The sequence below is a fragment of the Flavobacterium sp. KH_001 genome (assembly GCF_057840745.1).
Genome location: NZ_CM174520.1, coordinates 1845485 through 2306857, shown reverse-complemented (window position 1 = coordinate 2306857; position 461373 = coordinate 1845485). Strand labels below are relative to the sequence as shown.

Here is a 461373-nt window from a genome sequence, read left to right as displayed (position 1 = left end):
TTACTTTCTTAAAATAATTTGGATTTGCTTTTATTTGCAGTAATAGATTGTCAATTGTTTTTTCAAAAACATTTATATTTTTCCAATACTTTTTTGAATATTCTTCTGCCTCAGAATCATAATCCTGAAAAGTTGACAAATCGATTTTTAAAATTTTCTCTACTTGACTAACCATACTTTTTTCTCCAAAGCCACCAATTTGTTCAAAAAAGAAAGATAATCCAGAAGGGAAATCATCTTTGCAAGTGCTCTTAACATTGGATTCGATATAATAATCCATTCCAAAGAAATTCAGATTTAAGAACGATATTAAAATCAATAAGGTAGTTTTCATCAATATGGGTTATAATTTACAATTTCAAATCCTCATTAAATTCTTTTTCAGATTCTATCGTTTTGCCGTTGTATTGCAATTTCCAACCCATGGAATTCGTCAAAATCAAAATCTTTGATAATTCACTTATCAATCTGTTTTGGGCGTTTGTTTTTAGGGATGAACTCTCAATTTTCTTAGCCAGATTTGCTTTTACCGATTTATTGATTTTATTATAATCATCTCCTGTAAACGGGTTCATTTGGCTTTGCTCAATGTCATAAAACTTTATATCCGGATTGATCGTAATTTCTTCTTTTGGAATATTTAAAATCGTAATGGTTTTGTTTTTTTCATCGATGTCGTATTTCATTTTATGCAAATCGTAGGCCACCGTAACATTTGCATTGACAACCACTAATGCTTTCTTCTCAAAAGAAACCATATTTAAAAAATACTTCTGCTGGTTTTTATAGGTAATCACTTCTGAAAAATGCCCTTCGGTGACAACCAATTTGCCGACATTCAGAATTTGCTGTTGAATTAAATTGGTGTTGTATTCAATATCCTTATCATCATCTTTTTTAAATTGGCAAAATTTGAAAGCCAAAATGATTAAGAAAACGACTGAACCTAAAACTAAAATTCTTTTGAGTGTATTTTGCATTACTATATTTTATTAGACCAATTTACTTCTTTTTTAAGAAGCTTAAAAGTTTTCTATCACGAATTAACTCTAATCAAGATGTTTTTTCACGCAGATTCTGCAGATTTAGGCAGATTTTATTTTAATCTGCTTAGATCTTTTAAAATCTGCGTGAAAAACTTAGTCACAAACACTAAATTCATGCTAAAACTTTAAAATGGATATCCAATTGCAATATTCAAAATCAGGTTTTCTTTTCGCCATGGGCCACTTCCGAAATCTATGTCTTTGATTACCCATCTTTCGCCATCAGGTAAATAGGGTTTTCTGAGCGGGAAAGCCAAATCGGTTCTTAGAATAAAGAAAGAGACATCGAAACGTAAACCGACTCCGGCACCAACGGCGATTTCTTTCATAAAATCCTTAGAAATTTCTCCTCCTGGCTTATTCGGATCTTTATTCATCAACCAAATATTTCCGGCGTCGATAAAAGCAGCACCTTTAACAATACTAAAAAGTTTTGCCCTGTATTCGGTACTGAATTCCAATTTCAAATCTCCTGATTGATCTGGAAGATAATCGTTTGCTGTTTCAGTGTTAAGGTAACTTCCTGGCCCGATTGATCGCGCTCTAAAAGCACGAATACTGTTGGTTCCTCCAACCACAAATTGTTTCGATGTTGGTAACACATCTGAATTTCCGTACGGGATACCAGCTCCTACAATAATCCTGCTCGCCAATTGACTTTCCTTTCCTAATTTTAAGTAATGTCTGAAGTCTGCTCTAAATTTTGCATATTGACTAAAAGGAACATCAAAAATACTTTTCTGATTGTCTTTCTTAACATTCGCTCCGGTGGCTAAGCCTGTAATATTTCCAGCCAAATCTACTTCTCCACTAAAATAAAACGTATTCTTTTTACGCTTCTGCATTGTATTGGTAAACGTATACGTATAGGTCGGGCCAAAAATCAATTGTTTTTCGATTACTTTTCCCAACGATTCATCTTCTTCAATATCATCCAAATATTCCTGTGTTACATTATTCGGACTCACATACGTAATATCCATTATATTAAGTTGATGTTCTTTTCGAACATTCTCTTTCCACATATAACCATAAGAAGCTTTAAACGAGTTTAAGGAATACAATTGCGTTCTGTTTTGATACTCATATCTTACCGTTGCTTTTGTTCTGGGTACATACTCGCTAGAACCTTCAACATGAAAAAACGGAACAATAAATCTTGGCCAGGTTAAACTGGTTTCGGTTCCCACTTTATAAATGTTCTTGCCATTATTGGTTCCGGAAAGCTGAAAATCTGCTCCGCCAAAGACTGACACCGTCAGTAATTCGGCTCCTCTAAACAAGTTTCTATTATTCCAGTTGACATTCAGTTCTGTACCGGTATAACTCGCCGAATTGGTTTTCCCCAAAACCTCAACACGAATAAATTTCTTCGGTAGAAGCGTTAAGTAGTAATACGAATCTAAAGTCTTTGGCAAACTATCTGACGGTTTGAATTCATTTTTTACAAAACTAAAAGTTCCCAGATTCACAAAACGATTCAAGGTTAAATTGTGGTCTTTTCGATTGTACAAATCTCCTTTTTTAAAGTAAATTGTACGGTCAAAAATCCGTGGATTGAACGTATTCGCTGTATCAATAATCGTAAAATCCTTATACTGAACAACATCTTCTGGTTTGTATTTAATACTATCTTTTGAAATCGCAAAATTGGGATATACAATAATCTTATTGATCTTATACGCTGTAAGAGCTTTCGGTGGTGCATCGGCTTTTATAACGAGTTTGATTTTTACTTCATGATCGCCTTTACTGCTGTCTACCTGAGCTAAAATATAATCCGGATTAAAATAAAAATAACCTCGTTCCTTCAGCCTAGCATCAATCCTTTCTCTTTCTGCTTTTATAATATCTAAATCATAAGGTTTACCAACTTTCAACAGACTTCTTCGACTTGATCTTCCTATTATTCTAGACATCGCAAGAGAATCATCAGGAAAAGTCACGCTTTTAATAATGTATTGTTTTTTAGGTATTACTGTATATTCTGCAGTTGCTCTTTTATTTTTAGCGGTCGAATCGGCACTGACACGTGTTTTAAAGTAACCCCGGTTTTCAGTAAAACTTCGCAAAACAGATGCATTATAATCTAAATCAACTTTACTAAAAAGTACCGGAGGTTCCCCCACTTTCGTGCGAAGCCAATATCTAAAGCCTTTTTCTTTTTTAGGTTGGCCGGCAATGTTATATATCCATAATTTAGGACGCAATCCTAAAAACTGTTTGTTAGGTTTAGGGCGTAACAAATCTTCCAGTTCTTTCTCCAGTTCTTTTCTATCCTTCTTTTTAATTACAGAATCTTTTACCGTTACAGAACCGCCTGTGTACAATAATTCGCCTTCTGGCAGATATTTTGTATTACTGCATCCAAAAACAAAAAATAAGGACAGCGCAATAAAATACCTGATATATTTCGTTTTTATATTGCTATGTTTTTTGCTCATCTCCTTCTAATTGATTTTCGTCTTTTTCTTTATTCTCTTTATCTTTGAGTTTTTTCTTTTCCTTGCGCAGTTTTTCTTCTTTAATCATTTCTTTTTCTGCCACACTTCTATGGAAAAGCTCTCTAAATTTATTGTAACTCATTGTAATAATAAAAGCAACTCCGGTTTCAATAACCTGACCTTCAACTGCAACCTGATATTCGTTTTTTCGATAAGCACGAAGCATATAACGGCCGTCTTTTGTTAATTGATAATCTAATGCTACGTCGCCGGCAATATTGGTACTTTCTTCGTTCGCGCGTTCCTGACCTTCAACGGCAAAACTGCTTCCAACTGTAATTTTTAAACGGTCATCAAGTAATTTTTTAGAAACGCCAACATTTAAATCTGTTCTGTTTTCTCTGGTTCCTGTTGTATAATCATCTGTAGATTCGAGATCAAATTCTAACTGAACTCCGGATATTAATTCTCCCGCCAAATCATTTAATTGTTGAGACAGAATTTTACTCACACTTTGTCTGGCCAATGATTCGGCGCTTGTTCCTCCGCTTTCGCTCGCAAATGGATTTTCACCAATAAACCTATTCAGTAGTAAAAGTGCAAAAACCTGTTTGTTTAATTCGGCTGGTTCTTGTCGTAACTGTTCCAGTTTTTGTTGTGTGGTTTCTACAATCGCTGATGACACATCATAATTTCCGTCTGGCAGTACAATATCAAACGTGATTTCCGGCTTCATTAGTTCGCCATTCATTTTCAATAAAGTCTGAAACGGTATTTTCTGTTTATAGGTGTTTTTAACGGTTTGAGAGTCATTTCCTAATTGATTTCCAAGTAAATCGATTGGCGCTGCTTCTACTTTGTAAATCGCTGTAATATTTACATTTGCCATTGTTGGCTCGCCATTCCAGATAATATAACTTCCTTTCTGAATGTTGAATTTTCTTCGGATCATGTTGAAATTCATTTCATACGCACCATCCGAGAATTCATATTTGCCCGTTAAAGTTGTTTTTCCTGACGGATCAATTCCACCTGTCAATTCCGCTTCCCCTTTTAAATTCAGATAATCCCCGTTTCCTTTGTCGATTACTAACGTAAGATCAGCCTCTTTATCTATTGAGATTGCTACATTCACATCCATACCTAATAACTCTGACTGATCCAGTTTTTCTTTCATCGCAGCCGTTTGTTTTAGATACAAATTATCTTCGTCTACAAACTCAACAATTCCTTCTCGATCTGCAATTGATGGATCTGACTGTGGCAAAACAACTGAAAATTTAGTTTCATCCTTGATTTTGATAGTACCGCCAACAACAGGATTTTCAAGTGTTCCTTTAATATTCAGTTTGGTATCTAAAATCAAATCTCCATAAAACAAATCGTTGTCTTTCTCCTTAGAATGAATGGCCCTAAAATCATCTGCAACGACTGTCAGACCAAAATCAAAATTGGTATAATCAGCTGATTTAACGGTTCCGTTAATCGTCAGCTTATTATCATTTTCATCATTAAGGGTAAAGCTGTCAAAAGTAATTACATCATTTTGTAGCGTAATTTTTTCATTTCCTGTTTTAAAATACGAATCGAATTTCGTCACTCTGAAACCGGCATCATTAAAATTCAATTCCCCGTTAACTTTTGGTGCGCTGGCATTTCCAGTAATTTTGAAATTTCCAGATAAATAGCCGGTTCCTTCTTTAATATTATCCATACTGAAACCCTGAATACTTTTAATATTCAGTTTATTCAGATCCAGATTAAAGTCCAAATTTCCATCAGCAATGGCGTATGTTCCACTTAAGTTTACGTCATTATCTTCGCCGGTCAGTGTAACATTAGCGTTCAATACATTATTGGTTTTATTATCGACTTTAACCGCAATATCACCAACCGGTTCTCCTTTAAAAGCGAAGCCATCAATTTTTATGTCTGATGTAAATGTTGGTTTTGTCATCACATTTTCAGCAACAGCATTTCCATTGATTAAGCCCTGCATCAATAATTTATCTTTTTTGACCATATGCATGATGGTCTCGATTTTGAAGTTTACAAAATCAACTTGTAAAGGTGCATTGTCCTGTGTTCCCTGCGATTGAATTTTAAGTTCGTTTCCGGAATTAGCTATAAAGAATTTATTTACGTAAAGTCTTTTTGGTCCAAATTCAACAGCATTTTCAGGATCGATATTCCATTTGTCATAATTTAACACAAAGTTTTCAGCGTCAATTTTGAAGATGTTTTTAGAATCTTCAGCTTTAAAAATGCCGGCAATAAAATACTGTTGTTTGTCTTTTGCATCTTTTACTTCTAATGCATAATCCAAAATATTATTTTCGATTTTTCCTGATAAACTCGTGAACGGAATTTTCAGAGAACCGCTTTCAATTGTGGCTACGGAAATCTGATATTCCAAAGCATTTTCTTTGGCTTCGATATTTATTTTTCCGTCTGCGATTGTATTATCAGCATAAACAATTCTCGGAATCGTTCCTTTAATTTCTAAAGAATCAGTTACGTTATTGTATTTTCCTTCGATTTTAAGAGGCTCTAATCCCGTTAATTTTGGAACCAATTTGAAAAGAATCGGATCGTTGTCAACGGTCAAAGTAAAAGCCAGACGCTGTTCATCAGATTCTCCATTAACTTTCGGATTTTTTAAATCGATGTATTTCGACAATGATTTTTTTATGGCCGATGCTAAAGTTGTCAATTTGTATTTTCCATCCACTTCCGCTTTCAAAAATTGAGAAGAAATTTTAATGTTATTTCTGCTTTCATCTGAAAAAGCAATTACTCTAATGGAATCTAAAACAATTGGTTCTTTATCCTGTAAAACCTGAATATTGGAAAGAAACACTTTTCCGTTTAAAAAATCAGGATTACTATTGGCGATATCCGCATCGATATTTCCACGCAGTTTCATTGGTCCCGCATGCAGATGCAGTTTTTCTAAATCGGCTATATCCAGGTTTAATTTTAATTGAATGGCCGGATATTTATCTTTTGTATTTCCACTAGCAACTAAATCAAAATTCAAATTCGGATCTTTCATTCCTGATTTAACTGCGAATGAACCGTTTTCGATATTTCCTTTTAAAGCTAAATCTCTATAGGTATATTTATTGAAAACAGCTTTCTGAACCAAACCATCAAAATCAGCCTGAGCTGTTTTCGGATCTAAACCTTTGCCTTTTACTTTCGCTTTAAGCGTAATTTTTCCGATCGAATCGTTTTTGATTAATCTGCCTAAATCGAAATCCAATAAATAAACGGTTGCATCGTATTTCTCTCTTTTCTTAACGCGTTGGTCAAATAAAGCATCAATTTTTGCATTTCCGAAACTACTGTTTAAAGCCAGATTCGTTTTGAAATTCTGCACTGAACCTTTGAATTTTCCCTGCAAACTCAGCTGAGAAGGCAATTGAATATTTTTCGGAATTGTTCCGGCCGGCACAAATCCATAAATATCTTTTGAAGTACTCGAAAGTTTCTTAAGATCTAAATCGTAATACGCTTTTTGCGCATCAGGCAAACCTTTAATTTTCCCCGAAAGGGAAACTTTTGTTGTGCCGATTCCGCTCATTTCAAACTGCGGAATAGTCAAATCTTTTACTTTTCCGCTTAAACGTGTATTCAAATACAAAATCGCATTTGGATTACTTTTAAAAGGATTTGTTTTTTGTAAATCCGGAGCAAATAATAAAATATCTTTAAATCCGATTTTTGATTGATTTAAATTCGCATCCAGGCTCAAATTGGCGATATCCTTTTTTAAAGCGTCAAGCGAAGGATACGCTACTTTAATTTTATTCTGAAGAAGGGTTTGCGGTGTTCTCAAATATAAATTCTCCAAAGACGCATTTTTAGGTCCGTAGAAGAAATCGGTTTTTAAAGACTGAATTTGTAAGCCGCTTTTATCGTTTACGGCAAGTGATTTAATATTTCCTGAAATCGTATCATTTCCATAATATAATTTCTCGGCTTTAAAATTGAATTTATCCAAATCCATATGACTGTAATCAATTCCCTTAGAAACCGGTTTCGATTGCATATCATCAAATTTGAAAGCGATATTTTCTAAATTGACATCAGCCAATTTTACTTTCCAACCGGATTGTTTGATTGAAGTCGTATCTAAACTTGGTGCCTGAATTTGTTTGTCTTTTGCCCCTAAACGTAAATTTCCTTTTAGATTTTTTACTTCGAAAGTATTAAAATCCAAAAACTGATTGTTCATATCAATTTTATTGACTGACAAATCCAGATTACCTAATTTTATTCCGGAATCTAATTTGGAATCTTTATTATCGTACGCAATATCAATTTGTGAAAGGCTAATTTTTCCGAGTTTCAAACTAAAATCTTTTCTTTTCGAAATTGTATCAACTGTTTTTACAGAGACTTCAGCAATCTTCTCTACAACATCCTGATTCAAAACCACTTTTAATCCATTTAAAGCAATATTCGGAATATCGAAATTCATTTTATCCAATTCGAATTCATTGAATTTAGTATCAAAATGTGTTAGTTTTACACGAACATCATTTTTCGAATAATCATCTTTAAAATTAAATTTGATATTATCGAGATTTACTTTTACAACAGATATTTTGAAAGGCTTGCTATCCGGTTCTTTTGGCTTTTCCGGTTCTTTTGATTCGAAAGCTTTTATGATATAATCAAAATTGAAAACGCCGTCTTTGTTTCTGGAAATATTGGCTGTAGTATTTTCTAGTGAAACCGAATTGATTTCTAATTCACTGCTGACCAATTTAAATAAATCAACATCAACAACTAAACGCTTACCAGACAGCAAAGTATCCTTCTTTTGATCTTCAAAATAAAAACCTTCCAAGACTACATCTTTTGGAAATTTAATCGAAATATGATCTAATGCAACTTTGGTTTTGATTTTATCGTGCAGATAAGTTATCGCTTTGTCCTTAACGAAATTCTGCACTGACGGCACTTGAATTAATATTATAATCAGAAGTAAAAGTGCAATTATAGAGCCCACGCACCAAAACAGTATACGTAGTGTTTTTTTTAGAAAATGAATTGTTTTGGTATTCATACGTCAATAAAACACGTTAGATTAAAATTGCGTTATTATAAGGCTGTATCTCTACAGTTTACAAAATTGAAAAATTTAAACTTTAACAATTTACACAATTTCGTTCAAATATTCTAGAATTTTACTTACAAATAATTATTTTCCTACTTTTTGAGTTTGGCCACGAAGGCGCTAAGGCACGAATTTTTTTTAGAATTTGATGTTAGGCCATTTTTCGCCTAAAGTATTTATTTTTTTCTGAAGCTTGGCAAGGAATTTTTGATGTTGTTCTGATTCGGGATTGAAGCTTCTGTGACGCAGGCTTTTTTGAATTTCATCTACTTCCCGCATTAAAGAAAAACTTTCTTCAGTCATATAATTTTCACTGAATTTATGCCAGATATAATCAATTGCCACCTGATTGGGGTGTAACATATCTTCCTTATAGAAACGATAATCACGAAGTTCGTCCATCATGATTTCGTACGACGGAAAGTACTCAGTGTTCAGTTTTAAGTATTCAGTATTCAAAACAGAATGCAGAGCAGAAAATAAATGTGATTTACTTAATTGGTTTTCAATAAATCCGTCTTTTATGTGACGCACTGGCGAAACAGTAAAAATGAAGTTTATATTTGGATTTATAGTCTGAATTAAATCGATTGTATTTTGAATACTTTTTTGAATTGTATCTGCCGATAATAATTCTTTTGAGAATTGCTTTTGAGGCACTTTATGGCAATTGGCCACTATTTCATCGCTTTCCAGATTTCTATAAATCCAGGATGTTCCGTACGTGATAATAAGGTGTGTTGCTTCTTTTAATTGCTTATTGGTTTCTGAGATGGCTTTATTTAAAGTTTCTAATAATTCTTGTCTGTCTGAATTGCTTAGATCAGAATGAACTTCAAAAGAATGCCAGCGTTCATTATGAAAGAAAACGTCTTTTTCTGTAAACCATTTTTCAGTAACCGTTCTTTCAATTACTTTTTCAATAGAAACCGGATTAAAAATAATTCCAAACGGATTTGTCTCATTCTGAAATTTAAAATAATCAAATTTATCCGCCATATTTTCTGCAAAACAAGAACCAAAAGAAAGCACCCTCGAATTATAATCTATTGGATTATTGGATTTTGATATTGGAATTTGGGTTCTGAACTGCATGGCTATGAATTGAAACACGAATTTCACCAATTTTCACCAATAAAAAAACCAAATACAGAAGTATTTGGTTTTTAAATTTATTTCAAAATTTTATTTACTTAGTAAGTGTATTCAATTTCATACTCTATTGATTTACCATCACCTGCAAATGAAGTATGTTTAGTTGGATAGTCTTTATCATTATAAATATATGTCGTTAAGTAACTTGCAGGATCTACAGTTCCTGCAGTTGTTTTTACAATATTATTTTTTCCAAACTCACTGATTTCATTTAATAACAAATCAAATCCTAAAATATTTTTGAGCGGATTATTTTTAGTATCATATTCATAAGTTCTTGTAGCAGTTGAAGAATCGTTAATTTGTTCAATTTTCACCAGATTTCCATCTTTATAAGTCAAATTTCCTTCACTCCTTTTTGTTTCTTTCTTAGTGCCAGGATCAACTGAATACCTTTTAAACGAGATTAAATTCTGAGAAGTATGAGTATATACAGTTTTATCAATAAACTGCCCATCTGGAAATTGAGTGCTAAATTCTTCCCTAATGATTCTTGTCTTTAATTTATTATTTTCATAAGTATATAAAACTTCGGTATCTTTTGTTTCAACACCTTTTGTATCTATATTAAATTTTTCTTGTTTTACAATTACATTTCCGTTATAAGTAAAAATTGTTTTAGAACCTTCTTTGATGCTGCTTACTATTTTATTTCCATCATAAGTTAAAGTGCTTTTACTATTTGTACCTAAATAGATTGACGGATAAGTATAAGAAATGGTCTTAGGTAAGATCGAAGTATCTTCTATAGAATTATTATCACTATTAGGAGAATTATCATCATTAGAACATGATGTGAAGAATAAAGTCAAGACACTAAAAAGCAATAAAAGTTTTTTCATTTTTAAGTAGGTTATATATTATAAATTGAGCAAATATAAATGAAAATATATACCCTTTTTAAATTTAGGTTTTTAATAACTTAAATCAACTTCACTAACTAAAACTATTGCTTACTTTTGCATCTCCCATAAATTAAAATTCACTTATGAAATTATTATATTCTTATATAATCAAACACAAAATGCTACTGTTTTTTGCTTTGATTATGGCCTCTATCAACATTTGTTTCAGCTTATCAGACTCTATTATTACCGGTAAATTAATGCAGGATTGCGGTGTCGGGCTGGCAAAATACAAAGGAAACGAAATGGCATTTATTAAATCATTATCCTTCTGGCTCGGGCTTTCGCTTGGTGCAGCGATGATTTCCAGAATTACTAAAAACTTTCAGGATTACTTTACGAATGTGGTGATTCAAAGAACCGGGGCGCAAATGTACACTGACGGAATTAAAAAATCACTCGATTTGCCTTATGCTGAATTTGAAGATCAGCGAAGCGGTGAAACTTTAAGTAAATTGACTAAAGTTAGAATCGATTCTGAAAAATTAATCACACTTTCTATTTCCCTAATTTTTCAAACCATTATCGGTTTCATATTTGTAATTCTCTATGTAGCCCGAATTGATTATCGTATTTCGCTTATCTTTTTAGTTACCGCGCCAATTATTGCATTGGTGAGTTCTTATTTGGGTAAAAAAATTAAAATCGTTTCTAAGAAAATTGTCAATCAAACAAATGCTTTGGCGGGTTCAACAACGGAGAGTTTGCGTAATATTGAACTTGTAAAAAGCTTGGGTTTAACGTATCAGGAAGAAAAACGTCTGAATTTAAATACCTTTAAAATTTTACAGTTAGAACTTGAAAAAGTTCGTTTTATAAGAAGTTTGAGTTTTATTCAGGGAACAACGGTTCACTTTTTAAGAACTTGTGTCGTTTTTACTTTGTACTATTTCTTATTTGGAGATAAAATTATTGTGGGCGATTTATTGACTATGGTATTTTTTACCTTCTTCATTTTTGGACCGCTGCAGGAACTTGGAAATTTCATTATTACACTTAATGAAACCAAAGTTTCTATGGAAAACTTCAAAACTTTATTGAGTGCTCCTAAGGAATTCCGTCCAAAACATCCGAAACATGTTGGAGCGATTCAGTCATTACTTTTTTCTAATGTAAGTTTCAAACACAAAACAGCAAAATTCAAAGCAGTTGAAAATATTACTTTTGATATTAAACAAGGAGAAACCGTCGCTTTTGTTGGACCATCGGGTTCTGGAAAAACGACTTTAGTGAAATTGTTAGTTGGATTATACACGCCGGCTGAAGGTCAGGTTTTATATAACGATATTGATTCAACTGAAATTGATTTATTAGATTTAAGAAAGCAATTAGGTTTTGTAACACAGGATGCCCAGTTATTCTCAGGAACCATCCGAGAAAATTTATTGTTTGTAAAACCAAATGCAACCGATGAAGAGGTATACGATGCCTTAAAAAGAGCCAGTTGCGAAAAATTATTAAGACGCGCCGAAGATGGTTTAAACACTACTATCGGTGAAGGTGGAATTAAAGTTTCAGGTGGAGAAAAACAACGTTTATCCATCGCCAGAGCTATTTTAAGGAACCCGAATTTATTGATTTTTGATGAAGCAACTTCTGCTTTGGATTCTATTACTGAAGAAGAAATTAATGCGACAATCAGAAATATATCCGACAAAAACAGAATTACGGTTTTAATTGCACACCGTTTGTCAACTGTAATGCACGCTGATAAAATATTTGTTTTGGAACAAGGGAAGATAATCGAGCAAGGAAAACACGAAGATTTAATTCTGGAAAAAGGTTTGTATTATGCTATGTGGCGCCAGCAGATTGGAGAACGTAAATAAAGGTTCTGAGAAGCTAAGGGACTAAGGGTCTAAGTTTTTATTAGGATAACGTACTATTTGTCATTTCTGACATAAAATAAAAAAAATATAAATACAAAACCCCTTTCATCTTAAATGAAAGGGGTTTTCTTTTATTATAAAAGGTGTGAAACCTTAGAGTCTTAGTCCCTTAGCTTCTCAGAACCTTATTTAACAAAATCCACAGCCTTAGCCAAAGCCTCCGCAATTCCAGCAGCATTTTTACCTTTTCCAGAAGCGAAGAAAGGTTGTCCTCCTCCATTTCCTTCAATATATTTTCCTAATTCTTTGATTACTGCATTTGCGTTTAAGCTTTTTGAAGAAACCAATTCTTTAGCAATATAACAATGAATATTTGGCAATCCATCTTCTATAGAAGCTAAAAACACAAATGAATCTGCTTTTGAACTTCCTAATGCAGAAGCCAAATCTTTAGTCGACGCCATACTTAAATCTACTTGTTTAGCAAGGAAATTTACGCCGTTTATTTCTTGGAAATCTTTCTCCAATTCAGATTTTAAAGCGCCTACTTTTTCTTTCAATAATTGCTCCACTTGTTTTTTAAGTTTAGCATTATCATCCTGAAGTGAAGCAACAGATTTTAAAATATCCTGTGGGTTTTTAAGTGTTTCTTTTATTTCTGCTAATGTATTCTCCTGGTTTAAATAGAAGTTTTTAACTGCATCACCGGTGATTGCTTCAATACGACGAATTCCAGCCGCAACAGCACCTTCAGAAATAATTTTGAAATGCCAGATTTCTGCAGTGTTTTTTACGTGAATTCCACCGCAAAGCTCTTTACTGTCACCAAATTCAATCATACGAACATTATCTCCGTATTTCTCTCCAAATAAAGCCATTGCACCTTTATCTAATGCTTCTTTAATTGGAATATTTCTGTGTTCTACCAATTGCAATTGTGCTTCAATTTGCGCATTTACAGAATCTTCAACCTGTTTAATTTCTTCATCAGAAACTTTGCTGAAATGAGAAAAGTCAAAACGCAAATAATTTGGATTTACCAATGATCCTTTTTGCTCTACGTGAGTTCCAAGAAGGTTTCTCAAAGCCAAATGCATTAAATGCGTAGCAGAGTGATTTTTAGAAGTTGAACCTCTTAAATCGTTATTTACTTTTGCTACAAAGCCAGCTTCAATATTTTCAGGCAATTGTTTTGCAAAATGCAAAATCAAATTGTTTTCTTTCTTCGTATCGATGATTTCGATCGTTTCATTTGCAGAAACTAATGTTCCTTTATCACCAACTTGTCCTCCACCTTCAGGATAGAACGGCGTATTATCCAAAACGATTTGGTATAGAATTCCGTCTTTCTTAGAATCAACTTTACGAATTCTGGTAATTTTTACCTCATTCTCTACTTTATCATAACCAACGAAAGTTTCTACATTTCCTGGAATTAAAACTGTCCAGTCTTCTGTTGAAACTTCTGATGCAGCGCGTGAACGTGTTTTTTGTTTTTGTAATTCAACTTCAAATTCTTCTTCATTATAGGAGAAACCTTTTTCTTTTAGAATCAAAGCCGTTAAATCTTTTGGAAAACCAAACGTATCATACAATTCAAAAACCTTAGCTCCGGAAACTTCAGAACCTTTGGTTTGTGCAATTACATTATCTAATAATTGTAATCCCTGATCAAGAGTTCTTAAAAAAGAAGCTTCTTCTTCGCGAATTACATTCGTAACCAATTGTTGCTGCGATTTAATTTCAGGGAAAAATTCTCCCATTTGGTTTGCCAGAACTTCAACCAATTTATTGATAAAAGGTTCTTTTGTACCTAAAAATGTAAATCCATAACGAATTGCACGACGCAAAATTCTACGAATTACATAACCAGCACCAGTATTTGATGGTAATTGTCCGTCGGCAATTGCAAATGCAACCGCACGAACGTGATCTACAACAACACGAATCGCAATATTGGTTTTATCTTGCTCTTCTGAAATGTTTTTTATCTCATTAGAAGTATATTTTAAACCTGTAATTTGTTCTACTTTCTCGATAAGCGGTGTAAAAACATCCGTATCATAATTAGATGTTTTACCTTGCAAAGCCATACACAAACGCTCAAATCCCATTCCGGTATCTACGTGTTGTGCAGGAAGTTTTTCAAGAGATCCATCAGCTTTACGGTTAAACTCCATGAATACGTTATTCCAGATTTCAACTACTTGCGGATGATCATTATTTACAAGAGTTTTTCCTGAAACTTGCGCTTTTTCTTCTTCAGAACGTAAGTCAACGTGAATTTCAGAACAAGGTCCGCATGGTCCCTGATCTCCCATTTCCCAGAAATTATCCTTTTTATTTCCAAGAATGATTCGGTCTTCATCAATTAATTCTTTCCAAATATCCCATGCTTCCTGATCAAAAGGAACATTTTCTTCTTTATTTCCTTCAAAAACAGAAACGTAAATATTTTCTTTTGGAATTTTATAAACTTCTGTCAATAATTGCCATGAGAAATTAATCGCTTCTCTTTTAAAATAATCACCAAACGACCAGTTACCCAACATTTCGAACATGGTATGGTGATACGTATCAATTCCAACTTCTTCAAGATCATTTTGTTTACCGGCCACACGAAGACATTTTTGAGTATCCGCTATTCGTTTGCTTTTTGGAGTTGAATTCCCTAAGAAATATTCTTTAAACTGGGCCATTCCCGAGTTATTGAACATTAAGGTTGGATCGTCTTTAAGCACAATAGGAGCCGACGGAACGATTAAGTGTCCGTTGCTTTTAAAAAAATCTAAAAATTGTTTACGTACGTCTTGTGATTTCATGTTATAATTAGAAATGTGATAATTTGATAATGTGACAATTAGATTAATGTGATAATGTGGCAATTTGATAATGTGACAATTAGATAATTTCAAACTAAAATTCATAGTTCAAAACAATAAATTACCTATTTAATACATTATCTAATTATCTAATTAACTCAATTATCTAATTGCTTTTTTAACTTGAAAAAAAGAGGCGAACAACTGAAACATTTACTAAATTTGTTCGACTAACTTATTTTACAAGCTGCAAAAATAGGGTATTTTAAAATATGGCGAAAGTAAAATATTATTACGACTCAGAAAATCTGGCTTATACGAAAATAAAAACCAGAAAAAGGGCGAAAATTGGCTATGGATTGCTATTTTTATTAGCCTCGGCACTGTTTGGCTTCCTGGTTTTTGTTCTTTTAATTAACACTCCTTTTTTTGAAACACCAAAAGACCGTTTGCAGGCACGTGAAATTGAGAATTTGAAATTGCAATATGCTATTTTGAATAAAAAAATGGATGAAATTGACGATGTAACCGAAGCTTTAGAAGACAGAGATAATAATATTTACAGGGTTTATTTCAATAAAACAGAAATTCCGGATTCTATTAGAAAAGTGGGATTTAGAGATCCAAAACGATATAAAGATTTAGAAGGTTATAACAACTCACAATTGGTTTTGAAAACTACAAAACGAATTGATAAACTTTCGAAACAATTGGCTATTCAGTCCAAATCATTGGATGAAATTTTGAAATTAGCCAGCGTAAAAGGCAATTTATTATTGGCAATTCCGGCGATTCAACCCGTTCAGAATGAAAATTTAAAACGTATTGCTTCAGGTTTTGGATACCGAATTGATCCTTTCACGAAAGTGCGAAAAATGCACAACGGAATGGATTTCACAGCCAACACCGGTTCTCCCGTTTATGCCACAGGGGATGGCGTTGTGGCAAGAGCTGACAATTCGGCTTCGGGATTTGGAAATCACGTTGTAATCAGGCATGGTTTTGGCTATGAAAGTTTGTATGCTCATTTAAGCAAATACAACTGCAGACCGGGACAAAAAGTAAAAAGAGGTGCTGTTATTGGTTATGTTGGAAGTACCGGAAGATCGGAAGGCCCGCATTGTCATTATGAGGTACATAAAGACGGAAAGGTCGTGAATCCGCTAAACTTTTATTACGGCAATATTTCGGCTGTAGAATATGTCGCAATTTCACAAATGGCGAACCAGGAAAACCAGTCATTAGATTAATACTTTAAAAAGTAGTATTTTTGGAATAAAATAGAAAATTAAGAAACATGCATATTGAGCTTTCAAAAGATAAAAGATATTACAGCATTGGCGAAGTAGCCAAAGCTTTTAATGTCAATGCATCATTGATAAGGTTTTGGGATAGTGAATTTGATATTTTAAAACCTAAAAAGAATGCCAAAGGCAACAGAATGTTTACGCCGGAAGACATAACCAACCTGCAATTGATCTATCATTTGGTTAAAGAAAGAGGTTTTACGTTAGAAGGTGCGAAAACACATTTAAAAGAAGGACAAAAGAAAACATTAGATAAATTCGAAATAATACGTAAATTAGAGACCATAAAAACACAATTAAACGAAATAAAGAACGAATTATAATAATAAATCAAAAACTAACAAACTTAAATTAAATACACATGAAAAGATTTTTGCCTTGGATTATTGGAGCTGTTGTTATCATTGGAATATACATGTGGGCTTCTGGAATTTATAATAAAGCAGTAACACTTGATCAGGAAGTGAAAGAAAGCTGGGGAAATGTTAACACTGCATATCAAAGGAGAAACGATCTTATCCCAAATATAGTTAGTACTGTAAAAGGATATGCTGAACATGAAAAAAGCACTTTAACAGCTGTAATTGAAGCTCGTGCTAAAGCGACTGGAATTACAATTGACCCAACAAACGTTACTCCGGAACAATTAGCTGCCTTTAACTCAGCACAATCAGGAGTTTCTTCTTCTTTATCAAAATTATTGGTAAGTGTTGAGCAATATCCAAATCTGAAAGCAAATGAAAACTTCTTGAAATTACAAGATGAACTAGCGAGTACAGAAAATCAAATTTTAACGGCCAGAACCCGTTTTAATGAGGCTGTTAAACCTTACAACAATAACATTAATACTTTCCCAAGAAATATATTAGCAGGAATGTATGGTCTTAAAGAAAAACCATATTTTGAAGCTTCTACGGGAGCTGATAAACCAGTTGAAGTAAAATTCTAAAAATTAATATTTTTGGTTGATGATTTTAGATTTCAGTTTAGTCTGGAATCTAAAATCTGAAATCTAATATCTAAAATAACTCCAATGTCAAAAGTAGAAGATTTTTTATCCAAAGAAGAGGAACAAATAATTGTTGAAGCCATTCGCGTGGCCGAAAAAAACACTTCTGGCGAAATTAGAGTACATATAGAAAAAACAAGTTCTAAAGCTCCTTACGATAGAGCTTTAGAACTTTTTCATGAATTAAAAATGGATGAAACCCAATTGCAAAATGGTGTTTTATTTTATTTTGCTGTTGAAGATAAAGCCTTTGCTATTTGTGGCGATAAAGGCATAAATGATGCTGTTGCTGATGATTTTTGGGATTGTACCAAAGACGCTATGACAGCACAATTTAAAGCAGGAAACTTTAAGCAAGGAATTGTTGACGGGATTTTAAACGCCGGTGAACAATTGAAAAAATACTTTCCGTGGTCTGAAGAAGACACTAACGAATTATCTAACGAAATCTCAAAAGGATAAATAATGAAAATTTCCAAAAACAAAATATCTAAGTCAAAAGGAATTTTTACATTATCCTTTCTATTATTAGCCCTTTTTACCACCAATTGTATTTTTGCGCAGTTTACAATTCCGGAGAAACCCAGTTTTCAGACTTCGGTTTATGATTATGCCAATATTTTAAGTTCGACTGAAAAAGCACAATTAGAAGAAAAACTAGTTCGTTATTCAGATTCCACTACAACTCAGATTGTAATTATTACCATCGAAAGTTTAAAAGGCGAAGACGTAAGCCAACTGGCTACAAAATGGGGACAAACATGGGGAATTGGAGGAACGGCAAAAGACGATAACGGTGTTGTAATTTTATTGGCAAAAAACGAGAAAAAAATTGCCATTAATCCGGGATACGGAGTTGAGGATCGTTTAACGGCTGGAATTGGCGGAACCATAATTAGAAATATTATTATTCCGGAGTTCAAAGCAGGAAGTTTTTACAACGGATTGGACAAAGGAACTGATGCTATAATTGATGTTTTTAAAGGAAAATTTAAAGGCGAAAGGAAACAACAATCCAAAGGAAAAAGTTTTCCAATATTACCTTTCATTGTTATTGTTGTAATTGTATTAATTTTACTGTCTCGAAACAAAAGAGGTGGTGGAGGAAATTCCGGCAACAACGGCGGTGGCGGCCCTAGCCTTCTTGACGTTATTATTCTAAGTAATCTTGGAAGAAGCGGCGGAGGATTTGGCGGTTTCGGCGGAGGATCATCAGGTGGTGGTTTTGGCGGCGGAGGCGGTGGCTTCGGTGGAGGATTTGGCGGAGGCGGATTCTCAGGTGGAGGCTCTAGCGGAGGCTGGTAGCGTTTTTATTCTTTTTGTTTCAAGTTTCAGGTTTCAGGTTTAATTTGTTTCAGGTTTAATTTGTTTCAGGTTTCAGGTTAAATTCATAATTCACAATTTATAATTCATAATTAAAGATAGATGTTATCACATAAAGCAAAATACGCCCTTAAGGCCTTACTTTATTTAGCAGAACAAGACGAAAATCACATTTCGAGAACGATCGAAATTGCTGATGGCGCTAACATTCCTAAAAAGTTTTTAGAACAAATTTTATTGGATCTAAAACGAGGACGTTTTGTGAGTAGTAAGCAAGGAAAATTTGGCGGTTATTATCTGATAAAATCTAAAAATGATATCACTTTAGCCGAAATTCACCGTTTATTTGACGGTGCAATTGCGCTTTTACCTTGTGCTTCTTTAAATTTTTATGAGCCTTGCTCCGATTGTAAAACCGAGTCGGAATGCAGTCTGCGTCACGGTTTACTCCTTATTAGAGACAAAACTTTGAAGGCAATGGAAGGCATTACAATCGCCTCATTGGTAAAGAAATAAAAAAATATTCTCTTAACCCTATCGATTTAATAGAATTTGTATATATTTGCCAAAAATAATTAACAAATCATTTACAAATTTTTAACCCATGAAAGTACATTCCAGTAAATCAGGTGTAACAAAAAATCTTTTGCAAAGTAATTATAGTTTATTCACAAGTGTGAAAAACAATTCATTTATGATGTGTATGTGTTGGTAAAAAAGTTTTTTTTTAATTTAAATTCTACTAATTACATATACTTAATATAAAAATGAAAAATCTATATAAAATATCACTTACAAGTATCTTTTTACTACTAGCCTTTACCACATCATACGCACAAAATATTGAAGGTGTAGTAACAACATCAGAAAATATCCCATTAGAAGCAGTTAACGTTGTTATTAAAGGAACAACTTTCAGTACCAGTACTGATCCAAGCGGAAAGTTTTCAATCGATACCAAAGGAAAACTTCCGGTAACAATATTAGTTCAATACGTCGGTTATAAAACTACAGAAATAGAATTGGATGCGATACCAGCAACTCCATTACTAGTAACTTTAAAAGAGGAAAATGAACTTGTAGAAGTTGTGGTTTCTTCAAGACGTAGGATCGAAAAAGTTCAGGATGTGCCGATTGCGATCTCTGTAATCACAGGAAAGCAGGCAGAACAAACTGGTGCCTTTAACGTAAATCGTATTAAAGAATTAGTTCCATCTGTTCAATTATACTCATCAAATCCAAGAAATACAGGAATTAATATTCGTAGCCTTGGTTCTCCATTCGGACTAACAAATGACGGAATCGATCCGGGAGTTGGTTTCTATGTTGATGGTGTGTATTACGCTCGTCCGGCTGCTACAACTTTAGACTTTATTGATGTAGAACAAATCGAAGTATTACGTGGACCACAAGGATCTTTATTTGGTAAAAACACAACTTCTGGAGCTTTTAACATCACAACCCGTAAACCAAGTTTCACTACTGGTGCCGACTTTGAAGTAAGCTATGGAAATTACAACTTTTTGCAGGCTAAGGCATCTGTAACAGGAGCTTTAGGTAAAAAAGTGGCAGGACGTATCTCTTTTTCTGGTACACAACGTGATGGTCTAATTGACAATGTAGTTACAGGACGACCAACTAATACATTAAACAATCAGGGAATTAGAGGTCAATTACTTTGGACTCCAACAGTAAATACTAATATTATACTAGCAGCCGATATAACAACACAGCGTCCTGACGGATATGCACAAGTTGTTGCAGGTGTTGCCCCTACTCAAAGAGCCGCTTACCGCCAGTTTGATGCGATTATTAAAGATTTAAATTATCAATTGCCAAGTTTAAATGCTTTTGATCGTAAAATCGATCACGATACACCATGGCGTTCAAATCAGGATATGGGAGGTATTTCGCTTAATATTGACACCAAAATTGGTGGTGGAACATTAACTTCTACAACAGCTTGGCGTTTTTGGAACTGGGATCCATCAAATGATAGAGATTTTACAGGATTACAAGTATTAGCAAAATCACAAAACCCAACAAGACAAACTCAGATCACGCAAGAAGTTCGTTATGCTGGTCAGTTGACATCAAAAATCAGTGGAGTTGCAGGTGTATTCTTCATCGATCAAACTTCTCAGACAGATGGTACTGAAGAATCTGGAAATGCACAATGGAGATTTGCACAAAGTTCAACTAGTCCATTATGGAAAACTCCGGGGCTTTTTGAAGGATACGGAATCAAAACAGATGCCAACATCAGAGCATCGAGTGCAGCAGTATTTGGTCAGTTAGACTGGGCTATTACAGAGCGTTTTCACGTTTTACCTGGTTTAAGATACAATTTCGATAAAAAAGATGCGCATTATGCCCGTACAACATATGGAGGTCTGCAAACGACCGATCCTGCGTTATTAGCTTTGAAAAAATCAGTTTACTCAGATCAGGCATTTGATTCCAGCACTGACAACACAGATTTTTCAGGAAACATAACTTTAACTTACAAAGCATCTGACAAAATTAACGCTTATGCAACTTATGCAAAAAGTTACAAACCAGTTGGTGTGAATGTTGCCGGACTTCCAACAGATTCAAAAGGACAACCTTTAACTGATCTTGCGGTTATCAAACCTGAAAAAGTAAATCATTATGAAGTAGGAGTAAAAACTTCTCCTTTCAGAAATTCTATATTGAACGTGGCTTTATTTAATACAGAAATTAAAGATTACCAAACAAACGTTCAGGCAGCTGAATTAGGTGTTAACCGTGGTTATCTTGCTAACGCAGATAAAGTACGTGTAAGAGGTGCTGAACTAGACGCAAGTTTTGTAGTGAATCAACACCTGACAATTAATGGTGCTGCAACTTATACTGAAGGTACTTATGTGAAATTTACAAATGCACCACTTCCTTTAGAAGAAACAGGAACTACTGTTGGAGGAGTTCAGGTAGCCTATAAAGATGTTTCAGGAACAGATTTACCTGGTGTATCAAGATGGGCAGGATCTTTAGGTGGTGAACTTTCTGATCAGGCTAAGTTCTTCGGAAATGCCGGTAAAGTTTTCTTAGCTCTTGATTCTTACGCACGTTCTGAATTCTCATCTAGCCCCTCTGCTTCAAAATATTTAGTAGTTCCAGGTTATGCTATTTTTAATGCTCGTTTAGGTTTCCGTGCTTCTCAGGGATTATCTATCCACTTCTGGGGACGTAATTTATTAAACAAAGATTATTACGAACAATTATTGCCTGCCGGAGGAAACACAGGACAATATGCCGGAGTAATTGGAGATCAAAGAACTTATGGAGTTACATTGAAATATTCATTATAAGAAATTAATTAAACTCTAAATACAAAACGAGGCAAGCTTAAAAACTTGCCTCGTTTTGTATAATCACAAAAAAGCATTTTAACCCCATTTTAATCTTCCTGAAATACATTTTGATTTGTATATATTCGCAGCCTGAATTTATATAAATGAAAATTCTCAGAATATTTCTTTTTGTTGGTCTTTTAAGTCAAGTCGGAATTGCGCAAACCAAACGCAATATCGATCAGCAAACGCTGACCTGGATTCGGTATTACAACATTTTACCTTTAACTGAGAAATGGGCTTTACATTCTGAATTTGACAACCGAAGTTTTTTAAATCCTATTCATGAAAATTTATTTGTAATCAGAGTTCAGGGAAGATACAGAGCAACTAAATTAGTCGATTTAGGCGGAGGATTTGCCTTTTTTAATGTTAATACACAAGATCCGCATTTTGATCCAGACTTTTCAGTTCCGGAATATCGTGCGCAACAAGACATTACCCTGATCAATGATATTGCAAAAATTACGTTTCATAACCGTTTTCAGCTTGAAGAACGTTTTATTCAGAAAGCTACTAAAACAGAACTGCTCGATGATTTTTCTTTTTCTTTCCGGTTCAGATACCGATTACAATCGACTTTTGATCTTTGGAAAAAAGAAAAACGAAGTTTAAAAGGCACTATTTCTGATGAAATCCTGCTTAATTTCGGAAAAGACAATAAGCGAAATACTTTCGATCAAAACCGAATTTATGCTGCCTTACGTTATCATTTCAACCCTAATATTGGTTTGGAATTAGGTTATCTGAAAAGTTTTCAGCGACGTGCAAGCGGTGTTGATTTTTATGATCGTGATATTATTCGTTTTACTGTTTACCATCGAATAAATAGGAAGCCTAAAAATAATAAAATTTAAAATTCTAACTCTTCAAATATTTCACTAAAACCTTTGAAGGTGCTTTTGCGTTAGGGATTGAGGCGGTATCCTTTTATGAAGTGAAACGGAATAAAAGATATAGCCGAAAGCCCGACCGAAGGGAACGCCCAATTAATTATTCTTCTCTTTCTCTTTGTTTTCTTTTAGAACCCTTTTCGGCTGCAAAATTCCCAATTTTATAAGCTACAGAAAACATTACATATCTTTTTAGAACTGTATTTTCTTCATCCCGAATAGAGGTTGCAGAAATCGTTCTGGTAGCACTTTGATTTTGATTCAAAACATCATAAACTTTTACTTTTGCATAAACTTTTTTATCAAAAAAGCCGTATGACAAACTAGTATTCCATAAAAAGAAATCTTTTTTGAAATCACCTGAAATATTAGAATTGTAGGTGTATCCAAAATCATTTCCAAAAATTAAATTCGCTGGCCAATAGGATGTTGTTTGCAAATTGATTCTATGCAACACATTTGAACTCGCGTCTCTGTTGTAATTCTCATATTTTGTTTCATTATAAGACAGACTGTAAGATGGTGAAATGGTAAGCACTTCTCCATATTCATAGGTCATGTAAACTCTTGGAGTTATAGCGGTAGATTTTGCCGTGTACATTACAGCATTCGTAAATCCTTTATCAAATGAGTAACTGCTATTAAGTCCCAGGCCATATCTTAAAACGTGGGCATCTCTCTTTATAGACTGACTCCAGTTTCCACCCACCGAAACTGTATACGTACCAGATATATTAATGTAAGATGTCGTTCGTTTACCGCTTTCATCATACACAGATGTAGCATAAATGTCGTTGCTGTAATAATCCCCTTTTGCCATAAAACTATAACCCGAACGCGTTCTAAAATCAAAATTTCTGAAATTAAAATTCACTGTATTTTTCTCGATTGGATCCAGATTTGGATTTCCTATAATGGAGTTCAAAGGATTACTTAAATTCGCAACCGGCATTAAATAATTGGCAGCAGGAAGTGTACTCGAAAAATCGTATTTTAAAGTCAGGTTTTTTGATCGGCTGAATTTATATCGAAACTGGGCTGTTGCAAAAGGCAAAGCATATTTTTTATTTAATTCCGTCTCTTTACCTAAATATAAAGAGTAGTTATCAAATTGAACCAAAGAGGTTTTAGAATCCAGATTTACTGTGAATTTGTTCTTTTGCAAAGTAACCCCAACCTTCGGACTAACTGAATTTTGTCTGGAAGTTGTATAAGTAGTCAATGACTCATTCAAATCAGAATACGATTGTGTAGCGGCATCAAAATCAAAAGTTCTTTGATCTTTAACTTCCTTCTTCCAATCAAAATCAGATCCAAATCTTATGCGCAATGAGTCTGTAATAGGCTCTGTATATTCAATATCTGCCGAATAAGAATCACTTGAATTATTGTTTTTGGTATTCTGATTTCTCAAATCATCCGGTTTATTATCCTGATAAAAAAGAGTTTCAGATTCGTTCCAACCATCAGAATCCGTTTTTGAATTATTGTTATCAAAAACAAAACTTAGATTGCGATTTTTTTTCTTAAATACTTTATTAAAATTGATTGTATTTGCAAAACTTGTATTGGTGCTTTCATTATACGATTTAGCTGTACTTTCATTCAAAGCATTACCATTTTCATCTACGGAAGAAGTAGATGAAGAAGAATCATTATTAGATCTCGATTGGTTTAATTTTGGAGCTACAACAAGCCTTGTAGTCGGATCTATTTTATATTCTAATTCAAAATTGGCTTTGTTACCTGTATTTTCATTTCTTGTTTTAGCATCAGATTCGGTAATAATATTCCCTGTTGGCAAAAAACTAAGCTGATTGGCCTTACTTTCATTTTTATTAATGGTGTTAGAAAAATTGTAGCTTCCCATCGCAGCCAATTTTTCGCTCCAATCATCGGTATAATTAACACCAAACAAATTAGATTGTGTAATTCCTTTTCCGCTGCCCGTAGAACCGCTGTTTTTACCGCTATTATTCCTTCCGCCTCCCATATTATCAAATACTTCATCCTGGGCAAAACCCGTCGAATTGATATTATTGGAGGACCCTAAAACACTTATCTTTCGTTTGTTATTGAAGAAATTCATTAGCAAACTACTTTCGTATCGATCATCAGAGCCGTAGCCTCCTAATATTTTCCCGAAGTACCCTTTGTTTTTCTTCTCATCAATAGTCAGATTAATCGTCGAGTAGTCTGAAGTAGATTCCTGTTTAGCCAATTCTTCCTTTTTAGATTTAAAGTCTGAAACCTGAATCTTTTTTATAATGTCTGCTGGTAGATTTTTCAAAAGCAAAGCACCATCTTTATCAAAAAATGTTTTTCCGTTGACTAAAAACTGCGTTACTTCCCGTCCATTTACGGTCACTTTTCCGTCATTATCTATATCTACTCCTGGCAATTGTTTTAATAAAGTCTCGACATTAGAATCCGGACGTACTTTGTATGAAGCTGCATTAAACTCCAACGTATCTTTTTTCATTGTAATGGGTGGAGCAGCACTTTTAATTACCACATTATCTAGTGCGTTTACATTCTCCAACACATATAATTTTCCTAAGTCCTTGCTTTCTAAAAGTCCTTTCTGCTCTTCAATAAAAGGCTGGTAGCCCATATAATTTATTTTTAGTAAAACAGGTTTGTCATACTTTTTGGTGTTTATCCTAAAAACACCATTTTTGTCTGTAGTAGCATATTCTATTATGGTAGAATCTTTTACAGTAGTAAAATAAACAGTTGCAAGTTCGAGAGGAAGTTGTGTATTAATGTCAACCACTGTCCCTTTTATGATAATATCATTCTGGGCATTTGCTGTGAAACAAAAAAGAAAAAACAGTAATAATGAACAAATCCTGATCATAAAATTGGTTAGTTAGAATAATAAGACTACAAAAAATACAAAAGGTTTAAGTTGTAGTTTTCAAGTTTAGTCAAAAATATGCCAATAAAATGAAACACAACCTGTTCACAATTACGACAATATATAAAATAATCCCTGTTGTAGCGGGGATTTTAGTATTCATAATAGAAGTAAGTAACGATATTACATGCATACTAGCTCCAAAAAAAATGTAAAAATAGGTTTTCACTATTGTAGATGAAAAGTGCATTTAAAAACACGAAAAATCTTATTATTAAAATGTTTAATTTGTTATATTTGATGCGAATAAATATTTTTTTTCTAAAAATCTTATATATAATATATTAAAAATTCATGAAGCAAATAACCGTCTTTTTCACTCTGGCAATTTTACTTTTTTCGTGTTCAAATGATAATGTTGATGATGAAAATCAAAATAATTCGCCTTTATTAACCAAAATTAGAGATGGTTTTGCTACTAAAAATCAAACGGACCTTTTTATTCATTTTGAATATGATGATCAGAAACGTTTGACAAAAAAAACGGGAGGATTATTTCAATTAGATCCAATGACAGGTTATTCAAATTTTTATACCGATCAGTTGTATACAACATTTGTATACTCTAAAAATAAAGTGACTATTGAAAATTTTGATACAATAGAGGGCTACACAGTCCCTAAAAATACGAGTTATGTAACTTTAAATAGCGCAGGTCAAATTGTACAAAAAGACATTCCGCCATATCCGGGCCAAGATTACTTTTGGCATGAACGAATATATTATATTTACTCAGGCAATAAGCTTACTGAAATAAAAAGCACCTATCCTGATATGCCTTACGATCCAAACGATCCCTATGTAAGGACATCTTTAGAAAAATTGTACTATGATTCTAATGGCAATTTGTCAAAAACGGAAAAAAATGAGATGATAAACGGCATAAATAATGGCATTAAATTCGTTCGTATTTTTGAAGATTATGATAATTCTTTTAATTATATGAAAAGGTTTAATTTGTTACAAGAATATTTTTATGCCTCAATTTCAAAAAATAATTACCGAAAATATAAGGAAACATATTACTATAATGATGTGATGAAATCGGACTACGAAGTAAATTGGACGTACCAGTATGACTCAAATGGTAATATTATTACTGATTTTTAGTTATAGCTTATTATTCAAACACGTTATATGGCCTTGTTATTTCTTTGATCCAAGACCTAATGAAAACCTCGGGTTTTCCAAAAGAAGCACTAATTTTTTAAAAAAATAGCACAAAAACAGTAGAAAAACAAAAACCCTTGCAATTGATTACAAGGGTTTAAGTGTGCTTTATTTATATACTTTATTATTATTTTTCCCTGATATAAATATCGATCGGCACTCCTGCAAAGTCCCAGTTTTCTCTAATTTTATTTTCAAGATATCTTTTATAGGGTTCCTTAACGTATTGTGGCATGTTAGCAAAAAACACAAACTGAGGTGTTAATGTTGGCAACTGCATACAATATTTAATTTTCACATATTTACCTTTTGTAGCTGGTGGCGGGTAAGCTTCGATTACTTTCAACATATATTCGTTGAATTTTGAAGTAGCGATTCTTTGTTTTCTGTTTTCAAAAACCTGAACTGTAGCTTCTAATGCTTTCAATAAACGTTGTTTCGTTAAAGCCGAAACGAACAAAATTGGCACATCTGTAAAAGGCATTAATTCTTTTTTGATTTTCTCTTCGTAATCACGTGTAGACATGGTATCTTTCTCCACCAAATCCCATTTGTTTACTAAAATTACGACACCTTTACGGTTTTTCTCAGCCAACCAGAAAATACTCTGATCCTGACCTTCAAATCCACGGGTTGCATCGATAACCAATATACAAATATCTGCATGCTCAATTGCACGAACCGAACGCATTACAGAATAAAATTCTAAATCTTCCTTCACTTTAGCTTTACGACGGATTCCCGCAGTATCAACTAAATTGAATTCAAAACCAAAACGGTCAAATTTTGTATCAATTGCATCACGTGTAGTACCTGCAATATCTGTTACCATGAAACGTTCTTTACCAATTAAAGCATTGATAAAACTTGATTTTCCAGCATTTGGACGACCTACAACAGCAAAACGTGGTAAAACCACTTCTTCCTGAACTGGTTCTGGTTTTACTGGGAAAGACTCAATTAAAGCGTCTAATAAATCTCCAGTTCCGCTTCCGGAAATACTCGCGAATGTGAAATATTCTCCTAAACCAAGGTTATAAAATTCAAGCGCATCTTTCTCACGCATTGCATTATCTACCTTATTTACAGCCAATAAAACGGGCTTTGTCACTTTACGCAATAAACGCGCAACAACATCATCCATTGGTGTAATACCTTCTTCTACGTCAACCACAAAAATAATAACATCAGCCTCGTCGATAGCAAGCTCCACTTGTTTACGGATTTCTCCTTCAAATACGTCATCAGATCCGCGAACATATCCGCCGGTATCAATTACAGAAAACTCTTTTCCGTTCCACTCGCTTTTACCATAGTTTCTATCACGGGTAACCCCAGATACAGAATCTACAATAGCTTCTCTTCTTTGTATCAGCCTATTAAAAAGGGTTGATTTCCCTACATTAGGTCTTCCTACTATCGCAACAATGTTATTCATTTTTTTGAATTTTTGATTTTAGACTTTAGTTTTTTTGATTTTAGTATCCCATAATCAATCACTTATAAATCCAAAATGCTTTATTTTAATTTTTTGCAAAGGTAGGTAAAAAAGTGGCTAATCTGCCAAGTTTCTACATACCTAAGATTTTTATTATTTTTCCTGTTATTTTGAGGAGTTTTTTCAGGAGCTATTTCCTGCTATCCGTTACAATCTTTTTTATTGTAAAAAAAACAATAAAAAAGGATTTCCACTTCTATCAGGGCTAGGGCATTCAGGTTTTTCAAGAAATTTTAGTTCCAAATTTCAAAACCTGTAATATTTACTCGTTCCAATTTCGCATTTCAAACCTGAAACCTGAAACTTGAAACTTGAAACTTGAAACAAAAGAAACTCTTATTGATTATACCCAAATCGTTTCAGCATATTCGCGTTGCTTCTCCAGTTTTTATTCACTTTAACAACCAGTTCAATGTGAATTTGTTTTCCGAAGAATTTCTCTAAATCAGCACGAGCGTCAGTTCCTACTTTTTTTAGCGCTGCACCTTTATGACCTATGATGATTCCCTTTTGAGTTTCGCGCTCTACCATAATAATGGAACGGATTCTGATGATTTTTTCATCTTCAAAAAATTCTTCCGTAACGATTTCAACTGCATACGGAATCTCTTTGCTGTAATTCAACAAGATTTTTTCACGGATTGTTTCGTTTACGAAAAAACGTTCTGGTTTGTCTGTTAATTGATCTTTTGGATAATAGGCCGGAGATTCTGGTAATAAAGAAATAATTCTGCTGAAAACTTCCGGTACATTAAAATTCTGTAAAGCCGAGATTGGGAAAATTTCAGCATTTGGCACTTTCGCTGTCCAAAACGCTACTTGTTCCTCTAATTGTTCCTGATTGGAGTTATCAATTTTATTCAACAATAATAAAACCGGAATTTTAGCGTGAATAATTTTATTAAAGAAAGCTTCGTCTTTTAAGTCCTGCTCTCCTATTTCGACCATGTAAACCAATATATCAGCATCTTCAAAAGCCGATTTTACGAAGTTCATCATCGACTCCTGCATTTCATAAGCCGGTTTGATGATTCCTGGGGTATCTGATAATATAAGTTGAAAATCTTCGCCATTCACGATTCCAAGAATACGATGACGAGTTGTTTGTGCTTTTGATGTAATGATCGATAATCTTTCTCCAACAAAGGCGTTCATCAATGTTGATTTTCCAACGTTTGGATTCCCGATGATGTTTACAAAACCTGCTTTATGTGACATTTGTGAAATATTTATTTTGCAAAGGTAGTCATATCAACTCAATACAGAAAATAAAACATTTTTTAAAGTTTTCGTTGGATTTCTCAAAAAACGGCGTATCTTTGCACCCGAAACATCGCGGGATAGAGCAGTAGGCAGCTCGTCGGGCTCATAACCCGAAGGTCACAGGTTCGAGTCCTGTTCCCGCTACTAGAACAAGTAAAAGCCTGAGAAATATAAATTTCTCAGGCTTTTTTGTGATTCGAAAAATCTTGTTTTATTTTTTAAAAATAAAAACTCCCAGTGTTTTCAAGGAAAATTGGTTCAAGTCCCGTTAAGTTAATTCTCTAAAAAAATTAACTTACTAAACTCAAATCCAAAAATAAATCTTTAAAACTGCCATAAAAACTACTAAACTTCTACTGAAGCAGATTGTCCGTCGGTTCAGTCTTTTTAGATGAGTTCTGAGTGTCAGATTCTTCCTTTCAATATGATTTGTCCCGAACCGCTTTACCGAATGCAGCTTCTCGTCAATCAAATACCTGTAGTTTTTTAATCTGTCTGTAAATATCTTTTTAGCGTCAGATAATTTTAAAGTTTCCAGAACACGGCTCAGCGTTTTATTGGTTCGTTTCCCAACATTAAAATTCACAACTGTTTTAGAATTCTTTTCCAAGGCATAAACCAGCCAGATGTAATTTTTCTTGTGTCTGATATAAGTGCACAGCTCATCGACTTCATAAGTTTTGCCTTTGCTGATAATTAGCTTGGAAATACTTCTGGCAATAGAAACAATCCTTTTCAATAATGTTGTAGTAGAAATATTTAATATTCTTGCCGTGCTTCTTATACCTACTCCTTCTTTGGTTAATTGAATGATATTTTGATTGATATTTAATTTGTAAGCTTGATTTGTATAACTTTCTATAAAACGGTGACAGCACATTTTACAGTAGTACTGCTGTTTATAATTTTTAGTTCTCCCATTTTTAATAACCTTTTTCTCGTTACATTTTGGACAATTTACATCATCACTAACTTTGGAACACCATGTCGAATTTTTATTCATTTTAGCACATTTAAGGCAATCATAAAACAAAAAAGATGAGCATCACTGCTCATCTTAAAATTATTATTTCTAAAATTTGTTCAATTTCAAAAGGTTAGAAATCTAAAATCTTATATCACTAACTTTGAAACACTACCGTAAATGTTAGATGCAATAATTAACCAACAACACATCTGATACATTACCCACTACCCTTAATTTAATTATAAATTTATTGAAATAACACTTTTTGAAAATAAATTATTATCCAAGATATAAAGATTTGTATCATTTTGCATTGAACATAATATTTTTTTTGAGTTATTAAACCTTCTCATTAATGAAACTATACCAAAATCTGATTTAATCAAAAAAGTACTTTTTTTTGTTTTAGTATTCATTTTAAATAAATCATAAGAATCTACATATATAATTTCTTTTTTTTCAGGTAGAAATAAAAAAGCAGAACTTACAATCTTATCTTTAAACTTACCGTTTGATATAAAAGGTACAATATTATGTTCAGAAAGAGTAAAAATACCATTATAAGCATTTGATTTTAAGTTAAATGTTATTTTTCCATCTATTTCTGTAATATGATTGATTGAGTATGCACTAATATTGGTAAGCCTTACTAGGCGCCCAGTAGTTAAGTTTATTGAATAAATATCAAAATCATGAGGCATTTTTCTTCCAATTGGAGAATATTTTTTGTATTCATTTGCTTTGCAAAATATAATTTCATCAACATTACTTCTAAAAAACGCTTCTGTAATAACACCTAATTCATTTACTACTTTAATTATATTATTTCCATCTGGACTGGCTATACATAACGAACTATTTTTTTGCCCTTGCATACTGCTTTCTATAAATAATATTTTTTTTTTATCATTAGAATATCTTGGATTCACAAAATTTTTTCCATTTTTCGCCTCAATTATCGACCTAATATTTGTACCATCAATATTCATCGAATATATTGAGGATTTGTTCACTTTTTTATAAGAAAATAAAATTTTTTTATCATCTTTTGAGATGTCAAACGTTCCTAGTGAATCTTCTTTGCCTGGTTGATTCACACATCCATAAAGATTAATAAGTAAAATAAATAATAAAATTGTTTTTATCTTCATAGTTTAAATTTTAGTTATTAAAATGTATCAATTATTTTTTTTAATGATATTCCCGAGAAAAGATAAACCACTCCTACAGCTAAATTATAAGTTCTTATGGAAATAGGTTTTCCAGTAACATCATCTAATTCCCCTGTATGATAACCTCTAATGGTTCGTAAAGCACTAAAAGTCAAAACAATATCCGCCTCCGCTACTCTCTTGTCAAAAAATGCTCCAACTGCTCCCCCTGTTTTTGCTTCGAAATATGCATAATCATGTACTTGAGCGGCAGCATCAACTTCGTCTACCGGATTAAGAGGTAAAGTATAAGGATCTACATCTGGACCAGGCCCTATAAAGTTTGTTCCTCCATATGCTTTCCCATTATATGGAACAGAACCTTTACCAAGAAAAGCCCATTTATCAATTGGTTGATTTTTTCTCTCTTTCTTTCTTCCTTTTCTTTTCCCATCTTTTCCTGACCCGCCCTTTCCTGGTTCTCTTGTATATTTCTCATCACCTTCTACAATATTACTAGGCTCGATGTTATCCGCCAATAAATTTGGAAGATTGTTAGCATTATCTGAGCTAGTACTATCGTCACTTTGCGTTCTACTTTTATCACTCCAATGTCCTCCGCTTTCATTCAAAAATTTACTTTTAAAAAGCGTATTGCTCTTCGCTTCCATCCCATCCGGGTCAATAAAAAACACAGGATTATCTAGAGCATATGTGTATGGTGAAAAACGTCTTGATACTTCAGCCAACGGGTCAATGTTCATCCAGCGACCAAGTGCAGGATCATAATTCCTTGCGCCGTAGTCATACATGTTAAGCCCCAGCTCGTCTTGCAGTTCCTTGCCGTTGTACTTATACTTATAAGGATTTACAAAATTTCCTTAATGGTAATTAGTGGGCTTTGCCAATCGTTATGTAATTCAAAGAACTTACTTTCCGTGACGAAAATAGAAGTAATCTTACGAAATTCCTAACTATATGGCATAAAAAAAACCTATCAAATCAATGATAGGTTTACAATGCATTTGCTTTTAAAATCCGTCTATTCGGATAATTGAAATTTTACTTTTTAGGAGAATTTTTGGATGGTTTCAACGATGGTGTATTTCCAGGTGTACCTTTGTTATCACGCTGACGTTGGTCAGGCTTTCCTGTTGAATCTGCTATTCTTTTTGGTCCTGGTTTAAGTGCCATAGTTTTAATTTTTAATTGGTTAGACATATCAAATATAGCCATTTTTTCAAATGGGAAAATACTTATTTATCAGCTCTCTTTGTTGAAAACTATCTGCTTTGAAATACTTCTCTGTAGTGCCAGGCCACTTATGACCCGCCAGTTCCTGAACATGTTCCAGAGCCAGTTTCTGTTCGTTAAGCCAGTTGCAGATAACACTCATTCGGATAGTTTGGGGGTTGAGGTTTTTATCTGGGAACAACGGCTTTAACGGCTGAATCATGGCATGAACACTGTCAACAGTGATGGGTTTTCCTAGTTTTCCAATGATTAACTTATCCGTTGCGCTTCTGAGCATTCTGGGTCTGACTTCGTTGATGTATTTAAAAAAAGGCATTATCTGTTGAGGTAAGAGTTTGGCTTTTCTCCTGTTGAGATTCTTGGAAGCTTTGATGTAGATTGTTCCCGCATCCAAATCAATATCCTGAACATTGAGCCTTATAATTTCATCACTGGTCAAACCTTGGTAAATTAGCAGATTGATAAGAACATAGTTTCTGGTGTCCAGATTCTGGTATCGGTTCTCTCGGGTTAAGAGCAACTGGAGTTCTTCTGAGCTGAACAAATCCTGAACCTGAACTGCCTGATTGCTATTGAGCTTGATATTGAGCTTCCTGCACGGATGGTCTTCTCTGTAACCGCTCATAACCAGATAATCGTAGTATTTCTTGATAGCTGAGAGGATAACGACCCGATATTTGGCATTGGGCTGTTGCTTTCCGATTTCTTCCATGTATTCAACGATATTCCTGTATTTGTATCGTTTGGCTTTGGGATTCATCACTAAAAAGTGATTAATGGCAAACATGTAGCTCTTTACGGTCTGCTCGCTGTAGCTTTGGAGCAGGAAATTTTCAATTGTTAGTTTAATCATAGGCTGGTCTTTCTAAAAGGTGGTTACTGGTTTTCTTCTCTTGTTTTTAACTGCATAGATGTAGGTGGTATTGATTTGTGAATGACCTAAAAAGCCTCTTATAAAATCAATACCTGCGTTCTTTTCCATCAGATGACTCGCAATGCTGTGTCTCAGACAGTGAAGCGTTATATCCTTCTGGATTAGCTCATAACTACTGGTCTGTTCCGTCATTTTCTTTAAGGTATCGTTGAGGTATTCGCCATTCATTCGTTTACCGCTGTCATGAATAAAAAATGCATCTTCAATCTGGTTACTGCCTTTCAGCTTTTCATATCGCTCTTCGGCTATGTATTTTTTGATGTGACCCGCAACTATATCACTCATGGGAACTTCACGTCTCTTGCTTCCTTTACCATCTCGGACAATGAGCATTCCTTTTGAGAGCTGAATATCCCGTGTGTTCAGAGCCACCAATTCCGACCTTCGAAGCCCGCAACCGTAAGCCACTGATAATAAAGCCCGCTGTAAATCACTCTGGCAGTGCTGGTAGAGCATTTTGATTTCTTCAACGCTCAGGGCATTTCTGGAATTTCCGCTGTCTCCTGAATAGCTTGGAACGTAGTAAGCTTTTTCAATCTGCTTGTTCTCCAAAAGGTTGAAAACAAAAAGACCAAGAGCAAACAAATGAAATTTGATAGTTTTCCCTGAGAGTGTTCCTGCGCCTCGCTTTTTGGGTCTGCTTATTAAATGGTCGTAATAGCGCACCGATTCTTTGCCTGTAACGCTTTTTATCATAGTGATTCCTGATTCTTCCAACCAGATAAGAAATTCCAATACAGCATTCTGGTACATTCTGGAGTTTCCAGTCTTGTAATTTCTTACTTTGATAAATTGGTCGTAATCATTCAAAAGGTTCTTAAATCCTGAGGTCTGTATTGTTGTTTTCATTGGTTTTGTTGTTGTTTTTTAATCATCATTTTAAAACTTCCCTTATGCGCATTTTCCAATTCTGGGAACACCAGCGTTATATTGCCAGTAATTACTGGGATTGGCGTGTTCTTTTAGGTGGTTTTCAGGTTGTCTAATTGCTTGTTGAGGTCTTCCTTAATCTTGGCTTTTATCTTTTCCAGATTATCCCAGTAGCTTATCACATACTTGAATCCTTTGTTTGGCGAGCCTTCGACTGCCTGAATGTACTCCAGTTCCTGCAATGTCTGCATGTACTTAAAGGCTGAGGTCTTGCTGATATTGAGTTCCTGTCTTATTTCACGGGTCGTAAATCGGTGCGTTGTTCCGCTCATCTGGTTTCTGAGGTATCCTTTCAGCTTTTCGAAAAATTGTCTGGTACTTTTGTCAAGTTCATCCACTTTGATAATGATGGAACTAAAGAAAATCTCAACGGCTTTTCTCACATCTTCTTCGGTCGCTATGAGTCTTCCTTTTTCATCTTTTTTTCGCTGGTACTGGTTCAGAATTGTAATCTGAGCGACAAAACTCTGAAACTGGGCGTTGAGTCTTCTGAGCATTTTGGCTTCAAGCGGTAACATAAGCTTATCGGCAAACGGATTCACTACTTCATAGCTCTTTAGAACCCGCATGCAGTTTCTCAGTAGCTGTCTGGCTTCCTGTTCACGCTCGGTGTTGCTTATACCTGCATTTTTCTGATTCTGCACACTTATGATTCTCAGGGTCTGTTCAAGGCTTTCATCCACTCCCAAGACTACAGAACGGCTCATGTTATCATAGTAAACCTCTGCTTTGGTCGTGGCGGTCAGACTGGCAAAATGAGCTTCCACCTTTTTCATCTTTGCTCTGTTGTTGCCCAGCAGGTCTTTGACCACCGTTGAGCTGTTCAGAAATCCAGCAGACTGCATTTCCCTGAACGCAAACTGAGCATCTTCATCCAGACCATCAAAATCCTGTATGAGTATCAGCTTGTTGATAAGTTCTTTCTCTCTGTAGTGATACAGGGATTTGCTGGTAATTCTGGTCATATTAAGAACGTCTTCCTGAGGCATGCACTGCGCAATTCCGTTGATGAGGTGGCTTTTCCCTTCTCCAGAACTTCCCTGTATGAGTCCATGCAGGGTATTGGGCATTTTGTAGCTCGATGCCAATGCAAACATCAGTATCCTGTTTTCTTCTTCTCCTACAATTCCGCTTTGCCCGAGCAGTTTATCGATGTTTTCGAAAAGCTTGGGCTTAGATAGGAACTGCACTGCTTTTTCGCTTGCTTGCGGTGTGAGTTCCTTTTCGGAATACTGGTCGGTTACAGGGTTCATTTCAGCGTTGAAGAGGTTTTCCCTGTAGTCTTCCAAAAGGTCAGTGAACTGCAAAAGGTCTGCCTCTAAAAACGTGCTGTCAAATCCGTGTTTTTCACTGAGTTCCCTGCACTGGTTCTCTACACTGGTAAAATCAAACAAGTCAATCTTTACACGCAGTCTTTTCTGGCTGTCATTTGGAACTATCTGGATGGTCAGCCTTAGATTTCCCAAATCCATCGGCAGGCTTCCAATCACATAGAAAGTTCCCGTTTTTCCTTTGAAGCTGATTTTGTAGTCGCTTAGAATCTCCAGTACTGGGATTATCTTCTCTTTTACGGGATTCTGTAACATTTCAGTAATTCCGTTCGTTCCGTAGTTCAGCCACATATCGTTCATGCTGTGCCCGTCTGGGAGCTGAATCATGCTTACTGGCAGTTCTGGTCTGATGTTCTGTATCTGGGTTTTTATGGTTTGCATCGTTTTAGTTTTTTAGGATTATGATTTCTTCAAGTTCGCACAGTGATTTTACGGCTTCCATGTGCTGTGGCAACAGTTCTCCGTTGTGCATCGCCATGACAGCATCCCTGTTCTCCAATGCTTTGGACTGCATGAGGCTGGCGCAGTCGATGACCGTTGGAGCGAGATAGAGCCTTTTGGTGAGCGGACTCGGGTAAGCTGGATAAATTCCTTCGCTGTTGAGGTATTCTGCTTTTGCGGTTTCGAGCTTGATGCGTAGAGCAAAATAGTTTACGATTCTGTTTTCCTTGTTCATGAGCGGAAAAATCAGTCCGTATCCGCCAAACACCGTATAAGCTGTCAGGTCTTCCTGTCTGACACCTGCATCACTCTTTTTAAGCACTCCTAGAGCTTCAAATTCATCTTTGGACTCTTGGGTTTCTCTATGATGGAATTGTCCAGAATTGAAGCCGATTCTAAGCTCTGCATAATCCAGTCCTATGTTATTAAGATATTCTTTTGGCTTTATCGCTTTGGAACTTCTAATACCAGTTTCAAAAGACTGGAAAAGTGTTTCTAATGTATTTTTCATAAGTTTTATTTTTTAGTTTTTGGCAGGTAACGTATAGACATAGGTATCCTGCTTCGAATATTGAATCGAATAGTCAATTGAAACATGTTTTTGATTTTTAGAGCTTGCTGTTCAGCTTTACAACTTGCTCTTTTTCCATTCTTTAGCTGTCAGAATGGCGAAAGATTCTTGCAATAATCTTTTTCCTTTTGTTTTGTTTGACAAAGGTAAGTGATATTTTTGAGACTTTTTTTTTGGTAACTCAATCACGTTATGTAAGATGACTTAACGTAAATGACTTAAGTCTTTCAAAAAAATAAAATGTTGATTTTAAATTAGTTGACTTTTCATGATTTTTTTAATTTGTTAAAATGATTAAAAATATTTAACATATTTTAAGAAATAATTAACACAATTTCTTGCCTTGACTTTCAATTTAATTACGTATTACATAACTCAATTTAGTTATGAAAAATATTTGATAACTAAATCTATTTATGCAACCATTGTCGTTGCTCTGTTATATAATTGAAGAACTGTAGGAGCATAAAACTTATTACCGTGTCTAGTCTTGAAGTTCAGCTGGTTAAGATAGTTGGCTATTTGTCTGTAGCTCATTTCTTTCTCCTTGCAGTTGAGGATTATTGACTGAGCCTGACGATTTCGGTCATTATTCACTGCATTGTCCTTAATACGCTGTAAACCTTTGGCTCTGGCTTCACTGGTTAGATTTTGCGGATTTCCCAATTTTACACCTTTTTTCTTAAGTTCCGCAAGCGCAACCTTAGTTCTGGAGCTGATAAGCTTTGCTTCCTGTTCCGCTAAGGCACTAAATATATGGATGGTAAAGTTGTTGGCTGATGGCATGTCTACCGCTAAAAACTCGATTCCTGCATCCATAAGGGAACTCACGAAGCTTACATTGCGGGCTAAACGGTCTAATTTTGCTATGATAAGGATTGCTCCCTCATTTTTAGCCAGTTGGATAGCCTTGTGAATCTCTACACGTTCACGTTTGTTTGTTCCTGTCTCAATCTCGGTAAAATCCTTCAAGATGATTCCGTCTTGTGTGGTCACATATTTTTCAACGGAACTTTTTTGCGCTGATAATCCTAATCCCGAAATTGACTGCTCTTTTTTACTCACACGATAATAAGCGATAAACTTTTTCATGATACTGATGATTTTAAACCTTAAACGGTCGTTTGTGATTTATTACATGTCAAAAGTCCAGGTCTATTTTGGATTATCCTAGAAAAATCCTGGTTTTCCTGGGCTCACAGCTTTTTTGGTCATTTCAGAGCACAAAAAAACGAGGTCTTAGCCTCGTTCTTTGGATTGTATCAATCGTGAAAACTCTTCAAGTTCCTTGTCCGTAAAATTGCCTGCTTTGAATGATAGCGGATATCTGACTTTTTGGGTCTTAAGTACTTGTTTTAGTTGGGATAAGCTTATTACTATTTTCATGTTCTCTTTTACTATAAATATCGGTCAGAATCCATTTGGATATTTTTTCCCGTTTTTTCCCTCAGAATTTTTTTTCTGAATTTTGGTAGCGCAGTTCACGGACATATCCGAGCTACGGGTCAGGAGAAGTACACTTTTTCGGATGTACACGGGCGGGTAACTTGGCTCTGGAGCATTAGTGTTTACAGGGGGTACGGCGGTATGCGTGAACATGGAGCTGTCTGTTGAGATTGATTACTCCATTTTTAGACCTCCCCAGCGTTTACAGGAGCATCTGTAGCTCTATAGGAACACGATTAGGGGGTTAAGGTACTTATAAGGTACAGATAGGGAAAATCTCTCTCTCTTCCTTTCTCTATCATATATGTTACTTATTACAGATATGCAATAATACCAGAAATGGCAAGGGATACAGACGTATTTTGACCATAGCTTTATGCGCAGTTTGCGCTATTGAAATGTTGGTCTAAAATTTTAACATTTGCTGAGGCTTAATTTCTATCTCTCTTCACTCTCTATCATATATGTTACTTAATATCTAATAGAATAATAAGACCATAATACCAGTAATATCAAGACTTAAGAGCATATTGCACCATGTTGGAGTATGCGCAGTTTGCGCTATTGAAAATGCGGGTCTACAAAATTTAACCTAAAATTTTAAAAAAATAACCTTTCAAAACACTTGACTATCCTGTCATTTAGAAGTATAATTGATAATAAGCAATAACTGAGAGAAAACTCATTAAATCCTTGGTTGCTGGCGGATAGCTTCTGCCAGCTTCTCTTACCAAGCCAATCCAAGAGACAATAATCCATCCATGTGATGGAACGAGAATAAGAGAATATCAAAATGACCTCAAAAAATGAAGACTTCGCTTTTACTGGCGATACTGGAGACCTAGACGTGCTCCTTAACGATTACAAGCTGTCAGAATCAGCAATGCGTTTCCCGAACGTAAATTCTATCCTAATCCCAAAGAAAGCCGAATATAACCTAAGAAGATACTGCAAAGACCTGCTTAGAACCGTAGACCCAAATGTTGATACAGCCGTTGAAAAGTGTCTTGTGTTCCTATCCAACCTAGCCAGCACCTACTACACGGAGTCCAAATGGAAAGCCCTTAACGCTACGATACTGCACGAGCAGTCCAAAAATACCGACAATACCTTTATCTACACCAAGATAATCAATGTACTGACCACTGGAACACGTACAGGTGCGTTTATCGAAGTTGACAAGAGTTATCAAGTGGGTTTCGAGTCCAAGAAGTTCCGATTAACCCAGACTTACCTAAAAGTGAGACTCGTTGAATACATTATCAAGGATACAGGAATCATCCGAAACCGTAATAAGATATACTATAAGCAGTTCTGTGAAGCCTTGGCACATCCAATCTGTTCCAACCTCATTAGGATGTATCCAAAGATTGATTTGCCTACCAGCGAAGAACTACTCCTTATTGGAAAACAATTGGTCAACGAGGGTCGCACTACAAAAAAAGGCAAAATCCTAACTGTACGGAACAAACACAAAGACCACTATTGGTTAGATGTGAAAAACAGGAGCTTTGTTGAAGATAACATCAAGCTCTTTGAGTTCCTAACGGGTCGTGGCTTTATGATTCCTTCTGCTGGCGATATCTCTAGCGGTGGTCGTGTCGTGGACAGCTTTAGCCTTATGCCAGCTTGGATACGTGAACAGATTACCGTTGATGGCAAGAAACTGCCTGAGTTCGATTTTATCTGTTTGCATCCCAATGAAATCATCAAGTTATATGATGGCTCAGCAAGCTACCTCACACATCAAATGGTCGCTGAACGTACAGGAATTGACCTTAAAGATGTTAAGATTGAACACCTAAGCTTTTTCAATAAAAAATGGGACGATATGCGCCAATCTCCGTTGTTTGGCTACTATTCATCAAACGAACCAGATATGCTTGCTAGAATCTACCGAGATAAAAACGAGTATGGTCACAAGATTACCTCTCAAAAGATGTTTGCCGTTGAAGTGGATATTATGAGCGCAGTTATCAGAGATTTGAACGCTAAAGGCGTTTATGTGCTGTACGTATATGATGCGTTGATGTGTGAAGAAAAAGACAGCGAATTGGTAGCTGAGACCATGAACCGTATTATTCTGGAACATGGCGTTAAGACAAGTGTTAAAAATGATTCTTTAGTAAATAATGTTGATTTGATTGAATCAAGGCATGAGCCGGCAACGGCTCATATTTCAAAATACACTCTTCATGAAATTGTAAACTTGTATGAAGTGTTGCCTCAGTTGTCATTTGACGTTGAAGATATTTTGAAAATCATTTCTGGAATCGATAACTCCAACGTAGAAATGGCTGAACTTGTGGATTATTTTAATAGACAGAATACTCAGCAAAAGTATAATGATTATGATGGAGTTCCGATAACAGCATCAATGATTTCTAAATTAAATGGTTTGATAAAACCTTAAATAACCAAATAAGCGTTAATCCTGCTCCGCAGGATCGACGCTTATTTATTATAAAATGTTTAAAATATTTTTATGATTTCACCAACACATCTGTAACACCAAGTCTGGTTTAAGTCCATTTTTTTTGATTTAAGACATTATAAAATAAAAAAACAGCCTAAAGGCTGTTTTAATTTTTATGCGATATTAATATAAATCATTGATAATCTGTAAATGTGTCATGCAATAATTAACCACCAACACATCTGATACATTACCTAAATAGTTGATTATCTGCAATTGTCAGATACAAAAATTGACCATCAACACATCTGATACATTACCACGGGGGTTCATATATGTTGTAGTAATGCTTTTTTTGCGTTGTATGACACTAAATATTCTGGATGTACTGTATATTCTTTAATTATATTATTGATTTTAGAATTCTTAAATTTTGACAAATAATAGAATGCTGAAACCAATTTATACACATAATAAGCATCACTTTTATTATCTATGTTCTTAAATAATTTGATAGCTATATCAATCATATCAGTACTTTTTTTATCAATTTCAAAAATTGAAGAGGCAATAATCAGCTTATCCATATCATTGGCACATGTTATTATCAACTCTTTCAATATGGGCAATGCTTTTCTTGATTTTAAATATGCCAATGTCTCAATAATTAAAGAATCAAAATCTTTATCTTCTATAAAATTCAGTTTATTAATAAGTATATTTTCTAAATCCCCTTTTTCTTCTTTAGTTAATTTATTTATTAATTCAATATTACTAAATCCATTCCTATGCTTATAATCCAGAGGTGGGATAATTTTATCGATTTCCATATTATAATTTTGTGTAAATTATTTTAACGCCTTTTTTTTCTAATATTGGTCTCTCAACATTTAGCCAAATAGATTCTGCTGTTGGATTATTGATAAAAACCCTTACTGTACTTCCTTCTGGAATACTTTTTGCGAGAGTAGTAGATAATCTTGCCCACATAGGCTTTGCTTCTGACCAAGGTATGTTTTTACTTGTTATTAGTTTTTGTAAGTTAATACCAGCTCTTGTCTGCCCTAAAGTTTTATATCCTTGTTTAAGAGCAAGTGCTTCAGCTCCTTCACCAGAAAAAAAAACTATTCCTTTACTTGTCCCAACTTCAGGACCACTAAGTGGGAGTGTTATTATTGTAGAAAGATATTCTAATATTTTTAGATTTCCATCATTAAAATAATTTGTGACATCGAAAAAAAATTCTCTATCTACATTGCTTTGTTCAGCTTCTTTTGCACTTTTAGGAACTCTTTTAAAAACTGACTTTAAATAATCAAATATACTACTCGTTGTTGGAGGGTCTCCAGGCCCACTTGAATTGCTTTCAGAATTACCACCACTACTTCCGTCACTTTGAGTTCTGTAGTCATCACTCCAATGCCCTCCATTTTGATTTAAAAATTTACTATGAAAAAAAGTATTAGCTTCCATTCCATCGGGGTCTACAAAATATACTGGATTATTAAGAGCATATGTGTATGGTGAAAAACGTCTAGAGGTCTCTGCCAATGGGTCAATATTCATCCAGCGACCAAGTGCAGGGTCATAATTTCTCGCCCCATAGTCATATAAATTTAATTGGTTTCCACCAATCATCTCATCTTGGAGTTCTTTTCCGTTGTACTTATATTTATTGGTATTCGCTGCATAATCATTATACCCCTTGTGTTTTAATCCAAAAGGATAATAATTATTCTCTTCGATAATTTCAAGAACTTGTGTCGTTGGGTTTTTAGCGTAACTTAAACGTATGTTACCCAAATGATCTTTATACTGAAACACATATGAAAGTGCACCAGCTGTATTTTTTACATATCCTTCAGCTGTCGGGAAAAATTCTAATACATTATTTTTATATTGAAATCCTCCCAAATAATTGGTACTCGTTGTAACGGTTCCTATCGTTACAATTTTTTCCAGTTTCTGTCCTGCAGCGTTGTAAATATAATCAATGGTTCCTGTTGTTCCAAATGTAATTTTCTTTGGTAAATTTAACTGATTATAAGTAATAGCGGTAATATTTTTATTTTTATCGGTGATCATATTGCCGTACAGATCATAGGTATAATCATCGCCTGTTTTATTCACATCGTTAAAACCGCTGGTGTTATTGGCATTGTCTGTCACTTTGCCCAACTGATTGGAGTTTGTGGGATAAGTATACGCCAAATTATCAATCTCAATAATTCCAACCTGAGGATCAATATCTCCTTTTCTTACCAAAGACGTGATATTTCCATTTTTGTCATAGGTCAGGTTTTCGTCATAGGCATTGGTGGTCAGTCCGCTTTTTTCATAAACCGCATTTTTTAAACGGTTCAGGTTGTCGTATTTGTATCCATAGGCACGCTCAATATTGTCTGATCCTGTCCTCCAGAATGTCTCGGAAATGTTTCCATTGTAAAGTCCAGTAACTCCGGTAATTCCGGCCTGAATTGTATTATAATTGATCTTGAAAGCAAATAGATCTTTTGCTTCAGTGCCCTGCTGTAAATTGTCTGTTTTATTAATTTCTGTTAACCAGCCTCTGATATTATAATTAAAATCTACTTTCTGCAAGGGAGCCCCTGTGCTATTACCTACACTTTTGCTCATCAGCTGTCCTAATGCATCATAAGTATTGGCGGCCATGAGCTGTATAGCCCCTCCATTAATTTGATGGGTATGGGTCAATAAACGATCCTGAGGCGAATAGGTAAAAACTTCTTTTACTGTAAGTTCTGTGTCTGAAGCAGTACGTTTGTGCCTGCTGACCGTAGACATTGTTTTACCCAAAAAATCAAGACTACTGTCGGTATAGGTATAACCTCCTAAATGGTTTTGTGTATAATTTCGTATCGGTCTTGCTTTGCTGTCATAGAATGTAGCACTGGTTTCACCTGCTATTGAAGCCGGTGTAGAAACGGCTCTGGTCCAGCTTCCCGTTGCCAAGGTTTTAACATTCACTAATACCGTTTGAGATTCTACTGTCGTTGGTACTGCCGGAGCATTAGGAAAAGTATAATTATCATAATAATTTACTGTCAATAGCTTGAAACTCGTTGGTGCAATGGCATTACTGTAATAAGCAGCAATGCCGTCGATAGTGCCGGATGTTTGCTTCGTTTCGAATAAAGTCGCTGCCGCATTTTGAGTGGTCTGCAAAGAGTATCTTGCTGCTGAACTTACCGCCTGACTGCTCCAGCCGGTATAAATGGGACGGTTAAAAGCATCATATTTCGTAATAAGCCAGCCCACAGCAGTGTCATCTTTAAAAGGTGATAATGCCGGACCCGTTGCTACCGGACGGTCTAATTTATCGTAGACAATAAATTCCCAGTCTTTGCCTGGCAATTTTTTCTCTACAAGGCGATTGCGATAATCGTATTTATATTGATAACATAAATTATTCAGAACATTTGGAGTATCAGTAGTGATGATTCCGTCTGCTTTGGGTGGAATTACATAAGTCAGATTTCCGTATATATCATAGACATAATAGGTATCATGCTTAACTCCTGCATCATAGGTTCTCTTAAGAACAACCTGTCCTTCTTTATTTTTAAACTCTACTGTCGAACCACTGCTTTCTGTTGGGGCCGCAATAGTGTTTTCATCAAAGGTTACCGTTTTATAAAGTTGATTGACAGCATAATTATTTGCTCCTGCATCAACAAATCCTATTTCGTATAATCCTGATCCAGCAGTCCAGGTTGTTGTAGCCTTGTATAATTTTACTTCGGTCGCTGTATTGGTCTGGTAATCCATCTTAATTTCATGACCACCACCCATTGCCCAGGAAGCTCCAGGTGCAGCTTGTTTTAAAACTCGATTTATTGGAGCAGGTTCTAAACTTTTTTCCGAAAAATAATTAGAGGTGTTATTGTATTTTGCCGTATTGTAGGTACTATTTAAGGAAGCCAATGAAGATGCAATCGCGATTCTAGGATACGCAATTGTAGCATTAGCTAACGGATAGGGCAGATACTCTTTTATTTGTCTTCCGTAACTGTCATATTCCATTGGAGTAATTATATCTTCGCCATTTCCTCCCTGCCCTGCTGCTACTTTTTGTACAGGACGTCCCAGTCCGTCAAAATAAGTGATGCTTTGACTGACATCATCCTTTGACAACGAGGTTAGGTTAGACACCTGAATGCCTCTTTTCGGAACAGCGGTGTAGATAAAGTTATCATCGCTGAAAGTTTGGCTCTTTATACTTATACTGATAAATAATAAAGCAAAGATTAAAATATATTTTTTCATGTCAGGGCTTTAAAATGATACAATTTCTGCATTGCTTAACGCAGGAACTGCAACGGTAAATGTCTTTGATGTTTCTCCATTTAATAATTCAAGAACTACACTCTTGTAATTGGTAGGATTTGTCGCAGTGTCATACACAATTTCTATATTAAATGTATGTCCAGTGTGGTTTGAAGAAGAGGCCGTTAAGGTCACAAACATCTTTTTTAGCAGTATATCCTGAACTCCTACAGCATTAAATGTAACACCTGTACAAGTTCCGTTAGCATTGGCATAGGCCTGACCGTCTAAATTAAATTTAGTAAGTCCTTTTGCATCAGCATCGGCCTGCGAAATAGTAGAAGTAACTGCACCTGCTGCCTGACTATAGGTAACGCTCGAAGCGATCATTCCGGCAGCACAATTGTTTCTGGTAAAGGAACCGCTTCTGGCGATACTGCTATACACCACCACATTTGCCAAAATATTACAGTCTATTACCTGCCCTTTATAATTGTAACAATATTTTTGAGCCACATTCAAATCTTTGTCAATAATATGCTTTAATCGGTTTGAGGTATCGTACTCATAATAGGTTGGAATTCCTTTTGAGTCTGTAATACTGGTAACACCAATAAGTGGATTGTATGTATAGGTACTGACCATGAATTGTGGAAAAGAAGTTCTTAAAGTGGTCAGCGCTTTTCTTAGAAGCTCTTCCTTGCAGTTCGCGGCAGGCATACAATTATCGTTGTCCGCATTAGATAAATTTTGCAGATTCAGCACGCTGGCCTCTATTGCACTGTATGCTGCATTTTCTACCTTGGCAATAGGCTGCGTTTTATTATACCCCCAGATAATAGAAACAGGCATACCGCTCTCTGTAGTATACTGGAGTAAATTTCCTTTATCATCATATTTGTCGTACGTAATTTTCTTCTCAAGGTTGCCTACACCAGTTATCAAAGGAAAGGTATTAGGAAACTTTGCACTGTAAATTATTTTCGGCAACAGTAAATTGCTTGTCGCTGTACTGTTATCATACACCGTCAGCTGTTCTGATAATTTAGTTGTTGCATTGAAAGTTTGGGTCTGCAGCGGCTGCATCGTATTGCTGGCAATAAGCTGGCTTCTGAAGGGCTGGCTGGCCATTTCAGCATCAGGTGCGTAAAAAAACTTGCTCTGAAGGGTTTCTCCCTTTGAATTCGTTGAAGTCTGAGAACTCAGCAAATGGTGACTTGGAGACGCATAATAATATTTAGTCGTATTCACTATGGGATTTCCCTTAAAATATTCTGTTTCTATTGTTTCTGTTTTCGCACGAATTATACAGTGGTTAAAGTATTTTTCTATTTTAAGCTTGGCTCTTATATTACAAATTAGTGTATTGCAGCCTACATACTCAACATTATTAGTAACATGCTCTAAATCCATAGCACTGAAATGAGTATCTGTCTTTATTCCAGTTGCTACATTATAGTTAAAAAAAGAAACATCACTTACTACTTCATATTTGGTTTTGATCGATTTAGCAGGAACATAAATACCACCCTGAAAGTTATAAATAATCGTTTCTTCCAGTTTTCCGTCATGCCAGCCCACAGGATTAGAACGCGTAGTATTATCCAAATATAATCTGTGAACGATTACCGGCTGGTCTGCTGTACCATCGTTTACATAATATCTATTTTCCGTTGCATTTTTATTGGCTAAAATAGCCGATACTGTCTCATAATTTATCCTGTTTCCTCGGGAAGCGAGCCCGCCAAGATAATTATTTGTCCCAAAAGTTATTACATTTTTGCAATCAACAAGTGTCCATGTCGATCTTCCCTCAGGGAAGCATTTTTGTGATACGCAATCATCAAACCATGGAGAATAAAAATAATTGTGATGCAATGAAGTTCGGCCTGATGTTAAATCAGTAACTTTATTATATACATAATCGGTCTTGTTGTACATGACACCATTAGCATCGTAATCAGCAATTGATTGTACACGTGCACCGCCGTAGTTCACAACAGTAGGTTCTTGTACATAATATGAATTGTATTCTACAATTATGTTTCCTCTTACGTCATCAAAATTTGTTGATACGCCATAGGTTACCGAATACTGCTGGCCAGATACGGTTGAGATTGGAAGAAAAATTGAGCCATTAATAGCGTCTGCCCCGTCTTCAATATAAACTGTTTCATTGGATAAGAAATGCTGATCAAAATCGTTTACTTTAGAATATAAAACTACCCCTGTTGTTACATTTTTAATGGTCAGACTATGCCTGTCATGCAAGAAATCAATATCATTTGTACTGCAGGAATTTGCAACTGCCTGAGCTAAAACAGATATAGGAGATCCGTTTGCTGTAAAAGTTAGGGTTCTTGAAGCCAAATCTCCTGCGACAGTCTGGCAGAGCGCTTTGCGGACGTCAAGAGACTGCATGGTTACCTTTTTCACGTTTAGTGTCTCCAGATTTAAATTGTTCTCATAATTGATCACTGAATAACCTTTGGTTGGATAAGTAATTTTATTGAGAACTCCGTATAATGATTTTACGGGATCAATGCTTCTATCTGCTTTGTCAATTAAACCAAGAAACTTATTCTTCATCCAAGATTTACTTGGATTGTCTGATTGACCATCATAATTTACATTTAAAAGAGAAGCCACTGTATTTCCATTGCTATAGCCATAAATATCCTGGCTGTAAGAAGTCCTTGGACTGATTCCGTTTATAGTATTATAATCAAATTGCTGTATTGAATTATTTTTATAGATAATTTTTTGAAGAAATGCTCTCTTTTTATTCTCTAAAGTATTGGTATTCGGTACATTTAATGAGTTATTAAGCGAATACACATATTCAAAATTAATTTTGTCCACATCCTGAAAACCGTCATTTACAATCATTTCACTGAGCAGATGTCCGGCATAATAGTCGGCTCGCTGCGTTAAATAATTAAATTTCACCTTTGAAGTTCCAAAATCGATCTGCGTCAATACTTTAGCATTGCTTGTCGTGAAATTAGTCAGACAGTCTGATATTATTCCAGCAGGGGGGCATCCTGGGCTATCTTCCTGCACATTGTAAACCACCATTTGTGAATAATCAAAAGGATAATATTTAAAAATGGTTTTATATGTAAATTTAACCACCTGGCCGTTAGATTCAATCTCTTTTAAATGCCAGCTTGTAGGTATGGGTTCCATATAATTTTTGGCACAGTCTCCTGCTATTTCAGAGCTTTCCACAAACTCAGCACTTCCGCCAAACGTATATTTCAGACCATCAGGTGTTATAAAAGTGAATTTAAGGTAATTATAGGCGCCAATTACAACTTTCTCGAAAGAGGCTTTTATTTCATTTTCATCTGTATCCAAATAAATTTGATTGTTTTCAATATAAAAGCTCCCGCTATGCCCATTAAAATTAAAACTGAAAGCATCCTGCTCGGTATCAAGTTTGTTATAGTAGTGACCTCCTGCATTATTATATATCGTATTCCACAGGTCCATGGCTTTCTGTTTTATATTGGTTAAATAATACGCATCTGTATAGTTGCCTCCAATAATTTCATCAATGACCGCAGTTTCCGGCCTGTATTTTACTGTTGCCGCAAACTCATCCGGCTGGTCCTTAACTACTCTGGTAATCATACCTCCCGCCATTAGATTCCAACCCATACCGGCAATACCGGCAATGTCATTTACCTTAACCCCATCGGTATAATAATTCAGGGAAACAGGCACGTTTATTCCTGCATGTTTTATGGAATATAATGGGGCAGTGTATGCAAAACCTCCACTATTATTACTCATTTCCAAACCTCCGTATTTGGTAAAATTATAATTATCCATTGAAGGCGGAAGAACATTAGGTTTTTCTGGCTGTGCTACAGCAAGAAATGTATTTAACACAAAAACCAGCATTAATACTGTTTTTGAATGAACACTTAATTTATTTATTCCAAAACGCTGACTTATTGATTTTATATATGGATGCATACTGCTTTTAATTAACTGATTTGATAACTTTAACCGATTCTGTTTTTACATCGGTTTTGATATTGATAATGTAGATTCCTTCTGAATATTTGCTTAAATCTACCGGCACTGTTCTGCTTGAAATACTGAATTCCTGCAGAACCCGGCCGGTCATATCAACTAAAGTGGCGGTTCCTTCTTTAAAATCATAACCAATAATTACATTGGTATATGATTTTACCGGATTAGGAATAGCCTCTATACTGGCTTTGATTTTCTCCACTTTTGTTTTGTCTTTTAATTTAACCACCCAAAAATCATTGCTTCCTACATTAGAGTTTTTGTCTTTTGAAGAATTTGAATTAGAAGTTCCCGCCATCAAATATCCGCCGTCCCGCGTTTCAATTAATTTTCGAAGAATGTCTTCTCCGCTGCTTCCAACAGTTTTATTCCAGAGTTCTTCTCCTTTGTCATCGATTTTAAGGGCTATGTAATCGTTAACACCGTCTTTATCGGGATTTACTCCAACAGCTTTAGCAACAGTATTTGCCACAGAACGGTTTGCTTCTGTTTTCGCATAACCTCCAATTAAAAAGGTATGATCTACATTTTCAACCAAAGAAGTCAGAATATCTACTTTTCCAAAATCGTAGGTTTTACTCCAGTCGACACTTCCTGCACGGTCTATTTTCAGAATCCAAAAATCAGTTCCATTGCTGACTATACCGCCTTGTGGAGTTAATGCATTTGTACTGCTTGAATTCCCTCCAATAATGAAACCTTCATCAGAAGTCTGATGAACTACATAAGGCTGATCATCACCATCCGCACCATAAGTGTTTTGCCATTGAATTTCACCTGTATCATTTATTTTTACGATCCAGTAGTCTCCAGCCCCTTTATTGTTGTCTGTTTTTTCTCCAGAAATTGGAGAATTAGAATAACCTGCTAAAATATATCCATTGTCAAGAGTCTGCTCCATGCTTCGCAGCAAATCGGAATATTGTCCTCCATAGGTCTTTTGCCATTCGATACTACCCTCTTTACTTAGCTTCACAACCCAATAATCCATATTGCCTCTGCTTTTTTCTGATTTATTAAATAAATCTGCTTTGGTAGTGGCAGTTGATTTCCCTTCTGGTTTAGTATTTGAAATTGTTGGAGGATTAGAACTTGAAGAACCTCCTAAAATATAGCCACCGTCTTTAGTTTGGAAAGCACATAAGAGTTCGTCCTGGCCATTTCCTCCAATTGTTCTCTGCCACTGTTCTTCTCCTGAAGCATCTAGTTTTATGATCCAGAAATCCGTTATCCCTTTACAGTCTTCTCCTTTTTGAAAACCGCTTCCTGAACTTGATGTACCGGCTAAAATAAATCCGCCATCTTTAGTTCCTTTAATACTTTGGAGTAAATCAAAACCATTTCCGCCAATGCTTTTCTGCCAGTCGAGTTCTCCTTTTTCATTCATTTTCCAGATCCAATAATCCAGATCTCCATGATTATCATCCGCTTTACTTCCAGTTTTGTCAGATACAGAGCTGCCAGCCAATATAAATCCATAATCGGCAGTGGGCTGGGCATCAAATAAATAATCTGCATGAATGCCTCCGTAAGATTTTTCCCAAAGAATGTCTTGAGAAAATGTAAACAACGGCAGGAAAACAGGAATTAGTAGGTAAAGTTTTTTCATATGCAATTTGTAGGTTAAGCTTCGCGAAATTTATTTTTGTTCGCAAATCTAAGTTAGACATTTGTTAAAATTTTACGGAAACCCACATTTTGAGATATATTACTCAATCATGCCAATAAAGATGCTGATTTAAAAAAAATTATGGAAACAAAAAAAACATCAAAAATCAAAATTGAAATTGATGGTTTTAAATTTTTTAAAAGGACAATTATGTACTCGTATTTTTTAAATCATGGATAAAACGGTTCGAGAATTATCCCGTTAGGGCTACTAAGACAAAAAGCTGCAGAGAAATCTGGAGCTTTTTTTGTTTTAACCCTCTTTATCAACATCCGTCTCATTCCCGAGCGGGACGCTTGCTACAATAGGTTTTTTATTCTATTCCCATTTTGTTTTGTGTACAATCAATGTACAAACTATTGTTTAAAAATACTTTGTTTCCGAGCATTCCCGTCATGCCAGAAAATTTCATCATTGTGTATTGGGTTTGCGAAAATCCCTCTACATAAGTAACATTATTTAAAGGTATTTCGTGGCTGAAAAATTCAATTTTTTGGTTGCAGTTTGCTGTATATGCAGTCAAAACTTTATCCCACGATTGTGATTTTTCTATATTTATTTTTGAATTGGGTAATTTCAAGTTTTGCCATACTTCTTTGTTGGTTAATAATTCATAGGCGCTTGTACCCGAATCAAATAAAAAATTTTCCTCTTTCTTTTTTAATAAACCTCTAATGATTATTTTTCTTTTTTTGAATTTAAAATCAAACAGTTTAGCCTGAAACTGAGATGGCACTTTAGATAAATTTAAAGCAATATAATTTTCTTTAAAATTGATAAGTGTCTTTCTATTTTCTAAAATATCTGCCCCAATCGTCCCAATTATTTTTATGGAATCATTGTCATTATTTCCGTGATCATAAATTTTAAATTTATCGGAAGTAATTTCTGTTTTTCCTATATAGAAAGAGGCTTTTGCAAGTTCTTTATTCACCGAGATTTGCCCTATTTTTTTTATTGAATTTGAATAAAATATGGTATAAGGCGAACCCGTGTCAAATTGCAAATAATAAGTTATTGTATCATTCGAAAAATGTAAAGGAAGCAATAAAACATTTTTTTCTGTACCCAACCATGTTAATGGCACAAAACCACTTTCATTGTTTACTTTCAAATAATTTTTTTCCGGAGTGAATTTTTGGTCAAAATAAATATAGCCTCCAAGTACAGCTAAAATCAAAACGACCAAAATGGTCAAAACAATTTTCTTTAAAACTTTCATTAGATTATTTTTTTTGCAAACTTCTGTTTTACAAAACAATTTATTTGCAAAAGGAATACGTCAATTTTACGCCAATCTACCGATAAATTTTATAAATAATTAATTTTTAGCATTTTACACAAATCGTTTTTTGTGTTTAAACTTATACCGTTTACAATAACTACCAATAGTTTCAGACAAATAATTAATAATAATGGAAATATAAAAAGCGGAAAATGCAGTGATAATCCCTTTTGAATGAATGGACTTACTATTTGAGAAACAGCAAGTGTAACAGCAATTAGAATTTGAACACTCACTATATTTTTTCCAAGCTCTTTGTTTTTGGTATCTTTTGTTTTGTAGGTCAAAATTAATGGGAATACAACTCCTCCAAAAGGTATCAGAAGGCCAAATAAACTAGACAAATTAATCAATTTTGCTCTATCAAGTTTTGCAATTTCTTTGGAAGGAATTAGTTTTTCAGGTTGAGTTTCAAAGGCATTTGCAAGTGCCTTCAATGTAAATCCTTTTGGAATGTTTCCCGCTTCAATCCTTTGAATTGTCCTTAGCGAAAGTCCGCTTTTTTCAGCAAGTTCAGTTTGGGTTAAGTTTTTCTCTTCTCTTAAATGTTGAACTATAGATTTCATTTTCGTTTTGTTTGTGGTTCTGGTAAACATTCTGCTAAGGTTCTGGTAATAAAGGGGATTTGGCACTAAATTAATCCCATTATTCGGATTTTCCAAATCATCTCAAATGCAAAACCAACTTTTTATTAAACCTATTACCAAAATCCGTTACACTAGCAGTTAACTGTTCGATTTGCGTTCTTTTCCCTTAAAATTATTTAGTCATTTCTTTTCAATTTTCCACTAAAAAAAAGCTGTCCGAAAAAGGAATTTGATTAAAGCGAATAGATTTTATTTTGAATTGCGAAATTAATATGATACTTATTTTTTTTAAATCGTCCATAAAATGGTTCCAGAATTGCCCCTTTAGAGCTACTTAAGTCAAAGCTTCAGAGAAAGCTGGAGCTTTTTTGTTTTAATCCTCTTTGTCAATATCCCGTCGCATTCAAGAGCGGGATGCTAAAGCCAGCAAGGGGTAAATTCCCCACTTATTTATTCTACTTCAAAGTCAAACATATTTTTTTATGACTCACTCTAATATGAATATCTCACCGTTTCGTAAAACACTGTAAATCAAAACAAGTCTATATTTATCAAATAAATAACATATTCATAAAAACAACATACTTTAAGAAAAACATTTAAAATATTTGAAATTACATTGTTTTTTAATCATCTTTGGGAGAACTACTTTCATAACCAATTACTATTCGAAAATATAGTAAGGAGCTTACAGAATTTGCTATTACAATTAAATAAAAGATCACAAAAATGGAACAAACAAATACTAAAAATAATGAGTTTTTTAATATTTCCTTACTTCAAATTTTTACTGTTTTAAAAAAGGAGCATAAAACAATTTTACTAGTTACTTTACTTTTTTCAATTATTGGATTTTTTTATGCATTAAACATGCCAAAAGAATATATTTCTACTGGTAAAATCATGCCCGAAGTTGCCTACAAACCTTCCAGTGGTATGGGAGGGCTATACGAATTATTGAAAAAATATAATGGAAATATTGATTTATACAATACCGAAATCACCAACTCAGAACTTTATTCCGAAATTCTTAAGACAAGTGACTTTTACCATTATATTCTTACCAGAAATGTAAAAACGAGTGATCACCGAGAAATAAGTTTTAAATCTTATTATTACTACAATATCGAAAATAAGAAATCCTTACCTGCGAAAGGAAAATCAAATTCCATTACTAATAATAAAATAGATGATTATAGTGCTATAGAGGATATTCAAAGAAGAATTCTAATAATTAATGCCAAAAAGAATAGTGTTATTTTAGTTACTGCAAAAATGCCCGATCCTACAGTTTCTGCAGAGATTACAAATTTTACAATTACTTATCTTATCGATTATATTACCAAATATCGCACAGAGAAAGCGCGCCAGGAATTATATTTTATAGAAAATTTACAGAAAAATATTTTACTGGATTCATCAGCAAATGCGGTTATTACCAAAGAAATTCAGAATAGTTTATCAGCATCAATTGTACAAATGAAAATAAAAATACAAGAAGATACTCCAATTTTTCAAGTACTGGAAAAAGGACAAATTCCTGCGGTGAACAGCAATACTCCAACCAGTATAATTCTTATTGTATTTATTTTTATTGGCTTTCTAATTGGAATTTTGATTAGCTTTTTAATGAATAGCAATTACAAAATGCTATTTAAGTTAAATTAAATAACTATAAACAAAAATAAATTATAATCGTGTCAATGGACTAATCTTTTCTTTTATAAGCTGTTTGTAAAGTAATATTGCACAATAAAAGTCTGTAACAACAATAATCAACAGAATTAATCTCATTAAAGAATTATTCCATATATACAAATCAGAGGTGGTTAAGATTTGGAAAAAACATAAAAAATTCCCCATCATTATTGTGCAAGCAATTATAAAGGACTGCCCTTCAGAATTACCACGTTGAAAAAACATGGCCAACCTGCATATAGACATAAACACACACGTTAAAACTGAGAAAAAAATACTTATGTCTGTATCTGGAAGCTTATCCAAAATATGAGCAAAAAATTGATGTCCAAAATAATTAATTAAAATACCTGCCAAAAATGCTAAAACACTTATAATATACCACTGTTTTTTTTCTAAGTGATAAAATTTATTAAAAGAAGGATATCCGTATTTGAAATAAGTATATACGATACCCAGATCCAGGAAAAACCAAGTATAACTAAATAGTAAATTAAAGCGGTCACAAAAAGAAAAAACAAATTCCACACCTAAATTTAAGGCAAGCGGTACAAGAGGCATACCATAACTTTTGTCTTTTAATCCTCTATAAATTATAAGTATATAAGCAAGAACCCAACACATTTCTCCCAAAAGTCCACATATGTTAAAAAAATCGTATTTCATTTTAATTTAAAAAATTTAATCATATTAAACAAAGTAGGCACATTAAATAAAATTATAGAAAGTACCAGTAGTATTCCATTTTGAGAATTCTTTATTGTAAGTAAACCCAAAAGTGTAAAAGGAAGAATCGTTATGTAAAAATCAAAAAACAAACTTCTGGATTTACAACTTTTTAACGGTTCGAAAAAATAAAATTTTATCTTGAAAAAAACTTTAAGTATAACCAATAACAAGATATAAATTAAAGTTGGAGCTATTAAGATGCGCCAATCTATTGTCCACATAAATATTATAAAAGAAAGAATTTCAAATATCAAGATAAATACCTTAAACATATCCCTTGTGGGTTGAACAGTATTATTTACAAATGTAGGAACACCTGCCTTTATATCATTTTCATAATCATCGTATTGATGAATGATTAATGAACGCATCCCAAAGGAAAAGAACATCCAAAAACTTCCGCTGATTATCCATATTAAATTACTATTTATATCGCCTTTATACAAAAAAGAAAAAATAAAAAGGCTTGGGAAAAATTGAGAACCCAAACCATCAAAAACGACCCCCAGATAAGTCTTCTCCTTAAAACGAAATTGTTTACAAGAATAAATATAAAAACAAATCCAGCTTAACCAATAAAAAACTAAAGCACGAAAATTAGGTAATAAAAAATAAGAATATAAAATGCCTAATAACAATGCAGCTAGTAAAATTAAAAATTGATAATTCTGTGGTATATTGATCATTTTATTTTCTTTCCCTGCTATAAAATCATCTTGCTGATCGTAATAATTGTTAATCAAACTTGCAAATACAGCAATTGTTATTATTCCAAATAAAAGAAACAAAATGAGGAAAATTTCTTCTTTAATATCTCCTATACTTTCTTTTATAAAATACAAATAAATCAAAACCAAAAATGGTGGCAATTTGAACCACCAAGTGGTTAGTCTAATATGTTTAAAAAAATTCATTAATTTTTATTAAAAGTAAATTGAATGTTTCTGGTAATTTGTTTTTGAACTCCTCTTCCAAGAGCTTTAAAAAACAACTGAGGTTCTTTAACAACGTGAACGAAAAGCTCTTTCATTTCTGTTCCAAAATTACCTTCTAATAGCATTAAATATGATATTAAGATTTTATTCTGAAAGACTTTCAAGTAAATCATATTACGTTCCTGTTTATCCAAATATGAATTAAATTTTGAAAGAATTAAATACAAATCCTTAATATGTAATTGTCTAAATGCAATTCCCTTTCTGCCATCACTAATATTGGTGGAATCCCTATTTTTTTTCCAATAAACTTCTTTGGTAAAACCTACTCTGCAATTTAGATTTTTAAAAATCATTTCGAGTTGTAAAACCCAATCGTCCCCTATATTTACCTGTGCATTCCAACCAAAAGGGATAGATTCTTTTTTCACAATTAAACCGGAACTTGGAGCAATGGGATCAATTAGTAAAACTTTTCTAAATTCAGAATAACTAAAAACATAACAGTCTTTATTTGGAATATTTTTATTTTTTAAAAGATTAGAAAAAACATTCGCATAGTATTTTTCAACACTGTTGTGCTCCCAATTAGAAAAAAATAAATCTAAATTATGTTTCAACATAAACCCTACACTTTTTTCAAGATATTTATCGTGCCAAATATCATCCGAATCAAGAGGTGCGATTATTTCTCCTTTTGCATAATGTAATCCTACATTTCTTGTATCTGCTTGTCCTGAATGTACTTTTTGAATAAATAAAATCTTATTTCCAAAAGCAGTAACTACATCTTTTGTATCATCAGCTGAACCATCATCTACAATAATAATTTCAATATTTTTATAAGTTTGATTTATGGCAGACTCAACTGCAGCAAGTAAAGAATAGGAACGATTATAAGTTGGTATAATAACCGAAACAAGAGGAGAATTAGCAGTATTAGTATTATTCACAGAAGAAATTGGCTTTGGTATAAAGTGGTTATAGTAATGCAATTTAATCAAATATTTTAGATATCTGATAAAATGAATAATTATTAAAAAACGAAGAATTCAATTTAAAACTTCCAAGTAAATATATTATGTTAACTATTTGTCGCAGATACATCTGTCATTAAAAATTCATGATTTTTAAACAAATAAAGGTTTGTAAATTTAATGCTATTATCCAATAATAAAACTATGGTTATTTAAGTTAGAAAAGAAGTAGTTCTATTTAAGAATAGAGGAAATAAAACAAGCTGATTTCATTGCGAATTACAGATCATTTAGCACAACTCTCTTTGCAATTACAGTATTTAACAAAAAATAATTTCATAAAATTCTTCGACAAATAGGTTAGATATTTGAATACTTCCCGCTCCTAGGACAAAAGCTCCAGATTTCTCTGAAGCTTTTTTGTTTCAAATTATGGCGTATGGACTCATATCCGCGGCGGCGGACAAAGGTTCAGATTTCTCTGAAGCTTTTTTTGTTTAAGCTAAAAACGTAAAAAGTCGGGAGACTTTTATCAGGTTTACAATTTATAAGAAACAAAAAAGTTGCGTAAATTCTAAAAGAGACATTTACGCAGCTTTTTTTGAGAACACTTTGAAGAGCAGAAAAAAACATTATTAAAAGCTTCGTAAAGCTATAGTTTAATTTTTCGCCTAATTTTGCTTTCAATTTCGGGTAATACTTTATCATGCAAAAGGCTATTCATGCTTTCTTCAATATTTGGAAAATTTGGTGGACTAAGTATGTTTTTCTTTTCAATATTGCTAGTATTGCCAACATTAAAATATGAAACTACTTTATTTGTTTCTAAATCTATAAAAGCATTACTTAAAAATACATTTGTTCTTTTATCTCCATTAAAGGCCCCTGCTTTTTCAAATTCTATTCCAAATCGACCATCAATAATAAGCAAATAGTTCAAATTGTATTTCACTTTTATTTTTTTTAAATCGTCGCCGACGTATTCTGGTTTTGTCCAAATGAACATTGGTTGATTTGCCTTACTTATTGTATCTTTTATTTGAATAATTTCAACATTAAATGAAGCTAACTCTTTTAAATATGCCAGAATAATTCTTTCAGTTGGATTTCCTTTTCCGGTTTCTAAAAACCTATAAGCGCCATAAAACAAGTCCTTTTTGTCTACCTCTGATATTTCAACCGTATTAGAAACTGCTTGTCTGGTTATTTTGTACGGGCCATTTATACTAAAAATTACACCTATTTTTTTCTTTTCAAAATTTTGCGAATAGCTAAAATTAAAAAGCATAATAATACTTACAAAAAGAAAGATTTTTTCTAGTTTCATTTTTTATTAAATTAATGTTGAATTGGAGTTTTTTCATTGATTATTTGTGAATCTTCTGGTTTTCTTCAAGTTTTAAAGATGAGCTTTTTTTTGGATAAATGTAGAAGTAATACCAAATACAAAATCAACTTTAAATTAAGCCTAATCCCACTATATTACCAAACGGCAGTTCTGTGCTGTTTTATTTATTCATCTCTTTTTCAATTTCTTTAATAAGTTCAATTGCTTGTGGTTTTACATTTTTGTCATAAACCCTTATGTTATTTTTACCAATTCTGATAAGAAATTCTATTGTCTTTTTAAATTTTGGGTCTGAATATAGTCTTACTTCCGATTTATCTGCATTTTCTATCATTTTATCAAAACACTTGAACAGAAAATTATCATAAACTTTATCAACTTCGTTAATTGATGGTACCCATAGTTGGTAATAAGATAAGATTTTCTGTTTTAATTTTTCGTCTTCAATATAGCCAATTTTGCCACTGGACTTAAAACCTTCAAAATTTCCAACATTCATTATTTGTCCATGTGAATAAACCGGGAGATGAACTATATCTTTAGACCTATAAATACTGTCAAGTTGGAGAGTCGTTAGTCCTAAAATTTTTTCATACCCTTTGTTTGCGTTTTGGTATTGTTTCTTTTCACTTTCGAGCTTTTTTATGTCATCTTGTAAATCATTCTTTAAATTAGCAAGAAATACAGATACTTCTTCTTGTTGATGTCTATGTTCACTCCAACTGTGCAGCGATATTGAAAGTGTTACTGCAAAAACGATTATGCTTATTTCCACGATGATTTCTTTTACTTTCTCTCCCAAAGTGTGTTCTGTATTTTTCACAGTTTTGTAAATTTTTTTTGAATGTTTGGTAATTTCTTCTTGCATATCTTAGTTTTATAATTTTAACCTGGCTATTGGTGAAAGTTTATTTTAGTACGTTATTTACTTCAACGACTTCAAAATCGTCATTATTTTGCAGTAAGTGTTTTAATATCGGAATATGTCCTTGTCCAAATAGTAGTATAACGTATTTATCATTTGCATTTACTTGCGTAATTACATTAGCATAAATCGCCAAATTTCTCAAATACCACTCAGAAACTGCTTCCGCACCAATATAATTCTCTCCTGCTCCAACTTTTACCATATATTTTAAGTATAATGATAAATTTTTCTGCAAAAGTTCTTTTGTATTTAGATATTTTAGTATTCCGGTTATTGAATTTCGTTTTACGACACCATCTATTTCAGCCATAAAGTTTTTCGCTGTACTACCTAATTCATTTAATAGATATAACTGATTTTTTTCTTTAGCCGTTACACCTAGTAAACTGTCCTGTTTCATTAGATACAAAACATCAACACAATTAATCTGTTTTAAATTTAATTTTTTAGCTAATCTAAAACCAATTTGCTCTCGTTCAGAAACGGTTAATTTATACTTGTTTTCTAAATACGAGTTATACAAACTATCCATTTGCTTTTGCTGCTTAAATGGTTTTTCTATCATCACTTTATCAGCATTTGTTCGTTTTAAAGTTTCGGTCAATTCTTCCAATTCCTGCTGTCTTTTAGGAGCTAAAAAATCATCTGTCTTTAATTCATGCGCATCTAAATGAGGTGTTTCAAAGTGAATTGTACCGATTAATAAGATCTTAGTTTTTTGTTTAGATTGCTGTCCAAAAGTTGCTGTTACAATTAAAAGCGTAATTAAAAATGTAGAAAGTGTTTTAAGGAAAGTCATTTTTTTTAGATTATTTTGTAGTTTATTTTGTAGTTTGTTTTTATTGTCGTTCTCGCAAATTGCCACCAATATTGATTAGTTATTTCTGTCCCTCGAAAGTGACACACAACGCTTGATACTACAAAGGGGTTGAGATTAAAAAGCTAAGTTTTATTCATTTTTTTACACTGTCTACGAACTTTTATAGCGTAATTACAATACTACTCAAAAAAAACAAAGAAGCCTTACGGTTTCCCGTAAAGTCAAATTTTTTTCGATCTAAAATAAAATATAAAAAAGAAAAGTATAGAATTAAATAGTCATAAAAGCCATTTCAATCGAAATCTCTTCTACTTTTGCCCAATGTTAGAAATTCTTTACCAGGACGAATATATTATAGCAATCAATAAACCAAGTGGGTTGCTGGTTCACAAATCATTTTATGCGCGCGATGCAAAAGTGTATGCTATTCAGGAGCTGAGAAATCAAATAGGGCAACACGTTTACCCTATTCATCGGTTAGATCGCAAAACATCTGGTGTACTATTATTTGCGCTGGATAAAGAGGTATTAAAAATCATGAATGATCGTTTTGCCACACGCGAAGTCGAAAAAAAATATTTAGCCATTTTACGTGGCTGGTCACCGGAAGAACTAACGATTGATTATGATTTAACTAATGATGATGATATTACACAAAATGCAATAACACACTTTCATCGTTTGCAAAGTGCCGAAGTTGCGTTAGAATTTAATAATCGACCAACATCACGATATTGTTTGGTCGAAGCCATTCCTGAAACGGGACGCATGCATCAATTACGAAAACATTTCAAACATATTTTTCATCCCATTTTAGGGAGCCGTCCACATGGTTGTAACAAACAAAATAAATTATGGCTGGAAAATTATGATCTGAAAGGAATGATGCTTCATGCACATCAATTAATTTTTAATCATCCCATAAAAAACGAACAACTAATCCTGAATGCAAAGATTAATGAAGAGTTTAGCAGAGTAGGCACTATTCTTAATTTAGACTTAAGCAGGTATGAATAGAATATTAATTTGTAAATTATTGTTCTACTTTCAAACAATTGTTTTCGGTATGTTTCTACTAGGAAGGGTTTTTATTTGTTTTTCGCGATTCTAAATCCAAATCCGTCATTTCGTGTACCTCTTGGAGACTGGTATCTAACTTCTGGCATATGTATTCCATATTCTAATGGCTTTCCATCGGCACTTTGAGTTTCGTAAAACCAACTAACACCTTTCGAAATTTTATAGGTCCCTTCTCCTTCTGTTGTTACTTTCGGATTTTTTTTACTTACTAAACTATCCTTCTCAGGGTTGTACCAATCAAAAACCCATTCACCTACATTCCCGGTCATGTCATAAATTCCTAGTTCATTAGGTTTAAGTAGACCAACTTTATGAAAAGTACTGTCTGAGTTTTCTTTTACCCATCCTATCTCGATCGGACTATTACTACCGCTATATTTGTAGTTTTTGGTTTTCTTTCCACCTTTAGCAGCATATTCCCACTCCGCTTCTGTTGGTAATCTTCCTCCCGCCCATTTAGCAAAGTCATTTGCTTCGTCCCAAGTTGCAAGCATTGGATTTTCGTCTATCCATTTATAATATACTTTTATTCCGTGTGCATTTTCAATAGGTGCTTCAGGCATTTTTCTGCCTGTTTTTTCGCAAAACTCTCTAAACTGTTTAACCGTTATTTCATATTTACTTATGTAAAAGTCATCAAGCTCTACCATTCGGTGTGGACTTGTAAATCCCTTTATTGTATCACCTTTGGGACTAATAATGATTTGGTTTTTACCTTGCTCAAAAGTCCCACCTTCTACAAAAACATAGTCAACATTATCTTGTTTACAGGAATTCAGTACCAAAAGCCCTAGAAAGATTAAGAATATCTGTTTGATCATAATGTCTGTTTAAAATTACTGCCCACTTATTTATATGTGGCAAAAAAACTACCCAAATTGGGGTCGATAAATGCGATAGTGCTATATTTTTTCTTTATAAATCATCGGGAGAAGCAGTCGGTATTATTATAGCAATCTTCAAAAAACTGCTTAACTATTTGAATACTTTCCACAACTAAAACAAAGCTTCAGAGAAATCTGGAGTTTTGTTTTGTTTCACCCCTCGTTATCAACTTCCGTTGCGTTCACCAGTGAGACGCTCGCGCAAACTGGAGAAACACCTCGGAGAGCGAAGGTATTACCAAATTATTATTCTGTCTTTCTTTGGCAAAAACATTTTATCTCCAGGTTGTACATTAAATGCTTCATAAAAAGGAGTAGTATTCATTAAAGGACCATTAACACGCCAATTTGGTGGAGAATGTGGATTATTGTTAATCCACAAACGCAGGAACTCATCTTTCATTTTTACTCTCCATATTTTGGCTATAGAAATAAAGAAGCGCTGGTCTGGAGTAAAACCGTCAATTTTTGTATTCCCTTGTCCTTGTTCAGTCATTTTAAAAGCATCATAAGCAACTGCTATTCCGGCAATATCTGCCGTGTTTTCGCCAACTGTCATTGCTCCATTAATGTGTAGATCGTCTAAAACGGTATAGGTACTATACAAATCAATAACCTGTTGTATTCTTGACTTAAACTGTGCATAATCCTCTTTTGTCCACCAGTTTTTTAAGTTGCCATCCTTGTCATATTGAGCGCCCTGATCATCAAAAGTATGGGTTATTTCATGACCTATAACCATTCCGATACCTCCATAATTTAGTGCATCATCTGCGTTATTATCAAAATATGGGGGTTGTAAAATACCTGCAGGAAAAACAATTTCATTTGCAGTAGGATTATTATATGCCGTAACTGTTGGAACTGTGGTATACCATTCTGATTTATCGACTGGTTTGCCCAATTTTGCCAATTGAAATTGGTATGCAGCTGCAGCAGCTGAAACCATATTCTCAAAATAGGTATTTCTGGCTATCTGTACATTGCTATAGTCTCTCCATTTATCCGGATATCCTATTTTCTTAGTCATAGCTGCCAATTTTTCTTTAGCTTTTTGTTTCGTAATGGAACTCATCCATTCCAATTTATCAATTCTTTTGGCATACGCTTTTTGCAAATTATTCACGAGGATTAACATACGTTTTTTAGCATCTTCTGAAAAATATTTCTTTACATACAATTGACCCAATGCTTCGCCTAAGTACGTGTCAAGAACACTAGCCATTTTTTCTCCACGTGATTTTTGAACAGCCTGGCCAGAAAGTACTTTGGTATATTCAAATGAGGCATCTACAAAAGGTTTACTTAAATCATCTGCATATCTTTCTATAGATCTTGCCTTCAAATAAATTTTCCAATTATTAACAGGGATCGTTTTTAAGAGCTTATTAAGGGCATCATAATAGGCTGGCTGGCCTACATTAATGAAATCGGTTTTAGCACCTAAATTATTCAAAAAAGCAGTCCAGTCTATGTTAGGATGTCTTTTTACAAGATCTGTCACAGCCATTTTATTATAATTTGCCTGCACATCCCGAAGTTCAACTTTTGTTTTATGTGAAACGGCGAGTTGTTTGTCAATATCGTAAACCAAATTAGCATTCTTTTCAGCCTCATTGGCATTGCTTCCTGTTTGTTGAAACAAAGTAGTAAGGTATTTTTTGTAAGCTTCCTGTATGGTTACAGTTGATGAATCTGATTTGAAATAATAATCCCTGTCAGGCAAGCCGATACCCGTTTGATAGATTTGGGCAATATTCATACTGCTGTTTTTATCATCTGGCCCCACTCCAAAACCTATAATAGAAGAATTGTTCACTTTTTCTTCATTCACTACAAAGTTCATTAAGGATGGTAAATCACTAATTGCTTCAATTTTGGCAAGCAAGGGTTTGATAGGTGCATAACCGCGTTTGTCGATGGTTACTGTATCCATACCTGATGCATAAAAGTCTCCGACCTTTTGCTCAATACTTCCTGCTGGATTCTTGCTTTGTGAAATACTGTCCAATATTCCTTGCAGACGCATTCGTTGTGGGTAATTCATAAACATATAGGCACCAACTCCGGCTTGAGATGCAGGTATTGCAACAGAATCATACCATTTACCATTTACATATTTAAAAAAATCATTGCCAGGTCGCAATGTGGAATCTATTCCAGTGATAGCAATATTTTTTTTTCCTTCATGTTTTGAACACGATGTAAAAGCTAAGAACGCAATGAATAGCATTAATGAATTTTTCATAATCTAGATTATTTCTATTAAAATGAACTGAAAAAAAAGTTTGAAGGCAGATATTTTAAAATGTATATATCTGGCATAGTTAATTTTAGCAGAACAATATACGAATTCAGTTTTTAATTCTAAAGTTTTTATAAGAATTACCACTTATAAAAGTCAGAATTATAGGCAGACATTTATCGTTAATCCAGTAATCCTCTGCTCTACTAAATGTTCTAATTCATGCTACGCAGTCCCAAAGACCTTGGGGACTCACTTTGCGTCATTTCAACCAAACGTAATTTTAAAAAAACTCATAAACTCCCCTACTTCAAACCTAATATATTTTTCAGCTGTTTTTACTAATTAAAATTTACGCCACTTTTCATGAAAAGCGCTTCTGAAAACAGCCTAAACCTACAGAATATTCTCTCAGAATAAATATTTTTTTGTTTTTTTTGAAAATCTTTTTTTTAATAAAAGATGAAAAAAAACTGCTATCCTTCCATTTTTTATCTAAAACAACAAATTATTAATCAAATAAATACATTTTAATTTCCTGAATTTATCTACGATAGAAATTTCGAAATATGATAAAGTTCAGAACAGCTAAAAACAATTTTCTAAAAAAATATTTTTGTGTATTCTAAAATTATTTGCATTTTTGCACCCGCATTACAAAAGCAGGCCCGTTCGTCTATCGGTTAGGACGCATGGTTTTCATCCATGTAAGAGCGGTTCGATTCCGCTACGGGCTACTAGCTAACAAAAAGCTTCAGAGAGATCTGAAGCTTTTTTTATGCAATAAATTTAATCTCCTACAATTCATATAGGATCAATACGAAAAACTGTGGTGAGAAAAAAATTACCACGGAGAACACAAAGTTTTTTAAATATGCTAAGTTTAGTAAAACACAAAGTTCACAAAGCTTTGCCGGCTTAGATTGTGTAAATATTAGTGAACGCTGTGAATCCCAACAGCTATCGATTGTGTTCTCTGCGTTAAAAAATAATTAAGCAGTATGAAATTTATAATGTTTCCCACAACATCTAGCGTTAATCCAAAAAAAGCCACTCATGAATGAGTGGCTTTGTAGGATATAAAGAGTACTAACTCGATTTAAAAAAATAACCAACTATTATTTGAAAAACTTTGTTCTTCATATCGCTATTAATAATATTTGCACTTGCAACTGTAAATTTTGTTCCTTTATTGCGCTTCGAGTATCCATTGTTGGTTTGGACTTCCTGTTGTGCCATTAATGCTGTATTGAACAATCTTGGTTCCACTTATAGTACTGCTTCCCGGATTATCCAGTACATAATGATTTGATAGATTGCTTTGAATTACATATTTGTTGGTGCCGGCAGAAATTAACTTCCATTGCTGATTAGTGCCATTTGAAATGGTATACTGAATGATATTCCCCCCTAAGGTTTGTATGCCACCTGAGATATCAAGCGCCTTATTACTATTTGCATTAACAATTACGTAAGCTGACCCCTGAGTATTAAACTTCCATTTTTGCGCGTTGGTGCTTACACTCGTGCTTTGCACAAGAAAAGCACTATTGGCTGTACTGTTATTCTCCAGGGCCAGGTAAAGACCACTTGAAGCATTTTTAATTTTATACCATGTACTTCCAGATATACCAGTTGTAACCGGTACTATTAAAGCTGGAGAAACTTGGTTAAAAATATCTGTAAGGGTAATTCTAACAGAATAAGTACCCGTGCCTAGTGTACTGCTAATTGTAGCAGATCTTTTTTGAGGCAACACCTCATTTACCGTACTCACGACCACTCCCGAAGGATCAAGCAATTCTACTTTCGAAGAAAATTGCGGGCTCTTGGTTGGAGTGTTGGTCCAGTTTACGGTTACGGTATTCCCGCTGCTGCTGGCTGTGGCTCCTTGGAGTTGTCCAACGGTTAAAACAGGAGCGGTACCTTGGTTGCTTTGCGCAGGAAGTGATAATGTACGTCCTGTACCAAATGCTGCGCTGGGCTGAACATTCCCACCATGCTCCATAAAATAAGCATCTTCTGTTGCATCATAACCTGAGTTGAAGGCTCTGTCATATATACCATTTCTGCCTTCATCACCGGCATTGGCACTAAAACTTCTGCTAGTATGCTTTTCCCAGGTATTGTTTATGCTTAGATTCCAGCAATCTTTAAAAAAAGCTTTCCTAACAAAACTCCCATCATGAGCTGTATTAGTTCCATCCCAATTCTCTAAAAAGGCATCATTACCTGCTCCTAAAAAAGTAGTTCGCTCAGGAATGGCCAGTGTAGAAGTGTGGAACCAGACTCCGGTACTTTGATTTTGGATAAAGGTCCCGATGTACAATTTTCCATTTAATTTCCATGCCCTGAGTGCAATATTGTACCAGGTATTAAGCGTCCATTGATAAGGATTAATCGTTTTGTACCCATCGCCTTCACCACCAAATCTGCTGCTGATAGTTCCATCAGCGGTGTAAGCCACTTCCGAATAAATTCCTCCCAGGGTGTTGGGATCCCAAAGCGAAGAAATCAGAATATTTGGGGTTCCAAAAGAAGTATCTGGTGTTTGCTGCAGTCCCGCATAACCTCCAGAATAATTATGAACTGAGAAATACTCTGTATTAGCTGATTGGGTGATTTTTACTTTATGCAGTTTAAGAATAGCATCTGAGGCAAAAGAAAAATAAAGATGTTCTGATGGGGCTGCATTCTCCCCACTTACCTTTGTGGTCTTGGCTACATTTTTGCCTGATTCGGCTAGTGGTGGACTTTTAAGTGTGCTGTCTTCTTGACAAGACATCAATGTACAAAAAAGAAAAAACAGAGCCGTCAAAGGCCTCGTAAAAAAAATGGTTAATTTCATAGTTTTAAGGTTTGTTAATGGTTACTATTATTTTATTAATGCATAAAAAAATACAATTCATTATTTTTCAAAAAAACGTATAACAATGAAGACGATAAAATTTGAATTATGTACCCCAGCTATATTTTATTTGTTTTACTCTCCGACCGATAAAACCTCTTAAAGTTCTTTTTAAATATCCCTACTTTTACTTCTCTCTCCATAGACATTTCCTGTAAATACCTCCAATTGTAAGACGACCTCAAAACAACAGCCTTCTACATTTTTATATCCATTTTAAAATATCACAAAACCGCAATAAAAACTCATTAAAACCATATTTATCACAATAAAATATAAGAATATACTCTTATTTAGCAGCTAAACTATATATTTTTTATTAATAAAAAAAGAAAAACACAAACATATGTGTTCGAGCACATTAATATAATGTGCTCGAACACATATAAATCAGGCAATCACCTGTATTTTGAAATTTTGTGAAATTTTTCCGTCTTTAATAATTATAAGAAAAATAAGATATTTACTTTAGCGAGTGCAACCTTAAAAAAAATCAATTTTCTTTACAGAACTAAAAGTATTCATAGATGTGAACCTCATTCAACATCTTTTCTTTGTAGTTTTAAAACATGTGTTCGAGCACATTTTTACTCATTTTCATTTTTTTATTGAAAAATAACCTATATATTCGTCATCAAAATCTTAATATCCTTGCTTTATTTTCACATTAAAGGAACGTAAAATAGGCTTTTACTTCAATTTTAACTTTTTTAAGAAATTAATAAAAGTCAAATAAAAGGTCCGATGGAACTCAAAAAAACAAATCGCATAAAATAAAATTTAAAGATGGATTACAAACATTGTCTAATTATTATAAGCCTTTTTTTAGTGTCAATACAGGCATTACCACAATCAAAAATGGCGAAGTCAGATTCGATTTTTTTTGTAGAAAAAACAGTGTTTGTACCAACCGTTTCAAAAGCAACCTCAACCTACAAAACACCAATATGTCCAGAAGGTTTTAGTGTACAATTGATAGGTTCGGATAATCTTGCGATTATAACCAAATCAGGAAAAGTTTTTAGTCCATTGCATAACATGACCGTTAATCTTTTATTTAAGGCAATTAAAAAAGACAACGGTTCTTTTATGGAAATCCCATATGTAGTAAACGTTGAAGGAACATACAATAATCAGGGAAAGAATGCCAAACCTTTTGTGATTCCGTCCTTAAGGGAATGGCATGGTGATGAAGGAAATTTTATATTGACATCAAAATCAAGAATTGTAGTAGATGCAAAATATGAAGCAACTCTTATGGAGGCTGCTAAAATTTTTCAGGACGATTTAGATAAACTGTGCGCTATAAAACCAAAAATTGTTATAGGCAAACCAAAAGCCGGAGATATTTTTATTTCTTTGGATGGAAAGAATGACGAATTGGGAGCGGAAGGTTATTCTCTTTCTATTCGCGATTATGTATCTATAAATGCTGCTCAATATAAAGGTGCTTTTTGGGGAACCCGTACTATTTTACAAATATTAGAGCAAGACGCGAAACATTGTTCTTTGCCTAAAGGGATTTCAAGAGATTATCCTAAATATGAGGTAAGAGGTTTTTTATTGGATGTCGGAAGAAAATATTTTAAGATTGAGTTTTTAAGAGATTACGTAAAGTTGATGTCCTATTATAAAATGGGTGATTTTCAAATTCATTTAAGTGACAATGCCTTTGTAAAACATTACAACAACGACTGGGATAGCACTTATAGCGGATTTAGGCTGGAAAGTGAGCGATATCCAAATCTGCCAACTAAAGGAGAATTTTACACTAAAAAAGAATTTATCGATTTACAAGTATTGGCCGAGCGCTACGGCATAAATATTATTCCTGAAATTGACGTTCCTGCGCATTCTCTTGCCATTTCTAAAGCATTTCCGCAAATTGCCAGCCAAAAATATGGCAAAGATCATCTGGATATCAAAAACCCTGAAACGTATACCATCGTAGAAAATATATTCAGAGAGTATTTGGAAGGAGAAAATCCTGTCTTCCGTTTTAAGGAAGTGCATATTGGAACTGACGAATATGCCAAAGAAGAAGCTGAACCCTTCAGAAAATTCACCGATCATTTTATAAAATATGTCCAAACGTTTGGTAAAGATGTAAGAGTTTGGGGCGCATTGACACATGCCGAAGGTGTTACCCCGGTTACCTCCAAAGGCGTCACCATGAATGCCTGGTACAACGGTTATGCTGATCCTTTAAAAATGAAAGAATTAGGCTATCCGCTTATTAGTACGCCCGATGGTTTTCTGTATATTGTACCTGCCGCGGGTTATTACTACGATTATCTCAACTTGAAATATTTATACGAAAAATGGGAACCGGTAGCAATTGGAGATGTGGTTTTCAAGATGGGAGATCCTTTTATAAGAGGCGGAATGTTTGCGGTATGGAATGATGTCTCAAAAAATGGCATTACGGCTCAGGATGTAACAGACAGAGTTTTCCCTGCATTACAAGTTTTAAGTGAAAAAATGTGGAGCGGAGAAAATAAAACGGTGAATTTCAATGCTTTTTCAGATAAGGTAAAATCTATAAACGAAGGGCCGGGATTAAATTTGAGAGGGAAAATTTCCGGTAAAGATGCTTTGGTTGTCAATTACGAAATGAAAGGCAACAACAAGGATATTAAAATTATAAACCAAGTTGTGTATGAAAAAGAGGGAGACAGGAAAGTTTTAAATTTTAAGAGCAATAGCAGTCAGGCAAAGCTTCCCTATCCTGAAATTGGATATAATTACACCGTTGTTTTTAAAATTAATCCATCAGAAAACAATGCTGCCGATGCCGTTATTTTTCAATCGAATCATGCGACTGTGAAATTAAAGCAAGGCAAGACGTCTAATTTTGGTTTTTCGCATGAGGGAAAAGATTATGATTTTGGAGTTGCAATTCCTGAAAAGAAATGGAGCACGATTGCGGTTTCCGGAGATAATAATTCTACTACTTTGTATTTAGATGGTAAACTGGTTAAAAAATTAGAGCGCGAAAAAATTCCAACAGGCATCAAAACCGATTCGATTTACATAATGAAAACCTTATTTTTTCCATTAGATCAAATTGGAGACAGCAAGAATTCTTTTATTGGAAAAATGAAGGATTTAAAAGTATTCAACCAAATTTTATCTGAAATACAAATTCAGGCCATAAAAGAAGAGGAATAACTATTTTATAAATTAGAAAATTTATGAATACGATTTTAAAAACAATTTTCACTTGCCTTATCACGAGCGCACTCTTTGCTCAGCAAAAACCAAATATCATTTACATCTATGCCGATGATTTGGGCTATGGTGAATTGGGCTGTTACGGTCAGAAAGTGATTAAGACTCCCAATATCGATAAACTGGCATCAGAAGGAATAAAATTTACACAGCATTATGCCGGCGCACCTGTTTGTGCGCCTTCAAGATGTATGTTAATGACGGGTAAAAATGCCGGTCACGCGTATATCCGTGGAAATTATGAGTTTGGCGATTTTACCGATGAAAATGAAAAAGGACAATTGCCTTTAGAAGCAAAAGCTTTTACGGTTGCAGAATTATTAAAGTTGAAAGGTTATACAACTGCCCTTGTTGGGAAATGGGGATTAGGATATAATGACACTGAAGGAATGCCGACCAAACAAGGATTTGATTATTTCTATGGCTACTTTGACCAAAAGCAATCTCATAATTTTTATCCTTCCCATCTTTGGGAAAGTTTTGGTGAGGATTATCTAAACCAAAATACAAAGGGGTATACTATAAAAGATGATCTAGGACAACCTTACATCTATGTACACAGCAAAGCATTAGATCCAAAAACAGCTACTCCTGCCGATTTTGATGCTTTCAAAGGAAAAGTATATGCGCCTGAAAAAATGACCGAAAAAGCAATCGGATTTATTGATAAAAACAAAGAGAAACCGTTCTTTTTATACCTGGCTTATACGCTCCCTCACGTTTCTTTGCAAGCTCCGGAAGAGTGGATTAATAAGTATAAAGGCCAATTTGATGAGCAGCCTTATTATGGAAACAATGGCTACGCTCCTACGCTATATCCAAAATCGACTTATGCCGCAATGGTTTCTTATCTGGATGCGCAAGTCGGAATAATTCTTGAAAAAATAAAGGCGCTTGGTTTAGATAATAATACAATTGTAATGTTCAGCAGTGATAACGGTGCAACGTTTAAAACTGGTGGTTTTGATCCATCTTATTTCAACAGTATGGGCGGTTTAAGAGGTACAAAAGGCGATTTGTATGAAGGTGGGATACGTATTCCGTTTATTGCAAAATGGCCAGGCAAAATTCCGGCTGGTAAAACGAGCGATTTGATTAGTTCTCAAATTGATTTTTTTGCTACAATAGCCGATTTAAACGGTCAAAAAAAGACCGATACTGACGGAATTTCATTTTTACCTGAATTAACAGGAAAATCGAAAAACCAAAAAAAACACGAATACCTATACTTTGAATTCTCAGAAAAAACAGGTCAGGTCGCTGTTCGACTTGGGGACTGGAAAGGAGTAAAAAGTAACATGAAGAAAAATAAAAATGCTCCTTGGGAAATCTATAATCTTAAAACTGACGAAAAGGAGTCTGTTGATCTTGCTTCCCAACATCCTGAATTGGTTAAAAAATTTGAAGAAATTCTAAAGAAAGAACATACTCCTGCGAAAATTAAAGAATGGGAATTCATTAACTAATAGGATATCTCATTACATGATTTTGATTCTTTTTTTAATATATTTATTCTGATAACTTAAATATTTAATTTGCTGATTTTAAAAATTAAGAATCAAAAATAGTAACTACATAAATTGTTCAAACCAATTACTAAATTAATTACAACAAACTTCATATAAACAAGACCAATGAAAAAAATATTAATATTATTAGTTCTAGTTTGCAGTTGTAATATGTCAGATCAGGAAATTAATTTGCCGGAAGGTTATCTTTTTTTTAAAGAAGGAGGTTATTCTAATGTAATAGTGAGAAATCATAATTTAATTATAGAACATAGTGCCGTCGATTTTAGTTTTAATGAAGACTATATTATGTTTGTTTTTGATACATTGTTAGAGAAACCTAAAAAAATTGAAGTAAAAAAATTATATTTTTTAGTTCATAACATAAAAAAAGATAGTTTATCAAAAAGAATGGATTTTAAAGAATATAAAAAATTTATTAAATTAAATAATATTAACAAAGGCGAAGATTTGACTTTAAGAAAATATAAATAATTTTTTCTTAGGAATCACACACAAAATTCCAAATTGAATTTCTACAAACCATTAAAAAAATAGAAAAATTACCCAATAAGCCTTAAACTTCAGAGAGATCTGGAGTTTTTTTTACTTTTTTTTAAATATCTATAAACCATTAAAAATCACATAATTAAAATCATAACATGCGAAAAATTGAGTTTTTAGAACAAAAAACTTAGTTTAATGCTTGACATTTTTCTTTCCTTTTTCCTGAAATCCTTTCTTTTTATCGATTTAAAATCAGATTTGAATTTAAGCGCATAAAATTTAAGCAAGCTTAGTCTTACATATAAAACCTAATTTGATTACTGGTATGGTCATAAGGCCAATATTTTTTTATTTCCAATAAAATTTTCTGAAAAAGTAATTCTGATACTATATTATCCACTTTTAAAATTTTAGAAAGTGATCGTTTGTAGTAAAATATTTTATTCCGCTAAATAAAATATTACGCAAAAGACATTATTTCCTAAAAACCACCAATATTGCCTTATATTCATATATTACCCACTTTTATTTTCATATTACCCAAAAATACAACCGTTTTTTATGCATATTTTAAAAAACTGGTAGGTACTGGTATGTGCTGACGAGGAAACATTTCTAATTTTGGTTTTCACATTTATCCTCTTTCACGAAAACGAGAAAGTAAATTACTAACCAAAAACCATTATTACAAAAAATGAAATTATTAATCAAAGACAAACCAAAAACCGTTTGGCTTACTTCTGAAATCTGGAAGTTTACCAAATTGACACCTGGATTTCTGTTAGCTATGACCCTGCAAGTTTCTGCAGCAACAGAATCAAAAGACAGCAATTTTTTCCTGAAGTTACATAACACTCCATCCACGGGGAGCACGATAACAGGATCAAAAAATAAAACTGTTTTATCAAATTTTCAAAAAACTATCAAAGGTACCGTAACAGGCTCAAAAGGAGAACCGCTGCCTGGCGTGAACATACTTTTAAAAGGGACCAATAACGTCGTGACTACAGACTTCGATGGTAAATTCTCCATTGATGTTCCGGACTCTAATAGCATTCTTGTTATCTCATTTACCGGTTTTGTAACTAAAGAAGTTAGGGCCACAGACGGTTTAAACATTCAACTGGAAGAAGAAAATCAAACCTTAAATGAGGTCGTTGTTGTGGGATACGGTACTCAGAAAAAAGCCTCTACAACAGGAGCAATTGCTTCTATCAAAGGTGGAGTATTGACACAAAATGCCTCTGCAAACGTTTCAAATGGTATTGCAGGACGTATGTCAGGTGTTATTGCCAATAATCGTTCCGGAAGACCTGGTGATGACAGCTCCAGCCTTTTGATCAGAGGATTTAACTCTTTTGGAGGTGGAACCAGCCCTCTGGTAGTCGTAGATGGTATACCGGATCGCGATTTAAACAGAATCAATCCGGATGATATTGAATCGGTTACGGTTTTGAAGGATGCATCGGCAGCAATTTATGGTGTTCGATCTGCAAATGGAGTAATCTTAGTGACGACGAAAAGAGGTAAAGTTAGTGCGCCAACGATCAAAATTGATGGTTCTTATGGAATTCAGCAATTAACCCGTATGGACGAAAAAGTAAATTCATGGCAATACATGACGTATTACAACGAACTGAATGCCCACAAGGGAACCACACTTCCGTACGCGCAATCTGAAATAGACAAATACAAAGCCGGAAATGATCCTAATTATACCAGCACCAATTGGCTTAAGGAAGTTTATAGAAAAGATGCACCGCAATCGAACGTTTCTATGTCCGTAAATGGTGGTACGGAACAAGTGAAATATTTCTTTTCTGGTCAATATTTAAACCAGGAAAGTAATCTTAGAAACAGCGATGAGCGCTACAGACAGTTCAATCTTAGATCAAATATTGATGTTAATATCTCATCCAACTTAAAAGTAAACCTTGATATTGCGACACGAAGAGAAGACCGAAATTACCCGGCGGTAAGTATAGGAAGTATCATGCACGAAACTGTTAGTATGTATCCTTTTATTCCGGCCTATTGGAAAAATGGTTCTCCGTCTTCAGGAATTGCAAACGGAAGAAACCCTATTTTGATGTCTTCTTCGGCTGCTGGTTATGACAAAGTGATAAACCTCATCGTAAACCCAAAAATTGGATTCGATCTTAAATTACCAAAAATTACGGAAGGCCTTTCTTTAAGCGGATATGCAGCATTTGACTATAATGTTCGCAGTCAAAAGAAATTCACAAAACCTTGGGATGCTTATTCGTACGATAAAACAAATGACAGTTACAATAACGTAAAAAACAGTACTAGTATAACAAGCGTTATGCAGGATGAGCAAATTGCCAATCAAAATACCTATTTCGCAAAATTAGCCTACGATCGTAAGTTTAACAAACATACCTTTAATGCTTTTGTTGGATACGAGCAAACTACAACGGACAAAACGGAAACGTATGCCTACAGAAGAGATCTGCTGAGCGATAAATTAGACCAGATTTTCACCGGAAGTACTAAAGGGCAAAATGCAACAGGCAGTGCTTACCAGGACGGAAGGGAAAGTTATTTAGGCCGCGTTGCTTATAACTTTGATAATAAATATTTTGCTGAAGTTTCTGCCCGTTACAACGGATCTTTCAATTTTCCATCTTCTACACGTTGGGGCATGTTTCCTTCTGTATCTGCAGGTTGGAAAATATCTGAAGAAGACTTTTTCAAGAATAATATCAAAGCAATCGATCAGCTAAAAATTAGAGCTTCGTGGGGGAAAATGGGTAATGATGATATGAGAAGTGGTAATCAGCTAAATCAATATCTTTTCTTAACAAGATATCAGTTAATAACAGATCAACAGCTTTACAGCTATTTTGGTTCCGATTATACGCTAAATAATAGCATCTATCTTTCGGCTACTCCAAACCCAAATATAACCTGGGAAGTTCAGGATTCTAAAAATATAGGATTTGATTTTGGCTTTTTCAATAACAAACTGACTGCTACTTTTGATTACTTCAGCAATAAAAGATCTGATATTTTAACAGCAAGAAATGCATCTGTGCCTTTGTATACTGGTTTGGCACTTCCTAAAGAAAACATTGGAGAAACTGTTAACAGAGGTACTGACTGGTCTGTAAATTATGCTGACATGGGGCATCAATTCAAATACAGTATTGGTTTAAACTTTACTTATGCGCAAAGTGAAGTTTTGTTTCGCGACGAAGCTCCTAATATCCCGCAATGGCAAAAATCAACCGGAAAAGCTATCGATTCCTGGATGGTTTACCAAACAAATGGCATTTACCGCACTCAGGCAGATGTTGACAATTCAGCACATTTTGAAGGGGCAAAACCCGGAGATCTTTGGGTAAAAGATACAGACGGAGATGGTAGTATAACTACTAATGACCAGGTTAGAATTCCGGAATCGGCTACGCCAAAAATCGCTTACGGTATTCCGATGAGAGCGGAATATAAAGGATTCTCTATCGACATGCTTTGGACGGGACAATCAAAAGCAAAACAAATGATTCTTCCGCAAGCACAGGGCGCTATCGTAGCACCGCCAACATGGTTGTACAATGACAGATATACTGCAGATAATCCAAATTCCAAATATCCTGTAGCCTTCAATGATTCAGATAACAGAAATAACATTCCAGCTGACTTCTGGTTAAGAGATGCTTCTTTCTTTAGATTAAAATCATTAGAAGTATCTTATGTTTTACCTGAAAATGCACTTTCAAAATTTGGAGTATCAAACGTGAGGTTTTACGCCGGAGGAACAAACTTGTTCTCTTTCGACCACATGAAACAATACAACCTTGATCCTGAAACGAACAATACCACAGGAGTAAATTATCCGCAGACTCGTATTTACAGAATAGGCGTAAGTATTCAATTATAATATCGCAAAAAAATAAAGATTATGAAAAATCATAAAACCAATAAACTAATAAAAAAGATGGCATTCCTCCTTGCCTCTTTCATCACCATTATATCTTTTACTTCCTGTAGCGAAGATCCTCTGGACAAAGTTCCTTTGGATTCATATACAGATGCATCCGTATGGACCGACTTAAAACTTGCCGAAGCTTTCGCAAACAATCTGTACACCGTATTGCCTAGCACACAACACAACTGGAATGACAGAACAAACAGAAGCTGGGTTTTGTCTACGGCTTGCGACGAAGCTTTTAATAATTTTAACGATTATGACATTTGGAACCTAAATTCAGGCGCTTTGACTCCGGATAATGCAGGAAATTTTGATGTCTGGAAACCTACTTATGCTACGATTCAAAATTGTAATATCTTTTTATCCAGAATTGATGATGTTCCCGGAGATGAAGCCTGGCGCAACAGACTAAAAGGCGAAGTATTGTTTTTGAGAGCGTATGCTTATTTCAAACTTACGAGTGATTACGGAGGAGTTCCTTTGATTACGGTTCCTTTTGATCTAAACAGTAATTTTAAAGTAGATCGCAGTACTTATGATCAATGCGTTGATTTTATCGTTACTGAATTAGACAAATCTGCTGCGTTATTACCTTTAACAACTTCCAGCCTTGGCAGAATTACGAAAGGTGCTGCACTTGCCATAAAATCAAGAGCATTGCTTTATGCTGCGAGCCCACAATGGAATACCACTAATGATATTTCTAAATGGAAAAAAGCATCCGATGCTGCAAAAGCTGTTATTGATTTAAACCTCTATCAGCTTTATGATAAAAGCTATGCTGATCTTTTTACTACTAATAATTCAGAGATTATTTGCTCTCGTTTGTCTAGTAAAGACCCACAATGGAGCGCTTTTAATGGCGTAGAAATGTTCAATTCACCGAGTGGTTTTCACGGTTGGGCAAACTTTGCACCAAGCCAGAGTCACATCGACGCTTATGGAACCGCAGACGGAAAAGACATAACGGATCCAACATCTGGTTATAATCCACAAAAACCTTATGTAAACAGAGATCCCCGTTTTTACAAAAATATTGTATACGATGGACGTGCTTATGGAAAGCCAGAGTTCTGTCAGGATCGTTATGATGCAGGAAGTTCAAACAAAGCTGAATTTTATGAAGGCGGATTAGATTCTCCACAAGGATGGGATACCTGGAACGCCAGTAAAACCCGTTACACTTTCCGTAAATATTGCGATACAACATACAATTACAATAGCGAGACGCAAACCAATAAAACGTGGATTATTTCGCGTTTAGGTGAAATTTATCTGAATTATGCCGAAGCTGAATTTAAACTAGGAAATGAAGGAACGGCAATTCAATATTTAAACGCCATCAGACAACGTGCCGGAATTACAGTTCCATTGACTGGTTTAACCGGTACAGCTTTAGAGAATAAAATTCGCAACGAAAGACAAGTTGAATTATGTTTAGAAGGGTTCCGTTATTATGACGTTCGTCGTTGGAAAATTGCCGACGTAACAGAAAACAAACCTTTAATGGGCGTAATAATTACCAAAAATGGTGATGGTACAAAAACCTATACTTACACAAAAGTTCAGGACAGAATTTTTAAACCTCAACATTATTTATTGCCTATTCCGAGAGATGAAACGAACAGGACAAGTCTCGTTCAAAATCCGGGTTATAATTAATTGTTTCTCTTTTTTGTCCCAAACTTAAAGTATTAGTTTAACAAACTAGTAGAAACTTAGCAAACCCACCATTTTATTTGTGTGGGTTTGCTTTTAAAATTTATTTAAATAATAGAAACAAGCTACATGAAAAAAGCATTTATAATTATAGTGGTTAATTGCTGTTTCTTTTTTAATGCATTTGGCCAAAAAACAACCACTTTCAAATCATCTGATCCGGCAATAGAAATGGCTTTTAACCGGGCGAAAAAAATGGCTTTGAGTTATAAAGGAAACCCAAATGATCCCGTTGGCCCCTGGTACGAAGCAGCCCTTCCTTCCCGATCTGCTTTTTGCATGCGTGATGTATCGCATCAAAGTATTGGCGCCGAAATACTCGGATTAAGCAAAGAAAATAAAAACATGCTTTCTTTATTTGCCCAAAACATTTCCGAAAACAAAGACTGGTGCTCTTATTGGGAAATTAATAAATACGGAAAACCTGCCCCCGAAGATTACAGAAATGACAAAGAATTTTGGTACAATCTTAATAGTAATTTTGATGTAATGTTTGCCTGTTGGAGACTGTATTTATGGACAGGTGATAAAACGTATATAGACAATCCGGAGTTTGAAAATTTCTTCGAAAAATCGACGACAGCCTATATAGAACGTTGGGTACTCGATGCCGATTCCTTATTAACAAGACCGGAATTTCCAAATCCTTCTTTTCCTTTTAATATAAAAGATGATTTCCATAGATGCCGAGGATTGGCTTCTTATTCTGAAGGGATAAACGGCTTAAAAATGGGTGTTGATTTAGTCGCTGCAATTTACCGCGGACTTCTAACGTATTCTTCTATTTTAAGACAAAAAGGAGACATTCAAAAAGCGGAAATTTTCGAAAAAAAAGCCGCAAAATACCAACAACAAATAGAACAAATTTGGTGGGATGATACAACCTCAACTTATAATGTCATTTATACAAGTGATGGAAAATTCAGCAAAGACGGAGGCGAACTTTTTTTATTATGGTTTGACGCTTTGACAAATACAGAACGAACCAAAAAAACAATTGAACATATAATTTCAGAAAAAACCAATATCGAAAGTCTATCCTATCTACCCTTTTTGCTGTACAAATATGGTTTTGAAGAAAAAGGATATGAATATATTTTACACCTTACCGATCCGGCAACGAAACGAAGAGAATATCCAGAGGTTTCATACGGCGTGATTGAAGGCATTGTGCATGGTTATATGGGAATAGAACCTGATGCTACAAAAAACATAATAACAACTTTGTATCGCGGAAAGAGTGATACTACATCCGAAGTTGACCATTTACCTGTTTTAAATACAGTGTTATTTATAAAACATGAAAAGCAAAATACAACACTTCATAACAAAGGCAACAGAACTATACAATGGAGAGTTATGTTCGCCGGAGATTATGACGCAATATTGATAGACAACAAAAAAATTACCGCCAATCACAAGAAAGATGATAACGGGAAATCCTATACCTTTATTGATGTTCCGGTAAATCCAGGACAAAAAATAAAGGCATCTTTCCCGTAATTTTAAAACACGCAAAATATTTATCAAAAAACAACACAACAAAACTACTAAGACGATAGATAAAAACCTGTTGGCGGTAATTAAATTACATAGTACAAAACAGAGCAATAACTAAAAGCAATTTAAAAATAAATTTAATGAAGATCGTATTTAATAAAAGTCGAAAACCTATTCTCTTTGCCGTTGTCGCTTTTTGCTTCATGACAAGTAAAGCATTTTCGCAGGAAGACAACCGTTGGAAAATTGATTCTGATGGTGCTATTTCCTGGCAAATCAACAACAACATTCCGCATGACGATCATATCGAAATGAGTGGCAAAAAGATCTCCTGTGTGCTAAGATATGGTGTCGCAGCAGATGGTTCTTTCCATGCAACCCGCAGTCTGGTCTGGCCTATGCTGAGAACAATTCCTAATAATACGCACGCCAGTTTTACACGTCGTTTTGCACAAGATGCATTTGATCTGGTTACCGTAAATTATAAACCAATTACTTCAGAAAAAGTAGTTTCATTAGCACTTAACGGAACATTGTTAGTTAAAAGTAAATCTGATAATGCCCTTGAATTAACCAGACAATTTTTTCCATCAACAACTTTGGCAGGCTATTTTGAAATTTACACGCTTAAAAATACCTCTGATAAAGCATGTGTTGTCGAAATTCCAAAGTTAAATACGTTTTATACTTCAGATCCTGCGAAAGGAACTGAAGGCAGTTATACTGTGAGTGTGAACCTTTTTAATTCGGGGAATTTTAATCTTCAGGCAAATGAAACCATTAGTTTTTCTGTTTTCTATTCCGGAGTTAAAGCAAACGAACAAGTTCCTGTTGTAAATGCAGAAGAAGAAAAAAACAAGCGTATAAACTTAATCCATGAAATATGGGATAAGCTGATATTAGAAACTCCTGACCCTGTTTTGAATACCGAATTTGCTTTCGCGAAAATTCGGGCTTCTGAAAGTATTTTCGAAACCAAAGGCGGTCCTATGCATGGCCCGGGCGGAGAATCCTATTATGCTGCCATTTGGGCCAATGATCAGGCAGAATATATTGGTCCCTTTTTTCCTTATCTAGGATATGAATATGGTAATAAAGCATCACTTAATGCATATTTGCAATTTGCGAAATTCATGAACAAAGAATACAAACCTATTCCGAGTTCGATTGTTGCAGAAGGAACTGATATTTGGGACGGAGCCGGTGATCGTGGCGATGGAGCAATGATTGCCTATGGCGCTTCACGTTATGCGCTTTCGAGAGGAAATGCAAATGAAGCCCAACAATTATGGCCGTTAATTGAATGGTGCCTGGAATACTGTCATCGAAAACTAAATTCGGATGGTGTGGTAACTTCAGATTCTGATGAACTGGAAGGACGTCTTCCGGCAGGAAAAGCGAATCTTAATACTTCTTCTTTGTATTATGATGCGCTTAATTCGGCTGTTTATTTAGGGAAAGCTTTAGGGAAAAACGAAGCGCAACTCAAAGCATACAAAACGGAGGCTGAAAAATTAAAAGTTGCGATTGAAAAATATTTTGGTTCTAAAGTCGAAGGTTTTGAAACTTATAAATATTATAAAGGAAATGATATTCTGAGAGCCTGGATCTGTACTCCGCTTACGATGGGGATTTATGATCGAAAAGACGGAACTATAGACGCTTTATTTTCGCCAAGATTATGGACAAAAGATGGTCTTGCCAGTGTTGCGGGTGACAAGATATTTTGGGATCGTTCTACTTTATATGCGCTGAGAGGTGTATTGGCTGCCGGAGAAACAGACAAAGCTCTGGACTTTTTACATTATTATTCAAACCGACGTTTATTGGGCGACCACGTTCCTTATCCTGTAGAAGCTTATCCGGAAGGAGATCAACGCCATCTTTCGGCAGAAAGCGGTTTGTATTGCAGAATTTTTACCGAAGGATTATTTGGAATCCGACCTACAGGTTTACATAGTTTTGATTTCACGCCACGTCTTCCTAAATCCTGGCCCGTTATGAAATTGCGTCATGTATTTGCTTTCGAACGAGATTTTGATATTATGGTAGAAAGAGTCAATCAGAAGTTGAAAATCACGATAACTGATGGTAAAAAAACAGTTTTCAATAAGGTCATTAAAGATGGAGATACGGTAACTATCAATCTTTAAATACTAATTCTTTTTAAATATTTAGTAAGAAGAGCTTCAAAGAAATTTGGAGCTTTTTTTATGGCAGCTTTACTCCATTTTATTCAGAATCTAAATCAAATTTATTGGATTATTTTTTGTAATTTAAAAGCTCTAATCTTTATACCAAATGGAGGAGCAATTTAAAAAATATATCATCGAGAATACTGGTCTTTCAGAAAACGAGTATAAAGAATTAGAGCATTTGGTTTATTCAATTGAAGTAAAAAAAGGAACCGTTTTATTGAAGGAAAGCCAAATTTGCGACAGAGCCTTTTTTGTTTGCAAAGGAATTCTACGCTGCTATACGGTTGATGAAATGGGGAAAGATCATATTATCCAGTTTGCTTCTGAAAATTGGTGGATTGCAGACAGGAGCAGTTTTTATTTTGATGAGCCCTCAGAATTATTTATTGATGTAATTGAAGATGCCGAGCTTGTTTATATTCACAAGGATTTCATTAAAAATGCCCTACAGATTTCTCAAAAATTTTCCTCTTATAATTCCCTCGCACTACAGAGAAATATTAGACAAATGCAGAAAAGAATAAATTATTTACTATCGGCCTCCGCTGAAAAAAAATATTTAGACTTTATAGAAACCTATCCCAAAATTACGCTGAGGGTACCGCTTCAAATGATTGCTTCTTATCTTGGCATTACCCCTGAAAGTTTGAGCAGGGTCCGAAAAGAACTCGCCAGAAAAAGCTTCAGGCCCTAAATTACTTTACCCTATAACTTTTTTAATTTACCGCAAAGTACGCAAAGTATTTTTTTTCTGCTGTGTTTGCAGGATATCTTATTAAGCTCGCAAAGCTTTGCACTAATTTCGCTTTGTGTTCTCTACTTTAAATCTGCGTAACTGAATACCAAAGAGATACAAAGCGCAATGTTTAATTTTCTTTGTGTAACTCTGCGTAAAATCTCTGCGCAGCTCTGTGGTACAGCTTCGTATTTTTTTCCGCTCAACACTGCGTTAAATCTTTGTGTATCTGTGTGGTTAAAAACAATTATTATACTCTTTATGGTTTTCCGCAACATTAAACATTGAACTGATTTATCTATTCATAGATTTTTATCCTTTGCATTTCTTATCATAGATCAAGTGCTTCGTGTTTTATCCATAGTAATTTTACAATACTAAAAATTACATCATGGAATACACAGTTATAAATAATGAAAAAGACAAACGCTTCGAGATTCATTTAGATGGAAAAATAGCTTTTGAACAATACAAATTATTTGATGGAGGCATTTCTTATATCCATACCGAAGTTCCGCCCGAATTAGGAGGAAGAGGACTAGCTGCCTATATCGCAAAATATGTTCTCGATTATGCAGAAGAGCATCATCTTAAAGTAAAACCTTATTGTCCTTTTATAAAAGCATATATCGACAAACATCCTGAATATCAAGCGAACTCATTATTTCACAATAAAGAATCACATCAAAATGAAAACTAAAAAAATAGAACGAATATTTTCACCACCAGCGCCACATATGGTTGGTGACGGATTTAGAGTACACAATTTTATTCCGTTCGGAATGAGTATGGAAAGAATGAGTCCCTTTATATTGATGGATTATAATTCTAAATTTTATTTTCCACCCACCAATAAATTAAGAGGTGTTGACGTACATCCTCACAGAGGTTTTGAAACTGTTACTATTGCCTATAAAGGAAAAGTAGCACATCATGACAGCTCTGGGAATAGTGGTGTAATTAGCGAAGGAGATGTACAATGGATGACTGCAGCTTCCGGAATTTTACATAAAGAATATCACGAAGAGCAGTTTAGTAAAGAAGGCGGCGATTTTCAAATGGTACAGCTTTGGGTAAATCTTCCTGCGAAGGATAAAATGTCAAAACCCAAATACCAGGGAATCACCAATAACAACATCAACAAACATATACTACCAAACGATGATGGTGTTATAGAAGTTATTGCGGGGGAATACAATGGAACTGAAGGAGCAGCGACAACCTTTACTCCTATGAATTTGTTTAATGCAAAATTAAACAAAGCGGCATCGGCAACTTTTAATTTTCCAGCAAACTACAACTCAGCTCTCCTTGTAATTGAGGGAAGTATCAGAGTCAATGGTAATGAAAATGTGCCTGCAAATCATTTTTTACTATTTGCAAATGAAGGAGAAGAATTCACCATCGAAGCACTTGAAGATGCTGTCGTACTTATTTTAAGCGGAGAACCAATCAATGAACCAATAGTTGCCCGCGGCCCTTTTGTTATGAATACACAACAAGAAATCAGGGAAGCAATGAGTGATGTAACTATGGGGAAATTTGGGTATTTAGTGTAAGTAAATAATTAAATGAAAACAAATGGAAAATCAAACAATATGGAGAAATGACAAAGAGCATTCAAGGCTTGGTTTCACCGTTACACATATGATGATTAATGATATTGTAGGACAGTTTAACAATTTTGATTTAACCGTAACCGCTTCTAAAGCAGATTTTAGTGATGCTTCTTTTGAATTATCAGCAGATATAAATTCAGTATTTACAAGCTCTGAGGGAAGAGATGAAGATTTAAGGGGACCTGATTTTTTTGATGCGGAAAAATACCCTACGCTAAATTTTAAAAGCACCGCTATAAAAGAAAGTACTAAGAACAATTATAAAGTCGCAGGAAATCTGAGTATGCACGGTTTTACAAAAGAAATCATTGTCGATTTTATATACAGAGGAACAATGCTTAATCCAAATTCAAAGAAAATAACATCCGGATTTCAGGTTCTGGCAACACTAAAACGCTCTGATTTTAAGGTCGGATTGATTTTGCCTTTCGACGGACTTAAGGATGATGTACTCATCAAAATGGACGGAGAATTTCCCAAAGAATAATTTACACAAACAAACAATAATAAAACTTAGAAATTATGAGCAGCTTACCAATTCGCGATCAAAAAAATGATCATCTGTTAACTCCGGAAAATGCAGCATTAATCATTATTGATTATCAACCGGTACAAGTCAATTCTATTGCTTCAATGGACAGACAAATTCTTATTAATAATATCTGTGGTGTTGCCAAAATGGCCAAAGTTTACGATTTACCCATTGTGCTTTCAACCGTGAATGTTCAAACCGGATTTAACAAAGAAACGATTCCACAATTAAAAAGAGAATTAGAAGGAATACCATCTTACGACAGAACTACTATAAATTCGTGGGAAGACAAAGAATTTTTAGGGGCCGTTAAAGCATTGGGAAAGAAAAAACTAATAATGACAGCTTTATGGACAGAAGCCTGTCTTACGTTTCCTGCGCTTGATGCCTTAAAAGAAGGTTATGAAGTTTATGTAGTCGCTGATGCTGTTGGCGGAACTTCTTTAGAAGCGCATAATGCGGCACTACGAAGAATGGAGCAAGCGGGGGCAATCCTGGTGAGTGTGCCGCAATTATTTTGTGAATTGCAGCGTGACTGGAGCCGTGCCGAAACAGCTCAGGAATTTATGCAACTGTTTATTAAGACTGGAGGTACTGCAGGAATCCAATTTTCTTACGATAGGGATTAATTTTTTCATTTTGATTAAGGCTTAGACAGCATCACATTACATGATGCTGTTTCGGCGTTATAGACAGTAGTTCTTTTGTGTTTCTTCTCTTTAGTTTTAAAGAAAACTAGGCTGTATAAAGCATACTTGCAGCTCCTAATAAGGCAGCAACTTCATTATCTGTAGAAACAGAAACTGTAATATCAAGACCTGATTCTTTTACTTTTTTATTGAAGCTTTTTAGGAAAAATTCGCTTGCGTTGGCAATTTTTCCACCAATAATAAAACTATCTGCTTCAAATTTTTCTAACCACGGAATTACAACTGCAGCCAGATCTTCTCCCATTTTTTCGAATACTTTTATCGCAACTTCATCTTCGGCGACAGCCAGATTAAAAAGTTCCAATCCATTATTGAGATTTTTTCCTGTTAAGCTTTTATATGCTGACAAAAGACCTCTGGCCGAAACATAATCTTCTGCCATACCATCTTTATAAGGAAGATTGTAAATTTCACCATCTGTTGGAACCAATTCTCCAGAAACAATTGAAACTCCTTTATCAATAAAACAAGCTCCAAGTCCGGTTCCAAGCGTTACCGCTATTACCTTTTTAGAAAGATTTGTTTCATCTTTAAAGACCTCCCCTTTTCCAAAACAAACAGCGTCGTTTTCAAAAAGAATCGGAAATTCATTGGAAAGATTAAGCGATCCCTGAAATAAATAACGAACATTTAGTCCATAAAAATGTTCATATTTTGATTGGTCCTTTATCCAGCAGAGTCCATTAGCATAATCAAACGGACCAGGCATACATACAGCTAGTCCTTTTATTTCGTCTACTTTTGAATTTGCTACTGAAGTACGAATCACTTTTTCCCAAATAGACATAACCTCTTTCACAGGCAAATTAGAATCAAATGATTCTTTATGCAATGAAAAATCAATCACTTTCATGTTTACAATATCTATTATCGCTGCGGTAATATGTGTTCCTCCAATATCTATTCCTACGGCATATTCTTTATTCATCTTATTTTCCTGAATTGAACTATTAAACAATTAAACTTCAATACTTAATCTCGTAATAGTGTATTTTTATATTTTTACTTTTAGATATTTTTATCTTTTAAAATCTGAGGATATTTAATGCTCGTATGTACAATCATTTCTCCAAAAAGCGTATTAGCCCAGGCAAACCATTTTCTGGTAAACTTATTCACATCATCTTTATGAAATGATTCGTGCATAAAACCAGTATCTGCATTTGTCTTGATCAAATTACTAATACAAGCTTTAATCTCTTTTTCGTCTACACTTGTAATCGCTCTCAAAACAATGCTCATTGGCCAAATTGTATCGGCACCGGTATGCGGTCCGCCAACGCCTTCGCCCGCTTTTCCTTTATAGAAAAAAGGATTGTTTTCTGAAAGCACTACTTTTCGGGTATTCAGATAAAGTGGACTATCCGGCTCAATCGCGCCAAGATAAGGCAAGGATAATAATGACGGTACATTGGCATCGTCCATCATGTGGAAACTTCCGTAACCGTTTACTTCAAAAGCGATGATTTTACCAAATTTTGGGTGATCAATAATTCCGTTTTCTTCTAAACCTTTCTGAACCTGTTCTCTTAATTCTTTGGCTTTAGCTACCAAATCCTTGTCTAACATTGATGGCAAAGAGAAGATTTCGATTAAATAACCCAAAACCTCAATCGCAAACATATTACTCGGAATCAAATAGCCAAACAATGTGCTGTCATCACTTGGTCTAAAAGTAGAAACGATTAATCCGCAAGGTTTTACAGGATATCCGTAACCGCCTAAAGGTACGCCATCTGTTGCCCAGGCAGTTTCACGCTGAAAAGTATAAGGCCCTTTATCATGCCAGCGCTGTTGTTCTTTGAATGTCTGTAATACCAATAACATCGCTTCTTTCCATTTACTATCAAATAAACTTAAATCACCTGTTTCTTTCCAGTAACCGTGCGCCAATCGAATAGGATAACACAAACTGTCTATTTCCCATTTACGCTCATGGATTCCAGGCTGCATTTTGGTCATATCATTTTTCCATTCGCTGACTTTGGTAAAATCTTTGTAAAAAGCATTCGCGTAAGGATCCAGCAAAATACATTTCGCCTGACGGTTTATTACGCCTTTTACCAATTCTGCCAGTTTTTTATCTTCTTTTACAAACGGAATATAAGGCCAGATTTGAGCTGTACTATCACGAAGCCACATCGCATCAATGTCTCCGGTAATAACGTAGGTATCTGGTTTTCCGTCGATAATTTCAAAATCGACTGTAGTGTCTAATGTATTTGGAAAACAGTTTTCGAACAACCACGCCAGTTCAGGATTTGCAATTTGTTTTTTAACTCTTTTAATTGCTGCTTCAATGGCCGGACTTGTAAATTTTCGTTCTGCTAATGGTGGTCTTTTGCTGATAAAATCTTTAAGAGCAAAATTGAAAGCATCCGACTGCATTCCGAAAACATCTGTTTGGAGTGCCAATAATCCTGCTGAAAAAATTCCGGTGTTTCTGATAAATTTTCTACGTGACTGCATAGTATTATTTTGAAGTTGAATAAGAATAGGGATAATCGTTTTTGGTAGTTCCTCTTTCTAAATTTGGCGAACTTGTCATATCAAAATTTAATTCCCCGCCTTTTAAGACATCAAAATGGTTAATGAAGTTTTTAGAATAGTCTTCATTGTTCCATTTTAAATCCTGAACATATTTATTGGTTTCTGAATTTTTAGGAGCATTTATAGTGAGCTGTTTTCCGTTTTCTAATGTCAGTGTTAATTTCTTAAACAATGGAGCACCCAAAACATATTCGTCTGTCGCCGGGCAAACCGGATAAAATCCCATGGCAGAGAAAATATACCATGCTGAGGTTTGTCCGTTATCTTCGTCACCGCAATAACCGTCCGGAGTTGGTTTGTATAAACGGTTCATTACTTCTCTTGACCAATATTGTGTTTTCCATGGTTCACCTGCATAATTATACAAATAAATCATGTGCTGAATAGGCTGATTTCCGTGTGCATATTGTCCCATATTCATAATCTGCATTTCGCGAATTTCATGAATTACAGATCCGTAATAACTGTCATCAAAAACAGGAGGCGTTGTAAAAACGGCGTCTAATTTTGCGGTAAATTTTTTCTCTCCGCCCATTAAATCAATCAAGCCCTGAATGTCATGAAAAACGCTCCAGCTGTAGTGCATGGCATTTCCTTCTGTAAAAGCATCTCCCCATTTCAACGGATTGAAATTTTTCGGAAAACTTCCATCTTTATTTCTACCACTCATAAAACCAATTTCAGGATTATAAAGATTTTTATAATTCATCATTCGTTTCTCAAATACACTGATTTCTTTTTTAGGTCGATCCAGAGCCTTTGCCAATTTCCAAATCGCAAAATCATCATAAGCATACTCCAATGTTCTGGCTGCGTTTTCATTAATTTTTACATCATAAGGAACATATCCTAACGTATTGTAATACGAAACACCTGTTCGCCCTACAGCATCAATAAGTCCGGCATTATTGGCGCCATGAACTAAAGCTTCGTATAATGTATTAATGTCGTAACCACGTAAACCTTTTATATAAGCTTCTGAAACCACAGAAGCCGAATTATTCCCAACCATTACATTTCTAAAACCAGGACTTGACCATTCCGGTAAAAAACCTCCTTCTTTATAATCATTGATTAAACCTTCCTGCATTTCTTTATTTATAGAAGGGTAAACCAAATTCAGCAAGGGATACAAAGCGCGGAAAGTATCCCAAAAACCAGTTCCGGCATACATATAACCTGGTAAAACCTTTCCGTTATACGGACTGTAATGCACGGTTTCTCCTTTAGCATTTATTTCATATTGTTTTTGAGGGAAACAAGTGGCGCGGTATAAACAAGAATAAAAGGTTTTTAGCTTCTCGTCATTATTACTTTCTACGGCTATTTTATCCAAAACTTTGTTCCATTCTTTTTTAGAATTGGTGACAGTTTCATTAAAAGAAGCATTTCCTAATTCTGATTTTAAATTCAGATCGGCTTGTTCAGGACTGATAAAAGAAGAAGCGACTTTTACGTTTATAATTTCTCCCTTTTTGGTTTTAAAACCAACCACTGCTCCAGCGTGATTGTCCTGCAATTCTAATTTGTCTTTTTGCAGGCCTGTATCATTCCATGTTGAATGTGAAGCAAATGTTTTATCAAAAACCAAAACAAAATAGTTTTTGAAATTGGCAGGAACACCTCCGCTATTGCGAGTCGTATAACCGATAATTTTATTTTCTGAAGGAATAATTTTAACATAAGAACCTTTATCGAATGCATCAATTACAATAGAAGATTTTTCATTTTCAGGAAATGTAATCTGAAAATGTGCCGCTCTTTCTGTTGCTGTAATTTCTGTTGTCACATCATAATCAGCCAAATAAACGCTGTAATAATACGGCTTTGAAACCTCCGCTTTATGACTAAACCAGCTTGCTCTGTCTGCTTCGGCGAAAGCCAATTTACCCGTTACCGGCATAATCGAAAACTGACCGTAATCGTTCATCCATGGTGACGGCTGATGTGTTTGCTTAAAACCTCTAATTTTTTCGGCTGTATAAATGTAAGCCCATCCATCTCCCATTTTACCAGTTTGCGGCGTCCAGAAATTCATTCCCCAAGGCCTGCAAATTGCCGGATATGTATTTCCGTTTGAAAGACTGTGCAAAGATTGTGTTCCCATTAAAGGATTGACATATTCAACCGGATCAAGGATTTTATCCTGCGCATTTGCAACGACACAAAATTGTGTTACTGCTAAAAAAATTAAATGCTTTATTTTCATAATTATGGGCTTTATGCTTTAAGCTGTAGGCTATAAGCTTTAAACTGTGACTTAATTTATAACTACACGTTTTTTTTAACTCTCCAGAAAACTGTAAACTGATAATTTTTTAATCTAAAATCTGAACTCTTAAATCAAAAATCTAAAGAGGTCTGTCTTCTTTTTTTACTCCAAAAGTGTTTGATGGCTTGCTTCCCATATACAATTTCAATTCTCCGCCTTTTACAATCATATCGTGTGTGATATACGATTTTGTATATGGCTTTCCGTTGTATTCTGCTTTCTGGATGTATATATTGGATGCGCTGTTATCAATTGCTTTTACTGTAAATGAAATTCCTTTTTTATAATGAATTACGGCTTCGTTTACCAGCGGGCTTCCGAAAACATAAATGCCATTTGCAGGATTAACCGAATAAAATCCCATTGAAGATAAAACATACCAGGCAGACATTTGACCTAAATCTTCATTCCCACACAATCCGTCTGGTTTTGTAGAATAGAATTTATCATCAATTTCTCTAATTAATTTGGCTGTTTTCCAAGGTTCACCGGCATAAGCATACAAATACGGAATATGGTGATTCGGTTCGTTTCCTTGTGCATATTGACCTATTAAACCACTAATATCCGGTGAAACTTCTTCTCCTTCTACTTTATCTGTTATTAGGAAAAGTGAATCTAACTTGGCTAAAAATTTACTTTCACTTCCAAATAAATCAATTAAACCATAAGGGTCCTGAGGAACCAGCCAGGTGTATTGCCACGCATTTCCTTCCACATAATCGTCTTTACGGTGCGCGGAAGAAAGTGGATTAAATGGCGTTCTCCAGTTTCCATCCGTTAATTTACCACGCATAAAAGTAGTTTCCTTATCAAAATAAAGTTTGTATAAATTGGCTCTTTTTGAGAAGTAGGTATAATCTTCTGTCTTATTTAGTGATTTTGCCATTTGCGCTACGCAGTAATCATCAATAGCATATTCTAAAGCATTCCCAACCGTTTCCAACATTTTATCAGCCGGAATATATTCTAATTTTTGCACATAATCCATTCCGTCACGTGTTTGCATTGCGGTCTTTTTGATGGCTTCGTAGGCCAATGCCACATCATAATCTCTGTATCCTTTTAAATAAGCATCCACAATAACCGCAATGGAATGATTTCCGTTCATGGTATTGGTTTCATTCCCCATTAAATGCCAAACCGGCAATCTTCCCTGCTGTTGGTAAATAGCCAAAAATGACTTTACAATGTCATTAATTTTATCCGGTTGCGTGATGGTGTATAAGGGATGCAAACCTCTATAAGTGTCCCAAAGTGAAAAAGTAGTATAGTTAGTGAAGTTTGCTTTTTCATATACTTTTTTATCCGTTCCCCTGTAATCTCCGTTGGCATCATTAAAAATAGAAGGCGCAAAAGCGGTATGATACAATGAGGTGTAAAAAACTTTCATTGTTTTATCATCTGCTTTAATCTGGATTTTACTTAATTCTTTATTCCATTTTGATGTTGCTGCTTTTACTGTTTTTTCAAAATCCCAATTCGGAATTTCGGCTTTTATATTGGCAGAAGCATTCTCATAACTTACGGGTGAAATTCCGACTTTAACCAAAACCTGTTTGTTTTTTAAAGATGTAAAATCCAAAACGGCTTTCATTTTTAAGCCCTCACCTTCAGTACCTGAAACCGCTGTTTTATCATCATACAATGCTAAATTTGAAATTGGTTCAGAAAACTCCATGGCAAAATAAACACGTTGATCTGTAGCCCATCCTTCAGAAAAACGATATCCTACAAGGGTTGTTTCGTTTATTTTTTTAATAAATGTTTTTACTGGTTTATCCCAGCCCACACCGTCAGCTAAGTCTAACAAAACGTGTGAATCTGTAGCAGAATTGAAAGTGTATTTATGAAAACCAACTCTTTCGCTGGCTGTTAATTCTGCCTTAATTTTATATTTATCTAATAAAACGCTATAATATCCCGGCTTACTTACTTCGTTTTCATGCGAAAAATAAGAGCCGTAACCGTTTACCATATCTTCTTTTGTACCTTTAAAAAGAGGTACTTTTCCAGAAACCGGAAGTAATAGGATATCATTTAAATCACCAATTCCGGTACCGCTCAAATGCGTATGCGTAAATCCTAAAATGGTATTACTTGCATAGTTGTATCCGCTGCACCAATCCCAGCCTTCAAAAATATTTACAGGCCCTAACTGAACTGCCCCAAAAGGAACATTCGCCCCCACAAATACGTGGCCATGTCCTGCAGATCCTATAAACGGATTTACATATTGCGTATAATCTGAATTAGTTGCTTTCGCCCTTTTTTCCTGTGAAATTGAAGAATTGACAGAAAGTAGGCTTAAAGCCAAAATTCCGATAAATGCTATTTTGTTGTACTTTTTAAACATATTCTTTTTTTATTTGACTTGTGTAAATATGAGCCACGGATGACGCTGATTAAACGGATTTACACAGATATTTTTTAATCTTTAAACATAAAATTTAACCGCAAAGTTCGCAAAGCTTTTCCTTTGTTCCTTTGTTCCTTTGTTCCTTTGAGCCTTTGCCTCTTTGAACCTCCAAATTAGTATCTTTTCAGAACCTCATAAAGAGAAAAGACTTTCAAAACTGGCTTCTCTATTTTCCCTTCAAACGAAATTGTTTTTTCTTCTTCGGCTTTTAAATCGATATAATTATCACTCCATTTTCCAGTATATCCTTTTATAGAAACATACACGTATTTTGCCGCTTTTGAAGCTTTCAAAATCACTTTGTTTCCTTTTACTTCCCATGTTATTTTTGGGTCCTCCAGTTTTAAATCTTTGGGTCGCGTTAAATCAATTTCAGGGATTTTATCGTCTCTGTACGCTTCCTTCATTGCATACCAGGCGGCTTTGGGCTGTCTGTCATAATAATCGGTAACGCTCCAGCTTGCTACTGGCCAGCAATCGTTGAGTTGCCAAACCAATGTTCCCATATTGTATGGCGCTTTAGAACGATGAATTCCGATAATATTCTTTAGCGAATAATATTGCAGACATTGCGTGAGATATGTGTAATCCTCAACATTCATCTTTTTTATTTTTTCGGAATCAATAAAATAGCGATTCAGATACGAATCTAACTTCATAAAACCTTTTCCTGCTTTTTGGTGCGCTTCGAGAATATCTGAATACAAATAGCGATCCTCCGGCAAGGTAAACGCTTCAACTGAAGAGTAGTTTGGCATGGCCTGCATTCCGTACTCGCTTACAAAGCGGCTCGTTTTTTTCTCTGTAATTTCGATATCTTTCAATCCCCACCAGGTGCCCCAATAATGACTGTCTCCTTCGCTAATACTTTTCTCCTTAGACCAATGAAATAACGGCGAAGAACTAATATAAGGACGTTTCGTATCCACTTCTTTTACCCACTTCGGAATACTATCCTGAAACAAACGAACGTAATCATGCCATAAACGAGTCGAATCCTGTTTTGACATTTTCATACTTTTTTGCCAGCCCCAGCTTTTAAAGGCTTCATCAATTTCATTGTTACCACACCATAAAACGATGCTTTTATGATGACGCAGGCGTTTGACCTGATATTGTACTTCGGCTTTTACGTTATCAAAAAAGGCCTTGTCTCCCGGCACCATTGTTCCGGCAAACATAAAATCCTGCCAGACGTAGATTCCGTTTTTATCGCATAAATCATAAAAATAATCATCCTCATAAATTCCGCCACCCCAAACGCGCAGCATATTCATATTGGCATCTTTAGCAAGGCTAATTATTTTTTCGTATTCTTTCTTTGTTACTCTGGAAAGAAAAGCATCTGACGGAATATAATTCGCGCCTTTCATGTAGACTGGTTTTCCATCAATTTTAAAATAAAACGACTTGCCAAGACTATCCGGTTGCTGAACCAATTCTATTTTGCGGTTCATTACATAAGGTTTCTCAGGAGTCTTTTTATCATAAGCTTCCAGGCGTGGTGTCTTCCAGATCCCACAAGTAGTAAATTTTGGCCCCCAATCCCATCCAAAATGGTATTGCGCTTTACGTACATAAGCACGAGGATTGTCTGGAATTACAAAAGGAAGGTCTTTTTTCGCAAGTGAATCTGCTACATTTTGTGCCGATTTGAAAACGATAACCAAGTCATTACTTCCCGATTTTAATAGTTTTTTTACCTCAACACGCCATTGACGGAACATGTTATCCGCTTTTAATACTTCTTTATTATTTACATAAACCGTGGCATAAGTATCTAATCCATCAAAAACCAATTCGGCGTTTTTCTTTTTTAATACCGCCAGTGTAACCTCAAAAGTGGTTCTATATTCCCAATCTTTCTTTTCTATCCATTGCAGTTTTTTCTCATTGTCTCTGTAAAATGGATCTTCAATTGTTTTATTATTCAGTAAATCAGTATGAATTTCACCAGGAACAGTTGCCGAATACCATTTTTCTGTTTTGGCTTCTCTATATTGCCAACCCTTTTTTATGTCTGTACTTTGAGCATTAGCAACAAATGAAAGACTGGCAAGACAAACACCAATAAACCAATAAAAGCCTTTTTTATATTCCATTTTTACTTCATACTTATTTTATACTTTCACTTTCATCGTTGGCAGTTCGAGAAGGATTATTGGTGTTCGCAATAGTTTCCTTCTCTTTTAGGTTTTTATTTAAGAATAAAAGTAACTAACAAAATATCCAGAAATCATTTTCCCTTTTACGGCTGCCAAACTATCATTTGCATTTAATTTCAAACTTATTTTACTCTCCTTTTTGATTATTAGAATAAGCCGGGAGGTACAGGTATTCCTACCCGGCTTAACTCAACTAAATAACCAAATTTTTCAAACTTATCTTATTCTACCAAGTTCTTATTTTCACTAAATCTAATCTTTGGTATCACTATTTCCTGTCAACAACTAGCTGGATTTACAGACTCTTTTTTTTTCAGGACTGTTATACTAAAGCTAAAACGATTTAGTAAAATGAATAAAAAAAACGAATCGTTTTCTTTTTAATTTCTAAATCGTGTTGTTCAATCAGACCGATTCTCTAATAATCAAATTACCTTTTTTCAAACGCTTTTCAACCTCAAACACTTCCATATCCGTCATCTGGCTCATTAATAATTGAATAGCATTAATCGCAATATCTTCAATTGGCTGCGCAATTACACTAATTGTAGGTGTATGCAATTTAAAACTATCATGATCATCAAAACTAATAACCGCTATATCTTCCGGAATTCTGATTCCCAGCCCTCTAAAAGCCTGAAGACCTGCTAATCCCATATAATTTGCTAAAAACAGAACGGCGTCAATCTTAGGGTTTTTATTGAAAAAATTTACAAGTTCTTCAATTCTTGTTTCTTCATTACTGTGATAATTTACATGAAGAACAAGCGATTCGTTATACATGCCTGCTTCTTTTAATGCATCTCTATAGCCGTCTTCCCTTAATTTCATCTGAATCATTTCAGAGGTAATATTAACAACAGCAATATTTTTACAACCTTTATCAATCAGAAATTTTGTAGCCGAATGAGATGCTTCATAATTATCCATTACAACATGGCTTACCTGTTGTCCCGGGAAATATCTATCGACCAATACTACAGGCTTCTTCAATTTTAAAAGAAGATCAATTTTATCTTCAAGATTTTGTGTCGGCGTAATAATAAAACCATCCACATTTGCCTGCAAAAGACTATGTATCAACTCTTCAGAACGGTCATCGTCATCACCTGTACTACAATAAAAAACTCTGTAATCTATATTTTTAGCCTCATCTTCAATGACTCTTGCCAAATCAGCAAAAAACTGATTCGAAATATCCTCAACAATCAGCCCAATAGATCTCGTTTTTCCAGTTCTTAAACTGGTAGCAATCATGCTTGGTCTGTAGTGAAGTTTCTCCGCAATATCCTGCACTTTTTTTATAACAGCAGCGCTGATTCCCATTTTCTCTCCCTTACCATTAATCACAAAAGACACAGTGGATATTGATACTTCAGCCTTTAAGGCAATATCCTTTATAGTAATCTTTTTCATTGAGAGAGTTCGTTTTTTATAGCTGTTAAATATACACAAATATATACTAAAATAGAATTACTAAAACGATTTTGTAAATATTTTTTAAACAAATCGTTTTTTTACAGTTAATATAAAGCACTATTCTTAGTGTTTTATACTCTTTAATGTTGAATTATAGCTTATTTCGTCCAAAAACAATCATTTTTGCGAAATAGATATTTATTTTTAGTATGAGAATCAAGATAACATTGATCCTAAAAATCAAAATAAATGATATATTAGCTAAAGAATTTGCAACACTTAAGCTACTTACAACAAAACCTTTATGACAAAAAAAACTATAATTCTGATCGCGTTTATTATCCTAAAATTTGTTTTGCAATATGTGCTTATAAGTCCGGAATATGACTTACAGCGAGATGAATACCTGCACCTCGATCAGGCACATCATTTGGCCTGGGGATACCTATCCGTTCCGCCGGTTACTTCGTGGTTTTCTTATCTGATATTTTTGCTGGGGAATTCTGTTTTCTGGGTTAAATTCTTTCCTGCACTTTTTGGCGTATTGACTTTAATAATAGTCTGGAAGACGATCGAAACACTTAAAGGCAATTTATATGCTTTAATTTTGGGTGCCACCTGCGTCTTGTTTTCCTGTCTATTGCGACTCAATACCTTATACCAACCCAACTCCTTAGATGTTTTATGCTGGACCGCCTTTTACTACGTTCTTATTCAATATATAACTACCGAAGAAAAGAAATGGTTTTATATAGGAGCGGTTGTATTTGCTTTTGGCTTTCTAAACAAATACAATATCCTCTTTCTGCTTATCGGACTCTTGCCTGCCCTTTTACTTTCTAACCAAAGAAAAATTTTAGCAGAGAAAAAGCTCTATTTCGCTTTGATTTTGGGGTTACTATTGATTCTTCCAAATTTAGTATGGCAGTACAACAATCAATTTCCGATTGTGCATCATATGAAAGAACTGGCCGAAACACAACTCGTTAATGTTGATCGTGTTGATTTCTTAAAAGAGCAATTACTTTTTTTTATTGGTTCTTTTCTTGTCCTTCTTTCAGGATTATACGCTTTGTTGTTTTACAAACCGTTCGCAAAGTACAAACTCTTTTTTGCGTGTATAATTTTCACACTGCTTGTCTTTATTTATTTTAAGGCAAAAGCGTATTATGCCATTGGCCTATACCCTGTTTACATTGCTTTTGGTGCTGTTTTTCTTTCGAATATTTTAAACGCAGGATGGAAAAGATATTTACAACCGGTTTTCATTCTGATTCCGCTCTTATTATTTATTCCGATGTACAATTTGGCTTTCCCAAATAAAAGTCCTGAATATATAGCGCAGCATCCTGATAAATACAAAGATCTTGGAATGCTTCGTTGGGAAGACGGAAAAGAGCATACTTTGCCTCAGGATTTTGCCGATATGTTGGGATGGAAAGAATTAGCCCGCAAAACAGATTCGATCTATGCTTCTCTTCCAAATCCGAAGAAAACATTGGTACTTTGTGATAATTACGGGCAAGCCGGCGCAATCAATTATTACTCTAAAAAAGGAATCAAAGCTGTTTCTTTTAATGCCGATTATGTAAACTGGTTCAATCTTGATGTGAAATACAAAAATGTGATCAGAGTTATAGAATACGAAGAAGCTGAAGCTGAATTTAAGGAAACCAGTCAGCATTTTCAATCTTCAGCCTATGCGGATCAAATAACCAATAAATATGCAAGAGAATATAAGACCTCTATTTTCACTTTTATAAGTGCCAAGGTCAATATTAATAAAATACTAGAACAAGAAATCAAAGAAGTAACAGATTATAGCAAATAAGATGGATGACTTTAGCACTATCGAATATTTGAAAAACGGAAATCAGAAACAGATTCTTACATCAAAAGATGAAAATTTTCGATTAGAAATCATCAAACTCAAACAAAAAGGCTATAAAACCGAGCCCGCATTTGGTCTTTTATTAGGTTTAAAAAACGATCCTTACCTGGAATTACTTCATTATAAAATTGATTCTAATAGGTAAATCGTTTTCTAACACATTTTAAACAACTGTATATTAAGTATTTATTAAGTTTTTCGACATCAAAAAAAATATTTCCGTAATTTCTTGCCATAACCGTATTTACTGCTTATCTTTGCACCCGAAACATCGCGGGATAGAGCAGTAGGCAGCTCGTCGGGCTCATAACCCGAAGGTCACAGGTTCGAGTCCTGTTCCCGCTACTAAGACAAAAGCTTCAGAGAAATCTGGAGCTTTTTTTGTTTTAAGTTAAAATCGTAAAAAGTCGGGAGACTTTTATCAGGTTTACAATTTCTAAGAAACAAAAAAATGGCGCAAAGTCAGAGACATTTGCCTTTTCATAAGGAAGACTTCGGAGAGTGGGGACGAGACAACATGATTGCGTTCACGAGCGGGACGCTCGCGCTAGCAGGGGAAAAGATGAAATGATGGCAAGGCTTGAAAAACTAATCACAAAATAATCTATTATAATAATCTATTAGTTCCACAAAGAGACTTTCGAGTCTCTTTGTTATTTTTTAATATAAAATAAAAAAGGAAAAGTATAGAAACAAATAAGCTATAAAAATGATTTTAATCAAAACTCTGCTCATCGAAGTGTTCTTTATTCACGCGGCACATTCTATAATAATACTTCTGAAAGCAGACATATGCTAGCAAAAAAGATTTAAAAAAGCAAAGCCATCCGTAACAATGGCTTTTGCTTTATTGATTTTGATTGCGTTCACGAGCGGGACGCTCGTGCTAGCAGGGGAGCGGGGGTTCTTTATTCACGCTGCGCATTCTATAATAATATTGCTAAAAGCAAACATACGCTAGCAAAAAAGATTTAAAAAAGCAAAGCCATCCCGTAAAAAATGGTTTTTGCTTTTATTGATTTTGATTATTTTCATTAGTGAGACGCTCACACCGGCACACTAATTCTTAAAATCCAAATAATTTCTTTTAGCATATTGCAATTCAAAAGGACCATCTTTAAAAACAATTTTTTTTAATGCAATTGCTTTATGAATATTGCTGAATTTTTTGATATTATATTCAGTCATTAGACCTGAATTAAGTGATTCAATAAATATTATACCATATTCATTATTAATAAACAAATAACGGTCTGTTTTGTAATTTTTTTTATTTTCATAATAATATTTTGAAACAACTACAGTTTCTCCATTTATAAGTAATTCTTGAGCATCAATTTTTTTTAAAATTTGTGAATTAAAATAAACATCATTTTCAAAATATCGTAGAGTGTCCTTATGCTTGTCGAACTTATAAATGTAATAACATTCATTGTCTTTCACATTCTTGATCATTTCTGAATTAAATATTTCATAATTATATCTACTATTTGTAGAAAAATTAAAAACTCTTAATTTAATATTTGTCTTTGTTTTTAAATCTTCTTTTCTACATGAAGAAAATAATGTTAAAAATAAAACTCCATAAACAATATATCTCATAATTATCTTATAGTTTATTTAGAGCTTTTTGCAGCCCTGGCAAATAAAGATTTGAATCTGGCTGATAAAATGAAAAACCAAATCTATCTTGAAATTGATAAGCATAACTTTCATCTAGCGCAATTGATTTATTCCAATCTTTATAATTATTATAACTATTGGCAAAAAAACCAGTATACCTTGATATAGCATGCCCAAACCCCGCTCCGCAAAGTGTTTCCCTTCTCTCCGAAATGTTCTTTATTCACGCTACCACGCTGCGCAAATGTCTCTGACTTTGCGCAATTTCAAACAAATGTAATTGAAAAACGAAGACTCCTCAAAGTCTCCGACTTTAAAACTAAATTTAATATAAATTATAAAGAGTTATTGACCTCGGATCTAATACGTTTACTATAGGGTTATCAACCTTTTCAATTTCTAACAATCCTGAACCATTGACATAATTGCTGGCACTAGAATAAATATACTCCGAAGCTTTAGCTACTAATCCTGCTCTGACAGGATTTAAATGTATGTAATGCAGTTTAGACCACATAAATGCTGTTGAATAAATTTCTTCTGCGTGATTTCCATATTGCCAGAATTGAAATCCTTTATTTCTTTTATGTTTTTCAGCTCCTAATTTAAAACGTTCCAGCATCCATTCTCTTCTGCTTTCATGACTATTTTGAATTTTATCTAAAATATTCTTTGCAATAAACTTTTTAAAATCTCTGATTAAGTCTGACAATTTTCCGTTTTCAGATTGTATTATGAGATGGATATGATTGCTCATAATCACATAACCATACAAGATCATTCCTTTGTTTTTGATACAATAATCTAAACATTCAATTACAATATCTCTGTATGTTTGACGTGTAAAAACATCAATCCAATCTACAATAGTTGGCGTAATAAAATGTGGCAGATTTTGATCCCTAATAACATATCCTTCTTTCATTTTTAATTTATTTTCTTTCAAAAATAGTGATTTTTCTTACTTAATTTATTCTTTAGAAGTAATCGTAAAAAAGTCGGGAGACTTTTATCAGGTTTACAATTTCTAAGAAGCAAAAAAAATTGCGCAAAGTCAGAGACATTTGCGCAGCTTTTCATAAGAAGACTTCGGAGAGCGGGGGCATTATAAAATAAAAAAACAGCCCAAAGGCTGTTTTAATTTTTATGCGATATTAATATAAATATCTGATTTTCTGTAAATGTTAGATGCAATAATTAACCACCAACACATCTGATACATTACCCTGTTTTAGCAACAGTTAATCCGAAATACCAATAATATAGTTCGCTTTACTTTGTTGGTGTATACCACTCTTCCTTATCTATTTTCAATTTTACAAGTTTATCTCGTAATTCTTTTGTGACAAAAATTTTCTTAAAAGCTGAAGCACCACTACCAAAATATTCTTGACTTTTAAAAATAGGTGCAATAATATTCTTGTACATAGGATAAAACCCTTGTGGCATTGCGAGATATTTAGTTCTTTTACATACAGTACAGATTTCGGTTGGATACCCTTCTAGATTTAATTCTTCTTTGGTTTCATCTAACATTAACTGCAATGTATTTTCAAAAGGAATATCCTTCTTATATTTTAAAACTTCCCGAGATTTGATTCCCAATGGTTTAAAAATTTCTTCATACACTGATTTTTCTACAAACAATTCATCAAAAACCCACCCTAAACTAAATACTTGCTTTTTACCAACTGGAGGAACGTTTTTAAGCCTAAAGGCATCTTTTTGTTTAAATCCTATTCCGCAATTTGGGCAATAATTACTTAGATTATAAGTTAGTTCCTTATACCCAAAATCCATATCAGGCATGGGATAGCCATGAGAATAAGCCGTTTTTTTTACAGATAATAAGGATTCCTTTATTTCTTGTTTTGTGAATTCAGGATAACGTATGCCTTCATCACCACGCCATTTATAAATATAATCTTTAACCTTAAAATAGGTTTCCTCATCTATCTGAACAGCAGTATAACCTTTAACAGGATAAATACCAAACCTATTCATAATCTCAATTTGAGCATCATTCCAATCAAGTGCCACATGATACATTATTCTCATAATCCTAAAGCTTTTATTATTTCTGGGTAATCTTTATATATTCTTTTAGCAGCACTATATATTTGTGCTTTTGAAGCCTCTAATGTAGTTGTTGCTGCTTTAGAGCCTTCATATCCTATCTCTGCTCGCCAAGCATTTGTAAATATTTGATGTTCTTCTGCAGTCAAAGCTATCGAACTCATACTTCCAGGCGAAACTCCTAGAGTGCTTGCAAATCGTTGTTCTATCAAATGATGTGCCTGTAAACCTTTGCCTTTAATTAATGTTTTTAAAGCTGAATAAGATTTAATCCCATAATTTTCGGCAACAGATAAAGTGCCAAATTTTCCAGCCTGTTCAGTAGCAACTTCTATACCAGCTACAACACCAGCTGTACCCGTTCTATATTTGTTCGCAGCTCCCAAAGTAAACGCATCTAAAAGTCCAACTCCAAAATCTACAGCTGCACCAAAATAATCTCCTTCACCCATTTTATCACTACTCTGAATTGTAGCTCCCAAAACAGGAATAGCGAGCAAGAATTGTTTTATTAACCCAGGTTTTCCCTTTTTAGGAGGATCTCCAACTGAATTACTTTCTCCTTCAGTTGCTTGTGACAACGCTTCTTCATAAGAAACATTTTTATCTCCATCAGTGTAAACTCCTTTATTACCCTTTTCATGCTCTGCCCAATTGTATGTTGCTTGCATTCCATCAGGATCAATAAAAAATACAGGATTATTAAGAGCATATGCATAAGGGTTGAATCTTCTTGATGTTTCTGCAAGAGGGTCAATATTCATCCATCGACCAAGTGCTGGATCATAATTCCTCGCTCCATAATCGTACATCCCAAGCCCCAGCTCGTCTTGGAGTTCCATCCCATTGAACTTATACTTATTGGTATTTGCTACATAATCATTATAGCCTTTGTGTTTTAACCCAAAAGGATAATAATTATTCTCTTCAATAATTTCAAGAACTAGTGTTGTTGGGTTTTTAGCATAACTCAAACGTATGTTACCCAAATGATCTTTGTATTGAAACACATACGAAAGCGTTCCACTTGTGTTTTTTACATAACCTTCTGCCGTTGGAAAAAACTCTAAAATATTATCCTTATACTGAAATCCTCCAAGATAATCAGTAGTTATAGTAGTTTTTCCTGTTTCACTTACCACTTTCTGGACTTTGACGCCCGCTGCGTTGTAAAAATACTCAATACTACCTGTTGTTCCAAATGTTATTTTCTTTGGCAGGTTCAGCTGGTTATAGGCAATGGCAGTGATGTTTTTATTTTTATCGGTAATCATATTGCCGTACAGATCATAGGTATAATCATCGCCTGTTTTATTCACATCGTTAAAACCGCTGGTGTTATTGGCATTGTCTGTCACTTTGCCCAACTGATTGGAGTTTGTGGGATAAGTATACGCCAAATTATCAATCTCAATAATTCCAACCTGAGGATCAATATCTCCTTTTCTTACCAAAGACGTGATATTTCCATTTTTGTCATAGGTCAGGTTTTCGTCATAGGCATTGGTGGTCAGTCCGCTTTTTTCATAAACCGCATTTTTTAAACGGTTCAGGTTGTCGTATTTGTATCCATAGGCACGCTCAATATTGTCTGATCCTGTCCTCCAGAATGTCTCGGAAATGTTTCCATTGTAAAGTCCAGTAACTCCGGTAATTCCGGCCTGAATTGTATTATAATTGATCTTGAAAGCAAATAGATCTTTTGCTTCAGTGCCCTGCTGTAAATTGTCTGTTTTATTAATTTCTGTTAACCAGCCTCTGATATTATAATTAAAATCTACTTTCTGCAAGGGAGCCCCTGTGCTATTACCTACACTTTTGCTCATCAGCTGTCCTAATGCATCATAAGTATTGGCGGCCATGAGCTGTATAGCCCCTCCATTAATTTGATGGGTATGGGTCAATAAACGATCCTGAGGCGAATAGGTAAAAACTTCTTTTACTGTAAGTTCTGTGTCTGAAGCAGTACGTTTGTGCCTGCTGACCGTAGACATTGTTTTACCCAAAAAATCAAGACTACTGTCGGTATAGGTATAACCTCCTAAATGGTTTTGTGTATAATTTCGTATCGGTCTTGCTTTGCTGTCATAGAATGTAGCACTGGTTTCACCTGCTATTGAAGCCGGTGTAGAAACGGCTCTGGTCCAGCTTCCCGTTGCCAAGGTTTTAACATTCACTAATACCGTTTGAGATTCTACTGTCGTTGGTACTGCCGGAGCATTAGGAAAAGTATAATTATCATAATAATTTACTGTCAATAGCTTGAAACTCGTTGGTGCAATGGCATTACTGTAATAAGCAGCAATGCCGTCGATAGTGCCGGATGTTTGCTTCGTTTCGAATAAAGTCGCTGCCGCATTTTGAGTGGTCTGCAAAGAGTATCTTGCTGCTGAACTTACCGCCTGACTGCTCCAGCCGGTATAAATGGGACGGTTAAAAGCATCATATTTCGTAATAAGCCAGCCCACAGCAGTGTCATCTTTAAAAGGTGATAATGCCGGACCCGTTGCTACCGGACGGTCTAATTTATCGTAGACAATAAATTCCCAGTCTTTGCCTGGCAATTTTTTCTCTACAAGGCGATTGCGATAATCGTATTTATATTGATAACATAAATTATTCAGAACATTTGGAGTATCAGTAGTGATGATTCCGTCTGCTTTGGGTGGAATTACATAAGTCAGATTTCCGTATATATCATAGACATAATAGGTATCATGCTTAACTCCTGCATCATAGGTTCTCTTAAGAACAACCTGTCCTTCTTTATTTTTAAACTCTACTGTCGAACCACTGCTTTCTGTTGGGGCCGCAATAGTGTTTTCATCAAAGGTTACCGTTTTATAAAGTTGATTGACAGCATAATTATTTGCTCCTGCATCAACAAATCCTATTTCGTATAATCCTGATCCAGCAGTCCAGGTTGTTGTAGCCTTGTATAATTTTACTTCGGTCGCTGTATTGGTCTGGTAATCCATCTTAATTTCATGACCACCACCCATTGCCCAGGAAGCTCCAGGTGCAGCTTGTTTTAAAACTCGATTTATTGGAGCAGGTTCTAAACTTTTTTCCGAAAAATAATTAGAGGTGTTATTGTATTTTGCCGTATTGTAGGTACTATTTAAGGAAGCCAATGAAGATGCAATCGCGATTCTAGGATACGCAATTGTAGCATTAGCTAACGGATAGGGCAGATACTCTTTTATTTGTCTTCCGTAACTGTCATATTCCATTGGAGTAATTATATCTTCGCCATTTCCTCCCTGCCCTGCTGCTACTTTTTGTACAGGACGTCCCAGTCCGTCAAAATAAGTGATGCTTTGACTGACATCATCCTTTGACAACGAGGTTAGGTTAGACACCTGAATGCCTCTTTTCGGAACAGCGGTGTAGATAAAGTTATCATCGCTGAAAGTTTGGCTCTTTATACTTATACTGATAAATAATAAAGCAAAGATTAAAATATATTTTTTCATGTCAGGGCTTTAAAATGATACAATTTCTGCATTGCTTAACGCAGGAACTGCAACGGTAAATGTCTTTGATGTTTCTCCATTTAATAATTCAAGAACTACACTCTTGTAATTGGTAGGATTTGTCGCAGTGTCATACACAATTTCTATATTAAATGTATGTCCAGTGTGGTTTGAAGAAGAGGCCGTTAAGGTCACAAACATCTTTTTTAGCAGTATATCCTGAACTCCTACAGCATTAAATGTAACACCTGTACAAGTTCCGTTAGCATTGGCATAGGCCTGACCGTCTAAATTAAATTTAGTAAGTCCTTTTGCATCAGCATCGGCCTGCGAAATAGTAGAAGTAACTGCACCTGCTGCCTGACTATAGGTAACGCTCGAAGCGATCATTCCGGCAGCACAATTGTTTCTGGTAAAGGAACCGCTTCTGGCGATACTGCTATACACCACCACATTTGCCAAAATATTACAGTCTATTACCTGCCCTTTATAATTGTAACAATATTTTTGAGCCACATTCAAATCTTTGTCAATAATATGCTTTAATCGGTTTGAGGTATCGTACTCATAATAGGTTGGAATTCCTTTTGAGTCTGTAATACTGGTAACACCAATAAGTGGATTGTATGTATAGGTACTGACCATGAATTGTGGAAAAGAAGTTCTTAAAGTGGTCAGCGCTTTTCTTAGAAGCTCTTCCTTGCAGTTCGCGGCAGGCATACAATTATCGTTGTCCGCATTAGATAAATTTTGCAGATTCAGCACGCTGGCCTCTATTGCACTGTATGCTGCATTTTCTACCTTGGCAATAGGCTGCGTTTTATTATACCCCCAGATAATAGAAACAGGCATACCGCTCTCTGTAGTATACTGGAGTAAATTTCCTTTATCATCATATTTGTCGTACGTAATTTTCTTCTCAAGGTTGCCTACACCAGTTATCAAAGGAAAGGTATTAGGAAACTTTGCACTGTAAATTATTTTCGGCAACAGTAAATTGCTTGTCGCTGTACTGTTATCATACACCGTCAGCTGTTCTGATAATTTAGTTGTTGCATTGAAAGTTTGGGTCTGCAGCGGCTGCATCGTATTGCTGGCAATAAGCTGGCTTCTGAAGGGCTGGCTGGCCATTTCAGCATCAGGTGCGTAAAAAAACTTGCTCTGAAGGGTTTCTCCCTTTGAATTCGTTGAAGTCTGAGAACTCAGCAAATGGTGACTTGGAGACGCATAATAATATTTAGTCGTATTCACTATGGGATTTCCCTTAAAATATTCTGTTTCTATTGTTTCTGTTTTCGCACGAATTATACAGTGGTTAAAGTATTTTTCTATTTTAAGCTTGGCTCTTATATTACAAATTAGTGTATTGCAGCCTACATACTCAACATTATTAGTAACATGCTCTAAATCCATAGCACTGAAATGAGTATCTGTCTTTATTCCAGTTGCTACATTATAGTTAAAAAAAGAAACATCACTTACTACTTCATATTTGGTTTTGATCGATTTAGCAGGAACATAAATACCACCCTGAAAGTTATAAATAATCGTTTCTTCCAGTTTTCCGTCATGCCAGCCCACAGGATTAGAACGCGTAGTATTATCCAAATATAATCTGTGAACGATTACCGGCTGGTCTGCTGTACCATCGTTTACATAATATCTATTTTCCGTTGCATTTTTATTGGCTAAAATAGCCGATACTGTCTCATAATTTATCCTGTTTCCTCGGGAAGCGAGCCCGCCAAGATAATTATTTGTCCCAAAAGTTATTACATTTTTGCAATCAACAAGTGTCCATGTCGATCTTCCCTCAGGGAAGCATTTTTGTGATACGCAATCATCAAACCATGGAGAATAAAAATAATTGTGATGCAATGAAGTTCGGCCTGATGTTAAATCAGTAACTTTATTATATACATAATCGGTCTTGTTGTACATGACACCATTAGCATCGTAATCAGCAATTGATTGTACACGTGCACCGCCGTAGTTCACAACAGTAGGTTCTTGTACATAATATGAATTGTATTCTACAATTATGTTTCCTCTTACGTCATCAAAATTTGTTGATACGCCATAGGTTACCGAATACTGCTGGCCAGATACGGTTGAGATTGGAAGAAAAATTGAGCCATTAATAGCGTCTGCCCCGTCTTCAATATAAACTGTTTCATTGGATAAGAAATGCTGATCAAAATCGTTTACTTTAGAATATAAAACTACCCCTGTTGTTACATTTTTAATGGTCAGACTATGCCTGTCATGCAAGAAATCAATATCATTTGTACTGCAGGAATTTGCAACTGCCTGAGCTAAAACAGATATAGGAGATCCGTTTGCTGTAAAAGTTAGGGTTCTTGAAGCCAAATCTCCTGCGACAGTCTGGCAGAGCGCTTTGCGGACGTCAAGAGACTGCATGGTTACCTTTTTCACGTTTAGTGTCTCCAGATTTAAATTGTTCTCATAATTGATCACTGAATAACCTTTGGTTGGATAAGTAATTTTATTGAGAACTCCGTATAATGATTTTACGGGATCAATGCTTCTATCTGCTTTGTCAATTAAACCAAGAAACTTATTCTTCATCCAAGATTTACTTGGATTGTCTGATTGACCATCATAATTTACATTTAAAAGAGAAGCCACTGTATTTCCATTGCTATAGCCATAAATATCCTGGCTGTAAGAAGTCCTTGGACTGATTCCGTTTATAGTATTATAATCAAATTGCTGTATTGAATTATTTTTATAGATAATTTTTTGAAGAAATGCTCTCTTTTTATTCTCTAAAGTATTGGTATTCGGTACATTTAATGAGTTATTAAGCGAATACACATATTCAAAATTAATTTTGTCCACATCCTGAAAACCGTCATTTACAATCATTTCACTGAGCAGATGTCCGGCATAATAGTCGGCTCGCTGCGTTAAATAATTAAATTTCACCTTTGAAGTTCCAAAATCGATCTGCGTCAATACTTTAGCATTGCTTGTCGTGAAATTAGTCAGACAGTCTGATATTATTCCAGCAGGGGGGCATCCTGGGCTATCTTCCTGCACATTGTAAACCACCATTTGTGAATAATCAAAAGGATAATATTTAAAAATGGTTTTATATGTAAATTTAACCACCTGGCCGTTAGATTCAATCTCTTTTAAATGCCAGCTTGTAGGTATGGGTTCCATATAATTTTTGGCACAGTCTCCTGCTATTTCAGAGCTTTCCACAAACTCAGCACTTCCGCCAAACGTATATTTCAGACCATCAGGTGTTATAAAAGTGAATTTAAGGTAATTATAGGCGCCAATTACAACTTTCTCGAAAGAGGCTTTTATTTCATTTTCATCTGTATCCAAATAAATTTGATTGTTTTCAATATAAAAGCTCCCGCTATGCCCATTAAAATTAAAACTGAAAGCATCCTGCTCGGTATCAAGTTTGTTATAGTAGTGACCTCCTGCATTATTATATATCGTATTCCACAGGTCCATGGCTTTCTGTTTTATATTGGTTAAATAATACGCATCTGTATAGTTGCCTCCAATAATTTCATCAATGACCGCAGTTTCCGGCCTGTATTTTACTGTTGCCGCAAACTCATCCGGCTGGTCCTTAACTACTCTGGTAATCATACCTCCCGCCATTAGATTCCAACCCATACCGGCAATACCGGCAATGTCATTTACCTTAACCCCATCGGTATAATAATTCAGGGAAACAGGCACGTTTATTCCTGCATGTTTTATGGAATATAATGGGGCAGTGTATGCAAAACCTCCACTATTATTACTCATTTCCAAACCTCCGTATTTGGTAAAATTATAATTATCCATTGAAGGCGGAAGAACATTAGGTTTTTCTGGCTGTGCTACAGCAAGAAATGTATTTAACACAAAAACCAGCATTAATACTGTTTTTGAATGAACACTTAATTTATTTATTCCAAAACGCTGACTTATTGATTTTATATATGGATGCATACTGCTTTTAATTAACTGATTTGATAACTTTAACCGATTCTGTTTTTACATCGGTTTTGATATTGATAATGTAGATTCCTTCTGAATATTTGCTTAAATCTACCGGCACTGTTCTGCTTGAAATACTGAATTCCTGCAGAACCCGGCCGGTCATATCAACTAAAGTGGCGGTTCCTTCTTTAAAATCATAACCAATAATTACATTGGTATATGATTTTACCGGATTAGGAATAGCCTCTATACTGGCTTTGATTTTCTCCACTTTTGTTTTGTCTTTTAATTTAACCACCCAAAAATCATTGCTTCCTACATTAGAGTTTTTGTCTTTTGAAGAATTTGAATTAGAAGTTCCCGCCATCAAATATCCGCCGTCCCGCGTTTCAATTAATTTTCGAAGAATGTCTTCTCCGCTGCTTCCAACAGTTTTATTCCAGAGTTCTTCTCCTTTGTCATCGATTTTAAGGGCTATGTAATCGTTAACACCGTCTTTATCGGGATTTACTCCAACAGCTTTAGCAACAGTATTTGCCACAGAACGGTTTGCTTCTGTTTTCGCATAACCTCCAATTAAAAAGGTATGATCTACATTTTCAACCAAAGAAGTCAGAATATCTACTTTTCCAAAATCGTAGGTTTTACTCCAGTCGACACTTCCTGCACGGTCTATTTTCAGAATCCAAAAATCAGTTCCATTGCTGACTATACCGCCTTGTGGAGTTAATGCATTTGTACTGCTTGAATTCCCTCCAATAATGAAACCTTCATCAGAAGTCTGATGAACTACATAAGGCTGATCATCACCATCCGCACCATAAGTGTTTTGCCATTGAATTTCACCTGTATCATTTATTTTTACGATCCAGTAGTCTCCAGCCCCTTTATTGTTGTCTGTTTTTTCTCCAGAAATTGGAGAATTAGAATAACCTGCTAAAATATATCCATTGTCAAGAGTCTGCTCCATGCTTCGCAGCAAATCGGAATATTGTCCTCCATAGGTCTTTTGCCATTCGATACTACCCTCTTTACTTAGCTTCACAACCCAATAATCCATATTGCCTCTGCTTTTTTCTGATTTATTAAATAAATCTGCTTTGGTAGTGGCAGTTGATTTCCCTTCTGGTTTAGTATTTGAAATTGTTGGAGGATTAGAACTTGAAGAACCTCCTAAAATATAGCCACCGTCTTTAGTTTGGAAAGCACATAAGAGTTCGTCCTGGCCATTTCCTCCAATTGTTCTCTGCCACTGTTCTTCTCCTGAAGCATCTAGTTTTATGATCCAGAAATCCGTTATCCCTTTACAGTCTTCTCCTTTTTGAAAACCGCTTCCTGAACTTGATGTACCGGCTAAAATAAATCCGCCATCTTTAGTTCCTTTAATACTTTGGAGTAAATCAAAACCATTTCCGCCAATGCTTTTCTGCCAGTCGAGTTCTCCTTTTTCATTCATTTTCCAGATCCAATAATCCAGATCTCCATGATTATCATCCGCTTTACTTCCAGTTTTGTCAGATACAGAGCTGCCAGCCAATATAAATCCATAATCGGCAGTGGGCTGGGCATCAAATAAATAATCTGCATGAATTCCTCCGTAAGATTTTTCCCAAATAATGCCTTGAGAAAATGTAAACAACGGCAGGAAAACAGGAATTAGTAGGTAAAGTTTTTTCATATGCAATTTGTAGGTTAAGCTTCGCGAAATTTATTTTTTGTTCGCAAATCTAAGTTAGACATTTGTTAAAATTTTACGGAAACCCACATTTTGAGATATATTACTCAATCATGCCAATAAAGATGCTGATTTAAAAAAAATTATGGAAACAAAAAAACATCAAAAATCAAAATTGAAATTGATGGTTTTAAATTTTTTAAAAGGACAATTATATAGTTACAATTTTCAAATCATCTATAAAATGGTTCGAAAATTGTCCCGTTAGGGCTACTAAGACAAAAAGCTTCAGAGAAATCTGGAGCTTTTTTTTATTACAATACTTCCGAAACTAGACATCGGCTAGTAAAAAAAGATTTAAAAAAGCAAAGCCATCCCGTAACAGAATGGCTTTTGCTTTATTGATTTTGATTGCGCTCCCGAACGGAACGCTCGTGCTAGCGGGGGAAAAGCAGCTCAGCATTATGCTAATTTCTTTATTATAACTTATAAAATAACTATTTAAAATTAGGTAATCGAATTTTAAATTTGCTTAAAATCTTACCCTGATAATCTATAATTGTAATATTCTCGATATTATCGGATACAAAAATTTTCTTTTCATTTTTAAAAAATGAAGTAGTTTTAATTTGAACTCCTGGTTCCGAGGTAAAAATGGAAACGGGCTTAGAATCTTTTCCATCCCATAAGTAAACCTCAAAATTAGAGGCTAGTAGATATTTTTGATCTACTTTAGAATAGCTCACCGGACTGCTGTAAATCTGATCTACCAACGCAGAATCAATCTTACCTTTTATATTTAATTCTTCTTTTTTTAAGTTCCCTACGGTATATTTAAAAATACCAGTCAGGTCACAATTCACAATAAATGTATTACGATCTGTAAAATCATATGAATTAATAGCATAATAACTACTCTCAGTAAGTTTTTTCAGTGTTTTATTCTTCACATTATAGCTATACAAATCCATTCCGTTAGGATGTTGGGTTGCTATTGGGGAATGATTTGAATATTCCTTTGCTTTTATAAAAGTGATCTGATTCGTATCATATTCTGAGAATTTTGCTCCAAATAATAAATTGTCTTTATAGATCTCCTTTGAATTAGTGCCATCAGAATTACAAACAAACAAATGAATAACAGGATCAACATTTTTCCATGCTCGATAAATTATTTTTTTTCCATCAGGAGAAAAACTTGGTTCAGATAAATTATAGCCGTCATTAATTATCAATATTTTCGAAATTATATCTCCAATTTTAAAAGTGTATATTTTTGAATCACCATCTTTTTCGTACACATACAGTACTTCTTTATTGTTTGGACACAAATAAACCTCATTGGTTAGTACTCCCTCAAATTGTTTTTTTGGACAAAAAAAATAGATAAGTACCGGAATTAAACATAGAACCCAGATTATTTTTCTTTTATATATCATCATAAATGATTTAATTAATTGGCCCCTCGCCCTGCTCTCCGAAGTGTTCTTAATTCACGCTGTGCATTTTAATGATAAAAACAGATACTTAAAGAAGTTTCTTTTTTAATCTAGCTGAAAAAAATATTTTTTATTCTCAATTACAAGCTAAAAAAATACTCAACAATGCATTTCTTCCTTATGAATCTCTTCTATTAAAACTCGCTTTAGATTTTCGAAATCGGCTGTACCGACAAAAAAAGTCTTTGTCTTATCTTTTGATTTTAAAAGTATGGCATTTCCAAAATTCACATTGTATAACCATCCGTGGTTTGTAATTCTAATTCCTAAACCTGTTAACCAGTTAACTTTTATCATTTGAATACTTGCAATATCAATATCTCTGATAGGCATTTCTTTTTTAAAAAAACCAAATCCAAAATAAGCTGAAATTTTACTTTCATTCAACTTGATGGTCAGTTTGTGAAAAATGATAAAAATGATAATCAAAAATAAAGTAGGAAAGTACAGATTCGTTTTGTCCGTAAAAGGATAAATTACTAGTAAAAAAGTAATTATAAAGATTATTAAAATAGAATAAGAGAATTGAACATTTTTGTATTTAAGACCTGGCATAAATTAATTTCTTTCAGAAGTTACTATTTAATCTCTTTAGGTAAAGTAGTATGATTTTGATCTTCATCTCTTTGCTCTCCCGATTTAACTTGTATAAAGTCCTCATAATTGGTAAAATATTCCAACCCTAATACTAAGAGCAGCGAACTTGCATTATATACTTTCTGCATTATAATTGCTAAACCTAAATAACCAAAACCAAAAAGGGAAAAGAAACAGTAAAAAGTCAATAGACAGATAATACAGCAGAATTTAAGAAAATGACGTTTTGACTTTAGGATAAATATGGTAATAATAAATAAACCAAGCAATGTTAAAATGATTGATATTGTTCCGAGGTCATGCAAGGGAGTTGCAATTAAGAAAATAAATAATAGATTAGCGATGCCTATAAATTTTAAAACTTTAGCCCACTGTCTCAAAGGTATTTTTTTTGACATATTGATGAAAAAAATTCCATAACCAACCGAATGGAATGCCATTCCGATAATTGCCCAAATCCTGCCCGGGTTTTCTGAACCGTTTATCGCTTTTGCTGCAAACAAATTACTTACGAAATTTTTTGACCAGTCAAAGCCCACAGAATTTTTATCAAGCAATGAGCCGCCTGGATAAAGTAAGGCTGCTATTACCAGCAAAATCACGGAAATGACCAAACATATCAAAACCGAATATTTCTTAACCCTTTCCTTAATTTTTTCCATAGTCAACTAAATGATGTGTTGTTTGTTTCAAGTTAGTTTACAATGACCTCTAACTTATCGATATGTGTGATAAAACCTGATCCCCTACTCCCTGAAATGTTCCTCGATAACGCTTCGCAATTCTGAAAGCCTTCGGGACCGACTTTTCTCCATTTTAAACAAATATAAATTAAAAATAGAAACCTTATAAAGTCTCTGGCTTTTAAACTAAATTTCTTAGATCCAGTTCCTACAATTAAAAAAAAATCAAATTAATGATAAGAACTACTCGTAAAAAATCGTGAGCCATTTATCAAATTTAGAATTTCTTAGAAACAAAAAATGCGGAAAATTATGTTCGTATTTTTCATGAGGAATATTTCAGAGATCGGGATTTTTTACCTTTCAACATACAAGCCAAATGAAAAGATTTGTGAAGAAGCATGATAATTTTCAATATGCTAGAAATGAATAGAGGCGAGCTGTCGCTCGCCTCTATTTTATTTAATTTCTTTTAATAAATATTCTTTTCAAGCAGGTATTACATTATATCATATGACAAAACTTATCTTGAAATATTGCACTACTTTTTAGTTAAAACAAGCAATATAGGTAACTAACCCTGACGAATTAACTGAAACAACTGTTATTGATGTCCCCGCAACTAACTTATAATAAGTTGACGTAGCCCCTGTCCATTTTGATGAAAGAGATGAATCGGTATACAATTGTGTTCCTTCTGAAATAAAAGAAGAATCTGTATATAAATTTCTTCCAAGGTTTACACCCAGATTACAAGTATCACTACCTCCTTTATCATACAATGCAAAAGCAAAGGTCACAACATATTGACTGTCCTTCGAAAAGGAAAATAACGATGCTTTTGGCAAAGGTTCACTGTTAGGTGTTTTACCAAAAGAAATTCCAAAAGCAAATAATGCGATAATTAAAGCTGTTTTTTTCATTTGTTATTTTTTTAAATTAGGTATTTTCAAATATAAGAAAATTTATACATAAAATATAAAAAATTGCATTTTTTATATTTTTAACCAACAAAAAACATAAAAATAAGACAAAAAAAACAAAAAAGCGTATTTTTACAGAGATATATTCAAAGCGTATTTTTAAGCAAAAAGCTAGTACTAAAACAAATTAGTACTACAAAAATGCCTCCTGAAATTCTCTGAAAAATTTCAATAAAACGCAATAATTATTAAAAATTTTAATTCGTACAAAATTCCTCGACTATGCATTCATTTGAGTATAATTTAATAGCTTCTTATGTATAATTTGAGAAACAAAGTACTGCTTACGATAAAAAAATCTTACTTTTTCACTTCTTTGCCACAAATTAATACTAGGAACTATTCCTAAAAATGAGAAGACCTTCATCAGGTTTAGAATTTCTTAGAAACAAAAAAATGCGCAAAGTTAGAGACATTTGCCACAGCACGAGCGAGAACACTTCAGAGAGCGGAAAAACTACTCCAAATTTAATATTTTAATTATATCCTCATCAAATGGATTCTTTGAATTAATTATAATTATATAAAAACTTTCACGCCCCTTATAAAATAAAAATACTGTTGGGGTTGGTCCCTTAGTAAAATCTGAAAGTATTTGATGTTCTCCTTTTTCATTGCTGAGAGACATTTGATTTATTGAACCATAAAACCCTTTATAATTAGCACCCTTAAAGGTTCTCTCTATTTTTGAAGATTCATCTAAGCTTACATTTATGGCAGAATTAAAAACAAAACCATAGTTAATCGTAAATTCTAAGTCGCTGCCCTTATTTAATATTTCTCCTGAATCAAACTTCACATCTTCAAGATTGACATTTTGATTAATGGTTGCTTTTTTCAATTCTGCATTACCCAAGTCCTTAAACTCCCATATAATTATATTATAAATGTCTTCATATGCAAAATTATTATAAACATCCCTTTTTTTTACATAACTATAACAGAAATTAGTATCAATATTTGTTTTAGCAGAATCTTTAAAAACCCACATATATTCTTTATAGGTCTCCGAATCTGGAGAATGACTGTATCTCATAGTAACGTAAAAAAAATAAGATAAATAGCTAATTACTACTAGTATTATAGTTGCTATTATTATTTTCAAAGTCTTATTCATATCAAAATTCAGTTAAATATTGCATTCCTCGCTATACAAAATATTCCTTATTCGCACCGCATTCTATGACTTTGCGTCATTTTAGCAAATATAATTGAAAAACCCGAACCTCATAAAGTCTCCGACTTTTAAACTAATTTTCTTAGAATGTTGTTTCCAAAATATAAAAAGACAATAATTATGAAGTAACACAAAAAGTCAGAAGACTTTTATCAGATTTACAATTTTTAAAACAAAGAAATGCCCAAAAGTCTTTTAAACATTTGGGCATTTCTTCATAAAATACTGTTTCAATTTAACAGCAATCCAGTTATTATAACTCCGACTTCAAATCTATTTTACCCTTCTGAAGACCTTTACCAGTTACTTCCAATTGGATGGCTCCTGCAGTTTTGACTGCTTTAACCAAGACCACAAGTTTTCCGCTGAAAAGCTTCATTTTGTTTTCATGAAATATTTCTAACGAAGTTGCATCGCCATTACATGCAGCTCTGTACGTTGCTGCGCCGGTTACTTTAAATTGCAATTCATTTACTGCTGTTGGACATGGAATTCCATTTTTATCTACAACTGAAACCGTTACAAAAGAGATATCCTCGCCATCGGCTTTGATAACTTTTCGATCTGCTTCGAGAACAATTTTATACGGATCTCCAGCCGTTTTAACTTCACTTTCGGCAGCTATTTTTCCATTTGAATCAAATGCTACCACTTTTACTGTTCCTGGCTCATATTTAACATCCATCCACATCAGGCGATAGCGGTTTTGTGGAGTAGAATTGTTTTTTTTCTGCACGCCCATACTTTTTCCGTTGACGAAAAGTTCTGCACTGTCATAATTCGTGTAAACGAAAATGGGCGTAACCTCTCCTTCTCTTCCTTTCCAGTTCCAATGTGGTAATATATGAAGCGTTTTATCCTCCTTATTCCATCTGCTTCTATAAAGATAAAAACGGTCTTTGGGAAGTCCTGCTAAATCTGAAATTCCAAAATAAGAACTTCTTGACGGCCATTTTTCATCATAAGGTGTTGGCTCTCCTAAGTAATCAAAACCAGTCCAGACAAATTCTCCAATAACCCATGGTTTGTCATCCTGAAGCACAAAATCTTCGTCAGGAACATTCGACCAACTGCACGCTTCGAGATCATAAGATGAACTTTGAAAATCATCATATTGCTTTTCTTTTTGCTGAACAACAGGGAATTTATAAATTCCTCTTGAACTCACTGTTGAAGCTGTTTCTGAACCCAAAATAAATCCTTGTGGAAATGATTTATAAGCTTCTTCATAAAGATGCACTCTGTAATTCAACCCCGGTACATCTAATAAAGATCCAAAACCTGATGCCATAGTTTGTTTTACCTGATCCATTCCGACAGTTACCGGACGCGTAGGATCTTCTCTATGAAAAACATCCTGTAAAAATTTAGCTCTGGTCAGACCTTCAGCTCCATATTGATCCGGAACTTCGTTTCCTGAGCTCCACATAACAATACAAGGATGATTTCGTGTGGCTCTTACTAAATTTACAATATCTTTTTCTGCATATTCTTCAAAAAAGCGATGGTAACCGTTTTGTACTTTTGGCTTTGCCCATTCATCAAAACTTTCAGCCAGAAACATAAATCCCATTTCGTCGGCCAATTCAAGCTGCTCAAAAGAGGGCATATTATGAGAACTTCTGATTGCATTACATCCCATGTCTTTTAGAATGGTGAGCTGTCTTCGAAGCGCCGCTTTGTTTATAGCAGCACCAAGAGGTCCAAGATCATGATGAAGACAAACGCCTTTAAATTTCGTCACTTTTCCGTTAAGGCTAAATCCTTTATTAGGTTCGTATTTGATTGATCTAATTCCAAATTTTATACTTTGTTCGTCTTTTAAAGTTCCGTCAGCTGCATATAATTTGGTTACAGCTGTATACAAATATGGCGTTTCAGGACTCCATAAATGAGGTTTGGCAACAGCAATACTTTGATGAAATTTTCCCTCTTTTATTTCTGTATTTTTCTGTGTTGCGACTACATTATTATCTGCATCTTTTATTTGGGTTATCATTGACACATTACTACCGTTAACCTCAGCTTTAAGAGCAACAACAGCGGTATTTTCTTTGATTTCCGGAGTTGTAATAAAGGTTCCCCATTGTACAAAGTTTTCTTCTTCTTTTATCACAATACTCACTTTTCTGTATAAACCTGCTCCGGGATACCATCTTGAAGAAAATGGCATATTGGTTAGTTTTACAGCTAATACATTTTCTGCACCAGCAAGGAGATCATTGGTAATATCAATGTAAAAATAGCTGTATCCGTAACCCCAGTTTCCTATTTTTTTTCCGTTTAAAAAAACCTGAGGTTCGCTCATGGCACCTTCAAAAATAAGGAGTGCTTTTTTTCCTTTTTTAAACTCGGGAATAGAAAAGGTGTTGCGATACCAGCCTGTACCAATATGTGGCAGCGCACCGGTACGACCGGTTTTTTCGGTAGGAACTTTTTCTCCGTTTTGTTCAATTGCCGAAACTTGTTTGTCCCACTCTTTATCAAAAGGTCCGTAAATGGCCCAATCGTGAGGTACACTTACTTTTTCCCATTTGGAAGTATTGAAATTTACTGCAGATGCTTCTTCTTTCACTTCTTTAGAAAAACGCCAGTTATCTTTTAAAATAACGGTGGTGGATTGTGACCTCATTTTTCCAGATGAAAAAATTAACAGAAATAAGAATACTATTGATTTAAAAATTAATTTCATTTTTCTTTTTGTTCTCTTACTATCAAGAAACTACGTTTTTAAAGATTAAATCCCCTAACCCGTTGGATGTAATGTATAAAAATTTAATTAAACACATAGAAACATAGATTTTATGATTTTGAAAAAAGTAAATCAAAAAGAAACTCGTTTCTCACACATAGCTATGTGTGTTAATGCAAGTGAAACGCCTTTTTTGAGTCCAATATGCTATGTTTCTATGTGTTAAAAATAATTACACCTAATAGGTTAACTTAGTTTCTTATGGTAAAATTTAATTGTTTATTTAATTTTTGAAAGCATCCAATGCCGGTGATGGTTTTCCGTCAGGAAGCCAGGCGTTTAATTGATAACCGCTCCAGCTTTTTTCGCCTTGTGGTTCCCAATAAATAACGCCTAAACCTTTGTTATCAGGTACACTTTTTACGGCTTTTATTGTGGCTTCAAGCATTTCTTTGGTGTTTTGTTCTAATGTATAATCACCACCTACTTCGACTACCATAACTTCTTTGTTGTAGCGGGAGGCCATGTCTTTTAGATTATTTTCTAAATCTAAAATGGTGCTTTGATAATCGGTTTTGATCCAGTACGGATAATACGATAATCCGATTACATCATATTTGACCTTATTTTCAGTGGCTTTATCAAAAAACCATCTGAATTTCTCACTTTTATTTCCTTCGTCTAAATGAACAATTACTTTTATTTTTGAGTCGATGGCTTTTGTTGCTTTGTATCCTTTATTAAGTAATTGTGCCAATTGATTGAAATTGTCTGTATGTCCTTCCGGCCAAAGCATGCCGCTTGGAATTTCATTTCCAACCTGAACCCATTCGGGAGTGACTCCTGCTTTCTTCAACAGTTTTAGAACATCGTAGGTATGTTGATATACATCGGTTAACAATTCCGGAAAAGAATGTTTTGCCCATGCTGCAGGTTTGTTTTGTTTGCCGGGATCTGCCCAGGAATCGCTGTAATGAAAATCGATCATGATACGCATTCCCATTTTTTGAGCGCGAACCGCCATGATCACCGTTTCTTCAGGGCTGCAGTGTCCGCTGGCTTTATCATCATTCGGGTTAACCCAAACGCGCAAACGAATGGTGTTTATTCCGCGGTCTTTTAATAATTGCAGACAGTCTTTTTCAGAGCCGTCTGTATCATAAAATTTATAGCCTGTTGCTTCCATTTGTGGCAGCCAGCCTACATCTGCTCCTTTTGAAAAGGAGTTTTTTTCGCTAATCATTTTTGATTTACAAGAAGTAAATCCAAATACAATTAACATCAAAAAAGATACAATTTGAAGTGATTTTTTCATGTTTTAGTCTTTACTGAAAGCTTGCATTACGGATAAGGCATTATTATCAAAACTATACAATGCCTGATTTTCAAAGGTAGAACCACTTGCCGATTGTGGTCCTTTAAAAGCAACCCATTCTCCGCCCCAGTACGCAAATCCTTGTCCAAATTCTGATGTTTTTACGATGTTTTTAATATCCATAACAAAAGTTCTTTGTCCTGTTGGCGTTGCCGGATAGCCGGGTACCAGCTGATCGTTTGTTCCTACAATATTATTAGTTTGATCATTGTACAACAGAGTAAAAGGATAAGCGGTTTCTGCAATCAGGACTTTTTTACTGAATTTCTTTCCTAAAGCATCAATGGTATTTTTTACTACTGTCAAGTCTTTACCGTGCCAAACAGGATAGTATGATAGTCCAATATAATCGTAATCAACACTTTTCATTTTATTAAAAAACCAATCTGTAGCACCACCTTCTACGCCTGCGTAATGAATCATTATTTTTGTGTTTGGTGCTTTACTGCGAACTGTTGCACTTGCAGCACTTAATAAAGCGATACATTGTTGTTCGTTGCTGATTAAATTTCCTTGTGGCCATAATAATCCACTATTGATTTCATTACCAATTTGAATAATATCCGGCTTGATTTCTGTAATTATCGTAGCGGTATAATCCGAAACTGCCGTTTTTAAATCGGCAAAAGATAAATTTTTCCATTCTTCAGGAGTAGTCTGAACTCCCGGATCTGCCCAATTATCCGAATAGTGAACAGTTAGCCAGACTCTTAAACCGGCCTGTCTTGCTTTTTGAGCCAATTGTTTTACTTCGTTTAAACCAGAACGGCCGTTTACAGGATTTTTCCATAAACGAATTCGGACCGTATTACAACCTGCATTTTTTAGTGTGGTAAGCATTGGTTCGGCTTTGCCATTGCTGTAAAATTTAGTTCCCAACGATTCCATTTGAGGAAGAAAAGAAACATCTGATGCCCTGATAAAAGTATCACTTGCATCTGGTGGGTTGACCGCTTCTGTGTCTGCAGCATCATTACTGGAGCATGAAAACTGAATTGCCGTTATCGCAAGTAACCCAAGAATTTTTATATATTTTTTCATGATAGGAGTTATAGTAATTGAAATTTTGAATTTAGAAGAAGCCTCAAAATAAGCTGAGGCTTCTCTTCTTTTTTTAATTCAATTTATGGAGTTGGTATAAACATATAACGTCCATCTATATCATTGAACCAGATTTCATACTTTCCAGCTTCAACAATAATATCTCCGCCATTATCACCCCAACTAACATCCCAGCTATTGTTGGCTTTGAATTTCATTTTTCCTGCTTTTAAAGTTTGAGTAACTTTCCAGATATGGGCATCAAAATCAGATTTCACTAAAGGAACTTCTGTATCCCAACCCGTATCATCGCCTGTTAATACAGATCCCGTCATGGTAATTGTTGCGTACGTTGTCATTGGTCCTGTATAAGGCTCTATTTTATAAGTAAGTTCTTCAAGATTAATTTCAAAACTATAATAACCTGAAGCTGTCGTTGGGAAAACACCCGGATCAGGATCACTTTCAGTTGCTCTGTATTGTACTTTGGCACCATTTGTTCCGTAAGCCGGAGCCCAGAAACCAATTTGTTCAATTAATTTGAAACCGTCTTTATTAAAGAATCCTGTATAATAGAACTTTGCGTTTTCTTTTGTATCTCTGTAAATTGGCATGTTATTGCTCGTTACACTCCATCCTGCAGCAGTACCAGGTCCTACTAAAAACAAATCAATTTTAGGGAATACACCTCTGTAAGGAGTCAATGCAATCGTAATTGGTGTAGAAAGTTTTGGCTCTGAAAGTGTTGTTCCAACCGTTGATTTAATTCTAACATCGATTGTTCCTTCAACATCAGGCGTAAGTCCCAATTCAAGTGCTTTTGCATTAAGCTCAGCCACTGAAATAGACGCATGTGTACTTGTAGAAGTTGTAATATCTATCGGCGCTGCAAACTCTGTATTACTGGCTGCAAACTGTACGGTATAGGTAACGATTGTTGGTGTTCCGTAACTCACTTTTTCCCAGGTAAAAGTCAGGGCAGTGTTGTTTGGTGTGTCTTTATTTAAAATAGTCGAAGAACCATTATCAGGTGTAATGATTGCAAAAGCCGCTTCCTGAGGCTCTAAGATCATCAAATCTGTTTCGTTTTCACAAGACCAAAGTCCTGTAACTAAAGCAATAGCTATAAAAATTTTATATATGTGTTTCATTTTTTGTATCGTTTATGTTTTAAAAAAAAGTTTTAGTAACCCGTGTTTTGAGTCAAATTTCTATTGGCTCCCAATGATCCTTCCGGAATAGGGAAAACACTCATGTAAGAAGGAATAGAAATTCCTTTTGAAGAATTTCCTTTCCACGCCCAATTGTAAGATCCTCCGGTATATTTTCCAAAACGAATTAAATCCTGTCTTCGGTGTGCTTCCCAGTGTAATTCGCGCGCTCTTTCATCAATTAAAAAATCAAGCGTTAATTCGCTTTGCGCAATGTTTCCAACAGTCGAATTACTATTAGCTCTTTGTCTTAAAGCATTTACATAATTTAATGCCTGAGTAGTTGTTCCGTTTCCGCCTCTTAAAGTCGCTTCTGCATACATTAAATACACATCGGCTAATCTGAATAATGGAAAATCAGTATCAGCATAAGTAGAACTTATTCCGTTCACTCCTGTAGACGTTTTATTAGAAAATTTAGATAAAATATAGCCTTGTGTTTTTACACCAATATCTTCAATATCAATAGATCTTTGTTTTCCGGGATCACCCTGAACGCCTTTTCCTATTGTATTTCTGGTATCCTGACTGAATTTTGTTCCGTCAAATTTTTGAGCAAATTCTTTTCTGATTCTAAGTGCTCCTGTCCAGCCACCAATTCCAAAGTCGGCACCATTATTTTCCCATGCCCCAATTTGCCCGTTTGTTAAAACAGTTGTTGCTCCCCAGTTTTGAGAAACTGCTCCATCTGACTGGATTCCGAAAATAATTTCTGCAGAAGTATTGTTATCTGCTTTAAAGTTGTCCAGGTATTTTGATTTTAAAGTATAACCGCCTGCAATAACTTCATTACACATTGTAATACAATCATCAAAACGATCCGCCTGAATGTAAACCTCAGCATTCAAATACATTTTTGCCAAAATCATACGTGCCATAGATTGATCTAATCTTCCGTATTCATTTGTTCTCGCTGCTTTTAAATCGGGTAAAACAGCTTTAAGTTCCGTTTCAACAAAATCAAATAATTGTTTTCTGTTAAACTCAGGTCCTGTAAAATTTATTGGATCATTTTCAGTATACATTGGTGCTTTTCCAAATAAATCCATCATGTTATAATACGCATACGCTCTTAAAACACGAACTTCCTGGCGGTAAAGTGCTATATCGGCCAACGTCGCAGCATTAGTAATTCCTCTTGAACTTAACTTTTCCGGCGTACTCTGACGTAAAAACTCGTTTGCATACGAAACAGAAACCATGGTTCTGCTAAACATTCCTAAAATAACAGGATTTGCGGCTGTCCAGATGTTACGTTGTAATTCTGCTGTTCCTCCGTCATTTTCATAACTCCAAACCAATTCGTCCGTAGTTAATTCTTGCAAGTACAATAAACATCTTGTAAACTGGCTTGTTCCTGCATCTACACCTTCAAGCGATGAATTATCAGGCCCCAATACTCCCGTTAAAGTTAGATTTCCGTATACTCCTGCAAATGCTTTTTTGTATCCTTCAGGTGTAGAAAATAAAACATCAGAAGAGAGAACGTCGTCATCTTCAGAGACTACGTTTAAGTCATCAGTACAAGAATGAAAAACGGTAGTCAATGCTAAAATTGTTATTAAAATATATTTTTTCATCTTTTCGCTATTAAAATTTAAGATTAAGACCAAATAAGATTGATCGTTGTCTTGGATAAATCGTTTTGTCTACACCGTTATTTGTAATTTCAGGGTCTAAACCACTGTATTTTGTAATTACAAAAACGTTCTGAACTCCAGTTGATACTCTTAATGAAGCTTTGCTGTTTACCCAGTTGTTTAAAGTGTATCCTAATGTAATATTGTCCATTTTTAAGAAAGAAGCATTCTCTATATAAAGATCTGACAATACAACATTTGAGGTAGTCTGAAAATTAGTTTCTGTTACCTGAGATGGAATATTACTTAAAACTCCTCCGTTTTCCATAGCATCGTATTGTGCTCTGCTGGCGTCTACGGCATTAAAAATTCGGTTACCAACACTTGCTCTTAAATTGAACGAAAAATCGAATTTTTTATAATTCATGTTAGATGCAAATCCTAATGTAAAATCAGGATCCGGATTATTATAAATGTATTTATCTGAATCGTTTTTGATGTTATCCCCATTTAAATCTGCAAAAGCGCCTTCAATTGGTTTTCCTTCGTTGTTGTATAATTGTTTGTATACATAGTAAGAATAAGGAGTATAACCTTCTCTGAAAATTTGCCCCGGAGTTCCTGTTCCTGCAATATTGTCTCCTAAAAAGATATCGGTTCCGTTTACCAGATTTTTGATTCTTCTTTCGAATTTGGCCATATTAAAGTTCATGTTCCAATTAAAATTTTCTGTTTTAACGGCATTCGCATTAATCGTAAACTCGACACCTTTTGTGGTAAAGCTACCTACGTTTTGATACACGCGATTAGAAAAATTACTACCATCAGATATTGCTGCGTTTACTAATAAATCTTTAGATTCTTTGTAATAAACATCAAGTCCGGCAGATAAGCGATTGTCTAAGAAACCAAAATCAAGACCTGCGTTGTATGAAGTGGTTTCCTCCCATTTCAAATTGTTTGTTCTTTTTGATGGAAGTGCAACCGGAACCGGGCTTTCGCCGAAGTAGTATTCAGAATTTCCACCACCAACCTGGTATTTTTGCAAGTATCCATTTGGTTCCGGAATATCCTGTTGTCCTGTTATACCCCAACTTAGTCTTAATTTTAAGTCAGATAATGTTTTACTGTCTTTAAAGAAATCTTCTTTGATTTTCCATGCAAATGCTGCTGATGGAAAATTCCCCCAACGATTCGCCTCTTCAAATCTAGAAGAACCATCTCTTCTGTAAGACATCGTTAATAAATACTTATCTCTAAAATTTAGATTTGTTCTGGCAAAGAATCCTATTAAAACAACATCTGTATCCAGCGTGGTTTCAGGAAATGTTGATGGCAAATCCGGGTTTAGGATATTACCTGTTTCAAATCTTGAACTTTGAAATTTTTGATACGAATAACCACCAGTTGCTTCAAAATTCAATGCATTAAAAGTTTTATTATAAACTAAATAAGTATCTAATAATTTATTCTTTCTGGTTGCTTCTGTATATTCATTTGTCCCGTATGGAATGTTGTTGTTTGATGGCGCAGAACCGGCATCAGCACCAACCAATCTTGTTCTTTCTCCATTCGATTCATCATAACCAACATTTACAACCGCTCTTAAAGCAGGTAAAAAATGAAATTTATAATCAATTTCAAAATTTCCAAAAATTCTGTCATTCGTTCCTCTGTCGTTAGTATTCAACAATTGCGAAACAGGGTTTCTTGCTGCAGTTGATACTAATGGATAATTTCCGTTGGCATCAATTCCGGTAGTATATTCAAAATAACCCCCGTAAGGTGCACCATCCACTTTTATAGGCTGTGTTGGATCAAAACCAATAGCAGCTCCTTCAACAGCATCTGTAAATCTGTTTTTTTCGTCTGTATAATTAGCTGAAAGCCTTAATTTTAAATGATTATCAAGAAAAGCCGGATTCATTACTAAACCAACCGTGTTTCTTTTGAAAGTGTTCGTCAAACGCAATCCCTGCTGATCTGTATTTCCCAGCGTTAAACTCGTTGGAATGATATTGAATAAACTTCCTCTAATGGCTAAACTTTGGTCTACTGTACCGGTATTTCTGTAAATTGCTTTTTGCCAATCCGTATTTGCAGTTCCAAGTTTACTTAGATCATCGCTTCTTCTGTCTGCAATAACGCTTCTAAATTCATCTGCACTAAAAACGTCAACCGTTTTAGTTAATGTACCAGCTGCATATTGAACATTATAATCTACAGATAATGTTTTGCTTCCTTTTTTAGTAGTGATAATAATAACACCATTTGAAGCTCGGGAACCATAAATCGCAGAAGCTGATGCATCTTTTAAAACCGTAATAGATTCTACAGTTGCAGGATTTAATGAGGCTAAAAAGGAAGAAGATCCTGTATTGGTAGTATTATCAAGCGGTAATCCGTCAATAACAATAAGAGGATCATTACTTGCAAAAAGCGAACTTCCTCCTCGAATTCTAATTTGAGAACTAGAACCCGGAGCACCAGTTGAATTTACGGTCAAACCCGCTACTCTACCGTTAAGCAGATTTTCTGTTGTAATATTATTTCCTTTATTAAAGTCTTTGGTCGTAAGTGCCGTAACAGATCCTGTTGCATCTTTCTTTTTTACGCTTCCGTAACCGACCTGAACTACTACTTCTTTTAGTAAATTAGTATCCTCTTCAAGATAAACCGTTATGTTTTTTTGTCCGGTAACTGAAATAGTCTGATTGGAATAACCGGTATAAGAAAACGTAATTTGACTATTTGCTTTTACTCCGGATAATTGAAATTTTCCATCAAAGTCCGTAGACGCACTAATGTTTGCCCCTACTACTTTTATGTTTACTCCCGGTATGGGCTGTCCGGAAGCTTTTTCCAGTACCACTCCGCCAATTGTGTTCTGGGCAAAAACACAAAAAGGAAGTAAGAGTAATAAAAGTAAAAATTTGGTTTTAATTATTTTCATACTTTTTAAATTGGGTTGGTTTAAGTTAGTGTTTATTACTATAAGTGTTGGTTACAAAATGATCGAAAGAATATTAGTCTGCTCTTTCTTTTACAATGAGAAAAGGTTTTCCGATGTCAATTTTAATTGGAATGTTGGTCATGTTTAAATTGTTTTTGGTTAAGATAATTGGTTAGTTTGTTTGCATTGACTTACGCTGAATAAAAAAATAACATTATTACTCAAACGTTATAGCTTATAAATGCACTCTGCAAATTAAGTACAGAGCATCTTATTAAGACAGGGAAAAAATCATTTATAAAAGGGGACAATTTCGTAAAAGTGTACACACGACACTTTATAAAAGCATATTCTGTAATTTTTTAGTTTAAAAAAAATCAAAACATGAATTATTTACCTTTAAAATAATCGATTTAATAATTAAACAGCCTGTCGTTTTTAATCGGTTTATTCTCAAAAAAAACAGACCCATCTCAAAATATTTGTAGAGAAAAAAAATTACCACAGAGTTCACAAAGGAATTCCACAAAGTTCACAAAGGTTTGGACCAAGTCAATCATGTATAGCTTTGCGAACTTAATAAAGCCAATTACAAAGACACCGAAAAAAATACTTTGCGTGCTTTGCGGTAAAATTTACCACAGAGTTCACAAAGGAATTCCGCAAAGTTTACAAAGTTTAGATCAAATCAATCACATACAGCTTTGCGAACTTATGAAAGCCAATTAGAAACACACCGAAAAAATATTTTACGTGCTTTGCAGTAAAATTAACTGCAAACAAAACAAATGTTATTTTTAAGCATTACATAATAATGTGTTAATTTCGCAAAGTATCAAATTTCAAATATATTCACTTAAAAAATTGATTCAGCTTTTAGATCGCATCCCTTTTATTTTTCGTATATCAGAGAACAGCATGCTTTTAAAAAATTTTCTATGAATAAGTTAATGTTCTTTCTTGTTATTAGTCTTTTGCACATAAATGCATCAGGACAGAATTACCCGATAAGACATCTTGATATTTCATCAGGACTTTCGAACAATTCTGTTGCCTCTATATATCAGGATCAAAACGGTTATATGTGGTTCGGAACTTTTGATGGATTGAACAGATATGATGGAAATGATTTTAAGGTTTACCGCCATATTCATACTGATCCAAATTCTATTCAGGGAAATGCTATTAGCTGTATCGAAGGTGACTTTGAAAATAATTTATGGATAGGAACAACAGCCGGGCCAGTGGTTTTTAATGCTGAACGCTCTTCTTTTAGTCCGCTGCAATATTATGATACGAACAAAAAAATCAAACCTTTAAACGTTACCGCCTACGAAATAATTGCGGTACATTCTTTACACATCATTCTCGTTGCTACAAAAGAGGCAATCGTAGTTTATAAAGAAGGTGAGAAAATTGGAACAGCGATACCTTTCAACGGAAAATTAAATTACATCGCAAGATCAATATCTTATAACGCGAAAAAACAAATTTTCTATGTTTTTATTACCGGAACTGGTCTTTGTCAATATGATATTAAATCAAAAAAAATAACGCTTCTCAATAATACCATTACAGGTGCCAATTGTATTAAGCTGACAAATGAAGGACTCTGGATTGGATCGGACGAAGGGGCATACTTGTATAATCACCATCTAAATACGTATTCTGAAAATTACTTTTCGGAAAAAACCGTTGTACGTGATTTTTATCAGCAGGAAAACAGACTCTGGATTGCCACTGATGGAGCTGGTCTTTACACCATTACAAAAAATCAGGATGTTCCTGTTCTTTATCGTGCTAACGGCCCTGTTTCATTGCTTAACAGTAAATCTTTGTATGATATCTTTCAAAGCAAAAACGGCGAAATGTGGTTTGGAACCTTGCGCGGAGGCGTTAGTATGATGGGTAAAAAACCACTCGATTTTAATCATTATAAAAGCAAAGATCCCCTGACCAATAAGGAAGATGAAGATCCTGCGGCCAACTTCATGCTTTCTTTCTGCGAAGATAAAAAGAAAAACATCTGGATTGGTACCGATGGCGCCGGAATGCGGTACTGGAACAGAAAACAAAACACTTACGACGTTTACTCTACAACCTCGTCTACAGGTAGAAAAATTCAGAGCGATTTTGTTACAAGCATCGTCAGGGATTCTGATAATGCCATCTGGGTCGCTATGTGGAAAGGCGGAGTCTGCCGTATTGATCCCAAATCAAAAGCCATTCAGAATTTCTCCATTTACAATCAAATCACTAAAAAAGCAGAACAGGAATCATGGCTGCTGTTTATCGATTCAAAAAAAACACTTTGGCTTGCCGTTACTAACGGTGGAGCACTATATCAATTTGATAAAAAGCAAAATAAGTTCGTCTGTTACAGTACAACTTTGCGAGATGTTACTTGTCTCTATGAGACCAAAGATGGAAAAATATGGGGCGGAACATTTAATTCTTTTTTTGAGATCGAACCCAAAACAAAAAAAGTAAAAAACTATCATTCTGAGTATACGATCAGATGCATAACGGAAGATCAAAATAAAAATATTTGGATTGGTACTGTTGAAGGTGGTCTGCTTTTATTCAACCCAAAAACAGGCACTTTCAAAAAATTTACCACACAAAATGGTCTTTCGAGCAATACCATACTTCGTCTTTTAGAAGATAAAAAAGGGGATTTATGGATGAGTACTTATCATGGGATTTCAAGATTGAATCCTAGGAATAATACTTTTAGAAATTTCGGTGTTTCTGACGGTCTTCAGGGCAATCAATTTAGCTGGAATGCAGGTACGGAACTTTCAACTGGAGAATTTATTTTTGGTGGTATAAACGGATTCAATGTTTTTGATCCGCACAATATAAAAGACAAAAAAAATACCGGCAAATTTTTATTAAATGATTTATTGGTAAACAACCAGTCTTTAAAATTAGACAGTCCTTATATCACAGAAAAAAAACTCGAGATGATAAGTGCTGCCGAACTTCCTTATGAAAAATCGGCATTGAGTTTTGATTTTGTTTATCTTGATTATGTTAATGCTGAAAAAATTAATACCGCTTATTTTCTCGAAGGCTGGGACAAAGACTGGAACTATACCTCAAAAAATAACAGGGCCAATTACTCCAGGCTGACCGAAGGAACTTATATTTTTAAAGTAAAAACAACCGACGTTTTTGGAAACTGGACCAATGAAGTAACGCTGGCAACGGTAAAAATCCTTCCACCGTGGTACAGAACATGGTGGGCTTATACCTTTTATCTCATCGCTGCTGCAGGTGCCATTTATGCGTACGTAGGTTATCACAAAAATAAAGAAAGACTGCGCTACGAAATAAAACTGACCCGTATGGAGCATAAAAAAGACAAAGAACATGCTGAAAAACAGTTTTCTATGTTTACTTATATGGCTCATGAATTGCGCACTCCCCTTTCTTTGATTATAAATCCGCTAAAAAGTGCTATTGAGAGAAAAAACCGTTCTGAGGATGATCTTGACTTGAATCTTGCCTATAAAAATGCCAAGAGATTGTTGAGCCTTACCGATCAGTTACTGTTGTTTAGAAAAGCAGAAACGGATCTTGATGAACTCAAAATTTCAAAGATTAATCTCAACAGCTTGTGCCGTGAAATCTATGACAGCTTTACACAAATGGCGGCGGTTAAAAGTTTAAATTATCAGTTTATTGAAGAAAAAACACCCGCCGAAATATATGGCGATTATGAAAAAATAGAGATTACACTGTTTAATTTAATTTCAAATGCTTTCAAATTCACGCCTAACAAAGGATCTATAAGCATTGAGATAATAGAGAATACCACTGATGTTTCTATTATTATATCAGACACCGGGAGCGGAATTGCCGAGAATGATATTGATACTATTTTTGAAGAATTCAAACAAGGTCAGTCTAAAGCCAGCAATGGATTTGGAATTGGTCTCTATGTTGCCAAATATTTTGTGACTAAACATCATGGCGAAATATCGTGCAAAAGCGAAGTAGGAAAAGGCACTTCGTTCACTATTGTACTCCCTAAAGGAAAGACTCATTTTGCAGAAATGAGCATCAATGAAAATTATCCGAAAATGTCACCTCTTGTAGGGGAACTTCTGGAAGGAATGCCTGCAGATAATCAAAATAGAAATCAATCCTCAACTCCTGAAAATATAAAGGAGGAATTAATCAGTACAAAAAAAGTATTGCTGATTGTGGAAGACAATCCCGAAATGAATCATTATCTGGTACAGCTTTTCTCCAATAATTATATTGTTTATTCGGCAGCAAATGGACTTGAAGGATTAAAACTTGTCGAAAAACACATTCCTGATATTGTACTAAGTGATATTTCTATGGAAGGTATGAACGGTATGGATTTATGCAAAAAAATCAAACAAAGTGATGATTTAAGCCATATTCCGGTAATACTTCTTACGGCTACAACCAGCAATGATATTCATTTAAAAAGCATTACTGAAGGTGCAGACGATTATGTCACGAAACCTTTTGACAGCGATATACTTCTGGCGCGTGTAGATGCTGTTCTTCGAAACAGAGGACAATTGCGCAAGTATTTCTTAGACAGCATTACACTTCGTGAAAATCTCAATAAGGTTCCTACTGAATACAAAGAGTTCCTGGATAAATGTATTGAAATCGTTGAGGCCAATCTTGAAAATAGCGAGTTTAATCTAAAGACTTTTTCTGCTGCAATGGGTATGAGTCATTCCAGTCTTTACAAAAAGATTAAAGCAATTTCGGGACAAACTGTAAATGTTTTTATCAGATCGATCAGAATCCGCAGAGCCGCAGTAATTATGCTAACGGAAAATATTAATATCGCGCAGGTTGGCCCTCAGGTTGGTATTGAAGATCAGCGCTATTTCCGACAACAGTTCGTAAAATTATTTGGAATGAAACCTTCAGAATACATTAAAAAGTATAGAAATTCTTTTAATAAGGAATTGAATATTATTCAGAAGAGAGATATTACCTAATTAGAATTCTTCCCGATAGTAAGGCAAAGCTTCTGAGAAATCTGGAGCTTTTTTTTTACACGGAAACCAATCTTTTTTAGATTTCTAAAGAAAAAAATATTGCTCAAAATCTCCCTTTCTTAAGTCAAAAATCATTCACAAAATATAAAAAAATCCGGCGTTTTTTCGGCAGTTTTTCAATTTAACGCAAATAACAAAACATACGAAATCAATAATATTTTACTATTTTTCGAAGTTAACTTTAAAAAATAACAAGCAATACCCGTCCATAACTAATAAAACACCTAACGTTTACCATTCTCTATCAGTAGGTTAGAAATGTAAAATCCTTATGTTCTATTTTAAAAAAAATCCATATTAATTTAATGCTATGTTTTCTTCAGAACTAGTCTATTTTACTAAATGATTTTATAAATTTGCGATCTTATTTTTAATACTTATTTCACAGTATTTAGACCTGATAATCAAACTATTCTTTCAGACTTTACTCAAAAATAAATAATAACATAACTACAATTAAATCCAATGCTTAAAAAAAACAAATCCCAAATTTTATTTTTTATTCTTTTCAATTTATTTTTTTCAATTACTTCATTTGCTCAAAAAAATCTTTATGCCGGAATTGAAATTGGACGAAGAGCTATAAAAGTTTCAGTTCTTGATGTTAACAATATCAGAAAAGCTGATTATGATATTTTGTATTTTTCAAATGACAGATTTAGTTTTGCTGACCATATTACGGCGAACGGCGAACTTACTCAGGATGATATTACCCAAGCTGGTGTTACAGTTATTAGCCAATTGAGTAAAATAAGAAAAGAGTTTAAGCTTCTTGAAGAAAACATTTTTATAGTTGCTGCTCCGGTTTTTGCATCTGCCCGTAACATTGATGTTTTAAAAAATAAAATCACTTCTTTAACTAATAAAAAGCTTGACATACTTAATGTTAATGAAGAACCTAAAACGTTGGTTAAGGGTGCTATTCCACCTGTAGATTATGCTAATGCTTTCCTTCTTGATATTGGTGCTCAAACTACCAAAGGAGGATACATCGATGAACTTGAAGATGATAAATTAGAATTTATACCTCTTGAACTTGATTTTGGTACAATGACCCTTACTGATGCTGTTCAAAAAACGGTTGCCAATCAAAATCAGGTTAATGATATGTCAGTATATCAGGAAAAATCTTTTGACTTTAACTCGGTTCTGCGTAAGAAGATCAAAGATTTGCTTGACAAAAACCCTCTTTTATTAAAAAAAGATAAAATCTACCTATCGGGCGGGGCTGTATGGGCATTTGCAACGTTATATTACAATGAAAACATTAAAGAGCATTATGTTTCTTTAGGTATGGAGGATGTTCTTAATTACGATGCAATCCTAAAAAACAATTTTGCAAAGTTTACTACGCTTGCTAAAACCAATAAAGAAGCTGCAAGAGTTTTAAGCACTTATGACCAAAAATACCTTATTTCTGCAAATAACATATTGGTGAGCCTCCTTGAAAGCATTCCAAATTTAGAGACAAAAAAAATATTCTTTGTAAAAGATGGACAAACCATCTGGCTTATCTCGCACATTGCAGATCGCTCTAAAAAAGTAAACACTAATTTTTAAAGTGCTTAGAATAGTTCTCCAGAACTTCTTACTAAAAAAAATACCACTTGAAGTGGTATTTTTTTTATTTAAAATCCTTTTCTTTTAAGAAAATACACGGTTAAAATCCTGATTTTTTATTAATAAGGAGCAATCTTATTTTAATTAATGTGTGTTTCTTTGATGCCCGAAATTACGATATCATCAGTATCCAAAGCGCTTAAAAAGGCTGTTGCGTCAAAAGCTTGCCCTAATGTTGTAACTCCTTGCTTTTTTATTTTCCCTTTTAAAATTCTTTTTATAGCCTCAACGATTAAGGGAGCGGTAACGGCATAAATATCTATTCCTTCAGCCGTAATTGATCTTTTTTTGTTTCCTTTTGTTGCTACTACTTCCATACAAAAACGTTGAGACGATCTGTTTTTTTCATCTACAGGTTTAGGCTCTGGCGTTTCATCACTTCGTATATCAGCCAAAGAATTTTGACTCAAGTAAGTGTTGATTGTATTCACCTTGATATGTCGCGAAATCGTAATTATTTCTGAAAGCGGTACAGTCACAACTTCTTGTGTTAATATTGGATCCGGGAATTCCCAAATTTTTGATTTAACCTCCAGAACAGGCTGTAAACGATTTTCGGCAAAGATAAATCTTTGATAATGATTTCGTTCTCCTGTCAATCGTGTTCCTTTTGTTGGATGCCACGAATCTAAACCTATATAAAGCGCTATTTCATCCACTTTATCCCAGTCCTTCGTAAGTGCTGTACTTAATAAATCTCCCAGACCGCCATAAAAAGCAGCAGCAGGTATTATGGTTACATTAGCCAGTTTTGCCTTTTCAGAAAACTGTTCAAAGATATCCAATACGGCTTTCTGCTCTGCACTAACATCGAGATAGTGTTTTCCTAACCTCAATGCAGATTGGATAATAGGTTCTGCTGTGTCTAAAAATGGACCCGCACAGTTTACAATGATTTCTGCTTCGGCGAAAGCCTCATCCAGCGTTTCTGGCCGATTAATATCTGCCACTTTAGTTATTAAATCCGGATAATCTTTACTTAAAGTCTTTAACTTATCAGCATCCCGTCCACTAAGTATAGGTCTGAAACCTTGCTGATAAAGCTTGGCAATTAAAAACTTTCCGGTGTGGCCGTAAGCACCATATACTGCAATTTTATTTTCCATAAAATGATTTTTAATATTTAAAGATCGTTTTTTTGATATTACTTTTAGCTAAATAATTAAATAGTTACGACTTTCAGTTTCTCCAAGAAATTTAGCACTAAAATAGAAGCGTTTTTCGTATTAGCCAAATATCGTGTTTTTCATACATTTAGATTATAACAAAAAAGACCGTTCTTGAGAACGGTCTTTTTACTATTTTCAGCTTTATAAAAAGCTTAAGCTCTAAACAAAGCGTATTTATTGTAGTTGAACAATACCTGATCATAAGGCACAAAAAGCGATTTTATTTTCTCTGATGAAGCATTAAATGTAATTCCGTTATGTTTTCTGAACAAATAGATTTCTTTCAGACAGTTCGACAAACTTTGGTGTATTTCTGATGTAAAAGTTGGTAATTGTTTATCTCCTACCAATAAATCTATTTGATAATTAGAACTACTTTTAGACAAGTTATTTCCAATAATTCTTATTGTAAAAGTGGTCGCTTTTCCGTGTTGTTCACCTTGATACTGTACTACCATAATTTTAGTATTAAAAGTTTTAAAATTAATTTTCTCATCACTTCAACCTACTTTCAGTTGAATCGAATATTAAAGTTATGAAAAAATATAAGTTGTTTTACAAACTGATCTTAAATTATCAATTTGGGACAAAGTTATATAAAATTCTATTTTCAGAAATTCTTTATTCTCTTGTTTTAACAGAAATTTAATCCCACTTTCCAGCTAATACTTTATTATGAATATCTGCAGCAAATAAAGGCGTTTCTTCGTTATTATGCACCACCACATTTTGCAGCATCTGACTCTTTATCATTTCCAGATTTTCAATATTAGCCGCTTTTAATACTGCTAAAAATTCAGGTGTTGAAGTGACTAAAACCTTATTTACAAACTCGCAGCTATTTGCTGTTACGGGAAGAATTTTAATTTCCCAGGTTATTCCTAATTTAGTTATTCCCAAGTCAGAAATCGAATCTGAAACCGAATTAACTTTGCAATGATTGCTATCTCCAACTTCTTCTATATAATGCTGTACAAGAAGATTGCCTGCAATACGCTCGACATTTATCGACATCTTTTTTCCATCTTGCGAAACCGAAGTTCCCCCTGCAATATGACTAACCGAGCAAGATTGATATTCCTGATCTTTTAATGTAAAAAGCCAATCGGTAATATCTATTTTTTCTGCCGCACAATGAATTATTGCCTTTGCAGTACATTCAGCCAATATTTCCATTTTATGATTCTAAAGTTTTAATAAATTCGTCTGCCGATAAAAGAGAATGTCCATAATTCGGAAAATTTGTTTCTACGGTCGCTCTAATTTCTTCCTGATTAAAAGCGCCGATTCCATCCTTAATTAAAGTTACATGATAACCAAGTTCTACACCATATCGCGCGGTCGAATCAACACAGGTATTGGCTCGCATTCCCGCAATTATAATATGGTCGATGTCGTGCATTTTTAAAAGAAAATCGAGATCCGTATTGGCAAAACCACTCGCTGTCCAATGATTTTGAGCAATCAAATCACCTTCTACCGCTAAGAGTTCCGGATGAAACTCAGCTCCCCAGGTCCCTTTTTCAAAAACCGTAAAATTTTTAGTTCCGTTATGCGAGGGTGAAAAGAATTTCCAATTCAAATAATCTCCTTTTTGAGTATGCCTGTGAGGCGAATAAACTACCTGAATTTTATGTTTTCTGGCAGCAGTCAAAACCTTTTTTATGTTTGCTACTACATTTCCGCTTTCCACGGTTTCTTTTACAAAAGGCCATAGTTTTCCGTTTTCCGAAAGAAAATCATTAAACGGATCAATCAATATCAAGGCTGTTCTTTTATTTTGATAAGTACTCATGATTTGAAATTTAGAAGTTACTTCATTTCTTTATCAAAATTCAAACCTTAAGTTAATATATTGATTAACAGGTAAATAAATCAAGTAAAACTATTGATATACCGCTAATAACCTGATACCCTTTGAAATATCAAAAAAACACTAAAATTTCAGGGCACAAAAAAAACCGTAATGTCTTACGGTTTTCAGCAATTAACTAAATATATTTAATCAACTTGTTTAACGAGAGTAATTTTCATTCATAAGCACGATTAATTTTGGGTAACAATGGTAGTTTCTTTTTCAGTATTAATTTCTAATAAATGTGGGGTTCCATCCTCATCAAACATAGTCATATTAAGCGGATCTAATAAGGCCAGGTTTTTAGAAACAGTTCCTTTAAATTTATTGTAAGAAAGATTCATTTCAGATAAATTATGTAATTTTTCAAGTCCTTTCGGAATTTCGCCTTCAAAGCTATTATCAAACAAACTTAAATTTTGCAAAGCATGAAAATTCATTATTTCACTGCTCAGGGTTCCGGATAACTTATTGCTGTTTAAAAGTAAAACTTTCAAAGTCGAAATTTGATAGATTGAACCGGGTAAATCACCCTGGATTTCATTATTAAATAACGAAAGTACTTCAAGTTGCTTTAATTTTCCAATCTCTGCGGGTAATTTTCCCTGCAAATTATTTTTATGCAAATCGATAGTTACTAAATTTATCAGATCAAAGAACTCAGCAGGTAACTCTCCTGTCAAATTATTATCATCTAAATAAAGTCCAATTACTTTTCCATTTTCAGCCTGAACACCGTACCAGGTTGATACAGAAAGCGATAAATCCCATTTAATTTTCCAATTTGCTCCATTTGTCGCATGGTAAAATTTAATTAAGGCCTCTTTTTCTTTATCTGAGACAGTATCAGCATAAATATTCAATGAAAAAATAAAAGCTATAAAAAATAAGGTTAAGCTTTTCATAACAAAATTGGGGATTTGTTTACGGTTTAAAATTATGCAATTTCTAGATATAAAGCAGTAAATGTCGATAAAGTGTTAATAAGTATATATTTAACACTAATTATACTACTAGCTAAAAATCAACGAAGTGAATTGTTTTTTGATTAAATTTGACCAACTAATCCTAAAAACCTCATATTATGGAAATTAACTTTATTGCATTGTTACTTGCTGGAATTGTCACACTTGTTACTGGTTTTATTTGGTACAATCCAAAAGTCTTTGGAACCATCTGGATGAAAGAAAATAATCTAACTGAAGAAGATCTCAAGGCCGGAAATATGCTTAAAATCTTCGGATTTACGTATATTTTCTCTTTAATGATCACCGTAATTTTGATGGGATTAACCATTCATCAATCAGGAGCAGTAGGTATGGTAGGCGGACCACCTTTGCTAGAAAGTGCAAAACCTTCATTTGCCGCTTTTATGGCAGATTACGGAACAGCATATCGCACTTTTAAACATGGAGCACTTCATGGTTTCATGTCAGGATTGTTTTTTGCTTTACCGATAATTGGTATTAATGGTTTGTTTGAAAGAAAATCATGGAAATATATTTTTGTTCATGCCGGATATTGGATGTTAACTCTGACTTTGATGGGAGGAATTATCTGTGCTTTTGCATAAAATCATACATACAAAACCCGTTTGATATTCAATTTCAAACGGGTTTTCTTAATAATAACTTAAACCAGATCAGTTATTATAAATATTATCTAATTTTGAAAAAATTAGCTTCCACTTTTGACTACAACTTATTCTTTCGAAATATACAATAGCGCATCATTACTGCCTCAGGAATGGAATTCGCTTACTTCTGACAACATTTTTTTGACGCGGGAATATCTCACAGTTCTTGAAAATTCGTGTCCGGTAAATATGATTTGCCATTTCATAGGAATTTTTGAAGAAAAGAAACTTGTTGGAATTGCCATAACCCAATTTTTGTTTGCAGAAAAACTAGAGTCTTTTGGGGATCGCGATCAATGTTTAAAAACTTCAGTTCGTAATTTTGCATTTAAGAACTTCGCTTCACATGTTTTATTTGTTGGTAATAATATGCTAACAGGTCAGAATGCTTTTGCTTTTGATAAAAACATAAAGTTAGCAAAAGCAATTACAACACTTCATAAAGCGATTAATCAGCTTAAAAAAGAGTTGAAAGCGAAAGGTAAAAAAGTGCATATTACCAGTATAAAAGATTTTACGGAAACAGAAATTAAGCCATTACAAACTGAATTCAAAAACAATTATACGTTTTCAACACAGCCCAATATGATTTTCGAAATCAATGAAAACTGGAAAACGGAACAAGATTATATTGATGCTTTATCCAAAAAATACCGCGATCAATACAAGCGCGCCCGCAAAAAAGCTGATGGAATTGTTAAACAGAAAATGTCCTTAAATGATATCCTAAAATACGAAGACATCATTTATGATCTCTATTTTCACGTTGCAAAAAATGCACCTTTCAATACTTTCTTTTTAGCCAGAAATCATTTTAGCTTTTTTAAGGAAATCATGAAAGATGATTTTTTACTGTATGGTTATTTTTTAGATGGAAAACTAATCGGCTTCAACACTTTAATAAAAAATGGAGCTATAATGGACACGTATTTCCTGGGTTATGATGAAAGTATCCAACGCGAGAAAATGCTGTATTTAAACATGCTTTACGACATGATTGCGTATTCTATCAATAAGGGTTTTAGAGAAATTGTTTTCGCCAGAACCGCACTTGAAATCAAAAGTTCTGTTGGTGCAAAACCTTTAAAAATGTATGGTTTAATTACACACAGTAATTCTTTAATCAATCACAATATTGCCCGATTTTTTAATTATCTGGAACCTAAAACAGATTGGCAGGAACGTAATCCGTTTAAATAGTAAACTATCAAAGTTTACGGAATGGCAATTTTCATCTGCTTGTGCAGAATATGAATTTCTAAGTCCGTTTGCGCTCCGCAGTATTCGCCATCAATCTGAAAACTTACCGGATAGTCTGTTTTTATAGTGGCTTTCTCTGTTGAGATAATTACAACGTCTTCTGTATCAATTGGCATGTTACCGGTTATAATTTTTCCGATTAAAAGCAAATCAAGGTTTTTTAAAATAATCAACTCAAATTTACCATCATTCATCGCACCATTCGGATTGATCACTACACCCGTTCCGTACTTTTGAGAATTAGCAATCACAATCATTCTTGCCGTATGCTCGACAATTTCATTATTTGCGGAAATCGTAGCCAAAAAAGGTTCGTTAGAATCTTTTAGCGTTGTAAATGCCTGCAGCGCATAACCCCAAATTCCACGTAAATCGCCCTCTTCATAATTCTTTACCAAATCAGCATTAAGACCAATATCGCTTAAATGAATACTTTTTTTACCGTTGATACAAATCATATCCATTTCGATATAACGATTCAAAAAAGCAATTTTCAGATTTTCTTCAATCGTCGCTGGCAAATTTAAATCAACAGATAATCCGTTTGCAGAACCTGCTGGAAGGATTCCTATAATTACATCGTGTTCTTCCATTGCCTCAGCCACCATTTTTATGGTTCCGTCGCCACCTGCAACTATAATTCGTTCCGGTTTATATTGATTATAAAGCGTTTGTATGTTTTTTTGATCACTTTTACCGGTAGTTTCATAAACCTCCAGATCAAAACGATTTGTTGTTGCAAACTCCTGAACGGCTTCAATTAAATCGGATTTATCAAGGTCTCCGGATATAGGGTTTACTACAAATATGATATTCTTTTTCAAAATTTTATTTTTAAAGTCAATTAAAATAATTAATTTACAACATATATAAATATACGTAATTAATGAAACCTATACTACAATTATATCGCGGTTATGCCAATGAACAAGAATTAATTGTGATGGGGCATGTATTTAAGAGAACGTATGAATATGATTTTCAGAAGAAAAATTTTAAAAACGCTACTTCTATTATCAATCAGTTTAGAATAAAAACAATCAAAAATTTTGATGTTTATCTTAAACTTGGCAATCTGGAAATCCACACCAAAACGCTGGACGACGGTTATTTTAAATTTTGTATTCCGCTCGAAAAAGAATTTAATTTTGGATGGATGGAATATGAAGTGAGCATAAAATACAAATCGGAAATAATAACGACAGTAGGTAGTTTTATTAGGCCTCACACCGGAAATCTGGGAATTATCTCTGACATTGATGATACCTTTTTGATTTCACATACCAGAAATGTCTTCAAAAAAATGTACATTCTTTTATTTAAAAATGTAAATGACAGAAAGGTTTTTAAAGATGTTGTTCCGCACTATCAGGCCTTGAGTTCGGCTGGAAGAAATAATAAAGAAGAGGAAAATGCTTTTTTTTACATCTCTAGCAGCGAATGGAATTTGTACCGGTTTATTGTAAAGTTTACCAAAATACATAAGTTGCCAAGAGCTGTTATTTTATTAAAAGATATTAAACGTGGCATTACTGATTTCTTCATGAGCGGAAGAGGTAATCACAATCATAAATTTGATAAGATAAAACATGTTTTGGAATTTTATCCGAATCTTAAATATGTTTTATTGGGAGATGATTCACAGCATGATCCATTTTTATACGAACAAATCTGCAAAATTTTTCCTGTCACTGTAAAAGCAGTTTACATAAGACAAACAGGAAAATTTCAAAAAAATTCTACGAAAGCTATTTTGAAAAATTTAGAAAACCTGGAAGTTTCGGTCTGCTATTTCAAAGATAGCAGCCAGGCGATTATGCATTCGAAATCGATTGGGATTATTAAGTAGTTCTGTTTGCTAATACTGTGCGTGTATTGGCACGCGATGACGCGGATTGTAGCGGATTTAATTTACAGACTAAAAAATCCTGATACAAAAAAATTCAATTAAAACCGATTGTCCTAGCCCAGATTGAAGTGTAAAGCCCGGAGCAAAAAAAGCCAATTTTTCTTGCCGGAAAACAGCGACCAACGGAAGCTCGTTTTATGGCTTAGAAAAATTAGCTTTTTTGTGAGGACTTGAAACGAAAAGCTGGATTAGCTCCTGAAAATCATCTTAACCATTAAAATTATCAATTTCTTCCTGAACGATTTCCCAATCTAAAAGTAATTGATCCAAGTCTGCTTTCTTTTTATTGTATGCGGTAAAAAATGAAGCATCTTCGATGTGTTTATCATAATTAGAAGCCAACATTTTATCGTCATGCTGAATGTCTTTTTCCAGTTGTTTGATTTGACTTTCAACTTTGCTTAAACGATTTTGAAGCGCTTTTCCTTTTTTCTGATCTTCGTACGATGCTTTGTTTGTCTCTTTTGGAGCAGCAGCTTTGGCAACATCTTTTTTCTCGACTTCACGCATGTTTTCAAGATTGCGTTGTTCCAAGAAATAGTTGATATCACCCAAATATTCTTTAATTTTTTGATCTTTGAATTCGTAAACGATATTCGACATTCCCTGAAGGAAATCCCTGTCGTGAGAAACTAATAATAAGGTTCCACCAAATTTTTGAAGTGCCGCTTTCAATACATTCTTAGATTTAATATCTAAGTGATTCGTAGGCTCATCCATCAGCAAAACGTTGATTGGCTGCAATAATAACTTACAAAGTGCCAAACGGTTACGTTCACCTCCAGAAAGTACTTTTACCTTTTTCTCGACATCGTCACCACGGAACAAAAATGATCCTAACATATCACGAACTTTAGAACGGTTCGTGTCCATTGCAGCATCTTCCATGGTCTGAAGCAAAGTAATTTCACCATCAAGATATTCAGCCTGATTTTGAGCAAAATATCCTAACTGCACATTGTGTCCCAGTTTGATATTACCCTGATATTCAAATTCATTTACGATGGCTTTAATAAAAGTTGATTTTCCCTGACCATTCTGCCCCACAAAAGCAATTTTACTTCCGCGTTCTACCAGTAAATCAATATCCTTCAAAATAACTTTATCGCCGTAAGCCTTCGTTACATGTTCGGCTTCAACCACTACTCTTCCCGGTTCTTTTGAAACTGGAAACGAAATATTCATTACCGAATTGTCGTCTTCATCAACTTCAATTCGTTCTACTTTATCTAATTTTTTAATCAACGATTGCGCCATAGAAGCTTTAGAAGCTTTTGCACGGAATTTCTCGATTAATTTTTCTGTTTCTTCAATTTTCTTCGCCTGATTCTTTTGAGTCGCCAATTGCTTTTCACGAATTTCATGACGCAATTCTAAATATTGGGAATAAGGCTTATTAAAATCGTATGCTTTTCCTAACGAAATTTCGATTGTACGATTGGTAACATTATCAAGGAACATTTTATCGTGCGATACAATTACCACAACACCAGGATAATTACGAAGGAAACTTTCTAACCAAATGATACTTTCGATATCTAAGTGGTTGGTTGGCTCATCCAGAAGCAATACATCATTTGACTGCAATAATAGTTTAGCTAACTCGATACGCATTCTCCAACCTCCTGAAAATGTTTCCGTTTGATTATTGAAAACCTCTCTTTTGAAACCAAGTCCTAAAAGAATTTTCTCTGTATCTCCCACATAATTATAACCTCCAAGAAGATCAAAACGATGTGTATAATCAGATAAATCTTCAATGATTTTACTATATTCTTCACTCTCATAATCGGTTCTGGTAACCAATTGATGATTGATTTCTTCTAATTTTTTTTCTACAATCTTGATTTCAGTAAAAGCTTCATAAGCTTCTTCTAATACAGTTCTTCCTTGTTCAAAATCGATATCCTGACGTAAAAATCCCATTCGGATATCTTTCTCCTGTGAGATAACTCCAGAGTCAGGAGCAAAATCTCCCGCTAACATTTTAAGCATTGTAGACTTACCTGCCCCGTTTTTACCAACAAGACCAACCCGGTCACCGGCGCCTAAACGAAAAGTAACTTCTTCAAATAAATATGTTCCACCAAAAGAAACTGAAAGATTGTGTATATTAAGCATAATTTGTGACTATTGTTACAAGCAGTAAAGGTTTAAAAAATGTACCTTTGTTTAAATTTTTTGCAAATGTTAAAAAAAGGATCCAAACTAAATAGTATTTTAACAGGAAGTTGTCCAAAATGTCAAAATGAGAGCATGTATTTGGACAAAAATCCGCTTCATTTGACTAAAGTTCTCAAAATGAACGAAAATTGCAGTCATTGCGGTTTAAAATATCAAATCGAACCTTCGTTTTTTTACGGTGCAATGTATGTAAGTTATGGGCTAAATGTTGCTGTAGGAATTGCAGCTTTTATTGTTTCATTTGTTTTCTTTGGAGCTTCAATTGAGAAATCGTTTTTAGCGATCGTTATATCCCTAATTGTATTATTTCCTTTTGTTCTACGCCTTTCAAGAAACTTGTACATTAATATGTTTGTTTCGTACGATCCAAAGGCCGGAAAAAAATAATCCTATTTTCTTTTTTTATAGAAACGCTGAATGTCTATTGTAGGATCTAAAGGTTTGTTGTTTTCTATATAATCGAATAAGTCCTTTGCCATTGCTGGTCCGAGCATTACGCCACGGGTACCTAAACCATTTAACAAATGTAACGGGCTGTATTTATCATGTGTCCCTATTATAGGCCTTCTATCACGAACTGTTGGCCTTACTCCCCCAAAATGAGAAACAATTTCGAAATCGCAATTGATAATTTCCTCAATACGCTCAACTAATTCGGCTTTTCCTTCTTCCGTTGGATCATCCGTTTTGTCTTTCCAATTGTATGTCGCGCCTACTTTGAACAAATGATCCCCTAAAGGTAAAATAAAGACGCTGGTGTTCACAATTACATCTAAATCTAGTTCTGGTGCTTTTATAATAAAGAGTTCCCCTTTGGTACCATCTAACGGCAAATCCTGAAAAAATGGATTGGCATGTAATCCAAAACCTTCGGCAAATATTATATGTTTAGCTTTGATGCCTTTGTATTCTACATGATCATCACTTACTACCAAAGTATCGTGTTGAAATGATTCCTGCAGCAATAATTTATTTTCCATTAAATACGCCTGATACTTATCAAGTAAAAGTGATGTATCAACATAACCAGTATGCAAAACTTCACCATAATCAAAAGGAGAATCTATTCCGAAATACTTTTTGAAGATTAATTTAGTCGAAAGAAACGGAGCTAACAGCGGTTTATCTGAAGCTGCAAACCAGTTATTCTGTTCTTCAATAGAGAAAAACTTTCTAAGAATTGGAAGTTTAAAATTTACCTTCGCTTCTAGTTTAGCTTCAATAGTACTGTAGAAATCTTCCATCAAAACCAATTGTTCCTCTGCTTTCCAGACTTCGCTAAAGCGTTTTAAAATAACAGGATTATACAATCCGCCAGCAACTCTGGATGATATTTGAGATTTGTCATCTACCACTAAAATAGATTTGTTGTTTTTAAGGGCAATTTCAACAAAAGAAATCCCGGCTAATCCAGATCCGACAATTATATAATCTAACATGCAGTATAGGTAAAAAATAAAAAAACTCTTACTACAAAGGTACTAAGAGTTTTTGTTATAATGTAATTTAGGCACTTAGTAGTTCCACATATCCTGTTCGAAATTACGAATCTTCTCTTTTACTCTCTCAGATTCTAATAACTGACTTTGGGCATCATCTTTAATATAATCTTTTATCTCCCGATCTCCATATACATTTTCCTCTCTATAAATAATTGAATTAAAACGTCTGGAATTTAGGATCTGATCAAATGAAATATTGGCTGCCGAATTTTCAATAAACGCTTTTGCCTCATGTAAAACATCCCTTGCATTAGGAAAGAAAACCCAAAATAACTCGATATAATCTTTCTCGTCACTGTTCATTGTATACACATCAGGGGTCACAGGACAAATACCTATTAGACGATACTTCAATTCACTTTGACGTTTATCAAAATACCAGTATCCTTTAATTTTGTATTGTGTAACATCCTGAGCTGTTAAATCCTGCTTCAGTATATACTCAGAAGGAACTGTTCTTGTAGCTCCAACTGTCTCATCAACATAAGTTACGACTTTCTTTTTACCAGTACCCGTAACTATTTTTTTCTTCACAACGTGCGTTTTGTAGTCATCGGGGTATTGGTTAATTAATTCTCTACCGGCATCTGTGGTATCAATACGCGATAATGATCCTTGTATGTCTTTTATAGATTTTTTAGTATTGAAATAACTGTCTGTATAAACTTCAGTTATTCTTCCACTCCTAATCGCTTTAGTCAAAACATCGTAAAGAGAGCGCCTATCTGAACCAATGTTAGCTGTATCTACAGGAAAATATAATGGAAAATTGATTTTCTCATTTAAGTCAATAATCTCCCATGTAGTTTTTCCCATCAAAACATCTCTGTCATTGACATACCCATAAGCCAATGGCTTATCATTATCAGATATTAACCGGGCAGGAGGCTTTTTACCTATTTGATCAGCTGTTTTTGCATTCAGCAAATTAGATTGCGAGCTCGCGGTAACGCATACCATAAAAACAATAGGCAACAAAAAACTTTTCATCTTCATCATCATATAAATTATTTATAATTGACTCAACGAAGTTTTAATTATTTTATTGTATTTTTCCTACAAAAAATAAATTCAAGAACAGATGAATAGCTTTCAAAGGTAAAGTCCAACAAGAAATTACTTAATTTCTAAATTAAACTCAATCGACAAACTAAACTTTCTATCCTCTTACAAATAGTTCAAAGCAAAATTGATAAAATAAAAAAACTCTTACTACAAAGGTAGTAAGAGTTTTTATTATATTGTAATATAGATACTTAGTAGTTCCACATATCTTGTTCGAAATTACGAATCTTCTCTTTTACTCTTTCAGATTCTAACAATTGGTTTTGTGCATTATCTTTCATGTATTCTTTGATCTCACGATCTCCGTACAAGTTTTCTTCTTTATAGATTACTGCATTAAAACGTCTTGAATTTAAGATCTGATCGAATGAAATTGGCAATGCTGAATTATTGTCATTAAAAGCTTTTGCTTCATGTAATGCTTCTCTAGCATTCGGGAAGAAAACCCAAAATAACTCGATATAATCCTTCTCATCACTGTTCATCGTATAAACGTCAGGAGTAACTGGACAAATTCCAAGTAAACGATATTTCAATTCACTTTGACGTTTGTCAAAATACCAGTATCCTTTAATTTTATATTGTGTAACGTCCTGAGCAGTTAAATCTTGCTTTAAGATATACTCAGAAGGAACTGTTCTTGTAGCTCCTACTGTCTCATCAACATAAGTTACTACTTTCTTTTTACCAGTACCAGTAACGACTTTTTTCTTCACAACGTGAGTTTTGTAGTCATCTGGATATTGGTTGATAAGTTCTCTACCAGCATCAGTTGTATCAATACGAGATAATGATCCTTCGATGTCTTTCATAGATTTTTTAGTATTGAAATAACTGTCAGTGTAAATTTCAGTTACTTTACCACTTTTGATGGCTTTCGTCAAAACATCATAAAGAGAACGTCTATCTGAACCAATATTAGCTGTATCTACTGGAAAATATAATGGAAAGTTGATTTTTTCATTCAAATCAATGATCTCCCAAGTTGTTTTTCCCATCAAGACATCTCTATCATCTACATAACCATAAGCCAATGGCTTATCGTTGTCTGAGATAAGTTGTGCAGGAGTCTTAAGTCCTATCTGATCTGGTGTTTTTGCATTAAGCAAATTCGATTGCGCATTAGAAGCGAAACCGCCTGCGATAGAAACTATAGCTATTAAAAAATTTCTTACTTTCATCATGATATCATTATAAGATATTGAACGTAGTTTTACCTACTTTATTATTGTATTTCGTAAATTACCGGAGCAGTACGTGGCAATAAATAACTACCAGCTCCAACAAGTTTAGTTTTAATTTCAGAAATAGTAACCTGATCTCCTCTTCCAGCTTTAGAAAGAACTGATTTACATTGTGCATTTAATCTGTTACCGTTAACAACAACTGTAGGTTGCCCAGCAATTTTCAAGTTAAATCCAACAACATCTAAACCAACTTCAAAATCAAAATCAAGTAATTTAGCACCAATAGTAGCAATCTCTAAGTTAGATTTAGGTCCTTTAACAACACCCATTTCTCCTCTAATTGTACCTGTTGGACCAGGAATACCTTTAATTCTGAATGATTTCTTATCTGTAACTTTATCACCGTTTGGTAAAGTCCCTGTAACTGAAATTGTAGTTTCAGTACCTGAACCAGGGCTCATGTTATATTTACCAGGTTTTCCAGCAGAAGCTAAACCTGGAGCACTTGCAACAATTTTGTTAGCATCAACACCAGCGAATGAAACAGAGATAGGGTTAACAACACCTCTATAAACAACATTCATTTTATCAGCAGAAATAGTAGCTGAATTTGGTTTTGGTACTACAACGTATGTTCCTTTAAATTTCAAAGGAATGTTTTTTCCATCCTCTAGGAACGTAAATTGTCCATTGATATCCTGTTCTCCAACACCACCAGCAGTTAATGAAATAACAGCTTGTCCGTTAACGATTTGTCCAGGTCCCTGGAAAGAAGTTGGTTTAGTGTTTTCGTCATAACGGCCTAAAACTACCTTACCTGTAACTTTCTCACCTTGGAAGTAAGCATTTTTATCTAAAACAACAATTGCCTGGTAATTGCTATAAGAAGCAGCAGCAACTGCAGCTTTTCCTAAAGCAGCACTGTATACATCAGATTCCGCTTTTTGAACGTCATTTTGCCAAGCTGAAAGTTTAGCCAATGAAGCAACTGCAGGGAAACCTTTGAAGTGGTAAGCTAAATACTTATCTTTTAAACCTTCTTTATTTTTTACATCAGAAACGTCAAATTTCTTTTCAATCTCAGCAACAATAGCAGCATATTTTTTATCTGCTAAAGCAGCTTTCATAGCAGTTTTATATGCCTCGATATGAGCGATAATGTCATTTCCTTTTGCAGTATATCCTTCTCCTGTAAACCAGTTGTCGATATTATCACCTTTGTCCATAGACTCATAAGGTAATTTACCAGTTTCTTTGTCAGATTCAAATCCTTTTAAAACATCACCTTTCAAAGATCCGATGTATGCGTAAAATTCTTTTGAAGCTGTTTCAACTTTATGAGCAGTAACTGCAGCGATAGCGAATTCTCCTTTTGCTTCAGCCGCTTTTTGATCTAAAGACATCAATAAACTAGCATTTGATTGTTCAGAAGAAGTGTTAGCGCTTTCAAATTTTTCATTCATTAATCCAAAAGCAGATAAAACTTCTTTGGACATATTCATTGCTAACATTGCGATGAAAACCAGGTACATCAGGTTAATCATCTTCTGTCTAGGGGTTAATTTTCCTCCTGCCATTTTTTTCTAATTAGTTCTTATTAATAAATTTAATATAATAGTTAAAAACTAATTATCCTTTGTTACTCATTGCAGAAAGCATACCACCATAAACACTGTTTAAAGAAGCAATGTTTGCAGTCATTGATTGCATTTGTTCTTTTAATTTAGAAGCATTTTCAGCAATTTCGCTGTTTGCTTGTGCATTTCTTGAAGCACTTTCTAATTGTACTTTGTATAAGCTGTTTAATGACTCCATTTGTGCAGCAGCCATAGACATTTCTTCAGCATATTTCTTTTGTCCTGCAATAGAATCTACTGTTGGAGAGATAGCTTTTGCAGCTCCTTCGAAGTTTTTAATTGAATTTCCTAAGCTTGACATTAATTCTCCGTCAATTTTAGCTTCTTTCAACATAGCATCTAATTTTTGAGACAACAATCCTTGGGCGTCAGTTGGAGTCTCTACTTTGTCAGCTTTTTTTCTAGCCTGACCATTAGCTAATTCCGGGTAAACAAGAGTCCAGTCTAATTCTTCATCTACTGGTTCGAAAGCAGAAAGAGCAAAGATTAACGCCTCAGTTACTAATCCAATTGAAAGCATCAACGTTCCTGTTAACGGTCCGATTTCAAAGTGTGTAATTTTGAATAATGCTCCAATGATTACTACTGCCGCTCCCATACCATAAGCGAAATTCATTGCTTTTTTACTTAATAATGCCATAATACTTTTTTTTAGGTTTTAATAAAATAGATTTGATTTGGTTATTGAATTTAATTGTAATTTACTTTTTCTTTTTGCCTCCTGTTACCTGAGTTCCCATGTAATCTTGTACAGTTCTGAAACCAATATAACTTCTTGCAGAGTCGGCATATTCGTGATCACGTGTACTTACCTGTAGGAAGTAAGCAACGTCTTTCCAGGAACCACCACGAACTACTTTTCTTTGATTGTTTCCATCGATAACGTTTGGATTCATCGTTGAAACATATTCATATGCATTTGGATTGTAAGCTGAATCTGTCCACTCTGAAACGTTTCCTGCCATGTTGTACAATCCATAACCGTTTACATCGTAAGATTTAGCTTCTACTGTATACAAAGCCTCATCAGCAGCATAATCTCCTCTGCTTGGTTTGAAGTTTGCTAAGAAACATCCTCTGTCACTCTTAGTATAAGGACCTCCCCAAGGGTAAGTTGCAGACTCCAGACCTCCTCTTGCAGCATACTCCCATTCTGCCTCTGTAGGTAATCTGAAAGCATTTACTAAGTCACGTCCTTTTTTCTTAGATTTAATGTAACTGTTTTTGTTTAAAGTTCTCCATGCACAGAAAGCTTTAGCTTGTTTCCATGTCACACCCACTACAGGATAATCTCCGTAAGCTTTGTGCCAGAAATAATCATTATGCATTGGCTCATTGTATGAATATGCGAAATCCTTAATCCAAACTGTTGTATCAGGATAAACACTAACTTGTTCTGTTTTAACGAAGTCTTTTCTTTTTCCAACTTTAGCTTTTGCAGCAGCCTGAATATCCATCCAAGAATAACGGAATTTCAATTTATTTACATCAATTGTTCTCAAACCATTGTATGATTCTTCAATTGGCAAATACATGGAATCCATTACTTCAGTGTAATACTCATCTGGATAAGCTTTTGTATCTTTAATTAACTTAACTTTTTTGTTTAATTTTCTACCAGCATACGGATCATCTTTCGTTCCTACACTATAGTAGTTATCATACATGTATTTATCATAAGCCGTCATTTTATCTGGCTCAGAATCATTAAATGCATAATCAGCGATACTACCGCCTTTACTACCTTTATCACCAGTAGCTTTTTGTCCTGTTTCATCAGCCAAAATAGCCAAACGAACTCTCATTGTAGAGTCTTTTACCCACTCCACAAACTGACGATACTCGCTATTTGTGATCTCAGTTTCATCCATGTAAAATGAACGAACTGTTACCGTTTTAGTTGGAGCGTCTTCTACATTAGCTAAATCAGCATCTGATTTACCCATAATAAAGGATCCACCTGGAACTAATGTCATTCCATAAGGTTTCTCAGGATGCCATTTCCCTCCTGTAACACCAACTAACTCACCCTTGTCACCTGACTTACCACAGCCGATTACTAGTGTTAATATTGCTGCAAATGCAAAAAACTTCTTCATATAAATTTGGGATTATCTATTCATTATTATAAGTCCGTAAACGTATTTATTATTTATCTAAAAAACAATACTAGTTGCGAAATTTATTTTACCGTTCAAAAATAATGTTAAATAAAATAAAAAAAAAATATTTTATCGACAAACTAACATAAAAAATCGACGTAAAACGTTAAATTTTAAACTATATAAATATTTTCTTACTAAAGTATCTTAAATTATTTTTGATAATTTTAAAAATTTAAGATTTTTATTAAAATTATCTTTTATAAAGCATTTTTTCTCTGTGCTTTCCACCATCTTTCTGGCAATTCTTGGTTACAAGCGCACAAATATTCGTCGTATGAACACGGTAATAACGTATTTCTTTTCAATTTATTGTTTCCATTCGACACAAAGGGAATTTCGATCCACCAACGGTCTGTTTTGTCACTTTTATAAAAAATCAGCTCTTCGTCTTCCAGCGGCACAATGTATTTCAAATAGTTCGTTCTGCTACCAAATGGATATTCTTTAGAGCGGTAATGATAACCCTCTATAAAGTACCAGACAATCTGAGCCATCATAGTCGATTCGTGTACCGTACTATTGTGATTAAAGATTCCAAATGATGAAACTTTATCACTAATTCCTGCATATCTTGCTAAAGAACAAATCTCTTTTCCGTTGAAACCATTAGGCTCAAAAGTAACAGTATTTCCTGAAGCTGAAGACTTTACCGAATTCAAATCAATACTTACCAAATCAGCATCTCTAAAAACTGGCTCTGCCAAAGCAATCTTATTTGAAATCTCACCTAAACGATAGGCATCAAAGAACAATTTCTCAATCAAATCAATTTCTTCCTGCGAGTTGTAATAAGTCTGATATCCTATATTACAATAGTTAAACAGGTTATTTGGCTCATCTATAATAATTTTAGTCAAATATGAATTAGCAGAAACTGTTTCATTTTCTTTACCAAAATCAAATCGATTATCAACAGCAACCATGTTTACCATTTGCTCTAAATCATCGTACGCACGATACAAAGCATAGGTTAAATCCTGCGAACCTCCCAGGACTATAGGAATCACTTTATTCTTGATTAAAGCAGCAGTCACCTTTTTTAATGCGAAGTAACTATCCTCTACAGAATCTCCTGCAAGAATATCGCCCAAATCCGCAATAGAAGCATCCCAATTACCAGGAAACATACTATAAAGCTTTTTACGAACAGCAGTCAGGTTAACTTCATTAACCATATTGATATTCCTGCGATCTTCTAAAACACCTACTATAGCTATCTGCACCTTGCTAATGTCAGGGAATTGATCCTGAGTATGCAAGACAATCTTACTACCCAATTCTTGTGAAGACAACGAACTAATGAATTGTAAAATTCCGTCGTTAACTGGTTCTAGAAAATCAAATTCCATTTATTATTTCTTTTTAGCAGCTGGTTTTTTAGCTGGAGCTTTCTTTGCTGTTGTTGCTTTTTTTGCTGGTGTTTTCTTTGCCGGAGTCTTTTTGGCGATCATTTCCTGAACTTCAGCCAATGTTAATTTCGTTGCATCAACATCTTTACTTAATTCAATTTTAATCTTTCCTTTTGTAATGACAGAACGACCCCAACGTGCTTTTTCAACAAGAATTCCTTCGTCTTCCCAATTGTGAAGCACTTTATCAATATTTTTTTGTAATTTATCTTCAATCAATTCTTCAACATCCGCTTGCGATAAATTATCAAAATTGTATTTTTTACTCACATTTACAAAAAGACCATTCCATTTGATGAACGGACCAAAACGCCCCACTCCTTTTTGAACTGCTTCTCCTTTGTAAACTGCAATTGGTGCATCAGCCAAAGCTTTTTCATCAATTAATTCCTGAGCTCTTTCTTTTGTAACTGCTAGTGGATCTTCTCCTCTTGGCAGTGAAATAAAAACACTTCCATGACGCACATAAGGTCCGTAACGTCCATTACTTACTTCAACTTCTTCTCCTTTATATTCTCCTAAGTTTTTAGGCAATAAAAATAAATTCAAAGCTTCTTCTAAAGTAATATTCCCAATATTTTGATCTGCCATTAAACTGGCAAACTTCTTATCTTCATCATCTGCTTCTCCAATCTGAGCCATAGGGCCAAATTTTCCTAAACGAACAGATACTTGTCTTCCATCTGCATCTTTACCCAGAATTCTTTCACCGCTTTCTCTTTCTGCATTTGCTTCAACATCTTTAACATTTGGATGAAACTTATCGTAGAATTCCTGCATCATGGTTGCCCAGTCAATATTCCCTTCTGCGATTTCGTCAAAATCCTGTTCCACTTTTGCAGTGAAATTATAATCAAGAATATTTCCGAAATTCTTAACAAGGAAATCAGTAACGATTGTCCCGATATCTGTTGGAACTAATTTTCCTTTATCAGAACCTGTATTTTCTTTCAGTAACTTCTCCCCTACTTTATCAGCTTGTAAAGTAAGTTGTGTATAATTACGTTCCAGACCTTCAAGTGTTCCTTTTTCAACATAGTTCCTGTTGATGATAGTCGAAATAGTTGGTGCGTACGTAGACGGACGACCAATTCCTAATTCTTCTAATTTTTTCACCAAAGAAGCCTCTGTATAACGTGCAGGTGGTCTTGAATATCTTTCTGTAGCTGTAATATAATTGTTAGCTAATTTTTCGTTTACTTTTAAGGCTGGCAACATTCCTTCTTGCTCTTCCTCGTCATCATCATGCCCTTCTAAGTACACTTTTAAGAAACCTTCAAAAAGTAAAACTTCTCCTGAAGCTGTAAAAATTTCACTGTGATTATTCGCTTCAATTTTTACGTTTGTTCTTTCTAATTGTGCATCGCTCATTTGAGATGCCAATGTTCTTTTCCAGATCAAATCATACAAACGAGCCTGATCGCGGTCAATGTTTACCGTGTGGCGCGACATATCAGTCGGACGAATGGCTTCGTGCGCTTCTTGTGCTCCTTTGCTTTTGTTAGCGAAAGTTCTCGGTTTAGAAAACTCTTTTCCGTATGATTTTATGATTTCAGCTTCAGCAGCATCCATTGCATCTTTAGAAAGATTCACACTATCCGTTCTCATATACGTAATAAGTCCGGCCTCGTATAAACGTTGTGCAAGCTGCATGGTGATTCCTACCGGTAAATACAACTTTCTTGCTGCTTCCTGTTGAAGTGTAGAAGTTGTAAAAGGTGCTGTTGGAGATTTTTTGGTAGGTTTAGTTTCTAAATCGGCTACCTTATATTTAGAACCGATGTTTTGTTTTAAGAAATCTTCGGCTTCTTTTTTTGTATTGAAATTTTTCGGCAATTTAGCTTTGAAAGCTTTTCCAGCCTCATTCACAAATTCTGCTACAATTGAATAACTTGCAACGGCATTAAAATTCTGAATTTCACGTTCTCTTTCTACAATCAAACGAACAGAAACAGATTGTACACGACCAGCAGAAAGTCCGCCTTTGATTTTTCTCCATAAAACCGGAGACAATTCGTAACCTACTAAACGGTCTAAAACACGACGTGCCTGTTGTGCATTTACTAAGTTATAATCAATTTCTCTTGGATTCTCGATTGCTTTAAGAATCGCTGATTTGGTAATTTCGTGAAAAACAATTCTTTTGGTTTTTTTAGTATCTAGTTTTAATTCTTCCGCCAAGTGCCATGAAATAGCTTCTCCTTCGCGGTCCTCATCACTTGCTAACCAAACCATTTCGGCATTTTTAGATAGTGTCTTTAGTTTACTTACCAGGGCTTTTTTATCAGGAGAAACTTCGTATTTAGGTTTAAATCCATTTTCTACATCTACTCCTATTTCTTTTGAAGGTAAGTCGGCTATATGTCCATAACTTGACTCGACCTGAAAATCACTTCCTAGAAATTTCTCTATCGTTTTCGCCTTTGCAGGTGATTCCACTATTACTAAATTCTTTGCCATTGATCTATTTTTCTGCAACAAAAGTAGAAGTTTTTTTTAAATATCAACCTTGATAATGCATTTTTGAGGTATTTTGATATTATGTTTCTAAAAATTGCAGATTTATCTGTAATCTCACCTATTATATATATAGGTATAATTTTAAATGGATGATGTATCAAGAATGTGCTTTTATTTAGAATTTTAGATTTCAGACTTTAGATTTTAGATTATTTAATCTACATGAATTTCGTGTACTAAATTTAACCGCAAAGGTCGCAAGGATTTATGCAAAGGTTGCCAAGCTTTAGTTAAACTGAAAAATTTCAGAGGAATTTCACAAAGCTTTGAGATGATTTTTACCTTTAATTTATGGATAAACATCTTAGATTTTAGGGTTATTTCTAGCCCAGATTGCAGTGTAAAGCCCGGAATAAAAAAAGCTAATTTTTCTTGCCAGAAAACAGCGACCGGAGGAAGCTCGTTTTATGGCTTAGAAAAATAGCTTGTTTTATGAGGACTTGAAACGGAAAGCTGGAATAGCTTCTTAAATAAAAATTTAACCACAAAGTCTACAAAGATTTACACAAAGTTCGCTAAGTTTTAATTTAAGCTGAAAAGTTTCAGAGGAAGTTCACAAAGCTTTGAGAATAACTTTAAGTTTTAATCTTCTGGTTAATATATTTTAAATTCCTTACTTACATTAAAAAAGATCTTTTACGGCCCCTACAGGTAGATCTAAAATCTTAACTCTAAAATCTAAAATCTTTTCTCTGCCATCTTGTCATATTTATACCTTTTGCGTTATCTTTGCACTTTGAAATTATACAATGGAAAAGATTATTGAAGAAAGCAAACAGGGCGAAAGTCTTGTTTTGGAGAATAAACCTGAGAATACTAAAAAACTTTTTATAGAAAGTTACGGTTGTGCGATGAATTTTTCGGACAGTGAGGTCGTAGCTTCTATTTTATCAATAAACGGATACAATACTACACAAACTCTTGAAGATGCTGATTTAGTTTTGGTTAACACCTGTTCCATTAGAGATAAGGCGGAACAAACTATTCGTAAACGTCTGGAGAAATATAATGCGGTAAAACGTATTAATCCAAAAATGAAAGTGGGCGTTTTGGGCTGTATGGCTGAGCGTTTGAAAAGTCAGTTTCTGGAAGAAGAAAAAATAGTCGATCTTGTTGTTGGCCCTGATGCTTATAAAGATTTGCCAAACTTATTGGCAGAAGTGGAAGAAGGCCGTGACGCCATCAATGTAATTTTATCGAAAGAGGAAACATACGGAGATATTTCGCCGGTTCGTTTGATGAGTAACGGAATTACAGCTTTGGTTTCAATCACACGTGGTTGCGATAATATGTGTACGTTTTGCGTTGTACCTTTTACACGAGGGCGTGAGCGTAGCCGTGAACCTCAGAGTATTATGTCTGAAATTCAGGATTTATGGGACAAAGGCTTTAAGGAAATTACACTTTTGGGACAAAACGTTGACAGTTACCTTTGGTACGGCGGCGGTCTGAAAAAAGATTTTGTAAACGCTTCAGAAATGCAAAAAGCAACTGCAGTAGATTTTGATCAATTACTGGAAATGGTTGCGGTTGGTTTCCCAAAAATGCGTATAAGATTTTCAACTTCTAATCCGCAGGATATGCATGAAAGTGTTTTGCATGTTATTGCGAAATATCCAAATATCTGTAAACACATTCACTTACCGGTTCAGTCTGGAAGTAACCGAATTTTAAAAGAAATGAATCGTCTGCACACTCGTGAAGAATACATGACCTTGATTGATAAAATCAGAACTATTATTCCGAATGCTTCGATTTCGCAAGATATGATTGCCGGTTTCCCAACAGAAACAGAGGAAGATCACCAGGATACCATGAGTTTGATGGAATACGTGAAATATAATTTCGGTTATATGTATTCGTATTCTGAGCGCCCGGGAACTTTGGCAGGAAGAAAAATGGAAGATGATGTTCCGGAAGAAACCAAAGCCCGAAGATTACAGGAAATTGTCGACTTGCAACAAAAACACGCCTGGTTTAGAAGTGAAGAATACATTGGGCAAGTTGTGGAAGTTTTAGTGGAGAAGGTTTCTAAAAAATCAAAAGAAGAATTCTCAGGAAGAAACTCTCAAAGTATTACGGTTGTTTTTCCAAAAGAAAACTATAAAATTGGAGATTTCGTAAATGTAAAAATTACAAGTTGTACTAGCGGAACTTTGAAAGGTGAAGCGGTAGGATATTCTGAAATGAATTAAATTGTTTCAGGTTTCAAGTTTCATGTTATTTACGTAACTTGAAATTTGAAATAGATTAATTTAAAAATATTAAAGCCTGAAGTTAAAAAAGCAAGAATGGATAAAGAAATTATTTTAAAACCTAGTTTCAGCATTAGGAGTTCAATGAAAGGAACGTACTATATCTTATACAAACCATTGCATATCGTTATTTTCTCTTTTTTATTGGCTGCGGCAATTTTTGGCATATCTGATTATTTTTTTAACATATTAGGCAATACGAATAAAACAAATCATGACTTTCCTTTTTTTGGTTTGGTTATTATTTTGCTTCCTTTTTTTATTTATTTATTAACGTATAGAGCTGTCAAAAAACAAATAAACGATAACCCGCGTATAAAAGAAGATATAACGTATATTTTTAATGTCGAATATTTTCAAGAAAAGGGAGAAACATTTGAAGTAAAACATTTTTGGAAAAACATTCTAAAAATTGTTGAAAAAAAAGACATGTTTTTATTCTATATAGGCAAAAACAGTGCGATGCTTTTACAAAAAACAGACCTACAAGACGATCAATACAACGAATTAAAACAACTTTTTAATTTGATAGATATAAAAAAGAGTTTAAAAGGTTAAGGCTTTCAACTTGAAACCTGAAACAAATAAAAACTTGAAACAAAACATATGGAAACAGTTCAAGCAATAAAACAACGATTTGAGATTATTGGGAATGACCCGAAATTAAATCGCGCCATTGAAAAAGCCATTCAGGTTGCTCCTACTGATATTTCGGTAATGGTAACTGGGGAAAGTGGTGTTGGTAAAGAAAATATTCCGAGAATCATTCATTCGCTTTCGCACAGAAAGCATGGTAAATATATTGCAGTAAACTGTGGAGCTATTCCAGAGGGAACAATTGACAGTGAACTTTTTGGTCACGAAAAAGGTGCCTTTACCGGGGCTACAAGCACACGTGAAGGTTATTTTGAAGTGGCTGACGGCGGAACGATTTTTCTTGACGAAGTTGGTGAATTACCATTAACAACTCAAGTTCGTTTACTTCGTGTTCTGGAAAACGGAGAATTCATAAAAGTAGGTTCGTCTCAGGTTCAGAAAACAAATGTTAGAATTGTTGCAGCAACCAATGTCAATTTATTTAATGCCATCGAAAAAGGAAAATTCCGTGAGGATTTATACTATCGTTTGACAACAGTCGAAATTACTTTGCCTCCGTTGAGAGAAAGAAACGAAGACATTCATTTGTTGTTCCGAAAATTTGTGGCCGATTTTGCACACAAATACAAAATGCCTCCGTTAAAATTGGATGATGACGCGGTGCAGCTTTTGCAAAAATTCAGATGGAATGGAAATATTCGTCAATTGCGAAATGTGGCCGAACAAATTTCAGTATTAGAAACGAATCGTGATATTACTCTTGCCACTTTACAATCGTATTTGCCAACAGAAGGAACTAACTTACCTTCTGTAATTAGCGATAAGAAAAAAGATAGTGACTTTAGCACCGAAAGAGACATTTTATACAAAGTCCTTTTTGATATGAAAAGTGATTTAAATGATTTGAAAAAACTGACTTTAGAACTAATGAAAAACGGAAGTTCCAAAGTGCAGGATATCAATCCTAATTTGATTCAGAAGATATACGGCTCACAGGAAAATGACAGTGAAATTGATTTTGAAGAAGAACCAAGGACGGCTGTTATGACACCTGCAGCCCGTGAAGATAATTATCGTATACAAGATGACAATAATTATTTGGACGCTGAAACCATTGAAGAAGAAGAGATTTTACGTTTAGAACAAAAAGAAATCGAAATGATTAAAAAATCATTAGAAAAAAACAAAGGAAAACGAAAAGCTGCGGCAGATGAATTGGGCATTTCGGAGAGAACTTTATATAGAAAAATTAAACAATTTGATTTGTAATTTGCCACAAAGGCACCAAGACACAAAATGTTTTTAAACGAAAATGAATATCTTTGACCGAGCGTCAGTAAAATGACAAAGCAATTCTTAAAACACAAAATGAAAAACTTAAAATATATTTTAATTCTGGTAATCGCTACAACTTTTAGTGGCTGCAACGTTTACAACTTTACAGGAACAGGAACAATCGATGCCAAAACTTTTCAGGTTAACTTTTTTCAGAACAACGCTGATTTAATTGAGCCTGGAATCGACAGACAATTTACACTGGCTTTGCAGGATTTGATTATGAATCAAACCAACTTAAACCTGGTAAGCAACAGCGGTGATTTAACGTACGAAGGTGAAATTGTAGATTACAGAATTACACCAATGACAGCAACTGCAGATCAACAGGCGGCACAAAACCGTTTGACGATTCGTGTAAATGTCAGGTTTACGAACAAAAAGAAAGAAACAGATGACTTCGAAAAAGGCTTTGAATTTTATTATGACTTTGCCGGAACATCACTACCAACAGGTTCTGTTTTGAACACAGCAATTACAACTATTTTTGAAAGAATCACCCAGGATATTTTCAATGAGTCATTGGCAAAATGGTAAAGAATGTTAATTTGTTGAATCGGTTAATCGTTAAATCGGTTCACAAAAAAACGATTAAACAGTTAAACAAATAAACGATTAAACAATAAATAATGAATGTAACTGATTATACATACTTAATGAACAAACCCGATGCTATTACAGAAAAGCAGGCGGAAGCATTAGGCAATGTTTTGAATGAATTTCCGTATTTTCAAAGTGCACGCGCATTGCGATTAAAAGGGCTTTACAATCAAAATAGTTTTAAGTATAATTATGCATTAAAAGTTACAGCAGCTCATACTACTGATCGCTCGGTTTTATTTGATTTTATTACTTCGGAGGCTTTCACTTCAATTCAAAGTGAATATTACGATCAAAAACTTAAAGACCTTTTAAATATTACTGTTTTTGACAGCGAAATTGTCTTAGCGGAAGAAAAGAAGAAACTGGAAGTTCGCGTTGATCCAATCGAGCAGTCCATTCTAAATTCTATAAAGGAGGCAACAGGAGTCACTTACGAAGAGCCTGTTAAAATTATAGAAAAACCTACTTTAGATTCTTTTACAGAAGCAACAAACATCAATATTGAAGAAGCTGTAAAAAATGAAGAAAAACCAGTTGCTATAATTATCGAAGAACCGACAATAGATTCTTTTACAGAAACAGCAAGCGTTACTCCTGAAGAGCCTGTAAAAGTTCAGGAACCAATAGATGTTATTATTGAAGAGCCAGCGACAGATTCTTTTGAAGAAGCATCAAACAGTACTACTGAAGAATCTGTAAAAATTGAAGAAAGATTATTTGATAGCATTATACCAACTTTAGATTCTTTTCAGGAAGTAAAAACCGTGACTTTTGAGGAACCTATAATAGTTGAAGAAAAAACAATTGAACCAATTACGGAGCAAGCTATTTTAGATACTTTTAAAGAAGTAACCGCCGTTACTTTTGAGGAACCTTTAATAGTGGAAGAAAAAATAATTGAAGCAATTATCGAACAACCTACTTTAGATTCTTTTGAGGAAGTAACAACTACTACTTTTGAAGAAGTTGAAGAAAACCCGATTGGGCTAGTTATCGAAAAGCCGGCTATAGATTCATTTGAAGCAGTAACTCCAACTGTTGAAGATACTCCTATTATTGAAACAATTCCAATTGCGGAATCGACACCTATTATAAAGGAACCAACTCCAACATTCTTTGATGAAATTGTGGAGGAAGAAATTCCAAGTTTAAGAGTGGAGCCAATTGAAGAATTAACATACAATGCACTACAAGAAGCCACAGCAGTTGTTTTTGAAGAAGCGCCTGTAGTTGAAGAATCAAAAACAATTAAAGAGGTAGAGGTAAAAGAAATAGAGGTTTCAGAAACCGTAAAAGCGGCAGAAGAAAATCTGGAAATCGGAAAACCTTTGGATTTTTCTGTTAGTGAAAAACACTCTTTTCAGGAATGGCTTCAATTAGCCAAAACAGAACCTATTGATCGTAGCAAAGAGGCGCAGGAAGAATCAGAATCAATTGAAAAAGTCGAAAATACAGTTAAAAAAGTAATTAAACCTGAAACAATTGAAGACGAGAAAAAGAAAAAAGCAGAAATAATTGATAAATTTATTGAAACAAATCCAAAAATTTCTCCAATAAGACAGACTGCAATAACGCCAGCGGTACAATTAGACAGTGATAAAGAAGAGAATTCTTACCTAATGACCGAAACTTTGGCCAGAGTATATTTGGAACAAAAAAAATATACAAAAGCCATACAAGCATATGAAATATTAATTTTGAAATATCCAGAAAAAATTAGTTTCTTTGCAGACCGTATTTCGGATATTAAGATTTTACAACAAAATAACAATAATAATTAAGCAATGAGCACATTTTCAATTTTTTTAGTTTTAATCACAATAGTTTGTTTTCTATTGATCGTAGTAATCATGGTTCAAAACCCTAAAGGAGGCGGATTATCGTCTACTATCAGCGGAACTCAAATGTTAGGTGGAGTACAAAAAACAACTGACTTTTTAGATAAAAGTACCTGGACACTAGCGACTATTTTGATTGCTTTAATCTTGCTTTCAAGCTTAAGCTTTACAGGATCATTAAGTGATACTGATTCTAAACTTATTGAGAAAACAGAAGCTCCTGCAACTACACCAGCTGCACCAGTTCAACAAACTCCTGCTCCGGCAACGCCAGCAGCGAAATAATAGTTTTAAAATAAAATATAAAATGCCAGCCTGTCAAAGCTGGCATTTTTTTTAGGAAATAATGTCAGTTTTAGGAGCATGGCACAATTTCTGAAAGTTTATTGAACATTAAAAAACGTATAACTTATAACATTATAAAATCATGGCCTTAAACATTAAACCGCTTTCAGATCGCGTACTTATTGAGCCTGTTGCAGCTGAAACAAAAACTGCGTCAGGTATTTTTATTCCAGATACTGCCAAAGAAAAACCACAAAAAGGAACTGTTGTGGCAGTAGGAAACGGTTCTAAAGATCATACAATGACCGTAAAAGTTGGTGATACTGTACTTTATGGTAAATATGCCGGAACAGAATTAAAATTAGAAGGAACTGATTATTTGATTATGCGCGAAGATGATATCTTAGCAATTATCTAAAAAACATAAGTCTTAAGAATAAGTATCGGGAGAAAACCTGAAACAAATAAAACTTTAAACTAAATTAAAAAAATGGCAAAAGATATAAAATTTGATATTGAAGCACGTGACGGATTAAAACGTGGTGTTGATGCATTAGCAAATGCTGTAAAAGTAACTCTTGGACCAAAAGGTCGTAACGTAATTATTGGTAAATCATTTGGTGGACCAACCGTTACTAAAGATGGTGTTTCTGTTGCAAAAGAAATCGAATTAAAAGACCCATTAGAAAATATGGGCGCGCAAATGGTTAAAGAAGTAGCTTCTAAAACCAATGATTTAGCGGGTGACGGAACTACAACCGCTACAGTTTTAGCTCAGGCAATCGTTAAAGAAGGTTTAAAAAACGTTGCTGCAGGTGCAAATCCAATGGATTTGAAACGTGGTATCGATAAAGCGGTTGAAGCTATCGTTGCTGACTTAGCTAAACAAGCTAAAGTGGTTGGAAGCGATTCTGATAAGATCAAGCAAATTGCTTCTATCTCTGCAAATAATGACGAAGTGATTGGTGAATTAATCGCTACAGCTTTTGCTAAAGTTGGAAAAGAAGGTGTTATCACTGTTGAAGAAGCTAAAGGAACGGACACTTTCGTGGATGTTGTTGAAGGTATGCAGTTTGACAGAGGATATCTTTCTCCTTACTTCGTAACAAATCCAGAGAAAATGGAAGTTGAATTAGACTCTCCATACATCTTATTATACGACAAAAAAGTTTCTTCTTTAAAAGAATTACTTCCAGTTCTAGAGCCAGTTGCACAATCAGGAAAACCATTATTAATTATTGCTGAAGATGTTGACGGAGAAGCTCTTTCTACTTTAGTAGTAAACAAATTAAGAGGTGCTCTTAAAATTGCTGCCGTAAAAGCTCCTGGTTTTGGAGACAGAAGAAAAGCAATGTTAGAAGATATAGCAATCTTAACTGGTGGAACTGTAATCTCTGAAGAAAGAGGATATACTCTTGAAAACACTACAATCGAAATGTTAGGAACTGCAAAAAGAGTTTCTATCGATAAAGATAACACTACAATTGTAAGTGGTGCTGGTGAAGCAGATATCATTAAAAACAGAGTAAACCAAATCAAAGGTCAGATGGAAACTACAACATCTGATTATGATAAAGAAAAATTGCAAGAGCGTTTGGCTAAATTAGCTGGTGGTGTTGCTGTTCTTTATGTTGGTGCTGCTTCTGAAGTGGAAATGAAAGAGAAAAAAGACAGAGTTGATGATGCATTACACGCAACTCGTGCTGCTGTTGAAGAAGGAATTGTTGCTGGTGGTGGTGTTGCTTTATTAAGAGCAAAAGCGGCTTTAGCTGGAATCACAGCTGACAACGCTGACGAAGCAACCGGAATTCAGATTGTTTCTCGTGCTGTTGAATCTCCATTGAGAACTATTGTTGAAAATGCAGGTCTTGAAGGTTCTGTAGTAGTAGCAAAAGTTGGTGAAGGTTCTGGTGATTTTGGATACAACGCTAAAACTGACGAATACGTAGACATGCTAAAAGCCGGAATTATCGATCCTAAAAAAGTAACTCGTGTAGCATTAGAAAATGCTGCTTCTGTTGCCGGAATGATCCTTACTACAGAATGTGCATTAATTGATATTAAAGAAGAAAGCGCTGGCGGAATGCCAATGGGTGGCGGTATGCCAGGAATGATGTAATCGTTCTAACTTCTAAACTATAAAACGCCAAGCAGAGATTTCTGTTTGGCGTTTTTTTTTGCCACAGATTGCACAGATTAAAAAGATTTTTTTAGCCACGAGTTACACTAATTTTCACTAATTTTTTTTCCAAAGATTACGCGCAAAACATTCGTGGAAATTCGTGCAATTCGTGGCAAACTTTTTTTAGCCAAAGATCGTAACCCATTTAATCCTTCAATCTGTGGTAACTTTTTACGCAAAGATTATAATCCTTTTAATCCTGTAATCTGTGGCATTTATTTTTGCACAAAGCAATTCGCGAAAATTCGTGTAATTCGTGGCAAACTTAACACTCTCTTTTTCTTTTAAAAATAGGTTATCGGTATCTTTGCAGTTCTATTAAAATTGCACAATGAGAAAATTCACCACTCAACTTTTATCTTTTACTTTCTTACTTCTTTCCATTTTTTCTTATTCTCAATCCAGTAAAGACGCTTATGTCGTTTTGGTTTCTATGGATGGATTCCGTTGGGATTATGCGAAACATTTTAAACTACAAAACCTCAACAGAATTGCCAAAGAAGGAGTTCATGCCAAATCAATGAAACCTTCTTATCCAAGCAAAACTTTCCCCAATCATTACGCAATCGTGACCGGACTTTACCCGGATCATCATGGAATTATCAATAATGTTTTTTATGATAGTGCTTTAAACGAATCTTTTTCATTGTCTACAAAAGCTAAAAATGATTCAAGATTTTATGGTGGAAATCCTATTTGGAATGTAGCGGAACAACAAGGTGTAAAAGCCGCTTCGTTCTTCTGGCCTGGATCCGACACAGATAAAAAAAGACCGGGTATTTACAAAAATTATGATGATAAAATCCCGTACGGAAACAGAATTGATACCGTTATAAAATGGCTAGAACTTCCAGAGAAACAACGCCCACATTTGATTACTTTATATTTTGATGAACCGGATCATACGGGTCATAACTTTGGCCCACTTTCTCCTGAAAACGAAAAAATGATTTACAAAATGGATTCGGTTATGGGACAATTATCATCCAAACTAGATCAATTGGCTATCGGAAAACAAATCAATTTAATCATTGTTTCAGATCACGGAATGGCCGACATCAGCAATGATAAAAAAGTAGCCATTTTAGATTATCTAAAACCGGAATGGCTAGGTTACAAAGCTGTCATAAACCCGATTATGAGTCTTCAGGCAAAACCTGGCTTTCAGGATTCTATAGCAAAAGCCTTAAAAAAAGTACCACATATCAAGTTCTGGAGATCGAGCGAAGTTCCGAAGAGACTACATTACGGAACGAATCCGCGTGTGCATGATTTTGTTATCGAAGCCAAAAAAGGCTATAGTTTAGTGAGTAAAGAAAGTACACACATTAAAGGCGGAACACACGGTTACGACAATAAAGAAAAAGACATGCACGCTATTTTCTATGCAAAAGGCCCTGCATTTAAAGTAAATAAAGAAGTTGGCACCTTTCAGAATGTTTCTGTTTACCCTTTAATAGCGCATATACTAGGATTAAAAATCGAAGAAGTTGACGGTAAGTTCAACGAAGTCAACGGTATGCTAAGAAATTAGATAATATGCCAATTAGAAAATTAGATAATGATTATGCGCAATCTATAGCATTATCTAATTTTCTAATTGACAGATTGCCACATTCTAAGAAACCACTTTATAAGTAGGATCTTCAATCACATTTACCTCAATAACCGCTTCAGCATTTTTGAGTAATGTTCTGCAGTCTTCACTTAGATGTTTGAGTTCAACAACCTTATTCAGCTGACTGTATTTCTTCGTTAAGTTGTTCAGTGCTTCTATGGCCGACATATCCGCAATGCGGCTTTCTTTGAAGTCTATAATAATATGATTTGGGTCGTTTTGTATGTCGAACTTTTCCATAAAGGCGGCAATCGAACCAAAAAACAATGGACCGTAAATTTCATAATGTTTGATTCCGTTTTCGTCAATAAAATTTCTGGCACGGATTCTTTTGGCACTCTCCCAGGCAAAAACCAACGCTGAAATTATAACGCCAATTAATACCGCTAAAGCCAAATTATGAAGCAAAATAGTCACAACGGCAACCAGAATTCCAACAAAAATATCGTGTTTTGGCATTTTGTTGATGACTTTAAAACTCGCCCATTCAAAAGTCGTAATCGCTACCATCATCATAACACCAACCAACGCTGCCATAGGCAATTTTCCGATTACAGGCGCTCCAAAAAGAATGATTACTAAAATAGTCAGGGCAGCAATAATTCCCGAAAGTCTGGCTCTTGAACCGGCACCAAGATTCACCAAAGTCTGTGCGATCATGGGACAGCCTCCCATTCCGAAGAAGAAGCCGTTTAAGATATTCGAACCACCTTGTGCAATACATTCTCTATTGCTGTTTCCACGAGTTCCGGTAATTTCGTCCACTAAATTCAGCGTAAGCAAACCTTCAGTCAAACCAACTGCAGCAACAATTACAGAATAGGGGAAAATCACTTTGAAGGTCTCAAAAGACAAAGGAATATCCGGAATATGAAAGGGTGGAAAACCACCCTGAACAGAAGCGATATCCTGAACTGTTTTGGTATCAATATTAAAGATAAGCACAAGGGCAAAAACCACCATAATCGCTACCAAAGAAGCCGGAACCGCTTTGGTTATTTTAGGAAAAAGTAATACAATACCAATTGTAAGTGCGACTAAACCCAGCATAATATACAAAGGTGTACCCTGCAACCAAGCAACTTTTCCATCGTACATAGTTTTAAACTGTTCTAACTGCGACATGAAAATGACCACCGCCAAACCGTTTACAAAACCAAACATTACAGGCTGCGGCACTAACCGAATAAATTTCCCGAGTTTAAAAAGCCCAATACAAATTTGCACCACACCACCCAATGCGACGGCGGCAAAAACATATTCTATGCCGTGCGATTTCATCAAAGCGATTAAAACAATGACAGTTGCTCCTGCCCCACCTGAAATCATTCCGGGTCTTCCTCCAAAAATAGCCGTCACCAAACCCGCAATAAAAGCGGCATACAAACCCACCAAAGGCGGAAACCCTGCTAAAATAGCAAACGACAACGATTCTGGAATCATGGTCATGGCAACTGTTAAACCGGCTAAAATTTCGTTTTTGTAATTGACTTTTTGAGTGAAGTCGAAGATTTGGAAAGCTTTTTTCATAAGACCGCAAATTTAGGGAATTTGGGGATTGGAAAATTAGAGAACTGAGGAAATGTGGTGATTAGATAATTTGTGGTTGGATATTATTTTATCATTAAACCTCTAAATAAATTTTACAAGATCAGCTTAAAACAAGAATTCTCTTTTAAGCTATACATTTAAAAATTAACCAATTAAACTTACGCATGTTTACTTTTTGTAATAAAAAACCGTATAAATACTTGTTCTTATTTTTTAAAAAAGTGGTAATGTTGTTATACCAAAAACAAAATTTAATCACTATGAAAAAATTATTACTATTACTGTTTTTAGCACAAGGTCTTGCGTCTTATGGACAGAAAGACACAACTACTACCAAAACCATCATTTATGATTTCACAATTAAAAAATACACAAAAGCAAATGTATGTCCGCGCGTTGGAGAGCCTATAGTTCTAAAAATTAAAAATATAAATCGTTTAGCCTATGAAGTAGCTATTAAATCAGAAGACGTTGCTATTGCAGACGAATATTTCAAAGATGGTATTGAAGATGCCTTAAAAAAATCGTTTAACGCTGGAGGAATTAGTGAAGTTGTAACTAATAAAACAATTGGCGAGACAAAACTATCAACAGAATCTGTAAAAAATACTGCCGATGATCCAGTATTAAAGGCTAAAATTAAAGATATCGAAAAAGACATAATGACAAATGAACTCTTGATAAAAGAGAAAAGAAGTAAAAAAGATAAATTAACAGACGATATAAAAACTCTAACAAAAAATCTCGAAGCTACCAAAAACGCTAATGTGTCAGCTGATATAAAAAATGAAGAGGACAAAATAAAAAAACAACAAGAACAAGAGATTTTATTTCAAAATGAAATTGATTCTTTAGCTAGTATAAATTTTGCTAAACATAAAGAAATAATTGAGATTTCAAATACAGTTGAAGCCGTACATCAAACTTTTGTTCAATTTCAAAAACTCTATAGTGATATATTGTATACATCTCAAAACCTGAGATTTATTGAAGAAAATTTTCAGAATTTTTATCAACTCGCTTTAAATCCATTATTGAAATTTGAAATTTACAGTACATTTATTACAGATGAGAAATTTATATTATATCAATTACCACAATATCGCACTCAAATCTATGATTTTGAAAAAAGTATCTATGCTTTTAACCAATTTTACAATCAAGCAAATACCAACTGGAAAATATTCGATCCAATATCATCAATCGAAGCTAAAGAAAATATTCGTGTCAAATATCAATTATATAAAGAAGAAGTTGATAAAATAAAAGCTTCGATAGATGCTTTATACTTATCTTCTAAACTAAGAAAAGTAGAAGCTATTCATGCAATTCTTAAAGAAGAAAAAGCATACGAAATGGTTTCTTCACCCATACAACCGTTAGAGGATTATGTAACATTTGATGTTAGCATTAAACATAGAGATAAGAATAAATCTTCAGAATACGATGATAACAGAGAATTTACTTACATGGAATACACAAGAGGAGGAGTTCGCTTTGATTTCAGTACAGGTATTGTATTCAATTTTATTGGAAATAATGATAAATATGGTTTAGCAGATGTAAATGTAGATACAAATGGGGACGGAACCCCAGACACTGCCATGAAAAAAATAGTAGTAACAGAAAATAACCAATTTACTCCTGCGTTAGCCGGAATGTTTCACACCAGTTTTAGAAGCTGTGGTATTTGGGCTTTTGGCTTAACATTAGGTGCTTCAGTAAATGTAGAAACGTTTGAATTAAATTCTTTATTCCCAGGAGTTAGTCTGCTAATAGGAAAAAAGCAAAAGTTTATTATTTCCGCCGGTCCGGCTTTTAGACAAGTAGATGAATTAAAAGCTAATTATAGAGAAGATGTAGCTTACAACAGTAGTGATTTTACACCTGAGACACAATTAACCGCAAAACAATTTAGGGTCGGCTTTTTCTGCGGTATAACTTATAATTTAACGCAAAAACAAAGAGCAAAATTTAAAATAGGAACTGAATAAATTTTAAATTACAAAACAGATCTGCCTCTAAAAATCTTGCGCAAACGTCTCCCTGACATTTGCGCATTTTTATATTAGAAGATTCACCCATCTTAAAAATTATCTAATTTTCTAATTCCCAAATTATCTAATTAAAAACCTCAACTAATAAAACAAAACCCTATCAAGGCACATACTAACTCAACCCGCCTTTTAAGTTTACAAGCATAATAATTAACACAAAAAAATATGCCTTTAGAAAATTTAAACGGACTGCATTATTTAGCAGCAGAAAAAACAACCGTTACAACTGCTTTGACCAGTATTGAGAACGCGCTTTCTCCAAAATTTAGAAACCTTACGCCTGAGGAGCGAACCAAGTATGGTAGCGTAAACGAGCAAAACAAGCTTTTGATTAACAAAGTGAGAGACTTTAGAAACAGCCAGCCTGCTATGAGCAGCCCTGATATTGATTGGATGGAGTTTCAGAGTGATTGTGATTCGAGAGAGTTTTTACAAAACACTATTATGCGTTTAGAGGCTATGGTGAACAACCTTAAAAACAACAAAATCCTGCACGATTACGATTGTTACCATGTAGCTTTAACAGATTACGATTACAGCAAATACAAATCTGGAACTAAAACACCGGGATTTGAGGTAAAAGCAAAAGAGCTGTCGCAGTTTTTTAACCGAACCGGAGCAACAGTCGAAAAGAAAACTGAGGAACCGACTTCGTAAAAATTAGATTTTTTACAATTAAAACCTTCCGAAAAATACTCTCGGAAGGTTTTTTTATGATATGAAATAGCTTGTTTTCGTTTCCTGTCTCACATTTAACAAACTTGACGCCTTTTCATGCATTTATGAAACTTTCCATTTCATTTATGACGGTAGTTCGCCTCATATTTGACGCTCTTGAGGTCAAATATGACGTCAGCAACCTCATTTATAACATCTCTAAACCTCATACATACACAAATCTACCTCATGTTTGACGCTTTCTTTGTCATGTATGGATCTTTATCAGCCATACGACTATTTGAATTTAAGTAAAACACGTAAAAGTACTTGGTGGTTAGGATTTATTTTGTGGTATACTTGTTTAAAAAACAATACAATGGATGGCACAGAATTAAATAAGAATTTAACAAAATTATTGACCCATTTAGATTCAATAAAGGACACTTTACCAATGACAACATTCTTACTTGAACCTCACAAAAAAAAGGCGAAAGTGAAATTTGAAGATTTTTTGGAAAAAAACGCAGAAAAAATTCTGAAGGACGAAGATAAAAGTACTTCTATTTCAATTAAATATGAAAATGTCAAAATTTTTGAACAATTATCTAAAAATGCAGAAATTTCAGGATTAGCAATGAAGATAATCCCCGAAAGCTTATTTGTTTCATTAATTTCACAATATGACGCTTTTCTAAACAAATTACTAAAAATTCTATTCAAAATAAGACCTGAATATATTAACAATTCTGAAAGAGAACTTACTTTCTCTCAGTTAACTGATTTCGATTCAATTGAATCAGCTAGAGAATATGTTATTGAAAAAGAAGTTGAAAGTGTTCTTCGTAAAAGTCATACTGAACATTTTGAGTATTTGGAAACCAAACTGGGTATGACGTTGAGAAAAGATCTTCCTATTTGGCAAACATTTATTGAAATAACGGAACGTAGAAATCTCTTTGTTCATTGTGATGGTATTGTTTCAAATCAATATCTAAAAGTATGTAAAGATCATAAGTGCAATTTAAATAAGATTACTTTAAATCAAAGGCTAAAAGTTGATCCTATTTACTTTCAAAAAGCATACGAATGTCTTTTTGAGTTAGCGACAAAACTAACACATACAATTTGGAGGAAATTAATAAAAGATGATTTAGAAGAAGCTGATGAAAAACTAAATTCTATTTGTTACTCTTTACTAACGTCTGGTCAATATGAATTAGCCGAAATATTATTAGATTTCGCTTGTAAACAAAATAAGTATTTTAATGATTCTTCGAAAAATTATTTCATTGTAAATAAAGCACTCTCGCCATATTTAAATGAAAAAATTGATACGGCAAAAGAAATAATTAACAGCAAAGATTGGAGTGCAAGTAGTGATAATTTTAAATTGGCACATTTAATTATAACAGAAGAATTTGAAGAAGTTTACCTCCTAATGAAAAAAATTGGCGACAACGGAGAAGTATTTAAGGTACATTACAAAACTTGGCCCCTATTTTATAAACTTAGAAAAGAAATAAAATTTAAAGAAATATTCAAAGAAATATTTAATGAAGAATATACAGTTCTTGAAATACCCAAACGACCTGTTCAAGAATTAGTAGAAGAAATTGTAGAAAAAAAGCCCGAGTTAAAACAACGAGTTTTAAAAAAAACAAGCCCAAAAAAAAAGGTCACTCCTAAAGTTACAAATACTATAAGAACTAGTATAAAAATTAGCAAAACAAATACTATTGATACTTCTAAAAAAGCTTCTCTTGAAAACCAAATTATTGAAGAAAAAAGCCAAAGTTCATTAATTAAACCATTAGAAGTTTCAAACGATAAAAATTCAGAAACTGATAAATAAAAACCTCAAATTTATCTGATAAAAATTTCATCACATTTTAACTAATAAAATTACTATGTACTCAACAACTGAAAAAGAAAAAACTTTCTTAAACCAAAATAAAGTATTGACTCCTGAAACTGTAAAAGAATTTAGTGATCGGGAACTGTTGGAAAAACAAACTATCTATTTACGAAATATCATGAAAAGTACTGAAAGCATAAAGGCAAATATCCAATTTTGGTTTTATTTTGGACTTATTGGTGGCGTAGTTCTTTTTTTATTTATACTTAATTCTCAACGCTAATTGCACAAACTATTACTAACTTTTAATTTTGAAAATGAAAAAAATTATCATCAGCTTTACTTTACTAATCAGTTTGATAAGCTTTGGACAAACCATAAATGGAATTCCAATTAAAGATTTAGATTTACAATATTTACAAATTTTAGGAACTTCTAAATTAATGTCATCAAAACTTACTATAACAATTGATATTGGTCAAAGAACTAAATATTTTTCAAGTAATACAGATGCAACACTTTTAAAAGATGAAAATGGTGAAGGTTTAGTTTTCAATTCAATGATAGATGCCTTGAATTTCATGTCAGCACATGGCTATGATTTCGTTACAGCTAATATTATAACAGTTGGAGGACAGAATGTATATCATTATCTTATGAGGAAGAAAGTTTAATTAAATAGTCCCACTTCATAACAACAGCAAATTCAAAATTTAAACCTATGAAAAAAAAAGTATTTATATATGTTGGACATTCTAATTGGGGAAAGTCCATGGCCTTAAAATTATTAACTGGAAACAATACTCGTATAAAAAACACCACCATATCTAATCAACATGTAAAAGTTCGCAAAATGTCTAATGATGATGATGGCAAAAAATTATTAGAGCATGTAAAAGAAATCCCTAGAATATATTGCGATAGGTTCATTATTGCCTTTTGTCCAAATTACCCACCCGTCACTGGAATTCCGACACCCGAACAGGTTATTGGTTTAGATATTATTATAGAGTTACAAAGAACAAACGACTTATTCTTCTTTGTTCAGCAGGAAAAATTTAAAGATTCAACTCAACAAATTTCTCAAGATGAGATAAATTGGTTGTCAATTTATGGGACCGTTCATGTCTTAAAAGGTCAAAACGATAATATAATTAGAGCTTCAGAATTTGAAAATTTTATAAAGCTCAATATTTAAATCAGTTCAACGAAGTTTTCATCGCAACGCGAAGCGAATGCTTCCTTAACGAAAAAGTAAAACAAACAGTTTGCCTAACACAACTGTTTCAAAAGAAAAACGAAAACAGTAAGAATGAAACTTATCATAATATAATTTTTGTAAATTAATTTCAGAAATTGGTCGTACAAAATTATCAATAACCGAGAAATAACCGGCTACGTATTTATACCTCTTTTTTTTCAATTGTGAATTGTGAATTGAATTCACAATTCACAATTATTCAAAGCCTTATACAAATAAATCCCAGGCAATTCACATACTCTACAATATGATTCAGTTGTAAATTAACACCTTCAACCCTCAATATTTTATCACAGTCTTCCAGATCAAAATTGATTTTATAGGTCGGGAATTGTCGCTTAATAACAGCGATAATGTAATTTGTATCTGATTCTTTCTGAACATTTGTTTTAAAAATCTCAACTACCATAATTATTAAATTTAATTACTTCTTAAATCATTTTCTCTGGAAAAGATTATAAGATATTCCTACCCTAAAATAACCCTGCGTATCTTCATTCTGATCATACACATAGCGGTTGGTTCGTTCTCCTTTTTCAGTAATTCGCGTGCTTAAAACATTATTAACACCTGCTTTTACAAATGCAATTACTTTTGGTGTAAAGCAATATTCATATGTAATTCCGGATTTCAGTTCCAGCTGATTCAGCTCGTAAACACCTTTTAAATTTGCAGTATTAAAATTCAAGTAAAAATTCTCTGAATTCAACTCAGTACCAAACGAAATTCTTCCGTTTTCAAGCAGTTCCCTTCTAAACAAAAGACGTTGCGGGAGGATAAAATCCATATCCCATTTTGAATCTTTAAATTTATGATTCAAGCTAAAAAGCGGCGTTACCGGTATAATAGACGAGGGATCTAATAACGCCAGAGCACCAACTGTAATAGTTGTATTCGGAGTCCGTTTGAGTACTATAACTGCCGAAGAAAACCCTTTAAAACGCTGCACATTATCTTCATTTCCATCAACTGTTGACGTGACATTGTAGATAACGGTTTTTTTAAAAAGTGATGACATATAAGTCGCGCTTACTGCGGCTGCCCAATAATGAAAATCCTCTGTGTTTCTGGTATAGGTTTGCGTACTATTATAATTGTAAATATTTCCAAAATCATAACTTTCATATTTGTATCGAAGGGAACTCGTCAAAACAAACCTTTTAGATTTTGAAGTATAAAAAGGCAAATTAAAAGCAGCTTTGAATCGGTTGTGGCTCTCCATCCGTCCTCTTTCAAATTGATCTCCCAATAACTCCGAATCATAATTGGATGGTCCTAATTGTTCGTATTGTACATCAAAAGTTCTCGTTGTCGGAAATTTGTCTACTATTGCTTTTCCAAAGGTTTTCATTCCTGGTTCTTTCTCCTGAGCCATAGTTTTCAAAGAGGCACATACCACTAAAACACAAATGATTTTTGTTCTCATAAACCGGTAAAATTTTAAAATTTGTTTTGGAATTTGTGGTTTAAAACTCGGTGTCAAAAGTAATTTAGAAGCAGCGACTATAATAGTTTAATTATACTAGTGGCGTATTATTTATACGAATGGCGTTTGTATAATTTTTAGTCGTAAAAGAGTGATAACTACACTATTTCGTTAATTTTGCCGTTATGACAGTGCTCAAAATATACCAGAACTTTTTTTTCAGAAACCTCATTGTAAATACTATAGTTATAGGGATTATTTTTGTGGGAGTCTACGATGAAATTAATTATAGCGGAAAAGACCCTTTTATTCTATTACAAAATATCTGTCTGGGATATTTACCTATGTATTTTGGCATCTTGTTCAGTAATCTTTGTATCATCAGGAAATTTCTTTTTACGAAGAAAATCAGAATGTTCTGGTTTTTATTCCTTGCTTTCTGGGCTTGCTATTATGTTTTCATGACCTATTATTTCTATTATGTGGGATTGGGAAGAATCAAGACATTATCGATTTCTTCTTTAATCTGCAATGGTACTTTCTTGTATTTTCTGCATACGGTTATAATGAAAAAAGTAACAGAGACAGATAAGGATATCATGAATTACAAGTCAGAACTTTCGTTTTTGAAACAGCAGCTTAACCCGCATTTTTTATTGAATGCAATGAATAATTTATATGGAGAATCGCTAACCGAACCAGAGAAATTACCTGATCGAATCCTGAATCTTTCAGACATGCTTCGTTATCAGATTGAAGCCACCAAAAAAGATTATGTTTTAGTCAATGAAGAAATTGACTTCGTCAAAAAATACATTGAATATTATCGATTTAGAAATGAAAGGCTGAACGTAACTCAAAACTATGAAGGTGATTTTAACAGCCTTGATATTCCGCCTTTATTCTTTTTACCTTTGGTAGAAAATGCGGTTAAATTTTCAGGCGAAACCGCCGAACCTTTTATTACGCTGGATTTAAAAGTAAAATGCCGACATTTATCGTTTACCTTAAAAAACAATTATTTAGATTCGGGTTCGAGGCTTTCCGGCACCGGAATTGGAATTGAAAACCTTAAAAGGCGCCTGGAAGTTTACGGTTTAAGACACGAACTAAACTGCAAAAAAGAAAAAAACACCTTTAGCGTAAAACTGACTATATGGGACTTACCTACCGTTGCCTGATCATTGACGACGAAACACCGGCACACAAGGCACTCGCTTCGCACATTACAAAATGTGACGACCTGGAACATTCCGGTAGTGCGTTTAGTGGTATGGAAGCAGTAAAAATGCTCAACGAAAACCAATACGATATTATTTTCCTAGATATTAATATGCCCGTGATTTCCGGTATAGAATTAATGGAATTACAACCCAATCGCCCTATTACGATTGTCACTACCGCTTATTCTGATTTTGCACTTTCGGCCTATCAAAACGATGCTATTGATTATTTACTGAAACCTATTTCCTTTGAAAAATTCTCGAAAGCAATCGAAAAAGCCAAAACCTATTATTCCGGAAAAACCTTAAAAAAAGAAAATACCTCCACCGAAAGAACGCTTTCCTACCGCTCAAACGGTCAAATGATCGACACGCTTTTGAGCGATATTCTCTATATTGAAAGCCTTGGCAACTACATGAAATTGTATAGCAAAAAACTAAAATCTCCAATTATTATCTACGGTTCTCTCTCAAGCATCAGCGACGAAATAAACAGTAAAGAGTTTTTGCAAGTGCATCGCTCTTATATTGTTAACACTAAAGAAATCAAAACAAAAACTTCCAAAACACTAAGCCTGTCAAACGGAGAAATCATTCCCGTAGGAAGAAAGTATCAAATTCTTTTATAATGTGCCGAAAGAATGTGCCAATGAGAGAATTTCGCAATGAGATAATTCTTCTTCCTGCCGTATTACTCCTAACTGAACCCATTATCTAATTTTCTAATTGACTAATTTTCTAATTAAAAAATCTCTTCCTAAACAAAACCCCAAGCGCCCCAGTAGACCACAAAGCCAACAAAATTAAAACAGGCTGAAAAAATAACCGAATCAATCGCGCCTGATCCGTGTTCATGCCCAGAGCATCTGTTCCGTTTAAATATTGGGCTAGATTCCCAGGGAAAACCAGTACATAAAATACAGCCAGCCCAATCCCTATTTGTATTTTATAACGAGTTAGAAAAATCAGCGTAAGACCTATTGCTAATTCTACAATTCCGGAAAGTATTACTACAAGATCTTTATCCATCGGAACCCAATTCGGAACCTGTGCCTGAAAATCGATTCGCTGAAAAGTAAAATGCCCAAAAGCAGCAGTAATCATAAAGAGACCTAAAAGTATTCGGAAGAAATTTTGAGTTTTGGTGGTGGCTATATTTTCCATATCATAATAATTGGTTGTAGTGTTTCAATTACTCTCAAATTTACAATAATAAAAAAACAACTCTTTGCAAGATTTGGGACAGAACATTGTGTAATCTCCATCTGAGCAATGTCTTTTAATTCAACATTATCCTAAGCAATATTCTCCAACCCACCCGGAAAAGGCCTATAGGCATAATAATGTAAAACCTCTTCAATCGCTATTTTCAAAGCTTCATTTATCGGAAGCAGGTTCACTCCCATTCTAAGATCGATTTGGGCTAATCTCATATAATAATTGGCAAAAATGGGAATGTTTGTCCCGTTGTTGATCGCTACTTCGGCTTTATTAAAGTTGTTGTGTTGCTCTTCTTTTATGATTTTGCAGGTAGCTAATCTCAGTTTTCCAAATTTATCTGTAGTCGCGCCATAACCAAAAAGGCGGCAAATTAAACCGCGGTAACGGTAATTGCTACAGCTTCCTTTATGATATTCCAAAATAGAAAGCGAGCGGTACAAAAAGCAATTTTTACTGGTAGTCGCGGCCAATTCTTTTAAGGTTGCTTCGGCTTTGTGATTCAGAAACAAATGAAAAGCCCAGGGTAAAAATTCTAAAGGAGAAGCGTCAATATTAGGCGTAGAACAGCATTTGCCACAACCGGCGTTGCAATGCAAATGTGTTTCAAACTGGAAAGCCGTAATTTCAATTTCAAGACGATCAAACAATGCTTCAACCTGCCTAACCTTCTCTTCTATTGACATTTGTTTTTTGGTAAGGTAGGCTAATAGAAATGCCTCCAGCTACAATTGGGGATTTATTGGGAAAGAAGTTTCAGGTTTCAGGTTTCAGGTTTCAGGTTTCAGGTTTTGTCGCTTTGCTCCGATCGCGGATATACACGACAACCAACACGCAATATTGTCATCCTGATTTCTATGATAAAACCAAATCTTTTTGATAAGGGATTTGGTTTTTTATTACCGCAAAAACTCGATGGATTATTTTATTTCTCACAGCGTTTAAAACGCTCATTTTATTCTTTCCTTCATCAACTTTTCTAATGTAGTATGTTCTTAAATCATTATCTGATCGGACCGCACTCATCGCTGCCAGATGCAGAATAGTTTTTAGATTTTTATCAGCAAGCATTGATACTCCAGGCCTTCTTTTTAATGATGTTCCAGATTGAAAATCAAAAGGAACTACTCCACTGTAACATGCCATTTTCCTAGGATCAGTTATAGTTGTGAATCCTTCTGTTTTTGACAACAATGTCCATGATAAAACCTGACCTACTCCAGGAACAGATTTAATCAATTTCTGTTGTTGATTAAGACTCTCTTGGTTTTGGATTATATTTTCAATATCATTTTCTATTATCTTAATTTGGACGTCAATATCTTTAATAAGCTTAATATTTAAGTCTTTTAGCTGTTTATCTAAGCCAATACTTTTCATGAGTTTGTAATCATGCTGCTGCACTATTAGCTGCTTTTTAATCTTTATTCTTGAAGCTCTTTCGGTTAATAGTATTTTTATCTTTTTAATCGAACAAGAACCTGGCTTCCATTCTCTGCTTTCCTGATGATTTTTTTCGATGAAATTACAAATGCGAAGAGCATCAATTTTATCATTTTTACCTCTAACAAGTCCTATACTTTTTTTGATATGTAAAGCTGATATTACATAAACTTTAAAATCAAATTTTTCAAGCACTTCAAACAGATTCCAATTATATCTGCCTGTGTTTTCCATAGCTATAATTACCTTTTCTCCCGAGTAGCTTTTCAAGAAACGTTTAATAACAGGTACTTTATTTTCAATGGAAAAGTAGCTTACTGTCTCATTTTTAATACAGATATCTAAAGTCTTACTGCTGATATCAATGCCAATAATAATGTTTTTCATAACTTTGCTTTTACGATTCAACAAATGATTTGAGAAATTCATCATAAGCTCAACTCCTTGATAACGGGTCTCTAGCCCAAATTTCTATCTGAGTCTTTGATGAAAGGGAAGCGAAAGTCTTAATCAAGATATGAGTCACAAACTCAGAGGAACGAATAGTTTACTTTTGCTTCCTTTCTCAATCATAAATTTAATTAAATTTCAAAAAGCAAATCTAAAGGAGGAACGAAGGACCACACTAGTAACTCCGCAAAGTGATTACGCAATGTTGTGAAGGATTTATGTGATATTCTTTGCCGAAGTTCTTTGTCGAGCTTCTTTGTCGAGCTTCTTGTGTGGTCCTTCGTTCCTCAGGAAGACAAACTAAAAGCGAAAGCACGATAAAACACTTCCAATGTTAAATTTACTACATATTATCAAAAACACGTATAAATACGTGGTGCTCAGTCTTTAATAATTCTTAAACTTGCTGTCAATATGGTGGAGCATATTTATCATGGTTTTTCAGTAGGTAGAAAACCTTGAATGTTTAATACTTTTTTTGGGGAAAAAGTGAGATTATAATCGATAACGATTATGGATCTCACTTTTATTTTTATTTTGAACTTAAACCATTGCCAAATAGTTTTATTTAAAAAGCGCAAACGTCCCTGACATTTGCGCTTTTATTATGCTTCTACATGATCATCTGAGATCTCACTTTTTGTTTTGATTAACTTCCGCTAATTGAGCCTCGAGATGTGCAATCAATTTTTTAAGACTCTCAATGGTTTCCTTTCTGGCTTCTGCTAGTTCCTTGTAATTAATAGCTTCTTCCGGATTTACTTTATCGATTTTATTATAAGGTGTCGGTGTTTCGTTTAAAATATCCTCTTTTAGCATATTTCCATTACCCGTCAAGAGCCAATCACCACTGACATCTGTATATATCCTAAGAATTTTTTCTAATTTATCAACACCAATCGTTTTATCGTTTTTTAATTGGCTGGCAAAAGAACCGTTAGAAAAACCGATCTCTCTTTCAAAAACACTGACCCTAATGCCTTTTGAATCCAGGTATTGTTTTATTCTTTTTAAGGTGTTTTCATTCATAAATGTAAATATTTTAGAAAATGTCTTATTTTGATACTTTTTTAGAAAATGTCTTACTAAATTTGTCTTATTATTAATACAAACTAAGCAATGGACAAAAATAAGAAAACTAAACCAAGTTATAATCAAGATGTCCTAAAGATTATAAAAGACAGACACGGCTATTCGTATGATTATATCCGAAAGTCGATTCGCGGCGACCGGGTTGGTATCATTTGCGACATGCTAAAAGCGGAATACCACAAACTCAATAACGAATCAAAAAAAGCAATAGAAAATCAAATCCAAAAACTATAAGCCAATTAGAAAAAAAAGTTAAAATTATTAAAATGAAAAAAATTACATGCCTGTTATTATTAATCCAAAGCGGATTCATAATGGCTCAGACAAAAACAGTAGTAACACAATTTGGGGAAAAAGTAACTATTAGCCCCTATGCAAATAACGGATTATCTGCCAATAATGGATTTATACAATTAGGAGGTCCCCTAACCCAGCCGTCAGTTTTAACAACAACAGCTGCTTTTACTTTGGCTATAAATGGACTACAGGCTGGGGGTGCTTCTGATAATGTAGTAGTAACCGATGCAAACGGAGTTTTAAAATATGTATCGAGAGCCAGCTTTGGCGGTGGTGACAATCTGGGAAATCACATCGCGACACAAGATTTGAACATGTCAGGCAAAAGTATTTTAAACATACAAAATGCATATATAAAAAATGAGGTTCAAATTCTAGATCGTTTAAACACTAATTCGAACTATTTCGGAATCTACAAGAACAATGGCTCTTTAGGTATTTGGAACAATCAAAAAAGTGTTAATGCCTTAACAATAAACGAAACAACAAACAATATAGGTATTGGCACAACTTCGCCAACAAATGTGTTACATATAAAAGCAACCACTGATCCAATAAAAATTGAAGGATTAATAGGCAGTACCAGCACAACAGACTCTCCCGTCGTTGTTACATCAGACGGAACGTTTAAAAAAGGTGCATTTCCTTCTATAAATATTATTCCTAATGAAGTAGGAACCGTTATTGCAATTGATGGAAAACTACAAGTTGCACAAGAAATAACAGCATTAATGGATGCAGATTTTAACTTCCCTTCACCTACTGGCATTACATCTACGATAGGTAACTTTAGGAATGTAATCATTGACAACAAAGGAAAATTTATCGCAAATTCATCTACAAATAGTTTTACTGTTGAAGCTACGGGAACGTATCAATTGACTTTAAATATCTTACTCCATTTAAGTGTCGATAAAGCTGGACAATTTCCTGTTATAGGAGTATGGGATGATGCTGCCGGCAATTGGGTGGCACGCGTAAATGACGAATATACTGCTTCAGCAATCAACAGTCCAATGAATAAAAGACTCCAAACTTACACCCTCGTCACGGCAATAAAATTGACACAAGGTAAAAATTATTCATTTCGTGTTGCTAACGCAAGTGGTGGCGGAACTATTGTTGCGTTTAGTACTGGGGCAACAGGAACAGGACCTGCATCATTTGTTTCTTTAAAAAGACTTAGATAGCTCATAATTAGACGTATTGAAAATAGTTTTGTTGTTTTTTTTACGAAAGGTATATTGATCTTATTCTGTTACAATTAAAACTTCTATAAGTATTAAACCACATATGACAAGATTAATTTTGCAACTGTTTTATGACCAAACAAAAAAATATTGAACTTTTTTTCAATATCACATTTGGTAATTATTATAAAATTTATAAAAACAGCTAAATCATTCAATATGAAAAAAATTACATGTGTGCTTTTATTGATTCAAAGTGGATTTATTTTCGCTCAGACAAAGACCGTTGTAACACAATATGGTGAAAAAGTAGCCATTAACACCGGTGTAAACAATGGATTGACAGCTAATAATGGCTTTATACAATTAGGTGGTGCCTTAACACAGCCTTCCGTTTTAACCACAACATCAGCTTTCACTTTGGCAATTCAGGGATTACAAGCAGGAACTTCCTCTGATAACGTTTTAGTAAGCGATGTTAATGGCGTTTTAAAATATGTACCCAGAACGAGTTTTAGTGGGGCTGATAATTTAGGAAATCATATTGCGACGCAAAATCTTGATATGTCTTCTAAAAACATTCTTAACATAAGTAACGCTTATATTAAGAATGAGGCGCAAATATTAGACCGTGTAACTTCTAACACAAATTATTTTGGTCTTTATAAAAACAATGGATTATTTGGTATTTGGAATAGTTTGAAAAATGCCAATGCTCTGACTATTGATGAGACAACAAGTAAAACTACACTTACTTCAGCACAAATTACAAAAGGTACAGACGGATCAATTCCGGCTGCAGGTTCGGTAGCGGTTTCTGCAGATGCAAATGGTAATATTAGATGGGCAGCCCCATCAACTATAGCGGGAGCTACCGGGCCACAAGGTCCAAAAGGTGATACAGGAGCACAAGGAATTCAGGGTTTAACCGGACCAGCAGGGCCAAAAGGTGATACAGGTGCGCAAGGTATACAAGGTTTGACCGGAGCAACTGGTCCTAAAGGAGATACCGGAGCACAAGGTATACAAGGATTAACAGGCTCACAAGGCCCGAAAGGTGATACAGGTGCACAAGGTATTCAAGGTCTGACTGGAGCAACTGGTCCTAAAGGAGATACCGGAGCACAAGGTATACAAGGATTAACAGGCCCACAAGGCCCGAAAGGTGATACCGGAGCAACAGGTCCTGCTGGTCCCGCACCTACTACAGGTGCCGGTACAATGACAGGCAAGAACTTAATTGCAATTTCTGCGGGTGCTAATAATGCATTTAAAAATACTGATATAAGTTTGACTGCCGGTACAGATAAACAAGTTTTGCAAACAGTGGGTACAACACCAACATGGGTAAATATTTCTACAATTGGAGACAATTTAGGAAATCATATTGCGACACAAAATTTAGACATGTCGTCTAAAAACATTTTAAACATACAAAATGCGTATATCAAAAATGATTTACAAATAGCAGACCGTATCACTACCAATTCAAATTATTTTGGCATTTATAAAAATAATGGACTGTTTGGTATTTGGAATAATTTAAAAAACTCAAATGCCTTGACAATTGCCGAAGCGACAAACAATGTCGGTATTGGCACAAGTGTCCCTACAAATACGTTACATGTTAAAGCTACTGTAGATCCATTAAAGCTTGAGGGAGTTACAACCAATATAGATCCGACACCTGGTAAAGACTATACTCTTATTATCGGTACTGATGGTATTGTCAAAAAAACAGAAATCACAGAGCCACCACTTGTAGGTACTCCTACAAAATTAGTAGCTTCGGGCGGATTTAATACCGAAGCTGATGCATTTAAAGGACCTGATTTAGGAAATTTAATAAATGCGTTAATTTTTAAAGGTAAAAGATTTGATCCGGGTAATACTTATGATAATAATACTGGCATATTTACAGCCCCTATTGATGGTTATTATAAATTTGAATGTGTTATCTTATTGTATAACAGCACGGGAGCTGATTTACGTAGTACCTTTGCCCGAGTAGGAATTTCAAAACCAGGGCAAACAACATTTGCAAATGGTAATGCATCATTTTCTTCACTAAATCAGCCATTATTATCCTCCAATGGTGTGACCATTCCAATTGTAATTCCATATTCAGGGATGCAAAAAATGCTAAAAGGCCAAGTATGTACTTTTGGAATTAGATATTTTAGTAACACTTGGAATTTACAAGTTTCAAATATCAATTATGACGTTACAATGTCTTCCTATATGTCAATTACTTATATGGGTAGTTAAGTCTTTATGAATAACCAATAATCTAATTAATAAGTTACAATAGTATTATAAAAATCTTTTTTCATCTCAAGGTTCAACTTAATAGTTGAACCTTTTTTGTTTTAACTAAACCATTCGCAACTAAAGTGCAGAGACTTGTTTGACGAGAGACTGAAAGTGTCTCTACTTTAAAACTGGAATAGCAATACTAAGGCAAATTATATTTATTACTTTAAAGTCCCACCTAAAAAAACATAATGTCTCTCTTAAATTAAATTTCAGCTTATATTTTTCCGTTCTATAAATGCCACGATAATTAATACCAAATTTATATTCCACGAGAACATTATATTCCCTTTAATGAAGAATTCTTACGCGAACAGCAACTTTCTACTTTCTTTTCAAGATCCACATATTGGCTAATTTTGAGCTGAAAAAAGAATAAAATTAAGATAAAACAATCTTTATACCTTAATGCAAATTACATTATAATCAACAAATTATTCTTTTTAAAAATCAATTAAATCTATGTTAAAAGTGTACTTACATTTTAATATTATTGTAAACTTTGTAGTACTGTTTAACCTAAATAAAGATGATTATGGGATCGCAAATTATTGAACTGGAAAAAAAATATTGGCAGGCAATGGAAAATCACGATTATGAAACGGTAAAAAATCTTACTCATTTTCCTTGTATAATAGCAGGCAAAACCGGTTTACAAAGTGTAGATGAAGCCACATTTAAAAAGATGTTTGAATCAGCAGATGGCAATAAAATAAAGGTATTGAATATTTCTAATGTAGAAACGCAATTACTTGCCGAGAATACTGCGATAACAGCATACCAGATAGCATTAGAAATGACAGACGCCAAACAAAATACCCAGATGAAATGTGTCTGTACTTCTACCTGGATTAAAGAAAATAATAATTGGGTTTGTGCGCTGCATACCGAAACAGAACTATCTCTACAGTAGAGTGTAATTAGTTAGCTTTTAATCTCATGATAACAAACTGAAGATAACCTTTAAATCTTTAAGAAAAAACCTTTGCACCTTTGTCACTATGAACCTATGAACCTTTAAAAAAGATGTATCTTTGAACCTTAGCACTTCAAGAACCTACAAAACATGACACGAGAAAATTACATTCCCTTTAATAAGGAATTCTTACTCGAACAACAACTTACCTCTTTTTCTGAAGACCCAAAAAAGGTTGATGATTTTAAAAAACTGTTTGATATAATCGAACATTATTTTCATTATGAAGCCTTTAACCTCAACCGAAACCTAAAACAAAATTATGCTTTGTTCGATCCGGATTTGAGCAACAAAGAGCGTAAAAGTTTTATAGGAAAAAGTGATTTCTCCGTTTTTAAGGAAACCTTATTAACTGTTTTAGCGCTCGGAAATTATACGCGAATTGATCAGGAAACTTTAGATGTTGCTTTTAAGGAATCAGATTTGATTGGTTTGAATCTTTCCATCGATTTTAATGCTTTTAAGGATTATGAAATGTATGTGCGCGGACAACATACAGCCAAAGAAAAGGTTAAGAAATATTTCTTCTGGAAGAAAGAAGTCGAAATCGAGTACTACGATCGCGTACTGATTTACCTGCATTACAACGACACAAATTTCTTAAAAGAAAAGAAAGTTAAATTAGGAAAAATGCCCGTTGAACCGGGTTCTGTAGTTTTAAAAATTTTCAAACGTGTTCCTAAAAACGACCTCGAAACGATTTTCCCAAATGCGATTCCGAGAATGTCAACTACAGACAAATTATTGCTTTGGGTTCCCGGTCTTTTTGGTGGGATTTCATTGTTAAGTGCCAAAGTAATTCCGGCTTTGATTAATATGTACGAGGCTTATCAAACCGGTGAAACTATTGACTTATTGAACAGCAAAACTTCCCTAAATCAGGGTTTAATTGCATTAGGAATTTTAGCTGCTTATTGCTTCCGTCAATACAATAATTTTGTAAATAAGAAAATCAGATACTCTAAAATACTTTCGGATAGTTTGTATTTTAAGAATCTGGGAAATAACAGCGGTGCATTTTACTCTCTTTTGAACTCTTCAGAAGAAGAAATGCTTAAGGAAACTATCTTAGCTTATTCTTTTTTATACAATAACGAAGAATCTTTAACCGCCGAAGAATTAGACAATCAAATTGAATCCTGGTTTGAAACAACACTGAAAACACCAATTGATTTTGATGTGAAAGAGGCTTTAGATAAATTGAAAAATATTGGCCTTGGCTTAGAAACTAATGGAAAATGGGAGGTTGTTTCTTTAGAGAAAGCGCTTGTTACGATTGATGCTTTGTGGGATGGGGTTTTTGATTATAATTATCAATTGTGAGTTGTTGTTCTGTTTTTGTCATCCTGACGCAGGAAGGATCGCACTAGTAGCTCCACACAGTAATTTCCCAATCTTTGTCGAGCAGCTTTACCGAGTTTCTTGTGTGATCCTTCGTTCCTCAGGAGGACAACAAGTTGCCAAAAAAAAGAGGGCTAAAAAGCCCTCTTACAATTATAATTTTGAAACACATTACTCACTATCAGCTTCAACCAAATCTTCTACATTTTCACCCATATCCCCTACGGCTACTAATTCTGGTTTTGATCCCTTAAGCGCATTGAATCTTTCGATCTGTTCTAAATCTCCTTCTTCTCCACTGAAATATGGAAAAACATCCATAATTGGCGATTCTGAAATAGCCGGGATGGTATAATCGCCCATTGTACCTTTCATAACCGAAACCGTATTATCATAGGCTTCTTTTACGTCATTTGCCTGAATTAACAAATACATATTGGTTTTGCGTTCTTTTCCACTTTCTTCATCAAAAGCAATTAAAGAAACTTTCGATTTAAACCAACGATCTGCATTTTCGAACGGATGAATTTCAGCATAGTTTGCTACTTTTATGTTTGTGATTTTAAATTCTTCACTTACATACGCCGCCATTTCTTCATTGATTCTGCTTTCGGCTTCTGTATAGGATATTGCATCCACCAAATAAGGTTCTGTCGTAACCTTTTGTGCACCAATATCATCTGTTTTTCTATATTTTACTTTGCATTCGTACCAAACTGCGCTCATTTCTATTTAATTTAAGGATGTCAAAGATAGATTTTAACGCAAATAAAATCCATTAATTGCGAAATAGATATTCACAATTTGAGTTAAATTTTGGTATTCAATTACTCTTGTTTTTTAAGTTACTATTTATCAGTCAATAACATATAAAGGAATCATAAAATTGCGAATTAACTTATAAATATTTAATAAATTTGTGATAGCTAAATCCTATAAATGAGAATATTAGATGCCAATTAATTTTCTAAAAAGAGTAACCAAAAACAAATTTATCTGATCACCCAAACTACCTATAACTTTAAATACCACTACGATGAGACTATCAACATTTTTAACCGAACAAGGTTATGATTTAATTGAAGGACCAGTTAGAAATCATAAACCACTACAATTATGGCTGAAAAAACCTTTTGATGAGGCTCAGCTTTACTACGACAATATCGGCCACGCTTTTAAGAGCGATATTGTATTGACAGAAATCGAGAACGCAGCCCTGAATGTCGATTATACCAAAAAAGATGAGTACGGATTTAATATCGGAATTACACTTTTGGGAGAAATTTTAAAAACGCTTGGACTCGGAACAATCGGAATTACATCAAAAATACAATCTGGAAAATCGGTAACGATTAGTTATGGCAATTCGGTTACCAAAGAATATACGATTGGGAATCTTGAAGAATATTTTTATGGAGCTGATTTTCTGCACCCGAATCCTTCTCTTCTAAAAAACATTAATCAAAATTATCTTTTGTTGACAACAGGAACCGTTTTTGCCCAAAACCTTGTGGTCGATATTGAAACTGATTTTACCTTAAATACAGATTTTGTTGCCAGCCTTAATGACGTTGCCGATGGTAAACTTGATTTTTCGACAAGCAATCTGAATAAACTAAAAATGACATCGAACATCGGTATTTCTTTTCCGATTGCAGTAAAAGCAAGTCGAATCGATTATGACAGAAGCCGATTTAAAAAATTAATTCAGGTTACGGATACTAATAATATATTTTGACGCATTACTTAATCTGATGTAAAAAATGCGCAAAAGGTCTAAAATAGTTTTGCGCACTTTTTTTTTGATACTTATATTTACGGATAGTATCAAATCTAAAATCAGAGACCTTTAATATGAGTACATCTTTTTCTGAAACCAACCACAATAGTTACACTTGCGCTTGTTGTAATGAAACCTTTGATGAAATGCCTTTATGTTTTGGTGCTGAATTTCCTGCTTATTATTTTTCAATTCCACTTGAAGAAAGAGAGCAACGAATTGAGTATGGCGGCAGCTGGTGTTATGTCGATGAAGAGCATTTCTTTCACCGCGGAAGATTGACCATACCCATAATCGATTATCATGAAGATTTAGTTTTTAATGTCTGGACTACAATAAGTGAGGCTAATTTTTGTGTGCGAATGGATTTATGGGAAGATTCAAATCGAGTTCATCAGGAACCCTATTTTGGCTGGATGCAGACCGATGTTCCAACGTACGGCAAAACAATATCGTTAAAATCAATTGCAATTGAACAAGACTTAGGATTGGTCCCGGAAATAAAAATGATCGAAGAAAATCATCCTTTGACTATTGATCAGGAAAACGGAATAACCTTTGAAAAAGCCGTTGCTATCGTCAATGAAATTATGAAAATACAGCACGGTAAAAGCTAAAAGAAATTTTATTAGATTTACGCAACTAACCTTAAAACCGAAAAAATGAGAACTTTAGACCAATGGTTTGCAGAATATGCTGTAAGTCATCAAAACCCTAAAAACAAAGCGATTCATTATGTTTGCGTGCCTGCTATTTACTTTTCGATAGTTGGTTTACTGATGAGTATTCCGAGTGGAATTATTGCCAATACATTACAATTAAACGCTCCCATTATCGAAAATTGGGCAGCTGTTGTTTTAATTTTTGTACTCGTTTTTTATATTCGATTATCAGTTTTAATGGCTATTAAAATTGCTATTTTCTCTGCTATTTGTTTGGTGGTAAATTATTATATCGGTCAGTTTGTACCGTTATGGGTGTTCTCTATTGGCGTGTTTGTCATCGCGTGGATTGGGCAATTTTACGGACATAATATTGAAGGAAAAAAACCTTCGTTCTTGAAAGATCTTCAGTTTTTAATGATTGGCCCGGCATGGGTCGTAGAGAATTTATTTTCTAGAAAATAAGATTTTGAATACTGAAGGTAATGGCAAGCGGATTTTAGGCGGATTTTTTTATTTTGTTTACTCTTCTGCACAAACTTGTCATTCTGAGGAACGAAGAACCACACTAGAAACTCTATAAGATTGGCAACTTTTACAGGAATAGCTGTAATTAAATATTTTTTCACGCAGATTCTAAAAAGATTTAAGCAGCTATGTACAGATAAATTACATATTTAAATCTGCTCAAATCGGCGAAATCTGCGTGAAACAAAAATCTTTTTAACCCTTAAAATCTCTGTCTAATATTTTTTCCATGGAGATATATCCTCAAACAAGGTTCGGAAAAAACGGCTTAAAACCTATTAGCATTTAATTATCAACTACTTAAAAAATAATCTCTTAACTTTATCTTTCAAAAAAACCAAATCGATTGGCAATGAAGATAAACAACAAAGAAGTTAAAATCGAAAGCTTTAATATTTTTACCTACAGAAGAATCAGGCGTGCTATTGGGTATTTAGGCATTAGTCTGCCTATATTTTTAGTTGGACTATCTTATATCTCTTTTTTTAAAACGCCACTTCAGCCTTCTATAAGCAATTATTACTACACCAATCTCAGGGAAATTTTTACCGGAACTTTGGCTGCTGTGGGATTATTTTTAATTAGGTACAAAGGTCATGGCAATGCTTCTATTTGGAAAAATGACAATCTGCTAACTAATGTTGCCGGAATTATGGCGATTGGTGTGGCACTGTTTCCTATGAATCCGGAAGATTTTAGTTTTAAAATTTATACTTTGATTCCGTATCCTGAGAAGTGGCTGGGTTGGCTTCATTATGGTTTTGCGGCACTGCTCTTTCTCATCATGGCTTTACTGGCCATTAATGTTTTTACGATTGGTCAGGAAAATGAAACCAGAGATCCAAAAAGCATGTTAAACGAAAACAATATTTATCGCTTTTGTGGTTATTCGATTATTGTTTTTGTGGTTTTGGTTCCCATTTCTGAGACTTTTAAACTATTCCGATATTCTACTTTAATTCTGGAAGCTCTTGCCCTATTTGCTTTTGGAAGCGCCTGGTTGATTAAAGGTCGTGCTTTAGGTGACAGTGGTGAAATTGGTAAAAAACTGTATCAGGAAAACAATCCTGTGGATACTGAAAAGGTTTTCGAAGAATAGTTGCTTGATTGTTTAGGGAACTGAAAGTAAATTTCAATGGTACATTATTTGGATAAAAGAAGACAACTATTTCGATTATAAGTCATTATTAATTTATAAATCTATTTTTATCATGAAAGTAACTTATTACGGGCATTCTTGTTTCTCTGTTTATGCCAATGGAAAACATATTCTCTTTGATCCTTTTATTACACCAAACGAACTGGCAAAAGATGTTGACGTCGACGCCATAAAAGCCGATTACATTTTTATTTCGCACGCGCATTACGACCATATTCAGGATGTGGAGAGAATCGCCAAAAACACCGGAGCGAAGGTTTTGGGGAATTTTGAAATCTATGGCTGGCTTTTAAAAAACGGAATTGAAAACGCGCATCCTATAAATCCGGGCGGAAAATTTGATTTCGATTTTGGACGTGTGAAATGCGTGATTGCACAACATCCAAGCAGTTTTAGTGATGGAAGTTATGGCGGAATCGCCTGCGGTTTTGTACTCACAACTTCAGACGGAAATTTCTATTATAGCGGCGATACAGCCCTGACTTTAGACATGCAGATCATTCCGAAATTTACCAAACTTGATTTTGCTGTTTTCCCAATTGGAGATGGATTGACAATGGGAGTTGAAGAAGCGATCGAAGCTTCAAAAATGATTGGTGTCAATAAAATTTTGGGCGTGCATTACGATACTTTTGGGTTTATAGTAATGGATCATGAAAAAGCAATGACAAATTTTACAAATGCCAATCTCCAGCTTTTTTTACCAAAAATAGGCAGTACAATAGAGATCTAATTTTTCTAAATATCGCTAAAGTACTTTTCCCCTAGCGAAATAAAATAAAAACCAAAACTATTAAACAGCTCCATATCTCAAAAAACACAGGATTAAAAATATTTTAACCAAGGCATTAAAATTGTTTCTGGATTTGTTGTAAACCAAAATTCAAAAGCAATGAAAACATTTACATTTCCAATTGTTTTTTTGATGCTTATAACAAATTTATCCATTATGAATGCACAAAAAATTAGCGCGCTGAATTCAACCACCGAATTTGCCGATGTTCCGGGCCGTAAAATTGCCTATCGTTCTATCGGACAAGGCAGTCCGATTATTTTAGTAAACCGCTTTAGAGGAACTCTTGATACCTGGGATCCTTTGTTTTTAGATCAATTGGCTGAGAATTATCATGTCATCACTTTTGATTACAGCGGAATTGGTTATTCCACCGGAACTTTACCAACCGATTTAAAAGAGGTTGCCCAAGATGTAAAAGATCTGGCTGACTTCCTGAAAATCAAAAAAACGATTATCATGGGATGGTCTTACGGAGGATTGGTTACACAAGTGGCTACTCTCCTATTTGACGATCTTATTACGCAAACCGTATTGTTAGGAACAGGGCCTCCGGGCGAAAGAGTTGTTCCGTTAGGGCAGGCTTTTCTGGATGCCGCCCTAAAACCTGTAAATGATTTTGATGATGAAATTGTGTTATTTTTTGAACCTTCGTCAGAAGCTAGTAAAGTAGAAGCCAAAGCATCTCATGACCGAATCGCCAAACGAATTGATGTTTCTAAAATTCCGTCAACGATGGATGTTTTTCAGCTTTACTTTCAGGGAAGTGCCGGTTTAGCCGAAGATAAAGATGATTTTAAAGGAAAACTGAAAACAACCAAAACACCAATTTTAATCATTTGTGGAGATAATGACATTAGTTTTGCAGTCGAAAACTGGTATCCTTTAACACAGCAATTGCCAACAGCACAACTTATTGTTTTTCCGCAAACCGGACATGCACCGCATCATCAGCATGTGAATTTAGTGGTGAATTATATTCATGCTTTTCTGGAAAATTCGAAATAAAATCGAAGTATTATAAAAATAGGAAAATAATCTTTCTTTTGAAAAAGAGTGCCCTAGCCCAGATAGGAGCGGTATCTCCCGATTTAGAAAAACAAGGCTTTTTAGCCGTAGTTTTTCTAAATCGGGAATATAGCGGATAGCTGGAAACAGCTCCTAAAAAAACTACTAAAATTAAAACAAACTTCTTTATAAGTCTTTTTATGAAGAAGTTTTTTTATTCGTCCCAACCTTTTTATAAAAATAGTACTCTATAGTAATAGAGAAGTTTCTTCTGGAAAACTTAAAACTATATTTTATGAAAAACATACTTCTAATTTCGCTGTTATTCTTCGGATTATTTACTCAGGCGCAAAGTCCGCAATTGAATGTAAAAGGAAAAGATTCTTCTTTAGTCCGACTAAACCAACTTAAAGTTGCCGTAAAAATCGTGGGCAATATTGCATACACGACCACTGAAATGCATTTTTATAACGGAACCAATCGCCAGATGGAAGCCGAGTTGCTATTTCCGTTACCGGAAGGGGTTTCGGTTTCACGATATGCGATTGATATTAACGGAAAAATGCGTGAAGCGGTTCCGGTAAACAAGAATAAAGGAAAACAGGTTTTTGAAGCCGTTGAACATCGTCGTGTCGATCCGGGATTACTCGAAAAAGTAGAAGGAAATAATTTCAGAACCCGCATTTATCCTTTAATGCCTGGCAAGGAACGCATTGTAATTATTGGTTACGAACAAGAATTAAGCAGTTTTGATGCAACCCATTTGTCGTATCAAATGTTGAGTAGTTATTCCGGGAAACTGGATGCTTTTGAGTTGAATGTCGCGGTTTTGGGGGCAACCGCGGTACCAACCATTGCTAATGATGAAGGAATTCTGGCATTAGAAAATCAGAATCAGTCTTATGTGACTTCGGTTAAAAAAGTGAATTATCAGCTTAAGGATAAATTAGTTATTACGATTCCAATTCGTGCTGAAATTCCGAGTGTCGTGGCTCAGAGTGTCAATGATCAGCATTATTTTTATGCCAATACTATTTTGGATAATCCTAAAATACTAAAGAAAAATCCAGCTACTATTGGTTTAATCTGGGATGTTTCGCTAAGCTGTAAAAACCGAAACATTAAGAAAGAACTGCAATTGCTTGCCGCCTATTTTAATCAACTAAAAAACGTATCGGTGACTTTGTATTTTGCCGGTTATAACTTTGATAAAAAGAATACTTATGCGATTCAAAATGGCGATTGGTCTGCTCTGAAATCAGTTTTAGAAAATGTGGTTTACGATGGCGGTACCCGATTTTCAAAAATCAAATTGCCGGTTCATGACGAGTATTTATTCTTTACGGACGGCTTATCTTCTTTAAGTTCAAACTTATTAAATACAACCAAAAAACCAATTTATACGATTAGTTCGCTTGGCTCATCAGATTATGCTTTTTTGAATTATAACGCGATAAAAACAGGTGGAAATTTCATCAATCTGAATGAGTTAAAAATTGACGAGGCTTATGATAAATTAATGTATCAGAGTTTGAAATTCCTTGGAATCAAAGAAAATTACCTGGTAACCGATTTATATCCAATGGCCGGAACGCCGGTTTCAGGAAGTTTTAGCGTTGCCGGAATTTCGCTGAAAAGCAAAAATGATGTGGTATTGCTTTTTGGTTATGACGAAAAACCTGTTTTAGAAAAAACGATTCATATTGATGCTACAATTCCGGTTTCGGGCGAAATTAGTATCGAAAAATTGTGGGCGCAAAAGAAAATTGCCAATCTTGAAATTCAATACAAAACAAACGCTGACGAAATTGAAGCGCTAGGAAAACGTTACGGAATTGTAACGCAAAATACTTCGCTCATTGTTTTAGAAAGTCTGCACGATTATATTCAATATGATATTGTTCCGCCAGCAGAATTGAGAGCAGAGTTTGATAACGTCATGAAACAGCAAATGGCAAGCGCACAGGCAAAGAAATTCAGCAATTGGGAAAACGTGGCAAGTTATTACGAACAATTAAAAACCTGGTGGGATAAAAACACTAAATACAATATTCCGAAACCAGTACCTGTGCCGAAAACTCCAAAAACCGGAGCTAATGTAAATGGGAACGTGAGAGGTATTGTCTTAGATCAAAGCGGTATTCCGCTGCCTGGTGTTAATGTGAATATAAAAGGCACTCAACTTGGTACAGCTACAGATTTTGATGGAAAATTTAGTCTTAACGCAGCTTCCGGGCAAATTCTTGTCTTTTCTTATATCGGAATGAATACTCAGGAAGTTACAGCCGGAAGAACCCGAAATTATAGAATAACCATGACGGATAATTCAGGGGCTCAATTAGAATCAGTTGTTGTTACTGCAATGGGAATAAGCCGTAGTCAGCGAGATGATGTTGAAGAAGAAGAAGAATCAGAAGAATCAGATAAAAAAGAAAAAAGAAGTTACACTACTTCGTCTGCCATGATGGTGCGCTCTGAGAGTAGTACACTTCCAGCTCAAAAAGCATTGGCTGGGCAAGTTGCCGGAGTTGCTGTTGGTACTGGTACCGCAATTGCTGCTGATAATGCTATTCAGAATCAAAATGTGGTAGACTCCAATCTGGACGTTACTGTTGGTTATTCGAGTTTTAATCAAACAAAAACAAATACCTGGAATCCGGACAGAATTTATTTGAAAGCATTAGCCAATGCTCCGGCAGAAAAAAGATACAGTGTATATCTGGAATTGCGTGCCGACCAAATCAACAATCCGAATTTTTATTTTGATGTAGCCAATTATTTTTATGACAATGGCGACAAAGAAAAAGCCTTATTAGTATTGAGCAACATTGCCGATTTAGGGTTAGAGAATCACCAATTATACAAATCCCTGACTTATGTATTACGTCAGTGGGGAACGTACGAAGATGCTTTATTTACCGCCAGCCAGGTTGCAAAATGGAGAGAACAGGAACCACAGGCACATCGTGATTTAGCTTTAACATTGGAAGACAACAAACAATATCAGGCTGCTTTTGATGAGTTGATCAAAGCCCTAGAAGTAAATTATTTCGGTGAAATGAGCGGACAATATTCTGGTGTTGAAGACATTATTTTAATGGATTTAAACAGAATGATGCAGGAACACAGCGGCATTAAAACAGAAAAGCTGGACAAAAAATATTTAAACAAAATGCCTGTTGCCATTCGTATTATCCTAAACTGGAACCAAATGGACACGGATATCGATCTTCATATCATAGAACCAACCAACGAAGAATGTTATTACGGACATCGTGACACCGAAATTGGCGCCCGTTTCTCTAAAGATTTCACAGAAGGCTACGGTCCGGAACAATATTTATTGAGAAATGCTGTTAAAGGAAAATACATCATCAAATCAAATTATTTTGGCGAAAGAACCCTTACCGAAAACGGCCCAACAACCGTTATGGTTGAAGTGTATACATCTAAAAACGGTATTACAGAACGTAAATTACAAACGATTCAGCTTGGTAAAATCAAAGAAAATCAAAACTTAGCAGAGGTTGTGATCGATTAATTATATAATTCATTTTACTGAAAAAGGTTTTAATTGACGTATGAAAGTATGTTTATTAAGACCTTTTTTCTTATCTGTGTTTTTTATTTGGAGCAGAAGATTTTCGTTTTCAAAACACGTTTTGTCCCGCTATCCGCTATATTCCCGATTAACAAAAACTACGGCTAAAAAGCCTTGTTTTTCTAAATCGGGAGATGCCGCTGCTATCGGGGCTAGATTAGAGGGTTTTGTTTTTTCGAGAAATGCATATCCAAAAAAAATATAAATAATTTCTTATTCTTTCCTATCTTCGTTATTAATTATTTTTTGAAATTGTAATAAAAACGATAATTCACACACTTATAAAACACTGAAAATCATGGAAAATAAAAAAGTAGTCAACTTTATCTTTTGGATTTGTGCAATCATCTTAGGCGTAACATTATTTAAGCAATTCGATTTTGAAACTTTCAAATTCGAGAAGCCTGCACTGGCAGTTATTTACTTCCTGTGTTTTGCGTTTTCAATTTTTATTTTGGTGAAGAATTCTAAAAAGAGATCTGAGAAATAGGGAAGAACTATCACTAACTTCTCAATTTAAGCATTGATTAAAACTCTTTAATGACAACTATATATTTTAAGTAGTAATTTTATGGAAGAAACCAGAAAGGTAAAAAGATCAATAATTTGGACAACAATAATTTGTTTCGTTTATCTTTTGCTAACAATATTTTATCATCATATCAATAAAAATCTATCGGGCGTTCTTTATATTATTTTGACATTACTGATACCAATAACATTTGTGACAATCATTTTTTATGGGATTAAAGGAATTATTAGAATTGTTCGAAACCAGCAAAATTTTAATTTTAAAAATTGTCTTCCAATAGTTATTTGCTTAGTAACAATCTTATATACTTTTTTATCTCCATACAGACTGGATTCTGAAAATCTGGAAAGTAAAATTGAGTTTAGAGCCTGTTATGAAGGAACTCAAAATCAGGCCTATATTTTATTTCGTAAAGACAAAACATTCGAGTTGAACTGGACTGGCGTTTTTGGATACAACGAATGGTGGACAGGAAAATGGGAGAAAAAGGGAAATGTTTTATTGCTTAAGTATGATGATAAGAATGTTAAACAACTTGGAGACAAAATTTTAATTGCAAATGGATACTTGAATCCAATTGGAAAATCAGTTGACAAAATAAAATATCCTAGACCAATGTTTTATCTTGGATATTGCAAGCACGAAAACTAAAAAACGTACAATAGCATTAATTTAAAAAATAGTCTAACCAAATATTAAACATTATGAAAAAGTTACAATTCAAAGTAAGCATCAATGCACCTGTAACCAAGATATATGATTTTATGCTTGGCATTACCAATAAATCAACTTATGAACAATGGACTGCCTTATTTAATCCCACCTCTACCTACGAAGGAAGTTGGGAGAAAGGAAGTAAAATTCTATTTGTTGGTGTAGATGAGAAGGGAGAAAAAGGCGGTATGGTTTCCAGGATAGCTATAAACGTTCCCAACCAATTTGTTTCCATTCAACACTACGGGCTATTAAAAGGGGAGAAAGAAATAACTGAAGGACCAGATGTAGAAAAATGGGCAAACGGATTTGAAAACTACACCTTCGAAGAAAACAATGGAACTACAACTGTTACTGTTGACTTAGACACAGTAGAAGAATTTGTAGATTATATGAACGAACACTATCCAAAGGCACTTGACAAGCTGAAAGAAATTTGTGAAAAGTAGCAATTAAAAAAAGCCTGAGAATATAGATTCTCAGGCTTTTTTTTCTATAGTGATATTGAAGCGGCATTTAGCAACGTTGAACCAACCATTGTGCGAGAATATTTTATATCTTCAAAAAAAATCAACAATTAAAAATCAACCATTCAGAATGAAACATTTTTTTTCAATTATAGCACTATTTATTTTAATTAGCTGTTCAAGTCCTAATGCAGAAGAAGTTCAAACCCCAGTAGCTCAAAGCCCAACAATTCAAAGTATTTCGACTAGCTCCACTAATATAGGCGATACTATTATAATTAATGGACAAAACTTCAACCCAATTTCAACTTATACTATTACATTTAATGGTACTAATGGTCAAATTACTCAAATTACTTCATCTACAATAAGCGTTATAGTTCCGGCTGGTACAACTTCTGGTCAACTTCAATTAACTACAAATGGCGTAACAGTTAATGCGGGATATATTTCTATAATTGGTCAGAATCGTCTATTCGCATACAAACAATATGGAGAAATTGCTGAATTAAATTCCGCTACAGGTTTAGAAACTAAAACCCTGGTATATGGTACAGGATCTGATTATTTAACTGAATTAAAATATTTTGCTCCAACAAATGAAATTATTGGACAAGGATTTGTTTCAAATAACAATGGAAGTAATACTTACAAACTTTTTAAAGTAAAACTTGCAGACAAAACTATAACAGAAATGACTTATGCAGGTTATGACCAATTGATCGTAACAACAACAGGAAAATTATATGGGTACAAATTGTATGAAGGTATTATTGAATTAAATCCAAATACAGGTTCCGAAATTGGAAGCTTAATAAATACAGGAAGCGATCAACTTTACGGATTAATTTACAATGCTCAAACAAACGAAATAATGGGAGATAAAGGTCTAATTGACAATAATGGAAACAACATCCATAAACTTTGCAAGATAAATCTTTCGGACAATTCAATAACTGAAAATATTTATTACGGCTATGATGAATTAATTCCTGCAACTAATGGAAAATTATATGCCTATAGAGCAACTAAAAGAATAGTTGAACTAAATCCTGCTACTGGCACAGAAATTAAAACTTTAATAAATATTAGTGCCGAACATATAAGTCTTCTCACTTATTACCCACAAACAAATCAAATAATTGGAAAGAAAATTATATATAATAATGGGATTGCCACATATAAACTTTTAAAATTAAACCTAACAGATAATTCATTATCTGAAAATAACATTATTAAGGATGATTACAACTATTTTATTGTAACAAATTAAACCATAAAAAAGCCTGCAAAAGATAAGCTTTGCAGGCTTTTTTATGGTTTAATAGTGACCGCGGAGGGGTTCGAACCCCCAACCCTCAGAGCCGAAATCTGATATTCTATCCAGTTGAACTACGCGGTCATTTTTATTGTAGATTGTTGATTTTAGAGTTCAGATTCAATCTAAAATCTGAACTCTAAAATTCTTTATACTAAAAGTTTCTTCACAATTGCAGAAATGGTTTTTCCTTCAGCAGTTCCGCCTAATTGAGCAGAGGCTAATCCCATAACTTTACCCATTGAAGCAATTCCAGAAGCTCCAGTTTCAGCAATGATTTTTGCTACAACTGCTTCTACTTCTTCTTCGCTTAATTGAGCTGGCAAAAATTTCTCGATTACAGCAACCTGAGCCAATTCTGGTTCAGCTAAATCAGGACGATTTTGTTCTGTAAAAATTCTTGCGCTTTCTTTACGGGTTTTAACTAGTCTTTGAAGTAATTTAACTTCATCGTCTTCTGTTAATTCTTCTTTTGATCCTGAAGCGGTTGCAGCCAGTAACATTTCAGATTTAATAGCTCTTAATGCTTCTAATGCAACTGTATCTTTTGCTCTCATGGCCGTTTTAATTTCGTCCATGATTAATGTTTGTAAACTCATCGTTTTATTTTATTTAAATAAGCCAGGCTTATATATTGTTATAATTATTTGAATTATTTTCGACTTCACTTCAAATGACAATAAGATTCACTTTAAAAGTGTACTAAAGAAGTCAAATTTTAAAATTCTGTGCGAAGATAAAAAAAATAACCCGAAAATTAAATCCAATTTTCGGGTTATCCTAATATTATGAATGTAAAATTAATCTACGTTGTCGTGCAAAAATGAATTGTTTGAACGCAATTGCAAATCGTTATTACTATCAGTACCAACAGATATTCTTGAATTGGTTGTATTCGACTGATTATTTGAAAGATCGATACCTAATCTTTTGTAAGCAGGCTCTTTTTCAAGTTCATCAATTCTCGAAACATTATTATGGAATTTATAGTTAAACTCCTTTAGTTTCTTTCTTCTTTCTTCTGCTCTTAAACGTAATGTTTCTTCGATAGTTAATTCCATTGGAGAAACATTTGAAGTTGTTGCGAAATCAGCTTCCTGAGCAAAATCAACCTTTTGTTTCAACTGAATATTCAATTCAGCAGGAACAACATCTTCTACCACTTTTTCAACTGGTTTTGATGACATTAAATTGTCCTCAACCTCCATATATTCTTCTAAAGAATATTTGATAACTCCGTTTTCAGCAACTTCTGTTACCGGTACAAATTGTACTGGATCGTTAACTTTGATATTACGAGTTTCGTTTGATAATTCGAATAAAATTTTAGTCTCCTCAACAACCGGTTCTTTTTTTACTTCTGGCTCAGATCTGAAAAGAGGCAAATCAAAAGAGAAAGTCGTTTGTTCTTCTCTTTCAAAAGTTCTTTGCTGAACTGGCTTTACTTCCTGAACAAATTCTGCAGCAGGAGATGAAATAGTAAAATCGATATCTGTAATTGGCGAAACGATTTCAAAAGTCACATCAAGATTTTTGATAAACTCTGACATCACCACTAATTCTTCCTGATTGATAGTTGGAGCAACTGCAACTGGAGCAACAGGAGTTGGAACTACAGGATTATGAGTATTTGCAAAAGGCTCATCTTCCATTAGCTCAAAAACAACTTTTTCTTCTGATTTCGCAGTAGGTGTTTCAGCATTTAAATCAAAAGAAGTAACCGTTTTGTTCGTTAAATTATGAACACTTCTTTGCTCATCTTCTAACGTATGAATGATTTTTTTAGGTTCTGTATTTACGATTTCATTTTGTTGTTCAACATCAAAACCAGTAGCAATGATAGTTACCGCAATAGCCTCACCAAGAGTTTCGTCTTCACCAACTCCCATGATAATATTAGCGTTGTAACCTGCTTCTGCCTGGATATGATCGTTGATTTCGCCAATTTCATCAAGCGTGATTTCATTAGATCCAGAAACGATAAGCAACAATACGTTTTTGGCTCCTGTAATTTTGTTGTCGTTTAATAACGGAGAGTCCAAAGCTGAAACAATTGCTTCTTTCGCTCTGTTTTCACCTGTAGCAACAGAAGATCCCATGATCGCAGTTCCACTGTTTGATAAAACAGTTTTTGCATCACGTAAATCGATATTTTGAGTATAGTGGTGCGTAATTACTTCAGCAATACCTCTGGAGGCTGTTGCTAATACTTCATCCGCTTTAGAGAATCCTGCTTTAAAACCAAGATTTCCGTATACTTCTCTTAACTTATTATTATTGATTACGATTAACGAATCGACTTGTTTACGTAATTTTTCGATTCCTAAAAGAGCCTGTTCCTGACGAACTTTCCCTTCAAACTGAAATGGAATTGTTACGATACCAACCGTTAAAATCTCTCTTTCTTTTGCTAATTGTGCAATAACCGGAGCAGCACCTGTACCGGTTCCACCACCCATACCAGCGGTAATAAATACCATCTTAGTACCACGGTCTAACATTTTTTCGATATCAGCGATACTTTCAATAGCAGATTGTTGTCCTACATCAGGATTTGCTCCTGCTCCAAGACCCTCTGTTAAGTTCATCCCTAACTGAATTTTATTTGGTACAGCACTATTCTGAAGCGCTTGCGAGTCTGTATTACAAACGATAAAATCTACCCCTTTAATACCTTGTTTAAACATGTGGTTGATTGCGTTACTTCCGCCTCCACCTACACCTATTACCTTGATTACATTTGATTGGTTTTTTGGTAAATCAAATGAAATACTTCCAAATTCTGAGTTGCTCATCATCTTTTTGGTTTTGAAATTCTTATTAAATACATTTTTTACTTCTTGACTTGGGGCCAATAGTAATCCTTTTCGTCTATTATTAATTTATTCTGCGTTGTCTAAAAAATCTTTGATTTTGTCGACATAGCGATCAAAAAATGATCTTCTTATTTTTGTTTCGGTAGATTCTGCTTCAACAGTATTTCTAACTTCTCTTGACTGCTCTACAGTTTCTACTCTTTCAACGTAGTTTTCTTCCACTTCGTATCGTTGTTGTACTGGTTGTTGTTGCTGCGGTGGCACATTTCTGTAAACCACTTTTGGCTGTTCGTTAACCAACTCCATTCTAACAGCACTTTGAGTGCTATTTTCAATGCTGTTCATTACCAAACCAACTGCAGTTGCAAACAATGGGCTAGAAATTTCTTCGCTAGAATTCCCTGCTAAATGCTCGTTTGGATATCCAATTCTGGTATCCATTCCGGTAATGTACTCTACTAATTGCTTAATGTGTTTTAGTTGAGCTCCACCACCTGTAAGAACGATTCCGGCAATTAATTTTTTACGGGGATCTTCGTGTCCATAAGCTTTAATTTCTGCAAAAACCTGCTCAACAATTTCCACCACACGGGCATGAATAATTTTAGATAAGTTTTTAAGCGAAATCTCTTTTGGCTCTCTGCCTCTTAATCCAGGAATAGAAACAATCTCGTTGTCTTTATTTTCTCCTGGCCAGGCTGATCCGAATTTTATTTTTAAAAGCTCAGCTTGTTTTTCAATAATTGAACAGCCTTCTTTAATGTCATCTGTTATTACATTTCCTCCGAAAGGAATCACAGCAGTATGGCGAATGATTCCATCTTTAAAAATGGCTAAATCTGTTGTTCCACCACCAATATCGATCAATGCAACACCCGCTTCTTTTTCTTCCTGACTCAAAACTGCATCTGCCGAAGCCAAAGGCTCTAATGTCAATCCAGACAATTCGATTCCTGAACTCTGAATACATCTTCCGACATTTCTGATAGAAGAAGCTTGTCCAACTACAACGTGAAAACTAGATTCCAGTCTTCCACCGTACATTCCGATTGGCTCTTTGATTTCAGACTGTCCGTCGATTTTAAATTCCTGTGGCAAAACGTGAATGATTTCTTCTCCCGGTAACATGGCCAGTTTATTAACCTGGTCAATCAAAAGCTGAATATCTTTTTCACCAATTACTTCCTCCGGATTACTACGGCTGATGTAATCTGTATGCTGAATACTTCTTATATGTTGTCCGGCGATACCCACGACCACATCTTTAATTTTATAACCTGAATTGTTTTCTGCTTCTAAAATAGCTTGTTGAATTGATTGGATGGTTTGGGTAATGTTGTTTACAACACCTCTCGCAACACCCAAACTTTTGGATTTCCCAATACCCAAAATTTCCAACTTGCCATACTCATTTTTCTTGCCTATCATGGCAACGATTTTGGTTGTTCCAATATCTAGACCTACTGCAATGTTATCTTTTTCCATTTTCTATTATTTTGTGCAAACTACTTGTTCCGTAAACCTAAGGTCAATTTTATTGTATTTGTATAACGAACTATCTAAAACTGCTTTTTGAAAAAAGGCTTTATAGTTTCTAAATTTCTTATCAACATTCATCGTTCTGCCAAAATCGATGAAGTAATCATAATTTCTATTAAACATTTTTAGGCTGCCATTAGGCATAATTTGAATCGCAATGATGTTTTTTTTCAAAAACGCATCGTCATAAATTGTGCGAAATAAAGCAGCTAAATCTTCGTTATTTTTTTTATTTATTGCCCCCGAAACAAGAGGAACCCGAGCTGTAAAATTGTCTGATAAAGGCATTTTATGTCCTTCATAGTCAATATAAAAAGAGTTATCACCATCATAAACTCTCGCTATTGGTGTCTTCTGTTTTACTCTCGCTTTTAGAACGCCATCAATACTTACAAAAACATCTGACTTCTCAATCATGTCTTGCGTATCAAGGGTTTTTTCTATCTTATTCAAATCTAGTTCATCTTTTCGGATACTGGAAGCGTCTCTTTTATTTTCTATTAACAATTTATTAACCGATTCCGGCTTAACAAACAGCGTGTTTTCTCCTACAAAAATAACCATAGATTTCTTCAGTTTTCGATCGCCATTTCGATGTTGTGCGAACGAATACAAAAAAAGTACAAGCCCAAAAATGAGAATCAATCGAATATTTGTCCAATTAAATATTTTCATTTAGCATTTTTTTAATTGATGGAACCATTTCACCAATATCTCCAGCTCCTATTGTTACAATTATTGGCGCATCACTGGCTTTGATTTCCGCTAATAAATCATTTTTTGCAACAATTTTCTTATTCGAATTTGTCATTTTCCCTAACAACCAATCTGATGTAATCCCTTCCATCGGTAATTCGCGTGCCGGGTAAATATCCATTAAAAACACTTCATCAAATTGTGATAAACTTTCTGCAAATCCATCAGCAAAATCTCTCGTTCTGCTAAATAAATGCGGCTGGAATATTGCTAAAACTTTACGTCCCGGATACAATTCCGTAACAGCCTGATGTACAGCATTTATTTCCGTTGGATGATGCGCATAATCATCTATATAAACTAATTTTTCAGATTTAATCTGATAAGAAAAACGTCTTCTGATTCCGTTGAATGAAGCAATGGCTTTTGCAATTAAGTCGGTCGGGGTGCCGAAAGTCTTAGCCATTGCAATAGCCATTAATCCATTCATTAAATTGTGTTTTCCTGGTAATCCAAAATGCAAATCTTTCATAATTTCTGATGGCGTTTGCACATCAAAAACATAACTTCCATTTTCTATACGAACATTGAACGCCTTATATACAGCATCTTCATTTATAGCACATTGTACTCCCTCAAGAGGTAATTCTTTGGTTATAAACAGCTTGCTTTTATCTTCAACTTTCGAAGCAAATTCAACAAACGAAGCCTCAATAGCATCGCTAGTTCCATAAATATCCAAATGATCAGCATCCATAGAAGTGATACAGGCAATATTTGGGTGTAAGTGTAAAAACGAACGGTCAAATTCATCTGCCTCTACAACTGTTACCGTTTTTCCGGTTCCAATTAAATTAGAATTGTAATTCTCGACTATTCCACCCACAAATGCAGTAACATCTGCTCCACTCTCATACAAAATATGTCCTAGTATACTTGAGGTTGTTGTTTTTCCGTGTGTACCGGCAACTGCAAAACTAAAAGTGTCCTTCGTAATTATTCCTAAAACTTCAGCACGCTTTTTAATTTCATAATTTCTTTCGATAAAGTAATTCCATTCTGAATGCGATTTTGGAACAGCTGGCGTAAAAATCACCAACGTATTCTCCACAAAATAATCACTTGGAATCAAATTAATATTATCTTCAAAATGAATATCAATACCACTTTCAATCAATTCATTAGTTAGCATTGATGGCGTTTTATCGTAACCCGAAACCTGTTTCCCGATATATTTGAAATAACGGGCCAGAGCACTCATTCCGATGCCTCCAATACCAATAAAATAGACGTTCTGTATTTGATTTAAATTCATTTTAATTTTATTTTTTGGGCTATTTGCAACTAGTTATTTTCTCTAAAAAACTAGTAATTAAGCCTTTGTAATATTTCTATTTTTAATAACCCAAAATGCCTAAAATAGCGTTCTGTTTTCTTTTCTCTGTTGTATAATTTTGAACAAACTTTATATTATAACAACTTTTTAATCTCCTCAACAATAACTTTTGTGGCATTCGGCATTGCCAATTTTTTAATATTAGCACTTAACTGTTTTTGCTTCCCGTCATCTTTCATTAAAGCTTCAAAAACAATACTAAACTGACTGTCTAAATCTGATTCCTTCAATAAAATAGCACCTTTTGCGTCGACAATTGCCTGTGCATTTTTTGTCTGATGATCTTCTGCTACATTTGGTGACGGAATAAAAATCACTGGTTTCCCAACAATACATAATTCCGAAACCGATGATGCTCCTGCTCGTGAAATAATCACATCTGCAGCAGCGTATACAAAATCCATTCTTTCAATAAAATCAACCACTCTTACGTGTTGCTGATTGTGTTTTTTATAATCTTCAAAATATAATTTTCCGCATTGCCAAATGATCTGAACATTTTGCGAAAGCATATTCTGTAATTCTTTTTCAATTAATTGATTGACTCTTCTCGCACCTAAACTTCCACCCAAAACCAAAAGCGTCTTTTTATTCGAATCTAAACCATAAAAAGCGATTGCTTCGTCTTTTTTACTTTCAATATCAATCAAATCCTGACGAACCGGATTTCCAGTTAAAACGATTTTTTCTTCTGGAAAAAAACGCTCTAAATTCCCATAGGCTACACAAATTGCATTCGCTTTTTTACTCAATAACTTATTTGTAATTCCTGGGAAAGAATTCTGCTCCTGAATTACTGTCGGAATTCCGGCTGAACCTGCTGCTTGCAATAAAGGTCCGCTCGCAAAACCACCGGTTCCAATTACAACATTGGGCTTAAATTGCTTAATGATTCTTCTTGATTCTAACAAACTTGTTGCCAGTTTTAATGGAAACATTAAATTTTGCAACGTCAGCTTTCTTTGTAAACCGGCAATCCAAAGGCCTTTTATTTCATAACCTGCCTGAGGTACTTTTTGCATCTCCATTTTATCCTGCGCCCCTACAAAAAGAAATTCTGCATCAGGAAATTGTGTTTTTAATTCATTCGCAATCGCAATCGCAGGATAGATATGCCCTCCTGTACCACCACCGCTTAATATGAATTTATAATTTGTCATCTTTAAAAAATTTTACTCTTTAAAAACTATACTGTTCTTAACTTATTTATTTAAAACCGCATTCATCGGATTTCTCGAATTATCCTCAATTGAATACATTAATCCTTCTTCTTCGTATACTTCGTCAGCTGGTAAATCTTCCTCTGACAATTCTTTATCAATCAATCTCTGAAGTGCTTCTTTCCTTCTTTCTTTCTCTTCTTTTTCTTCGGCAATTTCTTCATCTTTCTTAGTAACACTGATGATAATTCCTAGTGAAAAACAAGTCATCCAAATCGAACTACCTCCACTACTAATCAATGGTAGGGTTTGTCCCGTTACCGGTAATAATTCAACTGCAACCGCCATATTGATCATCGCCTGAAATATCATCGGAAAACCGAGTCCGACGACGACTAATTTTCCAAATAACGTAGTTGCTTTATGTGATGCAATTACAAATCGGAACAATAACAATAAATACAAAATCAATATCGAAACCCCTCCAACTAAACCATATTCTTCCACAACAATGGCATAAATAAAATCGGAAGAAGATTGTGGTAAAAAGTTCTTCTGAACACTTTTTCCTGGGCCTAAACCTCCAAATCTTCCAGATGCAATTGCGATTTTTGCTTTTTCGATTTGATAATCATCCTCATCAGGTTTATCTGTGGTAAAGTTCGTAATACGACTTTCCCAGGTTGATACCCTGCTAAAGAATCTGGACTCCGGAAAAGCTTTAGCAACCAAAAGGAAAAACGCCAACATTGCCACTCCTGAACCTATTATAAAACCAATATACTTTAATGGATACTTACCTATAAACGTCAACATCATAACCATAGCAAAAATCAATGCTGTGGTAGAAAAGTTCGCTGGTAAAATAAGTGCCAATGTGATAAAAACAGGCAACCAAAGCTGTATCAGTGAAACCTGAAAAGGTTCGTTTTCTTCTTTCGTTTTAGACAAATAACGGGCCACAAAAATAAACAGCACAATAGAAGCTAATGTCGAAGTCTGAAATGTGATTCCGATAAACGGTACCTGAATCCAACGACTCGCATTTGCTCCGGCAATTACAGTTCCTTTTAGCAATGTATAAAGCAATAAGAACCATACGATTGGCAAAGCAATTTTCGAAATCGCCCTGAAATAGTGATACGGTACTTTATGCACCCAATAAATAATCAGGAAACCAATACAAATATGAGCCAGATGTTTTACCAAATAACCCAAAGTATTTCCTGTTCCGTGTCCAATGTATGCCAAATTACTACTCGCACTAAAAACAGGCATAAACGAAAACAGTGCTAATAAAGCCACGAATGACCATATTACTCTATCTCCTTTTAATTTGTTAACTAGCTCTTTCATAATCTTTCGTTTGTTTCAAGTTTCTTATGTTTCAGGTTTCAGGTTCCTCCTAACGTGAAACCTGAAACTTGAAACTTTTTTTCTACAAGTTGTGCACTGCTTGTTTGAATTGTTTTCCACGATCTTCGTAGTTTTCGAATAAATCGAAACTTGCGCAGGCTGGAGACAATAAAACGGCATCACCTTTTTCTGTTAATCTTTGTGCTGTTTTTACAGCGTCGCTCATGTTGTTTACTTCAACCATGATATCAACTACATTACCAAAAGCTTCAATAATTTTATGATTATCAATTCCTAAACAGATAATTGCTTTTACTTTTTCACGAACTAATGACATCAATTCGTTGTAATCATTTCCTTTATCAACACCACCCACAATCCAAACTGTTGGAACGTTCATACTATCTAAAGCAAAGAATGTAGCATTTACATTTGTGGCTTTTGAATCGTTGATATATTGAACATTCTGAATTTTTAATACTTTTTCTAAGCGGTGTTCTACACCTTGAAAATTAGATAAACTTTCGCGAATTGTTGCATTTCTAATTTGCATCAATTTCGCTACAGAGCTTGCTGCCATTGCATTTTTCATGTTATGTTTTCCTTCTAACGCAATGTATTCTGTTTCCATTGTAAACTCTTCTTGGTTGATCTTTATTTCCATTTTGTTGTTATTTATAGAAGCCCCTTCATCGAATTTTTTAGTCAGCGAGAAAGGAATTAATTTTGCTTTTGTTGTGTTGTTTTTTAACCATTCTGCGCTTGCCTCATCGTCAGCATCGTAAATAAGATAATCGCTTTCAGTCTGATTCATTGTTATTCTGAACTTTGAATCGATATACTTTTGATATTTATACTCGTACCGGTCTAAGTGATCAGGACTAATATTCGTAATTATGGCAATATCTGGCCGGTATTCTATAATTCCGTCAAGCTGAAAACTACTTAACTCGAGCACATAAGCATCGTACTTATTCTCAGCAACCTGCCAGGCAAAACTTTTTCCGATGTTTCCTCCTAAACCTACATTCAAACCAGCTGATTTCAATAAATGATACGTCAGCATTGTTGTTGTTGTCTTACCGTTACTTCCGGTAATTCCAACCGTAAGTGCTTCTGTAAAAGGTTTTGCAAATTCAATTTCCGAAATCACTTTTACGCCCGCTTCAATCAGCTTTTTTACGATGGGAGATTTCTCTGGAATCCCCGGACTTTTCATGACCACATCGGCATTCAAAATCAGGTCTTCTGTATGTTTTTCTTCTTCCCAGGCAATTTTATTAATGATAAGAACTTCTTTGTAACTCTCTTTTATCTTTCCAAAATCCGATACAAAAACATCGTATCCTTTTTTCTTCCCGAGAATAGCAGTACCTACACCACTTTCTCCTCCACCTAAAACTACCAATCTCATCTATCTTAATTTTAAAGTAACGATTGATAAAATGGCTAACATGATGGCAACAATCCAGAAACGGGTCACGATTTTACTTTCATGATATCCTTTTTTCTGATAATGGTGATGCAGTGGTGACATCAGGAAAATTCTGCGTCCCTCACCGTATCTCTTTTTGGTAAATTTGAAATAACTCACTTGTAAAACCACTGAGAAATTCTCTACCAAAAAGATTCCACATAATAACGGAATCAATAATTCTTTTCTAACTGCAATAGCTAAAACCGCTATGATTCCACCAATAGTTAAACTTCCGGTATCTCCCATAAAAACAGATGCGGGATAAGAGTTATACCAAAGAAATCCAATTAAGGATCCCACGAATGCAGATATAAAAACCGTCATTTCTCCCGAATTAGGGATATACATTATATTCAGATAATTTGAGAAAATAATATTCCCGGAAACGAACGTAAATATTCCGAGTGCGAGGACTGATATTGCAGAGGTTCCGGCCGCGAGACCATCAATTCCATCTGTTAAATTAGCTCCGTTTGAAACTGCCGTGATAATAAAAATTACAACTGGAATAAAAATCAACCAAGCCCATTTTTCGTATCCTTCGCCTGTAAATGCTAAAATTTCGGCATAATCAAATTCATTGTTTTTTACAAAAGGAATTGTTGTTGCCGTCGACTTCTCCTCCATCGGAGCAGGTAGAACCACTGTTGTATTAGTAGTGGCTTTAAATATATCAGTTCTTCCGGTATCCGTTCTAACCGTTACAGCCGGATTAAAATACAGAACAGCTCCAACAATAATTCCTAAACCAACTTGTCCTATTACTTTAAAAATACCTTTAAGCCCTTGTTTGTCTTTCTTGAATATTTTAATATAATCATCTACAAAACCAATTGTCCCCATCCAAAGTGTGGTTACAATAAGCAATACAATATAAATATTATGCAAACGAGCAAATAACAAAACAGGCACAAGGGTTGCAAAAATGATAATCAATCCCCCCATTGTTGGCGTTCCTGCTTTTTCATTTTGCCCTTGAAGACCAAGCTCACGAACGGTTTCACCTACTTGCTGATTTCTCAAAAAGTTAATGATTCTCTTTCCGTAAATCGTTGACAAAAGCAACGAAAGCATTAATGCTAAAGCCGATCTAAAAGTGATATACTGAAAAACTCCCGTTCCCGGTATATCTAATGTTTTGTCTAAATATTCAAATAAATAGTATAGCATATATCTTGGTTTATTTGGTTAATCGTTGTTTTGTTTATTGTTTAGTTTTTGATTCAAATAATTATTCGATTAAACGAACAATCAATTAACCGGTTAAACTTTATTTTTTTAATTGATCTAAAATTTCTTTTACTGTTTCCATATCATCAAAATGATGGCGAACACCCTTTATTTCCTGATAGGTTTCATGGCCTTTTCCGGCGATTAAAATAATATCATTTGGCTGAGCCAATTGGCAGGCTGTTTTTATAGCTTGTTTTCTGTCGGTAATTCTCAATATCTTTTTATAATTATGAGCTTCCACTCCTTTTTCCATTTCATCTAAAATCACTTCAGGATCTTCGTTTCTTGGATTATCAGAAGTTAAGATTGCTTTATCACTAAGATCTGAAGCAATTTTAGCCATAATTGGTCTTTTTGTTTTATCTCTGTTTCCGCCACAACCCACAACTGTAATCAATTGTTCGTTTTTGGTACGGATATCATTAATTGTCTTTAATACGTTATCCAATGCATCCGGCGTATGTGCATAATCAACAATTGCAGTAATATTCCCTTCTGAAACAATATATTGAAAACGACCCGAAACGCTCTCTAAATCAGACAGTAAACGCAGCGCCTCAAGACTATCCATTCCTAATTCGATCGCCGTTCCGTAAATTGCCAAAACGTTGTAAGCATTAAAAGTTCCGATCAGTTTTACCCAAACTTCATTTTCATTTACTTTCAACAGTAAACCGGACAATTGACTTTCCAATATTGTTGCCTTAAAATCAGCATACGACTTTAAAGCATAGGTAAATTTCCTGGCAACTGTATTTTGAAGCATTACAGTTCCGTTTTTATCATCAATGTTTGATAACGCGAAAGCTGTTTTTGGCAATGAATCAAAAAACGATTTTTTCACATCTCTGTATTCTGCGAAAGTTGGATGATAATCTAAATGATCGTGTGAAAGATTCGTAAAAATCCCACCCACAAAATGCAATGCTTCTGTTCTCTTTTGATGAATTCCGTGTGAACTCACCTCCATAAAACAATGTGTCACACCAGCTTCGATCATTTCATTTAAATAATAATTGATCGTAATAGAATCCGGTGTTGTGTGCGTCGCTTTATATTCGGTTTCATCAACCATAATTTTCACAGTTGACAATAAACCAACTTTAAAACCTGCTTTTTGAAACAATTGAAATAATAAAGATGCAATTGTTGTTTTTCCGTTTGTACCAGTAACACCAACTAATTTTAATTTTTCAGAAGGATTTCCGAAAAAATTAGCTGCCATAAAAGCCAATGCGGTATTGGTATCTTTTACTTTTATATAGGTAATTCCTTTTTCAATATTTTCTGGTAAAGTATCGCAAATAACAGCAATCGCACCTAACTGAATTGCTTTTTCGATATAATCATGTCCATCAGAAAGGGAACCGCGAATAGCTACAAAAACGTCATTTGCTTCAATCTTTCTTGAATCAAAGTCAATTTTGTGTACGTCGATTTCTGTCGAACCTGTTACAGATTCAATCGCTACCTTATATAATATGTCTTTCAGTATTTTCACGATAATTCTAATACTATTGTTGTGTTTTTACTAATATTTTGTCCAGCTTGCAAAGACTGTTTTTTTACTTTCCCTACTCCATTAACCTTCACTTTTAAACCTAAGTTTTCAAGTAAAGCAATCGCATCCATTCCCGGCATTCCTTTTAAATTCGGAATCTGATTTGTCTTTTTATTTGATTCTTTATCAAACTTATCATAACTGATTTCCTGTTTTGGAATTTTAGAATCCAGTGTTTTAATTTTATTTGTTGAAGGCGCGTCAGTAAAAATCTTTTGAGCGATTCTTTTAAAAACCGGTCCCGCAACGTCTGCTCCGTAATAATTATTTTTTGATGTATTTGGCTTATGCACTACCACAATACAAGAATACTTTGGATGGTCTGCTGGAAAATATCCAACAAAAGAAGAAGCATAATACATTCCTTCCCTTCCTGCCTTACTATAATTTACCATGGCCGTTCCTGTTTTTCCTGCCATTGGAAAATCTTTCGAATATAACTTAGAACCTGTTCCTTTTTTAACCACGTTCTGCAAAACTGCTTTTACCTTTTTAAGCGTTTCAGGCGAACAAACCTTTGAATTCATTACTTCTGTATCAAACTTTTTAATAGTATTATTCCATTCTTTAATTTCTGACACAAATTGTGGTTTTACCATTACACCATTATTTGCAACTGCATTATATAATGTTAAAGTCTGCATTGGCGTAACCGAAACATTATATCCAAAAGCCATCCACGGAAGTGTAGTTCCTGACCAGTGTTTGTCTCCTGGCTGCGGAATATATGGCCTTCCTTCTCCTTTAAAATGCAATCCTAATGTCTTATTTAATCCGTAACTATTAATATGATTTACAAACTTTGAGGGATTGCTTTTGTAATTTTCATAAACCGCCTGAACCATTACTGTGTTTGACGAAAGTTCGAATCCGCGGGCCAATGAAACTTTTCCATAACCACCTTTATGCGAGTCACGAACTGCACGTCCGTAGTATCTGATTTCTCCACCGTGACTATCATAAACTGTGCTCGTATCTGCTACTTTATCTTCTAAAATTGCCATTAAATCGACTAATTTAAAAGTCGAACCTGGCTCGTGAGATTCTGCAACTGCGTAATTTGTAGTTTCATAATACGATCCATCTTCTGCTTTTCCTAAATTCGAAATCGCTTTTACATGACCCGTTTCAGTTTCCATAACTACCACACAACCATGATCTGCTTCATAATCCTGAAGTTGTTTCAATAGAGCATGATGTGCAATGTCCTGAATAAAAACATCAATTGTCGAAATCACATCATAACCATCAATTGGATCAACTTCATTTACATCACGAATAGGTTTCCATTGTCCTTTTGCTATTTTTTGCTTTAGAATTTTACCGTCTTTTCCGTTCAGATAACTTTTAAAAGCCCATTCAATTCCTTTTCCAACCTCAATTCCGGTAGCCGGATCGATTCGGTCATAACCTATTGTTCTTTCAGCAATTTTTCCAATTGGGTGTTTTCTAACCGTTTCTTGTTCCACTATAATTCCACCTTTGAAGGCACCTAAATTGAATAATGGAAAACCTTTAATTTTTACATATTCTGTATAACTCAAATTACGGGCAATCAAGTAATAACGATTTTTATTAGCTCTGGCTTTTCTTAATTCCTGTTCGTAAAAACCTCCTGGTCTGTCCAAAACAGTAGCCAAAGAGTCTGACAATGCTTTTACATGTTTTTCGAAAGTTTCCGTTTTTGGCGCTTTTGCATCAAATCTAATTTCATAATTAGGAATTGATGTTGCCAATAAACTTCCATCAGCCGAATAAATATTTCCTTTGTTTGCCGGAATCACAAAATTTCTGACTGTACGTTGTTTCGCCAGTTTTCTGTAATAATCTCCTTCAACCCATTGAATATTGGTTAATTTAACGACAATAGCAATTGCCATCACGAAGATGAAAACTGCTACGAGGTAAATTCTGTAGGATATATGTTTATCGTCTACTGCCATATTCTTTTAAAGAAACTTTTTTCTTCTTCTTTTTTAACTTCTATTTTTACTGGAGGAACTGTAGATGGAAAAATCTGTTTTTCTAACATTTTATCCGATATCGTCGATTCCATTTTTAATTTCATTAATTCAGAACGTCGGTCTACAAATTCAGATCGCAATTCTTTTACTTCGTTGTTGAGTTTTGCAATTTCAAAAACCTTTTGTTCGTATCGCTGTGTATTGGCAATCATTATTATGGCAAGCAAAATGATAAAAACAATGAATCGCCAGTTTTTGACTGCATCATCATTTATAAGAAACCTTGCTTTTAATATGCCAAATACTCCACCTTTCATTTTTATACCTTTATATTATATCTTTTCAGCAATTCTTAATTTTGCACTTCTTGCTCTGTTGTTGATTTTAATTTCAGCATCATCAGGAACAATCAATTTTCCGATGGTTTTAAACGGAACTGAAAAGTTTCCATAAAAATCACGTTCCGGTTCTCCTTCAAACATTCCGTTTTTGATAAATCTTTTTACCAATCTGTCTTCTAAAGAATGATAAGAGATTACTGAAAACCTTCCTCCCGGATTTAGAATTTCTAATGATTGCTCAATAAACTCTTTCAAAACATCCATTTCCTGATTTACCTCAATTCGAATCGCCTGATAAATCTGGGCTAATATTTTATTCTTAACTCTTTCAGGTAAATATTTTGCCAAAACCACTTTTAATTCGTCTGTCGTTTTGATTGGATATTTCTCTCTGGCTTCTACAATTGTTCTTGCCAAAGCGGGTGCGTTTTTCAACTCCCCATAATCAAAAAAAACACGACGTAAATCCTGTTCTTCATATTCATTAACCACCCGATAAGCATTTAAATCATTTTTTTGACTCATCCGCATATCCAGTTCGGCATCAAATCTTGTAGAGAATCCTCTTTCCGGAACATCAAACTGATGGGATGAAACTCCTAAATCGGCCAGGATTCCATCTACTCCTTTAACACCGTGAAAACGTAAAAACCTTTTTATAAATCTAAAGTTCTCATTAATTAAAGTAAACCTTTCATCCGGCAATGCATTTGCAAGTGCATCCTCATCCTGATCAAAAGCAAATAATTTACCGTTTGGCCCTAATCGTCTCAAAATTTCTTTTGAATGCCCACCGCCTCCAAACGTAACATCTACATAAATGCCGTCAGGTTTAATATTTAAACCATCAACTGTAGGATGAAGTAAAACCGGATTATGATATTCCATTGTCGTCGTCATTAATATTTCCCATTACTTCTTCGGCCAGATCTGCAAAATCCATATCTTCGCCGCTTATTGATTTTTCATATAAATCCTTATCCCAAATTTCCACAATATTAACCGCAGATGAAAAAACCACATCTTTAGCAATACCAGAAAAAGCTACCAAATCTTTTGGCACCAACAATCTCCCTAATGCATCAATTTCTACCATTTTAACTCCGGCAGTAAATCTTCGAATGAAATCATTGTTCTTTTTTACAAAACGATTTAGCTTGTTGATTTTTTGCATCATCAGGTTCCACTCTTCCATCGGATACAATTCTAAACACGGTTGAAAAACAGAGCGCTTCAAAACGAATCCGTCCTGAAGAGAAGAAGCCAATTGCTTTTTCAAAGGCGCAGGCATCATTAGCCTCCCTTTAGCATCGACTTTACACTCATATGTTCCAACAATTGTGTTCAAGAAAAATCAATTAATATGTTATAGGACAAAAATATAAAAAATATTACCACATTTTACCACAATATACCACTTTGTTAATAAGTTTAACCACTTTCCTACCACTACACCCAATTTACCATAAATCAATACCTTAGCTAATTATTACTGAATTTTCAATTCCATTAATCAATCGAAAAAAATATGCATCATTTTTCTTAAAAAAATGTCTATTCCGTAAGTTTCTTAACATTTAGCAAATACACCAAAAACACCCCTAAAATCTGATTTATAAGCACTTAGATGTTCTACGAAAATTATCTAGTTAAAAAACGGTACCAAAAATTCATTTTTATTTATTAAACCCTATATTTGTCCAAATTGAAATTGGCATTAAATTAGATGGACAAACACTACAAAAAAGAAGGCAAATACAGCTATTATGAAGCTGGAGAAGGAACTCCTATCGTTATTTTACATGGCTTAATGGGAGGCCTTAGTAACTTTGATGCTGTAGCCGAATATTTTCCAACAAAAGGATACAAAGTTGTCATCCCTGATTTGCCAATATACACGCAAAGCATTTTAAAAACGAACGTAAAAAGCTTTGCAAAATATGTAAAAGACTTTATTACTTTTAAAGGTTTTGATCAGGTAATTTTATTAGGTAACTCACTAGGAGGACATATTGCACTTTATCACACAAAATTATATCCTGAAAAAGTAGCAGGACTTGTAATTACCGGAAGCTCTGGTCTTTACGAAAGTGCTATGGGAGATAGTTACCCCAAAAGAGGTGATTATGAATACATCAAAAAGAAAGCTGAGGATGTATTTTATGATCCTGCAATTGCCACTCCCGAACTTATTGATGAAGTTTATGCAACGGTTAATGACCGTATTAAATTAATCAAAACCTTAACGATTGCCAAGAGCGCAATTCGTCATAATATGGCTAAAGATTTGCCAAAAATGACAGTGGAAACCTGTATTATATGGGGGAAAAATGACGCCGTTACACCACCAAATGTTGCCGAAGAATTTGATAAATTATTGCCTAATTCAACTTTGTATTGGATAGACAAATGTGGACACGCTGCTATGATGGAACATCCTCAGGAATTCAATAAAATTCTTGAAGAATGGCTCGTTAAAAAGAATTTATAGCATCTAACTTTCGACTTTTAGGAGGTTTTAAAAACAAAAAACATGAAAATTACAACCGCTGAATTTATTGTCAGCAATTCTGAAGTTGCAAAATGTCCTGCGGAATTTTTGCCGGAATATGCTTTTATCGGAAGATCAAACGTTGGTAAGTCTTCGTTGATCAATATGCTTACCAATCACAAAAATTTAGCAAAAACTTCAGGAAGGCCTGGAAAAACACAATTAATAAATCACTTTAAAATCAATAATAATTGGTTCTTAGTCGATTTACCTGGTTATGGTTACGCGAAAGTATCTAAAAAAACAAAATCAGTTTTCCAGCAATTTATTACCGATTACTTCGAAACCAGAGAGCAATTAGTTTGCGCTTTTGTTTTAATTGATATTCGTCACGAAGCTCAAAATATAGATATTGAATTTATGTCTTATATGGGTGAAAGCGAAATTCCGTTTTGTATTATTTTTACGAAAGCAGATAAAATCAGTAAAACAAAAATTGATTCTCATATTGCAGCATACAAAAAACAAATGTTTGCTAACAACTGGGAAGAAATGCCTCAATATTTTGTAACCTCATCAACAGAATCAACTGGAAAAGAAGATCTTTTATCTTATATCGATGAAGTAAATCAGGAAGTATTTAAAAACAATTCACAATTTTAGAAAATAAATTATAATTTTTAAAATCTCAAATTCCAACTTATAAGTTAGAATTTGAGATTTTTTATTTGCAGAAAATTCTTAACAAAGAAAATAAATTATATTTGCTTAAAACCAACTTATCACTATGAAGATTTTTTCTTACTTTCTAATCTTATTATTCCTTTCTTCTTGTAACACTACTCATTATTTCGTAATCAGCAAAAGCCATACTGAGGGGATAGATTTCTCTAACGGAAAATGGTTAATCGGTGACATTTCAGTAAATCCATACGCTAAGGACAAAATAACTAATTTAGTTTTAAAAGATTTTTCAGAATATCTAGGTGAGAGAGTAAAATATTCATTGGTTGAAAAATCATTATTACTACCTCAACAAGTTCGCCTTAATCCAAGTAAATCAACAATTTTAGATTTAAAAAAAGGAGCTGATTTCGATTATTATGTAAATATTAAATGTAAAAATGCAAAAAATGATTTAAGCGATTTTGACTTTGCAGATCATTTTTACTATAAAAAACAAATGTCTTTTGCAGAAGTTACATTACAAGTATATGATTTAAATCTTGGAGAAATAATTTATTCACAAACAGTAGGAGGCTCAATAGAAGACGATAATAGCTTCACAAATAAACCTACGACTACAATTATATTAGGCACTTACAATAAAATTATAAATGACATAAAAGAGAAATCTATTAAACCAGTTGCTAAATAATTCTTTTGATGCAAATAAAAAAACCAAATTCAATATTTGGAATAAAATATATTTTATGAAGAACAACAAACTATTCTTTTTCATCTTTACAATCCTCGCCTTAGCATCTTGCGCCTCAAAAACTTATATGTTTACGTCGGGACCACGATCTGGTGTTGATTTTACTTCCGGAAAATGGCTGATGAACGAATTAGACTGTCCAAAAAAATCTAAAGATAAATTAACCGAAGAGTCTTTAACCTTTTTTAAAAAGAATTTAGGCGAACGTCTCTTCTATATAAATGATGTGAACGGGTTACTTGTTACCAGAAAGATTCCGTTAAATCCAAGCAAAACAAAACTAAAAGAACTAAAAGACGGAACTGGTTTTGATTTTTTTATCAATATTTCGACAAAGAAAAATAAAAGCGATCTTTTCGCAATTGAGCTCTATCAAACCGATAATGAAGTAGGGAAAAATGAAGCGTCTGTACTTGTTGAAATTTATGATTTGAACTCTCAGGAAATTATCTACTCGCAAAATGTGGTTGGGGTTGCAAGAAAAACAAAAAACGAATCTGTCTGGGCAACAGAAAAATCAGATAAGCTTATCGATAACATCGATTTTTACAAAACATCAAATAAATTAATGGCCGGAGCTTTAAAAAAATTATTTAAAGATTTAGACAAAAGATCGGTTAAATAAATTCCAACAAAAAAATTCCAAATTCCAATTTGCAAGACTTGGAGTTTGGAATTTTTTATTTTGAAATTTAGATTACTTTGTCAGTTCCAATTTTTCTGCAAAATAGTCACAAAAATCTTTCATAGTGTCTGACATTTTCTCATCGTCAGTTGCGCGCTTAAAAGTATCCGACATTGCTACTAAAGTCTGGTGAAAGAAAATCTTCATTTCATCAACCGGCATATCTTTTGTCCATAAGTCAATACGCATCGTTTCTTTGGCTTTACTGTCCCAAATAGACAACATAATTGCCTTTGCTTCTTCGGCCTGTACTCCGCCGTCTTGCGCGCTCCACGTTAATTTTTCCGGAACACGGTTTTCATCTAATTCTATATTGAATTTAATCTCTGAGTTTATTGTATCTGACATTATTTCTTAGGTTTATATTTTGACTTCTCGAAAATCTCTTTATTATCTGTTTTTAACAATTCCGGCAAAGTAACATTGTTATTCTTCATATACGAACGCACTATTTGCCAGCCGATCCAAGCCCCAACTCTTCCTGGTGTATCATTATCTATTTCCAGATAAAATTTAGAAAACGGTCCCGGTGTCATAAATCGGGTTGTTAATTTAGGATCATCGCTGTAGAGCATTTCCTTTTCAAGAAAATAACGCCACATGTAAGCTTCATTTTCCTCGCACCATTTTATCTGTTCAGGTGTATAACCAATTTTATCAGCATCTGTATATTCCGGTAGCAATAAATCTTTTGCGTACAATTGTTTACCTTCAAAAATCATTTGAGAAACTAAATTCCTATCCGGAAACGCCGGAATATTTCTGTAAGCAAAACTCGAAACCACATCTGGCATGATTTGTTTTTCCTCAAAATTCTGCTTCACGTAATTCGGAAATTCATAAAACTTATGATCTTTCCCTAAGTATAATTCCAAAGCTACAATTACCAGACTATCAGCATAAATTGCTTTCGCATTATAATCCATTTCACCAATCACAGTAATTACTTTTGGAGTTTTAGTTTTAGGAAAATAATATTTAACATGCTGAAAAAGTGAATTAAACTCCTGACGCACAGGTTCAAAATTTGAATATTTTTTCTGCACCTCTTCATACACTTCTCTCCAAATTGGCTCCTGCATTTTCTGCAGCCAAACTGAATCATCATTACCCGCAGGAAAAAAGAAAGGATATTGTCTTTTTACTTTGGCTAAATCCTCAGGTTTTGTTTCAAAAAATACTTTATCAAAACGTTCTACTGTAATATCAACCGGAATTTCTTCAACTTCTTTTTCGACTTTGCTTTTTTGATCACAAGACAAAAAAAACAGGGATAGAACCACTATAAAGCGATATATTTTCATTTTATTTTAATTAGATTTGTGTTGCATAAATTTAAATATAGACATACTTAAAAATATTTGTGCAAATATACATCCCTGTATCTTAAAACTTGAACTATTATGGCTAAAAAAAGTACAATTCAAACAGAAAAAGTAAATACCCACATTGTAAATTGGTTAAAAAATTATGCTAACAGTGCAAAACTAAATGGTTTTGTAATTGGAATTTCCGGCGGAGTTGATTCTGCTGTAACTTCTACATTATGTGCCCAAACCGGTTTACAGGTTTTATGTGTTGAAATGCCAATTCACCAGGCTGCAAGTCAAGTTTCAAGAGGAAGAGAACATATTGACCAATTAAAGAAACGTTTTCCGAACGTGTCAAGTATAGAAACTGATTTAACGGCTACTTTTGAAGCTTTTAAAAGCTCCGTTCCAAAAACAGATGACGAAGCCAAAGTGAGCCTGTCTTTAGCTAATACACGCGCTCGTATAAGAATGACATCCCTGTATTACTTAGCAGGTATTCACGGACTTTTGGTAGCCGGAACAGGAAATAAAGTAGAAGATTTTGGAGTAGGATTTTATACTAAATATGGAGATGGCGGCGTTGATTTAAGTCCGATTGCTGATTTAATGAAATCTGATGTTTATGCTCTTGGAGAATTTTTAGCAATTCCAAATTCAATTTTAACAGCAGCTCCAACAGATGGCCTTTTTGGCGATAACAGAACCGATGAAGATCAATTAGGAGCAAGTTATGATGAACTTGAATGGGCCATGTTAGCGGCGGAGTCAGGAAAAACGGCAGGTGACTTTAATGGGAGAGAAAAATCTGTCTTTGAAATTTATAAACGATTAAACACCAGCAACAAGCATAAAATGGATGCTATACCGGTCTGCATAATACCAAAAACGTTAAAATAAAACTTTTTAACATTTACCTTCGATTAATTACAGAATTTATTTATTAATTTTACAGCTCCAAAAACATGATAAAACAATTCTAAAAAGGTAAAAATTATGATTAAAGTATGTCTTGCAGACAATCATCCTGTGACTCACTTTGGCGTTAAGTCTTATTTTAAAGACCACGATCAAATTTCAATTGTTGCCAATGTGGGCAATTTTTCAATGGTTAGAGATATTCTTCAAACGAAGGAAATTGACATCCTAATTCTAGATTTAGAGTTAGAAGGTCTTTCTAGTATCTTTGAAGTTAAATCAATCCTGAAAAACTTCCCAAAAACAAAAATTGTAATTTTTAGTGACCTCGCTGAACAAATGTATGCTCCAAATGCAATTAAAGCAGGAGTTTCCGGGTATGTACACAAAACAGAAAAACTTGAAACTTTAGGTCTTTCTATTATCAAAGTACATGAAGGAAAAATTATCATCAACGAGACTGTACGTAAAAACATGGCTCTAATTGCTAAACAAAGCAAAAGCGAACGTTTGTACAGAAAACTGTCAAATCGCGAGATTGAAGTTTTACGTTATTTAAGTGATGGTAAGAAAAACAATGAAATCTCTAAAATCTTAAATCTGAACGAAAAAACGATCAGTACTTACAAATTAAGATTATTGACTAAATTGAATGTTACTAATTTAGTTGACTTAGTTAACAAAGCGAAGACTTTAGAAATTATTTAATGGTATCTCGACATTACTCTTCCGAGTTTTTTCGAGAATGAATTAACTAAACTTGAGTAATCCATTACCATAGACAAAAGCTCTGTATTATCTGAATTATCAGGTTGTATAGAGCTTTTTAATTCTTCAATAATTTTACCCACTAAAAACCAACGCATAGACATAACTGTTTCAGTTACATATTGTGCTATCGTTTCGTGTTTCCCCTTTGTGAAAATATTCTGCCCCTCCCAATCATGAAGAGCTAATCTTTCATCTTCCATTAAAATATCTGTAACTTCCTGAGCGAAATCAGGCTGTAAACGCATTAAATATTGTTCAAGACTAAACTTTTCATTTTGATGATAAAAAGCAATTAAATCAGTAAAAATATCCCGGAATAAATTATTGGAAAGTTCTACCTCGTCTTCCTGCAAACTCAAATAAATTCGCTGAAAAACTTTGTATTGTCTCTTTTCAGAGACCATTACAATCTCCCCTTCTTCATTATTTTTTAAAAGTACATCTTCAAATTCTTCTGTTTTATCGCCATAAAGCAATAAAATTTCAATTACTTTTCGCTCCAGACGATATAATACATCAACCTTTTCGCTTTGTTGTTGTTGTTGAGGATATCCCGGTTCTTCAAAATAACCCTCAGGCGGTCCATTTCTTGGATCTTCCGGGTCTCCTCCTGAAAAACCAGTATTTTTGGGATTCTGGTTTCTAACAACTTCAAAAGGTTTTTGTTCCTGCTTTTGCTTTTTATTGGCTTCGGTAAGATCTTTTTGAATCAACTGTGCCAACGTGCTCACCAAAACCTGCTCCGAAATATCCATAATTCGGGCACATTCCTGAGTATAAACTTCACGCTGAATACGATCCGGAATTTTCGAAATACTAACAACCATATCGCGAATCAAATCGGCTTTTTTTATAGGATCGTTTTTGGCCTCTTTCATTAGAAGAGACGCTTTAAACTGTATAAAATCTTTACTGTTTTCTTCTAAATAAGCTACTAAATCATCATGAGAATTTTTTCGGGCAAAACTGTCCGGATCTTCTCCGTCAGGAAAACCACAAACTCTTACATTCATACCTTCTTCCAGAATCAAATCGATTCCACGAATAGAAGCACGAAGTCCTGCAGCGTCGCCATCAAAAAGCACGGTAATATTTCTGGTCAGACGATTTACTAATCGGATTTGATCTGGCGTTAAGGCTGTACCGGAAGAAGCCACAACATTCTCAATTCCGGCCTGATTAAACTGAATTACATCTGTATACCCTTCAACCAAATAACAATTATTTTGTTTTGCTATTGCCTGCTTGGCCTGATAAATTCCATAAAGAACTTTACTTTTATGGTAAATATCACTTTCAGGCGAGTTTAAATACTTCGCCGCTTTTTTATCATTCGTTAAAATACGTCCTCCAAAACCCAAAACACGTCCCGACATACTTTCAATCGGAAACATTACACGACCTTTAAAACGGTCAAAAGGACGATCTTCTCTTGGAATTGTCAAACCGGTACTTTCAAGAAATTCAAGCTTATATCCTTTACCCAAAGCTTCTTTGGTTAAAGCATCCCACGTTTCCGGAGAATATCCCAAGCTAAACTTTTTAATCGTCTCATTTGTAAAACCTCTTTCTTTAAAATAAGAAAGCCCAATTGCTTTTCCTTCCTCTGAATTTAAAAGTGTTTTATGAAAATAATCTTTTGCAAATTCTGAAACCAAATACATACTTTCACGAACATCAGTTATCGCTTTTTCAGCATCTGTTTGTTCGGTCTCTTCAATCTCGATATTGTATTTTTTGGCCAAATATCGAATGGCTTCCGGATAGGTAAATTGCGAGTGCTCCATTAGGAATTTAACAGAGTTCCCTCCTTTACCGGTACTAAAATCTTTCCAGATTCCTTTTGCAGGCGACACCATGAACGACGGAGAGCGCTCATCTGAGAATGGACTCAATCCTTTAAAATTACTTCCGGCACGTTTTAAATTAACAAAATCACCAATAACCTCCTCTACACGAGCAGTTTCAAAAACAGAATCAATTGTACTTTGTGAGATCAAAACGTAAAATAATTTAAAAGTTGAGAGCTTGTAAAAATACATAAATCCATCTTGAAATTTATCGATTTGTCACATAAAAAAAGCGCCTTTTTCAAAGCGCTTTCCTTACTAACTAATTTAATTTTTATTTAATTAAAATCGAAACGTATACCTAATGAAATATTATTCTCCTTTACAGGATTGTCTTGAAATATCGGGTTCAAATCATATTTCAAATACAAACTTGTTTCCTTATAGCCTATATAGGTACTTAGCCCGTAAATAAAGTTGTTCGTATTAAAGTCTCCTTTTGTTTTTTGCGTCGTTTTATAATCATTGTCTTCGTACTTTAAAATCTGTTTCGATTTTACATTAATTCCTGTATACCCTCCAACTCCCAAACGAAAACCTTTATGGGTTCTAAAATAACTTTTACCTTCATAATTGCCATCTTTTGAAAAATCAAATTCTAAATGAACAGGAACTACCAAATAAACATTTCTAAAGCGTGATTCTTTTAAATTTATTGGGTTGGTCACTAATTCTGTTACCTCATTATTGACAACAAAACTGCGATTATCTGTTGGTCGAAGATTATTATACATTAACGAAAGTCCGTATTTAGCATGCAATAAATTATTATTAGCCATTATTCTTGAGTTAAATGTAAAACCCCACTCGTAGAAATGTGATCCTATAAAACTATAATTTGAATCCTGAAGTTTCCCATCAACCATAGTACTATTTAATCCTGCGGCAAACACAAATTGAGATGTTGTTCTTTTAGATTCTCTTTTAACTTTTGCCTCTCTTCCCTCATAAACTTTCATAGAAGGAATATTAATCTCTGTTTGATTCGGTCTAATAGAATCATTGCTTCCGCCAAGTAAAATAATTGTTCCTCCTCGTTCTTTCTTATAATCTATTTTGCCATCTACCTTTTCCTGAACTAATTCTTGTAATTTATCTTGTTCTATTGCCGTTCTGTTTTCGATGTTACGTGCTCTAATTTCAGCAAAATTTTTCTTTTTCTTTTCAGCTTCTTCCTTAGAAATTGTTCCTTCAATTAATTGACTGTTTACCTCGTCAATTTCTTTTTTTAAAGCTGCTTTTTCCTCAGTAGTAATTTTTTCAATGCTTACAGCTATTGTTTTTGCTTTGTTCTCAAAAGTTTCCTGCCCTATCATTTTATTGACTAATAAGAAGAATAAAATAAATAAATAAATGGTAAAATTTTTCATGATTGTTTTTTTTGATTGATGATTTGATTGATGATTTTAATAATTACTCTTTAACATTTCTATTAGCAACAGCCACTTTGACTGTTTGATAATTTCTATTGATTTTAGAAATAAGTTTTTCTCTGAAAGAGAGTTCTAGTTCTCCATCGACTTGATTAAGTAAATCATTAGCATTTATTCTGACTCTTGATTTTGGCTTAGTCGAATTTTCAGCAATTATTGTTTTTTCGGCCGAATCCAATAATTGATCTACTGTTTCGCTTTTAGAAGTTTCGACAACTAAAGTTTGATTGTTGATTGCTTGTTTTTCCTGATTGTTTTTGATGATGATTGAAGACTCCGCTATTTGATTTGATTCATTTTTAATGGTTTTATTTGTGTTTTGATTATGATTTATTTTTTCTGCAATTGAAATTTGAGTAGAAGTTTGAGTGGCATCTTTTTCAGAAACAGCAATTTCCGTTTTAACCGAATCGATTGCATTTAATATCGGTTTTACTACCGAATCCTCTTTAATATTTTCCTCAACAACAACTGAATTCATAGGGGGTTCAATTGTTTTTTTCTGGTTAAAAAAGAAAGTTCCAACCAATAAAAACCCAACAAGGCTTGCTGCGATGTATAACCATTTGTTTTTCTTTTTTGGCTGTTTCTTTTCTTCAGCAACACTCAACATTGCATCCAATCGATCCCAGGCTTTGTCACTTGGTTCAATTTTGCGTTTATTTAGTTTTTCACGGAAATCCTTTTCAAAATTATTCGGTTCCATTATCTTGTTTTTTTAAAATAGTAATTTGTGTTTGCAGCATTTTTCTGGCGTGCGATAATTGCGATTTCGATGTTCCTTCATTAATCCCCAACATCTTGGCAATTTCATTGTGTTTGTATCCTTCGATGGCGTATAAATTGAAAACCATTTTATAACCGTCCGGCAAAGCATCAATTAAAAACTGAATCTGATCTATTGAAAACTGACTGTCAATTGCATTGAAACTTTCTTCTATATAAATTTCATCTTCGGTAAATTTTACTTTTTTCTGAACTCTTAAATACGAAATACATTCGTTCACCATAATTCGGCGAATCCAGCCTTCAAAACTCCCTTTATGTTCAAATTTGTTTAAGTTGGTAAATACTTTCATGAAAGCGGTTATCATTACATCTTCGGCCAATTGAATGTCTTTTATATATTGTCGACAAACACTCAGCATTTTTGAAGAAAACCGACTATATATCTGCTGTTGTGCTTGTCGATTATTTTCGACAGCCAACTTTATAAGTTCAGTTTCTTCTTGATGTAAATGAATAATTTTCATTTATAAGCGTTTCGGTTTTGGTTTACTAACAGACTTCTATTAGCATAGACGAGTAAGGTTGAGAAATGGTTGCATGGGAAATAAAAAAAAATCAAAAAAGAAATTCCAAATTCCAAAATAAAACACAAAAAAACTGATTTACAACCAAGTAAAGCAATTATCTAATTGACAAATTTTCTAATTATCTAATTATTTTTTTCTCTCAATAACGTAATTCACCATCAAAACAAGAGCAGCTTTAAACTCAGAATCAGGGTAATTCTCTAAAAGTAAAAGTGCTTCGTGCTGAAATTGCACCATTTTATTTTCGGCATAAGCCAAACCATTATTGTCTTTTACAAAAGCAATAACTTCTTTGACGCGTTTTTTGTCTTTGTTGTGGTTTTTGATGGAGTTGATCAACCACTTTTTTTCTTGCGGAGTACAAGTATTTAAAACATGAATTAAAGGCAAAGTCATTTTTTGCTCTTTAATATCGATTCCGGTTGGTTTACCTATTGCTTCTTCGCTGTAATCGAACAAGTCATCCTTGATTTGAAAAGCCATTCCGATAAGCTCGCCAAATTTTCGCATATTCTCCACCTGAATATCATCTTCAATTACCGATTTTGCGCCAAGCGCACAACAAGCCGCGATAAGTGTAGCGGTCTTTTTTCGGATGATTTCGTAATAAACATCTTCAGTAATATCAAGTCTTCTGGCTTTTTCTATCTGAAGCAATTCCCCTTCGCTCATTTCACGAACGGCAACTGAAATAATACGAAGTAAATCAAAATCACCATTATCTATCGATAGCAATAATCCTTTCGATAATAAGTAATCACCAACCAAAACAGCTATTTTATTTTTCCAAAGTGCATTTATTGAGAAAAATCCACGACGGCGATTACTGTCGTCTACCACATCATCATGAACTAAAGTAGCGGTATGAATTAATTCAATTACAGATGCTCCACGATACGTTCTTTCGTTTACAATCCCGGCAGAAACCATTTTTGCTGTCAGAAAAACAAACATAGGACGCATTTGTTTTCCTTTACGATTTACGATGTAATATGTGATACGGTTCAGTAAAGCCACCTTTGAGGTCATCGATTCATGGAACTTTTTTTCAAAAAGTTCCATCTCGTTAAAAATGGGCTGTTTTATTTGAGAAGTAATATTCATTTCGATTCCAAATATACTATTTTAAATAAAAAAACGTTGTGTATTTTACGTTAGTATATCAACAATTTGTACACTAATGTAAATTCACCACCCAAAACATAATCTGGTTAAAGCCTAATTTGAGTTCATTAATTAAAATCACGTAAAACTAATTTATTATGAAAACAAAATTTTTATTTATTGGAACATTAGTGGCTTTATCTTTTTTTATCAGCTGTAATTCTGATGAAAAAACAAATGACGGAACATCAGCAGCCATTTCTAAAGATGAAATAGTTACAAATTCTAAAATTGACGCCTCGATAGATGATGTAACTAATATTGCTGAAGATCAATTTAGCGCACAACAAAATGTGACAAGCAAACCAAGCGGGCCGGTAAAAAATTTCCTTCCGAGTTGTGCTATTATTACAACAGTATTAACTAACAATACCTGGACCAGAACTGTCGATTTTGGTGTTGAAGGCTGTACCTTAGAAAATGGAAATACTGTAAAAGGAAAAATGGTTATTTCGTTCTCAAATGACTTTTCTGCTTCAACACAGACCATTAGTTATACTTTTGATGGATTTTATCACAATGGCAAAAAACTTCAGGGTAGTAAAAGCATCGTACGAACTGTAAAAACAACCGATTTACTGGCAACAGCACATCCTGTATTTACCGCTGCAATCGACCTGACCATTACTTTTGATGACGGAGGCGTTTACACCAGAAAAGGTTCTTTGGTTAAAGAAATGGTAGAAGGTTATGATACCTGGTTCAATTGGGAAGACAATGCTTATTTGGTAACCGGAAGCGGCACAACCACTTTTCCAAATGGAGATACCTTTTCAGCTGAAATCACAACACCTTTACAATTTAAAGCAATATGTAAAAAATCATTTGCTGTAAAAGGAATTGTTTCTGTAACTAAAAATGGTGCTTCGGCAGTTATTGATTACGGAGACGGAAGTTGCGACACACTTGCTAAAATCACAAAAGACGGCGTAACGGAAGAAATCGATTTGAAAAAATAAGAATCCTTTTTGCCCAGAAAAAAAGCATTAAGAACAAGAAGATCTCTCGTTTTTAATGCTTTTTTGCTTATTTAAAATATCAGGAACTTATCCTTCTTTATTTGCCAATTGCCCGCAGGCAGCGTCAATATCTTTTCCGCGACTGCGACGTACTTTTACTACTACTCCAATATTCTCTAAAGCTTTAATGTAAGCCATAATAGATTCTTCAGAAGCTTGCTGAAACTCACCGTCATCAATTGGATTATATTCAATTAAATTAACCTTACAAGGCACATATTTACAGAATTTCACCAAAGCATCAATTGAGGCTTTGTCGTCGTTAATTCCCTTCCATACCACATATTCGTACGAGATTTTGCTTTTCGTTTTTCTGTACCAATATTCTAAAGCTTCACGTAAATCTTTTAAAGGAAAATTCACACTGAAAGGCATGATGCGCGCTCGAATTTCGTCGATTGCCGAATGTAATGAAACTGCCAATTTGAATTTCACATCATCATCAGCCATTTTCTTAATTATTTTCGGAATTCCGGAAGTTGAAACCATGATTCGTTTTGGTGACATTCCCAAACCTTCTGATGATGTAACCATATCTATTGCTTTAATGACATTATTATAATTCATTAAAGGCTCTCCCATTCCCATAAAAACAATATTCGAAAGCGGATGATTGTGATATAAACGACTTTCTTTATCAATTGCCAGAATCTGATCGTAGATTTCTCCCGGTTCCAGATTACGCATTCTTTTCAATCTTGATGTTGCGCAGAAATTACAATCTAAACTACAACCCACCTGGCTTGACACACAAGCCGTTGTTCTGGTATCGGTTGGAATCAAAACGGATTCTACCACTAAACCATCATGTAAACGAACTGCATTTTTTACTGTTCCGTCACTACTACGTTGCATGGTATCAACCTTAATATGGTTGATAACAAAATTATCTTCAAGCATAGAACGTGTTGTTTTGGCAACATTCGTCATATCCTCAAAACTATGTGCTCCTTTGCTCCACAACCATTCATAGACTTGATTTCCACGAAAAGCTTTGTCATTATTTGCGACAAAAAAATCTCGTAATTGATCTTTTGATAAGGCTCTTATGTCTTTTTTCTCGATTTGCATGGTGCAAATTTAAGTATTTGTTCATTTCTAACAGTATAAACTACGATACAATCTTAAAAATTGATATCTGAGCAATTCTAAAAATTACTAATTCTACAATTTTAACACTCCTTTTTACATCCCTAACCTGCGAAACAATTGCTGAAATCGATGTAGTTATAAATATAATTTTAATAAAATTTTAACAATGATTTTTATCAGTAAAATCTCATAATATGAATAATACATTTGGTTCAAGTTAACAAAGGATGCTATTAGTACTAAGGCAGAATTGGCGAAAAGCCACAAACATTTCAATAAATATTATCAAAATGAAATCAAGAAAAATAAAGTTACTCGCAATTGTAATTTCCTTTCTGGGAATCTCATCATTTGCATCTGCTCAAAAAAATTATGCTTTAGACAGTAAATCGACCTTTTCCGTTTCAGGAACTTCGACGCTGCATGATTGGGAAATGAAATCGGCTTCCGGAAACGGAACCGCCAATTTATCGATTGCCAATTCTAAGCTTACAGATATCGAATCACTTTCTATTACTCTTTTAGCAGAAAGCATTAAAAGTGAGAAAAAAAGCATGGATAAAGTAGCTTACGAAACTTTAAAAACGGACAAGCAAAAAAACATTAAATATGTTCTAAAATCTGCCGAAAAGATAAACGAAACTACCTGGGAACTTACAGGAACTTACACTATTGCAGGAGTTAGTAAAATCTTAAAAACTACCGTAAAAACAACTATTACGAAAGATGGGGTAAACATGCAGGGAAGTAACAAAATTACTTTTACTGATTTTGGAATGAAGTCTCCAACTGCCTTGTTAGGAACCATCAAAACTGGTCAGGATTTGACCTTAAAATTTAATCTAAACTTTAATTTATAATCGCCATGAAAAAAATCTATATCCTATTTATCGCCTTAGCAAGTGCGTTTGCTGTAAATGCGCAAGTCAGTTTTGGACACATTCAGAACCAAATTCCACGAAGTCAAAAAGGAATCAATCAATTTGACGTCAAAAAAGACACTGTATCTTACAAAGGATTAAGTGTTGATATGGGAGCTGCATTTGCCCTTCAATTTCAAGCTTTAAACTCATTTAATGATCAAAAAGATTTAGCAACCGCTCCTGGTTACAGATTAAATAATCTCGAAAATAATTTTAATTTACCTAATGCCAATTTCACTATTGGAGCCCAATTATATGATGGTGTGCGTGTAAACTTAGATGTATATCTGGCTTCAAGGCATCATAATGAAACCTGGGTAAAAGGCGGTTATCTTCAAATTGACAAACTAGACTTCATTAAAAAAGATTTCTTAGCTGATTTCATGCAATATACAACTATCAAAATTGGTCAAATGGAGAATAATTATGGTGATGCCCATTTTAGAAGATCAGACAATGGAAACGCATTTATGAATCCGTTCGTAGGCAATAATATAATGGATGCTTTCATTACCGAAATGGGTGCTGAACTTTACTACAACAGATCAGGATTTGTGAGTATGATTGGCGTTACCAATTCTAAATTAAACCAAAGTGTAGCTGAAATTGTCCCGGCTCCAACGACACCCTTAAAACCAGATGCAAACACTACAATTAGTCCTTCAATAATTGCAAAATTAGGTTGGGACAAACAAATCAACGAACATTTGAGAATCAGACTTACTGGATCGTATTATCACACGGCAAATTCTAGTGGAAATTTATATGCTTCAGACAGAGCAGGAAGTCGTTTTTATGGCGTAATGAGTCATGCTGATTATAATGTGATAACCCCGGCAACACAAGCAGTTATTTCTTCTGTTGCCAACAATTTTGATCCAACGGCCAATAAAGATACTGGGCGTTTTAATCCTGGATACGGAAACTGGGCTACATCATATATGGTTAATCCATTTATTAAATATAAAGGTCTTGAGTTTTTTGGAACTTTAGAATTTACCTCTGGCGGCGACTTCAAAGGTACTGATGACACTCGTAAAGTAAATCAATACGTTGGAGACCTGGTATATCGTTTTGGAGAAGGAGAAAGATTTTATGTGGGCGGAAAATACAATTTAGTTGATGGAAAACTTTCAAATGCAAATGCTGAAGCTATCCAAATAAACAGATTTGAAGGCGCAGCTGGCTGGTTTATGACAAAAAATATTTTGGCCAAATTAGAATATGTTGATCAGAATTATAAAAACTTCGCTCAATTTAATGGCACAACTCCAAATGATCTCTTCGGAGGCAGCTTTAAAGGAATAATGTTTGAGGCGGTTATTTCATTCTGATAAGATGAAACGTTTACTTTTAAATTTAACTTTGGGTTTAGCAATTTTCTTTTTCTTTGGAAGTGCTAAACCCACTTTTTTAACTGATGATTCTGTTTTAGTAATTAACAAAATTGAAATTGAAATTACCGGAAACTCAACCGTTGGTAAGTATAACTGTTCTAATTTTTTTATTAAAAAAGATACAGTATACCTAAATTCAATCAAAAAAAACATTTTTAATACTGAAATCAAGATGTCGAATTTTGATTGTGGAAACAAAATAATGACAAAAGACCTACAAGGAACAATAAAAATAAAACAGTTCCCGAATAGTGCCGTTTGCATTAAAGATATCAGATCAGTTGGAAAAAATTATAAATGCAACCTAACTTTTTTGATAACCAATAAAACACTCCAATACAAAGATTTTATATTGTATACCACGGCCAATAAAATTCAAGGCTCTCTTAATCTAAAGTTCTCTGATATTGAGTTAGAGCCACCAACTAAAATGGCGGGTTTAATTAAAGTGAAAGACGAAATCGTGATCAATTTCAGTTTGTACAAAAACTAAAAAAAAATAGAGTATCTTTCTTCATTATAGAATATAAAAAACTTTAGAAGCAAACTTTCAAAATCAAAAAAATTGGCACGGGAATTGTCTTGCTCTTCACAGGAAAATAATCTTACAAAGAGCGCTTAATTTTAAAATTTGTATTTTTATTTTTTCAGCTTTATAACCTTTATATTTTATCAACTTTTAAAAAGAATTTAATCATGAAAAAACAAATTTTAAGCTTAGCTGTTGTAGCTTTATTAGCATTCGCTGTTCAATCTTGTGAGAAGAAAGAACCAAAACCTGCAGAAGACGAATTGACTCTTGGAAACAAAGTAGATTCTCTTACAACAGATATTGAAGAAGTAAAAGACAGTGCCGTTACTAAAACTGAAAAAGCAGCTGAAGATGTAAAAGATGCTACCCAAAAAGCAGCCGCTGATGTAAAAGAAGCCGCTAAAAAAGCTGCAGACAAAGCAGAGGCCGCTGCAAAAGCTGCAAAAGACGGAACAGTAAAAACTGCCAAAGAGGTAAATGAAGAATTGAAAAAATAATTTCATTAACATTCAAAAATTAAAACCATTCGCTAATTCGGATGGTTTTTTTTATGCAAAAAAGCGAGCGGATATTTTTTGTATTTTTGCCTTAAATTAGAAGATACTACAACATGCATTTTATTTCACAGGACTTAGAAGATTATATCGAGCAGCATTCTGAAAATGAGCCAGAATTGTTAGCAAAACTTAATAAAGAAACGTACCAGAAAATCCTTTTACCAAGAATGTTAAGCGGACATTTTCAAGGTAGAGTTTTAAGTATGTTATCTAAATTGATTCGTCCGGTAAATATTCTGGAAATCGGAACGTATACTGGTTATGCGGCTTTATGTCTGTGTGAAGGAATGCAGGAGAATGGTCAATTGCATACTATTGATATCAAAGAAGAATTAATTGATTTTCAACGAAAGTATTTTGATGCCTCGCCTTGGGGTAATCAAATTTTTCAGCATTTAGGGGAAGCAATTGATATTATTCCAAATTTGGATGTGAAGTTCGATTTGGTTTTTATTGATGCCGATAAAGAAAATTATCTGAATTATTGGGAAATGATTGTTCCAAAGATGAATAAAGGCGGCATTATTTTATCTGATAATGTTTTATGGAGCGGAAAAATCCTTGAACCTGTTCACCCGAATGATGTTAGTACAAAAGTGCTTTTAGAATATAACTTACTTTTGAAAAATGATCCAAGAGTGGAGACCGTTTTGTTGCCAATTCGTGATGGATTGACAGTGAGTAGGGTTTTGTAGAAAAGAGGTTCTGACGCAATAAGGTTCTGAGGCACTAAGTTTTTTTTTTAGAATCTGTAATTAAATAATACTTGATTTCAAAATGAATTCTTTAAACGAAATAGACACTGAAGGTTTTACAATTATAAATACTGTTTATACTAAAAATGAAATCGAAAAGCTGATTTCTTTGATTGAGAATAATTCAGAAAACAGAGTAGATACAGCTACTTTTAGAAAATCTCAGGATTTATTTGCTATCCGACAATTTCATAAAGAAATCCCTGAAACTTTACCTTATATCTTCAATCCAAATTTAAAAGATATTATTGAATCTAATTTTGGAGAAGGTTACTTTATAACGAAGTCCATCCATTTTGATAAACCGGAAAAGTCTAATTGGTTTGTTGCTTATCATCAAGATTTGACAATTTCAGTTGATAAGAAAATTGAAATCGAAAACTTCGAAAACTGGACTATAAAACAAAACCAATTTGCAGTTCAGCCTCCAAAGGAAATTCTGGAAAATAATTTCACAATCAGAATTCACCTAGACAACACAACCAAGGACAATGGTGCTTTAAAAGTGATAAATAATTCGCATTCAAAAGGAATCTTTAGAGTTGAAAACCTGGAGATTGAAAATGAAACCATTTGTGAAGTTGAGAAAGGCGGAATTATGATCATGAAACCTTTACTATTTCACGCTTCAAACAAAACTACAAATAACGAAAGACGAAGAGTTATTCATATTGAATTTAGTAACCAAGTTCTTCCAGATGGATTGGAATGGAGTGAGAAAATGATTCTTAAAAATTAAAAGTGAATAGTATATGACAACAATAATCTACTCTTTAATTTTTATTACGCTAAACTATTTTGCCCTAAAAGCAAGTCAAAACATTCGTTTAATATGGATTGTGTTTTTGTTTTTTATTATTGTTATTAGCGGTAAAACTTACGATGCTTTTTATGTCAAAGACATAATGATAAACAAAAAGACCTTTATTATTATGTTGCTTTTTAGTTGGGTAATATTACCCCTAACCTTTATTAATAAATATAATAATATAAGACTCCTTGAAAGACTGAATGGAAAAGAAATTTCCGATTTTTTTTCTAAAACAGAAGTTCCGATTTATCATATCATTTTAACGATATTAATAACCACTTTTCAACTTATAATAATTTGGAACGGTGTTAAACTCCCTAATGATTAAGTTTCATTTAATTTTTAAAATACTAAAACATCTTTTGAAAATGAGTGCCCTAGCCCGGATGGAAGCGGTATCCTTTTTCTGGCTCCTTTAGCCAGGAAAAGATATAGCGGACAGCCGGAAATAGCTCCTAAAAATTATCCTGGAAAATATAAAGGTTTTAGTTTTCGATAAACCAAAAATAGCAGTGATCCAAAAACAGCCCCGAAGAAATAACCGGTAAGAATGTCTCCCGGATAGTGCAACCCTAAATAAATTCGGCTATAAGCGAAGATTAATGGCCATAAAAATAAAAAACCTAAATACTTAAAATGACGCTTTAAAATCAGGAATAAAAAGGTGGCAACAGCCATTGTGTTAGCAGCATGACCTGAGAAAAAACTATACGATTTACGAACCTGAACAACGCGAATAAAGCTATTTATTTCGGGATTATTACACGGACGTAAACGTTCGAAAGTATGTTTGAACAGATTGGTCATCTGATCTGTAAAAGCAATTAAAACTGCAATAAAAAGAAGAATATACAAGGTTTGTTTTATACCTATCTTTTTATAAATAAGAAAAAACAGGAATAGAAAAAATGGTGTCCAATACAATTGATTGGTGATAATTAGCCAAAGATTGTCGAATGTTTCAGAACCTAAACTATTAAGATACACCAAGAGATTGGTATCTAATTCTTGTATTTTTTCAAGCATATTACATTTGGCGTTTTACAGGTCCGGAGATTGTGTCGATATCTTCTTTTACTTTGTCGATTTCTGTAGCAGTATCGCCTAACAGATTACCAGTCAAGTTAGTGGTATCGCCTAATAAATTAGTTTTTGCCTCGTTAATTTGGGCGTTGATATTACCAGTAATGTCCGTAAGCGCTTTTGAATCAAAACCATTTGCTTCGGCACCTTTATGAATTTCACTTTTAATATCGTTGGTCGCATTTTTTAATTGCGCCATAGCTTTTCCCATTGTACGAGCGATTTCAGGCACTTTGTCAGAACCAAAAAGCATAAGTACTATAAACAGTATGAAAACTAATTCTCCTCCTCCTATACCAAACATATCTTATATTTTTATGTGCCACAAAGATATTAAATTTTGCAGCTGACTGTTTTAAAATTTACTTAAAAAAAAAGACTCTTTTCAGAGTCTTTTTAGTTTTATACTTAATCAAATTTTGACTTTTCTTCTACTTTTGGCCAAGAGTTGTTGGTCACATCAATATCAGCTGTCATTAATTTTGGATCTATCTGTATGCTTTTGATTGCTTTTTCAGTTGCGTAAACTTTCTTAGCTGTATCGTTATTTTTTCTCCAGATTTGTGCCGGATACTGGAAGTTTTGTTTTGAACCATCTTCATAAGTGATCTCAACCAAAATTGGCATAATCATTCCGCCTGGTTTATTAAACTCAACTTCGTAGAAATATTTTGGTGATTTTAAACCTGCTTTTTCTTCAGCTGTAAAACTTTGATTTACATAATCAGCCAATAATTTTACATCATCAACTTTCAAAGCTTTTTTCTGAGAAGCATTAACTTCCACGTTATCACTTGCAACTAAATAAACGAATGGACCTTTATCTAATCCAAAACGTCCTTTTCTAACCTTAGCGTCTTTTAAATCAGCTGTTGGAGTATCAGACACATAATATTGTTTTACCTCTTTAATTCCGATATCAACAAAATCAGTTGAGTAAAACCATCCTCTGAAAAACCAATCTAAATCTACTGCAGATGCGTCTTCCATAGTTCTGAAGAAATCTTCAGGAGTTGGATGTTTGAACTTCCATCTATTTGAATAAGTTCTAAAAGCGTAATCGAATAATTCTCTTCCCATAACTACTTCTCTTAAGATATTAAGACCTGTAGCCGGCTTTCCGTAAGCATTATTCCCAAATTGTGCAATCGTTTCAGAGTTAGACATAATTGGCTCTAAAAACTTTTGATCCCCACTCATGTAAGGAACGATATTTTTTGCAGGGCCGCGTCTTGATGGGAAATTTGTACCTAATTCCTGTTCTGCCAAATATTCCAAAAATGAATTTAAACCTTCATCCATCCACGTCCATTGACGTTCATCAGAGTTTACGATCATTGGGAAGAAAGTGTGCCCCACTTCGTGAATTACAACACCAATCATTCCGTTTTTAACTTGTTCGCTAGTAACGCCATTTTCATCAGGTCGTCCAAAATTCCAACAAATCATCGGATATTCCATTCCCTGATCTTCAGCCGAAACTGAAACTGCTTTTGGATAAGGATAATCAAAAGTATGAGATGAATAGCTTTTTAAAGTGTGCGCTACTGTCACTGTAGAAGTTTCTCCCCAAAGCGGATTTGCTTCTTTAGGATAAACAGATTCTGCCATAACAATTTTACCACCCAATTTTACAGCCATTGCATCATAAATGAATTTTCTTGAAGAAGCGATACCGAAATCGCGTACGTTTTTAGCACTAAATTTCCATGTTTTTTTCTTTTCAGAGAAACCTTTTTCAGCTACTTCAGCTTCTGCCTGAGTAACAATTACAACTGGTTTATCAAATGATTTCTGAGCTTGTTCGTAACGTTTTACCTGTTCTGCAGTAAAAACTTCACTTCTGTTTGTTAATTCTCCTGTTGCATCAATAACATGATCTGCAGGAACTGTAATATTTACATCGAAATTTCCGAAAGGAAGAGCAAACTCTCCGCTTCCCCAGAATTGCATATTTTGCCATCCTTCAACATCATTATAAACCGCCATTCTTGGGTAGAATTGCGCAATTACATATAATTTATTTCCGTCTTTTTCGAATAATTCATAACCTGAACGTCCGCCTTCTTTTCTATAATTATTGATGTTATACCACCATTTTATAGCTAATGAAATTTTTTCTCCCGCTTTTAAAGGAGTTGCCAAATTAATACGCATCATCGTTTCGTTGATCGTATATGACAGTGGATTTCCTTTAGCGTCTTTTACCTGTTCGATGTTGAAACCACGCTCCAAATCTTTTTTCAGATATTTATTAGAAAAACCATCTAATGGTAATACCTGATTGATTTTTTCGCTTTCAGCCAATGGAGACTGAGTATTTGCTTTAGCCTGATTCTGATCCAACTGAATCCATAAATATTCTAAACTATCCGGAGAATTATTTGAATACGTAATAACTTCAGAACCTGTTAATTTTGAATTTTTATCGTCTAATTCGATATCAATTTTATAATCTGCCTGTTGTTGGTAGTATGCAGGGCCTGGTGCTCCTGAAGCAGTACGAAACATGTTTGGTGTTGCCAGCAAATCATACATTTGACTGAATTTGTTGGTATCGTACTTACCTTGTTGTTTTGGGGCAACTGAGGTATTCTTTTCCTGAGCCATTAATAAGGCAGGAAAAATTAATAATAATGAAAGTTTTTTCATAAAATGTAATAGGTAATTTTATCAGGGTGTGAAAATAACAATTAAAATGATAATTATACCTATTCATTAATACTTTAACACTTCTTTCCTTGAAGATTCTGTAAAGAGAACACTCTTTTTATTACCGAATGCTGAAATATGTGTAATGTTTTGCTGCTCAGCATTCCAATCTACTAAAATGGTGTTTGAAATCTCCAGTGTCTTAAATTTTTCAACATCCTTAATTCGCGAATAACAAACCAATACATCACCAGCCTCAATTTCTTTTGACAAAAAAGTAATTGGTTTTGACTGACCATTTACTTTTATTATAAAATTTTCTGAAAGGTATTTTTTAAACAATTCTAAATCTTCAGAAGTCTCTTTTTCTGTCCCTACAAAGGTTTTTTTATGGTATTTTTTTTCCATTCCGTTATTTAGATCGTCAATAAAAATACGGGATGTAATTTGGATCATTTTCTTTTCAGCTGCGTAATTCACCTGAAATACACCCATATAAAATTTATGAAAAACAAATGAGGATAACGATAAAAATAAAACCCCAATTAAGGGGTAAATTAATTTATTTTTCATTTTTGGAGACAGTAATATTCTTAAAATCTTTATTCTTGTTAATCATAAAATCGATTAACTGAAATTTATCATCTGGTTTTAAATATCGTTTAGATTCAGGATCATTAGAGCAATACATTAAAAACAATTCTATTTCATCATCTTTTAGATTCAATGTTTTATTGAAAAAGTCAGGAGTAAAATTATCTCTGGCATAAGCTGTAAATGCGATATCACTTATAACTTCTTCCTTCACTTCATCATTTTTGCGCAAAAGCTTCTTGACATCCTTAAATATTCGGACAAAATCAGTTCCGTATTTAATTGTCTGATCAGAGTACATTACGTTATTTTTAGCGGTAGATTGTTTATCATCTTCAAACTGCATATCTACTATTGCCTGAGAACCACCTCCCAATGCTTTTACTTTTAAATCTTTATGAACCAAAACTTCTTTAAGCTGATTATTTACTAAATCTAAAGGAACTGTAAACAGAATTTGAGCACAATCTTTTTCAGTCAAAACAATCTTTTTAGACTGAAATGCCATTCCGGTAAACAGCAAAGTATCTTTTGGCTTTGCCATGATATCAAACAATCCGCCGGAACCAATAAAAGTTCTAACATTGGCATTTATATTCATTACGTATCCACTCTCAATAGCAAGCGATTTGTTAGTCACTTGCCCGTGTAATGGCATCCTGGCTGAATTTTGTCCAAATGAGATTTGACAAAACAGGAACAAAACGAGTACTCTTAGGCTATTTTTCATTTTCGAGGATTTTAAGATATTTTCTGGCTAATTCAGTTATTAAAAACATACTCATTGTTTTGTTTTTACTATTCAAAGATACGGCAAATTCAGAATCCTCTACACAATATAATTGAAATCCTTTAATATCTTCCAACGAAATCCTTAATCTTTCTGTATAATAATTCTCATCAAAAAGATACTCCAGCTTTCTAAAAAGCATTTCTCTCTTCTCTACATTAACTTCTTTTTTCAGCATCGACGTGCGCCCTGAAATTCCATTTATTATCTTATCTATCGAAGTAGATTTGGCTGTATATAACTTTCTTTCGGCAGGCGTATATGTTTTTTGACCATGCGGAACAATTCCCAGATTTTCAGCGTTAATGCCTGCGTTTTCATTTACAACAACCTCTTTCAACTCGATTTGTTTCGCGGTCATTTTTATCCTAATTGTAGACGAAGTTAAATCCTCCGCTGTAATTCTAAGTTTTAAAGGCTCCATATTAACTGAAGAAAAAACCAAAACATCGCCTTCTTTTACAACAATAGAAAACATTCCGTTTTCATCTGTAACAGCAGTAATTTGCGTATTATTATTGATAATATTAACACCTTCAACCGAAGAGGACTGCTCAAATACCTGCCCTAGAATTTCTTTGGCACCAGAAGTTTGTCCAAACGAAATTTGAGCAATTACCAAAAATAAAATTAATAAAATATTATTTGTTCTCATTAGCCAATATTTCCTTGTATTTAACCGCCAATTCGGCTAATAAGAATTCTGTCGAAGTTTTATTTTTGGAATTTAAAATGACTGTAAACTTATCATTTTCTACAGCATAATATTCAAATCCTTTCACATACTCACTCGGAATTTTCAATCGGTTCACAAAATGATCCAGACTAAACATATTCTCTAAAAGTTTCATAAAAAATTCCTTTTTTTCAACTATTAATTCCTTTTTAAGCATTTTTGTTCTGCCTGATAAAAAATTCAAAAAAGGATCAGCAGAAATTGAACCACCAGCCATTCCACTTGCGCTTGCCGTCGCATCTAACGCAGTAGCAGTTCGTAATTTTCTCTCGCTTTCTGTATAAGTTTTTTGATTTGAAGGGACAATTCCCAAAGCCACAGCATTAATATTATCATATCGCCTTACAATAACCTCCTGTAATTGATGCATTACCAAACTTAGCTTTACAGTAAAATTAAGATCTGTAAAGTTTTCATTGGTTAACAAAACCCGATTTTCTTTGAATTGAATAGAAGAAAAAACAAGTGTGTCGCCCGGTTTGGCCATTATCGAAAAAGATCCATCAGCAGTCGTTGTCACCATAACTTCTGTTTGTGCATTTACCACATAAACACCTTCCAAATCATTTGTATTCGAAACGATTTTACCATTGACAGCAACACGATCCTGATCCTGAGACCATGCAGTCTGACTCAAAACAACAACCAAAACACATAAAACTTTGTTGATCAAAATGAAAAAATTAAGATTATCGTTAAAAGTGTAAAAATATCTTAATGTGTTCCAAAATTAGTATTAACGGCTTGGTAAAAATATGTTAATTAAACTCTCTTTTTCTAGCCTCAAAAAAGAGTTTTTAATATCTTTAACCTAAACAATTTGAGTACAAATTTTATGAAAAGCATTATCATTGCCAGCACCTCTACCCTTCACGAAGGCAGTTATTTAGAGTATTTATTACCTACTTTACAAGTACATTTTAAAAATTGCAAAAGCATCTTATTTATTCCTTTCGCACGTCCCGGCGGAATTTCACATAATGAGTATACTGAAAAAGTAGCACAGGCATTTACAACAATTAACATTTCAGTAAAAGGAATTCACGAGTTCGAAAATCCTGCGGAAGCGATAAAAAATGCAGAAGGAATATTTACAGGCGGCGGAAATACTTTTTTATTGGTCAATCAACTATATAAACACAATATTATGCAGCTTCTTTCTGAAACTGTAAAAAATGGAACACCTTACCTAGGAACAAGTGCAGGAAGTAATATTTGCGGTTTATCAATGCAAACAACCAATGATATGCCAATTGTCTATCCGCCAAGTTTTCAAACTTTAGGATTAATTCCTTTTAATTTGAATCCACATTATTTAGATCCGGATTTACAATCAAAACATATGGGTGAAACACGCGAAACCAGAATTAAAGAATTTCACGCTTTCAATTCTATTCCGGTTTTAGGTTTGAGAGAAGGAAGCTGGCTTGAAGTAAAAGGCGATAAAATAACTCTAAAAGGAAGTCTGAACGCACGTTTGTTCAAACAAAACCAAAACCCAGCAGAATTAGAAAACGAAAGCGATTTGAGCGACTTAAAATAAAATTTCAAAATTTTTAAATTCCATATTTCAATTTTAAAAACATTTTTGTTATAAAGTTTGGAATATGGAATTTAAGAATATTGTGACTTCCAGAGTAGTCTAAAGCAAAAAATCCCCAAACAAATTGTTTGAGGATTTTGAAGAGCGAAAGACGAGGCTCGAACTCGCGACAACCAGCTTGGAAGGCTGGAGCTCTACCAACTGAGCTACTTTCGCATTAACAGGGTGCAAATATAAATAATTAAATCATTTAAAAAAAATAAAAATCAATAATTATTTAACTTTGATAAAAAAACCGAAACAATTAAGTTCCGGTCTTTTTAGAGCGAAAGACGAGGCTCGAACTCGCGACAACCAGCTTGGAAGGCTGGAGCTCTACCAACTGAGCTACTTTCGCATTACTGGTGCAAATATAAAAAATAAGTTCAGTTCAAAACAAGCTTTTTTTCAAAAAAAATGAATAAAAAACAACATTTTCTTATAACCTATTTAAAACTAAAAAGTTATACACGTAATTATTTTTCATAAATTATGGTTCAAATTAAAGAAATGCCTTCAAAAGAAACTTATCGCGTTCTTCAACCTGTTCTCAGGAAATGAAAACCCATAAAAAGTTATACCTTCGAAGGTAATGATTCAGAACAACACCTAATTTCAGGAATTATAATAATCAAAAATTAACAGGAATTATTTCATAATTAATCTCAAGCAATCCTATATTTGCGAGCCAAAATCTAAGAAATGACCATTTTAGAAACACGCCAAAATAAAGATCAGCTTAAACTTTAATATATGCGCCAGATTAAACCATTTGATATGAAAGATATTAGCAAACACTATTTGATGTATAAAAAATATAAAATGAGAAATATTTACTTTCTTATCATCCTCTCTATTTTTGTTTGTTGCAAAAAAGAGGAACCGAAAGTTATTCCTGTAAAAAAAGCAACTCCACCTCCCGCAATCATACTTACCGATGAAAGAACAGTTTCTATTGACACTACCCTGATTGGGGTTTTTAAAAGCAAAACACTTCAGGAATTTTACAATTCTTCCAATAACAAAACCGTTTGGGGAAATCTCAAAAAGAGAACTTATGTTTTATCTCAATTAAAAAATTGTTCAGCACTAGGATTAGATCCAAATGACTACAAATCTGTTACACTTGAAAAATACGAGAAAAGAATCCATAAACTTAACGACAAAGAATTAGCAACATATGACATCTTGCTAACTTATAATTTTGAATTGTACCTGAATCATTTACACAAAGGAAAACTCGATCCTAAAAAACTATATACAGATTGGGATCTCAAAGAAAAAGAACTGGATGTTAATAGTGTTTTGATAAAAGCATTTAACAAAAACAAATTAGACAGCATCGTTGAAAATATCCAGCCAAAATCAGAAACGTATAGAGAGCTTTTAAAAGCACTTGAAATTATTGATACCTATCCCGAGGATGACATCGGAATGATTACTGTTGACTCTTTAACAAAGAAAATATCATTAAATGACACCAATGTTGCTTTAATCAATATCAAAAAAAGACTTTTGTTTTGGGGAGATATGTCAGGGAAAGATAGTGTAAGCTCCATCTACAATAAAAAGACGTTTGAATCAATAAAAAGATTTCAGGAAAGACACGGTTTAGCAGCTGATGGTGTAATTGGAAAAGGAACAATAAGCGCCCTGAATTATTCTAAAGAAAAAAGAAAACAGCAGATTATTGCAAATTTAGAACGTTGGCGCTGGTATAACAATGATTTTGCCGAGAACTACTTTATCATCAACATCCCAAATTACAGCCTAAATGTTGTCGAAAGTCAGGACACTACCTTAGTGCGCAATATTGTTGTTGGAACAAGTAAAAGAAGAACGCCCATCATCACTTCGGTATTAAAAACAGTAGTTTTTAACCCAACATGGACCGTTCCGCCAACCATTTTAAAAGAAGATGTTGTTCCTGCTATGAAACGTAATCGTAATTATCTAAAAAATAAAAACATTACTATATATGATACAATGGGCCATGAAGTTGATCCAAGTAAGTGGAATGAAAACAAACCTGGAAATTATAAATACGTCCAAAGTCCGGGCTATAATAACTCTTTAGGATTAATGAAAATCCTATTCCCAAATCACCATAGCGTATATCTTCACGACACCAATCATCGCAATATTTTTGGAAGAAATAATCGTTCGTTAAGTTCTGGTTGTGTTCGTATTGAAAATCCGCTGGAGCTTGCCGAACATATTTTAAATGATAGTATTTCGACAAATTGGCCGAAAGAAAAAATTGATTCAATTATTGAAACCAAAACCACAACTAACATTAGGATAACAAAAAAATATGCTTTGTATCAATGGTACTGGACGGCCTGGAGCAAAAAAAATCAGCTCATTTTCAGAGCTGATATTTATAATTTAGATTCGGATTTGTATGCTAAACTAAGAAATTAGTCTTTCTTCCATCGCAAAACTTCTTGACGGATGGTAGATAAACAAACACGATTTGTTTTTTATAGTGTCGATTATTTTATCTCTCAATTCAAACGGAATTGCCGGACAACCCTGGCTTCTGCCTAATCTTTTATTGTTTCTAATGAAAGACTCTGAAACATAGTCTGCAGCATGCATTACAACGCCTCTTTCGCGAGCGTTGTCATTTACGCCATTTTCTAAACCATCTAAACGAAGCGAAACGCCATGTTTTCCCTGATAAATTTCGCCTGTAGCATAAAAACCAAGACTACTTTTATTAGAGGAATTATTGTTTGAAAAATTAGACGCATATTCTTCTCCGGTATTTCTTCCGTGAGCAACCAGAGATTGAAACAAAACAGTATTTGTTGCCAAATCAATTACCCAAAGACGTTTGGTATTTGATGACAAACTGAAATCGATCAAGGTTAGGATGTCTTTTTGAACTACTCCTCTTTCCTTTAATAGATAAAATCCTTTTAAGGCTTCAGAGAAAGTTTTAAGTTCAGGCAACTGATAGTTGTTTGGATTCAAAGCGTGATACACACCTTCAATTTTAGCTTCGACTGTAAGCTTTTCAACTTTAGCGATACTTTTAGTTGCTACTTTTTTAGTTTCGGGAGTGCTTTTTGAATCTTTACCAAAAGATAATAACAAAAACACTAGCAGTGGATAAATTTTGTAAATCATTGAATTTCTTTAGGTTAATAACAAATTTGGGTTTGACAAAAGTATAAAAAAAATATCCCGCACAAAATAAATCCCTGTAAATCAAGGCCGTTTTGTTTAAATTTTAACAGATCAAAAACAAAAAATTAGCATATTGACGTAAAAATCCTATTTTTACCTATTATTTTAACTTTTATTACGTAGCGATATACCTACAATATTAAAAAGATATAATTTTCAGCTTTTAAAGTGTAACATTTAACAGAATTGAATGTCTATATTATCTCAAGAATCCTTCATAATACAAAATGAAAAAAGTTGTTTCCCTTTGTTTTCTCTTCTGTGTATCTTTCGGCTACAGCCAAAAGAAAACCCTGCAAGCGCAATCTACCTCGCAGTCCATTATTATTGATGGAAAGCTGGACGAGACAGCTTGGGAAAATACCCCAATAGCTTCTGATTTTATCATGTTTGAACCCGATAACGGAAAACCAATTCCTGAATCTCAAAAAACAGAAATCAAGGTTATCTACAACAATGACGCTATTTACATTGGTGCCACAATGTATGATAATGAACCGAGCAGGATTTTAAAAGAAATTTCGCAACGCGATAATTTTGGGACTGCTGATATTTTTGGCGTTTTCATTAACGGCTTTAATGACGGGCAACAAAATTTTGAATTTTTTGTTTCTGCCGCTGATGTTCAGGGTGATTGTATAATGACAGATGCTATTGGCGAGGACTATTCCTGGGATGCCGTATGGATTAGCAAAGCAAGAATAACCGACAAAGGCTGGATAGTGGAGATTAAAATTCCATACGCCGCCTTGCGTTTCTCTGCGGAGAATAAACAAACGTGGGGCATTAATTTTTTCAGAGAAGTAAAAAGAGAACGTAGAAAGTACACCTGGTCCTTAATTAACACCAAAATTGGAACATTTACCCAACAAAATGGGGAATTAACCGGAATCGAAAACATCAAACCTCCTACCCGATTATTCTTTATGCCATATGCATCATATTATTTAAACGCTTCAGATAGTCAAAAAACGTACGGAACCATAAAAGGTGGAATGGATATTAAATACGGAATCAACGACGCCTTTACGCTCGACGCGATTCTGGTTCCAGATTTTGGACAAACAAAATACGATGATCAGATTTTAAATTTAAGTCCGTTTGAGCAGCAATTCAATGAAAACCGAGCCTTTTTTACCGAAGGAACCGACTTATTTAATAAAGGAAACATCTTTTATTCCAGAAGAATTGGAGGCACCCCTACTATTGATCCTGAATTAAATGATAACGAAGAAGTATATGAAACAGTACAGAACGTTAATCTTATCAATGCTTTGAAGGTTTCAGGAAGAACCAAAAACGGCTTAGGAATTGGCGTTTTAAATGCGGTTACCGAAAAAACTTTCGCCTCTATAAAAGATACTATTTCAGGCGATACAAGAAAAGTAGTGGTCGAACCACTAACTAATTACAATGTTTTGGTTCTAGATCAGCGTTTCCGAAAAAATTCTTCGGTAACTTTTATAAATACAAACGTTACAAGAAACGGACATTATAGAGACGCCAATGTTTCCGGTCTGGCCTGGGACTTGAATACAAAAGCAAATACCTATAATTTATCAGGAAATGTAAAATATAGCACTATCAATCTCGATGAAGATAAAACCGGAGTTTTCTCTACAATTGGTTTTGCCGAAACTACTGGAAAATACCGTTACAGTGTAGGCACTGATTTTGTTACAAAAGATTACGATCCAAATGATCTCGGAATTAACTTTTACACCAACTATTACAATTTCTATGGAAATGCCAATTATAGAATTTTAAACCCAACAAAGCTCTTTAATAGTTTCAGGATTAACTATAATATGTATACTGAATTCAACAAAGAATCTGGAAAAGTACAAGACAATAATATTGATGTAAATGTAAACCTGAGTACGGTAAAAAATAATTATTATGGTGGCGGAATTACCCTTTTCCCTTTGGTGTCGCATGATTATTATGAACCCAGAGCAGCAAATCGTTATGTAATTCTTCCAAGAAAAGTTGAGGCCTGGGGAAGCATTTCTACAAATTACAACCATAAGTTTGCTATAGATATAAATCCGTCAATTGCTATTGCTGATGAGCCTGGACGAATGGCATACGGTTTTGATATCGGCCCCAGATATCGCTTTAGTGATAAACTTTTAATGGTCTATACTTTTAGCTTTTTAAGAAAAAACAACAACAAAGGATACATTGACAGCGTTGACGACGACGATAACCAAAGTACTCCGAAAACTATTGTTTTTGCCAATCGAAATGTAATTACCTACTCCAACACAATTACCGGAAAATATGCTTTAAACAGTGCTATGACACTGAATTTGGCACTTCGCCAATATTGGTCTTATGCCGAAAATAAAGATATTCTTGAATTGGAACAAGATGGAACTTTAACACCTTATCCTCAATACACTGATAATAAGAATTCAAGTTTTTATTCCTGGAATGCTGATTTGTCTTATTCATGGTGGTTCGCTCCGGGAAGTCAGGTTTCCGTTTTGTACCGCAATAGTGCCGATAATTTTGAACGCATTATTGACAAGGATTATAAAGACAATGTAACTGCCTTACTTAATAATGACGCCTTAAAACATGTTTTTTCAATAAGCGTGAAATATTTTATTGACTATAACGCTGTCAAAAATAAGCTCAGAAAGAGAGCTTAGCGTGAATTAATTTTAAAAAATAAGTCCTTCTTTAATTAAATTATTATTTTTTCACATACTTCATTTTATTAAACATAAATGTAACATTGCTTTCTTTGCACATTTTAGAAATGGCTTATCTTTGTACAAAACAAAAAGTAATGAACAAAAAAGTTATCCTTATGATTTTAGACGGTTGGGGAAAATCTCCTGACCCTAAAGTATCCGCAATAGACAATGCAAATGTTCCTTTTATAAATAGTCTTTACAAAAATTACCCAAGCGCTCAACTTCGTACCGATGGATTAAACGTAGGTTTACCTGAAGGCCAGATGGGAAATAGCGAAGTGGGACATATGAATCTTGGCGCCGGAAGAATTGTGTATCAGGATTTAGCCAAAATTAACCTTGCCGTAGCACATCAAACATTAGCCAAAGAACAAGTTTTGGTTGATGCTTTTACGTACGCTAAAGAAAACAATAAAAAAGTACACTTTTTAGGATTAGTTTCTGACGGAGGTGTTCACTCTCATACTTCTCATTTACGTGGACTAATTGATGCTTCTCAGGAATATGGTTTAGATCAGGTTTATATCCACGCTTTTACAGACGGACGTGATGTTGACCCTAAATCAGGAGCAAAATACATCCATGATTTAGAAGAACATATTAAAGATACTCCGGTAAAAATTGCTTCGATCGTTGGTCGTTATTATGCAATGGACCGTGACAAACGTTGGGAACGTGTAAAATTAGCTTACGATTTAGTAGTTAACGGTACCGGAATTCCTTCAAAAAATGCGGTAGCTAGTATTCTTGACAGTTATGCACACGATGTAACTGACGAATTTATTGCGCCTATTGTAATGGTTGACGAAGAACAAAAACCTTTGGCAACAATTGTTGAAGGTGATGTTGTAATCTTCTTTAATTTCAGAACTGACAGAGGTCGTGAACTTACAGAAGCACTTTCACAACATGATTTCCACGAGCAAAACATGCACAAATTAAACTTGTATTATGTAACGCTTACCAACTACGACGAAACGTATCAAAACGTAAAAGTTGTTTACAATAAAGATAATATTACGGAGACTCTTGGTGAAGTTTTAGAAAAAGCGGGTAAAACACAAATTCGTATTGCTGAAACAGAGAAATATCCACACGTTACCTTTTTCTTTTCTGGCGGAAGAGAAACGCCTTTTGAAGGTGAATCAAGAATTTTGAGAAACTCTCCAAAAGTAGCTACTTACGATTTACAGCCAGAAATGAGCGCCTATGAATTGACTGCTGCACTTGTTCCTGAATTAAATAAAGGCGAAGTAGATTTCGTTTGTCTGAATTTTGCAAACGGAGACATGGTGGGGCATACCGGAATTATGAGTGCTGCAATCCTTGCGTGCGAAGCTGTTGATGCTTGTGTAAAACAAGTTATTGAAGCGGCTCTCGCTAACGATTATACTACAATTGTAATTGCCGATCACGGAAACTGTGAAACCATGATCAACCCTGACGGAAGTCCAAATACAGCACACACAACAAACCCAGTACCGATTATTTTAGTTGACAAAAACCTTAAAAACATTCAAAATGGTGTTTTAGGAGATATTGCCCCAACTATTTTAGAATTAATGGGAGTTCCACAGCCAAATGCTATGACTTGTCATTCATTATTATAGAAACCACTTTTTTTAATAGAAAAAGAGACAAGTCTTCAGATTTGTCTCTTTTTTGTTTTTATTGATTTTCACCATATAAGTCATATAAGTTCATTTAAAAAGAACACTTAAAGGCATCCCCTACGAATACTTATATGGTTTAAAATTAATCATATTACAAAATAATGATATGTCCATTCGACTGCATAAATTACGAGTCCGATTAAGCCTCCAACTAAAGTTCCGTTGATTCTGATATATTGAAGATCTTTTCCGATCTCTAATTCTAATTTTTCAGAAACTTCTTTTCCATCCCAGCTTTTTACGGTTGATGAAATTAAATCACCTATTACTTTTTTGTTATTCAGAAGCACTGATAACAAATCATTTTTGATAAAATTATTGATTTTGTCAATCATTACAGGATCTTCTTTTATTCCATTTCCGAAACCTTGTATCAGACTTGAAATATTCTTTTTGATGGAAGATTCATCACCTTTTTCTAAATCATTAGAAATAGATAATTTAATTTCATCCCAAATTCCGTTGATGTAATCCTGGACTTCTTTTTTACCCGCAAAACCTAAAATCAAATTATTGATCTTGATTCTCATTTCTTCGGAGTTTTTTACTTTTTCAAGAAAATCAGCGATATAATCGTCTATTTTAATTCTCACAGCACTTTCCGGATTTTTTGCTTCGTCTAAGAATTCAGCTAAACCATTAAAAACACCTTCTGAAATGCTTTTATCAGCTAAACCGAAACTCAAAAAAGGTGTTGACGCTTTTACTTTCTTGCGAATCAAATCTTTATTATTGGCCAATTCAGAACTCATTACTTCCAGAAGATTCGTCAGTAATTGATCTTTTACATTTCCTTTCTGTAAAGGTTCTAACGCCAGTGCTACCCAATCCCCAAAATTAATTGCTTCCAGTTTTTCTTTGAACTGAACCTGAATAAAGCGTTTTATATCTTCATCCTTAATTGTATTTAAAACGCCAGGAATAATATTAACCGCAACCAAATTGGCAATTTTATTGGCATTCTCTTCCTGCGCAAGCCAGTCTGAAGCTTTTGTGGCAAAATTGAATTCTTCTAATTTAATTTCTAGTTTTTCCCGATTTAGAAATTCCTCAGAAACAAAATTTCCCAAGTTCTCTCCAATTTCATTCTTTTTCGTCGGAATAATAGCGGTATGCCAAATCGGGATTCCAAGCGGATGACGAAATAAAGCCACAACAGCAAACCAATCCCCAATTCCTCCAACCATAGCGGCTTCACTAAAAGCCTGCAACATCGGAATCTTAAAATAAATAGCAATTATAAACAGCAACACTGCAAAGCCTAAAAGCGATAACGCATTTGCCTTCATTTTCTTTAAAGCTTTTACTTTAACTATATCTTGATCCGTAGAATTTTCCATGATTGTAAGCGTTTTTACTACTAATTTACGTTTTTTATGTTAGATAATAAGCCTAAAAACTTTGAAATCAATAAGAGTAAAAAAAGGTTTACTACGAATTTCTCTAATTTTCACTAATTTTTTCTTCCGAAAACTATCAAAACATGAATTCTCAAAAATTCATGTTTTTTTCTTAAAATTGAATTCGTGCTAATTCGTTAAATTCGTGGCAAAAAAATAATATTAAAATTGTACTTTTGCGAACTGAAAATCTGAAAAATATGATTATCCAAAAAAGTAGAGAAGAAATCGAATTAATGCGCGAAAGTGCTTTGATCGTATCTAAAACATTAGGAATGATTGCTTCTGAAATTAAAGAAGGAGTTACCACATTATATCTTGACAAATTAGCCGAGGAATTTATTCGTGATCATGGTGCGGTACCAAGTTTTCTTGGACTGTATGATTTCCCGAATTCTCTTTGTATGAGCCCGAATGCACAGGTTGTACACGGAATTCCTAATAACACCCCTTTGAAAAGCGGAGACGTAATTTCAGTAGATTGTGGCGCGTTCAAAAATGGATATCACGGTGATCATGCTTATAGTTTCGAAATTGGAGAAGTTGCCCCGGAAGTTAAAAAACTTTTGAAAGTAACTAAAGAATCTCTTTATATAGGTATCAGAGAATTTAAAGCTGGAAATCGCGTTGAAGATGTTGGAAATGCGATTCAAAAATATACTGAGTCTCATGGCTATGGTGTGGTTCGCGAATTGGTAGGTCACGGTTTAGGGCAAAAAATGCACGAAGAACCAGAAATGCCAAACTACGGAAAACGTGGTCGTGGAAAACTTTTTGTTGAAGGGATGGTTGTTGCGATTGAACCTATGATCAATATGGGAACCAGAAACATCAAACAATTAAAAGACGGCTGGACAATTTTAACTGCTGACGGAAAACCAAGTGCACATTTCGAACACGATGTAGCGTTAATTGATGGAAAACCAGAATTATTATCGACTTTCCAATACATATACAAAGCATTAGGAATTGAAAGCAATGAAGAAGATGAATTTAGAAAAGTGCCTTTAGTTTTATAGTTATATTACATATAAAATTATTGGTTTAGCGATTGAAGTTCACAAACAGCTTGGCCCTGGTTTATTGGAATCAGCTTATCAGGAATGTTTGTATTATGAAATAGCAAATGCTGGCTTCACTGTTGAAAGACAAAAAATTTTACCAATTATTTATAAAGACATAAAACTTGATCATGGATATCGACTTGATTTATTAATCGAAAATACGATTGTAATTGAATTGAAAACTGTCGAAGCATTTACAGATGTCCATTTTGCACAAATATTGACTTATTTAAAACTAGGAAATTATCCATTAGGATTACTTATTAACTTTGATTCAAAAATTTTAAAAAATAATATCAAAAGATTTATAAACACTTTGTGAAACTCCATGTCTCCTTTGTGAAACTCTGCGAAACAACCCCAATGAAAAAACTATTCAAATTAGTACTTAATACAATACCGCGTCCATTATTAATTCGTTTGAGTTATGTGGCGCGTCCAATTTTGGCTTTATCTTTAAAAGGAGACAAATTTACTGATCCTATTGATGGGAAAAGTTTCAGATCGTTTTTACCTTACGGATATGGAAAGCAACGTAATAATGTGCTTTCGCCAAGTACACTTTCCTTAGAAAGACACCGTTTACTTTGGTTGTATTTAAACGATCAGACTGATTTTTTTACAGCGCCAAAAAAAGTGCTTCATTTTGCACCCGAACAAGCTTTTTATAAATTATTCCGCAAGCAAAAAAATCTGGATTATACCACAACCGATTTGTTTTCGCCTTTGGCAGATGTAAAAGCAGATATCTGTAACTTACCTTTTAAGGACAACGAATACGATGTGATTTTATGTAATCACGTTTTAGAACATATTCCGGATGACACAAAAGCAATGCAGGAATTGTTCAGAGTTTTAAAACCAGGCGGAATGGCAGTTTTGCAAATTCCACAGGATTTATCGAGAGAAGTTACTTTTGCCGATGATTCGATAACAGATCAAAAAGAACGTGCTAAAATATTTGGACAATACGATCACGTACGCATTTACGGCCGCGATTATTTTGACAAATTAAGAAGCATTGGTTTTATCGTAATCGAAGAAGATTACACCAATAAAATTGCACCAGAATTGGTAGAGAAATATTGTCTGGCAAAAGGAGAAATTATTCCACTTTGCTTTAAACAGGAAAACTAAATTTTTCCACCCTATAAGTTCATCTAAAAAGTTTTCAAAATAGCAATAATTTGAAAACTTTTTACTTTTTTAGCTCTTCCCGAATTACAACCAAACTACAACCTACTCTTGGAACCAAAATCATTTCAGTTTTGCTTTGACATCAGTTTTGAAAAAAACCTGAATACTTATATCCCAACAGCCTACATAGTTGAGAATACTACTGACATTAAGTACTTAGATAAAAAAGCAAGTAAAGATGTTCTTGAAAGTTTTGGAATTGTCTATGAAAATTTAGAATCCAATACAAAAAAAATACTGACCGCGTGCGAATCTTTAAAGCCTGACTTTATTTTTAAAAAATTCAGCACCAAAATCAAATCGGCAAAGACAATTGCAGATTTACAAAAAGATTCCAAAATTGAATTTGCGATTCGTCAGCATTTAAAATTTAACTTAGAATCCTTTTACAATCTAATTGTAAAAGAGCAATTTCCCTTATCTGCCAATATGAGCGCAGAAAAGGATTTTTATCGTTGGAGAGTCAACACAACTCCGTTAGATTTTGCCCCTCAAATTCAATTTGACAAACATGAAGAAGGAATTACTTATACCTTATCTTTAAAAGAAAACGAAACTTCATTTTTACCAATGAATAAAAGTGTCGATATTCTTCTGGACGAACCGGGCTGGTTAGTTATCGATAAAAAATTAGGACAGTTAAAAGATCTTAATTCCAAAAAGCTTCAGCCTTTTTTAAAGAAGAAATCAATTGAAATACCTTCCAAATTAGTTGATAATTATTTTAAGAATTTTATTCCGGAAATAGCTAAAAAAATCGACATCGACGCGACTGGTTTCGAAATTGAACTTCGGGACAAAATTATTTCCTGCACCATTCAGCCTGTTTATGATTTCTTTAAAAACTGCTACTACCTCAACCTTTATTTTGATTATAATGGCTATTCATTTGACGCCAGTAAAACTAAAAAAACACATTCCTTTGTTGATTTTGACATTATCAATGAGCCAAAAATAATTCAGTTTAAACGAAGTTCTGACGAGGCTTTATATACAGACAAATTACTTGAACTTGGTTTGATAAAAATCAAAAATGATTTATTTGGATCGAATTCAGAGGCAGAAATTATTGATCCTTATGCTAATATTCAATTTGTTATTGATCATAAAGAAGATCTGGAAAGTTTAGGTTTTATCATCCAAAATCTGAAATTGGAAAGTAAAGAAATCATTACAGAAAGTCATACTGTTTTTGCTTCAAAAGACGAGACGAAAGAAGATTGGTTTGACATCAAAATAATAATTAGTGTTGGAATTTTCACGATCAATTTCAGCGAAATTATTCCGAATATAAAAAGCAAGGAAAGACTCTTTTTATTACCTGACGGAAACTATTTCCTGATTCCACTGGAATGGCTCAGCAAATACAGTTCGCTGGCCAAATTAGCCAAAACAGAAAATGAAAACCTTCTTTTGCGTAAAAGTAATTTTACCGCTTTAGATACGATTCCCGAAATTAAAGATGATGTCATTCAAAAAGCAGAATATACAGCTTCGGATTTGCTGAAAGCAACTTTAAGGCCTTATCAGATTGAGGGTGTAAAATGGCTTTTGGGTCATTTCAACTCCAATTTAGGTGCTTGTCTGGCCGATGATATGGGACTTGGAAAGACATTACAAACTTTAGCCGTTCTGGTTGCTGTACAAGAACAATTAGGTTTTACAACTAAAACCTCAAATTTTGATTTGTTTGCAAACGAAACTACTATTGAAAGAGAACCTTTAAAAACCCTGATTGTTTTACCTTCTTCATTGGTTTTTAACTGGTATAACGAAGCTTCAAAATTTACACCGCATTTTTCAAAAATGCAATACATTGGTAACGACAGAAAACTGTTAGCAAATAGATTGGCCTCAACAGATTTAATTTTTACGAGTTACAGTATTGTACATCGTGATATTTCAATTTTAGAAAAATATGATTTTCGCTATTTAATTTTAGACGAAAGTCAATACATTAAAAATAAAAATTCTAAGATTTTTAAAGCCATCAATAAAATAAATACAGCTCATAAAATTGCTTTAAGTGGTACTCCTATTGAAAACTCGCTGGACGATTTATGGTCACAAATGCAGTTTATAAATCCTGATATTTTAGGAACTTATAATTTTTTCGCAGAAAACTTTAAAATTCCGATTGAGAAAAAACAGGACGAGAATAGTTTAGCTGAATTGAAAAATTTGGTTCAGCCTTATATTTTGCGACGAACCAAAGAGCAGGTTTTAAAAGATTTACCGGAATTGACAGAGCAGATCTATTATTGCGATATGGATCCTGAACAGGAAAAATTATATGAGAAAGAAAAATCAAAAGCTCGTAATTTTCTATTAAAAACAGATGGAACAAGTCCTGATAAAATTAGCATTATCAATACTTTGATGAAGTTAAGACAGCTGAGTAATCATCCAAAAATGGTTGATCAGGAGTCGGAAATTGATTCGGGAAAATATATTGCAGTTACTAATTATCTGGAGAATTTAGTCAAAGGAAAACAAAAGACTATTATTTTCAGCTCGTTCGTTACTAATTTGAAATTTTATACTGATTGGTGTACCGAAAACAAAATAAAGTATTGTGAAATTACAGGCGAAACTCCAGCCAGCAAGCGGGAACAACAAGTAAAGCAATTTCAGGAAAAAGAAGAACCTTTGTTGTTTTTTATTTCGCTTAAAGCGGGTGGTGTTGGTTTGAATATCACGAAAGCTTCTTATGTTTTATTTTTAGATCCATGGTGGAATCCCTTTGCAGAAAAACAAGGTGTTGGACGAGCACACCGAATTGGCCAATTAAATAAAGTTAATGTAATTCGTTTTATTTCTAAAAATACCGTAGAAGAAAAAATAATCAAACTACAGGAAAACAAAAAGCTGTTGTCTGACTCGCTTTTGGAGGAAAGTTATATCAATGATGAAATCGAAGTTAATTTGAAATACATACTTGGTTCATAACAAATTGTTCTTAAAACCAATAAAACGTCTTATTTTTCGTTGTATAAATTGTTATATTTACAATCTTACAACGTAATAAGATGTCAAAATTTTTGTTTCAAAGTTTACTTTTACTTTTCATTTTTACTTCGGCGAAAGCCCAGGAAGTACAAACCGAAGTTACTCCTCCATACAATATCAAAACCGTTTCATTTATTCAGAACGGAAGTAATGTAGTGCCGATTTTCGAGTTGGGCTCAACATTTCAATTGCAATTTGATGATTTGTTTGGGAATGAAGCCAATTATTATTTTGATGTAATTCATTGCGACTACAACTGGATTCCGACTGACATCCCGAAGACCGATTATGTTCGTGGTTTCGACAATCAGCGAATAACCGACTACTCCAATTCTTTCAATACTTTACAGGCTTTTTCTCATTATCGTCTTTCTTTTCCTAACCAGTTTACCACACAATTGCTAATTTCAGGCAATTATATGTTGCGAATTTTGAACGAAGACAGAGAAGTTGTTTTCTCCAGAAAGTTCATTTTATTCGAAAATCATTCAACAGTTGGGGCTTTAGTAAAACGCAGCCGAAACCTCAGCAATATTGATTACAAACAAAATCTGGAATTTACAGTGCTTTCCAACGACATTGTTTTTCAGACGCCTCTGCAGAATGTAAAAGTACTTTTAATGCAAAATGGAGACTTTAATACTACGATCAAAAATATTCCTCCACAATATACCATTGGTAACCAAATGGTATATAAATATGATAAGGAGACGCAATTTTGGGCTGGAAATGAGTTTTTATATTTTGAGAATAAAGACATTCGCGCGGCGAGTAATAATGTCGCAAAAGTAGGCTCGGCGAACGATATTTACAGTTCCTTTTTATACACCAGCCAGGCGAGGGCAAATCAAATTTATACTTTATATGAAGACGTAGACGGAAATTTTGTTGTGAAGAACATCAATGGTTCCAACCAGGAAATCGAAGCAGATTATGCCTGGGTTTATTTCAGTCTTTCTGCCCCAGCATTTCGTTTAAACAAAGACATTTATATTGTTGGAATGTTTAATAATTACAGCTTATCTCCCGAATACAAAATGGACTATGATGAAAAAAAAGGAGTTTATGAAAAAGCCGTAATGATCAAGCAAGGCTTCACCAATTTTGAGTATCGAGTAGCCGATAAAAAAGGAGTGATTGACTATGAAAATGCGATCGACGGTAATTTCTATCAAACAGAAAACGAGTACACTATCCTGGTTTATTACAAACATAGTTCAGATCGATACGAAAGAGTAATTGGAAAAGGAAACGCAAACTCAATAAATATCACCAATTAAAACATTGTTAAAGGATTTCGTTGAACGATTTTTTTTCGTAAGTTTGCAACTATAACACACACATATATACTACGTTAGTATGGTTTCTCAGATTACAAGAGGCATAAAAATATCAGTTTTGACTAGTTTTGAAGGTACTTACTTCAAGAACTACAAGATTCATTTTGCCTTTAGTTACGTAGTTACGATTGAAAACCACAGCAAAGATTCAGTACAATTGACTTCTCGTCACTGGGAAATTTTTGATTCACTTAACGACTTAGAAGTTGTTGACGGAGAAGGTGTTATTGGAAAAAAACCAGTTTTAAAACCGGGAGAAAACCACACTTACAGCTCAGGTTGTTTATTATCATCTCCTTATGGAGCTATGAAAGGTCATTTTAATATGATCAATTTTACTACTACCAAAACATTCAAAGTTATTGTTCCGACTTTTAGAATGTGCGCTCCATTTGCCTTAAATTAATTTATCGATATTTCAATTACGCCTTCTCTTGTGATAGCATATGCTTTATCATTTTCTGTCGGGGTCATATAAGAATTTCCTGTAAACTCACCAAAAGCCGGAAAAATCATTTGATTTGGTTTTCTAAAAAAACAAGACAAACTCAAAAACTGTCTTCCCATTCCCTTTAATTTAATTCCAGGATGAATGTGTCCGCAAAAATTAAATAATTGTTCTCTTTCTGATGGATGATGGGTCAGCAAAAAATCATGAATAATCAATTCGGGATATACTTCAATATTCAAATCTAAATAGTATTGTTTCGAAATTATATCGTGATTGCCTTCAATCAAAATAATTTTCTGAGAATGTGTTTTTGTCCAATCAGAGAAAAAATTCCATTCATTATTGATTTTACTGTGGAATAAATCTCCTAAAAAAATAACAGTCTTAGAGTCAAATAATTCTAACACGGTATTCAATCTGGTAAAATTTTCTAATACCGCTTTTTCAGGAATCGCCATTCCGTGTTTTCTAAAATGGCCGATCTTTCCTAAATGCAAGTCAGAAATGAATACTATTTTTTCTTCTTCCCAAAAAGCAGCACCAGAATGATGTAAAACAAAATTTTGATTATTGATAGTAATTTTCATGCTGAATTCTTATTTCATGTAGCTTGCTGTCATTTTTTTAATTCTTTCCTGTAAAGTTTCGCTGGATAATTTTTCTCTTAATCGATCTGTAATTATTGGAAAACTAAATGGCGTAGGTTTTTTGCATTGCTTCCAAACTATATTTTGCCTGTTGATTCTTTCCATTGCCTGAATCAAACGACCCTCTTCTACTTGATGTTCGAATGTTTCTGTGAAAGCCTGCTGCAACAATAAATTATCAGGTTCATGATCCCGAAAAACTTCAAAAAGCAACTGCGATCCGCTTTGCAAATGTCTCCTTTTAATTGGTTTTCCAGGCATTCCTGTAAAAACTAATCCTGCAATAACGGCAATATCGCGAAATTTTCTACGTGCCATTTCGGTCGAATTTAGGCTTTTTTGTAAATCATGATGTACATATTCTGTCGTAAATAAATCATTATCAAATACCGCTTCCATATCAATTTCCTGATCTGATAAAAGTTCAAATCCGTAGTCGTTATAGGCCAAAGAAAAAGTTATGGGCGAAAGCAAACTAATGCGATACGAAATCAAACTTGCCAATGCTTCGTGCACATAACGCCCTTCAAAAGGATAAAAAATGGCATGAAAACCTTCTCGCGTTTTAAAGGTTTCTATTAAAAATTCATCATCATTGGGAACGATACTTTCTTTTCGCTGTCTTTCAAAAAGTGGTTTCAATGCCTTTAATTCAGGTGATAAACTTTCTGTATTTGCGGCATACAATTCCTCGCGCAGTAATTCACTCATCTGAGCAGATAATGTCATTCGCCCGCCCATCCAGCTTACGACTCGAGAAGCTTTTTTCGGATCTGCTTTCCGAACCAAAACCTGCATATTCTTCACGCGAAACAATTCCAGTCTTTTTCCCGCAAATGTAAAAACATCGCCGGGCTGTAATTTTGAAGCAAACCATTCTTCAATCGAGCCAATATAACCGCCGCTTAAAAACTTAACATTTAGGGCTGCATCGCCAACAATTGTTCCAATCTGCATTCGATGATGCATCGCAATAAGTCGGCTGTTAATTTTAAAACGTCCATCTTCTTCAATCTCTACTTTTTTATATTCATCATAAGCTTGTAAACTTTGGCTTCCATTAGTAATAAAATTCAAAACCCAATTCCAGTTTTCTTTTGTAATATTCTGAAAGCAGAAAGTTTGTTTAACTTCTTCAAAAATTTCATTAGGAAAAAACCCATCTGAAACCGCTAACGTATTAAGGTACTGCACCAAAACATCCCAACTATTCAAATACGGCATTCGATCTTCGACAACGGTTTTGGCAACCGCTTTTTTCAACGCCGAAGCCTCAATCAATTCCATTGCATGTGTGGCGAGAAAATAAATTACACTCTCTTTGCCAGGCTGATGACCACTTCTTCCGGCTCTTTGTAGAAATCGCGCAACACCTTTTGGCCCGCCAACCTGAATAATCGTTTCCACTGGTGCAAAATCAACGCCAAGATCCAAACTCGACGTACAAACTACCACTTTTAATTCCTCATCTCTTATGGCATTTTCTACCCATAAACGCGTTTCCCTGCTAATACTTCCATGATGCATGGCCATATCGCCGGCAAACTCCGGATATTTTTCTAAAAGCGCCTGAAACCACATTTCGCATGCAGAACGGACATTGGTAAAAATTAATGTTGTCTTGCTTTTCCTGACGATTTTCGCCACCTCATCAATCAAGTGTAAACCCATGTGTCCGCGCCACGGATAACTTTCCATTTTTTCAGGAAGGATGGATTCAATTTTTATTTTTTTATTGATATGTGCTTTAATCAAAACCGAGTTTTCATAAGCTTCTGAATTAACACCTAACAAAACCTGTTGTGCCAGTTCCAGGTTTCCAATGGTAGCTGAAATTCCCCAAATTTTCATTTTTGGCGCAACTGTTTTTAATCGCGACAACGCCAATTCCATTTGAACGCCGCGTTTTGTACCTAATAATTCGTGCCATTCATCTACCACAATAGCGCCACAATTGGCAAAAGTTTTTGCAAATTCTTTGGAGGCTAAAAGCAACTGCAAACTTTCCGGAGTTGTAATCAACAAATCGGGCATTTTTTTGCTCTGCTTCGTTCTTTCGCTTTGCGAAGTATCTCCGGAACGAATTCCAACAGTCAATGGCAAATCTAAATCGGTTATAATTCGTTCAGCTGCCTGTTTTATTTCGACAGAAAGCGCTCGTAAAGGTGTAATCCAGATTGCTTTTAATCCAGGTTTGTGTTTGGTTTTAAAAGCAGGATTTGTTTTGATATAGTCGAGAACGATAGGAAACCATAAGGCATAAGTTTTTCCGCTTCCGGTTGGCGCGTTTAATAAACCGTTTTTGCCTTGCAGAAATGCGGTCCATGTTCGGGTTTGAAACGGAAATGATTTCCATCCCTGATCCCGAAACCAGTTTTCTGCAATTGTGTATAGTTCTTCTCTGTTCATTTATAATGGTTTGACCATGGTATAAGTATTTAAACACATAGAAACATAGCTTTCGAAATCGTATAAAGGCGTTTCACTTGTATTAAAACACATAGCTATGTGTGGAAACTTGTTTCTTTTGTATCCCTTTTACAGACATTTAACCTATGTTTCTATGTGTTTATTTTTTTAATTATTAAATCTTACGAAATCATACTTTTTAAATCTTCAATGGAATTAGCGTCTTCAATTTTTTTGTCTTGTCGCCATCTTAAAATTCTTGGGAATCTTGTCGCAACACCACTTTTATGTCTTTTGGAAAGTGCAATTCCTTCAAAACCAATTTCGAAAACTAATTTTGGCGTTACACTTCGAACAGGACCAAAACGCTCTAAAGTGTTTTTTTTGATAAAATCATCTACTTTCCTAAATTCAGCATCGGTTAAACCGGAATAGGCTTTTGCGAAAGTGACTAGTTCTTTTTCGTCTTTTTCATTGGTTTGCCAAAGTGCAAAAGTATAATCGGTAAATAGATTCGATCTTCGTCCATGACCGCGCATGGCGTACGTCAAAACAGCATCAATCACTAAAGGTTCTATCTTCCATTTCCACCAATCGCCTTTTTTTCTTCCCACCTGATAAGTTGAATCGTTGCGTTTTATCATTAAACCTTCACTTTTCATTTCGCGGGCACGCATTCTTTCTGCCGTCACGTCTTCCCAGGAATGGAGCAAAACTCTTTCTGATAATTGAAAACTTTTAGTTTTATCTTTTATCGAATCGTATAATTGTTCTAATAATAATCTTCTTTCTGAATATGGTAAGTTTCGAATATCCTGACCATCCCATTCCAAAATATCATAAGCTTTTAGAATGACCGGAACTTTTTCAAGTAAACTGGCTGATGTTGTTTTGCGACCAATTCGGGTTTGCAAATCATTGAAAGTTCCGATTTCTCCTTCGGGAAAAGCTAAAATTTCAGCATCAATAACAGTTCCGTTGGGAATCAAACCAACGAAAGAATGAAACTCCGGATATTTGTCCGTTACCAGCTCCTCGCCTCTTGACCAGACATAAATTTCGCTTTCGCGGATAATGGTCTGTGACCGGATCCCGTCCCATTTATGTTCGACGGACCAATCTTCCGGATTTCCTAAATTATCAACATCTCCTTCAATTGGATACGCCAGATAAAACGGATAAGGTTTCGATAAATAATCACTGCTTTTTTCATCCAAAATCAATTCCTGAAAAGTGATCTTATTCGGATCCCAATTCCCCATTAATTTATATGCCAAAGCATCTTCATCAACATCTTCTGCTTTTGATAAAGCCCTGGTCATTAATTTTTGGCTTACGCCGATTCTTAAACTTCCTGTAATTAATTTGGTAAAAACAAAACGTTCATAATAATTTAAAGCCAGCCAGTTTTCATGTAAATATTCCTTTTTTTCTATATCCGATTTCTTTTTTAACGCAATAATTTCCTGAAGATACTCAGTTAAACTTTTATCAGAATGTTCTTTTGTAGTGGGAATAATCAACGCAATTGTTTCTGCTAAATCTCCCACAATATGATAACTTTCTTCAAAAAGCCATAGCGGAATATTTGCCAGTTCATTAGCCCAAGTTCTCAACAAAGTAGTATTAACAGGTCGTGGCGGACGACGATGCGAGAGAATCGCAATGGTCCACACTTTATCTTCCGGCGATGCATTTTTGAAATACATCGTCAGGGCATCGACCTTTACATTCGTTTTATTCGAACTGTCTAGCGTTTTTATCAGTTGGGCGAAATTTTTCATTCTTGGATTTCTTTTTCAGTTTCCACTTCTTTTTCCATTTCTGCCGTCTCACCTTCATATTGCGTTTTCTCCGTTCTGGCATCGTAACCCAATTCTCTTAGATATTTAGAAAAAATATCGGTATAACCGTGCGTGCAAATTATCTTTTCTGCTCCGGTTGCTTTTATACTATCCAATAAGGAAAACCAATCGCAATGATCACTTAAAACAAAACCTTTGTCAATAGCACGTCTGCGTCTGGCTCCGCGAAACGCCATCCAGCCACTTGCTGAACCGGTGACAAAAGGCGTCATTTTTCTGATCCAGATACTTCCGTGCGCGCTTGGCGGTGCGAGGACAATATTTCCCAATAAATCTTCTTTTTTAGTTTCACGTGTTACTAATGTTGTGGGTGGGAAATCAACCATCGGGCGTAAAACATTTGTCATGTTTTCGATAGCGCCATGTGTATAAATCGTTCCAATATCGGTATCGAGGTATTTTAAAAGTCGCTGGGCTTTTCCTAAAGAATATCCAAAAAGAATAGATGTTTTACCTTCTGCTTTATTTTCTGCCCACCAATTATTGATTTCTGTAATTACTTCAGCTTGGGGCGTCCAGTTAAAAGCCGGTAAACCAAAAGTACATTCGGTAATAAAAGTGTCACATTTTATAACTTCATAGGGAACCGAGATTCCATCATCCTCTGTTTTATAATCGCCTGTAAAAACCCACACTTCACCTTTGTGTTCCACTCTAATTTGAGAACTTCCAATGATATGTCCAGCTGGATGTAACGAAAATTTCACATTGTTGATAACAAAGGTTTCACCCCATTCTTTTCCCGTAACATTTATTTCTCCTAACCGATGACGGATAATAGGAATATTAGTGTGATGCGTAATATAATTTTGATTTCCCCAGCGAGAATGATCAGCATGTCCGTGCGTAATGATGGCATTTTTCACAGGTTTCCATGGATCAAGATAAACATCGGCCTGTTGGCAGTAAATACCTTTATCGTTAAAAGCTAAGAGTGGGATTTTCATGTTGTTACCATTTTTACTATTGATAAACCTTTTGGCACATTTTGGCACATTCTATCAAATTTAACTAATTACCATTCAAACCGTTTTATAGTTTTGCTGTATTAGTTTATTAAATTTCAACTTTTTAATATTGTATTGTGATATAATCAAATTATCATTTGTACTTTTGTCAAAAATTAGACATTTCGTAATTTTAAAATAATTTATCCCATGTTAAAAGGATTCTTTCATGTACCAAAAGCGGTAAACGAACCTGTAAAAGGTTATGCACCAAACTCGCCAGAAAAAGCAGCTGTTCAGGCAGCTTACACTACAATGTGGAACTCAAAAATTGATGTACCATTATACATTGGAAGTGAAGAAATCAAAACTGGAAATACAAAAACAATTTCAGCTCCACACGATCATAAACATATCGTTGGAACCTATCATTTAGCTGAAAAACAACATATCGAAAAAGCGATTGCAAATGCTCTTGAATCAAGAACTGCATGGGCAAACATGGCATGGGAACAACGTGCTGCTATTTTCTTAAAAGCTGCTGAACTTATTGCAGGTCCATACAGAGCACGTATCAACGCTGCTACTATGATTGGACAATCTAAAAATATTCACCAGGCAGAAATTGATGCTTCTTGTGAATTGATTGACTTTTTACGTTACAACGTAGAGTTCATGACACAAATTTATGGAGATCAGCCAAAATCTGATTCTACAACATGGAATCGTTTAGAATACAGACCTCTTGAAGGTTTTGTTTACGCTATTACTCCTTTCAACTTTACTGCTATCGCTGCAAACCTTCCTGCAAGTGCTGCTATGATGGGCAACGTTGTAATCTGGAAACCAAGTGATAGCCAGGTTTTCTCCACAAAAATTATTATTGAAGTTTTCAAAGAAGCAGGAGTTCCTGATGGCGTTATCAACGTTGTTTTTGGAGATGCTTTAATGATTACGGATACTGTTTTGGCAAGCCGTGATTTTGCCGGAGTTCACTTTACAGGATCAACTCACGTATTTAAAGATATCTGGGCTAAAATTGGTGCCAATATCAACAACTATAAAACTTATCCAAGAATCGTTGGAGAAACTGGTGGTAAAGATTTTATTATTGCACACCCAAGCGCTAATGTAAAACAAGTTGCAACAGGAATTAGTCGTGGTGCATTTGAATTTCAAGGACAAAAATGTTCTGCAGCTTCAAGAGCTTATATTCCACAAAGTTTATGGCCAGCCGTAAAAGAACAATTAATTGCTGACGTAAAATCTATGAAAATGGGTTCTCCGGAAGATTTCGGAAACTTTATTACAGCAGTTATCCACGAAGGTTCTTTTGATAAATTAGCTAGTTATATCGACCAGGCTAAAAAAGATGCTGATGCAGAAATTATTGTTGGTGGAAATTACGATAAATCTGTAGGTTACTTTATTGAGCCAACGGTTATTGTAACTACAAACCCAAAATACACTACAATGGAAACCGAATTATTCGGACCAGTAATTACTATTTACGTTTACGAAGATGCAAAATGGGAAGAGACTTTAGAATTAGTGGATACTACTTCTGAGTACGCTTTAACAGGAGCTGTTTTCAGCCAGGATCGTTATGCTATTGAAGTAGCTACTACGAAATTGCAAAATGCTGCTGGTAACTTCTACATCAACGATAAACCAACAGGAGCTGTTGTAGGAATGCAGCCTTTTGGTGGAGCAAGAGCTTCAGGAACGAACGACAAAGCAGGTTCTGCATTGAACTTATTACGTTGGGCTTCTCCAAGAACGATCAAAGAAACTTTTGTAACTCCGGAAGATTACAGATATCCTTTCTTAGGTTAATAATTTGTTTCAAGTTTCAGGTTTCAAGTTTGAAACTTTGTCTATATAAAAAGCCGAATCTACATTTAGATTCGGCTTTTTTTTTCTTATTTCCAGATCGGAATTTTTACAAAACTATCATTATACCATTCTACTTTTAATGGTTCTGTTACATCTTTAATGGTTTCATCACTAACTTCTTTTCCTGTTCCATAATTTAACTGAGAAAAGGCATTCTTATTAACATTAAGCACAACAACTAAACGACTCCCTTTATTTAATTGTTTACTGACCAAATGTGTATTCGAAAAAGGAATGACTTCTATTTGGTTTGATTTTAATAAATTTCTCGCTGTAATATCTTTAGCATAACTGGCTCGTCCTAAAAAATAAGACAGATGAAAATATTCTCCATTTGACATTAACTCATATAAAGTAACTCCAATATCCAGATCATTCTTATTGATGCTTACTTTTATTTCTCCTAAGAAGGAACCATTAATTAACATTGATTCTTTTAATGGATCACTAACAAAAACATATCCGCTTGTTGTATCAATTTCTTTTCTAACAATAGGATCCGGATAGTACTCATTACTTTGTATTTGCCTGTCTGCAAAATTTACTTCTTGTGATAGATAACTGATTTTGCCAGGTTTTTTAGCGTTCAAAGAATAAAATTTTCCTGATTTATTATTTGTTAGATAAAAAGTCAGAAAACCATTGCTCATTTTGTCAAGAGAAGGAGCGCTTCGCCACGCGTTTAAACCCATTACTTCATAGTTTATTTTATCTTTTAGCATTTCTGGTTTTGATCCATTTTTCAGGATATAGTCAAACCATTGATACGTTATTTTTTTAATATCGATTAGGGCAGTTGAATCAACTTTGTAATCACGCAATTCAATTTTTCCTCCAATTTGAGTACCAAAATGATCGTACGGTCCAATTATTACATATACCGGAGTTTTTGGATTGTATTTCTGAAGTTCTCGTATGTAATACAAACTTGAATTTTGAGAATCATTATAATAGCCATCAAAAGCTAAAACAGGAATGTTTATTTGTTCAAAATCTTCTTTATAAGGTGCCATTTTTTGCCAATATTCGTCAAATGAAGGATGTTTTATCCATCTTTGAAAATGTCGATTTGGACTACCATCAATACTATCCATTTTTTTATAAGCAACACCGGTTTCCCACCAATTAAATTGCATTCTTCGAAACCGCTGCCTGTCATTTCCTGCAATTGTATCCAGATATTTGTTATTCCCAACATAAAACGACCATTCATAATTGGGATTTACAAAAATGTTATTTTCCATCGGAAGCCCCATTCCGGGTCTGTTAGCAACATACGGAACTATCGTTTTTAGTGCTGGATGCATCTTTTTGCAAGCTGCCCACTGTGTATATCCATTGTAACTGCCACCATACATCCCTACACTTCCGTTACACCAATCTTGTTTACTGATCCAATCTATTACATCGTATGCGTCATTTGCATCGTTTTCATAAGGAAATATTTCATCAGGACTAAATCGTTTACCACGAGAATAGGCAATAACACCAACATAATCTTTATCTGCCGCATCTTTTAGGGATTTGATATCTCTTCCTTTATCTCGCACATAAATCGTATATTGAAGTATCACAGGTTTTGGAACAGAAGCTCCTTTTTTCCGAACGACAATTGCCGATATAAAAGCGCCATCACGGGTTTTGATCATCACACTATCCTGAATAGTATAAGCACTTTTTAAATCGTCTGATTTTGTTGCACTAATTTGCTGTGAGAATGTATTTGATACGAGTAAAATAAGAAATACAAAATGTAAAATTGTTTTCATTGAATCGTTTATAGTTAGTTTTCGCTAAATCTCGTTGCTGTTTATGAATTTGACTGATTGACGGTTTGAAACTTTTAATAATTCGCCTGTCTTTAGTATCAATTCAAGTCCGCCACCAACTATTCTTTTTACTTCCTTGATAAAATTGACATTTACAATTTCGGTTCGATTTATTCTGAAAAAAACATTTTTATCTAATATTTCTTCCCATTGACGAAGAGAACGCCTTTGAAGTGCTTTTTTCCCCTGAAAATAAAGTCTGGTGTAATTTTCAAGTGATTCGATTAAGTAAATTTCATTCACTTGAACAAAAAACCGTTTTTCTCCATCCTTAATGAAAATTTTACGATTGTTTGCTAGTGAATTTGGAGCAGGTTTTAAGTTTATCGTATTTCTTATTTTTTCAATTGCTTGTGCGAAACGCTCTTCCCGTATAGGTTTCATTAAATAATCTAAAGCATTTACTTCAAATGCCTGCACAGCATACTGATTAAAAGCGGTTGTAAATAGCACAGCTGGTACATGGTCTAAAGATTCTAATAAATCGAAACCAGATTTTTCGGGCATCTGAATATCTAAAAAAATTAAATCAGGCCTACTTGCCTCAATTAAATCTTTTGCATCATCAGCATTTTCTGCCTCACCTATTAAAACAAAATCTTCATACGCCAATAAAGCTCTTTTCAGTTCTTCGCGTGATAAACGTTCATCATCTACTATTATAACTTTTATCTTTTTCATTTTGTAGGAAGTAAAATAGTTGCCAAAACCGTTTCATCATTCATCTCTTTAATTTCAAATGAAGCATTTCCGATATACTGTAGTTTTAATCGTTCTTTCAGATTGTTTAAACCTATGCCACAATCTTTTATTTCGCTACTTAGGTTACCTGAGTTTTGAACGCTAATTTTTATAAAATTATTTTCCTTTTCAACTTTTACAGTAATAAAACCACCGCTTTTTCTCTTTTCAATTCCGTGTTTAATTGCATTCTCAACCAGAGTCTGAATACTCAAAGGCAAAATCAAATGATTGAATAAGTCCACATTTGTTTCAATTTTCGTTTGCAAACGTTCCTCAAACCGAATTTTTTCTAATTCCAAATAATCTTTGACAAGATTAATCTCGTCATTTAAAAGTATTAATCTTCCAGTATTATTATTTAAAGAATTTCGCAACAACTCAGACAATAAATCAATTGCTCTTCTGGCTGAATCTGGATTTTCTAAAATCAAAAATTTTATATTGTTCAGTGAGTTAAAAAAGAAATGCGGATTTAACTGTGCGCTCAAATTGTTCAATTGTGCTTCTTTCATTATGAGTGACAATCGGGCATTTTCTTTTACCGTTTCTATTTCAAGTCTTGAATAATGATAGAGATGGTAAGCTAAAACCCAAATAGACATTAATCTTGTACCTGTTATAAAAACTTGCAATTGTGTGAATTTCAAAAATTCCAAAAACGAAACAGGACTGCTTTCTAAAATAATTAAACGAACCAGGTAAAGCTTAGCAACAATTAAAAGCATATAAAATACAGAAAGCACCAAAACACTAATTGCAATTCTTGGAACTAACCTTTTTAGACTTAAATTATTCCACCCATTTTTTAAAGCAAAGTTTCTGTAAACGTTTGTCAGTGTAATACCGATCGTAACGTCAAGTATTAAATCGGCTATACCAATTTTCCATATAAAAGTACCCCCAAAAAAAGCCGATAATCCCCAATATAAAGAAGTTGTAATCCAGCCAATTAATTGGATTCTCCAATATGTCGATATTCTTGTAGTTCTTTTCAATACAAAAGTTTTTAAGTGTTGTTGTAAAGGTATTCCTCTAATTAAGATTGAACAAATAAAAGTACATGAGCGGAAAATATTAGAGGATGAATGAGTTTTTTTGTTTCAGGTTTCAGGTTTCAGGTTTCAGGTTTCAGGTTTCAGGTTTCAGGTTTCAGGTTTCAGGTTTCAGGTTTCAGGTTTCAGGTTTCAGGTTTCAGGTTTCAGGTTTCAGGTTTCAGGTTTCAGGTTTCAGGTTTTGCGAGACTAAATAAAAAAGCCGAATCTAAATTAGATTCGGCTTTTTTATTTATAATTATTGCTTTTATTTGGTTTCTTCAAGATATAAATTGGCTATTTTTTCTAAATAATCTTCTGAGCGGAAGCCTTTCGAGTTGGTTAAAATAATTGCAGTAACATCATCTTTATGATAAATAATTAACCCCGATTTTACATCAGCTTGCGAAGCAATGATTTTACATGAATCCTTTTGAGGTATCATTAATTTTATCAATTTACTAATTAATACACTATTACTTTCCTCTTTTTCAAAAGAGCTTAGGTCGATATTACGAAGAAACGAATTCCTATTTTTATTCGGAATTCGTTTATCATGAACTTGAGAAGTTTCGGCTTTGCCGACAGCTAAAGGCGATTCTATAAATTTCGAAGGTTCTTCATATACAATATCCTGCTTTCTTTTTTGTGAAAATAGATTAATCGTGTTCATTAAAATCAGGATGCAGATTGCGTTTTTAATTGTTGTTTTCATTTCGGTTTTATTAGTTTATTACAAGAGGATTTCACTTTAATGCATTAATTAGAAATGCAATTAATACAAGAATAAGTTTGACCATAAAATATTTTTAAGCGAATGTAATTCCGGAATGATTTTGTAATTGCGCCCGCATACGGAAAGTCCTTTACAGCATTCAAATAATAAAAATCGGATCAAAAATAAATTCGTATGCCGAAACGCTGTTTTTGAAAGCGAAAACTCATTATTCATAGCAACAAACAAAGCTTACTTCTTTATTTTATTATCTTGCTCCTAATTAAAATACCTTATGAATTTCCTTAAAAACATTGACCTGAAAAGAGTATTATTACATCTTACCTACTGGATTTCTTTTTTGTTATTATACGTCTCTGAAAAATCTGATGACACGCCTTATTACGATTATACTTTTATTTATACGTTTAAAATCCTAGCTGAAGCCACTGTCGGCTACGCATTAATTTATTGGATTATTCCGCAAACCCTAAATAAAAAAAGATATTTACTCTTTATAATTTCCAGCGTAGGATGGCTTTACTTCGTCTTTGCTTTATTAATGACTTTAAAATATTACTATCTCGAACCTAAATTTCCTGGTTTCTTTGATGATTGGCTTGGACATAAAATGACTGTTCCCGAAAGGCTGACTTCTGGCAAATTGATTTTAAGAGAGTTCTCTTTTATTACTTATCCTATAATTATCTTAGGCTTTATAAGTTTTAATCGCAAACAGCAGCGTCTTTTAAAACTTGAAGAAGAAAAAAAATCAATGGAATTGAAAGTTTTAAAAAATCAACTGAATCCACACTTTTTATTTAATACTTTAAATAATCTATATACGCTGACATTAAAAAAAGATGATAAAGCACCTGAAGTAATTGCAAAGTTATCTGAAATCCTTGATTTTGTTTTATACCGATGCAACGAAGATTATGTTTCGATTGAAAAAGAAATTGCCTTAATCGAAAATTATATTACGCTGGAAAAACTCCGCTACAGCGAAAACCGATTAGATATTTTGTTCACCAAAAACATTCAGGAAAATGCCAAAATTTCTCCTTTAATTATTCTGACATTCATAGAAAATGCTTTTAAACACGGCGTGATTAACGAAACTGAAAAAGCAATAATTCGACTGAATCTGGAAAGCAACAAGCAGCAAATCATTTTTAGTATTGAGAACACAAAGCCTAAAAATGAACTTTCAAGAATTTCGGACAAATCAAAAATTGGATTAATAAATGTTCAAAAACAGCTGGATTTATTGTACCCCAAAAAACATCAATTAGAAATTGTAGAAACGCAAACTAATTATACTGTTAAACTTTATCTTACTATTTAATTCAAAAATTCATTATCCAACTAATCTTATGAAGAAACATTTTTTAATTAATTTCTTATTTTTCTGCTCTTTTATTACCGTTAATAGTCAATCAAAAATTATAGATACACTGATTGATGTAGGCAATCATAAGCTTCATTTCAGGATTGTAAAAGGAACTGGAACTCCAATACTTTTTGATTCAGGAGGAGGAGACAATGCTTCAGTTTGGAAGTCTATTTTAGAACCACTTTCAACGATTACAAATGCTCCTTTAATAACTTATGATCGCGCAGGTTTAGGAGCAAGTACAGTTGATACTTTACAAACTGATGATACTAAACACGGAATAATAAGCAGTGTTGAAGATTTAGAAATTGGACTGAAAAAATTGGGATATAGTAAGGAAATCATCTTAGTTTCGCATTCATACGGAGGTTATTTATCTACACTTTATGCTTCAAGACATCCTAAATTAGTTAAAGGCATTGTACTTATCGATGTTAATCACAACTTTTTTGAAGACGGTGTCATCGAAAAAGAACAAATTAAGCACGAAAAAATGATTCCTAAATGGAAGAAAAACAATAAGGGTACTTACTATATGGCAGTAAACATTTTTGAAACCGTCAAGATAATGAGTAAAATAACAATTCCCCAAAATATCCCGGTAGTTGATTTTGTAAATGAAATTCCTTTCTTAAAAGAACCTGAAGAAATCGAGCGCTGGAAAGAATGTCATAGAAAGTTTGTAGCCAATAATCCGAATGTTACAGGTATTACAGCACATGATTGCGGTCACGGTATTTGGGTTGGCAATCCTCCTTTAGTAATTAGTACAATAGCAAAACTATACGCCAATAGTTCTAAGCAAAAAGCCGAAATTCTGGATCGTGCTTTACAATATGCGATTACAGCCTGTAATGAAGAAAAAGCTAAAGATCTGGCTGAAGACTTGGCTTTTAATCATTCTGAAGATGATTTGAATACTTGGGGTTATGAATTATTAGGAAAGAATGAGAACCAAAAAGCAGCTGAAGTTTTTAAACTTAATATTCTCTTGAATCCTGCTAGCGCAAATGCCTATGACAGTTATGGAGAAGCTCTTTTAAAAATTGATCAGAAAGAAGAAGCTATTAAAATGTATAAAAAATCGATCGAACTAAATCCTGAAAATAAAAATGGCAAAGAAGTTTTAGAAAGAATAGCAAAAGACAGCACAAAACCTTTAAATTAGATTTTTAAATATTTATTCTTGTTGAATGAAATACAAATGCATTATTGTTGACGATGAGCCTTTGGCGAGAGAATTAATTGCTTCACATTTAAGCCATTTCGAAAATTTTGATTTAATCGATTCTTTTGATAATGCGCTTAAAGCCTACACTTTTCTGGAAACAAACACTGTCGATTTAATTTTTCTGGATATTGAAATGCCTTTATTAAAGGGAAATGATTTTTTGAAAAAACTAAAAAATCCGCCTAAAGTAATTTTTACAACAGCGTATAGAGAATATGCAATTGAAGGATATGAACTCAATGTGATTGACTATCTTTTGAAGCCTATTACTTTTGATCGCTTTTTTGTTTCAGTCGAAAAATTCAAACAAATGCAGATTCCTAAAAAGGAGATTGTTTCAACAACTGAAGATCACATATTTGTGACAAGCGGAAGTAAAAACATTAAGATAATTTTTGATGAGATTTTGTACATCGAAAGTTTGAAAGATTACATTACGATTCATCTGGAAAACAGTAAATCCCATCATATAAAACAGAATATTTCGATTTTTGAAAAATTATTAGATTCCAATTTTATCCGCATTCACCGCTCTTTTATTATTCAGACTAAAAAACTAACGGCGTATTCTAAAAATGATGTAGAAATAAATACTATAGAAATTCCAATTGGTAGTAGCTATAAAGAAAACTGGCTTGATTATTTAAACACGGCAGTTTTAAAATAAAAAACTGAAAATCCGAATCTTAATAAAAGATCCGGATTTTCAGTTTTTAACAAGTCCCAACAACCTGAAACCTGAAACTTTTTAAACTTGAAACCTTCTCTAAGGCTGAAACTTCAACGGCAAATGCACAACTTTTTTAGTTTCAAAAAACTCATCTTCAAAAATATCAGCCAAATCATATAAAGTAGCTTTAGGAAAAGCGGCTAATTCTTCGGTTAAATCTCCACCTTTAAGGTAAAGAATTCCATTTTTTAAAGTGTGTTTATGTTGTTTTTTGATTTTATCTTTTATCCACGAAACAAAATCCGGCATATTGGTCACGGCACGACTCACAATAAAATCGAAATCACCTTTTACCAATTCAGCACGTTTTTGTTCTGCTTTTACATTTTTTAATTCTAGCGCATCAACAACACCCTGAACCACTTTTATTTTCTTTGCAATAACATCAATTAAATAAAAACGTGTTTCCGGAAAAAGGATCGCTAATGGAATTCCAGGAAAGCCTCCACCGGTTCCAACATCCAAAACAGTTGCTCCGGGTTCAAACTTCATAATTTTTGCTATTCCAAGCGAATGCAAAATATGTTTTGTATATAAGGCATCAATGTCTTTTCTAGAAATTACATTGATTTTTTCATTCCAATCGTGGTATAAAAAGTCTAATTTTTGAAATTGTTCGATTTGAAGATCGGTCAAATCCGGAAAATATTTCAATATCTCATCCATTGCTGTAAATTTTTAACAAAAGTACTACTTTACGATTGAAATATTTAACTCAATTTTGCAAATTGAGAATTTATAATAATTACCTTTGAAACCTATTTAAAATAATTATGAATAACACTGCACCTACATTTGCAAGGCAAGACAATCTGAAATTTTTCAGAACACTTAACTCTCGGGTAAACAATTACTTCAAAGAGAATAATATTCAGAAAACTGGAAATTGGAAGTTACACTTAAAAGCGGTTATTCTATTCGCTGTTTTTTTAACACCTTACTTTTTAATCCTTACGCTTGATATGCCATTTTGGGTAATGTTGCTTTTGTCAATCGTTATCGGAATTGGAATGGCAGGAGTTGGAATGAACGTAATGCATGACGGAAATCACGGTTCGTTTTCAACTAAAAGCTGGATCAACAAATTTATGGGCGGAACTATTTATGTTTTAGCCGGAAACGTTTACAACTGGCAGGTACAGCATAATGTATTACACCATACTTACACTAATATTCCCGGACACGACGAAGATTTAGATGCAGGAAGAATTATCCGTTTTACAAAAGATGCAAAATGGCATAGTTTTCACCGTTTTCAACATTATTATTCTGTTTTCTTATACGGATTATTGACTTTCAATTGGGCAATTACAACCGATTTTAAGCAAATGAGAAGTTATTTAAAAAGAAAATTATCTTACGGAGAACCAAAAAGCCCAAAAATTCTTTGGACAACTTTAATCATCACGAAAGTAATTTATGTTTCTATCTGGATTGTTCTTCCAATGGTTATCGGAATTACATGGTGGAAAGTTCTAATAGGTTTCTTCATCATGCATTATACGGCAGGATTAATTCTGAGCGTTGTTTTTCAATTAGCACACGTTGTAGAAGAAACTACAAATCCATCTCCAAACGAATTAGGAGAAATGGACAATACCTGGGCTATTCACCAATTGTTTACTACTACTAATTTTGCACCTAAAAATGCAATTGTAAACTGGTATACTGGCGGATTGAACCACCAAATCGAACACCATATTTTTCCAAATATCAGTCATATTCATTATGGTAAAATCGCAAAAATTGTAAAAGAAACTGCAAAAGAATGCAACTTACCTTACTACGAATACAGAACCATGACAGATGCCGTAATTGCTCACTTTAAGCATTTGCGTGATCTTGGAATGAAACCTGAACTAGCATAAAAAATCTATTAAATAATTAACCTTCCTTAATTAAAGTTGAAATTAGGGACATTCAAAATTTTTATAATGAATCATATTCTTTCGGACAGAATCAACAACTTAGCGACCTCACAAACTTTGGCTATGGCCGCTTTAGCACGCGAATTAAAAGCACAAGGAAAAGACATTATCAGTTTAAGTTTAGGTGAACCTGACTTCAATACACCAGACTTTATTAAAGAAGCTGTTAAAAAAGCAGTTGACGAAAATTATAGCACATATTCTCCAGTAGAAGGTTATTTAGAATTGAGAGAAGCAATCTCAAGAAAATTTAAAAGAGACAACGGATTAGAGTACAAACCAACTCAAATCGTAGTTTCTACAGGAGCAAAACAATCTTTATACAACATTGCACAAGTAATGTTAAACGATGGTGACGAGGTTATCTTGCCAGCACCATACTGGGTTTCTTATTTCGAAATTGTAAAACTTTCAGGCGGAGTTCCGGTTGAAGTTCCAACTTCTGTAGAAACTGATTTCAAAATCACTCCAGAACAATTAGAAGCTGCAATCACACCAAAAACAAAAATGATGTGGTTCAGTTCACCTTGTAACCCTTCAGGTTCTGTTTACAGCAGAGAAGAGTTAACAGCGCTTGCAAAAGTGTTGGAAAAACACCCAAATATCTATGTAGTTGCTGATGAGATTTATGAGCACATCAATTTCTCAGGTACTTTCTGCAGTATCGGTTCAATTCCTGGAATGTTAGAAAAAACAATCACGGTAAACGGAGTTGCAAAAGCATTCGCAATGACTGGATACAGAATTGGTTACATCGGAGCACCGGAATTCATTGCAAAAGCATGTACAAAAATTCAGGGACAAGTAACTTCTGGAGCAAACTCTGTAGCACAACGTGCTACAATTACAGCTGTAGATGCTGATCCAAGCGTATTAAACCACATGGTTCAGGCTTTCCACACTCGTAGAGATTTAGTAGTTGGATTATTAAAAGAAATTCCAGGAGTAAAAATCAACGTTCCTGAAGGAGCTTTTTATGTATTCCCAGACGTTTCTTCTTTCTTCGGAAAAACATTAAGAGGAACTGAAATTAAAGATGCAAATGATGTTTCAATGTATCTTTTAGCAGAGGCTAACGTAGCAACTGTAACAGGTGACGCTTTCGGAAATCCAAATTGTATTCGTTTTTCATACGCAACTAGCGATGATATTTTAAAAGAAGCTTTACGCAGAATCAAAGAAGCTTTGACTGTATAAAAATATAAATAGTTTTATTAAAACGGCTTAAGGTTCAAAGTTTCATCACTTTATACTTTAAGCTGTTTTTTTATATTATTTTGAACGTGTTTTGCCACGGCGAAACGGACTATCCATTATATTTTTTATGACTCCCGATAGCTATCGGGAATGCCAAAAAAGGATTTCCATTTCTATGCCTAACCTAACGAGATGTTTCATCTCAAAGAAATAAAAAAATCTGCGAGATCTGCGACAACAAATTTTTTCTTTCAAAATTCCCATTCTACAATCTTATAAAATGACACTATAATTCTATAAGACATACGGCTATTAAAATGCCAACTTTGTATTATACATTAATTTAAAAATTAAAAGTTATGATACATACAGAAGAAACCACAACAGAAGCAGTTAATACTTTAGAAGGATTAATTTCTATTTTGGAAGATGGAAAACTAGGATATACCAATGCAGCAGAACATGTAGAAGATCTGATTATCAAAGCTGATTTTTTAGAGTATGCCCGTGAAAGAGCTTTATTCATAGTTGAATTACAAGATCAAATCAACAAACTTGGAAAATCTACAGATACTTCTGGCGGAGGTCCGTTAGGAGCTTTGCACCGTACCTGGATTGATATCAAATCATCTTTCACCGGTGGAGATACTGAGGCTATTATCAATGCTTGTATTACCGGAGAAGAAGCTGCTGTTGAAAAATTCAAAATGGCACTTGAGAAAAATGAATTAGACGGAAGCCAAATTGCCATTGTTTCAAAACAATTAAACAGCATCCAAAGTACATTGGATAAAATTAAAACGAAAAGATCGTCATAAATTGATGCTATTTTTTTGAGAAGAAAGCTACCTGGTTATAAAACTGGGTAGTTTTTTTGTTTTTGTAACATTCTAAAACTACATTAGTAGATCTTGTATTTAAGCTGAAAATATTTATTTGTAAGTTTTTTAATTTGTAAAATGCCATTATTGCTCCTTTTTGTAAAAATAAATTTATATTTTAGTAAAATAATTTTTACAATATAACTATGAAAATTTTGAGGCTTTTATTGATTTTTTATATTCTAACAGGATGCACTAATGATAATAAAAATACAGTCAACAACTCTTCTAAATACATTGGTAATTACCAAATTGTATCCTATAAATCAGATTTAGAAGTCGACTTAAATGATGATCAAATTGCCTCATCAGAATTAATGGAAGAAATAGACTATTACTTTATTGAAGGTTTGCCGGATTTAGAAATCAAACCAAATCCAGAGATGCAAAATAATTCTAAACTAATTAGCTTATTCTTACCCAAAACTAATATTACTTTTCAAGATCCGGGAAAACCGCAAGGAAACGTTCTATTTTCCAGATATGGTTTTGGAACTACATTCAATTTTAAAAATAATAATTTCGTTCTAAACGATGATCAATATGTAGAATTAGATTATATAGATAATGTAGAAAGTAATAGAAAAACATTCATTGATTCTCAAATCAATGTCATTGATGAAACACATTTAAAAATGAATATCTCAAAAGAGTATTATGATTTTAGAGCAAAAAAGTGGAGCTTATTAAATATCCATATTATTCTAAAGAAAATCGATTAGTAATTACCAAATAGTAAAAAAAGATATAATCTTTCAACTTTATCTTCTATCACTATCCAACATAACACATCAATTTCAAAAAAAACTTCTTTAGCATTAGCAAACTCAAAATATTTATAAGAACTTTGCAGACTTTTTTGCGTGAATACCACAAAAGCCTAAAGTACTAGAAATGAAGAAGAAGATTGAAATATTAGCTCCAGCAAAAGATTTAATTGGGGGAATGGCTGCCATAAACAGTGGAGCCGATGCCGTTTATATTGGTGCGCCACAATTTGGTGCCCGTTCAAATGCCAACAACTCTATTGAAGATGTTGCCGCTTTAGTGCAATACGCGCATTTATTTAACGCTCAGGTTTTTGTCGTTATGAATACCATTTTATACGATAACGAATTAGAAACGTGTCGCTCAATGATTTGGGAATTATACGATATTGGTGTTGATGCCCTGATTATTCAGGATATGGCAATTATGGAAATGGATTTACCTCCTATCGTACTTCACGCCAGCACACAAGCCAATAACCGTGACGCAGATAAAATTAAATTCTTAAAAGATGCCGGAATCAAACGCGTGGTTTTAGCCCGCGAATTGAACCTGCATCAAATAAAAACAATATACGACGAAGCTGACGTTGAGTTAGAGTTTTTCGTAACCGGAGCTTTATGTGTTTCTTTTAGCGGAAACTGTTATATGAGTGTGGCCAACGGAGAACGTAGCGCTAATCGTGGTTCTTGCGCTCAAAACTGCCGTTTACCTTATAACTTAATCGACGGAAACGGTGAAACTTTAATCAAAAACAGCCACTTACTTTCTATTAAAGATTTAGATATTTCAGAACAGATTCCGAATTTGATCGAAGCCGGAATTGTTTCTTTTAAAATCGAAGGAAGATTGAAAGATGTTGTTTATGTAAAAAATAACGTTTCGTATTTACGTCAAAAACTAGATAGCTTTTTAGAAGGCGAAGGAAGCGACAAATACATGAAAGCTTCATCTGGAACATGTACTTATACTTTTGATTCATCTTTGAACAGAACTTTTAACCGCGGTTATACCGATTATTTTGTAAATGAAAGACATAGCTCTATTGGTTCCTGGGAAAGTCCAAAATCAAAAGGTCTATATATTGGTAAATTAATCAGAACTGTTGGAAACGCTTACGAAATCGAAAACGGCGAATTCTTAAACAACGGTGACGGACTTTGTTTCATCAACGAAAACAACGAAGCTGACGGAATTTACGTAAACAAAGCCGAAAACGGTAAAATATATCCGAACGTTCTAAAAGAAATAAAAGACGGAACTTTTATTTACAGAAATAACGACGCTGCTTTCATTAAAATTGTAGAAAGAGAAGACAGTGCTGTCCGAAAAATCAGCACGACTTTATTACTTACAGAAAATGAAACTGGTTTCGAATTAATCGCTACTGATGAAGACGGAAATGTAAGCATCGTTAACTTAGAACACGCAAAAGAGCAGACTAAAACTGGCGAATCAATTGAAGAAAATATTAAAACACAATTAGCAAAAACAGGTTTTACACCTTATACTGCTAATGAAATCAATATTATGTTTTCTCAAAACTGGTTCCTTCCTATTTCAAAAATCAACGAAATGAGAAGAACGGTTTACGATCAGTTAACCGAAATTCGTTTGAAAAATTACAAACGCGAAGAACACCAAATAGTAAAAACGTCACATCCGTATCCTGAAACCAAATTAGATTTCATGTACAATGTTTCGAACAAAACTGCTCGTAAATTCTACGAACGTCATGGTGTGACCGAAATCGAAAAAGCATTTGAATTGCAATGGGATCCAGGAAAATCGCATGTAATGACAACCAAATATTGCATCAAATACGAATTAAAAAAATGCCCGATACACCAAAAAGACATTGTTGGTGTCAAGGTAAAAGAACCACTGGTTTTAAAACAGGGCGAATTGGAATACAAACTGAAATTCAACTGTAAGCCTTGTGAAATGGAAATTTGGGAAAAAGATGCCGAATTTGAAATTGAGGAAGATCATTTTCATTAAAAATACAAAAGCGATACCTTATAAAGTATCGCTTTTTTTATTATCTATTTCTTCTTAGTCGTTTTTGCTTTAGGCGTTGCTTTTGCTTTTACAGCTTTTGCTTCCGGCTTTGCTGCCACTTTTGGCTCTGGTTTTTTCTCTTTATAATTATACAAATTAACAACTTTCTCAATATCATCATATTTATATTCTTTCTCTTCTATTTTTTTAGCGATTTCCGGATTATCACTAAAATAATAAACACCATATTCTTTAAAAAAAGCATTATATCCTGAAGAAAAAGCATTTGAGCTTACAGAAACTAATATAGGATAATCTTCATTCTTTCTTTGCATGTAATGATTCACATCTTTAGAAACAATCTTCATTTTATTTTCTTTAATCTTTTCTTTAGTCTTTTCATCTTCGACCTTAACTTCTTTTATTCCAAATTCTTCACCACTTATAAATAGGGAAACCTTACCTGTGATTGTTTTACAGATCCATCTTTCGTCAATAATCTTAAACTCTGTACCTTTCTTTTTATATACTTTTGTTTTTGTCCAAATAAAAGTATAAGACAATTTTTTATTGCCATCAAAAATCTGAATTGAATCTATATCAGCACTTGCAAATTTTTCATTCTCCTCGCCAACTTTAATTTTGACTTTTTTATCCTCAAAACCAGGAAATTTAACTATTCCATTGATTTTTTGCTTGTCTTTTTTAAATATTATAGCGTCAGCTTTTTGCTCTCCCATTCCAAGATTAATTGTTATTCCTGCTGACTGAGCGTGTGTAAAAGTTGTAATGAACAAAGCGCTCATTATTATAAAAAAATTTACTTTCATTACTTTGGGGTTTTATATATCAGCCGGCAAATATATAAATATAGTATGGCTTTAAGGTCAGTTTTAAATTACTCAAACATGAAGTTATTTATTAATTATTAACAAAAATTACCTCATAAAAATAGTTTGGGCGTGTTTCGCCGCGGCGAATCGGACTATTCGTTCCAAGTTCTCGCACTTCCTCCGTCAGGCTGCCGACTTTCCACTTCTATCCCTCACGCAGAAACTTAAAACAAGAAAGTATTCGTTTTCAATTTAAATCTGCCGAATCTGCAAAATCTGCGTGAAAGTATTTCGCATCTCTTTTTAAAATTATAACATAATGTTGCGCTCTTCGCGTAAACCCTTTGCGAACTTTGCGGTTAAATACATTTTTCCCTACTTTTACTATTCCAAAATTTCAAACTTCCTATATGAAAATACTACTCCTAGGTTCAGGTGAATTAGGCAAAGAATTTGTCATTGCCGCACAACGAATCGGACAAACCATAATTGCTGTTGACAACTACGAAAATGCTCCGGCCATGCAGGTTGCCCACGCCTTTGAAGTGATCAACATGCTTGACGGCGAAGCGCTGGACCGAATCGTAACCAAACACAAACCCGACTTTATTGTTCCCGAAATAGAAGCCATTCGTACAGAACGATTTTACGATTACGAAAAACAAGGAATAACCGTTGTTCCTTCTGCGAAAGCGGCCAACTTTACTATGAATCGTAAAGCCATTCGCGATTTAGCCTCAAAAGAATTAGGTTTAAAAACGGCCAAATATCAATATGCCACATCAGCAGAAGAACTTCAAAAAGCAGTTCAGGAAGTCGGAATTCCGTGTGTGGTAAAACCTCTAATGTCTTCTTCCGGAAAAGGACAATCGACTATTAAAACCGAAAGCGATATCGAAAAAGCATGGCAATACGCCGTTGCAGGTTCACGTGGGGATGTTATCGAAGTGATTGTAGAAGCTTTTGTAGATTTTAATTCTGAAATCACACTTTTAACGATTACACAAAATAATAATCCAACTTTGTTTTGTGCTCCAATTGGCCACAGACAAGAACGAGGCGACTATCAGGAAAGTTGGCAACCAGCTTTAGTTTCAGAAAAAGATTTATACGAAGCTCAGGATATGGCTGAAAAAATTACCGAAGCTCTTGGCGGTGCAGGACTTTTTGGTGTAGAATTTTTCTTAACCAACGAAGGCGTCTATTTCTCAGAATTGTCTCCTCGCCCACACGATACCGGAATGGTAACTTTAGCCGGAACTCAAAATTTCAACGAATTCGAATTGCATTTACGAGCTATTCTAAGTCTTCCTATTTTCGAAATAACTTTGGAAAAAGCCGGAGCAAGTGCTGTAATTTTAGCTTCTGAAGATTCAGCGAACCCAACTTTTACCGGAATTGAAAAAGTGGCTGCGTTGCCAAAAACTGATTTCAGGATTTTTGGAAAACCAACTTCAAGGCCATATCGCCGAATGGGAGTTGTTTTAAGTCATGATTCATTAGCAACACCAATCGAAGAAATAGTAGAACGTGCCAAAAACACTTCTAAATTAATAACTGTAAATTCTTAAAAATGAAAAAAGCACTATTTGTACTATTCCTATTAATTGGAATCGCAACTCAGGCACAGGATAAAAAAGCAACTGAAAAACCTCAAATTGTAGAAACTGCTTGTGGAGAATGTCAGTTTGGGATGAAAGGAAATGGCTGTGATTTAGCTGTTCGCATTGATGGAAAAGCGTATTTTGTTGACGGAACGACAATTGACGAACATGGCGACGCACATGCAAAGGATGGTTTCTGCAATGCGATTCGCAAAGCATCCGTTACCGGAAAAGTAGAAAATAATCGTTTTAAGGCGACTTCATTCACTCTAGTAAAAGAAAAATAATGGAGTTAATTCTTGAAAATATTGCCAAACACGTTTCGCTGACACCTGAAGAACAGGCTCATTTTTTATCTAAATTAGAAACCAACACTTACAAAACCAAAACCATTTTATTAAATGCGGGCGAAGTATGTAAACATTCTTATTTTGTAAATTCCGGAATTTTAAGAAGCTTCAATATTAATGACAATATTGTTGAACATGTTTTATCATTTGCCTGCCAAGGCTGGTGGATGAGTGATATGTACAGTTTCTTTTCTCAAAAACCGGGACAGCTTTTTATCGAAGTTTTAGAAGATGCTGAAGTGGTTTCGCTTTCAAAAGAAAATCAGGAACAATTGTATCATGATATTCCAAAATTAGAGCGTTTTTTTAGAATTTTAATTGAAAACTCCTTAGTTGCCAATCAACAACGATTAATGGATAATTTGAGCTTAACAGCCGAAGAACGCTTTGAAAAATTTACGACCAAATACGGATCACTGGTTCATAAAGTCCCTCAAAAACAAATCGCTTCTTTCATTGGTGTTACTCCAGAATTTTTCAGCAAAATGAAAGCAAGGCTTTTAAAGAAATAAGATTTTCCGCCACGAATTCACGAATTATTTTTTTTACAATCTTTAAGAGTAAAAATTCGTGAATTCGTGGCGGAAAAAAATTAAAATTGCTCAACCTCCGTAGAATGTTTCATCGCTGTAGTAGAAGACCTTCCTATTGTTACCGTATTTTGAACTGCATCAAAATAAGAAGTTCCAACAAAAGCCTGGTGTTTTACGGCTCTGAATCCGTTTTTCTGAAGTGCAAATTCTCTTTCCTGCAATTCAGAATAACCTGCCATACCTCTTTCTTTGTAGGCTTTAGACAATTCGAACATACTCGTATTCAAAGCGTGGAAACCTGCTAAAGTGATGAACTGGAATTTATATCCCATTGCAGCCAAATCTTCCCTGAACGTTTCCATTTCAGCAACAGACAATTTTGCTGCCCAATTGAACGATGGAGAACAATTGTACGCTAACATTTTATCCGGAAATTCTTTTCGCATGGCATCCGCAAACTTTTTAGCATAAACCAAATCAGGATTGCTGGTTTCCATCCAAATTAAATCGGCATAAGGTGCGTAGCTTAAGCCTCTCGCAATTCCCTGATCGATACCGCTGTTTACATAGAAAAAACCTTCGTTCGTTTTTTCTCCCGTAATAAATTTATGATCTCTCGGGTCGGCATCGCTGGTTAATAAATTAGCAGCATCCGCATCTGTTCTTGCCACAATTAAAGTCGAAACTCCCATAACATCTGCAGCCAAACGAGCTGCAATTAGTTTATTAATCGCTTCTTGAGTTGGTACCAAAACCTTTCCACCCAAATGCCCACATTTTTTAGCAGAACTCAATTGGTCTTCAAAGTGAACTCCAGAAGCTCCGGCTTCAATCATAGACTTCATTAGTTCAAAAGCATTTAGGTTTCCCCCAAAACCAGCTTCGGCATCGGCCACAATCGGAACTAAATAATCTTTTTTATCTTCTACTTCATTTACAACCTGAATCTGATCAGCTCTCAATAAAGCACTATTAATCTTTTTTACCACCATCGGCACACTATTTACCGGATAAAGTGATTGGTCAGGGTACATTTCTCCTGCCAAATTTGCATCGGCCGCAACTTGCCAGCCGCTCAAATAAATCGCTTCTAAACCAGCATCGACTTCCTGAATCGCCTGATTTCCTGTCAATGCGCCCAAACCAGCAACATAATCCTGACTTTTTAACTTTTTCCATAATTTTTGCGCTCCCATTTTGGCAATAGAATGCTCAATTTGATAAGAACCCTGAAGAGTAACTACTTCTGTAGCCGTGTAAGGACGTTCAACGCCTTTCCATCTCGGGTTCGTGATCCAATCGTTAATCAATTCCTGAATTCTGTCTTCTGTTGTTTTCATAAATAATATAGTTAAGTTGGTTAGTAAAGCATTTTATTCAATTAAAAATTGAGAATTAAAAATTAAAAGTATTTGTCACGCAGATTTAGCACAGATCGCAGATTTTTAATTTTTAATTGTTAAAGGTATTTGTAACATGGAATAGTCAAAAAGTCAACAAAATCAGTATTTACCACTAATCTTTCTAATACTTTTTCGGCTAGAGGAAATTGACGTTTTTCATAGTTTTCCTCTCCTAATTCCGATTTAATTTTTTGATATTCATCTAAAGCCAATTCGTGATAATAAGCCAAATCTAATTTCTTGTCATTATCCAAAGTCACTTTATTCTGAAGCCACTGCCACAATTGTGATCTCGAAATTTCAGCCGTTGCTGCATCTTCCATCAAATTGTGTAAGGCTGCGGCACCTTGCCCGTTCAGCCATGACGCCAAATACAAAACTCCTACGTTGATATTTTTTCGAACACCATTTTCTGTTATGATTCCGATTGGTGGTTCAAGCAAATCTTCTTCCGTTATTTTGCGATGTTCTCTTTTAACATGAATCTGATTTGGAGTTGGCATTCCTTCATCAAATACTTTTTTCGCAAGAGAAACCAAATCCGGATGCGCTACCCACGTTCCGTCATGACCGTTTCGAACTTCTCGTTCTTTATCGGTTTTTACTTTTGCAAAAGCAAGTGCATTGGCTTCTTCATTGTTTTTGATCGGAATTTGCGCGGCCATTCCGCCAATCGCGTGAATCCCTCTTTTATGACATCTCTGAATCACCAAATTTGAGTAGGCATTCATAAAAGGCGACGTCATATTTACCTGATCACGATCCGGAACGATGAACTTTGGATTCTTACCGAATTTCTTGATGTAAGAGAAAATATAATCCCAACGCCCGCAATTCAGGCCAACGATATGCTCTTTCAATTCGTAGATAATTTCATCCAACTGAAAACTTGCCGTTATCGTTTCAATTAAAACCGTCACTTTTATAGTTCCTCTTTTCAATTTTAGATAATTCTCCGTAAAATCAAGTACGGTATTCCACCAGCGCGCTTCCAGATAATGTTCCAATTTTGGAATATAGAAATACGGTCCTGAATTGTTTTCTAAAAGTTTTTTATGATTGTGAAAAACATACAATCCAAAATCTACCAAAGAACCTGAAACTTCCTTTCCATCAATTAAAAGATGTTTTTCAGGCAAATGCAATCCTCTTGGGCGAACAATCAGCGTTGCTATTTTTTCATTTAACTGATAACTTTTGTTTTTAACCGAATCGGTGTAAGAAATCGTTTTGTTTACAGCATCAATTAGGTTCATTTGCCCTTCCATCAAATTTTGCCAGGTTGGAGAAGTACTGTCTTCAAAATCGGCCATAAAAGTTTTGGCTCCCGAATTCAATGCGTTGATAATCATTTTGCGATCAACTGGTCCGGTAATTTCTACTCTTCTGTCCAACAAATCTTTCGGAATTTGTCCAGCCACCCAATTACTTTCTCTGACGGTTTTGGTATCTGAAGGAAAAGAAGGCATAATACCCAGATTCAAAGCGACTTGTTTTTGATCACGCTGTAATAACAGCAATTTGCGTTGGGCTTCGAATTTTCGATGCAATTCGGTTATAAAAACAATTGCTTCTTCTGTCCAAATACTTGGATAAGAAAAGTTCTTTTCGGCTAAAAATTCCATTGCCGTCTCGGTAATCTCTAATTGGTTTTTCATAGCTGTGGATTTTATTTAGTTCTTTAAATAATCTTTTCGTTAAATCAACTTCCATCCATTTTCAGGAATTTCAATCCTAACGTTTTGATATCTAATAATTTCTACACCACAATATTAGAAAAAAGTTTTTTACAAAACAAGCGAACGTTCGCTAAATATTAAAAATAATTTTTTGGCGATTATTTTTAAAATGGTTATATTTGATTTATGGATATCGAAAAAGACTATATAAAGCTGATATTTGGGCTAAAACTGAAGCAGGTTCGAACTCAAAAAAACCTCTCCCTTTTTGGCTTAGCCAAATTGACAAATCTTTCAAAATCGTATTTAAACGAAATTGAAAAGGGAAAAAAATATCCAAAAACAGATAAAATTTTACTTTTGTGTGAACATTTGGACGTGTCTTACGACCAAATGGTGTCTTTGAAACTCGATAACAACCTCGCTCCGATTGGCGAAATCTTAAAATCCGGAATTTTAAAAGAGATTCCACTTGAGCTTTTTGGCATTCAAGAGGCAGATTTAATCGATATTATTGCCAATGCTCCAGCCAAAGTCAATGCCTTTATCAGTACCATTATTGAAATTGCTCAACATTATAACTTAAGTAGAGAAAGTTTCTTTTTGGCCGCATTGCGTTCTTATCAGGAAGCGCACAGTAATTATTTTGAAGATTTAGAAGAGAAGGTAATTGCCTTTTCAAAATCCTTTCAAATTAATTTAGATTCAAAAATCACAATTGAAGAATTAGAAGCCATTCTTAAAGAAGAATACGATTATACTATTACAGAAATTGCTTTTACAGATCAGGAAGCTTTGGGCGATTTGCGTTCGATTTATGTTCCGAAAAGCAAAACCTTATTGCTTTCAACAGAAATTGATGATCCGCAAAGAGCTTTTATTTTAGCTAAAGAAATCGCTTATAATTACCTTAAAATCTCCGATCGTTTACTGACTTTCAGCTGGATTAAATTTGATAATTTTGATCAGGTTTTGCATAATTTTTACGCTTCTTATTTTGCGGGAGCTTTATTGCTACCAAGACAATTGGTTGTGGACAAAATCAACGACTTCTTAAACAATGAGAAACCAAACCCCGAAGAATTCGTCGCTCTAATCGAAAGTTTCGAAGTTTCTCCGGAATCATTTTACCAAAGATTAACCAATTTATTGCCTAAAGATTTTCATCTGAAAAACTTATTCTTTTTAAGAATGTCCCACAAAATTGGTTCCGATGTATATCAGATCAAAAAAGAATTACATATTACCAATCAGCAAGAACCACACGCCAACGAAACCAACGAGCATTATTGCAGAAGATGGGTTTCAGTCAAAACCATAGACGAGGCCATCAAACAAAATAAACCTCATTTTTTTGATGCCCAAATTTCGAGCTATACGCATAGCAACAATGAATATTTGGTTTTTTCATCAGCCACAAAAGATCCTTTTTTACATGATACTATCCGAAGTATTTCTGTTGGAATTTTGATAAATCCCGCAATGAAAAAGAAATTCAAATTCATAGAAGGAAAACCGCTTGTAAAACGAATTGTAGGCGTAACGTGTGAAACCTGTGACGTGAAAAATTGTTTAGAAAGAGCTGCTCCGCCGATTGCTTTAGAACAGAAAAAACGCCATGATAATACGGATGCTGTTGTGCAGCAGTTTATAAATCAATATAGTTAGAAAATCATGAAATATCTTATTTTAATAATAACGTTGCTTTCTATTAACTTAAATCAGGAAACGGATAAACTTAATGGCCGTTATAACTATTTAATAGAAGAAGACAATTCGTATATCCAAAAGGATAAAATTACTTTTAAGGATAGTGTTTTTGTGTTTGATAGCAAGTATATGCCAAAAGGAAAAATTTCTTATGGCAATTTAATTCTATTGGAAAATTTTATGAATACCGATTTAATTATAAGTATTTCAAAAGATCAAATCAAAAAAGATACTATTCCATTTTACATGCATGATAAGCAAAGTTCGGCTGCGAATTATCTTAATGAAGTAGTTGGAAAAGGGAAATTGATTAGGATTAAATAATACGAGTTTCTTTTAATCTCGCAATCCCGATAAGTATCGGGAGCGAAGTAGCAAAGTTTTATTTCCCTTTGAATGTAATTCTCTAAATACAATCTTGTCATCTCGACGAAGGAGAGATCACACAAGCAGCTCGCCAAAGATTGTCGAATTCTGAAAACAAAATTTCTCATTTAGCCCCGATAGAACTGGAAATCCTTTTATGCTGGGGTTCAGCATAAAAGATTGGAAGGGATAGCGGGACTAGACGTCTTTTGAAAAACCAAAATTTCTGCTTCAAAAAAAACCTTAGAATCTTAGCCTCTCAGAACCTCAGCATCTTTTCTTAATCTACATTAAGTGCTTTTCCTCCATGTTGATCGTAAATTTGTACTATAAAAATAACAAAACAACAGATCATGGAAAATATAGTATTGCACAAAGCAGAAACAAGAGGAAATGCAAATCACGGATGGCTTAACGCTTATCATAGTTTTAGTTTTGCTAGCTGGTACAATCCGGATAGAATTCAGTTTGGTGCGCTTCGTGTTTTGAATGACGACACGATTGCAGGCGGAATGGGTTTTGGAACACATCCTCATGATAATATGGAAATTATTACCATTCCGTTAGAAGGCGATTTAGCGCACAAGGACAGCATGGGAAATACGGAGATTATCAAGAATGGCGATATTCAGGTAATGAGTGCCGGAACCGGAGTGCAACACAGTGAGTTTAACCCGAATGCAGATCAGCAAACAAAATTGTTGCAAATCTGGTTGTTTCCAAACAAAAGAAATGTAGCGCCTCGATACCAACAAATTACTTTAGATGTTGCTGATAGACACAATAAATTAGCACAAATTTTATCTCCAAATGCAGATGACGAAGGTGTTTGGATTCACCAGGATGCCTGGTTTAATATGGGAAATTTTGATGCAGGAATTGCAACCGAATATAAAATTAAAAAAGAAGGAAACGGAGTTTACGCTTTCATTTTAAAAGGAAACGTAACGATCAATGGTCAGGAATTAAACACTCGTGATGCTGTTGGAATTTCAGGAACTGATGTTTTAACTATAAAAGCAAATACGGATGCAGAATTCTTATTGATGGACATTCCGATGAACTATTAATTCACACAACACAACTAATACTTTTTTTTAAAGAAACGGTAATCAATCTGAAATTCAGATTATTATCGTTTCTTTTTTTTACTAATTTTTCCTAAAAGATAATTTTAATCTACATGAGAATTGTATTTTTAAGATAATCAATCTAAAAAATAAAAAGACAAATTTTATTTCTTAATCTAGGTTAAGTGCGTTACGCTCACTACCACCGTAACTTTGTCCTATCAAAATGAAATTAATTATTTAAAAAATAAAAATTATGGCAACTACAAAATGGTCAATTGACCCAACACATTCAGAAATTGGTTTTAAAGTTAAACACATGATGTTTACAAATGTTTCAGGTAAATTTGGAACTTACGACGCAACAATTACTACAGACGGAGACAACTTCGAAAATGCAGATATCCAATTTTCTGGTGATATCGCCTCTATCGACACTGCAAACGCAGACAGAGATGGTCACTTAAGAAGTGGAGATTTCTTTGATGCTGAAAATCACCCAAAATTATCTTTTAAAGGATCTTCATTCAAAAAAATCAATGATGGAGAATATGAATTAACTGGAGACTTAAACATTAAAGGTGTTTCTAAAACAGTAAAATTTCCTGTAGAATTTAGCGGAACCATGACTGATCCTTGGGGAAATACTAAAGTAGGTTTAAATATTGAAGGTAAAATCAATCGTAAAGATTGGGGATTAAACTGGAACTCAGCTCTTGAAACTGGTGGAGTTTTAGTAGGAGAAGAAGTTCGTTTGAACATCGAATTACAATTCGCAAAACAGGCTTAATCTTATAAAATAGGTTTTAATTTGGTTGGTTAAGAACCCTGTACTTTTTAGGAAGTGCAGGGTTTTTTCTTTTTTTGGGTTTGCCACAAATTACACGAATTTCCACGAATTATTTTTTTGCCACAGATTAAAGGATTCTATGGATTTTAAATCTGTGAAACTCTTTAATATGTGGCAAAAAACATTTCTGCTTTAAGAAAAAAATTAGTGGAAATTCGCGTAATTGCTTCGCCTGTTCGCTATCGCTCGAGTCGTGGCAGAAAAATCATCTCTCAGTATTTCGAAATTCTGTTGGAGACATTCCGGTTTGTTTTTTGAAGAATCTGGAGAAATAAGAGTAATCTTCGTAGCCGACTGCAAATGCGACTTCATTTACCGCCAATTGTTTGTCGATTAACATTCGTTTTATTTCCAGAATTACCCGATCCATAATGACTTCTGTGGCTGTTTTTTGCAGAATTTCGTTGCAGATTCTGTTTAAATGTTTTAGTGTGATATTTAATTTTTCGGCGTAAAAAGAAGGCAATTTCTCTTGTCTGAAATATTGTTCTAACAGCAATTCAAATTTGTTGATTTTGATATTATACGAATGTGTTTGATGGGAATACGTTTCACTGTATTTTCTTGAAATTTCAATATGAATACAATCAAGCAAATTCAGCATTTTATCCAATTGCAATTTATTATTCTGATTGTTTTCCTGAATCAGTAAATCAAAATAAGGCAGGATTTTTAACATCTCCTTTTCTTCAAAAACCATTTCTGGCCGATTATGAATCGAATGGTAAAAATTATACTCGTTGATTTTTTTCTGTCCGAAATATAAATTATAAAGTTCCTGCGAAAAGATAATTACAAAACCTTCAATATCTTCAGACAAACTCCAGTGATGCATTTGTCCTGGCTGCAGAACAAACAAACTTCCTCTTTTGATTTCAAATTGATCAAAATCGACTTCATGCAATCCCGAACCATTTGTAAAATATACCATTAAATAAGAATCATGCCGATGCGGTTCTTCGACAAAACTGTGGCTTTTTAAATGTTCTGCAAAAGTATTCACATAAAAATCACGATGTACATCGTTACAACTAAAATTCTGAACACTATAAATGGGATATTTCTTCATGACAAATGTCTTTATTGTGCTATAAGTAGCGAAGATATAAAAAAGACTTTTAATTCATTATGAAATACCTTTGTATAAATAAAAACAACAACGTCATGTCAAATACATTAACTCATATCTTAAGCAACGAATGTCCGGTTTGTCATAAAGGAAAAGTATTTAAAGACAATAATATTTTTCTAACTTTTGGTTTACCAAAAATGAATGAATATTGCAGTCATTGTAATTACAAATTCCAAAAAGAGCCAGGATATTTCTTTGGAGCCATGTATGTAAATTACGGATTGACCGTTGCACAAGGTATTGCCACTTATTGTGTTGCTCAGTTTTTCTTCGAGCAAACATTCGATTTACGCATCATTCCGATTATTGCTGTTGTCATTACTTTACTCACTTCTTTCAATCTCCGATTTTCAAGATTAGCATGGATTTATATGTTTAAGGATTATACGAGCTAAAAAAATACTATTTTTGCCTTTCAATTGAAACTAATTTTCAATTTCAAAAAAAAATAAAAAAATAAATTAGACAAATGAAAGCATACGTATTTCCAGGTCAGGGCGCACAGTTTACAGGAATGGGCAAAGACTTATATGAATCATCGGCTTTAGCCAAAGAGTTATTCGAAAAAGCTAACGAAATTTTAGGTTTTAGAATTACAGATATTATGTTTGACGGTACTGCCGAAGAACTAAAAGAAACTAAAGTGACTCAGCCAGCAGTATTTTTACATTCTGTTATTTTGGCTAAAACTTTAGGGGAAGATTTCAAACCAGAAATGGTTGCGGGACATTCATTGGGCGAATTTTCAGCATTGGTTGCTAACGGAACTTTATCTTTTGAAGATGGTTTAAAATTAGTTTCTCAACGTGCTTTGGCAATGCAAAAAGCCTGCGAAATTACCCCGTCAACAATGGCAGCGGTTTTAGGCTTGGCTGATAATATCGTTGAAGAAGTTTGTGCTTCTATCCATGGAATTGTAGTTGCTGCAAACTACAACTGTCCTGGACAATTAGTAATTTCAGGAGAAACTACAGCAGTTGAAAAGGCTTGCGAGGCAATGAAAGCTGCGGGAGCAAAACGGGCGCTGATTTTACCTGTTGGAGGAGCTTTTCACTCACCAATGATGGAACCGGCAAGAGAAGAGTTAGCTGCTGCAATCGAAGCTACTACTTTCTCTACTCCTATTTGCCCCGTTTATCAAAACGTTACAGCAAGCGCAGTCTCTGATGCAAACGAAATCAAAAAGAACTTAATTATACAATTGACTGCTCCTGTAAAATGGACCCAGTCTGTACAGCAAATGATTGCTGACGGAGCTACTTTATTTACAGAAGTTGGCCCTGGAAAAGTATTGGCTGGTTTGATTAATAAAATTGACAAGGAAGCGGTTACGGCGAATGTTTAAATTTTAGTATTTAGTGATCATTTTTTTTTAGTGATCAGTTTAAAAATTATACTTATAAAAAATCCTCATAACTTAATGTTTGTGAGGATTTTTTATATAAAACCATTTACATTTACTCCAGAATCTCAATTCCTTAAAATGAGATTAAATAGGATGAAAGAAGAAAAATTTACATTCATAAAAACGGATAAAAAAATTATAAAACTACATTTTGATTCCATAGCTGTAATTAAAGGCCTAGGGAATTATGTTCAGATTATAACAATAGAAAATATCAAACACACCTATTATAAATCTTTAAAAGAATTAATAGATGTATTACCTAATGAATTTATGAGGGTCCACAATTCTTTTATAGTCAACCTAACCAATATAGATAGCATAGAAGACAATCATATTATAGCCAAAGGAAATAAAATAACCATTGGCAAAACGTATAAAGATTGCCTCACTAAAGCAATCAGTAAATACATACTGTAACCCGTTAACATAAAAAAAACTTCCACACGTATATTATTTACCCACCTCTGTATAAAAAAGTTTCTTATGCTATTTACTATGATTTTATTTGCCTGAACTTAAAAACTCAGCAATGATAAAATCAATTTTTAAAATCACATTAATTATGATAGCAAATACAGCATTCTTAAGTGGACAAGAGATTCAATACCCATTAAAAGAGGACGTAACTTCAATAGACGGAATCATAAAAGCTTCTTATGAAGTGGTTTCAGGCGATATTGGAGAAAAAAGACAATGGAAAAGAGATCTTTCGCTTCATAATTCAAATGCAATTTATTGCTTTCCCACATTAAATTCAGAAGGAGAAATTAAACAGACCATTATGCCTATTAGTGATTTTCATAAATTAACGGACGATATGGTAGTAACAACACCTTTTTATGAAAACGAAATCAATCGTGAAGTACAAATATTCGGAAACATTGCTCATGTATGGAGCACCTATGAAACGAGATTAGTAAAGAACGGCCCGGTTGCCAGAAGAGGAATCAACAGTATACAACTTTATTTTGATGAGAAAAGATGGTGGATTATATCCTGGACATTTGACAAAGAGAGTGAAGCACAAAAAATCCCAGCAACTTTTGACCGACATTAGCTACTAAAGTTCTTTCGCTTCAATAGAATAATTATTTACTATTCCAGTGATCAAATAATTTTGATTTCTTTTTTCAAAGAAGATGTACCAAGTTGTTCTTGTATTTGCTTTGTAAAAAATATAATTTGAACCTAAATATTGGAGAGATTTTGGCGTTTTCTTTTGAGGAGATTTTTTAATTCTTTCAGGAACTGCATCATAAATATTAGAAACATATTCTTCCGCAGATTCAATAAAGCCAAAATATTCTTTTTTATATAATTCGATTGCTAAATCGTCAAGATACTGAATTACTGGAGGCGTAAAAATAACTTCTATTTTCCCCACCATTCTCTAATTCTTCTTTTCGCTTCAGCTTTTGCTTCCTCTGGAGTTAATCCTTTTGCAAACTCAGCATCAAAATCAAAAGTCTCGCGGTCTATTCCTTTAAACTTAGGTTTCTGAACTTCGTATTCCACTCTAGGCTCTTCAACCTTATCATTCTTTTCATTTTCCTCTTTCTGCTCCATAATTCCTACATTTTAATCTTACAAAATTACAAAAATAAATCGAGTCAAAATAAAAATCCCAAATAATCTAATCGATTAAATGGGATTTTTATTGCTGACGGGAGACGCACTGCTGTGCGCCTCTACGTATAATTGAGACCGAATACTAAATTAAGAACGAACTTTTTGTTCCCACTTCCAGGCGCTTGCCATTGCTTCGTCTAAGCTTAATTCTGCCTTCCAGCCTAAAACATTATTTGCTTTATCTGTATTTGCATAGGCTTCAGTAATATCACCTTCTCTACGTGGTTTAATAATGTAAGGCAGTTTTTTATCGCTGACTTTTTCGAAACTATGGATTACTTCCAAAACTGAACTTCCAGTTCCGGTCCCTAAATTAAAGGTTTCTACTTTTTGCAAATTCTTTTTATTGAACAAACGCTGTAAAGCAATTACGTGCGCTTTTGCCAAATCTACTACGTGAATATAATCACGAACTGCAGTTCCGTCAGGAGTTGGGTAATCATCTCCAAAAACAGATAATTCTTTACGTAATCCTACACCCGTTTGTGTAATAAAAGGCACTAAGTTTTGAGGAACACCTAATGGCAATTCTCCAATTTCATTAGATGAATGCGCCCCAACCGGATTGAAATAACGCAATAAAATTGCGTTGATGTTGGTTACTTTCGTAGTATCTGTTATAATTTCTTCTCCAATTTGTTTTGTATTTCCGTAAGGAGACATTGCTTCTTGTACGGGAGCATCCTCGGTAATTGGCATTTTTTCGGCTTGACCGTAAACCGTGCAAGACGAGCTAAAAATGAAACTTGCTTCAGGTTTTTGCTGTAATTCCTGTAAAAGATAAACCAAACTGCTGATGTTGTTTTCATAATACAACAACGGATTTTCAACACTTTCTCCAACAGCTTTTGAAGCTGCAAAATGAATTACTCCGGTAACATCGCTGTGTTTTTTAAAGAAATCCTGAACTGATGCTTTTTCTCTTAAATCTAACTTTTCGAATAAAGGTGTCTTTCCTGTAATGTTTGTAATTCCTTTTAAAACATCTTCTGAAGAATTCGAAAGATTATCAATTATCACAACTTCAAAGCCTTCATTTTGCAATTCGACTACCGTGTGAGAACCAATAAATCCTAATCCTCCTGTTACTAATACTTTCATTTTTTTGGTTGTTTTTTGTGTTGTTTTTTTTTATGTAGTTAATTTGTATGCCTGCCTTGCAATCAAAATCCAATTATTCTTTTGCTTTTGCCATACAAGCATTATTCCGATTTTAATATCTTTATCAACACCACCGTCTTTGGTGTGTGCTGCCAAAACATGTCTCACGATTGCGACCTCATTCTGAATTGCTATGGTCTGATCCTGAAATTCAATAGTTACAAAATCTGATTTTCCGCTAACAATTCCGTCTATAAATTCTGCCTGATTTTGAAAATTACCATTCGAATGAACGTAACTCAATTTTTCAGAAGTCAGTGATTTTAATTTAGCTCCATCAGCATCAATCATTGCCTTACGCAAAATCTCTACCTGATTAGTAACAGCTGTTTCTTCTTTAGCATTAGATTTTTGTGCAAAACCTGAAAACTGAACAAGAATCATCAAAATTAAAATACCTAATTTCTTCATGATTTATTTGTTTAAAAATTCTAAAACAGAATCTGTAATAAATTTAATCTGCTCATCATCAAGCTCAGTGTGCATTGGTAAAGCGATAACTTCTTTTACTAATTGATTGGTTACCGGAAATTGCTCTTCTTTATAACGAGTATCAACATACGCTTTTTGCGAATGCAACGGAATTGGATAGTAAATTGCACAAGGAATTCCTTTATCCAATAAATGCTGCATTAAAGCATTTCTGTCTGCATCAACAATTCTCAATACATATTGGTGAAAAACGTGATCATTCTCGTTTGCATCAAATTCTGGCGTAATGATGTGTGCATTTCCAGAAAGAGCTGCGTTGTATTTTGAAGCTGCCAAACGACGTGCTGCATTATATTCATCTAACAAAGGCAATTTTGCGTTCAAAACTCCTGCCTGAATACTATCTAAACGTGAATTGACACCTACCACATCATGATGATAACGCTCATACATTCCGTGATTTACAATTCCGCGGATAATGTGTGCTAATTTATCATCATTTGTAAAAATCGCTCCGCCATCTCCATAACATCCTAGGTTTTTAGAAGGAAAAAATGAGGTTGCAGCAACATGACCAATAACTCCCACTTTGCTTTTTGTACCTGATTTAGAAACATAATCGGCTCCAATTGCCTGTGCATTATCTTCAATTACGTATAAATTATGTTCAGTAGCAATTTCCATAATCGCATCCATATTCGCCGCACGGCCAAATAAATGTACCGGAACAATTGCTTTTGTTTTTGGTGTGATTGCTTTTTTAATTGCCTCAATATCAATATTCATATTCGTCATATCAACATCAACTAAAACTGGTGTTAATTGCAACAAAGCAATTACCTCAACAGTAGCAGCAAAGGTAAAATCGGCAGTAATTACCTCATCACCTGGTTTTAAATCCAGTCCCATCATGGCAATTTGCAAAGCATCAGTACCATTTGCACACGGAATTACGTGTTTTGCTCCTAAATAATCTTCAAGATTTTTTTGAAATTGATGAACCAAAGGTCCATTTATATAAGTATTTGTATCTAAAACTTCCTGAATTGAAGCATCAACGGTAGATTTTATTTTTTCATATTGACTCTTTAAGTCAACCATTTGAATTTTTTTCATTTGTCTTTATTTATTTAAAACTTTGAGATTAAATTTTTAAAACCAATCTCGAAAACGAAGAACAAAAATAGTTATTTAATACCTTTGGGCAATGAAAATAATTGAAAGAAGCGTAATTTAGCACCAAAATTACATATATGCTTTTTCTATACAATTTAGTTGTTTCTATTGCGGGGGTTTTTCTGAAAATTGTAGCACTTTTTAGTCCGAAAATCAAGCTTTTTATTGAAGGAAGAAAAAATGTTTTTACTATTCTAGAAGAAAAAATAAAACCAACAGATAAGACTATTTGGTTTCATTCTGCTTCACTTGGCGAATATGAACAAGGCTTACCTGTTATCGAAAAAATCAAAGAAAAATATCCTTCGCATAAAATCATTGTTACTTTTTTCTCTCCTTCCGGCTATGAAGTCCGCAAGAACAATAATGTTGCCGATGTTACTATTTATCTGCCTTTAGACACTAAAAGCAATGCGAAAAAGTTCCTAAAATTAGCCCATCCTGAATTAGTCTTTTTTATTAAATATGAATTTTGGCTGAACTACTTAAAGGAGCTGGAAAAAGCAACAACTCCAACTTATCTAATTTCCGGAATTTTCAGAGAAAATCAGATGTTTTTTAAATGGTACGGCGGTTTCTACAGAAAAGCATTAAAAGCCTTCACCTATTTCTTTGTACAGAATGAAAATTCAAAAGAAAAAATCGAAGCTATCGGATTTAAAAACGTTATCGTTTCAGGAGACACTCGTTTCGACAGGGTTGCCGCAATTTTAGAGAGAAATAATACTCTAGATTTTATTGAACAATTTAAGAACAACACTCCTACTATAGTTATTGGAAGTTCATGGCCAAAGGACGAAGCCCTGTTAGCTGAATATATAAATCAGGCTCCATCAACTGTAAAATTTATTATCGCACCACATAATATCAAACAAGACCAGATCTCAAATTTAAAATCTCAAATTTCAAAATCAACGGTTTTATTTTCTGAAAAAGATAACATTAAAGACTTATCAAATTATGACGTCTTTATTATAGACACAATAGGTTTATTGACTAAAATATATAGTTATGGAACTATTGCTTATGTTGGCGGAGGATTTGGAAACCCGGGAATTCACAACATCCTCGAACCTGCAACCTTTGGTGTGCCGATAGTTATTGGTCCAAATTATTCGAATTTTGCAGAAGCAGTTGAACTCGTTAAAATTGGAGGCTGCATTGTAATTTCAGATAGTAGAGAGTTAAAACAAAATTTTGATCACTTGCTTTTGGATGAAAAGTACTTAAAAGAAAAGAGTCAAATCTGCAAGTCCTACATTCAAGAGAATAAAGGTGCCACCGAAAGCATAATGAAAATCGTTTCGTAAGACCTCAAAAACACTAAAAACAGATTTCCATACCGCGTTCAATATAAAAATCGTTTAAATCGCATTATTTTACGCTTATAAACTTGCGCAATAATCACTCAAAAGCAAAACAAAGTGCAAATAAGAGAATCAAAACAGCCAATTCACTTATAGAATATTCAATAAAAAATAATTTAGACGAAAAAATCAATAATATAACATTTTTTTAGTATTTTGGCATATTCTTTGATAAATAAGATAATCGTGAGCAAGGAAAATATTTTAAAAAAAAAGTGAAAAAATATTTTACATATTAAAAAATTTATATCTTTGCCACGAATTAATAATTAACCTTTTATAATAAAGTAAGATGAAAAAAGTATTTTTAAGTTTAGCTGTTGTTGCTGTTTTAACTGTTGTTTCTTGTAAAAAAGCTGATGCTGCTGCTGAGCCAGCTGTAGATTCTACTGCTGTTGCTGTTGATTCTGCTGCTGCTGTAGTTGATTCTGCTGCTGCAACTGTTGATTCTGCTGCTGCTAAAGTTGACTCTGCTGCTGCTAAAGTAGAAGAAGTAAAAAAATAATTAGAACCTAAGTTCTAAAAATTTTAAAACCATCCTTGAGATGGTTTTTTTTTTGCTCAAAATTTAAAAAATTCCAAAATAAAAAATTCCAAATTCCAATAACACACCTTATGTTACTGAAATTTGGAATTTTTTATTTACGATCTTACAACACAACCAACCAAACCTACTGGAATTTGGAATTTTTTATTTTGGAATTTCTTTTCTTAGTCCATCTCATCCTCAACTACTTCCTCATCCTCAAAAATAGATTCATTTGACGAGAAATCTAAAATTTCTGATTTTGAAGCATAGTTTACAATTTCTTTTATTCCTTTCTGCAAAAGCAATTCTGTAGTGTATTTTCGACTTGTAGCAAAGTGAAGCTCACCCAACATTAATTTAAAAAAATACTTTCCTCCCGAGCCTTTAAATTTCAAAAATTTAGCCTGTTCAATATTCACTTTAAATTTCTCAATATCTTCCTCACACTCAAATTTCAACTCATAACTCAAACTGGTAAAAATCACTTTCCCTTTCCTGGAAGTAAACACAAATTTATACTCATCATTAAATCGCCTGCTAATTACAAAAGCACCCATTTATTAATTTTAGATTTTAGATTTTAGATTGTTGATTTTAGATTCTTAGATTCTTAGATTCTTAGATTCTTAGATTCTTAGATTCTTAGATTCTTAGATTCTTAGATTCTTAGATTCTTAGATTCTTAGATTCTTAGATTCTTAGATTCTTTAAAATAAATTTACTTCGCAAATTTATTTTCCAGTGCGTGAATTTACACAATAAAAAAAGCCTCTTCAAAAGAAGAGGCTTTAGTACTCAGAGCGGGACTTGAACCCGCACGAACATTGCTGTTCACTGGATTTTAAGTCCAGCGTGTCTACCAATTTCACCATCCGAGCATTATATGATTTTGAGCGAAAAACGGGGCTCGAACCCGCGACCTCGACCTTGGCAAGGTCGCGCTCTACCAACTGAGCTATTTTCGCCTTTCAAATTCTTGTAAGAACTACAATACCTGACTTGTTCTGTATTGCGAGTGCAAATTTAGGACATTTATTCAATTATACAAGCCTTTTTTAAAAAAAAATTACACTTATTTTATAACCTTCTGATAACCTAAACTTTAAATCTGAAATTTATTTCTTAACAATCATCCTTTTAATTTCATTGAGTTTCATCAATGCTTCAACCGGCGTGATCGAGTTTATATCAAGGCTTAAGATCTCTTCTTTTATCTCTTCCAACAATGGGTCATCCAAATTAAAAAAGCTCATCTGCATTTCATCATTAGCCGATTTGATTCCGTTTAAGGCATCGCTTGAATGGTTTTTCTCTAACTTCTTTAAAAGTTTTTGCGCTTTCAAAATTACAGTCTGAGGCATTCCTGCCATTTTAGCTACGTGAATTCCAAAACTGTGTGCACTTCCTCCTTTTACCAGCTTACGAACAAACAGAACAGTATCTTTTAATTCTTTTACTGCAACATTATAATTCTGAATTCTCGGAAGTGAGTCTGTCATTTCATTCAACTCATGATAATGAGTTGCAAACAATGTTTTGGCTCTTCCCGGATGTTCGTGTAAAAATTCGGCAATAGCCCAGGCAATCGAGATTCCGTCATAGGTACTCGTTCCTCTTCCAATTTCATCTAATAAAACCAAACTTCTGTCTGAGATATTATTCAAAATAGAAGCGGTTTCATTCATCTCTACCATAAAAGTAGATTCACCCATCGAAATATTATCCGACGCTCCTACTCTTGTAAAGATTTTATCTACAATTCCCATTCGAACACTGTCCGCCGGAACAAAACTTCCCATTTGAGCCAACAACACAATTAATGCTGTTTGCCTCAAAATAGCTGACTTACCAGACATATTCGGACCTGTAATCATAATAAGCTGCTGCGTTTCTCTGTCCAAATAAACATCATTAGCAATATAAGGTGTTCCAACTGGCAATTGTTTTTCAATAACCGGATGCCTTCCATTTTTAATATCTAATTCGAAAGTTTCATCAATTTCCGGACATACATATTTATTCTCAACCGCTAATTGTGTGAATGAACATAAACAATCTAATTGCGCCACTAAGTTAGCATTCATTTGAACCGGCTTAATATAAGTCGCAATCCAGGCTACCAATTGCTCAAAAAGATCGGTTTCAATTTTATGGATTCTTTCTTCGGCTCCTAAAATTTTGGTTTCGTATTCTTTTAGTTCTTCTGTAATATAACGTTCCGCATTTACTAAAGTTTGCTTACGAATCCATTCTGTTGGAACTTTATCTTTATGCGTATTTCGAACTTCGATATAATATCCAAAAACATTATTAAAAGAAATCTTCAAAGATGAGATTCCTGTTCTTTCTGATTCTCTTTTTTCAATTCCTTCTAAATACTCTTTTCCCGAAGTCGAGATGGCACGCAATTCGTCTAATTCCTCGCTAATTCCTTTTGCAATAGCATTTCCTTTTGCAATGGCAACCGGCGCATCCTGATTTAAAGTTACTTTGATTTTTTCCCTTAATAAATCGCAGGCATGTAAACTGTCTCCAATAATTTTCACCGCTTCCTGCGGACTTTGTAATGCTAAAGTTTTAATTGGAATAATCGCATCCAAAGATTCTTTCAAATAAACAATTTCACGTGGTGAAACTTTCCCTGCCGCGATTTTAGAAATCAGACGTTCTAAATCTGAAATTTGCTTGATTTGGTATTGAATATTATGCAAAACCTCAGGATTTGATTTCAAATACGAAACCACATCATGACGGCCTTTTATTTTATTGCTGTCTTTTAATGGTAAAGCCAACCAACGTTTTAACAGACGTCCACCCATTGGAGAAAGCGTTCTGTCAATTACATCTAAGAGCGTTACAGCATTCGGATTATAGCTGTGATATAATTCTAAATTTCTAATCGTAAAACGATCCATCCAAACATACGCATCTTCAGCAATACGCTGGATTGCCGTAATATGCTGTACACGATTATGCTGAGTTTCGGATAAATAATACAAAATCGCTCCGGAAGCTATTATTCCTTCTTTTAATTCTTCGACTCCAAAACCTTTTAAAGAAACGGTTTGAAAGTGTTTCGTTAAAGTTTCTAAAGCATAATCTTCTTTATAAATCCAGTCTTCTAAATAAAAACTATGAAAATCGTCTCCAAAAGCAGCTTTGAAATCACCTTTGTTATTCTTCGGAACTAAAACTTCGCTCGGATTAAAATTTTGCAAAAGTTTATCAATATATTCTGCATTTCCCTGAGCCGTTAAAAATTCTCCTGTTGAAACATCCAAAAAGGAAATCCCGATATTTTTATTAGCAAAATAAACTGATGCTAAAAAGTTATTTGATTTAGATTGTAAAACCTCATCATTTAAAGAAACTCCCGGAGTTACCAATTCAGTAACACCACGTTTTACAATAGTTTTAGTCATTTTTGGATCTTCAAGCTGATCGCAAATAGCAACACGAAGTCCGGCTTTGACTAATTTTGGCAAATACGTATTAATAGAATGATGTGGAAAACCAGCCAAAGCCGTCTCCGTTTCAGACCCCGCACCTCTTTTGGTTAATGTTATTCCAAGAATTTTAGAAGCTCTAATGGCGTCTTCTCCAAAGGTTTCGTAAAAATCACCTACTCTGAAAAGCAGACATGCATCAGGATATTTTCTCTTGATTTCGTTGTACTGTTTCATTAAGGGTGTTTCTTTCACCACTTTCTCTTTCGCTGCCAAATTGTAATGTTTTTAAATGAAAATTTATGACAGCGAATTTATAATATTTTGGCGGCATATAGAAGAGCTTCAAAAATTAAAATATTTTTAAGATTTTTTTGATTAGAGATATTAGATTTTTCTATAGATTTGTTCATAATTAAAACAAAGACTCTTAAAGATGAAAAAAATAATTTTATTTGTTATGATCGCTGTAGTTGGAATTACAGCTTCAAATGCTCAAACTGCTAAAAAAGCCAAAGTTGCTAAAGTTCAAGGAGCAGGAATGGTTTTTGAAAACGAAACAATCGATTACGGAACTATCGCTCACAATGCTGACGGTAACCGTCAGTTTGTTTTTGTAAACAACGGAACAAAACCATTAATCATTACAAACACGCAAGGATCTTGTGGCTGTACTGTACCTACAACACCAAAAGAGCCAATCGCTCCAGGTGCTAAAGGAATTATTGGAGTAAAATATGCTACTGACAGAGTTGGTGCTTTTACAAAAACAGTAACTGTTACTTCTAATGCTGAAGGACAACCTACAAAAGTACTTACTATTAAAGGTACTGTTTTACCAGACCCGGTAAAAAGCTAATCTGAAAAGAAAATAAAATAATCGAAAAAGCTTCCTTATCTTTGGAAGCTTTTTTTATGACCTGAATACAACACCAATGAGAAAACTTGAAAACAGCGAACTGGATCGCAAATCGATTGAAGATTTTAAAAAATCAGAAAAAACACCTCTTATAATAGTTTTGGATGATATTCGCAGTTTGCACAATATTGGTTCTGTATTTAGAACTTCTGATGCCTTTTTGGTTGAAAAAATCATTTTATGCGGTATTACAGCGACTCCTCCAAACAAAGAGATTCACAAAACCGCTCTTGGAGCTACAGAAACAGTAGCCTGGGAACATCATGAAAATGTTTTGGAAGTTATTGAAAACCTAAAAAAAGAAAATGTAATAACACTTGCCATTGAACAAGTTGAAAGCTCTATTTTTCTTCAGGATTTCAAAGTAACCAAAAATCAAAAATATGCCTTAGTTTTTGGTAATGAAGTGTACGGTGTTTCGCAAGAAGCTGTTGCCATCTGTGACGGCTGTATTGAAATTCCGCAATTAGGCACCAAACATTCCTTAAATATTGCAGTAAGCGCCGGAATTGTAGTTTGGGATTTGTTCCAAAAATTAAACTGGCCAAATGCTGAATAAATGTTATTTTTCAGTATATCTTGCTTCTAAATGTTAGAAATTGAAATATATTTTTTTATTATTATAAAATTGATACTTTTATAAAATGAAAACTATCAATTTCTTTAAAATAGCCATTATATTTTTTGCTTTATGTTTTTATCAATCTCATGCAAATGAGAAAGTTAAAACATTGGATAAGGCTAAGACAAAATCTGCCAACGACAGCCTTAAATCAAATAAAAGAAAAAATACAAAAACTACGTATGTAATCACTCCTCCTGTTCTTAAAGCAACCGGAAATCAATTATACTGCCCTTTAACCGCTATAAATATTGTAACATCGTTTACCATTTCTCATGATCCTGCAGAACTTGGAACAAAAGCTGTTTATATTCAGATTTCTTCAGGTTACTCTAGTGGTCTTGATAAAATAGAAATTCAAAATCCTGCCGCACACTCATCGATTGTACAAGGCTGGTATCCTAATGAAGGAAAACTAGTATTATCAAGTCCAACCGGAGGAGATGTTTTATATTCTGATTTGGAAGCTGCAATTAAAAATGTGGTCTTCTCTAATTCTTCTCCTATAGCCTCGGGAACCAGAACCTTTTCCATAACAGTTGGTCAAGCCAATTATCTGCCTTCTACAGGGCATTATTATTTATACGTCCCGAGTGTTGGTATCTCCTGGACCGCAGCAAAAGCAGCAGCTGAGACAAGTAGTTATTACGGCCTAAAAGGTTATCTGGCAACTCTTTTATCAGCTGATGAAGCCAAGTTAAGTGGAGAACAAGCCTCAGGAACGGGCTGGATTGGAGGAAGTGACCAAGAAACAGAAGGAACCTGGAAATGGGTTACAGGCCCTGAAGCGGGAACAGTAATGTCTTATACTTTCTGGAATAATGGCGAACCAAATAATCTAGGAGACGAAGATTATGCCCATATTACACAGCCTGGAGTCGGCATTAAAGGCTCATGGAATGACTTATCAAATTCCGGAGATGTAAGTGGCAACTACCAACCCAAAGGTTATGTTGTTGAATATGGTGGATCCGCTGGCGAACTTCCTTTAGAAATAGCAGCAAGTACTAAAATTACAATTCCTGTAGCAACTCCAGATCCAAATCCTGCTCCAATGTGCGATTCAGGAAGTTTTAATTTTACTGCTACAGCAACAACAGGAGCGATAATTAATTGGTACGATCAGGCCACCGGAGGGACTGCAATTCATACTGGACCTTCTTTTGTAACACCACCAATAAGCACAACTACAACTTATTATGTAGATGCAGGATGCGATTCTAACAGAAAGTCAGTTACTGCAACAATCAATCATACACCTACTGCACCTATCGCAGGTCAAACAACTTATAGTAATTGCGGACCAGGACCAGTAACTATTGAAGCCAGTGCAAACATTGGTGAAATAAATTGGTTTCAGGAAGCTATTGGAGGTACAAGTTTACATTCAGGTCAAAGCTACACTCCAATCGTTTCTTCAAGTACGACATATTATGCCGAGGCTTCAAATGGCCTTTGTGCTTACGATACCCGAACACCGGTAAATATTGAAATTCACGCTCTTCCTGTTGTTACTGATGAAACACTTCCTTTGTGCCTGGGACAAACAATTATATTAGATGCCGGAATAGCAGGAATGACTTATTCGTGGTCAACCGGAGGAGAAGCTACTCAAACAATTCCTGTAGATAAAGGAGGAACTTATACTGTTGTTGTTACGAATTCTGATAACTGCTCCAATACAAAAACCATTATAGTTGATGAGCATCTGATTCCTCAAATAAATAACATTAATGTAAATGGAACAACAGTGACTATTAACCTTGTGAAAGACGAAGACTATTTTCAATATTCTGTTGATGGAAGTAATTTTCAAGCTTCTAATGTATTTTATGATGTTTCAGGTGGTTTACATAACGCTTATGCAAGGGATAAAACTGGTTGTCCCGGAGGAAATCCAAAATCTTTCGTAGTACTTGTTTTCCCAGCGTTCTTTACTCCGAACAATGATACTTATCATGATGTCTGGGAGGTAACCGGAATAGAAAATTACCCGCAGGCGCAAGTCACTATTTTTGACCGATACGGAAAATTAATAACACAATTAACTGCTTCTAAAATGAGTTGGGATGGTACTTTTAATCAAGCCCTTCTACCCGCTTCTGATTATTGGTATGCCTTAAAAATCGACGATACACAACCCGTTTTGAGAGGACATTTTTCTTTAAAAAGATAATACTAATTAGATAATGTGTCAATTTGATAATTAGATAATGACCTGGAATGCTATAAAAACAATTATCTAATTTTCTAATTGGCACATTGATACATTATCCTATTTTCTTCTGAATTTCATTCAATATGAAAAGATAATCTTCGTGTCTTTTTACAAAATCACGATCAGAGACATCAATGATTAAAACATTCAGATCTGTTTGAGATTTAATGTAATCCAGATAACCTGTGTTGATTTTATCCAAATATTCTCCTTCGATATTCTGTTCGTAGTTTCTGCCGCGCTTTTTGATATTTTGAAGTAAACGCTCTGTATTTTGATATAAATAGATGTACAAATCAGGCTTTGGCATTTCTTTATAAATAATATCAAATAGGTTTCTATACAAACGATATTCATCTTCTGCCAATGTAATTTTGGCAAAAATCAATGATTTAAAAATATGGTAGTCTGCTACGACAAAATCTTTAAACAAATCAAATTGCGCTAAATCATCTGATAATTGCTGATAGCGATCTGCTAAAAAAGACATTTCAAGCGGAAAAGCATATCGATTTTGATCTTTGTAAAATTTAGGCAAGAAAGGATTATCAGCAAAACGTTCCAAAACTGTTTTAGCATTAAAATCGTCAGCAATTTTATTTACCAAAGTTGTTTTTCCAGCACCAATATTTCCTTCAAAAGCAATATAATTAAACTTTTCTAACGGAATTTCCTGCAAAGGATTTTTCAAATCCTGAACAACCGTACAAACACTATCATCTGATGTAATAGTAATTAATTCCGAAACAGATTTTTGAAAAACAGGATGTTTCCAGTTTAATTTTAAATCCTGCATGGGCATTAATACAAATTTTCTGTTCTGCATTAATGGGTGCGGAACCTGAAGTTTCTCTGAATCAATAATTTCATCATCAAAAACAATCAAATCAACATCTATAATTCGGGATTGATAACCTTGTTGACTGGAACGAACGCGTCCCAGCTGTTTTTCGACTTTTAAAACCTGATTCAGTATTTTTTGTGCCGATGAAGTACTGTGCAACAGCAATGCGCAATTATAAAAAGCATCACTTTCAAATCCCCAGGCCGGAGTTTCATATAGCTTTGAAACCTGAATAACCGTTCCTACTTCCTGATGTATCAGAGCGATACAACTTTCAATATTTTCTAACCGATTTCCCTGGTTACTGCCGATAGATAAAACGATTTGATGCTGTGACTTCATAATGCAAATTAACTAAAACTATTTCAGAATTACTCACATTATTTACTTCAAGAATCATAAGTTTGTAATTATTTCAAACTCTTTTTTTATCCTTTTTCTACAGAAACCTTTCTTAAAAAAACGCACTTAATCTAAAAATAACATATCTTTATTTTAGAGAATTTAAAAATGTATAAACTACAACTATTTTATAAATCATGTAAGAGCGTTACCTGTGATTTAGATTATATTTGTAACAAACCAACCTTTTTTGCGACTTATTAAAAAAATATAATTATGAAGTTTTTAGGAAATGTAATTGCCACAGTGATTGGTATTTTTGTATTCATTATGTTATTCTTCTTCGGAGTAATCCTTATTGGAGCTATTTTTGGCGGAGATGATAAGGTTTCCGTTAAAAATGATTCGGTTATCGAATTGGACCTAAAAAAAATACAAAACGATTACGCCGGAAAATATAAAGACCCTTGGGTAACTGTTTTTTCTGATCAGGAGGGAGTTGGTTTAAGCGATGTTATCAACGCTATCGAAGCTGCAAAGACAGACGACAATATTAAGGGAATTTCGATCTTAAACGATGAATCTTCGTTAGGATTAGCGCAATATAAAGATTTGAGAAACGCACTTGAAAGTTTCAAGAAATCAGGAAAATTTGTGTGGGCTTACGCCAATACTTATTCTCAAAAAGAATATTACCTGAACTCCGTTGCTAATACTATTTATTTGAATCCCGCTGGAGATTTAGATTTCAAAGGACTTTCTTCTGAGGTCATGTTTTTTAAAGATTTTCAGGACAAATCAGGTATTCATATGGAAGTGATTCGTCACGGAAAATATAAAAGTGCTGTTGAGCCGTTTTTAGAAAATAAAATGAGTGATGCCAACCGAGAACAGGTTACAGCCCTTTTGAACTCTATCTGGACAACTGTTTCTACTGATATATCAAAAAGCCGCAATATTCCACTTCCAAAATTAAATGAAATAGCGAATGGTTTATTGGCCAGAACTCCGGAAATGGCTAAAAAACAAGGTTTAGTTGACATTGTTGCGTACGAAGATGTTTATCACAATGCTATCAAAAAAGCGTTAAAAGTAACGGGGGATGATGACTATAACAAAATATCGATTTTAGATTATACTCAAAATAATGTTACTACTGCTTTGACCAATACAGCAAGCGACAAAATTGCAATTATTTATGCACAAGGCGAAATTACAGGCGGAGAAGGTGATGTTAATGTAATTGGGGAAGGTGCAATGCGTCGTTCTCTACAAGAAGCCAGAAAAGATGATGATGTAAAAGCAATTGTACTACGAATTGACAGTCCTGGAGGAAGTGCTTTAACTTCTGACCTGATCTGGAGAGAAATTGAAGTAACTAAAAAAGTAAAACCGGTAGTAGTTTCTATGGGTAATTATGCTGCTTCGGGCGGTTATTATATTGCTTGTAATGCCAACAAAATTTTTGCTGAAAGCAATACTATTACTGGATCTATTGGCGTTTTTGGAATTTTACCAAATTTTTCACCATTGGCGACTAAATTAGGTATCAACACAGAACAAGTAAAAACACATGAGAATTCGGCAAATTATAGTCCGTTTGTTCCTGTTGATGAAAAATTTAAAGCTTTTACTCTTGAAGGTGTTGAACACATTTATAACACTTTTGTAACACATGTTGCTGAAGGCCGAAAAATGACATTTGCACAAGTAGACGCGATTGCACAAGGAAGAGTTTGGTCTGGAAGCGAGGCATTAAAAATTGGTTTAGTTGATAAAATTGGAGGATTGAAAGACGCCATTGCAGAAGCTGCAAAAATTGCAAAAGTAAAATCATACAGTACACAGAATTATCCTGAATATGAAAAAACATTTGGTGATCTTTTAGCAAATCTGCCTTTTGCACAATCTAAAGAAGCCTTCATAAAAGAAGAAATTGGCGAAGAAAACTATCTTTTGATTGAACAGGTGAAAAGATTTCAGAGACAACAAGGCGTTCAGGCAATGCTTCCTTTCGGAATAAATATTAAGTAATTCCATTCACAAAAAATGAAAAAGATACTGCTGTTTATTATAAATGTTTTATTCTTGAGTTTTGTAAACGCTCAGGAAAAAAATACAGTTGTTTTTAAAGAAGCTCCGATAGTTTTAAAAATTAATACAGACCAACTTTTTGGGACGTTGACAACACCCAATTTAACAAAGAAATATCCCGTTGCTTTAATTATTGCCGGTTCTGGGCCAACAGACCGAAATGGCAATAATCCAATGATGAAAAACAATTCATTGAAGATGCTGGCTGAAGTTTTGGCTAAAAATGGAATTGCATCTTTAAGATATGATAAAAGAGGAATTGGTGAAAGTAAAGCTTCTGCTATTTCAGAGCAAAGTTTGGTTTTTGAAAATTATACAGAAGATGCAAAAAGCTGGATTAATTTATTGAAACAAGACAAACGTTTTTCAGAAGTTGTGATTATCGGTCATAGCGAAGGTTCTTTAATTGGAATGATTGCCGGAGCAAAAGCAAATAAATTTATTTCTATTGCTGGCCCAGGAGAATCTGCAGACAAACTTATCAAAACACAAATCGCATCAAAATCTAATAAACAAATCGAGGATATGACTTTCCCGATTATTGATAGTTTGAAAAGTGGAAATCAGGTCAAAAAAGTAGACCCAATGCTTAACGCTCTTTTTAGACCTAGCATTCAGCCTTATTTAATTTCATGGTTTAAATACAATCCGCAAGTAGAAATTAAAAAATTAAACGTGCCGATTTTAATTGTTCAGGGAAACAACGATTTGCAGGTAACGGTAAAAGATGCTGAAACTTTATCTCAGGCAAATAAAAATGCAGAACTACTAATTGTAGACAAAATGAATCATGTTATGAAAATAGTTGAAGGTGATAAACAAGCCAATTTAGAAAGTTATAACAACGAAACTTTACCTCTTTCTGAAGTCATGACCAGTAAGATTGTTTCCTTTATTAAAAAGTAAATTGAAAATCATAAAACCATTAAAAATCCGTTTGATATCTATAGTCAAGCGGATTTTTTAATTTTGACAACCATTAAAAATATTCCTACATTATTGTGAAAAAATTATTACTAAAATCATATAAAAAAAATTATTTTTGCAACTAGTTAATAGCAACGTAAACCCTCAAATCTATAAATAATTATGCTTAAGAAAATTTTAAAGATTACCGCCATTGTTCTCGTGGTATTTGTTGCGGCATTATTTGCCATCCCCTATTTTTTTAAAGATCAGATAAAAGCAAAAATTGCAGAAGCCATCAACGAAAGTGTAGATGCCAAAGTGAGTTTTGCTGATGCCGATTTAAGTTTATTTAAAAACTTCCCAAATGCGACAGTTGGAATTGAGAAATTAGTCATTATCAACAAAGCACCTTTTGAAGGTGATACTTTGGTTTCTTTGGGAGAATTGAATCTTAAAATGAGCATCAAGGAAATTTTCAAAGGGAAAGAAGAACCATTGAATATTCAGGGAATTAGTTCTACAAATGGATTAATCAATATTATCTTTAATAAAGATGGTGTTGGTAACTTTGATATTGCCTTGAAAGACAAAAAGGAAGATACTAAAGATGACAAAAGCAAACCACTTTCTTTAAAAATTCAGAACTACAAAATCGAGAACTTCACTTTCAGATATATTGATCAGGGTTCTAAAATTAAAATGGTAATTGACAGTTTAAATCACGAAGGAACTGGAGATTTTACTAATTCAAAACTGGATTTAACCACGAAATCTACTGCAAAAGTATCTTTGGATATGGATAAAATCAATTACATGAAAAATGTAAAACTGACTTTAGACGCTGTTTTAGGAATTGATTTAGAGCAAAGCAAATACACTTTTAAAGAAAACAAAGCTTTGATCAATCAGTTGCCTTTAGAATTTGACGGATTTATTCAAATGGTTGATGCCGGCCAGATTTATGATTTGAAATTTAAAACTCCAACCTCATCTTTTACTAACTTCCTAGGTTTGATTCCTTCGGCTTATGCCGCTGGTTTAGATGGTGTAAAAACAACCGGAGACTTTACTGTTGTTGGTTTTGCAAAAGGACAATTAACCGATACTACTGTTCCGAAATTCAATATTGCTATTGCTTCTAATAATGCTTCTTTTCAATATCCGAACTTACCAAAATCAGTTCAGAATATTGTAATTGATACTAAAATAATAAATGAAACCGGAATTCTAAATGATACCTACGTCAATTTAGACAAACTTTCATTCCGTATCGATCAGGATGTTTTTAATGCAAAAGCGAATATTAAAAACATAACGATAAATCCATACGTAAATGCTGCTTTAAAAGGAACTATCAATTTAGCTAACCTTTCAAAAGCGTATCCAATCAAAATGGAGAAACCTTTGGCTGGTATTTTAAAAGCGGATGTTACTACAGAATTTGATATGGCTTCAGTAGAAAAAAGCCAATATCAAAATATCAAAAATGCCGGAACTATGAGTTTATCAGGATTTAAATATACTGATGAAAACAATAAGTCAATGAACATTAGTACGGCTTTAGTTGAATTCAATCCGAGTAAAATCAACCTGAAACAATTTAATGCTACTACCGGGAAATCTGACATTGCTATTAATGGAGTATTGGAGAATTTCTACGGTTTTATGTTTAAAAAACAAGAATTGAGAGGGAACTTCAATATGAGTTCTAATCAGTTGGCTGTTGATGATTTCATGACTGAAGGCGAACCTGCAACTGAAAAAGCGGCAGCAAAACCAACTGAAGCCATGAAGATACCTGCATTCTTAAATTGTACTATTAATGCAAAAGCAACAACAGTTTTATATGACAATTTAAAACTAAAAGATGTTTCTGGAAGGTTAATTGTAAAAGACGAAAAAGCACTTTTAGAAAACTTTAAAACATCTATTTTTGGAGGGACAATTGGTTTAACCGGAGCGGTTTCAACTAAGGAAAAAGTACCAACATTTGACATGAATTTAGGCTTCAGTCAAGTTGATATTGCGCAGACATTTACGCAATTAGAAATGATGAAAAAGATCGCTCCTATAGCAGGAATCATCAACGGAAAATTGAATTCAACTATTAAATTAAATGGAAATCTGGATGCTAAAGAATTAACTCCGGATTTAAAATCAATTTCAGGAGATTTATTAGGGCAACTACTTTCTACTACCATAAATTCAAAAAATTCAACTTTATTGAATGCTTTAGGTTCAAACATTAAATTCATTGATATGAATAAAGTGAATTTGAATGATATAAAAGCGGCGTTGACTTTTGAAAACGGAAAAGTAAATGTAAAACCATTTGATATCAAATATCAGGATATTAAAATTACAGTTGGCGGAACTCACGGTTTTGACCAAACGATGAATTACAACTTAAAATTAGATGTTCCGGCAAAATATTTAGGAAGTGAAGCCAATGCATTTATCGCAAAAATGTCTCCGGCAGATCAGGCAAAACTGCAAAACATTCCGATTAACGCTATGATTACAGGAAACTTTTCTAATCCGAAAGTTTCAACTGATATGAAAAGTGCTGTTAGCAGTTTAGCATCTCAGGTTGCGAATCAGCAAAAGGAAAAATTAACTCAAAAAGGAACATCAGCCCTTAATGATTTGATTAATAAAAACACAAAACCAAAAGATACAACGCAAGCTGCAAAGACAGAAAAAGAGCAAAAGACTCAGGAAACTACAAAAAAAGCAAGCGATTTAATAAATGGTTTGTTTAAGAAGAAAAATTAAAACAACAAAAAAGGCATCTGACGCATCAGATGCCTTTTTTATTCAACTTATATTTTACTATATCGCATTTGAATAAATATTTAATTTTCCATTATTCAAAATTGAATTTATAGTTTTTAAATAATCCTTATCTGTATATAAATGAATGTCTATTCCAATACTGCAATTATCATAAGGTTCATACTTTTTTAGTTTTGAAATAGAAAACAATCCTATTGTTGGAGTTTGCACAGCGCTTGACAAATGCATAATACCGCTATCAGCACCAATAAATAAATCAGCATTGGCAATTACCGATCCTATTTCGCGAATATTTTTACTATAAAATGTTGGCGCTTTAAATCCTATTTGAGAGACATTCTCTACTGGTAAAATTTCAATAATATTATAGTTTTTGTATTCCGTTGTAAGCTGTGTGTAAAAATGATCCCACCATTCTTCTGATAAACATTTGGAACCAGTTGCGTAGGTAAATATGCAGATTGTTCTTTTCTCATTCTCTACCAGGTCATTTAGAATTTTCTTGCCTTCCCCTATTTCAGATGAAGATAATTTAAGATCTAATGGAGGTATAATTTTGTTTCTTTTTGGAAATCTAAGTTTGGTTAAATAATTACGGAAGTTATAAACTGGATATTTTGCGATATGGTCGTAATCTTTTTTTAGAAATAGAGCATCCTCATTTGAATCTCCAAAAAATTTATATTTAGCATTTGAAAACTGAACTGCTAAACGTCCTGAAGAAGAATTTTGATCGACGTTGATCGCCATATCATAATTTTGTCTTTTTATCGAAATCCAGACATTCAGGTATTTTAGTAAACTTTTAAAAGGCTTTTTAGGCAAATCAATTACATTATCAATGCTTTCATAATTCTTAAAGATTATTGGCGCTAATGTTCCCTTAACAAACAAATCGACTTTACAATTTGGAAATATATCAGTGACTTCCTGAACAAGAGGAGTAATCAATAATAAGTTTCCTAATCTTCCATTTGGCCTACAGATCAGGATTCTCTTAATAGCTTCCTTATCAGCTAAAATAATATCGCTTTGTGAGTTTGCTTTCCCAATATTCTTAGTAAGATTACGCATTAATTTGCGCCTAACAATATTTATATTTTGTAAAATACCCATTTCTCGAATAGCTTAAAGTATTATTAAATCTTCATTTAAATTCCAAAAAAAACCTAAGATTGAACTAGTTCAAAACTAGAATCTTTTAGCTTCTAAAAGTAATTTCTTTGATTAAGCAATTATTACAATATTGTAAGTAAATGTTTCAACATTCACATTTTGAATCGCTTAGAAGTTTCAAAAATACGATAGCTATTTCGCTCACAGAAATATACTATACGGTTGGACAGTTAAGTTAGACGACTAACCGATAATACTAGACGTTTATTGTAACAACATATCCTTCCGAACCACGAACGTTAAAAACTGTCCCATCTTCGAAAATTAAATACTGACCTTTAATTCCAACTAATTTACCACTGAAAGTTGGCGTTTTATCTAGATTCAAGCTCGCAATTTTTGCAGGGTAACTTACAACCGGATAATTCAATTCATATAAATCATCACTTTTTGTATAAAAATATTCTTGTACTTCTAACGGAAGTAAGCTTTCTACTTTTGCTTTTTCAGCAAGCAGGTCAAAAGCAATTTCAGTGTCCTGAAGCATTTTTCTCCAATTGGTTTTATCTGTATAGTGATTTTTCAAAGCAACTTCGGTAATTCCGGCCAAATATCGATTTGGAACCTCAACAATGGCAATAGCACGCGTTGCACCCTGATCGATCCATCGTGTCGGTACCTGAGTTTTGCGCGTTACACCCACTTTTATTTCAGTTGACAAAGCTAAATAAACAATATGAGGTTGTAACTGCACCTTTTCCTCATAAGCCAAATCACGATCTGCAATACCTAAATGAGCTGTACTCAACTCAGGTCTCATAATCCAATCGCCCACAGCCGGACTTGAATAAAAACAATCATAACAAAAACCTTGTCTGTAGATTTTTTTCTTTTTACCACAATTTAAACATTGAAAACCGGTACAATTAATTTCGATTTCCTTATTCAATAACTGATTCATACTAAGAAAACTATCTTCAAAAACCAGATAATACTGAATTGGAGTTCCGATTTCTGTCTGCATTTTTGTAAGTACGCCTTGATATTGCATAGTATTTTAGATTGCTGGTTTTAGATTTTAGATTTGCTCAGGATAGTGAACTTTTATTGTTAAAATTCCACTTTCGAACTGGAATCTTTACTTCAAATAGAATTGTTTTTTACAAAAAAACACTATTTTTGATACAAAGGCAAAGTTAATCTTTGTCTAATGATATTCAAATTTTAAATTCTTGATTTTTACAATAACACAAAATCAGCAATCTAAAATCAACAATCTAAAATCTAAAATTATTCATGCCCGTATCAATCATTAACTCTTTCGCATCCTGGGTACTAAAACAAAGGATACATCAAATAGAACTTTTTCTAAAATACCCGAATGAAGTTCAAGAAGAGCTATTGCATAATTTATTGACCTCCTCTGAAAATACTGTTATTGGAAGAAAATATGATTTTGCATCGATCAATTCTTACCAGACATTTGCTGAAAGAGTACCAATTGCTACGTATGAAGAACTACAGCCTTTAATTGAACGAACACGTCAGGGTGAGCAGGGCGTTTTTTGGGAAACACCAATAAAGTGGTTTGCCAAATCGAGCGGAACTACCAACGCCAAAAGTAAATTTATTCCGGTAAGTAATGAGGCACTTGAAGATTGTCATTATAAAGGAAGTAAAGATTTGCTTTGTTTGTATTTGAATAATAATGAAGATTCGGAATTGTTTTTAGGAAAAAGTCTTCGCTTGGGCGGAAGCTCTCAGATTTACGAAAACAACAATACTTTCTTCGGAGATTTATCAGCAATATTAATTGAAAACATGCCGATTTGGGCTGAATTCAGCAGTACGCCAAGCAGTAAAACTTCATTGATGAGTGAGTGGGAAACGAAAATTGCCGCTATTATAAATGAAACCAAAACTGAAAATGTGACCAGTTTTGCCGGTGTTCCTTCCTGGATGTTGGTTTTAATGAATAAAGTTCTTGAAGATACAGGAAAAGGAAACCTGTTGGAACTGTGGCCAAATCTGGAAGTTTACTTTCACGGTGGTGTGAGTTTTTCTCCTTATAAAGAACAATACAAGAAGATCTTACCTAGCAAAGATTTTAAATACTACGAAATATACAATGCTTCTGAGGGCTTTTTTGCCATTCAGGATTTAAACAATTCAAGCGATTTATTGCTGATGCTGGATTACGGAATTTTCTACGAATTTATTCCGATGGATACTTTTGATACTCCAAACCAAAAAGTGATTCGTTTGGCAGATGTTGAGTTGAATAAAAACTACGCAATTGTTATTACGACCAATTCTGGTTTGTGGCGTTATTTAATTGGTGATACTGTTCGTTTTACTTCTTTAAATCCATACCGAATTAGAGTTACCGGAAGAACTAAGCATCATATTAATGTTTTTGGCGAAGAGTTAATGGTCGAAAATACCGATCAGGCGATTGCAAAAGCTTGTCAGGTTACTCAGACCGAAGTTGTCGATTATACTGTTGCTCCTATTTTTATGCAGGACAAAGAAAAAGGCGCACACGAATGGATGATCGAATTCAAGAAAAAACCAGCTGATGTTGGTCTTTTCCAGAAAGTTCTGGATGAAACCTTGCAGGCTTTAAATTCTGATTACGAAGCCAAACGTTACAACAACATGACATTAAATCCTTTGGTGATTAATGTAGCTCGTGAGAATTTGTTTTATGATTGGCTTAAGGAACGAGATAAATTAGGTGGACAACATAAGATTCCGAGACTTTCGAATCAGAGAGATTATTTGGAGCAGTTGAAGGAGATGTGTGCTATTAAAAGTTAGCCACAAATTTCACGAATTAGCACGAATTCTTTACCACCTTTACTTTTTTGAAACTGTAATTCCACTAAACCGCATGAGGGATAGAAGTGGAAATCCTTTTGTGCCGGGGTTCGGCACAAAAGATTGTAACGGATAGCCCGACCCGCCTTTTTCGGCGGGACATGCCCATAAAAAAAACCTTAGCTCCTATTTGAACTAAGGTTTTTTATTTTGATTGTCGAGCTTCTTGTGTGGTTCTTCATTCCTCAGAATGACAAACTTTGTGTGATTTGCTCGTCTATTCAATGAGAATTACATCATATCAATATATCGGTCATGATAACCTAAAAGATATAAAACACCATCAAGACCAAGACTTGAAATTGAAGTTGAAGCACTTTCTTTTACTTTTGGTTTTGCGTGGAAAGCGATTCCAAGACCGGCTAAGTTTAGCATTGGTAAATCATTAGCACCGTCTCCAACTGCGATTGTTTGATTGATGTGAATTCCTTCTTTTTCGGCAATGGCTTTTAGGTGTTCGGCTTTCTTTAAACCGTCTACGATATCGCCTATATATTTTCCGGTTAGTTTACCGTCTTTAATTTCTAATTTGTTAGCATGAACGTAATCGATACCTAATTCTTTTTGAAGGTATTCTCCAAAATAGGTAAATCCTCCAGAAAGAATTGCAGTTTTGTAACCGTAATATTTTAAGGCTTTCATTAAACGGTGTGCTCCCTGCGTTATTGGTAGATTTTCGGCTACTTTTTGCAAAACTTCTTCGCTCAAACCTTCTAACAACGCCATTCGTTGTTTGAAACTTTCGTTGAAATCAATTTCACCGTTCATTGCTGATTCTGTTATCGCTCTTACCTGATCGCCTACTCCATTCAGTTCCGCCAATTCATCGATTACTTCTGTTTGGATTAAAGTGGAGTCCATATCAAAGCAAACCAAACGACGGTTTCTTCTGTAAATATTATCTTCCTGGAAAGAAATATCGACATTTAAAGTTCTTGAAATTTCCATAAAACTAGCAGTCATCAGAATCTTATTTACAATTTCGCCTGTAACAGAAAGTTGGATACAAGAACGTGGGTATTCTTCCAGATCAACTACAGAAGTTCTTCCCGTTAATCGAATAATAGAATCGATATTCAGGTTTTGGTCTGACATAATTTTAGTCACAGCAGCCAATTGTGATGCGGCTAGTTTTTCGCCTAAAATATTAATGATGTATCGTTGTTTTGATTGTGATTTTACCCACTGCTCATAATCTTCAATAGAAATGGGAATAAACTTTACTTTAATTTCTAATTCGTAAGCTTTAAACAACAAGTCTTTTAAAACAGGAGCCGAAGAAGATCCAGCTTCAATCTCGAATAAAATTCCTAAAGAAAGTGTGTCATGAATATCGGCCTGACCGATATCTAAAATATTAGCATCGTACGTCGCCAATACAGCTGTTAAACCTGCTGTAACCCCTATTTTATCGTGTCCTGAAACTTTTAATAAAATAATCTCTTTATCTTCTATTGCCATTTTATGCTTATTGTTTTTGATGCGACAAAAATCGGCATTCTATCTTTGATAAAAAAGGATATTGTTTGTTTTTTTACACACAAAAAGCACATAACGATGTGCTTTTTGAATTAATTTAACAATTATGTTCGTGTATTAAAATAACATAACTTTTAATTATTTAATTGGTTCTGATTCATCAAAATTAACCATCCAGCTCACGCCGAATTTATCTTTGAACATTCCGAAATAGGCTCCCCAGAAAGTTTTACCCATAGGCATATAAATTGTTCCGCCAGCTGAAAGTCCGTTGAAAATCCTATCTCCTTCAGCTGCGCTTTCTACATTGATTGAAACTGAAAAATTCCCTCCAAAAACGACATCGCCAGATTGATCATTACTGTCACTTCCCATTAAAATGGTATTCCCGATTGGCAATGAAACGTGCATTACTCTGTTTGCATCTTTCTCTGATACTTCCGCACAACCTCCGTCTTCGTTTGCAGGCATGTCTTTAAATTTTCCGATATACGGAAATTCTCCTCCAAAAACTGATTTGTACAACAGAAATGCTTCTTCGCAAGTTCCGTTAAAAATTAAATAAGGGTTTACTGATGTTGCCATGATATTTTTTGTTTTTTTGTTATAGTCTGTACTCTTTTTTCTTTACTCTATTCTCTTGCCTCTATTTCTCAGAAAGTTCTTTAACTGTTTCCAATCCTTTTGGGAAGGCTTCTTTAAAATAATCGATATATTTTTCTACCACATCAACCTGGGCAACCAAATCCGTAAACTCATCATCTGCTGTTAATCGATAGGTTTCCATTGCGCCACTCCATTTTTTAGTTTCATCGTCGATAGGCAATTCTTTAAAGTCTTTAATTTCTCCTAGATGCTTAAAAGCCATATATTCATTTGGAATTTTCTTTTCGATAATACTATTCATTCCTTCTCCGTTTGGAGACATGAAATGAATTTTATCGCCTTCATTCCAATCGCTTATTGCATACGATCCTTCACAAAAAGCTCCTGTCCATTTTTTATACGTTTCGTCGTTCCATAAAACTGACCAAACTTTTTCTGCCGAAGCTTTGATTCTAATTTTAAATTCTAACGTTTCAATTGTTTCCATAACTATGATAATTTACTAAAATCCATAAATAAAACATTCCAGCGATGACCGTCTAAATCGGCAAAAGCACAACCATACATCCAGCCTTGACTTTCGGCAGGTAAAGCAAAAACATTTCCTCCTGCTTCTGCTGCTTTTTTTGCCAGGTCGTCCACTTCTTCTTTGCTTTCTGCATCGATCGAAATTAAAATCTCTGAACTCGTTTGTGTATCCGTCAATTTGTTTTGAGAAAAACTGGCAAATAATGACTCTTCAAAAAGCATTACAACAAATTTTCCTTCGCCAACAACCATACAAGTAGAACTTGGCGTGTCATGTTCTTCATTAAAAGAGAAACCTATTTTCGAAAAAAAAGCTTTTGATTTTGCCACCTCTTTTACCGGCAAATTCAGCCATATTTGTTTTGTCATTTTTTTACTGTTTTTCGTTAAACTTTTTTTGCCACAAAGGCACTAAGACACAAAGTTTTTTTTCAAAGCCTTTGAACCTCTGTTACTTTGCTCCTTTGAACCTAAAAACTAATTCGCTTCTGTGTAACTTTTAAAATTATCCAGGATTGCCTGCCAGCCTCCGCGTTGCATTTCTTCTGGGTTTAGCGTTTCAGGGTCAAAGCTTTCGATTACTTCAACTCCGTTTGGTGTTTCTTTGAAAGTTATTTCGACTTTTCTTCCATCTGCCATAACATATTCAATGGCTTCGTTTTGTTTTACCAAAGTATATTCGCCTTCAAAATCAAAACTCATACTACCGTCTTTTGCTGCCATAGTCGATTTGAATTTTCCGCCTTCTCTCAAATCATTTTCCGCGTATGGTGTGTGCCAATCTGGAGAAGCAAAACTCCATTTTGTAATGTGTTCCGGTAATGTCCAGAAATTCCAAACTTTTTCTATTGACGCATTAATTGTGTTTTGTACTGTGATCATTATTTTTTATTGTTTATTTGTTAATTGAATTGTTCTTTAAAACTCTGAATAATAGCGCTTCAAAATTATTCTTGCATCTCTTCAGATTACATTTCAGTCGGAATCTGGCTTTCATCCATATAAAAAATCTCCCAATGATGTCCGTCCAAATCAAAAAAGTCTCTTTGATACATCCAGCCATAATCTTTAGCTTCATTGTGTAGTTTACCACCAGCCTGAACAACCGCTTCCAGAGTTTCGTCAACCTTCTCTCTACTTTTAACAGAAATCGCCGCAATCATTTCTATGCTAGTTGTTGTATTACAAATTTCTTTTTGAGTAAATGTTTTAAAAAAATCTTCTACCAAAAGCATTGCAAATATATTTTCACCAATTATAAGGCAAGTGCCTTTTTCATTTGTGAATTTTGAATCAAACGAAAAACCCAATTGTTTAAAGAATGATATCGACTTATTTAAATCTTTCACAGGAAGATTTAAGAAAATTTTTGTTTTCATATTTATAAAATTACAAATTATCTGACACAAATTTAGAATTTTAGAACAGGCTTTAGATTATATTAAAAGTCAACTTTAGGGTCATTTAAGACAAATTACTTATTTTTGTAATGATGATAACTTTCCCAAAAGACGAAAACCATGAGCAAGAAAATAGCTTTAATTGTACCGCATGATTATAAACTACTAAGTATAGCAGCGATTTTGGAAGTTTTTGAGACAGCCAATAAATTACATAAAGGAGCTGAAAAACCTTTTGAAATAATGGTTTTTCAATCGGTTGAACAAATCGAGCAAAAACATTTGTTTGGTTATGAAGTGAATGCGATCGAAACTTCAGATATAAATCTGGAGCTCATCTTGATTCCGGCTTTTACAACCGATAACATGAGTGACATGATCGCGAAGAATAAAAAATTTATTCCATGGCTGCAAAAACAACATAAAGCCGGAGCTGAACTCGCTAGTTTTTGTACGGGTGCTTTTTTATTTGCCGCTTCTGGTTTATTAAATGAAAAACTCGCTACTACACATGTTGATGCCTGCAGTGCTTTTACAAAAGCTTTTCCTTTAGTAAAATTAAAATCAGAAGAAACGCTAACAGCTGATGGAAGTTTATATACCAGTGGTGGATCGACCTCATCCTTTCATTTACTCATTCTTTTGATTCAGAAATATTGCGGAAATGAAATTGCGGTGCAAATTGCCAAAATTTTCTCGATTGATTTAAACCGATACAAACAAAGTTACTTCAGCACTTTCAGACCCAATCATTTACACAATGACACTTTAGTGGCCATGCTACAGCAAAAAATTGAAAATCAGTATCACAGTATTGAAAAACTCGAAGAAATTACAAAAGACATTCCGACAAGTTCCCGAAACATGACACGTCGATTCAAGCAAGTAACCGGAATTCCTCCAATTGAATATTTACAAAATATTAGAGTCGAAAGTTCTAAGAAATATCTGGAACAGACGCAACTTTCTATCTCGGAAATTATAGAAAAAACAGGTTATAACGATCCTAAAGCTTTCAGAAAAGTGTTTTATAAAATGGTTGGGATGAAACCCATTGAATATCGCGAGAAATTTAGAGTGCAATAAAAAATTGTTTAATGGCTTTTTTCTTATATTTACTTTCGATTTTTAAAACCAAAAACATGAAAAAAATAATTTTGATTTGCCTAACCATATTCTTTTTGATCAGTTGTAATTCTGATGAGATTGTTATAGACGGATTTAATTATGATGCAATCTTAAACATTTCTGTTATTAACTCAAATGGTGATGACTTATTAAATCCCGATAATTCAAGTGCTATCGATCAAAGTAAAATTAAAATACTTTATCTGGTTAAGGGTAAATTAATTCAAGAACCGAACGGTACGGATTATCCTCGAAATTTTATGATTTACAAACAAGATGGTCTCAACATTATTCGTATTTTCTTAAATAGCTCAGCAGAAGAACAATATCCTCAAACTTATATTCAATGGAGCGAAAATAATACGGATATAATAAAAATTGAATACAACAGAACCTCAAATTCTGTTACTAAAAAAACAATTTGGTTAAATGACAAATTAGCTTCTGACATTGAGCCTTATTTAAAAGTTATAAAATAGCACACTTCTTTAAAACCAAAAAAAGACTGATGAAGAATCATCAGTCTCTTTTTGATTTATTTTTTATACTTGTTTCGAAAAAACTTAATGAGCAAATACAATACATATACTATGATTATTAGTCCGATGATATTTATAATTTGCCAAATAAGTAAATGACCATCAAAATCTTCAATAACTTTATTCATAATGCTGGAGCTTTAATAGTTATATTATAAAGATACGAAAATTGATTAAAATTAAAATTACAACTAATTGCTGTCGGATTTTATAATCCACATTAAAACATTTTTGTTCTGTTTTAATATCGTATCTATTTCTGTCATACTTTCATTATAAACCGCAGGACATCCGCAACCTTCCGGAGTTCCTTCAGGGTAAACCTCATCGTTTGGAACGGCTTCCCAGGAATGTAAAACTATTGCTCTTTTTACAGCATTTGAATTTGTTTTTTCTTTGCCCTGCAAGAGATAATTCACTTTAATTCTCCATTGACTTACGCCTCTATCTGAAATAACATATCTGCCAACAGAAGAACAATGCGAATCGAATTCATTACTTACTGGCCCATCTTGTTTTGAAGAAATTCTTCCCCCTTCATTATCGCCACAGCGATGACTTACTATATATGATTTTAAAATTTTATTTTCTTTAAAATCATAAAGAAAAAACTACTCAAAAATCAACAGATTTAAAAAACATCCATTTAAATATTTTATAAAATCACAGGGGAAATGTTAAAATATTAGTTATCAAAATCATAATCAACTTACTTTTAACAACTTGACCAAAAATGAAAGTATTTACTTATCATTTTACGGAATCACGTAAATTATATCTTAAATTTTATGGTAGGTTTGTAGGAATAATAATTAAAAATATAAAAATGAAAAAATTAATTGCATTATTTTTAGTAGCTACAGTTTTGTCTTGTAGTAGTGAAGATCAAACAAGTCAGTCTCCTGACACAGCATCTAATTCTTTATCAGTATTAGATGGAAAATTACTTTCTTTTAAAGATGATGAATCTTTTATTAAAGAATACAATGGATTAACCGAATTAAAAACAGGTACGAAACTTCAGGATTGGATTTCAGAAAAAGGACATCCTTCGTTGTTAAATATCAAAAAAACTGAGGAAGAACTAGACAACGAAACTGAGGCTTCAAAAGATTATTATTCAGATGCAATAAAAGCAATTTTAAACTCTGAATCAAAACTTAAAATTGGAGGAAAAGTCATCTGGCTTAATGATGATAAATTGTACAAACTAGAAGGAAGCAACGAAACAAAGAGTCCTGAAGAGCTAAAATTATTAAAAAAATTAGAAATTTATGGTCGTATTTCGGGTAAAATTACCAAAAAAGATGTGACTTCCAGAGAAATTCCTAATGCTAACAGACTAAAGGAATGGAGTACTCAGTACAATAATGGTCAAAGAGAAAAAGTAATTTCAATAGGATTGTTTAATGAAACCATTTATTTAAATGGCGTGGTACAAAGTACTAAAATGTTCGTTAAAGTTCTTAGCCTAGGAAAATATTGTTCAGTTTGGAAATGTAGATGGAATAGTGAAAACAATGGTAATGTTACTCTTGGTTTGTGGTTTAACTCAAACTGGGGTAATGGAAACTTTACTACTCAATTATCAGATGCAAATAATTCAGTAATGATTGCTTCTGGTTATGATTGGTCACCAAATTTCGCATTCGATGGTTTACCAACTGCAACTGTTACTTGGGTTGATGGTTATACTGGAATTACAAAGACCTGGTCACAACAATTATCCTGGTATTAGAAATCAGGCATAACTAATCCTGCATAACTGACAAGGAATGTAAGACAAATATCCTTAATAAACGCCTGTGAAAAAAAGCTTTCACAGGTGTTTTCTTTTATAATTTTTCATTTTGAATATCTATTTTTTGATACATTTCGATCAGATCTATACTAGAACTATTAAAAACAACAAAAGTTAAGACTTGATAACCCACATTAAAACTTTTTTATTTGTTTTCAAAAGTTCGTCGATTTCTTTCATACTGTCATTAGAAACTGCCGGACATCCCCAACCTTCCGGAGTTCCTTCTGGGTAAACTTCATCGTTTGGAACTGCTTCCCAGGAATGTAAAACGATTGCTCGGTTTAAAGCGTTTGAATTTGTCTTTTCTTTTCCCCGTAAGAGGTAATTCACTTTAATTCCCCATTGACTTACACCTCTGTCTGAAACAACATACTTACCAATAGAAGAAGAATGCGAATCGAATTCGTTACTTACTGGAGCATCCTCTTTTGAAGAAGTTCTTCCCCATTGATTATCACCACAACCATGACTTACTATGTAGGATTTTATAATTTTCTTTTGTTGAAAATCATAAATGAAAAATCTTTTTATGCCTGAATGCAATCCTAAATCAATTAAAATAAATTTGTTCTGATTTAGATTATTGTTTTTGCAATATTGCTTTGCTTCCTTAAAATATTCATTATAATCAACCGCTTCGATTTCTCTACGCGGTTTTACACTTGAAATGAAATCCGCTTTATATTTTGCTTTCGAAATACTCATTTGCTGAACATCTCTTCTCTTATTACAAGAAAAGATAAGAATACAAATCACTCCAAAGATTATTTTTTTCATGTGTACAATTTACATAAAAATAGAAACGAAAAACAGTTTTAAAAAAGTATAAAAAAACCTGTTCAAATAAATGAACAGGTTTTAAATATTATAAAATCAATTGCTAATTAAGAAGCAATTTCCATTCTTTTCAGTAAGTTTTTACTCAAAGTATGTCTTGCATAATCTTCATCGATTGTCAGGACTTTATCGTCTGAGCTTGGCAATTCATACATAGCATCTGTCAAAATTGCTTCACATAATGAACGCAATCCTCGAGCTCCTAATTTGTATTCTAAAGCTTTGTCTACAATAAAATCTAATGCTTCATCTGTAATGGTAAATTCAACATCATCCATTAAGAATAATTTTTGGTATTGTTTTACCAAAGCATTTTTTGGCTGAGTCAAGATCGCACGCAAAGTTTCTTTATCTAAAGGATCCATGTGTGTCAAAACCGGTAAACGGCCAATAATCTCCGGAATCAATCCAAAATCTTTAATGTCTTTTGGAATTATATATTGTAATAAATTATCCTTGTCGATGTTATCTACGTTTTTAGACGTAGAATAACCAACTGCCTGACGGTTTAAACGTTTTGAAATAATACGCTCAACGCCATCAAAAGCTCCACCGGCAATAAACAAGATATTCTGCGTATTTACCTCAACAAATTTTTGATCTGGGTGTTTACGTCCTCCTTTTGGTGGTACGTTAACAACTGTTCCTTCTAATAATTTCAATAAAGCTTGTTGTACACCTTCACCAGAAACGTCACGAGTTATTGATGGATTATCGCTCTTACGGGCAATTTTATCAATTTCATCAATAAATACGATTCCTCTTTCTGCTTTAGCTACATCGTAATCAGCAGCTTGTAATAGACGTGTCAAAATACTTTCAACATCTTCTCCTACATAACCTGCTTCAGTAAGTACAGTTGCATCAACAATAGCCAAAGGAACGTCTAACATTTTTGCGATAGTTTTAGCTACCAATGTTTTTCCGGTTCCGGTTTGACCTACCATAATGATATTACTTTTCTCAATCTCTACTTCATCATCTAATTGCTGTTGCATTAAACGTTTGTAGTGATTGTAAACCGCAACTGACATTACTTTTTTTGTCTGATCCTGACCAATAACATATTGATCTAAGAAAGCTCTTATTTCTTTTGGCTTCTTTAAAATTAAGTCACCAACTAATTTTGCGCTTCCACTTGATTTTAATTCTTCTAATACAATTCCGTGTGCTTGTTCAATACACTTATCACAGATATGTGCATTAATACCAGCAATCAATAAATTAGTTTCTGGCTTCTTTCTTCCACAAAACGAACATTCTAATACTACTTTTGCCATTCTTTACTTAAGTTACTAAGCTGCAAAGATACTAAGTTTCTGAGCTTTTTAATTTAAAACTTAAAAACTTAGCCCTTTACAGCTTAATATTTTTATTTTATTTTTCAATTGACAGAGAAAACTTTAAGACTTAGTATCTCTGCAACTTAAAGACTTTAGAATTATCCTCTTCTTAATACTTCATCAATCATTCCGTATTCTTTAGCTTCGTCAGCTTTCATCCAGTAGTCACGCTCACTGTCTTTATGTACTCTTTCGAAAGTTTGTCCTGAATGGTGTGAAATAATGTTGTATAATTCATCTTTCAGTTTCAACATTTCACGTAAGTTGATTTCCATATCAGTTGCAACACCTTGTGCTCCTCCCGATGGCTGGTGAATCATTACTCTTGAATGTGGCAAAGCCGAACGTTTTCCTGCTGCTCCTGCACATAATAACACAGCACCCATTGAAGCTGCCATACCTGTACAAATTGTCGCTACGTCTGGTTTGATATATTGCATGGTATCATAAATTCCTAATCCTGCGTAAACACTTCCTCCCGGAGAATTTAGATAAATTTGAATATCTTTTGATGCATCAGCGCTTTCTAAAAATAATAACTGAGCCTGAACGATATTAGCGATTTGATCGTCGATACCAGTTCCTAAAAAGATAATTCTGTCCATCATTAATCTTGAAAACACGTCTAATTGAGAAACATTCAGCTGACGTTCTTCAATAATGTATGGAGTCATGTTTGTTGGGTTCATCGCTGCTACGATTTTATCGTAATACATTGCGTTTACTCCTTGGTGCTTTGTAGCAAATTTTTTGAATTCTTTACCGTAGTTCATATTTTAAGTGTTCTAAGTTTTACGTAATATCTGTATATTCTTCCATCAAAGGTTATACCTCTTTATAAAGGATGTCAATTTGTCTTATTTTAAAATTGTTTCAGGTTTCAAGTTTCAGGTTTATTGAAGTTCGAAAACTTGAAACAAATAAAAGAGCGTCAAGAAAAATCTCTTGACGCTCAAATATAACTATTTTTTATCTTTCAATATCTGTAATAAAATCTTAAAATTTGAAATAAAACCAATTGGCTGTACTCCTAACTTTTGACTTTATAACTTTTGACTTTATAACTTTTGACTTTTTGACTGAATTTATTCTCCGTAAGACGCAGCGATAAATTCTTCGTAAGTTACTTCTTTAGTTGTTGGATTTGCTTTTTCTTTAAACACTTCCAATAATTTTTCAGCAACTACTTGCTCAGATAATCTTTTTACCTCTTCCTGGTTAGATAAAACTCTTGCAACAATTCCCTGAACTTCTTCGTCAGTTGGATTTGTTTGACCAAATTGAGCCATTTGTTGTCTGATAGCGTTTGTTGTAAAAGCTTTCAAATCTTCAAATGTAATTTGGATATTACTTTGAGCCATTGCTTTTCCTTCGATTAATTGAAAACGCAAACCTTTTTCAGATCTTGCGTATTCAACTTCAGCTTCTTCTGCAGAAAGTTTTTTCTCTCCAACAGTTTGCAACCATTTTTTCAGGAATTCAGCTGGTAAATCAAATTTTGTATTTTCGATTAAGAAATCCTGAACATCTAATAATAATTTTTGATCTGCTTGTTGCGCGAATTGAGCTTCAGCATCTTCTTTAATTTTAGCTTTCAAATCTTCTAAAGAAGCTACTTTTCCTTCACCAAAAAGTTTATCAAATAAATCCTGGTTTAATTCAGCCAATTCAGCTCCGTTGATAGCCTCGATAGTAAAGTTTACTTCGATATCTAAACCGTGAACATCATCATGACCAACTTTTAAGTAATCCATTAATTGGTGATCATCTTCGAATAAACCTTTTGTACTTACTGTTACAACATCACCAACTTTTTTACCGATGAATTTATCACCTGCTTTTTTGTTGAATGTAGATACAGAAATTGTAGTTGTATTGTTGATACCTTTTTCTTCGTTAGAGAAAGTTCCTGTCAAATCAGAATCAGCTTCAACTTTATCTTGTGGAATTGCTTTTCCAAATTGTTTTTGGATACGCTCTACTTGTCCGTCGATTAATTTATCATCAGCAGTAACGATATATTTTACGATATTATTTTTTGCTTCTAAATCAATTTCGAAGTTAGGAACCAAACCAATTTCGTATTCGAAAGTTAGCTCTTCAGCATCCCAATCAAAGTTTTCGTTTTCTTTAGCAAGAGGAGTTCCTAAAAGATTTAATCTTTCAGATTGAACAAAACGCTCTAAAGCCAAATCAACTACTTTTTTAACTTCTTCCTGCTTAATTGCTTTTCCATATTGTTTTTCAACAAGGTCTTTAGGAACTTGTCCTTTTCTAAAACCTTTAACAGTAGCCAATGGCATTTTTTCGTTTATTCTTTTTGCTACTTGACCTTTATAATCCATGTGAACAACTGTCATTACAATCGTTTCATTCACAGCGTCTATTGCTACTCTTTTAATATCCATCTTCTTCTTTAATTTACATAATAAAATTGGGTTGCAAAATTATAAAATTTTTGCAACCCAACCAAGTTTTTAATGTATTGTATTTGAAGTGGTTTTAAACCCACTTTTATTTCAATTTATTTATCGTCTCCTAATATTTTATAAGTAATAGATTGAAGTATAGATAAGATGATACTAAAGAATAAAGCTGTCCAGAATGTATCAACTGCAAAACCCCCTACTATATTAGTACAAAGCAGAATAATGATGGCGTTAATTACCAATAAAAACAATCCTAAGGTAATGAATGTAACCGGCAAAGTTAGGATTACCAGAATTGGTTTTATAAAAAGATTTAATAATCCCAGAACTACTGCAACGATTACAGCCGTGGCAAAACTGGCAACATGAACTCCTGGCAGAAAATTAGCAATTAGTAAAACTAAAGCCGCGGTAACAAGAAGTCTAAGTATTAATTTCATAGTTTATGATTTAAAAGTTTTAATAAAAGTAGTGAATTTTATATTTACCCACTATCGCATTTTTATTTTTTGCCACAGATTAAAGGATTATAAAGATTTTTAATCTATGGCAAGCCTTTAATCTGTGGCTATAAAAATTATTCTTTTAAAAACTCTGTTGTCATCTCAAAGAACATTTTAGGGTTTTCGGCATGAAGCCAATGCCCGGCATTTGGAATCGTTTCGAATTTTGTATTTGGAAAATGCTGACGTATGGAATCAAAATCAGAATCGGCAATATAACCAGAACTCCCTCCTCTTATGAATAATGTTGGTTTATCAAAAACCAAACCCTCTGACAACGCTTTTCCGATGGCATCCAAATTATTATTAAAAACTTCCAGATTAAATCTAAAAGCCAATTGTCCCGGCTCCTTCCAGTATAAATTTTTCAAAAGAAATTGACGCGTTCCAAAATCAGGAACGTATTGCGCCACGATTGCTTCAACATCATTTCGACTTGGTTTTACTGAAAAGTCAACGGCGTTTAATCCTGCCAAAATATCCTGATGGTGTTGTTTGTAAAATCTCGGACCGATATCTGCCACGATCAACTTATCTACAATTTCAGGGTGTGTCGTTGCAAAAAGCATCGCTACTTTTCCGCCCATCGAATGTCCCAAAATATCAATTCTCGTTAATTGATTTGCCTGACAATATTCAAATACATCTTGCACCATGGCTTCATAACTCCATTCATCCGAATGAAAACTACGACCATGATTTCTTAAATCTAAAATATGAACCTGAAATCCGGCTTCTACGTATTGTCCGGCAAGTGTTTTCCAGTTATCAGACATTCCAAGAAAACCGTGCATAATGATAAATGGCTTTCCTTCACCTTCTATTTTTGAGTATAACATTTGTATTTTGATTTTAAAAACAGAACACAAAGGTAGAAAACTTATCTATTAATCTCTAACAGAACCCATTCTATAAAAATCACATTTACCTTAATTTTATTAAAAAAAAGTTTACAGCTTTACGGTTTCCCGTAATCCCATTTCGATATTAAAATGTACATTGCGCTCGAAAAAATTAAGTCAGAAAAATCCTGATTAGTCATTTAATTAAACCACAAACCATGATTAAAAAAATCCTATTATTATCATTAGTTGCATCTCAACTAACAATCTCATGCTCTAGCGAAGACAGCCCTGAAACAACACCTACTCCAACACCTCCAACAACTGAGCAAACACTAGCTGAACAAATTGCAGAAATTGTTAAACAACCTTACTCTAAATTAACTCCGGAAGATCAAAAAATTAAAGTCGAAGTTGAATCTAATGAAATGCTGGTTCAATTGGACAAATCAAAAAGTTCTGGTGCCATCGAAGCAATTCAAAACTTAGGTCGTTTATTTAAGCTTAAGCACATTGATCTTTTTGATGGAAAAAGTGACAATGGAGTAGAAGAAGTTTTAAACATTTCTGGTGTTTACGGTATTTACACTTGGGATAATACCAACAAAACATGGACAAAAACAGCTTCAACAACTGAATTAAAATTTGTTTTCCCTGCAAAAGGATCTCAAACTGCAAACAATGCAATATTAACATCTAAAAGCACTTCTTCTGATATAAAATTCTCTAATATAGACACGTACGGAGAATGGGGATATAATGACGAAACAGGACATTGGGAATCAACTCCTTCTGTTGTAGATTGGTTTTATTTACCTACTTCTGTAGATGCAGTTTTAACAATTGATGGTAATCCAAGCGCTACTTTAGCTTCAACTGCAAAATATTCGTCTAAAAACAAATCTCCTGAAGAATATGCTTATAAAATAACTTTGAATGATGGTTATACTTGGGAAATGAATGGTAAAAAAGCGGCTGAATCTACTTCAAAAGCATCTTTTACTTATAATGGTAAAAATCTAATCGAATTTAATGTAGGAAGTACTGCTGATATCGATAATTTAATTAATACACCAGAACTTAATCAATACACAGGTAAAGCTAATGGTTTGGTTAAAATCATGGACAACTTTGTAATTATAAGTGAAGCTGACATAGTTAATTTGGGAACTGACAGTGAAAATTTAGAAAAAAGCTTAGTTGACGTTGATTTTGACAACAAAGACTTCTACATTAATGAAAACAGTAATAATTTAAAATATTCTCAAGGTACTGCTGCTAGTTTAAATAAAAACATAAAAGCAATTTTAGCATCTAAAAAGGATGGAACTAAAATAGCTGATGTTGTTGTGCACTCAGAAGAAGATGGAAGTTATCATCCACTTCAAAAATGGGTTGTAGATGCTACTGATTCTAATGGTGGTTACTGGACTTATGATGAGAATTCAACAATCGAAATTAAATATTACACTGAAGTATATTATTTAAAATTCAATGACAATACTGAAGTTGCAATGAGTGTATATTTTTCAAAAGGATTTGAAAATCTAAATACAAAATTTAAAGACTTTTATACTTCTTTCAAGAAATAAAAATCTTTTAAAAAACAACTTAAAGCCGATTTGAAATCATTCAGATCGGCTTTATTTTTTTTGAGGTGTTCTAAGAATTAAAGTACTTTGACCATATCCTGCCCAAATACCTATTCCTCCTTTTATATTAGATTTCAAACTCGCATTTGCCGGATATATTGGATTTTTACTGTTTACAATTTCGTTTTGCCAACTGTTCCAGAAATCTAAAGCTTCTTTATCCTGAGTTCTTAATTTTACATAAATCAAATCTCCATCTTTAAAAAAAGGTGTAAATTTTGTTTTGGGAAAAAGTAAAATCCCTCTGTTTACTTGTACCGAAACTTGAGAGGCACTAAAATTTTTGTCGTCTAAATTACCATAAAACGAAGGAACAAAAATAGGTTCTTCACCATCAATTTTTGTCGCAATCTGATAGTAGTTTTTCTCATTTACAGGATCATCAAACTTTACAAAAACATAACCTGTAGTATCTGTCTCAACTTTCTTAATATATTCAGCGCTTTTAAGCGGGACCGATTTTGGGACTTTGGTTACTGCTGTCACAATTCTATTTAAATATTCAATTTTAAGCGAATATTCTTTTCCTGCTTCTGCTTTTAAAGTTGACCCAAAATACACAAATGGCGGCACTCTGTTCTTGTCATTTTTAACTCTTAAAACCTCTGAGTTTTGTCCGTCAGAAATCGTGATTTTTGCGGATCTTATTACATGATTCAAAACACTTGTAGAATCAATTACATCAGTAACAGGAATACTGCTTGATAGTAAGACCTGCGGGTAATCGCCTTCTTCAATCCATCCTTCGACCACAAGTTTAGATTCCAAACTTTTCTGCTCACTAACATTATCACTTGAGCAACTCGTTATTATGATGGCAAAAACAAATAGTAGATATTTTTTCATTTTTTAAAATTTAAATCTCCAGCTTATTGAAGGCAAAATTCGGTATAAAACTTTCTCTTCCTGTTTTACAATTACACTATCTTTATTCTCACTTACCTGAACATTCAACACGACATAAATTGGATTTGCAATATTGAATGTATTATAAATTGAAAAGTTTAGCGCACTTTCCTTTTTATTGGTTTTCACGAAAAAATAATTTACAGAAAGATCGGTTCTAATATAATTTGGCATTTGCGCATTGTTATATCCTGAATATTCTTTGACCGGATTATTATTGATGAAATACCAGGAAGTTGGCATTGTAAATCGGTTTCCTGAACTAAAAACCTGAGTTATACCGAAATTCCACTTTGAATTAAGATCGTACATTCCCACTACCGAAAGATTATGCCTCCTGTCGTATTTGGCAAAATAGGTATTTCCATTATTAAGCTCATCAAAATTTCGATTAGACCAGCTTAAGGTATAACTCAACCAACCTGTAAATTTTCCGTTGCTTTTTCGGAGCATCATTTCTAGCCCATAGGCTTTTCCTTTTCCAACCAGTAAATCATTTTTTAAGGTTGTTGTTTCATTAAACTGAGTTACTCCGTAAGGATATTCGAGTAAATCTTTCATAGAACGATAAAATCCTCCCAAAGAAGAAGTCCAGTTCCTGGAAATATTCTGATTTGAACCAATAGAAAATTCATTTGAAGATTGCGGTTTTATTCCATCAGAACTGGCGATCCAAAAATCGGTGGGAATTCCAACACTCGAAGTTGTGATCAAACTCAAATATTGATATTGTTTGTTGTAAGATCCGTAAAAAGAATACTTTTCATTCGCCAAATAATTTAGCAAAACCCGAGGCTGAAAATGCAAATAAGAATCCTGTGAACCTGAAGTATAATAATTGATTCTAAGTCCAAATTCTGCTGTGATATTATTAGATAACTTTGGTTTTATGGTAGTAAAAATTGACGCCTCATTAGCATTAATCAAACTATTTTGAGATGCATTGTTAGTTGTTGTCAAATTTTCGACGTTTACCTTTTGAGGTTGTAAATCGTGATAAACATATTGAAATCCTGATTCAAAAGGAATATTTTTAATTGAATATTGAACCGCATTAGTAAAACCAAAATCTTTTACATAAGACGAAACTTCGAACTGAATTGTTGCCTGTTCCATATTCAAATCATTTGAATATTGACTGAAATACACAGAATTCGACATGCTTACTTTAGGAGAAAGTGTAGTGATTAAAGTTGGTGAAACCGTAAAATTACTCCATTTTAAACTCGTTCTAAGTGCCAGATTATTATCCCTGATTTTCAACTCGTCTCCGCTGACAAATGCGTCTACAGAAAAAAGATTCCTTTTTGAAATTTGAGAAATGAAAGTGAAATTTCCATCTGAAAAACCATATTTCATATCCTGAACATCATTGTTTTTTGACCCGGATTTCAATATGGGCGCAACAATTTCATCAATATACGTTTTCCTTCCAGAGATATAAACTCCTGTTTTTTCAGTTAAAGGAATGGCAAAATTTAATTGTGAGGCCAAAATACCTACATTCCCCTGAATAACAAATTCCGATGGTGTTTTTTTGTTCGGAATCAAAAGCGTTGTCGAACTTAATCGTCCTCCGTACTTTGCATTTGAACTTGATTTATCAAACTCAACCTGTTGTATATGATCCGTGTTATAGAAGGGAAAAATACCTAACAAATGCGACATTCCATATACGGGAGTTCCATTGTACAAAATAGCATTATGACCCGGATCGCCACCCCGAACATACAAATAACCATTTGCATCACCTGAATTCTGAACACCGGGTGTCAATTGCAAAAGTTTGATAATATCTGTAGTCCCCAAAACAGTGGGAACTGATGACAACTCTTTTAAATTAAAAGACAACTTGCCACCTGAAAGCGCTGTTATACCACTTTTCTTGGTATTTGCAACAACAACCTCATCCAATATAGAAAAATCTTTTTCTAAAATTATGGAAAGTAAAGTATCTTTTTTAAGTTCAAAACTGATCTTTCTCTCTAAATAACCTAAGGCATTTACCTGAAGATGAATAATCCCAGGCTCCAATTTTGAAGAAAAATTACCTAAGGAATCTGATATACTATAAAAATTCTGATTATTGGATTGAATTAAGATACCGGAACCAACCAGATTTTCTTTTTGAGAAGATTTTATCTCCCCCTGTATAGCGGCTTTAGACTGCGCAAATACATTGAAAAAAGAGAGAGAAAAAAGGAAAATTATAATTTTTGACACTAGACTTTTAATAAGAAAAGTGCGAAAATACACAATTATAACCCAATTATATCAGGTTATAATTGTTTAATTTTTAATATTATTTTAGTTTATTCAAATACATATTTACCACATTATCCAAACCAAGATAAATGGCCTCAGAAATTAAAGCGTGTCCAATAGAAACCTCCAATAATCCTGGGATATTTTGTTTAAAAAACTGAATATTATCCAAACTTAAATCGTGACCTGCATTTATTCCCAAATCTAATTTGTTTGCTAACTCGGCAGCTTTTACATAAGGATCTATTCCACTTTTATTTCCTAAAGCATACTCATGCGCAAATGCTTCAGTATATAATTCAATTCTGTCGGTTCCTGTTTTTTTAGCACCTTCGATCATTTCCAAAATCGGGTCAACAAAAATCGAAGTTCTAATTCCATTACGTTGAAATTCCTGAATAACCTCTGTTAAATAATCCTGATTTTTTATTGTATCCCAACCTGCAGAAGAAGTAATTGCTCCAATTGCATCAGGAACCAACGTAACCTGAGTTGGCTTACATTCTAAAACCAAATCAATAAAATTATGCTGAGGATTTCCTTCAATATTATATTCAGTATAAACTATGGATTTTAAATCTCGTGCATCCTGATAACGTATATGACGCTCATCTGGACGTGGATGAATAGTAATTCCCTGCCCGCCAAATTTCTGGATATCGCTGGCTACTTTTAATAAATCAGGAACATTTCCCCCACGTGCGTTTCTTAAGGTTGCAATTTTATTGATATTTACACTTAACTTTGTCATATAAGTAGATAATTAATTCTAGTAACACTATATTTGTTACGACAAAAATACAAAGTAAAACGTAGCAGTTTTTGCTATTTTTTGATTATTTTGCATCAAATATCTCCAACTGATTTATGACAGAAATTACCAACTATATCACAAACGATTTTCGAGCAATTGATAGTCAGGAAACGATAGCCTCGGTTCAGGACTTTTTTGCCGATGTTAATTTTTCGCATTTTCCGGTTTTGGAAAACAATATTTTTATTGGAAGTATTGCTTCTGATGATGTTGAAACTTTTGATACTGATAAAAAAGCGATTGATTACAAATACACTTTAGAACGTTTCTTTGCCAGAAAATCAATGTTGTGGCTTGATGTTTTAGAAGTTTTTGCCAAAAACCACACTAATACAGTTCCGGTTATTGATGAAAATAATACCTATGTAGGTTATTATGAGATGGAAGACATCATGAAATTTTTTCAGGAAACTCCATTTTTAAAGGAACAAGGCGGTATTATAATTGTTCAAAAAGGACTTTTGGATTATTCAATGGGTCAGGTAACCCAAATTGTAGAAAGTAACAATGGTAAAATCCTGGGTTGTTTTATATCTGAAGCTGATTTAGAAAATGTTCAAATAACAGTAAAAATTGGCGTTGGACCAATGAATGAAATTATTCAGACATTTCGACGATACAATTATGAAATTGTCTCAGAACACCAGGAAGATGCCTATATAAATAGCTTAAAAGAACGATCCGACTATTTAGACAAATACCTGAACATATAAATCAGAAAATTAGATAATGTGTCAGTTAGATAATTCTACCCTCACATTTATCTTTTTTTTTAATAGACACATTATCTAATAGACACATTATCTAATTAAAAAGAATGAAAGTAGCCATATACGGACAGTATTATCAAAACAGTACCGAACCTATTATTAAAGATATTTTTCAGTTTTTCAAGTCCAATAATGTAGAAATGGTAATTGAAGAAACTTTCCTGAAAATGCTTTATGAAAAAGAGCTTATACAAAAAGAATACAAAACTTTTTCATCCAGTACTTCTCTAGACAGCAGTTTTGAAATGCTTATTAGTATTGGCGGTGACGGGACTATATTGAGAGCAGCAACTTTAGTTCGCAACTCTGGTGTGCCAATTTTAGGTATCAACGCAGGAAGATTAGGTTTTTTGGCAACAGTTCAAAAAGAAAAAATTGACAGCTTTTTGCAATTTGTAATCGACAAAAAATATACTACTACAGAAAGAACATTATTGAGTCTGACTTGTGAACCACAAAATGATGCCATTGCAGAAATGAATTTTGCCATGAACGAAGTTACGGTAAGCCGAAAAGACACGACTTCGATGATTACGGTTGAAACTTACCTGAATAATGAATATTTAAATTCATACTGGGCAGATGGCTTAATCATTTCAACACCAACTGGTTCAACAGGATATTCCCTTAGTTGTGGCGGACCAATATTAACACCGAATGTAGCAAGCTTAGTAATTACACCTATTGCCCCACACAACTTAACAGCAAGACCACTAGTAATTCCTGATGACACCGAAATAAAACTTCGTGTTTCCGGAAGAGAAGATCAATATTTAATTTCGCTGGACTCCAGAATTTCATCCGTAAAAAATGAATCTGTTTTAACCATCAAAAAAACAGATTACAAAATAAAAATGGTAGAAATCCCAGGCGAAACCTTCTTAAAAACCTTGAGAAACAAATTGCTTTGGGGAGAAGACAAAAGAAATTAAACCTTTTTCTGACACCACACTATACGATAATACCACATTTTCCCGTTCTGCATGTAGTGAATCATCATTAAATGTCTCAAAATCATATCGTAAATTGAAAAAAAAGCACATTTAACTAAAGGAACGTTGATTCGTATCGATAATTATTATATTTGCACGCAATTTTGAATTAAATGAAGAAAATTTTTAATTTATTGTTATGTTTTTTCCCCTTTATCACACTAAATGCTCAAATCAATGAGATAGGTGTTTTTCTTGGTGGAAGCAACTTTGTAGGTGACGTAGGAAGCACAACTTATATTGCCCCTGAAAAATTAGCTTTTGGTGTTTTGTATAAATGGAATAAAAGTCCTCGCCATTCTTATAGATTCTCGTATACACAATCTAATGTATCAGCTAATGATGCCGCTTCAGACGAAACAGGAAGAAACAAAAGAGGCTATAGTTTCAGCAATACAATTAAAGAAGTATCAGCTGGATTAGAATTTAATTTTTTTGATTTCAATTTACATGAATCTGGTTTAAAAGTCACACCTTACGTTTTTTCGGGTTTAAGCTTTTTCAATTATAGAGAATTTTACAGAGATCCCTCTACCAACCAGCTAACAAAAGGACATTACGACAGTTCACTTGCTATACCTATTATATTAGGAGTAAAATCAAACATAAGCAGACGTCTTGTTTTAGCTGCAGAAGTTGGAGCGCGCTATACATTTGCAGACAACATAGACGGAAGCAATCCTGAAGAGGATAGTGCTTATCGTTTTGGAAATTTAAATAATAATGACTGGTATGTCTTTTCAGGTATTACTTTAACCTATACCTTTGGACAAAAACCTTGCTATTGCGCAGAATAATACAATGAACCTAATAGACTCTATAGACAAAACAAACTTACCTAAACATCTGGCCATTATTATGGACGGAAATGGACGTTGGGCCAAACAACAAGGCTTTCTGCGTGCTTTCGGTCATGAAAACGGAACCAAATCGGTAAAAAAAACAATTACTACTTGTGCCAAACTTGGTATAGAGTATTTAACCCTTTACGCTTTTTCAACAGAAAACTGGAATCGACCTAAACTGGAAGTTGAAGCTTTAATGAAAATATTAATTAATTCATTAAAAAAAGAACTGGTTACGCTGCAGGAAAACAACATTAGACTTAACGCAATTGGAAATCTTGAAAAGTTACCAAAGTCAGCTCAAAAAGAACTTCTTGACGTTATTGATAAGACAAAAAACAATACGCGTCTCACTCTAACTCTGGCCTTAAGCTACGGATCACGGGAAGAATTGGTAAATGCTGTTAGAATCATCAGTGATAAAGTTAAAAATAATATAATTTCATTAGACACTATTGACGATTCAATTATAAATGAGCATCTTTACACGCAAAATTTACCTGATGTAGATTTATTAATACGAACAAGTGGAGAACATAGAATAAGTAATTTTTTGCTTTGGCAAATAGCCTATGCAGAATTATATTTTACTAATGTCTTGTGGCCAGACTTTAAAGATCAAGATTTATATGAGGCTATTATTAGTTATCAAAAAAGAGAACGTAGATTTGGAAAAACCAGTGAACAAATTAAATAATTTTTTAGTGTTACAAAAAAGAATACAAATAGTCTTTACCCTACTTCTTTTGGGTAGTTTTTCACAAATAAAAGCACAAGAAAGAGTCCCTTTTGATCAAGGAAAAAAATATATTCTTGCTAAAGTTTCTGTTGTTGGTAAAATAAGCTTCAATGAACAAACTGTTGTTACTTTTTCTGGACTTCAAAAAGGACAGGAAATAACTGTACCAGGTGAAGAAATAAGTGGCGCAATTAAAAAATTAGGAAAACTTGGCCTATTTGATGAAATTGCTTTTTATGTAAATAAAATTGAAAATGACAGTATCTATTTAGATTTGGATATCGTCGAGCTTCCTAAATTAAACGAAGTTAAAATTGTTGGCGTTAAAAAGAGTAAAATAGAGGGACTAATTAAGGATAACAACCTGACAAAGAACAAAATTGTCAACGAAAACCTAATTACAACCACGAAAAATTACATAGAAAACAAATACAAAAAAGAAGGTTATTACAACACTAAAGTAACTATAACTAATACTCCAGATACTACTGCCGGAAATCAGGTAAATATGCTTGTTCGTATAGATAAAGGCGATAAGGTAAAAATAAGCAGTATTGATTTCACAGGAAACAAACAACTTACTGACTCTCAATTGAGAGGAGCGATGAAGGATACAAAACAAAAAAATGTTTTCCGTGTTTTAAAAGCTTCAAAATTTATTCCTGAAAAATATAAAACCGATTTAGAAAAGGTGATTGCAGCCTATAAAGAAAAAGGATATCGTGATGCCCGTATTATCTACGACTCTGTTACTTACAACAAAGAGAAGAATATGCTAGCGATCAAAATTAATATGGAAGAAGGAAATAAGTACTACTTTGGAAATATTAAATTTTTAGGAAATACCGTTTATTCTGACCGTACTTTAAATGGCTTTTTAGGAATTAAAAAAGGAGACACCTATAATGGGGTTTTACTTGAAAAACGAATTGCAGACAATACTAAACCTGATGCAGAAGATATAACTAACCTCTATCAAAATAATGGTTATTTATTTTCAAAAATTAACTCTGTAGAAGTAAGAACAGTTAACGATACAATTGATTTTGAGATCAGAGTTACTGAAGGTCCGATTGCATATTTCAATAAAATATATGTAACTGGAAACGACAAAACTAATGACCATGTTATTTATCGTGAATTAAGAACCAAGCCAGGTGAAAAATACAGTAAAGAACAATTAGTAAGAACAATCCGTGAAATCGGTCAATTAGGATTCTTTGATCCTGAGGCTATCAAACCTGAATTCAGAAATGTAGATGCAGGAGCAGGAACAGTAGATATTGAGTACCAAGTGGTAGAAAAAGGATCAAGTCAGGTTGAACTTCAGGGAGGTTACGGTGGAGGTGGCTTCATCGGAACGTTAGGGCTTTCGTTTAATAACTTTTCTGCAAGGAACATATTCAAAAAAGAAGCCTATAAACCTTTGCCAATGGGAGATGGCCAAAAAGTAGCCCTTCGTCTACAAGGGAGTACTTATTTCCAAACCTATAGTTTGTCATTCTCAGAGCCTTGGTTTGGAGGAAAAAAACCAGTCCAATTTAGTTCATCTATATCATATAGTAAGCAGTTCAATAATAATTATATTACCAGAACTGTTGATAAAAGCCAAAGTTTTAATATTTTTACAGTACAAGTTGGTTTAGCTAAACGTCTTACAGTACCAGATGATTATTTTGTGCTATCACAATCTGTGAGTTACCAACATTATGATTTGAATAATTATTATACAGGATTATTTACTTTTGGTAACGGAGCATCAAGAAACTTAGCTTATACTATAGGACTTTCAAGAAGTAATAAAGGGGTAAATCCAATTTTCCCAATGTATGGTTCTGAATTTAGTATTTCGGCAAAAGTAACACCTCCATATTCATTGTTTAATGGAGTTAATTATGCTGACTTACCAAATCAAAAAGAATATAAAATGCAGTATACCGGAGAAAACACTTCTGGAGCTAATAACCAACCATTAAACAACGGTGATTATGTAAAGGTAGCAGGTACAAACTCATCAGGTCAGCCTTTATATAACAGTGTTGGATCTGATTATGCAAGTGCCGATACCGATCAGGCTAAAGTTGACCAGAAAAAATATAACTGGCTAGAATATTACAAAGTAAAATTTAAAGCTGACTGGTATACCAAAGTTTATGGCAAACTAGTATTACGAACATTAACAGAATTTGGTTTCTTAGGAGCTTATGATCAGGCAAGAGGAGTAGTGCCTTTCGAACGTTTCTATTTAGGTGGAGACGGAATGGCAAACTACTCAATGGATGGTAGAGAAACAATTCAGTTGAGAGGTTATCCAAACAACTCGTTAACTCCAGTGAATGCTGCAGGTGAACAAATTGGAGCAACAATTTATAACAAATTCTCAATGGAATTACGTTACCCAATTACATTGAAAGCGTCAGCGTCTATTTACGCATTAACGTTCTTGGAAGCTGGTTCATCTTATCCAACATTTAAAGATTATAATCCGTTTGACTTAAATCGTTCGGCAGGTGTTGGTTTACGTGTATTTATGCCTGCATTTGGATTGTTAGGTATTGATTTTGGATATGGATTTGATGCACTTCCGGGATCTGTTACTAATAAAGCAAACGGTTGGGAAACGCACTTTATCATTGGTCAACAATTTTAGTCCAATTTTTAGTACATTTGGCTAAAAATTTGAAAATAAAGTAATGTTATGAGAAAACAATTTTTATTTATATTTTTAGCCCTGATTGTAGCAAATACAAGTGAGGCTCAGACAAGAACCACTCGAATTGGCTATATCGACATGGAATACATTTTGGAAAATGTTTCTGATTACAAAGAAGCCACAGCTCAACTAGAATTGAAGGCCCAAAAGTGGAAACAAGAAATTGAAGCCAAAAAAATAGATATAAATACGCTTAAGGAAAGTCTTAAAGCAGAAAAAGCTTTATTGACCAAAGAGCTTATTGATGAAAGAGAAACTGAAATTAAATTTCTCGAAGATGAAATGCTGGATTATCAGCAAAAGCAATTTGGTTCTAATGGAAATTTAATTCATCAGAAAGCAGCATTGGCAAAACCAATACAGGATCAGGTTTTTACTGCTGTTCAGGATATTGCTGAAGCTAAAAATTACGATTTCATTTTTGATAAATCATCAGATTTGACAATGCTTTTCAGCAATAAGAAATTTGATATCAGCGATCAGGTCATTCGTATTTTAAACAGAACTGATAAACGCGAGCAATTGACTAAAAAACAATTGAAAGATCAGGAAGCGAAAGAAAGTAAAGAAAATGCAATTGACGAAAATCCGGCGATGGCAGACCGCCAAAAAGCGCTTGACGAGAAAAAGGCAGCGAGAGAAAAACTAATTGAAGACAGAAGATTAGAACAAGAGGCCAAGAAAAAAGAATATGACGACAGAAGAAAAGCAATATTAGCAGAAAGAGAAGCCAAAAAAAATGGCACGGTTTCTGAACCTGCAAAAACAACTGAAGCCACAAAAACAACTGAAACAGGCACTGATGCTACGGCCAAGCCTGCTGGAACAGGTGAAACACCAACAACTGAACCAGCTGTAAATAAGGCCGAAGAAAGACAAAAACTTTACGAGCAACGTAAAAAAGAATTAGAAGAGAGAAGAAAGAAAATACTAGAAGAAAGAGAAGCGGCTAAGAAAGCAAAAGAAGCCGAAACACAAAAATCAAATACGACCAATAATTAATTAATATTTTTAAAAATGATGAAACAAATCAAAACTTTACTAATTGCTGCCATACTAATTTTAGGAGCAAGTAACACAATGAATGCACAGGCTAAGGTAGCCCATGTTGATGTTAGCGAGATTATGTCGAAAATGCCTGCAATGCTTGATGCTCAAAATCAACTACAAAAATTAAGTGCTACATATGATGCTGAATACAAAAAAATGATTGATGAATATCAAACTAAAATCAAAAAGTATGAAGCTGAAGCTGCAACTGTAACTGAAGCTGTAAATGCAGAGCGTTCTAAAGAAGTTCAGGATATGCAAGGAAGAATTACTTCTTACAGAGATAATGCTCAAAAAGAATTACAACAAAAAGATTCTGACATCGTAAAACCAATTATGGAAAAAGTAAAAGCTTCTATCCAAAAAGTTGGAAAAGCTAAAGGATACCAATACATATTAGATGGTTCTACTTTAATCTTAGCTGATGGTCCAAACATTACTGCTGATGTAAAAAAAGATTTAGGGTTTTAAAAAAAACGGATCTCCTATTATAAACTGCCCAAATTTTAAAAAAAGTTTGGGCAGTTTTTTTTGTATATTAATTTAAAATTAAAAAACAATAGTATTCTCTAATTTCAGTTTACTAAGGATATAAATCTATTTCAAAAAAATACTAAATTTGTAGTATGACGAACAACAATCCTATAGGCGTTTTTGATTCCGGTATTGGAGGAACTTCCATTTGGAGCGCCATTCACGATCTACTCCCAAACGAAAAAACTATATATTTAGCTGATAGCAAAAATGCTCCGTATGGTCAAAGAACCAAAGAAGAGATTGTCGCTCTAAGTAAAAAGAATGTTGATTTTTTACTTCAAATGAACTGTAAATTAATTGTTGTAGCCTGTAATACTGCAACAACAAATGCAATTCGAGAACTTCGAGCAACTTATGACATTCCATTTATAGGAATTGAACCTGCAATAAAACCTGCAGCTAATAATTCAAAAACGCAAGTAATCGGAATTTTAGCTACCAGGGGAACATTAAATAGCGAACTGTTCAATAAAACTGCCGAAATGTTTCAGCATACTACAATTATTGAACAAGTTGGTCACGGCCTTGTTCAGCTTATTGAAGACGGAAACCTGAACTCGCCAGAAATGACTCAATTATTAGAATCATACTTGCAACCAATGATTGATGCTAATATCGACTACCTGGTGTTAGGATGCAGTCATTACCCCTATTTGATTCCACAGATCAAAAAAATCCTCCCTGAACATATTCAGATTATTGATTCCGGAGAAGCCGTGGCTCGTCAGACACAAAATATTTTGCGCGAAAAAGTTGGATTCTCTGATAACAAAAAAGGCGAGCCTGAATTTTATGTCAATTCAGATCCCGCCGTTTTAGAGTCTATATTAAATTATAAGTATCCGGTAATAAAAAAAGATTTTTAACTCCCCTATTCTATTTTTCGTTTAACGAACCAGATTCCATCTAATGATAAATTAAGGGATATTTTATGGTAATTTTCTTTTATTAGATTATCTGAAATTTTTCCCTTTTGACCATAAGAGTAGGAAATATTTAAAGCTGAATAAGTGTTTTCTATTGGAAGAGAAAGCCCAATAGAGATAGCTGCGTTATTTACGCGTTTACCATCAACCTCAAGATAACCGGTATCAAAATTTGCTCCCGCTGCATACTGAACACTATCCCAATATTTTCGAAAATTTTTTTTTGCTTTATAGGTAAATCCAAGTGCAAATCTATCCTGATTTACAAAATCGCCATATAATTCAGATTGATTGGAATCGTTCCATAAACTTTTTTCGTAATCTAATGTCATATTCAGATTATTCCTAAAGCGCTTACTAATCCCCACTCCAACCTCTAAAGGCATATAATAATCATCTGTATCAGAGGCAACATCTGATTCTATAGTAGTCACAACCTCATCCGTAATAGTTTGAACCGTCTGAACTTTAGATGCCTTAATTTGAGTTGGCATTTTAAGCGTTGAACCAATTGTGAACGTAGAATCAATTTTATACTGCGCTCCTAAAGTCGCGCGCAAACCATTATAATCTGTCTTTTTATGGATGTTTGTAACTGAACTTACTATTAAAGAAGTGCGATCATCAGTTGTATTCCCAAATAATAAAGCGGCTGAGACTCCAACTGACAACTTTTTTCCAAATCGATATCCGTATGAAAAATCAAAATTATTTAATCCTCCGGAACCAGTAGCCGTCAGGTAATAATACTCCTGACTGTTTTCAATTGGTAGTTTTAAATTAGAAATTTTGAATGTTGCACTCGAATATGGTCTCAAAGCAACACTAAAACCAGATTTCTTTGTAACTGGAAAAGCAAAAGCAATATGCGAAAATTGAAAATTATTACGATTCTCTGTTCTCGAACCACTCTGATAGGTTGTTGCGATAGCTTTGCCTCCAATATCAAACATAAAATGATTTTGGGGTAAATACCCTAATGAGGATGGATTCAAATTATTAATAAATGTGTCTGATGGCAAAGCAATTCCAGACGATCCAATAGAAGGGATTGCCCCAAAATCAGAATCGTATAAACTCCCAACTCCATATAATGAATAAGGTGAACTTGAAATACTTTGGGAAAATGAAGTCAACGACATCAATATGGCGCCACTTAAATAAACTATTTTACTTTTCATTTAATAAGAGATGTAATAAATTTTAAGTTGAATTTTATTGTCCGTATGTTTTTGATCTCCCAAAACAATTCTGTTTACAGCTTTAGAAATTCCTGGTAACGTCAGAATAAGAGAGGATCTGGAATCAGATTGTTTCCACATTTCTTCTTGTAGAAAACCACCAATAGGAATTACATACCCAACACTTTCATTAAATTCATCGCTTTTCTTATTTAAAGTACCATATACATAGGTTCCTGCTGTATTTTGTAAAGAACCGCTTATTCTATTTAAATTATCGGCTACATAAACTTTCAAAGAATCGGCTAAAGGATATTGCTCTGAATAGGAATTATTGACAGGTTTTAAAAGTAACTCTGCATTAACAATAGCACCTTTATCTGAAATATACTTCAGTTGTTTAATATTTGGAAAATCAATTCTGCAGGCTACACCAGTTCCAGATTGAATAAACCCTTGTCGATTTGTAAGCGAACTTGATAATTTACTACTCGAAATGGGTAAATTTTGAAGTAAGGTTCCTGTTTTATCCAAAGAAATAGAATTAAACTGTTTTGATGCATCCGAAATTGTAAAATCAACTACATAAGGCGTCTCTTCTGTATCTGCCTGATATTTTGAATAATACAATCTAACTTTACTCATTCCCGCTTTAAAACCAACTACACTCGAAGAATTCGAAGCTGAAGAAACCAATACAAGTCCTTTCAAATATTCTGAAAAACTATCAAAATCTGTAATTTCCCTTTTCTTTAATTTTTGAAAAATTGCTACACCAAATTCATCATTCATTTTTATTGTAATAGAATCCTTTTCAGTAGGTCTTGGTTTATACGAGATTGTACCAATACTTTCATCACTATAACTCAAAACAGAGTTATTATAAAAACTGTCGTCCTCAGTATTTGGTTTTACTTTCTGAGTCAGACGATGAATATCAAAAGTTTGCACTTTTGTAGTATCGCCATAATAATAATTATCATATTTCAGAATCATTGCAATAGAATCAAAAACATAATTTGTTGTTTCGGTGTCTGACCCTCCATTATTTAAGCTATAAGTGCTTGGGGTCAGCTGAAAATAACTATCAGACTTTACTTTCCCAAAAATTGGATCATCATAATTCCCAATTAATATCCGGCTCTGACTAGAAGTCACAAGCGAATCAAAATTTATAGTTGACATTTCGACCGTCACAGTATCAATCAAAACAACTTTATTACTTAAAGCTAAATAATCTGACCCTACAACAAATTCGCCGGCATCCGTATCTGTACCACATGAAAGCATTGTGATAAGAAAAAACAACATTAGTATAAACTTGTGCATAATAAATTTTTTGGACAAATATAAAATGCACTCCTCTGCACCACACTATAACATATACGACATAGTATTTTTATACTATAAATAGCAGTAAACCATCTACAGTAGCATTTAGACCATAAATACTTCATTCGGCCGTAAAAAAGGCTCTTTTGTCTATCAAAACGCCCAATACATATATCTTCTTTTTTTAAAAAACATTAGGCACCTACTTTTGGGCCAATAAATAAGTAATGAAAATACGGTTTCTAATATGTTCGCTTTTTACAATTTCATTTTTTAGTCTGAAAGCTCAAGATAATTTTTCAGTAAATATGAATTTAAAAACAGAACCTACAGATAAAATTAATTTTAACGAGACTGGTATTAGCTTCAAAGTCAATAAAGAAATAAATAGCAAAAGCAAAATATCGAATTCGTTAGAATATGCACACCTGAATGTCAATTATGAAACAGAAGATTTTGAATCGCTTGAAAATCCGACTCAATTTAATCAATTACAAAATCAATTTAAGTTTACACAAAGTATTACACAAACAACAAAATTGGATTTTACTATAACGCCGACAGCAAATTTTCAGCGAAGTTTTGATATCTCTGATGTGACAATTTTAGGAAGTTTTGCGATTAATCAGCATTTGAATTCTAATACAGATTTAAACATTGGAGTTTCGAGAACAGCGGCTTTTGGTTACCCTAAGTTCATACCGATTTTGGCTTTAAATTATAAAATAAATAATGAAAGCAGTTTATCAATAGGTTTTCCAGATTCTAAAATAGAATATTCAAATAATACCCGGAACAAGTTCAGCTTAAGCAATATTTTTAATGGTAATTTTTACAATTTAGATTCACAAATTAATTTAAACAAACAGGCTACAAAAGCGAGTTTATCTCAAATGACCTCGGCAATAGAATATGAAAGAAACGTAGACCGAAATTGGTTTTTAAATTTTAAAGCTGGTTATAATTTTAATAAAAAGTACATACTTATTGACAATGACGATCATGAAGTATATGATTTTAACACCGGTAACGGATACATTTTAGGCATTGGGATCAAATACAAACAATAAATAAATTTAATACACTATGAATAATTTAAAAAAAGGAATATTATTCGCGACACTGCTTTCGAGTCTCTTTTTTATAGGCTGCAGCAATGATGATGAAGATGATGATTTAATAGGAAACTGGATTAAAAAATCTGCATTTGACGGACCTGCAAGATCTAGTGCCACAAGTTTTATTATTGGAGATTATGCCTATATAGCAACTGGATACACCGGAGATGAATATTTGAAGGATTTATGGGCATACAATTCTACAGGGGACTATTGGGAACAAAAAGCTGATTTCTCAGGAGTTGGAAGAAGTTCTGCTTCAAGTTTTGCATTAAACGAAAAAGGATATGTAGGTCTTGGATATGATGGAACTAATAAATTAAAAGATTTTTACCAATACGATCCCACAACTAATAGCTGGACACAAAAAACAGACTTTGCCGGGACCGGCCGTTACGGAGCAGTAGGATTTCAAGTTGGTGGAAAAGCCTATTTCGGAACTGGTTATGATGGAAATTATCTTAAGGACTTTTATCAATACAATGATCAGACTAATAGCTGGAGCATTGTAAACGGATTTAGCGGAAATAAAAGACGTAATGCTACCGTTTTTATAATTGCAGATAAAGCTTATTTGGGAACCGGAATTAACAATGCTGTTTATCAGGAGGATTTTTGGGAATTTGATTCCGCTACAGATGTTTGGACAAGAAAACGTGATATCGATCAAGATGGAGATGACGACTACACATACAATGATGATTACGCAATTGTTCGTTCTAATGCATCTAGTTTTGCCATGAACGGATTGGGTTATATTGTAGGAGGAGAAAGTGTGAGAACGATTTGGGAGTACAATCCTTCGACAGATTTATGGGTTGAAAGAACAGCAATGGAAGGCGCTACAAGAACAGATGCTGTTGGTTTTGCGGTTAATAATCGTGGATTCTATATGTTGGGAAGAGTTGGTTCCAGCTACTTTGATGACGCTTGGGAATTTAAACCTACTGAAGAACAAAATGATGATGATAATTAATAATAAAAAGCAACTCTTCTGGAGCAGCATCCAGAAGAATTTGCTGTTTTTCATATTCGTTTTGTTATTGATAGCCTGTACCAGAAAAGAATCTTTTACAATTGAAACATTTAAAACAAAGACTGGATGGGGTTATTCGATCACAAGTAACGATAGAGTTTTAATTAAGCAATCTATTATACCAGTAATAAACGACACAAAAAGTTTCAAAACGAAAGAAGATGCATTAAAAGTGGGCACTTTGGTTGTCGATAATCTCAATAAAGACTTATCGCCAACGGTAACGAAAAATGATTTAATTTTATTAAAAATAAAATTATAAATGAACATAGATACCATCAGAAATACCAGCTCAAACAAAATCCTGTTCCATAGTATCATATGGGCTTTCTTTATTTTGACATCCTTAATTCAATTTTACGAAAGTCCGTTCAGAATCAATAATGATTTCTATGTGCAATGGATTACGGGAATCATTTTGTTTTATCTGAATTATTTTTATTTGGTACCCGCCCTCCTTTTAGAAAAAAAATACTGGCTTTATTTTGCTTTTGCTTTTGCCCTTATCCTTCTTTTTATGGTTATCAGGATCAATTATTTCATCCCTGAATTCAATCATGTCAGACCAGCAAACATGTTACCTCCCAAAATAATGCCTGAAGGCTCAGCTGATTTTATTAAAGGAGAAAGACGCGTTTTAATGGTAAGAAGACAGCCTTTGTTTTTTAAAATTGGACCATCGCTATTTTACATTTTAATTCTAACCATAAGTGCCATAATTAGAACACTAACAGAATTTTACAACAATCAACAAAACAAATTAATTGCCGAAACACACCGAACAAATACTGAATTGATTTATCTGCGTAAGCAAACTAATCCGCATTTTTTATTTAATTCTTTAAACAGTATCTATTCATTGGCACACAAAAAATCTGATTTGGTCCCTGATGCCATCGTAACACTATCCGAGTTAATGCGCTATATGCTGTATGAAACGGATAACAAAACGGTGGCTTTAGAAAAAGAAATTAATTATATCCAAAATTATATTGAGTTACAAAAACTTAGGCTTAATGACATTGAAGACATCGTTATAAATGTTCACGGTGATACAAGAAATAAATTCATAGAACCTTTGTTATTGATTTCGTTTGTTGAAAATGCCTTTAAATACGGAACCGATTATAAAGGTGCAGCACACGTAAAAATTAAAATTTTCATACACGAAAACAGTTTAGATTTTTGGATAGAAAATACCATTGAAGACTATAGAAAAGATCCTGAAAACTCAGGAATAGGGTTAGTTAACATAAGAAATCGTCTAGACTTGCTATATCCAAACGCTCATCAATTAGATATAACCCAGGACAATCAGTACTACCGTGTGCATTTAAATTTAAAATTAGATGAAATTCAAACACCAATAAATTAATAACAACTGATTATGGACAGAAAAAAATTCATCCGAAACGGTATTTTAGGAATCGCTTCTCTTGCAACAGCTTCTAAATTATTGGAATCCTGCTCAAAAAACGATAATGACGACTCGGGGTCTAATTCCTCAACAGATGGAAACTGCACTGTTTCTCCTGCTGAAACAAAAGGTCCTTTTCCTATAAAAACACCAAGCCAATTGATTTTAGAAAATATAAAATCAGACAGAATTGGAGTTGCTTTACTTATTAACCTAACGATTGAAAATAAAAGCAATAATTGCGCTCCATTAGAAAATGTTTTGGTAGATGTATGGCATTGTGATAAAGATGGAAACTATTCAGAATATGGAGGAACTTCGATGCAACAAACCAATTACACGGAAGTTCATTTTTTAAGAGGCAGACAAAATACTAATACAAAGGGAGAAGTATCCTTTATTTCAATTTTTCCAGGCTGGTACCAAGGCAGAGCGCCACATGTACATGTTGAAATCTTAACAGCAACTGGCTCTTCATTATTGGTAACACAAATTGCTTTTCCTGAAAATGTTTCAAGCGAAGTATATTCAAGCGCAAATTATGTCGCACACGGTCAAGCCGACACTTCAAATACAAGAGATAATGTTTTCTCCGATAGTTTAGATGATGAACTTGCCACATTAACCGGAAATCTAACGGATGGTTACACCTTAAGCAAAACCATAACGGTAACTGCTTAATTTAAAACCAGTAATTTATGAAAACTTTAAAACTTAATTTACTGGTTTAAAACTACTTTTGAAGACCAAAACAAATTTAATGATCTAATACTGAAACAGATGAAATGTGTAATTATAGATGATGAACCTCTAGCGGTAGAACTACTAGAAGATTTTGTTCGAAAAGTAGATTCGTTAGAATTGGTCAGCACTTTTAATAACGCTATCGACGCTGTTTCATTTATCAATCAGACGAATATAGATTTGATATTTTTAGATATTCAAATGCCTCATTTTTCAGGAATAGAATTTTTAAATACTATAGAAAAAAAACCATTGATTATTTTTACAACTGCCTATTCTGATTATGCGGTTGAAGGATTTAATCTTGGTGCGGTAGATTATTTGGTAAAACCAATTCCGTTTCATCGCTTTTTAAAATCTGTAGTTCGTGCCCAGCAAATTTTCAATCCTACAGCCACGCTTCAGACTATTTCTGAAAATACTACAGCTCCTGAATTAGAACAGGATTTCATGTTTGTAAGAGCTGAATATGAGAACGTAAAAATGAATTTTGCTGATATTTTATTTATTGAAGGCCTAAAAGATTATGTAAAAATCTACACAACCGATAATAAATTTACGCTCACCTTAATTAGCTTGATAAAATTAGAGAATTTACTTTCCAGTAAAGGGTTTTCAAGAATTCACAGATCTTATATCATCAATATAAAACATGTAAAATCGATCCAGAAGAATAAGGTTTTAATAAGTGACAAACGTATTCCGATTAGTGAAAGCTATAAAAATACTTTTTTCGAAAAAATCAATTTATAGTTTTTTTTTAATCTCAAAAAATAAAAATTCCAAATCCCAATTATCTGACACTCATTGGTATTTGGAATTTTTATTTTTTAATTTTTTATTTGGAATCTATTCTTCGTTTTTAAACCAGCCCGAATACATTACATAATTGTTTGATATACGCTCAATTTCGCCTGCAAAATCAGATTGGTCAATATCTTTTACTTTTTTAGCAGGAACTCCGGCATAAATACTTCCTGAAGTCACGATAGTATTTTGTGTCACAACTGCTCCTGCGGCTACAATTGCATTACTTTCAACTACACAATTATCCATTACAATTGCGCCCATTCCTATCAAAACATTATCATGAATAGTACAACCGTGCACAATGGCATTATGACCAATTGAAACATTGTTTCCTATAATAGTTGGATGTTTTTGATACGTACAATGAATAATTGCTCCATCCTGAATATTAACCTTGTTTCCAATTTTAATAAAGTGAACATCACCGCGAATTACAGCATTAAACCAAACACTGCAAGATTCACCAAATGTAACATCACCTACAATGGTCGCATTTTCAGCAACATAACAATCCTCTGGAATTGAAGGCGTTTTTCCGTTTACAGACTTAATTAGCATAAAAAAATTAATTAATTGCCGGACAATTACAATCGTAACGTTCCTTTTTACAAAATAAATTGATACCTAATGTAATTTGATGATACCCGCCAGTATCAAATTTCACATCACCCAGCACTTGTGAGTACGTATAGGCGAACATAAAATTCTTATAATTAACACCAATTATTGGTGTAAAATATTGTAATTTTTGAGATGAAACACCACTTCCCGATGTATATTGTGCACCATCAAAACTTCTTCTGTATGATAATGCTGCCCATAAGCTTCCAAAATCCATGTCTTTGTAAGCTTTCATGTTTAAATCAATTGACTTCTCTTTAGTCTGATCAAATATTTGAAGCAATACTGAAGGTTCCCAAGTGATTTTATCACTTTTGCCAAAAACATATCCAGCGCTTAAAAGGTATTTTCTAACATTGTCACTTTCTAAATCGCTGTACAATTCTTTTCTGGTTTCAATTAAACCCTGAACAGTAGCATGGGCATAAAAATTTAAATAATTATATGAAGCACCAACATCTAAATTAAAATAAGAATCTTTTTGAATTTGTCCATAAAGAAGAGGATCGTATTCTGTCCCAAATGCTGTTTCATCTAATTGATTTTGGATTACTCCACCACTAATACCGAAAGAAAGCTGATTTAAATCAATTTCATCTCTTGAAAACATAATATGATGTGCGTAAGTAAGCTTTACACCTTTTTGAGAATGATATCCGTTTTTATCATTAAAAACAATAATTCCTGCACCTGATCTCTCACCTACTCGTCCATTAAAACTTAACGTTTGAAGTTCTGGCGCATCGTCCTGACCAAACCATTGTTTTCTGGCCGTCAATCTTATTTTAGCACAATTTGCCGCCCCAGCCATAGACGGATGAATCAAGTAGTAATTATCTGATAAATAGTCTGAATAAACAGGAATGCCTTCTTGCGAAAAAGAGTAAAATGAAGTTAATAAAAAAATAAATAAAACCCTGATTCTAAATTTCATAAAGGCAGCTTTGTTTAAATAAATTATAGACTCCCAATTTAATCCGATTAGTTATAATAAGAATCTTAATTATTTTATTAAAAAATCAAATATAGCTATTAGTAGAAAATAACTTTAGTAAATTTGTAAAAAATTACAAGTCATGACAAAAATCACCATAAAAGAAACTCAAAATCCAACTATATTAAAGTTTGAATTTGAAGATTTCATCACTCAAAACCAAAACTTTGAGTTTAAAAATATTGATGAGGCACAGGAATCACCTTTAGCGCAACAATTATTTTACCTTCCGTTTGTAAAAACAGTTTATATTTCAGGAAATTTCATCGCAATCGAAAGATACAGCATTGTAGAATGGGAGGACGTTCAAGATGCCGTTGCTGAACAAATAGCAGCATTTGTTGACAAAGGTGGTGTTATTATTAAAGTAGACGAAAACAAAGCAAAAAAACAACCTATTACCGTTTATGGAGAAACAACTCCAAATCCGGCAGCATTAAAATTTGTTGTAAGCAGAATGTTAACCAGAAACCCGGTAGAATATAAAAATATTGACCAAACGGCTTCTTCACCATTGGCAAAAGAATTATTTAAGTTCCCTTACGTAAAAGAGGTTTTTATCGATGAAAATTATATTTCGGTAACTAAATACGACATTAACGACTGGGATGAAATCACTTTGGAAGTCAGAACATATATCAAACAATTTATCGAAAATGGAGGAACTGTTTTAGATGAAAGTTTAATTGAAGTTACTACAAAAAATGACATCACTAAAGATGAAGCTTTTGATAAATTGGATGTGACTTCACAACAAATCATCAACATCTTAGAAGAATATGTAAAACCGGCAGTTGCTGCTGACGGAGGAAATATTGCATTCGATTCTTATAATGAAGATGACAAAACAGTTAAAGTTATTTTGCAAGGTGCGTGCAGTGGTTGTCCATCTTCTACTTTTACTCTAAAAAGCGGTATCGAAAACATGTTGAAAAGCATGTTAAATGATGAAGCTATTAAAGTTGAGGCGATAAATGCATAAAAAATAATTTCAGAAAAATACCAAAAGCGTTCGCCCATAGCGAGCGCTTTTTTTATTACTTCTCTTCTTACTTTTCAATAAATTATTCTAACAATAACACTATAATTCTGCAAAAAAGTTTAATATTGTATTTCTAATCAATCAATTATAAAACCATGGGATTATCTTCATTTTTCAAGAATTTATTTGGCTCGGCCAAAGAATCTGCAACAGATTTAGCCAATCAGGCTGAAAGTACTTTTGAGCAAGCAAAGGAAGCTGCCGCTCCTTATATTGAAAAAGCTGAGGCTTTTACAGAAGAAACTATCGCAAAAGCCAAAGAAGCCTCAGAACCAATTCTGGAAAGTGCCGCAGAATACGCACATCAGGCGAAAGATATCGTAAGTGAATATGTAGAAAAAGCAACAGATTCTATAAGCGATGTAATTGATTCCGTAAAAGAAAAAGCGAACGATATCGGTACGGATACAAAGACAATTGCTTCGGAAACTGTAGTTGATGCCAGTGAAACGGCGGCAACTGTTGAAGATAAAATTATTGACGAAACTGAAACTAAGGAATAGATACTTATTTTTCTTATAAGAGAAATATCTTATATTTGCATCACTAATACACCTTCTCGTTTTGAGAAGGTTTTTTTATTCAATAAACATGATGAGTCCAGAGCAAATTAGTACTTATGTTACTAAATTCATTGACGTACTAGTTGATTATGCGCCAAAACTAGTTTCGGCATTTCTAATTTTATTTGTTGGTATTTATGCTATCCGATTAATAAATAGAATTATTACAAAAGTAATGGTTCAAAGAAATTTAGATCCTACATTAACAAAATTCCTTTCAGATATCTTGATATGGGCGCTTAGAATTTTGTTGTTTGTAACCTTTATTTCAAAACTTGGTATTGAAACTTCTTCCTTTGTTGCCATCTTAGGTGCCATGGGACTTGCAGTTGGTTTATCATTACAAGGTTCACTTTCTAACTTTGCAGGCGGAATGTTAATCATTGTTTTCAAACCTTTTAAAGTTGGCGATACGATCGAAGCACAAGGTGTTATAGCTACTGTTAGCGAAATTCAGATTTTTGTAACTAAAATGCTCACTGCCAATAATCAAACTGTTTTTGTTCCAAACGGTGCATTATCTAACGGAACGATCATTAATTATTCTATGCAGGGTGAAAGAAGAGCCGATTTGACTTTTGCCGTTTCGTATGATTCAGATATCAAAAAAGCAAAAGAAGTTCTTTTAGATGTTTTAAATAAAAATCCTAAAGTACTTAAGAAACCTGCTCCAGAAGTTTTTGTAAAAAACCTAACCGCTAGTGCTGTAGAGTTTTCAGTACGCCCGTGGGCTAAAAATGTAAATTATGGTGTTGTTTTTTCTGAAACTCTAGAGAATTGCAAAACAGCTTTGGATGAAGCCGGAATTTCAGTTCAACCGTATACACTTCAAAAATAAAATAATTTATTGTTTTTTTGATGGAGGTGCCATCATAAAATCTTTTAAATAATAAGGTTCAAAATAAGCGACATCTACAGTGTCGCTTATTTGGTACTTACCAAAACTGATTTTGCTCATTGCTGCAGCTGAAGGGTATTTTATATCTTCCAGAAAAACAAAATTATCTTTTGTTAAAACAGACTTGCATTTATCTGCACAGTCACCAACAAAGTAAAGTACATCCGTGTAACCCGTAAAAGAATCTTTTGTTATAACTTCTGCCAGAATCTCTCTTTCAACTTCCAGGTTAGCATTAAAAATTTCACTATAAACTTCCATTCTTCTGGCATCCAGCATCGGAATTATTTTTCCGTCAACAACTTTCGCCTGAGAAGCCAATGTTTGTAATGTATCCACAGCAATCAATGGAATATTTAAAGCAAAACACAGTCCTTTTGCCGCCGAAACTCCAATTCGCAAACCGGTGTAAGAACCAGGTCCCTGACTTACAGCAATTGCAGCTAAATCCTGAACTGTAATTCCAGCTTCTGCAATTGCTTCTTCAATAAAAACATGGAGTTTTTCGGCATGCGAATATCCTTCTTCAGCAATTTCTCTACATAAAATTGTTTGACCATTTTTTGCAATTGCTACAGAACAATTTTTTGTAGCGGTTTCGATATTGAGAATAAAAGACAAAATTGTTTGTTATTAAAAATTATACAAAAATTAAAGCAGCAAAAATAAGGGTTAATAACCAGAATAATACAAATGCCGCACACAAATTTGCCAATAAAAAGCCTATGTATATGATCAACCTTTTTTCTACTGCAAAATATTTAAATTCATGATTATAATATTTTGTTTTATAGACACTATAATGCACCCATATCAAATATGCAATCACACTAAGGAAGCCTCCAACACCACTAAAAATGATTTCTGACGGAACTCCATGCAAAGCAATTATCATACTACAACCTACTTTTTAGGTGCTTCTGCTTTTTTAAGCTTCACTTTGTCGCCAGAATTTAATTCTTTTGAAACTGTTGTATAAGGTCCCGTTATCACAACATCACCAGATTTTAATCCTGACATCACTTCGATATTAGTATCATCCTGAATACCTGTTTTGATAATTCTAATTTTAGCTTTATCACCAACTTTCACAAAAACACACTCGAATTTTTTATCGCTCTTTGGTACTACTTTTTTCTCACTAGGATCTTCTACTGTAAAATCCTTAACAGCAGCAGTATCTGATTTTACAACCACTGAACTAATAGGCACAGCTAATACATTTGTTTTTGTTTTTGTCAGAATATCAACAGTAGCTGTCATACCTGGTCTGAACGGAGAATAAGAACTCGGTTTTCCTTCTAATAAATCCTGATATGACTCTTTTAGAATACGAACTTTAACCTTAAAATTAGTAACCTGATCTGAAGTCAGCGTAGTGCTTGCCGAATTAGAAATACTTGTTACAGTACCTTTAAATTTCTTTTTTAAGTAAGCATCAACTTCAACATTAGCTTCATCGCCAATTTTTATTTTTACAATATCATTTTCATTTACGTCAACTTCAACCTCCATATTATTAAGATTTGCTACACGCAAAAGCTCTGTTCCTGCCATTTGTTGAGTTCCTAAAACACGTTCTCCTAACTCAACATTTAAAACCGAAATAGTTCCATCTGCAGGTGCATAGATAGTTGTACGCCCTAAATTATCTTTAGCCTCATTTACTGATGCAGAAGCACTTTGAACCGTGTAATAAGCGTTTTGTTTGGTCGCTTTTGCTACTTCAAAAGATGCAATTGCCTTATCCCAGTCAGATTTTGAAATAACACCTTTGTCATACAAAGTTTTATTACGTTCATAGCTTGCTTTTGCTTCCTTAAAACTAGCTTCCGACTGCGTTAAGCCAGCTTTAGTACCCGATAAATTAGAAACTGAACGATTATAGCTTGAAGTATATAAATCTGGATTTATTTTTACCAATAAATCTCCTTTTTTTACAACCTGACCTTCTTTTACATTCAATAAAATAATTTCTCCAGATACTTCAGGTGAAATTTTAACTTCAATTTCCGGCTGAATTTTCCCTGTTGCCGAAACCGTTTCGACAATAGTTGAAGCCACTACTTTTGAGATTTCTACTTCTTTTCCTTCATCCTTATTTCCTATTACTCCCGATTTCGAAAGACCTACTAAAACTGCAATAATAACTACTGCGCCTCCTATCAAGAAATAAACTGTTTTTTTTGACATAATAAATTATTTTGTAATAATTGGGACAATTGGAATTCCAAAGTAGAATTCAAGTATTTTTATTTTAAAAATATAATCATATTTCGTTCTGATAACATCAGACTGAGCATTTGTCAATAATGTTTGCGCCTGTGTAAAATCAAATGAATTCATTAGACCTACATCATACTTCTCTTTAGCATAGTTGTAAGCCTGTTGCCTCGCTTCTAAAGTTACAGTTGATGACTCGTAAGTATTTAACGCACCTTTTGCATTTGTAAAAGCAGTATAAACGTTACGTTGCAAATCTAAACTTTTTTGCTCTAAATCTATTTTAGATTTTTCTAAATTAACTTTATTTCGTTCTACATTATTGCGAACTGAGAAACCGTTGAAAATTGGAACAGAAAGCTGCAAACCAAATGATTGCCCCTTATTATCACTAAATTGATCTAAAATTGGCTGAGGACCGCCTAAAACAGGAGTGAAATTATTTTGCAATACTGCTTGATTCGTCCCTTCAACGAAACCGATCTGAGATGTTGGATTTGCTGTATTTGGGGTTGCTCCTGTTATAATATCTGAATAACTGGCTCTTGTATTAAAATTATAAAAAGCACTTAACGTTGGTTGGTAAGCTCCTTTCGCAATTGCTACATTTTTCTCAGCAATTTCAAGATTAGTCTGTGCCAGTTTTAACTCTGTTCTTGTTTCTTTTGCCTTATTGTAAATATCAATTGGGCTTTGCGCCATTATATTATTTTCATCTTTTGCATTTGTATCATCAATTACATCAAAATCTGCAAATTCCTTTAATTGTAAAAGCTGTGCTAAACTTAATTTTGAGATCAGTAAATTGTTTTCCGAAACAGTAATTGCCTGTTGATCTGTTGCAATAGTAGCTTTTAGATCATACAGATCTCCTCTTGGAATTGTTCCAGCATTTACCATTTCTTCAGAACGTTTTAATCGCTTTTCATCAATTGATAATTGTTCTTTTTTTACTTTTAACTCTTCCTTATAAGATAAAATCTGAAGAAACGCATTGGCAACATTCAGCGAAATATCCTCCTGCATTTTCAGTAATTGATACTGTGATGCAATTATAGAAAGCTTCGATCTTCGATACGTATTCTGGATTTGCAAACCTTTGTAAATATCAACTCCGGCACTTAAACCTACAGATGAATATTGAGTTGTCTGATTACGCAAAACACCTGTTGTAACATCTTGATTCAAACCAATGTTCCATGAATGTGAAGCATTTCCGTTTACTGAAGGCAGATATCTGCCAAATGCATCTTTTTTATCAATATCAGCATTTTCTACATCAAGTTCGGATATTTTTATTGTGATATTATTGTCTAGTGCATATCGTACACATTCTTCCAGTGTCCATTGTTTTGTTTGCGCCTTGGTTGTTAGTCCAAACCCGAAAAGAATAGCAAAAACGAAACTATTATATTTATTTATTTTCATATATTTTGAATGAAAGCATAGTAGAAACACTACGCAAATTTAACATTTTTTAAAACCAAAAAAACCCTTATACTTTCAATTATTTTTTCTCTCCTTCGCTAATCAAACCCTGATTCCAAATTTTAATTTTATCAGAATTTTTGATACCGCTTTTTACCTGAACATATATTCCGTCGCTCACACCAAGGACTAAATCCTTTCTTTGAAATTTCTGAGGAGCAGTTTCTATTTCAACATATGGTTTTTGTGTTTTTTTGTCAAATTGCACCAGCGATTCTTTTATAGCCATAACTTTATCTGCTTTTTCTAAAATAATAGAAGCGTTTGCGCTTAAACCAGCTCTGATAAAAGTAGCATCTCTGTTTTCTAAAGAAGCTTTTATTTCAAACTGAATTGCACCATTTTCCACTACACCTTTAGGAGCGATATCTGTTAAAACTGCTTCAAATTTTTTATTTTCAATTGCACCAACAGTAATTTCAATTGGCATTTGAACTTTGATTTTCCCTACTTCAGATTCATCTATTTTTCCAATAAAGATCATTCTACCAACATCAGCAACACTGGCAATTGTAGTTCCTTCATTGAAATTATTACTTTCAATAACTTGATTTCCAACTTTCACCGGAACCGCCAAAACCATTCCGTTTACTGTTGAGCGAATTAAAGTGTTAGCATAACTTCCTAATGATGTTGTAGTTCCTGTTTTAACGATATCCAAACTTTGTTTTGCAGCTAAATAATTTTGTTGAGCTTGTTTATAAGCCAATTGAGCCGCATCAAAATCATTTGCAGAGATCACCTCTTTTTCAAATAAGGTTTTTTGTCTTTTATAGATTTTCTCCTGATTATCTAAAGCAATTTTAGCTGTTTGTACTTGATTTTGAGTACTGCTTACATTAGACACATTGGCAACAACTCTAATTTTTGCAATCATGTCGCCTGCTTTAATTTTCTCACCAGCTTTGATATATACCTCTTCAATAATACCCGAAATATTTGGTTTGATTAAGACCTCTTCGTCAGGTTGAATATTACCAGTTGCAATGGTGGTTTTTACGATTGTTTTAACCTCTGCTTTCTCCGTTTTAAAAACAATTGGAGATTCTTGATTTTTAGCATACAAATAGTAAAGTGCGCCAAAGAAAACTATAGCAATAAAGATTAAAATGGTTACGGTTACTCCTTTTTTCATTTTGTTTTTGGTTTAATCGATTATATTTTGATTGATAATTTATTCTGTTCGTAAAGCATCTACAGGCTTTACATTAATTGCGGTCTGTGCCGGAATAAATCCTGCCAGCAAACCAGATCCTACTAATATTAATAATGCTACAAATACGACTCCTAAATCAACACTCGGATTAGCAAACATAGTGTTACTATCGGGGGGCATCGAATCTAAAACCATATTTAAAATAGCAATAATTCCTGTCGCGACTGCAATGCCAAACATACCTGAAATAATAGTCAGAAATATTGATTCAGATAAAATTTGCCCACGTATAGCACCGGGCGTTGCGCCTAAAGCCCTGCGAATTCCGATCTCTTTAGTACGCTCTTTAACTACAATAAGCATAATATTCGAAATTCCAATAACACCTGAGATCAAAACCAGTGTTCCAACAAAATAGGCAATGATTTTTAAGATATCAAACAAACTCTGGACTTTATTAAATTGCTCATATAAATCAAAATTACCTACGGCACGATCATCAGCCGGGTTTATCGAATGAAGTGATTTTATAAGCTCCAAAATTTTTGGTTTTAAATCTGTTATCGAAGTTTCATCCTTTGCCGTAAGTGCCATCCAGCCTACCTTGTCTCCATAATTAAATGCTTGCTGGAAAGTCGTAAACGGTACGAAAATATTTTTTTGTTCCTGTTCTGCATTTCCGCCTTGCTGTTTAGAGTGGTAAACACCAACTACCATAAAATTAACTCCGTTCACTTTTATATAAGTCCCAATAGCTTCTTCTTCCTTTTCATAAAGTTCACTAATAACTCCTTTTCCAATTACTGCTATTTTTCTTCTTTCATTAATATCCTGCTGATTTATAAAACGCCCTTTAATTATATCCATCGGTTGTTGCTTGATAAGCTCTGGATAATCACCATAAACTGTGAATGCTGAAGTTTTTGTACCTCTCACTACATTATTTGTCCCGTTAAAATCTCCTAATTGATTTCTTGGAGACACATATAACAAATCTGGCAAAGCTGCTTTTAAAGCTGCTACATCACTATTCCTAAAATCATAACGACGAACCTTTGGCAAACCTTTATATGCCTTAGAAGTGGTCTGACTCCACATAAACATCGTATTTGTGGCTATTCCGTCAAAACCTTTTTTGATACCATTTTCTAAACCATTTCCTGCCGCCAATAATATTACCAAAATAAATATACCCCAAAATACACCAAATGCAGTCAGAGTCGTTCTGAAAACGTTGGCTGTTAAAGCCTGTAAAATCTCGTCCCAATTATCTTTTTTAAACATAATTATTCGTCTCTAAGTGCTACAATAGGTTTAATTTTGGCTGCTCTGTACGCAGGAAAAAATCCTGCTAATGCTCCTGCAAATACAAGTAGCGCAAGTGTTGTCAATGCCACACTAAAATCTACTTCGGGATGTTGAAAATATTCACTTTGCACCATCGGACCAACAAATTCTAACAATAATAAACTTGCTAAAAGCCCTACAAAACCAGCAATGGTAGTAATAAAAATCGACTCATGAAGAATCATTGAAATGATTGAAAACGGAGATGCACCAAGTGCTTTTCTGATTCCTATTTCTTTTGTTCTTTCTTTTACGATAATTAACATAATGTTACTTACCCCAACAACTCCGGCAATGATCGTACAAATTCCCACCCACCAAAAAAACAATCTGATATAAAGATTCAGATCATAAAATTGCTTAGCATCTTCAACTGAATTATAAACACCAACCCCACCATCATCTTCAGGAGCTACCATATTTCTACTTTTCAGCAAATCCTTCAAATCTTGTGTGAATTTTTTAGATTGTGCTAAAGCTTCGTCATAATCATTTGTTTTTTTCATCGTAAAAAACAAATTGCTTATTTTATCTCCACCACCAAAAGCTCTTTGGACAGTTGTTAAAGGTAAATACGCTCTCGCTTCTTCTCTTTCCCCACCCGGATCAGTAAAAATCCCAACTACCTTAAAATTAATGCCATTGATTATGATTTCTTTGCCTAGAGCATCTTTGTCTTTAAACAAATCCGTTTTAACTTTCATTCCAATACAAGCTACCTTTTCATTGTTGGCCAAATCTGAGCTATTTACATAACGTCCCTGAACTATTACAAGGTTTTCAATTCCGCCATAATCTGGAGTAACACCTCTATATTGATAACTGCCTGATTCTTTTCCGTACGAAAATGCACCTCCCCAAAAATTATAGGTTGACGCTCTCATATCTAATTTATCATCAAATTTCTGTACAGATTGATTAAAATCCCCATCTCGGTACTGAATTTGTCTTCCTGGATTCAACCCTTTATACTCTTTTGTAGTCGTTCCCGACCAAACTTCAATGATACCGGCAGCATCACGTTCGAATTGTTTTTCAATTCCGTTTTGAAGTCCTTTACCAGCACCAAGCAAAATCACCAAAATAAAAATACCTGAGGCTACAGAAATTCCGGTCAGGAATGTTCTTAGCCTGTTTTTGGAGATTGCTTCGAATATTTCCTGCCAACGCTCAATATTAAACATAAGATGAAGCTCTAACTTGTTCTACCTTTTTATCATCAATGATTAATCCATCTTTCAGGACCACATTTCTTTTGCACATCGCGGCAATATCAGGTTCGTGGGTAACGATCAAAATAGTTTTCCCTTCATCGTTAATTCCTTGAATAAGCTCCATAACCTCATAGGAAGTTTTGGTATCTAAAGCTCCTGTTGGCTCATCTGCCAGTAAAACTTTTGGGTTTGAAGCTAATGCTCTAGCGATTGCAACACGTTGCTTTTGCCCTCCTGAAAGTTCATTTGGCAAATGGTGCGAATGCGAACCTAAACCCACTTTTTCCAAGTATCTCATAGCAATTTCGTATCGCTCTTTTCTTTTTATTCCCTGATAATACAATGGCATCGCAACATTATCAAGCGCACTTTTATAATTAATCAAATTAAAGGATTGAAATACAAACCCTAAAAACTTATTTCTATACTTAGAAGCAAGTGTTTCATTCAATTTTTTAATAGGAGTTTTATCTAAAATATAACTACCAGAATCTGCCTCATCCAAAATTCCTAAAATATTAAGAAGCGTAGATTTTCCTGATCCGGATGACCCCATTATAGCAACCAGCTCGCCTTCTTCAATATTAAAGTTTATTCCTTTTAACACATGTAATTCTGAACTTCCCATTTTATAGGATTTGTGTAAATCTTTGATTTCGATCATGGTACTGTTAAATTTTAAAACAATAATAACATTTTTATTAAGTAATTTATGGTAAGAAAACGTTAATAATTTCGTTTTGATATTACAATAAGACTCTATTTCTTATCAAATGTTACACATTTTCACAATAATATAATTGTTTTCTTAATTTTGCATCACTCAAAAAAATCTTAATGATGAAGTTTTTTTCAATTTTCTCTTTATTCACGGTACTTACCATGTTTTCAGGATGTTCAACATCTCAAAAATTAGAAACATTAAAACCCGAACCAGATGATGCAAGTCCCTTAGTTTATGATGCAAATCCATCTTTTATCAACCTCCCAATAACGGTAAAATTGAGCGATATTGAGTATCAGACCAACTCAATTTTAAACGGATTAATTTATGAAGACAATAACATCGAAGATGATGATATTGAAATGAAAATTTGGAAACAAGCTCCAATAAAAATCCAAAACGATCGCGCAAATCCGGATAAAAAAATAAAAACTATCCTGCCTTTAAGAGCAACTATTAAATATCGAATTGGAACAAAAAAACTCGGCGTTGACCTTTATGATACCCGTGAATTTAATTTAAATGGAGTTATTACTTTATCGAGTGAAGTGGCGTTGACAAATTGGAAATTAAATACCAAAACGGAATTTAAATCATTAGATTGGAACGAAAGTCCGACAATGCAGGTTTTCGGAAAAAATATGCCAATAACGTATTTAGTAAATCCAGCTATTTCTATTTTTAAATCTAAAATAGAAAAGAAAATAGATGAAGCAATTGAAAAATCAATGGATTTTAAACCGAATGTTTTATCAGCTTTAGAAAAAATATGTACGCCTTTTCAAATGAGCGACACTTATGAAAGCTGGCTGCGAATTACTCCTGTTGAAATCTATTCGACAAACGCAAAACTTAAAAATGATTTATTTTTATTGGATATGGGAGTAAAGTGCAATATGGAAACTATTATGGGCAAGCAACCTGAATCTAAATTCAACGCCAATAAAATTATCCTAAAACCTGTTGCTAAAATCCCAAATCAGATTACTGCCAATATTGCTGCAATTTCAACCTATATTGATGCTTCAAAAATAATGACTAAGAATTTTGCAGGCCAGGAATTTGGTTCAGGAAGCAAAAAAATAACGGTGAAAAATGTGAACATCTGGCACAAAGATGGAAAAATGGTTATTGCACTGGATGTCTTAGGATCTATAAACGGAACGCTTTATTTAAATGGATTCCCACAATACAATCCTCAGACAAAAGAAATTTATTTTGAAAAACTGGATTATGTTTTAGACACCAAAAGCAAATTAATGCGCACCGCAAGCTGGTTGGGTCAAGGATACATTTTAAGAAAAATGGAAGAAAGCTGCCGTTATTCTATTCAACCCAATTTAGAAGAAGGTAAAAAAAGCATGGCTACCTATCTTAAAAACTACTCTCCTATGCCAGGTGTATTTGTAAATGGAAAAATGGAAGACATTCAGTTTGATAAAATTCAGTTGACGAATCAGGCTATTATTGCTTTTATAAAAATAAATGGAACAGTTAATGTTTCTGTTGATGGATTGAAATAAAATATATAAAACCAAAAAAGAAAAAAGCAGTATAAAAATTATACTGCTTTTTTCTTTTTTGATTGGTACATTCTATAAATCAGAACACCAATAATTCCAACAAGTAAATACGGAATTACCATTAAATAAACAATTCCATCATTGACTGCCTCTGCTTTTTTCGTATTAGAATCTCCCGCAAGAGCCGCCCTGCACATCGCGCATTGAGCATTAGCTGCAAGAGAAAAGAACATAGAGAAAAGAACATAAAAATATCTAGTTGACATTAATTTTCTAACTCCACCTCTATTTTCAATTCTATTTTCTTTATTTTTTATTCTATTTTCTATTTTATGCATAATAAGGAAAAATCATTAAGTAAACCACTACACCTGTTACAGCGACGTACAACCAAAGTGGAAAAGTTATTTTAGCTATTTTTCTGTGTCTGTCAAAACGTTGTGCCAAGGCTCTAACGTAAGTAATTAATACCAGAGGAATAATAGCGATAGACAATAGAATATGACTAATTAAAATCAAAAAATATACATAACGTAATGATCCAATTTTAGCTGTTTCAGCTAAATCAAGAATTCCATCATGATTCAAATCTCCAAATTTAGTAGAATCAGCTGTCATGTGATACGCAACATACATAACTAAAAAAGCAACTGATAACATAATAGCAAAAGTCATTAATTGCTCGTGTAATTTACGTTTACCATTTTTTATAGAGATCACAGCCCACACCAAAACTACGGCTGTAATACCGTTTGTAGTCGCATAAATTGGAGGTAAAAATGAAAGTGGTTCAACATCAATTCCGAAATCTTTTAATTTGACTCCAAATAAAATTCCAACCACAACCGGAATTACAATTGAAACAGCAACAATAAACTTGCTGAATTTTTTTTCTAATGAATTATCTTCCATTTTATTCTTCTAATAATATTTTAATATCTTCTTGTATGTCCCTAACTCCCTTTTTATCCAGTCCATCATAGTATAAAATTGGGTTTCCAAATTCATCTTTACGACAACGAATATTTCCATCTTTATCAATTAAGGCAAATAAACCTGAATGCTCAAAACCACCATTTACCTTTGCATTTTCTCCCGCATACAAGTTGAATCCTTTGTTTGACAGATCCATTATTGTTGCTTTATCACCCGTTAAAAAATTCCAGTTCGACGATTTTACCCCTAACAACTTTGCATGATCTTTTAAAACTTGCGGTGTATCATGAGCAGGATCGATTGTAATAGATACAATTCCAAAGTTTGGGTTTCCGAAAAAAGTTTTCTCAATCTCCAACATACTCAAATTCATCTTTGGGCAAATAGAAGGACAGGTTGTAAAGAAAAACTCTAAAACATAAACTTTTCCTTTATAAGTTTGATTTGATACTTTAGCGTTATCCTGATTGGTTAATTCAAATTTTGGAGCCTGACCGATAGTCAAAAGTTTAGCATCCGATTTTGAAGATTTCAGACCTACATTATCCAAACGATTTCCTTTTACAACGTCACCATTTTTTATTCTGTCCACTATTTTTGGCACTGCATAAATTCCGAAGATTAAAACAATAAACGAAATTCCGATATATGATTTATTTTTAAACATATTTTAAAGATTAAAGTTCTTTTGTAGCATTATGATTTTTCTTGAGAGCAGCACGATATTCATATAATATGATTTTAAAATCATCGAGCATTTCATTGCTTAACTCAGATGGATGAAAAGTATCATAACCTTCTTTGTATTCGTCTTTCTTATCTTTTGAAGCTCCTTTTCTACCTCTTAAATTTCTTGCCTTATCTACGATATAAACATTTGAAGTTCCAAGATTTTGATCTAATTTTCCTTTCAAATGCAATTGATCGTAAAAGGTTTTAATTTCCTGAGGAGAAGCAAAAACAAAATGCCAACCCGATACATCTGTAAAAGCACCTAAAGATTCTTCAATTTTCTGCGCATCGTTTTCTGTTCCTAAAGGGCAAACAACTACAAACTGCAAATCTTTAAAGCCATTATAACGTTGGTAGATTTTCTCATTCAGATTGAAAAAATTCCCTCTGTTTTTTAGAATTTCAGAACCTGAAAAACCAAGAATTGTTATCTTGTTATTTAGGGTTACTTTTTCACCTTTTAATGATTCCCAATTACCAAAGTCGGCAATTTTAGGAGTTATTGTTGGAAGTTTAGTAAAACTGTTTACTCCTGAAGCAAAAAATAAATAGGCTACAATCGGCAGAACAAAAAGTACAAAGAGAACTATATTTTTTTTCATTGTATTAACGGAAGTTATTGAGGTACAAAAATAAAAAAAGCTCCGTTAAACGGAGCTTCTTTTCGAATTAATATCATGTTAAAAATTCCATTTAATGGTAGAATCTTTAAAAACCCCATAAATATAATGTCCTTCTGTCAATAGAATAAACAATAAATATAAAACTAGGAAAATAACTGGTGATACAACAGACCATCTAAGGCTGCTTTTTTCACCTTCCATGTGCATAAATGCCCATACTATATAATAAGCTTTGAAAATTGTAAGGATATAGAAAATCCAGTTCAATAAATTCAAACCTACAAAATGATTAAATTCTAATGATTCTGGTTTTAAAATACCCAGGATAACTTCTACTGTAGTTACTACTGAAAGTAATGCAAAAACAAACCAGATTCTTTTTGTATTTGATACGTGTTCGTGTGACATAATAATTAAAATCTAAAATTAAACTAAGTAGAAAACTGTAAATACAAATACCCAAACTAAATCGACAAAGTGCCAGTATAAACCAACTTTCTCTACCATTTCGTAGCTTCTTCTTTTCTCGTAAGTTCCCAATAATACATTAAAGAAAATGATGATATTGATAATAACTCCAGAAAATACGTGGAATCCGTGAAATCCTGTAATGAAGAAGAAGAAATCAGCAAATAATTTACTTCCGTACTCGTTTCTTGTCAAGTTAGCTCCTTCTACTACATATTTTGCAGTACCTAGACGAGACTCAGATTCTGCTCTAGTCAATACTGTTTTTTTCTTTTTATCAGTAAGTTGCTCCGTTCTGATCAATAATTCAGGATGTGCTTTAAAACCAGCCTGTACTTCAGCAACAGTATAAGTCGGCTGCGTTTCCGCATCTTCCACAAACCAAGTACCATGTGATCTTGTAAGCGCTTCTCTTTGCTCCGGCAATTTTACCGCAAATTTTTCAAGAGCTACTCTGTTACCTTGTGCATCAACAAACTGTAATAAACTTCCACCAGCTGTTTCTACTGCACCATATTCCCCTTTAATGAAGTTTTTCCACTCCCAGGCTTGAGATCCAACGAAGATTAAACCTCCAATAATAGTTAAGAACATATAAACAGCAACCTTTGTCTTTTTCAATTGGTGACCTGCATCAACAGCTAAAACCATTGTTACAGATGAGAAAATTAAAATAAAAGTCATTAAGGCTACATAATACATTGGAGCCGAAACACCATGCATAAATGGAAAGTGAGTAAACACTTCATCAGCCAAAGGCCATGTTTCAATAAATTTAAATCTAGAAAAACCATAAGCAGCAAGGAATCCAGAGAATGTCAAGGCATCTGATACGATAAAAAACCACATCATCATTTTACCATAACTTGCTCCTAATGGCTGAATGTCTCCGCCTCCCCAAGTTTTTTCGTCGTTATTTGCAGTAGTAACTGTCGCTTCCATAAAAGATATTCGTTAAAAAGTTCCCAAATTTACGTTTTTTTCTTATTTAAAGAAATATAAAAATAAAAATAAATATACCCATAATAAATCCAAAAAGTGCCAATACATCGCACCTAGTTCTATACCAAGAGTTTGAGTCGAATTGTATTTTTGTTTAAAATGATTATAAATTATAATTAAAAGTGAAATTAGCCCACCAGCCAAGTGTAATAAGTGCGTAACGGTAACTACGTAAAGAAAAGTTGTAGTAATTGAACTACCTTCTCCTGTAAAATAATAACCACTTTCTACGATTTGCCCAAAACCTACAAATTGTAAAACCACAAATAATACCCCTAACGCCAATGTTCCTAAAAGTAATGCCGTTGTCGCACTTCTGTTATCCTTCTGAATGGTTTTTTTTGCCAAATAAAAAGTAACACTACAACCAATAATAACTGCTGTACTGTAATAAAATGCTGTTGGCAGTTCAAAATTCTTCAACCAGTCAGCTCTTGATTTACTCACTACAAATGCACTTGTAAGTCCGGCGAACATCATGGTCATACTAACCATGGCGAATAACAAAATCAGTTTAGCCGATTTTGATTTTCGTAATTGTTCCTCACCTGTTGTCATTGTCATTTCCATACCTATCTTAAAAATTTATCTACTATATATACTATTTGCAATAGTGATATGTACGAAACACTCACCAACATTAATGTTCTTGCTGCTTTTGCCGTTCTCAGCTTATATAAACGAACTGCATAAAACAACATCCACAAACCCAATAAGAATACAATAATTGCAGCAATCGGACTAATAAACAACTGGCCTGTAAAACCTAAAACCGGTAGTAACGAAGCTATTATTAACCAAACTGTATATAAAATAATCTGCAATGCTGTGCCTTTATCTTTTTTACCTGTTGGAAGCATAAAGATTCCAGCTTTCTCGTAATCTTCATACAAAAACCATCCAATAGCCCAAAAATGAGGAAATTGCCAGAAAAACTGAATCAAAAACAAAGTTCCTGCTTCAATGCCAAACTCTCCTGAAGCAGCTACCCAACCTAGCATGAACGGAATCGCACCAGGAAACGCACCAACAAAAACTGATAACGAAGTTACCGTTTTTAATGGCGTATAAATACTTGTATATAAAAATATTGAAATTGCGGCAAACATTGCCGACTTCGCATTTATTGAATACAGCAAACCAATTCCCAAAACAGTCAGCAGACTTGCTACAAACAAAGCTACTTTTGGAGACATTCTACCAGACGGAACCGGGCGATTTTTTGTACGATCCATCAATACATCTATATCTTTTTCAATTACCTGATTAAAAGCATTGGAAGCTCCTACCATACAATATCCTCCAATAGATAAAACAACCAAAACACTCCATTTAAAAGGGTGTTCATCATTTACACCCAATAAATATCCCGCAATCGAGGAAAACAAAACACTAATAGCTAGTCCTGCTTTAGTTATTTCTTTAAAATCTTGAAATATTGATTTAAATGAGAATGTGTTTTTTGTAGTATTCAAACCGTTATTGTTTGTATGTTTTTTTTGAGTGGTGCAAATGTACAAATTAGATTGTAGAATTCCTGACTATAAAATTAGATTTTTTTCAATAAAACCTTTAGAAAATAAGGACTTGTAAATCTTTAACACAATTATTTCGAAAAATCTTATTAAATCTTAGTAATCAAAATACCAATTAAAGACATCAGTACGCAGTCCGATGGTCAACCATGTTGTACTTTGCTTGAAAGTCGCAGCTGTTTCTTGTGTTGGGTCAAAATTTCTATAGATAAAGCTTCCAAACAACTTCAAATTCGTCATTGGATTTATTAAATAACCAGCCTGAATATCTGCAATAAAAACACTTGTTTTATTACCCTGCCCTACTTTTACACCAGTATCATATGGTCGCTTTTCATCGTAACTTTTATAAATATTACCTCCGTAATTATAACTATCCTCAGCGGTATCAAAATCCAAACCTCTTGTACCCATTGTAAACTTAGCATCACCAAAATAACGTCCTTTATGATATCGACCAATTACCAGGAGCTCATTAAAATTCCCACCCCATTGATGTCCCACACTTTGATTATTATGACCATAGTTTGTTATAACAGCACTATGTGAATACACATAAGGACGAACATGATTGTATTCTAATTGCAGTAATAAATCCGTCACTTTAAAAGCATTGAAATATTTTGCCCCTAATTGATAACCAAACTTATTAGTCCAACTCTGCTCTCCTCCCGTCATATCTCCAACCGAAAATTCATCCAGTAAAAATTGACCATACAAATTTACTGTATTGTTCCACTTATATTTAGCTGTAAATCCCAAAAGCGCATTACCACTTCTAGAAGATGAAGCAAACTCAACAGTACGATAAAAAATAATTGGGTTTACAAAATTAACATCAAAACCTCTATTATTGCTATCCGTCCAAACTACAGATTCAAAAAAGCCTAAATTTAATTTATTCGAAACATTCCAGCTTAAATAATGATTTGCCATGAATTTTGTCGCGTATGTTTTTTCAACAGTAACATCAGGACGAACATCTTTTAACCACATATACGTGTTTGTATATTTTATTTTCCAAAAAGTGGTGTTGATTTTAAAATACGGATAGGGACTGGCTCCATCACTTTCTAACAAAGAACGGTAACCGTCTCCAATAAAATTCCTTCCGTAGCCTAACTGAAAATCAAAAAACTTGCTTGGTGTGTAGGTAATATTAGCTTCTGCCAAAGGAAAATCGTATGCATCTGTTTTAAATCTTTTTGCAATACCAACCCCTGGAATAATTGCCGGATTTCCTCCAGAAGGTTTTAATGTTTCGGCATAATTATTAAAATAACCCGCAAATCTTCCCTGGCTTTCAAAAACTGTGGTTGTAAAATTTATTTGTTTTCCCAAACCACCTCTAAAATTAAGAGCTCGCGTATTTACGTAGGTATATGACGCATCAAGATCTGATGCTTTACCCATTTGCAAATCAACCAGAGGATTTAAAGCCAACCAATAATCTTCACCCTGGATCTGAACCAAATTTTCATTCCACCATTTTCTTCCCAACCAGGTTGAAGCCTTTTTTTGAAGTGACTCGTTAACAGCTTTTAAATTATAATATTTAGAAACCTCAGCATAAGTATAAGGCTTTGATGCAGTATGATTGTTACTTCCAACCTGGTTCATTGCACCATCAAATTGCGCATAATAACTATGCGAAAACGGAATATTTAAATGGCTTTCGAATTCAGGATTATTGTATTTTTTATACACGATACTATCAAGCTCCGTCATTGGCTTTTCGACTGGCTTTAAAATTTCTGCAGCCGCCAAAGCTTCGGCCTCTATTTGCTCCGAACTTTTTAGTGGAATATTTATCGAAATTGTATATTTTGAATACGTTGGTTTTCCATTATAAGTTGATGGCTTAATTTGAGGAAATTGACCAAAAACCCTTTGCGCTTCTTCAGCTAAGACATCATTAGCTGCGTTCACATAGATTACTTTAAAAGTACCAGTTGCATCTACTTCGAAAAGCACTTTTACTTCACCTTTATAATTGGTTTGTTTTAAGTTTTCAGTAACTTTAAAATTATTAAACACAAAATCCTGAACTTCTTTATAGAAACAATTTTCCCGTTTTTTAGATTCTAAATTTTCGCAATTTGGAAAAACAGGAAATTGTTCAATTGTGAAACCTGGTTTTACGGAAGAATTATTATTTTCCTGCGAAAAAACAAGTATGGTAGTTAATGTAAAAATAAAGGATAAAAAAATCTTATTCACGTAAATTTGGGTTTTCATTTAATAATCATTTGGGGCATTCTCTCCGTTGGCAATTTCTTTTGCTGCCGAAGTTCCGATTCGTTTAACACCTAAACTAATCATTTCAATTGCATCTTTATACGATCTTACTCCTCCAGCTGCTTTTATTGGCAAAGGCGATGCATTTTCCAGCATCATTATAACAGCTGCCATTGTTGCTCCGTTTGGCAAATCATTTTCAGTTTTATAAAAACCTGTCGATGATTTTACAAACACCGAAGCATAATCTTCTTCTTTAAAATTTGATATAACTACATTTTTGATCAATGCAGAAATTTGCATAATTTCTTTATCTGTCAAAGCGGCAACTTCAATTATCCATTTTACAGTTTTATTGTGTGCTAATCCAATTTGTGTACCGTAAACAATCTCTTGTTTCAACAAAGCAATCTCACCATTTTTAAAAGCTTCATAATTGCACACAAAATCTAAATCATCAGCTCCATCTTCTATTGCCTGATTCGCTTCTTTAATCTTATCTTCGATTGAAGATTTGCCTTCAGGAAAATCTATTACCGTTCCAACAAGTAAATTCGAATTAGCTTTCAAAATCATTTCCTTAGCCAAACTAACATGTTTCGGCCGAATCATAATCAGTTTAAAACCTTCTTTAATTGCTTCCTGAATTACATTTTTAACAACGTCAATATTTTCCTCTTCCGAAAGCCTAGCCTGGGAAGCTGTTTTCAAATATGTCGAATCTAAATATTGCTTTATATTCATGACTTTGCTATTACATCGAATTTTGACAAAAATACATTTTAATTCTAAATAAAGACATTGCTATTTAAGCTTGATTTTTTTGAAAATAAAAAAACCCACCGAGGTGGGTTTCTTATGAAATTATATTTTATCCAATTGCCTTCTAAAAGCGATTGCGGTAAAAACAGCAATGGTCGCCCCAATTGTATTTGCTAAAATATCTGTTACATCTGCTGCTCTTGTTACCGTAAAAACACCCTGTAAGATTTCGATTGTGATTCCGAAAAAAACAGAAAATATAAACGAAACCAGATAAGCTTTATAATCATTAGCTTCTCTTCCTTTAAGTTCTTTTTTGAAAAACAAAATCCAGGAAATTGTAAATCCAAAATGAAAACAAAAATGTACAATTTTGTCTATACTTGGAAAATTTACAGCAGGAATGTTACTTGAGTCTGTCAAACAAAAATAAGAAATAATTCCCGAGCAAATAATTGCCCAAATAAGCAATAATTGTTTAGGCACCGATAAGTTGTTTATAAGCTTCATCAGATAATAAAGAATCTATTTCTGATGCATCAGCAATTTTAATTTTAATCATCCATCCAGCTCCGTAAGGATCAGAGTTAACTGTTTCTGGTGCGCTTTCCAGGCTATCATTAAAAGCAATAATTTCTCCTGTTAAAGGCAAGAATAAATCAGAAACTGTTTTTACAGCTTCTACTGTACCAAAAACCTCATCTTTATCCAATGTCTGATCTAAAGTTTCTACTTCAACATACACTATATCTCCAAGCTCTTTTTGAGCGAAATGCGTAATTCCTACAGTTGCAACATCTCCTTCGATGCTAACCCATTCGTGATCTTTTGTGTACTTTAAATTTGCTGGTATGCTCATAATACTATGTTTGAAATTGATAATTGAATTTTTTAGCCACAAATGTAACAATCTTCTAATGAAATCCCGTTTAGAAACTAAAAAAATTAATTCCCGAAATTATATCGCAGTGTAAAACCTGAACGAATGTTAGTTAACGGAAATGAAGTTGATATTACAGCTTTTGAGAACGAGTGATCGTAATAAAATATTGCAGTCAGGTTTTTACTAAATGCATAATCAGCTGTAAGTTTTAATGACCAGATATTCTGACCAGCTGCAAGCTGATTGTTATCATAATCCAGATAACGTACTAACGTCTGATTATTTCTATAAGAGAAATCAGCCTTTATATTAATATCACTTTTTATAATTCCCGTTGGATTGTCTGCGAGTCTTGAAGAGAAAATAACATCTTTAAAACGATATCCTAAACCAACAATATACTCCAGACCTTTAACCTCCGTCAATAAATTATTATCAAAACTCATCGATAATGCCCTGTCTTTTTTAACCTCAGTCAACACTCTTAAAGAGCTTTTCAATTCAAAATCCATGCGAATAAGCGGACTGAATTGTTCTACTAAATTGACATTAGACATAATAGTTTGATTATAGAAATTGGTATTTATATCTTGGCCACCCGGTTTTTCATTATAATCAAAATTAGATCTGAACTGATTTATGGTATAAGACGCCCTGTAATTATGCTGCAATGAAAAACGTCTGAATTTATCCTTAAAATATTTGTATCGCATTAAACCGTTGTATTTAACACTCCAGTTCGGGATTGGGAAACTTCTAAAAATATCAGTCGAACTACTTGAAGCATTACCTCCGGAATAGGCTGCCAAAAACGAAGGCAACAAAACGGCCTGATTACTTTTTGTAAAGCCTATTGGATATCCCTGATTAGAGGTGTAAATCTCTCTCTTCTGCTTATCAGGGTCGTTATTAGGATCGACCGGTGGCGCCGGAATTGGGTTAGCTGCATCTCCATATCGAGGAATAGCGGCTCCTGCACCATAATGCTCTTCAGCAAGGCGATTTGCAATAACCAAACGATTACTTCTAAAATCATCAAACGCTGCAGATTCAATTTCGTTACTAGTAGAAAAGGAGGTTTTTATTAATACCGTTGAAATCGAAAACATTCCATAAGTGTATGGTGACAAAGGTCTATATTCTTTACCTCCAAGTGTATCAATAACACTATACTGTTCTGATGAGTTTTCAGAATAGGCACGATCCATTGCCAAATCAATCTTTAAATCAGGTAACAAATCGATATTGGCTGTGATTTTCAAAAGTTTGTTTGTTACTTGTGTAAAGTTCTGATTGAAATTATCATAATCCGTCAACCACCCATTTTTCGCAGCCTCATAACGTACATCATCCTGACTTCCAAAAACGAATCCCAACGAAGGTTTTGCCGTTCCAAAGAAACCAACTCCAGGTGTATAACCTGGCAATACTGTCCCACTATTCTTAGTATAATTAACCTGAATGTTTTTTACGCTCGTCAAAATTCCAATCATTCCATCGTAAAATGGGCTACTATTATTTATTGGTTTAGCTGTATTGACAATTTTCTCTCCCGGTTTTGGCGGAGCAGTCGCTTTAGGTTTTGCAGATTTTGCACCCGGAGTCAAACCTAAATACTTGTACAACATATTCATATTAAGAGTTGTTGTCAGCGTATTCGAATTAGCATTCTGAATCGTGTTCCCTAAATCAAACATATTCCCATCCGGATCAACATATTGAGACAATGCTGTTGAAGATCGTTGCCAACTATAATCAGCCGTATAGGAATAACTCGCTTTCACAAAACTTAAAAGAGGAATCTTATTAATTGGAATATCGTAGTTCAATACTAATTGCTGTAAGTGTTGATTTGGTGTTCCTATATCCCAATAACTATCCCAAATATTAAAATCTTCTTTAGGAGTATTATCTTCATTCATATAATTTTTTACAATATTATTTGAAGCAGCATTATAATTTATTTTTAATGATTTTGTCAAATTATAACCAAAACCATATTGATAATTAAATGCAAAATTTCGTCTATAAAGTGGTTCAAGCCCAATTCCCTGCGTCTCTACATCTCTATATTGCTGGCGATTACTCTGTCTTAAAATATTTGTATTAAATGTTATATTTGATGGTAAGTAATTAAAGTTAAAATCGCTCAACATTTTCCAATATTCACTTTTCTTCATAAACTTAGTATCCTTGAAAGGAACTACTTCTTTTGGCTGAAAAGTATAAGCATAATTTACAGCCGTATTTGACTGCTCATCTTCATAATCCTCAACCTCATAGTCATGACGTTCCACCTGATTGTAAGATTGCGAAAATGTTAGATTCTCAACATCATAAACATGAGGTTTTTGTTCTGGTGCACGATCTTTTCTAACTCCAATAAAATTGATACTTTTTCGCTTTGTATAATCTACGGCACGAGTTCTGATATTATCTTTTTCATCCGGATCAGTTGTCTCATTTAACAATTGATCTAATTTTATATCCTGATTAAAAGGATCATACTCCGGCGTGATTACTTCTTCGCCAATAGCATAGTTAAAAGGCAAGTTTATCCCCCATCTTTGAGGTAATAATTTTCCTAAATTTAAATTTGTTACAATGTTATATTGCTGAATATCTTCACGATCTCTTTCATTGGCACCTTGTTCTAAAGATCCAAAACCAATCGTGCTTTTTCTGCCGACAGCTGAAAGTGTCGCAAAATCAGCCATATTGGTGTCGACATTTAACAAAGCAGCCATACCGCCTTTGTTATCCAAATCCGACATCCGCAGCTCATTAAACCAAACCTCTCCTTTAATATCTTTATGATCTGCCCTACTTTTTACCCCTACCATTAAATTTCTTACTAAACCAAAATTAGGATTTCCCTTGATCCCTAATTTCAATCTACCATCACCATCTCCTCCACTTAAACTCAAATCGTCATCTGGGTAATAAACTCCATTTATATCTCTCTTAGTAGAATTAATATCGATACTCATTGCCTGAATTTTCATCTTGGTCAAGAGTTCCATTGCTAAATCAATATTATTCTCGTCAAGCCAAACCAAATCAGGACTGATCGTACACGAACCACCAGTTCTTGTAACTTTTAAAGGAATTTCGACCTGATAATAGTTCTGAGTAAAATCATTTCCAAAACGAATGAATCCTACCATTTCATCATCTAACAATGTATTTTCGTTAGGCAATTGTTCGGCATGCAAGAACATTTTAAGTTTTTTGTATTGACGCATATCAACACTAACATTTTTAAATACAGCTCTGGAATCCTGATATTGTAAACCTGTTCCACCCACTCTCAATGCTAATGATTGCTCATTTTGATTGATAATAGTATTGTTATTATACAATTGTTCTCTCTGAACTCCTGGCGGGATAACATAATTCACAGGACATTTTGTGCCATTTTCCTGAATATTAACTGCTGCAACATCAAATTCGGTACCATCATCATCAGGGTTCGTATCGTTGGCATCAAGTGTACCGGTATATCTTCTCCACTCTCCTCTTACTAAATCCAATGCTCCAAAACGCATGGTCATCTGGTTGTTAAAACCAGTCATAAACATACGCATGAAACGAATAGATCTAAAATCTGTAATGTTTCCAATTGTATTTTGCGGCTGAGCAACAGGAATTTTAAACTGAATCCATCTTGCGTTTGTTGTACCTCCATTTGGCAATTCTATATTAGTTACTTCACGGATATCTGTAATATAATTTTGACCTACCTGCATTCCCGGTTTTACATCAATACTGTATTCATAATAGGCATTAATCGTACTCATTGTATTGTCACGATTAATATCCTCTACATCAGGTAAAGTAGTTGATCCACGATTAGGATCATCAACACTTACAGCTGAATTCCCTTCAACACCATTATATTTTTTATAGCGATCTAAAACACCACCTTCTGTATTTAAATAATACGTATAGTTATCCGCCGCCGGATCTTCTTCTCCTGCATAATTAGTGTAAACACTGCCTTCTTGCGAATTTGGAAGACCATCCAAACCAACGTCCTGATTTTTACGATTATCCGGATTTGTATCAAATGCATAAATTAAGGATTGAGAAGCGGGAACGTCTCCCCAAATTGGTCGGGGATTTACCATTACCTGATCCGGGCCTAATCCGTTTTCATATTGTTTTCTTTGATCTTTTAAAACATCTTCAGAGATTTCACCTAAATTGAAATAGATTTTACCTGTATTATTTGGTTGTGCCTCGGCATTTCCAACATATGGATCAAGTACCCAAAACTGGATATACTCTACATTCCCTTGCTCAAAATTGGTTGAATTAAGAGAACGCATAATTCCACCAAAATTCGACGTTACAGGATCTGTACTAAAACTAGGATTATTATTATATGGTCCACGCTCAGAAGGGAAGTAAGTTAAATCAAGTGTATTAATAACCTGTATCTGGCCCTGAGCAATATCAGTATTTGGATATAACTCTTTACTATAAATCCTTCTCGTTGTATTTAGAGACAAATCGTCATTTGAAATTCCAGATGGTTTGGAAGAATAAAAAACAGGATCAATTGTATACCAAGCTAATTTTGAACGTTTATAGCCATATTCTAATGTATTAGAATTAGCATTAAAGGTATTATCATTTATAGAATTCAAATAAGGTGTTGATGCCAGACTCCAGGCATATGCTGATCGAATATCGATTGTAGATTGTGATCCCTCAAAATCATCAACATAAATAGTTGCTTCTCCTTCAAAATCACTGGCTTTTGGAGCATCTGGTTTTAAGAAAGCAACTTCACCGCGTATGGAAAGGTTCGAAGGAACATCCGTATCAATATTAGGTAATTTGTTAGCTAATCTAGTTAAAAAAGGAACTTCAGTAGCATAATTTCCATTAAAACCAAAAATCGTATTATTTACAGATTCCTGACCATAACTTGATTTTTGCGTAAAAGGCTTCTCAGTCATTTTAAGATAGGTTCCTCCAACAACAAAATTATCCGAAATTTTATGCTCGATATTGAATCCCATAAATCTTCGGGTCTGTTGTCCGAAAATAGAATTATTTTCCAACGAAACCTCGATTGGTGTATTGGATGACTGAAGAGAAGGATCAAGTATCTGAACTCTACCCAATTGATAATCGACACTATAATCAACACCTTCCACAAGTCTTCTTCCCGCTGCCATAACAACAACGGAACCTTGTGGCACATTAAATGCCCCGATTGGAATACCATTACTTCCAGATGATTTATACTTTCCTCTTAATAAGAATTTGTTTTTATCACTATCCTGTAAAGCACCGGATTGTGTATTTTTGTACATATTCCTAAATACATATTTCTGCTGATTTGCATTATATGTCGTTGGATCATTATAACTTTCACCAGAACCTGAATTTTGCAATTTCTTAAATAACAATTCACCAAAGGGCTCTTTCGTTGTAAAAATAATTCGACCATTTTGGACATCAACCGTTATACCTGGAAGGTAATCAAAGAAACCATCACCACCTGTTTGCGGGTCATTGTTATAATTTAATCTGTCTAAATTAAAAACATTCAATAATGGCGTTTGATCAACTTTATTATCTGGTGTTGGATTAGCCGGAAAAGTTGATCCCTGTACAGGCGTAATATAATTTATTGGAGAAGGATCAGTGTAAAGAATATTTAACCTGAAATCATCTTGTTTTATCTGATAAGCTTGTGGTATTTGATACACGTTTTTCATCATCAAATCCCAAACCGGATTTTGAACGTTGGTTAAACTACTTTTCAGCATTTTTAAAATCAAACTTTGCGAAATAATTGCCTGATTCGAATTATTATTTCCGGTAACAACGGTTGCATCAACACCATCGCTACCAAATTCTCCTACCTGATAAACTTTACCTCCAGCCGTGTATTCAAAAGCAACTGCTAAAATCTCATCATTTGCCAAACGTTGCTGCAAAGAGATATATCCTAATTGCGGATTAAAAGTAAATTCATTCGCAGTTAATTTTCTTGCATTTTCTAATATAGAATAATCAGTTCCCTCATTAACACCTATTCCGGTAATACTTTGGTTATTAAATCCTGATTTTACTGTTACAATTTCTCTAATATTTGAATTTAAAAACGATCCAGCCTGACCAATTGCAGTTGGATCGTATCTGTTGTTCTTGTTATCTGTTGGAGAATCAATAAGTATCTGAGGATTAAAAAATCCTGTGGTCGAACCAATAACAACAACTTCATTATCCGGAATTCCGGTAATTTGTCCTTCTCCTAAATCCTGAAGTGCAATAACATTTCTTAAATTATTGCTGGTAGTACTTACACGATTTTGTTTGTTTGTAACCCAAACTTCTATTCTGGTAATCTGTACACGGCTATCAATAAAAGGATATCCTTTTAAAGAAGCATCATATTTATTTCTAAAATATTGAGATAAGAAAAAGTGCCTGTCATTATCATAATCTAAAGCATACAGATCGAAGTTCTGAACTGTACCACCTCCTTCGGCTACAACACTCTTAGTTTGCGATTTTTGTTCCGAGAAAACACCGGTAACCGTAGTTTTTCCAAATTGTAGTTGCGTCTTAACTCCAAACAAACTTTGAGCCCCACGAATTAAAGTACTATTCAAGGGCATGCTCACATTACCAACTTCTACTTTCTGAATAATATCATCCTCTGAAGGGGTATACGCTAATTTAAATAAGTTTTGAAAAGCAAATGTAGATTGTGTATCGTAATTTGCGTTTACCTCAAGGCGCGTCCCTACCTTTCCCATTAAACTCATACTGATTCGCTGATCAAAATCAAACGTCAGGCTGGATCTGTTTCTTGGTGAAAATGAAGGATTATCTTGTTTAGTATAACGAATTCCCAAATCCATTTCAACTGAACCTGTGGGCTTTACGTCAATGGTATTACTACCAAAAATACTTTCAAAAAGACTTGAGTTGATATAGTATCGAGGTAATAAATCTTTTTTAGCCGCTTCACTTCCCGTTTTTTTACCGTCTATAGCGTCCATTTTCTTTCTGAAATAATCTCTTCTGGATTCTTTCAAAACTAAATCTTCGTACTCCTTAGGGGTTAAAATAATTGGATAATCTATTGAAAAACCATCAACAGAATTAGTATAAATATATCGGTCTGTAGCAGGATCATATTTATAAGCCGATGAAATACTTGGTGGATTTTTAAGTTCTACTTTACCAACAGAAAACTGCGTTTTAGTTGTATCCTGAACTGATTGATTTACTTGCGCACGCAAAAAATTACCGCAAAGTAAAAACAGCAACAAAATACAAATTTTACGCATACAACAATGTGGTCTTAAATTAGATTACAGACTTTTCAAGGCTCTTTTGATAATGGTCTCAACGGTAGCTTCGGGATCTTCTTTTACGATCTTTTCCACTACTTTTTCTGAAGTTTTTCGAACAAAACCCAGAACTTCCAAAGCAGATAACGCTTCATCTCGGTTTGTATTGTTTTGAACAACGGAAACTTCATCTAAATCGTATAACTTTAACACTTTTTCTTTCAAATCAAGTATAACACGCTGTGCAGTTTTATTTCCAATCCCTTTAATTGACTGAATTAAACCGACATCTCCTGAAGCAATAGCATTTATTATTTGTCTTGGCTCGATTGAAGATAACATTGTTCTCGCAATATTAGCTCCGATGCCCGAAACAGATAACAACATTCTAAATATTTCACGCTCTGATTTTTCAACAAAACCAAATAATGTATGCGCATCTTCTTTGATTTGAAGATGCGTATACAATTTTATAAAATCAGCATTAGGGATTAATGAAAAGGTGTGTAAAGAAATATTTACATGGTATCCCACTCCACCACAATCAATTACAACTTCTGTGGGATTTTTTTCAACTAACTTTCCCTGCAAATGTGCTATCATAGTATAATTTATGGTATCAAATATAATAAAAATGCAATAAAAATAAGACAATATTATTTGATCCTTATTATATTGACTATTTAGCTAACTTATTTTTTTTGTTGGCTTTTTCCTGAGCATCAATCACTGCAATTGCAGCCATATTAACCATTTCTTCAACGCTTGCGCCTAATTGGAAAATGTGAACCGGTTTACCCATACCCATCATGATTGGCCCAATTGAATTTACTTTATACAATTCTTTCAATAGTTTATAAGTAATATTAGCCGACTCTAAGTTAGGAAAAATTAAGGTATTTACCTTCTTTCCAGCTAATTTAGAAAATGGAAATTTCTCTGCAAGCATTTCCTGATTTAAAGCAAAATCTGCCTGAATTTCTCCATCAACAATTAGGTCCGGATGATTTTTATGCAAATAAGCTACTGCCTCTCTAACTTTTGAAGCACTCTGACTTGTTGAAGATCCAAAATTAGAATAAGAAACCATTGCTATAACTGGCTCAACTCCAAACATTTTTGCAGTTTTTGCCGTCATAATTGCAATATTAATCAAATCTTCAGCAGAAGGATTTATATTAATTGCAGTATCTGACAAGAACATTGGACCACGAGATGTCAACATCATATTTGCAGTTGCAACTAATGAAGCATTATGTGCTTTTTCAATTAATTGTAACATTGGTTTTACAACGCTTGGATAACTTCTTGTATGCCCGGTCACTAAAGCATCTGCTTCACCTTCGTTAACCATCATGGCAGCGAAATAATTTCTTTCACGCATAAATTTTTGAGCATCTAATAACGAAACACCTCTTCTCTCTCTTGTTTCCCAATAGGATTTAGCAAATCTATTTCTTCTTGGCTCTTCTTCGTTAGTTTTAGGATCGATGATTTCAAGTTCAGCATCAAAACCTAACTCTTCTTTAAGTTCTAAGATAACTTCTTTATTTCCTAATAAAATTGGGAAACCAATTCCGTCTTCATGAACAATTTGTGCTGCTTTTAAAACGTTTAACTGATCTGCTTCTGCAAAAACAATTCTTTTTGGATCCATTTTAGCACGGTTTGTCATCAAACGAACCATTTTATTATCATTCCCCATACGTTCACGAAGCACATCTTCATAAGCTGCCCAGTCTGTAATAGGATTTTTTGCAACTCCAGATTCCATTGCTGCTTTTGCAACAGCGGGAGCCACGATAGTAATTAACCTTGGATCAAATGGTTTAGGAATAATGTAGTCCTGACCAAAACCTAATTTTGTTGCGCCATAAGCTACGTTAACCTGTTCTGGAACTGGTTCTTTAGCCAATATTGCCAATGCTTTTACAGCAGCCATTTTCATAGCTTCGTTAATTTTTGTCGCTCTAACATCTAAGGCTCCTCTAAAAATATATGGAAAACCTAAAACGTTATTTACCTGATTAGGAAAATCTGAACGCCCTGTAGCCATAATAACATCTTTTCGTGTTTCTACAGCTAAATTATAATCGATTTCCGGATTTGGATTTGCCATTGCAAAGACAATCGGATTATCCTTCATAGTCAATAACATTGAAGGCGAAAGAATGTCTCCTGAAGATAAACCGATGAAAACGTCAGCTCCGTTTACAGCCTCGGCTAATTCTATTTTAGGGCCATCAACAGCATATTTTAATTGCAAGTCTGATAGTGAAGGATTGTCTTTTGTCAAAAGTCCTTTACTATTAAACATTCTAATATTTTCGACTTTTACGCCTAATAGAACATATAAATCAGTACAAGCTATCGCAGCCGAACCTGCTCCAGAAACTACTACTTTTACATCTTCTGCCTTTTTCCCTGCTAATTCAAGCGCATTGATTAAAGCTGCTGAAGAGATAATTGCTGTTCCGTGCTGATCATCATGCATTACCGGAATATCCAATTCTTCAACCAGTCTTCTTTCAATTTCAAAAGATTCCGGCGCTTTAATATCTTCCAGATTGATTCCTCCAAAAGTTGGAGCAATATTTTTTACCGTCTGAATAAATTCTTCAACATTTTCTGTATTAACTTCAATATCAAAAACGTCAATATCAGAGAATATCTTGAAGAGTAATCCTTTTCCCTCCATTACTGGTTTAGAGGCTTCCGGACCGATATTTCCTAAACCTAAAACAGCTGTACCGTTTGAGATAACGGCAACTAAATTTCCTTTTGCTGTATATTTATAAACGTCATCTACGTTTGCTGCAATTTCTAAACACGGCTCTGCAACACCTGGCGAATAAGCCAAAGACAAATCTCTTTGGGTTGCATATTTTTTTGTTGGAACTACCTGAATTTTTCCTGGAGTTGGTTCTGAATGGTACAGTAACGCTTCTCTTCTTTTACTCTCTTTGTTCATTATTTTTAGCTTTTATTCTAGCTTACAAAGATATAAGTCTTGTTTTAAAATGGCGTGTTTTTATAGGTTTCTTTTGTTAAAATAACATTTTATAAAAGGCAAAAAAAAATAGTCCAAGACAATTTGGACTATTTAATAAACTTTATTTTTAAACTTGAATTACTGTGAAATATAAGAGTTTAAATGATTAATTGTGTCTTTTTGAATTTCGATAATTGCTTTCACAACATCGCTAATTGAGATAATTCCCACCACAATTTCATCCTCTAAAACCGGTAAATGTCTGATTCTTTTTGTACTCATCAGCTCCATACAATCCTCAATATTGTTTGAAAGATTTACTGAAAAAACGTTGCTTTCCATAATTTCATGCACAAAGGTTTCTTTTGAGGATTTGTCTTTTAAAACAATTTTTCGGGCATAATCTCTTTCAGAAAGTATTCCTTTTAAGTCGGTTCCATCAATCACAAGGATAGCCCCTATGTTTTTTTCTCCCATTACTTTTAATGCTTCGTACACGGTAGTTGTTGAAAGTACGGAATAAACATTTTTACCTTTCGCGTTTAGTATTTGATTTACAGTCATATCTGAAAAATTTTAGGACTATAAAGTTAAAAAAAAATACACGTAAATAACAGTCAATGCCGTTTTTTAAGAGTTAACTTATTCATTTTAAATATAATACATCATATTTTGCTTTTTCAAAACTTTCCAGCAAATAAAAGACCCAATTCTAAAGTTTTTTTGCAAAAAACACAACATATTTTATTTTCAATATCTTACAACAAGCAAAAAAGACTTTCTAAAGTTTAGAAAGGTTTTTTATTGATTAAAAAGATAATTTACAAATTTGTAATTATAAATTCGCTTCGTCTGTTTTGTTCATGTTGTTTTTCGGTACATTTTACACCATCAGCACATTGGTTAACTAACTTGGTTTCTCCATATCCTTTTGCCCTTAATCTACTTTCATCAATTCCTTTCTGAACTAGCCAGCTTTTAGTAGACTGCGCTCTCTTCTCAGACAAAATCATATTATTCTCATCGGATTGTCTGCAGTCTGTATGAGAACGTATATCAAGTTTTATAGCTGGATATTGATTTAATATATCTACTATTTTTTGTAATTGAGGTTCTGACGTTTTTTTAATAGTCGCTTTACCCAGGTCAAAAAAGTTCATCGGAATATGGAGTAATTTTGCCAAATCCGTTCCCACTTTTATTGCTCCAATCTTGACTGGACTAACAGAGACTTTCTTTACTTCAATCGCTTTTGCCGTCATTGGCTTAAAGGTTTTATCCATTACAATCTCCAGGATTGTTGATCCGTTTACCTTCTTTATTGTAACTGGAATTTCTTTTATTCCGTAATCACTTTTAGAAGCTCTTATACTATATTTTTTACCGCATTTTATTTTCGGAAAAACATACTTCCCTTTTTCATCAGAAACAATAGTCGAAATAGCATTAAAATTGTCATCAAGTAAAGTCAAAGAAGCATTAGAAAGCAATTCATTTGATTCGGCGTCAGTTATTGATCCAGCTAAATCTTGTTCGCACAATAGTTTTCTAGTTTCTGTAAATCGATAAACATCGTCCAAACCATGTCCGCTAATTCTGTTTGAAGAGAAATAACCATTTCTGTTTTTGCTATTGATTACAAAAGCAAAATCATCATGTTTGCCATTTATAGGTTCTCCAACATTTTGAACTTCATCAAAAGTTCTATCATCTTTTATTTTCGAAACAAAAATATCAAGTCCTCCTAAGCCCGGTCGTCCGTCAGAAGCAAAATAGAGTTCATTCTCTTGAGAGATAAAAGGAAAAGTTTCTCTCTCTTCAGTATTGATTGAAGGGCCTAAATTTTCTGGGTTTCCATAAGTTCCATTTGCGTTAATACTTACTTTATATAAGTCTGATTGCCCTAATGTTCCTGGCATATCTGAAGCAAAATATAGCGTTTTTTCATCAATACTTAAAGCTGGATGTGCTGTACTGTATTGATCGCTATTAAAAGGAAGTTCTTTGACATTTTCCCAATTTCCATTTACTAAATTAGCGCTGAATAATTTTAATAATGTTACTTGGTCTTTATTTTTTCCTCTCTTTCCATCTACAAAATTGTTTCGGGTAAAATACATCGTTCTGCCATCTTTTGTAAAAACAGGAGTTGACTCATTGTATTTTACATTTCTCTTTTTGATAAAAAATTCTGGTTCGCTTACATTTCCATCAGGCATTAATTCGGCCACATATAATCTGGAAAATGCTTTGTTTGTCCATTTGAAACTATTTTTAGCAACACCGCCAGTATCTCTGGCAGAAGTAAAGATGATTTTATTATCATACACGGCACTTCCGTAATCAGAATAAGAAGAATTCATTCCGGCATCCGCAATTTCGTATCGGCCTGAATTTGATTTTATATCTTCTAAATAATTTTTCTCCTTTCTTATTAAATCTGCTCTTTTGTCTGATACCGATTTTTCATTAAATTTCACTAAAACTTCATCTGCTTTACGATAATTCCCATCAGATTTAAGACATTGTGAATATCGATATAAATATTCAGCTTCTTGTTTTTCATTCATTTTAAACAACTCGTCATACCACTTTAAGGCTTCTTGCAATTCGCCAGTAAAATAGTAAGAATTACCCAATCGCTGTACAATTTTCTCATCCATTGTACCTTTGTTTACAATATTTTCATATGCTTTTATTGCATCTGCGTAAGCATAATCATCATATTGTTTATCAGCAAATTTTGTATTTATTGTCTGAGCATTTATTTTGAAAAAAAAGCATAAAAAGAAAATCGTATAATTTAATTTTTTAATTCTCATTGTAGTTATAAATTAAAAGAATCTTGGAGATATCATTTTGCTATAATTATTAAAAAACTCGAAACGAAGGAAAATTTCGTGTGATCCTGAATTGTATTTTCTAAGATTAGTGGTTTCATGATCGTATCCATAACCTATATATAAACCGTCTGAAACCTGAAAACCAGCCATAGCACTTAACGAAGCACTCCAGCGATAAGCAAGACCTACCGTAAATTTTTCGTAAAACATAAAATTACCTGAAACATCAACCTGTAAAGGGGCACCCTGAACCATTTTAGTAAGCAATGCTGGTTTGAATTTGATATCATAATTAAGATCAAAAACATACCCTGCCATGAAATAATAGTTGATTTTTTCTTTGAAAATTGCTGTGTCATTATCTTCATAACGATTTGTTTCTATAAAATTAGGAATAGAAAATCCTAAATAAGCTCTATCAGAATGCCAGTAAACACCTGCTCCAATATTGGGCGTAAATTTATTATCTAAACCCTGAAATTGAGGATCATCCTGATCTTCGAAGCTTAACTTACTGACATCAAGATTAAAAAGATTTGCGGTGGCTTTTATTCCGAAAGAAAGTTTGAATGTTTCAGAAGTAGGTACACTATAGGATAAATCAGCTGAAAGTGTATTTTCATTTGTTGGTCCTATTTTATCATTTACTAACGAAACCCCCAATCCTAACTTACTGTTATTTAAAGGTGTATTTATTGAAAAAGTACCGGTTTCAGGTGCACCATCAAGTCCTATCCATTGCGTACGGTATAAACCAAAAACACTTAATGCACCACGTGATCCTGCATAGGCAGGATTAACTGAAATAGTGTTATACATGTATTGTGTAAACTGAGCATCCTGTTGCGCCGAGCATAGAACTGAAAAAAATACAAACACTAAGAAAATTAATCTTTTCATTTAATAAGCTTTAAAAACGGCTTAGTTACAAACTAAACCGTTTATCATTTTTTATTTATTAATATATAAGTAACCTGATAATTCATGTGGTTTTGATTCGCTGTCTTTATATTTCAGAATATAAAAATAGGTTCCGACAGGAAGGCCATCCGTTTCTTTTATGGTTGCACGTCCAGCTGAGATTCCAATAAAAGCTCTATCTTCATTATTATAATGATCAATGTCATATACTAAGACACCCCAACGGTTATAGATTTCAACCGTATTGTCAGGGTAACATTCTAATCCCTGAATATAGAATCTGCTGTTTTTTGAATCTCCATTTGGAGAGAAAGCATTACTAACTTTGATCTGACAGCCATTTAAAGGTAAAACTGTAGGCTTATCTTCTAAATTATTTGAATCATCCGACTTATCCTCGACAATAACACCTCTTCCGCTTTGCCCTTTAACAGTTGCCTGATTACTCACACTTCCGTGGTTGATATCATCTTGTGTAATTTTATATTGAGCTGAAAAATTAGTTTCGTCAGATTCATTTAGAGCTAAATTAATTGCCTGTCCAGAAAGCGTAATACCTGCTAAAGCATCTGTAATTGTAATTCCAACCAAAGGAACGTTACCTGTATTTGTCACTTTAAATTTGTACGAGATGGTTTCACCTGCATTTGCAACTCCATTTCCATTTTCATCATTGAATATTGCTATTTTAATGATTGCAATGGCCGGAACTTCAACAAAAACATTTAATGCTGCAGTAATACAGTTAGACAAATCTGCTTTTTCACAAATTCGATAAATTAGGGTATAATTTCCTCCCGGAGTATTTGGTTTTACATTTACACTTCCATCTAAATTAAATTCAAAATAAGGACTTTGCGGAATGTTAGAAATTACAATATCATTCGGATTAATTTTGATGCCATTTAACAAATCGTTATCCAGAACATTTATAAATTCAAGTTCTCCATTTATACCATCAACATTTGTTGCTGTATCATTCGTAGCGACAATTTGTTTTACCGGTGTTGGGTCAGGATCTGTTACATTTACTACTGAAACGGTTACAATTGCCTGACTACAATTAGATACATTTAGAGCATCACAAATTTGATAGGTTAGTTGATAATTCCCGGTAGGAGTTCCAGGCTTTATCTCAATTGAACCATCAGCTTTCAAGTTCAAATTAGGATTTGCAACCACAGTACTTAAAACAACATTTGCAGGATTCACAACAGAACCATTTAATGTATCGTTATCAAATATATCTATAGTGGCACTTTGTCCTTTATCACTATCAATTGGTCCAGCAATATCATTATTTGCTTTTATTGCAAATGTTGGCCTTGCATTACACTGTGCTGTTGCAGGAGGATAATTTACAGCTACATTTACTGTAGGGTTTAATGAAAACTGCATTGTTACCCCGGCTCTGGTGTTTTCAAATCCATCTGCACCCTCAACCCATTGACCATTTGTCAACAACCATCCTGGCCAATCAATTCCAATTCCGTTATTGTCAACAATTGCACCTGGCCATAAAACATTTCCTGTCAATGGTAAATTTGTTTGAGTAGCCACAACATTGTTTGCGCTATCTATCCAATTTATTGTCAATAAACTATTAGGCGTAAAATTATCAGCCGCTACGGTATACGACACATATGGAACATCATTAGAACAATAACTATTAGCCGTTACTGTCATTGTTGGCGCTGTAACCGTTACTTTAATAGAGGCTGAACTACAATTTGTCGGATTTAACTTTTCACAGATCTGATATATCAATTCATATGTTCCAGCTGGTGCATTTGCTCCTAAAATTGCTGTTCCGTCTGAATTTAATGTAATAAACCCTGTTGGATCTTCTGTTATTACAGAAAGAATCATATCTGAAGCTACAATCGGTAAACCATTGTTAGTGTCATTTGTAAAAACATTCACAAGTGTTGTTGGCTGATTGATTCCAACTACCGATCCTATTATATCAGTATTAGCCTGTAAAACACCTGCTGTTACTACAATTTCTGAAATTACGCTATCGCAATTTGTTGGGTTATTTACTTCGCAGATTTTATATTCTACATTGTAGGCCCCTGCAGGAGTTCCTGCATCTATTTTTATACTACCATCTGCATTTAGTGTAAGTCCAGTCGGAACTGACACTGGACTAAGACTAACTTGTCCAGGATTTGTTCCGATGACAACTGGACCGCCATTTAAAGTATCATTTGACACTAATGAAGTTGTTGTTCCTCCGATCGTTCCATTTATTGGAGCTGTTATTTCTTTTACCGCATCAATAACTGGTGCAATAACTGTTATTGTTGCTGTTGCAGTTGCACAATTTGTTGTGTTTAATTCACATACCTGATAGGTCAAAATATAAGTTCCCGCCGGAGCATTGGCTTTTAAAATAATTGTACCATCTGAATTCAATTTTATAAACCCTGTTGGATCAACAACCGTTTCTGTGATTGTCACTTCTGATATTACTATTGGTAATCCTCCTTTGGTATCGTTTCCAAGAACATTTAATACAGTCGTTGCGTGATTTAATCCTACAATTGAAGTTGCCGTATCATCATTTATTATTAGCAATTCATTGACCGGATTTACTGTAATAAATAAATTTCCTGTCGCAGAATTGGTTCCATCTGTAATAGTATATATCACTTTTGGTACTGATCCATTATAATCTGGTTTCGGCACAAAAACATAACTACCATTCGCATTTATAGTTAGACTTCCTTCAATTAAATTAGCTGTACTACCAATTGTATAAATTGTTGATCCAATAGCAAATTGACTTACTGTCAATATATCGCCATCGACATCTGTATCATTAGCCAATAAATTATTTGGTGAATTTACCGTAACTGTTAAGGTTACATCTTCATCTGTTGAATTGGTATCATCAACCGCTACAGGAGCATCGTTTAGAGGCGTTACCGTTATAGTAAGAGTTCCGATATCCGTCAGGATACCATCGCTTAGAGTATAATTTACCGTATCGGTGCCATGGAAGTTTGCAGCAGGCATATAGGTATAAGAACCATCAGCTGCCAATATCAATTTTCCACCCTGGGTTGTAGTGAATGTTCCTGCAACTAGAGTAAGCACGTCCAGATTAACATCAGTATCATTGGCTGTCAGGTTTACTGTTGAAGTGAACAACGTATCTTCAATAGCTATGATATTATCATCGATTGCCGTCGGCGCGCAATTTGGTTTTGCATTTATAATTACTGATTCAGCAATTGAATTACATCCTGCTGCATTTTTAATAATTACATAGTAAGTACCCGAGATAAAACCTGATTTAGAATTGCTAGCCTGAAAATTTTGTCCATTATCAAAACTATAAATATCTGATGCATTTTGAACCGTTACAGTGATGGTACCTGTTGCCGTTGTACATGTTGGCTGGGTCACAGCGCTTAGGGTTGGAACTGTAGGTGTTGAAGGCTGCGCATCAATTACAAATCCTATGTTTACAGAATCACAACCATTAGCTGTGGCTTTAATAGTATAACTCCCTTCCAGTGCCGTAACAGCACCATTAGTTTGTGTTACTCCTGTTGACGGCGTTATCGTATAAGTGTAAGCCGCATTGTAATTATCAATAGTAAAACTTCCTGTTGCTGTTGTACACGTTGGCTGGGTCACAGCGCTTAGGGTTGGAACTGCAGGTGTTGATGGCTGCGCGTTCACAACAGCGGCAACTGAATCCGATGAACTGCAAGATCCCAGTGTTGCTTTGATCGTATAACTTCCTTGTGGAGCTGTAACAGCACCATTAGTTTGCGTTACTCCTGTTGATGGGGTTATCGTATAAGTGTAAGCCGCATTGTAATTATCAATAGTAAAACTTCCTGTTGCTGTTGCACAAGTTGGCTGGGTCACAGCGCTTAGTGTTGGAACTGCAGGTGTTGATGGCTGAGCGTTTACAACAGCGGTAACTGAATCAGCTGAACTGCAAGCGCCCAGTGTTGCTTTGATTGTATAACTTCCTTGTGGAGCTATAACAGCACCATTAGTTTGCGTTACTCCTGTGGATGGGGTTATCGTATAAGTGTAAGCCGCATTGTAATTATCAATAGTAAAACTTCCTATTGCTGTTGTACACGTTGGCTGGGTCACAGCGCTTAGTGTTGGAACTGCAGGTGTTGAAGGCTGAGCGTTCACAACAGCGGCAACTGAATCAGCTGAACTGCAAGCGCCCAGTGTTGCTTTGATTGTATAACTTCCTTCCGGAGCTGTAACAGCACCATTAGTTTGTGTTACTCCTGTTGATGGGGTTATCGTATAAGTGTAAGCTGCATTGTAATTGTCGATCGTAAAACTTCCTGTTGCTGTTGTACATGTTGGCTGGGTCACAGCGCTTAGTGTTGGAACTGCAGGTGTTGATGGCTGAGCATCAATTACAAATACTATGTTTACAGAATCACAACCATTAGCTGTGGCTTTAATAGTGTAACTCCCTTCCGGAGCTGTAACAGCACCATTAGTTTGCGTTACTCCTGTTGATGGGGTTATCGTATAAGTGTAAACCGCATTGTAATTATCAATAGTAAAACTTCCTGTTGCTGTTGTACACGTTGGCTGGGTCACAGCGCTTAGGGTTGGAACTGCAGGTGTTGATGGCTGCGCGTTCACAACAGCGGCAACTGAATCCGATGAACTGCAAGATCCCAGTGTTGCTTTGATCGTATAACTTCCTTGTGGAGCTGTAACAGCACCATTAGTTTGCGTTACTCCTGTTGATGGGGTTATCGTATAAGTGTAAGCCGCATTGTAATTGTCGATCGTAAAACTTCCTGTTGCTGTTGTACATGTTGGCTGGGTCACAGCGCTTAGTGTTGGAACTGCAGGTGTTGATGGCTGAGCATCAATTACAAATCCTATGTTTACAGAATCACAACCATTAGCTGTGGCTTTAATAGTATAACTCCCTTCCGGAGCTGTAACAGCACCATTAGTTTGTGTTACTCCTGTGGATGGTGTTATCGTATAAGTGTAAGCCGCATTGTAATTATCAATAGTAAAACTTCCTGTTGCTGTTGTACATGTTGGCTGGGTCACAGCGCTTAGTGTTGGAACTGCAGGTGTTGATGGCTGCGCGTTCACAACAGCGGCAACTGAATCCAATGAACTGCAAGATCCCAGTGTTGCTTTGATCGTATAACTTCCTTGTGGAGCTGTAACAGCACCATTAGTTTGCGTTACTCCTGTGGATGGGGTTATCGTATAAGTGTAAGCCGCATTGTAATTATCAATAGTAAAACTTCCTGTTGCTGTTGTACACGTTGGCTGGGTCACAGCGCTTAGTGTTGGAACTACAGGTGTTGAAGGCTGTGCGTTCACAACCGCCGCAACTGAATCAGCTGAACTGCAAGCGCCCAGTGTTGCTTTGATCGTATAACTCCCTTCCGGAGCTGTAACAGCATCATTAGTTTGCGTTACTCCTGTTGATGGTGTTATCGTATAAGTGTAAGCCGCATTGTAATTGTCGATAGTAAAACTTCCTGTTGCTGTTGCACAAGTTGGCTGGGTCACAGCGCTTAGGGTTGGAACTGCAGGCGTTGATGGCTGTGCGTTTACAACCGCCGCAACTGAATCAGCTGAACTGCAAGCGCCCAGTGTTGCTTTGATCGTATAACTTCCTTGTGGAGCTGTAACAGCACCATTAGTTTGCGTTACTCCTGTGGATGGGGTTATCGTATAAGTGTAAGCCGCATTGTAATTGTCGATAGTAAAACTTCCTGTTGCCGTTGTACACGTTGGCTGGGTCACAGCGCTTAGTGTTGGAACTACAGGTGTTGAAGGCTGTGCGTTCACAACCGCCGCAACTGAATCAGCTGAACTGCAAGCGCCCAGTGTTGCTTTGATCGTATAACTCCCTTCCGGAGCTGTAACAGCATCATTAGTTTGCGTTACTCCTGTTGATGGTGTTATCGTATAAGTGTAAGCCGCATTGTAATTGTCGATAGTAAAACTTCCTGTTGCTGTTGCACAAGTTGGCTGGGTCACAGCGCTTAGGGTTGGAACTGCAGGCGTTGATGGCTGTGCGTTTACAACCGCCGCAACTGAATCAGCTGAACTGCAAGCGCCCAGTGTTGCTTTGATCGTATAACTCCCTTCCGGAGCTGTAACAGCATCATTAGTTTGTGTTACTCCTGTGGATGGGGTTATCGTATAAGTGTAAGCCGCATTGTAATTGTCGATAGTAAAACTTCCTGTTGCCGTTGTACACGTTGGCTGGGTCACAGCGCTTAGTGTTGGAACTGCAGGTGTTGATGGCTGCGTATTCACAACAACGGCAACTGGATCAGCTGAACTGCAAGCGCCCAGTGTTGCTTTGATCGTATAACTCCCTTGCGGAGCTGTAACAGCATCATTAGTTTGTGTTACTCCTGTGGATGGGGTTATCGTATAAGTGTAAGCCGCATTGTAATTATCAATAGTAAAACTTCCTGTTGCTGTTGTACATGTTGGCTGGGTCACAGCGCTTAGTGTTGGAACTACAGGTGTTGAAGGCTGAGCGTTCACAACAGCGGCAACTGAATCAGATGAGCTGCAAGCGCCCAAGGTTGCTTTGATTGTATAACTTCCTTGTGGAGCTGTAACAGCACCATTAGTTTGCGTTACTCCTGTTGATGGGGTTATCGTATAAGTGTAAGCCGCATTGTAATTGTCGATCGTAAAACTTCCTGTTGCTGTTGTACATGTTGGCTGGGTCACAGCGCTTAGTGTTGGAACTGCAGGTGTTGATGGCTGAGCATCAATTACAAATCCTATGTTTACAGAATCACAACCATTAGCTGTGGCTTTAATAGTATAACTCCCTTCCGGAGCTGTAACAGCACCATTAGTTTGTGTTACTCCTGTGGATGGTGTTATCGTATAAGTGTAAGCCGCATTGTAATTATCAATAGTAAAACTTCCTGTTGCTGTTGTACATGTTGGCTGGGTCACAGCGCTTAGTGTTGGAACTGCAGGTGTTGATGGCTGCGCGTTCACAACAGCGGCAACTGAATCCAATGAACTGCAAGATCCCAGTGTTGCTTTGATCGTATAACTTCCTTGTGGAGCTGTAACAGCACCATTAGTTTGCGTTACTCCTGTGGATGGGGTTATCGTATAAGTGTAAGCCGCATTGTAATTATCAATAGTAAAACTTCCTGTTGCTGTTGTACACGTTGGCTGGGTCACAGCGCTTAGTGTTGGAACTACAGGTGTTGAAGGCTGTGCGTTCACAACCGCCGCAACTGAATCAGCTGAACTGCAAGCGCCCAGTGTTGCTTTGATCGTATAACTCCCTTCCGGAGCTGTAACAGCATCATTAGTTTGCGTTACTCCTGTTGATGGTGTTATCGTATAAGTGTAAGCCGCATTGTAATTGTCGATAGTAAAACTTCCTGTTGCTGTTGTACACGTTGGCTGGGTCACAGCGCTTAGTGTTGGAACTACAGGTGTTGAAGGCTGTGCGTTCACAACCGCCGCAACTGAATCAGCTGAACTGCAAGCGCCCAGTGTTGCTTTGATCGTATAACTCCCTTCCGGAGCTGTAACAGCATCATTAGTTTGTGTTACTCCTGTGGATGGGGTTATCGTATAAGTGTAAGCCGCATTGTAATTATCAATAGTAAAACTTCCTGTTGCTGTTGTACACGTTGGCTGGGTCACAGCGCTTAGGGTTGGAACTACAGGTGTTGAAGGCTGTGCATTAACAACAGTAGCAACCGAATCCGATGAACTACAAGCTCCCAATGTTGATTTTATCTTATAACTTCCAGCAGGTGCCGTAACGGAATTTCCTGTTCTGGTAACTCCTGTTGATGGCGTTATTGTATAAGTATAAGACGAATCGTAATTATCAATGGTAAAACTTCCCGTTGCTGTTGCACAGGTTGGCTGGGTAACGGCGCTTAGTGTTGGTACGACAGGTGTTGAAGGTTGCGCATTCACAACAGCAGCAACTGAATCTGCCGAACTACAAGCTCCCAATGTTGCTTGTATCGTATAACTTCCCTCAGGAGCTGTAACGGAATTTCCAATTCTGGTAACTCCTGTTGATGGGTTTATAGTATAAGTGTAAGCCGCATTGTAATTGTCAATCGTAAAACTTCCTGTTGCTGTTGCACAGGTTGGCTGAGTCACAGCGCTTAGCGTTGGTACAGCTGGTGTTGAAGGCTGCGCGTTTACAACAGCAGCTACTGAAGCTGCTGAACTGCAAGATCCCATTGTTGCTTTAATCGTATAACTTCCTTCCGGAGCTGTAACAATACCACTAGTTTGTGTTACTCCTGTTGATGGGGTTATTGTATAAGTATAAGACGAATCGTAATTATCAATGGTAAAACTTCCCGTTGCTGTTGCACAGGTTGGCTGGGTAACGGCACTTAGTGTTGGTATAGCCGGTGTTGAAGGCTGAGCATTCACAACAGCCGCAACTGAAGCTGCCGAACTACAAGCTCCCACTGTTGCTTGTATCGTATAACTTCCTTCAGGAGCTGTAACGGAATTTCCAATTCTGGTAACTCCTGTTGATGGGGTTATCGTATAAGTGTAAGCCGCATTGTAATTGTCAATAGTAAAACTTCCTGTTGGCGTTGCACACGTTGGCTGAGTCACAGCACTTAGTGTTGGTACGACCGGCGTTGAAGGTTGCGCATTCACAACAACAGCAACTGAATCCGATGAGCTACAAGCTCCCAATGTTGCTTGTATCGTATAACTTCCTTCCGGAGCTGTAACGGAATTTCCAATTCTGGTAACTCCTGTTGATGGCGTTATTGTATAAGTATAAGACGTATCGTAATTGTCAATAGTAAAACTTCCCGTTGCTGTTGCACAGTTTGGCTGGGTAACAGCACTTACTGTTGGTACAACAGGTGTTGAAGGTTGCGCATGCACAATCGCCGCAACTGAAGCTGCTGAACTGCAAGCTCCCAATATTGCTTGTATCGTATAACTTCCTTCAGGAGCCGTAACAGCACCACTAGTTTGCGTTACTCCTGTGGATGGCGTTATGGTATAAGTGTAAGCCGCATTATAATTGTCAATAGTAAAACTTCCTGTTGGCGTTGCACACGTTGGCTGGGTGACGGCACTTAGCGTTGGTACGGCAGGCGTTGTAGGCTGTGCGTTCACAACAGCAGCAACTGAATCAGCTGAACTGCAAGCGCCCAGTGTTGCTTTGATTGTATAACTTCCTTGTGGAGCTGTAACAGCACCATTAGTTTGCGTTACTCCTGTGGATGGGGTTATCGTATAAGTGTAAGCCGCATTGTAATTGTCAATGGTAAAACTTCCTGTTGCTGTTGTACACGTTGGCTGGGTCACAGCGCTTAGTGTTGGAACTGCAGGTGTTGATGGCTGCGCATCAATTACAAATCCTATGTTTACAGAATCACAACCATTAGCTGTGGCTTTAATAGTATAACTCCCTTCCGGTGCAGTAACAGCGTCACTAGTTTGCGTTACTCCTGTGGATGGGGTTATCGTATAAGTGTAAGCCGCATTGTAATTGTCGATAGTAAAACTTCCTGTTGCTGTTGTACATGTTGGCTGGGTCACAGCGCTTAGTGTTGGAACTACAGGTGTTGAAGGCTGAGCGTTCACAACAGCGGCAACTGAATCAGATGAGCTGCAAGCGCCCAAGGTTGCTTTGATTGTATAACTTCCTTGTGGAGCTGTAACAGTACCATTAGTTTGTGTTACTCCTGTGGATGGGATTATCGTATAAGTGTAAGCCGCATTGTAATTATCAATAGTAAAACTTCCTGTTGCTGTTGTACACGTTGGTTGGGTCACAGCGCTTAGTGTTGGAACTGCAGGTGTTGATGGCTGCGCGTTCACAACAGCGGCAACTGAATCAGATGAACTGCAAGATCCCAGTGTTGCTTTGATTGTATAACTTCCTTGTGGAGCTGTAACAGCACCATTAGTTTGTGTTACTCCTGTGGATGGGGTTATCGTATAAGTGTAAGCCGCATTGTAATTGTCAATAGTAAAACTTCCTGTTGGCGTTGCACACGTTGGCTGAGTCACAGCACTTAGTGTTGGTACGACCGGCGTTGAAGGTTGCGCATTCACAACAACAGCAACTGAATCCGATGAGCTACAAGCTCCCAATGTTGCTTGTATCGTATAACTTCCTTCCGGAGCTGTAACGGAATTTCCAATTCTGGTAACTCCTGTTGATGGCGTTATTGTATAAGTATAAGACGTATCGTAATTGTCAATAGTAAAACTTCCCGTTGCTGTTGCACAGTTTGGCTGGGTAACAGCACTTACTGTTGGTACAACAGGTGTTGAAGGTTGCGCATGCACAATCGCCGCAACTGAAGCTGCTGAACTGCAAGCTCCCAATATTGCTTGTATCGTATAACTTCCTTCAGGAGCCGTAACAGCACCACTAGTTTGCGTTACTCCTGTGGATGGCGTTATGGTATAAGTGTAAGCCGCATTATAATTGTCAATAGTAAAACTTCCTGTTGGCGTTGCACACGTTGGCTGGGTGACGGCACTTAGCGTTGGTACGGCAGGCGTTGTAGGCTGTGCGTTCACAACAGCAGCAACTGAATCAGCTGAACTGCAAGCGCCCAGTGTTGCTTTGATTGTATAACTTCCTTGTGGAGCTGTAACAGCACCATTAGTTTGCGTTACTCCTGTGGATGGGGTTATCGTATAAGTGTAAGCCGCATTGTAATTGTCAATGGTAAAACTTCCTGTTGCTGTTGTACACGTTGGCTGGGTCACAGCGCTTAGTGTTGGAACTGCAGGTGTTGATGGCTGCGCATCAATTACAAATCCTATGTTTACAGAATCACAACCATTAGCTGTGGCTTTAATAGTATAACTCCCTTCCGGTGCAGTAACAGCGTCACTAGTTTGCGTTACTCCTGTGGATGGGGTTATCGTATAAGTGTAAGCCGCATTGTAATTGTCGATAGTAAAACTTCCTGTTGCTGTTGTACATGTTGGCTGGGTCACAGCGCTTAGGGTTGGAACTGCAGGTGTTGATGGCTGAGCGTTCACAACAGCGGCAACTGAATCAGATGAGCTGCAAGCGCCCAAGGTTGCTTTGATTGTATAACTTCCTTGTGGAGCTGTAACAGTACCATTAGTTTGTGTTACTCCTGTGGATGGGATTATCGTATAAGTGTAAGCCGCATTGTAATTATCAATAGTAAAACTTCCTGTTGCTGTTGTACACGTTGGTTGGGTCACAGCGCTTAGTGTTGGAACTGCAGGTGTTGATGGCTGCGCGTTCACAACAGCGGCAACTGAATCAGATGAACTGCAAGATCCCAGTGTTGCTTTGATTGTATAACTTCCTTGTGGAGCTGTAACAGCACCATTAGTTTGTGTTACTCCTGTGGATGGGGTTATCGTATAAGTGTAAGTCGGATCGTAATTGTCGATCGTAAAACTTCCTGTTGCTGTTGTACACGTTGGTTGGGTCACAGCGCTTAGTGTTGGAACTGCAGGTGTTGATGGCTGAGCGTTTACAACCGCCGCAACTGAATCAGATGAACTGCAAGATCCCAGTGTTGCTTTGATTGTATAACTTCCTTGTGGAGCTGTAACAGCACCATTAGTTTGTGTTACTCCTGTTGATGGGGTTATCGTATAAGTGTAAGCCGCATTGTAATTATCAATAGTAAAACTTCCTGTTGCTGTTGCACAAGTTGGCTGGGTCACAGCGCTTAGTGTTGGAACTGCAGGTGTTGATGGCTGAGCATCAATTACAAATCCTATGTTTACAGAATCACAACCATTAGCTGTGGCTTTAATAGTATAACTCCCTTCCGGAGCTGTAACAGCACCATTAGTTTGTGTTACTCCTGTGGATGGTGTTATCGTATAAGTGTAAGCCGCATTGTAATTATCAATAGTAAAACTTCCTGTTGCTGTTGTACATGTTGGCTGGGTCACAGCGCTTAGTGTTGGAACTGCAGGTGTTGATGGCTGCGCGTTCACAACAGCGGCAACTGAATCCGATGAGCTGCAAGCGCCCAAGGTTGCTTTGATTGTATAACTCCCTTCCGGAGCTGTAACAGTACCATTAGTTTGTGTTACTCCTGTGGATGGGGTTATCGTATAAGTGTAAGCCGCATTGTAATTATCAATAGTAAAACTTCCTGTTGCTGTTGCACAAGTTGGCTGGGTCACAGCGCTTAGTGTTGGAACTGCAGGAATCTGATTTACCGTTACCGCAGTTCCTGCTGAAGCCACACTTGAGCAGGCTCCGTTATTGGTAATAACACTATATACTCCACTTGCAGTGGCACTGTATGTAGTAGCAGTTGCACCTGAAATCAAAGTACCATCCTTGTACCATTGGTTACCTGAGCCGGCAGATGAAGTCAGCACAACATTTCCACCGGAGCAGAATGTAGTAGTCGTAGATGTTGAAATTGTTGGGGTTGCCGGTATTGAAGGTTGTGCATTAATTGCAAATCCTGTGTTTGCCGAATCACAACTATTGACCGTCGCTTTAATGGTATAATTACCAGCCTGAGCTGTAACCGAACTTCCCGTTCTGCTAACTCCTGTTGATGGGGTTATTATATAAGTATAAGAAGCATCATAATTGGTAATAGTAAAACTTCCTGTAGTTACTGTACATGTTGGTTGTGTTATTGCACTTAATATTGGTGCTGCCGAAGTATTTACCGTCACAATTCCTGTAATTTTAGCTGCCGCACAAGGAGCAGTATGGCCAACAGTTGTTATTGTATAAGTTCCTCCCACTGTTGGAGTTCCTGAAATAGTTACTGTTTTTGCACTAGTGTTAACGGCAGCTGCTAATCCAACAGGCAAATTAGTTACCACAGCATTGGTCGCACTACCTCCAAAAGTATAAACAGTATTAGGAATTGCCGTTGCTGCACAAACTGCTGGATTTTGTGTACCACTTGTAAATGTGATTGTAGAGATATTGTTTATAACCGCTGCAACTGCAATTCTTGATGCTGTCGGACATCCTTCAGCAGAAGTAGCTCCAACATAATATGTAGTAGTACCTGATAAACTTGGTGTTGTAAAGTTCGTCCCTGTTCCCAAAGATGTTCCACCTGTTGAAGCAGCATACCAATTGATGGTTGCTCCAATTGACGCTGTTGCATTTAATGTTACTGTCCCCGTCCCACATCTAGAACTTTCTGTTGTTGAATTTATAGTTGGTAACGTATTTACCGTAGCGACAACTGCAGTTCTGGCCGCAGTTGTGCAACCATTCTCCGTTGCATCTACATAATAACTGGTTGTTGTTGATAAACTTGGTGTTGTAAAACTTGCACCTGTTCCTAATGATAAACCACCTGTTGAAGCGGCATACCAGTTAATTGTCCCTGATGAAGCTGTAGCTTCCAATGTCACAGTGCCTGTATCACATCTTGAAGCTGGTGTGGTTCCTGTTATTGTTGGTTTCGCATTAATAACAAAATTTGTAGCTGCTCTACAACTTGAGCCACTAGTACAGGCAGCATAATAGGTTTTTGTTCCTGGTGTATTTGTATTTATTAAACCTGATCCAGTAACTCCTACAGGATTAAAAGAAGAACCTGTATAAATTGGTGTTCCACCAGAAGATGTCGTATACCATTCAATTTCTCCCACGGTATAATTCACAGTAATCTGCATGTAATCAACCGATGCAGTTACAGTACCGTTTCCATTTCCATTTCCCCTATTAATATTCGCAGATAATACTATTCCAAAATCTGGCGAATTGATATCAGAAGGAGACCAGGACCCACTCCATAAATCTGATGTACCTCCATAATCAATAACAGTCGTAGAACTAGTTGACCAATTACTATTTGTGACTTTTCTATTTGCCCCCATAATGAATCCAGCCTTAATCAAACTGACAACATTATCTTTTACATTATTATTATTACTATCAACGCTACTAAAACGACTAATTGATACTTGAATACCTTTTATTGTAGCATTAGTTGGAATTGTAAAACCAAAATTAGTTCCTTGAAGATAATGAGTTATAAAACTCCCTCCACTTGAGACAGCAACTGTCGCATTACTCGAATCATTCGAAGTAATTTTTTCAGGATTTACCCAGGATAGTGTATTGGTTCCTGCAGTTGCACTCGCTCCTGCCACAGCAATTTTCGCTCCTGTGCTCTCCGAAATTAAACATGACGAAGAAACTGTTAAAGAACCTGTTCCATCCTGACAAATTGATATCCCTGTAGTCGTTGGTGCGCCAGCAACTGCATTTATAACTATGCCAGTAGTGGGAGATGAAGTACATCCCTGTGCATTTGTTGTAGTTACTTTATAAGTGCCTGGAACTAATCCTGAAAAAAGACCTGTACCATTAGTTATCGATGCCGTTATAGGACTTGTTCCTGTTAATGTATAACTTATTCCCGGACCATTGACTGGTATAGTTACTGTTCCTGTTGGAGTAGCACAACTTGACTGTAAAATTGTAACGGTCGGCGCAGTTGGCAAAGCTAGTATTGTTATATCATCTGCAGTCGAACTAGTTCCAATAAAGTTAGTACCCGGGACATTAGATTGGTTTAATCCTTCATAATTTTTACTAACCGTTCCATAAGCATTTGTAAATGGTGTTATTTTTCTATTTGGATCGGCAGTTGTACGAGTAGGATCAAGATATAAAGCCTGCGCATTAGAGCTATATGTCCCGGCAGTAATTGATGTTGCAACTTTCCCTACTAAGGTTATTGTTACAATTCCATTTTGTGCGATATTAAATCCACCAAATAAAGGATTATTTGCCGTAGCACTATTAGCCAAAGGTCCAGAAGGCCCGGAAGCATCAAGTGAATATGTTGCTGTAGCAGAATCAAATTCAATACCTGCTGGAAAAAGAAAGTCTAAAAATACTCCTGCAGCATTTCCTACCCCAGTATTTTTTATCTGAACCTCATAAGATACTTTCTCATCAATGGAATTACAAATTGACGTTGTTGATAAAGTTTTTACTTTGGTCTCAAGAATAGGAAAGCAATTTGAATTTACCTGCAAATTTGGCGGAACATCTTGTAATGTAAATGTTGACACATAACCAACTGACCCACTGATGGCCCCATGATTGATTCCATTACCAGCATTAGATTTACCTGCTGCGCCACCAAGTACACTAGCAGTTATACTTACTGTACCCGAAAGGTTATGACTAATAATTCCGCCACCTCCTCCTCCACCAGGTCCATGCTCATTGTTATTATCATTTTCTGTATTTCCTCCATCACCTCCATTCGCCTCTATTCTAATAGTTGCATTACTATCATTAGAAATATTTAATAATACAGTTCCTCCAGCTCCACCACCACCAGCTCCGTCAGGCGAACCTGAATAAGCACCAGGTGCTCCTTTTCCACCGTTAGCATAAATATTACCAGTTCCTAAAACCGTACCCGCATTAACGAGAATAATGGCACCACCGACACCTCCTTTTACGCCAGATGAAGCATTATTGGCATCACCTGCTCCACCGCCTCCGCCCATAACAAGCCTTGGAAATGGAACAGCTGTAAGATAGGATCTAAAACCCGGTCTTCCTCCTCCTGTTGCCGGAAGAATATTGCCATTACCACCTTGCCAGCCAGCACCACCTAAGCCTCCATATCCACCATTACCGCCACCGCCACCGCCTGTATTATGATCATTACCTCCTCCTCCTGCATTAGCTGGAGCTCCTCTTCCCGAAGATCCTCCCGGCATTCCTTCAACTAAATTATCAACTTGATTATATCCATCCCACATATAGCGTGGTGTTCCCGCTATTCCTTCTCCTTTTCCAGAAATTTTATTATTAGTTGATAATCCCACATAAGTATTAGCATCATTTAGATCTGAGTCTGCTCTAGGACTATAACCACCTCTAAAACCACGAGCAGTTCCATCAATCGTATATCCGGCAAAATTGAATGTACCTGAAACATTAAAAGCTATTACACCACCCGCAACTCCATTAAAAGGTGGAGTAGTAATATTAGATGTTAAGTTTAAATTTGAATATTGCGGCACTCTAACAATTTGAAATGTTCTTTTTCCACTTGTTGATGTTGCATCTGCGTTAAAAAAACTATTAAGCACACCGCCGCCGGTACCAGTTCCCTTAAATGTTAAATTCCCTCCTGTCAATGGTACACTATTAGTTGCAATAACATATTCAAAAACACCAGTATTACCAAGAGCCGTAAAACCAGTCCCACCTAGGCCATCCAAGCCGCTATTTGCAGTTCCGGAACCATAACTTGTACTATTTGTATAATCTATGGTAGCATCCTGCATTTGAATAATCAAAATCAAATCTCCTGTAGAAATTGGAGTCGCACCAAAATTATTAAGATGCGCATCTGTTGCCGGTACTTTGCTTAACACTATGGATTTAGATCCCGCATTCATCGTAACATTTCCTGTAATAGGATAATAAGTATTTACAGAACTTGATACTGTTACAGGACCATCACCTCCAGGGGTACCACAAATTTGCGCAAACAAAGATGTGTTTGATAATAGAAGTAGGAAAACAATAAAAAATGACCTAAGTAAATTAAGATCTTTAAAAGTAAAGTTACGCATACGCAAATGAGATTTGAGGAATACAAATATTGTTAACTGTAAAACCAATCGTGGTTTTCAGAATATAGAAGACATACGAAAAAATATGAGGAGTGGATTTTGAATTAAAATAAAATCTGAAGTGAGATTTTATTCTTAATTCAAAAAATGATTGAACCATTTGAGTAATCGGCTCAAGACATAAAAATGGTCGCATAATTCATGGTAGTTTTGGTGCGGCGAAAGTATATAAACGCCTAATAACTAGCTACATTACTCGATAAACTACTTATAAAAACGTTGAATTACACTTATTTCCAGTCGAAAGGACCATTTATGTTTTGAAAAACTAGTAATTCCTCAATGCAAAAGAAGAAATTTCTTAATTTTTTACGAATCACAAAGCTTTATCTTCAATTTAATAACAAAACACCAAAAAAACTTACAAAAACAAAAATTACAAACAGAGGTTTTCTTTTTAACATTTGTTTACTTTTTATTCACGATATGTTAAAGGAGTTTTTCTTGTTAAGTAATTATTTTTTAATAAAATTTATTACTATTGAACTCACTTTTTACAAATAAAAAATAGGTTAAAAGATATCTCTACTATTAGATAATATATTCTACAAACAAGACTAATAAATATTGATTATCAAACGATTAAACTTTTAATAAAAAATTTAATCTTTTTACTCAAATTAAAAAATTGTTGCACTTTCAAAATTCAAAAAATGCTTTCATACACTTCAACAAGCAAGAGAAGTAATATTTTAATTACCAGATATCTATCGCAAAATTATAGCTAACCAATAAAACAAAGCTTCAATAAATTTACCGTTCGTCGATAAAAAATATAGACTAAATACACATGTTGTGTTTCATTTCCTACATTGCAAAAAAGACACATATATCAAATTGCAAAAGAGGCTCTTACAAAAATGTGCCTTTTTTTCGTTTTATAAAAATATGTGAAATAAAATTCTGGAAGTAAAATATTCGGCAATTCAAAAGAAAAAAAATAGTCAAAACCAACATCTAACTTTTTTTAATCTAAAAAGTTAATATTGCGTTTTAAACCATCGAATTTGGTTCGCTTAATTGGAGAATTTTTAAAAACTCTTTTGAAAGTTTCTTCTGTTATCTCAAGCCAATCTTTTTTTGAAAAAGAAAGCAATTCAGGATTGGGATTAAATAAAGGTTCAGAATGTGGTTTCGAGAAACGATTCCAGGGACAGACATCCTGACAAGTATCACAACCAAACATCCACTCATCAAATTTTCCTTTCATCTCATAAGGAATATTCTCTTTTAATTCTATAGTATAATAGGAAATACATTTACTTCCATCAACAACATAGGGGGCAACTATTGCCTGAGTAGGGCAAGCATCAATACAGGCAGTACATGACCCACAATGATCCGTAACAGCATGATCATATTCTAAATCTAAATCAATAATAAGTTCTGCTATAAAATAAAATGAACCTACTTTTTGAGTTAACAGATTACTATTTTTACCAATCCAACCCAATCCACTTTTAGCAGCCCAAGCTTTATCTAATACAGGTGCTGAATCAACAAAAGCACGACCTGAAACTTCACCTATATTTTCTTGAATTGAATGAAGAAACTCTTTTAATTTCTCTTTAATTACAAAATGATAATCCTGGCCGTAAGCATATTTTGATATTTTAAAACTTTCCTGATTTTGCGATTCGGCCGGATAGTAATTTAACAAAAGTGAAACTATACTTTTTGCGTCATCAACTAACAATGTTGGGTTTAATCGCTTATCAAAATGGTTTTCCATATAAGCCATTTGACCATTTTGATTATTTTTCAACCACTTTTCAAGCCTAGGCGCTTCTTGCTCAAGAAATCCAGCTTTAGATATCCCACAAGAAAGAAAGCCAAGTCGTTTCGCCTCAGCTTTTATAAATTTCGAATATGTCTCTCGTGAATTGATGGTCATCTTTTAGAAAATATAACTTCTACACCCACAGGTTTTAATGTTATCAAAGGATTAAGTTTAATGTCCGAGTTGGTAGATTTTATCTTATATTTTTTCACAATATGGGAAATGGTCAGACACATCTCATAAATAGCAAATCCTGCTCCAATACACATTCTTGGTCCTGCCCCAAAGGGATAAAAATATTGCATTGACTGTTTCTTTTGTTCTCCAAGAAAACGGTCCGGATTAAACTCGTCCGGTTTCTCCCAATATTTAGGATTACGATGCAGTTCATAAAAAGAAACCCCAATTAAAGTCCCCTTTTTCAAATGGAATAAACCAATATTATCATCTTCAACATTTTGTCTATCCGTAATCCATGCGGGCGGATACAAACGCATTGCTTCATTTAAAACTGCATTTATATAAGTCATTTTTTGAAGTTGATCAACGACATTTTCTGTTTGTGATTCAATTTCAATAATCTCATCAAAAACTTTTTGTTGAATTTCCCGATTTCTTCCTAGAAGGTAAAGAGTAAAAGTTAATGCATTCGCAGTTGTCTCATGTCCAGCAATAAAAAGAACTTTAATTTCATCTATTAATTGCTTTACAGACATTCCTTCTCCTGTATCTTCATAACGGGTTTCTAAAAGCATATTAAGCAAATCATTAGTCTCTTTATTTGAAGAAATTCTATCCTCAATAATTTCCCTAATGATACTATTATTCTCTTTTGCTAATTCAAGATGTTTTTTAACCTGACCAGTAGCAGAAAACCACCAGGCTTTATGCGGAAGCCTAATTTCCTTTATTAAGAAATTCTGAACTTCTTCTATAATAACTTTTATACGATTTAGCTTATCTTCAGAAATCGAAAGTTCGAATAAGGATTTTGCCACAACATTAAAAGCCAACTGACTCATTACAGGAAAAAGATCTACCGTTTTTTCTTCCACTAAAACATCTAATTCAGAAATAATAGTGTGATTCATGTTTTCAACCAACTGATTCATTTTCTGCTTATGAAACGCAGGTTGAATAAGTCTCCTTTGCTTCAGCCAAAAATCGCCATCAACAGTCAACAATCCTTTTCCTAAATACTTGGAAAGATAAACAGACTGAAACTTAGACTTATGATAATTCTTTTGATTTTTCTGCAAAATATGCTGTGCAATTTCATTATCTCTCGATAAAATCAAGTGTTTCGCAATACCAATTTTTAAAGAAAATGAATCCCCAAGTTTATCAAAGTACTTTTTGTGAAAAGGAATTGGATTTCTTCTCACTCCCTCTGCATCCAAAAAAAATCTAAAAATGGAAAGTTTGTTCGGATAACTATATTTTTTATTATCAGACATTGAAAAAATATTAAAATAAGCCGCCCTGAATATTTGTATTTATTTTTCCTAAATGCTTATAAGCTTTATCCGTGACTTCACGCCCACGAGGAGTACGCATAATAAACCCCTCCTGAATTAAAAAAGGTTCATAAACTTCTTCTATCGTTTCACTACTTTCAGAAACTGCTGTTGCCAATGTTGAAAGTCCAACAGGACCTCCTTTAAACTTATTGATAATAGTCAACAAAATTTTATTATCCATTTCATCAAGTCCATGTGCATCGACATTTAGCGCTTTTAAGGCGTAACGAGCAATTTCCAGATCAATCGTTCCGTTACCTTTTATTTGTGCAAAGTCACGAACTCTACGCAACAAAGCATTAGCAATACGAGGTGTTCCCCTACTACGCCCGGCAATTTCGATTGCGGCATCCAAAGAAATTGGCATTTTTAAGATTGAAGAACTTCTTTCAACAATAGTAGTTAAAAGTTCAGTAGTATAGTATTGTAGTCGAGATGAAATTCCAAAGCGGGCGCGCATCGGAGCAGTAAGTAAACCAGAACGAGTAGTAGCACCTATTAAAGTAAACGGATTCAAATTAATCTGAACTGTTCTGGCATTTGGTCCCGATTCAATCATTATATCAATTTTAAAGTCCTCCATTGCAGAATATAGGTATTCTTCAACAATAGGACTTAGCCTATGAATTTCATCAATAAACAAAACATCTCTCTCATCAAGATTAGTAAGCAATCCTGCTAAGTCACCAGGCTTATCTAATACCGGTCCTGAAGTAATTTTAATTCCAACTTCCAACTCATTAGCCAGAATGTTTGCTAAAGTAGTTTTACCTAATCCTGGAGGACCATGAAAAAGTGTATGATCAAGTGCTTCTCCACGCTGATTGGCAGCAGCGACAAAAACTTTCAGGTTCTCTAAAACCTGATCTTGTCCGGCAAAATCATCAAATGATAGCGGACGTAATCTTTTTTCAAGATCTAGCTCTTCTGGATTGTATCCCTTTGTAGTAGGATCTAAATTTTCATTCATCTCACAAAGATATGCAAAGTAATCAGTTTGTAAAACAGTAAAATTGAACCAATAGAACTTTAACTAAAACAAAAAAGACTATCATTTCTGATAGTCTTTTTTAAATATTTTTTAGTGGTGTAAAACTTCTTCACCTTCTTTCATTGGTACATTTTGCGGTACAAAATCTACATCATGATTTGGGTTACTGTAGTCATATGGCCAACGGTATACATGAGGAATTTCACCTGGCCAGTTACCGTGAATATGTTCTACTGGAGTTGTCCACTCTAATGTTGTAGATTTCCATGGATTCTGAACTGCTTTCTTACCGTAGAAAATACTACTAAAGAAGTTGTATAAGAATACTAATTGGAACGCACCTCCTACAAGGGCAAATGTTGTTATCAAAACATTCACATTTTGTAAATCATCAAATAATGGGAAGTTTGTGTTTGTATAATAACGTCTTGGTAAACCAGCTAATCCAATAAAGTGCATTGGGAAAAATACTCCGTAAGCACAAACTGCTGTTACCCAAAAGTGAATATAACCTAAGTTTTTATTCAACATTCTTCCGTACATTTTAGGGAACCAGTGGTAAATACCAGCAAACATTCCGTAAAGTGCAGAGATACCCATTACTAAGTGAAAGTGAGCAATTACAAAGTAAGTATCGTGAACGTTAATATCTAAAGTACTATCTCCTAAAATAATCCCTGTTAAACCTCCAGTGATGAAAGTAGAAACCATTCCAATAGAGAACAACATTGCAGGGTTAAATTGTAAATTACCTTTCCATAAAGTTGTAATCCAGTTAAACGCTTTTACAGCAGATGGAATTGCAATCAATAAAGTTGTAAATGTAAATACAGATCCTAAGAAAGGATTCATACCTGAAATAAACATATGGTGACCCCAAACAATTGTTGATAAGAATGCAATTGCAAGAACTGACATAATCATCGCTCTGTATCCGAAAATTGGTTTACGAGAATTCGTTGCCATAATCTCAGAAACAAGACCCATTGCTGGTAAAATTACGATATAAACCTCAGGGTGTCCTAAGAACCAGAATAAGTGCTCAAATAATACCGGAGAACCACCTTGGTAGTGTAAAACCTCTCCTGCAATATAAATATCAGACAAGAAGAATGAAGTACCAAAACTTCTATCGAAAATCAATAATAATGCAGCTGACAATAATACTGGAAACGAAATAACACCAATAATAGCTGTTACGAAAAATGTCCAGATAGTAAGTGGAAGTCTAGTCATAGACATCCCTTTAGTTCTTAAGTTGATTACAGTAACGATGTAATTTAAAGATCCCATTAAAGAAGATGCAATAAAGATAGCCATAGAAACTAACCATAAAGTCATACCTGTACCAGAACCTGGAATAGCTTGTGGTAAAGCACTTAATGGTGGATAAATTGTCCAACCTGCAGAAGCTGGTCCAGCTTCAACAAATAATGAACTTAACATTATTACAGCAGATAAGAAAAACAACCAGTATGAAATCATATTCATAAATCCAGAAGCCATATCTCGCGCTCCAATTTGAAGTGGAATAAGTAAATTACTAAAAGTTCCACTCAAACCAGCCGTCAGTACAAAGAATACCATGATGGTACCGTGAATTGTAACTAAAGCAAGGTAAATATCATTTGCCATTACACCATCAGGTGCAAATTTATCTCCTAATAAAACATTAAATATTTTGAAAGACTCCTCTGGCCATGCTAACTGCATTCTGAAAAGCAAAGACATTGCAATACCTATAATACCCATAATAATACCGGTAATTAAATATTGCTTAGCAATCATTTTATGATCAATACTAAATATATATTTAGTAATGAACGTGTCTTTATGATGATGTTCGTGCTCGTGATCGTGTCCGTGATCGTGACCGTGCGCTTCTGCTGACATATATGTGTACTTTAAATTTTCTTAATAAATATTATCTCATAGCAACTTTAGCTACAACCGCTTTTACAGTATCAATAACTGCTTTAACAGTATCTTTAGCAGTACTATCTGTAGTAGGCTCAACTCCTTCAGCTGGTTTTTCAGCAGCAGCGGCTGCTTTAATATCCTGAGCTAAACTTGTTTTTTCACTTAACCATTTTTTATAATCTTCCGGAGTATCAACAACCACTTTCATTTGCATGTTATAGTGAGAAGCTCCACAAATTTTATTACATAATAATAAATAATCAAATGTATAAGGATCTAAAGCTGTACCACCTTTAGCAACCAACTCAGCGCTTTTTTCAGCTCTTAGTTTATTGATATTGGCAACTTTTTCAACCATAAATGGCAACTCTCTGTATTCAGAAGTCGTGTAAGTTGGAATAAAAGCAAACTCAGTAACCATTCCAGGAACACAGTTCATCTGCGCTCTAAAGTGAGGCATGTAAGCTGAGTGTAATACATCTTGAGAACGCATTTTGAAATGTATTTTTTTACCTTTAGGAATATGTAATTCGCTAACAACAATATCATCCTGAGCGTTTGGATCTGACATATCAACACCTAAAGTGTTCACTCCTTCGATTAAACGAACGTTAGCTTTTCCTAAAACATTATCCTGTCCAGCATATCTTGCAGTCCATTTAAATTGTTGAGCATATAATTCAATTTCAATTACATCTTCATCTTTATCAACAAACATAATGTTGTTCCAGGCGTATAATCCATAAAGGATTAAACAAGCTAAAACTACTGATGGAATAATACTCCAGATTGCTTCTAACTTATTACTATCAGCAAAAAACAAAGCTTTTTGATTTTTATTTCCTTTATATTTAAAAGAAAACCAGTATAATAAACCTTGTGTAATAAATTGAACTACAAAAATTAAAACCCAAGTAATATTCATTAAATTATCTACTAAAAGTCCATGCTCTGAAGCAGGACTATGAAGTGCTAAACCACCCCATTTTAGTAAACCGTAAATCGTGAAGATATAAATGAAAGCTAAAAAGCCGAACATAATATATCCCTGAATATTATTATCATTATCTGATGCAACCTGAGAATCGTCCGAAGAAGATCCTACCTGAGTAAGATCAAATATCTTGGTCAATTGCCATAATGCAACTGCTAATAAAACTAAAACTATAATTACCAACAAACTTGTCATCTGTTTACTTCTTTAAATATTAATAATGAAAATGTTTACTTTCTTCAATGAAAGGATTTCTTTTTGCTAACAAAGGTGCTTTCGTTAATGCGGTAAATACAACAAAAATAAATAAACCTAAGAAGAAAAGAATAGATGCAATTTCAGGAACACCAATAAACCATCTATCTCCTACTGTACCAGGCATAATCATATTAAAGAAATCAACATAATGCCCTAATAAAATAACAGTACCAGCCATTACAATAACCCAGCTTAAACGCTTAAAGTCAGTATTGATTAATATTAATAATGGGAACACAAAGTTCATAACTACAGCACCAAAGAATGGTAAATTGTATAATTGAATTCTTGTTACGAAGTAAGTAACCTCTTCCGGAATGTTAGCATACCAGATCAACATGAATTGAGAGAACCATAAATAAGTCCAGAAAACACTAATACCAAACATAAATTTAGCCAAATCGTGAATGTGGCTTGTATTTACATATTCTAAATATCCTTTAGATTTTAAGTATATTGTAACTAATGCAATAGTAGTAATACCACTTACAAAGAAAGAAGCAAAAACATACCATCCAAATAATGTACTGAACCAGTGTGGATCAAATGACATTATCCAATCCCAAGACATAATAGACTCAGATACGATAAAGAATACTAAGAATCCAGCAGATAACTTAAAGTTCTTTTTATAATTTAAATCATCATTAGCTTCATCTTGAGCTAAACAATTTTTTCTTGAATAATGACGGTATAAGTTCCATCCTAATAAAAAGATTCCCGCTCTAACGATCCAGAAAGGAAAGTTTAGATAACCTGCTTTACCAGCAATGATTGCATCGTAATTAGGGCTTTTCGGATCTGTAACACCTTCACCTAACCATACAAATATGTGATTAAAGTGTAATCCGCATAAAACTAAAATAATAAAGAAAATTACAGAAGCCACTGGCAAATAAGCCGTAATTCCTTGCATAACTCTAAACAATACTGGAGACCAACCTGCCTGAGCTACTTGTTGAATAGCATAAAATGCTAAAACTCCCATAGAAAGTAGCAAGAAGAAAATACTCGCAACATACAAAGCAGACCAAGGTTTGTTTTGCAATTGGTGTAAAACGTGTTCTGCATGCGCTTTAGGATCATGTCCATGAGAAGCTTCAGCGTGTTTATCCGCTTTTACATCATGTGCAACTGCAGCTTCAGTTTCGTGTGCTTCCTCAGCTTTTACTACATGAGTAGTATCTTCATTAGCAACAACTGAATCTTTACTCACAGCCTCTTCAACATTTGCATCTTTAGCTTCTTCATGATGAACTGCTTCAACTGTTTCTGCGTGTTGCGTTGCTTCAGCTTTTTCTTCATGATGTGCCGCAGCGGCTTCACCATGTCCTCCACCGTGCTCTGATGCTTCTTTTGCCAGAAGAGTTTCTACCTCTTCGATATTTTTAGGAGCAGTTAAAAAACCATATCCAATTCCTAATATACCAAGGGCCATTAGGATGATAGAAAAAGTTTTTAATTTACTTGAAAATGTATACATATCTATTACGATCAGTTTGTTCAACAATTATAATTGGCTTTTTAGTTTTAGAACATAGTCAGCAACTAACCAACGTTCGTGGGCACTTAATTGATTTGCATGTGAACCCATTGCATTTAAACCATAAGTTTCAACGTGAAAGATACTTCCTTCAGTAATAACTCTGTCTTTATAGCTAGGTACTCCAAGAAATTTTTCTCTCTCAACCAATTTACCTTTACCATTTCCAGTTGCACCATGACAACTGATACAGTAAATTTCGAAAAGTTCTTTTCCTTTTCCTGAATTTCTATCCGCTTCACTTAAAGGTGATTTTAAATTAGCCTTAGCCAATTCATAACCAGCAGTTGAATTTTCATACTCATAAGGTTCAAAACCTCTATTGATAGTTCCTTCTACAGGAAGCTGTCCTTCTTTTCCTCCTTTAAATATCTTTGCTTCTGAGTAAGTCTCATAACCTACAGATTCATACATATTAGGGAAGTACTGATAGTTTGGTGCCGAATTATTGTGGCAAGATGAAACTAAAATAGTTATACCAACTAAAAGTGTTATTTTATATATCCTTTTCATAGCTACAATTAATTCTTTTCAATTACTTTAACTTCAACAGCTCCTGTACCTTCGAAAAAAGAAACAAGTTCTGCTTCGTTATCGTTTACAGCAACTTCCATTAAGAAATGGTCATCTGTTGTTCTTACATCAGGATTCTCAGCTTGCTTAAATGGCCATAATCTACTTCTCATGTAAAAAGTGATTACCATTAAGTGGGCAGCGAAAAACACAGTCATCTCAAACATAATTGGCACAAAAGATGGCATATTCTGAATGAAACTAAAACTTGGTTTTCCACCAATATCCTGTGGCCAGTCATGAATCATGATATAACTCATCATTGTTGTTGCAACAGAAATACCAACACATCCATATAAAAAAGCACAAATTGCTAATCTTGTTGGTGCTAAACCCATAGCTTTATCCAATCCGTGAACGGGGAATGGAGTAAAAACCTCTTCAATATGATGATGAGCAGCTCTGGTTTTCTTTACTGCATCCATCAAAATATCATCGTCATTATAAATGGCGTATATTACTTTATTACTCATGATGTGAATCTTTATTTGCTCTTTCTCTAATGTAATTATCTCCTGTTCCTTTCAAAATTGTTTTAACCTCTGCCTGAGCAATTACAGGGAATGTTCTAGAGTATAATAAAAACAATACAAAGAAGAAACCAATTGTTCCGATGAAAATTCCAATATCAACAAATGTTGGTGAGAACATTGTCCAAGAAGATGGAAGGTAATCTCTATGTAAAGAAGTAACAATAATTACGAATCTTTCAAACCACATTCCGATGTTTACCACAATCGAAATAATAAATGAGAACATGATACTTGTTCTTAATTTTTTGAACCACATAAATTGTGGAGAGAAAACGTTACAAGTCATCATTGACCAATATGCCCACCAGTAAGGTCCGGTAGCTCTGTTTAAGAAAGCATATTGCTCATATTCTACTCCTGAATACCAAGCTACAAATAACTCAGTAATATAAGCTACACCAACAATAGAACCTGTAATCATGATAATGATATTCATTAACTCGATATGTTGCAATGTTATGTATGCTTCAAGATTAGAAACTTTTCTCATAACGATCAACAAGGTGTTAACCATTGCAAATCCAGAGAAAACTGCTCCAGCAACGAAGTATGGAGGAAAAATTGTAGTATGCCATCCTGGAATTACAGAAGTAGCAAAGTCCATAGATACAATCGTGTGTACAGAAAGTACAAGAGGAGTAGCCAAACCAGCTAATACCAAAGAAACTTCTTCAAAACGTTGCCAATCTTTAGCTCTTCCACTCCATCCAAAACTTAGGATAGAATAAACTCTTTTTGTAAAAGGAGTTACTGCTCTATCACGTAGCATTGCAAAATCAGGTAATAAACCAGTCCACCAGAAAACTAATGACACTGAAAGATAAGTTGAAATTGCAAATACGTCCCAAAGCAATGGTGAGTTAAAGTTTACCCATAGAGATCCAAATTGATTTGGAATAGGCAAAACCCAGTATGCTAACCATGGACGACCCATGTGAATAATTGGAAATAAACCTGCCTGAACTACCGAGAAGATAGTCATTGCTTCTGCAGAACGGTTAATAGCCATTCTCCAACGTTGACGGAAAAGTAATAATACCGCAGAAATTAATGTTCCAGCGTGACCAATACCAACCCACCAAACGAAGTTCGTGATATCCCAAGCCCAACCAACTGTTTTATTTAATCCCCATGTTCCGATACCGGTAGATACGGTGTAAATGATACAACCTAACCCCCAAAGGAAGGCTATTAATGCGATTGAAAATACAATCCACCATTGTTTGTTTGCAGGCCCCTCAACAGGTGCAGCTACATCTACTGTTACATCGTGATAAGATTTATCACCTATAACTAAAGGTTTTCTAATGGGTGCTTCGTAGTGAGACGACATAATCCTTTATATTGTTTCTAATTAATAATTTTACTAAGTATTTCTAACTTTAACATGGTAAACCACATTAGGTTTTGTTCCTACATGCTCTAACAAGTGATATGATCTTTCATCAGCTGCTAATTTAGCCACTTTGCTTTCTGTATCATTAACATCACCAAATATCATTGCTCCAGAAGAACAAGCATTAGAACAAGCTGTTTGGAATTCACCATCAGCAACTGGGCGACCTTCATTTTTAGCTTTTAACTTAGTTGCTTGTGTCATTTGAATACACATAGAACATTTTTCCATAACTCCACGAGAACGAACGTTTACGTCTGGGTTTAACACCATACGTCCTAAATCGTCATTCATATGATAGTCGAATTCTGTGTTTTTGTTATACAAGAACCAGTTGAAACGACGTACTTTATATGGACAGTTGTTTGCACAGTAACGAGTACCAACACATCTGTTGTAAGCCATGTGGTTTTGACCTTCACGACCGTGAGATGTAGCAGCTACAGGACAAACTGTCTCACATGGTGCGTGATTACAGTGCTGACACATAACTGGCTGGAATGAAACTTGTGGATTATCCCCAGCTTTTTCCATTTCATTAAATGTAGATAATGAACTAGATAAACCAGCAATATTTTCTTTTCTTTCATTATCACCTTCAAAAGTACTTTCAGAAGAATAATATCTGTCAATACGCAACCAGTGCATATCACGACTTCTTCTTACTTCTGCTTTACCAACAACCGGAACGTTATTCTCAGCATGACAAGCAATAACACATGCACCACAACCAGTACAAGCATTTAAGTCAATTGAAAGGTTAAAGTGATGCCCTGTACTACGATCAAATGATTCCCATAAATCGACAGTTGTAGCTTCAACTTCCTGGTGATCTAAAGATACCATTGGTTTTTCATTCCAATGTTCTGCATCTTTAGTATTAAAAATCTCAAGAGTAGTTTCTTTAATAATATCTCCTCTACCCATTAATGTTTTCTGTCCCTGAACACAAGCAAACTCGTGAACTCCATTTGCTTTCGCAATAGATACAGATTGAACACTATTGAAGTTTTTATATAAAGCATAGGCATTTAAACCTACCTGCATTTCATCTTTTAAAGCCGCTTTACGACCATAACCTACAGCTAAACCAACTGTACCTACAGCTTGTCCAGGCTGAACAATTACGGGTACATTTTCCAACTTAGCTCCATCAGCAGTAGTAATTGTAGCATAACTACCATTCAAACCACCGTTAGCAACAATTTCATTTGTTAAGCCAAGTTTCTTAGCATCAGCATTAGAAACAGTTACATAGTTATCCCAAGAAACTCTTGTGATTGGATCTGGAAACTCTTGCAACCAAGGATTGTTTGCTTGTTGTCCATCACCCATACCTGTTTTAGTATATAATACTAATTCGAAATTCCCGGCTGATCTTGATTTAGACACTGCACTTGCAGCAGCAGTGTAATCAAAAGAACCAGCAGCTAAAGCAGTAGAACCAATTACAAAAACACCATCATGTAAAACTTTATTCCAAGAAGAACCTGCAATAATCCCAGCTGAGCTAGCTTTAAGATAATCGTAGAAGTTTCCAGGAACACCATTTAATGATAATAAAACGTCTTGAAATTGTTTTGTATTGAATATAGGACGAATAGTTGGCTGAGTCAAACTATAAGTTCCTTTTGTAAGTACAACATCACCCCATGATTCTAAGTAATGAGGAGCAGGAGCAGCAATTGTAGTAATCGATGCAGTTTCATCTTCTTTTAAAGAAAAAGCAACTGACGTTTTTACTTTTTTCAATCCGGAAACAAAAGAAGCTGAATCAGCCAATGTGTAAACAGGATTAATACCACTCATGATTAAAGTATGAACACTACCAGCATTCATATCTTTTATTAATTGAGATACAACCGCATTAGAACCTTTTCTAATTTGTCTTGTACCAGCTGTATTAAAAGCTTCACTAGCCAATACCTGATTGATAGCTAAAACTAATAATTGTGCATTTTTATCTTCAATTCCAGATACTAAAACTCCTTTAGAACCAGCAGCTCTTAACTGTTGGGCAGCTTTAACAACTTCTGCTTTAAAATTACCATCTAAAGTAACAGCAACAGAAGCACCTGCAACTATATTATATATTTGAACTAAAGCTTGTTTTTGATCAGCAATAGTCATTGGAACACGCTTATCAGCAGCAGCTCCAGATAATGTCATATTTGATTCGAACTGAAAGTGACGGGACATTTTTCCGTTTTGAGGAATACGTCCTTTTGCATATCCAGCATCGTATCCACCACCTTGCCAGTCTCCTAAGAAATCAGCACCAACAGAAACAATTAAAGAAGCTTTTGAAAAATCATAATCAACTAAAGCTCTTTCACCGTACACGGTTTCAAATGCATCTAATGCGTCAGATGAAGAAACTGCATCGTAAACAACATGTTTTGCATTAGGGTTTTTAGCGATAAATTCACCAATTAACTTTTCAGTAGATGGACTCGCTAAAGTATTTGTCAACAATACAACTTGCCCACCTTTTGCTTTCGCATCAGCAAGACTTGATTTAATCTTTAAATCAACAGCAGACCAGCTACTATTTTTTCCTTCCAATTTAGGCTCTTTCAAACGCATGCTATCATATAATGATAAGATAGACGCATGAATTCTAGCATTGGCTGAAAATTTAGCTCCAGAAATAGTATTGTTATCAATTTTAATTGGACGACCCTCACGAGTTTTCACTAATAAGTTAGCAAAATCAAAACCATCAAAAACAGTAGTTGCGTAATAATCTGCAACACCAGGAATGATTTGTTCCGGTTGTAACACATAAGGGATAGACTTGTGAACAGGACCTTCGCAAGCAGCAAGTGTAACCGCTGCAGTACTAAACCCTACGTACTTTAAAAAGTCACGACGTGAAGTTCCAGATTGAGCTAAAGCATCTGCATTCCCTAAGAAATCTTCTGTAGGAATCTCTTCAACGAATTCGTTATTTCTAAGCGCCTCAACAATAGAACTATTCTCTAGTTCTTCAACACTTTTCCAGTATTTTTTGTTTGATGACATTGTATATAAATATTAAAATCTTAATAATTCGATTAATAGTGGCATTTACCGCATTCTAAACCTCCCATTTGCGCTGCAGTCAATTTCTCTACACCGTATTTTTTAGAAAGTTCAGCATGAATTTTATCATAGTATGCATTTCCTTCCATCTTAACATCAGTTTTTCTATGGCAATCAACACACCATCCCATTGTTAATTTAGAGTATTGCTTCATGATTTCAAATTCCTGTACCGGACCGTGACATGTTTGACATTCAACTCCGGCAACATTTACGTGTTGAGAGTGGTTGAAATACACGAAATCAGGTAAATTATGAATACGAACCCATTTAACAGGCTGTGTTTTTCCAGTATAAGCTTGTTTAGCCTTATCCCATCCAACAGCATCATATAATTTTTGAATTTGAGCATCGTAGAATGCTTTGCTGTACTCAGGAGTAGCAGTAGTCTCAGCAACCTCAGAAATATTTTTATGACAGTTCATACAAACATTTAATGAAGGAATACCAGCATTTTTGCTTACACGAGCAGCAGAGTGACAATATTTACAATTGATCTCATTATCTCCTGCGTGAATTTTATGAGAATAGTGAATTGGCTGAATTGGCTCATAATTTTGATCAACACCAACTTGCATCAAATAAGCGTACACAAAATAACCACTCGCTAATAATAAGAATATAGAAGTAACCAATACCAAAAATTGATTTCTGGCAAAAGCCTTCCAAATTGGAGTCCTCGCTTCTCTAGAAGGAATCTCGATACCATTTTTGCTAGCAACTTTCGTCAATACTTTATTAACCATTACTAACATGACAACTAAAATAGCCATCACAAGAGCAAGAGCGCCTAAAATAATATTATTAGAAATTCCACCGCCTTCAACTTTTTCACCAGGAGGAACAGTTCCAGGCGTACCAGCAGCAGGCTCAGCTTTTACTTCAGAAGTATAAGCTATAATATTATCAATATCACCTTCAGATAATTGAGGAAAAGAAGTCATTACAGACTTGTTGTTTTCTTCAAAAAGTTTAACAGCAACAGCATCACCTGACTTAATCATGTCAGAACTGTTATGCACCCACTTGTAAATCCAAGCCATATCATGCTTAGAAGCAACTCCTCTTAAAGCAGGACCTGTTGATTTAGCATCTAATTTGTGACATGCAGCGCAATTTGCATTAAAAAGTTCCTTCCCTTTTACTGGATCACCACCTGCAGTTGCAGCCGGAGCAGCAGCTTCAGGCGCCGCCGGAGCAGCAGCATCTTGAGCAAATGAAGTTAGGGAGAAAATCAGCGTTAGCGATAAGCTAAGCAGCAATTTTCTTGAGATCGAATTATGGTTACCCACCTTTTTCATATAGTATAATAATTATCTACTAATTTTTGGTATGATTTTTACTGTAGTAAAACAATAAAAAACGAATACCCTCTTTTAAAACTTGCACAAAAATACGACTTATGAACTATTCTCAAAACCTTAAAATAGTCTTAAATATCAATTTATATCAATTCTAAATAATATTAAAATTTTCCATACAAACTTTAAATACTATTTTTGCATAAAAACCATCACATTATGAGAATTTTAACCCCTTCAAAAAGAGTTTTCTTAACATTAACAATGTTAACATTAGCCTATAACATTAATGCTCAAGACCAAAATTTAACAGTAAATCAGGATCCTAAATTTGAGCAGTTACTGAATGACAAACGCAAAATTAACACGTCAATAAGCACAAACGACACTTATAAAATCCAGATTTTTAGTGGCAAAAGCGATGAAGCTAAAAAAACCTTATCCGATTTTAAAAGAGAAAATAGTAACGTCGACGGCACTATTATTTTCAACACACCGAACTATAAAGTAATTGTCGGAAATTTTAAGACCAGAATCGAAGCAGAACGAAATTTAGTCGAAATTAAAAAGAGATACAAACTTGTGTTTCTGATCAAACCCAGCAAATAACTGTAACTGATATACGACAATAACAAAAAAGCAACTCAATTGAGTTGCTTTTTTGTTATTACATTTAAATCTATTAAATTTTCTTACTTTCAATATTAGGCAAAAAACCAGCAATTACACCAATCAATGGTAAAAAGGCGCAAATTCTAAAGACATATTCAATACTCGTCAAATCAGCAAGTTTACCTAAAACTGCAGATCCTAGACCTCCCATTCCAAAAGCAAATCCAAAAAATAGACCAGCCACCAAACCAACTTTACCAGGAAGTAATTCCGTTGCATATACCAAAATTGCAGAGAAAGCAGAAGAAAGTATCAATCCAATTAACACAGACAAAATCCCGATCCAAAATAATGAAACATAAGGCAACATCAATGTAAAGGGCGCTACTCCTAAAATAGAAATCCATATTACATATTTTCTACCAAATTTATCACCTATAGGACCACCCATAAGTGTTCCTGCAGCAACTGATCCTAAAAACACAAACAAATAAATTTGTGATTGCTGAATAGACAAATGAAATTTATCTATTAAGAAAAAAGTATAATAGCTTGTAATACTGGCCATATAAAAATATTTAGAAAAAATTAAAACCAACAAAATAACCAGTGACAACCAAACTCTTCTCTTAGAAAGCTGATGGGTAATAACTTCTTGTGATGTCGTTTTATTTTTGCGTTTTACTTCCAAATGATCAGTGTACCAAATAGCAATTTTATATAAGGTAAAAATCCCTATCAAAGCTACAGCACAAAACCAAACGATATAGGATTGACCATTGGGTATAATAATTAAGGCTGCCAATAAAGGGCCAACAGCACTTCCTGCATTACCTCCTAATTGAAAAATAGATTGTGCCAATCCTTTTTTCCCACCTGAAGCTAAATGAGCCACTCTTGAAGATTCAGGATGAAAAACAGAAGACCCAATTCCAATCAAACTCACTGCAATCAATAAATAGAAAAAACTATCTGCAATAGAAACAAAAAACAATCCCACTAGAGTAAAAGTCATTCCAACAACTAATGAATAGGGTTTAGATTTTTTATCCGTATACATCCCGACAAAAGGCTGCAAAATTGAAGCAGTAAGCTGATAAGTAAAAGTTATCAGTCCAATTTGCGTAAAAGTTAAATTAAATTTTTCTTTAAACAATGGATAAACAGAAGGTATTACAGCTTGCAATAAATCATTTATAAAGTGAGAAAAACTAATAATAAAAAGAATGGAATAAATTGTTTTCTGAACCACTTCAGGCTGTGTCTTAACATTTGTCATAAGGCGTTGTTTATATTTTGAACGGTAATAAAATAATGGTAACTTATTTTTAACAAAGATGCTAATTAATTACACTGTCATAATTACTACATTTGGACAATGAATAACGATTATCAGACATATCTTGTGGTGGACTATGGCTTTCAGATAAATCCATCTTTACCCGTTTTAGGTTATACTGAAAAAATCACAGATGCTATTTGTGCATCTCATTCACATCCGAGAGCACAACTTCTTTATGCAACAAGCGGCGTCATGAATGTAGTTGTAAAAAATCAGATTTGGGTAGTGAATCCATTACAGGGCTTATGGATTCCTGGTGGAATCGAACACCAGGTGTCTTTTCAGAAGAATGTAAAATTATATAGTGTTTTTATAGACCCTTGCTTTGCAGAAAAACTCCCCGCAAGTAGTTTCTCTTTTGATATTTCTGTATTCTTAAAACAATTAATGTTTAAAATCATCTCATTTGAAAATGAAGAAAATCCAACACTTTCTCAAAAGAGAATTATGGATGTATTTATAGATGAGCTAGCCTTAATTAAACCCAGCTCTACTTTTCTGCCCACAAGTAATCATGTAAAACTTCAAAATATCATTTCACTTTTAATGGATGACACAGCTAGTAAATACACCATAGATTATTATGCCGATTTATCGTTTATGAGCACCAGAACCCTATCCAGATTATTTATTAAAGAATTAGGAATGAATTTTAGTGACTGGCGCATAAGATTAAAACTTTTAGAAGCCATAAAAAGACTAGGCGAAAAACAATCAATTAAAGAAATAGCTTTAGATTTAGGTTACGAAACAACCAGCGCCTTTATTTTTATGTTCAAAAAAAATTTAGGCAAAACACCATCAAACTATATTCTGGAAAATAAAATGAATGAAGTTTTTTAATCCACTTAAAAAATAAAATATCTAACAAAATCAGAATTACATTCAAAATAAAAAAAGCCTCATTGTAAAATGAGGCTTTTTGAATATTTATGAGTCGTAAATTAATCTACAACCTTAATTCCATCAGCTAAAAAACGTATCTCTTCTTTTGGCGAAGTAATAGCATTGATCTCAGCTTGTGTTTTTTTAGCATCTTTAGCATAGTGTTTAAGATCATCAACGGATGTGATTTTTTTCTCAGCATTACCTTCTAAGACAACATTTTTACCTTTTAAGGACGTCGGAACAAAAAACGCATAATCCCTCATTTTTACAAAAAAAGAAGAACCATTCTCCGTTTTCACAGTTAACCAACAGCCTCTTTTTTCACAAACATCTGTTACTTCACCCTTAACGCTAACATTTTCTATCTTTTTTTTATTTTGCAATTTAGTTTCTAATTTTTCTACCGAGATCGCTTTACTTTCTGCAGCTTTTGAAACAGCAGCTCCATAATAATCTCCAACTAAAGCATTCCCCGCCGGAGGAGAAGCCTTTTCAACAGCTTCCTGCGAAAAAGAAATTGCTGAAAAGCTCATAAAAATAATAACTGAATATAAAAATGTTTTCATATCAAATAATTTTATCAAAAATAACATTAAAAGTAAACTATAATTTTTAACTACAAACCAATTCCTCAAAAAAAATATTATAAAATCCTTTTACAAAAAAAGCCTCAATTTTCATTGAGGCTTTAAAATAATTATTGAATATTATTTCAATTTCTTTTTGATTGCTACTTCATGGTATGCTTCAATAACATCTCTTTCTTCGATGTCGTTGTAACCTTTAATCTGGATACCACAATCGTAACCTTTAGAAACTTCTTTAACATCATCTTTGAAACGTTTCAATGCTACAAGTTCTCCTGTATGTACCACTACTCCTTCTCTAATAACTCTAATTTTAGAAGTTCTCATGATTTTACCATCCATTACCATACATCCTGCAATTGATCCCACTTTAGAAATTTTGAAAATCTCACGAATTTCAGCAGTTCCTAAAATTTCTTCTTTCATCTCAGGAGCTAACATTCCTTCCATCGCATCTTTCAAGTCATCGATAGCAGCGTAGATAATAGAATAGTAACGGATATCGATTTCCTCTTTATCAGCAAGTTGTCTCGCATTTCCAGCAGGACGAACGTTAAATCCGATAATGATTGCATCAGAAGCAGAAGCCAACATAACGTCAGTCTCCGTAATTGCACCAACACCTTTATGGATAATATTAATTTGAACTTCTTCAGTAGAAAGTTTAGAAAACGAATCTGATAACGCCTCAACAGATCCATCAACATCTCCTTTAAGGATTACGTTAAGCTCTTTAAACTGACCAAGAGCGATACGACGACCAATTTCGTCAAGTGTAATATGACGTTGTGTACGTACAGATTGTTCACGCATTAATTGAGAACGTTTAGATGCAATTTGTTTTGCTTCTTTTTCATCTTCAAATACATTGAACTTATCACCTGCAGTTGCAGCACCATCTAAACCTAATACAGATACCGGAGTCGACGGACCTGCTTCTTTAACGATATGTCCACGTTCGTCATGCATAGCTTTAATTTTACCATGATGCTTACCTGCTAACATATAATCTCCAACTTTTAAAGTTCCGTGTTGAACTAAAATTGTAGAAACATATCCTTTTCCTTTATCTAAGAAAGCCTCAACTACAGTTCCCTGAGCCGCTTTATTTGGATTCGATTTTAAATCTAAAATCTCTGCTTCTAATAAAACTTTTTCCAATAATTCTTTTACTCCTGTTCCAACTTTTGCAGAAATATCATGTGACTGAATTTTTCCACCCCAATCTTCAACAAGTAAATTCATACTAGCCAAACGTTCTTTGATTTTCTCAACATTCGCATTTGGTTTATCAATTTTATTGATTGCAAATATAATTGGCACTCCTGCAGCTTGTGCGTGAGAGATAGCCTCTTTTGTTTGTGGCATGATATCATCATCCGCAGCAACAACAATAATAGCGATATCGGTAACCTGAGCTCCACGTGCACGCATCGCGGTAAACGCCTCGTGACCCGGTGTATCTAAGAATGCGATTTTTTGACCGTTATCTAAAGTTACTCCGTAAGCTCCAATGTGTTGTGTAATACCTCCAGACTCACCAGCAATAACATTTTCTTTACGAATATAATCCAGTAAAGACGTTTTACCGTGATCGACGTGACCCATTACAGTAACGATTGGCGCTCTAACTACTAAGTCTTCTTCTTTATCTTCAACTACCTCAATGGCATCTTCAATATCAACTGTAATAAATTCAACCTCATAACCAAATTCATCGGCTACAATAGTTAATGTTTCAGCATCCAAACGTTGATTCATGGTAACCATGATACCAAGTGACATACAAGTTCCAATTACTTTAGTAATCGGCACATCCATCATGATTGCAATTTCACCAACTGTAACGAATTCTGTAACTTTAATAGTTTTACTTCCTTCATCAATCGCTCTTTGCTCCTCATCAGATTTCTGACGGTGTGTATCTCTTTTATCTCTTCTGTATTTAGCAGCTTTAGATTTACCACCTTTACCCTGAAGTTTTTCAAGAGTCTCTCTAATTTGGTTTTTTACTTCCTCTTCAGTAGGCTCAACTTTAGCCACAATAGCAGGACGGTTTCCTTTTACAAAACCAGGTCTTGCACTTCTGTTAGCATTAAAGCCTCCACCACCAGTATTTGGTGTGATTTTATTAGGGTTTGGTGTTCCCGGCGCATTACCTGTAGCAGGTTTTGGCGCACCCGGAGTACCTGGTTTCGGAGCTATTCTTTTACGCTTATTTTTGTTAGCGTTATTTCCAGCACCTGGAGCACCTGGTTTATTAGGCACTATCTTCGGATCTTCTTTCTTTTTCTTAGGCTTATTGAATTGAGATAAATCAATCGTTTGTCCAGTAAGAGTAGTTCCTGATAATTTTTGATATTGAGTAGTGATAGTCTCTTCAGCAGTTGCCGGATCTGTTGAAACAACAGGCTCTTGCGCTACTACTTTTGGAGCTTCCACTTTTACTTCTTTCTTCTCTGTAATAATAGGTTTTTCTACCTTTTTCTCTTCAGAAACAACAGGAGCAACAACTGGCTCAGGCTGTACAATTTCTTTTTGAACAGGTTTTTCTGGTTGAGCTGGAGTAACAACTGCTTTAGGTTCTTCTACTTTCGCAGGTTCCTCAACAGGAGCAGAAACAATTGCAGGTTTCTTTGGATTTAAATCAATTTTACCAACTTGAACAGGTCCGGTTACAACAGCTCTCGCTTTTATAACTTCTTGCTGTTTTTGGCGCTCTTCGTCTTGCCTGCGTTTGTCCTCAATTTCCTTCTCACGTTCAACACGTAAAGCCTCTTTTTCTTTTCTCTTCTCTTCTCCTACCTCTTTAGAAGCTTCCTTATTCCCCTTATCGCCCGCAAATTGGCTTTGTAGGATATTAAATTCGCTATCAGAAATTTTCGCATTCGGATTTGCATCAATAGCAATCCCCTTATCTTTTAGATAATCAACAGCTCTTTCTAACGAAATATTTAATTCCCTTAAAACCTTGTTTATTCTTATTACTCTCTCTTCAGACATATAACCTTTTTATTATTACCTTTTTCGTTGTGTTGTTAGAGCAGATAATTAGTTATCAAACTCTTCTTTTAGTATTTTCATAACGTCAAGAATAGTTTCCTCTTCTAGATCCGTTCTTCTTACTAAATCTTCTACTTCTTGTTTTAGAATACTTTTTGCAGTATCTAAACCTATTTTAGCAAATTCTTCAATTACCCAGCCTTCGATTTCATCTGAAAACTCTGTTAATTCAACATCGTCTTCATCAGCCGTTGCTCCTGCAACATCTCCCTCACGAATAACATCTAATTCGTAACCTGTTAGCTGACCAGCTAATTTAATATTGTGACCTCCTCTACCAATTGCTTTAGAAACTTCTTCTAACTTCAAGAAAACTTCAGCTCTTTTGTTTTCTTCATCAATTTTGATAGAAGAAACTTTTGCAGGGCTTAATGCTCTTGTAATAAACAATTGAATATTACTTGTATAATTGATAACGTCAATATTTTCGTTTCCTAATTCACGAACAATTCCGTGAATACGAGATCCTTTCATACCAACGCAAGCTCCAACAGGATCAATTCTGTCATCATAAGAATCTACCGCTACTTTTGCTTTTTCACCTGGAATACGAACTACATTTTTAACTGTAATCAAACCGTCAAATACTTCAGGAATTTCTTGTTCAAACAATTTTTCTAAAAACTTCTCAGAAGTTCTAGACATAATAATTTGAGGTTTGTTTCCTTTTAATTCAACACTTTCAATGATTCCACGAACATTATCTCCCTTACGGAAAAAGTCAGATGGAATTTGTTTTTCTTTCGGAAGTACAATTTCGTTCCCTTCATCATCAACCAAGATAACTACTCTAGGACGCACGTGGTGCACTTCAGCAGTATAAATATCACCGATAATATCTTTAAATTGCTTGTAAAGATTTGTATTATCGTGTTCGTGAATTTTAGATATTAAGTTTTGACGCAAAGCCAAAATAGCTCTTCTTCCTAAGTCAATCAATTTAACCTCTTCAGAAACTTCTTCGCCAATTTCAAAATCCGCTTCGATCATTCTTGCTTCAGTCAAGGTAATTTCTTCGTTCTCAAAATCAAGATCTTCGTCAGCAACGATTACTCTTCTTCTCCAAATCTCCATATCTCCTTTATCAGGATTTATAATGATGTCGAAGTTATCATCAGAACCGTATTTTTTCTTTAATGCATTTCTAAACACGTCCTCTAAAATTGCCATAAGCGTTACACGATCAATAAGTTTATTATCTTTAAACTCTGAGAATGAATCGATTAATGCTAAATTTTCCATGCGAATTCTTTAATTAAAATGTTACTGTAACAATTGCCTCTTTAATTTCTGTATAAGGTATTTGTTGCTCTTTTTGAACTGTTTCTTTTCCTTTTCCTACTTTTTTCGGTTCTCTTGCTTTCCAAGACAAAATTATAAAAACATCGTTAGCTTCTACTAATTCTGCTTCAATTTTTTCAGTATTTGTCGTAACAATCAACGTTCTACCAATATTTTTCTTGTATTGCCTTGTCATTTTCAAAGGTGACCCTACTCCAACCGATGCTACTTCAAGCGAAAAATCCTGTTCTTCACGATCCAGATTATTCTCGATTGCACGACTTACATCAATACAATCCTGCAACGCCACTCCATTATCTCCGTCTAAACCAACACTAATTTTGAAAGAATCTGAAATAGATAAATCAATCAAAAAGATTGAAGGCTTTTCCAGAAGAGCTTCTGCGATTAATCCGTTTACTTTTTCTTTAAATGTCATAATTTTATAAAAAGAGGGGACACTTAGTCCCCTCATTATTTAGATTTTAATAAATAACGGTGCAAATATAGTGTTTTTTTTATAAATCAAAATAAATTGATTGCTCTAAAAATATTTCTTATCTTTATAGAAGCATTAAAATCACGGATTATTCAAATAATTTAACCTCAAAAAATTATGAAACGAATTTTAGTCCCTACTGACTTTTCAGAACATGCAGAAGACGCCCTAAAAGTTGCTGCCCAAATTGCCCAAAAAAACGATTCTGAAATTATCGTTTTACACATGCTTGAATTACCACACCAAATGAATGACGCTATATTAGGTGGCGCAAGCATTCCCGAAACAATGCTTTTTATGAAAAAAGCAAACGAAATGCTTGACGAAATATCTTCAAGACCTTATTTGGACGGAATTCCGGTGACCGAAATTGTAAAAATAGACAAACCTATTCACGGAATCACACAAGTAAGCAAAGACTATGACATTGATTTAATTATCATGGGATCACACGGCTCATCTGGCGTTGAAGAACTATTAATTGGCTCTAACACTGAAAAAGTCGTTCGAAACTCTGAAATACCTGTTTTAGTTATCAAAAAAGATATTTCCGATTTCAAAGTAGCCAACATTGTTTTTGCCTCTGATTTTTCCGAAGAAACAAAAAAACCATTCGAAAAATTACTAAACTTTACTAAATTCTTTGAATCAAAAATACATTTGGTTACAATCTGCACACCAAACAGCTTCAAACCAACACATGTTATTGAAAAAGCAATGAAAAATTTCGTAACCGAATTCAATATCACCAACTATACAACTCACATTTACAACGATACCAACATTGAGAAAGGAATTATCAATTTTGCCAATAGCATAAACGCAGACATTATTGGAATGTGCACCCATGGAAGAACCGGCTTTGCACATTTTTTCAACGGCAGCATTAGCGAAGGATTAGTAAACCATGCAGTTAGACCTGTTATCACCTTGAAAATCTAAATCAGATTTTTACGACTTAAAATTCACATAAATTTATTACATAAAAAAAGCCTCTCAATTGAGAGGCTTTTTATGTTGGTCTACTAGGACTCGAACCTAGAAAGACTGCACCAAAAACAGTTGTGTTACCATTACACCATAGACCAGCAATGCTGTTAAGCGAGTGCAAATTTAAAGCTTTTTTTTAGTTTATACAAACTTTTTCAACAGAAGCACTAAGAAAGATTAACAAACCATTGTTTCTCAGACTCTTTATTACTTTATTTTTTTTCATCACAAACCAGACAGGTTTTCACATGACTTCTTTTTTTCAACTAACCCTCATCTTTTACACTCAATTTGAGATCCGAAATATTGAATTACCAGAAAAAATTAGCGCATAAAAAAAGCCTCTCAATTGAGAGGCTTTATGTTGGTCTACAAGGACTCGAACCTTGAAAGACTGCACCAAAAACAGTTGTGTTACCATTACACCATAGACCAGCAATGCTGTTAAGCGAGTGCAAATTTAAAGCTTTTTTTAGTTTACGCAAACTTTTTCGCGAAAAAAAATATTTTTTTCTTGTTTTTTTTCTTCCAAAACGCACAATACTTTCACAAGTATTTCACAAACAATACGTTACTTTCGCTAAATAGTTTTGTAGAATTTTATGTTAATGCTCGTTTCTTTACACAAAAAAACATTTTCTTTGTAGAATAGAAAACACACAAAATTTTAACATCTAAATATGGCACAATTCAATTTCAATAAATGGAATACAATTATTGGTTGGTTTGCATTTGCAATCGCTTTAACTACTTACACACTGACTGTTGAACCTACTATGAGCTTCTGGGATTGTGGCGAATATATCGCTACAGCCGCTAAACTAGAAGTTGGCCACCCACCGGGAGCACCTTTATTCCAGATGATGGGAGCCTTTTTCGCTATGTTTGCTATAGATAATCAGCATGTAGCAGTGATGGTAAACATGATGTCAGTTTTTTCTAGTGCCTTTACCATCTTATTTATGTTTTGGTCATCCTCTATGATTTTGAAAAAAATTGTAGCTCGTTTTGCCGAAATCGACCAAAACAATTCAATTGTTATTTTAGGAAGCTCATTTGTAGGCGCACTTGCTTACACTTTCTCTGATAGTTTTTGGTTTAATGCTGTTGAAGCCGAAGTTTACGCAATGGCTTCTTTATTAATTGCATTACTTTTCTGGCTTGGTCTTCGTTGGGAACAAGACATGGATGAACCAAAAGGAAATAAATGGTTATTAATTATCTCACTTGTTATAGGTCTTTCATTTGGAGTTCACTTTATGGCTTTATTGACAATTCCTGCAATTGGTTTTCTATATTACTTTAAACATTACGAAAAGGTTACCATCAAAAATTTCATTATTGCAAATGCTGTAGTAATTGCTATTTTGTTATTTATTTTTAAATTATTATTGCCATTAACGATGGCTTTCTTTGGAAAAACCGAAGTTTTCATGGTAAACAGCATGGGACTTCCTTTTAACTCAGGAACTATTTTTGTCGCATTACTTTTTATTGCTTTCTTCTATTTTGGATTAAAGTATACAAAGCAAAAAGGCTTGGTTTTCTACAACACTATTATTCTTTGTGTTTTATTCATCTTAATTGGTTTCTCAACCTGGATCATGTTACCTGTACGTGCTAATGCCAATACGGTAATCAACGAAAACAAACCATCTGATGCAACTGAAGTTTTAGCTTATTACAATCGTGAACAATATGGAGTTAATCCATTATTTTACGGCCCTCAATACACTGAAGTTTTTGCTGGTCTTGACGAAAAAAATCCATACTTAGATAAAAAACCAAACTACGAAAGAGATTATAAAACTGGTAAATATATCATCACGAATAATTATAAAAACGCAGATCAAAATTCTGATGATAATCAAAAAACGATTTTGCCTAGAATGTGGAGTACTGAAACCGGACATATTCAAAATTATATCAGTTTCACAAATCCTCCTGCTTTTAAAATTAATCCTAATTATCCGTACGAAGATGATTTAGCTAAATACGGTATTGACGCAAGCCAATTAAGTGAAGACGAATACAATAAGGCTACAGCTCAATTGAGAAATGAGGTTGAAAAAACCGTTTCTGAATTCAGAAAAGCATATGCTCAAAAACAAATCGATAACGAAGGTTACGTTAAATTCTTAAAAAGTTATGGCGACTATTTAATTATCGAAAAACCGTCAACTGTAGACAATTTCAGTTTTATGTTCGAATATCAATTTGGATACATGTACTGGAGATATTTAATGTGGAACTTCGTAGGACGCCAAAGCGATGAGCAGGGTAAATATGATAATCTTGACGGAAACTGGATCAGCGGAATCAAAGCCCTTGATTCGTTACACCTTGGTTCTCAAGACAATCTACCTTCCGATGTTTTAAATAACAAAGGAAGAAACGTTTACTTTTTCCTCCCTTTTATCTTAGGACTTATCGGAATAATGTATCATGCAAATAAAGATCTTAAAAGCTTTTACGTGCTTTTAGCCTTGTTCTTATTTACTGGTATTGCATTAAAAATTTATTTAAATGAAAGACCTTTTGAACCTCGTGAAAGAGATTATGCCCTGGTAGGATCATTTTATGTCTTTGCGATCTGGATAGGTTTTGGGGTCTATTCGCTATACGAAAGCATCCAGAAATATATTGCCCCTAAAATTGCCGGACCAATTATTATTGCCGGAACTTTATTAGCCGCACCTATCTTAATGGCTTCTCAAAACTGGGATGATCACGACAGATCAAACAAATATACTGCTGTTGCAATGGCAAAAGCGTATCTGAATTCTTGCGATAAAAACGCCATTCTATTTACCATTGGTGACAATGATACTTTCCCATTATGGTATGCCCAGGAAATCGAAGGCATCAGAACAGACGTTAAAATCGTAAATACAAGTCTGTTTATGACGGACTGGTATATTGATCAAATGAAAGCAAAATCATATGAATCTGATCCATTACCAATATCATTCACGCATGATGAATATGTAGGTGACAAACTAGACTATGTGGCTTATATTCAAAAAATTGATACGCGCTGGAACATCAATGACTTTATTAGTTTTATTAAAAACCCAAAATCGACTGTAGGTTTACAAAACGGACAAACGATTCATTTTTATCCAACTAATAAAATTAGAGTACCAGTTGACAAAAATCTTATCATCAAGAACAAAGTTGTCAATCCTAAATACAACGATTCTATCGTCCCGTATATGGATATAGACATTAAAGGAAGCGCGATCTACAAAAATCGTTTGATGATGCTTGATATCTTAGCCAATAATAACTGGAAAAGACCAATCTATTTTAGTGGTGGTGCTTTTGATGATGAAGATTATTTATGGTTAAAAGATTATTTACAATTAGACGGAATGGTATACAAATTAGTACCTGTTAGAAATGTCCCTTCAAAAGATGGAGGACCAATGGATATGGGACAAATTGACGCCGATAAAATGTACGATATTGTAATGAAATGGGATTGGGGCAACAGTGATAGTGATAAAATCTACCACGATCCTGAAACAAGAAGAAACAGTATCACATACCGCACTAATTTATCTCGTTTAAGTGAGCAATTAATTGCAGAAGGCAAAATCGACAAAGCTAAAAATGTAATTAATTTAGCAATGACAAAATTACCTGTGGATAAATATGGATACTACTCCTTGGTAGAACCGTTTGCAAATGGTTATTACAAAGTTGGAGAAACTGCAAAAGCACATGACCTGCTAAATAAATTAGTTCAGAAATATAAAGAGAACTTAAATTATTATGCTACATTGACTCCAGGTGATCAAACCGACTTAGCAATGGATATTATTACTGACATTGAGCGTTACAGAAGTCTTTTACAGGTTATGGAGCGCAATAAGGACAAAGCATTCTACGAAAAACACAAATTGACTTTTAATACGTATGTAAATGTTTTCGAACGTTTTGGACGCGAAAAAGAATAATAATATACGAAAAATATACTGATTAAAAAAATGCAACGCTTCTAGTTAAATAGCGTTGCATTTTTTATTTTTACATATCTCTAAATCATCTCACAATGAGCTTTTATTGGGTAAAAACAAATTCATTTATAAAAAGGGTGTTTTCTAAGTATTGTTGGGATATTCCAAATCAAGAAAAGAAAATATACCTCACTTTTGATGATGGCCCAACTCCAGAAGTTACGGACTGGGTTTTATCTGAATTAAAGAAATTTGATGCAAAAGCAACCTTCTTTTGTATTGGAAAAAACATCAATGCAAATTCATCTTTGTTTGAAAGATTAATTGCAGAAGGACATTCTATTGGTAATCATACCATGAACCATATCAATGGATGGAAAAGCCAAACAAATGATTATATTGAGAATGTAAAAACTTGTGCTACTATTTTATCAAATGAAAAAAGACTGAACGGCTTATTATTTCGTCCCCCTTACGGGAAAATTAAAAAAGCGCAATCTAAAATTTTACGAAAATTAGGCTACAAGATAGTAATGTGGGATGTCTTAAGTGCCGATTTTGATCAGAGCATTACTCCTGAAAAATGCCTTGAAAACGTTACTAAGAATGTACAATCCGGAAGTGTAATTGTATTTCATGACAGTATAAAAGCATCGCATAATTTAAAATTCGCTTTACCTAAAACTTTACACTTTTTAAAAGAAAACGGATATAAGTTTGATATTATTCATTAAAACAACACCAACTAAGAGGAAGTTTTAATTAGATACTGAATTGATCCTGAACAATTCCGATAATAGTATTTGCATCAAGCTCTCCTGATTGCCTCCATATCATTTGTCCTTCTTTATAAATCATTAAAGTAGGAAGTCCCTTTATACGCAAGGCTTCAGCAAGCTCCTGATTTTTATCTACATCAATTTTAATTACTTTGGCTTTATCGCCAAGTGCAGCAGCTACATCCTTAATAACAGGATGCATTGATACAGAAGATTCGTTCCAATCTGTGTAAAAATCTATTAACACTGGAACTTGGGCATTTATAAGTTCTCCAAATTTTGACATAAACCAAAAATTTAATTCTTTTAATCTATTAAAAAGAGATAATTAATACAAATGTAGCATTTTTAACGAATTAAGCCACATTGTTACCTTTTTTTAGTTCAATGACTGTAATTTCAGGCATAATACCTACTCGTCCAGGGTAAGCATGGAAACCAAATCCTCGATTTACATAAACATATCGACCCACATTCTCATACAATCCAGCCCATTGTTTGTAAATGTACTGCGCCAGACTCCATTTAAAATAGCCTGGAATTTCTATCCCAAATTGCATACCGTGTGTGTGGCCTGACAATGTTAAATGGAAATTTTTAGGATGTTCTTTAATTTCAGCTTCCCAATGACTTGGATCGTGACTCATTAAAACTTTAAAATCATCCTGATGAACATTTTGCGATGCTTTATTTAAATCACCTGCTTTTTTAAAATTAACACCCCAATTTTCTACTCCAATAAGAGCAATTTTATCATCGCCTTTGTGAATATAAGTATGTTCATTTAGCATTAATTTAAATCCTATTTGCCCATAAAGCTTCTTAATCTCTTGAAAATTTTCATCTTTTTGCTTCTCAGAAGGCCAGGTAACATATTCACCATAATCATGATTTCCTAAAACAGAAAACTTACCGTACTTATAGTCTCTAATTCTATTAAAGGTTTCCAGCCAAGGATGCATTTCTTTGGCATGGGTATTTACAATATCTCCCGTAAACAAAATCATATCTGCTTCTTGTTCATTGATTAGGTCAATTGCATAATTTATCTTTTCAGGATTATCAAAACTTCCGCTATGGACATCCGAAATATGAGTGATTCTGAATCCATCGAAAGCATCTGGCAAATCAGGAAAAAAGACTGTTTGTTTGATTACTTTGAAATTATATTTTCCTTCAAAAATTCCATAGATAATGGATAAAAAAGGTACGGCAGCCAATCCTAAAGCAATCTGACTGATAAACTTTCGTCTATCTGGCATCATTTCCTTTCTTGGTGCATTGTAAATAAAGTAGTTAAAAATACTTGCTCCTATTCTAAAGATATCTTCACCAAATAAAATAAGTGTCACTACAATTTTTGGTACATAAACCAGCAACATCAATCCTGTAGTAAACATAAACTGTCTGGTTTGCCCAACAGAACGATCTACTTGTGAGAAAGAATAAATTATAAAGATTAAAATAAGTAAGCTTATTACCTGATAACTAATCAAAACCCATCTTAATTTGATTAAAGTTCGAAAAGCCTGATAAGAATAGAACTCAATAAACAAAAAGAGAACACAAAGAATTACAAAACGAAGGATCATGTAGGTATAGTTTTAAGCAAAGTAACAAAGAATGAAAATTTTATTGCTTTTTATTATCAAAAATTTAACTCAAATAACAACAAAAAAAGCTGGCAAATTTCTTCACCAACTTCTTCTCTACCAAATTTTTTAAAACCTTTTAATCCACAATAAAGTTTACAAGTAAACTTATGCTTTATTTTTTTTGAGCTTTTGCCGCTTCTGGCTTAACTTCTGCTTTTTTAGCTTTTTTATCTGCTTTTTTGTCTTTTTTAGGAGCTTTAGCTTCTTTTACAGGGGTTGTTTGTGCTGGAGTTGTTTGAGCGCTTACCATTGCAGTTGTTCCTAAAACAGCTACTGCTAACATTACTAATTTTTTCATGATTTTAAGTTTTTACGATTATTATCTCATTATTTATAGCTCAAAGATATAATCGGAAAATGAAGACAAAATGAAGATTGGAGTACTTCTGAAAATTTAACTTTTAATTATGCAAATGCACTTCGGGAAACAAAAGTGTAAAGTTTGATCCTTCATTAATTTCAGAAGCAACCTTAATTTCTATATGGTGAAAAACAGCAATACTCTCAGCAATAGCGAGCCCCAAACCCTGACCGTCCTGATCAGAACTTATTCTTGCAAACCTATTAAATACTTTTTCGATTTGAGCAGTGTTCATTCCAATACCAGAATCTTTAATAGAAATAAAATATTGGCTACTATTAAAACCATCTTCAACTACAATACTGCCTTGTGGTTTATTATATTTTATAGCATTGGTAACTAAATTGTAAATCAAGATATGGATTAACGTTTTATTTCCTCTGAAAACAAAATCATGTTTTATCTGGTTTGAAAACTGAATTTCTTTGTCCTCAATTCGATCTTGTAAATCTTCCTGCAAATCATTTAAAATCTCTTTAAAATTGATTTTCTCATTCGCTTCATATTGATTGTTTTCAATTCTGGAAATCAATAATAAATTATTGATGATTTTTTTCAGCATATCTAAGGTTCGCAATGCACCCGCAATTTTATCAATCGCATTATCATCTAAAGAATCATTTTGTAATAAATTTTCAAATTTGTTTTTAAGCAAAGCAATTGGCGTCAGTAATTCGTGAGAAACATTTGAAATAAATTGTTTCTCTTTTTTGAATAGTTCTCCAATGCGATCCATCATCTGGTTTAAAACCAAATCTAATTCTCTAAAATCTCGTGATTTTGCATTTATAGGAGTATGATCAAAAGCTTCAGGTTCGTTGACGCGCCTGATTTTCGTATCAATAATTTTATAAAAAGGTTTGAGCAAATATTCGATATAAACGGTGTCAGCCAGAAAAGTCACTAATAGAATAATAACCAATACAATAATGATAAACAACCGAATAATAAAAGTAAGATCGTTTACTTCGCTTAAACTGCTTCCTATTTCTAATTTATAACCCTGATTTTCATAAGTAAAATGATACTGCAGGATTCGATATTCATTTTCCTCCCCTTCAATTGTGCGGTAATCATTGTTGAAAGTTGTTTTTTTCTGATGTGGTTTCCCGGTAATCTTAGAAAGCACCAAAAACTCACTGTGCAAAGTTGAAAACTGAGAATACGTTTCGGTAGAATCATTTGAATTTTCGATAAAATCATCGATCTCCTTTTTATTTAGGTGATCAATAAATTTTTTCTTTTTCTCAACCAATCCATTATTAATGTGCCTGTAAACTACATTTTCAACCAGAATTGGCAACATTAACCATAAAACCAGAATCACCAACAATCTTGTCAGTGCATTAAAAATGGCCAATTGGTGTTTTATTTTCACAGAAATTTTTTTACTGGTTTATACGATAACCCACATTCCGAACGGTTTCAAACCAGTCTATTGCAGTGTGTTTATCTAGTTTTTTACGAAGGTTTCGAACATGAACATCAATAAAATTAGAATCTGAATTCACCTCCAGAATATCGCCCCAAATATGCTCGGTAAGCTGAAGTCTTGTTATAACCCGGTTTTTATTCAAAACAAGATATTGAAAGATATCAAACTCTTTTTTCGTTAAGCTGATTGGAATGTCATTATAAGTAACTTTATAATCCTGCAGCTGCAATAAAAATCCGTTCACTTCTAAATTATTCAAAGTAAAACCATGAATTCTTCTGATTACAGCAAATAATCGAGCACTTAATTCGGTCAACGCAAATGGTTTTGTCAGATAATCATCGGCACCTAAATGAAGACCATTTATTCTGTCGTCTAATTCACCTCGTGCTGTTAAAACAATTCCAGCCATTTTAGATTTGGTTTTACGGATGGTTTTCAAAACTTCAAAACCATCTCCGTCCGGTAAACCCAGATCCAGCAACATTGCATCGTAATCGTTACTGCCCACTTCTTCAAGAGCATCGCTGCAACTATTTGCAATTTTACATATATAACCCACGTTACACAAAAAATCGTAAACCTCTACAGCAAGTTCTTTATTATCTTCAACAATTAAAACATTCATAAAAACAGCTTTTAAGCGTAACTAAATTTACGCAATTATGAAAAGTCCTGATACGCATTATTAAAAAATTAACGAATAGAAAAAAGCTGACAAATTTCTTCATCAGCTTTCTCATCCACATTCCATAACCATTATTCCTGTTTTGTCTCCTTTAGAATTCTTCGAAAACAAAACAAAAGCAATACTTATTTTTTCACTTTTGTTGTTTCTGCTTTCGGAGCTTCCGTTTTTGCTGATTTTGTTTTTTTATAAGCTTTGTTTTTTGGGTGTTTTGTAGCTTTCACTTCTTTTGAAGGAAGTTCTTTTACTTCTTTTGCAGGACCAACTTTTACAGCAGGTGGAAATGCGTGTACCATTACACTTGTTCCTAAAACTGCTACTAGTAACATCAATAAATTTCTCATGATTTCTAAGATTTAAATTAATACCTTTTATTTTACAGATCAAAAGTACCTCTGCAAAATGAAGAGAAAATGAAGAATTTCATCATAATAAATACTTTAACTTGATATTAACGGTTTGCGTAGATTTCCACCATATAAATTATATAAGTTCATTTATTCATCAACGCAAAATCAGATTAACCGCTGTGCGCCAACCAAACCATAGACGCACTGCTGTGCGTCTCTACTAAAATAGACTTATATAACTTATATGGTGGAAAAAAAATCTTTCTATTTTAATTTTTGAGAACCCAATTGTTTATTTTTACAGACTAATATTTTTTTTATGTCAACTCAAAAACGTCTTTTTCTTCTCGATGCTTACGCACTAATTTTTCGTGGTTATTATGCCTTTATAAAAAACCCGAGAATTAACTCTAAAGGAATGGATACATCAGCGATCATGGGATTCATGAACTCGCTTTTGGATGTTATAAAACGTGAAAAACCAGATCATTTGGCTGTAGCTTTTGATAAAGGCGGAAGCCACGTTAGAACCGAAATGTTTGTCGAATATAAAGCCAATCGTGATGCTACTCCAGAAGCGATTAAAATTGCTGTGCCTTATATTCAGGAATTATTAAGAGCCATGCATATTCCGATTATTGAAATAGAAGGTTGCGAAGCCGATGATTTGATTGGAACAATTGCCAAGCAAGCCGAAAAAGAAAACTACAAAGTTTTTATGGTAACGCCTGATAAAGATTTTGCTCAATTAGTTTCTGAGAACATATTTATGTACAAACCAGCCCGAATGGGTAATGGAATAGAAATTTGGGGCGTTCCTGAAGTTTTGGCAAAATTTGAAATCGAAAGACCAGAACAAGTAATTGATTTTCTGGGAATGATGGGAGATGCCGTCGATAATATTCCGGGATTACCAGGTGTTGGTGAAGTTACAGCAAAAAAGTTCCTAAAGGAATTTGGTACGATGGAAAATCTTCTGGACAACACGCATTTACTGAAAGGTAAAATGAAAGAAAATATTGAAGCCAATAAAGAAAAAGGAATTTTATCTAAAAAACTAGCGACGATTATATGCGATTGTGACGTTACTTTTAATGAAAATGACTACGAACTATCACGTCCTGATATCGAAAAAACAGATGCTATTTTTCAGGAATTGGAATTCAGAAGAATGGCAGAACAATTTGATAATTTATTTAAAGTTGGTGGCGGAAATGAATTAGCTACTTCTGCAGCTCCGGCTTCTGATACTAAATTATACAAAAAACCACAACCTAAAAATGAAGATCAATTTGATCTTTTTGGCGGCGGTACAACTTCTGATGAAAATTCGGAAATTGAAAGAACTTCATTTTACAATACTTTAGAAAATACCCCTCACTCCTATCAGCTTATTCAGGGAGATTTGGGAATAAAATTGCTTTTACAAAATCTACAAAATCAGACTTCTGTTTGTTTTGATACCGAAACTACAGGTTTAGATGCTTTGCATGCTGAGTTGGTTGGAATAGCTTTCTCTTTTGAAAAAGGAAAAGGATTTTATGTTCCGTTTCCGGAAAGCCAGGAAGAAGCGCATACTTTAATTGAAAAATTCAGACCATTTTTTGAAAATGAAAACATCGAAAAAATAGGTCAGAATTTAAAATATGATTTAAAAATCCTTTCTAATTATGGCATCAACGTAAAAGGAAAACTTTTTGATACGATGATTGCGCATTACCTGATCAATCCGGATATGCGTCATAATATGGATATTTTATCTGAAACATATTTGAAATATTCTCCAAAATCAATTGAAACTTTAATTGGTAAAAAAGGAAAAAATCAAATTACAATGCGCGATGTAGCCCTTGAAGAGATTAAGGAATATGCTGCCGAAGATGCTGATGTTACTTTTCAATTAAAAGAACTTTTTACAACCGAATTAGATAAAACGGAAACCAAAAAATTATTTGATGAAATCGAGATTCCGTTAGTAACTGTTTTGGCTGCTATGGAAACTGAAGGAATTCGTTTGGATGTTGATTTTCTGAAACAAATGTCAACCGAAATGGAGGTTGAGATTAAATCTTTGGAACAAAAAATCTACGAAACTGCCGGCGAGAAATTCAATTTGGCTTCACCGAAACAATTGGGAGATATCTTATTTGATAAAATGAAAATTGGCGGTGCGAAACAAAAGAAAACGAAAACAGGTCAATACGCAACTGGCGAAGATGTGTTAATGTATTTAGCCAACGACAATCCGATTATAAAAGAAATTTTGGATTGGCGTCAAATGGTGAAATTGCAAAGTACTTATATTTTGGCTTTGCCGGAACAAGTAGACAAGAAAACGTTACGCGTTCATACCGATTATATGCAAACTGTTGCCGCAACGGGGCGTTTAAGCTCGAATAATCCCAACTTGCAAAACATTCCGATTCGTACGGAAAGAGGGCGTCAGATTCGTAAAGCTTTCGTTGCACGCGATGAAAACCATACTTTAATCTCTGCCGATTACTCGCAAATAGAATTAAGAATTATTGCCGCTTTAAGCGGCGAAGAAAATATGATCGCGGCTTTCAAAAATGGAGAAGACATTCATAAGGCAACGGCTTCAAAAGTTTTTGATGTGCCTTTAGATGAAGTAACACGCGAACAAAGAAGCAATGCAAAAACAGTAAACTTCGGAATTATATACGGTGTTTCTGCTTTCGGATTGAGCAATCAGACTTCATTATCAAGAAGCGAAAGTTCGGCATTAATCGAAGCATACTATAAAACGTATCCAAGATTAAGATCTTATATAAATGAACAAATTGAATTTGCACGTGAAAACGGATACGTTCAAACTATTTTAGGTCGTCGCCGTTATTTAAAAGATATCAACTCGGCAAATGCCGTTGTTAGAAGTGCTGCGGAACGAAATGCTGTAAATGCACCAATTCAGGGAAGCGCTGCGGATGTAATTAAGATTGCCATGATCAACATTCATAAAAAACTAACAGAAGAGAACTGGAAATCTAAAATGCTACTTCAGGTTCATGATGAGCTTGTGTTTGATGTGCACAACGACGAATTAGAAAAAATCCAGCCGCTGATTAAACATGAAATGGAAAATGCTTTTATGATGAGTGTTCCTTTGGATGTTGAATTGGGCATGGGTGCAGATTGGTTAGCCGCGCATTAAGCAATTTTAGATTTTTTGATTGTAGATTTTAGATTATTAAATAATAATAAAGAATGATAGATAACTTTAAGCCTCCTATAAAAACCCGAACAACGCAAGAACTATTAAACATTGTTGGTTCTCCAAAAAAGTGGAATAGAGACGCGCTTTATCTAGCTAAATATGAATTGGCAAACAGAAATGTTGATACATCTGAAATCGAAAACGCCATTCGATTAGCCAATGAAAAAGAAGAACAGAAAAAATTAGAAAAGGCAAACAAAAGTTATCACATTCTAGATTTTATACTAACACCAAGAAGTACTTTGTTTGAATTACTATTTACATGGGAATTGAAAAAAGACGGCTATCTATTAAAAGCGCAACAACAAAAATCTTTTAGAATTGCTCTTATTCTTGTTATACTTTTTGTCTACGCAATAAAATTCATTCAGGAGAATTAAAAAAAAATCCATCTGACGCGTCGGATGGATTTTTTTTGTTTTATTTAAGCTTTTCTTGTAGACTCTCGTTCTTTCAATTTCGTTTTGATAACGATCGTTTCATAATCAGAAGTTTCATCTTCAGATTCTTCCAATCTTTCTATTAATTTTTTGGCAGCTACTTCTCCAATTTCAATTCCATGCTGACTAACCGTTGTTAAACTTGGTGACAAACGTCTTGATGCTAAAATCCCATCTGCAAAACCAATTATCGAAATATCCTCCGGAACTCTGTATCCCTTTTTCAAACTCACTCTTAAGGCTGCAACTGAATCATTTTCATCTAAAGCAAAAATCGCATCAATTTTGTTGTCAAAAATGGCATCAATTTTACTTTTCATATCCTCTTCAGAATCGGTACGAAGAATAATTTTTTCGTTTACCGGAATATTATTATCAGCCAAAGCTTTTAAATATCCATCCGCCCTTAATTTTCCAACACTTAAATTGTCTACTGAAGAAATTAAGGCAATATTTTTACATCCTAGATTGATTAAATGCTGCGTTGAATTCAAAGCAGAATCAAAATCATCAACGACAACTTTATCACATTCTACTTCATCTGCAATTCGGTCAAACATTACAATTGGAGTTCCGTCATTAATAATAGCAGAGAAATGACTGTAATCTTGTAATTTCTGAGCTTCTTCAGAAACGGAAAGAATAAATCCGTCAATAGTTCCGTTACTCAACATTTCAAGTGTATGAATTTCTTTTTCTAAAGATTCGTTCGAAATACAGGTAATTACATTATATCCTTTTTTATCGGCTACTTTCTCGATACCGCTAAAAACCTTTGCAAAAAAGGAATTTAATATATTAGGTATAATTACACCGATTGTTTTGGTTTTACGATTCTTCAGATTCAGACCAATAACATTTGGCTTGTAATTTTTGAGTTTGGCATACTCCTTAATCTTCACCTTCGTTTGCTCACTAATCTCCGGGCTATCATTCAATGCCTTAGACACCGTAGATACAGAAACACCAAGTTCTTTCGCAATTTGTTTTAGAGTTGCTTTAGCTTTCATCTATTAATATTTTATGTAATTAATACAAATATAGTAGAATTACCTAAAATAAAACAAAAAACACCTACCAGTATTTAAAATTATAAGGCTTTTTAGAAAAATTAAAAAATAGATGGTTTTTTCAAAACCGGATGTCTTTAAATCTCGTTAATACCTAAATATATGTTATTAACCTTTTAAAAGACCTTGATTATGAAAAACGAAGTTAAAATTCATGAAGTTGACCCTTCATTGAATAACAGAAGGAGCTTTCTAAAGCTCAGCGGCTTAACACTAGTTGGCGCAGGTTTGGTTTTAGCTGGCTGCAGCGATAATGATAATGATGACAATGACATGCAGGATAACACTCTGCCCGGAATAAAAAATGGAGTATTTGATTTAGGCTCTGGAGATTTTGGAGTTCTGACCTATGCCTATGCCTTAGAACAGTTAGAAGCTGATTTTTACACTAAAGTTGTAAACTCCTCAAATTTCAATACTACTTTTAATGATATCGAACGTCAGGTTCTGACCGATTTGTATCATCACGAAGTAGTTCACAGAGATTTTTTTAAAGCCGCATTGACCGGAGCACTTCCTGACCCGAGTTCACAATTACTTCCTTCTCTGGCATTCAATTATGGATCCATGAATTTTAATAGTCGTACTGAAGTTCTTGCAACTGCAAAAGCTTTGGAAGATACAGGGGTTGCCGCTTATAACGGAGCCGGGAAATTAATTAAAAGTCCAGACTACTTATTATTAGCTGGTAAAATTGTTTCAGTAGAAGCCAGACACGCTTCAGCAATAAGAAGTCTGATTAATCCAAATTCAAGCGATTTTGCAGGTGATGATATTATCAACACATCAACTGGCCTGGATGTAGCCCAGGATCCTTCTAAAATCCTGCCAATTGCAGGAGGATTTATTACCACAAAATTTACTGCCAAATATTTACCTTAATCCTAACTAGCTAAAACTTAGAAATTATGAATATCTTAAAATTTATAGAAACCTTCACTGATGATAGCTTAATGAATAGCACTGGTTCCCGAAGAGACAGTTTTTCACAGTTTGGAAATATTGGAAAAAATTTAGCATTCGCAGCAATTCCTTTCGGGCTTTCCGCTTTTGCCAACAAAGCACTAGCTGCAGATATAACCGCCACACCAGCGACACCAATTGGGGCCTTACAATTTGCCCTGACTTTAGAATATCTTGAAAACGAATTTTATGCAATGGCACTAGATTCTGGCGTAATTCCAGCATCTGAAAACGGTGGACGTGATTTAAAAGTTTTTCAGCAGATTGCCGCTCACGAAGCAGATCACGTTTCTTTTTTAATTGCAGGATTAGGAGGAACAATGAGTGCGAACTTTGTTCCGAAGCCTACTTTTGACTTTACTGTTGGAGGAGCATTTGATCCTTTTGGAGATTACCCGACCTTTTTGGCATTGGCACAAGCTTTTGAAGACACAGGCGTGAGAGCTTATAAAGGACAAGCTGCCAATTTAATTACAACTCCTGATTTATTAACCGCAGCTTTACAGATTCATTCTGTTGAAGCACGACACGCATCAGAAGTAAGAAGATTACGCGGACTAAAAGGCTGGATTTCGAATGCTGAGAGAGGCGCCGGAATGCCCGCAGCCACGCAAGCCGTATATGATGGCGAAGGCGTTACCATGCAGGCCGGTTATAATACAGCCAGTTTATTTGGAGCTGCCGCAGGATCAGAAGCTTATGATGAGCCGCTTACAACACAACAAGTTGTAGACATCGCAAATATATTTATTGTTTAACAAAACAAATCCAAATATTGAACCACCTTCGCGTTATTGTGAAGGTGGTTTTTTTTTTATTGTTTTAAATAGAAAACTGAAGGCCTGATTTTCAACAGATAAAATATTCTTTTCAGGTATTTGGTTTTAAAATAATTAATTGTACTTTTGCATCCCCTTTATTGGGGATGGAATGTTTAATTAAAATAATATTATGGACGCATTAAGCTACAAGACAATTTCAGCTAGCAAAGCCACTGTAACTAAAGAGTGGATTGTTGTTGATGCTGAAGGGCATAACTTAGGACGTCTTGCTTCAAAGGTTGCGATGATCTTAAGAGGTAAGTACAAACCAAGTTACACACCGCACGTTGACTGTGGAGATAACGTAATTGTTATCAACTCAGAAAAAATTAACCTTACAGGTACAAAAATGAATGACAAAATTTACATGCGTCATACAGGTTACCCAGGAGGACAAAGAACTTTAACTGCTAAAGTATTGCAATCTAAAAACCCTGCATTATTAGTAGAAAAAGCTGTAAAAGGAATGTTACCTAAAAACAAATTAGGAGCTGAACTTTTTAGAAATCTAAATGTTGTTGTAGGTGCTGAGCATACTCACGGAGCTCAAAAACCTAGAACTGTTAACCTAAACGATCTTAAGTAATGGGAGTTATTCACAAAATCGGTAGAAGAAAAACCGCTGTTGCACGTGTATATGTTTCTGAAGGAACAGGAAAAATCACTGTAAACAAAAAAGAATTCGCAACTTACTTTCCAACTGCAACTTTACAATACAAAGTTTTACAACCAATGTCTATGACAGAAAATGTAAACAACTTTGATGTAAAAGTAAACGTTTACGGAGGTGGTTCAACTGGTCAGGCAGAAGCTGTAAGAATGGCATTAGCACGTGTTATGTGTGAAGTAAATGCTGAAAACAGAGCTATCTTAAAACCAGAAGGTTTATTAACAAGAGATCCAAGAATGGTTGAACGTAAGAAATTCGGTCAGAAGAAAGCTCGTAAGAGATTCCAATTCTCTAAACGTTAATATTACCTGTCTTGTACATTTGGTACAAGACAAGATCAATTATTTATTGAAATTAAAAAACACAGTTGTTGTTGCTCTCCTATCGAGGTAGGAAATAGTTTAGCATCTAAATGTATAAAGCCTGGGAAACCGCCATTTATACATTGCTAATCAACAGAACGTAAACTAGTACAAAAATGGCAAACAAAATAGAAGTAAAAGACTTACTAGAAGCAGGTGTTCACTTTGGACACATGACTAGAAAATGGGATCCAAATATGGCCCCTTACATTTATATGGAGCGTAATGGTATTCACATTATCAATCTATATAAAACTGCAGCAAAAATTGAAGAGGCTAATGAAGCTTTGAAAAAAATCGCTGCATCAGGTAGAAAAATCTTATTCGTAGCTACCAAAAAACAAGCTAAAGACATCGTTGCTGAAAAAGCAAAGGCTGCAAACATGCCTTACATCACTGAAAGATGGCCTGGTGGAATGCTAACTAACTTCGTAACTATCAGAAAGGCAGTTAAAAAAATGTCTTCTATTGATAAAATGAAGAAAGATGGTACTTTCATGACGTTATCTAAAAAAGAGCGTTTGCAAGTTGATCGTCTACGTGCTAAATTAGAGAAAAACTTAGGTTCAATCGCTGACATGTCTAGACTACCAGCTGCATTGTTCGTAGTAGATATCAAAGCTGAACACATCGCAATAAAAGAAGCACAAAAATTAAACATTCCAGTTTTCGCAATGGTTGATACGAATTCTGACCCAAGAGAGGTTGATTACGTTATTCCTGCAAATGATGATGCTTCTAAATCAATTGACAAAATTTTATCTTTAGTTACTGCTGCTGTAATCGACGGTCTTTCTGACAGAGGTTCTGACAAAGAAGCTGAAGTTTTCACAGAAGAAGCTCCAGCTACTGAAGCTGCTGCTCCAGCTGTTGAAGCTGCACCGGCTGTTGAAGCTGCTGCTCCTGCAACTGAAGAATAAATCAAATTTAAATTCCAAATTTTAAATTCTAAAATCCAACCACAAATTAAAAACGTTATGTTGATAATTTAATAAAATTGGAATTTAGAATTTAAAAGATGGAATTTTTACTTTTAACATTAAAATTCAAAATATTATGGCAACAATTACTGCTGCAGACGTAAATAAATTAAGACAAACTACAGGTGCCGGAATGATGGACTGTAAAAAAGCTTTAGTTGAAGCTGATGGAGATTTCGATAAAGCTATACAAAACCTTAGAGAAAAAGGACAAAAAGTTGCTGCTAACCGTTCTGACCGTGAGTCTTCTGAAGGAGCTGCTGTTTCTTTTATCAATGCTGATAATACTAAAGGAGCTATCATCACTTTAAACTGCGAAACAGATTTCGTAGGTAAAAATGAGGCTTTCGTAACTTTGGCTAAAGAATTAGTTGAAAGAGCTATTAACTTCTCTTCTAAAGAAGATTTCTTAGCTTCAGATTTCAACGGAATTACTGTTGCTGAAAAATTAATCGAGCAAACTGGAGTTATCGGAGAAAAAATCGAAATCGGTGGTTTTGAAATTTTAGAAGGTGCTTTTGTTGGATCTTATGTTCACGTTAACAAAATTGCTGCATTAACTGCAATTTCTGCTGCAATTCCTAACGCTGACGTTTTAACTAAAGATGTTTCTATGCAAGTTGCTTCTATGGGAGCTGATACACTATCTTACAAAGATTTTGATCCTGCTTTCGTTGAATCTGAACTTGCTGCTCGTATTGCTGTAATCGAAAAGGATAATGAAGAAGCAAAACGTTTAGGAAAAACTTTAAAAAATGTTCCTAAATATATTTCTTTCTCTCAATTAACTGAAGAAGTTTTAAAACAAGCTGAAGAAGATGCTAAAGCTGAATTAAAAGCTGAAGGTAAACCAGAGCAAATTTGGGATAAAATTATTCCAGGAAAAGTACAACGTTTCATTTCTGACAATACAACTTTAGATCAAGAGAAAGCTCTATTAGATCAAAACTTCATTAAAGATGATAGTAAAAAAGTTGGTGATTATGTTAAAGGATACAACGTTGAAATCACAGGTTTCAAAAGAGTTACTTTAGGTTAATATATTATTATTTCAATATAAAAAGCCCGAATATTCATTTATTCGGGCTTTTTTATTTTTATGAATTCTGGACTGTCGGAAAATTTCTGGCACGCATCAAAGCATTTGATTCCGGAGCTCTTCCTCTAAAATTCTCGTACATCTTTTCATTATCAATAGTATTTCCAACGCTTAAAACCGTATCATAAAGACGTTTTGAAATTTCTTTATCATAAGGACCTTTGCCTTCTATAAAAGCCTCATAGGCATCCGCATTAATGACATCTGCCCATAAATAACTATAATATCCGGCTGCATATCCATCACTTGAAAAAATATGCGCAAATTGCGGAATTCTATGGCGCATTACAATTTCTGATGGCATATTAATTTCTTGCAGAACGTCCTTTTCAAATTTATGAGGATCAATAGTTTCTGTTGTTAAGTGCAGCTTCATATCAACAAAAGAACTTGAAATTGTTTCTACTGTCGCAAATCCTTCATTAAAATTAGCCGCTTTTTCAAGTCTTTCAACTAACACAGCTGGCAATGGCTGCTTTGTTTTATAATGCAGCGCAAACTTATTTAATACTTCCGGAGTGGCCAGCCAATGTTCCAGCAACTGCGACGGAAATTCTACATAATCTCTTGCAACGGCAGTTCCGCTTAAACCAGGATAGGTAACATTTGAGCATAATCCGTGTAGTGCATGACCAAATTCATGAAATAAGGTCGTGGCATCATCCCATGAAATCAAAACAGGCTCATTTGCTGCGCCTTTAATAAAATTGCAATTGTTAGAAACAATTGGAAGTACATTCTCTTCTATTTTCTGTTGTTTCCTATGTGAGTTCATCCAGGCCCCGGATCGCTTTCCCTGGCGCGCGTAAGGATCAAAATACCACAAACCCACAGGATTTCCAGTTGTTGAATTATTCACCTCCCAAACTCTTACATCTGAATGATAAACCGGAACATCAAAAACTTGTTTGAAACCTAAATCAAATAATTCACCTGCAACCCAAAACATACCTTCACGTAAATCTTCTAACTGCAAATACGGCTTTAACTCGTTTTGATCTAAATCATACTTTGCTTTACGAACTTTTTCAGCATAATAACGATAATCCCAAGGCTGAATTTTAAAATTTACGCCTTCCAGATCTACCATTTCCTGCATCGAGGCAACGTCATTTTTTACTTTTTCAACAGCCGGTTTCCAAACAGATTCCATTAAATCTAAAGTCTTCTGCGGATCTTTTGCCATTTTATTAGACAAACTCCATTGGGCAAAATTGTCGAATCCTAAAATTTTAGCTTTTCTGGCTCTTAATTGCAAAATAGATACAAGTGTTTCATTTGTATTATTTTCATTTTTGTTATCTCCCCGCTTCACAAAAATATCAAAGGCTTTCTCCCTTAAATCACGGCGATTAGAAAAAGTCAAGAAAGGTTCAATTGAGGATCTTGTGTTTCCAATACATGCCAAAACATTTAAATTTCTTTCTTTCGCCTCTGCGATGGCGGCATTTTTAAATGCTTCCGGCAAGCCATCCAAATCTGATTCAGATCGCAATTCCAGAAACTGATCATTTTCTTCTGCTAATAACTTTTGACTAAAAAGCGTAAAAAGCCCAGCAAGCTCCTGATTAATTTTAGCCACTTCTTCCTTATTAACTTCACTTAGCTCTGCTCCTTCTTTAACAAAATCTGTATAATAAAGCCAAACCAGACGTTGTTGCTCCTCATTTAATTTTCCCTTTGCATCAGATTTATACAATTTTTCGATTCTCGAAAATAATTTCTTATTCTGATACATTTTGTTATTGATCGCTGCTAATCTTGGAGACATTTCTGTATCAACATCATTAAACTCCGGACTGCTCAAATTAGATCTGTAAATTCCGAAAACGGTCTGAACCTGATTAAGCGTTTTGCCTGAAAGTTCTAAAGCAACAATTGTATTTTCAAAACTAACCTCTTCTAAATTATTTGCTATAGCATCAATTTGATCCAGCTTTTCCTGAATAGCAAATTCTAGTGCCGGTTTAAAATCTGAAACTTTATATTCATTAAAAGCAGGAACACCTCCATAGGGTCCTGTCCATTTCTTTACTAAAAAATTAGTAGCATCTGTCGCCATATAAGAAAAATTGAAGTGTATATTTTATGCTTTCCCCTTGCTAAGGAAGCAATAGCACATTATTACTTCAAAAGTACCTAAAAGTTATCAATCAAAAAACAAATCTTAATTGCCTTAAAAAAGACTTGCCAGAGAAACTTTTCCGGCTCTTAAAGCAAATTTTGGTTTTTAAGAAAATACCTTATAAAAAACAAAGAAAAAGCCAAATTCATAAACGAAAAGACCGTAATCTATTTTATATTTGTTTAGCTAAACCACTAAACCAACCCTTTTGAAAAAATTACTTTACATCTCATTATTAATAACTTCAGTCCTTCAGTCGCAAAACAAGAGTTTATTTTGGGAAATATCCGGTAACGGTTTAACCAAAAAATCCTATATCTACGGGACTATGCATGTTAATGATAAAATTTCGTTTCATTTATCTGATTCGTTTTTCACCAATCTTCTGGGTTCTGATATTGTGGCCAATGAAAGCAATCCTGAAACATGGGGAAGCTTGAACGATCTAATGAAAAGTAATGATTTCAACTCCTATAAAAAGTTTTATACCGAATTCTATTTGTTCCCCACAACAAAAGAAAATATTCAGACTATTTTTATTAATGACAATGGCAAGTATTTTAGAAATATGTTATCCGGAGCCGAAGGAGATCAGGCCGATTTTCAGGAAGACACGGTATTAGACATGTTTATTTTTCAAACAGGAAAAAAATATAAAAAGAAAATTGTTGGTTTGGAAGATGCAAAAGAATCAATGCTTTCGATATTGCAAATCATTGATGAAGACGCAAAACCAAAAGAAGAAAATAAACTTGCTTTAGTAAAAATTTTAAAAAACAGAAATCCTCAGGAAGCCCTAAAAGAATATTACAGAGAGAAAGACATTATAATGCTTGACTCGATTTATAAGCTAATATTTTCGAAAAAAGCACATGATGCCCTTATTGTTAACCGCAACAAAATAATGACTAAAAGCATTGATTCTATTGCCAAAACAGGCAGTTTATTCTCAGCTGTGGGTGCGGCGCATCTTGCAGGAAATGACGGTATAATTGAACTTTTAAGACAGAAAGGTTATACGGTAAAACCTATAATCGATACTTTTACCGAAAACGGAAAAAATCAGAAGAAAACTATCGAAGCTTATTTTCCTAATCCTAATTTTACCGTTTCGAACACCAAAGATAAAATGGTACAATTGCCATTATATAAAACCACTATCGAAGAAAACGAAAGCATGGGCTCTCCGGATTTTACCAACGGTGGCGCCATTACGATAAAAAGAATTCCGTTAAATTATTTCCTAAAAAACACTGATGTTACTTATAATCCGAAATCACTGGATAGTTTGTTTTTTGAAAAAATTGCAGGGGATATTATTGAAAAAAAATATACTGAGCAGCCTAACTATGCCAGTTATGATATAAGAAACATTACAAAAACAGGAAACGCTCAGCATTCAAAATTTTACATCACGCCATTAGAAATCATTTCTATTGCGATGACCGGACCTGCAAATTACGTTCGACAATATGAAAATGAAGTTTTCGAAAATATTAAAATTAAACCTTTTAAAAACGAATGGGAAAAGATCAAACCTTTAAAAGGGGGTTTTGAAGCTGAACTTCCATCATTCAATTTTGTCTTTGGAAACAATGCCGAAAAAGGCACTAATATTGATATTCAAGCTTACGATAATCAGGAAAAAGGATTCTATTTTTTAAGAGAGAAAACCCTAAATGATACCAGTTTCCTTGAAAATTCTGAATACGAGCAAAAGCAAATTCATTATCAATTTTATCTTCAGCAAGATCAGGATTCGACCGCTACAAAATATAACAAAATTGAAAATTCTTTTGTTTCATCCTCTAAAATTGGAGACCGAAATATCAAATTAAAAACGGTTATTTCTGGCAATAAATATTATTTATTGGGTACTGTGAATACATCTGAAGCGAATACAAATCGCTTTTTTAATTCATTTGTACTTGCTCCGTTCGATTACAAATCAAAATCTAAAGTTTTAGTAGATTCAACTGCAAACTATAAAATCGAAATTCCAGAAAAAGAGAACGAAAATCTATTTTTAAAATTAAAACAAAACAAGCGCGAGGCAAAAAATGCCTTTAAAGTTGTAAATCAGTTTCAGGCATTTAATTCTGAAACCGGTAGAAAAATCAAACTAGCCTACCATAAATTCCCTAAATACGAACAAACATTCTCTATTGATTCTGTTCAGCGTATGCTTAAAAAAGAATTTCTAAATCAATATGAAAGCGATTCTGAACAAAATTATTTTGAGGCAGAAGACGATGAAAGTTACGAAACTGCAACTTCATTATTAAGTCCTGAATTGTTTCTTAAAAAAGGATTCTCGCAATCTTTATGGGACGAAATTATTGCTGACAAAAAAGATAATTACGAATTTTTATCTGAAAATACCACTTTTAACAAAGACCAAAATAGTTACACCATTAACGCTTTAGTTTCTAAGCCTAATGCAAATCAGGCCATTAAATACAAAGTTCTTTACAAAAACAACTCCTATTATCTATTGAATACTCTGGTTGAGAAAAACTATAAAAATGATGACCCTTTCATAGAAAAAACCTTTAACTCACTAGATCTGGTTGACAATATCAAAACGGATACTGCTGAAGACAAGGTAAAGCTTTTTATCGAAGATGCTAAAAGTGAAAAAGATACCATTCGTTATTCGGCCTTAAACACGATTGATAATCTTGATATCACACAAAAAGATTTTGAAGCGATTACCAACTTCATCAACACTTTTAAATTTAAAGAAAGTGAAACGGATGCTATAACTTCATTATTGGAAAAAATTGGTAAAATAGAAGATGAAAGAGTAATTCCTTACCTCGAGAATTATTATAAAAAAGAATCAACAAAAACAGATGTACAAATTAGTATTTTAAAAAGTATTTCGCACCAAAAATCAAGAGCAGGATACAAAAAAATCAATGAATTATTAGAGTACGATTTGCCTATTTCCGATTTACAATATGAGATTGGAAGCCTCTTTTATACTTTTGAAAGAGATCCTGAAAATAGCAAAGAATTGTTTCCTGAGATTTTTCAATATTATAGTATTAAAGAATACAACAAGCCAATCATTAGCTTTTGTAATTCATTATTAGAGAAAAAATTGATTTCAGTTAAAAAGTTAAAAGCATTTAAAAAAATAATTCTGACCAATACCAAGCTCGAATATAAAAGAGTAGCAAGCTGGAACGAAAAAAACAAAGCTACACAAGAGGCAGCTACCGCAGAAGACGAAGTAACTTTTTATTCTGAATCTTCACGATCATTAACTGATTTGATAAATTACACTAATTTAATCTATAATTACACCGATGATAATGCTGTAAAAGAGGTATTAAAAAAAATAAAAAACCTTGACATTCCGGAATTAAACATAGAATTAGTCCGATTAGGAATTACACATAATTCACTAAATACAACTGAAATTGAAGGTTTTCTAAACGATCCTAAAACGCAATTCATCACAATCAATTTGTTGTTAAATCAAAACAAAAAAGATTTAATACATCTTTCCGATGATGAAATTGCGAAATCGGCCGCTGTAAATTTTCAAAATCTTTCTAAAAAGGATTCTTTAACTTTATTAAAAAAGCAAATTGTAGAAAAAGATAATCATGAAATTTCGTTTTACTTTTATCAGATTCAAAGAAAAAATGACGAAACAAAAGCGATCAAAAAACAATTGTACACTCTTGCTTTTTTAAACGAAAACAAAAAAATAAATCCTTTGGCCTATACTACTGCTCCAATAAAAACAATTAGTATTGAAGAAAATCCGGAGAAAACATATGCTCTTATCATCAATGAAACCCTGAATGGTGATCATATGAGAGCAAGTTTTGAAAAAGAAAAAGAAGAAGAGGAGTTATCAATTGGTGAAGAATATTAAATCTATTTTCGGCATAAAATAGTTAACTTTGAAGTATCAGATTTTATAGTACGTATTTATGTTCAAAACCAAAAAAGAAATTGTCTTTGTAATTCTGGCGGGAATTTTTATAACAAATGCAGTTGTCGCGGAGCTTATTGGAGGAAAATTAATTCAGATTGGACCGTTTGTAATGAGTATTGGTATTTTACCATGGCCAGTAGTTTTCCTAACAACCGATTTAATAAATGAATATTTTGGAGAAAAAGGAGTTAAAAAACTCTCTTTTATCACCGCTTGTTTAATTGCCTATGCCTTTTTAATTTTATTTATGGCTATTGTAATTCCGGCGGCAAAAGGAATAAGTCCCGTAAATGATGAACAATTTCAGGCTGTTTTTGGACAAAGTATGTGGATTATTGTTGGAAGTATTATTGCTTTTATGGTTTCGCAGCTTATAGATGTGAGTATATTTTGGTTCTTTAAAAACCGAACAGGCGATAAAAAAATATGGCTTCGAACGACAGGATCAACTGTAATTTCGCAATTGTTTGATTCGTTTATTGTACTTGGAATAGCTTTTTGGCTTCCGGGAAAAATTGACTTTGATACGTTTCTTTCATCAGCATTGATAGGTTACACCTTTAAATTATCTATAGCCATTTTATTGACACCATTAATTTACGCAGGACATCATTTGATTAAAAAATATTTGGAAGGAGACATTTCTCATAAGGACTAAAAAATTATTGTTATGAAAAAAACTAATGTAATATTACTATTTTCAATCTGCTGCTTCCTTTATAGCTGTGGCAGCGATGACAAAAAGCAACCTAACGCTAAAGTATATCCTGTTAGTTCTTTAAAACCTGCTCCTCAAAAACCACTTGATCCAACTCCTGCTAAAATAGCCGTCGCAAAAGACAGCGACGATAAATCTCCTCTTAATAAAAAAAAGGCTTTTACTGTCACTAAACCCATTGTAAAGCCAGAAATTCCTACTGCAAAAATAGCGACAACAGAAAGAGCTCCAACTCCGGCTCCAGAAAAAAAAGAAGAAGACTTAATGAGTTTTGTTAATTTGCGCAAAATTTTTTCGGGTACTAAAATTGGCCAAACTATGAGTCAAGAAGATTTGACGCAAAATTTTAGAATTCCCGAAGAAGCAGTTAAACTCGTTAAAAGTGTTACCAGAACAGCTCAGGATGAATTAAATGTAAAATGGCGTTCAACCTGGCTTGTAGAAAAAGTATCTGATGCCGAACTTGAAGATGGTAAAATGAAAGTTAGATTTCAGGCCAATAAAATGTTCATGTCTGGTAAAGCAATTGGCATTAAATACAACAGAAAAGTCTATAATGATTTAATAATAATTGGCCATTCCGCCTATATACCAAGTGTAAAAGGATATCATTGGCAAATTGGTAAATAATGGAAAACGAAAATTTAATTCGATGCAGTTGGTGTACTTCCAGCGATTTGTATAAAAAATATCATGACGAAGAATGGGGCGTTCCCGTTTATGACGATCCCACTTTGTTTGAATTTTTAATTCTAGAAACTTTTCAGGCCGGCTTAAGCTGGATTACCATTTTAAACAAAAGGGAGAATTTCAGAAATGCATTTGACTATTTTGATTATAAAAAAATAGCCTTTTATTCTGAAGATAAAATCGAAGAATTAATGCAAAATACCGGAATTATCCGTAATAGACTAAAAATAAAAGCAGCCGTTTCCAACGCGCAGGCTTTTATGAAAGTACAGGACGAATTTGGCAGTTTCTCTGATTATATTTGGAAATATACCAACGGAAAACCAATCATAAATAACCTTAAAACGTCAAAAGACGCTCCGGCCACTACTCCACTTTCAGACGAAATCAGTAAAGATTTAAAAAAAAGAGGTTTTAAATTTGTCGGTTCAACCGTAATTTATGCACACATGCAAGCCACCGGAATAGTCAATGATCACGCGGAAGATTGCTGGAAAAGAGCTAACTAAACAGTTACAATTTTCAGTCACAGTTTTCAGTTTTTCACAACCTGAAACTTGAAACTTGAAACTTTTAAACAAAAATTACATATATTTGCTTCACACTTTAGGGGTGTCTGCTAAATAAGCAGGCTGAGATTTTACCCTCTGAACCTGATCTAGTTCATACTAGCGTAGGGAAAAGTAAGATGACTTCTGCGCGCATTTTTATGCGTTTTTGTAGCCATTCCTAAAGTAGAGACGCACGGCAGTGCGTCTCTACAAGAAACTAAATCTAAAGGAATGGAACTAAAAATCAACCAACAAATCAAAAAGTTCAATGCTGAATCGCTAAGCGTTCAATCATTGCTCGATCTCGAAATTCCAAACAAACAAAACGGAATTGCCGTTGCCATTAACAACACCGTCGTTCCAAAAATCAATTGGAACCAACATCTCGTACAAGAAACTGACGAAATTCTGATTATTTCTGCTACACAGGGGGGCTAAAAGTTAAATTCCAATCGCAAAAACCTCGGGATAAAATCCAAATTCCAATTTCATACAGAAAGTAGACACACCGCTGTTCGTCTACCGAACCATCTTTCATTTTACATCTAACATTCAACACAATCAAGATCAACTTGAAACCTGAAACTTGAAACAAAAAACTATGACAACAGAAGAACAAATTTCCAGAACCCCTTTTCCGAATTCTAAAAAAGTTTATGTCAATGGTGAAATTCACCCCATAAAAGTGGCGATGCGAGAAGTCATTTTAAGCGACACCAAACTATCAAATGGCGGAATTGAGAAAAATCCACCTGTAACGGTTTACGATACTTCAGGTGCTTATACAGATCCAAACATCGAAATCGACATTAGAAAAGGATTGCCGCGCTTACGCGAAAGCTGGATTCTGGATCGAAATGATGTCGAAATTTTAAATGAAATAACCTCTGATTACGGGCAAACCCGTTTGAAAGACGAAAGCCTAAATCACCTTCGATTTGAATATTTGCATCAACCAAAACGTGCCAAAAAAGGGGCAAACGTAACGCAATTGTATTACGCCAAACAAGGAATCATAACTCCCGAAATGGAATATATTGCGATTCGTGAAAACCAACGCATTGAACTTTTAAACGAGCAAACCAAAGCGATGCAATGCCAGCATGCGGGTCATAGTTTTGGGGCAAATACACCAAAAAGCAAAATTACCCCTGAATTTGTTAGAAGTGAAGTTGCCTGCGGAAGAGCCATTATTCCAAACAATATCAATCATCCGGAAAGCGAACCAATGATTGTTGGTCGTAATTTCTTAGTCAAAATAAACGCCAATATTGGTAATAGCGCTGTGACTTCGAGCATTGAAGAAGAAGTTGAAAAAGCGGTTTGGGCTTGCCGATGGGGAGCAGACACGATTATGGATTTGTCAACCGGAAAAAACATTCACGAAACAAGAGAATGGATTATTCGAAATTCTCCCGTTCCAATTGGTACAGTTCCCATTTATCAGGCTTTGGAAAAAGTAAAAGGAATTGCCGAAGATTTAACCTGGGAAGTTTTCCGAGATACTTTAATTGAACAGGCAGAACAAGGCGTTTCGTATTTTACGATTCACGCCGGAGTTTTACTTCGCTACATCCATTTAACCGCTGATCGTGTTACCGGAATTGTTTCGCGTGGCGGATCGATTATGGCAAAATGGTGTTTGTTTCATCATAAAGAAAACTTCTTATATACCCACTTTGAGGAAATCTGCGAAATCATGAAACAATATGATGTGGCTTTTTCTCTTGGAGACGGTTTACGTCCGGGTTCGATTGCTGATGCTAACGATGCTGCACAATTCGCCGAATTAGAAACGCTTGGAGAATTAACCAAAATTGCATGGAAACATGATGTTCAGGTTTTTATTGAAGGTCCGGGTCACGTGCCAATGCACATGATTAAAGAAAATATGGACAAACAATTGGAGCATTGTAACGAAGCACCTTTTTACACT

The 461373-nt window shown here is 34.2% G+C and carries 362 protein-coding genes, 10 tRNA genes, 1 pseudogene and 1 riboswitch (2 of these 374 only partly in view); of the genes and pseudogenes, 163 read left to right on the top strand and 210 right to left on the bottom strand.

Features of this window, described 5'->3' with window-relative positions:
• The 6 genes from AC3ITQ_RS09940 to AC3ITQ_RS09915 form a co-directional block, all read right to left on the bottom strand.
• Positions 1 to 334, bottom strand: partial view of a hypothetical protein gene (locus tag AC3ITQ_RS09940; RefSeq protein ID WP_489238487.1) — the 5' portion only. Its footprint begins 227 nt before the window's first position; 334 of the gene's 561 nt are visible here — the first part of the coding sequence; its start codon is at positions 332 to 334; the stop codon falls past the left edge of the window.
• A gap of 16 nt (positions 335 to 350) precedes the next feature.
• Positions 351 to 980 carry a DUF4230 domain-containing protein gene (locus AC3ITQ_RS09935; protein WP_489238486.1) on the bottom strand — a complete coding sequence of 210 codons (630 nt, stop codon included), beginning with the start codon at positions 978 to 980 and terminating at the stop codon, positions 351 to 353.
• 191 nt (positions 981 to 1171) lie between these two features.
• On the bottom strand, positions 1172 to 3490 hold the full coding sequence (gene tamL, locus AC3ITQ_RS09930) for a translocation and assembly module lipoprotein TamL (RefSeq protein WP_489238484.1): 2319 nt from the start codon (positions 3488 to 3490) through the stop codon (positions 1172 to 1174).
• Positions 3474 to 8567 (bottom strand): translocation/assembly module TamB domain-containing protein, encoded by a 5094-nt coding sequence (locus AC3ITQ_RS09925; protein ID WP_489238482.1) that lies wholly within the window; start codon positions 8565 to 8567, stop codon positions 3474 to 3476. The genes tamL and AC3ITQ_RS09925 overlap by 17 nt, the downstream gene beginning before the upstream one ends.
• Positions 8568 to 8756: 189 nt before the next feature.
• Entirely contained in the window at positions 8757 to 9713 is a 957-nt protein-coding gene (locus AC3ITQ_RS09920; RefSeq protein ID WP_489238480.1) for a GSCFA domain-containing protein, read from the bottom strand.
• A gap of 98 nt (positions 9714 to 9811) precedes the next feature.
• On the bottom strand, positions 9812 to 10615 hold the full coding sequence (locus tag AC3ITQ_RS09915; protein WP_489238478.1) for a hypothetical protein: 804 nt from the start codon (positions 10613 to 10615) through the stop codon (positions 9812 to 9814).
• 146 nt (positions 10616 to 10761) lie between these two features.
• Between AC3ITQ_RS09915 and AC3ITQ_RS09910 the strand changes: the two genes are divergently transcribed.
• Positions 10762 to 12507, top strand: a complete 1746-nt coding sequence (locus AC3ITQ_RS09910) for an ABC transporter ATP-binding protein (RefSeq protein ID WP_489238476.1) — start codon at positions 10762 to 10764, stop codon at positions 12505 to 12507.
• 185 nt (positions 12508 to 12692) lie between these two features.
• Here AC3ITQ_RS09910 and alaS read toward each other — a convergent pair whose 3' ends face one another.
• The gene (gene alaS / locus AC3ITQ_RS09905) at positions 12693 to 15329 is read right to left on the bottom strand and encodes an alanine--tRNA ligase (RefSeq protein ID WP_489238474.1); all 2637 of its coding nucleotides are present in this window, start codon (positions 15327 to 15329) and stop codon (positions 12693 to 12695) included.
• 272 nt (positions 15330 to 15601) lie between these two features.
• On the opposite strand from alaS, the gene AC3ITQ_RS09900 reads away from it, so the two are divergent.
• From AC3ITQ_RS09900 to AC3ITQ_RS09865, 8 genes are all read left to right on the top strand, one after another.
• On the top strand, positions 15602 to 16579 hold the full coding sequence (locus tag AC3ITQ_RS09900; protein WP_489238472.1) for a peptidoglycan DD-metalloendopeptidase family protein: 978 nt from the start codon (positions 15602 to 15604) through the stop codon (positions 16577 to 16579).
• Positions 16580 to 16626: 47 nt separating this feature from the next.
• Entirely contained in the window at positions 16627 to 16959 is a 333-nt protein-coding gene (locus tag AC3ITQ_RS09895) for a MerR family transcriptional regulator (protein WP_026985753.1), read from the top strand.
• 38 nt (positions 16960 to 16997) lie between these two features.
• A complete protein-coding gene (locus tag AC3ITQ_RS09890; protein ID WP_489238469.1) occupies positions 16998 to 17585 on the top strand; it encodes a LemA family protein in 588 nt (195 codons plus the stop codon).
• 84 nt (positions 17586 to 17669) lie between these two features.
• Complete coding sequence (locus AC3ITQ_RS09885) at positions 17670 to 18107, top strand: TPM domain-containing protein (RefSeq protein WP_072975145.1); 438 nt, start codon at positions 17670 to 17672, stop codon at positions 18105 to 18107.
• 3 nt (positions 18108 to 18110) lie between these two features.
• Entirely contained in the window at positions 18111 to 18950 is an 840-nt protein-coding gene (locus tag AC3ITQ_RS09880) for a TPM domain-containing protein (RefSeq protein ID WP_489238467.1), read from the top strand.
• A 120-nt stretch (positions 18951 to 19070) separates the two neighbouring features.
• A complete protein-coding gene (locus AC3ITQ_RS09875; RefSeq protein ID WP_072975146.1) occupies positions 19071 to 19484 on the top strand; it encodes an RrF2 family transcriptional regulator in 414 nt (137 codons plus the stop codon).
• 251 nt (positions 19485 to 19735) lie between these two features.
• The gene (locus tag AC3ITQ_RS09870) at positions 19736 to 22300 is read left to right on the top strand and encodes a TonB-dependent receptor (RefSeq protein WP_489238465.1); all 2565 of its coding nucleotides are present in this window, start codon (positions 19736 to 19738) and stop codon (positions 22298 to 22300) included.
• A 146-nt stretch (positions 22301 to 22446) separates the two neighbouring features.
• Positions 22447 to 23199 carry a DUF2490 domain-containing protein gene (locus AC3ITQ_RS09865; RefSeq protein WP_489238463.1) on the top strand — a complete coding sequence of 251 codons (753 nt, stop codon included), beginning with the start codon at positions 22447 to 22449 and terminating at the stop codon, positions 23197 to 23199.
• Positions 23200 to 23335: 136 nt separating this feature from the next.
• Here the strand turns inward: AC3ITQ_RS09865 and AC3ITQ_RS09860 are convergent, their stop codons facing one another.
• The gene (locus AC3ITQ_RS09860; RefSeq protein ID WP_489238461.1) at positions 23336 to 26095 is read right to left on the bottom strand and encodes an outer membrane beta-barrel protein; all 2760 of its coding nucleotides are present in this window, start codon (positions 26093 to 26095) and stop codon (positions 23336 to 23338) included.
• 354 nt (positions 26096 to 26449) lie between these two features.
• Between AC3ITQ_RS09860 and AC3ITQ_RS09855 the strand changes: the two genes are divergently transcribed.
• Positions 26450 to 27265, top strand: coding sequence for a hypothetical protein (locus AC3ITQ_RS09855; RefSeq protein WP_489238459.1), 816 nt, complete (start codon positions 26450 to 26452; stop codon positions 27263 to 27265).
• Between the two features lie 187 nt (positions 27266 to 27452).
• Here the strand turns inward: AC3ITQ_RS09855 and der are convergent, their stop codons facing one another.
• Both der and era read right to left on the bottom strand, forming a co-directional pair.
• Positions 27453 to 28763: a ribosome biogenesis GTPase Der gene (der, locus tag AC3ITQ_RS09850; RefSeq protein WP_026985745.1), complete on the bottom strand. Its 1311-nt coding sequence runs from the start codon at positions 28761 to 28763 to the stop codon at positions 27453 to 27455.
• A 396-nt stretch (positions 28764 to 29159) separates the two neighbouring features.
• Entirely contained in the window at positions 29160 to 30041 is an 882-nt protein-coding gene (era, locus tag AC3ITQ_RS09845; protein ID WP_026985744.1) for a GTPase Era, read from the bottom strand.
• 116 nt (positions 30042 to 30157) lie between these two features.
• Here era and AC3ITQ_RS09840 point away from each other — a divergent pair.
• A tRNA-Met gene (locus AC3ITQ_RS09840) sits at positions 30158 to 30230 on the top strand.
• 160 nt (positions 30231 to 30390) lie between these two features.
• On the opposite strand, the gene AC3ITQ_RS09835 is transcribed toward AC3ITQ_RS09840, so the two are convergent.
• From AC3ITQ_RS09835 to AC3ITQ_RS09795, 9 genes are all read right to left on the bottom strand, one after another.
• On the bottom strand, positions 30391 to 31089 hold the full coding sequence (locus tag AC3ITQ_RS09835) for an IS1 family transposase (protein WP_489238457.1): 699 nt from the start codon (positions 31087 to 31089) through the stop codon (positions 30391 to 30393).
• Between the two features lie 203 nt (positions 31090 to 31292).
• Entirely contained in the window at positions 31293 to 32204 is a 912-nt protein-coding gene (locus AC3ITQ_RS09830; RefSeq protein WP_489238455.1) for a TolB family protein, read from the bottom strand.
• A 17-nt stretch (positions 32205 to 32221) separates the two neighbouring features.
• A complete protein-coding gene (locus AC3ITQ_RS09825; RefSeq protein WP_489238453.1) occupies positions 32222 to 33016 on the bottom strand; it encodes an RHS repeat-associated core domain-containing protein in 795 nt (264 codons plus the stop codon).
• Between the two features lie 250 nt (positions 33017 to 33266).
• The gene (locus tag AC3ITQ_RS09820) at positions 33267 to 33398 is read right to left on the bottom strand and encodes a hypothetical protein (RefSeq protein WP_489238451.1); all 132 of its coding nucleotides are present in this window, start codon (positions 33396 to 33398) and stop codon (positions 33267 to 33269) included.
• A 46-nt stretch (positions 33399 to 33444) separates the two neighbouring features.
• Positions 33445 to 34311 (bottom strand): tyrosine-type recombinase/integrase, encoded by an 867-nt coding sequence (locus AC3ITQ_RS09815; protein WP_489238449.1) that lies wholly within the window; start codon positions 34309 to 34311, stop codon positions 33445 to 33447.
• 12 nt (positions 34312 to 34323) lie between these two features.
• On the bottom strand, positions 34324 to 35241 hold the full coding sequence (locus AC3ITQ_RS09810; RefSeq protein ID WP_489238447.1) for a tyrosine-type recombinase/integrase: 918 nt from the start codon (positions 35239 to 35241) through the stop codon (positions 34324 to 34326).
• Positions 35242 to 35354: 113 nt separating this feature from the next.
• Positions 35355 to 37034: a hypothetical protein gene (locus tag AC3ITQ_RS09805; protein ID WP_489238446.1), complete on the bottom strand. Its 1680-nt coding sequence runs from the start codon at positions 37032 to 37034 to the stop codon at positions 35355 to 35357.
• Positions 37035 to 37038: 4 nt separating this feature from the next.
• Positions 37039 to 37605, bottom strand: coding sequence for a hypothetical protein (locus AC3ITQ_RS09800; protein ID WP_489238444.1), 567 nt, complete (start codon positions 37603 to 37605; stop codon positions 37039 to 37041).
• A gap of 474 nt (positions 37606 to 38079) precedes the next feature.
• Complete coding sequence (locus AC3ITQ_RS09795) at positions 38080 to 38757, bottom strand: recombinase family protein (RefSeq protein WP_489238443.1); 678 nt, start codon at positions 38755 to 38757, stop codon at positions 38080 to 38082.
• 1147 nt (positions 38758 to 39904) lie between these two features.
• Here AC3ITQ_RS09795 and AC3ITQ_RS09790 point away from each other — a divergent pair.
• Complete coding sequence (locus tag AC3ITQ_RS09790; RefSeq protein WP_489238441.1) at positions 39905 to 41524, top strand: hypothetical protein; 1620 nt, start codon at positions 39905 to 39907, stop codon at positions 41522 to 41524.
• A gap of 332 nt (positions 41525 to 41856) precedes the next feature.
• Here AC3ITQ_RS09790 and AC3ITQ_RS09785 read toward each other — a convergent pair whose 3' ends face one another.
• From AC3ITQ_RS09785 to AC3ITQ_RS09760, 6 genes are all read right to left on the bottom strand, one after another.
• Complete coding sequence (locus tag AC3ITQ_RS09785) at positions 41857 to 42357, bottom strand: hypothetical protein (protein ID WP_489238439.1); 501 nt, start codon at positions 42355 to 42357, stop codon at positions 41857 to 41859.
• A 1-nt stretch (position 42358) separates the two neighbouring features.
• Positions 42359 to 45814 (bottom strand): DUF6443 domain-containing protein, encoded by a 3456-nt coding sequence (locus AC3ITQ_RS09780; protein WP_489238437.1) that lies wholly within the window; start codon positions 45812 to 45814, stop codon positions 42359 to 42361.
• Positions 45815 to 45823: 9 nt separating this feature from the next.
• Positions 45824 to 49798 carry a DUF5977 domain-containing protein gene (locus tag AC3ITQ_RS09775; RefSeq protein WP_489238367.1) on the bottom strand — a complete coding sequence of 1325 codons (3975 nt, stop codon included), beginning with the start codon at positions 49796 to 49798 and terminating at the stop codon, positions 45824 to 45826.
• A gap of 7 nt (positions 49799 to 49805) precedes the next feature.
• Positions 49806 to 51467 (bottom strand): T9SS type A sorting domain-containing protein, encoded by a 1662-nt coding sequence (locus tag AC3ITQ_RS09770; RefSeq protein ID WP_489238435.1) that lies wholly within the window; start codon positions 51465 to 51467, stop codon positions 49806 to 49808.
• Between the two features lie 373 nt (positions 51468 to 51840).
• A complete protein-coding gene (locus AC3ITQ_RS09765) occupies positions 51841 to 52749 on the bottom strand; it encodes a hypothetical protein (RefSeq protein WP_489238434.1) in 909 nt (302 codons plus the stop codon).
• Positions 52750 to 52838: 89 nt separating this feature from the next.
• A complete protein-coding gene (locus tag AC3ITQ_RS09760) occupies positions 52839 to 53378 on the bottom strand; it encodes a helix-turn-helix domain-containing protein (RefSeq protein ID WP_489238433.1) in 540 nt (179 codons plus the stop codon).
• Positions 53379 to 54128: 750 nt separating this feature from the next.
• Here AC3ITQ_RS09760 and AC3ITQ_RS09755 point away from each other — a divergent pair.
• Positions 54129 to 55067, top strand: coding sequence for a Wzz/FepE/Etk N-terminal domain-containing protein (locus AC3ITQ_RS09755; protein ID WP_489238431.1), 939 nt, complete (start codon positions 54129 to 54131; stop codon positions 55065 to 55067).
• Positions 55068 to 55088: 21 nt separating this feature from the next.
• Here the strand turns inward: AC3ITQ_RS09755 and AC3ITQ_RS09750 are convergent, their stop codons facing one another.
• The 6 genes from AC3ITQ_RS09750 to AC3ITQ_RS09725 form a co-directional block, all read right to left on the bottom strand.
• Positions 55089 to 55763 carry a transmembrane-type terpene cyclase gene (locus tag AC3ITQ_RS09750; protein ID WP_489238429.1) on the bottom strand — a complete coding sequence of 225 codons (675 nt, stop codon included), beginning with the start codon at positions 55761 to 55763 and terminating at the stop codon, positions 55089 to 55091.
• Positions 55760 to 56740, bottom strand: a complete 981-nt coding sequence (locus AC3ITQ_RS09745) for a UbiA family prenyltransferase (RefSeq protein WP_489238427.1) — start codon at positions 56738 to 56740, stop codon at positions 55760 to 55762. The genes AC3ITQ_RS09750 and AC3ITQ_RS09745 overlap by 4 nt, the downstream gene beginning before the upstream one ends.
• Positions 56740 to 57714: a glycosyltransferase family 2 protein gene (locus AC3ITQ_RS09740; protein WP_489238426.1), complete on the bottom strand. Its 975-nt coding sequence runs from the start codon at positions 57712 to 57714 to the stop codon at positions 56740 to 56742. Before AC3ITQ_RS09740 ends, AC3ITQ_RS09745 begins: the two co-directional genes overlap by 1 nt.
• Positions 57715 to 58390: 676 nt before the next feature.
• Positions 58391 to 59065, bottom strand: a complete 675-nt coding sequence (locus AC3ITQ_RS09735) for a hypothetical protein (RefSeq protein ID WP_489238424.1) — start codon at positions 59063 to 59065, stop codon at positions 58391 to 58393.
• Between the two features lie 181 nt (positions 59066 to 59246).
• Positions 59247 to 59954 (bottom strand): DUF6090 family protein, encoded by a 708-nt coding sequence (locus tag AC3ITQ_RS09730; protein WP_489238422.1) that lies wholly within the window; start codon positions 59952 to 59954, stop codon positions 59247 to 59249.
• 40 nt (positions 59955 to 59994) lie between these two features.
• Positions 59995 to 60813 carry a DUF5694 domain-containing protein gene (locus tag AC3ITQ_RS09725; RefSeq protein ID WP_489238421.1) on the bottom strand — a complete coding sequence of 273 codons (819 nt, stop codon included), beginning with the start codon at positions 60811 to 60813 and terminating at the stop codon, positions 59995 to 59997.
• 342 nt (positions 60814 to 61155) lie between these two features.
• Here AC3ITQ_RS09725 and AC3ITQ_RS09720 point away from each other — a divergent pair, with 342 nt between their 5' ends.
• On the top strand, positions 61156 to 61851 hold the full coding sequence (locus AC3ITQ_RS09720; protein WP_489238420.1) for a pseudouridine synthase: 696 nt from the start codon (positions 61156 to 61158) through the stop codon (positions 61849 to 61851).
• Between the two features lie 71 nt (positions 61852 to 61922).
• Here the strand turns inward: AC3ITQ_RS09720 and AC3ITQ_RS09715 are convergent, their stop codons facing one another.
• Together AC3ITQ_RS09715 and AC3ITQ_RS09710 are read right to left on the bottom strand one after the other, a co-directional pair.
• The gene (locus tag AC3ITQ_RS09715) at positions 61923 to 62735 is read right to left on the bottom strand and encodes a formylglycine-generating enzyme family protein (RefSeq protein WP_489238418.1); all 813 of its coding nucleotides are present in this window, start codon (positions 62733 to 62735) and stop codon (positions 61923 to 61925) included.
• A gap of 298 nt (positions 62736 to 63033) precedes the next feature.
• Positions 63034 to 65046, bottom strand: coding sequence for a M13 family metallopeptidase (locus AC3ITQ_RS09710; RefSeq protein ID WP_489238416.1), 2013 nt, complete (start codon positions 65044 to 65046; stop codon positions 63034 to 63036).
• Between the two features lie 662 nt (positions 65047 to 65708).
• On the opposite strand from AC3ITQ_RS09710, the gene AC3ITQ_RS09705 reads away from it, so the two are divergent.
• A tRNA-Glu gene (locus AC3ITQ_RS09705) sits at positions 65709 to 65780 on the top strand.
• Between the two features lie 452 nt (positions 65781 to 66232).
• On the opposite strand, the gene AC3ITQ_RS09700 is transcribed toward AC3ITQ_RS09705, so the two are convergent.
• A complete protein-coding gene (locus AC3ITQ_RS09700; RefSeq protein WP_489238414.1) occupies positions 66233 to 67891 on the bottom strand; it encodes a DUF3472 domain-containing protein in 1659 nt (552 codons plus the stop codon).
• 918 nt (positions 67892 to 68809) lie between these two features.
• On the opposite strand from AC3ITQ_RS09700, the gene AC3ITQ_RS09695 reads away from it, so the two are divergent.
• The 12 genes from AC3ITQ_RS09695 to AC3ITQ_RS09640 all read left to right on the top strand — a co-directional run bounded on the left by AC3ITQ_RS09695 (position 68810) and on the right by AC3ITQ_RS09640 (position 86085).
• The gene (locus AC3ITQ_RS09695; RefSeq protein WP_489238412.1) at positions 68810 to 71122 is read left to right on the top strand and encodes a family 20 glycosylhydrolase; all 2313 of its coding nucleotides are present in this window, start codon (positions 68810 to 68812) and stop codon (positions 71120 to 71122) included.
• Between the two features lie 23 nt (positions 71123 to 71145).
• A complete protein-coding gene (locus AC3ITQ_RS09690; RefSeq protein ID WP_489238410.1) occupies positions 71146 to 72648 on the top strand; it encodes an arylsulfatase in 1503 nt (500 codons plus the stop codon).
• Between the two features lie 168 nt (positions 72649 to 72816).
• Complete coding sequence (locus tag AC3ITQ_RS09685; RefSeq protein WP_489238408.1) at positions 72817 to 73185, top strand: hypothetical protein; 369 nt, start codon at positions 72817 to 72819, stop codon at positions 73183 to 73185.
• 706 nt (positions 73186 to 73891) lie between these two features.
• Complete coding sequence (locus AC3ITQ_RS09680) at positions 73892 to 77101, top strand: SusC/RagA family TonB-linked outer membrane protein (RefSeq protein ID WP_489238406.1); 3210 nt, start codon at positions 73892 to 73894, stop codon at positions 77099 to 77101.
• Positions 77102 to 77122: 21 nt separating this feature from the next.
• Positions 77123 to 78814 carry a RagB/SusD family nutrient uptake outer membrane protein gene (locus AC3ITQ_RS09675; protein ID WP_489238404.1) on the top strand — a complete coding sequence of 564 codons (1692 nt, stop codon included), beginning with the start codon at positions 77123 to 77125 and terminating at the stop codon, positions 78812 to 78814.
• 126 nt (positions 78815 to 78940) lie between these two features.
• A complete protein-coding gene (locus tag AC3ITQ_RS09670; RefSeq protein ID WP_489238402.1) occupies positions 78941 to 80374 on the top strand; it encodes a glucosidase family protein in 1434 nt (477 codons plus the stop codon).
• A 137-nt stretch (positions 80375 to 80511) separates the two neighbouring features.
• The gene (locus AC3ITQ_RS09665; RefSeq protein ID WP_489238400.1) at positions 80512 to 82524 is read left to right on the top strand and encodes a hypothetical protein; all 2013 of its coding nucleotides are present in this window, start codon (positions 80512 to 80514) and stop codon (positions 82522 to 82524) included.
• Between the two features lie 148 nt (positions 82525 to 82672).
• Entirely contained in the window at positions 82673 to 83263 is a 591-nt protein-coding gene (locus tag AC3ITQ_RS09660) for a Crp/Fnr family transcriptional regulator (RefSeq protein ID WP_489238398.1), read from the top strand.
• A gap of 433 nt (positions 83264 to 83696) precedes the next feature.
• A complete protein-coding gene (locus AC3ITQ_RS09655) occupies positions 83697 to 84005 on the top strand; it encodes a GNAT family N-acetyltransferase (protein WP_489238396.1) in 309 nt (102 codons plus the stop codon).
• Positions 83995 to 84864: a pirin family protein gene (locus AC3ITQ_RS09650; RefSeq protein WP_489238394.1), complete on the top strand. Its 870-nt coding sequence runs from the start codon at positions 83995 to 83997 to the stop codon at positions 84862 to 84864. The genes AC3ITQ_RS09655 and AC3ITQ_RS09650 overlap by 11 nt, the downstream gene beginning before the upstream one ends.
• A gap of 22 nt (positions 84865 to 84886) precedes the next feature.
• Positions 84887 to 85411 carry a YceI family protein gene (locus AC3ITQ_RS09645; protein ID WP_489238392.1) on the top strand — a complete coding sequence of 175 codons (525 nt, stop codon included), beginning with the start codon at positions 84887 to 84889 and terminating at the stop codon, positions 85409 to 85411.
• A gap of 35 nt (positions 85412 to 85446) precedes the next feature.
• Positions 85447 to 86085, top strand: a complete 639-nt coding sequence (locus tag AC3ITQ_RS09640) for a hydrolase (RefSeq protein ID WP_489238390.1) — start codon at positions 85447 to 85449, stop codon at positions 86083 to 86085.
• Positions 86086 to 86191: 106 nt separating this feature from the next.
• Here the strand turns inward: AC3ITQ_RS09640 and AC3ITQ_RS09635 are convergent, their stop codons facing one another.
• The 6 genes from AC3ITQ_RS09635 to AC3ITQ_RS09610 form a co-directional block, all read right to left on the bottom strand.
• Positions 86192 to 87094 (bottom strand): ROK family protein, encoded by a 903-nt coding sequence (locus AC3ITQ_RS09635; RefSeq protein ID WP_489238388.1) that lies wholly within the window; start codon positions 87092 to 87094, stop codon positions 86192 to 86194.
• 80 nt (positions 87095 to 87174) lie between these two features.
• Entirely contained in the window at positions 87175 to 88635 is a 1461-nt protein-coding gene (locus AC3ITQ_RS09630; RefSeq protein WP_489238386.1) for a glycoside hydrolase family 125 protein, read from the bottom strand.
• Between the two features lie 4 nt (positions 88636 to 88639).
• A complete protein-coding gene (locus AC3ITQ_RS09625; protein ID WP_489238384.1) occupies positions 88640 to 90925 on the bottom strand; it encodes a GH92 family glycosyl hydrolase in 2286 nt (761 codons plus the stop codon).
• Between the two features lie 142 nt (positions 90926 to 91067).
• On the bottom strand, positions 91068 to 93344 hold the full coding sequence (locus AC3ITQ_RS09620; protein WP_489238382.1) for a GH92 family glycosyl hydrolase: 2277 nt from the start codon (positions 93342 to 93344) through the stop codon (positions 91068 to 91070).
• 176 nt (positions 93345 to 93520) lie between these two features.
• Positions 93521 to 95509, bottom strand: a complete 1989-nt coding sequence (locus AC3ITQ_RS09615) for a beta-mannosidase (RefSeq protein ID WP_489238380.1) — start codon at positions 95507 to 95509, stop codon at positions 93521 to 93523.
• 468 nt (positions 95510 to 95977) lie between these two features.
• The gene (locus AC3ITQ_RS09610; RefSeq protein WP_489238378.1) at positions 95978 to 96988 is read right to left on the bottom strand and encodes a LacI family DNA-binding transcriptional regulator; all 1011 of its coding nucleotides are present in this window, start codon (positions 96986 to 96988) and stop codon (positions 95978 to 95980) included.
• A gap of 307 nt (positions 96989 to 97295) precedes the next feature.
• Between AC3ITQ_RS09610 and AC3ITQ_RS09605 the strand changes: the two genes are divergently transcribed.
• From AC3ITQ_RS09605 to AC3ITQ_RS09595, 3 genes are all read left to right on the top strand, one after another.
• On the top strand, positions 97296 to 98822 hold the full coding sequence (locus AC3ITQ_RS09605) for a glycosyltransferase family 39 protein (RefSeq protein ID WP_489238376.1): 1527 nt from the start codon (positions 97296 to 97298) through the stop codon (positions 98820 to 98822).
• Between the two features lies 1 nt (position 98823).
• Complete coding sequence (locus AC3ITQ_RS09600; protein WP_489238374.1) at positions 98824 to 99027, top strand: DUF4269 domain-containing protein; 204 nt, start codon at positions 98824 to 98826, stop codon at positions 99025 to 99027.
• Positions 99028 to 99154: 127 nt separating this feature from the next.
• A tRNA-Met gene (locus AC3ITQ_RS09595) sits at positions 99155 to 99227 on the top strand.
• Between the two features lie 714 nt (positions 99228 to 99941).
• On the opposite strand, the gene AC3ITQ_RS09590 is transcribed toward AC3ITQ_RS09595, so the two are convergent.
• The 17 genes from AC3ITQ_RS09590 to AC3ITQ_RS09510 all read right to left on the bottom strand — a co-directional run bounded on the left by AC3ITQ_RS09590 (position 99942) and on the right by AC3ITQ_RS09510 (position 127498).
• The gene (locus AC3ITQ_RS09590; RefSeq protein WP_489238372.1) at positions 99942 to 100484 is read right to left on the bottom strand and encodes a hypothetical protein; all 543 of its coding nucleotides are present in this window, start codon (positions 100482 to 100484) and stop codon (positions 99942 to 99944) included.
• A 346-nt stretch (positions 100485 to 100830) separates the two neighbouring features.
• A complete protein-coding gene (locus tag AC3ITQ_RS09585; protein WP_489238919.1) occupies positions 100831 to 101430 on the bottom strand; it encodes an REP-associated tyrosine transposase in 600 nt (199 codons plus the stop codon).
• Between the two features lie 347 nt (positions 101431 to 101777).
• Complete coding sequence (locus AC3ITQ_RS09580; RefSeq protein WP_489238370.1) at positions 101778 to 102563, bottom strand: hypothetical protein; 786 nt, start codon at positions 102561 to 102563, stop codon at positions 101778 to 101780.
• Positions 102560 to 106057 (bottom strand): DUF6443 domain-containing protein, encoded by a 3498-nt coding sequence (locus tag AC3ITQ_RS09575; RefSeq protein WP_489238369.1) that lies wholly within the window; start codon positions 106055 to 106057, stop codon positions 102560 to 102562. The genes AC3ITQ_RS09580 and AC3ITQ_RS09575 overlap by 4 nt, the downstream gene beginning before the upstream one ends.
• A 9-nt stretch (positions 106058 to 106066) precedes the next feature.
• Positions 106067 to 110041: a DUF5977 domain-containing protein gene (locus AC3ITQ_RS09570; RefSeq protein WP_489238367.1), complete on the bottom strand. Its 3975-nt coding sequence runs from the start codon at positions 110039 to 110041 to the stop codon at positions 106067 to 106069.
• Between the two features lie 7 nt (positions 110042 to 110048).
• Positions 110049 to 111710, bottom strand: a complete 1662-nt coding sequence (locus AC3ITQ_RS09565) for a T9SS type A sorting domain-containing protein (RefSeq protein WP_489238365.1) — start codon at positions 111708 to 111710, stop codon at positions 110049 to 110051.
• A gap of 494 nt (positions 111711 to 112204) precedes the next feature.
• Complete coding sequence (locus tag AC3ITQ_RS09560; RefSeq protein ID WP_489238363.1) at positions 112205 to 113149, bottom strand: TolB family protein; 945 nt, start codon at positions 113147 to 113149, stop codon at positions 112205 to 112207.
• A 156-nt stretch (positions 113150 to 113305) separates the two neighbouring features.
• A complete protein-coding gene (locus AC3ITQ_RS09555) occupies positions 113306 to 113761 on the bottom strand; it encodes a hypothetical protein (protein WP_489238361.1) in 456 nt (151 codons plus the stop codon).
• Between the two features lie 23 nt (positions 113762 to 113784).
• Positions 113785 to 114465: a hypothetical protein gene (locus tag AC3ITQ_RS09550; protein WP_489238359.1), complete on the bottom strand. Its 681-nt coding sequence runs from the start codon at positions 114463 to 114465 to the stop codon at positions 113785 to 113787.
• Between the two features lie 569 nt (positions 114466 to 115034).
• Positions 115035 to 115409: a hypothetical protein gene (locus AC3ITQ_RS09545; RefSeq protein ID WP_489238357.1), complete on the bottom strand. Its 375-nt coding sequence runs from the start codon at positions 115407 to 115409 to the stop codon at positions 115035 to 115037.
• A 517-nt stretch (positions 115410 to 115926) separates the two neighbouring features.
• Positions 115927 to 116586, bottom strand: coding sequence for a hypothetical protein (locus tag AC3ITQ_RS09540; protein WP_489238355.1), 660 nt, complete (start codon positions 116584 to 116586; stop codon positions 115927 to 115929).
• A gap of 313 nt (positions 116587 to 116899) precedes the next feature.
• Positions 116900 to 119338, bottom strand: a complete 2439-nt coding sequence (locus tag AC3ITQ_RS09535; RefSeq protein ID WP_489238353.1) for a DUF4982 domain-containing protein — start codon at positions 119336 to 119338, stop codon at positions 116900 to 116902.
• Between the two features lie 283 nt (positions 119339 to 119621).
• The gene (locus AC3ITQ_RS09530) at positions 119622 to 120653 is read right to left on the bottom strand and encodes a glycoside hydrolase family 53 protein (RefSeq protein ID WP_489238351.1); all 1032 of its coding nucleotides are present in this window, start codon (positions 120651 to 120653) and stop codon (positions 119622 to 119624) included.
• A gap of 3 nt (positions 120654 to 120656) precedes the next feature.
• Positions 120657 to 121754, bottom strand: coding sequence for a glycoside hydrolase family 53 protein (locus AC3ITQ_RS09525; RefSeq protein WP_489238349.1), 1098 nt, complete (start codon positions 121752 to 121754; stop codon positions 120657 to 120659).
• Between the two features lie 83 nt (positions 121755 to 121837).
• Positions 121838 to 122905, bottom strand: a complete 1068-nt coding sequence (locus AC3ITQ_RS09520; protein WP_194658303.1) for a SusE domain-containing protein — start codon at positions 122903 to 122905, stop codon at positions 121838 to 121840.
• Between the two features lie 32 nt (positions 122906 to 122937).
• Positions 122938 to 124545: a RagB/SusD family nutrient uptake outer membrane protein gene (locus tag AC3ITQ_RS09515; protein WP_489238347.1), complete on the bottom strand. Its 1608-nt coding sequence runs from the start codon at positions 124543 to 124545 to the stop codon at positions 122938 to 122940.
• Between the two features lie 10 nt (positions 124546 to 124555).
• Complete coding sequence (locus AC3ITQ_RS09510; protein WP_489238345.1) at positions 124556 to 127498, bottom strand: SusC/RagA family TonB-linked outer membrane protein; 2943 nt, start codon at positions 127496 to 127498, stop codon at positions 124556 to 124558.
• A gap of 938 nt (positions 127499 to 128436) precedes the next feature.
• Here AC3ITQ_RS09510 and AC3ITQ_RS09505 point away from each other — a divergent pair.
• The gene (locus AC3ITQ_RS09505; RefSeq protein WP_489238343.1) at positions 128437 to 132495 is read left to right on the top strand and encodes a hybrid sensor histidine kinase/response regulator transcription factor; all 4059 of its coding nucleotides are present in this window, start codon (positions 128437 to 128439) and stop codon (positions 132493 to 132495) included.
• A 525-nt stretch (positions 132496 to 133020) separates the two neighbouring features.
• Positions 133021 to 134115, top strand: coding sequence for a Ppx/GppA phosphatase family protein (locus AC3ITQ_RS09500; RefSeq protein WP_489238341.1), 1095 nt, complete (start codon positions 133021 to 133023; stop codon positions 134113 to 134115).
• Positions 134116 to 134255: 140 nt separating this feature from the next.
• On the opposite strand, the gene AC3ITQ_RS09495 is transcribed toward AC3ITQ_RS09500, so the two are convergent.
• The 5 genes from AC3ITQ_RS09495 to AC3ITQ_RS09475 all read right to left on the bottom strand — a co-directional run bounded on the left by AC3ITQ_RS09495 (position 134256) and on the right by AC3ITQ_RS09475 (position 138104).
• Positions 134256 to 135281: a saccharopine dehydrogenase family protein gene (locus AC3ITQ_RS09495; RefSeq protein WP_489238339.1), complete on the bottom strand. Its 1026-nt coding sequence runs from the start codon at positions 135279 to 135281 to the stop codon at positions 134256 to 134258.
• 215 nt (positions 135282 to 135496) lie between these two features.
• Positions 135497 to 135802: a hypothetical protein gene (locus AC3ITQ_RS09490; protein WP_072975205.1), complete on the bottom strand. Its 306-nt coding sequence runs from the start codon at positions 135800 to 135802 to the stop codon at positions 135497 to 135499.
• A gap of 187 nt (positions 135803 to 135989) precedes the next feature.
• Entirely contained in the window at positions 135990 to 136520 is a 531-nt protein-coding gene (locus AC3ITQ_RS09485) for a hypothetical protein (RefSeq protein ID WP_489238337.1), read from the bottom strand.
• A 1-nt stretch (position 136521) separates the two neighbouring features.
• Positions 136522 to 137139: a cysteine hydrolase family protein gene (locus tag AC3ITQ_RS09480; RefSeq protein ID WP_489238335.1), complete on the bottom strand. Its 618-nt coding sequence runs from the start codon at positions 137137 to 137139 to the stop codon at positions 136522 to 136524.
• Positions 137140 to 137390: 251 nt separating this feature from the next.
• Complete coding sequence (locus AC3ITQ_RS09475; RefSeq protein WP_489238333.1) at positions 137391 to 138104, bottom strand: leucine-rich repeat domain-containing protein; 714 nt, start codon at positions 138102 to 138104, stop codon at positions 137391 to 137393.
• A gap of 179 nt (positions 138105 to 138283) precedes the next feature.
• Here AC3ITQ_RS09475 and AC3ITQ_RS09470 point away from each other — a divergent pair, with 179 nt between their 5' ends.
• Positions 138284 to 138772 carry a DUF1761 domain-containing protein gene (locus tag AC3ITQ_RS09470; protein ID WP_489238331.1) on the top strand — a complete coding sequence of 163 codons (489 nt, stop codon included), beginning with the start codon at positions 138284 to 138286 and terminating at the stop codon, positions 138770 to 138772.
• A gap of 117 nt (positions 138773 to 138889) precedes the next feature.
• On the top strand, positions 138890 to 140035 hold the full coding sequence (locus AC3ITQ_RS09465) for a peptidogalycan biosysnthesis protein (RefSeq protein WP_489238329.1): 1146 nt from the start codon (positions 138890 to 138892) through the stop codon (positions 140033 to 140035).
• A 14-nt stretch (positions 140036 to 140049) separates the two neighbouring features.
• Here the strand turns inward: AC3ITQ_RS09465 and AC3ITQ_RS09460 are convergent, their stop codons facing one another.
• Positions 140050 to 140919: a diacylglycerol/lipid kinase family protein gene (locus AC3ITQ_RS09460; protein ID WP_489238327.1), complete on the bottom strand. Its 870-nt coding sequence runs from the start codon at positions 140917 to 140919 to the stop codon at positions 140050 to 140052.
• 62 nt (positions 140920 to 140981) lie between these two features.
• On the opposite strand from AC3ITQ_RS09460, the gene AC3ITQ_RS09455 reads away from it, so the two are divergent.
• On the top strand, positions 140982 to 141944 hold the full coding sequence (locus AC3ITQ_RS09455) for an App1 family protein phosphatidate phosphatase (RefSeq protein WP_489238325.1): 963 nt from the start codon (positions 140982 to 140984) through the stop codon (positions 141942 to 141944).
• A gap of 267 nt (positions 141945 to 142211) precedes the next feature.
• Here AC3ITQ_RS09455 and AC3ITQ_RS09450 read toward each other — a convergent pair whose 3' ends face one another.
• On the bottom strand, positions 142212 to 144125 hold the full coding sequence (locus tag AC3ITQ_RS09450) for an ABC-F family ATP-binding cassette domain-containing protein (protein ID WP_489238323.1): 1914 nt from the start codon (positions 144123 to 144125) through the stop codon (positions 142212 to 142214).
• Between the two features lie 66 nt (positions 144126 to 144191).
• Between AC3ITQ_RS09450 and AC3ITQ_RS09445 the strand changes: the two genes are divergently transcribed.
• Complete coding sequence (locus AC3ITQ_RS09445) at positions 144192 to 144575, top strand: DUF983 domain-containing protein (RefSeq protein ID WP_489238321.1); 384 nt, start codon at positions 144192 to 144194, stop codon at positions 144573 to 144575.
• A gap of 2 nt (positions 144576 to 144577) precedes the next feature.
• On the opposite strand, the gene AC3ITQ_RS09440 is transcribed toward AC3ITQ_RS09445, so the two are convergent.
• The 8 genes from AC3ITQ_RS09440 to topA form a co-directional block, all read right to left on the bottom strand.
• Positions 144578 to 145627 carry an NAD(P)/FAD-dependent oxidoreductase gene (locus AC3ITQ_RS09440; protein WP_489238319.1) on the bottom strand — a complete coding sequence of 350 codons (1050 nt, stop codon included), beginning with the start codon at positions 145625 to 145627 and terminating at the stop codon, positions 144578 to 144580.
• A gap of 75 nt (positions 145628 to 145702) precedes the next feature.
• On the bottom strand, positions 145703 to 146686 hold the full coding sequence (porN, locus tag AC3ITQ_RS09435; protein WP_489238918.1) for a type IX secretion system ring subunit PorN/GldN: 984 nt from the start codon (positions 146684 to 146686) through the stop codon (positions 145703 to 145705).
• Between the two features lie 260 nt (positions 146687 to 146946).
• On the bottom strand, positions 146947 to 147936 hold the full coding sequence (gene porN, locus AC3ITQ_RS09430) for a type IX secretion system ring subunit PorN/GldN (protein WP_072975221.1): 990 nt from the start codon (positions 147934 to 147936) through the stop codon (positions 146947 to 146949).
• A 44-nt stretch (positions 147937 to 147980) separates the two neighbouring features.
• Positions 147981 to 149519 (bottom strand): type IX secretion system motor protein PorM/GldM, encoded by a 1539-nt coding sequence (gene porM, locus AC3ITQ_RS09425; protein ID WP_489238317.1) that lies wholly within the window; start codon positions 149517 to 149519, stop codon positions 147981 to 147983.
• Positions 149520 to 149571: 52 nt separating this feature from the next.
• Entirely contained in the window at positions 149572 to 150219 is a 648-nt protein-coding gene (porL, locus tag AC3ITQ_RS09420) for a type IX secretion system motor protein PorL/GldL (protein ID WP_072975224.1), read from the bottom strand.
• A gap of 61 nt (positions 150220 to 150280) precedes the next feature.
• Positions 150281 to 151678 carry a T9SS ring complex lipoprotein PorK/GldK gene (gene porK / locus AC3ITQ_RS09415; protein ID WP_194658322.1) on the bottom strand — a complete coding sequence of 466 codons (1398 nt, stop codon included), beginning with the start codon at positions 151676 to 151678 and terminating at the stop codon, positions 150281 to 150283.
• Positions 151679 to 151941: 263 nt separating this feature from the next.
• A complete protein-coding gene (locus tag AC3ITQ_RS09410; protein ID WP_489238314.1) occupies positions 151942 to 153093 on the bottom strand; it encodes a formimidoylglutamase in 1152 nt (383 codons plus the stop codon).
• A gap of 3 nt (positions 153094 to 153096) precedes the next feature.
• Positions 153097 to 155613 carry a type I DNA topoisomerase gene (gene topA, locus AC3ITQ_RS09405; RefSeq protein WP_489238312.1) on the bottom strand — a complete coding sequence of 839 codons (2517 nt, stop codon included), beginning with the start codon at positions 155611 to 155613 and terminating at the stop codon, positions 153097 to 153099.
• An 809-nt stretch (positions 155614 to 156422) separates the two neighbouring features.
• Here topA and miaB point away from each other — a divergent pair.
• The 9 genes from miaB to AC3ITQ_RS09360 all read left to right on the top strand — a co-directional run bounded on the left by miaB (position 156423) and on the right by AC3ITQ_RS09360 (position 166302).
• Positions 156423 to 157868 carry a tRNA (N6-isopentenyl adenosine(37)-C2)-methylthiotransferase MiaB gene (miaB, locus tag AC3ITQ_RS09400; RefSeq protein ID WP_489238310.1) on the top strand — a complete coding sequence of 482 codons (1446 nt, stop codon included), beginning with the start codon at positions 156423 to 156425 and terminating at the stop codon, positions 157866 to 157868.
• Positions 157869 to 157964: 96 nt separating this feature from the next.
• A complete protein-coding gene (locus AC3ITQ_RS09395; RefSeq protein ID WP_489238309.1) occupies positions 157965 to 158486 on the top strand; it encodes a YcxB family protein in 522 nt (173 codons plus the stop codon).
• 48 nt (positions 158487 to 158534) lie between these two features.
• Entirely contained in the window at positions 158535 to 159794 is a 1260-nt protein-coding gene (locus tag AC3ITQ_RS09390; protein ID WP_489238307.1) for a sigma-54 interaction domain-containing protein, read from the top strand.
• Positions 159795 to 159893: 99 nt separating this feature from the next.
• Entirely contained in the window at positions 159894 to 160397 is a 504-nt protein-coding gene (locus tag AC3ITQ_RS09385; RefSeq protein ID WP_375031393.1) for an LptE family protein, read from the top strand.
• 92 nt (positions 160398 to 160489) lie between these two features.
• The gene (locus AC3ITQ_RS09380) at positions 160490 to 162244 is read left to right on the top strand and encodes a tetratricopeptide repeat protein (protein WP_489238304.1); all 1755 of its coding nucleotides are present in this window, start codon (positions 160490 to 160492) and stop codon (positions 162242 to 162244) included.
• 3 nt (positions 162245 to 162247) lie between these two features.
• On the top strand, positions 162248 to 162586 hold the full coding sequence (secG, locus tag AC3ITQ_RS09375; RefSeq protein ID WP_026985706.1) for a preprotein translocase subunit SecG: 339 nt from the start codon (positions 162248 to 162250) through the stop codon (positions 162584 to 162586).
• Positions 162587 to 162728: 142 nt separating this feature from the next.
• Complete coding sequence (locus tag AC3ITQ_RS09370) at positions 162729 to 163004, top strand: co-chaperone GroES (protein WP_012023920.1); 276 nt, start codon at positions 162729 to 162731, stop codon at positions 163002 to 163004.
• A 72-nt stretch (positions 163005 to 163076) separates the two neighbouring features.
• Entirely contained in the window at positions 163077 to 164705 is a 1629-nt protein-coding gene (groL, locus tag AC3ITQ_RS09365) for a chaperonin GroEL (RefSeq protein WP_375031395.1), read from the top strand.
• Between the two features lie 394 nt (positions 164706 to 165099).
• The gene (locus AC3ITQ_RS09360; RefSeq protein WP_489238301.1) at positions 165100 to 166302 is read left to right on the top strand and encodes an alkaline phosphatase family protein; all 1203 of its coding nucleotides are present in this window, start codon (positions 165100 to 165102) and stop codon (positions 166300 to 166302) included.
• Positions 166303 to 166386: 84 nt separating this feature from the next.
• Here the strand turns inward: AC3ITQ_RS09360 and AC3ITQ_RS09355 are convergent, their stop codons facing one another.
• Positions 166387 to 167916 (bottom strand): SulP family inorganic anion transporter, encoded by a 1530-nt coding sequence (locus tag AC3ITQ_RS09355; protein ID WP_489238299.1) that lies wholly within the window; start codon positions 167914 to 167916, stop codon positions 166387 to 166389.
• Between the two features lie 281 nt (positions 167917 to 168197).
• Between AC3ITQ_RS09355 and AC3ITQ_RS09350 the strand changes: the two genes are divergently transcribed.
• The 6 genes from AC3ITQ_RS09350 to AC3ITQ_RS09325 all read left to right on the top strand — a co-directional run bounded on the left by AC3ITQ_RS09350 (position 168198) and on the right by AC3ITQ_RS09325 (position 173707).
• Complete coding sequence (locus tag AC3ITQ_RS09350) at positions 168198 to 169931, top strand: hypothetical protein (RefSeq protein WP_489238298.1); 1734 nt, start codon at positions 168198 to 168200, stop codon at positions 169929 to 169931.
• A 228-nt stretch (positions 169932 to 170159) separates the two neighbouring features.
• The gene (locus tag AC3ITQ_RS09345) at positions 170160 to 170651 is read left to right on the top strand and encodes a hypothetical protein (protein WP_489238296.1); all 492 of its coding nucleotides are present in this window, start codon (positions 170160 to 170162) and stop codon (positions 170649 to 170651) included.
• 379 nt (positions 170652 to 171030) lie between these two features.
• Complete coding sequence (locus AC3ITQ_RS09340; RefSeq protein WP_489238295.1) at positions 171031 to 172506, top strand: hypothetical protein; 1476 nt, start codon at positions 171031 to 171033, stop codon at positions 172504 to 172506.
• 55 nt (positions 172507 to 172561) lie between these two features.
• Entirely contained in the window at positions 172562 to 172792 is a 231-nt protein-coding gene (locus tag AC3ITQ_RS09335; protein WP_489238293.1) for a hypothetical protein, read from the top strand.
• Positions 172793 to 172826: 34 nt separating this feature from the next.
• A complete protein-coding gene (locus AC3ITQ_RS09330) occupies positions 172827 to 173183 on the top strand; it encodes a hypothetical protein (protein ID WP_489238291.1) in 357 nt (118 codons plus the stop codon).
• Positions 173184 to 173230: 47 nt separating this feature from the next.
• A complete protein-coding gene (locus tag AC3ITQ_RS09325) occupies positions 173231 to 173707 on the top strand; it encodes a hypothetical protein (RefSeq protein ID WP_489238289.1) in 477 nt (158 codons plus the stop codon).
• A 499-nt stretch (positions 173708 to 174206) separates the two neighbouring features.
• Here AC3ITQ_RS09325 and AC3ITQ_RS09320 read toward each other — a convergent pair whose 3' ends face one another.
• On the bottom strand, positions 174207 to 175196 hold the full coding sequence (locus tag AC3ITQ_RS09320) for a hypothetical protein (RefSeq protein ID WP_489238288.1): 990 nt from the start codon (positions 175194 to 175196) through the stop codon (positions 174207 to 174209).
• Between the two features lie 185 nt (positions 175197 to 175381).
• On the opposite strand from AC3ITQ_RS09320, the gene AC3ITQ_RS09315 reads away from it, so the two are divergent.
• Entirely contained in the window at positions 175382 to 176377 is a 996-nt protein-coding gene (locus tag AC3ITQ_RS09315; RefSeq protein ID WP_489238286.1) for a sensor histidine kinase, read from the top strand.
• Positions 176353 to 177048: a LytR/AlgR family response regulator transcription factor gene (locus AC3ITQ_RS09310; RefSeq protein ID WP_489238284.1), complete on the top strand. Its 696-nt coding sequence runs from the start codon at positions 176353 to 176355 to the stop codon at positions 177046 to 177048. The genes AC3ITQ_RS09315 and AC3ITQ_RS09310 overlap by 25 nt, the downstream gene beginning before the upstream one ends.
• A 109-nt stretch (positions 177049 to 177157) precedes the next feature.
• On the opposite strand, the gene AC3ITQ_RS09305 is transcribed toward AC3ITQ_RS09310, so the two are convergent.
• The 4 genes from AC3ITQ_RS09305 to AC3ITQ_RS09290 all read right to left on the bottom strand — a co-directional run bounded on the left by AC3ITQ_RS09305 (position 177158) and on the right by AC3ITQ_RS09290 (position 180559).
• Positions 177158 to 177583 (bottom strand): DoxX family protein, encoded by a 426-nt coding sequence (locus AC3ITQ_RS09305; RefSeq protein ID WP_489238282.1) that lies wholly within the window; start codon positions 177581 to 177583, stop codon positions 177158 to 177160.
• Between the two features lie 131 nt (positions 177584 to 177714).
• Complete coding sequence (locus tag AC3ITQ_RS09300; RefSeq protein ID WP_489238280.1) at positions 177715 to 178323, bottom strand: YkgJ family cysteine cluster protein; 609 nt, start codon at positions 178321 to 178323, stop codon at positions 177715 to 177717.
• A gap of 169 nt (positions 178324 to 178492) precedes the next feature.
• Complete coding sequence (locus tag AC3ITQ_RS09295) at positions 178493 to 179467, bottom strand: IS110 family RNA-guided transposase (RefSeq protein WP_489235457.1); 975 nt, start codon at positions 179465 to 179467, stop codon at positions 178493 to 178495.
• 696 nt (positions 179468 to 180163) lie between these two features.
• On the bottom strand, positions 180164 to 180559 hold the full coding sequence (locus tag AC3ITQ_RS09290; protein ID WP_489238278.1) for a hypothetical protein: 396 nt from the start codon (positions 180557 to 180559) through the stop codon (positions 180164 to 180166).
• Positions 180560 to 180649: 90 nt separating this feature from the next.
• Here AC3ITQ_RS09290 and AC3ITQ_RS09285 point away from each other — a divergent pair, with 90 nt between their 5' ends.
• From AC3ITQ_RS09285 to AC3ITQ_RS09265, 5 genes are all read left to right on the top strand, one after another.
• Positions 180650 to 180856, top strand: coding sequence for a hypothetical protein (locus AC3ITQ_RS09285; RefSeq protein WP_489238276.1), 207 nt, complete (start codon positions 180650 to 180652; stop codon positions 180854 to 180856).
• Positions 180857 to 180888: 32 nt separating this feature from the next.
• A complete protein-coding gene (locus AC3ITQ_RS09280; protein WP_489238275.1) occupies positions 180889 to 182109 on the top strand; it encodes a hypothetical protein in 1221 nt (406 codons plus the stop codon).
• A 219-nt stretch (positions 182110 to 182328) separates the two neighbouring features.
• Positions 182329 to 184377, top strand: coding sequence for a hypothetical protein (locus tag AC3ITQ_RS09275; RefSeq protein WP_489238274.1), 2049 nt, complete (start codon positions 182329 to 182331; stop codon positions 184375 to 184377).
• Between the two features lie 580 nt (positions 184378 to 184957).
• Positions 184958 to 185335, top strand: coding sequence for a nuclear transport factor 2 family protein (locus tag AC3ITQ_RS09270; RefSeq protein WP_489238272.1), 378 nt, complete (start codon positions 184958 to 184960; stop codon positions 185333 to 185335).
• A 153-nt stretch (positions 185336 to 185488) separates the two neighbouring features.
• Complete coding sequence (locus tag AC3ITQ_RS09265) at positions 185489 to 186721, top strand: TMEM143 family protein (protein ID WP_489238270.1); 1233 nt, start codon at positions 185489 to 185491, stop codon at positions 186719 to 186721.
• A 189-nt stretch (positions 186722 to 186910) separates the two neighbouring features.
• On the opposite strand, the gene AC3ITQ_RS09260 is transcribed toward AC3ITQ_RS09265, so the two are convergent.
• Entirely contained in the window at positions 186911 to 187465 is a 555-nt protein-coding gene (locus AC3ITQ_RS09260) for a DUF4494 domain-containing protein (protein WP_489238269.1), read from the bottom strand.
• Positions 187466 to 187775: 310 nt separating this feature from the next.
• Here AC3ITQ_RS09260 and AC3ITQ_RS09255 point away from each other — a divergent pair, with 310 nt between their 5' ends.
• The 10 genes from AC3ITQ_RS09255 to AC3ITQ_RS09210 all read left to right on the top strand — a co-directional run bounded on the left by AC3ITQ_RS09255 (position 187776) and on the right by AC3ITQ_RS09210 (position 199256).
• The gene (locus AC3ITQ_RS09255; protein WP_489238267.1) at positions 187776 to 188477 is read left to right on the top strand and encodes a gasdermin; all 702 of its coding nucleotides are present in this window, start codon (positions 187776 to 187778) and stop codon (positions 188475 to 188477) included.
• A 116-nt stretch (positions 188478 to 188593) separates the two neighbouring features.
• Positions 188594 to 189136: a DUF2199 domain-containing protein gene (locus AC3ITQ_RS09250; RefSeq protein WP_489238265.1), complete on the top strand. Its 543-nt coding sequence runs from the start codon at positions 188594 to 188596 to the stop codon at positions 189134 to 189136.
• Positions 189137 to 189181: 45 nt separating this feature from the next.
• Entirely contained in the window at positions 189182 to 189646 is a 465-nt protein-coding gene (locus AC3ITQ_RS09245) for an Mpo1 family 2-hydroxy fatty acid dioxygenase (protein ID WP_489238263.1), read from the top strand.
• Positions 189647 to 190061: 415 nt separating this feature from the next.
• Positions 190062 to 190808, top strand: coding sequence for a hypothetical protein (locus AC3ITQ_RS09240; protein WP_489238261.1), 747 nt, complete (start codon positions 190062 to 190064; stop codon positions 190806 to 190808).
• A 112-nt stretch (positions 190809 to 190920) separates the two neighbouring features.
• Complete coding sequence (locus tag AC3ITQ_RS09235; RefSeq protein ID WP_489238259.1) at positions 190921 to 191601, top strand: metal-dependent hydrolase; 681 nt, start codon at positions 190921 to 190923, stop codon at positions 191599 to 191601.
• Between the two features lie 159 nt (positions 191602 to 191760).
• Positions 191761 to 192669 (top strand): alpha/beta fold hydrolase, encoded by a 909-nt coding sequence (locus tag AC3ITQ_RS09230; protein ID WP_489238258.1) that lies wholly within the window; start codon positions 191761 to 191763, stop codon positions 192667 to 192669.
• 295 nt (positions 192670 to 192964) lie between these two features.
• Positions 192965 to 196210, top strand: a complete 3246-nt coding sequence (locus AC3ITQ_RS09225; RefSeq protein WP_489238256.1) for a DUF2135 domain-containing protein — start codon at positions 192965 to 192967, stop codon at positions 196208 to 196210.
• 784 nt (positions 196211 to 196994) lie between these two features.
• The gene (locus tag AC3ITQ_RS09220; protein ID WP_489238254.1) at positions 196995 to 197453 is read left to right on the top strand and encodes a hypothetical protein; all 459 of its coding nucleotides are present in this window, start codon (positions 196995 to 196997) and stop codon (positions 197451 to 197453) included.
• A 53-nt stretch (positions 197454 to 197506) separates the two neighbouring features.
• Complete coding sequence (locus AC3ITQ_RS09215) at positions 197507 to 197965, top strand: SRPBCC family protein (protein ID WP_489238252.1); 459 nt, start codon at positions 197507 to 197509, stop codon at positions 197963 to 197965.
• Between the two features lie 148 nt (positions 197966 to 198113).
• Positions 198114 to 199256 carry an IPT/TIG domain-containing protein gene (locus AC3ITQ_RS09210; protein ID WP_489238250.1) on the top strand — a complete coding sequence of 381 codons (1143 nt, stop codon included), beginning with the start codon at positions 198114 to 198116 and terminating at the stop codon, positions 199254 to 199256.
• Between the two features lie 55 nt (positions 199257 to 199311).
• Here the strand turns inward: AC3ITQ_RS09210 and AC3ITQ_RS09205 are convergent.
• From AC3ITQ_RS09205 to mraZ, 15 genes are all read right to left on the bottom strand, one after another.
• Positions 199312 to 199385 (bottom strand) — tRNA-Arg (locus AC3ITQ_RS09205).
• Between the two features lie 65 nt (positions 199386 to 199450).
• Positions 199451 to 199900, bottom strand: coding sequence for a GatB/YqeY domain-containing protein (locus AC3ITQ_RS09200; RefSeq protein ID WP_074659845.1), 450 nt, complete (start codon positions 199898 to 199900; stop codon positions 199451 to 199453).
• 201 nt (positions 199901 to 200101) lie between these two features.
• Complete coding sequence (gene ftsZ, locus AC3ITQ_RS09195) at positions 200102 to 202099, bottom strand: cell division protein FtsZ (protein WP_489238248.1); 1998 nt, start codon at positions 202097 to 202099, stop codon at positions 200102 to 200104.
• An 84-nt stretch (positions 202100 to 202183) separates the two neighbouring features.
• Complete coding sequence (ftsA, locus tag AC3ITQ_RS09190; RefSeq protein WP_194658091.1) at positions 202184 to 203602, bottom strand: cell division protein FtsA; 1419 nt, start codon at positions 203600 to 203602, stop codon at positions 202184 to 202186.
• Positions 203603 to 203608: 6 nt separating this feature from the next.
• Positions 203609 to 204331: a cell division protein FtsQ/DivIB gene (locus tag AC3ITQ_RS09185; RefSeq protein WP_489238246.1), complete on the bottom strand. Its 723-nt coding sequence runs from the start codon at positions 204329 to 204331 to the stop codon at positions 203609 to 203611.
• Positions 204318 to 205667, bottom strand: coding sequence for a UDP-N-acetylmuramate--L-alanine ligase (gene murC, locus AC3ITQ_RS09180; RefSeq protein WP_489238244.1), 1350 nt, complete (start codon positions 205665 to 205667; stop codon positions 204318 to 204320). The genes AC3ITQ_RS09185 and murC overlap by 14 nt, the downstream gene beginning before the upstream one ends.
• Positions 205668 to 205822: 155 nt before the next feature.
• Positions 205823 to 206908, bottom strand: coding sequence for an undecaprenyldiphospho-muramoylpentapeptide beta-N-acetylglucosaminyltransferase (gene murG, locus AC3ITQ_RS09175; RefSeq protein WP_489238242.1), 1086 nt, complete (start codon positions 206906 to 206908; stop codon positions 205823 to 205825).
• Between the two features lie 42 nt (positions 206909 to 206950).
• Positions 206951 to 208264, bottom strand: coding sequence for an FtsW/RodA/SpoVE family cell cycle protein (locus AC3ITQ_RS09170; RefSeq protein WP_489238240.1), 1314 nt, complete (start codon positions 208262 to 208264; stop codon positions 206951 to 206953).
• Positions 208265 to 208346: 82 nt separating this feature from the next.
• Positions 208347 to 209678, bottom strand: coding sequence for a UDP-N-acetylmuramoyl-L-alanine--D-glutamate ligase (gene murD, locus AC3ITQ_RS09165; protein ID WP_489238238.1), 1332 nt, complete (start codon positions 209676 to 209678; stop codon positions 208347 to 208349).
• Positions 209679 to 210911 carry a phospho-N-acetylmuramoyl-pentapeptide-transferase gene (gene mraY / locus AC3ITQ_RS09160; RefSeq protein ID WP_489238236.1) on the bottom strand — a complete coding sequence of 411 codons (1233 nt, stop codon included), beginning with the start codon at positions 210909 to 210911 and terminating at the stop codon, positions 209679 to 209681.
• A gap of 100 nt (positions 210912 to 211011) precedes the next feature.
• Positions 211012 to 212475: a UDP-N-acetylmuramoyl-L-alanyl-D-glutamate--2,6-diaminopimelate ligase gene (locus AC3ITQ_RS09155; RefSeq protein ID WP_489238234.1), complete on the bottom strand. Its 1464-nt coding sequence runs from the start codon at positions 212473 to 212475 to the stop codon at positions 211012 to 211014.
• Positions 212472 to 214478, bottom strand: coding sequence for a penicillin-binding protein (locus AC3ITQ_RS09150; protein WP_489238232.1), 2007 nt, complete (start codon positions 214476 to 214478; stop codon positions 212472 to 212474). The genes AC3ITQ_RS09155 and AC3ITQ_RS09150 overlap by 4 nt, the downstream gene beginning before the upstream one ends.
• Positions 214469 to 214816 (bottom strand): FtsL-like putative cell division protein, encoded by a 348-nt coding sequence (locus AC3ITQ_RS09145; protein ID WP_029273288.1) that lies wholly within the window; start codon positions 214814 to 214816, stop codon positions 214469 to 214471. Before AC3ITQ_RS09145 ends, AC3ITQ_RS09150 begins: the two co-directional genes overlap by 10 nt.
• A 15-nt stretch (positions 214817 to 214831) precedes the next feature.
• On the bottom strand, positions 214832 to 215740 hold the full coding sequence (gene rsmH, locus AC3ITQ_RS09140; RefSeq protein WP_194658082.1) for a 16S rRNA (cytosine(1402)-N(4))-methyltransferase RsmH: 909 nt from the start codon (positions 215738 to 215740) through the stop codon (positions 214832 to 214834).
• Positions 215715 to 216188: a division/cell wall cluster transcriptional repressor MraZ gene (mraZ, locus tag AC3ITQ_RS09135; RefSeq protein WP_026985666.1), complete on the bottom strand. Its 474-nt coding sequence runs from the start codon at positions 216186 to 216188 to the stop codon at positions 215715 to 215717. Before mraZ ends, rsmH begins: the two co-directional genes overlap by 26 nt.
• A gap of 378 nt (positions 216189 to 216566) precedes the next feature.
• Between mraZ and AC3ITQ_RS09130 the strand changes: the two genes are divergently transcribed.
• From AC3ITQ_RS09130 to AC3ITQ_RS09115, 4 genes are all read left to right on the top strand, one after another.
• Positions 216567 to 217331, top strand: coding sequence for an alpha/beta fold hydrolase (locus tag AC3ITQ_RS09130; protein WP_026985665.1), 765 nt, complete (start codon positions 216567 to 216569; stop codon positions 217329 to 217331).
• Positions 217332 to 217373: 42 nt separating this feature from the next.
• Complete coding sequence (gene yihA / locus AC3ITQ_RS09125) at positions 217374 to 217994, top strand: ribosome biogenesis GTP-binding protein YihA/YsxC (protein ID WP_026985664.1); 621 nt, start codon at positions 217374 to 217376, stop codon at positions 217992 to 217994.
• A gap of 124 nt (positions 217995 to 218118) precedes the next feature.
• Positions 218119 to 218709 (top strand): hypothetical protein, encoded by a 591-nt coding sequence (locus AC3ITQ_RS09120; RefSeq protein ID WP_489238228.1) that lies wholly within the window; start codon positions 218119 to 218121, stop codon positions 218707 to 218709.
• Positions 218710 to 218764: 55 nt separating this feature from the next.
• Positions 218765 to 219394 (top strand): hypothetical protein, encoded by a 630-nt coding sequence (locus tag AC3ITQ_RS09115; RefSeq protein ID WP_489238226.1) that lies wholly within the window; start codon positions 218765 to 218767, stop codon positions 219392 to 219394.
• A 72-nt stretch (positions 219395 to 219466) separates the two neighbouring features.
• Here AC3ITQ_RS09115 and gldC read toward each other — a convergent pair whose 3' ends face one another.
• Positions 219467 to 219802 (bottom strand): gliding motility protein GldC, encoded by a 336-nt coding sequence (gldC, locus tag AC3ITQ_RS09110; RefSeq protein WP_026985662.1) that lies wholly within the window; start codon positions 219800 to 219802, stop codon positions 219467 to 219469.
• Complete coding sequence (gldB, locus tag AC3ITQ_RS09105) at positions 219802 to 220758, bottom strand: gliding motility lipoprotein GldB (protein WP_489238224.1); 957 nt, start codon at positions 220756 to 220758, stop codon at positions 219802 to 219804. The genes gldC and gldB overlap by 1 nt, the downstream gene beginning before the upstream one ends.
• 99 nt (positions 220759 to 220857) lie before the next feature.
• Here gldB and nadE point away from each other — a divergent pair, with 99 nt between their 5' ends.
• Both nadE and AC3ITQ_RS09095 read left to right on the top strand, forming a co-directional pair.
• Complete coding sequence (gene nadE, locus AC3ITQ_RS09100; RefSeq protein ID WP_489238222.1) at positions 220858 to 221664, top strand: NAD(+) synthase; 807 nt, start codon at positions 220858 to 220860, stop codon at positions 221662 to 221664.
• Positions 221665 to 221760: 96 nt separating this feature from the next.
• Positions 221761 to 222390 carry a response regulator transcription factor gene (locus tag AC3ITQ_RS09095; protein ID WP_026730588.1) on the top strand — a complete coding sequence of 210 codons (630 nt, stop codon included), beginning with the start codon at positions 221761 to 221763 and terminating at the stop codon, positions 222388 to 222390.
• Here AC3ITQ_RS09095 and dnaG read toward each other — a convergent pair.
• The 5 genes from dnaG to AC3ITQ_RS09070 all read right to left on the bottom strand — a co-directional run bounded on the left by dnaG (position 222387) and on the right by AC3ITQ_RS09070 (position 228156).
• Complete coding sequence (gene dnaG / locus AC3ITQ_RS09090; protein ID WP_489238220.1) at positions 222387 to 224453, bottom strand: DNA primase; 2067 nt, start codon at positions 224451 to 224453, stop codon at positions 222387 to 222389. The genes AC3ITQ_RS09095 and dnaG overlap by 4 nt on opposite strands.
• 128 nt (positions 224454 to 224581) lie before the next feature.
• A complete protein-coding gene (locus AC3ITQ_RS09085; RefSeq protein ID WP_489238218.1) occupies positions 224582 to 225673 on the bottom strand; it encodes a porin family protein in 1092 nt (363 codons plus the stop codon).
• Between the two features lie 43 nt (positions 225674 to 225716).
• The gene (locus AC3ITQ_RS09080) at positions 225717 to 226442 is read right to left on the bottom strand and encodes a hypothetical protein (RefSeq protein ID WP_489238217.1); all 726 of its coding nucleotides are present in this window, start codon (positions 226440 to 226442) and stop codon (positions 225717 to 225719) included.
• Positions 226429 to 226989, bottom strand: a complete 561-nt coding sequence (locus AC3ITQ_RS09075; RefSeq protein WP_489238215.1) for an RNA polymerase sigma factor — start codon at positions 226987 to 226989, stop codon at positions 226429 to 226431. Before AC3ITQ_RS09075 ends, AC3ITQ_RS09080 begins: the two co-directional genes overlap by 14 nt.
• 189 nt (positions 226990 to 227178) lie before the next feature.
• Entirely contained in the window at positions 227179 to 228156 is a 978-nt protein-coding gene (locus tag AC3ITQ_RS09070) for a polyprenyl synthetase family protein (protein ID WP_489238213.1), read from the bottom strand.
• A 158-nt stretch (positions 228157 to 228314) separates the two neighbouring features.
• Here AC3ITQ_RS09070 and AC3ITQ_RS09065 point away from each other — a divergent pair, with 158 nt between their 5' ends.
• Complete coding sequence (locus tag AC3ITQ_RS09065) at positions 228315 to 229175, top strand: hypothetical protein (RefSeq protein WP_489238211.1); 861 nt, start codon at positions 228315 to 228317, stop codon at positions 229173 to 229175.
• A gap of 87 nt (positions 229176 to 229262) precedes the next feature.
• On the opposite strand, the gene rlmN is transcribed toward AC3ITQ_RS09065, so the two are convergent.
• The gene (gene rlmN / locus AC3ITQ_RS09060; protein ID WP_489238209.1) at positions 229263 to 230306 is read right to left on the bottom strand and encodes a dual-specificity RNA methyltransferase RlmN; all 1044 of its coding nucleotides are present in this window, start codon (positions 230304 to 230306) and stop codon (positions 229263 to 229265) included.
• Positions 230307 to 230617: 311 nt separating this feature from the next.
• Between rlmN and AC3ITQ_RS09055 the strand changes: the two genes are divergently transcribed.
• The 7 genes from AC3ITQ_RS09055 to AC3ITQ_RS09025 all read left to right on the top strand — a co-directional run bounded on the left by AC3ITQ_RS09055 (position 230618) and on the right by AC3ITQ_RS09025 (position 235630).
• On the top strand, positions 230618 to 231187 hold the full coding sequence (locus AC3ITQ_RS09055) for a YceI family protein (RefSeq protein WP_489238208.1): 570 nt from the start codon (positions 230618 to 230620) through the stop codon (positions 231185 to 231187).
• A gap of 5 nt (positions 231188 to 231192) precedes the next feature.
• Positions 231193 to 232584 carry a hypothetical protein gene (locus tag AC3ITQ_RS09050; protein WP_489238206.1) on the top strand — a complete coding sequence of 464 codons (1392 nt, stop codon included), beginning with the start codon at positions 231193 to 231195 and terminating at the stop codon, positions 232582 to 232584.
• 4 nt (positions 232585 to 232588) lie between these two features.
• Complete coding sequence (locus AC3ITQ_RS09045) at positions 232589 to 233140, top strand: hypothetical protein (protein WP_489238204.1); 552 nt, start codon at positions 232589 to 232591, stop codon at positions 233138 to 233140.
• A gap of 203 nt (positions 233141 to 233343) precedes the next feature.
• Complete coding sequence (locus AC3ITQ_RS09040; RefSeq protein WP_489238202.1) at positions 233344 to 233676, top strand: hypothetical protein; 333 nt, start codon at positions 233344 to 233346, stop codon at positions 233674 to 233676.
• Between the two features lie 113 nt (positions 233677 to 233789).
• Positions 233790 to 234431 (top strand): O-methyltransferase, encoded by a 642-nt coding sequence (locus AC3ITQ_RS09035; protein ID WP_489238201.1) that lies wholly within the window; start codon positions 233790 to 233792, stop codon positions 234429 to 234431.
• A gap of 82 nt (positions 234432 to 234513) precedes the next feature.
• Positions 234514 to 235230: a phytanoyl-CoA dioxygenase family protein gene (locus tag AC3ITQ_RS09030; protein ID WP_489238199.1), complete on the top strand. Its 717-nt coding sequence runs from the start codon at positions 234514 to 234516 to the stop codon at positions 235228 to 235230.
• Positions 235231 to 235243: 13 nt separating this feature from the next.
• Positions 235244 to 235630, top strand: a complete 387-nt coding sequence (locus tag AC3ITQ_RS09025) for a hypothetical protein (protein ID WP_489238197.1) — start codon at positions 235244 to 235246, stop codon at positions 235628 to 235630.
• A 134-nt stretch (positions 235631 to 235764) separates the two neighbouring features.
• Here the strand turns inward: AC3ITQ_RS09025 and AC3ITQ_RS09020 are convergent, their stop codons facing one another.
• From AC3ITQ_RS09020 to AC3ITQ_RS08990, 7 genes are all read right to left on the bottom strand, one after another.
• Entirely contained in the window at positions 235765 to 236328 is a 564-nt protein-coding gene (locus AC3ITQ_RS09020; RefSeq protein ID WP_489238195.1) for a phosphatase PAP2 family protein, read from the bottom strand.
• Position 236329: 1 nt separating this feature from the next.
• Entirely contained in the window at positions 236330 to 236689 is a 360-nt protein-coding gene (locus AC3ITQ_RS09015) for a Sec-independent protein translocase subunit TatA/TatB (protein WP_489238193.1), read from the bottom strand.
• A gap of 104 nt (positions 236690 to 236793) precedes the next feature.
• On the bottom strand, positions 236794 to 239037 hold the full coding sequence (locus AC3ITQ_RS09010; protein WP_489238191.1) for a M1 family metallopeptidase: 2244 nt from the start codon (positions 239035 to 239037) through the stop codon (positions 236794 to 236796).
• Between the two features lie 66 nt (positions 239038 to 239103).
• A complete protein-coding gene (locus AC3ITQ_RS09005) occupies positions 239104 to 239610 on the bottom strand; it encodes a DUF6702 family protein (RefSeq protein WP_489238189.1) in 507 nt (168 codons plus the stop codon).
• Positions 239600 to 240361 carry a BamP family beta-barrel-assembly machinery protein gene (gene bamP, locus AC3ITQ_RS09000; protein ID WP_489238187.1) on the bottom strand — a complete coding sequence of 254 codons (762 nt, stop codon included), beginning with the start codon at positions 240359 to 240361 and terminating at the stop codon, positions 239600 to 239602. The genes AC3ITQ_RS09005 and bamP overlap by 11 nt, the downstream gene beginning before the upstream one ends.
• Positions 240351 to 241076 carry a carboxypeptidase-like regulatory domain-containing protein gene (locus AC3ITQ_RS08995; protein ID WP_489238186.1) on the bottom strand — a complete coding sequence of 242 codons (726 nt, stop codon included), beginning with the start codon at positions 241074 to 241076 and terminating at the stop codon, positions 240351 to 240353. Before AC3ITQ_RS08995 ends, bamP begins: the two co-directional genes overlap by 11 nt.
• Entirely contained in the window at positions 241063 to 241830 is a 768-nt protein-coding gene (locus AC3ITQ_RS08990) for a peptidase associated/transthyretin-like domain-containing protein (RefSeq protein WP_489238184.1), read from the bottom strand. Before AC3ITQ_RS08990 ends, AC3ITQ_RS08995 begins: the two co-directional genes overlap by 14 nt.
• Before the next feature lie 162 nt (positions 241831 to 241992).
• Between AC3ITQ_RS08990 and pepE the strand changes: the two genes are divergently transcribed.
• A complete protein-coding gene (pepE, locus tag AC3ITQ_RS08985) occupies positions 241993 to 242700 on the top strand; it encodes a dipeptidase PepE (RefSeq protein ID WP_489238182.1) in 708 nt (235 codons plus the stop codon).
• Between the two features lie 143 nt (positions 242701 to 242843).
• Here pepE and AC3ITQ_RS08980 read toward each other — a convergent pair.
• Both AC3ITQ_RS08980 and AC3ITQ_RS08975 read right to left on the bottom strand, forming a co-directional pair.
• Positions 242844 to 242916: transfer RNA gene (locus tag AC3ITQ_RS08980), tRNA-Gly, on the bottom strand.
• Positions 242917 to 243024: 108 nt separating this feature from the next.
• Positions 243025 to 243097 (bottom strand) — tRNA-Gly (locus tag AC3ITQ_RS08975).
• Between the two features lie 464 nt (positions 243098 to 243561).
• Here AC3ITQ_RS08975 and AC3ITQ_RS08970 point away from each other — a divergent pair.
• A complete protein-coding gene (locus AC3ITQ_RS08970; RefSeq protein ID WP_489238180.1) occupies positions 243562 to 245163 on the top strand; it encodes a L,D-transpeptidase family protein in 1602 nt (533 codons plus the stop codon).
• On the opposite strand, the gene AC3ITQ_RS08965 is transcribed toward AC3ITQ_RS08970, so the two are convergent.
• Positions 245152 to 245874 (bottom strand): murein L,D-transpeptidase catalytic domain family protein, encoded by a 723-nt coding sequence (locus AC3ITQ_RS08965; protein WP_489238179.1) that lies wholly within the window; start codon positions 245872 to 245874, stop codon positions 245152 to 245154. The genes AC3ITQ_RS08970 and AC3ITQ_RS08965 overlap by 12 nt on opposite strands.
• A gap of 287 nt (positions 245875 to 246161) precedes the next feature.
• On the opposite strand from AC3ITQ_RS08965, the gene AC3ITQ_RS08960 reads away from it, so the two are divergent.
• Both AC3ITQ_RS08960 and gpmI read left to right on the top strand, forming a co-directional pair.
• Positions 246162 to 248591, top strand: a complete 2430-nt coding sequence (locus AC3ITQ_RS08960) for a DUF5916 domain-containing protein (RefSeq protein ID WP_489238177.1) — start codon at positions 246162 to 246164, stop codon at positions 248589 to 248591.
• 140 nt (positions 248592 to 248731) lie between these two features.
• A complete protein-coding gene (gene gpmI / locus AC3ITQ_RS08955) occupies positions 248732 to 250249 on the top strand; it encodes a 2,3-bisphosphoglycerate-independent phosphoglycerate mutase (RefSeq protein WP_489238175.1) in 1518 nt (505 codons plus the stop codon).
• Between the two features lie 149 nt (positions 250250 to 250398).
• Here gpmI and AC3ITQ_RS08950 read toward each other — a convergent pair whose 3' ends face one another.
• The gene (locus tag AC3ITQ_RS08950; protein WP_489238174.1) at positions 250399 to 251652 is read right to left on the bottom strand and encodes a DUF445 domain-containing protein; all 1254 of its coding nucleotides are present in this window, start codon (positions 251650 to 251652) and stop codon (positions 250399 to 250401) included.
• 260 nt (positions 251653 to 251912) lie between these two features.
• On the opposite strand from AC3ITQ_RS08950, the gene map reads away from it, so the two are divergent.
• From map to apaG, 6 genes are all read left to right on the top strand, one after another.
• Positions 251913 to 252731 carry a type I methionyl aminopeptidase gene (map, locus tag AC3ITQ_RS08945; protein ID WP_489238172.1) on the top strand — a complete coding sequence of 273 codons (819 nt, stop codon included), beginning with the start codon at positions 251913 to 251915 and terminating at the stop codon, positions 252729 to 252731.
• Positions 252732 to 252735: 4 nt separating this feature from the next.
• Positions 252736 to 253098, top strand: a complete 363-nt coding sequence (locus tag AC3ITQ_RS08940; protein ID WP_489238915.1) for a GxxExxY protein — start codon at positions 252736 to 252738, stop codon at positions 253096 to 253098.
• A gap of 41 nt (positions 253099 to 253139) precedes the next feature.
• The gene (locus tag AC3ITQ_RS08935; protein WP_194658053.1) at positions 253140 to 253913 is read left to right on the top strand and encodes a methyltransferase domain-containing protein; all 774 of its coding nucleotides are present in this window, start codon (positions 253140 to 253142) and stop codon (positions 253911 to 253913) included.
• A gap of 108 nt (positions 253914 to 254021) precedes the next feature.
• Positions 254022 to 256922, top strand: a complete 2901-nt coding sequence (locus tag AC3ITQ_RS08930; RefSeq protein WP_489238170.1) for a DEAD/DEAH box helicase — start codon at positions 254022 to 254024, stop codon at positions 256920 to 256922.
• Between the two features lie 80 nt (positions 256923 to 257002).
• A complete protein-coding gene (locus AC3ITQ_RS08925) occupies positions 257003 to 258262 on the top strand; it encodes a type IX secretion system plug protein (protein WP_489238168.1) in 1260 nt (419 codons plus the stop codon).
• 79 nt (positions 258263 to 258341) lie between these two features.
• Positions 258342 to 258728 (top strand): Co2+/Mg2+ efflux protein ApaG, encoded by a 387-nt coding sequence (apaG, locus tag AC3ITQ_RS08920; RefSeq protein WP_008467225.1) that lies wholly within the window; start codon positions 258342 to 258344, stop codon positions 258726 to 258728.
• Here the strand turns inward: apaG and pdeM are convergent.
• From pdeM to AC3ITQ_RS08900, 4 genes are all read right to left on the bottom strand, one after another.
• Entirely contained in the window at positions 258725 to 259360 is a 636-nt protein-coding gene (gene pdeM, locus AC3ITQ_RS08915) for a ligase-associated DNA damage response endonuclease PdeM (protein ID WP_489238166.1), read from the bottom strand. The genes apaG and pdeM overlap by 4 nt on opposite strands.
• A 9-nt stretch (positions 259361 to 259369) precedes the next feature.
• Complete coding sequence (locus AC3ITQ_RS08910) at positions 259370 to 261829, bottom strand: ligase-associated DNA damage response DEXH box helicase (protein ID WP_489238164.1); 2460 nt, start codon at positions 261827 to 261829, stop codon at positions 259370 to 259372.
• Between the two features lie 182 nt (positions 261830 to 262011).
• On the bottom strand, positions 262012 to 263613 hold the full coding sequence (locus AC3ITQ_RS08905; protein WP_489238162.1) for an ATP-dependent DNA ligase: 1602 nt from the start codon (positions 263611 to 263613) through the stop codon (positions 262012 to 262014).
• Positions 263610 to 264641, bottom strand: a complete 1032-nt coding sequence (locus AC3ITQ_RS08900) for a ligase-associated DNA damage response exonuclease (protein WP_489238160.1) — start codon at positions 264639 to 264641, stop codon at positions 263610 to 263612. Before AC3ITQ_RS08900 ends, AC3ITQ_RS08905 begins: the two co-directional genes overlap by 4 nt.
• Before the next feature lie 210 nt (positions 264642 to 264851).
• Between AC3ITQ_RS08900 and pruA the strand changes: the two genes are divergently transcribed.
• Positions 264852 to 266477 (top strand): L-glutamate gamma-semialdehyde dehydrogenase, encoded by a 1626-nt coding sequence (gene pruA / locus AC3ITQ_RS08895; RefSeq protein WP_489238158.1) that lies wholly within the window; start codon positions 264852 to 264854, stop codon positions 266475 to 266477.
• An 86-nt stretch (positions 266478 to 266563) separates the two neighbouring features.
• Here pruA and AC3ITQ_RS08890 read toward each other — a convergent pair whose 3' ends face one another.
• The 3 genes from AC3ITQ_RS08890 to AC3ITQ_RS08880 are packed head-to-tail and all read right to left on the bottom strand — an operon-like array spanning position 266564 to position 270105.
• Positions 266564 to 268306, bottom strand: coding sequence for a CocE/NonD family hydrolase (locus AC3ITQ_RS08890; RefSeq protein WP_489238156.1), 1743 nt, complete (start codon positions 268304 to 268306; stop codon positions 266564 to 266566).
• A 24-nt stretch (positions 268307 to 268330) separates the two neighbouring features.
• Positions 268331 to 269047 (bottom strand): LytR/AlgR family response regulator transcription factor, encoded by a 717-nt coding sequence (locus tag AC3ITQ_RS08885; protein WP_489238154.1) that lies wholly within the window; start codon positions 269045 to 269047, stop codon positions 268331 to 268333.
• Positions 269044 to 270105, bottom strand: a complete 1062-nt coding sequence (locus AC3ITQ_RS08880; RefSeq protein WP_489238152.1) for a sensor histidine kinase — start codon at positions 270103 to 270105, stop codon at positions 269044 to 269046. The genes AC3ITQ_RS08885 and AC3ITQ_RS08880 overlap by 4 nt, the downstream gene beginning before the upstream one ends.
• Before the next feature lie 86 nt (positions 270106 to 270191).
• Between AC3ITQ_RS08880 and AC3ITQ_RS08875 the strand changes: the two genes are divergently transcribed.
• Complete coding sequence (locus AC3ITQ_RS08875) at positions 270192 to 270359, top strand: hypothetical protein (protein ID WP_489238150.1); 168 nt, start codon at positions 270192 to 270194, stop codon at positions 270357 to 270359.
• Between the two features lie 50 nt (positions 270360 to 270409).
• Here AC3ITQ_RS08875 and AC3ITQ_RS08870 read toward each other — a convergent pair whose 3' ends face one another.
• Complete coding sequence (locus AC3ITQ_RS08870; RefSeq protein ID WP_489238148.1) at positions 270410 to 270856, bottom strand: hypothetical protein; 447 nt, start codon at positions 270854 to 270856, stop codon at positions 270410 to 270412.
• A gap of 295 nt (positions 270857 to 271151) precedes the next feature.
• On the opposite strand from AC3ITQ_RS08870, the gene AC3ITQ_RS08865 reads away from it, so the two are divergent.
• Genes AC3ITQ_RS08865 through AC3ITQ_RS08855 form a run of 3 tightly spaced genes read left to right on the top strand, consistent with a single transcriptional unit; the run spans position 271152 to position 274150 of the window.
• Entirely contained in the window at positions 271152 to 272204 is a 1053-nt protein-coding gene (locus AC3ITQ_RS08865; protein WP_489238146.1) for a sensor histidine kinase, read from the top strand.
• 28 nt (positions 272205 to 272232) lie between these two features.
• Positions 272233 to 273420: an alpha/beta fold hydrolase gene (locus tag AC3ITQ_RS08860; RefSeq protein ID WP_489238144.1), complete on the top strand. Its 1188-nt coding sequence runs from the start codon at positions 272233 to 272235 to the stop codon at positions 273418 to 273420.
• Between the two features lie 25 nt (positions 273421 to 273445).
• On the top strand, positions 273446 to 274150 hold the full coding sequence (locus AC3ITQ_RS08855; protein ID WP_489238142.1) for a LytR/AlgR family response regulator transcription factor: 705 nt from the start codon (positions 273446 to 273448) through the stop codon (positions 274148 to 274150).
• A 99-nt stretch (positions 274151 to 274249) separates the two neighbouring features.
• On the opposite strand, the gene rsmG is transcribed toward AC3ITQ_RS08855, so the two are convergent.
• Entirely contained in the window at positions 274250 to 274879 is a 630-nt protein-coding gene (gene rsmG, locus AC3ITQ_RS08850; RefSeq protein ID WP_194658041.1) for a 16S rRNA (guanine(527)-N(7))-methyltransferase RsmG, read from the bottom strand.
• A 107-nt stretch (positions 274880 to 274986) separates the two neighbouring features.
• Between rsmG and AC3ITQ_RS08845 the strand changes: the two genes are divergently transcribed.
• From AC3ITQ_RS08845 to AC3ITQ_RS08825, 5 genes are all read left to right on the top strand, one after another.
• Positions 274987 to 276081: a fatty acid desaturase family protein gene (locus AC3ITQ_RS08845; RefSeq protein ID WP_489238140.1), complete on the top strand. Its 1095-nt coding sequence runs from the start codon at positions 274987 to 274989 to the stop codon at positions 276079 to 276081.
• Between the two features lie 66 nt (positions 276082 to 276147).
• Positions 276148 to 277338 carry a pyridoxal phosphate-dependent aminotransferase gene (locus AC3ITQ_RS08840; protein ID WP_026985617.1) on the top strand — a complete coding sequence of 397 codons (1191 nt, stop codon included), beginning with the start codon at positions 276148 to 276150 and terminating at the stop codon, positions 277336 to 277338.
• A gap of 359 nt (positions 277339 to 277697) precedes the next feature.
• Entirely contained in the window at positions 277698 to 278156 is a 459-nt protein-coding gene (locus AC3ITQ_RS08835) for a ferritin-like domain-containing protein (RefSeq protein WP_026985616.1), read from the top strand.
• Between the two features lie 209 nt (positions 278157 to 278365).
• Entirely contained in the window at positions 278366 to 278941 is a 576-nt protein-coding gene (locus AC3ITQ_RS08830; RefSeq protein ID WP_489238138.1) for a hypothetical protein, read from the top strand.
• 172 nt (positions 278942 to 279113) lie between these two features.
• Positions 279114 to 280988, top strand: coding sequence for a peptidase U32 family protein (locus AC3ITQ_RS08825; RefSeq protein WP_489238136.1), 1875 nt, complete (start codon positions 279114 to 279116; stop codon positions 280986 to 280988).
• Between the two features lie 44 nt (positions 280989 to 281032).
• On the opposite strand, the gene AC3ITQ_RS08820 is transcribed toward AC3ITQ_RS08825, so the two are convergent.
• Positions 281033 to 281818 (bottom strand): hypothetical protein, encoded by a 786-nt coding sequence (locus AC3ITQ_RS08820; protein WP_489238134.1) that lies wholly within the window; start codon positions 281816 to 281818, stop codon positions 281033 to 281035.
• A 413-nt stretch (positions 281819 to 282231) separates the two neighbouring features.
• Here AC3ITQ_RS08820 and purT point away from each other — a divergent pair, with 413 nt between their 5' ends.
• From purT to AC3ITQ_RS08805, 3 genes are read left to right on the top strand one after another with little or no spacing between them, the layout of a single operon-like run.
• Complete coding sequence (gene purT / locus AC3ITQ_RS08815) at positions 282232 to 283392, top strand: formate-dependent phosphoribosylglycinamide formyltransferase (protein WP_489238132.1); 1161 nt, start codon at positions 282232 to 282234, stop codon at positions 283390 to 283392.
• Between the two features lie 2 nt (positions 283393 to 283394).
• Positions 283395 to 283712, top strand: a complete 318-nt coding sequence (locus AC3ITQ_RS08810) for a DUF6370 family protein (RefSeq protein WP_489238130.1) — start codon at positions 283395 to 283397, stop codon at positions 283710 to 283712.
• On the top strand, positions 283712 to 284287 hold the full coding sequence (locus tag AC3ITQ_RS08805; RefSeq protein ID WP_489238128.1) for a Crp/Fnr family transcriptional regulator: 576 nt from the start codon (positions 283712 to 283714) through the stop codon (positions 284285 to 284287). Before AC3ITQ_RS08810 ends, AC3ITQ_RS08805 begins: the two co-directional genes overlap by 1 nt.
• 80 nt (positions 284288 to 284367) lie before the next feature.
• Here AC3ITQ_RS08805 and aceA read toward each other — a convergent pair whose 3' ends face one another.
• The gene (aceA, locus tag AC3ITQ_RS08800) at positions 284368 to 285648 is read right to left on the bottom strand and encodes an isocitrate lyase (protein ID WP_072975370.1); all 1281 of its coding nucleotides are present in this window, start codon (positions 285646 to 285648) and stop codon (positions 284368 to 284370) included.
• A gap of 119 nt (positions 285649 to 285767) precedes the next feature.
• Positions 285768 to 287369, bottom strand: a complete 1602-nt coding sequence (gene aceB, locus AC3ITQ_RS08795) for a malate synthase A (protein ID WP_489238126.1) — start codon at positions 287367 to 287369, stop codon at positions 285768 to 285770.
• A gap of 207 nt (positions 287370 to 287576) precedes the next feature.
• On the opposite strand from aceB, the gene AC3ITQ_RS08790 reads away from it, so the two are divergent.
• The 4 genes from AC3ITQ_RS08790 (at position 287577) to AC3ITQ_RS08775 (ending at position 291326) form a co-directional block, all read left to right on the top strand.
• On the top strand, positions 287577 to 289058 hold the full coding sequence (locus AC3ITQ_RS08790; protein ID WP_489238124.1) for a helix-turn-helix domain-containing protein: 1482 nt from the start codon (positions 287577 to 287579) through the stop codon (positions 289056 to 289058).
• Between the two features lie 6 nt (positions 289059 to 289064).
• Positions 289065 to 289424: a hypothetical protein gene (locus tag AC3ITQ_RS08785; protein ID WP_489238122.1), complete on the top strand. Its 360-nt coding sequence runs from the start codon at positions 289065 to 289067 to the stop codon at positions 289422 to 289424.
• A gap of 395 nt (positions 289425 to 289819) precedes the next feature.
• A complete protein-coding gene (locus AC3ITQ_RS08780) occupies positions 289820 to 290536 on the top strand; it encodes a pirin family protein (RefSeq protein ID WP_489238120.1) in 717 nt (238 codons plus the stop codon).
• A 256-nt stretch (positions 290537 to 290792) separates the two neighbouring features.
• Entirely contained in the window at positions 290793 to 291326 is a 534-nt protein-coding gene (locus AC3ITQ_RS08775) for a YceI family protein (protein ID WP_194658030.1), read from the top strand.
• Positions 291327 to 291591: 265 nt separating this feature from the next.
• Here the strand turns inward: AC3ITQ_RS08775 and AC3ITQ_RS08770 are convergent, their stop codons facing one another.
• Positions 291592 to 292455: a helix-turn-helix domain-containing protein gene (locus tag AC3ITQ_RS08770; RefSeq protein ID WP_489238118.1), complete on the bottom strand. Its 864-nt coding sequence runs from the start codon at positions 292453 to 292455 to the stop codon at positions 291592 to 291594.
• Between the two features lie 95 nt (positions 292456 to 292550).
• Here AC3ITQ_RS08770 and AC3ITQ_RS08765 point away from each other — a divergent pair, with 95 nt between their 5' ends.
• From AC3ITQ_RS08765 to AC3ITQ_RS08750, 4 genes are all read left to right on the top strand, one after another.
• Positions 292551 to 292913: a DUF983 domain-containing protein gene (locus AC3ITQ_RS08765; RefSeq protein WP_489238116.1), complete on the top strand. Its 363-nt coding sequence runs from the start codon at positions 292551 to 292553 to the stop codon at positions 292911 to 292913.
• Positions 292914 to 292987: 74 nt separating this feature from the next.
• Positions 292988 to 293863 carry an ACP S-malonyltransferase gene (gene fabD, locus AC3ITQ_RS08760; RefSeq protein ID WP_489238114.1) on the top strand — a complete coding sequence of 292 codons (876 nt, stop codon included), beginning with the start codon at positions 292988 to 292990 and terminating at the stop codon, positions 293861 to 293863.
• 153 nt (positions 293864 to 294016) lie between these two features.
• Entirely contained in the window at positions 294017 to 294343 is a 327-nt protein-coding gene (locus AC3ITQ_RS08755; RefSeq protein WP_489238112.1) for a LytR/AlgR family response regulator transcription factor, read from the top strand.
• A gap of 145 nt (positions 294344 to 294488) precedes the next feature.
• Positions 294489 to 294983: a hypothetical protein gene (locus AC3ITQ_RS08750; protein WP_489238110.1), complete on the top strand. Its 495-nt coding sequence runs from the start codon at positions 294489 to 294491 to the stop codon at positions 294981 to 294983.
• Between the two features lie 3 nt (positions 294984 to 294986).
• Here the strand turns inward: AC3ITQ_RS08750 and AC3ITQ_RS08745 are convergent, their stop codons facing one another.
• The 5 genes from AC3ITQ_RS08745 to AC3ITQ_RS08725 form a co-directional block, all read right to left on the bottom strand.
• A complete protein-coding gene (locus AC3ITQ_RS08745) occupies positions 294987 to 295313 on the bottom strand; it encodes a hypothetical protein (protein WP_489238109.1) in 327 nt (108 codons plus the stop codon).
• Complete coding sequence (locus AC3ITQ_RS08740) at positions 295298 to 295492, bottom strand: hypothetical protein (protein ID WP_489238107.1); 195 nt, start codon at positions 295490 to 295492, stop codon at positions 295298 to 295300. Before AC3ITQ_RS08740 ends, AC3ITQ_RS08745 begins: the two co-directional genes overlap by 16 nt.
• 150 nt (positions 295493 to 295642) lie before the next feature.
• A complete protein-coding gene (gene galE, locus AC3ITQ_RS08735) occupies positions 295643 to 296656 on the bottom strand; it encodes a UDP-glucose 4-epimerase GalE (protein ID WP_489238105.1) in 1014 nt (337 codons plus the stop codon).
• Positions 296657 to 296686: 30 nt separating this feature from the next.
• Positions 296687 to 297127, bottom strand: a complete 441-nt coding sequence (locus tag AC3ITQ_RS08730; protein ID WP_489238103.1) for a nuclear transport factor 2 family protein — start codon at positions 297125 to 297127, stop codon at positions 296687 to 296689.
• 3 nt (positions 297128 to 297130) lie between these two features.
• Positions 297131 to 298264 carry a DegT/DnrJ/EryC1/StrS family aminotransferase gene (locus tag AC3ITQ_RS08725; RefSeq protein WP_489238101.1) on the bottom strand — a complete coding sequence of 378 codons (1134 nt, stop codon included), beginning with the start codon at positions 298262 to 298264 and terminating at the stop codon, positions 297131 to 297133.
• Positions 298265 to 298401: 137 nt separating this feature from the next.
• Here AC3ITQ_RS08725 and AC3ITQ_RS08720 point away from each other — a divergent pair, with 137 nt between their 5' ends.
• Positions 298402 to 299634 (top strand): 3-deoxy-D-manno-octulosonic acid transferase, encoded by a 1233-nt coding sequence (locus tag AC3ITQ_RS08720; RefSeq protein WP_489238099.1) that lies wholly within the window; start codon positions 298402 to 298404, stop codon positions 299632 to 299634.
• A gap of 349 nt (positions 299635 to 299983) precedes the next feature.
• Positions 299984 to 300196, top strand: a complete 213-nt coding sequence (locus tag AC3ITQ_RS08715; RefSeq protein WP_026985591.1) for a PG1828 family lipoprotein — start codon at positions 299984 to 299986, stop codon at positions 300194 to 300196.
• Between the two features lie 206 nt (positions 300197 to 300402).
• Here the strand turns inward: AC3ITQ_RS08715 and AC3ITQ_RS08710 are convergent, their stop codons facing one another.
• The 4 genes from AC3ITQ_RS08710 to mutS all read right to left on the bottom strand — a co-directional run bounded on the left by AC3ITQ_RS08710 (position 300403) and on the right by mutS (position 303942).
• The gene (locus AC3ITQ_RS08710) at positions 300403 to 300777 is read right to left on the bottom strand and encodes a DUF1508 domain-containing protein (protein WP_489238097.1); all 375 of its coding nucleotides are present in this window, start codon (positions 300775 to 300777) and stop codon (positions 300403 to 300405) included.
• 235 nt (positions 300778 to 301012) lie between these two features.
• Positions 301013 to 301098: transfer RNA gene (locus AC3ITQ_RS08705), tRNA-Leu, on the bottom strand.
• 14 nt (positions 301099 to 301112) lie between these two features.
• Positions 301113 to 301185, bottom strand: a tRNA-Gly gene (locus tag AC3ITQ_RS08700).
• Positions 301186 to 301335: 150 nt separating this feature from the next.
• Positions 301336 to 303942: a DNA mismatch repair protein MutS gene (gene mutS / locus AC3ITQ_RS08695; RefSeq protein ID WP_489238095.1), complete on the bottom strand. Its 2607-nt coding sequence runs from the start codon at positions 303940 to 303942 to the stop codon at positions 301336 to 301338.
• 160 nt (positions 303943 to 304102) lie between these two features.
• Here mutS and AC3ITQ_RS08690 point away from each other — a divergent pair, with 160 nt between their 5' ends.
• The 3 genes from AC3ITQ_RS08690 (at position 304103) to AC3ITQ_RS08680 (ending at position 307383) form a co-directional block, all read left to right on the top strand.
• Positions 304103 to 304525 carry a DUF1573 domain-containing protein gene (locus AC3ITQ_RS08690; RefSeq protein ID WP_375034288.1) on the top strand — a complete coding sequence of 141 codons (423 nt, stop codon included), beginning with the start codon at positions 304103 to 304105 and terminating at the stop codon, positions 304523 to 304525.
• A gap of 76 nt (positions 304526 to 304601) precedes the next feature.
• Positions 304602 to 305144 (top strand): RNA methyltransferase, encoded by a 543-nt coding sequence (locus AC3ITQ_RS08685; protein WP_489238093.1) that lies wholly within the window; start codon positions 304602 to 304604, stop codon positions 305142 to 305144.
• 85 nt (positions 305145 to 305229) lie between these two features.
• Positions 305230 to 307383 carry an Ig-like domain-containing protein gene (locus AC3ITQ_RS08680; protein ID WP_489238091.1) on the top strand — a complete coding sequence of 718 codons (2154 nt, stop codon included), beginning with the start codon at positions 305230 to 305232 and terminating at the stop codon, positions 307381 to 307383.
• A 94-nt stretch (positions 307384 to 307477) separates the two neighbouring features.
• Here the strand turns inward: AC3ITQ_RS08680 and folK are convergent, their stop codons facing one another.
• On the bottom strand, positions 307478 to 308611 hold the full coding sequence (folK, locus tag AC3ITQ_RS08675) for a 2-amino-4-hydroxy-6-hydroxymethyldihydropteridine diphosphokinase (protein ID WP_489238090.1): 1134 nt from the start codon (positions 308609 to 308611) through the stop codon (positions 307478 to 307480).
• A 276-nt stretch (positions 308612 to 308887) separates the two neighbouring features.
• On the opposite strand from folK, the gene sppA reads away from it, so the two are divergent.
• The 3 genes from sppA (at position 308888) to AC3ITQ_RS08660 (ending at position 314389) form a co-directional block, all read left to right on the top strand.
• Positions 308888 to 310645 (top strand): signal peptide peptidase SppA, encoded by a 1758-nt coding sequence (gene sppA / locus AC3ITQ_RS08670; RefSeq protein WP_489238088.1) that lies wholly within the window; start codon positions 308888 to 308890, stop codon positions 310643 to 310645.
• A gap of 15 nt (positions 310646 to 310660) precedes the next feature.
• The gene (locus AC3ITQ_RS08665) at positions 310661 to 311611 is read left to right on the top strand and encodes an alpha/beta hydrolase family protein (RefSeq protein ID WP_489238086.1); all 951 of its coding nucleotides are present in this window, start codon (positions 310661 to 310663) and stop codon (positions 311609 to 311611) included.
• Positions 311612 to 311794: 183 nt separating this feature from the next.
• Complete coding sequence (locus AC3ITQ_RS08660) at positions 311795 to 314389, top strand: AsmA family protein (RefSeq protein WP_489238085.1); 2595 nt, start codon at positions 311795 to 311797, stop codon at positions 314387 to 314389.
• A gap of 57 nt (positions 314390 to 314446) precedes the next feature.
• Here the strand turns inward: AC3ITQ_RS08660 and AC3ITQ_RS08655 are convergent, their stop codons facing one another.
• Both AC3ITQ_RS08655 and AC3ITQ_RS08650 read right to left on the bottom strand, forming a co-directional pair.
• Positions 314447 to 315526: a glycosyltransferase family 9 protein gene (locus AC3ITQ_RS08655; protein ID WP_489238083.1), complete on the bottom strand. Its 1080-nt coding sequence runs from the start codon at positions 315524 to 315526 to the stop codon at positions 314447 to 314449.
• 256 nt (positions 315527 to 315782) lie between these two features.
• A complete protein-coding gene (locus AC3ITQ_RS08650) occupies positions 315783 to 316577 on the bottom strand; it encodes a DUF2797 domain-containing protein (protein WP_489238081.1) in 795 nt (264 codons plus the stop codon).
• A 245-nt stretch (positions 316578 to 316822) separates the two neighbouring features.
• Here AC3ITQ_RS08650 and AC3ITQ_RS08645 point away from each other — a divergent pair, with 245 nt between their 5' ends.
• Entirely contained in the window at positions 316823 to 318346 is a 1524-nt protein-coding gene (locus AC3ITQ_RS08645) for a GH3 auxin-responsive promoter family protein (RefSeq protein WP_489238079.1), read from the top strand.
• 291 nt (positions 318347 to 318637) lie between these two features.
• Here AC3ITQ_RS08645 and serB read toward each other — a convergent pair whose 3' ends face one another.
• The 6 genes from serB to AC3ITQ_RS08615 all read right to left on the bottom strand — a co-directional run bounded on the left by serB (position 318638) and on the right by AC3ITQ_RS08615 (position 322398).
• Positions 318638 to 319867, bottom strand: coding sequence for a phosphoserine phosphatase SerB (gene serB / locus AC3ITQ_RS08640; RefSeq protein ID WP_489238077.1), 1230 nt, complete (start codon positions 319865 to 319867; stop codon positions 318638 to 318640).
• A 156-nt stretch (positions 319868 to 320023) separates the two neighbouring features.
• Complete coding sequence (locus AC3ITQ_RS08635) at positions 320024 to 320470, bottom strand: VOC family protein (protein WP_489238075.1); 447 nt, start codon at positions 320468 to 320470, stop codon at positions 320024 to 320026.
• A 61-nt stretch (positions 320471 to 320531) separates the two neighbouring features.
• Positions 320532 to 320978: an SRPBCC domain-containing protein gene (locus tag AC3ITQ_RS08630; protein ID WP_489238073.1), complete on the bottom strand. Its 447-nt coding sequence runs from the start codon at positions 320976 to 320978 to the stop codon at positions 320532 to 320534.
• A gap of 2 nt (positions 320979 to 320980) precedes the next feature.
• Positions 320981 to 321388, bottom strand: coding sequence for a VOC family protein (locus AC3ITQ_RS08625; protein WP_489238071.1), 408 nt, complete (start codon positions 321386 to 321388; stop codon positions 320981 to 320983).
• A 108-nt stretch (positions 321389 to 321496) separates the two neighbouring features.
• Positions 321497 to 321901: an SRPBCC family protein gene (locus tag AC3ITQ_RS08620; protein ID WP_489238069.1), complete on the bottom strand. Its 405-nt coding sequence runs from the start codon at positions 321899 to 321901 to the stop codon at positions 321497 to 321499.
• 86 nt (positions 321902 to 321987) lie between these two features.
• The gene (locus AC3ITQ_RS08615) at positions 321988 to 322398 is read right to left on the bottom strand and encodes a VOC family protein (protein ID WP_489238067.1); all 411 of its coding nucleotides are present in this window, start codon (positions 322396 to 322398) and stop codon (positions 321988 to 321990) included.
• Between the two features lie 141 nt (positions 322399 to 322539).
• Between AC3ITQ_RS08615 and AC3ITQ_RS08610 the strand changes: the two genes are divergently transcribed.
• Both AC3ITQ_RS08610 and AC3ITQ_RS08605 read left to right on the top strand, forming a co-directional pair.
• Positions 322540 to 323505, top strand: coding sequence for a GlxA family transcriptional regulator (locus AC3ITQ_RS08610; RefSeq protein ID WP_489238065.1), 966 nt, complete (start codon positions 322540 to 322542; stop codon positions 323503 to 323505).
• 11 nt (positions 323506 to 323516) lie between these two features.
• Positions 323517 to 324026 (top strand): hypothetical protein, encoded by a 510-nt coding sequence (locus AC3ITQ_RS08605; protein ID WP_489238063.1) that lies wholly within the window; start codon positions 323517 to 323519, stop codon positions 324024 to 324026.
• 251 nt (positions 324027 to 324277) lie between these two features.
• Here AC3ITQ_RS08605 and AC3ITQ_RS08600 read toward each other — a convergent pair.
• Positions 324278 to 324685 (bottom strand): annotated as a pseudogene (locus tag AC3ITQ_RS08600) (murein L,D-transpeptidase catalytic domain-containing protein); the annotation flags it as partial.
• A gap of 227 nt (positions 324686 to 324912) precedes the next feature.
• Here AC3ITQ_RS08600 and AC3ITQ_RS08595 point away from each other — a divergent pair.
• On the top strand, positions 324913 to 325824 hold the full coding sequence (locus AC3ITQ_RS08595) for a hypothetical protein (protein WP_489238061.1): 912 nt from the start codon (positions 324913 to 324915) through the stop codon (positions 325822 to 325824).
• Between the two features lie 177 nt (positions 325825 to 326001).
• On the opposite strand, the gene AC3ITQ_RS08590 is transcribed toward AC3ITQ_RS08595, so the two are convergent.
• From AC3ITQ_RS08590 to AC3ITQ_RS08565, 6 genes are all read right to left on the bottom strand, one after another.
• Positions 326002 to 326667: a murein L,D-transpeptidase catalytic domain-containing protein gene (locus tag AC3ITQ_RS08590; RefSeq protein ID WP_489238059.1), complete on the bottom strand. Its 666-nt coding sequence runs from the start codon at positions 326665 to 326667 to the stop codon at positions 326002 to 326004.
• A 107-nt stretch (positions 326668 to 326774) separates the two neighbouring features.
• Complete coding sequence (clpX, locus tag AC3ITQ_RS08585; protein ID WP_489238057.1) at positions 326775 to 328007, bottom strand: ATP-dependent Clp protease ATP-binding subunit ClpX; 1233 nt, start codon at positions 328005 to 328007, stop codon at positions 326775 to 326777.
• Between the two features lie 161 nt (positions 328008 to 328168).
• On the bottom strand, positions 328169 to 328843 hold the full coding sequence (gene clpP / locus AC3ITQ_RS08580) for an ATP-dependent Clp endopeptidase proteolytic subunit ClpP (RefSeq protein ID WP_194657997.1): 675 nt from the start codon (positions 328841 to 328843) through the stop codon (positions 328169 to 328171).
• A 312-nt stretch (positions 328844 to 329155) separates the two neighbouring features.
• A complete protein-coding gene (locus AC3ITQ_RS08575; RefSeq protein ID WP_489238055.1) occupies positions 329156 to 330478 on the bottom strand; it encodes a trigger factor in 1323 nt (440 codons plus the stop codon).
• Between the two features lie 116 nt (positions 330479 to 330594).
• A complete protein-coding gene (locus AC3ITQ_RS08570; RefSeq protein ID WP_072975434.1) occupies positions 330595 to 330939 on the bottom strand; it encodes a phage holin family protein in 345 nt (114 codons plus the stop codon).
• 137 nt (positions 330940 to 331076) lie between these two features.
• Positions 331077 to 331841, bottom strand: coding sequence for an alpha/beta fold hydrolase (locus tag AC3ITQ_RS08565; protein ID WP_489238053.1), 765 nt, complete (start codon positions 331839 to 331841; stop codon positions 331077 to 331079).
• 221 nt (positions 331842 to 332062) lie between these two features.
• On the opposite strand from AC3ITQ_RS08565, the gene AC3ITQ_RS08560 reads away from it, so the two are divergent.
• A complete protein-coding gene (locus tag AC3ITQ_RS08560) occupies positions 332063 to 333436 on the top strand; it encodes a hypothetical protein (protein ID WP_489238051.1) in 1374 nt (457 codons plus the stop codon).
• Positions 333437 to 333487: 51 nt separating this feature from the next.
• Here the strand turns inward: AC3ITQ_RS08560 and AC3ITQ_RS08555 are convergent, their stop codons facing one another.
• The 3 genes from AC3ITQ_RS08555 to AC3ITQ_RS08545 all read right to left on the bottom strand — a co-directional run bounded on the left by AC3ITQ_RS08555 (position 333488) and on the right by AC3ITQ_RS08545 (position 337418).
• Complete coding sequence (locus AC3ITQ_RS08555; RefSeq protein ID WP_489238049.1) at positions 333488 to 334342, bottom strand: DUF4249 domain-containing protein; 855 nt, start codon at positions 334340 to 334342, stop codon at positions 333488 to 333490.
• A gap of 3 nt (positions 334343 to 334345) precedes the next feature.
• Complete coding sequence (locus tag AC3ITQ_RS08550; RefSeq protein ID WP_489238047.1) at positions 334346 to 336625, bottom strand: TonB-dependent receptor plug domain-containing protein; 2280 nt, start codon at positions 336623 to 336625, stop codon at positions 334346 to 334348.
• Between the two features lie 79 nt (positions 336626 to 336704).
• On the bottom strand, positions 336705 to 337418 hold the full coding sequence (locus tag AC3ITQ_RS08545; protein WP_489238045.1) for a pyridoxine 5'-phosphate synthase: 714 nt from the start codon (positions 337416 to 337418) through the stop codon (positions 336705 to 336707).
• A gap of 116 nt (positions 337419 to 337534) precedes the next feature.
• Between AC3ITQ_RS08545 and AC3ITQ_RS08540 the strand changes: the two genes are divergently transcribed.
• From AC3ITQ_RS08540 to murI, 8 genes are all read left to right on the top strand, one after another.
• A complete protein-coding gene (locus AC3ITQ_RS08540) occupies positions 337535 to 338194 on the top strand; it encodes a CBS domain-containing protein (protein WP_375034316.1) in 660 nt (219 codons plus the stop codon).
• Between the two features lie 104 nt (positions 338195 to 338298).
• A complete protein-coding gene (locus tag AC3ITQ_RS08535) occupies positions 338299 to 339183 on the top strand; it encodes an NAD kinase (RefSeq protein WP_489238043.1) in 885 nt (294 codons plus the stop codon).
• Positions 339184 to 339356: 173 nt separating this feature from the next.
• Positions 339357 to 340040, top strand: coding sequence for a type IX secretion system protein PorG (porG, locus tag AC3ITQ_RS08530; protein WP_489238041.1), 684 nt, complete (start codon positions 339357 to 339359; stop codon positions 340038 to 340040).
• 4 nt (positions 340041 to 340044) lie between these two features.
• Positions 340045 to 340785, top strand: coding sequence for an undecaprenyl pyrophosphate synthase (uppS, locus tag AC3ITQ_RS08525; RefSeq protein WP_194657986.1), 741 nt, complete (start codon positions 340045 to 340047; stop codon positions 340783 to 340785).
• Positions 340718 to 343477 carry a BamA/OMP85 family outer membrane protein gene (locus AC3ITQ_RS08520; RefSeq protein ID WP_489238039.1) on the top strand — a complete coding sequence of 920 codons (2760 nt, stop codon included), beginning with the start codon at positions 340718 to 340720 and terminating at the stop codon, positions 343475 to 343477. The genes uppS and AC3ITQ_RS08520 overlap by 68 nt, the downstream gene beginning before the upstream one ends.
• A 48-nt stretch (positions 343478 to 343525) precedes the next feature.
• A complete protein-coding gene (locus AC3ITQ_RS08515) occupies positions 343526 to 344542 on the top strand; it encodes an OmpH/Skp family outer membrane protein (RefSeq protein ID WP_489238037.1) in 1017 nt (338 codons plus the stop codon).
• A 15-nt stretch (positions 344543 to 344557) separates the two neighbouring features.
• On the top strand, positions 344558 to 345061 hold the full coding sequence (locus tag AC3ITQ_RS08510; protein ID WP_489238036.1) for an OmpH/Skp family outer membrane protein: 504 nt from the start codon (positions 344558 to 344560) through the stop codon (positions 345059 to 345061).
• Between the two features lie 155 nt (positions 345062 to 345216).
• Entirely contained in the window at positions 345217 to 345993 is a 777-nt protein-coding gene (gene murI / locus AC3ITQ_RS08505; RefSeq protein ID WP_489238034.1) for a glutamate racemase, read from the top strand.
• A 5-nt stretch (positions 345994 to 345998) separates the two neighbouring features.
• On the opposite strand, the gene bamG is transcribed toward murI, so the two are convergent.
• Together bamG and AC3ITQ_RS08495 are read right to left on the bottom strand one after the other, a co-directional pair.
• Positions 345999 to 347234, bottom strand: coding sequence for a BamG family beta-barrel-assembly machinery protein (gene bamG, locus AC3ITQ_RS08500; RefSeq protein WP_489238032.1), 1236 nt, complete (start codon positions 347232 to 347234; stop codon positions 345999 to 346001).
• Positions 347235 to 348563 (bottom strand): DUF4270 family protein, encoded by a 1329-nt coding sequence (locus tag AC3ITQ_RS08495; RefSeq protein WP_489238030.1) that lies wholly within the window; start codon positions 348561 to 348563, stop codon positions 347235 to 347237.
• A 311-nt stretch (positions 348564 to 348874) separates the two neighbouring features.
• On the opposite strand from AC3ITQ_RS08495, the gene AC3ITQ_RS08490 reads away from it, so the two are divergent.
• From AC3ITQ_RS08490 to AC3ITQ_RS08465, 6 genes are all read left to right on the top strand, one after another.
• Positions 348875 to 349636, top strand: coding sequence for a DUF6268 family outer membrane beta-barrel protein (locus tag AC3ITQ_RS08490; RefSeq protein ID WP_489238028.1), 762 nt, complete (start codon positions 348875 to 348877; stop codon positions 349634 to 349636).
• A 16-nt stretch (positions 349637 to 349652) separates the two neighbouring features.
• Positions 349653 to 350660: a Kelch repeat-containing protein gene (locus tag AC3ITQ_RS08485; protein ID WP_489238027.1), complete on the top strand. Its 1008-nt coding sequence runs from the start codon at positions 349653 to 349655 to the stop codon at positions 350658 to 350660.
• A complete protein-coding gene (locus AC3ITQ_RS08480) occupies positions 350644 to 350982 on the top strand; it encodes a DUF4907 domain-containing protein (protein ID WP_489238025.1) in 339 nt (112 codons plus the stop codon). The genes AC3ITQ_RS08485 and AC3ITQ_RS08480 overlap by 17 nt, the downstream gene beginning before the upstream one ends.
• Positions 350983 to 352095 carry a sensor histidine kinase gene (locus AC3ITQ_RS08475; protein ID WP_489238023.1) on the top strand — a complete coding sequence of 371 codons (1113 nt, stop codon included), beginning with the start codon at positions 350983 to 350985 and terminating at the stop codon, positions 352093 to 352095.
• Between the two features lie 12 nt (positions 352096 to 352107).
• Complete coding sequence (locus tag AC3ITQ_RS08470) at positions 352108 to 352818, top strand: dioxygenase family protein (protein ID WP_489238021.1); 711 nt, start codon at positions 352108 to 352110, stop codon at positions 352816 to 352818.
• A gap of 99 nt (positions 352819 to 352917) precedes the next feature.
• Entirely contained in the window at positions 352918 to 353634 is a 717-nt protein-coding gene (locus tag AC3ITQ_RS08465) for a LytR/AlgR family response regulator transcription factor (protein WP_489238019.1), read from the top strand.
• Between the two features lie 96 nt (positions 353635 to 353730).
• On the opposite strand, the gene AC3ITQ_RS08460 is transcribed toward AC3ITQ_RS08465, so the two are convergent.
• The gene (locus AC3ITQ_RS08460) at positions 353731 to 354249 is read right to left on the bottom strand and encodes a gamma carbonic anhydrase family protein (protein ID WP_375034331.1); all 519 of its coding nucleotides are present in this window, start codon (positions 354247 to 354249) and stop codon (positions 353731 to 353733) included.
• Between the two features lie 7 nt (positions 354250 to 354256).
• Positions 354257 to 355246, bottom strand: a complete 990-nt coding sequence (locus tag AC3ITQ_RS08455) for a PorP/SprF family type IX secretion system membrane protein (RefSeq protein ID WP_489238016.1) — start codon at positions 355244 to 355246, stop codon at positions 354257 to 354259.
• A gap of 142 nt (positions 355247 to 355388) precedes the next feature.
• Between AC3ITQ_RS08455 and AC3ITQ_RS08450 the strand changes: the two genes are divergently transcribed.
• The 3 genes from AC3ITQ_RS08450 to AC3ITQ_RS08440 all read left to right on the top strand — a co-directional run bounded on the left by AC3ITQ_RS08450 (position 355389) and on the right by AC3ITQ_RS08440 (position 357749).
• Positions 355389 to 356288 carry a NifU family protein gene (locus tag AC3ITQ_RS08450; RefSeq protein ID WP_489238015.1) on the top strand — a complete coding sequence of 300 codons (900 nt, stop codon included), beginning with the start codon at positions 355389 to 355391 and terminating at the stop codon, positions 356286 to 356288.
• Between the two features lie 155 nt (positions 356289 to 356443).
• Positions 356444 to 356851, top strand: a complete 408-nt coding sequence (locus tag AC3ITQ_RS08445) for a YtxH domain-containing protein (protein ID WP_489238013.1) — start codon at positions 356444 to 356446, stop codon at positions 356849 to 356851.
• 88 nt (positions 356852 to 356939) lie between these two features.
• A complete protein-coding gene (locus tag AC3ITQ_RS08440; protein WP_375034335.1) occupies positions 356940 to 357749 on the top strand; it encodes a mechanosensitive ion channel family protein in 810 nt (269 codons plus the stop codon).
• Positions 357750 to 357755: 6 nt separating this feature from the next.
• Here the strand turns inward: AC3ITQ_RS08440 and tsaB are convergent, their stop codons facing one another.
• From tsaB to AC3ITQ_RS08405, 7 genes are all read right to left on the bottom strand, one after another.
• Positions 357756 to 358430, bottom strand: a complete 675-nt coding sequence (gene tsaB, locus AC3ITQ_RS08435) for a tRNA (adenosine(37)-N6)-threonylcarbamoyltransferase complex dimerization subunit type 1 TsaB (RefSeq protein WP_489238010.1) — start codon at positions 358428 to 358430, stop codon at positions 357756 to 357758.
• Positions 358431 to 358712: 282 nt separating this feature from the next.
• Positions 358713 to 360002 (bottom strand): efflux RND transporter periplasmic adaptor subunit, encoded by a 1290-nt coding sequence (locus tag AC3ITQ_RS08430; RefSeq protein ID WP_489238009.1) that lies wholly within the window; start codon positions 360000 to 360002, stop codon positions 358713 to 358715.
• A 6-nt stretch (positions 360003 to 360008) separates the two neighbouring features.
• Positions 360009 to 361460, bottom strand: a complete 1452-nt coding sequence (locus AC3ITQ_RS08425; RefSeq protein WP_489238007.1) for a TolC family protein — start codon at positions 361458 to 361460, stop codon at positions 360009 to 360011.
• 79 nt (positions 361461 to 361539) lie between these two features.
• Positions 361540 to 362655 (bottom strand): efflux RND transporter periplasmic adaptor subunit, encoded by a 1116-nt coding sequence (locus AC3ITQ_RS08420; RefSeq protein WP_489238005.1) that lies wholly within the window; start codon positions 362653 to 362655, stop codon positions 361540 to 361542.
• Between the two features lie 39 nt (positions 362656 to 362694).
• Positions 362695 to 363960: an ABC transporter permease gene (locus tag AC3ITQ_RS08415; RefSeq protein ID WP_489238003.1), complete on the bottom strand. Its 1266-nt coding sequence runs from the start codon at positions 363958 to 363960 to the stop codon at positions 362695 to 362697.
• Between the two features lie 2 nt (positions 363961 to 363962).
• Positions 363963 to 365207, bottom strand: a complete 1245-nt coding sequence (locus tag AC3ITQ_RS08410; protein WP_489238001.1) for an ABC transporter permease — start codon at positions 365205 to 365207, stop codon at positions 363963 to 363965.
• On the bottom strand, positions 365200 to 365901 hold the full coding sequence (locus AC3ITQ_RS08405; protein WP_489237999.1) for an ABC transporter ATP-binding protein: 702 nt from the start codon (positions 365899 to 365901) through the stop codon (positions 365200 to 365202). The genes AC3ITQ_RS08410 and AC3ITQ_RS08405 overlap by 8 nt, the downstream gene beginning before the upstream one ends.
• Positions 365902 to 366077: 176 nt before the next feature.
• Between AC3ITQ_RS08405 and AC3ITQ_RS08400 the strand changes: the two genes are divergently transcribed.
• On the top strand, positions 366078 to 367484 hold the full coding sequence (locus tag AC3ITQ_RS08400) for a DUF4403 family protein (protein ID WP_489238913.1): 1407 nt from the start codon (positions 366078 to 366080) through the stop codon (positions 367482 to 367484).
• 38 nt (positions 367485 to 367522) lie between these two features.
• On the opposite strand, the gene AC3ITQ_RS08395 is transcribed toward AC3ITQ_RS08400, so the two are convergent.
• The 30 genes from AC3ITQ_RS08395 to AC3ITQ_RS08250 all read right to left on the bottom strand — a co-directional run bounded on the left by AC3ITQ_RS08395 (position 367523) and on the right by AC3ITQ_RS08250 (position 423266).
• Positions 367523 to 367822, bottom strand: a complete 300-nt coding sequence (locus tag AC3ITQ_RS08395) for a hypothetical protein (RefSeq protein ID WP_489237997.1) — start codon at positions 367820 to 367822, stop codon at positions 367523 to 367525.
• Positions 367815 to 368396 (bottom strand): DUF420 domain-containing protein, encoded by a 582-nt coding sequence (locus AC3ITQ_RS08390; RefSeq protein WP_489237996.1) that lies wholly within the window; start codon positions 368394 to 368396, stop codon positions 367815 to 367817. The genes AC3ITQ_RS08395 and AC3ITQ_RS08390 overlap by 8 nt, the downstream gene beginning before the upstream one ends.
• A 1-nt stretch (position 368397) precedes the next feature.
• On the bottom strand, positions 368398 to 369087 hold the full coding sequence (locus AC3ITQ_RS08385; protein WP_489237994.1) for an SCO family protein: 690 nt from the start codon (positions 369085 to 369087) through the stop codon (positions 368398 to 368400).
• Between the two features lie 10 nt (positions 369088 to 369097).
• Complete coding sequence (locus AC3ITQ_RS08380) at positions 369098 to 369754, bottom strand: hypothetical protein (RefSeq protein WP_489237992.1); 657 nt, start codon at positions 369752 to 369754, stop codon at positions 369098 to 369100.
• 78 nt (positions 369755 to 369832) lie between these two features.
• Positions 369833 to 370183, bottom strand: coding sequence for a cytochrome C oxidase subunit IV family protein (locus tag AC3ITQ_RS08375; protein ID WP_072975495.1), 351 nt, complete (start codon positions 370181 to 370183; stop codon positions 369833 to 369835).
• Positions 370184 to 370201: 18 nt separating this feature from the next.
• The gene (locus AC3ITQ_RS08370) at positions 370202 to 371185 is read right to left on the bottom strand and encodes a cytochrome c oxidase subunit 3 (protein WP_194657957.1); all 984 of its coding nucleotides are present in this window, start codon (positions 371183 to 371185) and stop codon (positions 370202 to 370204) included.
• A 42-nt stretch (positions 371186 to 371227) separates the two neighbouring features.
• On the bottom strand, positions 371228 to 371815 hold the full coding sequence (locus AC3ITQ_RS08365) for a cytochrome c oxidase subunit 3 (RefSeq protein ID WP_489237989.1): 588 nt from the start codon (positions 371813 to 371815) through the stop codon (positions 371228 to 371230).
• Positions 371816 to 371817: 2 nt separating this feature from the next.
• Positions 371818 to 372720 carry a heme o synthase gene (cyoE, locus tag AC3ITQ_RS08360; RefSeq protein ID WP_489237987.1) on the bottom strand — a complete coding sequence of 301 codons (903 nt, stop codon included), beginning with the start codon at positions 372718 to 372720 and terminating at the stop codon, positions 371818 to 371820.
• A gap of 156 nt (positions 372721 to 372876) precedes the next feature.
• Positions 372877 to 375018, bottom strand: coding sequence for an energy transducer TonB (locus tag AC3ITQ_RS08355; protein WP_489237986.1), 2142 nt, complete (start codon positions 375016 to 375018; stop codon positions 372877 to 372879).
• Positions 375019 to 375762: a deoxyribose-phosphate aldolase gene (deoC, locus tag AC3ITQ_RS08350; RefSeq protein ID WP_489237984.1), complete on the bottom strand. Its 744-nt coding sequence runs from the start codon at positions 375760 to 375762 to the stop codon at positions 375019 to 375021.
• 120 nt (positions 375763 to 375882) lie between these two features.
• Positions 375883 to 376266, bottom strand: coding sequence for a VanZ family protein (locus AC3ITQ_RS08345; RefSeq protein WP_489237983.1), 384 nt, complete (start codon positions 376264 to 376266; stop codon positions 375883 to 375885).
• Positions 376259 to 376639 (bottom strand): glycine cleavage system protein GcvH, encoded by a 381-nt coding sequence (gene gcvH / locus AC3ITQ_RS08340; protein ID WP_056188370.1) that lies wholly within the window; start codon positions 376637 to 376639, stop codon positions 376259 to 376261. The genes AC3ITQ_RS08345 and gcvH overlap by 8 nt, the downstream gene beginning before the upstream one ends.
• An 86-nt stretch (positions 376640 to 376725) precedes the next feature.
• Positions 376726 to 383982, bottom strand: coding sequence for a T9SS outer membrane translocon Sov/SprA (sov, locus tag AC3ITQ_RS08335; RefSeq protein ID WP_489237981.1), 7257 nt, complete (start codon positions 383980 to 383982; stop codon positions 376726 to 376728).
• A gap of 24 nt (positions 383983 to 384006) precedes the next feature.
• The gene (gene ruvA / locus AC3ITQ_RS08330; protein WP_194657951.1) at positions 384007 to 384588 is read right to left on the bottom strand and encodes a Holliday junction branch migration protein RuvA; all 582 of its coding nucleotides are present in this window, start codon (positions 384586 to 384588) and stop codon (positions 384007 to 384009) included.
• A gap of 76 nt (positions 384589 to 384664) precedes the next feature.
• Entirely contained in the window at positions 384665 to 386956 is a 2292-nt protein-coding gene (locus tag AC3ITQ_RS08325; protein WP_489237978.1) for an NADP-dependent malic enzyme, read from the bottom strand.
• Between the two features lie 159 nt (positions 386957 to 387115).
• Positions 387116 to 387541, bottom strand: a complete 426-nt coding sequence (locus AC3ITQ_RS08320; protein ID WP_072975513.1) for a CBS domain-containing protein — start codon at positions 387539 to 387541, stop codon at positions 387116 to 387118.
• Between the two features lie 257 nt (positions 387542 to 387798).
• Positions 387799 to 389799 (bottom strand): OmpA family protein, encoded by a 2001-nt coding sequence (locus tag AC3ITQ_RS08315; protein WP_489237976.1) that lies wholly within the window; start codon positions 389797 to 389799, stop codon positions 387799 to 387801.
• Between the two features lie 12 nt (positions 389800 to 389811).
• A complete protein-coding gene (locus AC3ITQ_RS08310; protein ID WP_489237975.1) occupies positions 389812 to 390720 on the bottom strand; it encodes a PorP/SprF family type IX secretion system membrane protein in 909 nt (302 codons plus the stop codon).
• Between the two features lie 51 nt (positions 390721 to 390771).
• On the bottom strand, positions 390772 to 407313 hold the full coding sequence (locus tag AC3ITQ_RS08305; protein WP_489237973.1) for an Ig-like domain-containing protein: 16542 nt from the start codon (positions 407311 to 407313) through the stop codon (positions 390772 to 390774).
• 1027 nt (positions 407314 to 408340) lie between these two features.
• Entirely contained in the window at positions 408341 to 409267 is a 927-nt protein-coding gene (queG, locus tag AC3ITQ_RS08300) for a tRNA epoxyqueuosine(34) reductase QueG (RefSeq protein WP_489237971.1), read from the bottom strand.
• Positions 409264 to 410610: a cytochrome P450 gene (locus AC3ITQ_RS08295; RefSeq protein WP_489237969.1), complete on the bottom strand. Its 1347-nt coding sequence runs from the start codon at positions 410608 to 410610 to the stop codon at positions 409264 to 409266. Before AC3ITQ_RS08295 ends, queG begins: the two co-directional genes overlap by 4 nt.
• 10 nt (positions 410611 to 410620) lie before the next feature.
• Positions 410621 to 411643, bottom strand: a complete 1023-nt coding sequence (gene ruvB / locus AC3ITQ_RS08290; RefSeq protein WP_056188325.1) for a Holliday junction branch migration DNA helicase RuvB — start codon at positions 411641 to 411643, stop codon at positions 410621 to 410623.
• Between the two features lie 111 nt (positions 411644 to 411754).
• A complete protein-coding gene (locus AC3ITQ_RS08285) occupies positions 411755 to 413557 on the bottom strand; it encodes a cytochrome c oxidase subunit I (RefSeq protein WP_099710744.1) in 1803 nt (600 codons plus the stop codon).
• A gap of 31 nt (positions 413558 to 413588) precedes the next feature.
• Positions 413589 to 414773, bottom strand: coding sequence for a cytochrome c oxidase subunit II (locus AC3ITQ_RS08280; RefSeq protein WP_375034625.1), 1185 nt, complete (start codon positions 414771 to 414773; stop codon positions 413589 to 413591).
• 19 nt (positions 414774 to 414792) lie between these two features.
• Positions 414793 to 416319 carry a quinol:cytochrome C oxidoreductase gene (locus tag AC3ITQ_RS08275; RefSeq protein WP_375034624.1) on the bottom strand — a complete coding sequence of 509 codons (1527 nt, stop codon included), beginning with the start codon at positions 416317 to 416319 and terminating at the stop codon, positions 414793 to 414795.
• 27 nt (positions 416320 to 416346) lie between these two features.
• The gene (locus AC3ITQ_RS08270; protein WP_072970536.1) at positions 416347 to 416892 is read right to left on the bottom strand and encodes a c-type cytochrome; all 546 of its coding nucleotides are present in this window, start codon (positions 416890 to 416892) and stop codon (positions 416347 to 416349) included.
• A gap of 8 nt (positions 416893 to 416900) precedes the next feature.
• Complete coding sequence (locus tag AC3ITQ_RS08265; protein WP_025572651.1) at positions 416901 to 417425, bottom strand: DUF3341 domain-containing protein; 525 nt, start codon at positions 417423 to 417425, stop codon at positions 416901 to 416903.
• Positions 417418 to 418818, bottom strand: coding sequence for an NrfD/PsrC family molybdoenzyme membrane anchor subunit (nrfD, locus tag AC3ITQ_RS08260; RefSeq protein ID WP_026983716.1), 1401 nt, complete (start codon positions 418816 to 418818; stop codon positions 417418 to 417420). Before nrfD ends, AC3ITQ_RS08265 begins: the two co-directional genes overlap by 8 nt.
• 33 nt (positions 418819 to 418851) lie before the next feature.
• On the bottom strand, positions 418852 to 421905 hold the full coding sequence (locus AC3ITQ_RS08255; protein WP_489237966.1) for a TAT-variant-translocated molybdopterin oxidoreductase: 3054 nt from the start codon (positions 421903 to 421905) through the stop codon (positions 418852 to 418854).
• Positions 421906 to 421937: 32 nt separating this feature from the next.
• Positions 421938 to 423266 (bottom strand): cytochrome c3 family protein, encoded by a 1329-nt coding sequence (locus AC3ITQ_RS08250; protein WP_489237964.1) that lies wholly within the window; start codon positions 423264 to 423266, stop codon positions 421938 to 421940.
• Positions 423267 to 423485: 219 nt separating this feature from the next.
• Between AC3ITQ_RS08250 and AC3ITQ_RS08245 the strand changes: the two genes are divergently transcribed.
• A complete protein-coding gene (locus tag AC3ITQ_RS08245; RefSeq protein WP_489237963.1) occupies positions 423486 to 423875 on the top strand; it encodes an SPOR domain-containing protein in 390 nt (129 codons plus the stop codon).
• Between the two features lie 73 nt (positions 423876 to 423948).
• Here AC3ITQ_RS08245 and AC3ITQ_RS08240 read toward each other — a convergent pair whose 3' ends face one another.
• Positions 423949 to 425157: an MFS transporter gene (locus tag AC3ITQ_RS08240; RefSeq protein WP_489237962.1), complete on the bottom strand. Its 1209-nt coding sequence runs from the start codon at positions 425155 to 425157 to the stop codon at positions 423949 to 423951.
• A 99-nt stretch (positions 425158 to 425256) separates the two neighbouring features.
• Here AC3ITQ_RS08240 and AC3ITQ_RS08235 point away from each other — a divergent pair, with 99 nt between their 5' ends.
• Positions 425257 to 426063 (top strand): AraC family transcriptional regulator, encoded by an 807-nt coding sequence (locus AC3ITQ_RS08235; RefSeq protein WP_489237960.1) that lies wholly within the window; start codon positions 425257 to 425259, stop codon positions 426061 to 426063.
• Positions 426064 to 426164: 101 nt separating this feature from the next.
• On the opposite strand, the gene AC3ITQ_RS08230 is transcribed toward AC3ITQ_RS08235, so the two are convergent.
• From AC3ITQ_RS08230 to rimP, 4 genes are all read right to left on the bottom strand, one after another.
• Positions 426165 to 426674: a DUF4920 domain-containing protein gene (locus AC3ITQ_RS08230; protein WP_489237958.1), complete on the bottom strand. Its 510-nt coding sequence runs from the start codon at positions 426672 to 426674 to the stop codon at positions 426165 to 426167.
• A gap of 141 nt (positions 426675 to 426815) precedes the next feature.
• Entirely contained in the window at positions 426816 to 429698 is a 2883-nt protein-coding gene (gene infB, locus AC3ITQ_RS08225) for a translation initiation factor IF-2 (protein WP_489237956.1), read from the bottom strand.
• Between the two features lie 48 nt (positions 429699 to 429746).
• Positions 429747 to 431000: a transcription termination factor NusA gene (gene nusA, locus AC3ITQ_RS08220; protein ID WP_489237954.1), complete on the bottom strand. Its 1254-nt coding sequence runs from the start codon at positions 430998 to 431000 to the stop codon at positions 429747 to 429749.
• Between the two features lie 13 nt (positions 431001 to 431013).
• Positions 431014 to 431478: a ribosome assembly cofactor RimP gene (rimP, locus tag AC3ITQ_RS08215; protein ID WP_026983725.1), complete on the bottom strand. Its 465-nt coding sequence runs from the start codon at positions 431476 to 431478 to the stop codon at positions 431014 to 431016.
• A 177-nt stretch (positions 431479 to 431655) separates the two neighbouring features.
• Here rimP and AC3ITQ_RS08210 point away from each other — a divergent pair, with 177 nt between their 5' ends.
• Positions 431656 to 432480, top strand: coding sequence for a universal stress protein (locus AC3ITQ_RS08210; RefSeq protein WP_489237953.1), 825 nt, complete (start codon positions 431656 to 431658; stop codon positions 432478 to 432480).
• A 75-nt stretch (positions 432481 to 432555) separates the two neighbouring features.
• On the opposite strand, the gene AC3ITQ_RS08205 is transcribed toward AC3ITQ_RS08210, so the two are convergent.
• Positions 432556 to 432626, bottom strand: a tRNA-Gln gene (locus AC3ITQ_RS08205).
• A 266-nt stretch (positions 432627 to 432892) separates the two neighbouring features.
• Positions 432893 to 432963, bottom strand: a tRNA-Gln gene (locus AC3ITQ_RS08200).
• Between the two features lie 245 nt (positions 432964 to 433208).
• Here AC3ITQ_RS08200 and AC3ITQ_RS08195 point away from each other — a divergent pair.
• Both AC3ITQ_RS08195 and AC3ITQ_RS08190 read left to right on the top strand, forming a co-directional pair.
• Positions 433209 to 436490 carry a glycosyltransferase family 117 protein gene (locus AC3ITQ_RS08195; protein WP_489237951.1) on the top strand — a complete coding sequence of 1094 codons (3282 nt, stop codon included), beginning with the start codon at positions 433209 to 433211 and terminating at the stop codon, positions 436488 to 436490.
• 95 nt (positions 436491 to 436585) lie between these two features.
• Positions 436586 to 437224, top strand: a complete 639-nt coding sequence (locus tag AC3ITQ_RS08190; protein ID WP_489237949.1) for a polysaccharide deacetylase family protein — start codon at positions 436586 to 436588, stop codon at positions 437222 to 437224.
• A gap of 28 nt (positions 437225 to 437252) precedes the next feature.
• Here the strand turns inward: AC3ITQ_RS08190 and AC3ITQ_RS08185 are convergent, their stop codons facing one another.
• The 6 genes from AC3ITQ_RS08185 to AC3ITQ_RS08160 form a co-directional block, all read right to left on the bottom strand.
• Positions 437253 to 437555, bottom strand: coding sequence for a thioredoxin family protein (locus AC3ITQ_RS08185; protein WP_056190453.1), 303 nt, complete (start codon positions 437553 to 437555; stop codon positions 437253 to 437255).
• A gap of 70 nt (positions 437556 to 437625) precedes the next feature.
• Positions 437626 to 438861, bottom strand: coding sequence for a metallophosphoesterase (locus AC3ITQ_RS08180; RefSeq protein WP_489237947.1), 1236 nt, complete (start codon positions 438859 to 438861; stop codon positions 437626 to 437628).
• 175 nt (positions 438862 to 439036) lie between these two features.
• On the bottom strand, positions 439037 to 439222 hold the full coding sequence (locus AC3ITQ_RS08175) for a hypothetical protein (protein WP_489237945.1): 186 nt from the start codon (positions 439220 to 439222) through the stop codon (positions 439037 to 439039).
• A gap of 103 nt (positions 439223 to 439325) precedes the next feature.
• Positions 439326 to 440663, bottom strand: a complete 1338-nt coding sequence (locus tag AC3ITQ_RS08170) for a sensor histidine kinase (RefSeq protein ID WP_489237943.1) — start codon at positions 440661 to 440663, stop codon at positions 439326 to 439328.
• A 10-nt stretch (positions 440664 to 440673) separates the two neighbouring features.
• Positions 440674 to 441348, bottom strand: a complete 675-nt coding sequence (locus AC3ITQ_RS08165) for a response regulator transcription factor (RefSeq protein WP_489237941.1) — start codon at positions 441346 to 441348, stop codon at positions 440674 to 440676.
• Between the two features lie 185 nt (positions 441349 to 441533).
• The gene (locus tag AC3ITQ_RS08160; RefSeq protein WP_489237939.1) at positions 441534 to 441752 is read right to left on the bottom strand and encodes a hypothetical protein; all 219 of its coding nucleotides are present in this window, start codon (positions 441750 to 441752) and stop codon (positions 441534 to 441536) included.
• Positions 441753 to 442077: 325 nt separating this feature from the next.
• Between AC3ITQ_RS08160 and polA the strand changes: the two genes are divergently transcribed.
• Together polA and AC3ITQ_RS08150 are read left to right on the top strand one after the other, a co-directional pair.
• Positions 442078 to 444930, top strand: coding sequence for a DNA polymerase I (polA, locus tag AC3ITQ_RS08155; RefSeq protein WP_489237937.1), 2853 nt, complete (start codon positions 442078 to 442080; stop codon positions 444928 to 444930).
• A 53-nt stretch (positions 444931 to 444983) separates the two neighbouring features.
• On the top strand, positions 444984 to 445373 hold the full coding sequence (locus AC3ITQ_RS08150; protein ID WP_489237935.1) for a hypothetical protein: 390 nt from the start codon (positions 444984 to 444986) through the stop codon (positions 445371 to 445373).
• A 44-nt stretch (positions 445374 to 445417) separates the two neighbouring features.
• On the opposite strand, the gene AC3ITQ_RS08145 is transcribed toward AC3ITQ_RS08150, so the two are convergent.
• Positions 445418 to 446443 (bottom strand): LacI family DNA-binding transcriptional regulator, encoded by a 1026-nt coding sequence (locus tag AC3ITQ_RS08145; RefSeq protein ID WP_026983735.1) that lies wholly within the window; start codon positions 446441 to 446443, stop codon positions 445418 to 445420.
• A 192-nt stretch (positions 446444 to 446635) separates the two neighbouring features.
• On the opposite strand from AC3ITQ_RS08145, the gene AC3ITQ_RS08140 reads away from it, so the two are divergent.
• The 6 genes from AC3ITQ_RS08140 to tsf all read left to right on the top strand — a co-directional run bounded on the left by AC3ITQ_RS08140 (position 446636) and on the right by tsf (position 451338).
• Positions 446636 to 447385: a ferritin-like domain-containing protein gene (locus AC3ITQ_RS08140; protein ID WP_489237933.1), complete on the top strand. Its 750-nt coding sequence runs from the start codon at positions 446636 to 446638 to the stop codon at positions 447383 to 447385.
• 26 nt (positions 447386 to 447411) lie between these two features.
• The gene (locus AC3ITQ_RS08135; protein ID WP_072970516.1) at positions 447412 to 448224 is read left to right on the top strand and encodes a ferritin-like domain-containing protein; all 813 of its coding nucleotides are present in this window, start codon (positions 447412 to 447414) and stop codon (positions 448222 to 448224) included.
• Between the two features lie 193 nt (positions 448225 to 448417).
• On the top strand, positions 448418 to 448873 hold the full coding sequence (rplM, locus tag AC3ITQ_RS08130) for a 50S ribosomal protein L13 (RefSeq protein ID WP_026983738.1): 456 nt from the start codon (positions 448418 to 448420) through the stop codon (positions 448871 to 448873).
• On the top strand, positions 448873 to 449259 hold the full coding sequence (gene rpsI / locus AC3ITQ_RS08125) for a 30S ribosomal protein S9 (protein ID WP_007808909.1): 387 nt from the start codon (positions 448873 to 448875) through the stop codon (positions 449257 to 449259). The genes rplM and rpsI overlap by 1 nt, the downstream gene beginning before the upstream one ends.
• 176 nt (positions 449260 to 449435) lie before the next feature.
• On the top strand, positions 449436 to 450239 hold the full coding sequence (gene rpsB / locus AC3ITQ_RS08120; protein WP_026983739.1) for a 30S ribosomal protein S2: 804 nt from the start codon (positions 449436 to 449438) through the stop codon (positions 450237 to 450239).
• 136 nt (positions 450240 to 450375) lie between these two features.
• The gene (gene tsf / locus AC3ITQ_RS08115; RefSeq protein ID WP_375033904.1) at positions 450376 to 451338 is read left to right on the top strand and encodes a translation elongation factor Ts; all 963 of its coding nucleotides are present in this window, start codon (positions 450376 to 450378) and stop codon (positions 451336 to 451338) included.
• 58 nt (positions 451339 to 451396) lie between these two features.
• Here the strand turns inward: tsf and AC3ITQ_RS08110 are convergent, their stop codons facing one another.
• Positions 451397 to 453460, bottom strand: coding sequence for a M3 family metallopeptidase (locus AC3ITQ_RS08110; protein ID WP_489237930.1), 2064 nt, complete (start codon positions 453458 to 453460; stop codon positions 451397 to 451399).
• Between the two features lie 271 nt (positions 453461 to 453731).
• On the opposite strand from AC3ITQ_RS08110, the gene AC3ITQ_RS08105 reads away from it, so the two are divergent.
• The 6 genes from AC3ITQ_RS08105 to thiC all read left to right on the top strand — a co-directional run.
• Positions 453732 to 457415 (top strand): TraB/GumN family protein, encoded by a 3684-nt coding sequence (locus AC3ITQ_RS08105; RefSeq protein WP_489237928.1) that lies wholly within the window; start codon positions 453732 to 453734, stop codon positions 457413 to 457415.
• Between the two features lie 58 nt (positions 457416 to 457473).
• The gene (locus AC3ITQ_RS08100; RefSeq protein ID WP_026983743.1) at positions 457474 to 458136 is read left to right on the top strand and encodes a queuosine precursor transporter; all 663 of its coding nucleotides are present in this window, start codon (positions 457474 to 457476) and stop codon (positions 458134 to 458136) included.
• A gap of 12 nt (positions 458137 to 458148) precedes the next feature.
• Positions 458149 to 458826, top strand: a complete 678-nt coding sequence (locus AC3ITQ_RS08095) for a hypothetical protein (protein WP_489237926.1) — start codon at positions 458149 to 458151, stop codon at positions 458824 to 458826.
• A complete protein-coding gene (locus tag AC3ITQ_RS08090) occupies positions 458826 to 459395 on the top strand; it encodes a DNA-3-methyladenine glycosylase I (RefSeq protein ID WP_489237924.1) in 570 nt (189 codons plus the stop codon). Before AC3ITQ_RS08095 ends, AC3ITQ_RS08090 begins: the two co-directional genes overlap by 1 nt.
• Before the next feature lie 89 nt (positions 459396 to 459484).
• Positions 459485 to 459583: riboswitch (TPP riboswitch) on the top strand.
• 85 nt (positions 459584 to 459668) lie between these two features.
• Positions 459669 to 459875, top strand: coding sequence for a sulfur carrier protein ThiS (thiS, locus tag AC3ITQ_RS08085; RefSeq protein ID WP_310293579.1), 207 nt, complete (start codon positions 459669 to 459671; stop codon positions 459873 to 459875).
• A gap of 163 nt (positions 459876 to 460038) precedes the next feature.
• On the top strand, positions 460039 to 461373 hold the 5' portion of the coding sequence (gene thiC / locus AC3ITQ_RS08080) for a phosphomethylpyrimidine synthase ThiC (protein ID WP_194658574.1). The gene runs 489 nt beyond the window's last position; the window shows 1335 of its 1824 coding nt (coding positions 1–1335); its start codon is at positions 460039 to 460041; its stop codon lies off the right edge, out of view.

Bases quoted from the DNA above. Each gene is read 5' to 3' on its own strand.
- AC3ITQ_RS09935 (WP_489238486.1), bottom strand. From the start codon at position 980: ATGCAAAATACACTCAAAAGAATTTTAGTTTTAGGTTCAGTCGTTTTC.
- tamL (WP_489238484.1), bottom strand. From the start codon at position 3,490: ATGAGCAAAAAACATAGCAATATAAAAACGAAATATATCAGGTATTTT.
- AC3ITQ_RS09925 (WP_489238482.1), bottom strand. From the start codon at position 8,567: ATGAATACCAAAACAATTCATTTTCTAAAAAAAACACTACGTATACTG.
- AC3ITQ_RS09920 (WP_489238480.1), bottom strand. From the start codon at position 9,713: ATGCAGTTCAGAACCCAAATTCCAATATCAAAATCCAATAATCCAATA.
- AC3ITQ_RS09915 (WP_489238478.1), bottom strand. From the start codon at position 10,615: ATGAAAAAACTTTTATTGCTTTTTAGTGTCTTGACTTTATTCTTCACA.
- AC3ITQ_RS09910 (WP_489238476.1), top strand. From the start codon at position 10,762: ATGAAATTATTATATTCTTATATAATCAAACACAAAATGCTACTGTTT.
- alaS (WP_489238474.1), bottom strand. From the start codon at position 15,329: ATGAAATCACAAGACGTACGTAAACAATTTTTAGATTTTTTTAAAAGC.
- AC3ITQ_RS09900 (WP_489238472.1), top strand. From the start codon at position 15,602: ATGGCGAAAGTAAAATATTATTACGACTCAGAAAATCTGGCTTATACG.
- AC3ITQ_RS09895 (WP_026985753.1), top strand. From the start codon at position 16,627: ATGCATATTGAGCTTTCAAAAGATAAAAGATATTACAGCATTGGCGAA.
- AC3ITQ_RS09890 (WP_489238469.1), top strand. From the start codon at position 16,998: ATGAAAAGATTTTTGCCTTGGATTATTGGAGCTGTTGTTATCATTGGA.
- AC3ITQ_RS09885 (WP_072975145.1), top strand. From the start codon at position 17,670: ATGTCAAAAGTAGAAGATTTTTTATCCAAAGAAGAGGAACAAATAATT.
- AC3ITQ_RS09880 (WP_489238467.1), top strand. From the start codon at position 18,111: ATGAAAATTTCCAAAAACAAAATATCTAAGTCAAAAGGAATTTTTACA.
- AC3ITQ_RS09875 (WP_072975146.1), top strand. From the start codon at position 19,071: ATGTTATCACATAAAGCAAAATACGCCCTTAAGGCCTTACTTTATTTA.
- AC3ITQ_RS09870 (WP_489238465.1), top strand. From the start codon at position 19,736: ATGAAAAATCTATATAAAATATCACTTACAAGTATCTTTTTACTACTA.
- AC3ITQ_RS09865 (WP_489238463.1), top strand. From the start codon at position 22,447: ATGAAAATTCTCAGAATATTTCTTTTTGTTGGTCTTTTAAGTCAAGTC.
- AC3ITQ_RS09860 (WP_489238461.1), bottom strand. From the start codon at position 26,095: ATGATCAGGATTTGTTCATTATTACTGTTTTTTCTTTTTTGTTTCACA.
- AC3ITQ_RS09855 (WP_489238459.1), top strand. From the start codon at position 26,450: ATGAAGCAAATAACCGTCTTTTTCACTCTGGCAATTTTACTTTTTTCG.
- der (WP_026985745.1), bottom strand. From the start codon at position 28,763: ATGAATAACATTGTTGCGATAGTAGGAAGACCTAATGTAGGGAAATCA.
- era (WP_026985744.1), bottom strand. From the start codon at position 30,041: ATGTCACATAAAGCAGGTTTTGTAAACATCATCGGGAATCCAAACGTT.
- AC3ITQ_RS09835 (WP_489238457.1), bottom strand. From the start codon at position 31,089: ATGAATAAAAATTCGACATGGTGTTCCAAAGTTAGTGATGATGTAAAT.
- AC3ITQ_RS09830 (WP_489238455.1), bottom strand. From the start codon at position 32,204: ATGAAGATAAAAACAATTTTATTATTTATTTTACTTATTAATCTTTAT.
- AC3ITQ_RS09825 (WP_489238453.1), bottom strand. From the start codon at position 33,016: ATGTATGACTACGGCGCAAGGAATTATGATCCTGCACTTGGTCGCTGG.
- AC3ITQ_RS09820 (WP_489238451.1), bottom strand. From the start codon at position 33,398: ATGGCACTTAAACCAGGACCAAAAAGAATAGCAGATTCAACAGGAAAG.
- AC3ITQ_RS09815 (WP_489238449.1), bottom strand. From the start codon at position 34,311: ATGATTAAACTAACAATTGAAAATTTCCTGCTCCAAAGCTACAGCGAG.
- AC3ITQ_RS09810 (WP_489238447.1), bottom strand. From the start codon at position 35,241: ATGAAAACAACAATACAGACCTCAGGATTTAAGAACCTTTTGAATGAT.
- AC3ITQ_RS09805 (WP_489238446.1), bottom strand. From the start codon at position 37,034: ATGCAAACCATAAAAACCCAGATACAGAACATCAGACCAGAACTGCCA.
- AC3ITQ_RS09800 (WP_489238444.1), bottom strand. From the start codon at position 37,605: ATGAAAAATACATTAGAAACACTTTTCCAGTCTTTTGAAACTGGTATT.
- AC3ITQ_RS09795 (WP_489238443.1), bottom strand. From the start codon at position 38,757: ATGAAAAAGTTTATCGCTTATTATCGTGTGAGTAAAAAAGAGCAGTCA.
- AC3ITQ_RS09790 (WP_489238441.1), top strand. From the start codon at position 39,905: ATGACCTCAAAAAATGAAGACTTCGCTTTTACTGGCGATACTGGAGAC.
- AC3ITQ_RS09785 (WP_489238439.1), bottom strand. From the start codon at position 42,357: ATGGAAATCGATAAAATTATCCCACCTCTGGATTATAAGCATAGGAAT.
- AC3ITQ_RS09780 (WP_489238437.1), bottom strand. From the start codon at position 45,814: ATGAAAAAATATATTTTAATCTTTGCTTTATTATTTATCAGTATAAGT.
- AC3ITQ_RS09775 (WP_489238367.1), bottom strand. From the start codon at position 49,798: ATGCATCCATATATAAAATCAATAAGTCAGCGTTTTGGAATAAATAAA.
- AC3ITQ_RS09770 (WP_489238435.1), bottom strand. From the start codon at position 51,467: ATGAAAAAACTTTACCTACTAATTCCTGTTTTCCTGCCGTTGTTTACA.
- AC3ITQ_RS09765 (WP_489238434.1), bottom strand. From the start codon at position 52,749: ATGAAAGTTTTAAAGAAAATTGTTTTGACCATTTTGGTCGTTTTGATT.
- AC3ITQ_RS09760 (WP_489238433.1), bottom strand. From the start codon at position 53,378: ATGAAATCTATAGTTCAACATTTAAGAGAAGAGAAAAACTTAACCCAA.
- AC3ITQ_RS09755 (WP_489238431.1), top strand. From the start codon at position 54,129: ATGGAACAAACAAATACTAAAAATAATGAGTTTTTTAATATTTCCTTA.
- AC3ITQ_RS09750 (WP_489238429.1), bottom strand. From the start codon at position 55,763: ATGAAATACGATTTTTTTAACATATGTGGACTTTTGGGAGAAATGTGT.
- AC3ITQ_RS09745 (WP_489238427.1), bottom strand. From the start codon at position 56,740: ATGAATTTTTTTAAACATATTAGACTAACCACTTGGTGGTTCAAATTG.
- AC3ITQ_RS09735 (WP_489238424.1), bottom strand. From the start codon at position 59,065: ATGAAACTAGAAAAAATCTTTCTTTTTGTAAGTATTATTATGCTTTTT.
- AC3ITQ_RS09730 (WP_489238422.1), bottom strand. From the start codon at position 59,954: ATGCAAGAAGAAATTACCAAACATTCAAAAAAAATTTACAAAACTGTG.
- AC3ITQ_RS09725 (WP_489238421.1), bottom strand. From the start codon at position 60,813: ATGACTTTCCTTAAAACACTTTCTACATTTTTAATTACGCTTTTAATT.
- AC3ITQ_RS09720 (WP_489238420.1), top strand. From the start codon at position 61,156: ATGTTAGAAATTCTTTACCAGGACGAATATATTATAGCAATCAATAAA.
- AC3ITQ_RS09715 (WP_489238418.1), bottom strand. From the start codon at position 62,735: ATGATCAAACAGATATTCTTAATCTTTCTAGGGCTTTTGGTACTGAAT.
- AC3ITQ_RS09710 (WP_489238416.1), bottom strand. From the start codon at position 65,046: ATGAAAAATTCATTAATGCTATTCATTGCGTTCTTAGCTTTTACATCG.
- AC3ITQ_RS09700 (WP_489238414.1), bottom strand. From the start codon at position 67,891: ATGAAATTAACCATTTTTTTTACGAGGCCTTTGACGGCTCTGTTTTTT.
- AC3ITQ_RS09695 (WP_489238412.1), top strand. From the start codon at position 68,810: ATGGCGAAGTCAGATTCGATTTTTTTTGTAGAAAAAACAGTGTTTGTA.
- AC3ITQ_RS09690 (WP_489238410.1), top strand. From the start codon at position 71,146: ATGAATACGATTTTAAAAACAATTTTCACTTGCCTTATCACGAGCGCA.
- AC3ITQ_RS09685 (WP_489238408.1), top strand. From the start codon at position 72,817: ATGAAAAAAATATTAATATTATTAGTTCTAGTTTGCAGTTGTAATATG.
- AC3ITQ_RS09680 (WP_489238406.1), top strand. From the start codon at position 73,892: ATGAAATTATTAATCAAAGACAAACCAAAAACCGTTTGGCTTACTTCT.
- AC3ITQ_RS09675 (WP_489238404.1), top strand. From the start codon at position 77,123: ATGAAAAATCATAAAACCAATAAACTAATAAAAAAGATGGCATTCCTC.
- AC3ITQ_RS09670 (WP_489238402.1), top strand. From the start codon at position 78,941: ATGAAAAAAGCATTTATAATTATAGTGGTTAATTGCTGTTTCTTTTTT.
- AC3ITQ_RS09665 (WP_489238400.1), top strand. From the start codon at position 80,512: ATGAAGATCGTATTTAATAAAAGTCGAAAACCTATTCTCTTTGCCGTT.
- AC3ITQ_RS09660 (WP_489238398.1), top strand. From the start codon at position 82,673: ATGGAGGAGCAATTTAAAAAATATATCATCGAGAATACTGGTCTTTCA.
- AC3ITQ_RS09655 (WP_489238396.1), top strand. From the start codon at position 83,697: ATGGAATACACAGTTATAAATAATGAAAAAGACAAACGCTTCGAGATT.
- AC3ITQ_RS09650 (WP_489238394.1), top strand. From the start codon at position 83,995: ATGAAAACTAAAAAAATAGAACGAATATTTTCACCACCAGCGCCACAT.
- AC3ITQ_RS09645 (WP_489238392.1), top strand. From the start codon at position 84,887: ATGGAAAATCAAACAATATGGAGAAATGACAAAGAGCATTCAAGGCTT.
- AC3ITQ_RS09640 (WP_489238390.1), top strand. From the start codon at position 85,447: ATGAGCAGCTTACCAATTCGCGATCAAAAAAATGATCATCTGTTAACT.
- AC3ITQ_RS09635 (WP_489238388.1), bottom strand. From the start codon at position 87,094: ATGAATAAAGAATATGCCGTAGGAATAGATATTGGAGGAACACATATT.
- AC3ITQ_RS09630 (WP_489238386.1), bottom strand. From the start codon at position 88,635: ATGCAGTCACGTAGAAAATTTATCAGAAACACCGGAATTTTTTCAGCA.
- AC3ITQ_RS09625 (WP_489238384.1), bottom strand. From the start codon at position 90,925: ATGAAAATAAAGCATTTAATTTTTTTAGCAGTAACACAATTTTGTGTC.
- AC3ITQ_RS09620 (WP_489238382.1), bottom strand. From the start codon at position 93,344: ATGTTTAAAAAGTACAACAAAATAGCATTTATCGGAATTTTGGCTTTA.
- AC3ITQ_RS09615 (WP_489238380.1), bottom strand. From the start codon at position 95,509: ATGGAATATAAAAAAGGCTTTTATTGGTTTATTGGTGTTTGTCTTGCC.
- AC3ITQ_RS09610 (WP_489238378.1), bottom strand. From the start codon at position 96,988: ATGAAAAAGATTACTATAAAGGATATTGCCTTAAAGGCTGAAGTATCA.
- AC3ITQ_RS09605 (WP_489238376.1), top strand. From the start codon at position 97,296: ATGACAAAAAAAACTATAATTCTGATCGCGTTTATTATCCTAAAATTT.
- AC3ITQ_RS09600 (WP_489238374.1), top strand. From the start codon at position 98,824: ATGGATGACTTTAGCACTATCGAATATTTGAAAAACGGAAATCAGAAA.
- AC3ITQ_RS09590 (WP_489238372.1), bottom strand. From the start codon at position 100,484: ATGAGATATATTGTTTATGGAGTTTTATTTTTAACATTATTTTCTTCA.
- AC3ITQ_RS09585 (WP_489238919.1), bottom strand. From the start codon at position 101,430: ATGAAAGAAGGATATGTTATTAGGGATCAAAATCTGCCACATTTTATT.
- AC3ITQ_RS09580 (WP_489238370.1), bottom strand. From the start codon at position 102,563: ATGAGAATAATGTATCATGTGGCACTTGATTGGAATGATGCTCAAATT.
- AC3ITQ_RS09575 (WP_489238369.1), bottom strand. From the start codon at position 106,057: ATGAAAAAATATATTTTAATCTTTGCTTTATTATTTATCAGTATAAGT.
- AC3ITQ_RS09570 (WP_489238367.1), bottom strand. From the start codon at position 110,041: ATGCATCCATATATAAAATCAATAAGTCAGCGTTTTGGAATAAATAAA.
- AC3ITQ_RS09565 (WP_489238365.1), bottom strand. From the start codon at position 111,710: ATGAAAAAACTTTACCTACTAATTCCTGTTTTCCTGCCGTTGTTTACA.
- AC3ITQ_RS09560 (WP_489238363.1), bottom strand. From the start codon at position 113,149: ATGATGATATATAAAAGAAAAATAATCTGGGTTCTATGTTTAATTCCG.
- AC3ITQ_RS09555 (WP_489238361.1), bottom strand. From the start codon at position 113,761: ATGCCAGGTCTTAAATACAAAAATGTTCAATTCTCTTATTCTATTTTA.
- AC3ITQ_RS09550 (WP_489238359.1), bottom strand. From the start codon at position 114,465: ATGGAAAAAATTAAGGAAAGGGTTAAGAAATATTCGGTTTTGATATGT.
- AC3ITQ_RS09545 (WP_489238357.1), bottom strand. From the start codon at position 115,409: ATGAAAAAAACAGCTTTAATTATCGCATTATTTGCTTTTGGAATTTCT.
- AC3ITQ_RS09540 (WP_489238355.1), bottom strand. From the start codon at position 116,586: ATGAATAAGACTTTGAAAATAATAATAGCAACTATAATACTAGTAGTA.
- AC3ITQ_RS09535 (WP_489238353.1), bottom strand. From the start codon at position 119,338: ATGAAATTAATTTTTAAATCAATAGTATTCTTATTTCTGTTAATTTTT.
- AC3ITQ_RS09530 (WP_489238351.1), bottom strand. From the start codon at position 120,653: ATGAAAAAATCACTTCAAATTGTATCTTTTTTGATGTTAATTGTATTT.
- AC3ITQ_RS09525 (WP_489238349.1), bottom strand. From the start codon at position 121,754: ATGAAAAAATATATAAAAATTCTTGGGTTACTTGCGATAACGGCAATT.
- AC3ITQ_RS09520 (WP_194658303.1), bottom strand. From the start codon at position 122,905: ATGAAACACATATATAAAATTTTTATAGCTATTGCTTTAGTTACAGGA.
- AC3ITQ_RS09515 (WP_489238347.1), bottom strand. From the start codon at position 124,545: ATGAAAAAATATATTTTAATAACAATTTTAGCATTGACTACCGTTTTT.
- AC3ITQ_RS09510 (WP_489238345.1), bottom strand. From the start codon at position 127,498: ATGAAAATAATTAAAACCAAATTTTTACTTTTATTACTCTTACTTCCT.
- AC3ITQ_RS09505 (WP_489238343.1), top strand. From the start codon at position 128,437: ATGAATAAGTTAATGTTCTTTCTTGTTATTAGTCTTTTGCACATAAAT.
- AC3ITQ_RS09500 (WP_489238341.1), top strand. From the start codon at position 133,021: ATGCTTAAAAAAAACAAATCCCAAATTTTATTTTTTATTCTTTTCAAT.
- AC3ITQ_RS09495 (WP_489238339.1), bottom strand. From the start codon at position 135,281: ATGGAAAATAAAATTGCAGTATATGGTGCTTACGGCCACACCGGAAAG.
- AC3ITQ_RS09490 (WP_072975205.1), bottom strand. From the start codon at position 135,802: ATGGTAGTACAGTATCAAGGTGAACAACACGGAAAAGCGACCACTTTT.
- AC3ITQ_RS09485 (WP_489238337.1), bottom strand. From the start codon at position 136,520: ATGGAAATATTGGCTGAATGTACTGCAAAGGCAATAATTCATTGTGCG.
- AC3ITQ_RS09480 (WP_489238335.1), bottom strand. From the start codon at position 137,139: ATGAGTACTTATCAAAATAAAAGAACAGCCTTGATATTGATTGATCCG.
- AC3ITQ_RS09475 (WP_489238333.1), bottom strand. From the start codon at position 138,104: ATGAAAAGCTTAACCTTATTTTTTATAGCTTTTATTTTTTCATTGAAT.
- AC3ITQ_RS09470 (WP_489238331.1), top strand. From the start codon at position 138,284: ATGGAAATTAACTTTATTGCATTGTTACTTGCTGGAATTGTCACACTT.
- AC3ITQ_RS09455 (WP_489238325.1), top strand. From the start codon at position 140,982: ATGAAACCTATACTACAATTATATCGCGGTTATGCCAATGAACAAGAA.
- AC3ITQ_RS09450 (WP_489238323.1), bottom strand. From the start codon at position 144,125: ATGCTTAATATACACAATCTTTCAGTTTCTTTTGGTGGAACATATTTA.
- AC3ITQ_RS09445 (WP_489238321.1), top strand. From the start codon at position 144,192: ATGTTAAAAAAAGGATCCAAACTAAATAGTATTTTAACAGGAAGTTGT.
- AC3ITQ_RS09440 (WP_489238319.1), bottom strand. From the start codon at position 145,627: ATGTTAGATTATATAATTGTCGGATCTGGATTAGCCGGGATTTCTTTT.
- porN (WP_489238918.1), bottom strand. From the start codon at position 146,686: ATGAAGATGAAAAGTTTTTTGTTGCCTATTGTTTTTATGGTATGCGTT.
- porN (WP_072975221.1), bottom strand. From the start codon at position 147,936: ATGAAAGTAAGAAATTTTTTAATAGCTATAGTTTCTATCGCAGGCGGT.
- porM (WP_489238317.1), bottom strand. From the start codon at position 149,519: ATGGCAGGAGGAAAATTAACCCCTAGACAGAAGATGATTAACCTGATG.
- porL (WP_072975224.1), bottom strand. From the start codon at position 150,219: ATGGCATTATTAAGTAAAAAAGCAATGAATTTCGCTTATGGTATGGGA.
- porK (WP_194658322.1), bottom strand. From the start codon at position 151,678: ATGAAGAAGTTTTTTGCATTTGCAGCAATATTAACACTAGTAATCGGC.
- AC3ITQ_RS09410 (WP_489238314.1), bottom strand. From the start codon at position 153,093: ATGGAATTTGATTTTCTAGAACCAGTTAACGACGGAATTTTACAATTC.
- topA (WP_489238312.1), bottom strand. From the start codon at position 155,613: ATGGCAAAGAATTTAGTAATAGTGGAATCACCTGCAAAGGCGAAAACG.
- miaB (WP_489238310.1), top strand. From the start codon at position 156,423: ATGGAAAAGATTATTGAAGAAAGCAAACAGGGCGAAAGTCTTGTTTTG.
- AC3ITQ_RS09395 (WP_489238309.1), top strand. From the start codon at position 157,965: ATGGATAAAGAAATTATTTTAAAACCTAGTTTCAGCATTAGGAGTTCA.
- AC3ITQ_RS09390 (WP_489238307.1), top strand. From the start codon at position 158,535: ATGGAAACAGTTCAAGCAATAAAACAACGATTTGAGATTATTGGGAAT.
- AC3ITQ_RS09385 (WP_375031393.1), top strand. From the start codon at position 159,894: ATGAAAAACTTAAAATATATTTTAATTCTGGTAATCGCTACAACTTTT.
- AC3ITQ_RS09380 (WP_489238304.1), top strand. From the start codon at position 160,490: ATGAATGTAACTGATTATACATACTTAATGAACAAACCCGATGCTATT.
- secG (WP_026985706.1), top strand. From the start codon at position 162,248: ATGAGCACATTTTCAATTTTTTTAGTTTTAATCACAATAGTTTGTTTT.
- AC3ITQ_RS09370 (WP_012023920.1), top strand. From the start codon at position 162,729: ATGGCCTTAAACATTAAACCGCTTTCAGATCGCGTACTTATTGAGCCT.
- groL (WP_375031395.1), top strand. From the start codon at position 163,077: ATGGCAAAAGATATAAAATTTGATATTGAAGCACGTGACGGATTAAAA.
- AC3ITQ_RS09360 (WP_489238301.1), top strand. From the start codon at position 165,100: ATGAGAAAATTCACCACTCAACTTTTATCTTTTACTTTCTTACTTCTT.
- AC3ITQ_RS09355 (WP_489238299.1), bottom strand. From the start codon at position 167,916: ATGAAAAAAGCTTTCCAAATCTTCGACTTCACTCAAAAAGTCAATTAC.
- AC3ITQ_RS09350 (WP_489238298.1), top strand. From the start codon at position 168,198: ATGAAAAAATTATTACTATTACTGTTTTTAGCACAAGGTCTTGCGTCT.
- AC3ITQ_RS09345 (WP_489238296.1), top strand. From the start codon at position 170,160: ATGCCTTTAGAAAATTTAAACGGACTGCATTATTTAGCAGCAGAAAAA.
- AC3ITQ_RS09340 (WP_489238295.1), top strand. From the start codon at position 171,031: ATGGATGGCACAGAATTAAATAAGAATTTAACAAAATTATTGACCCAT.
- AC3ITQ_RS09335 (WP_489238293.1), top strand. From the start codon at position 172,562: ATGTACTCAACAACTGAAAAAGAAAAAACTTTCTTAAACCAAAATAAA.
- AC3ITQ_RS09330 (WP_489238291.1), top strand. From the start codon at position 172,827: ATGAAAAAAATTATCATCAGCTTTACTTTACTAATCAGTTTGATAAGC.
- AC3ITQ_RS09325 (WP_489238289.1), top strand. From the start codon at position 173,231: ATGAAAAAAAAAGTATTTATATATGTTGGACATTCTAATTGGGGAAAG.
- AC3ITQ_RS09320 (WP_489238288.1), bottom strand. From the start codon at position 175,196: ATGAGAACAAAAATCATTTGTGTTTTAGTGGTATGTGCCTCTTTGAAA.
- AC3ITQ_RS09315 (WP_489238286.1), top strand. From the start codon at position 175,382: ATGACAGTGCTCAAAATATACCAGAACTTTTTTTTCAGAAACCTCATT.
- AC3ITQ_RS09310 (WP_489238284.1), top strand. From the start codon at position 176,353: ATGGGACTTACCTACCGTTGCCTGATCATTGACGACGAAACACCGGCA.
- AC3ITQ_RS09305 (WP_489238282.1), bottom strand. From the start codon at position 177,583: ATGGAAAATATAGCCACCACCAAAACTCAAAATTTCTTCCGAATACTT.
- AC3ITQ_RS09300 (WP_489238280.1), bottom strand. From the start codon at position 178,323: ATGTCAATAGAAGAGAAGGTTAGGCAGGTTGAAGCATTGTTTGATCGT.
- AC3ITQ_RS09295 (WP_489235457.1), bottom strand. From the start codon at position 179,467: ATGAAAAACATTATTATTGGCATTGATATCAGCAGTAAGACTTTAGAT.
- AC3ITQ_RS09290 (WP_489238278.1), bottom strand. From the start codon at position 180,559: ATGAATGAAAACACCTTAAAAAGAATAAAACAATACCTGGATTCAAAA.
- AC3ITQ_RS09285 (WP_489238276.1), top strand. From the start codon at position 180,650: ATGGACAAAAATAAGAAAACTAAACCAAGTTATAATCAAGATGTCCTA.
- AC3ITQ_RS09280 (WP_489238275.1), top strand. From the start codon at position 180,889: ATGAAAAAAATTACATGCCTGTTATTATTAATCCAAAGCGGATTCATA.
- AC3ITQ_RS09275 (WP_489238274.1), top strand. From the start codon at position 182,329: ATGAAAAAAATTACATGTGTGCTTTTATTGATTCAAAGTGGATTTATT.
- AC3ITQ_RS09270 (WP_489238272.1), top strand. From the start codon at position 184,958: ATGGGATCGCAAATTATTGAACTGGAAAAAAAATATTGGCAGGCAATG.
- AC3ITQ_RS09265 (WP_489238270.1), top strand. From the start codon at position 185,489: ATGACACGAGAAAATTACATTCCCTTTAATAAGGAATTCTTACTCGAA.
- AC3ITQ_RS09260 (WP_489238269.1), bottom strand. From the start codon at position 187,465: ATGAGCGCAGTTTGGTACGAATGCAAAGTAAAATATAGAAAAACAGAT.
- AC3ITQ_RS09255 (WP_489238267.1), top strand. From the start codon at position 187,776: ATGAGACTATCAACATTTTTAACCGAACAAGGTTATGATTTAATTGAA.
- AC3ITQ_RS09250 (WP_489238265.1), top strand. From the start codon at position 188,594: ATGAGTACATCTTTTTCTGAAACCAACCACAATAGTTACACTTGCGCT.
- AC3ITQ_RS09245 (WP_489238263.1), top strand. From the start codon at position 189,182: ATGAGAACTTTAGACCAATGGTTTGCAGAATATGCTGTAAGTCATCAA.
- AC3ITQ_RS09240 (WP_489238261.1), top strand. From the start codon at position 190,062: ATGAAGATAAACAACAAAGAAGTTAAAATCGAAAGCTTTAATATTTTT.
- AC3ITQ_RS09235 (WP_489238259.1), top strand. From the start codon at position 190,921: ATGAAAGTAACTTATTACGGGCATTCTTGTTTCTCTGTTTATGCCAAT.
- AC3ITQ_RS09230 (WP_489238258.1), top strand. From the start codon at position 191,761: ATGAAAACATTTACATTTCCAATTGTTTTTTTGATGCTTATAACAAAT.
- AC3ITQ_RS09225 (WP_489238256.1), top strand. From the start codon at position 192,965: ATGAAAAACATACTTCTAATTTCGCTGTTATTCTTCGGATTATTTACT.
- AC3ITQ_RS09215 (WP_489238252.1), top strand. From the start codon at position 197,507: ATGAAAAAGTTACAATTCAAAGTAAGCATCAATGCACCTGTAACCAAG.
- AC3ITQ_RS09210 (WP_489238250.1), top strand. From the start codon at position 198,114: ATGAAACATTTTTTTTCAATTATAGCACTATTTATTTTAATTAGCTGT.
- AC3ITQ_RS09200 (WP_074659845.1), bottom strand. From the start codon at position 199,900: ATGAGTTTACAAACATTAATCATGGACGAAATTAAAACGGCCATGAGA.
- ftsZ (WP_489238248.1), bottom strand. From the start codon at position 202,099: ATGATGAGCAACTCAGAATTTGGAAGTATTTCATTTGATTTACCAAAA.
- ftsA (WP_194658091.1), bottom strand. From the start codon at position 203,602: ATGGAAAAAGATAACATTGCAGTAGGTCTAGATATTGGAACAACCAAA.
- AC3ITQ_RS09185 (WP_489238246.1), bottom strand. From the start codon at position 204,331: ATGAAAATATTTAATTGGACAAATATTCGATTGATTCTCATTTTTGGG.
- murC (WP_489238244.1), bottom strand. From the start codon at position 205,667: ATGAATTTAAATCAAATACAGAACGTCTATTTTATTGGTATTGGAGGC.
- murG (WP_489238242.1), bottom strand. From the start codon at position 206,908: ATGACAAATTATAAATTCATATTAAGCGGTGGTGGTACAGGAGGGCAT.
- AC3ITQ_RS09170 (WP_489238240.1), bottom strand. From the start codon at position 208,264: ATGAAAGAGCTAGTTAACAAATTAAAAGGAGATAGAGTAATATGGTCA.
- murD (WP_489238238.1), bottom strand. From the start codon at position 209,678: ATGAGATTGGTAGTTTTAGGTGGAGGAGAAAGTGGTGTAGGTACTGCT.
- mraY (WP_489238236.1), bottom strand. From the start codon at position 210,911: ATGCTATACTATTTATTTGAATATTTAGACAAAACATTAGATATACCG.
- AC3ITQ_RS09150 (WP_489238232.1), bottom strand. From the start codon at position 214,478: ATGGCAGTAGACGATAAACATATATCCTACAGAATTTACCTCGTAGCA.
- AC3ITQ_RS09145 (WP_029273288.1), bottom strand. From the start codon at position 214,816: ATGAAAGGTGGAGTATTTGGCATATTAAAAGCAAGGTTTCTTATAAAT.
- rsmH (WP_194658082.1), bottom strand. From the start codon at position 215,740: ATGACGACGACAATGGAATATCATAATCCGGTTTTACTTCATCCTACA.
- AC3ITQ_RS09130 (WP_026985665.1), top strand. From the start codon at position 216,567: ATGGACAAACACTACAAAAAAGAAGGCAAATACAGCTATTATGAAGCT.
- yihA (WP_026985664.1), top strand. From the start codon at position 217,374: ATGAAAATTACAACCGCTGAATTTATTGTCAGCAATTCTGAAGTTGCA.
- AC3ITQ_RS09120 (WP_489238228.1), top strand. From the start codon at position 218,119: ATGAAGATTTTTTCTTACTTTCTAATCTTATTATTCCTTTCTTCTTGT.
- AC3ITQ_RS09115 (WP_489238226.1), top strand. From the start codon at position 218,765: ATGAAGAACAACAAACTATTCTTTTTCATCTTTACAATCCTCGCCTTA.
- gldC (WP_026985662.1), bottom strand. From the start codon at position 219,802: ATGTCAGATACAATAAACTCAGAGATTAAATTCAATATAGAATTAGAT.
- gldB (WP_489238224.1), bottom strand. From the start codon at position 220,758: ATGAAAATATATCGCTTTATAGTGGTTCTATCCCTGTTTTTTTTGTCT.
- nadE (WP_489238222.1), top strand. From the start codon at position 220,858: ATGGCTAAAAAAAGTACAATTCAAACAGAAAAAGTAAATACCCACATT.
- AC3ITQ_RS09095 (WP_026730588.1), top strand. From the start codon at position 221,761: ATGATTAAAGTATGTCTTGCAGACAATCATCCTGTGACTCACTTTGGC.
- AC3ITQ_RS09085 (WP_489238218.1), bottom strand. From the start codon at position 225,673: ATGAAAAATTTTACCATTTATTTATTTATTTTATTCTTCTTATTAGTC.
- AC3ITQ_RS09080 (WP_489238217.1), bottom strand. From the start codon at position 226,442: ATGGAACCGAATAATTTTGAAAAGGATTTCCGTGAAAAACTAAATAAA.
- AC3ITQ_RS09075 (WP_489238215.1), bottom strand. From the start codon at position 226,989: ATGAAAATTATTCATTTACATCAAGAAGAAACTGAACTTATAAAGTTG.
- AC3ITQ_RS09070 (WP_489238213.1), bottom strand. From the start codon at position 228,156: ATGAATATTACTTCTCAAATAAAACAGCCCATTTTTAACGAGATGGAA.
- AC3ITQ_RS09065 (WP_489238211.1), top strand. From the start codon at position 228,315: ATGAAAACAAAATTTTTATTTATTGGAACATTAGTGGCTTTATCTTTT.
- rlmN (WP_489238209.1), bottom strand. From the start codon at position 230,306: ATGCAAATCGAGAAAAAAGACATAAGAGCCTTATCAAAAGATCAATTA.
- AC3ITQ_RS09055 (WP_489238208.1), top strand. From the start codon at position 230,618: ATGAAATCAAGAAAAATAAAGTTACTCGCAATTGTAATTTCCTTTCTG.
- AC3ITQ_RS09050 (WP_489238206.1), top strand. From the start codon at position 231,193: ATGAAAAAAATCTATATCCTATTTATCGCCTTAGCAAGTGCGTTTGCT.
- AC3ITQ_RS09045 (WP_489238204.1), top strand. From the start codon at position 232,589: ATGAAACGTTTACTTTTAAATTTAACTTTGGGTTTAGCAATTTTCTTT.
- AC3ITQ_RS09040 (WP_489238202.1), top strand. From the start codon at position 233,344: ATGAAAAAACAAATTTTAAGCTTAGCTGTTGTAGCTTTATTAGCATTC.
- AC3ITQ_RS09035 (WP_489238201.1), top strand. From the start codon at position 233,790: ATGCATTTTATTTCACAGGACTTAGAAGATTATATCGAGCAGCATTCT.
- AC3ITQ_RS09030 (WP_489238199.1), top strand. From the start codon at position 234,514: ATGAATTCTTTAAACGAAATAGACACTGAAGGTTTTACAATTATAAAT.
- AC3ITQ_RS09025 (WP_489238197.1), top strand. From the start codon at position 235,244: ATGACAACAATAATCTACTCTTTAATTTTTATTACGCTAAACTATTTT.
- AC3ITQ_RS09020 (WP_489238195.1), bottom strand. From the start codon at position 236,328: ATGCTTGAAAAAATACAAGAATTAGATACCAATCTCTTGGTGTATCTT.
- AC3ITQ_RS09015 (WP_489238193.1), bottom strand. From the start codon at position 236,689: ATGTTTGGTATAGGAGGAGGAGAATTAGTTTTCATACTGTTTATAGTA.
- AC3ITQ_RS09010 (WP_489238191.1), bottom strand. From the start codon at position 239,037: ATGAAAAAACTTTCATTATTATTAATTTTTCCTGCCTTATTAATGGCT.
- AC3ITQ_RS09005 (WP_489238189.1), bottom strand. From the start codon at position 239,610: ATGAAAAATAAATTAATTTACCCCTTAATTGGGGTTTTATTTTTATCG.
- bamP (WP_489238187.1), bottom strand. From the start codon at position 240,361: ATGAAAAATAGCCTAAGAGTACTCGTTTTGTTCCTGTTTTGTCAAATC.
- AC3ITQ_RS08995 (WP_489238186.1), bottom strand. From the start codon at position 241,076: ATGAGAACAAATAATATTTTATTAATTTTATTTTTGGTAATTGCTCAA.
- pepE (WP_489238182.1), top strand. From the start codon at position 241,993: ATGAAAAGCATTATCATTGCCAGCACCTCTACCCTTCACGAAGGCAGT.
- AC3ITQ_RS08970 (WP_489238180.1), top strand. From the start codon at position 243,562: ATGAGAAATATTTACTTTCTTATCATCCTCTCTATTTTTGTTTGTTGC.
- AC3ITQ_RS08965 (WP_489238179.1), bottom strand. From the start codon at position 245,874: ATGATTTACAAAATTTATCCACTGCTAGTGTTTTTGTTATTATCTTTT.
- AC3ITQ_RS08960 (WP_489238177.1), top strand. From the start codon at position 246,162: ATGAAAAAAGTTGTTTCCCTTTGTTTTCTCTTCTGTGTATCTTTCGGC.
- gpmI (WP_489238175.1), top strand. From the start codon at position 248,732: ATGAACAAAAAAGTTATCCTTATGATTTTAGACGGTTGGGGAAAATCT.
- AC3ITQ_RS08950 (WP_489238174.1), bottom strand. From the start codon at position 251,652: ATGGAAAATTCTACGGATCAAGATATAGTTAAAGTAAAAGCTTTAAAG.
- map (WP_489238172.1), top strand. From the start codon at position 251,913: ATGATTATCCAAAAAAGTAGAGAAGAAATCGAATTAATGCGCGAAAGT.
- AC3ITQ_RS08935 (WP_194658053.1), top strand. From the start codon at position 253,140: ATGAAAAAACTATTCAAATTAGTACTTAATACAATACCGCGTCCATTA.
- AC3ITQ_RS08925 (WP_489238168.1), top strand. From the start codon at position 257,003: ATGTCAAAATTTTTGTTTCAAAGTTTACTTTTACTTTTCATTTTTACT.
- apaG (WP_008467225.1), top strand. From the start codon at position 258,342: ATGGTTTCTCAGATTACAAGAGGCATAAAAATATCAGTTTTGACTAGT.
- pdeM (WP_489238166.1), bottom strand. From the start codon at position 259,360: ATGAAAATTACTATCAATAATCAAAATTTTGTTTTACATCATTCTGGT.
- AC3ITQ_RS08910 (WP_489238164.1), bottom strand. From the start codon at position 261,829: ATGAACAGAGAAGAACTATACACAATTGCAGAAAACTGGTTTCGGGAT.
- AC3ITQ_RS08905 (WP_489238162.1), bottom strand. From the start codon at position 263,613: ATGAAAAATTTCGCCCAACTGATAAAAACGCTAGACAGTTCGAATAAA.
- AC3ITQ_RS08900 (WP_489238160.1), bottom strand. From the start codon at position 264,641: ATGAAAATCCCACTCTTAGCTTTTAACGATAAAGGTATTTACTGCCAA.
- pruA (WP_489238158.1), top strand. From the start codon at position 264,852: ATGTTAAAAGGATTCTTTCATGTACCAAAAGCGGTAAACGAACCTGTA.
- AC3ITQ_RS08890 (WP_489238156.1), bottom strand. From the start codon at position 268,306: ATGAAAACAATTTTACATTTTGTATTTCTTATTTTACTCGTATCAAAT.
- AC3ITQ_RS08885 (WP_489238154.1), bottom strand. From the start codon at position 269,047: ATGAAAAAGATAAAAGTTATAATAGTAGATGATGAACGTTTATCACGC.
- AC3ITQ_RS08875 (WP_489238150.1), top strand. From the start codon at position 270,192: ATGAATGAGTTTTTTTGTTTCAGGTTTCAGGTTTCAGGTTTCAGGTTT.
- AC3ITQ_RS08870 (WP_489238148.1), bottom strand. From the start codon at position 270,856: ATGAAAACAACAATTAAAAACGCAATCTGCATCCTGATTTTAATGAAC.
- AC3ITQ_RS08865 (WP_489238146.1), top strand. From the start codon at position 271,152: ATGAATTTCCTTAAAAACATTGACCTGAAAAGAGTATTATTACATCTT.
- AC3ITQ_RS08860 (WP_489238144.1), top strand. From the start codon at position 272,233: ATGAAGAAACATTTTTTAATTAATTTCTTATTTTTCTGCTCTTTTATT.
- AC3ITQ_RS08855 (WP_489238142.1), top strand. From the start codon at position 273,446: ATGAAATACAAATGCATTATTGTTGACGATGAGCCTTTGGCGAGAGAA.
- rsmG (WP_194658041.1), bottom strand. From the start codon at position 274,879: ATGGATGAGATATTGAAATATTTTCCGGATTTGACCGATCTTCAAATC.
- AC3ITQ_RS08845 (WP_489238140.1), top strand. From the start codon at position 274,987: ATGAATAACACTGCACCTACATTTGCAAGGCAAGACAATCTGAAATTT.
- AC3ITQ_RS08840 (WP_026985617.1), top strand. From the start codon at position 276,148: ATGAATCATATTCTTTCGGACAGAATCAACAACTTAGCGACCTCACAA.
- AC3ITQ_RS08835 (WP_026985616.1), top strand. From the start codon at position 277,698: ATGATACATACAGAAGAAACCACAACAGAAGCAGTTAATACTTTAGAA.
- AC3ITQ_RS08830 (WP_489238138.1), top strand. From the start codon at position 278,366: ATGAAAATTTTGAGGCTTTTATTGATTTTTTATATTCTAACAGGATGC.
- AC3ITQ_RS08825 (WP_489238136.1), top strand. From the start codon at position 279,114: ATGAAGAAGAAGATTGAAATATTAGCTCCAGCAAAAGATTTAATTGGG.
- AC3ITQ_RS08820 (WP_489238134.1), bottom strand. From the start codon at position 281,818: ATGAAAGTAAATTTTTTTATAATAATGAGCGCTTTGTTCATTACAACT.
- purT (WP_489238132.1), top strand. From the start codon at position 282,232: ATGAAAATACTACTCCTAGGTTCAGGTGAATTAGGCAAAGAATTTGTC.
- AC3ITQ_RS08810 (WP_489238130.1), top strand. From the start codon at position 283,395: ATGAAAAAAGCACTATTTGTACTATTCCTATTAATTGGAATCGCAACT.
- AC3ITQ_RS08805 (WP_489238128.1), top strand. From the start codon at position 283,712: ATGGAGTTAATTCTTGAAAATATTGCCAAACACGTTTCGCTGACACCT.
- aceA (WP_072975370.1), bottom strand. From the start codon at position 285,648: ATGAAAACAACAGAAGACAGAATTCAGGAATTGATTAACGATTGGATC.
- aceB (WP_489238126.1), bottom strand. From the start codon at position 287,369: ATGAAAAACCAATTAGAGATTACCGAGACGGCAATGGAATTTTTAGCC.
- AC3ITQ_RS08790 (WP_489238124.1), top strand. From the start codon at position 287,577: ATGGATATCGAAAAAGACTATATAAAGCTGATATTTGGGCTAAAACTG.
- AC3ITQ_RS08785 (WP_489238122.1), top strand. From the start codon at position 289,065: ATGAAATATCTTATTTTAATAATAACGTTGCTTTCTATTAACTTAAAT.
- AC3ITQ_RS08780 (WP_489238120.1), top strand. From the start codon at position 289,820: ATGGAAAATATAGTATTGCACAAAGCAGAAACAAGAGGAAATGCAAAT.
- AC3ITQ_RS08775 (WP_194658030.1), top strand. From the start codon at position 290,793: ATGGCAACTACAAAATGGTCAATTGACCCAACACATTCAGAAATTGGT.
- AC3ITQ_RS08770 (WP_489238118.1), bottom strand. From the start codon at position 292,455: ATGAAGAAATATCCCATTTATAGTGTTCAGAATTTTAGTTGTAACGAT.
- AC3ITQ_RS08765 (WP_489238116.1), top strand. From the start codon at position 292,551: ATGTCAAATACATTAACTCATATCTTAAGCAACGAATGTCCGGTTTGT.
- fabD (WP_489238114.1), top strand. From the start codon at position 292,988: ATGAAAGCATACGTATTTCCAGGTCAGGGCGCACAGTTTACAGGAATG.
- AC3ITQ_RS08755 (WP_489238112.1), top strand. From the start codon at position 294,017: ATGAAAGAAGAAAAATTTACATTCATAAAAACGGATAAAAAAATTATA.
- AC3ITQ_RS08750 (WP_489238110.1), top strand. From the start codon at position 294,489: ATGATAGCAAATACAGCATTCTTAAGTGGACAAGAGATTCAATACCCA.
- AC3ITQ_RS08745 (WP_489238109.1), bottom strand. From the start codon at position 295,313: ATGGTGGGGAAAATAGAAGTTATTTTTACGCCTCCAGTAATTCAGTAT.
- AC3ITQ_RS08740 (WP_489238107.1), bottom strand. From the start codon at position 295,492: ATGGAGCAGAAAGAGGAAAATGAAAAGAATGATAAGGTTGAAGAGCCT.
- galE (WP_489238105.1), bottom strand. From the start codon at position 296,656: ATGAAAGTATTAGTAACAGGAGGATTAGGATTTATTGGTTCTCACACG.
- AC3ITQ_RS08730 (WP_489238103.1), bottom strand. From the start codon at position 297,127: ATGAAGAAATTAGGTATTTTAATTTTGATGATTCTTGTTCAGTTTTCA.
- AC3ITQ_RS08725 (WP_489238101.1), bottom strand. From the start codon at position 298,264: ATGAAAAAAATTCAAATGGTTGACTTAAAGAGTCAATATGAAAAAATA.
- AC3ITQ_RS08720 (WP_489238099.1), top strand. From the start codon at position 298,402: ATGCTTTTTCTATACAATTTAGTTGTTTCTATTGCGGGGGTTTTTCTG.
- AC3ITQ_RS08715 (WP_026985591.1), top strand. From the start codon at position 299,984: ATGAAAAAAGTATTTTTAAGTTTAGCTGTTGTTGCTGTTTTAACTGTT.
- AC3ITQ_RS08710 (WP_489238097.1), bottom strand. From the start codon at position 300,777: ATGGGTGCTTTTGTAATTAGCAGGCGATTTAATGATGAGTATAAATTT.
- AC3ITQ_RS08690 (WP_375034288.1), top strand. From the start codon at position 304,103: ATGAAAAAAATAATTTTATTTGTTATGATCGCTGTAGTTGGAATTACA.
- AC3ITQ_RS08685 (WP_489238093.1), top strand. From the start codon at position 304,602: ATGAGAAAACTTGAAAACAGCGAACTGGATCGCAAATCGATTGAAGAT.
- AC3ITQ_RS08680 (WP_489238091.1), top strand. From the start codon at position 305,230: ATGAAAACTATCAATTTCTTTAAAATAGCCATTATATTTTTTGCTTTA.
- folK (WP_489238090.1), bottom strand. From the start codon at position 308,611: ATGAAGTCACAGCATCAAATCGTTTTATCTATCGGCAGTAACCAGGGA.
- sppA (WP_489238088.1), top strand. From the start codon at position 308,888: ATGAAGTTTTTAGGAAATGTAATTGCCACAGTGATTGGTATTTTTGTA.
- AC3ITQ_RS08665 (WP_489238086.1), top strand. From the start codon at position 310,661: ATGAAAAAGATACTGCTGTTTATTATAAATGTTTTATTCTTGAGTTTT.
- AC3ITQ_RS08660 (WP_489238085.1), top strand. From the start codon at position 311,795: ATGCTTAAGAAAATTTTAAAGATTACCGCCATTGTTCTCGTGGTATTT.
- AC3ITQ_RS08655 (WP_489238083.1), bottom strand. From the start codon at position 315,526: ATGGGTATTTTACAAAATATAAATATTGTTAGGCGCAAATTAATGCGT.
- AC3ITQ_RS08650 (WP_489238081.1), bottom strand. From the start codon at position 316,577: ATGCAATATCAAGGCGTACTTACAAAAATGCAGACAGAAATCGGAACT.
- AC3ITQ_RS08645 (WP_489238079.1), top strand. From the start codon at position 316,823: ATGCCCGTATCAATCATTAACTCTTTCGCATCCTGGGTACTAAAACAA.
- serB (WP_489238077.1), bottom strand. From the start codon at position 319,867: ATGGCAATAGAAGATAAAGAGATTATTTTATTAAAAGTTTCAGGACAC.
- AC3ITQ_RS08635 (WP_489238075.1), bottom strand. From the start codon at position 320,470: ATGGCAACATCAGTAAACCCTTATTTAATTTTTAACGGAACTTGCGAA.
- AC3ITQ_RS08630 (WP_489238073.1), bottom strand. From the start codon at position 320,978: ATGGAAACAATTGAAACGTTAGAATTTAAAATTAGAATCAAAGCTTCG.
- AC3ITQ_RS08625 (WP_489238071.1), bottom strand. From the start codon at position 321,388: ATGACAAAACAAATATGGCTGAATTTGCCGGTAAAAGAGGTGGCAAAA.
- AC3ITQ_RS08620 (WP_489238069.1), bottom strand. From the start codon at position 321,901: ATGATCACAGTACAAAACACAATTAATGCGTCAATAGAAAAAGTTTGG.
- AC3ITQ_RS08615 (WP_489238067.1), bottom strand. From the start codon at position 322,398: ATGAAAACAAAAATTTTCTTAAATCTTCCTGTGAAAGATTTAAATAAG.
- AC3ITQ_RS08610 (WP_489238065.1), top strand. From the start codon at position 322,540: ATGAGCAAGAAAATAGCTTTAATTGTACCGCATGATTATAAACTACTA.
- AC3ITQ_RS08605 (WP_489238063.1), top strand. From the start codon at position 323,517: ATGGCTTTTTTCTTATATTTACTTTCGATTTTTAAAACCAAAAACATG.
- AC3ITQ_RS08595 (WP_489238061.1), top strand. From the start codon at position 324,913: ATGAAAAAATTAATTGCATTATTTTTAGTAGCTACAGTTTTGTCTTGT.
- AC3ITQ_RS08590 (WP_489238059.1), bottom strand. From the start codon at position 326,667: ATGAAAAAAATAATCTTTGGAGTGATTTGTATTCTTATCTTTTCTTGT.
- clpX (WP_489238057.1), bottom strand. From the start codon at position 328,007: ATGGCAAAAGTAGTATTAGAATGTTCGTTTTGTGGAAGAAAGAAGCCA.
- clpP (WP_194657997.1), bottom strand. From the start codon at position 328,843: ATGAACTACGGTAAAGAATTCAAAAAATTTGCTACAAAGCACCAAGGA.
- AC3ITQ_RS08575 (WP_489238055.1), bottom strand. From the start codon at position 330,478: ATGGATATTAAAAGAGTAGCAATAGACGCTGTGAATGAAACGATTGTA.
- AC3ITQ_RS08570 (WP_072975434.1), bottom strand. From the start codon at position 330,939: ATGAAATTAATACTTAGACTTCTTGTTACCGCGGCTTTAGTTTTACTA.
- AC3ITQ_RS08565 (WP_489238053.1), bottom strand. From the start codon at position 331,841: ATGTTATACTCAAAAATAGAAGGTGAAGGAAAGCCATTTATCATTATG.
- AC3ITQ_RS08560 (WP_489238051.1), top strand. From the start codon at position 332,063: ATGATTAAAAAAATCCTATTATTATCATTAGTTGCATCTCAACTAACA.
- AC3ITQ_RS08555 (WP_489238049.1), bottom strand. From the start codon at position 334,342: ATGAAAAAATATCTACTATTTGTTTTTGCCATCATAATAACGAGTTGC.
- AC3ITQ_RS08545 (WP_489238045.1), bottom strand. From the start codon at position 337,418: ATGACAAAGTTAAGTGTAAATATCAATAAAATTGCAACCTTAAGAAAC.
- AC3ITQ_RS08540 (WP_375034316.1), top strand. From the start codon at position 337,535: ATGACAGAAATTACCAACTATATCACAAACGATTTTCGAGCAATTGAT.
- AC3ITQ_RS08535 (WP_489238043.1), top strand. From the start codon at position 338,299: ATGAAAGTAGCCATATACGGACAGTATTATCAAAACAGTACCGAACCT.
- porG (WP_489238041.1), top strand. From the start codon at position 339,357: ATGAAGAAAATTTTTAATTTATTGTTATGTTTTTTCCCCTTTATCACA.
- uppS (WP_194657986.1), top strand. From the start codon at position 340,045: ATGAACCTAATAGACTCTATAGACAAAACAAACTTACCTAAACATCTG.
- AC3ITQ_RS08520 (WP_489238039.1), top strand. From the start codon at position 340,718: ATGAGGCTATTATTAGTTATCAAAAAAGAGAACGTAGATTTGGAAAAA.
- AC3ITQ_RS08515 (WP_489238037.1), top strand. From the start codon at position 343,526: ATGAGAAAACAATTTTTATTTATATTTTTAGCCCTGATTGTAGCAAAT.
- AC3ITQ_RS08510 (WP_489238036.1), top strand. From the start codon at position 344,558: ATGATGAAACAAATCAAAACTTTACTAATTGCTGCCATACTAATTTTA.
- murI (WP_489238034.1), top strand. From the start codon at position 345,217: ATGACGAACAACAATCCTATAGGCGTTTTTGATTCCGGTATTGGAGGA.
- bamG (WP_489238032.1), bottom strand. From the start codon at position 347,234: ATGAAAAGTAAAATAGTTTATTTAAGTGGCGCCATATTGATGTCGTTG.
- AC3ITQ_RS08495 (WP_489238030.1), bottom strand. From the start codon at position 348,563: ATGCACAAGTTTATACTAATGTTGTTTTTTCTTATCACAATGCTTTCA.
- AC3ITQ_RS08490 (WP_489238028.1), top strand. From the start codon at position 348,875: ATGAATTTAAAAACAGAACCTACAGATAAAATTAATTTTAACGAGACT.
- AC3ITQ_RS08485 (WP_489238027.1), top strand. From the start codon at position 349,653: ATGAATAATTTAAAAAAAGGAATATTATTCGCGACACTGCTTTCGAGT.
- AC3ITQ_RS08480 (WP_489238025.1), top strand. From the start codon at position 350,644: ATGATGATGATAATTAATAATAAAAAGCAACTCTTCTGGAGCAGCATC.
- AC3ITQ_RS08475 (WP_489238023.1), top strand. From the start codon at position 350,983: ATGAACATAGATACCATCAGAAATACCAGCTCAAACAAAATCCTGTTC.
- AC3ITQ_RS08470 (WP_489238021.1), top strand. From the start codon at position 352,108: ATGGACAGAAAAAAATTCATCCGAAACGGTATTTTAGGAATCGCTTCT.
- AC3ITQ_RS08465 (WP_489238019.1), top strand. From the start codon at position 352,918: ATGAAATGTGTAATTATAGATGATGAACCTCTAGCGGTAGAACTACTA.
- AC3ITQ_RS08460 (WP_375034331.1), bottom strand. From the start codon at position 354,249: ATGCTAATTAAGTCTGTAAACGGAAAAACGCCTTCAATTCCAGAGGAT.
- AC3ITQ_RS08455 (WP_489238016.1), bottom strand. From the start codon at position 355,246: ATGAAATTTAGAATCAGGGTTTTATTTATTTTTTTATTAACTTCATTT.
- AC3ITQ_RS08450 (WP_489238015.1), top strand. From the start codon at position 355,389: ATGACAAAAATCACCATAAAAGAAACTCAAAATCCAACTATATTAAAG.
- AC3ITQ_RS08445 (WP_489238013.1), top strand. From the start codon at position 356,444: ATGGGATTATCTTCATTTTTCAAGAATTTATTTGGCTCGGCCAAAGAA.
- AC3ITQ_RS08440 (WP_375034335.1), top strand. From the start codon at position 356,940: ATGATGAGTCCAGAGCAAATTAGTACTTATGTTACTAAATTCATTGAC.
- AC3ITQ_RS08430 (WP_489238009.1), bottom strand. From the start codon at position 360,002: ATGTCAAAAAAAACAGTTTATTTCTTGATAGGAGGCGCAGTAGTTATT.
- AC3ITQ_RS08425 (WP_489238007.1), bottom strand. From the start codon at position 361,460: ATGAAAATAAATAAATATAATAGTTTCGTTTTTGCTATTCTTTTCGGG.
- AC3ITQ_RS08420 (WP_489238005.1), bottom strand. From the start codon at position 362,655: ATGAAAAAAGGAGTAACCGTAACCATTTTAATCTTTATTGCTATAGTT.
- AC3ITQ_RS08415 (WP_489238003.1), bottom strand. From the start codon at position 363,960: ATGTTTAAAAAAGATAATTGGGACGAGATTTTACAGGCTTTAACAGCC.
- AC3ITQ_RS08410 (WP_489238001.1), bottom strand. From the start codon at position 365,207: ATGTTTAATATTGAGCGTTGGCAGGAAATATTCGAAGCAATCTCCAAA.
- AC3ITQ_RS08405 (WP_489237999.1), bottom strand. From the start codon at position 365,901: ATGATCGAAATCAAAGATTTACACAAATCCTATAAAATGGGAAGTTCA.
- AC3ITQ_RS08400 (WP_489238913.1), top strand. From the start codon at position 366,078: ATGAAGTTTTTTTCAATTTTCTCTTTATTCACGGTACTTACCATGTTT.
- AC3ITQ_RS08395 (WP_489237997.1), bottom strand. From the start codon at position 367,822: ATGCATAAAATAGAAAATAGAATAAAAAATAAAGAAAATAGAATTGAA.
- AC3ITQ_RS08390 (WP_489237996.1), bottom strand. From the start codon at position 368,396: ATGGAAGATAATTCATTAGAAAAAAAATTCAGCAAGTTTATTGTTGCT.
- AC3ITQ_RS08385 (WP_489237994.1), bottom strand. From the start codon at position 369,087: ATGTTTAAAAATAAATCATATATCGGAATTTCGTTTATTGTTTTAATC.
- AC3ITQ_RS08380 (WP_489237992.1), bottom strand. From the start codon at position 369,754: ATGAAAAAAAATATAGTTCTCTTTGTACTTTTTGTTCTGCCGATTGTA.
- AC3ITQ_RS08375 (WP_072975495.1), bottom strand. From the start codon at position 370,183: ATGTCACACGAACACGTATCAAATACAAAAAGAATCTGGTTTGTTTTT.
- AC3ITQ_RS08370 (WP_194657957.1), bottom strand. From the start codon at position 371,185: ATGGAAGCGACAGTTACTACTGCAAATAACGACGAAAAAACTTGGGGA.
- AC3ITQ_RS08365 (WP_489237989.1), bottom strand. From the start codon at position 371,815: ATGGAAATGACAATGACAACAGGTGAGGAACAATTACGAAAATCAAAA.
- AC3ITQ_RS08355 (WP_489237986.1), bottom strand. From the start codon at position 375,018: ATGAAAACCCAAATTTACGTGAATAAGATTTTTTTATCCTTTATTTTT.
- deoC (WP_489237984.1), bottom strand. From the start codon at position 375,762: ATGAATATAAAGCAATATTTAGATTCGACATATTTGAAAACAGCTTCC.
- gcvH (WP_056188370.1), bottom strand. From the start codon at position 376,639: ATGAGCATACCAGCAAATTTAAAGTACACAAAAGATCACGAATGGGTT.
- sov (WP_489237981.1), bottom strand. From the start codon at position 383,982: ATGCGTAAAATTTGTATTTTGTTGCTGTTTTTACTTTGCGGTAATTTT.
- ruvA (WP_194657951.1), bottom strand. From the start codon at position 384,588: ATGATAGCACATTTGCAGGGAAAGTTAGTTGAAAAAAATCCCACAGAA.
- AC3ITQ_RS08325 (WP_489237978.1), bottom strand. From the start codon at position 386,956: ATGAACAAAGAGAGTAAAAGAAGAGAAGCGTTACTGTACCATTCAGAA.
- AC3ITQ_RS08320 (WP_072975513.1), bottom strand. From the start codon at position 387,541: ATGACTGTAAATCAAATACTAAACGCGAAAGGTAAAAATGTTTATTCC.
- AC3ITQ_RS08315 (WP_489237976.1), bottom strand. From the start codon at position 389,799: ATGAGAATTAAAAAATTAAATTATACGATTTTCTTTTTATGCTTTTTT.
- AC3ITQ_RS08310 (WP_489237975.1), bottom strand. From the start codon at position 390,720: ATGAAAAGATTAATTTTCTTAGTGTTTGTATTTTTTTCAGTTCTATGC.
- AC3ITQ_RS08305 (WP_489237973.1), bottom strand. From the start codon at position 407,313: ATGCGTAACTTTACTTTTAAAGATCTTAATTTACTTAGGTCATTTTTT.
- queG (WP_489237971.1), bottom strand. From the start codon at position 409,267: ATGACCATCAATTCACGAGAGACATATTCGAAATTTATAAAAGCTGAG.
- AC3ITQ_RS08295 (WP_489237969.1), bottom strand. From the start codon at position 410,610: ATGTCTGATAATAAAAAATATAGTTATCCGAACAAACTTTCCATTTTT.
- ruvB (WP_056188325.1), bottom strand. From the start codon at position 411,643: ATGAATGAAAATTTAGATCCTACTACAAAGGGATACAATCCAGAAGAG.
- AC3ITQ_RS08285 (WP_099710744.1), bottom strand. From the start codon at position 413,557: ATGTCAGCAGAAGCGCACGGTCACGATCACGGACACGATCACGAGCAC.
- AC3ITQ_RS08280 (WP_375034625.1), bottom strand. From the start codon at position 414,773: ATGACAAGTTTGTTGGTAATTATAGTTTTAGTTTTATTAGCAGTTGCA.
- AC3ITQ_RS08275 (WP_375034624.1), bottom strand. From the start codon at position 416,319: ATGTATACATTTTCAAGTAAATTAAAAACTTTTTCTATCATCCTAATG.
- AC3ITQ_RS08270 (WP_072970536.1), bottom strand. From the start codon at position 416,892: ATGAAAAGGATATATAAAATAACACTTTTAGTTGGTATAACTATTTTA.
- AC3ITQ_RS08265 (WP_025572651.1), bottom strand. From the start codon at position 417,425: ATGAGTAATAAAGTAATATACGCCATTTATAATGACGATGATATTTTG.
- nrfD (WP_026983716.1), bottom strand. From the start codon at position 418,818: ATGTCGTCTCACTACGAAGCACCCATTAGAAAACCTTTAGTTATAGGT.
- AC3ITQ_RS08255 (WP_489237966.1), bottom strand. From the start codon at position 421,905: ATGTCATCAAACAAAAAATACTGGAAAAGTGTTGAAGAACTAGAGAAT.
- AC3ITQ_RS08250 (WP_489237964.1), bottom strand. From the start codon at position 423,266: ATGAAAAAGGTGGGTAACCATAATTCGATCTCAAGAAAATTGCTGCTT.
- AC3ITQ_RS08245 (WP_489237963.1), top strand. From the start codon at position 423,486: ATGAGAATTTTAACCCCTTCAAAAAGAGTTTTCTTAACATTAACAATG.
- AC3ITQ_RS08240 (WP_489237962.1), bottom strand. From the start codon at position 425,157: ATGACAAATGTTAAGACACAGCCTGAAGTGGTTCAGAAAACAATTTAT.
- AC3ITQ_RS08235 (WP_489237960.1), top strand. From the start codon at position 425,257: ATGAATAACGATTATCAGACATATCTTGTGGTGGACTATGGCTTTCAG.
- AC3ITQ_RS08230 (WP_489237958.1), bottom strand. From the start codon at position 426,674: ATGAAAACATTTTTATATTCAGTTATTATTTTTATGAGCTTTTCAGCA.
- infB (WP_489237956.1), bottom strand. From the start codon at position 429,698: ATGTCTGAAGAGAGAGTAATAAGAATAAACAAGGTTTTAAGGGAATTA.
- nusA (WP_489237954.1), bottom strand. From the start codon at position 431,000: ATGGAAAATTTAGCATTAATCGATTCATTCTCAGAGTTTAAAGATAAT.
- rimP (WP_026983725.1), bottom strand. From the start codon at position 431,478: ATGACATTTAAAGAAAAAGTAAACGGATTAATCGCAGAAGCTCTTCTG.
- AC3ITQ_RS08210 (WP_489237953.1), top strand. From the start codon at position 431,656: ATGAAACGAATTTTAGTCCCTACTGACTTTTCAGAACATGCAGAAGAC.
- AC3ITQ_RS08195 (WP_489237951.1), top strand. From the start codon at position 433,209: ATGGCACAATTCAATTTCAATAAATGGAATACAATTATTGGTTGGTTT.
- AC3ITQ_RS08190 (WP_489237949.1), top strand. From the start codon at position 436,586: ATGAGCTTTTATTGGGTAAAAACAAATTCATTTATAAAAAGGGTGTTT.
- AC3ITQ_RS08185 (WP_056190453.1), bottom strand. From the start codon at position 437,555: ATGTCAAAATTTGGAGAACTTATAAATGCCCAAGTTCCAGTGTTAATA.
- AC3ITQ_RS08180 (WP_489237947.1), bottom strand. From the start codon at position 438,861: ATGATCCTTCGTTTTGTAATTCTTTGTGTTCTCTTTTTGTTTATTGAG.
- AC3ITQ_RS08175 (WP_489237945.1), bottom strand. From the start codon at position 439,222: ATGAAAAAATTAGTAATGTTAGCAGTAGCTGTTTTAGGAACAACTGCA.
- AC3ITQ_RS08165 (WP_489237941.1), bottom strand. From the start codon at position 441,348: ATGAATGTTTTAATTGTTGAAGATAATAAAGAACTTGCTGTAGAGGTT.
- AC3ITQ_RS08160 (WP_489237939.1), bottom strand. From the start codon at position 441,752: ATGAGAAATTTATTGATGTTACTAGTAGCAGTTTTAGGAACAAGTGTA.
- polA (WP_489237937.1), top strand. From the start codon at position 442,078: ATGTCAACTCAAAAACGTCTTTTTCTTCTCGATGCTTACGCACTAATT.
- AC3ITQ_RS08150 (WP_489237935.1), top strand. From the start codon at position 444,984: ATGATAGATAACTTTAAGCCTCCTATAAAAACCCGAACAACGCAAGAA.
- AC3ITQ_RS08145 (WP_026983735.1), bottom strand. From the start codon at position 446,443: ATGAAAGCTAAAGCAACTCTAAAACAAATTGCGAAAGAACTTGGTGTT.
- AC3ITQ_RS08140 (WP_489237933.1), top strand. From the start codon at position 446,636: ATGAAAAACGAAGTTAAAATTCATGAAGTTGACCCTTCATTGAATAAC.
- AC3ITQ_RS08135 (WP_072970516.1), top strand. From the start codon at position 447,412: ATGAATATCTTAAAATTTATAGAAACCTTCACTGATGATAGCTTAATG.
- rplM (WP_026983738.1), top strand. From the start codon at position 448,418: ATGGACGCATTAAGCTACAAGACAATTTCAGCTAGCAAAGCCACTGTA.
- rpsI (WP_007808909.1), top strand. From the start codon at position 448,873: ATGGGAGTTATTCACAAAATCGGTAGAAGAAAAACCGCTGTTGCACGT.
- rpsB (WP_026983739.1), top strand. From the start codon at position 449,436: ATGGCAAACAAAATAGAAGTAAAAGACTTACTAGAAGCAGGTGTTCAC.
- tsf (WP_375033904.1), top strand. From the start codon at position 450,376: ATGGCAACAATTACTGCTGCAGACGTAAATAAATTAAGACAAACTACA.
- AC3ITQ_RS08110 (WP_489237930.1), bottom strand. From the start codon at position 453,460: ATGGCGACAGATGCTACTAATTTTTTAGTAAAGAAATGGACAGGACCC.
- AC3ITQ_RS08100 (WP_026983743.1), top strand. From the start codon at position 457,474: ATGTTCAAAACCAAAAAAGAAATTGTCTTTGTAATTCTGGCGGGAATT.
- AC3ITQ_RS08095 (WP_489237926.1), top strand. From the start codon at position 458,149: ATGAAAAAAACTAATGTAATATTACTATTTTCAATCTGCTGCTTCCTT.
- AC3ITQ_RS08090 (WP_489237924.1), top strand. From the start codon at position 458,826: ATGGAAAACGAAAATTTAATTCGATGCAGTTGGTGTACTTCCAGCGAT.
- thiS (WP_310293579.1), top strand. From the start codon at position 459,669: ATGGAACTAAAAATCAACCAACAAATCAAAAAGTTCAATGCTGAATCG.